Raw genomic sequence first — 461,373 nt, forward strand, 5'->3', positions numbered from 1 at the left:
CGTGACCGGTCAATTGCCAGACCAACCAATCACCCGCTTCGATGAAGCGATCGGCTTCCTGCCAAATCGCAGGCGCCTCATCGGCGATTTCCCCGGCCTTGGCCAGAAGCCATTCACAGGATGTCCTGTTGCCATAACGCCGCAGGAAATCGTGACTGCCAGCATTGATGCGGTCAGCCCAGGCCTGAGCAGCATGATGCTTCCACAGCTTCACATAAGCATGCGGTTCCTCCGGGTGAAGTGTGGAGAGGGGCGTGCCATCGGCCTTGGCCGGCAAAGGCGAGCTCGCTGTGAAATCGAGGCCGATTGCCGAGATGTTGCGGCCGCGACCGAGCGAGGTCAGCAGAGCTTCGCCCGCCTCGATATAATCCGGTGCATGTTGCAGAGCCCAATCGGCTTGAAGCTTGCCTCCATTGGGCAGAGCGGTTGTCATCACGCCATGCCGATATCGGTGAACGTGATTGGCAACGGCCGTGCCGGTTTCGACATCGATTAGAACGCCCCGTGCGGATTCCGTCCCATAATCGAGACCTATGATATATGTCTGAGCCATATGCGCTCCGAAATCATCCGTAACTGATTAAGAGGCAGATCGTGCCAGCGGGTCTTACGCGTGATCCGTTTTTTCTGGTTCCATAACCGGCATACTGGTCAGGTAAATCTCGTTGATATGCCGCCGGAAGGCTTCGGCAGTGGCCGCTCGGTCCCCGCTCGCGAGGGCTTCATAAATGACCAGGTGATCACCATAGCTTCGTGCGATGGCGCCAGGCTGTGCCATGACAATGCGGCGATGTTCGAGCATATAACTATAGAGGTCGCTGACGAGATCCACTAACAGCGGATTCGGCGCGCAGCGGTAGATGGCGAAATGGAACTCCTTGTCGCAGATGAGAAAGCCAACCGGGTCGTCGACATATTCCCGCTGTTTTTTCAATGAGAGCTGCAGGAATGCCAAGGTCTGACGATCGATGTGCTCGGCGGCATCGGAAACGACCTGAAGCTCGACAAGCTGCCGGGCACCGTGGACCGAACGCAGATCATAACGATTGATGACATTCGCGCCAGCCATGCCAATCGTATCGGTAGCGACATCGATTCGCTTCACCCGCGTTCGTGCCCCATGAGAAACCTCGACGATATCGCGTCCCACCAGCAGCTGGATGGCGCTGCGAACAGTCTCCCGGCTGACGGAGAGAATGGTGGCCAACTCCCGCTCGCTGGGCAGTTCGTCGCCCAGCTGCAGGACACCGGAGGCGATCAGCGAAACGATTTTATCGCTGATCATCTCGCGGATGGTCCGTTTGGAAATGTCGGCCCGAATATCCGGTATCCGGGTCTGTGACCGCTGCTCCATCTGTTCCTGTCCCACCAAGGACCCAAGCTGGCCGAGGTGCCAAATTTATCCAGAGCGTTGTTTGTACCTGACCATTTTATGCAATCAACCGGCTAATGCGTCCAACATGTGGCGGAAAGCCAGCATGCCTGGATCATCCAGGCCGATGCTCTTTTCGCCAAAAATGCGGGCCCGGCCGATTTTGGCTTGCTGATCGCGAAACCGGTCCATTGTCTCGGTGGCGGCTTTCGTCGCGGCAGACAGGATTGCCTTGGGGTCGTCCAGGCCGGCGGTCGCTTCGGCGGCGGCCTGCAAGGCGTCAAGAATCGTCTTGTCGCCCAAAGCGGCCTTGCCACGAAGACGCATGGCATCCATCGCGCCCGCCAATAAGCCGGATATCTCGGACCATGGAATGTCGACTCTGCCACGCGTGGCTTTCGCCGCCGACATGAGGCCCGTTGCGATCAAGGTGCCGAAGCTGGAACCCGAGATCCGGGTAAAGGCTTGCGCGACCTTCATCAGGCTTTCGCCGATCTCAGGCGGGAGTTGGTCCAGGATGGCCGTGACCTCGCGGCCGCCGCGCACCATGGTGATGCCGAGATCGCCATCGCCGAGCTTGCCATCGGCGGTGTTCAATTCGTCGGCAACCGCCTCCATGTGATCGGCAATGGCGCGCAAGCCGAATATGAGTGTGGCACGATCAAGCGACATGATCAGACCCTCCAGAATGCGCATTCAGCCGGAGCTTTGAGATATTCCTCCCGTTCCTTATTGAGCCAGCAGAGGGTAAAGGAAATGCCCGCCATCTCCATCGAGGTGGCATAGCGTCCGACCAGTGGCATGCTGATGGTGCCGCCTGCCGATTCAATCCGCTTCTTGACCGCGCGATAAAGGATATAGAGCTCTTCCGGCGGCGTAGCGCCCAGCGAATTCACCATGGGAGAAAGACGGTCGCCTTTTTCGATCGGGCGGTCTTTCAGAATGATATCGAGCATTTCCTCGGCAATATCGTCGGCCTTTTTGATCGGACCACGCCAGACGCCCGGCTCGCCATGAATCCCCATGCCCATTTCCATTTCCGTCTCGGCGATCTCGAAGGTCGGCTTACCGGCTTGGGGAACGACACAGGGAGAGAGCGCAGCGCCCACGGAACGACAAGCATCGGCAGTCTCCTGGGCAACCCGCGTAACGCCCTCGAGATCTAGCCCGGCTTCCGCTGCGGCGCCGGCGATTTTGAAAGCATAGACCATGCCGGCCACACCGCGCCGCTTGGCAGCTTCCGCTTCCGGCGCCGAGGCGACATCATCGGCGAGGATAACCGTTGTGGTTCGGATATCTTCCATTTCGGCCATATCGCCGGCCATGTCGAAATTCATGATGTCGCCGCCGTAATTGCCATAAAGCCGAAGGACGCCGGCATTGCCGTTGGCTGCCCGGATCGCATCGGCCATCTGATCGACCGAGGGAGATGCAAAGACATCGCCGATCGCGCAGGCATCCAGCAGGCCCTGGCCGACATAGCCGGTGAAAACCGGCAGATGGCCCGATCCACCGCCGCTGACGATGCCGACCTTGCCGGTCCGGATTGGCTTCGCCCGGGCGATAACGCGGCCGCCCGCTCCCGTCTGTCGATAATATTCCGGATGCGCCTCGACCATGCCCTGGAGAAGCTCGTCCACATAGCGATAGGGGTCGTTTAAAATCTTCTTCATGGTGGGCCTTTCTGTCTCAAGAGGTGGAGGCGGAGCCGCGTCCCTTGCGGCGGAGGCGCAGACCGTTCGTGGTCATGACGAGCAGCAGCAATGCTCCCCAGATCAATTCGGTGGCAAAATTCGATACCTGCAGCATGTTGAGGCCGCTTGAGAGGAACTGTAGTGAGAGAACGGCCAAGACGAGGCCGGAAACGCGGCCGAAACCGCCATAAGGGTTGATGCCGCCGAGGACGCAGATCAGGATGGACAGCAAAAGATAGCTGGAGCCGTAATCCGCCTTCGCGGAATTGGCCCGGCTCATGATCACAAGGCCGGCGACCGATGCCAACCCGCCCGAAATGACATAGGTTCTGATCGTCAAGGCAAGATCGTTGATACCGGCAAAGCGGGCCGCTAGGGGATTGGTGCCAAAGAGTTGCACGCGCAGGCCGTATTTTGTGCGGTCTAACATGAATGTCATCGCCACCGCCAGCAGGGCAAAGATCAGCAGCGGCACGGGCAGGCCGAAAATGGCGCTATTGCCGAGGGCGGCAAAATCGTCGGGAAAGCCGATGACAGCGCTGCCGCCGGTCAGTGCGACGCCGAGACCGGTGAAGACAAGTCCGGTTCCCAATGTGGCGAGGATCGGCGGCAGGCCGAAGGCACCGATGGCGACGCCATTGAGCAATCCGGCCGAGAGGCCGACCATGATAGCGACAATGATTGCCAACAGGATGGCGGCGATGGCGAAGCCGCCTGTCGCGTCAGTGCCGGCCAGCGCTGCTAAAAGCAGTGCGGCGATGATGGCCGAGAGATTGGCAGTGCCGACAACCGAAAGATCGATGCCCCCCGTCAGCATGACCAGCATCATCGCCAGCGAGAGGATGGCAAATTCAGGAAACTGGAAAGCCATCGAGCTGAGGTTGCCTGCCGACAGGAAGCGTTCGGGCGATAGAAGGGTCATGATGACGAAAATAACGATGGTAATGACGGCCAAGCGACTGTTATCAGCCCGCAGCAACCGCAACAGCACGCTATTGTCCGATGACGTTTGGCGGGCTTCGGTCGGTGTCTGCATGATCAAATCCTCGAACTCAACCGGCACGGCGCGCGGCGCGCTTGGTCTGATAGGCGGGGATACCCGTGCCAAGGAGAATTAGCATCCCGATCACGACCATCTGCCATGTCGATGGGATGCCGAGAAGAATAAGGCTGTTATTGATAAGGGTAATCAGGGCGACGCCGAGCAGGGCGCCAGTGATCGTACCGTATCCGCCCGAAAGACGGGCACCCCCCAAGACCACGGCGGCGATGACGGAGAGTTCCAACCCAACGATGTCGAAAGGATTGGCCACCCGGGCCATGGCCGCATGGATAATTCCAGCTAAGCCGGAAATGCCGCCGACGAAGGCATAGACGAAGACCTGTGTTGCTTGCACGTTAATGCCAATTCTCCGCGCACTTTCCAGAGAACCGCCCAAAGCGAAGATCATTCGTCCCAGCATGGTGCGATAAAGCAGGAACCAGGTAACGGCAACAACGATCACCAAAGCGGCGAAAGCCCAGGGCAGCGAATAGAAAGACCCGTCGGCCGTTGTGCCCCTGATCATGAATAGGCGCGAAAATACACGCAGGTTTGCCGGCAGGTTGGAAATCAACTGGCTGCCGATAAAGGTCAGCAGGAAACCCCGAATGATGGACAAAGTGCCGAGTGTCACGATCAGTGTCGGCAAACGGAAACCGGCAATGAAGAGTGCATTCAAAAGGCCGAGCCCTGCGCCAATGGCAACGGAGAGCAAAAACACGAAGGGCCAGGGAATATCGAGCTTGAAGTGAACCAGTAGGCTTGTCGTTGAGTACATGGCGAAAGCCGCGATGGCCGTAAAGCTGACATCGATGCCACCGGAAATCAGCACCAGGAGAACGCCGATCGCAAAAATGCCCATGACGATGGCGCCACGCAGCAGATCGAAGAGTGTCGGCAGTGATAGGAAATTGTGATCGACGATGGCGGTCATGGCGACGAATAGCACGACCACGATGGCAACCAGGGTTTCGTTTCGTGAAAAATCGATTGTCGGCTTTCGGACCATGCGTGTTGCCTATGCCTATGATGCCAGCCGGTGTGCCAGATCGCTCTCGGTTACGGAGCCGCCGGCAAGTTCTTCGACGATGCGTCCGCCCCTCATGACGAGAATGCGGTGGCAGGTTGCCAGAACCTCCGGGATGTCATCGGAGATGACGATCACACCGATTCCGGCGGCCGCCAATGCGGCGATGACTTGGTGGATATCAGCCTTGGAGCCGATATCCACGCCCACCGTCGGCCCGTTCAAAATGAGAATTTTCGGTGATTTCGCCAGCCAGCGGGCAAGGACGATACGCTGCTGGTTGCCGCCGGAAAGTGATTTGACCGGCGCATCGGGGCTGGCCACAACTTTCAACCGGTGCAGCCACTCATCTATTTCGGCGGATAGGCCTTGCCGATCGATGAGGCCACCCATTCCGGCATGATCGTCGAGCCGGCTGACGGCGATATTCCGCGCGATCGATTGCGAGAGGAACAATCCTTCCGTCAAGCGGTCTTCCGGCACATAGCCGATGCCGGCATCGATCGCATCGCCGGGATTCCGAATGACGGTCGGCACGCCCTGGATCGCGACTGCGCCGCCATCCACCTCCATCAGGCCGAACAACGCCTTGGCCAATTCAGTACGGCCTGAGCCGAGCAATCCGCTGATCCCCAATACTTCGCCGGCACGCAGTGAAAAAGAAATATCGTCAAGCAAGCCATTGCGGCGCAGGCCTCTGACAGCGAGGATCTCCGGCAGATTTGCCTCCGGGATGACAGGGGTTGTTCTGATGAAATGGCGACCGGTCATATGATGCGCGAGGGAATCCAGGCTGAAGCCGGCGGTGGCGCCATCTACCACCAGCCGGCCATTGCGGATCACGACGATCTTTTCGCAGACCTCGAAGATTTCCGCCAGTTTATGGCTGACGAAAAGGACAGCGACTCCTTCGGCTTTGAGCCGCCGGATAATGGCGAGCAGGGCGCGTACTTCACGATCGGTCAAAGCGGTCGTGGGTTCATCCATGATGATGAGCCGGGCCTGTGAAACCAAAGCGCGGCAGATAGCGACGAGCTGCTTATCGGCAACGGGAAGGGTTTCAACGCGGGCATTGAGATCGATTGGAACACCGATGCGGTCCAGCACCGCCGCCGCGATCCGACGCATTTCGGCATTGCGTACCAATTTCTTGCGGGCGGTCAATTCCGCGCTGAAGGCGATGTTTTCCGCGACCGAGAGATTGGGGAAGAGGGAAAAATCCTGAAAGATGACTTGGATTCCCGCTGCGACAGAACTGCGGGGATTGAGCGAGGCGTGCGATTTGCCGTCAATCTCGATGCTGCCGCTATCCGGCTTTTCGACGCCGGCGAGAATCTTGATCAAGGTCGATTTCCCGCTGCCATTTTCGCCGGCAAGGCAGACGGCTTCGCCCATCTTGACCTGCAGGCCGACATCGGACAAAGCCTGGACACCCGCGAAGGCTTTCGAAATATGCTGGATGGAAATGAAGGGAGAGGGACCTTCATCCGTCATCCGGTTCACTCCTCAATGCGGAAATGCAACATCAGGCGGCCGCAATCCTCGTTCTATCTGCATTTGAGGATTGCAGCCGGCGGATCAGCGCGCTTGGCCGTTTCGATCCTCAGAAAGGATATTGCGAGGCGTTCTCCTTGGTCACGTCGACCCATGCCTTGCCATAGATGACCTTGCCGTCGATGGCGACCTTCTCATAGCCGGGGATACCTAGATCCATGCCGTCCGTAGGCTTTTTGCCTTCCAGTAGCATGACGGCTATTTTATCCATCGCATAGCCTGCCAAAGCCGGATCCCAGAAAGTGATCATGTCCACAGCGCCGGTATCGAGATACTGGCTGGCGATAGAGGGCAGGCTGGTACCCATGACGCAGGTATTGTCGGCCATGCCACGTTCCTCGACGGCCAGCCCGATACCGGCAACATCGGTCGATGCGCTGCCCTGGAAACCGCGCACATTTGGAAAGGCACGCAGTAATTCCTGTGTCTTGGCATAGGCTTTCTGCTGATCGTCGAAGGTCTCGTTCTTCGATCCGACCAGTTTCATATCGGGGAAATTCTTCTTCTGATACTCGACGGCTGCATCGACCCACTGGTTATGAGACTTCGATGTGAGGCTGCCGACGAAAATGGCGTATTCGCCCTTGCCGCCCATACATTCGCCAAGCGCCTTCATGATATGCTCGCCATAGGCGGCATTTGAAAAGGCTTCGATATCCCATTCGACATTTTTGATGTCCGCCGCCTCGTGGGAGACGACCTTGATGCCTTTATCCATCGCTTTCTTCAGCACCGGCTCCAGCGCTTCCGGCGCGAAAGGAACCACGGTGATGGCATCGACGCCCTGGGCAATCATATCTTCGACCAATTGGACTTGAAGCTGAGCATCGGCCTTAGCGGGGCCGACCTGGAAGGCCTTGTTGCCGGTATCGGCGGCAAATTTCTTGACGCCTTCCTCCATGCGGTTGAACCACTGAATGCCGCTGATCTTCACAATGGTTGCAATGGAATATTTCTTCGCATCCTGCGCTTGGGCCGTTGCCATTGCGGCCAGCATGCCAATCGCCAATGCTGCCATTCCCCCGCGAAGCATGGTCTTTCTGCTCATCCTTCCCATCCTTTTCATTGTTGTTTTCTGGCCGCTGCAAATGAACGCTCCACGCCCGGATCCATCGCAAGCCACGTTCCGACCGGCCCCGCCATGGCCGGCCGAGTTATCGCAAGTCTTTAGTCGAGGCCGGACATTTCAAACTGGAGCTTATGCAATGCCGAGGCATTCAGGTCGCCCAGGCCCCTATTGACAGCCGCCTGATAGAGCTCGGCCGTAGTCGAGGAGGCGGGCAGAGCGACGCCGATCGATCGCGCATAAGCACCAATCAGGCGGGCATCCTTGAGCATGTGTTTGAGATAAAAGCTCGGATCGAAATTGTCGCCGAGCGTGGCCCGGCCGACACCACGTATCAGCGGCGAAGAGAAATCCGTGACATCCAGATATCCCATCAGCGCTGCTGGATCGAGGCCCGATTTGCGAGCCAAGGCCAGTGCTTCGCCGAGCGAGGACAATTGAGCGGCAACCAGTAAATTGCCCACCAGCTTGGCGGCGGCACCGTTCGACGTGGTGCCGAGATAATGAACCGATGCCGCCATTGCATCGAGCAATGGCCGAATTTCATCATAGGCTGCTTTGTCGCCGCCACAGACGAAATCCAACTTGCCTTCCCAGGCTTCATTCTTGGAGCCAAAGACCGGGGTATCGAGATAGCGCAAGCCGTGCTTTGCCGCTTCGCCTGCCAGTTCTTTTGTCAGATGCGGGTCTGTTGTCGTGGCGTCGGCGATAATGGCGCCCTTATCCGCCGCCGCAAAAACGCCTTCAGCGCCTGTGAGGATGGCGAGCTGCGCATCCGGACCCGTCAGGCAGAGGAAGACCACCGGCTTTCCCTGGACGGCGACCCGGATATTCGGCGCGACCGTCGCGGCAGCGAGTTCCGGCGGCAGATCACGCGGAGTGCGGTTCCAAATGGCAACGGAATGGCCCGCTGAGAGAAGGTTGCGGACCATGCCGCGCCCCATGATGCCGAGGCCGATATAAGCGATGTCTGTCAAATGCTTGCTCCCCGCAAAGGCTCACCTGTCGGTCTCGATATCGAGTACGCGGCTGGAAGCGGTCTGACAACTGGTCCATCCACCAGTCCAGTAGTTTGAGCATGGTGATTTTTGATTGTCAAGAACGGGCCGCCGGGCTTCGTGCCGTCGGTTGCCGGAACCGATCAGTTTGCTTGCCGTTTATTTGTGAAAGCCATGGAAAGGGTGAAAGATGACTCTTCGCTTCGATCCGCAAGACGGCGTGTATGATGCCAGCAATGAGACAGTCCGGTTTTTCGGCTACGAGGATGACGTCCGGCTAACTTTTGCGATTACCGGTGTTGCTCTGAGAGACCTCGCCGGCTTGGATGAAGACGCAGTTGACGATGCGGTCTATTGCCGGATTTTTAGCGAGCATCGACACGCAATTGAGGAAAAGGCGGCAAGCCTCTGGCAAGCCATCAAAGCAGATCACGAGCGCCAAGGAACGGCCCCCAGTACGATCGATCCGATCATCATTCCGATGCTGGACGAGTAAAGGGGGACGACGTCTCCGTTGCCGATGTGGCAGCTTCTGTCGGTAAGTTGCTAACGAGGCATGAGGCCCGTGCCGCTCGCATTGGGCGTCCCAGCCCAGGGGTTGCCAATGGAATTGGGACTATAGGTATTCCCGCGCGGGGCGGACATGGGTTCACTATCCGGGAGGGTGGACATCGAGTTGAGTCCGCCGATCATGCCCTGATTACTGAAACTCGGATTGCTGCCGCCACTGCTTGGTAGAGTTGGGGTAACGACATTCGCGCTGGGGCCGGTCGGCAACGGTTTCGGATTTTCTTGCGACGCCGCACCGCGCCGTTCGATGCAACGCTGTCTGGCGCTGCCGCCCAGAAAATCGCAATCCGATTTTGGGGGAAATGTTTTGACGGCTGGAGCGGTGGATTCGGTCTGTGCTTGCGCCTGTTGGGTCTGAGCCTCCGCCGAGGCTATCCCAACCGCGAGCAAGGCAGCTGAAAGCAATATAGGCAGTCTCATGAGAACTCCCCGTCTAATAGGCGAGCAACTGACTCATACTTACCATTAAGTGAGTATTCTCGCTTACTATGGCAAGATTCGTTCTTTCCTAACCAGCACGAAGTGATGAGCCACTGTCATATATATCCGGCATCCGCGTCTTCCGCCGGCACGTAAAGGATTTTATCGATCCGGCGCCCATCCATGTCGATAACTTCGAAACGGGCATCGCGGAAAATAAAGCTTTCACCGGCCTTTGGCAGGTGACCAAGATGCTGGAGCATGAAGCCGGCCAATGTATGGAAGTCGCCGCCATTCTGCAGGCCACGCAGGCCAGTCCGATCCTCGAATTCGTCGATGGAAATTGTACCGTCAACCAGCCAGGAGCCGTCCTTCCGGCGGACCATGTCAACTTCCGGTTCGTCGCCGTGTTCCGGCAGATCGCCGGCAATAGATTCCAGCACATCGGTGAGGGTCACCATGCCTTCCGTTGTCCCGTATTCGTCAACCACGACAGCAATATGAATTTTTTCGCGACGGAAATGATCGAGCACTTTCAGGATGGATGTCCGGTCGGGGATAGCCAATACATTGATCATGCGATTGCGCAGCGACACGCTTTCGCCGTGTAAAGCCGCTGCGACCAAATTTTTCGCATGAATAACGCCAATAGCCTGATCGATGGAGTTTTCGCAGACCAGGAGGCGCGAAAAGTTACTTTCCTCAATGATTCTCAATGCATCGGGCAAAGCCGTATCCGCCTCAATCCAAACGATTTCTGTGCGCGGCGTCATGATCGCGCGAACAGAACGGTCCGCCATCCGCATGACACCTTCCAGCATTCGGCGTTCCTGCGGCATGAAGATGCCGGTTTGCGTGCCTTCGGCGATGAGGGATTTAACTTCTTCTTCTGTCACTGCGCTGCCTTGGCTGCCTCCCAGGCCGAGGCTTCGGAGTATTAGTTCCGTCGAGCTCTTGAGCAGCCAGACAGCGGGGGCGGCCAGGCGTGACAATACCTGCATCGGAGCCGCCACGGCGGTGGCCACGCGCTCCGGGTTGGACATGGCAATTCGTTTAGGCACCAGCTCGCCGACGATCAGGGACAAGTAGGTAATGCCGATAACCACGATGACGACGCCGACTTCTTCGCCATGCGGCGCAATCAAAGCGAAGCTGTTCAGCCAATCGCCAAGGCGGGTGGCCAAGGTCGCGCCACTGAACGCACCTGCAAAAATGCCGACCAGCGTAATGCCGATTTGTACGGTTGAGAGAAAACGGCTGGGATCCTCGATCAGACGCAAAGCCAGACGAGCGCCTCGATTGCCGCTGCCGGCCATGTGGTCCAAGCGCGCTTTCCGCGAGGAGACGACGGCCAGTTCCGACATGGCCAAAAGGCCGTTAATGACGGTCAGAAGAACGACAATGAAAATCTCAAGGTAGAGCATGTCAGCAGTCCAGGTTGCATGAAGGGCTGCCGGCGACAGCGATAGGCTGCTTCCAGGCAAGGAGGAGGCACGGCGACTTGCCCGTCGAGGCGTGGCGCCGAGGTCCGGAAAGGAGGGAGTGGGCTAGAAACACGGTGGTTTTGCACGAAGCGGCGGTCGGGAGGAGACGCAGCGTTAGGGCCGCCCAAGGTCGCAGAGCAGCCGATCTATGACAACTGCTCCGCTTAATACTTGGGCCCTCGGAAGGATCCGGCATATGCGACCCGGATTCCGATCCGGCTCCTGCAAAATTGGCGACGAACTGGACCATATAGGCATCGACAGGCGTTTTTCAACCGGACGTGGGCACAAATCCTTCACATATCTTTTTCCCCACCCGAATAACGGCGAAATATGCCCGGCGAAATCAGCGGCTTGAGCGGAATTTATATAAGGTAATACGGAGCGGTTAAGACTGAGCCAGACCAAGAAAAAATCGCGCCGATGCGTCGCTCTGTGAAAAGATGACCGGCGTCATAGTTGGGGCAGGGGGACTGGACCCAAACGCGCGTGCTGTTGCTGGTAACTGCAGCGGGGTCTATTCTACATTGAAACGACCGTCTCAAGTGGAGACTGGCGGACAGAGCTACCCAGGAGCCTTTTGCCGGACATAATCGAGAAACACGATGCACATCGACGGTCGGTCTTCGGGGCAGGCTTTTATGGAAGGAGTGAAGCATGAGTATTCGACTTGGTGACATCGCACCGGACTTTACCCAGGAATCGACGGACGGACCGATCAGTTTTCATCAATGGCTAGGTGATAGCTGGGGCATCCTTTTTTCTCACCCGAAGGATTTCACGCCGGTGTGCACCACGGAACTTGGTGAAGTCGCCAAACTGAAGCCGGAATTCGACAAGCGCAATGTCAAGGTCATTGGGTTGAGCGTTGATCCGCTCTCCGATCACAAAGGCTGGGTTGGCGATATCGAAGAGACCCAGGGAACAAAATTGAATTTCCCGCTTCTCGCCGATCCCGATCGTAAGGTGTCTGATCTCTATGGGATGATTCATCCCAATGCGAATGACACGTTGACGGTGCGTTCCGTCTTCGTTATCGGACCGGATAAGAAGGTGAAGCTGATGATCACTTATCCGGCCAGCACCGGGCGCAATTTCGATGAGATTTTGCGGGTCGTGGATTCGCTGCAATTGACGGCGCAATATAAAGTCGCGACACCAGTCAATTGGCAACATGGCGACGATTGCATCATCGTTCCCTCGGTGAGCAACGAAGAAGCGGATAAGGCTTTCCCGAAAGGCTATAAGGCGGTGAAGCCGTATTTGCGCATCACACCGCAACCGAATCTAAAATAGGATGCAACATTTAACGGGTTCGACCGGTTGATAGTCGCATGATTGCCAGTGGCATGTTCATTAGAACATGCCACTTTTGTTTCATACCAGGCGAACAGGAGTACGCGACGATGCGAAACCTCCTGGTATTGCTTATGCTGTTATCGATATTCAGCGCCATGTCCTTGCCGCCCGTCGCGATGGCAACGGAGCGGCCGTGGCAGCAACTGCCCGAGCCCAAGCCACTGCCCGATCCTGCCAGCAGCGGCTATGCCTGGATTAACGGCATCCAGCTTTACTTCGAAACGTTTGGCCAAGGCGAGCCGGTTTTGCTGTTGCATGGCGCACTCGGCAATGCGAATTACTGGGGTAATCAGGTCCCGGCTCTTGCCAAAAAATATCGCGTAATCGTCATCGACGCCCGCGGCCATGGGCGCAGCACGCGCGATGGAAAGCTTTTCAGCTATCGTCTTTTGGCGGCCGATGTCATTGCCCTGCTCGATCTCCTGAAGATCGATAAAGTCTCGATCATCGGCTGGAGCGATGGCGGCAACACGGCTTTACAGCTCGCTATTCAGCATCCGGAGCGGCTGCGTAGACTCTTCATCTTCAGCGCCAATTATAAGCCATCTGGTTATCGGCTTGATGTCGATCAGAATGACAATTTCGTCCGCTACATCGACCTGGCGCGGCGCGATTATCAACGCTTATCGGGGAAACCTCACGGATATGAAATATTTCTCCAGCTTCTCAGCCTGTTTTGGGGAAGCGAGCCAAACTTCTCGCCCGAGCAACTTAATCGCATCTCTCTTCCTATCGTCATTGCCGCCGGCGATCACGACGAAGCCATTCGGCGCGAACATACGGAAGCTTTGGCCCGAATGATTCCATCCGCCAGATTGCTGATTTTGCCCGATGTCAGTTTTTTCGCCATGTGGCAAAATCCGCAACTCTTCAATCAGACACTACTGCTGTTCCTCGCCGGAAAATAATCCAAAGATTGAGCGAAGAAGGGCCAGACATACTATTTCTTAATCGCCTCCAATTTAGTTTTTTGGCAGATCACAGGGTAACGCTGATCAGTGAAAATCCCGGCTGCGAATATTGAGGCCGCCTCCCTGCGGTGCAGATCGTTCATGCAGGCTGTCCAACATGTTGGTCAGGTCATAGAGCTTCTCGGCAACGACATGGGTGACGATATGCGGTGCGCTGCCCTCACGTTGCAGCCGTCCGCGGCAGGCCAGCAATTTGGCGCCCATGATGGTGCCGCGATATTGTTCGAACACCATGGGCCAGTTGATGAGATTGACGATACCCATTTCGTCTTCCAGTGTGACAAAGACGGTTCCGCTGGCGCTCCCGGGACGCTGCCGCACCAGGACCAGCCCGGCAACCATGACAATTCTTCCCGATTTCACATCATCAAGTTCTTTCGTCGAGATGATGCCGCGGCCGGATAATTTGCTGCGCAGAAAAGCCATCGGATGTTGTTTCAGGCTCAAGGACATGGCGCGATAATCTTCGATCACATGCTGTGACACAGGCATGAGTGGCAATGAAACGGATCGATCGCTATCAGCAGGAAGCGCATCGGTACCGGCGAAAAGCGGCAAGTCATCTTGTTCCAGCGCCATGACCGACCAGAGTGCCTGGCGTCGATCCAAATCGATGGAGCGAAAAGCATCTGCCTCCGCCAGTTTGGCGACGATGGAAGGTTCAAGGCCGGCGCGCAGCGTCAGATCGGCGACCTGGCGATAACCGTCACCACGTTGCTTCAGCAATTGTTCTTCGATGGCTTTCTGAGGAAGCCCTTTCGCTTGCCGGAAGCCGAGGCGGACGGCGTGGCGATTGCCATTCGGCTCAAGCGTATTGTCCCAGGAACTGTGATTGACATCGAGGGGCCAGATCTCGATGCCATGTTTCTGCGCATCGCCGATGATCTGTGCCGGGGCATAGAAGCCCATGGGCTGGCTGTTGAGCAGGGAGGCGGCAAAGACGTCGGGATAATGATATTTGATCCAAGCCGAAACATAGACGAGAAGCGCGAAGCTGGCGGCATGGCTCTCGGGAAAGCCATAAGTGCCGAACCCTTTGATCTGGCTGAAACAGCGCATGGCAAAATCCCGGCTATAGCCATTCCGGACCATGCCTTCGACCAATTTCGCTTCGAATTTCGCCACATTGCCTTCATTCTTGAAGGTAGCCATGGAACGCCGCAATTCATCAGCCTCATTCGCCGTGAAATTTGCCGCCACCATGGCGATCTGCATGGCCTGTTCCTGGAACAGCGGGATGCCCAAAGTTTTCCTCAGAACTTCTTCGAGGGCCGGATTTTCGTAATTCACCTCTTCCAATCCGGCGCGGCGCTTCAAATAGGGATGCACCATATCGCCCTGGATGGGGCCTGGACGAACGATCGCCACCTCGATGACGAGGTCGTAATAATTCTGTGGTTTCAGCCGTGGCAGCATGCTCATCTGCGCCCGGCTTTCGACCTGGAACACGCCGATCGTATCGGCCTGTGAGAGCATGTCATAGACCTTCGAGTCATTTTGCGGGATGGTTCTCAGCTCAAGATCAACGCCATAATGTTGCTTGAGCATGTCGAAAGCCCGCCTAAGGCAGCTCAACATGCCGAGCGCCAGGACATCGACCTTCATCATGCAAAGAGTCTCAAGGTCGTCCTTGTCCCACTGCACGATGGTGCGATTTTCCATCGCCGCATTTTCGATCGGCACCAGCGAAGAAAGCGGGCCGCGGCTAATGACGAAGCCGCCAACATGCTGCGATAGATGGCGCGGAAAGCCGATCAGTTCCCCGGCAAGTTCGATCGTGGCACGCAGCCGCGGCTCGCTGGGGTCCAGGCCGGCCTGGCGGATTTCGGTATCGGTGGCGCCTTTGTTGCTCCACCCCCAGATGGCGTTGGAAAGAGCGTTGATCGTGTCGATCGACAGGCCCATGACCTTGCCGACGTCACGGATGGCAGCTCTCGATCGATAGCAGATCACGGTTGCGGCGATACCTGTCCGATGCCGTCCGTATTTTTGATAGATATGCTGGATGACCTCTTCGCGGCGCTCATGTTCGAAATCGACATCGATATCCGGCGGCTCATTACGCGCCTCGCTGATGAAACGTTCGAAAAGCAGGTTGCTTTCCTCGGGATTGACGGCAGTGATGTCGAGGCAATAGCAAATCACCGAATTGGCGGCGGAACCGCGCCCCTGATGCAGGATTTTCTGTTCTTTCGCATAGGCAACGATGCTGGCGACGGTGAGGAAATAGGGGGCGTAATTCAGCTTCTCGACGATCTTCAATTCATGATCGATCTGGTTTCGAACCTTTTCAGGAATACCTTGCGGATAGTGTCTGGCGGCGCCTCCAAGGGTCAGGCGCTCCAGCGTTTGCTGCGCTGTTTCGCCAGGGCCGACAACTTCATCTGGATATTCGTATTTCAACTCATCTAGTCTGAACTGGCAGGCAGCGGCAATCCGCAGGGTATTGGCGATGGCCTCCGGATGATCGCGAAACAGGCGTTGCATTTCTTCGGTCGGTTTCAAATGACGTTCGCCATTGGCGCTCAGTCGGAAACCGGCTTCCTCCATGGTGCAGCCGTGACGAATGCAGGTGAGCACATCCTGCAGCGTCTTGCGCGCCGGTATGTGATAGAGCACATCATTGGTGGCAACGATCGGCAGGCCGGTCTCGGCTGCCAAGCGGCTGAGGTCGTAAAGCCGGCCGCTATCCTGTCCCTGGTAAAGATGGCTCAGGGCAAGATAGGCGCGTTGGGGAAAATCATGACGCAAGCGAATCAGAAAGTGGTTGAAGTCCGGGGCGATCTCGCCCGGGACAAGGGCGACGGCGATCTGGCCTTGGCCATGCGCCACGAAGTCTTCGTAGCTGAGATGGCATTCACCTTTGGGTGCGCGCCGCCGCCCTAAAGTCAGCAATTCACAAAGCCGGCCATAGGCCGACCGGTCCTGGGGAAAGCAAAGAAGGCTGCGGCCATCCTGGAAATCGAGGCGGCAACCGACGATCAGCTTTATCGGCCGGTCTTTACAGGCGCTATAAGCCCTGACGATACCGGCCAAGCTATTGCGGTCGGTGACGGCGATTGCCGGATGACCAAGCTCTATGGCGCGGTTGACCAGTTCCTTGGCATGGGAACCACCCTCCAGGAAGGAAAAGTTGGTGGTGACTTGCAGCTCGACATAAGACATCGGCCAGGCATTCCTCAGGCGAACAGGCCATGCATGAACCAACGTGGCGCATGATCGGGATCATAAAGTCCGGCGCGATAGAGCCAGAAGCGTCGTCCTTCCGTGTCCTCTACGCGATAATAATCGCGTAGATTGTCACTCTGATGACCTTGAATCGCATTTTGATTGGCGGTGATGCCGATCCGGCGCCACCATTCATCGGTTATTCGTTCCGGTCCTTCGGCCACCAGCACCCGATGCAAAACATGGCGCCAGCGGAACTGGATCGGCGGATCATCCGGAACCGGCGCCATGACCTCGACCGGTTCAGGATAAGTCAGCAAGCGGATCGGCCTGATCCGCCCCGATATGTTCCAGTTCAGTTTGTTTGTCATTGAAAGCGGATCTGCCTTTGCCACGGCGCGCTCAGGGATATGACTCTCCACTGCAGCGAGGCGAAAGATGCGATCCGGCCCCAGCCGATTGGCGAGACGGTCGATCAAGGGAGCCAAGGTCGTATTGACCATGGCCGATTGGGTTCCGGCGCGGTTCTTCTCCAGATCGGCCTGATACTGTCTGAGGGGCTCCACGCGCTGTGCCGTCAGCATGATCTGTTCGATACCGGGGCCGGGATCGATGCGATCGAGCTTTTTTGCCAGAAGATCGACGAGATGTTTGGCGGTCGCTGTCGGCAAAGAAAGGCCGATGCCGATTTCACTGGTTTGATGATCCAGGCGGTAGCAGCTCAGGCGCACCCGCCGGGCGCCGCTACCTTGTTCGGTAAGATCCTGCGACAGCCGCTCCGCCAGGATATGCATAGCGCGGTCGATATCTTCCGGGGTCCCGACTGGCTCGGCGAAAGTCAGGCTGACCCGATGGGCCGGGGGCGACAGCAAAGCATTGAAGGGTTCTGGCTGATCGCCCAATGCCTGGTCGAGCCTGTCGATCAGAAGCCGGCCGAAACGTTTTGCCAGAGCGGCGCGAGGCAGGGGATAGAGATCGCCGATAGAGCGCAGGCCGAGACGCTTCAGGCCTTCCGCAACGGCACTGTCAACGCGCAAGCCCTCAACCGGCAGGGCGGCTAAAGCAGCTTTGTGTTCTTGAGCCGTGACGATCGGGGATCGTTCCTGAAACCGTGCGACTGCCCAGGCGCCGCCGATGGTATCGGCGATGCCGGCGCGGCAGACAAAGCCGCGACGTCGCAGGGAGACAAGAAGATCCTGTCGTAACTTGTCTTCTCCCTGCCAGAGATGGGCACAGCCGGTGATGTCGATCATGACGCCATCGAGGCCGTCTACGGCGACCAATGGGGAAAAGCGCTGGCACCAGAATGCAAGACGTCGCAAAGCCATCGTATCGTCTGCGGGATCGGCCTCGAAATGCACCAGTTCAGGATATCGTGCCAAGGCATCCGCGAGAGAAAGTCCCGGGGTCAATTGCTCCCGCATGGCTGCTTCGTTGGCGGCCATAATCAGCCGGCGCCCGCCGCTGCTGGCGATGGCGACGGCAGGATGAGGCTTAAGCTGCAGCTCAGCCGGTTGCCCGATAGTTTTTTGCCGGGTTTGATGGAGTTGCCAGCGATCGGTTGCCCAATGCGGTAGCCAGAGAGAGAGGTAGCGCCGAGGCAGAAGTCGCTGCGATAGCGTCGCCTGCGGTGACGGCGGGAGGATCGGATCTTGCCGGTTGTTCGACATGATGCAGCTCCTGTTCGTGCAAGGTGATGGTCCAGGAACCGGCCGGGCCGTTGCGCTGCCGCCAGAGGTCGAGACGCCAGCAGGGGGAACCAAGACCTGGACGTGGCGCGGCGGAAAAGCTCGGCAGCGGATGTATCCGCCAGCGCGTCGCGGCGGCAATGGGGGCCTGGTGCCGACGGGTGGTTTCGGCACGGCGTCCGCGCCGCAAGGCCAGAACTGTGCAGCCATGGCTTTCAGCAGCCAGTTGCAGGCGCCGGCTGGAGGTCAGGTCGAGGTCGTCGATTTCGCCAATGACCGTCGCGATGCCGGCTGCCCTGACGGCTTCCTCCATTACCCAGAGGGTTTCCTGATCGCTACGTGTCGTCACCAGCAGCAAATCGCTCGGATCGATTCCGTAAGCCTGAAGCCCAATGCCGTAAAGATCCTGATGGGACGCAACCCAGAGACAGACGCCGTCGATGGTGCGTCGCCGCAACAAAGTGGCGGCAAAGAAAGCGGGCAGAACGGCTTGCTCCTGATCAAGGCCGCTCCCGGCAACTTCATGCAAGGCATCACGCGGCAAGCCGCCGCCGAGATGCCAGTCCACCGCCGGAAGGCCGAGCGGTATAAGCTGGTCGCTACGCAACGCCGCCGTCCCGCCCGATGTCAGCTGGGCAAGCTGGCGGCGAAGCATCTCGATCTTGCCATTCTGCTGAATGGCGGGTGTTACTTGATCTGCCTTCATGTTCTATTTTTGTTCTTATTTTGGCGTGAGAGTCAAGTGGTGGATAGGCTCTATATATCTTGTTGAAATGTAACCACTTTTAGATCAAAGCGAGCCGTGAAGGCCTTATCCATCTGCTTCTAGGCAGGCTAGCTCGCAGCAGGTCAGATGGCTGTCATCATCTCGACTTCGTTAATGCTCCTGCCCCTCGGTAAGAATTCATATACTTTTACCAGGGAGAATGCCTATAGAAGCGAACTGGCTGCAGGTAAGGAAAGGGCGAAGCGGTATGGAAATCGATCTGCGAGTCCTTGAACTGGCTGCTTCGAAAATCTGCCATGACCTGATCAGCCCGATCGGCGCTGTGAATAACGGTCTGGAGCTGATGGAAGAGGAACAGGACCACGCTTTGCAGGCGGAAGCCCTGGCCTTGGCCCAGCGTAGCGCCCGACGTGCAAGCATCTTGCTCCAGCTTTATCGCAGCCTGTTCGGCAATGCGGGAAATCAGACAAGTTTCGGTCCGCGAGAAGCGGTGCAAATGGCCTTCGAATCTTTGCAGGGTGGCAAAGTTGCCCTGGAGGCCGATTTGGCCGGCGCCAGTCCCGTTCTGCCGGAAGGCTATGGAAAACTCATATTGGCGGCGGTGGTGGTTGCCGCCGATACTTTGCCGCGCGGCGGGACGGTCCTCTTGCGCCTGCTGCCGGGACAGTCGGCGCCCAACCTGCTCCTGACCAGCACTGGCGCCCAGATCGCTGCCCATGACGAGATCCTGCAAGCACTTCATTTGCGCAGCCTGGTGGAGGAACTCTCCGCCCACACCGTTCTGCCGTATTTCACGGCCTTCCTAGCGCGCCGCCTGGGCCTTGTCTGCCATGCCGAAACTCCGCAGATTGGCCAGTTCACGCTATCAATTTCTGCGTGAGATGCGGCGGCCTTCACGCCGCCCGCTACCACATAGGTTCACGTTAAATTAATCCTTTTTTGTAACCCTGGCCAAACTCAGCCGGAGGTCCGCAGAAGGCATGCCGGCTATCGTAAGCCGATAACGGGATCCTTTTGCCATGGATGATCTGCTCAGCGAATTTTTGACCGAAACCTTTGAGAACCTTGCGGTTCTGGACGTCGAGTTGGTCAAGCTCGAGCAAAACCCTAACGACATGGAATTACTGAGTAATATCTTTCGCCTGGTACATACGGTGAAGGGTACGTGCGGCTTCCTCGGCTTGCCGCGGCTGGAATCAGTCGCGCATGCAGGCGAGAATGTGCTCGGCAAGGTGCGCGACGGCGAGTTGGAAGTCACCCCGGAAGCCGTGTCGCTGATCCTGGAATGCCTGGACCGGATCCGCTCCATCATGGGCGATCTGGAAGCAACTGGCAGCGAACCTCAAGGTGACGATAGCGGTCTGATCAAGCGGCTCAACGCCTTTGCTGATGGCGCATCGGCCGCGCCTGCTGCCGTTCCGGCTCCGGCCGCTCCGCCGGCTCCGGTTGCGACACCGGCAACGCCGGCCGGTGGTGCGGTTGTCTCCTTGCAATCGCTGCGTCCAGGCAAGACCAGTGAAGCCAGCATTTACGAACAGATCGGCGGCATGGGCACGATCGATGCGATGGTCGAGGTCCTGTTCAACCGCGTCATGGGCGACTTGCGGCTGAAAAAATTCTTCGACACCATCAATATCGATCATCTTCAGGGGCGTACCCGCGATTATGTCGCGAAGATCGCCGGCGGTCCCGATGGCTTCAACGAAACCGATCTCAAGGCGGCGCATGCCCGTCTCTGCGCCATGGGTTTCAATGACGCGCAATTCGACGCTTTCGCCGGCCATATCCAGGCCGCACTGAACACATTGGAAGTCCCGGCGACCATCTCGGCCATGATCATGGGCATGGTCTTCTCGACCCGCGATGAGGTTGTCGGCCGCGTTGCCCCCAGCGAAGGAATCACGTCGCTGCACCAAACGCCTGCAGCCCTAGCCGCTCCAGTCGAGCCGGTAGCGATTAACCCGGTCGCTGAATTGCAGCAGCTCGTCGAATCGGTGAAGACCGATGCGAAGACGGATAAACAAGCAAAGCCGGCAGGGGAAGGCGGGGACAACAAGGATTCCGCGGTGGCCAACCAGACCATCCGCGTCAATGTCGACCTCCTGGAAAACCTGATGACCATGGTCAGCGAGTTAGTGCTGACCCGCAACCAGGTCCTGCAGATCCTGCGCAAGCACAAGGACAGCGAGTTCGCTGCGCCGCTGCAGCGCTTGAACCACGTGACATCGGAATTGCAGGAAGGCGTCATGAAAACGCGTATGCAGCCGATCGGCAATGCCTGGTCGAAGCTGCCGCGTCTCATTCGCGATCTCAGCCACGAACTGAAGAAAAAGGTCGATCTGGTCATGATCGGCCAGGAAACCGAACTGGACCGGCAGGTCCTTGAGATGATCAAGGATCCGCTGACCCATATGGTGCGTAATTCCGCCGATCACGGTCTTGAAACGCCGGAAGAGCGGCGCCGCGCCGGCAAGCCGGAAACCGGCAAGGTTACGCTGAACGCCTATCATGAAGGCGGCCATATCATCATTGAAATCAGCGATGACGGTCGGGGCCTTTCCCTGGCGAAGATCAAAGCCAAGGCGGTGCAGAACGGTCTGGCCTCGGAAGCCGAGCTGGAATCGATGACGGATCAGCAGATCCAGCAGTTCATCTTCAAGCCCGGTTTCTCGACCGCCGCCAAGGTCACCAGCGTGTCCGGCCGTGGCGTCGGCATGGATGTGGTGAAGACCAATATCGAGAAGATCGGCGGCACCGTCGAGATGCGCTCGACGGAAGGCAAGGGCACGACCTTTATCATCAAGATTCCCCTGACCCTGGCCATCGTTTCGGCCTTGATCGTCGAATGCAGCGGCGAGCGTTTCGCTATCCCCCAGATCAGCGTCGTCGAACTGGTACGCGCGACCAGCAGTGGCGAGTTGAAAGTGGAGAAGATCAAGGATACGCCGGTCTTGCGCTTGCGCAACCGGCTGCTGCCGCTGGTCTCTTTGCGCGAACTTCTGCGGCTCGACGACAGCGAGGCGAAGGCCGATGAAGATACCTTCATCGTCGTCACCCAGGTTGGCACTTACAGCTTCGGCATCATGGTCGACCGCGTCTTCGATACCGAAGAAATTGTCGTCAAGCCGGTCGCGCCGATCCTGCGTGATATCGAGATGTTCTCGGGCAACACCATCCTCGGCGATGGCAGCGTCATCATGATCCTCGATCCCAACGGCATCGCCGCTCATAGCGGCCAGATGGGTATGGGCGATAGCACCTCGGCGGAAAGCATGTCCAAGCGCGCTCGCAGCGTCAGCGAGGAAGTGGTACCGCTGCTGCTCTTCAAGGCTGGAGATGGCGCGCCGAAGGCGGTGCCGCTGGCCCTGGTTGCCCGGTTGGAAGAACTGGACCGCGCCACCATCGAAAATTCCAACGGCCGCTGGGTCGTCCAGTATCGCGGCCAGTTGATGCCGCTGGTGGCGATGGATGCCTATCAGGAAATCTCTACCGAGCCCGGCCGCCAGCCTGTGCTGGTCTTCTCAGATCGCGAACACAGCATGGGCCTGATGGTCGACAATATCGTCGATATCGTCGAAGCCCGGCTCAATGTCGAACTCAGCGCAGCGACGCCGGGCCGGATCGGCAGCGCAGTGATTGCCGGCCATGCGACGGAAATCATCGACACCGGCTATTATCTGTCGCAGGCCTTCGGTGATTGGTTCGGCTCACGTGAAGAAGATACTGCCGGCCGGGGGCGCCGCCTGCTGCTGGTGGATGACAGCGCCTTCTTCCGCCATCTCCTGGCGCCGCAGCTCTCGGCCGCTGGCTTCCAGGTAACGTCGGTCGACAGTCCCGACCGGGCTTTGGCGCTCTGCGAGCAGGGAGAGACCTTCGATATCATCGTCAGCGATATCGAAATGCCGGGCATGACCGGTTTTGAGTTCTGCGAGACGGTGAAGAAGGCCGGTCCGTGGCAGGGAACGCCGATCATCGCCTTGTCGTCTCATGCCAATCCGAAGGAAGTCGCAAAGGGGCGTCAGGCCGGCTTCGACGACTATGTCGCCAAATATGACCGCGACGGCCTGGTGCATACATTGAATGAAACTTTGTCTGAGATCAGAGGTGCCGCATGAGCATTTCCAGTGGAAGCGGCAAAGCCGACGATCAGTCGGATACGCTGGCGATCGGCTCAAGCGATTATCGCGACTACGTAACCATGTCGATTGCCGATCAGCTTTTCGGCATTCCCGTCCTCAAAGTGCAGGATGTCCTGGGGCAACAGACGATCACGCGCGTGCCGCTGGCGCCACCCGAAGTTGCCGGATCGCTCAATCTGCGTGGCCGGATCGTGACAGCCATCGATGTGCGTCTGCGCTTGGGGCTCGAACGGCGGGAAAACGCCAAGGCGTCGATGTCGGTTGTGGTTGAGCATGACGGCGAGCTTTACAGCCTGCTGGTCGATTCGGTCGGCGAGGTGCTCAGTCTCAACGTCAAGGATTACCAGCGCAATCCGCCAACACTGAATCCGCGCCTGCGTGAATTCTCGGATGGTATCTATCGCTTGAACGGCTCCCTGCTGGTCGTTCTCAGCGTTGCCTCGTTGCTGAATTTCAGCGGCCGGGTCGATGCGGCTTGAGTAACGATGGCAACAGAAATACTGCCTGCATGATCGTTTTAAACGATCAACAAGAAACACAGTGGGTGGAGCGCTGAGATGAAGTCGTGCTTGGTGGTGGATGACTCCAAAGTCGTGCGCATGGTCGCGCGCAAAATACTCGAAGGGCTGAATTTCCAGATCCAGGAGGCAGAAAATGGCAAAACGGCCATGGATTTCTGCCAGCAGAAAATGCCGGATGCTATCTTGCTTGACTGGAACATGCCGGTCATGAGCGGGATTGAATTTTTGCGGCATCTGCGCAAGATGTCCGGCGGGCAAATGCCGATCGTCGTCTTCTGTACAACCGAAAACGACATTCAGCATATACAAGAGGCGATCGGGGCGGGGGCCAACGAATACATCATGAAACCCTTTGACAGCGAAATCATCGAATCCAAGTTCAGCCAAGTCGGCCTGATATGATTGCGCGCTGAGCTAGGCGGATTGATGGCACTCGGTCAAACTGCAATGAGAACGCCGGCGACACCTGCGGGTGGCCCCGTGAAGGTCATGGTCGTCGACGATTCCATGGTCATCCGCGGCTTGTTGACCCGTGCGCTGGAAGCTGATGCCGGTATCAAGGTCGTGGCAAGTGCCGGCAACGGCAAAGTTGCGCTGGACACGCTTGCGAAGACGGATATCGATGTCATCGTCCTCGATATCGAGATGCCGATCATGGATGGCATGACGGCATTGCCGCAATTGATCGCCGCCAAGCCCTATGTCCAGATCATCATGGCTTCGACGCTGACCCTCAAAGGGGCGTCGATCAGCATGAAAGCCCTGTCGATGGGGGCGGCGGACTACGTGCCGAAGCCGACCTCCACCAGCGAAATTCACGGGGCTGAAGATTTCAAGAGCGAGCTGATTTCCAAGGTGAAGAGCTGGGGCGCTGTGTCGCGCCGTCGCCGTGGTCCGGCAGGATCGGCTGCAGGGGCAACCGCGCCGTCCGCAAATGGCGCGGCATCGGCAGCATCACCGCGCAAGCTTTACACCCAAGCCGAGATCAAACTGCGTCCGGCCGGAATCGGGAAACCGGAATGCCTGGTGATCGGCAGCTCGACGGGCGGGCCCCAGGCCCTGTTTAAGGTCTTCCAGATGTTGGGCGGCGTGCCGAACCTGCCGGTTTTCGTGACACAACATATGCCGGCGACCTTTACCACCATCCTGGCGGAACATTTGGCGGGCGCCAGCCGCATGCCGGCTGCGGAAGCCAAGGACGGCGAGCCGGTGACTAGCGGCCGGATCTATGTCGCGCCTGGCGATTTCCATATGACGGTCGCCGTCGAGAGCAATCGCAAGATTCTGCGCATCAACAAGAACCCCCCTGAGAATTTCTGCCGTCCGGCCGTGGACCCCATGCTGCGATCGATCGCCAAGGTTTATGGCGGCAAAGTGCTTTTCGTGATGCTGACGGGAATGGGGCAGGATGGCCTCAAGGGGGCTCGGGAATTGACTGATGCCGGCGGCACGGTGATTGCCCAGGATGAGGGGACCAGCGTCGTTTGGGGGATGCCAGGTGCCGTTGCAACCGCGGGCCTCTGCAGTGCCGTTCTGCCGCTTTCGGATATCGCCCCCTGCATCCGGAAGTTCATCTCGGGGACGGGCATATGACCGTGACGGATTTCGAGTTCATCTGCCAGATCCTTCGCGAGCGCTCAGGCTTGGTCCTGACGAGCGACAAGGCATATTTGCTGGAAAGCCGGCTGTTGCCGGTTGCTCGCAAGTGGAAATTGGCCAGCTTCGACGAATTGGTGAAGTCGATCCGATTGCGTCCGGACGAAAATATGATCCGGGATGTCGTGGAAGCCATGACCACCAATGAATCCTTCTTCTTCCGCGACACCAAACCCTTCGATCAGTTCAAGCAGTTGATCCTGCCGGCTCTGTTGAAGAACCGGGCGGCGAGCAAGACGATTCGTATCTGGAGCGCGGCCTGCTCAAGCGGCCAGGAAGCCTATTCCTTGGCGATGATCCTGTCCGAGGCGGGTCATCAACTGGACGGCTGGAAGATCGAAATCATCGGCACCGACCTGTCGACTGAAATTCTTTCCCGGGCCAGGGAAGGGATGTATTCGCAATTCGAGGTACAGCGCGGCCTGCCGATCACCCTGCTGGTGAAATACTTCCAGCAGATCGGCGATCGCTGGCAGATCAGCCAGAAAATCCGCAATGCGGTTCAGTATCGCGAATTCAATCTGCTCAACGATCCGGCGGGCCTCGGCCGCTTCGATGTGGTCTTCTGCCGCAACGTGCTGATCTATTTCGATCAGCCGACGAAGACCAAAGTATTGAACGGAATTGCCAAGCAGATGCCAGCGGATGGCTATCTGATTTTAGGTGGTGCAGAGACCGTTCTCGGTCTGACCGAACGTTTCCAGCTCGTACCAGGGCAGCGCGGCATCTATTGCATTGCCGGCAGCGAGACCAAACCAGACTCCGCAGCGTTACGGCCACCTATGCCGGCCGGTGGATCGGTGCTCGGTGTAGGCAATGCCGGCATGGCGGGGGTGACGGCGCCGGCGAAAGCACCGCTCGGCACGACGCCACCGCTCGGCTCAACGAAAACGCAGCTCGGTTCGACAACCGCGCCGAAACCGCCTCTGCCGGGCTTCACGACGGCTCGCAAGCTTTAGTATCTATATACTCAAGGAAATACCCTAGTCCGGCGGTGAGCCCGACTAGGGTACCTGGAATGAGATAAATGGCTCGGCTGGTTTATCAGCCGCCAATATCAGCCGGCTGAGCCGTCCGCCGTCTTCTTGACTGGACCGATCCGGCCTTCATCGGGATCGCGCAGCACATAGCCGCGTCCCCAGACCGTCTCGATATAGTTTTCGCCACCGGTCGCCTGTGTGAGCTTCTTGCGCAATTTGCAGACGAAGACGTCGATAATCTTCAATTCCGGTTCATCCATTCCACCATACAGGTGGTTGAGGAACATTTCCTTGGTCAGGGTCGTACCCTTGCGCAGGGACAACAGTTCCAGGATACCGTATTCCTTGCCGGTCAAATGCAACGGCTGATTTTCTACCTCAACTGTCCGCGTATCGAGATTGACCATCAACTTGCCGGTCTGGATCACCGAATCTGAATGCCCCTTCGAGCGGCGGACAATCGCTTGGATACGTGCCAGCAATTCGCGACGATCGAATGGCTTGGTCAGATAGTCGTCGGCGCCGAAGCCGAGACCTTTGATCTTGCTGTCCAGCTCGCTGAGCCCAGACAGGATCAAAATCGGCGTGTTCACCCGCGCAGAGCGCAGCCGCCGCAGGACCTCATAGCCATCGATGTCCGGTAACATCAAATCGAGAATGATGATGTCGTAATCGTAGAGTTTCCCGATTTCGAGACCATCTTCGCCCAGATCAGTCGAATCGACGATGTATCCTTCTGATTTGAGAATCAGCTCGATACTCTGGGCGGTGTTCGAATCATCTTCAACGAGTAAGACCCGCATAACGTCACCCCAGCCCCTCACAACTGTCGCCATGGACAGTCGGTCTAATGTTAACCATTAAACCGCTGTTCTGTAAAGCCGAGACCATCCTCTCCTGATAGTTGTCATCCTGGTTATTGTTGAAACCAGGAATTTATACGTTTTCTGCCCCCTTCGCATACCGGCGGTTGCAGCGCTGTTAAGAAAATTTCAGTGTTAACCGCGAGTTAACATGCATCCGCTAGCTTGTAACCTATACTGCGCAACGACAAGCATCCTTGGGAGAAATGGTGCAAGCTGCATTTCTCGATCCAATCCTACGGGAAATTGACAGGATCCCCGAACATCAAATTTATGGCCGCGTTGCCGCTGTTTTGGGCATGCTGGTGGAAATTGCCGGCATCGAGAACAGCCTGACCATCGGCGCGCGCTGCGCGCTGGTTGACCGCGCCAATCGCCGCGTTGGCTGCGAAATCGTCGGCTTCCGCAATGGCCGCGCCTTGGCCATGGCCTATGGCTCGCTGGAAGGCGTGGGGCTGGGCAGCAAAGCGCTCATCGTCGACACCGATCCGGTGGTGAGGCCAACCAATGACTGGCTGGGCCGCGTCGTGAATGCCTTTGGCGAACCGATCGACGGCAAGGGGCCATTGCCCAGCGGCTCTATTGCTTGCCGCATCCGCGCCAATCCGCCGCCGGCTCATGCACGCGCCCGGGTCGAGGGGAAGATCGATCTCGGCGTCCGCTCGCTCAATACCTTCGCCTCCTGCTGCAAGGGGCAGCGCATGGGTATCTTTGCGGCTTCCGGCGTCGGCAAATCCGTTCTGCTGTCGATGATGGCGCGCTACGCTTCGCTTGAGGTAAATGTCATCGGCCTGATCGGCGAGCGCGGTCGCGAGGTGCAGGAATTCGTGGTCGATGAATTGGGCGAGGAGGGGCTGGCTCGCAGCATCGTGGTCGTGGCGACCTCCGATGAATCGCCTCTGATGCGGCGCCAGGCAGCGCAGATGACGCTGACCTTGGCCGAGTTCTTCCGCGATCAGGGCCATGACGTTCTCTGCATGATGGATAGCGTGACGCGGTTCGCCATGGCGATGCGCGAGATTGGTCTCAGCGCGGGCGAGCCGCCGGCCAGTAAAGGCTATACGCCATCGACCTTCGCCGAGCTGCCGCGCCTGCTCGAACGGGCAGGACCCGGTATTCACGGATCGGGTTCAATCACCGGTCTGTTTACCGTGCTGGTGGAAGGCGATGATCACAACGAACCGGTCGCCGACGCGGTACGCGGTATTCTCGACGGTCATATCGTTCTGGAACGGTCCATTGGCGAACGCGGCCGCTACCCGGCGGTCAATATTCTCCGGTCGCTGTCACGAACCATGCCGGGCTGCAATACGCCGCCGCAGAATGCCCTGATACGGCAGGCGCGCCTGCATATGTCAGTTTATGAAGACATGGCCGAGCTGATCCGGCTGGGCGCCTATCGTCGTGGCACCGATCCTGCGGTGGACGAGGCGATCAGACTTTATCCATCGATCGAAGCCTTCCTCTCGCAGCAGCGAGGCGAGCGGACCGATTTGGAAACCGGCTATCACCAACTCGCCGAAATCCTTGGCATGCCTTATGCCAGCGAGGCAGGCGAGATGCCGCCTGAAATTGATCCGAACGAGACTACTGCATGAGTGGTCTCGACCAGCTTCTCCGATTGCAGAAATGGACACTCGATGAAAAGCGCCGCCAGGCGCTCGATCTCGAGACGCTGATCGACAAGCTGAAGAATGATATCATTCAACTGGACCAGGAAGTCGCACGCGAAATTGCAACCGCGCAGGAATCCATAGATTTGCAGCGCGGCTTACCGGCTTATCGCAAAATGATGCAGCAACGGCGAGAGCGCATCGAAACCTCCATCGCCAATCTGCAGGTGGAATTGCAGCGGTTACAGGACGAGATCGCCGAAGCCTTTGGTGAACTGAAAAAGACCGAACAGGCGATCCAAAATCGCAAGCAGCGTCAGCAGATGCAGGAGCGCCGGCGCGAGCAGATCGTCAGCGACGAACTCGGCATCGATTTGCACCGCCGCCGCAAGTCGCAGGAAAGCTAAGCCGATCTCACGCCACGACACCAGGTGGGACCTGGGCGACATCTTCCAGGGGAGAGACAGGGAAGCGGGACGCGGTTTGGAAGCTGAGTTCTCCGGCATAATTGCCGATCTCCCGCGCCTGTGCAAAGAGACCGCTGATTTCCCGCCGTGCCGTTTCCGGCAGATCACGATGGCTGCGTACCATGAGATCGAAGCGTCCTTTGCCGATGAGGCCGTCTAATTGGCAAGAGCCGAGGCGGGTAAAATTCACCTCTACGACGAAGCGCGTGCCGTTATCTTCCTTGTCCTCGTCGTTCTTCCCGCGGCGCGGCCGGCGATAGAACAGGTTGATCTGCTGCAACTGTCCATCATCCCAAAGCGGCAGGAAGAAGCACCGCCAATCCTGCGCATTACTGCCTTGGGCCAGGAGCGAGGCCTGCTGGAATTCGTCCCGCAACTTGCGCAAGGCATCGGTCCGGTTACCGACGGCCTTCAATGTCTCGCCGAGCGATCCGAACATTTTCTCGAAATTGCCGGCCCGGAAGGCATCCATGGCGGTGGCGAGATCCGCCCCGAGACGCGGCCCCGGCTGTGCGAGATTCAGTGAGGCGGCGATGTCCGGCAAAGCTTTGCCGATGCCGCCTTCATCCTCGCCGGCTGGCTGCAGCAGCATCAGGAGTTCAGCCAGCGATGGCCAGCCGCGGGCCAGATTGAAAGCGGTCAGTTGCGGCGTCATCGCCGGCTGGGCCATCGCCAAAGCAGGCGAGCTGTCGACCATTTCCAGCGCCATCAAAATTTTCGCACCGGTCGGCAAGGTCATTTTCTGATGCAGGACCAGATCGCCCACCGGGGTATGGATAACGGGACGGCCGCTTGGCGTGTGGCCGACGATCTGGCCGAGGATGGCAGATTTTCCACTCGCTCCCATTGCCGGCAAGTCCAGTGTCTCGCCTGGATGATTTTGAATGCCGAGCACTTGGAGCTTGACCTCGGTGCCGGAGGCCAAGGAAGTGTCGAAGGCGAGGGCGGTGCCCGGCGATTGCTCGACTACCTGACTGCCGGTCGCCTGGCCCGCCGCCTGGCTCAGCGTTCCCGTCAGCAGGTTGATCGCTGCTTGCGTTGGCGTTCCGCGGGCGGGGGACGTCCCAGCAGCCGCACTCAGCAGACCGGAATTCATAAGTCCGGTATTGACCATGCCCGCACCGGATTGTGCAGTTGCGACTTGTCCCGTGGGTGTTCCGGCTTGTACCGGCCGCACGGTCTGCGGCTGAAGGCCACTGCTGTTCAGTATCGACAGTGAGCTCGGTGTGAGCGATGAAGTCATTGGCGCACCTGTGGTCAACGATGCCGTAACGCTGCCCGTTGTGACGATAGTTGTGGTCGTGTTCGGTCCGGATGGAGTTCCTGGTCGCGGCGTCATACCGGTTTCTAGTTCCAAAGCGCCATCCCCGAAGAACAAGGCTTCAAGCTTGTCACGGATTTCCGGAATCAGCGACGGACCGGGCAGTGTCGTCAGCACCGGTGATGAGATCGTGGTCGAATTCGAAGGCCAGCTTGTTGACGGCGCGGGCAGCGTGACGACTGGCCTGCTCATGCTGTCAGGGAGGCTCTCTTCCGTATCGATCAGGCTGAGCAGGTCTTTCGGCAGAGCCTGAACCACAACGGCCGTCAGGGTCGAGCCGGCAACCACCACAATCGGCCGGGGAGGGTTGGCTTCGACTGTGGCAGGGGCAGCGCCGCTTCCAGCGCTCGTTGCAACAGGAACATTGCCATCCGCGCCGCTAAGCTGCGACAGAGCTGGCTGCTGCGCGCCCTGTCCCGGCTGAGACCGGGGAGGCGGATCGCCTTGGGCGGGGGACGGTGGCTGAGGCGACTGCGGCACGGATGCCGGCGATACGGGCGGTTGCCCTGATGCATCGGCGGCAAGCACCACGACCTGCAACCGATCGCCGACCGCGCGAACCTCCAAGGTCACCTGGCTGCCCGGCTGCAAATTCGCGTTGGTGGCGACGGATAGCAGCCCTTGATCGGTCTTGATGGCTAGAAGGCCATCCTTGTCGCGGCCTTGGACCGTGCCGCGCAATATCGTGCCGTTATCCAGATTGGCGAAATTTCGCGGCGGGTCAGGAACGGTCGCCGTAATGGCGGTGGAAGTGGTAGCGCTGACCGTGCTCGGTAATCGGGGCGCGGTGATGTTGAAATCACTCACGGCGACCCGATTACGAAGAGGCGTTGGCCAGCCGCCGGGCCAGGATTTCTACGTCGTTGCCAGCATGGCTGCCAGGATGCCGGATCAGCAGCGGCATTTGGGCACGGATCGAATCCTTCACCTTGCTGTCCCGCTGAATGACCGCGAGCAATTCCGGCCGCGCTTGCAGGAAGCTCTCGCAAGCCTTGGCCAGCGTCTCATAGGTCCGCATACCGTCCTCGCGGCTGGCGGCCATATTGACCACGACACCGATTCTGGAATGCGCGCCTTGCTGACGCATCAGCTTGATGAAGGCATAAGCGTCGGTCAGCGCAGTGGGTTCATCCGTGGTGACGATGATGCTGCGGCCGGATTGCGTGGCCAGATAGCGGACCGGTCGATCGATACCGGCACCAAGATCGATGACGACGTGATCATAAGTCCTGCCGAGGGAGGAGATACCCGAACTCAGATTCAACAGCCGGTGGGTGGGCATATTGGCCAGGGTTTGCGAGCCGGACCGGCCGGCGACGATATCGAAACCGCCATCAGGATAGGAGGTAATGGCGCGTTCCAAGGGCCATTGCTGCTCCAGAACCTGGCCGAGATCCACATGCGGCGTGATGCCAAGCTGGATATCGATGTTGGCAAGGCCAAGATCGCCGTCCAGTAGCACCACCTTGCGCCCAAGATTGGCCAGCGCATGCGTCAGCGTGATCGACAGCCAAGTTTTGCCCACTCCGCCCTTGCCCGAAGCTACTGCAATGGCATTGTGGATAATTTCCGTTTCTCCAGCCGGATGCGATCCCGCCTGGCTGCTTGCCAGCGGACGTAAAGCGGTCGGTTGCGGCCCGTTACTCATCCTGTCACCGTCAGATCGGTTATGCGGGCAGCCGGTTCGCCAGCATCACCCTTGTATTCTGGAAGCAGCAAACGTGCCAATCCTTCCGGCCCCACTATTTGCAGCCCATCGCCAATACCGGGCGCCACCCCCATTTCGGCTAAGGCCAGTTTGCCAGCATCGGCCGCCGCAAGGATACCACCATAACGCCGTGCTGTATCCAAGCGTGTCGGGATTAGTCGGCTGGCGCCAATCCCGGCGTACAAGGCGGCCAGTTCGGCGGCTTCGGAGATATCGCTGCCGGCGGCATGAACCACCACCACCTCGGCATCGATCGCAGTCGCGAGCTGCCGCAACTGTTCGAGATCGTTGGAAATCAGCGGATTGCTGCCGACCGTATCGATCAGGACCATGCCTTTTGTCTGGGCAATTTCCTGTTGGGTTCTCGCTTGTTCCACGGCCCGCTGCAGGGCGACTGCGGTCCGGGCGCGAAAGGCTTGGATTTGCAAAGCTTTACTATAGGTCGCGAGCTGTTCTACGGCACCGGCCTTGAGCAAATCGCAGGTGATGGCGGTGACCGGCCAGTCCCGCGACCGAGCGCAAGCGGCCAATTTTGCCAGGGTCGAGGTTTTCCCGGCGCCCGGTAGGCCGACTAGCATGACGGGCCGAGCCGGGGGCCGTTCGGTCAGAGGCATCTGGGCGAAGCGTGTCCGCAGGGCGCCGCCCAAGGCCTGGGCCGGATCGCTCAGGAGGAAGTCCTCCGCGCTGGCGAGCAAGCGCTCGGCCAAAGGCGGCGGTACGCGATGGAAGTCCAGCGCCTGGGCGATTGCATCCATCGGATCGACCGATGCCGCCGGGGTTTCAGCCTGGAACTGGCCGAGAATGGCTTGATGATCCACGCCGACGATCAGCTTTACAGCCTTGCCAACCTGCTCGGTCGCCAGGATGACGACATCTGGACCTAGTTCTTCCTTGGCGAGGCGAAGGGCCTCGGCGGCAGACGGGGCGGAGAAACTGCGTAGACGCATCGCTCAGCTCACCTCAGATTTGGCCCAATGTACGGATCTTTGCTTTCGCATGGATCTCGTTTTGCGACATGACGGTGGTGAGGGGGCGGAAGCGCTCGACGATCGATCTCACATAGGGTCGGACACCGGGGCTGGTCAGCAGGACCGGATTTTCGCCCATCAAGGTGAAGCGCTCAAAGGTTTGACGCACCGTCTGGATGAATTGCTGCAACTGGGTCGGGGCCATGACCAACTGCTTGTCCTCGCTTTCGCCATGCAAGGCATTGGCAAAGGCCTGTTCCCATTCGGGTGAAAGGCTGATGAGCGGGATGATACCGCTGGGATCGGTCGCATTATCGCTGATCTGGCGGGCGAGCCGGGCGCGGACATGTTCGGTAATCGAAGTGATATTGCGGGAGTAGCCGCAGGCTTCGGAAATGCCTTCGAGAATACTTGGTAAATCGCGTACCGAAACCCGCTCCGACAGCAGGCTTTGCAGCACCCGCTGGATACCGCCGACGGAAATTTGCGATGGGACCAAGTCGGCGATCAGCTTCTGATTTTCCTTCGGCAACTCATCCAGCAGCTTCTGCGTCTCGGCATGGGACAGAAGCTCGGCCATGTTGTCCTTGATGATCTCGGTCAGATGCGTGGTGATCACCGTCGAGGGATCGACCACGGTATAGCCGCGGAACAAAGCTTCCTCCCGCGCACCGGCATCGACCCACATGGCTGGCAGTCCAAAGGTTGGTTCAGTTGTTTCTTCGCCGGGCATATTGATGCGGTCGCCACGAGGATCCATCACCAGCACCATATTAGGGCGAAGGTCGCCGCGTCCAGCCTCGATCTCCTTGATCCGGACGATATAGGAGTTGGCGTTGATCTGCAGATTGTCCTGGATACGGACGGCCGGCAGGATATAGCCCATTTCCATTGCCAATTGCCGGCGCAGGCCTTTGATCTGATCGGTCAGGCGGTGACCGTGATCGGTATTGATCAAACCAAGCAGGCCATAGCCCAGCTCGACGCGGATGGAATCGATTTGCAGGGCCGTGGTGATCGGCTCTTCCATGACCGGCGCGGCGGCGGCCTGCTCGCTCTTCTGCGTAGCAGCCGCCACGACGGCCTGTTTATGCTGCCTGGTGACCATATAGGCAATGCCACCGGTCAGCAGGGCTAGGAACAGAAACGGGATTTTCGGGATGCCGGGCAGCAAGGCCATGACCGTCATGAGGAATGCGGCCATCCCCAGCGCGGCTGGATAACCGGAGAGCTGTTTGAACAGCGCCTTGTCAGTCGAACCGGAGATGCCTGCCTTGGTCACCAGCATACCGGCGCCGACGGAAACGATCAAAGCGGGGATCTGCGAGACCAGACCGTCGCCGACCGTCAGCAGGGTATAGGATTTAGCCGCATCGGACATGCTCAGGCCCTGCTGGGCCACGCCAATGATCATGCCGCCGATCACGTTGATGAAGGTAATGATCAGGCCGGCGATGGCGTCGCCGCGCACGAACTTAGCGGCACCGTCCATGGAGCCGAAGAAGTTGCTTTCGTCTTCCAAGGTCTTACGGCGTAGCCGCGCTTCGGCTTCATCGATCAAGCCCGCAGACAGATCGGCGTCGACCGCCATCTGCTTGCCCGGCATGGCGTCCAAGCTGAAGCGGGCGGAGACTTCGGCGATACGGCCGGAACCCTTGGTGATGACGACGAAATTCACCAGGACCAGGATGGCGAAGACGATAATGCCGATGACATAGTTGCCGCCCATGATGAAGCCGCCGAAGGCCTCAATCACATGACCGGCCGCCGCCGTGCCCTCATGCCCATGCGTCAGGATCAGGCGGGTAGAGGCTAGGTTGAGGGATAGGCGCAGCATGGTGACGATCAGCAGGATCGTCGGGAACGTGCTGAGATCGAGTGGCTTCTCGATGAACAGCACCACCATCAGGATCAGCACCGACAAGGTCATCGACAGCGCCAAAGCGATATCGAGCATCCATGCCGGCATCGGGATGATGAGGACGGTCAGGACGCAAACCAGACCGAGGGCAAGGGCGATCTCGCCGCGTCTTAAAAGCTTGCCGGCACCGCGCAGGCGCCCCATGAAATCAGCGCCGCCAATGCCTCCTGCCGCTCCGTCCGGAGCGCCACCAGCACCGCTATTCGCCGTTTCCGCCATGCTCTTATCCGCCGACCTTAATCAAGAAGACCATATGCCGAAATTGCGACAGTTATAGCGCCACGTGATCGGCTTCACCGGCCGGCGGAACAGCGAAGCCTTCCTCGTTGTACTGCTTCAGCTTGTTGCGCAAGGTTCGAATCGAAATACCGAGAATGTTTGCCGCATGAGTGCGGTTACCCAGGCAATGCTGCAAAGTATCGATGATGAGATCGCGTTCGACTGCGGCGACGGTCTTGCCGACCAGGCTGGCTGGTCCCGCAGCGCTTGCACCGGCTGCACTGACGCCGGCGGGTACGCTCTTGCCGGCCTGCGCCGCGAGAGCTGCCGCTTGGGTACCGGGCTGCAGGGCAGAAACCGGGATGCCGCGGCCGCCAGTCAGCAAGATAGCCTCAGGTTCCAGGATATCGCTTTGGCTCAGCAGGACAGCGCGATGCATGGTGTTTTCAAGCTCACGCACATTGCCGCGCCATTCGTGGGACCGCAGAATATCCATTACTTCCGGGGCGATCGATTTGATTACCACGCCGTTGGCTTCGGCATATTTCTTCACGAAATGCTCGGCCAAGGCGGCGATGTCGCCGGGACGTGTGCGCAGGGGCGGCAGCTCCAGCGCCATGACGTTCAGGCGGAAATAAAGGTCCTCGCGGAAGGTTCCCTTGTTGACCTCGTCCTGCATGTCGCGGTTTGAAGTGGCGACCAGGCGGATATCAACCCTGACAGGCTGTGAGCCGCCGACGCGGTCGATCACGCGCTCCTGGATCGCGCGCAGCAGCTTCGCCTGCAGCCGAGGGTGCATCTCGCTGATTTCATCCAGCAGCAGCGTGCCACCATTAGCTTCCTCGAACTTGCCGATGCGGCGGGCAACGGCGCCGGTGAACGCGCCTTTCTCGTGGCCGAACAGTTCGGATTCCAGCAGGTTTTCCGGAATAGCGGCACAATTGACGGAGATGAAGTTCTTGCCGGCACGCTTCGAATGGCTGTGGATATAGCGGGCCATGACTTCCTTACCGGTGCCGGATTCGCCGGTGATCAGGATGCTGGCGTCGGAGGGCGCGACCTGATCCGCCAGGCGGAGCACCGCCTTCATATTCGGATCATTGAAGATGAAGGCCGAGCTTTCTTCGGCGACGGCGGCCAGGACGGCAGCGATTAGTTCTGCATCGGGGGGCAGGGGCACGTATTCTTTTGCACCCGCCTTGATGGCGCGAACAGCGGTTTCGGTGCTGGTACCGATGCCACAGGCAACGACCGGCAGATTGATGCGCTCCCGCTTCAGGCTGTCGATCATGCGGCCGATATCGAGATCGACGTCGAACATCACCAGATCGGCGCCCTGGCCATTGCGCAAGGCGGTCATAGCCTGATCGACGTCGTCGACATGGGCCACTTTGGCGCCGCGCGACAAAGCGATCTTACCGGCGGCGCTGATATGCCCGTTCAATGATCCGACGATGAGCAATCGCATGAAACTCTCCTAGTCAACATCCGGTGTCTTGCATCCGGTCTGCGGCGATCCGCAGAAAGTCTTGTCAGTTGAAGTATTTGATCTGCTGGTGCGCAGGCAACAACGTATTCAGTAACATCTCCAGCCGTCGCGGATTTTCCTGCCGGCCGATCGATTGCACGCCCAGGACACAGATCTGATGCAATAACAGGGCGCCACTGGCATTGCGCTCCAATTTGCTCGCCAAGGGCAGGAAAACCACATTGGCCAGAACCGCGCCATAGAATGTCGCGATCAGGGCAACCGCCATGGCGGGACCGATGCGTTCAGGATTGTTCAGGCTGCTGAGCATCTGAACCAGACCGATCAAGGTGCCGATCAGGCCCATGGCCGGTGCGATCTCGGCGGCGCGGCGCAGCATGCTGACGGCGCGCTGGTAGTCCTGGGCAGCAGCGTGGACTTCGAATGTCAGGTTGCGCTCGACTTCGTCGACGGGCACCCCATCGACCAGCATCGACATAGCGCGCTGCAGGAAGGGATCGCCGCGCAGGCCATAAATCTCGCCCTGCAATTGCAGCAGGCCGCGCCGGCGCGTCCGCTCCGCGAGCTGCAACAGGCGGATGCTGGTCTGGTTTGGATCACGCGTCTGGCGCCACAGAATCTGCGCGATGATGGGGAGGGCAAGCCGTAGTTCGCTTCCGCTATAGGACATGGCGGTAATCGCCAAGGTCCCGATGATCACCATCAGGATCGACGGAAGATCCAGGAAGGCCATGCCGGTGCCACCGAGATAGATCGCTACGGCAATCAGCGCCAGGGCACAGCCTAGCCCGAACACCGTCGACCGCTCCAGGCTCAGGCCCTGCGGTTCTATCCGCACCGGCATGTCGCTATAGCGGGTAAAATTCTGCTGTTCGTTGCCGGTTGTATCAGCCATCTGCCTGGTTCCGTCCGGTGACAATGCCGCTTAGCTGCGGTCGGCCTTGATGATTTCCGTCATAGTCACGCCCAGGCGATCCTCGACGACGACGACTTCGCCGCGGGCGACCAGGCGATTATTGACGTAGATATCGACCGCTTCGCCAACCTTGCGGTCCAGCTCGACCACCGCGCCACGACCAAGCTTCAGCAATTGGCTGACCTGCATCGAGGTCTTGCCGAGGACGGCTGAAACCTGAACCGGAATGTCGTAAACAGCATCCAGGTCCTTGGCATTAGCGGGGGTGCGCGACCCGTCATTTCCGGTATCGGCCGGCGGCAAGTCGGCCGGGCCGTCGAATTCGGCGAGTTCCAGATTATCGTCTTCAGCCATTTCGCTCTCCTTCGCCGGCCAGCTGGGCCGATACGTCCAAACGCTGTTAAATTACTTACACCAGTGTCTGATCCGAGGAGGACGATGCCTCGCCGGCCATGAGACAGCGCTCCAGCGCAGCCTCTATATCCTGGCGGATGCGATTGCAATCGCGTTCCAAACCACCATCCGCCCATTCGATGCGGCAATCGCTGCCGCCCAGATTTTCGTCGCCGATCAGCACGATGCGTCCGTCGAAGCCACGCGAAGCGGCGACCTGCGCCACGCGCTCGTTCATGCTGTCGAGTAGCGCTGCCGGAACATAGGCTACCAGGCGCGGTTCATTCTTCAATTGCTCCAGGCAGCCCGCCAGCACCGCCTCGATCTCGTCCAAGCCACGCTTCGCCGCCAGCGCCGGATGCAGCTTGCGGATGATCGCCATGGCAAGTTCGACGGCGGCCGTCGTCGTTTCTACCGGCGCTTCGGTCGCTGCCCGTACGGCCGCGTCCAATTGATTCGATATCGCCGAAAGGGCTGCTGCGATCTGTGCTTCCAGCCGCTTTTGCCCTTCGGCAAGGCCGCGTCGATGTCCTTCTTGCTCACCGTGACGTCTCGCCTCCGCCGTAGCCGCGGCCAGTTCCTCCTCGCTGAAGGTCGGCGCGGCCGGTACCGGCTCCGGTTCGGGCTCGGGTTCCGGCTTGGCGATGACCGGCGCCGCCTTTGCCTTGGCGGGCGGCAGCGGGTCATCGAAGCTGTTTTCGAACAAGAATTTCTTCGCCACGGTCATCTTCCGTACCGGTATCCGTCCGACTCTAGTAAATCAACTCGTCTTCGCCCTTCTTATCGGAAAGGACGATTTCGCCTTTGGCGGCCAGTTCTTTGGCGATGACGACCATGGCCATCTGCGCCTCTTCCACTTCGCGCAGCCGCACCGGTCCCATTGCCGCCATGTCTTCGCGCAGCATCTTGCTGGCGCGTTCCGACATATTGGAGAGGAAAAGGTCGCGCACACCTTCCGACGCACCTTTCAATGCCAAAGGCAGCTTGTCCTTTTCGACACTGCGCAGAAGTGTCTGAACGCCGCCCGGATCCAGCTTGCCGAGATCGTCGAAGGTGAACATGAGGGCCTTGACCTTCTCGGCGGAATCGCGGTTACGCTCTTCCAGGGAGGTCATGAAGCGCGCTTCGGTCGCGCGGTCGAGGTTATTGAAGATCTCGGCGATCATTTCATGCGCATCGCGCCGCGTCGACCGGGCGAGGTTGCTCATGAATTCGTTGCGCAGGGTGCGTTCGACGTCGTCCAGAACATCCTTCTGCACGGCCTCCATGCGCAGCATGCGCATGATCACTTCCATGGCAAAGGCTTCCGGCAACAGGCCCAGCACACGCGAAGCGTGATCGGCCTTTACCTTGGACAAGACGACGGCGACCGTCTGGGGGTATTCGTTCTTCAGATAGTTCGCCAGCACCGCTTCATTGACGTTGCCAAGCTTATCCCACATCGTGCGACCGGCCGGGCCGCGAATTTCATCCATGATGCTGTCGACTTTTGATTTGTCGAGCACCTTGAGGAGCAGGCGTTCCGTCGATTCATAGGTACCGGTCAAAGAGCCGGTGGACGAAATCTGGTCGGCGAATTCGACGAAGAGGCGTTCGACGACCGTTGCGCTTACCGTGCCGAGGTTGGCCATGGTTTGCGAGATTTCGCGGATCTCGTCGTCATGCATCAAGCCGAACAGCTTGGAAGCATTTTCTTCTCCCACCGACATCAGCAGCAGGGCCGCCTTTTGGGAGCCGGTCAAGCTTCTATAATCGTCTTTGATCCGCATCTTTTTACCGTTTATTCGTCTAGGGGATCAGGCTTCCTGATAGATCCACTGGCGCATGATATTGACTGCCTGTTCAGGATGCTGATCTACCAGTTCGGAAATCTTCTTGAGTGATGAAGCCCGGACGCGACCTTCGACCTGATTGATGTCGATCATCTGATCAAGCTCATTGGCCATATTCTCCGCATCCGCGAGCGCTTGCTGCATCATGTCGGGGCCGGTCAGGGCCAGCGCGGCTGCGGCGCCCGGCGGCAGGGCGGCCGCGGCTTCCGGCGTCAAGCCGGGCAGGCTCTGTTCGGCTGCTTCGCTGCCAGGCAGGGCCAGGAGGCGGTTGAGGAGCGGCCGGACGACCAGCAAGAGGACCAGAACCGCCACGGCCGCCAAGACCACAAGTTCGACGATCCGCATGATGTCTTGCTTGTCGAGACCGAGGAAGACGGTGCCATCGCCGACCGGCCCTTCTTCCTGAGCGAAGGGCAGGTTGACGACCTCGACCACGTCGCCACGTTTCTCATCGTAACCGATGGCGGATTTGACCAGATTCGAAATCTGATCGAGCTCTTCCTTGCTGCGGGGCTGATATGTCTCCTGGCCATCCGTCCCTTTTGTATAAATGCCGTCAACCAGCACGGCGGCGGAAATCCGCTTGATGGTGCCATTGGTCTTGACTTCAGTCTGGACGCGCTTGGAGATTTCGTAATTGACGGTCTCTTCTGTCCGGGCGTTCTGCGAATTGGAGGTATTGCTGTTGGCACCCTGCTGCGATGGCGGGTTAGGGACATTATTAGCAACACTGACCGAGCTGTCGCCGGACTTTTCCTGCGTATTGCTCTTATCCTCGACGGTTTGGGTCGAGCGTACGACCTGACCTTCCGGATCGTAGTTTTCGGTATTCGTCGTGACTTTGTTGTAGTCGATATCGGCCGTAACTTCGGCACGCACTTTGCCAACACCCAGCGTCTGGCCCAGCAGCTGTTCGATCGACTGCGACATGCGGGCTTCATAACCCTGGCGCATTTCCACGGCATTGGCGGCGTCGAATTCGTCTCCGGCTTCCGCCCCCTTGGCCAGCAGGTTGCCACGGTTATCGATCACGGAAACATTGCTGGATTTCATGCCAGGAACGGCCGAGGCGACCAAATGCTGGATCGCCTGGACCTGCTCCTTGTCGAGACTGCCTTGCAGGACAAGCACGACAGAGGCGGTGGGTTCAGCACGGTCGCGCGAGAAGAGCTCACGCTTCGGCATGACCAGATGGACGCGCGCCGACTTTACCTGGCGGAGGGAGCGGATGGTTCTCGACAACTCGCCTTCAAGGGCGCGCAGCTGATTGATCTGCTGGACGAAATTCGTTGTTCCCAGGGCATCCGCGCGGTCGAAGATTTCATAACCGATGGAACCGCCGCTGGGGATGCCTTCGCCGGCCATCGCCAGGCGGAGCCGGGCAACCTGGTCCTCCGGCACATAAATCTGGTCGCCATTGCCGCGCAGTTCGTAAGGGATCTGCTGTGCTTCAAGGCGTTGGACGATTTGCTCCGAATCGGTGGCATCCAGACCGCTATAGAGGAGGCTCATACCTGGTGTGGTGAGGCGTGCCGTCAGGAAGACAAAGAAAGCAATCAAACCCAGGGCAACTGCGCCAAGGGCCGCGAGTCTGATCGGGCCGAGATTGCGCAAGGTCTGTATCAGTGGATTCACCGCTTCACCCTCGATCGGAATAATCGATTGGCCCCTTGCCGACCCCTCAGGTTCGAAAACCCAAGCAAATAGACAAAATGTCCCGACCGAGCCGGGTCAGCCACTGCCAGAGAGTAAATCTGAGGCGTTAACAAGCTCTTAAGGTGCGGAAAAAATTGCCTAGCAGCCGGCAAAAAATTCCGACCGGATGCTTTCCTAAGAATATCAGCAGGCGCGTGGATGCTTGTTCCGGCTGGCGGAAGACGAACTAAGGCGGGGGCGGGAAGGGTATGGCTTGGGTGCCGTGAGCGCGGCTGCGACTCCTCCGATCAGCCGCTGATGGGGAATGATCGAGCGGCGTCCTGAGGTCAGATTTTATCGTGTTCTTTCTCGAATTCGCTGGGACTACTGCGATAATCCTGAAGCCGTGTCGTGCGCAAACCGCGCAGACCGTGGCGGTCGATCGACTTCTGCCAGGAAAGGAATTCTTCGACGGATAACGTATACCGCGCACAGGCTTCTTCCAGGCTGATTAAGCCCGCGCGAACGCCCGCGACAACTTCCGCTTTGCGACGAATAACCCAACGTTTGGTGCCAGGCGGCGGCAAATCTTCCAGACGCAAACGGTGCCCGTCGATGCCAACGCCGTTATTGGACATGTGGTCCAGCTCGATCGTCATGAGCTGCTCCCTCATCCTTCGACATGTTTTTAATGTTGTGAAAGCCTAGCGGGAGCGGATTAAAGATTCGCTAAATCGCCGGCGGACATCGCAGCTCATGGGTGTAGAATTGCATAAAATTTTATGTATTTGGGATTGTAGCCGAAGGTAGAGAGGCCCGCTCCCGATTGGTGCTCGAGCGGTCAGGCCGCCGGTTTTTGCTCTTGCTCGTCGGGCGTATTAGAGGTGTCGGGGGCATCCGGCGTATCGTCATCGGCCGGCGGCGTCGGAGTTGTGGCCGGGGAATCCTGGTGAACGATCTTGATAATCTTATCGATCGGATAGCTGACGGAACCAACATTCAGGCTGACATTGCCGCCCTTGATATCGGCTGAATCGACTTTGCCGAAAGCGGTGATGGGGGCGCTGTGCATTGTGCCGCTGGCATCCGAATAGACGACCGAAACCTGATATTGGCCATCCGGTAGCTGTCCTGCGAAGCCTTGACCCTCCCAGTCGACCTGATAGGTGCCGACCCCCTCATTGGCCTGCTGCACCAAGACAATCTGGCCCTTGGAATCCGTGATGCGCAGCTCCGCCTGAGTTGCGCTCTGTTCAATCTGGTATTGGAAACTTGCGTGACCGTCCTGCAAGGAGATCTGGTCGCTATCGACCGCGACCGTATTTCCCAAGAAGCTCGCGGCCGCATAGGTATTGGTAGAGGATTGCAGGTTAATGAGCTGATTCAGGCTCTTGTTTTGCTGAATCATCTGTTCGACGGAGGCAAATCCGACCAATTGCTGGGTAAACTGCGCGGTGTCGAGCGGCGACAGCGGATCCTGATTCTGCAACTGCTTCGTCAGCAGCAACAAGAAGTCGTTATACTGGCTATTAAGCGAAGCCGAGGCGTCATCGGTAGGGCTAGACGGCGTGTTGGTCTGAGTCTGGTTTTTCCCCAGGATGTCAGCGACATTCGGCGTTGAGTTGATGGTGGTCATGTCCGGTCCCTTCCGCTCGTTCAGACCTCGACATCGACCAAGCCATTGGCGGTATCGATTTCAGGGGCGCTGGCGGCAGTTATCCGGTCGGCCGGGCCGGCAACTCCTGCCTGGCCAGACGTACGTGATGACTGCCGACCACCCTGTCCCCAATCACCGGAACCGGAAAAATCCCCGGTATTTCCGCGCTGTAGATTGAAGGACAGGCTGCCGCTGTCGGTCTTCAACCCTGCCTCATGCAAGGCTCGTTCCAACGCCCGGGAATCCCGCTGCAAAAGATCCAGGGTTGCCGGCCGTTCCACTGTCACCGTGGCGCGCACCTTCTTGTCGTCGTCGATATCCATCTTCACGTGGATCCGTCCAAGCTCTTCCGGCGACAATTGAATGCTGATCTTATCGACACCATCCCGGGCAGCGCGTTGCATGTGGACCGCGACCTGTTCTTGAAGGGGCATATTGCCGAGTTGTTGTTTCAGGGCGGCGATGAAGTCGGCTTGCTTCGAGGGGCTTGCCGTCAGCATCGGCGACATTGGCCAAGTGCCGAACCCGCCATAATTTCCCGTGCCGTTATCAAAGCCGCCAAAATCGCCATTGCCGAAATCGGCGCGGCCCCCAAGATCGCTATCCTGGCCCATTGGCGCGGCGCTCGGCTGTGGCTGGGATTGCGTAGACTGAACCACCGCTTGAGGTGCGCGTACGGTGTCGATCTTGGCCGGGTCTCTTTGACTGCCTTTCTCAGCCAGACCCTTACGCGGTCCAGCGGTGAGGGGATTATCATCGGTAATCGACGAGCTGGCATTAGCCGGTTTTCCGACCGGAACCAGGATTTGATTGATCGCGAGCTGATCTTGGGTCGCGCCGTCATCGACAAGCGTGATCGTGCCCGATGGCGTCGTGGTGCTGCCGGGTTTCGTTTTGCCGTCCGCCGGCAATGCATTCTCCGGAAGATCGATCTCTAGATCCGGCGGAAAGCCAGGGGACAGAGCAATTTGCTGATCGGCCTGGTCCGATGCCCCTGGTCCGCCCGCCGCTGGCCCCGACGAAGCTGCCAGGCTCGCTGTCGCACCGGCTTTTGGTGCCGAGGCGGGGTCTGCGGTCGTCACGGCAAGGTTGCTGACTGGAAGGGCAGCTACGGTCACGACGCCCCCAACCGGTTGGCCGTTCGCTGCCTGGTCATTCGCCACCTGCCCACCGGCCGCCTGGCCATCTGCTGCCTGACCGTCCTGGGCTGGCGGCTGCTCCTGACCCTGCTGTTGTTGGCCGGTTTGGTGATCCGACGCGTCGTCCTGCTTGCTGTGATGATGGACGTTGTTGCTATCGGCTGCTTGCTGTTTGCCATCCGTGGCGGCGGTTGCCGTATCGCTCGTCGCGTCGTCATCGGCCTTGCCGGTGTCTTTGCGCGTTTTCGCGGTATCCTTCGATCCCTTATCCTCACCCGCTCGAGCGGAGTCCGTTGGTTTCGTCTGCGCAGTAGCCGGACGATCGTCGCGCCGATCATGCAACCTATCGGTTCCAGCGGTTTGACGATCCGATGGCGTTGAGGGCCGCTTCGGCTGCGGCTCCGAGGCATCGTTACGCCATGCCGTCATTCCGGCATCGTAATTGCTCCGGCGCCATGAAGCGGACCGCGTATCGGCGGGCACCAGGGACTGCCAGCGGTTATTGTCCGCTTTCTGGCGCAGCAGGGCGGCGAAGTCATCGCCGCCCTGGCTGGCGATTTTGTTGCGCGCTTCCTGCTGCCGACTTTCGGTCGGCTTCGCGAGGCCAATGAGGTTGAACGGCATCGAGGTCATGGAAGTCCATCAGGCAATGAAGTTGACCAGCGACAATCTCGCGGTTGAGGCAAAGGCAGCGAAGGAGGTCTGCAGCTGAAGTTGGGCTGCCTGGATCTTAGCCGCCACTTCGTTTTGATCGATTCCCTCGATCTTTTCCGTCGAATTGCTGAATACGTTGATCGAGGTCTTATGGGCCAGAGTGGCTGCGGACATGACCGTATCATTCACCGTATTGTCGCTATGAAGAGCTCTAATTCCGGTAAGCGAATCCTGTGCCAGCTGCCTGGCGACATCCATCTTGGACTGATAATTGGCCGGATCAGCAACGGCGGACTGGGCATAGCGAAGGGCCATGACAAGTCTCTGCATTGCCGGGTCGTTGGCGCTGAAGGTGTATTTCAGGTTGGTATTGTCGGCGATGGTGAGGGTTCCGCGCTGCCAAGCCAAACTGGAATCTGTTGGCTCCTGATAGGTGCTGTAATCCGGCGATGCCGGATTGCTGACGGGCATCGGATTGGCGACCTTCACTTCGGTCTTCAGCTCCACGCCCGGTGTCGTGCCGGTCAGGATCAGCTTGCCACTGCCGGTCGGACCGGCGACGGCCGATGCCGGGAAGGGCGGTGTTTGCGAATTGGCGAGAGCCGTCAGATGAATGGCAATGGCATCCATGTCTTGCTCGGTGCCATCGGTGGTATAACGGATGGTCCGGCCATTCACTGTCAACTCGTAGACGTCGCCTTTGCGGCCCACCGGTCCACTTAACGCAACTTCATCGACCTGGGACAGGGGACCGGGCGCGATATTAGCGATCGTCTGTGTCTGGACCGGCGCCGCCGTCGTGGTCGGGCCGGCATCGATCGTCAAGGCAGAGGTCATGGTAAAGGGAACGCCCGGCGTATCGGATGTGACCGACAGATGACCGTTGCGAATAACCGCCGTCACGCCAAGCCCGGCAGCATTGATCTGGTCAGCCATTTGCTGCGCGACCGATCCTTCAGTATCGAAAGTGCTCGTCGTGACCGTGAATGGTCCGCCGACCGGTGCCGTGAAGCTGATGGAATATTGATCGCCCGCTTCGCCGAACGGTCCGGGGAAGCTGACCTCTTCCTGCTGCGCAACAGGCACGACGGTACGCTGCGTGGTCGCCACCTTGGCGCTTTCGCCGATGCCTGCATGGGACGTGAAGGCAGTCGCCGAGCTGAGCTGCAGCGTACCGCTGCCGGTATTGGTCACGGAAACACTGAAGGGCGGCTGATGCGTGTTGATCTGGTCGACCAGCTTGGCGGCGATCTCGTTCAGATCCTTTTCGTTGCCCGTGGTCCGGTAGCTGATCGTGACCGGCGCGGTGTTGTTGGGCGGATCCATGATGGTGACGCTATAAGTCTCGCCGATAACGCCAACCGGGCCGGACAGGGAAATTTTGTCCACTTGGTTCGCGCCAAGCGGGACATTTGCCTGAACGGTCTTCGAGGTTGAAGGCGTCGGATCGGTGCCGGTGATCGATACCGAGAAACCCGTGCCGGGCGTTGTCGATTTGATCGTCAGGCCTTGGCCATCTACATCCTGCACGGTAACGCCGGTGATCGCCGGATTGCCGGTAATGGCCGTCGCAAGTTGACTGGCCAATTGCTGCTGGGTCAGCGGGCCGGTAAAGGTGAGCGGCGTACCGTTCACCGTAATGGTCTCCGTCTGATTAGTGCCGAGATAATCGGCGGTGATCCGCGTTTCCTGAACAATCGTCCCCGGCGCAAGCTGCTGGGTCGTCGCGTCGGAAATCGCGTTCTTGCTGCCCGTCGGATCCGGCAATCGCGAAAGATCGACCACCGGTATCAGATTGTTAATGTTCAAACCGCCGAACAGATAGCGGTCATTGACCCGTTCATTCAACAGCGCCATGACCTGGCTGAGGGCGTTGTTAACCTGGGCGACGATGGGCGAAACCTTGCCCTGCTGGGTCAGAACAGCCGAGATGGAATTGGTTTTGCCGCCATTGACATCCGTCATGCTGGCTGAGACGTCGAAGAGCGGGCCGGGTTGATTGCCCGTGATGGTAATGACCCCGCCAGTGGATGCCGCGGTGGCTTGTAAAGGCGGCTGGTGGGCATTGATCTGGGCGGTCAGGTTGCCGGCGATCTCATCGAGGTTGCCCTCGAGACCCGTCGTGACATAGCTGAAGACAACGCCATCGACGGTCACCTTATACACGTCGCCAGCATCGCCGATATCACCTTTCAGGGTGACCTGATGCTGCTGCAATGTCGGCGGGTCCGATTCCGGCGCCGTGAAGGCATCCATCAACTTAGATGCCAAATCTTCCAGACTGGTGAAGGCAGCATCATAGGCTTTGACGTCGGTCTGGGCACCGTCGATCGTTTGCATATATCCCTGGCGCTTGGAAATATCGGCCCGCAGGTCAAGCAGCCGGGTACTATCCGCCCCGTAGAACGTAAGGTCGGTTGACTTTTTCTCCGTGTTCAACTGCTCAAGCAGCGTATTCAGATTGGACTGAGTACGCTGGATGCCGCCAAGATTGCTCAGATAAGAGGCATAGCTGCTATAAGCGTTGATGGACATATCGTGCTCCTAAATCACGCCGCTATCAGCGCGAAACCGCTTGGTCCAGGGTGTCGAACATATTCTGAATGACGGTCAGCAAACGAGCGGAGGCTGCGTAGGCGTTCTGCAGAACCTGTAAATTCGCGATTTCCTCGTCGAGATTCACCCCGACATCTGCCTGGTAGCGCTGCCCCGTCATCGAGAGTGTGTCAGAATTGTATTTGGCCTGATCGCCGACCGTCTTCGCGTTTGAACTGGCAGTACCGATCACATTGCCGACGATGTCCGAATAGGAGACGTTGGTGGCCGAGAGGCCGGCTGCCATGAAATTACGGTCGGAATTGTTGAACGCACCAACAACATCGGAGGCTGCATTACGCTTCAACTGCTGCGTGCCGTCGAGCAGCGAAGCATTGACGGAGAATGAGTAGCGATCCGTTCCGGTGAAGAAACTGCCGCTCAATTCCGGCACTTGGCCATTGACCGAGGTCTGGACCTCAAAAGACTGGTTGTTCCCGGGGGCCGACAGCATGAGCGAGCCGACGCCGTTGGTGGCGGTAACGCCCACTGTCGGGTCGGCATTGATCTTATTGGTGAGCTGCGCCGCAATTTGGTCGAGGCTGGTATCTGATTCCGTGGCGGTATAGCTGAACGACTTGCCGTTCACATTGATGGTGAAGACATCGCCGGATTGGATGCTGCCGGAGAACGTGACCGTCGTTGATTGGCTTGTGGCAGCAGTAGCCTGAACCGTCGTGTTGAAGGACGCCTGAATGCGCTGCGACTGGGTGGCATTGTTATACGTCGCGGCAAAGGTCGATGGGTTCCCGGTCACCGAGGTAAAGGCGGAGACAAGCCCATCGAGCTGCGACTTCAGCTTACGAATCACTTCGCTCGCCGGATCGGCGCTGGGTGCCTGGTTCTTGGCGCTATTATCTGCGCGGAAATTCAGCAACGCTTTCAACTTGCCGTCGCGCAATTGACCGTCGATCGGCTGGCCGGATTCGACCGAGATGATATTCGTTCCGTTATAGCTGAATTTTTGCGGCGGGCCGTCGACCAACGACAGGCCACCGGTCGTGAAGAGCGCGATCGAGCCATTGTCGCGCTCGACGGTGCGGACATCCGCATATTGCGCCACCTGCCGGACCAACTGATCCCGCTGGTCGATCAGATCGCCATGTCCGGGATCGTTGGGATCCGACGCTTTCAGCTTAACATTGACGGCATAGACCTGATCCAGGAGGTCGTTGAATTGCTTGACGCTGTTATCGGTGTCCGTCGCGACGTCGCGATCGAGCTGATCGATGCCATCGGCCAGGCGATTGATCTCCTGGGCGAACTGGTTCCCCTTGCTGATCACCTCGCTTTGAGCGGCAGAGCTGTCCGGCTCGGATTGGAAAGTCTGCCAGGCTTTGACGAAATCGGTAAACAATGTCGTCAGGCCAGCGGAATCGGTGCTGCTGCCGAGCAGGTCCTGCACGCGGGAAAGATAGTCCGCCTGCGTACCGGACATGCCGTCCTTTGCCGTCAACCCTTCGTATTGCTTGCGCAGGGAGGCGTTGACCGCGTTTGCATAACCGGCGATCCCAACACCGCCGACTTGATCGGGGCCGTTGTACAGGCTCTGCCGGATGATCGACCGCTTGGTATAGTTGGGGTCGTCCGAATGTGCCACATTGGACGACAGCAGTTGCAGCGCCGACTGATTGAGCCTCAGTGAAGCGACCGCGGAATTCAAGGCACCGGTTAGCGACATCTTTACTCTCCCACCGACCTATGATGCCTTAGCGCTTGATCGCCAGGATGTCCTGAAGCATTTCGTCGGCCGTGGTGATGATGCGGGTGTTGGCGGAATAGGACCGCTGCGTCACGATCATCTTGGAAAATTCTTCGGCGATATCGACGTTGGAATCTTCCGTCGAGCTGCCACGGATGGTGCCGGCACCGTTTTCACCCGCTTCGGAGAGACGCGGCGCGCCGCTATCGAAGGTTTCGACGAAGGCCTGGCCATCTTCACGTTGCAGGGCTGTCGTGTCGTAGAACTGAGCAACGGGAACCCGGTAATAGACCTTGGTGTTGCCGTTGTCGTAGGTGATGGCGACATCGCCGTTATCGCGAATGTTCACATCCTTCAGAAGGCCTTGGGGCACGCCGTCCTGGACGAAGCGCTGCAGGTTAATATCATCGCCCTCGAACTGCGTCAGGCCACCGACCGAATTCTGGAATTTGCCGAGATTGAGGGTAATGGTTTGCGGGCCCGTGCCGTAATCGACCTGGAAATTGATGGTGGCGGGATCGTCGGCGTTCTGGCTCGCCGGAATCTGGGCATTGCCGCCGAGATTGTAGGCATTGGTGATCTGCGTCAGTTTGCCCGCGGTTTCTGGCGTGACGCCGAACTGGACATCGATGAAGCCCGGCACGTTGCCGTTTGCCGCGCTGGCGGCAGAGGTGAAGCCGGCGCCGGCCTTGCGGGCCGTCAAATTAAGAACACCGCCGGAAACCGAGGCGTCGACGCCGATGGACGGATTGGCATTGATAAGATCGGCTAAACCATTGGCGACATCCGCCAGTGATGTTTCGAGGCCAGTGCTGATATAGGTGATCTTGTTGGTGCCGACCGTCACCGACCAAGTATCGCCGACTTCCATGCTGCCGACGGTGCCGCTCAAGGTAATGGAATCGACCTGCGCGACGGGGGTGACATTCGGTGTCGTGGTGCTGACCGTGGCGGCAGCGCCACCGCCCGTGCCGCCAATCGAGGCGGTGAAGGGCGTTCCCGGCGCATCGGACGTGATGTTAAGCGTGCCGTTGCCGGGAACATTTGCCGTTGTGATCGCAATGGTCGAGGCGGCGCCAGTACCGCTACCGGTCACCGTGCCGCTGAAGGCGAGGCCCGCAGTATTCGCGGTCAATGTGAGGTCATTACCCACCACGGCGCCCGTCACGATATTGGAAACCGCGGTGCTGCCCGCAACCAGCGCCTGCAAGCCGGCCGCGACCTGTGCCGGCGTTTCCACCGCGCCGGAAGTATTCGTGTAGGTGATGGTGTTGCCATTCACGGAGAGGCTGACGGAATCACCGTTATTCAGGTTCGGCAGTGTCACGGTGTTGACCTGCGCGGTGCCACCGACCGTGCCGATATTGCCGGCTGTAACGAGCGCGGAAAGGCCAGGGTCTGAATTGATCCGCGATACGATCGCGGCGGCCGCCTGGGCGCTGGTGTACCCGCCGACCGGGGCTGTGATGGTGATCGGGTTGGAGCCGATCGTGTAGGTGAACGTATCGCCCTGCGCCATGGCCGGGATGGTCAATGTATCGACCTGTGCGACCGGCGGCACATTGGGGGTCACGGTTGTCGGCGTCGACATGGCCTGGTCGTCCAAGCCGGTGATCGTGCCACCGACTGGATCGAGCGTGCTATCGGGCGCCTGGATATCCAGCTTCCACATATTATCCGCACGTTTCTGCCAGACGAGCGAAACTGTATGCGGATTGCCGAGGTTGTCATAAATGGTGATGTTATTCGGCGCTAGAGGCGGGGTCGGATTGACCTCAGAATCGGCGGGCAGGTTGCCGACGAAATCCATCGAGCTGGTCGGGGTCGGCTCGTCGATGACCTGGGTGATCTTAATCGGTTGCAGCGAGGCTGCGTCAGCCGCACCTGTTTTCGGATCGACCGACCAGGCATTCAGATAGTAGCCGCTGCCATTGACCATATAGCCGTCGCGATTGACCTCGAAATCGCCGGCGCGGGTGTAATAGGGCAAATTGCTGAAGGTCGTCTGATCAGCCGTCTGGCCGGTCGGCCGGCTCACCACGAAAAAGCCGTTGCCGCTGAGCGCCAGGTTGGTGGTGACATCCGAGGTGCTGATATTTCCCTGCAGGCCGTTCGCGTAGTAGGGACTTGCCACCACGCCGCCCGGCTGATGGTTATTGGCGTTCGAGACGGTGATGAGGGATTCGAACCGGGTGCCGACCTTCTTGTAGCCGACGGTCTGGGAGTTGGCGATGTTATCGGAGATGGCGCCCATCGCGCGGGATTGGGCATTGAGCCCGCTGACCGCCGTAAACATCGCTCCAAGAATGCTCATATTTGCCTCGCGCGCTGAAATGAGTCGTTGTCGGCGACTTATCAAGCAATTCGCGGGCCAAGTAGTGTTCTGTAACCTTTTTCATTTATTTCAATTGGTTATCGTCGACTTCGTCGTCGCAAGTTTGGCTAAGCACTTAGCTGTCGCTCCATAATTTCCTAGCATCCGGCACGTCCCCGGCAAGGTATGCCAATTCTGCGGCAAAACCGAAATTCATGGTTAATTGACGATTATGGCCTAGTTCTTGCTGAGGAAATCCGAGAGGCATGGGGAGTATTGGATGTGCGGGATCGCTGGACTGCTTAATATCGACGGACGGCTGCCTGCCGATGAGGCGGCGAAAATCACCGGCGCGATGGGCCAACTGGTTGCTCATCGCGGACCGGATATGCAAGGCCTGTGGTCCGATCCGGCAAATTTGTGTCATCTTGCCCATCGCCGGCTCAGTATCATTGACCTCTCCGAAGCGGGCCGTCAGCCAATGAGCGATGCCAGCGGTCGCTATGTCGTAACGTTCAACGGCGAGCTCTATAACTATCAGGACATTCGTCGGGAGCTTGAGCAAGAGGGACATCGCTTCTTCACGAAAAGCGATACGGAAGTCCTGTTGCTAGGTTACATCGCCCATGGCGAGCGCATTTTCGAAATGGCAGACGGTATGTTTGCCGTCGCGATATACGACAGGCAGCAACGCAGCTTGCTCCTGGCGCGCGACCGCGCTGGCGAAAAGCCCCTTTATTATATGCAGGCGGGGAATGTTTTCGCCTTCGCGTCTGAGCTACAGGCACTTACCGCCGTCCCCGGTGTGGATCACCGCATGTCGGAAGGGGCACTGGCGGCTTATTTGCTGTTCCGATATGTCCCGGCGCCAGCGACGATCCTTGCGGGCATCAGCAAGCTGATCCCGGGGCATTTATTGAAGGTCGAGGCCGACGGCTCATATGTGGAGCGCCGGTATTTTGCCTTTGAATTGCAGCCAAACTATAATCCAAGCCAAGCTCACTTCGAGAAATACGCGAGTGAAGTCGAGAATGCGCTGATCGCTTCCTTGAAGCGTCGGCTGGTTAGCGATGTGCCCCTGGGCGTCTTTCTGTCGGCTGGCATCGATTCCTCTCTCGCCTGCGCGTTGATTACCAAGAGGCTGGGACATAGTCCCCGCACTTTCACCATCGGCTTTGAAAACGATGCGGAGAGTGAACATCAAGTGGCCCTGCGGATTTCGCAATGCCTTGGGACGCAGCACAGTCAGTATGTTTTTTCCGCGTCAGATTTCGACGCTATCGGCAGCCAGATTGGCAAGTTCATGGATGAGCCGAATGGCGACCGTTCGTGTGTTCCGACTTACCTGCTGTCCAAATTTACCCGCGAATCTGTCACCGTGGCGATCTCCGGCGATGGCGGGGATGAATTGTTCTGCGGATATGGTCGCTATCGCGGTGTCCCCCAGGCGATGAAAGAACCCTGTTGGGAAAACCCCCGCGCAACGATAGGCGCCTATTTCGATCGTTTTCTGGCCGTCTTCGGAATCGCTGCGACCAGTGAGATATTGCCGAACGGCTGGCGGTCGATTGCGTCGCTGCTCGAAAGCTTCATTCCGATCTTCCAGCATCCCGGCCGTGATGTTGTTAACGGACTGCGGCAACTGGATTTCGCGACTTATCTGCCGGGCGCCGTCCTGCCTAAAGTCGACCGCATGAGCATGCGTTGGGGATTAGAAGTCCGGACGCCATTTCTTGAGCCGCAGGTCATGCAATTGTCGAGCAGGTTGAGCGGCGCCTATTGCCATAACGACAAATTTGCGAAGCTGACGTTACGGCAAATTCTCGGCAAATATCTGCCCAGTGACATCGTGTCTTTGCCAAAGCGAGGCTTCGGTATGCCTGCAAGCGTCTTCATCAATAACAAGGAAAAGACGGCGGCCGAACTGGATGTCACTCGAGAGCGCATTCTTGGCACGCGCTTTTTCTCTGAGCGCCGCGAGCTTGTCGAGAGCCTGATGCAGAAATCGGGTCAGAACATCAACAGTATCTGGGCGACAATCGTCCTCGGCCAATGGATGGAATCCTTTCCGGTGAAGCTCTAATGATAAATCCAATTGCGCCACAGAAGCTGGATCTCGACGCAATTTTGCAGATCGCTCGGTTGCAGCTGTCTGATCAGCCGGCTGCCGATAGCCTGCAGAAAACAACTGCCTTCGAGGCGATCTTCAATCAGGCGGCAGGTGCACTGAGCAACGCGGCCTCCGTGAATATATTTGTCTTTCATGCCGAAGTACCAGCGTCAGCCAGCGCTATCAACTACCGCGACGTGACGATCGACCACAGCAAGTTCGATTATAACCGCATCGTCGAACATTGCATCAAGGCTGGACTTGCGGCACAACCGGGTGCTCGCGTCATACTCGTGACCGATGATCAATTCGGCCGTAACTTCGCCCATCCAGCCCTGGTGACGGTCCGGTTGCCGCTGGATACGGCCAGCCCTATGTATCAACGTGTCGTCGCCATGTATGCTTACGTTCGTTCGGCGCTTTTTACGGTGCCCACCGTTTTTCTTGATGGCGACGCTTTTCTGAACGATCGCGTTGACAGAGTTTTTAAGGCGAATTTCGATGTCGCCGTAACCTATCGGCATCAAGCCGGCTTGATGCCGATCAATGAGGGTGTGCTTTTTGCCAATCCGGCAAATAAGACGGGAGTCGGTAACTTCTTCCGTTTCTATCTTGGCACCTATGATTGCTTATGCCGGCATCCTATCATTCGGGATTACTATGGCGATATCAAACGCTGGCGTGGCGGACAACTGTCGCTGAATGCTTTGGCATGCCCGCTCGGCCTGCCGAGCGAGCTGGATCAAGCTAATCTACAAGGCGCACGCATCACATATTATGCTTGCGACACCTTCAACTTTTCGATGGAAGGCGGGCAGAACTACCAGAAACACGAGCTGGACTCGAAAGTTGTTCTGCATTTAAAGGGCCGGCGCAAGGTTCTCCTGGATGCAATCGCGGAATACCAGCAGCAACGTCATCGGGCGCTGGAAAAATTGTCGCTGTCTCAGTCGATTGCCGATACCACCGTCCGTGACCAGTCGGTTCGGCCGACGGCACAAGTGCCGACCTCGTTGGCCGACCGTATCTATTCACTAGATACAACGACACCCGCTGATTATGAGCCGCCGGCAGTGATCAACTATGCCCAGGCTTCGCTAACCGAGATCGCCGATCACTTCAAGACGGATAAGGGAACGATCAAGCATCATTACACCCGGCATTATGAGACCTACTTCTCCCCTTTGCGACAGAGGCCGGGAGTCTCCTTGATGGAAATCGGCGTCGCCTGTGGATCGTCCTTGAAAATGTGGTCGAAGTATTTTGTCAACGCCCAGGTCACGGGTGTCGATATCAGGGAAGAATGTAAGCAGCTGTGCAAAAGATACCCGAACATATCGATCTATATCGCCGACGCTTCGAAGAAGGCGATCGACGGGCAATTTGATATCATCATTGACGACGGCTCCCATGTCAGCAGGGATATCGTGGATACCTTTCGGCTGAATTGGCCGAATTTGAAGCCAAGCGGCATCTATGTGATCGAAGACCTGAAATGCACGCATAATCCAGCATATCGTTCGCTGCTGCCGTTCGATATTCCGGAAGAGCGGTTCAACCGGCATCATTTCACCGCCATGATCGACGACTGCTTGAAACAGATGGATTGGCGGCAGAGCGACATAGAATTCATACACTTCTATCGCGAGTTGGCTTTCATCAAAAAGGCAGCGGCGTGATTATCTGAGGCGCAAGCCTAGATGATATCTGAAAAGCGCAGGGAAAGACCGTAATGGCGATGAATGTTGCAGTGCTGGATGCCTTGTTAAAGGTCGCCAATCAATTTGCCGGTGAAAAGCGTGTAGCGTCTCTCGGTTATCCGGATCTCCTCGTTACACATGAGCGATTAGTCGGTTTTTTCGGAGCGGACGTGTTAGCTAGCGCCGCGCGGCGCCCGGACCTCGACCGTATCCTTTCCTTGCACGGTCTGACCGGGCAGATGAACTGTGTTTATGATACGATAGGACTACTGGCGAGCCGCGGCATTCATATGGATTGCCTCGATATTGTTGCGACGCGAGGCTCGGAAATCGTCGTCGATCTCAACGAACAAATCCCGTCCGAACTGGTCGGACAATATGAGATCGTGTTCGATGGCGGTACGATGGAACACTGTTTCAATGTGCCGCAGGTCTTGAAGAACATCCTGGCGATGACCAAAGTGGGCGGTTATATCGTGCATGTGAATCCGCTGAATATGTTCAATCACGGTTTCTATTCTTTTAGCCCGACCTTCTATCATGATTTCTACAGCCAAGGCGGCCATCGGTTGGCCGCGGCGATACACGGTTTCAATGGTCCCTCTCTTGCCCCTAACGTCTTCACCTTGCCGACGGTTCAGCGCTTCGACAAGGCGCCGGAACGCGCGTCTCTCATCGTCATTGCTCAGAAAATGGTCGAACGGGACGCGGGATGGCCGGTGCAAACTAAGTATTTGACGATGATTCCCAAACAGGCGTGAGCTTGGAGCAAGATCGAGGGGTGATGCGACTATTGGCCGCTCCGTGGCCGCGGCACGGAGTTGCGGGCATGCCTGTCACTCATGAAATATGCATCTCGTTGATATAGATAACTTCTTTATCCACTTATTTCACACTTCGAAGGCGCAATTTCACACAAAAAGATTATAAAAACACTTGAATTTTCCATTTGAATGGCGTTATTTCTGCGCTAGACGCTCTCTTGTGGCGATCTGACGAGCGCTTATATTGCATCGAAGTCGTGACCCCGCAGCGCGGCATGGTAATGCCGCCATCTGTCTATCGAGCTAACGAGATCATGAGCAATCTGAATCAAGAAACTATTTTGGATGTCCATCACTGGACCGACTCCTTGTTTACGTTCAAGGCGACGCGTGATCCGTCATTCCGTTTTCAGAATGGGCAATTCACGATGATCGGGCTTGAAGTCAACGGTAAGCCGCTGCTGCGCGCCTACAGCATGGCGAGCGCCAATTATGAAGAGAATCTCGAATTCTTTTCGATCAAGGTGCAGGACGGTCCGCTCACCTCGCGCCTTCAGCACTTGAAAGTCGGTGACAAGATCCTGGTTGGACGCAAGCCGACAGGTACACTGCTGACGTCCAATCTGCTGCCGGGCAAATATCTCTATTTGCTTGCGACCGGCACGGGATTGGCGCCGTTCATGAGCTTGATCAAGGACCCCGAGGTCTATGATCTCTATGAAAAGGTCATTCTGGTTCACGGCTGCCGCGGCGTGGCCGAATTGGCCTACCAGGACATCATCACCAAGGAACTGCCGAATAACGAATTTTTCGGCGAGGGTGTGCGCGATAAGCTGATTTATTATCCGACCGTGACGCGTGAGCCATTCCGGAACAGAGGCCGCCTGACCGACCTGATCGAGAGCGGTAAATTGTTCGACGATATCGACTTGCCGGAAATGAGCATCGAGCATGACCGCCTGATGCTCTGCGGCAGCCCGGCGATGCTGAAGGATATGCGCGCCATTTTCGATAAGCGCGGCTTCATCGAAGGCAGCCATGCGCAGCCGGCTCACTATGTCATCGAGAAGGCTTTCGTCGAACAGTAAGCCGATCTGATTTGTATTCGTGCAATGCCCGGACTTGTTCCGGGCATTGTCGTTTGTGCCTGGGAGTTGGTCAGGCTTAGCTATCAACGATCTGCAACCAGGGCCACCGATCATGATAGCTTTGGGCTTTCCGCTCGAAAGCCGTTGGATCGACGCAGGCCGGATTAGCCCGTAAGAGACCGGCCTCAAGATCACTCAGGCCGTAAGGCGCAATCACGTGGAGACTGCCGTCTCCTGCTGCGGAGAGGCCAAGACAGGTGCCAAGCACCGGAAACCGGGCAATTGCGTCGCTGACAGACGACATGGGCGGGCAGGGGCAACCGAAGCGTTCCGGATACCAAAGATGGATGCGAGCCTGATTGCGAATCTCAAGAATGCCGTCAATATCCTGGAACAGGTGCGCCGCTCGCTTGATGACCCGGTCTTCTGCCTCGAAAGACAGATCCGTGTCGAAATAGAAGATATCGTAATCATTAATCTGGTCTGTTGGCGGCCGGCCGCTACGCTGGTTCAGATAAGGCTGCCAAATACAGCCGGCAACGAGGCTGGCCTGGTCCAGCCCCAGAAAGGGCAAACGCTGCAGAATTTTGCCATTAATGGAATTGGCGAGTGCGGCGGAGATCAGATCCATCAGCCGAGAGTGCAGTGATCAGCGATATGATGCAAGGGAAGGTGCTTCGGCGCGATTGATTTCCATCAATATGATATCGCAATCCGAGGCTGTGCGCTAACATGGCCTAATCAGAAATAGGACGATGACATGCGCGTCGAAAAGCATACGGGCTTCCAGCGGGTTCGCGATCCGGAGGAAGCCGTCGACAGATTGAAGGAAATGCATGTTGCCGCGACGACGGCGCTTCGGGATGCGTTGGAGCGGTATCTTGTCGACGGTCAGGCGCCGAGTACGGCGGAACTCGCCCGGTTTCGTTATCCGGAATTACGGCTGACCTACCGGCCGGAAGGCGTCATGCCGGCTTCGGCCCGTGCTTATGCGAAGTTTCAGGGACCCGGTGTCTATAGCACGACAATCACCCAGCCCGATCATTTCCGCGGCTACCTTCTCGAGCAACTGCGTCTCCTGGTGCAGGATTTTGAGGCCACTATCGAGGTGGGGCCCAGCGCGCAGGATATTCCTTATCCCTATGTTGTTGATCATGGCGATGAGCTGTCGGGTCGTGGCGTCACGGCTCCGGAGCTTGCGCGCTTCTTTCCGGTTCCGCTTCTCGCGGCCGTTGGTGATGAGATCGCCGATGGATTATGGGAGGACCAGCCCGGGATGCCCCGGCCGCTCGCTTTGTTCGACGCGGTCCGGGTGGATTTTTCGTTGAAGCGTTTGACCCATTACATTGGCACCGATTGGCGTGCCGTGCAGCCCTGGATTTTGCTGACCAATTATCACCGTTATGTCGATCAGTTCGTCCGTTGGGCACTTGCTCAATTGCAGGGAAATGGTCGATTTACACGTCTGGTCTTGCCGGAAAATGTGATAATCGAACGGGGCACTTCCGAGGAAGAGGCCATCGCCCGGGCCATGAACATTGCCTGGCATCGCTTCCAGATGCCGGCCTATCACTTGATCGCTGAGGACGGCCATGGCGTGACACTGGTGAATATTGGGGTCGGGCCGGCGAATGCCAAGAATATCACTGATCATCTTGCCGTCCTCCGACCGCATTGTTGGCTGATGATCGGGCATTGCGGCGGGTTGCGTCAGTCACAGACGATTGGCGATTATGTTTTGGCACATGGATATCTGCGGCAGGACTGCATCCTCGATGCCGCGGTGCCGCCCGATATTCCCATCCCGGCCTTGGCCGAAGTCCAGGTCGCGTTGCAGGAAGCTGCGGCCTCCGTTACCGGCGATCGGGGTGAAGCGCTGAAGCGCCGGTTGCGGACCGGCACGGTTATGACGAATGATGACCGCAATTGGGAGCTGCGCTGGCAGCAGGAAAGACGGCGGATCAACCTGTCGCGCGCCATTGCCGTCGATATGGAATCCGGCACCATTGCCGCACAAGGGTATCGGCTGCGTGTTCCCTATGGAACGCTGCTTTGTGTTTCCGACAAGCCCTTGCACGGGGAAATCAAGCTGCCAGGATCGGCCAATGCATTCTATGAGCGAGCTGTGGGCGAGCATCTGCAGATCGGCTTGGCGACCCTGGACCTGTTGCGTGGGCAACGCGAATCTTTGCATTCACGCAAATTGCGCAGCTTCGACGAGCCGCCTTTCCGGTAAAACCGGATGGAGACCGAACTGGCTGTCGTTGAAAAGAAAAGCCCTCCCGTACTGAAACGGAGGGCAAAGTGCACCGCTAGGCGGCGCTGTCAGGAACTGAAGAAAGAGAAAATAGAACTGTCGAGAGACCTGCCTCAGAAGGGGAACAGGACGTCGTAGAGCTGCTGGCCGTAACGCGGCTGCTGAAGGTCGCTGGACGTGCCTTTGCCGCCATAGGAGATACGCGCTTCAGCAATCTTGTCGTAGCTCACCTCATTGAGCGAGCTGATGTCTTCGGGGCGGATTACGCCGGTGACGCGCAGATCGCGCATTTCATAATTGACCCGAACCTGCTGCGAACCCTGCAGAACGAAATTGCCGTTCGGCAGGACCTGGGTGACGAGCGCGGCGATACGCAACTGAATATCTTCTGTCCGATTGATCGTACCGGTGCCGCTGGTGTTCGAACCGCTATCGGCCTGGACAAGAGCATTCGGATTGACGGCGTCCGGAAGGACCTTGTGCAACAAGGTTTCGTAGCCGAGGAAGTTCGGTAAATCGGCGCTATTGCTGCCGTCGCGGGCGGTCGTCGTCGCGTTGTTCAAACGAGCCTGATCTTTGATTTCGATGACCACGGTCAAAATGTCGCCGACCCGGCCAGCCCGCTGGTCTTTAAAGAAGGCGCGACTGCCCTGGCGCCACAGCGATGCGGGTTGCCGGGAATCCGAGGTCGGCGCCGGCATGGGCAGGCTGACCGGTTTATAGCCAGGCTGCGCCGTCGGGTTCTGAATGTCGGCCATGGGCGGCTCTTCGCCGATGCGGGAAACCCGATCGACCACATTGCCGCAGCCGCTGAGCAGAGTCACGAGGCTGAGGCCGGTGGCGAGCAGGGCGGTCTTGGTCATGCTCTTGGTATTGCGCGGAAAGGAATACATAGCCGGTTCCTCAGTTCATTGCCATGAGGCCAGTGGAGGGAATGATCACGGTGGCGGCATCCTTGACGACCCCCACCAATTGCTTGTGGCTGTTGACATTCATGACGCGGATCGATTGGCCGATCGCACCATCCTCCAGGGCCTTACCCCGTACCGTCAGGCTCATTTGCGCAGTTTGGACGGCGATCGTGATCAGGCTGTTCTTACGCACGGCAGGTTGATTGATGACATCGTTGGCGCGAACCAATTGGCCAGCCGGCAGCGGTCGCTTGGCGACCCGACCGATCATCTGCTGCGCATCCGTCAAGCTGCTCGGATAAATTTGGTCGATGCGGGTTGACACCCAGTCGATGTCATTCGCCTGGATCGTGTCACCGGCGCTCACCAGACGGTTTAACACCGGCACTTCCATCTTTTCATAGACCGTGCCGATGACCTGCTGGCTGATGAGGGTCGGTCCATTGGCCGGCACCACGAGAACAGCAACGAAGCGGTTGGTGGAGGGGTCGAAATTCAACCCCTGAACGCCGACCGTGGCTTCGACATTCGTTGGCAAGGTGAACTGCAACTGGCCGCTGTCGAAGGCGATGTCCAGGTTGGCGGAGTGCTGCGTCCGCTGTTGGATAGCCTCGGCGACAGCCGCGGTGACGGTATCGGCTTTGATCAACTGCGCTTTGCGCGCCACCAGAATACGGTCGAATTTCTGGGTCTGGCTGACATCCAGGCGATAGGCGCGGGCGAGCTGATTCAAAAAGCGGTAATCCAGCGAAATCGTTTGACCCGGCTTCGGCGCCGGTGCGACCGGCGTGTCACCGCCGCTGACCGGCTGATTGAAGAGATCGCCAAGGCGGATAACCGGTGCATCGACGACGACATTCTGCTTCATTTGCAGCGGCCCGGTGGAATCAATGTCTGCATCGGCATTCTGGTAAGCGATCTGCGTCGGCGCGTCGGCCGATGCTGGATCGGGCCACATTGTTGCGGCGCTGTCGGCCTGGCTGGCGGCGGCAGTGAAAAGAAAGCCGAAAGCCAAGCCGATCGGCGCGATGGCGAATTTGCAGGTGAAGGGGGAGGGACGCATCTGTCAGTTTCCTCTTATCCGGCTTACGGCTTCGTTACGATCTCATATTGACGACGGTGCTCATCATGTCGTCGGACGCTTGCACGACTTTCGAGTTCATCTCGTAGTTGCGCTGCGCAGTGATGAGGTCCGTCATCTCGGAGACCATGTTGACGTTGGAGGTTTCGAGGAAGTTCTGCTGAATATTGCCGAAGCCGACATCGCCCGGATTGCCGGTTATCGGTGCGCCGCTGGCCTGGGTTTCCACCAGCAGGTTGTCGCCGACTGCATCCAGGCCCGCGGGATTGATAAAGTTCGCCAACTGGACCTGACCGAGAAGCTGGGCATTCACCTGTCCCGGAATGGTCACTTCCACTTGGCCGTCGGCATTGAAGCTGATGCCGGTGGCGTCGGCGGGAATGGTGATGCCCGGAACGATGGGGAAGCCATCTGCGGTCGTCAGCTGACCGGTATCGTCCACCTTCAGCTGGCCATCTCGAGTATAGGCGGTGGTGCCATCGGGCATGGTGACCTGCAAATAGCCGCGTCCCTTGATCGCAATTGAGAGCGGATCGTCGGTCGGCTGCAGATTGCCCTGCTCATTGATTCGATAGACCGAAACCGGTTTTACGCCGATACCGATCTGGATGCCGGCCGGCACGATCGTGCCGCTGTCGGACGACTGCGTGCCGACACGGCGCTGATCCTGATAGAGCAGATCGGCGAATTCGGCGCGCTGACGCTTGAAGCCGGTCGTCGAGGCGTTGGCGATGTTGTTCGAAATGACTTCCACGTTGAGCTGCTGTGCCAGCATACCAGTCGCGGCGGTGGTCAGGGATCTCATCTGTTTTCTCCTGAACGATCTCTTTGCTGCGGTCCGAAGCTCAAGAGCTCGTACTGATCTGATCGATGGCTTTCATCAATCGCTGGTGCTCGGTATCGAGGAAGTTCTGGGTCGATTGGTAGTTGCGCGTGACCTGGATCATGTTGGTCATTTCGGTGATCGTCGTGACGTTGGAGTCTTCCAACATGCCGCGCATGATCTTGGTCGAGCTGCCGGGGGTCGCGGTTCCGTCGACCGGCAGACCAACATTGGCGGTGCCGAGGTCTGTATTGACCGGCCGGGCCGCCTGGTTTGCCGCGCTGAACAGGTTCTCGCCTTCCGGTACCATGGCGTTCCTGTCGGCAAAGCTCACGATATCGAGCCGGCCGACGACCTGCTGCTGGGTGCCGTCACGCGCCCGATCGGTGGAGATCGATCCGTCCTCGGCGACGTTGATCGGCCCGTCATCAGGGTTGATGACGATTGGCGCACCGCCGGCCAGCACGGGATAGCCTTGGCTGGTAACGATCTGGCCGTCCGCATCAAGCTGGAAACGGCCCATGCGGGTATAACGGTTCCCCTGAGGGGTCTGCACCACGAAGAAGCCGTCGCCCTGGATGGCCAGATCAAGGTCGTTGCCCGTCGGTTTCAGCGGGCCGTCGCGAAAATCGCGGGCGGTGGCGAAATCCTGCACATAAGACAGCTTCAACGGCCGTCCGGCTTTGATTTTGTATTCCGACGATACCAGTTCCTCGGTCTTGAAGCCGGGAGTGTTGGCATTCGCCAGATTGTTTGCCACCACATCCATCTGCCGCTGCAGCACCATTTGGCGCGACAAAGCGATATAAGTCGGTGTTTCCATGACAGCGCCCTTCTTGGCATCTTTGTTCGGGTCTTTGCCCTTGTGCCAGCTACATGCATGGAGCGTGCCAGGCTTTATTGTTTTGTTTTCATGGAGTTAGTTTCTGAAGGCTGCGCCGGGCGGCAAAAGAGGGCGAGGAATGGACCGCTTGGGCGGTGGCAGAAATTGCCGAGATGATGGATGTCTTTACCCGCAATTTACCCGCGCGACCTAGGTTGAATCGCCGGTGGGACGACTGGCACCTCTGTAGCAGCGGACAGTTTCCCTTGGTTTCACCAGATGTTAACCATCCCGCCGCTAAATAAGGTCGGTCGTCACATGGCGGCGAATGCTTGGGCCGTCGGGTTGGGGAAGTAGGGTTTTAGAATGGCAGTGACCGAAGACGTCGTCGGCAATGGTGTTGCTCGTAAGAAGCTTAGCGGCAAGAAGCTTGTCTTGTTCATTATCCTGCCTCTGCTGCTGCTAGGGGGCGGTGGTGTCGCGGCCTGGTTCTTACTGTTCCCGCACGATGACAAAGCCAAGATCGCGGCAAGCGATCAAGCGAATACGGAACCTGCCGATGATGCGGCCGAAAACGACGGCGCTCCACCGACATTCATCGAGATGGATGAGATGTTGGTCAATCTCGCCAGTAGCGGTCCCAAGCCCAATTACCTGAAACTGAAGATCTCCCTGGAGCTGGGAAGTGCGGATGACCAGAAGAAGCTGGAAGAGGTGGTGCCGCGCATCATCGACCAGTTCCAGGTCTATCTGCGCGGCGTAAGGGTGGACGATCTTCAGGGATCCGAGGGGCTTCAGCGTCTACGCGAAGAATTGCTGATGCGGGCGCGGATGGCCGGGAAACCGGTGAAGATCAAGGATGTTCTGTTCAAGACGGTGCAGGTCCAGTAGTAGCTGACGATGCCGGACAATCGTCGTTGTCCGGGAACGAGATGCAAAGATTGGCGCAAGAGTGACGACGTCGATGATCGATGATGAAGATCTGAGCGAAGAAGAAAGAGCCGCAGCCGCAGCCTGGGAAGCCATGGCGAATGAAGGCGGGGACGACGACGCTTCCGGTCCAGTGTCGAATCGCGTGCTTGACCAGGACGAGATCGACAGCCTGCTGGGTATTGCCGGTGGTGGTGATGGCGGCAAGGAGCGGCCATCGGGCATCCAGGCGATTCTCAATAGCGCCCTGGTTTCCTATGAACGCCTGCCGATGCTGGAAATCGTGTTCGACCGTTTGGTCCGCATGCTTTCCACCTCGCTGCGTAACTTCACCTCCGACAACGTCGAAGTCTCGCTGGACAACATCACCGCGATCCGGTTCGGCGACTATCTGAACTCCATTCCGCTGCCGGCCATGCTTGGCGTCTTCAAGGCCGAGGAATGGGACAATTTCGGCTTGCTCATGGTCGATAGCTCGCTGACCTATTCGATCGTCGACGTGCTGCTAGGCGGCCGCCGCGGTACTGCAGCGATGCGGATTGAAGGACGACCTTATACGACGATCGAGCGCAATCTCGTCGAACGTTTGATCAATGTCGTTCTCAACGACTTGACATCCACCTTCGATCCGTTGTCGCCGGTCACCTTCCGCTTCGAGCGGCTGGAAACCAATCCGCGCTTCGCCGCCATTGCTCGGCCAGCGAATGCTGCCGTTTTGGCGCGGCTGCGCGTCGATATGGAAGATCGCGGCGGGCGCATGGAATTGCTGCTGCCATATGCCACGTTGGAACCGGTGCGCGAACTGCTCTTGCAGATGTTCATGGGTGAAAAATTCGGCCGCGACTCGATCTGGGAAACCCACCTGTCCGGCGAATTGTGGCAGACCGATGTCCAGATCAGTGCCGTACTTGACGAGTTTTCGACCTCGCTGGGCAATGTTTTGGAATGGAAACCGGGTACCAAGCTGGACCTCGAATGCACGCCACAGTCGATGGTGGAACTGCGTTGCGGTGAAGTGCAGCTTTTCAGAGGGCATATGGGGCGCCGCGGCGGCCATATCGCCGTGAAGATTCAAGACCGTCTGATGAAATGATGCCACGGACGGCGTGAGCGGAGAAAGTCATATGGCCATCTCGCTGATTAGCGACGGCATTCTTATCTTGCTGCTGGTAGTCACGCTGGCGGCAGTCTACCGGTTCAACCGCAAACTGGCGGAACTGCGTCAAGGACGCGACGCTTTCGAAAAACTGATTGCGGAATTTCGGCAAGCCACCGGCCAGGCCGATCAAAGCTTGCAGCAATTGCGGGTGATGGCGGAGACGCGAGGCCGAGATCTGCAGCAGCGCACCGAAACGGCTGGCGCGGCTTTAGATGATTTACAGCGTGCCGGTGCCGATTTGAAGCTGTTGATCGATCGTGCGGAAATGGCGAGCGACCGCTTGGAAGAGGCGGTGGCGCAAAGTCGTGTGGCAAACCAGTCGCTTGCGGCTCAGAAAGCGGTATCCGATCCCGGCGGCGCGCTGCGGCGGGAACCGTTGGTCAATCTAGGAAATGGCACCGGTACCGAGGCCGTGGAGCCCGCGCCAATCGATTTGTCGCCGACGAAGAGCGCGGTAGAAGTCGCGGCCGATGAAGCGAAGAAGGCATCTCGGAAATCTGTCCTTTCTTCCTTGGTGGGTATCCGATGACAAGCTTCGCTGCGAAGCCGGTCGCCAAATCCGGCAAGGGCGGAAAACCGCGCAGTCCGCGGTTGCGTCTGATGCCGCTGGTCATGGTTGCCCTCTTGGCAACAATAAGCGTGAAAGTCAGCCATCTGTGGAACGGCATTGCTATTTCGATCGGTAAGGAATCGCAAGCCCAGGCGCAGCCGGCAACCCAACAAGCGGGCAACCAGCCAGCCAATCAACAGCAGGCGCAACCACCGTCGCAACAGCCGTCGTCACCGCCCGCAAATGCCGCGCAAGCCGGCCAGGCGCCAACGCAGACCGCACAGATACAGCCGCAGCCAAATGCGGCGGCAGCGCAGGAGGGGGCAAGGCAACAGGGATCGCCGCAGCCCGGTGCCGATGGCCAAATGACGGATCTGCTGGCTGCGGAAGCCAAGCGTAAGATTGCGCGGGACCCTTTCAACTACACCGATGAAGAAGTCGACGTGCTGCAGCAATTGGCCAAGCGGCGACAGGAACTGGATCAACGCGCCCGTCAATTGGATGAGCGTGAGGCGCTCGTCAAGGCAGCCGAGCAGCGGATGGAACAGAAGATGGCCGAGCTGCGTGCTTTGCAGACGACGGTCGAAGAATTGCTGAAGAAGCGGGACGCGGCCGATGAACAGCAGCTGGCGAGCTTGGTGAAGATCTACGAGAACATGAAGCCGCAAGCGGCGGCGCAGGTTTTCGAAGAAATGGACATGGATGTGCTCCTCGATGTGGTGAGCCGGATGAAGGAGCGGAAGGTTGCACCGATTCTGGCGCTGGTCAGCCCGACCAGAGCCAAGGAACTGACCTATGAATTGACGCAGCGTCGGCAATTGCCGATCCCTCAGTGAACACGGCAAGGTGCAGATTGCCGGTCGGGTCAGTACCGAAATGTCCAAATAAAGTAACGTATTTACGCCAGTTTAACCATTTTTCAGCTTAACTACTCTGGCATAGGGCGCGCCGATCTGACCACGGGGGAGAGACCTCGGAGCGGACGGCTGCGGCGGGAGAGAAAGAGGTTACCGCAATGTCCGTAGACATGAATATGAATATTTTGATCGTCGACGATTACAAGACGATGTTGCGCATCATCCGCAACCTGCTGAAGCAGCTCGGCTTCAACAATGTCGACGAAGCCACCGACGGCAGCATGGCGTTGCAGAAGCTGCGCGACAAGGATTATGGCCTCGTCATCTCCGACTGGAATATGGAGCCGATGACGGGCATCCAGTTGCTGCGTGAAGTGCGTGCCGATTCCAAGTTGAAGGGAATGCCCTTCATCATGATCACGGCCGAAAGCAAGACGGAAAACGTGGTCGCGGCTAAGGAAGCCGGCGTCAATAACTATATCGTCAAGCCATTCAATGCGGCCACGCTGAAAACCAAGCTGTCTTCGGTACTCGGCCAATTCTAGGGCCTCTTAAATTGGGAGAGTGTCGATGACCATTGCGGTTCCGCCGGAGCTGGTTGCCCGTCTCAGTGCTCTTAGGTCGCGTGGCCAAACCTATAGCCGCGACGAGATCGCGGAGATCGTCACCGGTTTGCTGTCGACGCTGGAAGGCGATCTGTCGAACGTGAATCTCAAGCTCTATTCGGAGCTGGAGGATCTAGCTCAATACATCCTGTCGGCCAAACAGGAGATTGCGGCACTCTTGCCGGACGAGATCACCACGCAGCATTTGCCGACGGCAACCGACGAGTTGGATGCCATCGTCGGAGCAACGGAGGAAGCAACCAACGGCATTCTTCATGCTGTTGAAATCATCGACGGCTTGGCAGCCGAGATGGAGCCGGCGATGGCGGAAAAGGTCACGGAGGCCGTCACCCAGGTTTTCGAGGCCTGCAATTTCCAGGACATCACCGGCCAACGCATTACCAAGGTCGTCAAGGCCTTGAAGCATATCGAGCAGAAGGTCGAGGCTTTGGTTGCGGCCTTCGGCGATGAAATCCAAAAATACCGCACGCTGCATCCGGATCACCGCCAAGCGGAGGTCAAGACCTCCGATGCCGCATTGTTGAACGGACCGCAAATGCCTGACGATGCCGCAAAGCAGGCAGAAATCGACGCCCTGCTCGCCAGCTTCGATTGAAGCTGGCTGCCTTTTGAATTGAAGAAGGAACAGGCGCGGCGATGACGGGACATGGTCCACAAATCGGGCCCTATGCCGCACCGGGCGTCACCAGCCGCCAGGGCAGTCATCCCGCTGCGCCGGTGGTCTCAGCGGTGACGACACGTCTGGATAATCTGCCGCAAATGACCTTCAGGCAGGCGGGTATCCGCAATCCCAGCCTGCCGACCTTGCTTAGCCTGTTCTTTCTGCTGCTGGCGTTTTTCATTGTTCTGAACAGCTTGTCCCGGCGCGATGCGGAAAAGGAACATATTGCGGCGTCCAGCGTCGGTCGGGTATTCGGCGAAAGCGAAGGTGCTGCCAATACCTCGACAGACGAAGATGATGACAGCCGGGCAGCAACCGGCATTTTGAAGGGATTGGCCAGCTATTTCGGTTCCCTGATCCCGACCGACCAGCAGAAAGTCATTATCAGCACCAATCAGTTGATCATTCGGCTTCCTTCGACGCTTTTTTTTCGCGATGGCAATTCGGAAGCGATCGGCGAGGGTGACATGCTCACAAAGCAGACCCCAGCGATCCTTCGCCAGATCAATGAGACATTGGACCGGCGGCCGACCGATTGGGGATGCGAATTGGATCTCGAGATTGCCGCAGCCGAGCCGGGGGAGCGTGAAATTGCGCGGGCCGGACGGTTGGCGCAGGTTTTGCGCTCGGCACCATCGCAGCAGCACAACGCGCTCGGCGTCAGCTTGATCAATGGTGATCCCGCCTGGTTGACGATCGTCATCCGTTTGCGTCAGCCGGATCTACCGGCATTGCCAGGATCGCCGGAAAGCGGGCAGGGCGGGCAGCCGGGACAGGTCGGGCCGTGATTCGTGTCGTCAACATCAAGAAGGATGATGCGCATCTGCCGGACGGGCACCAGCCGCTCTGGCTTATCACCTTCGCCGATTTGATTGGTTTGTTGCTGGTCTTTTTCGTGTTGCTGTTTTCTATGTCGAGCCTGGAACGCTCGCAGCTGCAGCATCTGACCCAAGGAGTCACAGGTATCCAGGGTACCGACGAGGCTGACGCGCCCAATCGTCCATTGCCGGATCCGCAAGTCCAGGCAGGGCGGGATCCCGGCTACCTGACATCTGTCCTCCGGGCGAAATTCGATATGGAACCTGCCTTACGTAGCCTGACCGTCACCGATTTTGGCGATCGCAGCATCATCGCCCTCACGCCGGAGAACCTGAACCAGGCCATCGGTCTCAATGCCAAACCGGGCCAGAGCAATATTCTTTATACTTTGGCCGGCGTGCTGCGAATGCTGCCGAACCAGATCATCGTCGATAGCCGGCTGATCGATGTCGATAAGTCGTCATCGGCCGCCAGCGGGACCGATTGGGAAAAATCCCTGCGCGTCGCCCTCATCGTCGGCAAAGCATTGGCCGATGGTGGCTTGGGGGCACCGGTGACCGTGCGCAGCCATGTCGTGACCAATGGCGAGCCGGCTGGTGTCGATATTGTGCTCCTCGAGACAACGATGCCGGCGGACGATAGCCAAGCGCAGACCAAGACGGGCAGCGAAGCTGCAGGCGGGGCAGAGCCATGAAACCGCTCCTTTCCGCCCGCTTCTTCTGGCTGGCAACCGCTCTGGGCTGCGCACTCGCCATCCTGCCGGGCCAATCGGCTTCGGCAGATCAATCGATCCTTGCGCGCGGCTGGACGCACCAGGATTACGGTCGCTTGGTACTTGATAGCGGATCTGACGAGGTGCGCGACGTCAAAGTGGTCGGCCAAGTGATGGTCATCCGTTTTAAGCGGCCGGTCAAAATCGATATGACGGCAGCCGTGAGCAATCTGCGGCCTTATCTCATTTCAGCATCGTCGGCTGCGGATGACAAGCAACTGGCGTTGCAGTTGCGCCCGGGGCTCGACTACCGGAATTTCGACAATAACGGCAATCTCGTTCTCGACTTCTCTTTGTCGAGCGAGAAGAAATTTTCGACGGGCAAGGCCTTATCAGTCCAGGTATCGCCGGAAAAAATGCAGGTTGCCGCCGTGCCTGCTAACGCACAACCGGCCAACAGCCAGCCGATCGGATTAATTCAGCCGCGAAGCGGCGAACATGGAAACTACAGCCGGTTGGCATTCGATCTGCCTGTCGGGACTTCCGCCGCCATGCGAAACGACGGCGGCCAGACGACGCTGCGGCTTAAAGGCCCTGCATCGCTGGATCTCGGTAAATTGCAGCAACGGTTGCCGGGACGGGTGCAAAACATATCCGCCCGCGCGACGCCGGACGGACAGGTCATCGATCTGCAGTTGAAGCCTGGCGTCGAACCGCGCGGCATGCATCAAGGTCGCACGGTGGTATTGGATTTCTTCGACCAAGGTAAAGCGCCCGCGGAAACCAAACACATCGCGGACAACAAGTTGCCGTCGGAACCGGCCATTCCAACCAATGAAGAGAGTCACGGTTCGGGTGCTTTTGCCGGTCTGGAACCGCTTGTCGCTTTGCCGGGCCAGCCGATCGGCGCCGCCAAGACCGAGATCGCACCGGCCACACGTCCGTCTTCAACCACGCCTTCGGAAATTCCGACCAAGCCGATGGCGGCGGCTACGGAAGAGCAGCCCGCAGCGCCGGCAAGCGCCATTGATGTTCCGGTAACCGTAGCGCCCGGCGCGAATGGTGGCGCTATCCTCAGTTTCCAATGGCCTTCCTCCACTGGATTGGCCGCCTTCAAGCGTGGCAATACGCTTTGGTTGGTCTTCGGTACACCGGCGCATTTCAGCGGCAAGTTGCTTGATGCGCCTCAACTGGCAGCGCTCGGCCGGGTCGAGACAATCGACAGCAAATATGCGGTGGGTCTTCGCTTGCTGGCGCCATCGGAAGCCAATGTGCCGACCCCAATCCTCAATCAAAGCGGCAATACCTGGGTCATCGACCTGGCCCCAGGCCGCCCCGCTGCGCCGACCAAGGACTTGCCACAGCGGCGTGAAACGCTGGCGCAAGGCGGTTCCAGCCTGTTGCTGCAGGCCGACCATCCGGGACCGGTCTTGACCCTGCCTGATCCGCTCGCGGGCGATAGATTGCTGGTGGCGCCCGTATCCCAAGCCGGCCTCGGGGTCGCTCAGGCCGCGGCTTGGCCGGAATTCAAGCTCTTGCCGAGTTATCAGGGCGTGGCGGCCGCACCGTTTGCCAATAACGTCTTGATGCAGACATTGCCGAATGGCGTCGTAATCACCACATCGCCGGCGGTCAAGCCGAATGAGGCACAGGCATCGGCGGTGCCAACGGGGAATGCGCCATCCAGTCAGGCGCCTGTGCCGGCTGCAGGAATATTCGATTTGCCGGCTTGGCGCCGGGGCGGCGACGCCGCCTTCCTGAAAGATCGCGACGAGTTGGAAGAGGCCATCACGGCGGCTTCACCGGTACGCCGCAACGACGCTCGCCTCCAGCTCGCGGAATTCCTTTTCGCGCATGGCCTGGTGCAGGAAGCAACCGGCATGCTCAACCTGATCAGCGATGAGCGGTCTGCGCCGCTCAGCAACAAGCAGACGCTGACATTGGCAGGTGCTGCACACGCGCTGAACGGCGATCTCGATGAAGCGGCAAAGATTCTGGGCGACCCCCTTGTCGGATCGTCTCCCGAGGCGAGCCTCTTCCGCGGCATTCTCGCTGCTGACCGGGGTGACAACGAGGCAGCCACGAAATTCTTCAGTGAACCTCTGCCCAATCTGCGCGATTATCCGAAGCCCTTGCGTACGCAACTCGGCCTGACGATCATCCGCACCCTGATCGATGGCGGCAACCCGATGGCCTCGCAGGCCTTCGCCGATGCCATGCGGGTCGACATGCCCGATGCCGAAACCACGGACCGCCTCAGCTATCTCGACGGATTACGGCAGTTGAAGCTCGGCAAGACCGACGAAGCCTTCAAGAAATGGGAAGCGCTAAACAACAGTCAGGTTGATGATGTGAAGGCGGAATCGCAGTTCGCCATCATCAATGAAAAGCTGCGGACGAAGAAAATGACACCTGCCGAAGCGGTCGAGCCGCTTGAGGCATTGCGATTCCTGTCGCGTGGCGGCGGTTTCGAATTCGCCCTCCTGCGGAAGCTTGGCGAAGTTTATATAGAAGCGGATCAACCGCGCCGTGGTCTTCTCACCTTGCGCCAAGCGGTTACCAATTTCGCCGCCCGCCCGGAATCTAAGGATGTAGCGCAGGAGATGACGGATGCTTTTCGTGATCTTTATCTGCAAGGGGGCGCGGATCGCCTCAGCCCGCTGACCGCAGTGGCGCTCTATGATGAATTCCGCGAGCTGACGCCAAGCGGCCCCGATGGCGACCGTATGATTGCCGGGCTTGCCGATCGGCTGGTCAAGGTCGATTTGCTAGATGGTGCCGCCAATCTGCTCGATACGCAGGTCAAGCATCGCTTGAGTGGTGTCGACAAAGCGCGGGCAGGGGCACGTTTGGCTGCCATCAGATTGTTGGACAACAAGCCCGAGCTTGCCGATCAAGCATTGAAGAATAGCATGGTCACCGATGCACTGCCCGAGGATGTGATTGCATCGCGCCGCCAGTTGCAGGCCCAGGCGGATTTCGGTCAGGGGCAAACGCTCCAGGCGCTGGACGAGATCAAGGACGACGACAGCTTGTCGGCGCGCTGGTTGCGCGCGGATATGCTCTGGCAATTACAGGAATGGCCGGCAGCAGCGGATGCGCTGGGACAGGTCATGGAGGCGGAAGAGACCAATATCGCGCGGCAGGCGGCGATGCTCATGGCCAAGAATGACGTCGCCATCGATCCCGCCGCAGCTCTGCGCGACGCTTCAGCTCCCGCGACCACGCAAGCCTCGGACGATGCTCAGTCAGGGCCAGCCACTTTTACCGATGTGATGAACCGGCTGCGCAATGACGCTTTCAAGGAGCGGTTGGGTCGGGTTGTTCTCAATCGCGCTGTGGCAATGTCCCTGTCGGGTGACCGCAGCGGCCTGCGCAGTCTGGCCCGGCAATACGGGAAAAATATGGCGCAGACCAATCTGGCCAAAAGCTTCACCATGCTGACGTCGCCAAGCAACGGGCTTGCCGATTCTGTCAGCGCTGAGATGGCCAGCGTTGATCAAATCAGCAGTTTCGTGGACGAATATCGCGCGCGCTTGCGCCAAGCCAGTCTGAGCAACACGACCGCCACCAACTGATCGCTGCCTTCCTCACCGCAGCAGACACTGTTTTAGCTGGACGGTCGAGCTGGACGTCTGCCGTATCACTCACGATGATACAAGTATCAGTTGTGAATTTTATTGTTTACCGGTGGTTTGCTTCAGTAAAAAGTCCTTTCATCAAGCGGTGTTACCCGGATGCATGGATCAACTTTTGTTTGGCTCTGGCGAGACCGGGGAATAATCTCAAGCATTAGCAACCATCGAGACCGGCTCCGCGGCTGGCGGGATTGGTCGCAACCATTTTTCAAGCGGTTCAGCCATGTTGTTTAGCGACGCCCAAAGAGCCATTCCCGGCTTTCTCCTGATTACGACGCTGGTGGCGGTGTATATCGGATTGTCTCCGGCGCGGGCGGATGATTGGGTGATCAACCCGCTGACCGGCATTACGGCGCTCGCTTTTTGCCTGCTTGCTTTTGCGCGCATCGCTCTTGGCGTGCCGAACCGGGTTGCCAAACGCATCTGGGTCGGGCTGATCGGCGTCTTTTGCACGGTCGCCGCGGCGCAATTCATCGAACCTTATAGTCACGCGCTGCAACAGAGTTTCGGTATTGATGACGTCGCCGATTGCGTTCTGCTGATCGTCAGCCCGATCACCCTTTGGATGATTGCAAAATTTGATCCACCGCCAATTATGGCCCGCAACCTCTTTCTCTTCGGCTTCCTGATGCAGAGCGTCGCGACAATTCTCGACATATTGAACGCCTCGCTGGAACTGCACGGCCATCAGAACGTCGCAGCAATCGACGTCATAACGGATTTTGGTCAGTTCGCGGCCTTGCAGGTCTATCTGATCGGTGTCGCAGTTTTCCTGCTCTCGCTGCGCTATCACCGGTTGGCGCGTGCGGCAGGTGTCAAAAAGCTTGGTGAACTGTCCCGGTATTTGCTGGTCAGACTGAATTTGGCCAACCGTGCCGGTGGCTCATCGCAGCGTGAGCGTCGGCCAGGATACGGCGCTGGCCTGTGGTGGGCGCGGCTGATCAATTGGCTGCCGATCGCGGCGCGGCAAATCCGGGATCAGCAAGACAGGGCGATCCGCTGGCAGGTTACCGACATTTTTTGTCTGGGCTGGCGCCAGGGATTGGATGCCAGTGCTTATTACCGCTTCGGCTTATATCACCGGCTCAAATACAATCGAGCCGGCGGCTATCTGACAAATTCGGAAACGTCGAACGGTCTGTTCGGTGCTATCGACCATCTACTCGCAAAACAAGCTTGTGAGCAAGCGCCCGATTTCAGTGATAGACTGTCGTTAGCGACATTCTGCGAAGCGCAAGACCTGCCGCATCTGCCCACCTTGCTGGCCGCCGAAAACGGCCGCCTGGACTATACAAGCGTGATTTCGCCAGAGATGCTTGGTCGGGACCTTCTAGCGGTACCGCGATTTACGGGAAAGGATGATCGCTGGGGGCGCAGCACCCAGATCATGCCATTCTCGGGTCGGGGTCGGTTCAGCCAATTGGCGGCTGGGGCGTGGCTGATCCTGCAAAAGCCGGATTGCCCCTCCGATCTCAGTGCTATGGCCGGTGACGCTCTTGCCGTTGTCAGGGTTGTCACCTGCCGCACGAAGAACGGGGATATTGACGCAACGCATGGGCTGTTGCGGCTAGTCAGGCGGGGCAAATCCGGCCGTAAGCGAGGGGCGGAGAGTGATCAGATGCTGGCCGGGATTTCGGCTTTGGCCGCTCCCGTCGATATGATGGATGGCCAGATTGGAGAAGCGGTTGTCGATCAACCCCGGCGAGTTCTAGAGCGATATGTCCGTCACCCCGAGACGGATTCACCGATTGCCGGGCTTACCGTGCCAAGGTGGTCTGACATCAAAGCCCTTGCCTGTAAGGCCCATGATCGCTGCCCAGGCCGGTTCGTCATAGGCTGGGATATCGTTTATAGAGACGATGGCATTGCCATTCTCGGAGCGACCGCGTCGCCGGATGTGGAATTGCTGCAGAGTGCCTATGAGCAGCCGATCGGCGACAGTCTGCTTGCGCAACCCATTCTGGATTTTCTCCAGATCCTCAATGCGGTCCCCCAGCCGGGCCAGCATCAGCTCGACGCAAAGCTGACCAGAACGCATATCTAGTTTCGGCTTTTCCTTGCAGCTTTGGCGGTGCTCCTGATCATCCGCCGCCATTGAAACTGCGAACCAGGCTGCCGGCAACGAGATACCAGCCGTCGACCAGCACGAAGAAGATCAGCTTGAACGGCAGGGCGATCATGACCGGCGGCAGCATCATCATGCCCATCGACATCAGAATGGATGCAACTACCATGTCGATGATGAGAAAGGGCACAAAAAGCAGGAAGCCGATCTCGAAAGCGCGCCTCAGTTCTCCCACCATAAAAGCCGGGATCAAGACCTGCAGCGGCGTATCCTGGGGCGTTGCAACCTGATCGATATTGGCGAGGTCCATGAACAGACGCAGGTCCTTTTCCCGCACTTGGCTCAGCATGAAATCCTTGAATGGCACCTGGACGCGCGTGAAAGCTTCCTTCTCGTCGATCTGTTCGGCAACAAGAGGCGCAACCGCCGTGTCATAGGCCTTCTGGAACGTGGGGGTCATGACAAAGGCAGTCAAAAATAAAGCGAGACTCACTAGCACGGCATTGGGCGGAGAAGTCGCCGTGCCCAGAGCCGACCGCAGCAGCGACAAGACGATCACGATCCGTGTAAACGACGTGACCATCATCAGAATACCCGGGGCCAGGCTGAGCACCGTCATCAGAGCGATGATCTGGATGATGCGGCTGGTCATGCCGCCGACGGGTTGATTGCCGAGATTGACGGTAAAGCTCTGCGCAGCGGCCGGGTAAGCCATTGCGAGGCAGCCCAAAGCAAAGGCCGTCGCAAGGCAGGCAAAGGCCGCCAGTTTGACGACGGTCGGTTTCAACAGAGCCACACGAAATAAGCGCGGGTCCGGCCGATCGGCGCGCGGTGACGAAAGGGATTGCTTCAAGATTGGTCTTTCCGTGAGTGACTGTCGCGCGCGGTTGTCTCGTCTGATGGGTTCTCGCGCTGGCCATGCTCTCTTGCGCCGCGCAGCAAGTCGGCGAAGTTGGCGTCCGGCATATCCGTCGATCCACTCTGCGCCTGGGTTACGGCCTGACTGGCTCCATACGGGGTGATGTTCCGCTCGACGACGATATCTCCATGAGGACCGAGCAAGAGGAGATGCTCGATGCCGTCACGGCGAATGAGCATGAGGCGATGGCGAGGACCAAGCGTCAGGCTTTCGACCGCGGCCAGGCGCCGAGACCGGCCAAGTCTGGTGCCATAGCCGGAGCGCCGCAGAAGCCACGCCGCCAAGGCCAGCAAGCCAAGGACAAGAAGCAGGGCAAGAATGAAACGAAGATAGCTGTCGACTTCCATCGGAACCCGCTCGGTTTCACTCGCTATCCTGCGTTCCGCCCGGATTGCTCGGCTGCGGCACACCGAGGGATTGGGTGGGCGAGGGAGCTTGACCCTGTCCGTAAGCGAGCTGGGCGCGCAGGCGACGGTCCGCTGACTCCAGATTGAGTGCAAGATGCACGCGCTGGCGCCTCACGGCATTTTCCAGCAGATCCAGGTGGACCAGCATATCTTCCAGATCGGGGCGGAAAGCCTGCATTTCATTGCGATCAGCGCCGGCGATGGCATCGCAGAGAACCGCGACGCGCATCGTCAGCAAATCCAATTCAACCTGTTCGCCGCGATGCGCGAGGACGGTGGCGACATCGATCATCTCCGCCAGCTCGCCAATGGTCTGATGCAGATCGACAGGGCCGAGCTGCCCTTCTCCGTGCTGGATGACCGTCTCCGTCATGTCGCGTCTCCTGTTGTCTGCCCAGTTTGCAGCGGTCCTGACGCAATGTCACCGTCCGGCGCCTGACGATTGAGTCGATAAAGGTAAGACAGAATCTCGGCGACCGCCGACAATGCGTCGGTAGGGATCTCAGCATCGACATCGACCGTGGCGAGAATTTGCGCCAGATCGGCGTCTTCCCGGACCGGAACGCCTTTGGCAAAGGCGATAGCAACGATTTGCTCGGCGATTGAGCCGCGTCCGGTCGCTGTCACGCGCGGCGCCTGTCGCGCATTGGTCTTACCTTCGGAATCCTTGTAACTTAAGGCAACCGCTAGAGCGGGCTTGGTTCCCGCCGAATTGGCCGCGCCTGGCTGACGATCGGCACGTTGCGCCGGCCGCCGCGCACGCATCGGACCGCTCAATCCCGATCGGTTTTGCTGCAACTCGTCCTGGCCCGATTTCGCATTCTGCCGCTGATCCGCCGATCCGTGCGGCGCGCGGTTGGGGCCGATTTCATCCTTTGCCATCTTGCCCGATCTGTTGTCCGGTCTGCCGGAGTGAAGCCTGTCGCTGAAGGCTGCTAGAGAGAGTTGCTGTCCTGACCCAGTCGAATACCGTGCGATCGGTGCGCGACCTTGTTGCAGTCTTGCTGGTTTTGCTTAATGAAGCCTTAATCAGATCCGTTAACGTCCCGTAAATCAAGCAGTTAAGGATATTCCACGGGGAGACTTCGATGCCGACTCAGTTGATGGAATGGGGTTAAGGGATTATTAAGCAGGCCGACGGATGATGCAAAGGACGAATGCTGCGACCGGACAGCTGGGCCTGGTAACCAGCCGAGGTTGTGGCATGCCGGATGGAAAGGCCGATTCGATGGATTTCACGAAGATTCCGCTGTTTCAGCGCATGACCGACCGCCTGGGTTGGCTCAATGCCCGGCAGGATGTGTTGTCGCAAAACGTCGCCAATGCCGATACGCCCGGTTTTATCCCACGTGACCTGAAGCCCCAGAGTTTCGAGGAGCATGTGAAGCGGTTGGAGCCGGTCAATCCGGAACTGACCAGCCCGATGCACATGCAGGGCACCGTTCCCGTCAAAAAAGGTCCGGGCAGCGATAAGGAAAAAGACCCTTATGAAAGCGCGCCGGCCGGCAACTCGGTCGTGCTGGAAGAGCAGATGATGCATGTGACCGAGACGCAGACGAATTACCAGTTGATCACCAACCTCTATCGCAAACATGTCGATATGATGAAGCGTGCCATCGGGACCAGCTGATCGCTGATATTCCGGTGACGTCAGAAGGAGCGTGCGATGGATCTCAATGATTCCTTGATGATTGCGGCGGCGGGCATGCGTGTGCAGGGCGAACGCCTGCGCGTCATCTCCGAAAACCTGGCGAACGCTGATTCAGTATCGGAAACGCCGGGCGGCGATCCGTATCGGCGCAAGACCATCAGTTTCAAGAATGCGCTCAACAAGGAACTGGGTTTGGAAACCGTTCAGGTCTCCAAGATCGGCAAGGACCAGAGCGATTTCCGCAAGAAATACGATCCAGGCAATCCAGCAGCCGACAAAAGCGGCTATGTTACCTTGCCGAACGTCAACACATTGATCGAGCTGACCGATATGCGGGAAGCTGAGCGGTCTTACGAAGCAAATTTGAAGACGATCGAAGCATCGCGCACCATGTTGCAGCGGACGATCGATATCCTGCGCTGATACTGGATGCAAAAGCCGAGGTAAGGTCACCGCGCGCTTTGAGGGAGAGATGAGATGACTGTTCCCATTAACAATGCCTTGGCTGCCTATAATGCTGCTGCTCAGCAGGCCGGTGGTCAGGCGCTGGCACCGAGTGAAGAGCGCGTCGGCCCCAGCTTCGGTGACTTGTTGCAGCAATTTGGCAATCAAGCCATCGCCACCGGCAAGGAAGATGAAAAGCAAAGCATGGCAGCCAGTGTCGGAAAAGCAAATATGACCGATGTGGTGACGGCGGTTTCATCGGCCGAATTGACCGTACAGACTGTGACGGCGGTGCGCGACAAGGTCGTCGCGGCCTATCAAGAAGTGTTGCGGATGCAGATCTGATCGTCACGATCGGTTCTGTCACTAGGCGAGAGGGTTGGACGATGGATGAAGCGGCTGTTCTGGAAGTCGCCCGTGATGCCGTCGTCGTGATGTTGAAGATCAGCGCGCCGGTCATGCTGATTTCACTGATTGTCGGTCTGATTATCTCGTTATTCCAGGCGCTGACCCAGATCCAGGAAATGACCCTGACCTTCGTGCCGAAGATGCTGGTCGTTTTCATATCGCTGCTCATTCTTGCCCCCTTCATGCTGCATACCCTGATCGATTTCACCGAACAGCTGATGAGCCGGTTGGGCAGTTGAGCCCGATGGTCACCTGGATGACGACGCGGCGCGGGCTGTCCCGATGACATTGGAAGAGTTCCTCAACGGCAGCATCTTTCAGTATTTCATGGTCTTCGCCCGGGTCGGTGGCGCGATCATGTTGCTGCCCGGCTATGGCGAAGGCTATATCGCGCCTCGTATCCGGCTTGTCTTGGCGGCGACGATCAGCCTGGTGGTGTTGCCGATGGTGGTGGATCGCATCCCCGGCATGCCGGCAAGATTGGACGGATTTTTTCTGTTGCTCGTCGGCGAACTCGGTATCGGGGCTTTCTTCGGCTCGGTCGCCCGCATGCTGCTGATGGCAACCGAGACCGCAGGTATGATCCTCGCTCTGCAGATCGGCGTCGCCAATGCCATGATTCAAAGCCCGATCTCCGCCGAGCAGGGCGCCGTGCCGGGCAACTTCCTGCTAATGGTCTGTCTTTGCCTGATTTTCGTGACCGACCTGGATCAGCTAGCGCTGAAATCGTTGATCAGCACCTACGTGGTTTTGCCTCCGGGCCAGTTTCCACCGATGGGCGATTTGGCATATTTCGTTGCCCGCATGGCGGCGGATAGCGTGCTGATCGGCCTGCAGATGGTGGCGCCGTTTCTGGTTTACGGCATGGTCTTTTCCGTGGGTCTTGGCATGCTGGCGCGATTGATGCCGACTCTGCAGGTCTTCTTCGTTGCAACGCCGTTGCAGCTTCTGGGCGGGCTTGGCTTATTTGCCGTAAGCCTGACGACCGCCGCGCTCTGGTTCCTCAATTCCTATGAGGAACGCATCTCCAACTTTCTCACCACGATCAGGTAGGAGAGCAGGGGATGGCCGAGGGCGACGATTCAGATAAAACGGAAGACCCTACTAGTAAGCGACTTGACGATGCGCGCAAGCAGGGTCAAGTCGCCAACTCCCGAGAGGTCAATAATCTGTTCATGATGGGGGCGCTGACCCTGTCGGTAGCGATGTTCGGCACCAGCGTTGCCGGTGACATCAAGTCCATGATCATGCCCTTCATCGAAGCGCCTGACCAAATTCCGACGGATCTCGATCACTTGCAGGTCCTGGCCTGGCGATTCCTCGGGCAACTCCTCATGGCAGGTATCGTTCCCCTGGTGATGGCTGTGTTCGCTGCGGTCGGTTCCGGCTATCTGCAGTTCGGCCTGCTCTGGTCGGCGGAAGGGCTGATGCCGAGCCTGGACAAGATTTCACCACTTGCTGGCTTCAAACGTATTTTCTCCCTACGCTCACTGAACGAATTCCTGAAGGGATTGCTGAAGATTGCCATCGTCGGCTCGGTGGCCACCAGTCTGTTGCTGCCGGCCATGAGCCGGGTCCATGGCTTGATCGGCCTCGAACCCGCGCAATTGATGATGACCCTCAAGTCGGAGGTCATGCATCTGCTCTTCGGCGTGCTCTGCGTCATCATCGTGATCACCATTTTCGACGTCTTCTATCAGCGATTCCAGCATATGCGCGGCCTCAGGATGTCGCGCCAGGAGCTGAAGGAAGAATTCAAGGACACGGAAGGCGATCCGCTGGTCAAGGGCAAGCTGCGGCAATTACGCATGGAACGTGCAAAGCGGCGCATGATGGCGGAGGTGCCTAAGTCCGACGTCGTCGTCACCAACCCGACCCATTATGCCGTCGCCTTGAAATATGACCAAAGCACAATGGGCGCGCCGCGGGTGACAGCCAAGGGCACGGACAAAGCCGCGTTGCGTATTCGCGAATTGGCGCGGGAGAACGATGTGCCGGTGATCGAAAATCCACCTTTGGCGCGCGGTCTCTATGCATCGGTGGAAATCGACCAGGAGATCACGCCGGAATTCTATAAGGCAGTGGCGGAAGTCATTAGCTATATCATGAAGCTGAAGCGCAATCGGCGTTAGCGCAGTTACGCTGGCTTCCCTGCTCACGATTTCCAGATATCGGCGACGATTTCGTAGGACCGCAATCGATCTTCATGGCGATAGAAGTCAGAGTTGATCATGACTTCATCGGCCTGCGTGGTTTCCAGCAGTGCTTCCAGTTTCTCTTTCACCGCCGTCGGGCCGCCGACAATAGCAGCACCGAGAAAACGATCGACGCCGATTTGTTCGCGGGGAGTCCAAAGCGCATTCATGTCCTCGACAGGCGGCATCAGTGGAATCGGATTGCCGCGGATCAGGTTGAGGAATTTCTGCTGCGCGGTCGTTGCCTGACGGGCAGCTTCGGCGTCGGTATCCGCCGCGACCACCGGTATGCCGACCATTGCGTAAGGTTTCTCCAGCACTTCAGATGGACGGAAATGAGCGCGATAGATCGCCAAGGCTTCCAGCATGCCCGCAGGGGCGAATTGGCCGGCGAATGCATAGGGCAGCCCGAGCAAACCGGCGAGACGGGCGCTGAAGTCGCTGGAGCCCAGCAGCCAGATCGGGACCTGGGACCCGGCGCCCGGCACGGCCTGGATTGTTTGCCCCGGCTCAATGGGACCGAGCAGGTAACGCAATTCCTGCACCAAATCGGGAAAAGCATCGCCGGCCCGTGGGTCGACCCGCAGCGCCCGCATGGTGCGCTGGTCCGCACCGGGCGCGCGGCCGAGACCGAGATCGATACGTCCAGGATAAAGCGCTTCTAGTGTGCCGAAAGCTTCCGCAATGACGAGGGGCGCATGGTTGGGAAGCATGACGCCGCCGGAGCCCACCCGAATGGTCGATGTGCCGCCGGCAATATGGCCGATCAGCACCGACGTGGCGGAACTGGCGACACCGGCAATATTATGATGTTCAGCCAGCCAGAAACGCGTATAGCCGAGACGCTCGACGTGGCGTGCAAGATCGAGACTGCGCTTGAATGCATCGGCGGCACTTCCGCCGTGGATTAGGGGCGCGAGGTCGAGGACGGATAAAGGCGTTTCGGCTAATCGGCTCATGATCTTTCATCGCGGTGGTAAATGCAGCAAGGCGATAGATAGGCAGGATGACGCCCTGCTACCAGTGGTCGGCGCAGTGGTCAGGTTTTATCCCGCGATGAAGTGAGGGTCTTTCGGTCGGTCTGCATCTCGGCCAGGAGCCAATCGCGCACCAGGGCAGCGGGTTCGCGCAACGGCCGGCTCGCGGTGGCGACGATGTAATAGCTGCGGCCGGTCCGCAACGTATTGCGGCTGGCGGGTGCAAGATTGTGCGAAAGCAGATCATTGGCGATCACATGCCACCAGCCAAGCGCGATGCCTCGCCCGCTGATCGCTGCCTGAATGACCAAGGTGTAATCCGAAAAGGTGAGGCTGCGGCTGCCGCTGACGGGCGGATAGGCGAATTCCGAGAGATAAAGCGACCAGGGAATCCGCAAGCTGCCGGAAAGATGCACCAAGGTGTGTCCGGTGAGATCGCCGCAATCGTCCAGGCTGCCATGGCTGTCGAGATAAGCTTGGCTACAGACTGGGATGACCTCTTCTTCCATCAGTGGCCAACGCAGGTGACTGCCGTCATCGGGTGTATCGTACCTGACACCGAAATCGACATCGAGGACCGGGCCAACCGGCTCCGAACGCACCAGCTGGAATCGCAGATCGATGGCAGGGAACTCCTCCTGGAAGCGCGCTAGGCGCGGCATGAACCAATGCATGGCAAAGGCGGAAGAGACCGACAGCGTGACAGTGCTCTTGCCGCTTTTGCGCGACAGCAGATCCTCCAAGGTGATCTCGACCCGCTGCAGGCTGCTGGCGACTGAATTGTACAGCAGCCGCCCGTCATCGGTCAGCGCCAGGCCGGTTGGGTGGCGCTGAAACAAGGGCAGGCCGATATGGCTTTCGAATCTGCTGATCATCCGGCTGACGGCGGATTGCGTAACGCTCAACTCAGCCGCGGCTCGCGTGAAGCTGAGATGGCGAGCAGCCGATTCGAAGACCAGCAGGGCATTGGCACTCGGGAGCAGGCGGCGAAGTTGGGTCATGACTTTGATGAATGCGGTAGCTGATAATTTTGGCTTTTGACCGTAGGTTTGCCATTCAAGAATATCATGCCGAACTTGGCAAGGGCCGCGCACAGGCGGCGGGGAGCGCGAATGGAGACCAAGGAGCTGCGGAAATCGCAGTTGCCAAAATCGCTGTGGGCCGCGACGGCGATACCGGCCGCGCCCGAGATCCAGCCGCTGGCAACGGATATTCGGACCGAGATTGCGGTGATCGGCAGCGGGTTTGTCGGGCTAAATGCGGCCTTGCGGCTGCTGGAACGTGGCCATCAGGTCGTTGTGCTCGATGCGGCGCAACCGGGCTGGGGGGCATCTGGACGCAATGGCGGGCAAATCATTGCCGGCTTGAAGCATGATCCGGACAAGCTGGAGTCTCTTTTCGGCCCCGATCTCGGCGGCCGCATGATTGCCGCTTTCGGTGCGGCGGCCGATCAGGTCTTCGAACGTGTCGAGACCTATGGGATCGACTGCCATGCGGAGCGATCCGGATGGATCTATGCGGCTCATGGCACGAAGCCACTGCATAATTTGGTCGAGCCACGCCATCGCCAGTGGCAGGCACATGGTGCCGGTGGAACCTTGCTGACGGCCGCGCAGATCAGCGAGCTGGTCGGCTGCGCTCCAGATACCTATGCCGGCGGCTGGCTCGACCGGCGCGGCGGGGTCCTACAGCCGCTCAGCTATTGCCGAGGCCTCGCGCAGGCTGTGCTAGCCAAGGGCGGCGCCATCTATTGTCAGACATCGGCAACGCGGCTGGTCGAAACGACCGATGGCTGGACAGTGTCGGCAGGCAGATTTCAGATCAGAGCGGATAAGGTCGTGCTCGCCACCAATGCCCATACCGACCAGCTCTGGCCGGGGCTTTCCCGCACTATTGTGCCAGTCACCAGTTTCCAGATCGCGACCAAGCCTCTGAAGGCGAATTTGAGCAAGACGATCCTGCCGGGAAACCAGGGCGTCACCGATACAAGGCGCCTGCTGGTCTATTATCGCCGAGACCACACCGGCCGCTTCGTCATCGGCGGCCGGTCTCCGGTGGATGATGATCCGCAATTCAGCGATGCCGGCAGCATCCAGCGATTGGCCAACCGCCTGTTTCCACAGCTGGATATGAGCGAGCTCAATTTCGTCTGGAGTGGCCGTGTCGCCATCACCAAGGATCGCTTCCCCCATCTCCACATTCTGGCGCCGAAGCTCTATACGGCGATCGGCTGCAACGGTCGGGGGGTCGCGGTCGGCACTGTGATGGGGCAAGTGCTTGGCGATCTCGCCGCCGGCGCCGAGCCGGCATCCGTTCCGTTTCCCGTTACGGCGCCTGCGCCTTTCCATTTGCATGGTTTGCGGCAGGCAGGGATCTTCGCCCTGAGCCGGTTCTATCTGCTATTGGACCGGCTCGATGCAGCCTAGGAAAGCGGTCAGCCTTTGAACAAGTTGTTCATTTTTGCATGCGGCACGGCATGTTCAGCAAAGGAGAAAGTGCCGGCCGTACGCATCTCCTCGGCGGCATGAAACAAGGCTCCATAGGCCGTGCGTGCGAGTGAACCGCCAACGCTGATCCGCTTCACGCCGAAGCCGGACAATTCCTCATGGCTGAAAGCCGCGCCGACCAAACCCATGACCACATTGACGGGTTTCGGGGCGACGGCCTTAACGACCGCCTTGATGTCCTCCGCGGTCTTGAGCCCGGGCGCGTAGAGCACATCGGCACCGGCTTCGGCGAAAGCGTGCAACCGGCGGATCGTATCGGCGAGATCGGGGCGACCATGCAGATAATTTTCCGCACGCGCTGTCAACGTGAAGGAAAATGACAGGGAGCGTGCCGCTACCACTGCTGCTTTCACGCGGTCCAAGGCGATGTCGAGAGGATAAATTGGCTCTTCGGGCCGGCCTGTCGCATCCTCAATCGACCCGCCGACCAGGCCGACGCCGGCCGCAAGGCGAATGGTTTCGGCACAGACGTCAGGTGCGTCGCCGAAGCAGTTCTCCAGATCGGCGCTGACCGGCAGATCGCTCGCGGCGACGATAGCTCGGGCATTTTCCAGCGATTGCTCGCGCGTCATCGATCCATCGGGCTGCCCCAGCGTGAAGGCAGCGCCGGCGCTGGTGGTCGCGAGGGCGAGATATCCGAAATGCGCTAGGACTCGGGCGCTACCCGCATCCCAGGCATTGGGTATGATGAATGCACTGGACTGTTCATGCAGCGTCTTGAAAGCAGCGGCCTTGCTGGCTTGTGCGGTCATCGTCCGTTCCTCTGTTATTCTGCGGAATGGGGCGGTATCGGTCAGGGCGGTCTAGCCAAAGAGGGGCAGTTAACATAACGTGCTCGACATTTCAGGCGCTTGCAGTCTCACGATCGCAGGTAGTGTAGCAGAATGAAAATAATCTGGGAGCAATAGATGACGACAATTACTGTGCCGGCGTCTCAGGGGCGCGCCGTGCGGGTTGCCAAAGGGCAGAAGCTACGTATCACCACCCCGAAGGGAGCTCAGGCGGCCGACTTTTTCGCTTTCAATGCTGAGAATGTCGGTGAATGGCTATCCTGTCCACATACTTGGGTCACGAGTTTCTGCATTAAGCCGCGAGAGGGCGATGTCTTCCTGTCACGTTTCCGGCGGCCGATGCTGCGTTTCGTCAAGGACGGCGCAAATGGCGTTCACGACATGATGATCGCCGCCTGCGACCAGTTCCGTTACGAATTCTTCGGCCATCATCATCCACATGCAAGCTGCTCGGACAATCTGCAGAGCGCCATGCGCCGAGAAGGATATGAGGTTTCCGTCATTCCGCAGCCGGTCAATTTCTTCACCAATACTCAAATCGACGCGCAGTCACGACTGGTTTCTCCGCCCAATCCGGTGGCGCCCGGCGCCTTTGTCGAGATGGAGGCATTGATGGATGTGATCTGCGTCATCTCCTCATGCCCTTTCGATTTGCCAGTTGAAGGCTGGCCGATCAACTCCGCCCAAGGTGTCACCGAACTGCTTCTGGACGTGCAATAGTCTCCTGAGCGACAGTGGCGCCGCGAAAACCTGCGAAAGGGTGGCGATCGGCGGGATTTAGCGCAGGGTTCGTGCCTGTTGAGTTGGGGTTGAGCCTTAGTTGCGTTAAACTCCGCCGCCGGTTGCGACTCGGCAGTTGGGGGCAGAGCACAGGGATGGGCAGTCAAGCTGTAAAAACGGCTGATCTGGGAGCGGCGAGACTCCCTAAAATGGCGTTTCGGCTGGCTGATGGCGCAGCCAGGTATTGTGCACGGTCATTCTCTGCCCTTTCTGCAGTTGTTAGGCCAGGCTTGGTCATCCCACTGCTGTCCTTGGTTTGCAAAGAGGCCTCGGCGCAAGAGCCGACAACGACCATCCCGCCCGCGACACCATTGACCGTTCCGTTGCAAACCGCGCCCATCCCGGCAGGCCTTTTCGGTTTCAGTTATCTCCAGATTGCTCTGGCTGTAGCAGCGCTAATCGTTCTCGCACTTCTGGTCAGTATCTGGCGCACAAGACGTCAGATGGCGCTGTTGCGCGATAGTCTTGATGTGACAAAACGAGCGCGCCAATTGGTCGATTCCAGCGGCCGGGTTCGGTTTACCAACGCTGCCTATAGCAGGATTTTTCCAACAATCGACGTGCCGCTGATCAGCACGCTGAGCAGCCTGATCGCTGCTGGTTCCGACGCCGCTCGTAAGCTCCAGCAACTGACGCTCAGCCTGGAACAGACCGGGCAGGGAAGGGCCGATATCGATGTCATCATGCAGTTCGGCGACCGCGAAATTCTCGACGTCTCGGCCTGTCAGCTTCATGGCTTCAGCGGCTTCGTTCTCTGGAGCCTCGATATCGTCACCGAGCGGCGGCAAATTGAGGAATATATCCGCTCGGACCACGAAAAATTTGCCGATCTGGTCGAGCATGCACCGATCGGCTTCTACTCCGTCGATGAAAACGGCGCATTCCAGTTCGTCAATGAGACCCTGGAAAACTGGCTCGACTTGCCAAGCGACGAGAACGGCGTTTTCACCGTGAAACTGCACGATCTCGTCGTCGGCGCGTTGCCGCCGGGCACGCCATCCTACAGCCCTTTTGCCGATCCGGCCGCACGTTCCGGCGAGGTGATGCTGCGTCGCCCCAACGGGCAAGTGATGCAGGCCTATATCCGTCATGCCGTTGCAGCCGTTCAAGCGGGCGGCAAGCGAACGGCAATCCGTACCCGTTCGGTCGTGCATGACCTGTCACGGGAACAGGAACTGGAACGGGCCCTGCAGGTTTCGGAACAATACTTCCAGCGCTTCTTTGAAGAGGCACCGACCGGTATTGCGCTGATCGATACGGCTGGGCGGATCGAGCAGGCAAATCGCGCCTTCCAACAATTGGCCGATGCCGGCAATTGGCGCGACGCGCCGATGATCGAGCTGGTTCATCCTGACGATCGCGGCGCGGTGACAGAGCACTTCAGCGCGGTGCTCGATAACAGCCGTCCGCTGACGCCGCTGACGGTGCGTCTCGCGGGGCAGGCGCAGCACAGCGTCACCATTTTCGCCTCTCGACGAGACGACAAGGAAGGCAAGTCGCTGGGCATCATCGCGCATTTCATCGATGCAACGGAACAGAAACGCCTTGAAGTGCAGTTTGCACAGTCGCAGAAGATGCAGGCTGTCGGCCTGCTGGCCGGCGGTATCGCCCATGACTTCAACAATCTGCTCACGGCGATGATCGGCTTCTGTGACCTGCTTCTGCTGCGCCACCGCGCTGGCGATCAATCCTTCGCTGATATCATGCAAATCAAGCAGAATGCCAATCGCGCCGCCAATCTAGTCCGACAGCTCCTGGCATTCTCCCGGCAGCAGACATTGCAGCCGCGGGTTCTCTCCATCACCGATGTCCTGGCGGAGCTCTCGCATCTGTTGCGCCGGCTGATCGGCGAGAACATCGAACTCAATATGGTGCATGGCCGTGACCTGCGGCCGGTTCGCGTCGATCAAGGGCAGCTCGAACAGGTCATCATCAACCTGGCCGTCAATGCGCGCGACGCAATGCCCAATGGCGGCAATCTCACCATCCGCACGGAGAACATCACCACAGCAGAACCGCTGCAACGCGGCGCCGAAGTGATGCCGGTCGGTAATTATGTGCTGATCGAAATGAAAGACAGCGGCACCGGCATTCCGGCCGAAATCATCGACCGCATCTTCGAACCCTTCTTCTCCACGAAGGCTGTTGGATCAGGCACCGGTCTCGGCCTCTCGACCGTCTATGGCATCGTCCGGCAAACCGGCGGTTTCGTTTTTGTCGATAGTTGGCCGGGCGCGGGGGCCGCTTTCCGGATCTATTTGCCGCAGCATATGGCTGCGGCCGGAGGTGATGCCAAGATAGATGCGAGCGAGGAAGCGCCGCGCGATCTCACCGGCATCGGCACCATTCTGCTGGTCGAGGACGAGGATGCGGTTCGCCTGTTCAGCGCCCGGGCCCTGCGCAATAAGGGATATCAGGTGCTGGAGGCCCGGAGCGGCGAGGCGGCCCTGGAAATCCTTAATGAGCATCTTGAGGAGGTGAATCTCATCATCAGCGATGTGGTGATGCCGCGCATGGATGGGCCGGAGCTGATCAAAGAGGTGCGGGCACGCCGGTCGAATATGCCGGTGATCTTCATTTCGGGCTATGCCGAAGACGCTTTCCGCCGACGAGTCGATGCCGGCGAGGAGGCTCATTTCCTCCTGAAGCCCTTTACCTTGAAGCAGCTCGCCGCCAAGGTGAAGGAAGTTCTCGACCAAGGATAGTGGTTCGTCCTGTACCGCCTTGTTTCACAAGGGAAATATGCCATATGTTCCGGTTTTGATCTTTTCGCTTTACGGTGAGAACAAAGTGTGTACTATGGGCGCCATCGATCAGCTTTGAAGGCCTGCCGGCCGATACCAGCGGGCAATCGTTGTCAGGGCCGAAACGCTGTGGTCTAAGTGGAGGGCGCTATGTCGCAGAATGTGGTTCGTATCGCCGACAGGGATGGAATGGACAAGAATAAGGCTTTAGACGCAGCTCTGGCGCAGATTGAACGCGCCTTCGGTAAAGGCTCGATCATGCGCTTGGGCCAGCGCGAGAATGCCGTCGAGACGGAAGCGGTTTCCACCGGTTCGCTGGGCCTCGACATCGCCCTGGGGATCGGCGGCCTGCCGCGCGGCCGTATCATCGAAGTATATGGTCCGGAAAGCTCCGGTAAGACGACCCTTGCCTTGCAGGTGGTTGCTGAAGCGCAGAAAGTTGGCGGGGCTTGCGCCTTCGTCGATGCCGAACACGCGCTCGATCCGGCCTATGCCGCCAAGCTCGGCGTCAATGTCGATGATCTGCTGATCTCGCAGCCCGATGCCGGCGAACAGGCGCTGGAAATTGCCGATACCCTGGTCCGGTCTGGCGCCATCGACGTGCTCGTGATCGATTCCGTGGCGGCCCTGGTGCCGCGCGCGGAATTGGAAGGCGAGATGGGTGATTCCCATGTGGGCCTGCAGGCGCGGTTGATGAGCCAGGCTTTGCGCAAGCTGACCGGCTCGATTTCGCGTTCGCGCTGCATGGTGATCTTCATCAACCAGATCCGCATGAAGATCGGCGTGATGTTCGGTAATCCGGAAACCACGACCGGCGGTAATGCATTGAAATTCTATGCCTCGGTTCGCCTCGATATCCGCCGTATCGGCGCCATCAAGGACAAGGAAACTGTGGTCGGCAACCAGACCCGGGTCAAGGTGGTGAAAAACAAGGTGGCGCCGCCGTTCCGCGTGGTCGAATTCGACATCATGTATGGCGAAGGCATTTCGAAGACCGGTGAGTTGATCGATCTTGGTGTTGCCGCCAATGTGGTCGAGAAATCGGGTGCCTGGTTCTCCTATAGCGGCCAGCGTATCGGCCAAGGCCGTGAGAATGCCAAGGCGTTCCTCCGCGACAATCCGCAGATAGCCGCCGAAATCGAGGCGAAGATCCGGCAGAATGCCGGCTTGGTCGCCGGCGCCATGCTGGATAAGGCTGGCAACAGCGGCAGCGAGGACGAGGAATAACGAGTTTCGCCGCTCAAGCGGCTGAATGAGGCGGTTCGCCGAGGGGCGACCACCTCGCCATATCAGTTCTCTCCGGGGGCGTGGATACGGGTAACCGTGCCACGCCCCAAGCTTATCTGCATCCTTGAGCGGTTCCGCGGCTCCGGTTGTGAGTGAGCGCCCTTTGCCGGTCCGGTCGCCGGTTACAGCCTTCGAACAGTACTATCGGAGAGAGGGGGGCGCGCGAAATTTGCCCGGTTTCCCTCAATCTCCTTGTCGCGACGCGGAAAAACAGAAATAGTCACTTTTTGCGCCGCAAGACAGGCGACCCTCTGCATATAGGTCTGGATAGCCAGGGATATATGTCAGGGCCTGGACCCGGCTTGCTCGCAACCCGATATCTACACAGGAATATGGCTCTCCGGGCCGATTGAACCATCACCTCAGACCGACGATTGCTGGATCGACCGATAATGCAGACCGCGAATGATATCCGCCGCACATTCCTGGATTACTTCCGGAAGGAGGGGCACGAAATTGTGCCGTCCAGTCCGCTGGTGCCTCGAAATGACCCGACATTGATGTTCACCAATGCCGGCATGGTCCAGTTCAAGAACGTCTTTACCGGGGCCGAGAAGCGGGATTACGTGCGGGCCGCGACAGCACAGAAATGCGTCCGCGCCGGCGGCAAGCATAACGACCTGGAAAATGTGGGCTATACGGCGCGGCATCATACCTTCTTTGAAATGCTGGGGAATTTTTCCTTCGGCGATTATTTCAAAGAGCGGGCGATCGATCTGGCCTGGCGCCTGATCACCAAGGAATTCGGCCTTTCCAAGGACAAGCTGCTGGTCACGGTCTATCACCAGGACGACGAAGCCTTCGGCCTCTGGCAGAAGATTGCCGGCCTGTCGGACGACCGCATCATCCGCATTCCGACCTCGGATAATTTCTGGGCGATGGGCGATACCGGCCCCTGCGGTCCGTGTTCGGAAATTTTCTATGACCACGGGTCCTCGATTCCCGGCGGCCCGCCGGGCAGTCCGGATGAAGACGGCGACCGGTTCATCGAGATCTGGAACCTGGTCTTCATGCAGTTCGAACAATTGACCAAGGATGAGCGGGTCAACCTGCCGCGCCCCTCGATCGATACTGGCATGGGGCTGGAACGCTTGGCCGCAGTGCTGCAGGGCAAGCACGACAATTACGATATCGATTTGATGCGGGCCTTGATCGAGGCTTCGGCGGCGGCATCGGGCACCGATCCGGACGGTCCTTTAAAGGTATCACATCGGGTCATCGCCGATCATTTGCGCTCCTGCAGCTTCCTGGTGGCGGACGGCGTCCTGCCGGCCAATGAAGGCCGCGGCTATGTGCTGCGCAGGATCATGCGCCGGGCGATGCGCCATGCCCACAAGCTCGGTTGCCAGGAGCCGCTGATGTGGCGTCTGGTGCCGGCACTGATCGCCCAGATGGGGCAGGCCTATCCGGAACTGATCCGCGCCGAAGCGGTGATCACCGAAACCTTCAAGCTCGAAGAAAGCCGCTTCAAACAAATGCTGGATCGCGGCCTCCGCCTGCTCGACGACGAGACGTCGAAGCTGGGCCAGGGACAGAAGCTGTCGGGCGATGGTGCCTTCAAGCTGTATGACACGTTCGGCTTCCCGCTCGATCTGACGGAAGACATTCTGCGCGGTCAGGACCGCAGCGTCGACAAGGCAGGCTTCGATGCGGCCATGGAACGCCAGCGCGAAACCGCCCGCAAAGCCTGGTCGGGTTCGGGCGAAGCGGCAACCGAGGCGGTCTGGTTCAATCTGCGCGAAAAGCTCGGCGCCAGCGATTTCCTCGGCTATGCCACGGAACGCGCTGAAGGGCAGATCATCGGCATGTTGAAGAACGGCCAGGAAATCGAAAAGGCTTCGGCCGGTGATGAGATTGCGCTGATTGCCAACCAGACACCGTTCTACGGTGAATCCGGTGGCCAGATGGGTGATACCGGCACGATCGTCACGGCGGGGGGCGGTGAAATTGCCGTCGGCGATACGCTGAAAAAGCTCGGCGACATGCTGGTGCATTTCGGCAAGGTCACCAGAGGGACGGTATCGCGCGGGGAAGCGGCCGAGTTCAAAGTCGATGGCAAGCGGCGAGCGGCGTTGCGGGCGCATCATTCGGCGACCCATCTGCTGCATGAAGCCTTGCGCCGGCGTCTCGGCGCGCATGTGACGCAGAAGGGCTCGCTGGTCGCGCCCGATCGGCTGCGTTTCGACTTCAGCCATCCACGCGCGCTGAGCAGCGAAGACATCGCCGCCGTGGAACAGGAGGTCAATGATCGTATCCGCAAGAACGCGCCGGTCGAGACCCATCTGATGACGCCGGATGCGGCGATCGAAGCCGGTGCCTTGGCGTTGTTTGGCGAAAAATACGGCGAGGAAGTGCGGGTCGTCTCCATGGGCGGCCGACATGAGGATGAAGCAAAGAACTTCTCGACCGAACTTTGTGGCGGCACGCATGTCCGCCGGACCGGCGATATCGGCCTCTTCAAGATCGTCAGCGAAGGCGCCGTGGCTTCGGGCGTGCGGCGTATCGAGGCGATGACGGGTGCGGCGGCCGAAGCCTATGTGGCCGAACAGCAGCGGCAGCTCAATGAAGCGGCGGCGGCGTTGAAGACACTTCCTGGTGATCTTGCCAGCCGTATCGTTTCGCTGGTCGAGGAAAAGAAAAAGCTGGAACGCGACCTGACCGAAGCGCGCAAGGCGGCTGCCATTGCCGGTGCCGGTGGGGGGAACGCATCGACCGGGACCAAGGATGTCAATGGTGTCGCCTTTGCCGCCCGTGTCCTGAAGGACGTGCCAGCAAAAGAGCTGAAAGGTATGGCTGACGAGTTGAAGAAGCAGATCGGCTCCGGCGTGGTCGTGCTGATCTCCGATGATGCTGGGAAAGCGTCGATCGTGGTCGGCGTCACGTCGGATTTGACCGGCAAGGTGAGCGCCGTGGATCTGGTCAAGACGGGTAGCGCGGCTTTGGGCGGACAAGGCGGTGGTGGCCGTCCCGACATGGCCCAGGCCGGCGGCCCGGATGCCAGCAAAGCCGAGGACGCCTTGTCAGCTATCGAAAAGGCGATCGGCGGGACCGCCCAGGCTGCCTGATTTCAGGTCGTCGCGCATAACGGTTGAAGATGATTTCATCCCCTCTTCGGCGCCTGCCATGTCAGGCTGATCGGAGAGGGGATTTCCTTGTCGAGCAGCGGCACTAGCCGTAGGGATAGTCACGCAGATGATCGCTCACCAGATGTGGTTGCCTTTCGCTGTCGTGATCTTCATATCCGGTCTTTACGTATTGCTGTTCCGCCGCCTGTTTCCATATCCCGTCAGCGGCCGTCTCGCTCTATTGGCTTTCGCTGCCAATATCGCCTTCGTCCTTGCCGGCGTGGCGCTCTTTGCCACGACCGGGCTCGGGACCAATCTGACATCGGCCTTGCAGCGGGACCTGCAAGCGGCACACGATCTCCAGGCGTCTCTCTCGCTGGCTTTCATCTATGCGGCCTTGCCCGAAGAGGCTCTGAAAATTGGTATCGTTGCGCTCTTGCTTAAATGCGGTACGTCACGCCTCCGGCATCCGTCAGACGGGTTCCAGCTTCTTTTATCGGCGGCGCTGGGCTTTGCCCTGATCGAAAGCTGCATTTATGTCTATGTCCTCGGCGATCAAGCGGAGTTAAGCCGCAGCCTTCTCGCTTTCGCTTTACTGCGGGGCGCGCTGGGAGCCTTGCTGCATAGTTTATTGGCAATGGTCGCGGGTTATTTCCTGCTGTCTCTCTGGCCAGCCAGGGGGAACCGATGGCTGTGGCTGGCGGCAGCCTATATCGCCGCTGTCATTCTGCACGCCGCCTTCGATGGCAGTCTGCTGAACCTGATTTTCCAGGGCGACGGTGCGACCGATGGTGATGTGACGAGTGGGCTGGAAACAATCGACCCACGCAGTATCGCTGTGCCGGCAGTGGTGTGGATGATCAGCACGGTCGTGCTGGTGATCTTCGGCTTATGGGGCCTTCGGACCGCCTTGCAGCGAACGACCGAAGGGACCATCGCATCGCGCCGTTGGCAATATGCGGGCTTGGCGATGATCATTCTTGCCGCGCTGTTATTCATCGTGCCGGCGAAGCTCACCGCCAGCGAGACTTTCGAGACTGCTTTGGCGCCAGCCTTCGGCGCTATTCTGTTTGTCATCGGCCTGATCATGGCGATGAAGCGGGAGCGGGCAGGGCGATACCCCTCCTAATCAACCGGCCTCGTCATTGACAGTGTGTGCCGCAGTTCCTTAAACTCCCCATCACTGTGCCGCGGGGTGCCTCTTCGACAGAAGTGGGCTGAGATCATACCCGAGGAACCTGATCTGGATCATGCCAGCGAAGGGATTGTTGCACAGGCGGCTTGTGACTTGCCTTTCTTCCGGCCCGTCTTCCGTCTGTCTCCATCCCAAGCTGCGGGATAGGAACGAAAGATGACGGCTGACACTACGGCCAATCTGCCGCAAAACCTGCAAGCGATCAGAGATCGCGCACCGCTTATTCATAACATCACCAATCTGGTCGTTACCAATGTGACGGCCAATGCCTTGCTCGCCTTGGGCGCATCGCCCGCCATGGTCGAAAACACCGATGAGGTGGCCGAGCTGGCGCGGGTTGCGAATGCACTGGTGATCAATTTGGGCACCATCTCCAGCAGCCGGGCCGCCGCCATGCGCATTGGCGCGCGCGCGGCGGTTCAGGCCGGCAAGCCCTGGGTGATGGATCCCGTTGCTGTGGGAGCGCTCGGCTATCGCAGCCGGCTCGCTGCCGAGTTGCTCGCCGAACGACCAACTGTCATTCGCGGCAATGCATCCGAGATCACAGCCCTCGCCGCGATGCAAGGTGGCGGCGTTACAGCCGGTGGCAAAGGTGTCGACAGCACGCTTTCCTCCGCCGCTGCGTTGGAGGAGGCCAAGGGATTGGCCAGCCGGACCGGCGCGATCGTCGTGGTCAGTGGGGCGATGGATTATGTGACCGACGGCAAACGTGTGACCGGCATCGCCAATGGTCATCCGATCATGACACGCGTGACCGGCATGGGTTGTACCGCGACGGCGCTGATCGCACCATTTCTCGCCGTTACACCCGATGCCTTCGCGGCCGCGGTGCAGGCGACCATCGTGATGGGTGTCGCCGGCGATACGGCCATGGAAATGGCAGGCGGGCCCGGTTCGTTCCAAGTCGCTTTCCTCGATGTGCTTTATGCGCTGGAGGGGGAGGAGATCCTTGCCAAAGCGAGGCTGACATGACGCGGCCATCATGCGGTATCGGACACCCAGCTTTCGATCCCTCCCTCTATCTGGTGACCGATCCCGTGCTCTGTGCCGCAGGTGGACTTGCCGAAACCGTGGCAGCAGCGATCGCCGGCGGTGTCACCATGATTCAATATCGCGCGAAGGACCGCGATCTGCGATCCGCCTTGGCTGAAGCCGCCACGCTAGCGGAACTGGCGAAGCAGGCCGGCGTGCCGCTGATCGTCAATGATCGGCTGGATATTGCTTTGGCGGTCGATGCCGACGGGCTTCATGTCGGCCAGTTCGATATGCCGCCGGAAATCGCCAGGGGTCTTTTAGGCGCGGACAAGATCCTTGGCATTTCCGTCAGCAGGCCCGCCGAAATCGAAACGATCGATCCGGCCATGGTCGATTATGTCGGCCTGGGACCTGTCTTCGCGACAGCAACCAAGGGCGACGCGGCTGCCCCGCTTGGCCTCCAGCAATTCGCAAAGTTGCGGCAGCGGATCTTATTGCCGGTGGTGGCGATTGGCGGCATCGGCCACGAACGGGCGAGTGCCGTGATCCAAGCCGGCGCAGATGGCATCGCCGTGGTCTCGGCGATCTGCGGTACCGCCGATCCAGCAGCCGCAGCGCGTCAGCTCAAGAAATCGATATTGGATGCGCGCCCATGATGCCGGAACATATGGTTCCCAACATTCTCAGTATCGCCGGCAGCGACCCCAGTGGTGGCGCCGGCATTCAGGCCGATCTCAAAACCTTTTCCGCGCTGCGGACATACGGCGCTGCGGCAATCACCGCACTGACCGCGCAGAACACGCGTGGCGTCGGGGCGGTTCTGGTCGTCGAACCGGCTTTCGTTGCCCGCCAAATCGATATGATCTTCGAGGACGTGAGGATCGATGCGGTAAAGATCGGCATGCTCGCCAATGCCCAGATCATTTCCAAAGTGGCTGCATGCTTGCGCCATTGCCAGCCGCGCTGGATCGTTCTCGATCCGGTCATGATCGCCAAGAGCGGTCATCGCCTGTTGGATGAGGCAGCGCTCTCCGCCTTGCGCCGAGAGCTGTTGCCGATGGCATCGATCATCACGCCGAATTTGCCTGAAGCTGCCGCCTTGCTCGATCGAGCCGTGGCAAAGGACTGGGACGACATGGAGGAAACGGCGGTGGGATTACAGGCGCTTGGTGCGTCCCGCGTGCTGTTGAAAGGCGGGCACCTGCCAGGCGAGGCGAGCCCAGATCTAGTGCTCACCGATGGCGTCATAACAAAGCTCGATGCCGGCCGGATCGCGACCGAGAATACGCATGGCACCGGCTGCACTCTCTCGTCTGCCATCGCAGCCTTGTTGCCGCAGCATCGCGACGTCATCACAGCCATCCGTGAGGCCAAGGCCTATATCACGGGTGCCATCGCCGCCAGCGGCCAACTCGCCGTCGGTAGCGGACATGGTCCGGTGCATCATTTCCATCAACTTTGGCATCAGTCGAGACCGTAAATATGACGACCTTTCTGGAAGAAGCGCGGCAGGAGACGGCAAAGCTGCGCCAGGCTATTCATGATTTACCGTTCAATCTGGAGCTGACCGCGGGCACCTTACGCCAGGACCGCTTCCAGCATTATCTGATTCAAGATGCGCTCTACCTCACAGAATATGCGCGCGCTCTCGCCGCTTTGGCGGCGAAGGCGCCATCGGCTGGCACAATTGCGCAATTCGGCGAAGCGGCTGCCGGTGCGGTGTTCTTCGAACAGGCAATGCAACAAACCTTCCTTACGACATTCGGAATCACGGCCGCCGAGGTCGCAGCTTCCTCGGCATCGCCCACAAACCTGGCCTATACCGGCTTCATGCTGGCGGAGGGGATGAAGGGGACCTATGAGACTTTGTTGGCAGCCGTTCTGCCCTGTTTCAGCATCTATGCCGAGGTCGGTGCGGCAATCGCCGCCAAAGCGAGCGACAATAATCCGTTCCAGCTTTGGATCGATACCTATGCCGCCCCGGAATTCCAGCAAAGCGTGCAGCGTGCGGAAGAGGCAGCGAACCGAATCGCGCAGGACACCAATCCAGCCTTGTATCGGAAGATGCTGAATCTGTTTCGGTGTTCGGTGGAATTCGAATGGATGTTTTGGGATGCAGCCTATCGTCTCGAAACCTGGCCGACGGCGATTTATCGCTGACATATCCCTTGAGGCGTTGCGGTTGCCGGTGAGCAAAAAACAGGCGCGGCCTTGCGGCGCGCGCCTGTCGGATCGAGTGTGAGAGCCGGGCTTACTTCACGTCTGCCGCGACCTGCATCTTGATGATCTTGTCGGGATTGGTCACGGCGCCGTTGTCATTCGGATCGCCTCGCTTGATTTGATCGACGAATTCCATGCCCTGAATCACTTGGCCGAAAGCCGTATACTGGCCATCGAGGAAGGGGGCAGGGGCAAAGCAGATGAAGAACTGGCTATCTGCGCTGTCCGGATCCTGGGCCCGCGCCATGGAGATCGTGCCACGGACATGCTTCAAGGCATTAAACTCAGCCGGGATGTTCTGGCCGGAACCGCCGGTGCCGTTGCCTTCCGGATCGCCGCCCTGGGCCATGAAGCCTTCGATGACGCGATGAAAGGTGAGGCCGTTATAAAAGCCCTTGCGCACCAGTTCCTTGAAACGGGCCACAGTTTTCGGTGCCATATCCGGCCGCAATTGGATCACCACGCGGCCGCCCTTCAAATCCATGTAAACTGTATTTTCCGGATCGGTCGCCGCCACGGCCGGCAGGCTGCCGGCGATAAGCGTGCTGGTTGTAGCCATGGTGAGAACGGAAAACTGACGACGGCTTATTTCCATGATGCCATCGCCTTCTTCAGGTTCTCATCGAGCTTGTCGAGAAACTGATTGGTCGTCATCCAAGTCTGCGACGGGCTGATCAACAAGGCCAGATCCTTGGTCATGAAGCCGGCTTCGACCGTATCGACACAGATCTTTTCCAGCGTTTCGGCGAAGCGCTGAACCTCAGGTGTATTGTCGAACTTGCCGCGATACCAGAGGCCGCGGGTCCAAGCGTAGATCGAGGCGATCGGATTGGTCGAGGTCTCCTTGCCCTTCTGATATTCGCGGTAATGCCGGGTCACCGTGCCATGGGCCGCTTCGGCTTCCACCACATCGCCATCGGGTGAGAGAAGCACGGACGTCATCAGGCCGAGGGAGCCGAAGCCCTGGGCCACCGTGTCGGACTGCACGTCACCGTCATAGTTCTTGCAGGCCCAGACAAAACCACCGGACCATTTCAGCGCGCTGGCCACCATGTCATCGATCAGGCGATGTTCATAGACGATGCCCTTAGCCTTGAACTGATCTGCGAATTCCTTGTCGAAGACTTCCTGGAAGATGTCCTTGAAGCGGCCGTCATAGGCCTTGAGGATGGTGTTCTTGGTCGAGAGATAGACCGGCCAGCCCAGCGTCAAACCGTAGTTGAAGCTCGACCGGGCGAAGCCGCGGATCGACTCATCCAGGTTGTACATCGCCAAAGCGACACCGCTGCCGGGGAATTTGAAGACTTCTTTCTCGATCGCCGCACCGCCATCTTCAGGCTCGAAGCGGATCGTGAGCTTGCCCTTGCCCGGCACGATGAAATCGGTCGCGCGATACTGATCGCCGAAAGCGTGACGGCCGATCACGATCGGCTGCGTCCAGCCAGGCACCAGGCGCGGCACGTTCTTGCAGATGATCGGCTGACGGAAAACAGTGCCATCCAGGATGTTGCGGATCGTGCCGTTGGGCGACTTCCACATCTGCTTCAGGTTGAATTCCTTTACCCGTCCTTCGTCAGGCGTGATGGTCGCGCATTTGACACCGACCTTATGCTGCTTGATGGCATTGGCGGCATCGATCGTTACCTGATCGGCCGTCTGATCGCGGTGTTCGACGCCGAGGTCGAAATATTTCAAATCGACGTCAAGATAGGGCAGGATCAGCTTGTTCTTGATAAAACTCCAGATGATCCGTGTCATCTCGTCGCCATCAAGCTCGACGATCGGATTCTTGACCTTGATCTTGCTCATACGGCAAGCGCTCCTTCAAACGGTTTTGAATTAAGTTTAAGGATGGGTAACGGAGTTTAGCATTCGCCAATAACGGATTTCCAGGCCGACGGATTTCCGGACGCTCAGCTACATCCGCTCGGGATAATCTGTGTCGGCCGTCTCCGGTTGCTGGGCCAGCAGATCGAACAAGCGTCCAACTCCATTCACGACGGAAAAGAGCTGGCGCACGGATGGACGGGCGAAGCCATTATCGATGACATGATCGAACAGCCCGATCAGTTTGTCCCAATAGCCGTCGACATTCAGGATCACGACAGGTTTGTCATGTAATTTTAACTGCCGCCAAGTGATGATCTCGAAGGTCTCATCCAGCGTGCCGGCACCGCCCGGCAGGATGACGAAGGCATCGGATTGATCGAACATCATGCGTTTGCGGGTATGCATGCTGTCGACGATCTTCAGTTCGGTGAGGCCCTGATGGCCGACTTCGGCATCCTCCAGATGCTTGGGAATGATACCGGTGACTTGTCCGCCGGCTTTCAGAACCGCATCGGCCACTTTACCCATCAGGCCGACCCGGCCGCCGCCATAGACCAGCCGCATGCCCCGGCGCCCCATCTCCCGACCAAGCTCGTCGGCGATAACCGCATAACGTGGGGAAGCGCCGAAGGAAGACCCGCAATAGACGCAAATCGATTTGATCACAGCCATTCTGTATTTGTTCCCGCATTATTCTAGCCGCCGACCCTAACCTAATACCGGGGGCCGTCAATGGTTCTTGGCCCAGATCACTCGCCGCCCGCAGTGGGCCTTAGGCGCCGGGGCAGTTGTCAGGGCCGGACGCGGGGATTAACGTTGTTACCCGGCGGTGCGACTCGCCCACCGACTATATTGTGAGGAAAGTGAATGGCACGCCTGGCCTTGATCGGGACGGTAGCTGCGGTGGCAATCGCCGCAGGATTGGTTCTGGTCTATGTCGTCTATGAGTCCGACAACGACGATAACGTCCCGCCAGCCCAGCAGACCACGGCGAATTCGGATTTGGCCGCTGGCAATAGCCCGTCCGGGACCACCGGCACCAGTCAGCCGGGACAGACGCAAACCGCGGCCAAGCCAACACAGGCGCCAGCGGCGGTGATGCCGAGTTTCGATGTCGTGCGTGTCAATCCCAATGGGGATACGGTCGTGGCCGGCCGGGCAGCACCGGGCGCTGAGGTGACGCTCCTGGATAATGGCAATGTCATCGGGACGGCAACGGCCGACGGGAAGGGCGAATGGGTCCTGCTGCCGGACAGCGCGATGTCACCAGGCCAGCACAGCCTTACTTTGCGCGCCCAGGCGGGAGAGGCGCCGGCTAAGGAATCCGACCATGCCGTGATCATCCTGCAGCCGGCCCCGGCCAAGGATATCGCCGGGCGACCGACACAGGCACCGGCAGGCGCTTTGGCGATCGAGGTTCCAAGATCCGGAACCGGCCCCACGCGAGTTCTGAACATGCCGGGCGGCAAGGCAAAAGAGGATACGCTCTCTCTCGCGACTGTTGATTACGATCAGGCTGGGCGCGCGATCCTGGCCGGTACGGGCAAGCCCAAGTCGACCCTCAATCTCTATCTCGATAACGGCTTGCTGGGGCAAATTACCGTCGATGATAACGGGAATTGGTCTTATCTGCCGGCCTCGCCAATCTCACCCGGCCTGCACCATCTGCGCATCGATCAGGTCGATCCGGCTGGCAAGGTGGTGTCCCGTGTCGAACTGCCCTTCGAACAAGCGCCGACTGCTTTGGCTGCCAGCAATGGCAAGGTGGTCATTCAGCCCGGTAACAGCCTGTGGCGTCTGGCACGCCAGAGTTATGGCAGCGGCTTGCGCTATACCGTTATCTACGAAGCGAACAAGACCCAGATACGCAATCCCGATCTGATCTATCCTGGCCAAGTCTTCGTCATGCCCAAATCGGAAGAAAACGGGCAGGGTGGGGATGCAATGGCGCCGAGCGGTGAGGGCACCAACTAGGCTAATTGTGCCAGGAAATTCCTGCCGGAACTGATGCGCAAAGTCAGGCCGATGTGGCGTGCAGCCCGGAATAGCCGTTTGTGGGTGTCGTAGCGCGAGGCCAGTGAGGCAGAACCTCCGCAAGCATATCGAGATATGGCTTGATCTCGAGGACGATTTCGATGGCGCCGCTCAACAACTCCACAGGAGCGGTCGGCGAGGCGACGGAAGCTTTGCCGATGCAGAAGATCCGTCTCTGGCGAGAGACGATCAAGCGGCTGCAAATAAGCTGCTGAGTCGCTTCAATGACTGCATGGACGCTCTTTCGAAGCGTGATGCCTTCCACCGTATAAGGGTCCGGTCCGATATCCGCGGCGACTTGCAAGATGGCGCCTCCTTCCACCATGCGCGTGCCAGCATTGAAGCATAACCCCTGATAAATGAAAGAAAATTCAATCGGTTTTCCGGAACGGCCGATGCGAACCGAACCGTCCTGGGCGAAATGTATATGGTCCAGGCTATTTGGGGTCATGGGAGGAAAGGAGACCTTCGTCTTCATAGAGAGCGAAATTCCTGCAAAAGTCGCAGCATCTTAACGATCTGCGATTAAGGATGTGTAAAACCCAGCTGCACCGATATGTCGCAATATGCGTGCCACAAAGCACGTGACCCTGAAGACGATCTATGGCAGATCAAGGGTTTGACGGCGGTTTTTGCAATTTTTGCCTTACACGCCAGTTAACGCTGCCAGATGACAGACAGAGGGTAACTTGACCGTACTCAAAACCGTCCTGACGCCGATTCATCGCGAAGGTTGGCCGTTCATCGCAATTTTCGCGGTTGCCACTGCCTTGCTTTGGTGGCTCGCCGAACCATTGGGTCTGATCGGGCTTGTGTTGACGGTGTGGTGCATCTTCTTTTTTCGCGACCCGGCCCGGGTTACGCCAAGCCGAACTGGGCTGGTGATCGCGCCGGCCGATGGCGTGGTGCAGATGATTCAGCCGGCGATCCCGCCGTCGGAAATTGGGCTGGATCAGCGGCCGCTGACGCGCATCAGCATCTTCATGAACGTCTTCAATGTGCATGTGAACCGCTCGCCGATCGATGCCGAAGTGATCGCTTTAGCGTATCGACCCGGCAAATTTTTCAACGCTGCTTTGGATAAAGCGAGCGAATACAACGAGCGCCAGTCTATTCATCTGCGGACGGCCGATGGCTTGAATTTCTGTGTGGTGCAAATTGCCGGGCTCGTTGCGCGCCGCATCAAGTGCGATCTCATGGCAGGAAAGACCGTGCGGGCAGGTGAGAGATTCGGTATCATTCGTTTCGGCAGTCGGGTTGATGTCTATCTGCCTGATGGCGTGCAGCCTCTGGTCGCTGTCGGTCAGTTGACGACGGGCGGCGAGACGGTACTGGCGGATATCCGCTCCGACGAGGCGGCGCGCCTCGGTGAAATGCGATAACGACGTCAGAAACAGAAAGCAGTCTTCGAGGAGGGCGTTAGCCATGCGGCGAACCCGTTTGCGCGATCATTCGATCAACCGCCTGATTCCCAACATGCTAACCCTGATGGCGCTTTGCGCGGGCTTGACCAGCATCAGGTTTGCTCTGGTCGCGAAATGGGAACTGGCCGTTGTCGCGATCCTGGTGGCGGCGATTTTCGACGCGTTGGACGGTCGCATCGCGCGGCTTTTGGACAGTACGAGCAAATTCGGTGCTGAGCTGGATTCGCTTTCCGATTTCATCAGCTTCGGCGTGGCGCCGGCAATGATCCTCTATCTCTGGGCGCTCGATCAGTCAGGACGTATCGGTTGGGGTTTGGTTCTTGTCTTCAGTGCATGCACTGCGCTACGCCTCGCGCGTTTCAACACCAAGCTCGACAATACCGATCTGCCGGCCTGGACGTCGCGCTTTTTTACCGGCGTGCCGGCGCCGGCGGGCGCAGCTTTGGCGTTGATGCCGCTGGTCGGGTATCTGGAATATGGTCCCGGTTTTTTCAATCATCCCTTCATTGTCGGAGTGACCATGGTCGGCGTCGCCGGCTTGATGGTCAGCCGCTTGCCCACCTTCTCCTTCAAACGGCTGAAAGTGACCCAGGCCTGGGTCTTGCCGGCCATGCTGTCGGTGACGATCTTTATCGCGCTGCTGGCATCGGAGACTTGGAAAACGCTGCTTTTCAGCGGACTGGCCTATCTGGCTTCGATCCCGTTCTCTTATCGTCAGTATCAACGATTGCAACGCCAACGTCCGCTCGCGACGCCGCCCGTCTTGGATACCGAGGACATCGATCACCTGTAATCGAGTTATTTGCGACCGTTGTGATGCGCCTGCAGGCTCTGGACGATTTCTTCGAGCTTGCCGCGATCCATCAGGAACAGGTTGCGTCCCTTCCGCTTGAGCAGGCCTGATGGATAAAGTTGGCTGATGGCGCGATTGACGGTTTCGCGTGTCGTGCTGGTGAGGCTGGCAATCTCATGCATCGGCGGGAGCGGCCGCACCACCCAGAGACCCGGAACGGCGACATCCGGCTGTGCCATGCGTAGCAATTCGGCATAGACGCGCTGAGCGGCCTGCAAGGTCGAGAGTTCCATGATGCGCAAACCGCTGGTGCGAATGACATCGGCCAGGCGTTGCAACAGCATGAAACCGACATCGGCACGATCCCGCACCAGATCGGTAAAAATGTCCGGCGCCATGATGGCGATCTCGGACTTTTCCACCGCAGTCGCGCTGGCCGACCGGGGTTTTTCGTCGATCGCCGCCAGCTCGCCGAAGAAATCACCGGCCTTGCGTGTCGCCAGAGTGACCTCGCGCCCGGCGCCGGAAAAACTGACGATGGCTACCGCGCCGCGCAGGATGAAAAAGACGTCGCGGCTGGTGCTGTCCTTATCCAGGATGGTTTCGCCACGATTATAAGTTCGCCAACGGCAGCGGCTTGAGACCGATTTGATTTCCTCATCGCTTAGGCACCGCAGCAGCGAGAAGCCGCGCAAGCTTTTTTCAGCAGCGTTGCTGTTCATCGACGATCTGTCCCCGGCATTCTATTGGCTTTGACCCCTTTCACCGGTCCGAGATATAGGCTGGCCGGCCTGGGGTTGGTTTTCATAGCATAGCGGGATAGGAAGTTCGAGTGCTTGGGACAGATCCTTGCGTTCGAGGGCCGTCGCCCAGATGAATCTTAACTTTTGGCCATCAGTTAACCGGTTTTGGCACCACCCGCTGAACGCGACGCGATTCCGCAATTGTATTCCAGGCCACGGCACCCAGCACCATCAAGCCGCCGATAACCGCATGAATCCCAGGATTCTCGCCGAGGAACAGAAAAACCCAGACCGGCCCCAAGATACATTCCAGCAAGCCGATAAGGGCGGCTTCGCTGGCAGGAATCAGCCGCGCCCCGAAGGAAAAGCAGATCAGGCCGACCGCCAATTGACCGGCGCCGAATAAGAAGAGCAGGGCGATATTTGCACTATCGGTTTCCAGTGGCGCGCCCAGAACGGCGCCGACAACAGCCATGATCACGCCGGAGAGGCAACAGGCCGGTGTCATCCGGATATGCTGGAAACGGCGGGTAATGACCGTGGCGATGGCGAGCGAGAAGGCAATAACGGCGGAGAGCAGTAAACCGGATGGATCCGCAGCCATGTCGTGCCGCGAGACCATCACGCTAACACCGCCAAGGGCAAGCAGCATGGCCATTGCCTTCACAACGGAGATCGTTTCGCGCATCCAGAGCCAGGCAATGATGCCGGCAATCAGCGGCGCCGTGCTTTGGATCACCAGAATGGTGGCGACGGTTGTATGGCGCAGTGCGATGATGAAACAGATCGAGGCGGCACTGAAGCAAAGCGCGACGGCGAGGCCCGGCAGGCCTTGCGTGCGGATCACTGTGCCAATATTTCGACCTTCGCGCCATAGCAGAAAAATCAGCAGTGCTGCTGCGGAGAAACCGCCGCGCCAGCAAACCTGGGTCCAGGAATCAGCGGTGATGAAACGGGCGATCAATCCGCCGGTGCTCCAGCACAAGGCAGCTGCCGCGACCAGCAGGGATCCCTGGCGATGAATGGCTGCAGAATTTGGATCGATCATTGCCTCCCGCTCTCCGCCATTCATTCTTCCGATTATCCGAGGGCTGGATGAGGCCGACAGGATAGAGCAAGGAAATGCGGCCTGAGCAGGGAGGCGAGACGCATGATCGTTCGGCTTTCCGTGCATGGCGGTGCCCGGTCCATCACCGCGTTCCACGCACACATGGCGGTGAGGCATGACAACATGGGCGCGGGCCACCATGACAAAACGGAGCTCTCACCCTATGCTGTCGCGCAATCACACACGATTCGCAGGAATAGGTGGATATGACGCGGCGGCATTTGTGGGTGCCTTTCAGCTTGATGATGTTGGCGGGGTGCGCGGGTACGCCCGAGGCGCCCTCATCAATGACGGGTGCTCAGGCCACGGTGCCAGCTATGCCGGCTCCTCCCGGACCAGCCGAAGACTTCCACATGCTGGACCAGACGACGTGTCCGACCGAGGCTGCGAGCTATGGCGACTGGGTTGCCCGTTTCCAGTCTTATGCACAGCATCAGGGCAAGCGGCCTGACATGATCCAAACGGCTTTCGCCACGGTCAGGGAAAATCCATCGATCAGCGCGAGCGCCGGCAAGCAGCCAGAATTCGTGACGCCGGTCTGGACCTATATGAGCAAGGCGGTTTCACCCAGCCGTATCGCCAAAGGCCAGCAGAAATATGCCGAGAACGCAGCCATTCTCGCAGCCGTTCAGCGCGATTACGGTGTGCCTGACAGTGTCCTGATGGGGATCTGGGGGATCGAGACCGACTTCGGCAATAATTTCGGCGACGTGAACGTTTTCGAGGCCCTGTCCAATCTAGGCTATCGTGCCAATCGTGCGCCATTCGCCTGCAAGGAGTTGCTGGCGGCGCTGGATATCGTCGATGCAGGCCATATCGCGCCTAATCGCATGATTGGTTCCTGGGCCGGCGCTATGGGCCACAGCCAGTTCTTGCCCACCAATTACGTCTCGGTGGCGGTCGATCGCGATGGTACTGGCGCGCCGGATCTCTGGACCTCCATGCCGGATGTCTTCGCCTCCACGGCGAATATGCTCAGGCGGGATGGCTGGCAGCCGGGCGTGCCTTGGGGCTTTGAAGTGAAGCTGCCGCCGGGGTTCCCCTATGGCGAGGCGGAGTTGGATCAGCAAAGGCCGATCAGCCATTGGCAATCATTGGGCGTCCGCCGCATTGACGGAACGGCGCTGCCGAATCTGTCTGGCAACACCTCGATCCTCCTGCTCGCCGGATATAAGGGCCCCGCCTTCCTGATCACTGATAGCTTCCGGGCGCTCCTCAAATACAACTACTCGACCAGCTATGCCTTGTCCGTTGCCTATCTCGGCGATCAGATCAAGGGCGGCAGCGGCATTGTTGCGGCCTGGCCGGTCAACGAGCCAAGGCTCAATCTGGATGAGCGGATCGAGGTGCAGGAGCGGCTTCGCCAACTCGGTTATGATATCGGTGCTTCCGATGGTGTACTTGGGCTGAAATCACGCAAGGCGGCCCGTCAATTCCAGAAGCAGATTGGTTGGCCGCAAGACGGCTTCATCACCAAGTCCCTGCTGATGGAGCTACGCCGCCGTACGATCAGCTAAGCGGCGACCATGCGCCAAAGGCGGTTAAAGATCTCCAGACCGCCCCAGAACAGGAACATCACCCAGGCGACCGCAGCGACCGAAAGTATGTAGCCGAAAATGGCAAATACCCCATCGCGGCCGCCGATCGCTAAAGCGAGAACGGCGAGGGCGATGCCGGGCAGCAGATTGCCCATCGGTACCGGCAACGACAGCAGCACGGCGAGACAAAGGGAGACGACACCGATCAGCCGCTCCGGAATGCCGGTCACCAAGGCGATCAATCTGGGTTTCAGTGCTCGCTCTATCCAATGAAGATAACGGCCTGATATTGCAGCAAGTTTGGCGAGCTGTCCTTTCTTGAGATTTTTATCGCGCAACCATCTGGGGACATAGGGTGCGCGCAATCCGAGAGCGAGTTGGGCAGCGAAGAAAATCACCGGCAAGCCGGTGATGAAGGATAGCCCGGGAATGCCCGGCAAGGGCAGGCAGTTCGGCAAACTGAAGATCAGCAAGACAACGCCGAATGCGCGGTTGCCTAGCCGCCGGTTGACCTCATCGAGCTTGAGTGTGTCGTTCGGATCGCCTTGCGACAATTCCCGCAAGATCTGCGTGATCCGTAGACGCCGCCCGTTGGGCTGGCTCTGCGACTGTTGCGATGTGGAATCGCCGGGTAGCCGTTTTGGATCTGTCAAATCATGCCGCCGCTGGAAATTGTGGAAAACCGGTTTATCAGGCAAAACAGGGACTTGGCAATCGCCCCTTGAGTACCCAGGTGAATACCCCGCGAACCATTGCTTTTCGGGCGGTGATCGCTATAGTCCGCCCGACTTTCCCGCATTTTGCGGCAATATGAAGACAATCAACCCGAAACGAGGGGGCAGGATATATGTGGATTTCTCAGGCTTGGGCGCAAGCGGCCGGTGGTGCACCTGCGGGCGGCGATATGTTGGGTACGCTGGGCTCGCTCGCCCCAATGCTGCTCATTTTCGTGGTGTTCTATTTTCTGCTGATCCGTCCCCAGCAGCGCAAGGCCAAGGAACATCGCGCTCTTGTTCAGGCGCTGAAAACTGGTGACCAGGTTCTCACCAGCGGCGGCCTGCTCGGCGTGGTCACCCAAGTGACCAATGACAGCGAAGTGAAAGTCGAGATCGCCGATGGCGTGCGCGTGCGCGTGCTGCGCCAGGCCATCACCGAGGTCGTCAACAAGACTGCCGATACAAAGAAATAAAATACGGCGAAGCTGATCGATACGGCGCCGGAACAAGGGACGACAGGGTAAGCGGGTATGTTGCAGTTCGCGAAGTGGAAGGTCACGCTGATCCTGGCCATCATTTTGGCTGGCTTTATTTTCGCCGCGCCGAATCTAATCAGTCGCGACAAACTGGAAAGCTTGCCGGGCTGGGTACCGAGGACGGTATTCAGCCTCGGCCTCGACCTGCAGGGCGGCTCGCATCTCCTCTATGAAGTCGATACCAAGGCCCTGATTGCCGAACGGCTCAACGGCGTAATGGACGAGGTCCGGACGCAGTTGCGGGGCGCAAATATCGGCTACACCGATCTGGCCGTGAAAGACGGTGCAGTGCGGCTGAAGCTGCGCGATACCGGTTCCCTCGATGCGGCGCGGGCCGCATTGAAGAAGGCAGCAGGGACTTTGGCCCTGACGGTCAGCGATGACGGGAATGTGGAAATCAGATTTTCCGAAGACGCGGCGCGCGCCGAACAGATCGATGCGGTGACCCGCTCCATCGAGGTTATTCGGAAGCGTATCGACGAAACCGGCACCAAGGAACCGACCATCATCCGGCAAGGTAACGACCGTATTGTCGTGCAGTTGCCCGGCGTTAGAGATCCGCAGCATCTCAAACAAATCATCGGCACCACCGCCAAGATGACGTTCCGTCTGGTTGACGAAGCGGCGGCCGTCAGCGGCCAATTGCCGCCGACCAGTGAATGGGTCCCGTCCGCCGAGGGGAATGGTGAAGCGCGGTTGCCGCTGCAGAAACGCGTCATGGTTTCCGGCGAAAACCTCACCAATGCGCAGTTGAGCTATGACGATCGAAATCGCCCCGCGATCTCGTTCAGCTTCGACTCCATCGGTGGCCGGCGCTTCGGCGAGGCAACCTCGCAGAATGTCGGCAAGCGTTTTGCCATCGTTCTTGACGGCAAGATCATCAGTGCGCCGGTGATCCAGACAGCGATCATGGGCGGCAGCGGGATCATCACGGGCAACTTTACATCGCAAAGCGCGCAGGATCTGGCATTGCAGCTTCGTGCCGGCGCCCTGCCGGTACCTTTAACGGTCCTGGAGGAGCGTTCGGTCGGCGCCGATCTCGGCGCCGATTCCATTGCGGCCGGCAAGCTCGCCTGTATCCTGGCGGTCGTCCTGATTGTGGTTGCGATGCTGGTTCTTTATGGCTTGTTCGGATTGTTTGCCAATGTGGCATTGATCCTCAACGCCGTATTGATGACCGCGATCCTGTCGATTTTCGGCGCCACGCTGACTTTCCCCGGCATTGCCGGCATGGTGTTGACCCTCGGCATGGCGGTTGATGCGAACGTGCTAATCCTCGAACGTGTCCGCGAGGAGATGCGCAACGGCCGGTCGCCAGTCACGGCGATGGAAACCGGCTACCGCGAGGCGCAGGCAACCATTTTCGATGCCAATATCACGCATCTGATTGCCACCTTGTTCCTGTTCCAATTCGGCTCCGGCCCGATCAAGGGCTTTGCCATCACGCTGATCATCGGCATCGTTACCTCCGTCTTCACCTCGGTCTGGGTAACCCGCCTGATGACTTCGATCTGGCTGCGTCGCACGCGGCCGAAACAGTTGCCGTTGTAAGAGGCCCCGGATCATGTTCAAGCCGATTCACATCGTTCCGGCCGGTACGCGCATCGATTTCATGCGCTATCACAAAATCACCTTTGCGATTTCTGTCCTCATGGTCATCGCATCGATCGTTCTGTTCTTCACCCGCGGGCTGAATTACGGCATCGATTTCGAAGGCGGGATCCTGATGGAAGTTCGCGGCCAGCAGGCTGTGGATCTGGCGGATATGCGCGAGAAATTGAACAATCTCGATCTCGGCGAAATCTCGCTGCAGCAATTCGGCGATGCCAAGGATGTCCTCGTCCGCATTCCCTTGCAGAAGGTGAATGATCCGGCGCAGCAGCAGGCGGCCGTGCAGAAGGTCAAAGACACCCTTGGAACGAGCTGGGAATATCGCCGGACCGAAACGGTCGGTCCGAAATTTGGCGATGAGCTGAAGTCGGGAACGGCCTGGGCCTTCGGTCTGGCCATGCTCGGCATCATGGCCTATGTCTGGTTCCGCTATGAATGGCAGTTCGGCGTCAACGCGCTACTGGCCCTGTTTCACGACGTCATTACAACAATCGGTCTCTTCTCCCTGCTGAGGATCGAATTCAATCTAACGATCGTTGCGGCGGTGCTCACCATCGCCGGCTACTCGGTCAACGACACGGTCGTCATCTATGACCGCATTCGTTATGACCTGCGGCGATACAAGAAAATGCCGCTGGGTGAATTGATCAATTTCGCTTTGAACACGACGCTGAGCCGAACGACGGTGACCAGCGGCCTGACGCTGCTCTCCGTGCTCGCCCTCTATATTTTCGGCGGCGAGGTCCTGCACGGATTCTCCATTGCGCTGATTTGGGGGATCATCATCGGCACCTATTCGACGATCTGCGTGGCCACCCCATTGCTCCTTTACATGAAGATTCGTCCCGCCCGCGAGAAGGAGGAGGCCACGCCGCAGCCTGACGAAGGTGCTGTAAAGCGCGGATGAAACGGATCAGGTCCGGGGAGGTTTTCCTTTTGGACGTTTCCTTCAAAGCGTCCGGCGCGGTCACTTAAATCATAAGGAGGCTGTCATGGATGTGACGCCCCTCATCCCCGAAGGTCGGCAAATTGTCGAAGCCTATGGCGATGGCGGTTTCAAGGTATCCGGCAAGGCCTATCAAGGGGCGGTTCAGGTATTCCCGGGGCGGACCCTGGCTTGGGATGCCTCGGATTTCGCCAGTCTGACGGCCGACAGTTTCACCGCCATCATCGAAGCCGGCCGGTCGGGCGAAGTATCGCTGTTGTTGCTGGGGAGCGGTGCGCGCACGCAGATGTTACCTGCGCCACTGCGCCAAGCATTACGTCAGGCAGGAATCGTCACTGAAGTGATGGATACGGGTGCCGCCTGTCGGACCTATAATGTCTTGATGGCCGAAGGTCGGCTGATCGTCGCCGCATTGTTGCCGGTCGACTGATCGATCGGTTTCCGGCGAAAGCAGACGGCGCAAAACAAAACGGGGACCCATCGGTCCCCGTTTCGCTGACCGGCTCAGGCCGAGATCAGGCGAAATTCTTCGCCACGAAATCCCAATTGACCAGATTCCAGAACGCGCCGACATAATCGGGCCGCTTATTGCGATAGTCGATGTAATAGGCATGTTCCCAGACATCGCAGGTCAGTAGCGGCTTGTCCGCCGTGGTCAGCGGGGTCTGGGCGTTGCTGGTGCTGGCGAAATCCAGCGAGCCGTCAGACTTCTTGACCAGCCAGGCCCAACCCGAACCGAAGGTGCCGACGGCAACTTTGGTGAACTCGGCCTTGAAGGTATCGAACGACCCCCACTTCTTGTTGATCGCATCGGCCAGGGCGCCGCTCGGCTGTCCGCCGCCCTTGGGCGACAGGCAATGCCAATAGAAGGTGTGGTTCCAGACCTGGGCCGCATTATTGAAGATGCCGCCGGAAGACTTCTTGATCGTGTCTTCGAGCGAGGCGTTCTCGAATTCGGTGCCCTTGATCAGATTGTTGAGGTTGGTGACATAGGTCTGGTGATGCTTGCCGTAATGATACTCCAGGGTCTCCTTGGAGATATGCGGCTGCAGCGCATCCAGCGCGTAAGGAAGCTCGGGGAGGGTATGAGTCGTCATTGGTGTACCTTTCTTTTTGTTGGCAGGTCTTTCTCCGTGACGGGGTGATTCCTAGCCTCATCTGCTGTCAGTTTCATCCCTAAATTCAGCTAGGTTATTGCTGCTCGGCGCGAGCGTCTCGGCGGATGACAACATGACATTCGCGGTGGGTCGGCGCCGCGACATGAACTTCATGTTCCTTGCTGAGAGGACGGCGATTCACGGGCGCTTCCTCTGACAACCGGTGAACACCGGGACGGCTCACTGTTCACGAAAATGTGAACGGAGCAGCTGCGGTGACCCCGGCCAGAATTTTCGCTGATTTCCGACCGGCGCATGTTAATAGGCTCAGAGCAGCGACGGCGTCCAAGCAACAACATAGATTATGTGTAAATATCGGATATCTAATTTGACGCTCGATCCGACATATTGCCTCGAACAGCTCGGACGGTGGGATCGCGATCGTTATCTGACGATTCTGGCAGCGCCAAGCACGTTGCGTACACCCTTCGCAATCCTGGCCGCCTTTAATCTGGAATTGGCCCGCGTCAGCGAATCGGTATCTGAGCAGATGCTCGGACTCATTCGACTACAATGGTGGCGCGATGTGCTGGACGAAATCGCCGGCGGTGGTCAGGTGCGCCGCCATGCCGTCTCGACGCCTCTCGCCGAGATCGTGCGCGAGCATCACCTGCCAATCGACTTGCTTGAGGCCATGATTTCGGCACGTGAGAACGATATCGATCCGGCGGCGGCGATGTCCATGGATGAGACCGAAATCTATCTCGATGCCACGGCCGGTAATCTCATCCGTCTGTCGCTTCAGGTATCGGGCCTCGACGTTGGCGAAGGGAGGGTTACGGAGATGGCCCGGCATGCTGGCATCGCCTACGGTTTGACTGGATTGATCCGCGCGACTTTATTCCATGCGCAATCACGGCGTCTGCTCCTCCCGCGCGATGTCCTGGAACGGCATGGTGTCGATCTGGACCGGCTGACGGAGCTTAAGCCGCAAGCCGCCCTGCCTCTGGCGATTACCGATCTGGCGCAACACGCTGCCGGTCATCTCGGGAAGTTGAGGGCGCTGACGCCGCCGCGCCAAGCTGTGCCTGCTTTATTGGTAGCCCGTCTAGCAGCACTTCAGCTTGAGCGTTTGAAAGGCGGCGGCTACGATCTTTTCGATTACGGCAATATCGCCAATGCGCCGACCGATATCTGGCGATTATTGGCGGCGCGCTTTATCGGCCGCCTATAGAGCGGCGATAAAAAAAGTATGGGGAGAGTCAGGGTATGAGCAAGCCAGCGATCATTTCCGTTGCCATCACCGGCAGCCAGCCGACCAAGGCGCAAAATGCCGCGGTGCCGATTTCTCTCGCCGAGCAGATTGAAAGCACTCATGCAGCTTATGAAGCGGGTGCGGCGCTCGTGCATATCCACGTGCGCGATGGAGATGGCAAACCGACTTCCAATGCGATGCTGTTTGCCGAGGTTCAGGCCGGAATTCGTAAACACTGCCCCGACATGATCATCCAGCATTCGACCGGTGGCCGGGGACGCAATGCCGGGGAACGTGGCTCCTGCATCGCGCTCAAGCCGGACATGTGTTCGCTGGCAACGGGTTCGGTCAATTTCGCCACCATCATTTATGAGAATCCCCCGCAATTGGTGGAGGACATGGCAAAAGCCATGCTGGAAAATGCCGTTAAGCCGGAATGTGAACTGTTCGATCTGGCAATGCTCTACAACACCCGTAGCTTGCTCGATCGCGGCTTGATCAAAGGCCCGGCTCATGTGCAATTCGTGCTGGGCATTCCAAATGCGTTGCCGGCCCGGGAAAAGGTGCTCGATTTCATGATCGAGGAACTGGCGGAGGTCCTGCCCGGCGCCACCTGGACAGCCGCGGGTATCGGCCGCGGACAACTGGAGGTCAACCACTGGGCGCTGAAACGCGGCGGCCATGCGCGGACGGGCTTGGAAGACAATATCTATTTCGAAAAAGGGCGCCTTGCCGCGAGCAATGCAGAACTGGTCAAGCGCGTGGCCGATCTCTGCGGCAAATACGATCGTCATCCCGCCAGTGCCTCGGAAGCGCGCCGTTTGCTCACGCTTCCGGCGGCAGCTTAAAAGGTCCGGTTAGTCGGCGGCAACGACGCTATGCACCAGGCTCCGGCGATCGCGCAGGGCATTGGCGGCTCTCACGCTGTCGGCGCCGCCTTCTCGCCGTAGGACATAGCTGCCATCGCTGGCCGGACCGTCAACCACCCGGAGCTGCAAGCTGCGCAGCAGATCGGCGATATCGGCAGTCGTTGCTCCCGGCCGGAAGGTGACGCGGAGATCTTCGGCCGTCGCGGTGAGCAGGATGGCTGGTGTCAAGGGACGGCCCAGCATGCTTTCCGCTTGTCGATAGACCCACCAAAGTGCCGTCGCCGATATCAGCGCGACCAAGAGGGCTGCGAGGGATGCCAGTTGCGCTAGCCGCAAACGCCGTCGTTCGGCCAGTCGCCGCTGCGGGCTGCTTTTAACGGCGGTGACATTGAAGTGCGTTTGGCGTGCTGTATCGATCTCTCGGAGAAGCCGTTGCAATTCCCGCTTTTCGGTATCGGCGTCGAGGGGCCGCGACAGTATCGCAGTTAATTGTGCTCGTAAGAAAGCGGTATCGCGCAACACAGTTTCGGCCGCACCGGTATCGGCCCGGTTCTCCGCCATCGGCCCAGGCGACCGGTCCGACGCTGCCGCCGGATAAGCCGTCTCCTGGCTATAGAAGTTGATGCGTTCCGCGTTCTTCATGCCGCGCCGCCAATCCTTCCCCCAATCGGGCCGTATCATAGCAAGGTGCCGGAATAAGACAAACATCCCAGAAACGATCTCGAATGGCAGAAAATACTGGTCACGCGGCATTGCTGCCAAAAGGCTTACGGATATTATGAAGCGGCATTCATCGATTGGAGGTCCGTGATGCCCGATATCGGCAAGGATCGCGCCCGGCAATCTTCGCCGCGGAAGCAGGTGCCGCGCGTCATCCGCATGTTCGTCTTTCCGGATGCACATCTGCTGGACATTTCCGGGCCCATGTCCCTTTTCGCTTCCGCAAATGAACTGGCCGGATATCGCGCTTACGATGTCGCGCTGCTTGCTCAGCACGCAGGAGCAGTCCGCAGCAGTGCCGGGATCGAGCTCGTGGCGAGGTTCAGCATTGCCGACGGGGTGAGCCGGATCGATACCCTGCTGGTCTCCGGCGGCAAGGGCATCGATATGCTGCTGCCTGATCGCACGGTCGTCGCGTGGCTGCAACGACAAGCGGCAAGGGCACGTCGTGTGGCGTCGGTTTGCAGCGGGGCGCTCTTGCTGGCTGAAGCCGGGCTTCTGAAAGGGCGGCGCGCGGTAACCCATTGGGATCGCTGTGATCGGATGGCCGAGCAATATCCCGATATCAAAGTCGAGCGTGATCCGCTCTTCATTCGCGATGGCAAATTCTATTCCTCCGCGGGCATTTCCGCCGGCATGGATCTGGCTCTGGCGCTGATTGAAGAAGATCTCGGCGGCGATCTCGCCCATGAGCTGGCCCGGGAATTCGTTCTGTATATGCGGCGCAGCGGCGGCCAGGCCCAGTTCAGCCCAGCCTTGCGGGCGCAGGTCACGACACCGGGCAAGATGAAGGCGCTACAGGAATGGGTCCTCGCGCATCTGCATTTGCCGCTGACGGTGGATGATCTCGCAGCCCAAGCCGCCATGAGTCCACGCCATTTTGCTCGGCGCTTCACCTTGGAAACCGGGATGACACCCGCGGCTTTCGTCGCAGCAGCGCGGTTGGACGGGGCACGACAAGCCTTGGCATCGAGTGATGCACAAATCGATGACGTGGCGCACCGGCTCGGTTTCGGCAATGCCGAACGGCTCAGGCGCACCTTTGTCCGGCATCTATCGGTAACGCCAACCCAGTTTCGTGACCATTTCCAGCTTTCGGGAGGTAATGGCGATGTCCGCTGAGACGAAGAACGTCGTGCTTCTGCTTTATCCCGATGTCGAGGTTCTGGATTTTGCCGGTCCCTTCGAGGTCTTCTCTGTTGCGGCACAATGCGCGGCGCTCCAGTCAATTCGAGTAAGGACCGTCGCGCATCACAAGGCGCAGCTCTGCACGGTCGGCGGCCTCAAGGTGGTGCCGGATGACGATTTCGCCTCGTCGCCGCAAGCAGATGTGTTGCTGGTACCGGGTGGAATAGGCAGCCGACGTGCCGTGCGAGACGAAGCGGTGCTGGCATGGCTGCAAAGGCAGGCGATGGAAGCTGAGATTGTCGCCAGCATCTGTACCGGTGCCTTGCTGTTGGGGCGTTTGGGTTTGCTCGATGGCCTTCGTGCAACGACACATTGGGGTGCCATCGAGCTTTTGCGGGAATTCGCGCCACGCATCGAGGTTCTTACCGAGGCACGGTTTGTCGACAATGGGAAATACCTGTCCTCGGCTGGTATCTCCGCCGGCATCGACATGTCCCTTTATCTGGTCAGCCGCATTTACGGAGTAGACCTTGCGGAGCAGACAGCCAGGGAGATGGAATATGACTGGCGGGTCCGGCAGCCCGGATAGAAGCGGGGCTATTGCGCGACAGCATCAATGCCAGCAATGACATCGCTTCCTGGTTCCAAGGCAAAGATCTGAACCTGTCCCGTTCTTCCCTTGACCTGAGCGTTGCCCAGCGCGCGGAACCGGAAGTCCTTGCAGCCGGATTGCGTCGCTTCGCTGCAAATGATGTCGACGCCATAAGTCTTGGTCAGCCCTTCGAGGCGGGCGGCGATATTCACGTTATCGCCCAGGACGGAATAGCTGAAGCGCTGCTCCGATCCCAGATTACCAACACAGCTGATGCCGGAGTTGAGGCCGATGCCGATGCGAAGTTCGGGCAGCGCCGCTAGAGCATCCTTACCTATGTCGGCATCGCCGTTTCGCAATTTTTCGTTCAGCAGTTTCAAGCGGTAGCGCATTGCCAGGGCGGCCAGACAGGCATTCTGTCGGTGCTGCGGATCGTCAAGCGGGGCGTTCCAGAAGGCCATGACGCTATCGCCGATATATTTATCGATGGTTCCACCATGGGCCAGTATGGCATCGGACATTTCGGTGAGGAACAGGTTGATCAGGCGCGTCAAGTCGGTCGCATCGAGGCGCTCGGCAATGGAGCTGAAATCACGGATGTCGCAAAACATCACGGTGGTTTCCCGCATCTCGCCGCCAAGCTGCAAACGGCTCGGATCCGCAGCCAGTCGGGCAACCATGGCAGGCGCCAGATAACGGGAAAAGGCCTGTCTTACCCGACGACGTTCCAATTCCGCCTTGATATAGCCCATGAGCGATCCGCTGCTATACACCAGCAATGAACCGAGGGCCGGATAGACCGGGTCGAACAACCAGCCGAGCCTTGTAAAAGCGACCACGGCCAAGCCGACGCCGAGCGTGGCGGCCACACCGCCGGCCACGGCGCAACCGATGGGACCTAACCTTGGCAGCAGAAAGATCATTGCTGAACCGAGAAAGAACAGCAGGAGGATCTCGACGAGATCGGCCCAATAGGGACGCCGCAAATAGCTTCCACTGATAATCTGCTCGAGCGCCTGGGCATGAAGCTCGGCACCCGATACCGCGCCTTCGAGAGGGGTTGCGCGCTGATCCTTCAGGCCGAGGGCGCTGGTGCCGATGAAAACGATCATTCCCCTGATATCGGGTGCTTCCTCACGTAAAACCTGCCACGCGGGGATGAGACGCTGCGCCTTATGACCCGTATCATAAAGCCAGATATGACCGTTGCGATCAGTCGGAACATGGAAAGCGCCGATTTGGATGCTGTCTATACCGTCGTAATGGCCGATTGCGGCGACGCCCTGGGCGCCGGATGCTTTCACCAGATAGGTCGTTGCCTGTTGAGCGACACGTAGGGCCTCGGCCGCCAGGCTTGGGAAAAACTGGCCCTTCAGCTGCATGATCAGCGGCAATCGCCGGATGACACCATCGGAATCCGGCAGTGCATTGAAGGTGCCGTTACCACTGGCCGCCTTTTCCAAGATCGGGAGATTTGTCACGGCGCCGCTGTAGCTCAGAACGAAACGGTGGGGGTCGGTTCCGACAGAGGCGAAACCGGCTTTGCGCGCCGGGAGACGATCGCCTTTGTTGGTCGACAACACGAAGCCGCTAACGACAGGCGCCTCCGCGAATACTTGCGCGAGCGCGGAATCAGGATCGGGCAAGCCGGCGAGGGCCTTGTGCAAGTCCTGAAACCGGTTTTCCGGATCCCAGCTATTCCCCATGATCTGCGGCGAAGTCCGATCAGGCTCCGCAAATACCATGTCGAACGCGATGGCAGCGACCCCCGCGTCGTGCAATTTCATCACCAGCCTGGCCACAAGGTGACGAGGCCACGGCCATTGGCCATATTGCTGCAGGGTTGCATCATCCAAATCGATGACACGTACCGGTGTTGCCACATAACTGCGCGGCAACATGCGCTGGAGTTGATCGAAAATGCGAAGCCGCAAATCGATTAACGGCCCTGGATCCGCCGCGCGCAGCACGAGCAAGCCAAGCAGCACGATCAAAGGGACGCCACGCTGCAAGGAAACATGCATGCTGTGTCTCTCGCATGGGATGTCTTGCCGACGGCCATCACTCGAACGGATGATGCTTTTTCCGCCTCGTCTCGAGTATACACTGTCCGACGGGCATCACGCGAATGACGCGTCCGAAGATTTATTCCCATTCCTGATTTCAGTCCTGGCGCCGCAAATCGAGTCCCATCGCTGATACCGCCGGCTTTCGACACAAGTCATACGAAAGGTATTGGCGATGTCCGCGACATGTCGCTTGCTTGTTGCGTTGGTGTCGATCTGGCTTTGCGTATTCGCCCGACAGGCTGCTGGCGAACCGATCGCTAGCGTGAATGAAGTGGTGAACAGTGCGGAGCGCGAGCCGCCGGGCGCGATCAAAGTGCCGGTGCGCTTGTCAGATGAACTCGTCCAGAATGAGCATGTTCAAACCTTCCCTCGCTCGGCCGTCAAACTGACCTTCATCGATGGATCGGAGATGCGCCTGGATGAAAGCAGCGAGGTGGTGCTCAGCCAATATGTCTTCGATCCCGGATCGCAAACCAGTAACGCATTATTGCAGCTCGGTGCCGGTGTTTTCCGTTTCGTCTCAGGCGAGAAGCATGACGAGGGCGTGGTCTTGCAAACGCCGGCGGCAACGATCGGGATCCGGGGCACCGATATTCTGGTGACGGTCAGCGCCACCGGAGCGACAAAGGTCCAGGTGATTGAAGGGGCCGTCGTTCTTCAACCTACCGGAACAGGTATTGGCGCGAATGTGACAGCCGGCCAGGTCGGAACCGTTGCTGGACCAAATGCCAATGCCTCCGTCTCGCATGCGGGAGGCGGCCCCTCCGATACCGACCGTGCGCGCAGCACGGCAGAACGGGGTAAAGCGGGCAACGGCCGAAGTGGAGGTGACGCCACCGCGGGAAATGCTGCTTCTCCCGGCAGTCCGAGTGGTGATTCGGGCGGCAACACAGGCGGTAATGCGGGTGGCAACACGGGCGGTAGCCCGGGGGATGGCAATGGTAATGGTAGCCATGGCGGGAAACACGGCCCCGCTGGCGGGAAGCATGGTCCCGCTGGAGGGAAGCACGGCCCCGCAGGGGGAATGCACGGCTCCACCGGCGGCAAGCATGGCCCCGCAGGCGGAATGCACGGCTCCACCGGCGGCAAGCATGGCCCCGCAGGGGGAATGCACGGCTCCACCGGCGGCAAGCATGGCCCCGCAGGCGGAATGCACGGCTCCACCGGCGGCAAGCACGGTCCCGCAGGCGGAATGCACGGCTCCACCGGCGGCAAGCATGGCCCCGCAGGCGGAATGCACGGCTCCACCGGCGGCAAGCACGGTCCCGCAGGCGGAATGCACGGCTCCACCGGCGGCAAGCATGGTCCCGCAGGCGGAATGCACGACTCCACTGGGGGTAAGCATGGACCGGGCGGGAAGCACGGTTCCGCAGGCGGCAAGCATGGATCGGGTGGCAAGCATGGATCCGGCGGGCAGCACGGTTCCACAGGCGGCAAGCATGGATCCGATGGGAGAGGCGGCAAGTCAGGCGGCTCGTCCGGCGGCAATCCACGCTAGCAACCGCTACAGAGACGCCCATCGACAGCTATCTGCGGGTTATCCGGGATTGGTGGGTCGTGACCGGTGCTTGCGGTAACCGTTGCCTTACGGTATCCCGAACAGGAATGGGCTCTGTGCGGGTAGCAGCATGAATTCGGTGGTAAATTGCGCCGTTTATGAAAACGGCCGCAAGGTTCGGGACCTCGACATCAATCATCTTGAGCAAATGAAGATCTTGGCCGGTCAGTTGATCTGGATCGGCCTCCTGGAGCCCAGCCAGGAGATGTTGGCGCCATTGCAACGGCAATTCGGCCTGCATGAACTGGCTGTCGAAGATGCTTATCGCGCCCATCAGCGGCCGAAACTGGAAGTTTATGGTGATACCGTCTTCGTGGTGATGAAGACCTGCCAGTGGCTGGATGGCGAACTCGCATTGGGAGAGACCTGCTTTTTTGTGGGGAGGGGGTATCTGATCTCCGTGCGGCACGGAAAGTCGCTCAGTTATCGGTCTGTTCGCGAGCGTTGCGAAAACGTCCCGGGCAAGTTGAAGAAAGGCGAAGATTTCATTCTCTATGCCTTGATGGATTTTATCGTCGACAATTATTTCCCGGTTATCGACGCACTCGAAGAAAAAGTCGAAGAACTGGAAGGCGCCATTTTCGAGAACCGGGATCAGCACCGGGACATTTTGTCGGAAATTTCCATTCTGCGTCGCGATCTTCTGGCGATGCGCCACGCGGTGGCGCCACTGCCGGATATTTGTCAGCGGATCATCCGCTTTGATGTGCCGGCGATGGACAAAAACACGCAGCCTTATTTCCGCGACATCTATGACCATGCTAACATCCTGATGGATCGTATCGAGGCGCTGCGGGAAACCGTGAAATCGGTCGTTGATTCCAAGATGCTCATGGTTTCGATGCGGCAGAACGAGGTCATGCGCAAGCTTGCTGCCTGGGCCGCCATGCTGGCGGTCCCGACGGCGATCGCTGGCATTTACGGCATGAACTTCACCAACATGCCTGAACTGACCTGGCGCTACGGATATTTCACCGTGCTGGGGGTTATCGTCGTGATCTGCCTCGCTTTGTATTGGCGCTTCAAGCGCTCCGGTTGGTTGTAGCCGGCGCGGCTTAAGCTTCGCGGCACAAATCTAACTCCGCGCCAGTCTCGACCGCAGATCATCAATCAACCATTTGCCGGCGCGTCCGGGCGGGCGCGTACGATCATGCACGATGTAAAGTGGTGCGAGGAAGCTCGTGTCTTCGATCAACCTCAGGCGGATCAGGCGCCCGCTATCGAGATGCTTTTCCACCAGATGCAACGGCATATTGCACCATCCGAAGCCGGCCAAGAGATAGTCCAGCCGCGTTTGCAGATCAGCAAAACGCCAAAGACGACGCCCGATGAGATTGCCGCGCAACGTTTGGGTCAAAGGTGTTGAATCCGTCAAAACGAGCTGTGTCACTTCCGCAAGCTCGATGCGGCTGATAGGCGTAGGTCGCTTGCTCAGCGGATGCGTTGTCGCGACCACGGGTACGAAGGGAATATCGGTCAGTGGCTCGGCCTGCAAATCGGTCGCCCCGGTCACCAGCAGCGAATAAACGGCCAAGCGCGCGACACCATCCCGAAGCCGCTGTTCCGGTCCGCCCAAGCCATCAGTGAAGAGCAGAACCGGGAGTTGCGGAAACGCCCGATCCAGCGCACTCAGGCTTTCCATCAAGATGTGTGTCGGAAAGACCGGATCAACGGCCAGAGCCAGTTCGGGCTCGATATCGTTGGCAATGCTCTCGGCGCGCGCTCGCAGCAGGTCCGCACCGTGCACCAGGCCCCGGGCGTCCGTGAGAATTGCCCGGCCTGCTTCCGAAAGAATGGGGATTTTGCCAGAACGGTCAAAGAGTTCCAGCCCGAGGGTTGCTTCCAAGCTTTGGACCGACTGGCTGATGGCGGATTGCACCCGGCCCAGTCGGCGCGCTGCGGCGGAAAAGCTGCCGGTCTCGGCAATCGCGATCAAAATCCGCAGTTGGTCTAAGGTGAGGCGGTCGATCATATACGAACCATCATTATTTATGATGGATCGTATCAGTTTTTAGCCAATTGTGTCGATAGGTGGATAGGTTCATATGCAGAAGTAGTGAAGCAACTGAAAGTCTTTTCCATGAATGCTCCCCTCAAAGATCGTGTCCTGCAGCCGTTGGACGACCAAGCGCTAGACCAGCTCTTCCGCCAAGCCCGTACCTTCAATGCCTGGCAGGACCGCCCGGTCAGTGATGAACTGCTGGCAGAGGCGATTGACCTCGCAAAGATGGGGCCGACCAGTGTCAATGCGTCGCCCATGCGCGTGGTTTTCGTGCGCAGCCCGGAAGCGAAAGGGAAACTGAAGCCGGCGTTGGCGGAAGGCAATGTAGAGAAGACGATGTCGGCGCCGGTCACCGCAATCATCGCGCATGATCTTGAGTTTTATGAGGCGCTGCCGAAGCTGTTTCCCCATGCGGACGCTCGGTCCTGGTTCGCCGGCAATGATGCCTTTATCGAAGCCACGGCCTTCCGGAACGGCACCTTGCAGGGAGCCTATCTGATCATGGCGCTGCGCTCGCTCGGCCTTGATAGCGGCGCGATGTCAGGTTTCGATAATGCCCTTGTCGACCGGACTTTCTTCGCCGGCACCAAGGCAAAGTCGAATTTTCTTCTGAATATCGGTTATGGCAGTCAGAAAAATCTCTTCCCCCGCTCGCCGCGTTTCGATTTCGGCGAGATCGCCAAAATCGTCTGATGCCAGCCTTCCGGGTTGATCAGAGGATCTTCCCGTCAAATGGATTACGTCCAGCCCGATCCTCGATCTCGACCACCCAGAGATCAGGATCGCGGCTGACTTGGCGGTCGATGTAAGAGGTCGCCTCCGTTTCGGTCATGACCTGCCCCTGATTGGCGACGAGCCAGGCGACATTACCGTCGAGATCGCGGGACTGGGTCAGCACCTTGCTAGTACCATCCAGGAGGTTGATCTTGACGATGATGGCACCGCCCCAATCATCGCCATGATGCAACACGGCGGCAAACAGGCCTTCGCTATTGCAACGCCGCACCGTCGCCTTCACCACCATCTCGCTCGGCAGGCGTGCCTCACTCATGCCGCAAGAACCGTCACTGTTTTCCTTGGGCTTTCAAAGCGGCTTCGCGCATTTGCGTAAGCGTCAGGCGCGGTGTGATCGCTTCCGGATCGATGCGGATTTCGATCAGAGCCGGCTTGCCCGCAGCCTCGGCGCGCTGGAAGGCGGCGGCGAAGTCTTCGGTCCGTTCCACCGTTTCGCCATGGGCGCCATAAGCGCGGGCGAGGGCGGCGAAATCCGGATTGTGTAGCTCGGTCCCGGAAATGCGGGCCGGATAGGTCTTTTCCTGATGCATGCGGATGGTGCCGTACATGCCGTTATTGATGACCAGGAAAATCACATTGGCCCCATATTGCACAGCCGTTGCCAGTTCCTGTCCATTCATCATGAAACAGCCATCGCCGTTGAATGAGACAACCGTGCGCTTCGGGGCGACGAGTTTCGCTGCAACCGCCGCCGGCGCCCCATAACCCATCGACCCGTTGGTCGGTGCAAGCTGGCTGCGGAAGGTCCGATATTGATAAAAGCGGTGCGCCCAGGTGGCGTAATTGCCGGCCCCATTGGTGATGATGGCATCGGCCGGCAAATGGCCGCGTAACCAGGCCATGATCTCGCCCATCTGCACCGCGCCGGGAACGGGGGCGTGTTTCAGGTTCTCCAGATAATCGGCGTGAGCCGATGCCGTCCAGTCATCCCAGGCACGATGATCGATCGGTCCCAGTGCCTTTGCCGTGCGGGCAAAGGCTTGCATGCCGCTATTGATCGGCAAAGCCGCTTGATAGACGCGGCCCAGTTCCTCCGGATCGGCATGCACATGCACGAGCGGCTGCTGCGGCACAGGAATATCAAGGAGCGTATAGCCAGAGGTCGTCATTTCTCCGAGACGCGGCCCGACCACCAGCAGCAGATCGGTGGTTTTCACCCGTTCGGCCAGTTTGGGATTGATGCCAATGCCGACATCGCCGGCATAATTGGGCAGCGTGTTATCGAACAGATCCTGACAGCGGAACGAACAGCCCACCGGCAGATTGGCCGCTTCCGCAAAGGCGCGAATATCCTTGACCGCCGCCTGATCCCAGCCACCACCGCCGACGATCATCAACGGACGTTTTGCCTTGGCGAGGCGGTCGCGCAGGTCGTTCATCTGTTCGGAACTCGGCGCGCCGCGCGATATGCGGTAAGGGCCGGCATCGGCGGTTGCTACCTTATCCGTCAGCATATCTTCCGGCAGGGCAAGAACCACAGGACCAGGTCGTCCGTTGACGGCCCGATGGAAGGCTTGGCTGACATATTCCGGTATGCGCGACGCATCCTCGATCTGGGCCACCCATTTCGCCATCTGGCCATACATGCGCCGGAAGTCGATTTCCTGGAAGGCTTCGCGCTCTGCTTGGTCCCGGGCGACCTGACCGATAAAGACGATCATGGGCGTCGAATCCTGGAATGCGGTGTGGACGCCGACCGAGGCATTGGTGGCGCCGGGTCCGCGCGTGACGAAACAGATGCCGGGCTTGCCGGTCATCTTGCCATAGGCCTCGGCCATATAAGCGGCGCCGCCTTCCTGGCGGCAAACCACAAGCTTTATCTTGTCGCGCTTATCGTAGAAGGCATCGAGGGCGGCGAGATAGCTTTCGCCTGGAACGCAGAAGGCCATATCCACGCCATGGATTGCCAACTGGTCGACTAGAACCTGACCGCCGGTCCGCAGATTGCCGCTCACGCTCATGGTCTCGCTATCCCCTTGCTAGGCATTTCTTGTTCGATTGCCACCTTGCTAGCCCAGGCCCGAGGATGAGGCAAGGCGGAGTTCCATGCAGCCCATGCAACTGGCTAGGCGTCAGGCGGATCGCCGGGCCAGATCCGTCGAATGACGATGGAATCAGCCTGGGTGTCAATAACTCGCTGCGACAAGTTCACAGGAGTATGGCAGAATGATCCCGGCCGCCGCCCGACGGTGGGAGTCGTTTGGCTCTTGCAACGTCCGAAGAATGCGGCGGCCTTGGGAGGAAGGGGCGGCATATGCTCAGCCCCGATTTACGGCAGATCACACGACGCTATTAAGTGACGGGTCGGATTACTATCGACCGGTCCGCGCGGTGATGATCGCCACCTGTTGTATCTGATATTGACGGACAGAAGGGGAAAACATGTCCAATACACCAGATAAACCGATTACCGATAAGACACCTGCTGCTTCGGCGATGGCGCCTAGCGCTCCCGCGACGCCGAGCATGGCGTCACCTGCAGCGGCCACCGAAGCATCGGCTGCAGCGCCGCAACCGGCCGCGGCCGCAGCTAGCAAGACGCCGGCTCGAAAGGCGAACCGGAAGAAGACTGCCAAGAGGGCCGCGAAGAAGCCTGCGGCCAAGAAGGCAGCGAAGAAAGCGGCTAAAAAGCCGGCTGCAAAAAAGAAAACAGCCAACAAGAAAGCAGCAAAGAAACCGGCGGTGAAGAAGAAGGCGGCCAAGAAGAAAGTAGCCAAAAAGGCGATGAAGAAGGCAGCCAAAAAACCGGCAGCCAAGAAGGCAGCAGCCAAGAAAATGGCACGGCGCAAGAGCCGTTGATCCTGCGATAGATGCGTTACGCCCTCTGCCCGGTCCCTCGGGAGAGGGCGTAACTTTGTCCGACTAGCTGCTAGCGGCTCACACTGGCGGCCGGCGATGCGCCCAAGGCTGGCGCTGTTCCAAAGCAGCTCCGATACGCAGCGGCCCAAGATCCTCAAAGCGCCGACCGACGATCTGCAGGCCAATCGGCAGGTTATCCGAGGTCCAGCCGCAGGGCACGGATAGAGCCGGGCATTGGCTGACGAAATTGAAGACCGAGGTGACGTCGAGGCAGTGGAAATTGCCTTGATCGTCCAGGCGCCAGAACTCGCTGTCGGCGCGGCCAACCCGGACGGCGGGTTGCGCCATGGTCGGGCAAAGAAGCGCGTCGCAACGCTGCAAGATGGGAGCTAGTTCCTTCCATGCCTCGGTTCGGCGGATTTCGATTTTCTTGAATTCGACCGCTGACATGGCAAGGCCTGCATCCAGATAGGCCACCACCCGTGGATCCATGCGATCCCGATATTCCGGCAGCAAATGGCCGAAGAAGGTCGCCAGATAGACACCCCAATGGCGCGCCCAATCCTCATCCAGATTGATATCCCAACTGAGCGAGACGTCCTCGATCTCGGCGCCGGCGGCTTCCAGCACCTTCGCCGCATTGCGGACGGCGGCTTCGACTTCGGGATGCCAGACGCGGCGACCGAAATCGAGACACAGGCCGAGCCGCATGCCTTTGAGATCGAGATTGAAGGGCTGGGTAAAATCCAGCGCCGGTTTCAGCGACTGGATATCGCGATCATCCGGGCCCTGGGTGATCTGCATAAACAGGCATGTATCGCCAATGGTCCGGGCGAGGGGGCCGAAATGCGAGAGCTGGTCGAACTGGCTCGGCAGGATGGTAAAGGGGATACGTCCGAAACTGGGCTTTAGGCCGACCGTTCCGCAAAAGCTGGCTGGGATACGGACCGATCCGCCCATATCCGAGCCTTCGGCAATCGGTACGCACCCGGTCGCAACCACGACGCCAGCACCCCCGGAGGAACCGCCGGGGGTGCGCTCGGGATTCCAGGGATTGCGCGAAATGCCCCAAAGCGGGCTCTCGGTGAAGCCGCTATAGGCGAATTCCGGTGTCGTCGTTTTGCCGATCAGAATGCCGCCGGCGGCGTTGAGCGCCTCGACGATCGGCGCATCATAATCCGGCACCCAATGTTCATAGGCGTAGGAGCCAAGCGTCGTGCGTTTTCCCTTGGTCGGCGTCAGATCCTTCATGGCGAAAGGCACGCCATGCAAGGGGCCGCGGAACTTTCCGGCTTTGGCTTCCTGCGCCATCTGCTTGGCCAAGGCACGGGCTTCATCGGGATAGGTGAAGCAGAAGCCCTTCAGCACCGGATTGACTTCATCGATCCGCGCCAGGGCATTGTCGATGACATCGACCGGCGAAAGTTGGCCTGTGCGAATCTTCGCCGCGAGCTCGGTTGCCGGCGTATAACATAGATCGAGATCAGCGCTCATCAAGGTCCCCCGCATATTCTTATATCAACAGGGTGGCGAGCATCGACTACCCGGTGGCCCTGGTCAATGGGTGAGATCAATGGTTCACCGCCAATGGGTCGCCTGAGCGAAATTTAAGGTCGATGTCTTTGCGGTGCGGCCCTTGCCCTCGTGTTGGACTCAAAGCATGATCGGTTGGCCGGCAAGCCCATGTTGCTGGAGGGCCGGCGCCGGCAGCGGTGGAGAAATGCGATGATCGACCAATTAAGTGCCGATCAGGTGGCGCAGTTTCAGCGTAACGGCTTTCTGATCTTGGAACGGCTGATCGATCCCGATGATGCCGCCAGGCTTGCTGATCGTTTCGAAGGCTTGTTTCGTGGAGAATTCGAAACCGGTCTTTATCCCGACGAATGGAACTGGCAGGAAGGACGCGATTCGCCGGATCGGACCCGCCAGATCTGTAATGGCTGGAAATCGGATTACACCGTGGCGAGCGTGGTTTTGCGCCGCGAAATCGGTCGGCTCTGTGCCCAGTTGGCCGGCTGGCCGGGCGCTCGTATCGCTCAAGACAATGTCATTTGGAAGCCACCAGGCGCGAAGTCGCTCGGCTATCACCAGGACAACGCCTATAACGCCTGGATCGTGCCCGGTGAAATGCTGAGCTGCTGGATCGCGCTCGACGAAACATCGGCCCGTGGTGGAACGGTGGAATATGTGAAGGGCTCGCATCTATGGGGGCCATCCGCGCCGGCGAAGCAGTTTCATGCGCCGGCGGATTATCGCGAGGAGATGATCGCTCGCGCCCGGGCGATGGGGCACGAGCCGGATATACACTATGTCGAGGTACCTCGGGGCGGCGGTGCGTTCCATCACGGCTGGACTTGGCATGGCTCGGGCCCCAATCGTGCCGGTCGCCCGCGACGCTCCGTTGTCAGCCATTGCATGTCGTCTGGGGCGACCTACCACCCGACAAAGGTCAGCTATATCTACAATCGCTATAAGCGCATGGACGATACGACGATGGATGAAAGCTACTTTCCAATCCTGTGGCGCGAAGACGGTTATCGCACAGCATGGCTGGATGCCTATATGCGGCGTGCTGCTGCATCTACCAAAGAATGAATAATTTTTTGTTTCACAACTATAAGGTATACCCGGTCCGCCGGCATGATGCCGATGCGGAACTACCGAAAGGGCCGATCTGTTTCTTCGACCAAGAATAATTGTCGCGTAGAAAGGCTGTCTCATGTCGATCTTCAAGCTGACGCCAACTATCGACCATCTGGACGACCCGGCCTGGCAGGGCAGTGCAAACAAGAAAGTCTGTCATGTCAGTGCCAAGAGCGAAGCGGAAGCCAGGCAGTTTGCCGCGGAAAAATTTCAGGTGGGCGGGCAGGTTGCGACCAGCAATCCATGGCTGAATAGTGCTTTGACCGACTGCGTTGTGCAGGATATCGCGGCCAGTGAGCCCCTGCCTGTTGGCGAAGTCATCGTGATGGAATGATTCGCTGTCTATGAATCTCTGGCATTCCTTACTGTTGCTTGAAATGATTCCTCCTTCGGCTTCACTGAGGAGACCGAGGGGAAAAAATGCTAAAGCGCATTCTGTCACTAGTCATCTTGTTGGCTGCACTCTCTATGCACGTCGCTCTTGCGGAAGACGGGCGGCAATTGACGCTGACCATCGGGCAAGAGACGCGCCACTTCACGCGGGATGTGTTGTTGTCGAGACCCGATACGAAGACGGTCTCGATTGCGCGGGACATCGCCTATGGCAAGCCGATGACTTTTCGTGCTGTTCCCCTGGCGCGTTTACTGGAAGGCCTGACATTGCCACCGGATTACGTGTTGGAAGCGGTGGCATCCGACGGCTTTGCCACCCAACTGCCGCTGGACCTGGTCACCAATAGCGACCCGACGAAAGCGGTCGCCTATGTTGCCATCGAAGATCCCGCCAAACCCTGGCCGGCACTGCCAAATAAGAAGGTCAGTGCGGGGCCGTTCTATATCGTTTGGCTGGGCGACGGAGCGGCTTCGGTGCGCAGCGAACAGTGGCCCTATCAAGTTATCAGCTTGACCACTCAGGAAGCGCCGGCAAAAAGATGGCCGGCGCTGGCGGTGGATGCCGCATTGCCGGCAACCGATCCGGTGCGGGCCGGGCAGACTCTGTTCGTGACGCAATGCATGGCCTGCCACAAGCTCAATCGTGCCGGCAGTGCCGATGTCGGTCCCGATCTAAACCTGCCGATGAACCCAACCGAGTATTTCCAACCTGCCGCGTTGGAACGCTATATCCGCGACCCGGCCTCAGTGCGGCATTGGCCGGAACAGAAAATGCCTGCTTTCGATCAGGCGAACTTAAGCGATCGGGAAATCGCCCTGATTATTCGCTATCTCGGCTATATGGCATCGCGCAAAGTGAAATAGGAGCCCGCATATCGTGACACAGGATCTTTTCAACAAGGTCGATCACTATATCGACTCTCTCTTCGTTCCGGACGATTCCATTCTGACCGATGTCCTGGACTCCACCAGAAACGCCGATATGCCACAGATCCAGGTCTCGGCCAGCCAGGGGAAGTTTCTTTACCTCTTGGCTAAGCTGATCAATGCGAAGCGTATTCTCGAACTCGGCACGCTCGCGGGCTATAGCAGCATCTGGATGGCGCGCGCTCTGTCGGCGGAGGGCCGGTTGCTGACTTTGGAATACAGCGAAAAGCATGCCAAGGTGGCGCGTAGCAATCTGCAACGCGCGGGACTTGAGGACCGGGTCGAGGTCATGGTCGGGCCGGCATTGGAAACATTGCCGCAATTGGCGGCGCGCGGCGAAGCGCCGTTCGATATGGTCTTCATCGATGCGGATAAGAACAACTATCCCGCATATCTCGATCTGGTCGTGAAGCTGACCCGTCCCGGCGGTTTGGTCCTGGCCGATAATGTCGTGCGCGCCGGAAGCGTACTTGCGCCGGACAAGGGAGACACGGCGGCCGAAGGTGCGCGGCTTTTCAATGAAAAGCTCGCCAACCATCCGCGTTTGGAGGCAGTGGTCCTGCAGCTGGTCGGTGAGAAGGGGCATGACGGCCTCGCCATTGCCCGCGTCAAGGCGTAGGTCAACTTTTCAGATCGGCCGCTGCATGAAGGCGCGCTTCTCATCTGCCAAACCTTTGGCACGATGCTGCTCGCGAATGGCGCGATGGCCGGGCCCCAGATCGGACTCGGTCATGTCACGAAAGCCAAGCCGCCGATAATAGGGTGCGTTCCAGGGAACGTCTCGAAAGGTCGAAAGAGTAAGACGGGTCAGGTGGAGTGCGGCTGCGCGCTTGCCAACTTCATCGATCAATCGCCCGGCAATCGGTGGCCGGCATGTGCCGGTAAGACATCGATCTCCTCGATATAGGCGGCGCCATCGATAGGCGAAAAAATCACGGCGGCGACCGGCAGACCGCCCTGATCGATTACGATAAGACGCCCTTGGCTGACCCGTTCCGAGAGGGTAGCAGCATCCGTCGGTTCATCTTCAATAATCCAAGCCATACCGATTTCGATGAACCGGGCGGCGGCAAGCCGCTCGATCTCACGCACGGCATCGATGTCGTCAATCCGACCGTCACGCAGATGATATAGCCCGGTCAAATGCGAGTGCCCCCGGTTCAATCAGTGATGCGACTGATGCAGGATTTCGTCCTTGAGCCCGGTTTCATAGGCCGCACCTTCGGGCGTCAGGACGCAGCCCATGGGATATAGCGACTGGATCAACCCCTTGCGCTGCAAAGCCGCCCAGGCGGCTTCATTGGCGAGACCCGACGCATCGCGGGACCGTACGACATAGTGGCCAAGGTGGAAATGATCGCCATGCGGATGCGGCAGGCGGCTGATCATGATATGGCCGGGTTCGTCCGCCGGGCTGGCATAGCCTTCCATCTTGGCCAGTTCCTGGAAGAGCGTCAGGGTCTTGAGCTGGAGCGGGTTGAGCTTCAACGGATTTTGCTTTGGCGGCATTGCCGAATTCCTTTGTTGGATACTTAGTCTCGGAAATTCACGAATTGCAGCGGCTGCTCGATCTTGAGACCGCGAACGAAGGCAATGGCTTCTTGCAGCTCGTCTTTCTTCTTGCCGGTGACCCGCAATTCATCGCCTTGGATGGAGACCTGGACCTTCATCTTGGAGTCCTTGATCTCCTTGACGATCTTCTTCGCCAAGGTCTGATCGATACCTTGCTTAATCACCACTTCCTGGCGCAGCGAATTGCCGGTCGCTTTCTGCGGATCCTTGAACTCAAGGGCGCCGGCATCCAGCTTGCGACGGGTGATGTAGACTTTCAGGAGCTCCTGCATTTGCTTCAATTTGAGATCGTCATCGGCATTGACGGTGATGATCTCTTCCTTGCGCTCGATGCTGCAATTCTTGGCACCCTTGAAATCGAAACGGGTGCCAATTTCACGCACGACGCCCTGGATGGCATTTTCAACTTCCGACAGATCGGTTTTCGAGACGATATCGAAGCTGGGCATCGCATCCTCCGGCGGCCAATTAAATGAGAATCGGCGGCAATCTGCCATATTCGGCGCTTCCTGGCCAGACGCCGGGGGACCGGCCTATACTGTGGCGGGAGGCTCGGTATGGGATCGCTACTGCGGTTGGCCGGATTGTTGTTTTTCTGCCTGTTTTCGCCCGGCCTGCAGGCGGCGGAACTGACGGCTGCCGAGGTGCGCGCGGCGTTGGCGCATGCGACAGCGGGGCAAGGAGCTGATCTTTCCGGAAAATCGCTGGCCGGCCTGGATCTGCAAAATCTGGATTTCAGCAAAGCCAATCTGAGCGGCGCAGACCTGAGCGGCGCCAATTTATCCAATGCAGATCTGCGCGGCGCCAACCTCGTCAGTGCCAATCTCACGGATGCCAAGCTGGTTCGTGTGAAGCTCAATTTCGCCTGGATCATGCGAGCGAATTTCACGCGGGCGGATCTTTCGGGTGCGATCCTGGAAACGCTGGTCGTGTCCCAGGGCATGGAGACGCGGAGCGAAGAAGCCGCCATCTTTGCCGGCGCCAAGCTCGCTGGTGCCCGCATCATGGCCCGGTTCAGTCTGGATGATATGCGCGGTGCCGATCTGTCGGGAATCATGGCTTCGGCAGATATGAGAAATCAATCCATGGGGCTGATCCGGGCAGATTTCTCGCAAGCGAATCTTGAAGCTGCGCATTTTGACAATGCGTTTCTGGCCTACGCGAAATTCCACTTTGCGAAACTACAGAAAGCGGATTTTAGGGGTGCCGATCTGAGCCATGCCGACTTCACGGGCGCCTATCTGATCGGTGCGGATTTCACCGGCGCCAAATTGGCGGGAACGAAATTCGACGGTGCCGTGCTGACGGATGCGAAGGGATTACGGCAATAAGGACGGGGAGCTCGCAGCCGATTGCAAGCAGACAAGGCATGATCAATCGGCTACATTCGGTCGGAATTCAGTGGGTATCTCGTTATTATGACACAACAACAGTCTCGCCGTTTGACCGTCCGGCATGAAACTTGGCCGATTGCCGGCACATTCACGATATCTCGCGGTAGCAAAACCAGCGCCGAAGTCGTTGTGGTCGAATTGACCGAGGATAACGTTGCAGGGCGGGGGGAATGCGTTCCCTATGCCCGCTACGGCGAAAGCATCGCTCAGGTCATGGCTCAGATTGAGAGCTGCCAGGCCGCGCTGGAATCAGGGGCCGACCGTCAAGTTGTCGCCGACCTGCTGCCGGCGGGCGCGGCGCGGAATGCCGTCGATTGCACGCTTTGGGACCTCGAAGCGAAAAAGCAGAAAAAGCCGGTCTGGAAACTGGCGCGCCTGAAGGAGCCGCGGCCGTTGATGACGGCCTATACGATCAGCCTCGCCGCGCCGGATGAAATGGCGCTCAATGCCGCGAAGAACCTGCATCGGCCCTTGCTGAAATTGAAACTGAGCGGGGCCCAGGATCTCGAGCGGGTGCAGGCGGTCAGTTTCGCGGCGCCGCAATCGCGCCTGATCGTCGATGCGAATGAAGGCTGGTCAATCGAAGATTACAAGAAACTGGCGCCGCAATTGCGCGCACTCAACGTTATTCTGATTGAGCAGCCTTTTCCGGCCGATGATGACGACGCCTTGCGTGATCTTGAGAAACCGATACCGGTCTGTGCCGATGAAGCATGCCACGACCGGGCCGGCCTGGAGCGATTGGTGGGCAAATATCAGGCCGTCAATATCAAGCTCGATAAGACCGGCGGCCTGACGGAAGCCTTGGCCTTGGCCAAAGCGGCGCAGGAACAGGGGTTCCAAATTATGGTGGGAAGCATGGTGGGGACGTCCTTGGGCATGGCCCCGGCCTTCCTTGTCGGGCAGCAGGCATCCCTGATCGATCTCGACGGGCCATTGCTCCTTGCTGAAGATCGGCCGGCGGGCTTTGCTTATACCGGCAGCCTGATGCAGCCGGCCAGCCGGGAACTTTGGGGGTAGTTGAGAAACGGAAGAGCCGATGGGGGGAAGTGACGTCGCGGCGATCGAAACGCCGGCTTATCCAAAAAATATCTGGCCGGCCGTGGTCGCCGGTATTCTGACCGCCTTTGTGGGCTATGCCAGCTCGTTCACCGTCGTTCTGCAAGGCTTGCAAGCGGTCGGGGCAACGCCGGGGCAGGCGACGTCCGGATTGATCGCAGTCGGAACGGCGATGGGATTTGCCGCGATCGTCCTGGCGCTGCGCTATCGGATGCCGATCAGCATTGCCTGGTCAACGCCCGGGGCGGCCCTGTTAGCATCGACCGGCGCGGTGGCCGGCGGCTTCGAAGCGGCTTGCGGCGCCTTCATCGCCTGCGGCGTGATGATCGTGATTGCCGGGCTCTGGAAACCTTTCGGCAAACTGGTGTCGAGTATCCCGGCGGTTCTGGCGAATGCCATGCTGGCGGGCGTGCTGTTCGGTCTCTGCATTGCACCCTTTCATGCCATTGCGCAAATTCCCGATCTGGCGCTGCCCGTGGTGCTGGCCTGGGCGGTCATGGCCCGGTTGAAGCGGCTTTATGCCGTGCCCGTGGCTGTGCTGGTGGCGGTGATCGCCCTCATCATTAGCGGCGTGCCGGATTTTTCAGTGAGAGGCTCGTTCTGGCCACAGGTCGAACTGGTCACGCCTTCTTTCTCCTGGAACGCCATTTTCGGCATCGGCCTGCCGCTATTCCTTGTCACCATGGCATCACAAAACATTCCCGGCCTCGCAGTCTTGCGCGCCTTCGATTACCATCCCCCGGCCAGCCCGCTTTTCGTTTCCACCGGCATTGCCTCCCTGCTGTCGGTTCCGTTCGGCGGCTATACCGTCAATCTGGCCGCCATCACGGCGGCGCTCTGCGCGGCGCCGGAAGCGCATCCGGATCCGTCCAAGCGGTATATCGCCGCTGTCGTTGCCGGTACGGTCTATGTCGCCTTCGGTGCTTTTGCCGGCGTGGCCGCCAGCTTTATTAGTGTTTCGCCGCCGATCCTGATCCAGGCGGTGGCCGGTTTGGCTCTGCTCGGCGCGTTCGGTTCGGCAATGAGCGGGGCGTTGCAGAATCCATCGGAGCGCGAGGCGGCGGTCATCACCTTTGTTGCAACCGCATCAGGTATGTCGATCGGCGGGATCGGCTCGGCATTTTGGGGACTGGTGGCCGGTGGGTTCGTTATGGCACTACATCGCTGGCGCAAGGCAGCTTGAGTAGGGTTTGGGGGTATAGAGTATGGTGAACAACCAGATCATCGACGGGCGTAAGGTAGCCAATGGCATCCTTGCCGAATTGGCCGATCAAGTGGCCGATTTGAAGAAAGCGGGCTGGGGGCCGAAGCTGAATTCCATCACCATCGGCGATGTCGATGCGGTCCAGCTTTATGTGCGCAACCAGAAGCGCTCAGCCGAAAAGGCCGGGTTACTTTTTGAGGAACATCATTTCCCGGCTGATACTACCCAAGAGCAGATGTTGGCCGCGATTTCGGCCATGAATGCCGATCCGCGCGTGACCGGTATCATCCTGCAGCGCCCGGTGCCGCATCATCTCTCGATCAAGCAGTTGCAGGCGGCGATCCATCCGCTGAAAGACGTGGAAGGTATGCATCCGGCGTCGATCGGCAACATCGTCTACAACGAAGTTGAGCTTGGCCCTTGCACGGCCATGGCGTCCGTGGAGCTGCTCAAGCGAACGGGTCTCAAGCTTGCGGGGATGGAAGTTGTGGTTGTCGGCCATTCCGAAATCGTCGGCAAGCCAATCGCCTTCCTGCTCATGTCGGAAGGCGCGACCGTCACGGTCTGCCATCACATGACGCGCAATCTGTCGGTTCATAGTCGCCGCGCCGATGCCTTATTCGTGGCGGTGGGCAAGGCCGGTTTGATTTCCGGCGATATGGTGAAACCGGGTGCGGCCGTCATCGACATTGGCATCAATCAGGTGACGTTGGCGGACGGCACCACAAAGGTTGTTGGCGACGTTGATTACGAGTCGGTTCTGCCCGTCTGCGGCTGGATTACACCGGTGCCTGGCGGTGTGGGGCCCGTCACCGTGTCGGTGCTGCTGCGCAATGCGGTGATCGGTGCACAGCGCCAGCGCAAACATTATGAGCGTTTGTTCGGAAGCAATCCGACCGCGGCGCAGTGAAAGGCACACCATTGGACGGCAGAGGTTGGATAAGAGATCCGTCGTCTGCCGTTTCAACTGCGGTTATACGGCCGTGTCGGAGTTGACTTCTACCGGAGTCGTCAGGACCCGATCTATTCCTATTCTATAATTTCGTAATCGGATCATACCGATAGTTTGCTCTGTGACTAAGGTCATGGCGGCTGCATATTATCTTATGCTAGGGTTCTTGGCACGCAACTATTGCGATTTGAGCGTAAGGCTCTGTTAATCTTTACTGCCTAGTTTTACGCCTGGATTGTTCTCGGCGGGTTTCTCAGCGTGACGGTCGGCTTGCCCTGTTCGATAGGCGAATCGACCGGCAATCTAAGCTGCCTGCGGAAGGCTTGCTGAATGGCACAAGAGCGTATTCTTATCGCCGATGATACAGGTGACCTTGCAGGCCTCGCCGACGAGCTTCGGAATGCGGGGAAAGGCGTTCTTTCTGTCGGCGATGCGGAAGAGGCCGTCTCGCGATTGGATGATGCGGTCCCGACAATCGATCTTCTTTTGCTGAATGGCTCTCGCAGTATCGACGCGATCGCATTGCTGCGGCGCCTGCGATCGACTGAACGTCACACCGATCTCGCAATCATCGTCGCTCTCCCGGCGAATGCCGATGAGCGCATGGCGGATGCATTCATGTCCGGCGCCAATGACTGCATCTCTTTCCCGCTCAGCCTCAAGGTTGCGATCGCGCGGTTGCAGCAGGTTATGCGTCATCATGGCGCCATCATAGACGGCCAGGAACAACGCGAACGCTTCGACCTGGTTGTCGTCGGCTCCGGCGATGGAATTTGGGATTGGCGGCTTGATCGAGACAACCTCTACTTTTCGCCGCGCCTATTGGAACTGTTGGGGCGCTCGGAAGAGCAACGGCCGAACAGCATAGATCAATGGATTGATCTGGTTCACCCTGAAGACAGGGAGATGGTCAAGCACGACTTGCGCAACCATCTGGAAGGTATTTCCCTCAGCTTCCGCGTCGAATGCCGGATGCAGCACCGTAACCACGCCTATCGCTGGTTCCTGATCCGCGGCGCTTCCCAGCATGACGAATTCGGCAAAGTGATAAGGGTTGCCGGCTCTTTCACGGATATCAGCGAACGAAAGCTCACGGACCCGATGACCGGGCTGCCCAACCGCCTGGTGCTCTATGACCGCATCAGTCAGGCGATTTTGCGCAGCCGCCGGAGAGGCGAAAAATTCGGTATCATCATGCTGCAAAGCGACCGCTACGAAGTCATGCGGGCGGCCTATGGACAGGAATTCTGCGATCAGGCCCAGAAGTATATTGCACAGCGCATATCGCAATCTCTGCGCACGACGGATACGCTAACGGCCATCAGTGAGAACACGATGTGCGTTCTGGTGGATGCCATGCGTGACGATTCCGATCTGTTACGCGTCGCCCGCCGCTTGCGCGCTGCGGCCGAAGAGCCGATGACCTTGAACCAGGAAACCCTGATGATGACGCTCAGCCTTGGCATGGCTGAGGGCCGGCCCGAGCATCAGAATGCCGAAGAACTGCTGAAAGAGGCGATGGCGGCCTTGAATACTGCCCGCTTGCAGGGCAGCGGCCAGGAAGCGATCTTCGATCCTGATTCGCAGCAGCGATCAAAAGAGCGGTTACGGCTTGAAGCGGATCTGCATTTGGCGCTGCGCCGCGACGAATTGCGCGTGCATTATCAACCGATCATTAATTTTGCCGATGGCCGGTTGGCCGGATTCGAAGCCCTGTTACGCTGGGTGCATCCGACACGCGGTGTGATTTCACCGGCCGATTTCATTCCAATGGCGGAACAGACTGGGCTGATCGTGCCCGTCGGGGCCTGGGTCTTGCAGAACGCCGCCCGGCAGATACGCGAATGGATCGATGAGGGTGCACCGGAAAATCTCTTCGTCAGCGTCAATGTTTCCAGCCGGCAGCTCGAAGGCGGCGATCTTGCCGGCATCGTGCAGCAGGTCCTCGCGGAATATCGTCTGTCGCCGGTCAGTCTGCGCCTGGAACTGACGGAGAGCGCCATCATGCAAGATGTCAGCGCGGCGCGGGAGCTTTTGGGCAAGCTGCGGGATATTGGCTGCGGCCTGCTCTTGGATGATTTCGGGACGGGCTATTCCTCGCTCAGCCTATTGCAGGGGCTGCCCATCGACGTGCTCAAAATCGACCAAAGCTTCATTAGATCGATGCGCGGCGATCGGGGCGGCATACGCATGGTCGAAGCGATCGTACACTTGGCGCGGCTCTTTGATCTCAAGGTCGTAGCCGAGGGTATCGAGGATGAACGGGATGAACGTCTGGCGCGTGCCTGCGGCTGCGACTTCGGCCAAGGTTGGTTGTTCGGCAAACCACGGCTGGCAGCAGATTGCTCGGATCTGCTGCACCCCCCGTTAGCCGCAGTCGGCGGATAATGCCGGGCGCTTCACATCACGTCGAAGGCAGGCTCCCACTATCCTGCCGGTCCGTCGCATAAAATTTTTCAAAATGCGCCCAGACGCCGTCATCGCCATCCCAGCTGCCGCGGCTGGCGCCCTTGGAATATTCCGTGGCGCGCTGCTCGAAGAAATTGGCATGTTCGACGCCGTTGAGGATTTCGACCAGCCAGGGCAGGGGATGCGGTTTTAGCTGCTGATAGCCGCTTTCGCTTTTGGCGAAATAGCCGAAGACAGGCGTCAGCTTCAATTGGCTCAAGCGCCAGTCGGCGATATAGCGAACATAGGCGGAGATATCTTCCGGCGTCATGCCCTCGATCTTGCCCAGGCCGAAAGCCAATTCGACGAAGCGCTCTTCCAATGTGACCATGGTCCGGGCGACATCGATGATATCGTCGCGCACTGCGGGGGTGACCGCTCCCGTCTCGCGGTTCCATTCATGGAATAGGCGGATGACGCCTTCGCAATGCAGGCTCTCGTCACGCACGGACCAGGACACGATCTGGCCCATGCCGTTCATCTTGTTATGGCGCGGGAAGTTGAGCAGCATAGCGAAACTGGCAAACAGCGCCATGCCTTCAGTAAAGGCGCCGAACATCGCCAAGGTGCGGGCGACATCTGCCACCGTGCCGACGCCGAAGGTGTGCATGTAATCCGCTTTGGCACGCATCTGCTCATAATCGCGGAAGGCAGCAAATTCGGCTTGCGGCATGCCGAGCGTTTTCAGCAGCAAGGCATAAGCATCGATATGCACCGTCTCCATATTGGAGAAGGCGGCCATCATCATCTGCACTTCCAGTGGCTGGAAGATCGGGATGTAGCGCTTCAGGTAATTGTCGCTGACCTCGACATCGGATTGCGTGAAGAAGCGAAAAATCTGGGTCAGCAGGCTGCGTTCCGTGTCTGTTACGCGATCCGATGCCCAGTCCTTGATATCGCCGCCGAGGGGAACTTCCTCCCCCATCCAATGAATCTGCTGCTGACGCTTCCAGAAGTCATACGCCCACGGATAGCGTTCGACATCATAGGTGCCGGTTGCATTGAGAAGGCCGATCGTTCCCTTGCCGATCAGGCTGCGCGGATCGGTCTTGCCATCGATTACTGACATGCCAGGCACTCCTCGTAATCGGCCCGCTCCGGTGTGGTCAAAGCGATGCCTTCGTTCTTTTTCTCCAATTGGCCAGCGAAAGCGGCGCGCTGCAGCGATTTGGAGCGGCAGTAATAGAGGCTCTTTACGCCGCGCTTCCAGGCCGTCCAATGCAGCATATGGAGATCCCATTTATCGATATTGGCCGGCAGATAGATGTTAAGCGACTGGCTCTGGCAAATATAAGGCGCGCGGTCGGCGGCGAGATCGATGATCCATCGCTGATCGATCTCGAAGGCCGTACGGAAGACGGCCTTTTCATCTTCCGACAGGCATTCCAGATGCTGGACCGAGCCTTCATGCTCGATGATGGACTGCCAGATTTCCGGCACGTCGAGATCCTTCTCTGCCAGCAATTTGGCGAGATGCGGATTACGCACGACGAAGGCGCCGCTCAAGGTCTTATGGGTATAGATATTGGCCGGGATCGGCTCGACGCAGGCGCTGGTGCCACCGCAGATGATGCTGATCGATGCGGTCGGTGCGATGGCCAGTTTATGGCTGAAGCGGGCGGACATGCCGCGTTCGAGCGCATCGGGGCAGGGGCCGCGTTCTTCTGCAAGCGAGACGGAGGCGGCATCGGCGGCCCGCCGGATCTTGTTGAAGATGCGGAAGTTCATCGACTTTGCGAGCGCGCTTTCGAAGGGGATGCCATTGGCCTGCAGATATGAGTGGAAACCCATGACGCCGAGTCCGACCGAGCGTTCGCGCATCGCCGAATAGCGGGCGCGGGACATAGTGTCCGGTGCGACATCGATGAAATGGGTCAGCACATTGTCGAGGAAGCGCAAGACATCCTCGATGAAGCCCGGCTTTTCGCTCCATTGATCCCAGGTCTCGATATTGAGCGAGGCGAGACAGCAGACGGCAGTGCGTTCCTCGTCGCGGTGATCCTTGCCGGTCGGCAGTGTGATCTCGCTGCAAAGATTGGAGGTCGAGACCTTGAGGCCCAATTCACGCTGATGCTTGGGCAGCGCGCGATTGACCGCATCAATGAAGAGGAGATAGGGCTCGCCGGTCTGGAGGCGAGTTTCCAGAATGCGCTGCCACAATTGGCGCGCATCGACATGGCGCATGGTTTCGCCGGTTTTTGGGCTGATCAGGGCAAAGGACTTTCCGTCGCGAACTGCTTCCATGAAAGCGTCGGTCACATTGATGCCGTGATGCAGATTGAGGCCCTTGCGGTTGAAATCACCGCTGGCTTTGCGGATCTCCAGGAATTCCTCGATCTCCGGATGGTGGATATCAAGGTAGACGGCGGCAGAGCCACGCCGCAGCGATCCCTGGCTGATGGCCAGGGTCAACCCGTCCATCACGTGAATGAAGGGAATGATACCCGAGGTCTCGCCACTGCCTTTGACGGCTTCGCCAATTGAACGGACTTGGCCCCAATAAGTGCCGATGCCGCCACCACTGGAGGCGAGTGCTACGTTCTCATTCCAGGTCCGGACGATGCCGTCCAGCGAATCCGGAACAGCATTGAGGAAGCAGGAGATCGGCAGGCCGCGCGTCGTACCGCCATTGGATAGAATGGGTGTTGCCGGCATGAACCACAGCTGCGAGACGGCATCATAGATGCGCTGGGCATGGGGAATGTCATCGGCAAAAGCGCAGGCGACACGCGCGAACATGTCCTGATAGCTTTCACCCGGCATCAGATAGCGATCGCGCAAGGTCGCCTTGCCAAAAGGCGTCAGCAAGTCGTCGCGTGACCGGTCAAGCTGAAGGTCTGACGGCTTGGGGGGCTGGGCCAGCGGAAAGGGAACCGGGGCGTGGCGCTGGCTGGGGCGCGGCGCCAGGGGCAGATCATTGAAAAGGGACGGCGGCATTTGCTGGGGCGTCTTCGCAGCGGCCGGTCTTGACGATGCCTGGCTGGCGCGCGGCTGACGCACCGGTTCCGGGACGAGATGACCGTCGAGATCGAAGTCAAAGGCGAGCAAGGACGACATCGGTAGCCTCTTCTTGTTCTGCAATCGGGAGGCTGACCGGAGAGTCGCATGCGAAAGGCGTACCGAAAGGCAACACCTGCAAGCGGCCACAGGACACCCCGCCCCGGGGACGAAACATCGTTCACGGCAGGTCTCCTGGCTCGCGGGTTCTGGCCTTCGTCCCGCCTTCCCAATGCCATTGGCCGATAGCCCAAGGCATCAGTGGCTGATTTGGACGACAGCTCGCCGCTTACAGTTGCGGGGGCAGCGCCGGATTCGTCATCGCCGACTTACCGGTCTTCCCTCTTAGCTCTAGATGTAGATTTCCAGAGAACCGTGTTCTCAAGATGTAGCAGAGAGACTGGATGGATTTCAATCGAATTGTTGGCCATCAAGTGTTCAGGCCGCCCGCTCCAAGGCCGGCTGGATACCCAAAGCATGGCAAATCGCCAGGGTCAAAGTCGGGCGGTTCAAAGTATAGAAATGAAAGTTTTGCACGCCTTCTGCGATCAACCTTTCGCACATAGAGACGGCAAGGCTGGCCGCGACCTGCCCCCGTGCATCCGACTCGTTTTCCAGCCCGTCGAAGCGGTCGATGAGCCATTTGGGTATGCTGGCGCCGCATCGCCGGGCGAAACCGGCGGCCTTGTTGAAATCGAGGATCGGCAGGATACCCGGAACCAGGGGATGGTGGATGCCGATGGCGGCAGCGGCATCCCGAAAGCGGAGAAAGACCTCCGGCTCGAAAAAGAATTGCGAGATTGCCCTTATGGCGCCGGCATTCAACTTCTGCTTCAGATTGAAGAGGTCGGCCAGCCGGTCGTGCGACTCCGGATGGATTTCAGGATAGCAACCGACCGAAATTTCGAAATCGGCTAGGTCGCGCAGCGCTGCGACCAATTCGGCGGCATACTTGTATCCCGCCGGATGAGGGTGAAAGGGCGTGCCGGCTTCGGCCATGTCGCCGCGCAAGGCAACGATGTGTCGGATACCCTCGGCCCACCAATGACGTGCGATGTCGAGAGTCTCGTTACGCGACAGGGCAACACAGGTAAGATGCGCCGCCGGGGTCAAAGAAGTCTGTCGCTGGACATGTGCCAACGCGATGTCGCTGCCCCGCCTTGCGCTGCCGCCGGCGCCGTAGGTTACGGAACAGAAACGGGGTTGCAGCTTCTTCAGGCGGGTGAGCGTCTGGTCGAACTGATTCCATCCGGCGGCGTCACGCGGTGGAAATATCTCGATGGAAAAGGTGACCGCTTTGTTCATGCACTCCTCCCTTTCGGTGCAGCGGTTTTGGTGGTTTTCGCGTTCCGCTTCCTGGGCGATGCTGGAGCGCTTGCGATCGCATCATTTGCCGGGCGCCGGGCGGACCATAGCACGACGGTCAGTTCGCCACCGGTCAGATGACGAGGGCGGCTTGGTACCAGCCCTGCCTTGCGATACCAGTCCGCAATCTGGCTATCGCCGAAGCCAAGCCAGCGATGCGCCTGTTCTTCTCGCAACGCCACGAGCTCGTGGGTGGCGAAATCGACGACGACCAGTTGGCCGCCGGGCCGCAAGACCCGCGCGGCCTCGCCCAGCACCGCATCCGGCCGGTCAGCAAAATGCAGCACCATATTCAAGGTAACGGCGTCGAAGCTCTCTTTATCGAAGGGGAGGGTCATCATATCGGCCTGCCGGACCTGACAGTGCCGATGGCCGGCACGAAAGAGATTGTGCCTAGCCACCTGGAGCATCTCGCGCGAGCGGTCGATGCCGATCGCGGCCGGCACTTGAGCGGCCAGCAGCAGCAGCACATGGCCGGCGCCGGTGCCGATATCGAGCAGGCTAGCGATCGGCCTTCCCGAGAGCGCGGCCATCAGCTCCTTGTCGACGCGTTCCTGATCGGTATGGAGAGCCCTGATATGCTCCCAGTCGCCGGCATGTTGGCGAAAGTAATCAGCAACGCGCGTTGCCCAGCCTTCGGAGATCGATTCCAGACGCTCTAGGTCCATTGAATGGCGGCGATCTTCGGGCGGCAACAAATCGACGATCAGCCGGGCGATCTCACTGCCAGCCCCCCCTTCGGGCAAGCGATACCAGGCCCAGGGGCCTTCCTGATTCCGCTGCAGGAGATTGGCTTCGACCAGCAGTTTCAAATGCCGGGAGATGCGTGGCTGGGACTGGCCCAGAACGTCACAGAGGTCGCTGACTGTCAGTTCGGCATGCGCGCAAAGCCCCAGTATCCGCAGCCGCGTGGGCTCCGCTGCCGCTCGCAACCCTTTGAGAATGTCGTCCATTCAGCCTCCCGTCACGATCATATGCATCATCATATAAAGATATCTTTATGTCATTATGTATTTTCACCTTGACTTGAAGGTGGGTTGACGTAGCATGGGTTTGTCCACGGTTCCTCGGACATTGATGCCGAGGCTAAGAGGGAATCCGGAAAACCGGAGCTGCCCAGCAACTGTAAGCGATGAGCTGCTTTGATCGGTCGATGCCACCGATGGCCCGATGGGCATTGGGAAGGCGGACTCGGGGAAAAATGATCAGCAGCGTTGAGTCGTCAGCCAGGAGACCTGCCGTGCACGAGACGTTGCCGGGCGGGGTGTCCCGGTAAGTCGCTTTGTGATGGCAGGCGCTTCGCCTGCGCCGATCGTTTCATGCGTCTGCACGGCCCATGCTTCCAATTTGTTGGAGGGCGCCGATGTTCATCAGCGGATCAACGAACCGATTTTCGAATGGCCGGCCGGCCTCGATGCCGCCACCTTAGCGTGCCGACCGATATATCGGCCGCGTCGAATAGCTTTACTTCGCTCATTCATAGCTGCGACCGGTACGTCCCTTTGAAGCGGCGGTCGCGGAGGGAGTCCTCATGTCTATTCAAGTCGCTAATCTCGGTTTTCCCCGCATTGGCTTGCATCGCGAGCTCAAGACAGCACTTGAGAGCTATTGGTCCGGTAAAAGTGATGCCCAGGCTTTGCTGGATAGCGCGGCGCAATTGCGCGCGGCGCATTGGCAGCAGCAAAAGGCTTTAGGCGTCACGTATATCCCCAGCAATGATTTCTCGCTCTATGACCATGTGCTGGATGCCAGCGTGATGGTTGGGGCAATACCGGATATCTATGGCTGGGAAGGTGGCGATGTTCCGCTTGAGACCTATTTCGCGCTGGCGCGTGGATCCTCTGCTGTGCCGGCCTTGGAAATGACCAAATGGTTCGACACCAATTACCATTACATGGTCCCCGAATTGACGCGCGATCAGGCTTTCTGCCTGGCATCGACCAAGCCTCTGGACGAGTTTCTCGAAGCCAAGGCGCTTGGCATCGAAACGAGGCCGGTTCTGCTGGGGCCCGTGACATATCTTAAGTTGGCAAAGAGCAAGGAGCCGGGCTTCGATCCTTTGATCCTCCTGCCCGAGCTGCTGCCGGTTTATGCGGAAATCTTGCGCCATTTGGCCGTTGCGGGAGCGGACTGGGTGCAGATTGATGAGCCAGCCTTGGTTCTCGACCTCGACGACCGGTCGCGTACCGCTTTCCGCACGGCTTATGACCAGCTCACGGCGGTGGCGCCGAAACTCAAAATCATGCTGACCACTTATTTCGGCGGTCTTGACGACAATCTTTCCACCATCTTGCGCCTGCCCATAGCGGGTCTGCATCTCGATCTCGTCCGTGGACCCGAACAACTCGAGCTCGTCACGGCGATGGCTCCCGCCGATCTCGTCTTGTCGCTGGGGATCATCGACGGGCGCAATGTCTGGCGGAACGATCTAGAGGAGTGGGCCCAAAAGCTGCGTCCGGTGATCGAAGCGCGCGGCGCGGACAAGTTCATCCTCGCCCCGTCCTGTTCGCTTCTGCACGTGCCGATCGATCTCGACCTGGAACAAGACCTCGAAGCCGATGTGAAATCCTGGTTGGCTTTTGCCGTCCAGAAGCTGGGCGAACTGGGCGCACTGGCTCAAGTGCTGAGCGGCACGGGGGAGGGGGCGCAGGATAAACTGGCAGAAGCGGGGCGCGTCTTGGCGCTGCGCCGTGCTTCGCCTAAAACACGCAATCGCCAAGTGCGCGATCGCTTGGCCGATGTGACATCCGCGCAAAGACGGCGGTGGAGCGAGTTCGCTGACAGATGGCGACTCCAGCAGGCGCAATTATCCCTGCCGGCACTGCCGACCACGACAATCGGCTCTTTTCCGCAAACCGAAGCTGTCCGCAAGGCCAGGGCTTCCCATGCGCGCGGCCAGCTCTCCGATGCGGATTATGAGGCTTTCTTGCGTAAAGAGACCGAGGCGGCCATTCGCTGGCAGGAAGAAATCGGCCTCGACGTGCTGGTCCATGGTGAGTTCGAGCGCAATGACATGGTGCAATATTTCGGCGAGCAGTTGATAGGCTTCGCCTTTACCAAGCATGGCTGGGTGCAAAGCTATGGCTCGCGTTGCGTCCGTCCGCCGATCATCTTCGGCGATGTTGCGCGCCCGCAACCGATGACAGTGGCCTGGACGACCTATGCCCAGGCGCAAACCAAGCGGCCGGTCAAGGGCATGCTGACCGGTCCGATCACGATGCTGCAATGGTCCTTCGTTCGTGACGATTTGGGACGCGACGAAGTTTGCCGCCAGATTGCCTTGGCACTGCGCGACGAAGTTTGTGATCTGGAAGCCAATGGCATTGGCATCATCCAGGTGGACGAACCGGCCATCCGCGAAGGCCTGCCGCTTCGCCGTGCCGATTGGAATGCCTATCTCGACTGGGCCGTGGACTGTTTCCGTCTCGCCACGTCCGGGGTCGCCGACCGGACGCAAATCCACACGCATATGTGCTATTCAGAGTTCAACGACATTATCGATGCCATTGGCCGTATGGATGCTGACGTCATTTCGATCGAGACTGCGCGATCGAAGATGGAATTGCTGGAAGCCTTCACAAGCTATCACTATCCCAACCAGATCGGACCTGGCGTATATGACATCCATGCACCGCGTTGCCCGAGCCGTGAGGAGATCCTCGCTCTCCTGGCCAAGGCGGCGCAGCATTTGTCGGCCGATCAGCTCTGGGTCAATCCGGATTGCGGCTTGAAGACGCGAAGCTGGGAAGAGGTTCGGCCGGCTCTGGCCAACATGGTTGCGGCGGCCCGGCAATTCCGCGCAGAGAGCAAATTGACGGCGGCACAATAACCCGCTCCAAGCGTAACGATCCCCACCGCCAGCAGTATTCGCTGGCGGTTTTTTTTCATACGGCCGTGATATGAGTGAGGCGCCGATAGGGCGTCTTGATAATAAGGATTACAGAATGGCGGATCAAAATCCGGTCGAAACCTTACCAACATCCGAGCCTGCCTTGCGAGCGATTGCGATGCCGGCGGATACCAATCCGCAGGGCGACATTTTCGGTGGCTGGCTGTTGTCGCAAATGGATTTGGCCGGCAGCACGGCGGCGATCCGGCGGGCAAAGGGACGTGTCGCGACCGTGGCCGTGACCAGCATGACCTTTCGGCGCCCGGTTTTTGTCGGGGATGAGCTATCTTGCTACGCACAGGTAATGAAGGTCGGCAACACCTCGGTTACGGTTAAAATTGAAAGCTGGGTACGTCGTGGCATCGGCGATGACCCGATCAAGGTGACTGAGGGGATATTCACTTACGTAGCGATCGGTGTCGACCGGCGGCCGAAGGCCATTCCGGCCGAATAAACCAAGGGGGGGTGGGCGCCGCCGGGCTTGCCGCGTGGCGCCCGTATGGCTGTCATGAAACCGTTACAACCTTCCCTAGTTGACTCCTTTAATGCCCAGGCGTAGGAAACCAAAAGGATTACCGGTTCACCCCTGTGAAAAGCTGGGACGGAGCGGTGTCCCTCACGACTCCCGGAAAGAAGCGATGAAAGACGAACCACGAAGTCGATCTAGGTTGATCGAAACCGTCCGCGGGACGGCGTCGGTCGTGCTCGTCGCTCTGAAGCGGTTCTAACGCCGCTCTGATCGCCAGTCGACTGAGGCGCCCTTCCGCTCAAAATATGTTGAGGAGGGGGCCATGGTCCTGAATAAATTCCGCAACCGGGCGTTGGACGCCGCGCGCGATGGCGCCAGCGGCGAAGGCAACGCAGCACCCGCGACCGGCACCGAAACCTCGGTCGTCGCCGCACCCGTACCCGTCTGGATTGATATGCTGAGCCCGACGATGGAGGAGATCGCCGCCGTGGAGAAGAGCCTCGGCCTGGAAATCCCCACCCGGGAAGAAATGGAAGAGATCGAGCTGTCCAGCCGCCTTTATGAAGAAGAAGGCGTGCTCTTCATGACGGCACCGGTTCTCTTTAATTCTTCGACGGAGGCGCCGGCAACTTCGGCGGTTACCTTCATCCTGACGCGCACGACTTTGGTCACGTTGCGATATGTCAATCCCGTGCCGATCCAGGCCTTTGCCCGCCGAGCCGAGCGGGTATCCGGCTTGACGGCCAGCCCGGACATGGTGCTGCTTGGCATATTGGAGCAGGTGGTCGACCGGCTCGCCGATATCATGGAGGCGACGACGGCCAATCTGGAATCCGTCTCGCTGCGCGTCTTCCGCAAAGGGCGCCGTACCGGCGCGGCGGGCGAGGATTTCGAGGACATTTTGCGTCAGCTTGGCCGTGCGGCGGATCTCGCGACCAAGGCAAAGGAAAGTCTGCTGGGCCTGCACCGGCTGACCCTCTTTTTGTCCACCCAGTCACGGCTGAAGAAGAACCCGCAGGCCCGGCTGAAGACGCTGTCCCGCGATATCGCCTCCATCACCGAGCACGGCAATTTCCTGGCCAACAAGGTCACCTTCCTGCTCGACGCGACACTCGGCCTGATCAACATCGAACAGAACAACATCGTGAAGATTTTCACGGTGGCGTCGGTAGCCTTCCTGCCGCCGACCCTGATCGCCAGCATCTATGGCATGAATTTCAAGATTCTGCCGGAGCTGACCTGGAGCCTCGGCTACCCCTTCGCGATCGGGCTGATGATCATGTCGGCGGTCTTGCCCTTCTGGTATTTCCGTCGTCGCGGCTGGCTGTGACCTTCCGGTTGCGATGAGGCTTTGCCGGCTTCATTGCAACCGGATATGCCGGCACTGGCATTCATGGCTGAAACACCGCATGATGGCGGCGATGACAGCTATGTTGAGTAGCCAGTAAATGCATGACGACCAACCGGTAATCGGCACTTCCTTACCTATCGCCGATCAGCAGCGAAAAAAGGCGATCGAAGCCTACCAATTCCTGCCGCCTGTCGCTTTATGCGCCGGCGACCGGTTTCCGAACTTTTTTTTGCCAGATCAATCGGGCGCTGTGCGGTCCTTCATCGAGCGCGCAAAAGGCAATGCGATCGCGCTATTTTGCGATCCTGATGACGAATTGATCCGGCAGCTGACTGCTGCGGCAAAGGACTATGATGCGGCTGCCCTGGACCGCATGGCGATTTTGGGGGGATCTGAAGCTGATGTCGCCACTCGGGCTGAGCGGCTGGGTGCCGACTTCACCATTCTTGCCGACCCGGCTGGCAAGATCCGCCAGCAGCTACGCGAGATGACCGGCAAGGCCGGAAACAAGCCAGTCACCATTTTGCTCGATCGTCAGCAGCGCATTGTCGATCTCGCCGGTGATGGTGATCTTTCCGCCTGGTCATTACAACGTTGGCGTCGCGAGCCGGTGCCGGAAGAAGGACGCCGCCTCTCGAATTTCGCGCCAGTCTTGATCGTGCCCAATGTCTTGTCGCCCGAAGACTGTCGTGCCTTGATTGAGCGTTGGGAGGTGCTGGGGCATGAAGAGGGAACAGTGAATTCCCTTGTCGCCGGCGCCAAGGTCGAACGCGTGCATAAAGCGGTCAAAAGCCGGCGTGATCACCCGATCACCGATATGGCTGTATTGAGGTCGCTAATCGGCGTGATTGGCAGACGCCTCGCGCCTGAACTGGACCGGGCTTTCAATTTTACCCGGTTCAAGTTTGATCGCTTCATCATCACTTGCTATGACGCGGAGCGTAACGACTATTTCCGCCGCCACCGCGATAATCAGACGCCAAGCACCGAAGATCGGCGCTTTGCCCTGACGCTCAACCTCAATACTGACGACTACGACGGCGGCGAATTGATCTTCCCGGAATATGGCAATCATCTTTATAGCCCGCCCGCCGGGGGTGCCATTCTCTTTTCTTGTTCCTTGCTGCACGAAGCATTGCCAGTGACGCGCGGCCAGCGCTTTACCTTGCTGTCTTTCCTGCGCAATTAGCGAAAAGGTCGCATGGGTGCAGACTTGCCTGTGCGCCGGAGCATTGCCATCTAAGCGGGTAAGTGATCGAGGAGGGGAGATGCGGCGACGGGAGTTTCTCGCGGGAAGCCTCGGTATGGCGACGGTGCCGTTCGCGGGTTTGCCGGCAGCCTTGGCAGCCATGCCGGAGCCTCAATTTCCGCCGGATTTCACGTGGGGTGCTTCCACCTCCGCCTACCAGATCGAGGGCGCGGTTACGGCAGACGGACGTGGGCCCAGTATCTGGGATACGTTCTCCCATCAACCCGGACGCATCGTGACTGGCGAGAACGGTGATGTCGCTTGCGACCATTACCATCGCTATATCGAGGATGTTGCCCTGCTGGCCCAAGGAGGCTTCAAGGCGTATCGCTTCTCCGTTTCGTGGCCGCGGGTTCTGCCGCGTGGCAGAGGCACGATCAATCAGCGCGGATTGGATTTCTATGACAGGTTGGTAGATGCCCTTTTGGAGAAGGGCGTTGCGCCTTGGGTATGCCTCTATCATTGGGACCTGCCGCAGGGCTTGCAGGATCTCGGCGGTTGGACCAATCGTGCGATTGCCGATTGGTACGCGGATTATGCCAGGATCGTCGCGCATCGGCTGGGTGACCGGGTCCCGCATTGGGCCATGTTCAACGAACCCAATGTGCACGCCATTTTCGGACATGCAATCGGCAGCCATGCGCCGGGGCTAACCGGTTGGAACAACTATTTGGCTGCCCAACATCATCAGAATGTGGCCCAGGGCAAGGGCATTGGCGCCTTGCGGTCGGAACGGTCGTCCTTGCGGTTGGGAACCGTCATTTCGCTTCAACCGGTCCGGGCTGCCTCGACCCGGCCGGCAGATGAAGAAGCCGCGCGCCGTTTCGATGCGCTCTGGAACCGGGCCAATCTCGATCCGCTGATCTTGGGACAATATCCGGGAGGCCTTGCCGAGGCCTTTGCGCCTTTGATTAAAGACGACGATCTGGCCATGATCCATCAGCCGCTCGATTTCCTTGGCATCAACTATTACAGCCGTGCCCATGTGGTCGACGATCCCAATAGCATTCTCGATCGCGCGAATTTCGGTCCTTTACCGGCAGGCACGGAAACCACGGCCATGGGCTGGCCGGTGGAACCGGCTGGCCTGTTTGAAATCCTGACTGACCTTAAAGGCCATTACGGCAACCCGCCGGTCTATGTCATGGAAAACGGTGCCTGCTATATCGACCCGAAGCCGCAAAACAATCAGGTCGATGATCCACGGCGTGTGAGCTTTTTGCATCGGCATCTGCTGGCGGCGCAGGAAGCCATGCAGCAGGGCTGCCAATTAAAAGGGTTCTTCGCCTGGTCACTGCTCGACAATTTCGAATGGGCGGAGGGAACGCGACGCCGCTTCGGCCTGGTCTATGTGGATTTCGCGACCCAGGAACGACTGCCGAAAGCGTCCTATCACTGGTTGTCCCGGGTGATGGCGAGCAATGGGTGAGGTTATCAGGCTTGGAAGAATCGGTATTCCGTGACCTGACGGTAAGTTTCGCCGGGCCTCAGAATGACATTGCCAAAATTCGGTTGATTGATGGCATCGGGAAAACGCTGTGCCTCCAGGCATAAGCCGGCATTCGGACCATAGATCTCGCCGTTGAGACCTGGCACCGGAACATTCAATTTGCCCGCATCGTAAAACTGCAGTCCGGGCTCGGTAGACCACACTTCCAGGCAGATGCCTGTCGCGGGGCCGGTGAGGCGTGCGGCCAGGCGCGGCTCTGCCGACGGCGCCCGGCCAATGACGAAATTGTGGTCATAGGCAAAGCGCCCGCTTGCGGTGGAATGCAGGACGGGCCGTTCTTTCCGGAAGTCCAAGGGGGTGTTCTCGACCGTGGCGATTTCGCCGGTCGGGATCAGGCGTTCATCCGCCGGCGTATAATAGCTCGCCGGGATCTCCAGCAGGTGGCCGAGCGTGTCCCCCGTCCCCTCCAGGTTGAAGTAGCTATGGCCCGCGAGATTAAGGATCGTCGGGCGGTCAGTCCGGCCTTCAAGCGTGATGACGAGGCGGCGGTCGGCGAGTTGATACCGGCAGGTCACCTCCACCTGCCCCGGATAGCCCTCGGCGCCGTCCGGCGATCGAAGCCGCAGCGACACCATATCCGTTGCCATCTCATCGATCTGCCAGGCTTGATGGGCGAAGCCTTGCAGGCCTCCGTGCAGATGGGTGCGGCCACCCTCATTCAAACTCAATTGGTAGGTGACACCATCCAGATCGAACCGGCCATGGGCAATGCGGTTGGCGCAACGACCCACCAGGGCACCAAAATAGGGAGAATGGGCTAGATAGTGTTCCAGGCAGTTGAAACCCAGGACGACAGAATGTGATCCGTCGAGCACCAATTTCTGGATGACGGCGCCCCAGGAAATGATCGATGCTGAAATTCCGTCCGCTTGGATATCGATTTCTTGGATCCGCGTACCGTCCGGCAAGGTCCCAAATTTGCGGATTGCCATGCTTCACTGCCTCCGTGTACCGCGCTTCAACGATGCTGTGAAACTTGAGTATAAACATATAACGACTTGTTTTAAAAGAATTTTATTTCTACGCTTGAAGCTAATCGCCGGTAGGTCTCAATTTTGTAGAGGGGGTTGCACCTTCGTCGCAAAGCTTTCAAATGAGTCGCAACCCATGTAATAAGAAAGTCGCAACCAGACTGTTTAGGATACTCTCCATGGCTACAACCACGATTGGCGTTAAGATTGACGACGGCTTGCGGGCCCGTCTCAAGGAAGCGGCAGAACGTCAGGGACGCTCGCCTCATTGGTTGATCAAGCAATCCATTATCCTAACCCTGGAACGCCTAGAGCGCGGTGAAGATATCACCGGCGGGCCCGGTGATGATCGGGGCACTCTGGACGTGGTCGATGGACATGCAAACCCGCCAGAGGCCCAGCCGTTCCTGGAATTTGCCCAGACGGTGCAACCGCAAACGGTTCTTCGCGCCAAGATCACCTCGGCCTATCGCCGGCCGGAGCAAGAATGCCTGCCTTTCCTGGTGACTGAAGCGACCCTTCCGAAATCCGTCACCAATGCGGCCCAGACCCTGGCACGGCGTCTGGTCGAAGCGTTGCGGGAAAAAGGCCAGCGCGGTGGCGTCGAGGGGCTGATTCACGAATATGCTCTGTCGAGCCAGGAGGGCGTCGCCCTGATGTGCCTCGCCGAGGCCCTGCTGCGCATTCCGGACAAGGCCACACGCGATGCGCTCATTCGCGACAAGATCAGCGTCGGCGATTGGGAATCTCATGTGGGTCGCAGCCCCTCACTTTTCGTAAATGCCGCCACCTGGGGGCTCGTCGTCACGGGCCGCCTGACCTCCACGACGAGTGAATCTGGCCTTTCCGCAGCCTTGACGCGGCTGATCGGCCGTGGCGGTGAACCCCTGATCCGCAAGGGCGTCGATATCGCCATGCGGATGATGGGCGAACAATTCGTCACTGGTCAGACGATCTCCGAAGCGCTGGCCAACAGCCGGAGACTGGAGGGCCAGGGCTTCCGCTATTCCTATGACATGCTGGGAGAAGCGGCGGCAACGGCGGCCGACGCCGATCGCTATTACCGGGATTACGAGCAAGCCATCCATGCCATCGGCAAGGCATCGGGGCGGCGCGGTATCTATGAAGGACCGGGCATCTCCATCAAGCTCTCGGCGCTGCATCCCCGTTATTCCCGCCTGCAATATGACCGCGTGATCTCGGAATTGCTGCCGCGCCTGAAGGCGCTCGCCATCCTGGCGCGCAGCTATGATATCGGCCTGAATATCGATGCCGAAGAAGCCGAGCGCCTGGAAATCTCACTGGACCTGCTGGAAGCCTTGTGTTTCGCGCCTGAACTGGCTGGCTGGAACGGCATCGGCTTCGTCGTCCAGGCCTATCAGAAGCGTGCGCCTTTCGTGCTCGATTACATTATCGACTTGGCGCGGCGCAGCGGACATCGCTTGATGGTACGTCTGGTGAAGGGCGCATATTGGGATAGCGAAATCAAGCGGGCCCAGGTGGACGGGTTGGAAGGTTTCCCCGTCTATACAAAAAAGGTGCACACCGATGTTTCCTACATTGCCTGTGCGCGCAAACTGCTAACGGCGCCCGATGCGGTCTTCCCGCAATTCGCCACGCATAATGCACAGACCTTGGCCACGATCTATGCCTTGGCCGGGGAAAACTTCTATGTCGGCCAATATGAATTCCAATGCCTGCATGGCATGGGGGAGCCGCTTTACGAAGAAGTCGTCGGCCGCGAGAAGCTCAATCGACCGTGCCGTATCTATGCGCCGGTCGGCACGCACGAGACCCTGCTGGCTTATCTGGTGCGCCGATTGCTGGAAAACGGTGCGAACACCTCTTTCGTCAACCGCATCGGCGATGCCAATATCCGCATCGACGATCTGATTGCCGATCCGGTCGAGCTGGTGCGGGCTTCTCAGCCGATCGGTGCGCCCCATGCCATGATCGCACTTCCGCGCGATCTCTTCGGCGATAAGCGGCCGAATTCCGCCGGGCTGGATCTTTCGAACGAACAACGTCTGGCCTCTCTTTCGGCCGCCTTGTTGTCCGGTGCTGACAGCTCCTGGCGTGCGGCGCCATTGCTGGGGGATGGCCCGCAGGACGGCACGCCGCGCGAGGTCAGAAACCCGGCCAACCATCGCGACCTGGTCGGGCAGGTGATTGACGCGACGCCGGAACAGATCGATGCGGCCATGGCCCACGCAATGGCTGCAGCGCCGATCTGGCAAGCCACGCTCCCGGAAGATCGGGCTGCATGCCTGCTGCGTGCGGCGGACCTGATGGAAGCGCGGATGCCGATGCTGCTGGGCGTGATCGTTCGTGAAGCGGGAAAGTCCTTATCGAATGCGATTTCCGAAGTGCGAGAGGCGGTCGATTTCCTTCGTTATTACGCCGCTGAAGTCCGCGAGAAATTCTCCAATGACACGCATCGGCCGTTGGGACCCGTGGTCTGCATCAGCCCGTGGAATTTTCCCCTGGCGATCTTCACCGGCCAAGTCGCGGCGGCGCTGGCTGCCGGCAATCCGGTGCTGGCCAAGCCCGCGGAAGAAACACCGCTGATTGCGGCCCAAGCAGTACAAATCCTGCATGAAGCAGGGGTGCCGGCCGGGGCGGTACAACTCGTTCCCGGTGCGGGCGAGGTCGGTGCGGCGCTGGTTGGCGATGGACGGACACGGGGCGTCATGTTCACCGGCTCGACCGATGTCGCCCGCCTCATCCAGCGGCAATTGGCCAGCCGTCTCAGCCCTGACGGCAAGCCGATCCCGCTGATTGCCGAAACGGGTGGGCAGAACGCGATGATTGTCGATTCCTCGGCATTGCCGGAACAGGTGATCGCCGATGCGCTGACGTCAGCCTTCGATTCGGCAGGGCAACGTTGTTCGGCCTTGCGGGTGCTTTGCATCCAGGAAGACGTCGCCGACCGGGTGATGACCATGCTGAAAGGGGCGATGGCGGAACTGTCGGTCGGTAACCCAGACCGCCTGTCAACGGATGTGGGCCCTGTGATTACCCGGGAAGCGATGGACAACATCAACAAGCATATCGACACCATGCGGTCCAGCGGCCACAAGGTTCATCAGCTTGCGCTTCCTGAAAGCTGCAGCCTCGGTACCTTCGTGCCGCCGACGATCATTGAAATTGCGGATATCGGCGAATTGAAGCGCGAAGTGTTTGGCCCGGTGTTGCATGTGCTGCGGTATGAGCGCGATGGACTGGACGACTTGATCGCCGGTATCAATGCGACCGGCTATGCGCTGACCTTCGGTGTTCATACGCGTATTGACGAAAGCATCGCCAGGGTCACCGATAAGATCAGAGCCGGCAATATCTATGTGAACCGGAACATCATCGGTGCCGTGGTCGGGGTGCAGCCTTTTGGCGGGCAGAGCCTCTCCGGCACGGGACCGAAAGCGGGCGGGCCGCTTTATTTGCGCCGCTTGCTTGGGGCGCAACCGCCCCTTGACGGTCCGCTGACACGCGGTAAGTCGACCGATTTTGTCCGGCAATGGTCGGACTGGCTACGGCAGCAGGATAAAGCAACCGAGGCGGCGGTCAGTGAACATTATGCCAGCTTGACGCCACTGGACGCCGTGCTTGATTTCCCCGGGCCGGTGGGCGAGCGGAACGTCTATGGCCTGACGCCGCGCGGTACGGTGCTCTGCATGGCGCAGAGCGAGTCAGGATTGCTGAGGCAGATCAGCGCTGCCCTTGCAACTGGCAACCGCGTCCTGATTTCCGCGCCGGATGATGTTCAAAGGGTGCTTGGCAACTTGCCGCAAGCCCTGCGTGCCCGGATGGGACGGTTATCCGACCTCGCCACGGATGAATTCGATGTCGTGCTCTTCGAGGGTGATAGCGATACGCTTCACAGCGTCAGCCAGGAAATCGCACAGAAATCCGGGCAGATCGTGCCGGTTTACGGCATAAGCCGCGAAGCGCTGGCGGCCGAAACCGAGGATTACGGGCTGGAATGGCTTGTACACGAACACTCAGTCAGTACTAACACCGCTGCCGCAGGCGGCAATGCCAGCCTCATGACGATCGGTTGATCGGAGAGATAGGCGCAATTTTCTGAGCGGTTCCAGCGATGGAACCGCTCTTTTCTTTCAAGGCTTGCCAGGCCAGGGCAGGGAAGTGACCTGCTTTGCCTCAGCCGGCAAGACGGTGTTATTCTTTCTGTTAACGAGACTCAGTTGGCCGCCTACTGGCGGTTCCGGAACGTCAACCGGTGGGGCGGCAGCGAGCGGTACGGAGATGGCCGATGCTGGAGTTCAACCTGAGTGAAACGGCGCGTGCGCTCCAGGATACGGTCAGGGCGTTTGCCGCTGCGGAAGTGGCGCCGCGAGCTGCCGATATCGACCGGCAAAATGACTTCCCGGCCGATCTATGGCGCAAGATGGGCGCAGTTGGTCTCCTTGGTCTGACGGTCGAGGAAGCGTATGGCGGCGCTGGCATGGGCTATCTCGAGCATGTGCTGGCGATGGAGGAGCTCAGCCGCGCTTCCGCCTCGGTGGGCTTATCCTACGGGGCGCATTCCAATCTCTGCGTCAACCAGATCAAGCGTAATGGCAGTGAAGCGCAGAAACGCAAATACCTGCCCAAGCTGATTTCGGGTGAGCAGATCGGCGCCCTCGCCATGAGCGAACCGAATGCGGGTTCCGATATCGCCGCGTTGAAACTGCGCGCGGATCGGCGTGGTGATCGCTATCTCCTCAACGGCACCAAGATGTGGATCACCAACGGCCCCGACGCGGATGTCATCATCGTCTATGCCAGAACCAACGCGGAGGCGGGCAGCAAGGGTGTCACCGCCTTCATCGTGGAAACCAACAAACCGGGTTTCAAGGTCGCGCAGAAACTGGATAAGCTCGGCATGCGGGGATCAAATACCGGCGAGCTCGTTTTCGAGGATTGTGAAGTGCCCGCTGAAAATATCCTTCAGGAAGAAGGCCGTGGCCTTAATGTCCTGATGAGCGGCTTGGATTACGAGCGGGTCGTGCTATCGGCAGGCCCGCTTGGCATCATGCAGGCGGCCCTGGATATCGTTCTGCCTTATGTTCATCAGCGGCAGCAATTCGGCCAGCCCATCGGCACTTTTCAACTGATGCAGGGAAAGCTCGCCGATATGTACACGACGCTTTGTGCCTGCCGCGCTTATTGCTACGCCGTCGCCCAGGCTTGCGACCGGGGCGAAACTTCGCGCCAGGATGCCGCCGGCGTCATCCTTTATTGTGCCGAGAAAGCGACCTGGATGGCACTGGAAGCAATCCAATGCCTCGGGGCGAATGGCTACATCAACGACTATCCCGCCGGGCGATTGCTGCGTGATGCCAAGCTCTATGAAATCGGAGCCGGCACCAGTGAGATACGGCGCATGCTGATTGGCAGGGAACTGTTCAATAATACCCATTGAGAACGCCGTTGTTATGCCATTTCAGGGGAGGCAATTGCCGGTATGTCGGTGATCCGCAGTCAGGTCGATGCCAGAAGCGAGGTGTTTCGACAGAATGCAGAGATCCTGCGAAAACAGGTGGATGACTTACGGCAGCTGGTGGGGCGATTGCAGAATGGCGGCGGCGAAGCTGCCTGTGCCAGGCATATTGCCCGCGGCAAGCTGCTTCCCCGAGACCGTATCCGTGAGCTCCTGGATCCGGGTTCGCCATTTCTCGAATTGTCGCAATTGGCAGCCTATGGGCTTTATAACAATGAAGTTCCTTGCGCGGGCTTGATTACCGGCATCGGCCGGATCTGGGGTCAGGAATGCATGATCGTTGCCAATGATGCGACGGTAAAAGGCGGCACATATTTTCCGATCACGGTGAAAAAGCATCTGCGGGCACAGGAGATTGCGCGACAGAATGCTTTGCCATGCATTTACCTGGTCGATTCCGGCGGGGCCCATTTGCCGAACCAGGACGACGTCTTTCCGGACCGGGAACATTTTGGCCGCATTTTCTACAATCAAGCCACCTTATCCGCCGCCGGCATTCCACAGATCGCCGTCGTGATGGGCTCCTGCACGGCCGGTGGCGCCTATGTGCCGGCGATGGCGGATGAAAGCATCATCGTCAAGAACCAGGGGACGATTTTTCTGGCGGGGCCGCCGCTGGTGAAAGCGGCCACTGGCGAAGTCGTCACGGCAGAGGAGCTGGGCGGCGCCGATGTCCATTGCCGCGTCTCCGGTGTCACCGATCATTATGCGGAAGATGACCGTCACGCTCTGGCAATCGCCCGGCAAATCGTCGGCAATCTCAACCGGCACAAGCCGAGGGCACTTGAACAGGCCAGGCCAGAAGAGCCGATCTACGATCCGACGGAGATCTATGGGATCATCCCGGCCGATCCGCGCAAATCCTATGATGTCCGCGAAATCATCGCCCGGGTGACAGATGGCAGCCGGTTCGATGAGTTCAAGCGCTTCTACGGGGAGACCTTGGTCTGCGGCTTTGCCAGGCTCTGGGGTTATCCGGTCGGCCTGATTGCCAATAATGGTATCCTCTTTTCGGAAAGCGCGCTGAAAGCAACCCATTTCATTCAGCTTTGCAGCCAGCGCGGTGTGCCGCTCATCTTCCTACAGAACATCACCGGCTTCATGGTCGGTCAGAAACATGAGGCCGGCGGCATCGCCAGGGACGGCGCTAAGATGGTGACTGCGGTTTCCTGCAGCAAGGTGCCGAAATTGACGATGCTCATCGGGAGTTCTTTCGGTGCGGGCAATTACGGCATGTGCGGGCGTGCTTATGATCCGCGGTTCTTATGGATGTGGCCTAATGCCCGCATCGCCGTCATGGGTGGCGAACAGGCCTCCAATGTCCTGGCCCAGGTGAAGCGCGACAATTTCGCCGCCAAGGGGCAGGATTGGCCGGCGGCGGAGGAAGATGCGTTCAAGCAGCCGATCCGCGAGCAATATGAGCGCCAGAGCCATCCATATTATGCCGGCGCCCGCATCTGGGATGATGGTTTGGTCGATCCTGCACAGAGCCGGTCGGTACTGGGGCTTGGCTTGGCGGCGACATTGAATGCGCCGATCGAACGGACGGAATTCGGCATTTTCAGGATGTGATGCAAATGGGCAACTTTATTCTGGTCGATCGGCGGGATGACATAGCGACCGTGACCCTCAACCGGCCGAAGCGTCACAACGCCTTCGATGACCGGATGATCGCCGAACTGAGCAGGATTTTCGACGATTTGTCGCAGGATGGCGCCATACGGTTCATTGTGCTCGCGGCAGAGGGGAAAAGCTTTTCCGCAGGCGCCGATCTGGCCTGGATGCAACGTGTCGCTGGCCAGACCAGCGCCGAAAACGAGGCGGACGCCTTGGCGCTTGCCAAGCTGTTGCAGCGCATCGATGCTTGCCCAAAGCCGGTCATCGGTGTTGTCGATGGTGCGGCTTATGGTGGCGGTGTCGGCCTCCTTGCCTGTTGCGACATCGTCCTGGCAAGTCATCAAGCGGCCTTCGCTTTATCCGAGGTCCGCCTGGGCCTGATACCCGCTGTGATCTCCCCTTATGTCATTGCAGCGATCGGCGCACGGCCTTGCAGACGATATTTTCTGACAGGGGAAAGATTTTCGGCAGAGGAGGGTTTAAGGCTAGGTCTGGTCCACCGGCTTATCGCAAGCAAGGATCTGCAAGAAGCCATCTCGACTTTATGTGCCGATCTGCGCAAAGGCGGACCGCTAGCTCAGGCGGCGGCCAAAGACCTGATCTTAAGAGTCAGTTCGACTGGCAACGATGTTCCAATTCAGGAATGGACCGCCAGTCGAATTGCAGAGTTACGCGGATCTGCGGAAGGTCGAGAAGGCATGCAGGCTTTTCTCGACAAACGCCCGCCATCTTGGATGAGGCATCAGCGTGTTTGAGCGCCTGCTGATCGCCAATCGCGGCGAGATCGCTTGCCGCATCATCCGGACAGCGCGGCGCCTGGGGTTGCATTGCATCGCTATTTATTCCGACCCCGACGCAACGGCGCAACATGTGCGGCTCGCGGATGAGGCTTATCCGGTCGGACCGGCCGCTGTGGGCGAAAGTTATTTGAACATCGACGCCGTCATCAAGGTCGCCCTGGCGAGCGGCGCAGAGGCTGTCCATCCCGGCTATGGATTTCTGTCCGAGAATGCCGATTTCGCCGAAGCTTGTCTGGCCGCCGGGCTTTGCTTCGTGGGCCCACCGCCTGATACGATCCGGTTGATGGGCGACAAGGCGGCCGCGAAGCGCCTCGCAGCGGCCATCCATATGCCGCTTGTGCCCGGTTACGATGGAAACCAGCGTGAAGAAGCATTTACCGAGGCCGCCGCAAGGATCGGCTATCCCGTTCTACTGAAAGCGGCTGCAGGCGGCGGCGGGCGCGGCATGCGGGTCGTCCGGCATGCGGAAGACCTGGGCGCAGCAATCGCCGGAGCGCGGCGAGAAGCAAAGGCGTCCTTTGGGCAGGATACGTTGCTGCTGGAAAAATATGTGGAGCATGCGCGACATGTCGAAGTCCAAATCTTCGGAGACCGCTTTGGCAATGTTGTCTATCTGGGCGATCGGGACTGCTCGCTGCAGCGCCGCCATCAGAAGCTGATAGAAGAAGCACCTGCGCCGCATATACCCAGAGAAATACGAGAAGCAATGGCCGAAGCGGGGGTTGAACTCGCCAAGGCCGCCAAGTATCTCGGCGCCGGCACCGTCGAATTTCTCTATACGCGCGACAAATTCTATTTCATCGAGATGAATACCCGGCTTCAGGTCGAGCATCCGGTTACAGAAATGATCACAGGGCTTGACTTGGTGGAATGGCAGTTGCGTGTGGCCGCGGGAGAGGCCCTGCCGGTAACCCAAGAATGGGTTCACGGCAGCGGCCATGCGGTCGAGATACGCCTCTGCGCTGAAGATCCAATGCGTGATTTCGTGCCGACCGGCGGGCGGATTTTACATTTGAGCTGGCCGCGTGATTTGCCTGGGCGTCGGATCGATGCCGGCATGATCGAGGGTGATATTGTCGGCACCTATTACGATTCGATGCTCGGCAAGCTCATTGCCTGGGGCGAGACACGCAAGATGGCTTTGGCGCGGCTACGGCAATTGATTGCCGAGACACATTTGGCCGGCGTCATGACCAATCGCGACTTCACGAGGACCGCTATTCAGCACCCGGAATTCGTATCAGCCGAGTTCGATACGGCGTTCTTCGAACGCCATGCAGCTTCATTGATACAAGATAATAGCGGATCGGATCTGCTTCTCGCTTTGGCCGGCCTTGCCGTCACCTTGCGTCCAGCGGTCGATGCGTCCGGCCTGAACGATCCCTGGACCCGGCTGGTCGGCTGGGAGCTTAACTTGCCCATCCGGTCGCGGCAGCGCTTCCATCTCGACGGTGTATTGCGGGAGGTGTCGATTTGGTCGTCGGACGGCCAGAATTGGCATGTGCAGGTGGGTGGTCATCGGAGCTTCGATATTCAGAATCCGGCTTTGTTCGGGCAATCGATTTCGGCTGCGATTGGCAAGGTAGCGGAAAGTGCGAAAGTGATTTTCGATGGACCGGCCATCTGGATGATGAATGATGAAAAGACCCTTTGTCTGATGCGGGACGAGCCCATGGCGCGGGCCGACGCTGTCGGTGCAGGACCTGGCAGCTTGACGGCGCCCATGCCGGGGACCATCGTTCAAATCCTGATCAAGCCAGGTGACATTGTGACAAAAGGAAACCCCTTGATCATTCTTGAAGCGATGAAGATGGAACATGTCATCAGGGCGCCTCATGACGGCACCGTTGCTGCTGTTCATTTCATTGCAGGACAGCAAGTGAAGGAAGGGGCGGATCTCCTAACCCTGGCAGCGGAGGGCGGATCGCAATGACACTGCCGAGGAAAGTGCGAATCGTTGAAGTCGGCCCGCGCGACGGCCTGCAGAATGAAAGTGTCCCGCTTAGCGCCGATGTAAAGGTCGCCTTGATTGAACAACTCGCGGCCGCCGGCCTGCAGACGATCGAGGCCGGCGCCTTCGTATCGCCGAAATGGGTCCCGCAAATGGCGGATACCGCTGAAGTCCTGGCTGCTATCGACGCTCGCCCGGGGGTATCTTACCCGGTGTTGGTCCCAAATCTACGCGGGCTCGATGCTGCCCTGGCAGCAGGCGTGACGGAAATATCGGTTTTCGCCGCTGCCTCTGAAACTTTTTCCCAGCGTAATATCAACTGTTCGATCGGCGAAAGTCTTAAGCGCTTCGCCGAGGTGACGGCAAAAGCGCATAAGTCCAAGATCCGGATACGCGCTTATATCTCATGTGTCCTGGGCTGCCCCTATGAAGGCGCGGTGTCGCCAACTGTCGTCACTGACCTCGCCACCCGGCTGGCGGATCTCGGCTGCTACGAAGTCAGTCTGGGAGATACGATCGGTGTTGGAACACCGCTGGCAGCGCGCCGTTTGGTGGAGACGGTTGGTACTAAAGTGCCGATTGAGCGGCTTGCAGTGCATTTTCATGACACTTATGGCCAGGCCTTGGCGAATATTTATGCCACGCTCGATCTGGGCATATCGGTTATCGATTCCGCGATTGCCGGCTTGGGCGGCTGTCCCTATGCGCCGGGCGCCAGCGGCAATGCCGCAACGGAAGATGTGCTCTATATGCTGCAGGGGCTTGGTATAGAAACAGGCATCGATCTGGACAAGCTGCTGGATGCTGGTGCCTATATTACGGCCATTTTAGGCCGCAAGAACCAGTCGAAGGCGGCAACGGCGCTGTTGAACCGGCTGGATCAAGCGCAGCGTGCCGGCACCTGTTGAATTTCGGTGGCGACCAAAGCCTCACGCAGCGTCCTCCGTCGCCGCTCAGCTTCCAGGGCGCTCGCTTCCTTGATATGACCGAAACCGCGAATCTGCAGCGGGATGGCGGCGAGAGCGATGGCAGCCTTCATATTCTGCGACGATAAATTGAGGGCGATGAGCTCGAGATCGGCTTCATATTCCCTTACCTGTTGCCGCTCAAGGCGCCGATCCGATTGCCAGCCGAACGGATCAAAAACCGTGCCGCGCAGGACTTTTCCATATTTCAACAATTGGAGAAGCAGCATAACCCACCGGCCATTCAGCTTGATTTTTCGCCGCTTCCCGGTGGCAGGATCTCGCGGTGCAAGCAGCGGCGGTGCCATATGGAAAGTAAGCTGCGTATGATTATCGAAGGTGGCGCCAAGCTGCTTCAGAAAGGTTCCGTCCGTGTAGAGCCGGGCGACCTCATATTCGTCCTTGTAGGCGAGCAACTTGTACAAGGCCTTAGCGACGGTTTCGGTTAACCGGCCGGCCTCGCCTTGCAGGGTTTTTTCGATGGTGGCGATACGCGCTATTTGTCGCTCATACCGCTTGGCCAAGGCCTTATTTTGATAGGCCACGAGATCCGCGCGATTGACAGCGATTATCTCGGAGAGCGTGGCCTGATGGGCGATCGCAGTCCCAAGATATGATGTCATGGCCTCCGGCATGGCAGCAAAGATGCGCCCCCAGAGGAACGCCCGGTGGTTTAACTCGACAGCGACACCGTTCAGATCGATGGCGCGCTCGATAGCAGCTGCGCCGACGGGAATCAGGCCCCGCTGATAGGCCAGCCCAAGCAGCAGGATTCCCGAAAAAGTGCTGTCGCCGAACAAGGCTTCGGCGAGATGCATTGCTTCAACATAGCTGGATTGGGCGTCATTGCTAACACGCGCCAAAGCGCCACGATGCAGATCCGCATCGAGCAAGATATCCGGTTGGTTCACGAAATCAGCTGTCGGCGTCAGGTTCACATTGGCGATTATCGCCGTCCGCATTTTGTCGCAGAGCGGCCGGGCCATTGGCGAGGCCGCGACGGCGAGATCGCAGGCCAGCATCAGATCGGCCTGGCCTTGGTGGATGCGGGCGACATCCAGGCTGCTATCATGCAAAGCGATCTGCAAATGCGAAACGACAGCGCCATTTTTTTGACTCAAGCCGGTGAAATTGAGGCATTCCGCGGCTTTGTTCTCTAGATGGGCCGCCATGGCCAGGATGGCGCCAATGGTGACGATGCCGGAACCGCCGATACCGGTTACCAGGACACGATAGGGTTGGTCCAACGTGCCGGCAAAGATCGGCTCGGTTAAACGGGTAGCGTAATCAGCCTCGATCTCGGTTAATTGATCGGTGTCGGGTTTGCGAGGGGAGGCGTCCGCGATGGTCACGAAGCTTGGGCAAAAGCCATCAATGCAGGAAAGGTCGCCGTTGCAGGCCGTCTGGTTGATCCGCCGCTTCCGTCCTTGGTCAGTTTCGCTGGGTTCGACCGCGATGCAGTTGGATGTTTTCTGACAATCGCCGCATCCTTCGCAGACACGCTCATTGATGAAGGCGCGGACGGGCAGTTCCTGTTTCTGGCGTTTCCGGCGCCGGCGCTTTTCCGCCGCGCAGGTCTGGTCATAGATGATCACCGAAACGCCTGGCAGATCGCGATATTGCCGCTGGAGCGTATCCAGCTCGTGACGATGATGTATAGTCACGCCAGCGGGGAAGGTACCAAAGCCGGCATATTTCCCAGGCTCATCGGTCACGACCGACAGATTCGTCACACCTTCTGCCGCAATTTGGGCGGCGATCTGAAAGACATTCGGATGGCCATCGGGAGCCTGTCCCCCAGTCATGGCGACGGCATCGTTGTAAAGCAGCTTGAAGGTCATGGAGACCTTGGCGATGACTGCCTGTCGGATAGCGAGCAAACCGGAATGTTGGTAGGTGCCATCGCCCATATTGGCGAAAAGATGCGGCATATCCGTGAAGCCGGATAGACCGACCCATTGGGCGCCTTCACCTCCCATTTGGCACCATGTCCGGGTATTACGCGCTTCTCCAAGCGCCATGACATGACAGCCAATACCGGCGGTCGCGAAACTGCCATCCGGTACGTTGGTTGAGGTGTTGTGCGGACAGCCGGAGCAGAAGAAAGGCTTGCGAGCCAGCAGACCGGATATTGTTTCGTTGGCCCCCGGTAGGGCAGGCTTTTGGGCAGCTTGCTGATTGATCCGCGCGTCATCGATGCGGAGCATCTGTAGGAAGCGTGCAATGGCTTGGGAGACGGCGGCCGGCGACAGGTCCGAAACGTCCGGCAGGAGAGGCTCTCCCGTGGGAAGAGCCTTGCCGGCCACCACGGGCCGCTGATCGGCGGGCAGATGATAAAGCAGATCCTTGATTTGTCGTTCGACAAAGGAACGCTTTTCCTCGACCACCAATAGACCGGCCAATCCGCTAGCCAGATGCCGCAAGCCTTCCGGCTCGATGGGCCAGGTCATGGCCATGCGGTAGATGGCGATACCCAACGTATTGGCGTCGGCCTCGCTGATACCCATCTCACGCAGCGCACGAAGGGTATCAAGATGCGCTTTGCCGACGGTGACAAAAGCAATGCGCGGTTTGGGGCAGCCATAAACGATACGGTTGAACTGATTGACCCGCGCAAAAGCAAGCGCCGCTGGCAACCGTTCGTCTACCACCCGCCGCTCCAATTCGGCGCGTTCTTGTGGCCAAGCGAGATGCGGGTCTGCATTGAGGCCATGAGGTGACAACGTTATATCAGGCGGCAAGATGAAATGGGGTGTGGCCGACAATGTAACCGTGCGGCCGCTTTCCACCACTTCCGTAACCGTCTTAAAACCTGTCCACAGGCCGCAAAACCGCGACATGGCATAGCCGGCAAGACCCAGGGTCAGGTATTCGTCGATGCTGGCCGGCGACAAGGTCGGCATCATCACCGCTTCGAGAATGTGATCACTCTGGTGCGGAAAGATGGAAGATTGCGCAGTGTGATCGTCCCCGACACAGGCGAGAACGCCACCTAGCGCCGCGGTGCCGTAGCTATTGGCATGACGTAACGCGTCGGTCGACCGGTCCAGGCCGGGACCTTTGCCGTACCACAATCCGAACACACCGTCGAAGCGGCTGCCTGGAAAAGCCTGGGCTTGTTGTGTGCCCCAGACCATCGTCGCAGCCAGATCTTCATTCAATCCAGGCTGAAAGCGAATATTGTGCTGTTGCAGCAAAGTTTGCTGATGCCAGAGCTCCCGATCGTATCCACCAAGGGGAGAACCGCGATAGCCGGAAATGAAACCGGCGGTACGCAGGCCATTTTGCCGGTCCGACCTTGCCTGGTCGATCGGCAGACGGACAAGTGCCTGAATGCCTGTCAAAAGCACTCGGCCTTGGATTTGCTGGTACCGGTCTGAGAGCGTGTGGCCGGCATATTTTCCGGCTGCGGTCTTTATGATTGGTGCGTTCATGAATAGGCTCCGCTTGCCAGACATGAAACTGTTCACCCAGAAATTTTAACGGAAACGCCTTCGCGTTTCTCACCAAACCATGGGACGCAATTGCCTCCCTTTAGGGGTTTCCTCTAAAATGGGCCTCTCCTTTAGAGAGGACCTTCAATGAAGCTCGATGAGATCGATGTGAAGATTCTCAATGAATTGCAAAAGGACGCCCGAATCAGAACCGTCGATCTGGCGGAACGCGTAGGGTTGTCGGCAACGCCTTGCCAGCGGCGGCTCAAGATCCTCGAAGAAGAAGGGTTTATCCAGAGATTCACGGCACTCATTGATCCGGAGAAGGTTGGCTATTCAATCAACGTCTTCATTTTCGTGCAGCTCGAGCGAAAGACAGAAACGCAGTTCGAGATATTCGAAGCCGAAATCCACAAATGTCCGGAAGTGATGGAGTGTCACCTGGTGACGGGTGTGCACGATTATCTGCTGCGGATCGTGTCACATGACATGGCTGGCTATGAGCATTTCGTTACTGGCAAGCTAACGAGGATTGAAGGTGTGAAGGACATCCAGTCGTTCTTCTCGGTGCGCCGCATCACCTATGAGACGGCTTTGCCCATTGCGCTGCCGCGACACGAGAGTTAAGGCCTTTCGGCGTCGGGTTGCGCGGATGGATGCGCCGTCCTAAAGGCATCTAGCCCAAGACAATAGGTTTCGATCGCGGTCAGCCGCGGATAAGCATCAAGCGGAATACTGAAACGCCGGGCATTGAAAAGCTGCGGAATCAGAAAAGCGTCGGCAAAGGTAGGGGTATCTCCATAGCAGCATTGCCCGGTATCGCCATGCTTGGAGATCATGATCTCGATTGCCGCCAATCCCTCTCGATCCAATGCCGATACCATGCAGCCCGGTTTGTGTCCGACATGCCGAAAGTCTTCGTCAGATAGGATAAGACGCGCATATTGTTTAGCGGATGGATGTCGCAGGCGATTGCCTGCATGATGCTACGGATAAAGGCACGGGCCAGGGGATCGGGCGGCAGAAGCGGTGGCGCGGGGTAAGCTTCTTCGAGATATTCGCATATCGCTGCCGACTGGGTGAGAGCCCGGTCGCCTGCCATCAGAGTTGGAACGAGCTTTTGCGGATTGATCACACGATAACTGGCCCTGTGTTGCTCGCCACCGTCTCTAACCAGATGGACGAAACGCTGCTTGTAGGAAAGACCTTTCAAGTTGAGCGCGATGCGCACGCGATAGGCTGCTGAGGAGCGAAAATAGCCATAGAGCGTGAGCTTATCCATGGAAGGGCAGTCCTCTACCCGGCGAGCTGGATTTCCTGCTCGATGGCACCGAAGAGCGAGTGTCCATCTGGTGCCGCTATTTCAATGCGTATGCGGTCGCCAGCTGTCATGAACGGTGTTTCCGCGGCGCCGTGACGAATGATTTCCACCATGCGTTGCTCGGCGATGCAGGCGTAGCCGCGGCCACCTGCAGCAAGCGGCCGTCCCGGACCGCCTTGGTCGTCCCGATTGGAAATCGTACCGGATCCGATGATCGAGCCGGCAGCGAGGTTCCGTGTCTTGGCCGCATGCGCGATCAAATCGCCGAAACTGAATGTCATATCTTTTCCCGCATCCAGCCGCCCGAAGGGATCGCCATTGACAAAGGTTCGCAGCGTGAGATGGAGCCGGCCATCGCGCCAGGCTGGGCCAAGCTCGTCCGGTGTCACCGCAACGGGTGAAAACGCAGAAGATGGTTTCGACTGGAAAAAACCGAACCCCTTGGTCAATTCCTCGGGAATTAGATTGCGCAACGAAACGTCATTAACCAGCATGACCAGGGCGATGTGCCCCAGCGCAGCTTCCGCTGTGACGACCATCGGTACATCCGTGGTGATGACGGCAATCTCAGCCTCAAAATCCAAACCCCAGGCTATGTCGCCCAGGGTGATCGGCTGGCGCGGTGCGAGAAAGCAATCCGATCCTCCCTGATACATCAACGGGTCGGTCCAGAAGCGTTGGGGAAGTTCTGCGCCGCGTGCCCGGCGGACAAGTTCGACGTGGTTTACATAGGCCGATCCGTCTGCCCACTGATAGGCCCGGGGCAATGGCGACAGACAATCATGTTCGTGGAAGCGTTCTCGCGGAACGGCGCCGTGTTCAAGGCTCTCCGCCACAGCCGCAAGGTGAGGGGCCAACTCATCCCATCGATCCAAAGCCATCTGCAAGGTGCGGGCGATCGAGCTGACCTGCGTATAATAAGCAAGGTCGCGGCTAACCAGGACCAACTGGCCATCGCGGCTCCCATCATTCAGCGATGCAAGTTTCATTCCAAGCCCCCCGTTAAATGTTTGGCACCTATACAGCTTTATTTCTAGGATCGAACCGTTTCGGCAGGTCCGACCAGCAATCGATGTAATCCTCCTGGCGGGTCGGTAGCTCGGCCGCATAGCGGGTAATCCGCTGCGGGAAGCGTGTCTCGAACATGAAAGCGAGCGTGTCCTGCAGTTTGACCGGCGTCAGCTCCACCTGCGTGGCCTTGTCGAAGGCCTCAGCATCCGGCCCATGCGGCATCATCATATTATGCAGGCTCATGCCGCCCGGACGGAAGCCGGATGGCTTGGCATCATAGGTGCCGTAAATGAGCCCCATGAATTCCGACATTATATTTCGGTGATACCAGGGCGGCCGGAATGTGTTCTCGGCGACTGCCCAGCGTTCGGGAAAAATAGCGAAGTCGACATTTGCCGTGCCGGCGACAGCGGAAGGCGAAGTCAGCACCGTAAAAATGGACGGATCCGCGTGATCGATCCGGAGCGCACCCATGGGGGAAAAGCGGCGTAGGTCATATTTATAGGGCGTGTAATTGCCGTGCCAGGCAACCACATCCAGCGGCGAGTGCTGGATCTCAGCAAGATAAAGCCTGCCGCACCATTTTATATATAGCTCGCTTGCGCAGTCCTTGTCCTCCCAGGCAGCGATCGGCGCCTGGAAATCCCGTTCATTGGCAAGGCCGTTCGCCCCGATGGGCCCACGCTCGGGCAGCATGAAGGGGAGGCCATAGTTTTCGCAGATATAAGCGCGGGCCAGACCATCAGGAAGCTCCAGGCGAAAGACGATCCCGCGGGGAATGACACAGATTTCACCTGGCTGAATTTCGACAACGCCAAGCTCCGTATGGAAGCGGAGCTTTCCGTGCTGGGCGACGATGAGGAATTCCCCATCCGCATTCTGGAAATAAGACTCTGTCATAGTTTGGCTGGCGAGGAGTAGATGGACCGCCATGCCGGATTGAGCTTCGGCATCACCGCATGTCGTAATCGTATGTACACTATCGAGGAAAGTCTGAGCGCGATCCGGTATTGAGGACGGGCTCCATCGCAACTGCGCGATCGGCAGGCTCGCTTCAGTCGAATTGGGTGCCGTGCGGATATCACCACTGTCTACAGCTTTAAAACGACCGCCATGTTTCACGCTGGGTCTGATCCGGTATAACCAGGAGCGGCGATTGAGATGGCGGGGCGCGGTAAATGGAGAGCCGGAAATCTGCTCCGCATATAAGCCATATGGGACATGCTGCGGAGAATTCTGGCCAACAGGCAACGCCCCCGGCAAGGCCTCGGTTTCGAAGCTGTTGCCGAAGCCGGACATGTAATGCAGGTTCATTGTAGAATCCTCGGCGATGGTCCAGGTTCGTCGTCGCGTCGCTAGGCAGCATCGGGTGATCGCAATACACCGCGGCGAATCTGATCTTCTTCGATCGACTCGAAGAGCGCCCTGAAATTGCCTTCCCCGAAGCCATCGTCGCCTTTTCTTTGAATGAATTCAAAGAAGATTGGCCCAAGTACCGTACCCGAAAATATCTGCAGGAGAAGGCGCGCGTCGCGACCGCCTTCAGCGGCTTCACCATCAATCAGGATGCCACATTTACGCATCCGTTCAAGAGGCTCCCCGTGGTTGGGCAGGCGATCCGCGATGCGCTCATAATAGGTCGCCGGCGGAGAGGGCATGAATGGCAGGCCGTTCGCACGCAATTTGGCAACCGTGCTGTAGATATCCTCGGTGCCGCAAGCAATGTGTTGAATGCCTTCGCCATGATAATCGCGCAGATACTCTTCGATCTGGCTTTTATCGTCGACGGATTCGTTGATCGGAATACGGATCTTGCCGCATGGGCTGGTGAGGGCGCGGGAGGTCAGTCCGGTGAGCTTGCCTTCAATATTGAAGAAACGAATTTCGCGGAAATTGAACAGCCGGCGATAAAAGTCGAACCATACATCCATCCGCCCTCGACGGACATTATGGGTTAGGTGGTCGATATAAGTTAGTCCGGCACCCGACGGACGCTGCGTGACGCCCTGAATGGGGTTAAACCCTTCCAACCAACTGCCGAATTGCTGGGGTACGAAGTAAATTACAGAGCCGCCGATGCCTTCGATCGCCGGCGCGTCGATCGCGAGTGTATCGCCACGCGCGGAAGCCGGCTTGGCGCCAAGCTTCAAGGAACGCTCGTAGGCGTCCTGGGGGGATATCATATGCCACCCCATACCCACGGCGCTGGGACCATGCTTTGCGCAGAAGGCTGCTGCATAGGAATTGGGTTCCGCATTGGCGATGTAGCAAATGTCGCCCTGACGCCAGAGTGTGACCTCACGGTTTTTGTGCTTGGCGACCGCGCTGAAACCCATGGCCCGCATCACCTTGGAGAGTTCGGTCGGATCGGGATGAGCAAACTCTACAAAGGCAAAGCCGTCTGTGCCCGCAGGATTGGCGGAGTCTAAGCGAACGCGCGACGGAGAGTGAGGTGAGGTTTCCATGGGGCAACTCCATCCAGGCGATTGCCATTCAGGTTAACCGACCTGACCTGCATGAAGTGTGCGAATGCATGAGTTTTTCGGCATTCTTTGCTGCTACTGTGCGGTGTATAATGCAGTGATGCACGATTCATTCAAACTGGATCCGTTTGACTGGAAGCTGTTGGCTGCGCTGCAGGAAAATGCCGCAGCCACAAATGCCGAATTGTCAGATCGGATCGGATTGTCGGCCTCTCAGGTGTCGCGTCGTCGCCAAGCCTTGGAGGAGGGCGGTCTTATTCGCCGCTATCGGGCTTTGCTCGACCGCGAACGACTTGGTATGTCCGTTCTCGTCTTTGTCCACGTCACCATGGCGACGCATTCGCCGGATAATGCAAGCCGGTTTCGTCAACTGGTTCTCGATCGCCGAGAGATACTTGAGGCTTATGCCCTGACCGGCGATTCCGATTATGTCCTCAAGGTTGTTGTGGCCAGTCTCAAGGAACTGTCGGATCTGATCAACGATGTCCTGTTACCGCATCAATCGATTGATCGCTTACGTTCGGAGGTCGTATTGGACGTCCTGAAAGAAGAAGGCAACCTGCCAATGCCGTTATCGGATTGACTGGCTATTCCGTGACGGCGGTGATGGGGATCGCCGACTTTTCCTTTAGAATCGAAAACACGATGCTGGAATGGGATTCACGGACCCCCGGCATGCGCAACAAGGTTTTGACGGCGAATTCACTCAAGGCATCGAGATCGCTTGTCATCACATGCAGGAGAAAGTCCGTGTCGCCTGTCATCGCATAACAGGCAACGACTTCAGGCTGACGCAGGATGGCATGCTCGAAATCTTCCACCGTCTTTTCCGCGTGGTCACTGAGGCGTACCTGGATGAAGGCCTGGAAGGCACAGCCAACTTTTTTCGGATCAAGATCGGCCCGATATCCTCGGATGACGCCGTCGCTTTCCAGCCGCTTGATCCGTCGCAAGCAGGGCGTCACTGAAAGGCCGACTTCCTCGGCCAATTGGACGACCGACATGCGGCCGTCCCGCTGCAGATTATGGAGGATTTTGAGATCGATGGAATCAATTGCCTGAGCAGATTTCATCTAAGACTCCTGCCTAGATTGGCAGATTATACCAAAAATAATCGTTTGCCGCCGCGAATTGGTAATAAAAACTCCGTCTCCCCTGCCAAAATAGGAGCTGGTGAATAAGACAGGACGGCCTTCATGTCAGACGCCCAGCAATCCGCGGTGCTGCCGCACAAAGAAATATCACAAGCCGCCATTTCAAACATGCCGGTCACGGGTCTGCGTGGCGACTATACGCATATGCGTGCAGACTACACGACGGATCAAAGCTGGCGCGATTACACCGCTGCCGAACATCAATTGTGGCAGCGCCTGTATGAGCGCCAAGTGCGTATTGCCAAGCGCTATGCTGCAGATTCCTTTCTAGCCGGACTGATTCATTTAAATATGCCGATGGACCGCATTCCCCGCTTCGATCAGGCGAGCGAGGTCATTCATCGTCGAACGCGATGGCAAATTGTCGCCGTGCCGGGACTGATACCGGATGATGTTTTCTTTGCGCATTTGTCGAAGCGACAATTTCCCGTCACGGTCTGGCTGCGCAAGCCCGAAGAGATGGATTACTTGGTGGAACCGGATGTGTTTCACGATTTCTTCGGCCATGTGCCGTTGTTGACGCAGCCCGTTTTTGCCGACTACCTGCAGGAATATGGCCGCAAAGGAGCAGAGGCATTGGAGTTAAATGCCACCAAGCTGCTCGCCAGGCTGTTCTGGTATATGGTCGAGTTCGGCCTGATCAAATCCCCCGATGGGATCAAGGCATATGGAGCCGGCATGTTATCTTCCGCGACCGAAACCGCCTATAGCGTCGATAGCGAGATACCTAATCGCATCATGTTCCGGCTGGAGCGCGTGATGCAAACGGACTATCGAATTGACAGCTTTCAGTCCACTTATTTTGTTTTAGAGCGTTTTGACGACTTGTTCAACGCCATGCGGCAGCCTTTCGCGCCGATCTATCACGCAATTTCGGGCAGCGCGATTTCAGCGGATGAAATCGTCGAGACCGATGTTGTGGTGCATGCAGGGAAACGATGAAGACGGATGTCTCGTCACTAGCAAGCTTTTGATTGCCGCCAATCCCGGTCGCGAATCTTCCGTGCCGGATTTCCGGCGACAATCGTATAAGGTTCCACATTCTTTGTGACGACGCTGCCGGCAGCGACGACTGCGCCGTCACCAATCGTGACGCCGGGGAGGATGATCGAGCTGGCGCCGATCCAGACTTCAGACCCGATTGAGACGGGCGCGTAGTCCCGCCCGGACTCGAAGATCGAGCCGCCATCGGGCGGAACACGATGATTGGAAGAATGGATTTGCGTGCGATAGCCGATCAGTGTGCGATTGCCGATCGTCACGCCACCCGCCGTTCCAATCAATACATCGAGCGCGAAATTGACGTCATCGCCGACGACAAGGTTGCGTCCAGGCGTGATCCATACACCAGGATAGAAACTGGGGCGCTTCCCGATATGAGCACCGACAGAGCGGAGAAAGAACGCTTTGACGCAGTCCAGGAAACGATATCGCGGCAGGGCGAAGAGGATCCGCATGGCCATTTCGTAGCCAATCATCAGGTGCCAGTGAACGAAACCGCTACTCATGGCGAATACCTTCTCGTTTTGCTGCGCTATGTGACAAATCATGTCCAATAAATTGAAGAGAAGCACATCCCGCTCTATCACTGGAAAGCGGCGGGAATTCCTCTAGATTTCTGACTGCAATCCTTCTTTCAAGTCCCATTGGACGTCATTCCTAGCTCGCTGCGTTGGTAAGCAATTCCATTTGAATTCTGGACGGTGTGTCGTGCGATTGAAAGGAAACTAGTGGATGTCAGAGCATGCCAGGAGAGCGACGCAACGAGGCGCGACTGCCGAGTATGCGATGCAAGGATTAACAGTGGCTTTAAATCGTCCTCTTATAGCCCCGCATAACATCATCAAAGAAGTCGTACCAAAGAATTTGCTGATAATTGACACCACAACCAAACGATGCGCCGAGTTCGTGAGCGAGAGCCATATTCGATTTCACCTTATCGACCTCGTTCGGGTTCTTGATCTCCAGCTGGAATAGATTGATTTCGGGCTTCGTGTGTTGCGGGAAAGGCTTGATCTCCTCTCTCGCCTTCGATGGCCGATTTTCCAGCATCTCTCCATTGAGTCCAGGGAAGTCGTAGCTGGAATTGCCGATCAGGATGGTATTCGGCAAAGCCTGCCTGACTTTCAAGATTGCTTCCCGTAATGCCGCCAACATTTCTTCCCTGACTTCGGCATCCGGATGGGCCGCACGGTAGATCGTGCATTGATCGAGCAGCAAGCCGTCATAGGGATAGGACTCCATCACGATCTGACAGGCTTCCACCAGAGCTGTCTGAAAACTCGGCTTGCGTGGGTCGAAGATGTACCGCCGCTTGCTGGCGGGTCCGGTTGCGGAGAGAACGCCATCGGGGCGCACGCACCAGGCATCTTTCACCTTCGACATGTGAGCATGGCCGGGCCCCGGAACCGTGGTCTGATCGATGACGTCATGATAACCCAACATGATGATATCGGGATTAATCGATTTGATCGTGTCGCGCCATTTGACCGACAGGCGATCAGTAGCCTGCGAAACAAGCGTCAACGGATAGCGTGCAATCGTTTTCTCTTGGCCGGCCTGGGCAGGGATTTTCGGAGTGACATATGCAACGCAATAAAGCGGAGGAACCTGGAAGTCGGGGCCGCTAAGGACCTTTGCGAAAGCGCGCGGCGACAGCAGGGTGCTTGTCGCTGCGAGGAGTGCTGTCCGTCGACTAATCAACATGACGAACCTTTCTCAAAGCCTAGAGGTTTCGTTGGTCACCGTCGGCATTCTTGGCAACATCGACCGTCGCCTGCGAGCGGTCGCGACGCGCTCAGCATTATTAGAGGAAACAACGCTCGCGTTGCACTGTCCATCCCTCTTGCTCGCGCTTTCGTGATCTCTCACAGCTCGCAAGCGCACGCTGCCGTAGAACAAATCCCCGGACCTTACATGCGAATGTAAATGATACTGCCGTATTTGAATCAAAGCTTAGGTGAGTCAGGGCGGATATAACCGAATATAATATGCTGGTTGTAGATCAGGCTTGCCGTCGAAGGCGTCTTCGCTAAAATCGCCACCGCTTTGGGGGCGAAGCATCGGCTGTTTATCGCAGAATGGTCGTGGTGATGCGCGAAAGCGGCAGAATGATAAAGTGGCTGGATGACGTCCTGTATCCGGGCGTTCCAGACAATTGGGATGATCGTATTTTTCGCGATCTCATCATCGAAGCGCTTCAGCCGAACGATTGCATCCTCGATTTGGGCGCGGGTGCAGGGATCGTCGAGGCGATGCGATTTCGCGGTTTGGCGAAGCGGGTTTGCGGAATCGATCCGGACCCTCGCGTGCTTGAAAACCCGCATCTCGATGAAGCTAAGATTGCGACCGGGCACAGCATTCCTTATCCGGATGAGTATTTCGATCTGGTCTTCGCGGACAACGTCGCGGAACATCTGGAGCGCCCTAAGGAGGTCTTGCGCGAAGTGCATCGCATCTTGAAGCCAAATGGAAAATTTCTGTTCAAAACACCCAACCGGACGCACTACGTCACGATGCTGGCTCGCCTCACGCCATTGGAGTTTCATCAGTTCTTCAACCGGCTCCGTGGCCGCGAAAGCATCGATACCTTTCCGACATGCTATTTGTTGAACAGCCCGTCACAAATTCGTCAACTGGCGCGCCAGATCGGCTTCGAAATCGCCACCATCAAGCTTCTCGAAGGGCGGCCCGAATATCTTCGACTGTTTCTTCCGGCCTATGTCTTCGGTTGGATTTACGAGCGCACGGTCAATTCGGCGGAGATATTCAGCTTCCTGCGCGTTTTGCTGATCGCTAATCTGGTCAAGAAATCACCACAGTTAGCGCTTCAAGATAAGCAGCAATTTCCTTCAACTGATGGAAAGTAATAATGGCAAGTCTAAAACGAAATGTGGGCTGGACGTTGGCGGGCAATGTCTTCTATTCGGGCTGCCAATGGGCCATCCTCATGGTTCTTGCCAAGCTTTCCTCTGCCAGTACTGTGGGGTTGTTCTCGCTTGCATTGGCTGTGACGAGTCCGGTTCTGTCGCTCTCGAATTGCCAGCTCCGTACCATTCAGGCGGCAGATGCGCGCGGCCGTTTCTCTTTTCCGATCTATTTCGGCTTCCGTCTGATCTGCACGAGCCTTGCCCTGATCGCCATCGCCGTCATTGCGGTTTACACGCGAAGCGATGAGCTTGGCATGGCGGTCATCTTCGCCGTAGGGCTGTTCAAGGCCGCCGAATCGATCTCCGACATCGTCTATGGATTTCTGCAAAAGCACGAAAACATGCGGATCATTTCCCAATCCATGATGATAAAGGGAATCCTGGCGATCTGCGGCATCGCTGCTGGCCAGCTGATCTTCGACTCGCTCCTCGCGGGGGCGTTACTGATCTTCGCCGGTTGGACGCTCCTGCTGTTGATCTACGATTTGCCCCAGGCGCGGAAGTTGGTGCAACGGGAAGGGCTTTCTGCGCGGGAAGGATTGATGCCGCATTTCTCGACCGGCCAGTTCCGGCAGGTCTTCACGCTTGCGATTCCCATGGCGCTGGTACTCATGGCCAACACTCTGGCCGTCAACACGCCGCGTTATGCCTTGGCGCACTGGGCGGGTGATGCGGAACTCGGATATTTTGCCAGCATCGCCTATCTGATTGTCGCCCTTAATCTTGTAACCACGGCGATCAACAATACCATTCTGCCCCGCTTTGCCGTCTACCATATGACCGATACGAAGAAGTTCATTCGACTGATGACAGTCGGCCTGGCCTTCATCTGGGGCATCGGCCTGCTGGCGGTCCTGGTAACCTTCTTCGCCGGTCCGCTGATTTTGCGGCTTCTCTATACGCCGGCTTACAGCGCCTATGCGCCGCTTCTCGTCTTGATGATGATCGTCGGCTGCATGTTGAATTCCTCGGCACTTTTCGGAACCGCGGTGACGGCGGCCCAGAGTTACTGGCCGCAAACGCTGAATGCATTGCTGTTTCTGGCCGTGGCGGCAGGCGCTTCGCTCGTGTTGGTGCCAAAAAGTGGGGCCTATGGCGCGGCGGAAGCGCTCCTGCTCGCCTCAGCGGTGCAAATGCTGGCCTTTGCTATGACAACGATAAGGATGTGTCGGCGGATGCCGGCAAATGGCCAATCATCGAAGGAACCGATTTCGGAGCCGGCTGCGCAGTGATCCAGGCTTGCAGCATCAGAACTTGCCATAGCTGCTGATGCCAGTTGGCCGCGCCATTGCGATGCTCCTGCCATAGCTGGCGCACAACCTTGACATCCACCAAGCCAGCGCTTTTCAGGGCGGAATCTGAGAGGAGATCGCCCGCCCAATCGCGCAAACCGTCGCGCAGCCATTCCGTGATCGGTACGCCGAATCCGGATTTTGGTCTTTCGGTTATGTGGCGGGGCACATACTTCTCCAGCAGGCGTCGCAGGATGATCTTGCCTTGGGAGGCGCCGGTTTTCATTTCCAAAGGCAGCCGCCAGCCGAATTCGATGATCCGGTGATCAAGCAGTGGCTCCCGCGCCTCCAGGCTTACCGACATGCTGGCGCGATCGAGCTTCGTCAGCACATCGTCAGGCAAATAATGGGTCAAATCATCAAGCATCATAAGATGATCCAACGGCATTTGATGAAGATCAGGTTGGTTCAGACGCACCCAGTCGGCATTGCTCCTGGTGCTACCACCCAAACCCCGCCACTGGTCGATATAGCTTCGATAAAAATCAAATGCGCTTTTCTCCCGCAGCGGGGCTAGCCGGGACGCCATCTTCAGCAGCGAAACAGGTTTGGCCGCGGCACCGGCAGGGAGCACGGAGGCGGCGTATCTCGCAGCGCGCGACATGCCTGTGCAAAGAGGCGAGCGAATATCCGGGTGGAGCAAAGACAGGCGGGACCAACTCGTCTTGGAACGCCGATATCGCTCATAGCCACTGAAGATCTCGTCGCCGCCGTCCCCAGAGAGCGAAACGGTGACGTCCTGTCTTGCCAAGCGACTCACCAGGTAGGTTGGGATTTGCGAAGAATCGGCAAAGGGCTCATCGAAGATATCGGGCAGGGACGGAATGATCGCCAGTGCGTCCTGCGGCCGAACGACCAGCTCTGTATGCTGTGTGCCAAGATGTGCGGCGACGAGGGCGGCATGCTGCGCTTCATTATAAGATTCTTCTTCGAAGCCGATAGCAAAGGTACGGATCGGCGCAGAACTTAGTTTTTGCATGATCGAGACAACGATCGACGAATCGATCCCGCCAGACAGGAAGGCGCCGATCGGCACATCGGCTATCATGCGCAGTTGAATCGCGTCATGCAGCAGGTCGTCCAGTTCGTCGATGGCAGCCGGAAGATCACCTTTGAAGGGGTTTTTCTTGCCCGCGATTGCACTATCGGCAGCCGACCAATAGGGCGCTACGGTCGGTGCCATATGCTTTTCGGCATTCGCCCCGGTCAGCTGAGCGATGTGACCTGGCGGCAATTTGTGGAAGGTGGTGTAAATCGATCGGGGTGCAGGGATGAAGCCGCCGCGCAGGTAATCCGAAACGGCCTGTTGATCGATCGTCGCGCTGAAACCCGGGAGCGCTTGCAGAGCCTTCAGCTCCGATCCAAAGAGGAACGTATTGCCCGTCCAGCCGTAATAGAGCGGCTTGACGCCAATGCGGTCCCGCGCCAGGAACAGTTTGCGTTCGTGACGATCCCAGAGCGCAAAAGCAAACATGCCGATTGTCGCTTTAACAGCTCGTTCCACGCCCCAGGCTTCAATCGCCGCCAGCAGAACCTCGGTATCCGAATGGCCTTGCCAGGCATGAGCATGATCGCCCAATTGAGTGCGGATCTGGCGGAAATTGTAGATTTCGCCATTGAAGACGATGACATACCGGCCGCTATGCGACGTCATGGGCTGACGGCCGCCCGGTGACAAGTCAAGGATAGCTAACCGACGAAAGGAAAGGCCGATTCCGGCATTCGGATCGTACCAGATCTGGCCGTCATCCGGTCCACGATGCCTGATCGCATCGCCCATACGGCGTAACGGCCCGGCCCAATTGTCCGGCGAGCGGTCTGACTGAAGAATTCCGGCAAAGCCACACATATAGTCTATCCGTTCATTCTACTGGGGATGAGGTGTTGATCTCACTTGCGGAACCCAGCGCGCCAGAATACCGGTGCGCCGCATCGCCTTTAAGACCAGGGTCCAGAGCAGGATGATAATGAGGCAGAATACAAATGGTTTGGTGAAGTTGGAGATGTCATCGCGAACCGTTCGACAGAAGTGAAACATACCAACGGAGATAGTTAGCAGTAACCACGGACGATGTCTCAAATTGAGCCCGTCCAGCCTGGAAAGGCCGAAGCCAAACAGAACAAAAACGAAAAACACGCCGGCCACGCCAAAATTCACATAGGCCTCGCCAATTGCCGAGGAGCCCGTGCCGGCGCCCATGAAGAACTGATCCGGTGCGATGCGATATGTGAGCCAGTCATTAAGCGGCAATCTTCTTGCGGGGTCTCCGCCCGGCTCGGTTTTCAGGCGATTGATGAGCTCACGCGGGCTTTCAGCATGCTTCATCCCGATATTCGGGAAGGCTTGAATCACCGCGGTGATATAACTCTCGCCATATCGATAAGGATCGCGCCTCGGCACAAGGTCCAGCATGGCGCCGAGAATGCCGTTCGTTTGGCCCATCGAAACGAGACCGGCCCGCCAATCGCTTTGATCCGCTGCCTCGCTCAATTGCTGTTGGTTGAGTGCCCCATAAGGCCCGGTCTGGCGTAACGTGCCGATGATGGGGATGGCGATCATCACGGCGACAATCATCCCAATTGCGAGGACATTTGGAATGCGCCGGCCGGTTTTGACCCAAAGAATAGCGCCGATCATCACCGGATAAAGCGCGCTAGTGCGATATCCGGACAGGACGAGAAGTGCAAAGCCAATGAAGCCGATACTATAAGCAATCAGTCGTTGGGTTGGCCGGTTGGCACCGATGACGAGTGCGATCAGGGAAGAGGGAAACACCATCAGCATCGCCCCGAAACCGCGGACGTCGTCTTTGGTTTGGAATAGATCAAGCCTTGAATAATTCAGCAGATTACCAAGGGCTTGGATGGCCAAAGCTAGAAAGACGCACGAGGCCAGCAACAAGCCGAAACCATAGAAAAATTCCAGATCCAACGTTGCGCGTACGGTCTGAACCGGGATGACCCGCCGCTCAATTCTGAGCCCCACGGCATAGCCGATGCCAAAAGCTCCCAACGCATAGATCGTATACCAGCTGGCGAGGCGAATGCCTTGTTCGGACAGCTCGATGGCGACGTCGTCGGGGCGCAGAATGCCGACGGCGATCGCCACGATCGATCCAAGGTGAAACAGGACAAGGGCGATAACATAAGCAAGTCCGAAACAATAAAGAGACTTATGGGTCGCAAGCAGGAAGGCCGAAAACGCGATAATCCAGACCAACAAGCAGATACTGACCGTCTGAGACCAGATATTGTCGGTGTATTTCGGACCAAGGATATCGAGCAAAGCCAGCGCAATCAGACCGAAGCTGACGAGAATCAAGATCAGCCGCGCCAATGGATATTGCGGCAATCGAACCAGTATCTGTCTATCCGTGGCGAACGACATCTACGACAGCTTTCACGACGACATTAACTGGAGGCCCGTCGGATCTTTGCGTCCGGTTACCAGCCCACGATAAAGTTCGGCATAGCGCTCGACGAGCTTTTCGATGCTGTATTTGGATACGACGTTTCGTCCTGCCGCAACCTGTTGCACGACTCGATCGCGATTCCGAAGGAGCGTTTCGATCGCATCGCTCAATTCAAGGGGCGATGCCGGGTCAAAGAAAGTGCAGCATTCCTCGTTCAGCAGGCTGCGGGTTGCTGCGATATCCGAGGCGATGCAAGGTAGCCCAATTGCCAAACCTTCCAACAGCACGTTCGGCATTCCCTCCCACCAGGAAGGAAGAATCAGAATATCGGATTGCTGCATCAATGCATATACGTCATGGCGATAGCCGCAGAAATTCACCTTATCCGTCAGGTGCAGTTCGCCTGCGAGCTTGCGCAGCGCGCCTTCATCTTCACCGACGCCGCAGATGGTCTGCCGCCAGTTCAATTCCGGCGGCAGCATCGCAAGAGCACGGAGCAGGCAATCTATGTTTTTCTGCTTGGTCAAGCGCCCGACAAACAGCAAATTTGCCGGTCCGTTTTCTCCATCGGTGAGGCTGGTCTTCGTGAATACCGGGTCAACCATGACGGCATTGGGGATGGTCACGCCGGACTTTGCGCGGAACAGAAGGCGGTAAGCGGCAATAGATTGGGCAATGGGATTATTGGAGATGATCTGTTGGGAGCAAAAGGTCGCCACCGCATATTCCGGCAATGACAGTGGGCGATGAAATCGCATGGCATTGCGATATGAATAGATACAGGGAATGCCACGTCGCCTTGCTGCAACCATTGCGGGAATCGTCATCGATGCCGGTAGCCAGGCATGAATCACATCGGGCTGAAAGGCCGTGATGGCATCCATCAGAGCGCTGTAGACGGACAGGTCATACTTGCCCTTCTTTTTGGCCTGATAGATGGGGACGTTCAGTGTGCTGGCATCGCCCGGTTCAACGCAGAAGATGGCCGACTGCACCGCGGCGCTATGGGATGCGCTGGCAAGCAGCTTCAATTGCCGTTCCGCACCGCCGCCGTGCAGTGCGTGAATGCAGTGTAATACGCGCAATGGATCACCGTCCCGCATGCTGGTCGAGCATTGCTGGTCTATCAGCGTGACAGGATCAAGATCGTGCACGGGATGCGACATCGAGCGTCACCTTGCTCACTTCCATAAGTTCTTCCAGCGGGATCGGGCAGGGCTGCCGGTTGCGAGCGGATTCGACGAATTGCGCCACACAGGCGTTGTTGCCCTTATCCTGGCGCCAAAGGGAAGAATTGATCCGGCGGGGCCAGCCATAGCCGCGAAGAGAACGGAAGTTATCAATTTGCAGCACACGGTTACCGGCAAAAATCTCGACCCTTTCCTTGGGGAAGGATTTATGTCCATTTGCCGCATAGACGATCGTGCAAAGTGAGCCGTCGGCATATTGCAGGGTAAAGCTGACTTTATCGTCGCGTCGATCCGTGACCGGCAAGCCCGCCATGGAGGTGACCTGCATACCCGTCACGGGAGAACCGACCAGGTAGGTGGCCAAATCGATAAAATGGCAGGCCTCGCCGATGATCCGTCCGCCGCCGGCTTGGTCATCTTGAGACCAATGCTCTCTGGGAATGGCCCCGGCATTAATGGTCATCAAAACGATTTTCGGCTCCTGCAACGTCCGTAACTGCTCCTTGCAGCGGCTGATCAGCGGCGAGAACCGGCGGTTGAAGCCAACCATGAGGCGGCTGCCCAGATGCGGTTCCCGCCGGAAGAGATCTTCTAGACGAGCCAGTTGCTCTGATGTGGTCACCAACGGCTTTTCGACGAATACATACTTGCCTTGCGTCAGCGCCGTCTCAACCAGCGAAGCGTGACTATCATGGCGGGTCGCGATGACGACGGCGTCAATCCGGGGATTCTCCAGAATTTCCCGAAGATCAGTGGTCGCCATGCTAGAGCCGAATTTCTTGGCGGCGCGGGCTGCAGACACACCGCCGAGTGACGCAATGGCAGTACAGCTCGCCGACGCCTTGCTGAAGGCAGGCAATAAAACTTTATTGGCATAGCCGCCAGCGCCAATGAAGCCAACGGACAGACGATGGGTCTGCTCCGCCGCCTTGGCTTGGGGCAGATAAACGACATGGGGACGCGTTTCCGCCGTGCCGATTTCCCCAGCCACCGAGGCATCATTGCGATACCTGAGCAGGATGCCAAGTGATCCGCCAGCCTCTAAGGTGGCATAGGCCTCCATGGCGGAGTCGATTTGGAACCGATGAGACAACAGCGGGTCAAGGTCGATTTGCCCGCTCGACATGATCGACAAGAGGGCATCGAAGTTCCGCTGGGCCGTCCAGCGAACGAAGGGCAGGGGGTAATCATTGCCCTTTTGTTCATATTGCGGATCATATCGGCCGGGGCCGTAGGAGCAGGAAACCTGGAAGGTCAGCTCCTTCTCGTAGAAATCCGCCCGTTGCAACTGCAGGCCGACGACACCGACCAGGACGATCCGGCCGCGTTTGCGGCACATCTGTGCCGCCTGATGGACGGGGTCGTTGCTCTTGGTCGCGGCCGCGATCACCACGGCATCAACACCGACGCCATCCGTCATGCCAATCGCCGTCGCAACCGGGTCCACATCATCCCGTCCCAGCTCAATCACCTCTGCGCCGAATTGGCGGGCGAGTTCGAGACGACGGCCGGGAAAGTCGATGCCGATGACTCGACAGCCGCTGGCGCGCAGCAATTGAACGGAAATCAGACCGATAAGGCCAAGGCCGATGACCGCGACAGTTTCGCCCAAAGTGGTGTTCAGCAAGCGTATACCCTGCAGGGCGATTGCGCCGAGCACGGTGAAAGCGGCACTTTCGTCCGACACGTTATCGGGTACATGGGCGCAAAGATTCTGCGGGACACAGACGACTTCGGCATGAGGGCCATTCGAGACGACGCGATCGCCAACGGCAAACTGTGTAACGCCTTCACCGACCCCGATGACGGTCCCGACATTGCAGTAGCCGAGGGGTATGGCCTGGTCCAGTTTGCCCTGGACGGCTTCGATCGTCGGCAAAAGGCCGTCTGTCTTGATCTTATCGACAACCTCCCGGACCTTGTCCGGCTGCTGCCGCGCCTTGTTCAAGAGATTGGCTTTCCCGAAATCGATCAGCATCTTTTCCGTACCGGCGGAAACGATGGAGCGACTGGTCCTGATGAGAACATGGTTGCTGCGGATCAGCGGCTGAGGAACGTCTTCCAGCCAGACTTCGCCGTTCTTTAGGCTCTGCAATACCTGCTTCATGATGAATTACCTGTGCATCGTCACGCGCCTAATTGGCCGCATGAATGGGGGTATGAGTGTCCGTGGTGCGCGGGCCCTGAGATCCCTGGTGGATCGTCTGCATGACATCCACATATTGCTGATAGCGCCGTGCGGGAGTGTTGTATTTCTTCAGCTCTTCTCGGCCCAATTGCACGATGTGATTATAAAGATCCGGACGTTCCCTCAATTCGGCAAGCCGCATGGCAGCGTCATGCTCATTATCAAATTCAAAATAGATTGCTGCAGGGCCGCAGGCGCTTCGCGCCCATTCGAGATCGCTGACGACCAGCGGCCGTTCCATAATCCAGGATTCCATGACGTTATTGCTGACGCTTTCGCCGCGCGACGGCAGAATGACCGCATCGCAGGACCTGTAGAGTTCGGCGCATCCTTCGGCAGGAACAGGGCCGATATTGTCGATCATATCGGACACACCAAGCTGAGCAGCTTGATGGAGGATATCGACGGTCTTCTCGTCACCTTGGCGAAGAGTGAGGACGAAGCGAATATCGGAATTGCGATTGAGTTGGCGCAGTTGACGGGCAATGCGGGGGACAAGCTCGATATTCTTATGGGCACGGTATCCGGATAGCATTAATACCCGGAAGCCGCTCGGCAGCTCGGCACATAGTTGTTTGACGGCTGGATGGGTGGTTTCCGGCGACACCAGCGAACTGATGCTGGGCTGCACATGAAACACCTTTTCCGCCGGGAGTCCGTGGATGCGCTGCGCACGCAAAACGATAGCCGCGCTCTCGACGATCAGGGCATCGGCTCTCTTCAGGCTATGGCTGCGATAGGCGTCAATGATCCGTTTCTTGATTCCGTCCACAAAGCTGTGGCGCACCCAGGCATCGAGTTCCGGATAGAACAGGTTCCAATAAGCGCAGCCGACGACATTTGTTACGCCGCGTAGCCAGGGCGTCGGACCGAACTGCGTATAGACGATATCGGGCTTGTAGCTTGCAACCAGCCGACGGATGCCGAACAGCTCGAACGATACCCGCGATGCGATATCGCTGCCGATGATTGCCAGAATCTTAATATTGTGGCTTTCGGCGAGCTTTGTGAACGGAGTTCCCTCAGTCGCGACGATTCCCCATTCGTGTTCGCTGCCAATCGATCTGGCCTGCGCCACGAAATCGAGGCCCACCTGGACGCCGCCGCCACTCTTGAGTGGCACGAGGTTCAATAGAATTTTCATTATCGTGTCTCGCTCATCATCGACTCGTTGTTGCCATGCCAGGTTGGCTACGAAGCTTTACGCTGCTCGATCTGTTGCCGTGTGTCCTGATGCCAACGCACCGCGGAATCGACGATCGTGGCCAGATCGGATTCACGTGTTTCCCAATTCAATGCTTGCCTAGCTTTGCTGGCATCGGCGTAGAGGGCGGCGGGGTCACCCTGGCGTCGGGCGATAACGCGCTTCGGTACCGAACGCCCGACCCGGTTCTCCACGGCGGAGATGACGTCGAGCACCGAATATGCTTTTCCATTACCAAGATTGAAAGCGTGGAAGCCCTCTTTGCTATCCAAGTAATCCAGTGCAGCTACATGCGCGCGCGCCAGGTCATTCACATGGATATAATCGCGTAGGCAGGTTCCATCCTCTGTATCGTAGTCGTCGCCATAGACATCGATCGTCGGCCGATTGCCCAATGCGGTCTCGATCACCAGGGGAATCAGATGCGTCTCAGGGTCGTGCGCTTCGCCAATCTTGCTTTCCGGACTGGCGCCGGCGGCATTGAAATAGCGTAGCGCGGCGACCCGGAAATTGTGAGCCGTAGCGAAATCCGTCAGCATGGCCTCGGTTGCGGCTTTGGTGCGGCCATAAGGATTGATCGGTTTCTGGGATTCGGTCTCCCGGATCGGCAGACTTTCCGGTATGCCATAGACGGCGCAGCTACTGGAAAAGACGATTTTTCTGACATCGGTGGCCTGCATGGCGGTCAAGAGGGACAGCGTGCCACCGACATTAACGTCGTAATAGTGGCCGGGGTCGACAAAAGACTGGCCAACCAGGGACAAAGCGGCAAAGTGGATCACCGCAGAGACACGGTGACGGCTGATGACATCCACAAGGCGTTCGGATTGGCGGATGTCAATTTTCTCCAGAGGACCCCACCGCACGGCCCAGTCGTGCCCGGTCGTCAAGTTGTCAACCGTGATCGGGCAATATCCAGCGTCGGCGAGGGCTTTACATGTATGGCTGCCGACATAACCGGCGCCGCCAGTAACAAGAATATTCTTCATGCGAACTCCTATTCCGCCGGTGCGCCGGCATGCCGACGGCGGTCACTAGCCGTCGTCGTTTGCGCGACACGCCGAATGATGTCGAGAAAAGTGGCGGCTAATTTGTCACGGTCGTAATGTGTTCTGACATAGTCGGCCCCGTGGCGCCCCAGAGCGGAAACATGTTCACGGTTATCGGCCAATGTACGAATGGCAGCGCTCAATTCCTCTGCCGATTCCGGCTTAATCAAGATGCCGCTTTGTGCGGCCTCGATAATACGGGCGCTTTCACCGACGACGCCAAGGATGATCGGTCGTTCCATTGCCATGCTCTCGAAGATCTTCGACGGTATAACGGTCGAGAACAGGGGCAAGTTTCGTAACAAAACGAGGCTGGCATCGGAAATCGACCAGATTTGTGCCATTTTGTCTTTTGGCAGTTCGTCTAGCATCACGACATTGCTCAGGCCGCGTTGGTCACGTTCTTCTTTAAGAGCCGCTTTTGCGGCGCCGTCACCAACCATCAGAATTGCGATATCCGACCGGTGCCGCAGAATTTCCGCTGCTTCCAGGATGGTCTTGAGACCATGGGCCATACCGTGTGTGCCGACATAGGCAGCGACGAATTTATCGCCGAGACCAAGTTCCTGGGCCAAAGCGACATCCCGTTCCCGCCGCTGAAAAGTCGAAAGATCGACGCCATTGGTGATGACCGCAATCCGCTCCCGCGTACCGCCATGGCTGGCGACATGTTGGACAAAGGATTCGGTGACGACGACGATTTGATCGGCCTTGCGATAGGCGAAGCGCTCAAGCCATTCCAGCAGTCCGATGATCGCCTTGGATTTTATGGCGCCTACGGCGAGAATGGATTCTGGCCACAGATCGCGAATTTCCAGAATCCAGCGAGTGCGCCGCAAGCGGCTGGTCACGTAGCCAGCGAGGCCGGCGAAGAATTGCGGCGATGTTGAAATGACGACGTCGGGCCGTTTGACGAAGCAGGAAGCAGCGATGCTCATCAACATGAAGACGACATAATTGAGGGTGCGCAGCAGGAAACCTTCATTCGCGGTCGCGAAAGTCCAGACGCGAACGACATCGATACCGTTTATCTGGTCGCGCTGCCATAACCGATTCCGATAGCCAGGAAAGATCACGCCGCGGGGATGATTTGGCACGCAAGTGATGACAGTTACATCGGCGCCGGCCTCAACCCATCTGCGGCAATGCTCATAGGTGCGCGAAGCCGGCGCGTTCACCTCGGGTGGAAAGTAGTGCGTCAGGAATAAGATACGCATCTACAGCCTCTTAATCGTCCAAGACAGGTTGGCGGGAAGGGCGCGACGCAGCGAGATCACCAGAACATCATTGGGAATCGCTTTGCCGAATTCCGGCATATAGATGCCTTGGCCGATCTTGGCCGCACTTCCAGAGTCGATATTGGCGAAGGCGATTTCTGCAACCGGCGTACTGCTGTTCCGTTCGCGAACAAGAAATCTGCCGTAGTCGGCAGTCGCATAGAGGTCGGGATGGAAGTGTACGAAAAGCTCAATCAGATGCGTGCCGATACCGGAGAGAACATCCTGCACCTCGATGCGGCCTTCAACCGGAAAAGCATGTATGCGGCGCTTGTGATCGATCTTGCCTGCCAAGCGTCGGTAGCCGTGATGGACGCCGCTTACGGAAATACTATGTTGCCCAACCGACATATCGAGCTGCTGGACGCTAGCGGGCCTAGCAACGCGGAATACATGCCATATTTCCGACTGCTCCGCGCCATCGATGCGGATGGTGTTATGACCTTCCGTGCTTCGTGCATAGCGGCGGGTCGGGCTGTCTTCATAGTCGCAAACACCGCTATCAACGATGACGCGACGGCCCTTCAATGACAGCTCGAAGCTCAACGCGTCACAATGACCATGGCCGGGCTGATATTCAGGACCGATCGGGCCGCAATCCCACAGAAGCATGTCATTGTCGTAGCGATAGCCGTAATAACCCGCATCGCTCAGTTTAATGACACGGCTTTCATCCGCTGCATGGCTGGGTTCATAGGAAATGATCTTCTCAGCATAAGCGGTGAGTTCTTCCGTTTTAGCAGCAATGCCAATGGCGGAATCATTGAGGAGCGCGATGTCACCGTCGGGCATGGTAACGTCGCGGAGATAATCCAGGGCCCGTCGGGCGGTGTTGTGGAGGGGCTCGCTCAGCGTATCGAGTTCAGAGCCAGGGTTTTGTAAGATCAGGTTGAGAAGATCGAGAACATCTTCGGTGCAGATGGCGTGATACATCGGTGACCGTTCATAGTGGCCGCCGTCCGGCAAAAACTGTTCCTGGATTTCATCAAGTAGAAGCCGGCTTGCGCGAGCACGCCAAGAAGCAGCCTCGTTGCCGCGGAAGAAGCAGCCGACGAAAGCCATCGCCTTTAGATTTTTGAACAGGTGATTCGCCTGTATATGGTATTCGAGATTGGCGGCGAGCCAACGGCCCTGAACATAAAGACTGCGTTCCATCTGCGCCAGCGGAAGCGTGGCACGCTGGGGTGAGGCATAAAGCTTGATCCAATTCACCAGCCGTAGGGAAGCCGGATAGGGCTCCCAGGCGATTTCGGTTCCGATCGGATTTTGGTTGATCCAGTCGGTAATCAAAGCAGCCGCCTGGTCGGTCCGGAAATTCGGCGCGACCAGATAATCGAAGTAGTGCAGATTATATCGCCACAGTTTTGGCAACTCACTGCACTGCCAATCGATGGCGGACATGTTCATGCGATGCGCCAAGCCGATGAAACGAAACGTCCCATCGCTTTCGTAGCTGGGTGCTGCAGGCACTGGCGGCAGTAATTTAAAATCCGAATTCGGTGTTATCTTGTCGGGTGCCGGCAAGGCGACCGGCGTCGAGCGCCGCAGGCGGCGATATATCTGCCATAGCAACTGCCGCGGCTTCAGTTGTGATGCCGTGCGCGTCGCTAGAATCATGCGTTGGATATTCGTCGTCACAGCCGCAATACCCAGGGATCAAGCTACTTTGCGGGAGAGGTCACTACCGCCCGCATTCCGAAGAATATCGGCGATGCGCAACGCGGCCCGGCCGTCGCCGAAGGGATTCAGGGCACGAATGGTATCGGCACTTTCGGCGCCGTCACCCAGGGCCAATTCGATTTCCGAGATGATGCGATTCGGATCGGTACCTACCAGCCGCGCCGTGCCGGCCGCGACGGCTTCCGGGCGCTCCGTCACGTCACGCATGACGAGAACCTTTTTGCCAAGCGCCGGTGCTTCTTCCTGAATACCACCGGAATCTGTCAGGATCACGTCAGCCCGCCCCATCAGCCAGACGAATGGCAAATATTCGACCGGCTTGATCAACGCCACATTGGCAAGGCCGCCAAGTACCCGATTGACCGGCTCCTGAACATTCGGATTTAGGTGGACTGGGTAGGTGAACTGAAAATCCGGATTGCGCGTCGCAAGCTCGCGTATCGCGACGCAGATATTCTCAAAGCCTTGACCGAAACTTTCCCGGCGATGACCGGTTACGAGAATATGGCGGTGAGCCTTATTCGCCAGGCGGTTATGAAGATGATCGCCGAATAGTCCCTGCCAATGCTGCTTGTCGATTGCTTCGACTTTTCGTTTTGCAATCAGCAACGCATCAATGACCGTGTTTCCGGTAACCCAGATTCGATCTGCTTGAACGCCTTCGGCAATCAAATTCTCCCGCGCACCGATCGTCGGCGCGAAATGGAATTGCGCCATACGACCGACAATCTGCCGGTTGGCCTCTTCAGGATAAGGGGAGAGGAGGTCGCGTGTACGCAACCCCGCCTCGACATGTCCGACCGGAACCTGCTGATAGAACGCAGCGAGAGCGGCTGCCATGGCGGTGGTCGTGTCGCCATGTACGAGAACCACGTCCGGCTTTAGCTCACGAATGACATCACGGATACGTTCGAGAATGGAAATCGTAATATCATATAAATCCTGCTTTTCTCGCATCACATTCAGGTCGAAATCGGGGGTGATGCTGAAATCCTGAAGGGCTCGATCAAGCAATTGCCGATGCTGGCCTGTAACACAGACTTTGCAATCGATATCCGCCGAACGCCCGAGCGCCAATACGACCGGGGCCATCTTGATGGCTTCAGGCCGGGTGCCGAAAACGACAAGAACTCGTTGCTGTTGGGTCAAAGCATGCCTCGCGTATCGATGACGACCTTTTCCTTCAAATCCATGGATTTCAGTTTCCGGAAGGACCGGTGATCGACGAGAACGACCACGATATCGGCGCGTTCGATGGCTTCTTCCATGGAGACGAGATCGAAGTCCGGATGCTGTCTGATATTTGGTTCGCAAATAAGAAGATTGGCGATCTTCTCGTCCTTCAGCCGTCGGACGATTTCCAGGGCCGGCGACATGCGTAGATCATCAACATCCGCCTTGAAAGCAAGCCCGAGGCAGGCGATCACCGGATTGCGGAATTTCGCTGCCGCGGTGGTGACGCGCGTGACGACCCAGTCGGGTTTGTTGTCATTCACCTCTCTGGCGGTCCGAATAAGCCTTGCCTCATTCGGAGCATTGGCCACGATGAACCAGGGGTCGACGGCGATGCAATGGCCGCCAACGCCCGGGCCAGGACGCAAAATATTGACTCGTGGATGCTTGTTAGCGAGTTCGATTACCTCCCAGACGCTAATGCCGATGCGGTCGCAGATCATCGAAAGTTCATTGGCAAAGGCGATGTTGACGTCTCGGAAGGAGTTCTCGACCAGCTTGGCCATTTCCGCGGTACTGGCCGTGGTACGAAGAACTTCGCCGCGCACGAATTCCTCATAGAAACTGGCAGCAACCTCCGTCGATTGTTCGTTGATGCCGCCCACGATCCGATCATTCTCGACCAGCTCCGTGAGGATCCGGCCCGGCAGAACGCGTTCCGGGCAGTGGGCGACGAACACGTCTCGTCCAATATCCAGTCCGCTCGCTTTCAGCCCTTCCGCAACAATATTGGCGGTTGTCCCGACCGGGCTGGTTGATTCGAGAATGACGAGATTGCCGGGGCGAATGTGCTGCGCCAATTCGCGGGTCGCGTTCTCGATATACGAAAGATCCGGCTGGAAGCCATCCTTAAATGGCGTCGGTACGGCAATGACGAAGATGTCGGCTTCGGCCAATTTGGTACTGGCCTGCAAGCGCCCTGACTGGACGGCGGAGCGGACCAAAACGTCGAGATCCGGCTCGACAATATGTACATTGCCGGAATTGATCGTCTCGACGACCTTAGGTGAGATGTCCACGCCAAGGACATCGTACCCTTTGGTCCCAAGCAGCGATGCTGTCGGCAACCCGATATAGCCAAGGCCGATCACACAGATCTTTTTGCGATTCTGAGTAACCGGTGTATCGGCTGCCATTTTCAAGGCGGTCATCGTATCTCCTTTCATCGTCCGAAAATCAGACGCTTCCACCAGGTGCTGCCGCGCGGCCCATCATCTTCCATTGCGGGAAAAGAGCCGAGCGGACCAAACTCGTCAGGAATATCCAGCTGTGCGGAACGCTGCTTTGCGGCACGCACCGCCTGTAAGTCGGTAATGGATTGGAACCCATAGGGATCGGGCGCGTCATCGAGCGGCTGAACAATATCCGCTGCAGGAATGAGGCGGACGACTTCCGGCTGGGTGCCTTCCGCGGGGGGCATGTCTGGCCAGACTTCTTGGGTTTGAGGAGCGACCACCCGGTGTATAACTTCGTGGTGATGCCCGGCCGGCGCCTCGCGAGGGCGGTATCCGGCATCCCGGTCTACTCGCTGTTCCCGAATGCGATATTCCTGGCGAATTCGGGCGAGGATAGCTTCCTGATCTTCGACATCTGCGCTCGAGAAACCCGAGATCCCTCCGCAGCGGTCGCCCAACACCTTGAAGACGACATCTGTTCCGACCTGATTGAGGCCATCGGCAAAGGCATATAACAGGCTCATGTCGCAGAGCGTGTTGATGATACGAGGGATGCCGCCACTGAAATGTTGGATCAGCCCGATGGACAGGTCGTCAAATAACGGATGCGTCCGCCCCGCGACCCTGAGTCGATGGGCGATGTAGTCGCGCGTCTCGCTATAGGCGAGGGGCGTTAAATGAAAGCTGACGCTGATTCGCTGGGCGAATTGCTGGAGATCTGGCCGTTTTAGCTTATCCAGTAACTCCGGTTGCCCCACCAGGACCATCTGCAGGAGAAAGTCCTTATCAGTGTTGACGTTGGAGAGGAGACGCAATTCCTCCAGCGCATCGACACTGAGATTCTGGGCTTCGTCAAAGATGAGCAGGCTGCGCCGACCCAGGGCATATTCATTGATGAGAAATTCCACGAGCGCCTGGTACTGATCGGGCCGCGATCCATTGACCGCCTGTATATCGAAGGCGGCCAGGACCCAGGATAGAATGTCGTCGAACGAGCGGTGGGTATTGGAGATCAGGCCGATATGAACGGAATCGCCCGCGCGGTGCATGAAGCTGCGGACCAATGTTGTTTTGCCTGAGCCGATATCGCCTGTGATCGCCGTAAAGCCTGCCTGACCCGCGAGACTATATTCGAGCATGCTGAGAGCCATCGCATGCTTGCGGCTGAGATACAGGAAGCTGGGATCGGGGAGAAGCGTGAACGGCTTCTCAGTCAGCCCGAAATGTTCTTCATACATGCTATTGGCCCACCTTATCCAAAGTCGTGGATGTCAGGAGACGGCATTGACCATTGTGCCGATCACATGATGATCGGACAGAAGTTCGGCAGAGCGTTGGATGTCGGAGCGTGTCGTGACCCGATCTCGGATGACAAAAAGCGCGGTATCGACATTCGGCAAAAATCCAAGCGTATCACCAGAGGAGAGGAGCGGCGGCGTGTCGTAGATAATGAGCCGGTTGCGGTGCCGTTGCTTGAGGTCCCGTGCTAAAGCCGTCATCCGCGGGGATGTCAGAAGCTCCGCGGAATTCGTCGCATGGCCTCTCGCAGGGAGCAGGAGAAGTCGCGGAATGTCCGGATTGACCAAACAGTCGTTTAAGTTGGCCTTTCCGCTCAAATAGTCATTGAGGCCGGCCTTCGGATCAAACTGGAACTCCTGATGAATACCTGGAGACCGGAAATTGAGATCAACCAGCAGAACGGTCTGATTGACATCCATCGCAATCGACAGGGCCAGATTGATCGCCGTCAGCGTCTTTCCTTCGCCGCTGCGGGCTGAGGTCACGGCAAGCGTGGTCTTATCGCTCCGACTCAACCTCTGCAAAACTTGAATGCGCAACAAGCGGTAGACGTCCGAGGCGGGATGCCATGGACGGTTGGCGACAAGCTTGGTCGGCGAATCTCGGCCTGCGGCAGGAATAACGGCGATCTGTGTATATTCCGGTGTAATGCCTTCCACGGTCATTGTCGTGGAATTGGCCGGCGCTTCGCCGCCGCGAATAGCACGTAGTTCACGTGCTCGAGAAAGCGCTTTCTCAATATGATTCATGTTGGACTCCGAACGGCAGGAGCAGCGGCCGTCGTTTTTGATAGGCGCCGGAACTTTCGATCATCTTGCAGGTCGTGCGCGAGTACATAGAGATCATTCCGTCAAAACAAGCTCGATGATGAGAAGAAGAGATGAAAGATGATAAAACTTGCAGCAACGAAAGCGATCATAGCTGCTGAAAGACGAAGTCTATGGCGCCACTTCCGCTTCGAATCTTCGATCTCCGGTTTGATCACCGGCATCAAAACGAGAGGGGACGTACCGAAGGTTTGTGTGATGAACTTCGTTGTCACAATTCGCTGATCGAGCATCTCGCGCAGGACCGAGCTTCCGGCACCCGCAGCAAGCGAGAGGATGCCGCCAAAGAACAGCAATAGCGGCCGGTTCGGCTTAACCGGAATGTCCGGCAGGTTGGGCGGTTCCAACAGGGAGAACGTAGCGCCCTGCCGGGAATCTTCGAGGTTCTGCGCCACCTGGGCATCGGAGGCCTTTTCCTTTGTCGCCTGATAACGCGCCACGGCGGCGTCGTATTGCTGCTTGATAGCATCGTATTCGCGCTCGGCCTGAGGTGCTTGCGCTTTCAAGGCGCGCAATTCAGCCAGGTGTTGCTGAAGGTTGGCTTCCTGGGCCTGCAACCCGCGCAGATCGGATGTGACGTCACCCAACTGGGACTGCATTTGAATGTAGGTCGGATTATCGGGAGAGGGCGACATCAAGCTGGAACCGCCGCCACTGCCGCCACCCGCGATCTGTTTGCGCAAGCTGCTCTGCTCTTTCTTCAGCCGAATGACATCAGGATGCTTTGCACCATAACGCTGGATACTGGCATTCAGTTCATCGGTTACTTTCTGCAATTGCGATCGCAGCGCAGAAGTGTCTCCCGATGTTCCGGTGGAGGACTGCAGGCCTTCGATCTGACGTTTCAGGCGAACGACATCCGGATGGTTAGGCCCATATTGGGAAGACAGCGTGGCGTATTGAACCTGGAGAGTCTGCAACTGCGCAGCCGGATTGGGGCTCAACTGGCCTTCGACAGGGGGGGCATAGGGCGAGATGCTGGCCAACTGCGCGCTCAAGAAACTCCGGCGTTGACGCTGCGCTTCGATCTGCCGCTGCGTGTCCATCAGCTGAGCTTCGGCCTGATTCATCATGTCGTCGTTCATCGACTGTTGCTCGGGCAGATTGCCGGCATAGCGTGCCCGCACCTCGGCAAGCTTGCCCTCAAGGTCCCGCACCTGATCGCGCAATTTGCTCGTTTCACTCGACAGGAATTCAGTGGTAACGGCAGCTTTTTGCTCGCGGTTTTTATTGTTTTCGGCGAGGTACAGTTCGACGAGTTTATTGGTGACCTTCTGCGCAACATCCGCCGATTTCGCATCGAAGGAGAGGGTAAAGGCGATCGTCAATCGGTCGGCCCGACCGCTTTTGGGATCGGTCACATCGACATTGGTCATAGTCATGTTGACCTTGTCGCGCAAGCTATCGACAAGTTCCGAGCGCGGCGTCTGATCCCGTTGTCCGGGGAAGAGATTGAACTCGTCGATAATGTTGCTCAAATTCTGCGTGGTCATGATACGGGTCTGCAGAATTTGCAGCTGCTCACTCGCTAGCGACGACACGGTCGATTTGACCATGTCGGGGGCCACGCTCGGCTCTTCGATCAGAATCGTTGCAGAAGAACGATAAGTCGACGGCCACAGGAAGACCAGGGTCGCTACTACTGCAAAAAGGCAGATGGCGACGGTCAAGCCGAGAAGTGTCCGTCGGCGGACTAGGCCAACGATATCGATTGTCTGACCGTTCTCTGTGGTTGTCGATGCCATGCTCGAAGCTTCCATAGTCGAAATTGCCGGCAAGTTTTTCGATGACTGGGTCATTCGGACCACGAAAATCCAACAGGGCTATATTTCAGCGTCACGAAGACAGCATTTGAATGTGCCTTCTCATGATCGTCGCCGGACACTTTGTGGCGATAGGTGTAGTTGCCGACGAGACTCCAGCTTTGCGAAAACTGCCAGGCGATCGATGGGCCGAAGGCATAAGACTGGACGTCCTCTTCTTGATTGTTGTTATTGCTGGAGCCGCTGACAGAGAGCGGGTCCGAGTTGTCGTAGTAGGTACCGCTGACACTCAACGTGACGAGGGGGTCCAGCCTGTAGCTTGCACTTGCCTTGACACGGTTGCGCGTCACGAGAACGCCGTCGCTCGACGGTTCGCGATCATGCGAGAAATCCGCCGTTAGATTGGTTTGATCGTTGAGCTGATACTTGCCGTTAAACTTGATGCGATAGCCGACATCGTTGTTGCCACTATTCTCGGCAGCGGTGTAGTTGGCACCGACGCCGGCGCCGATCTCCAGACGTTCTGTCGGGTGATAACGATATCCGACGAGGAAGCCGACGGTGTTCGTGTTGATATTTTCCTCATCGTCAGGCTCGAAACGCTGGTAATCCAGCGTGGCCGTGACATCGGAAATTTCGGATATCTGGTGGATAAACGTGGAGCTGGCGAAATAGTTCTTATAGCTCGTCAACTGATTTGAACTGTAGTCGACCTGGTTGTAGCCGGCCGCCAGGTCGAGCGTATCGAGCTCGCTCAACAGATATTCCCAGGACGGGGTAATATTCCACGACGTCACGCGGATTTTCTTGCCCAGGAATTTACCTGAATCATTCAGGTCGGAATTGAGCGAGGTATCGTGCTTGAAGTTGGCGTCGAGATGGAAAGTGCTTCGCTCGCTGTTGAGGTAGGTTCCATTGAAGTAAAGGAACTGGTCGTCCGAATTGAATTCGGATCTGTTGAAGTAGCGTGAGAAGCGAAACTGCCCGTCGAGCACCAGTTGAAGCTGGTCGCCGAGGCGGGACAATTTAATCTCCGGGGTCGAAATGCTGCCGTAGGCCGAATTTCCGCCAGGTGAAAGCAACAGGTTATCATCGTATTTTAACTGTTGCTGCATGACAGGTTCCAGGAGCCATTGTTCGGCGGCTGCGCTACGCGGCCGCGCGAAAACGAATCCGTCGACGACGAGGGCGATAATGATATATGGCCCGATTTTAGACATACGAAAACGTGGCATCAGGATGACGCAGCCAATCCGATTGTTGCAACGATCAGTCAGGAACGACGACGACATCGCCGCTGCGTAGAACGATGTTTTTATCAAGTTGCTCTCCGTCTTCTATGTCGGAGTAATTGAACGGGATACCTACCTGCTTGCCGCCTTCGCGTCTCAGGATGAGGATGTGGCGTTTACCGGCGAAGGGGGTAAGACCACCGGCAAGGCTGATCGCCTGCATGACATCGACTGGTCCTTCTACATGAAATGTGCCGGGTAGTTTGACCTGGCCGACCACGGAGATCGCATTACCGGTCGCCTTGACGACGGAAACATCGACTTCAGGATCTTTCAGGTCAGGGAAGTAGTCGCTCTTGCGCAAGGACTCGGCGATGTCGTGGCGAATTTCGTTGGTGGTTTTGCCGACGGCTTCGAGATCGCCGACCAGGGGAAATGAGATCTTTCCGTCCGGCTGAACAGTCACGTCCTTGTCGAGGTTCTGTTCCTTCCAGACGGTGATGTGCAGGGTATCGCCGCCATTGACGGTGTATTCCGGAAATGCGGGTTTCGGCAGCGGTGCGGCCGAAGCGGCACTTTGCGCGAAAGATACTCCGGGCGTCAAAGACAAGCCCGCCGTCAGCATGACGACTTTCAGGAGGGAGAGGTCGAGGTGCGGTTTATGAGGGTTTTCCATTATATTACACCTTTCATGCCAATCAAAAGTAGGCTGGCGATTGAGCCGATCCAGATAGAGGATCGTGCCAGAGATTTCGCGTTAAGCAGGATCTCGATGCAGTAAAGCAGCGGCACCAGTCGAAGCGCGAAATTGCGGAACGAGGTTTCGGTATCGCCATGCATCGGGAAGAGAAAAATGCCGAGCAAGGCAATTCCTATCAGAAAGTCGAGATTGTTGAATTGAAACCCGCCATCACGCAAAAGCCATCCCGTAAACGAAATAACGAAGGCCAGCCCGAAGAGGCAGGCGGTTAAAGTAAGCCACCAGAATTCCGAAGATGTTTGCGTATAGGTCAGCGAATAGCAGACGACGGTGGCGGCGATATAAGCGGTAATACGTCCAACCTGTTCCACCAGGCTCGATTTTAAACTAACGGCGATCAAAGCCAGGCAGGCGATCACCAGGCTTGCGATCGAGAGATCCCTTGCAACGGGAACCAGAGCTACGCCGGAGAGAATGTAAAGAACTGTCGCCAGTGCCGCGCCAAGCCGGGCGAAATTGAGAACCGCTGTCAGCCGCGATTGCTTGCCGGTTTTACGAAGCGCTTGGCTCGCCGAAGTTGGGCTCGGATGGCGATGGGGCCGCCATCCTGTGGCCTGAAGAAAGTGATAGCCTGCCAAGCAGCCAATACTGATCGTCAGGTAAACCAGTATCACCAGCCAATCCGAGGCGGATTGCAACAGCAGCGCGCCGGAAATGAAGATGGCCTGGATGCCATAGATAATCGCGACGCTTTCATTGTGTCGAAAGCCGATCGCCAACAGTTTGTGATGGATATGGTTCTTATCGGGGGAGAATGGAGAACGTCCGGCTCTCAGGCGCTGAAACATGACAGTCGCCGTATCAAGCGCGGGTAGGCCAATCAGCATCAAAAGGCAGGACGGGCTCAATTGAACATCCTGACGACAGAGAAGCACGGCCAAAGCAGCAATCGTAAAGCCAAGAAACTGGCTTCCGGCATCTCCCATAAAGATCACAGCCGGATGCGTATTATACCGCAGGAAACCGAAGGCTGCACCGATAACTGTTGCGGCTAACAGGGTCGAGACGGTCAGGGCGTCCGGTGAAAAGCCGATGATGGCTATTGCACCCAAGCTCATAATGGCGCTACCCGCCGCGAGCCCATCCAGACCATCATGCAGGTTGAATGCATTCGTAACCGCCAGCATGAAGAGTCCTGTTACGGGAATGGAAACCCAGGAAAAGACAGAATCTGGCGACATGAAAGGAAGGCGGTTCACAGTGTATCCGGCGCCGACGAAAACGATGATGGCCAGAAGCTGGCCCAGAACCTTGAGGCGATAATCAAGATTCTTGCGGTCATCCCATACCCCAAAACTAATGATGATGAGCGCTCCGAGAATATATGCATAGACCGGCCGGCTCAGCTGCGGCAGCAAGAAAAGCAGAGGCAAGAGGGCGCCCAGCGCGATGCCGATGCCGCCGCTGCGCGGAGTCGAGCGCACGTGAACCCGTCGTTCCTCGGGGCGATCAATAAGGCCCAGACGATCGGAGGCTGCCATCAACTGGGGAATGCAAAGCAGGCTGATGAAAAGTGCGCCGATCATGCAGAGATAAAGAATCATCATCGCTCACCCGAGGCGACGGCCACGAAGGCGATAACGGGTGATGAGATGATCTTCTGCAGTTCATATCGTCGATAGGCGAAGCCCTGCGGCATCCAGAAATCCGTCGCTAGTTCTGCCGATGGTGTTTAGCGATAAGCAATCATGCCGATGCATTGACCCGATTCAGACGGAGCCTTGAGTCGGCCTTTCCAACCATTTCCGAGCCCAGATGGGCGTCGAACCAAAATCGGTTTCAGCAACCTTGTTGGATTGACTGCTGCTGCGCCGGCGAATCAGGCTGAACGCGGCAAGGGCCGTGACAACGAGCAGAAAGGTGCGAGATAGATCGTTGCGCTGACCATTCTCAACTCCATCGACGGCGAAAGCCTTCAACGGCAGGGCCATATGGGGAATCGCCATATGCGTGGAAGCGAGATAGCTCGGAGAAAAGCGTGAGCTCGAGCTCGCGATCATCTGGCTAACGGACGGCGACGAGATGGGAATGCAGGTCATGCAGTTCGCATTGCTCGCTTCGCTGACGCGCAAGAGCGTTGACGACTTCGCGGGATAGTATTCCGCGGACGAACCGACAGCACTTGGTGAGGCAGCAAAACCAGCACTGCTGGCCACGCCCAAAAAAATAACGAGCGAACCCGCACCGTTGAGCAACATCTTCTTCATATCGGAGACGCTCCTTTTGCTTCGGATTGGATTAAACCGCACGCGGTTCAAAACAGCCGCCAAATCTTGATCACAAGTTCAACATTTGTGAGCGCCGGAACTCTAACTGAAATGGGTTAGAGCGGCTGTGATAAAGCTGTGAGAAGCCGCGCGAACATTGTGATGCGATGCATTGAAAGAAAATGCAGATTTCACCGTAGTGTCACGGGAGCGTGTACATGCTGGTGATGCAAAGCCCGACGCACAGAAGGCGGTATACGTGCAATCGGGCGAGCCTGGATTGTTGTGGGGGAGCCTGGATGTTGGGGTGTTAAGGCGGGAAACGGAGAGGGCGTGCTAGCTGGTTTAGGGAAGAAACACTGATGTACGGCCGCTTAATCGATAAGCGAGTAATCCCAGCCATTCATGGGTAGCCACATCGCAATAGAGCCATCCTTGTGCCGCGGTATCGGGCAGTCTGGCGAGGCTGGCGTCGGCACCAGTCTTGTAGTCTGCCGGATAAGGGATGACGGGAAAGTTCATCGCACTGAAGGCGCCGAGTGCACGCGGCATATGGACCGCCGACGTCACAAGAAGCCATTGATCCGTCGGTTTCGGTTGCAGAAGCTTTGCCGCCTCCTGCGCATTCTCGTAGGTATCGCGGGATGCACTGTCCGTCAGCATGCGGTCAGGATCGATGCCCATTTGCGCGAGGAATGCTTTTGTTAAGACGGCTTCGCTCCGCGCTTCCCGGCCGTTCAATTCGGGCGAGCCGCCGGAGATGAGTATCTTGGCCGCCGGAAAACGATGCGCGAGAGCGACCGTCGTTAACAATCGTCCCCCGGCATGGGTCAGAAGGGGACCGCTTTCTCTCGGTTGAAATGCGATGTCAACGGCGCCGCCGAGCAGGATGATGCCGGTGACCGGTGGCCGGATACTGGGTGCCGGGTGGCGGCTTTCCAAGGGCATGAGAAGCCAAAACGCCAAGGGAGACCAAGCGATCGCCGCCATCAGACAGAGGCCGATGCTCAACAGGATGCGACCTGATAGCTGGCGTTTCGATAGCATAAGCAGCGCCCCGATTATTACGAGCAGCGGGACGACATCGGAGGGGGTCAGCAGAAAGGCGAGAAGCTTGGCCGCGATAAAGAACATCAATCGCATCTCTAAGTGAGGCTGAGCGTGCTGGCAACCTGCCGCCGGTGGATCCATCTGACAAGGAGGTGGCGCAATGAATCGGAGTATATAATCATATTTATTCTCCTATAAAGAGCCAAATTTGATCTATAACACGCGCGAAAGTTTATTTTGTTTGCTCCTTGGGCAGCTCGTGATTAAGAAAATGAGGCCTGACCAAACAGTTGGAATTGTCTCTATTCGGCCTTTGGGTGTCCCCTTTATTGCAGAATACTGGCAGTACCTGTCTGTAAGCGTAATAAGCGTCATTAATTCGAAAGGGGGTCTCCATGAACTTTAAAACTCTGCGGCTGGCTATCGTTGCTGGCGTAACGCTGGTTGCGATGTCGGGTGCGGCCGTGTCCGCTCAGGCCGCATCCTTGCTTGACGAGATCAAGAGCCGGGGTACGCTGGTGGTCGGCTTGGAAGGGACCTACCCGCCATTCAATTTCCAGGATGAAAACGGGCAACTGGCCGGCTTTGAAGTTGATTTTGCCAATGCCGTCGCCGCCAAGCTCGGCGTGAAAGCGGAATTCCAGCCGACGAAATGGGATGGCATCCTGGCAGCGCTCGAGGCGAAGCGGTTCGACGTCATCATCAATCAGGTGACGATCACGCCGGAGCGTCAGCAAAAGTACGATTTCTCACAGCCTTATACCGTCTCCGGCATCCAGATCATCGTCCGCCAGGGCGATGAGGCCAAGATCAACAAGCCGGACGATCTTGCCGGCAAGGCCGTCGGTGCCGTGGTCGGCAGCAATTATGAGAAATGGCTGCGGGACAACGAGCCCAAGGCCGATGTCCGGACCTATGACGACGATGCATCGCGAGACCAGGATTTGCTGATCGGCCGAATCGACGCAGTCATTAATGACCGCCTCGTCGCGGCGGCACGCGTGAAGCAGTATCAGGGAAAGTTGGCGGTTGCTGGCCAGCCCTTTGCCAAACAGAACCAAGGGATTGCCCTGCGCAAGGATAATCCCGAACTGCTGGCGGCGTTGAATAAAGCCATCGATGACCTGCGGGCCGACGGCGAGCTGGCTAAGATTTCCGAGAAGTGGTTCGGAGCCGACGTGACGAAGTGATCTGACGAAGTCGGAATCGTGACCTTCAACATCGACCTGTTGGTGCAGTCGGTTCCCCTTCTTCTGAAGGGGGCCGGCTACACCGTTTTGCTCAGCCTTGGGGGCATGTTCTTCGGGCTGGTTCTCGGTTTTATCCTAGCGCTGATGCGTCTGTCGTCCGTGACGCTGCTCAGCCGCCTGGCCCTTGTCTATATTTCCTTTATCCGCGGCACGCCGCTGCTGGTGCAGCTTTTTCTGATTTATTATGGCTTGCCGCAATTCGGCATCCGGCTTGACCCGATTTCCTCCGCCATGATCGGCTTCAGCCTGAATATGGCCGCTTACACCGCCGAGATATTGCGCGGGTCGATTGCGTCGATCGATCGTGGCCAACGCGAAGCCGCATTGTCGATCGGCATGACCTCCTTTCAAATGATGCGGCGGGTCATCCTGCCACAGGCCGCCAGGGTTGCCTTGCCGCCTTTGGGCAACAGCTTCATCAGCCTGGTCAAGGATACCTCGATGGCAGCGACCATCCAGGTACCGGATCTCTTTCGCCAGGCGCAGTTGATCACGGCGCGGACCTTCGAAGTCTTCACCATGTATATCTCCGTCGCCCTGATCTATTGGGTCATTTCGGTTTGCCTCGATTGGGCGCAGTATCGGCTGGAATGGCGTGCCAACCGACATACCGCGGGCAAGTAAGATGAACATGATCGAAGTCCGGGGACTGACGAAAAGGTTTCGTGAGAGCGAGGTCCTGCGCGGCATTGACCTTGACGTAGCGAAGGGCGAGGTGCTGGCTGTCATCGGGCCCAGCGGCTCCGGCAAGACCACATTGCTGCGGTGTTTGAACTGCCTGGAGGCGCCAAGCGGTGGTCGTATCCGGGTCGGTGAGATCGAAATAGACGGGACGGTTGCGCTGAACCGGCAGAAACAACGGGTTCGCCAGTTGCGGCAGCATGTCGGCTTCGTCTTCCAGAATTTCAATCTGTTTCCGCACCGGACGGCTTTGGAGAATGTCATCGAGGGCCCGGTCATCGTGAAAGGTGAAAGCCGGGCTGTTGCAGAAGAGCGCGGGCGCAACCTGCTTGCAAAAGTGGGGCTCGGCGACAAGCTGGATTCTTATCCGGCGCGGCTGTCCGGCGGGCAGCAGCAGAGGGTCGCCATCGCGCGGGCCTTGGCGATGCAGCCGGATGTTCTTCTGTTCGATGAGCCGACTTCGGCGTTAGATCCCGAATTGGTCGGAGAAGTGCTGTCAACGATACGCTCGTTGGCCGTCGAACGGCGCACCATGCTGATCGTCACGCATGAAATGAATTTTGCGCGCGACGTGGCCGATCGCGTGTTGTTCATGGATGGCGGTGTCATTGTCGAGCAGGGGTCGGCACGGACGCTCTTCGCGGACCCCAAGCACGAACGCACGCGGCGGTTCCTACGAAAGGTATTGCATCAGGAGACGTCGGAATCGGCGTGAGGCTGGTCCGCAACGGCAAACAGCTCAACCTTCTCGGCAAAGCCTTTCAACTCGTGATACCCACATGACCTGGTCTCGATACCGGTCAGCAGTTTGGCAAACCGGCTGGACATCAGCAGCGGTTCACCGCTGGAGGCGCAAACCGTCTGGATTCGGCTGGTCAGATTCACGTCGCGCCCGATGACGGTGAAATCCAAGCGATGGCCTGATCCGATATTGCCGTAGCTCGCGGCGCCGTAATGCAAGGCAACGCCGGCGGATAATGTCGCATCCGCTTCCGATAGGCTGGCGAGCCGCGACAGCGCCGACAGCGAAGCCTGAAAGGCCACCGAACAATTGCGCGCCGGATCGTCGCTGATCCGGAAAATCGCGAGAATGGCATCGCCGACAAATTTCAGAACCTCGCCACCATTTTCCTCGATCGCCGGCAGTACCTGATCGAAGTAGCTATTGAGAAAGTGTAGAATCCGGTCGCCGGACAACCGATTCGACAAGCCGGTGAAGTCGCGCAGATCGCAGATCATCAAAGCAGCTTCGATGGTTTCGACGTCGTCGCGGCGGATATGACCCGCCAGGATACGGCGACCGGTTTCGGTACCAATATATGTGTCCAGCAGGTTGGTGCTGCGTTCCTGCAACATCTTGAGTTCGATCACCGTTCGCAAGGTCGGCATGATGCGCCGGAACAGGGCATGATGTTCCGGTTTGAAACCTCGTTCTCGGCAAGTCGACAAGCTGACGGCGCCGATCCAACTGGATCCGCTCAGCAGCGGTGCGAAAACCAGTTCGGCCAATTGCCGGTTCGCATAGATATCGTGAGTCGGCCAATGATCGGCGCCCGGTTGGTCCGGCCGGACCGTGAGCCAAGCGCCGGTCTTCAGAACATGGCGAACCGGATTTCTCTGCCCGAGTGCCGTGTTCTCAAAGCCGTGCCGCCGGCTGATGATCTCAACCGATTCTCCCGGCGCCCAAGCAATCGCACGGCCCAAAAATTCCGGATCGATCGTGAAAAGATGGAATGCAAGACGATCAATCGGCAAACCGGCATTCACCAGGCGAACGCCCAGACCTTCGACCAGATTTGCAACATCCAGATCGTGGCAATAATCGCTAACCAGCCATTCGATGATAACCAGGGCGATATCTGCGATAGAAACGTTCATGGCTTCCCGAGAGACAGGAACCTGTTAAAAGCCGGGGCCCAAGCGCCTCGGATGACCAAGGTTGTTACCTTCATATGACCCGACGGGGCTTTGCGCTACTGCCGCATATGCAGATGAGCATGCATTCTCATCATGACTGACCGTAGAAATAGGTTCAACTGGAACTAATAGGTCGGTATTAAATAGGAGCCTAACTAATGGATCTTCTAAAATGGCAATCTCCGATCGCAAGAAACGACAGTTGGAATTCGGCGGCCGCTTGAACCGATTGGGGCAGGGGCTGCGTCGCGCCATTGATGAAGAATTGCGGGCGTTGGGCCTGACCGACGCCACATGGAGGCCGCTTTTCCATCTGGGACGGTTAGGCGACGGATTGCGGCAAAAGGATCTTGCCGAAGCCTTGATGATCGAAGGCCCTTCTCTTGTTCCGTTGCTGGATAACCTGGAAGCAAACGGGCTTGTAGAACGCATGGAAGATCCCCATGACCGCCGCTGCAAGATCATCCGCATGACGGCGGAGGGCCAGAAAATCTACCGGCAGACGGCCGAAATCTCCAGCAAAGTGCTCAGCCGGCTGATGCGTGGCATTTCCGATGCGGAGCTGGCCTTGTGCCACGATATTTTCGACCGCTTCGAAGCTGCCTTGGAAGCGGCTAAGGTCAATGGCAGGGCCTAGATGTCGTTGCTGCGTCCGCTCGGATTCGGCTGGTCGCATGCCGTTAGCACAACAGTTGCGGTGATCGTCGCACTGTACGTTGCTTATGCCTTGCAGCTGGAGAGCCCGTATTCGGCAGCAACCACTGTTCTCGTGGTTGCCAGCCCGATACATGGAATGGTTCTCGCCAAATCCGTCTACCGCTTTCTCGGCACCCTGGTCGGCGCGATCGCCTCTATTGCGCTGGTCGCATTATTTGCTCAAACGCCGGAACTGTTCATCCTCGGAGCCAGCCTCTGGGTTGGGATCTTTACGGCGATTTCTTCCCTGATGCGGCGGTTCCGGGCTTATGGCGCGGTACTGGCTGGATATACGGTGACGCTTGTCGCCTTGGGGGCCGTGGACCAGCCGCTGCAAATATTCGACCTAGCGATGGCGCGTATCGCCGTGGTGACAATCGGCGTTGTCTGCTCAGCGGTTGTCACGATTATCTTGCTGCCGAATGCAGGGAATGCCGATCTCCCGGGGAAACTGCGCGATGCCGTCCGTGGTGTTGCCGGCCTCGTTCGCTTGGCGATGTCAAACACGTCGGACGATGTTTTCGCTACCTATCGTCGGGATATAGCGCAAAAAGTACAAGCGCTCGATACCGCGCTCTATGCCGCCTCTGCCGAATCGGCAGCGGTTGCCGCCAAATCCGGCTATATGCGGCGAGCGATTGCTGCCTTGTTCGGCTTGATCGCTGCAGCGTCCTCCCTGCATCAATCCTCAGCGGTTCGGCGCGTCATGCAGGATGCGCCGGCGGTACCTGATGAAGAGGCGCATCCAGTACCGGAGCTGACTGTAATTCTGCGCGATCTCTTTGATCGAAGCTGCAAGCTTTTTTCCGCATTTGCCGCCGATCAGGACCAACCCGATCGTCATTGGAAACATCAAATCGCCAGCTTGCGTGAAGGATGCACGGCCTTTCAATCGAATGACCTTCTCGTGAACAACGAAAAGGCATTCGACGCGATGATCGTTCTCAACCGCCTTGACGACCTGTTGGATCAAGCTGTGATACTTGGGGAGAACCTGCAAGCCTATGAAGATAAGAGTGCAAAGCCGATCGATATCCGCTTGCCATATCATCTCGACTGGCTGACAGCGCTCATTAACGGTTTTCGCGGCATGTTGGCCGTTCTTCTGCTCGGAGCTATCTGGATTTATACCGCTTGGCCCAATGGCAGCGAGCTTTTCAGTGTTACCATTCCTTTTTGCACGCTGCTCGCGGCCAGCGACCGGCAGCAGGCCGATGCGACCGCTATGTTCAACGGTGCGTTTATCGCCGCGATCGTAGCCTTTGTTTGCATGTTTGGCTTGATGACCCAGATTACCGGATTTCCGTTATTAGCGCTTACCATCAGCCCCTTCATCCTGGTTGGTGGCTATTACCAGACACGGCCGAGCACAGCCATGGCCGCGACCGGCTTTCTGATATTTTTCATGACGTTTCTCGCGCCCCGCAATCCGATGGAATTCGATATGTCGGCATTCCTCAACAGCTCGTTCGCCTTTGTCTTTGGCGCGGCCTGTGTGGTGCCGATCTTCCGGGTGGTGTTTCCGCAAAATCACTGGCGCTCGGCTTTGAAGGTTGCCGGGGAGATGCGCAGAAGCCTTGCACAGACTGCCGGCAACTCTAATGCATCGCGGCTCTGGCGATGGGAGTATCTAGCACAGGATCGGTTGGCATCGATCGGCATGCGGTTGCCGTTGAGCGATCGCCGCCGGCAGAAACTGATCAATGGTGGTTTTGCGACCGTCCGAATTGGTCGGGAGATGGCACGTGCGCGCTCTTTGCTTGCCGATCTGGCTTTGGATGAGGAAACGCATCAGAAGCTGCGTCGCGCATTCCGGGCGGTCCGAAACGTAGAGCGGCAACCCAAGGCTGCGGGTGCCGCTCTTTCACAAGCTGCCGACCGACTATATTTCTTCGTACGGGAATCTCCGGTGCAACAGAACGAGAATGGCCGCCTGTTGCGGGCGATAGGTTCTTTGCGCGAATGTGCGGATTTGATTTCGCAAAATGGCGATTTTTTTGCGGCTTCAAAGTGGCGCCGCGAGGCAGCCATATGATGACGGAACTCAATATTGCCGGCGTCTATATCGCACCTATCGTTGCCTATGGCGTAGCCGCAGGCGTGCTGTTCCTGCTCTGCCGCTGGCTGCTGACGATTGTCGGCTTCTGGCGCCTGGTCTGGCATCCGGGGCTTTTCGAGATCGCGCTCTTTGTCTCGATTCTTTCCCTTTTGGTTTTGTCTTTTCCGTAAGCGTGGATCGCTTCAGACATGTTTATCGTAAGTAGATTATTTCGTGTGACCGTGACCCTGGCAATGCTGCTGGTGGCGGGTGTTCTTAGTCTCGCATTGTGGCGCCATTACATGGTCAGCCCTTGGACTCGCGACGGCACCGTCCGGGCGGATGTCGTCACGATCGCGCCGGAAGTTTCCGGCACCGTGATCGATCTCAAAGTCGCCGACAATCAGTTCGTTCACAAGGGCGATGTTCTGTATGTCATCGATCCGGTCCGTTTCCGGCTGGCACTTGCCCAGGCTCAGGCGACAGCGGAAAGCCGCAAACAGAACATGCAGGTGCTGCAGATGCAGTCGGCGCGCCGGGCGAAGCTCACCGATCTTGCAGCCTCATCTGAAGAGAAGGAGCATTTCCGAGGCGGCGCTGCCGCGGCGGCTGCGGATTACAACGAGGCGCTGGCCGAGGTTGACATTGCCAAGGTCAATCTGGATCGCAGCGTGATCCGGTCGCCGGTCAATGGTTACGTGACGAATCTACTCCTGCGCCGCGGCGATTTTGCCACGGCAGGAGCAGCGACTGTTTCCGTGGTCGATAGCGATTCATTCTGGATCGCCGGCTATTTTGAGGAAACGAAATTGTCTCAGATCCATTTGGCGGATAAGGCACAAATCAAACTGATGGGATTCGACGGCTTGATAGCGGGCCATGTCGACAGTTTTGCGCGCGGCATTACCGATAAGAACGGCAGCAGCGGTAATGAAGGCCTCGCCAATGTCGATCCGGTTTTTACCTGGGTCCGATTGGCGCAGCGCTTTCCGGTCCGAATTCATATTGACCAGGTGCCGCCGGGCGTTGAATTGGCGATGGGCATGACCTGCACGATCAGCATTGGAACAGCAGAAAAGGATCTGCCCGGGGACATGAAAGATGCGGCGAAAAGCCTGCTCAGCTATCTCACGCATTTTCCGGCGACATCGACGACGAGCGCAATGGCCGCGTCATCCGCGAAATAAACAGCTTACTCCTTCAACAGCCGTTCCATGAGCCCTTTCAGGACCAGCAACGTCGCCGGCCGGTTCATGGCGGGATTGCGAATGATCCTCGCCGACAAGCCTTCGAATATGGCGGCCAGGATTTCCATGCGGCCGTCCAGGTCTTCAGTGGAGATCGGCAGGCCGCGGGCGGCGCGCCCCTTGCGCATGAGGTCCATTATGGCCTGCCGCTTGATCTCGTCGGCGCGGCGCACGATCGCGGCAACTTTGGGATTGCGGGCCGCTTCCGCCATGATTTCGTGGAAGAGGGCGGCAGCATCAGGGTCGGTGTGGCATTCGACGCCGTGATCGGCGCGCGCCATCATGGCTGTCAGGATATCGTCTTCACGGCTGATTTCCTCGAAGATCGTGGCGATATCCGAAATATCCTGCTCTACGATAGCGCCGATGATCGCTTCTTTATTTTCGAAATAATGATAAATGTGCCCGACGCTCATGCCGGCCGTTTTAGAAATCTCCGACATGCTGGCACCGTGAAATCCGTGCTGCCGGAAACAGGCCAGGGCCGCTTCCAGGACCTGCTGTCGGCGCGTTTCGCTGCGCCCGACTTCTGCCGATGAACTGCTTGCCAAGCCATTACTCCGATCGTGAGAAGGGTTAAGGGACATAAATTAATCCTTGACGAGCTTTTCGTCCAATTTAGAATGAACCCTCAATCTAGAACGATCGTTCATTCTAGGCGAGTCGTTTTGGATATGGAATTAATGCCCTAGCGCTGCAGCGAGACGGCTGGCGGCGAGATTGGCAATGCGGGAGTTGGTCATGCAGGTCAAAGAAAAAGCCGGATCCGTTTCGATGCGGAGCGTTACCGGCTGCTTGGCGCTTGCCTTGCTTTTAGGCGCGGCGGTGACTTTATCGGCCTGCGAAAAACCTAATGCGGAGGCGGCCCAGGAAGGCGCGGCACCCCCACCAGCGCAAGTCGGAGTAGTCACCGTCCAGGCGGAGAAAGTGGCGTTGACCACCGAACTGCCTGGGCGCACCGCGGCTTACATGATCTCTGAAGTGCGGCCGCAGGTTGGCGGCATCGTGCTGAAGCGCCTCTTTGAAGAGGGGAGCGACGTCAAGGCGGGCCAAGTGCTCTATCAGATCGATCCGGCGACCTATCAGGCCGCCTATGACAATGCGAAGGCCGCGCTTGCCAAAGCCAAGGCAAATGTCACCTCGATCCGGTTGAAGGCGCAGCGCTATAAAGAACTTGTGGGCATCGATGCTGTCAGTAAACAGGATTACGATGATGCAACTGCCTCTCTGGCGGCCGCGGAAGCGGAAATTGAAGCCGATAAAGCGGCGCTGGAAACCGCACGCATCAATTTGAATTACACGAAGGTCACCGCGCCGATTTCCGGCCGCATTGGCAAATCGGTTTTCACGCCAGGCGCACTGGTCACGGCGGGGCAGGCGGAAGCGCTTGCACGGGTGCAACAGCTTGACCCGATCTATGTCGACGTGACGCAATCTACCGCCGATGTCTTGCGCCTGCGGCGTGACCTTGCCAGCGGTCGCCTCCGCAGTGCCGCCGCCAATCAGGCCAAGGTCAAGCTCGTGCTGGAAGACGGGTCGAGCTACGATCAGGAAGGCAGTCTGCAATTCTCCGACATCACGGTCGACCAGACCACGGGCAGCATTACCCTGCGGGCCGTCTTCCCTAATCCACATCATGAATTGCTGCCGGGCATGTATGTCCGCGCCGTTCTGGAGGAAGGAGTCAACGATCAGGCGATCCTCGTGCCACAACAGGCCGTCAGCCGCGATCCAAAGGGCAATCCCATTGCCATGGTGGTCGATGCCAATGGCACGGCAGGCCAGCGTGAGCTGAAGACCGAGCGGACCGTCGGCGATAAATGGCTGGTGAGCGAAGGCCTGAAGCCGGGTGACCAGCTGATTGTGGACGGCCTACAGCATATCCGTCCCGGCGCTCCGGTGAAGCCGGTCGATCTGTCTCCGTCGTCAGAAGCTGCCGGCCAACAGCCAGCAAGCCAGCCGCAATAACATTATTTCGTAAGGACGACGGATCATGTCGCGATTTTTCATCGATCGGCCGATCTTTGCCTGGGTGATCGCCATCGTGATCATGTTGGCCGGCGCCTTAGCTATCCGGACGCTGCCGATCTCGCAATATCCCGAGATCGCGCCACCGGCGGTTGCCGTCACCGCGACATATCCCGGTGCTTCCGCAAAAACGCTGGAAGACACCGTTACCCAGGTGATCGAACAGAAGATGAAGGGTATCGATCACCTGCGTTACATGGCGTCGACCAGCGACGCCGTGGGGCAGGCGACGATCACCTTGACCTTCGATGCAGGCACGAACCCCGATATCGCCCAGGTTCAGGTGCAGAACAAACTGCAGCTCGCCTTGCCGCTCTTGCCGCAGGAAGTGCAGCAGCAAGGGCTGCAGGTTGAAAAATCTGCAACGAACTTCGTTCTGGTTTTTGCCTTTTACTCGCCGGATGGAAGTCTGACCCAGTCTGACTTGTCGGACTATGTTGCGGCCAATGTTGAGGATGTCATCGCGCGTGTCGATGGCGTCGGCGACGTCACGCTATTTGGTGCGCAATATGCCATGCGCATCTGGCTGGATCCGAACAAGCTCACTAATTACAAGATCACGCCAGGCGATGTGAAGGCGGCCATTCTGGCGCAGAATGCTCAGGTCTCTGCCGGCCAATTAGGCGGTGCGCCCTCGATCAAGGGGCAACAACTCAACGCAACGATTACGGCGCAGAGCCGCTTGCAGACGCCGCAACAGTTCGAAGAGATTCTGTTGCGCACAAATACCGACGGGTCGACGGTCCGGTTGCGCGACGTGGCGCGGGTCGAGCTTGGCAGCGAGAGCTACGATACTGTCTCGCGGTTCAACGGCAAACCGGCGACGGGTCTCGCGATCAAGCTGGCGAGCGGCGCCAATGCTCTGGCGACCGCCGACGCGGTCAAGGCGAAGGTCCAGGAACTGGCGCAATTCTTCCCCGCCGGGATGAAAGCCGACGTACCTTACGATACGACGCCCTTCGTCAAGATTTCGATCGAGGAAGTGGTGAAGACCTTGGTGGAAGCCATCGTCCTGGTCTTCCTGGTCATGTATCTCTTCCTCCAGAACCTCCGAGCGACGCTAATCCCGACGATCGCCGTGCCGATCGTCCTGTTGGGGACATTCGGTGTCCTGGCGATCTGCGGCTATTCCATCAATACCCTGACCTTGTTCGGTGTGGTGTTGGCAATCGGCCTGCTGGTCGATGACGCCATCGTCGTGGTGGAAAACGTCGAGCGCGTCATGAGCGAGGAAGGTCTCTCGCCGAAGGAAGCGACGCGAAAATCCATGAATCAGATCACCGGCGCATTGATCGGTATTGCCCTGGTGCTGTCGGCGGTCTTCGTTCCGATGGCCTTTTTCGGTGGGTCCACGGGGGTCATCTATCGCCAGTTCTCGATCACCATCGTTTCGGCCATGGTGCTCTCCGTCGTGGTTGCCATGGTGCTGACGCCAGCACTTTGCGCCACCATGCTGAAGCCGATCGCCAAGGGGCACCATGTGGTCAAGCGGGGATTCTTCGGCTGGTTCAATCGCTCATTCGATCGCACCAGTGCCGGATATCAAGGTCTGGTCGGCCGTATTGTAAGGCGCGGTGCGAGATATCTCATCATCTATGCCGCCATCCTTATCGGCATGGCGTTCCTGTTCTGGCGTCTGCCGACGGCTTTCCTGCCGGATGAGGACCAAGGCATTCTTTTCGCGCAAATCCAGCTTCCGGTCGGTGCGACGCAGGAGCGGACAGTCGATGTCCTGAAAAAAGTCGAGCACCATTTCCTCACCGACCAGAAGGAAGCTGTTGCCCAAGTTTTCACTGTCGCCGGGTTCAGCTTCGGCGGCAGCGGACAGAATAACGGCATCGCCTTCATGAACATGCGGGATTGGAGTGAGCGGCAGCGGCCTGATTTGAAAGTCTCCGCAGTTGCCGCCAAGGCGATGGGCGCGTTCGCGCAGATCCGCGAGGCAATGGTCTTCGCCTTCGCGCCGCCGGCGGTCCTGGAACTCGGCAACGCAACAGGCTTCGACTTTTTCCTGCAGGATCGCGCCGGTGTCGGCCATGAGGCCTTGATTGCGGCACGTAACCAATTCCTGGGCATGGCGGCGCAGAACCCGGTGCTCATGGCGGTACGTCCGAATGGACAGGACGATACGCCGCAATTCGAGATCAATATCGACCAGGCCAAGGCGACAGCCTTGGGCCTGACGATTGCGGAGATCAACGATACGCTCTCGACTGCCTGGGGCAGTTCCTATGTCAACGATTTCATCGACAAGGGGCGCGTCAAGAAAGTCTATGTCCAGGCGGATGCACCGGCCCGTATGTCGCCGGAAGACCTGAACAAATGGTATGTCCGCAATGCCGGTGGCGAGATGGTGCCATTCTCCGCTTTCGCCCAGGTGAAGTGGAACTATGGTTCTCCACGGCTGGAGCGCTATAACGGTCTGCCTGCTGTAGAAATCCTTGGCCAGCCGGCGCCGGGCCGCAGCTCCGGTGAGGCGATGAAGGCGGTGGAAGAGATCGCCGCCAAATTGCCACCTGGCATCGGCTATGAGTGGACCGGGCTCTCCTATCAGGAACGCCTGTCCGGATCTCAGGCGCCGGCCCTCTACGCCATCTCGCTGCTGGTGGTCTTCCTTTGCCTGGCGGCACTCTATGAAAGCTGGTCGATTCCATTCGCCGTCATGTTGGTTGTCCCGCTGGGTGTGCTCGGTGCGCTGGGCGCGGCGAGCTTGCGGGGACTGTCTAATGACGTCTATTTCCAGGTCGGCCTGCTGACCACGATCGGTCTATCGGCAAAGAATGCGATTCTGATCGTGGAATTTGCCAAGGAATTGCAGGAGCAGGGTAAGGGGCTGATTGAATCGACGTTGGAAGCCGTCCGCATGCGCTTGCGGCCGATCCTGATGACCTCGTTGGCCTTCATCCTCGGCGTCTTGCCCTTGGCGATCAGTTCTGGTGCTGGTTCGGGCAGCCAGAATGCGATCGGCACCGGGGTGATGGGCGGCATGATCTCGGCCACCGTGCTCGGCATTTTCTTCGTGCCATTGTTCTTTGTCCTGGTTCGGCACGTCTTCAAAGGTAAGCATGCTGTGGCGCAATCTGGCCAGCCATCGACCGACGGTGTCAATGCGGAAGGGTAAGTAGATGATCCGTACAGGTATCTCTCTCGCATTGACGGCTATCATGCTGACCGGCTGCATCAATCTGCAACCGGATTATCAGCGCCCTGAGATGGCGGCGCCCGATGCTTGGCCCAGCGGCCCGGCTTATCGCGAAGTCGCGAAAACCGACAAGACGGTGGCGGTTGCCGATATAGGCTGGAGCGAGTTCTTCCTCGATCCGCGCTTGCGACAGCTGATCGAACGCGGCATTGCCAACAACCGCGATTTGCGCGTTGCCGTGCTCAACATCGAAAGAGCGCGGGCGCTCTATCGCATCCAGCGTGCGGACCTCCTGCCGACGATCAATGCGGAAGCGAGCGCCGATATCGAACATGCGTCACGCCGGACCTCCGTGACAGGTCAATCGGAGACCTCGCACATATATAGCGTCGGTGCCGGCGTCAGTGGCTATGAACTTGATCTCTTCGGACGTATTCGCAGCCTGAACGACCAAGCGCTCGAAGATTTCTTCGCGACGGAGGAAGCGCGCCGGGCGACACAGATCACGCTGGTTTCCGATATCGCGACGGCCTATCTGACGCTGGCGGCGGATCAGGATCTGCTGAAGCTGGCGCAGGATACGCTTGCGAGCCAGCAGCAATCCTACAAGATCACCCAGCGCAGTTTTGAGATCGGCGTGGCTTCTGCTCTGGATCTGCGGCAGGCGCAGACCAGCGTGGATACCGCACGGGTTGATATCGCCAGATTCAGCGCGATCGTGGCGCAGGACCGGAATGCGCTGGCGCTGCTGGTCGGAACGACTGTTCCCGACAATCTGTTGCCAACGGAACCTATCGCGACGATGACGGCCATGCAGGATATCGAACCCGGTATTCCGTCGGAAGTGTTGCTGCGTCGTCCGGACATTCTAGAAGCCGAGCACCAGTTGAAGGGCGCGAATGCCAATATCGGCGCCGCGCGCGCAGCCTTCTTCCCGAAGATCACGCTAACGGCAACCAGCGGCAGCGTGAGCGATGCGCTCTCCACTTTGTTCAAGGCCGGGACGGGCGGCTGGGCCTTTGCGCCCGATATCGTTTTGCCGATTTTCGATTTCGGCAGAAACCAGGCCAGTCTCGATGCCGCCAAAGCCGACCGCGATATCTCTGTCGCCCAGTATGACAAGGCTATCCAGACCGCTTTCCGCGAGGTTGCGGATGCTTTGGCGGATTATGGGACACTCGACGATCAGCTCGATGCGCAGAGATCACTCGTGGAAGCGACGGAGGATAGTTATCGGCTCTCGGATGCGCGGTATCGGAAAGGTGTCGAGAATTATCTGAACGTGCTCGATTCGCAACGCTCGATGTATAGTGCCGAGCAAGATCTGATCAATGTGCGTCTGGCCAAGCAGACCAACCTGGTCACGCTTTACAAGGTATTGGGTGGCGGCTGGCAGAAGACGGGTGCCGAGCCCGCGAGCTGAAGCGAGGTACCGGCCTTCCACAGTCGGTTTCGGCCTTTATTGGCTTCCTTGACACGAGCCTGAGATTGGTCTGATAGTCGAATGGCGTATCCGCTGCAAATGCTGCGGAAAACCGAGATACACCGAAGCGATCATTCTCGGCTGAAACGAGAATGAATCCCCATTAGAACGAATCCTTTCGATTTATCCTGAAGACCGGTTTCTGAATCAGACTTGATTTAGGGGGGACGGATGAACAGGTGTCGAAGGTTGCAGATCCGGCACTCGAGCCGCCGCAGGCTGCTGCTGTCGTTGTGTGGGCTGGGTCTGGTTCACGCCCTTCCGGCCGATGCCGAAGATCCGACGCCATCCGGCACGGTCGAAATATCCCAAGTGCAAATCGCCTTCATTGGCAGCGGCAATCTCGGGGGCGGGACCCTGCATTATCAGGACAATTCATATTCCTTCACGATCGGCGGATTGGGAATCGGCGGGTTCGGCATTTCCAAAATGGAAGCGATCGGCACGGTCTATGACCTGCACCGGCTCTCCGATTTCAAGGGCGCTTACATTCAGGGACGGTATGGTTACGCTGCGGGCGAGGCCGGTTCCGGCGATCTCTGGCTAAAAAATGCCAGCGGGGTCGTTTTGCAACTCAAAACCAAGCGCCAAGGCCTGGCTCTGTCGCTTGGCGGTGATGCCGTTTACATCGATTTCGATTGATGGAGCCTCCGATGTATGCCGTCCTCCATCGCAGCTTTCGTGCCGTTACCGTTTCGATCGCGGCTATTGTCGCATTTGGGTGGGTTACGATCAGCGGTGATGCATGGGCGAAAACCACGCAGACAATTCGTGCCTTCTCCGTTTGGCATGCCCAAGGAAAACTGCCGGATTCCGCGACGACCCAAAGCATCTATAAGAATGTGATTGCCGGTCCGCTTTATGTCGATACGGAGAAGGGGCCTGTATCGGCCGGAAAAATGACCTGCAAAGCCATTCTCCAGGTCAACCAGGAGGATAGAACCCAAAGCGGCTCCGCAGATTGTACCCTGATGGTCAAGGATGGCGCCGAGGTGACGGCCAAGCTCGATTGCAAAGGGGTCTTCATGGTGGGTTGCTCGGGCAATTTCACCCTCGTCGGTGGCTCGGGTCCGCTGAAAAATATCAAGGGCGGTGGAAAGGTAATCATCCGGAGCGAGTTTGCTGATGCACGGGCCAGAGGCACGCAGGCATCGGCGGTCGACCTCCAATCAGGTATCCTTTATCTCCCGGCTTTGACATACGAGCTGCCGTAGATGCTTTCCTCTTGCCGGCCCAGCTGGCGGCCATGTGTTGCAAACCTGAAAGTCGGTCGACGGTCAGGTGCTTTCGCGCGTCACCAGAGAAAAGCCGAGATCATATGTCGGCACGGTCGGCTGCTTGCCTTCCAGCAGGGTCAGCAGCAAATTCGCCGACTGCCGACCCACCTGATAGCGTGGTGTTGCAATTGTCGTCAGCGACGGCAAGGTCCAGCCCGAAGCCGGCAGATCATTGAAGCCGGCAATGGCAAGTTGCTTGGGCACTTCGATTTTTCTGCGCTGGCATTGAAAGAGAGCCCCTTGCGCCAGATCGTCATTGCAAAAGAAAATGGCGTCGCAATCGGGTGCTTCTGCCAGCAATTGATCCAGGAGATTGGCGCCCATGCTGATCGATGACGGTTCCGGCACCAGCAATTCGCGTCTGGGGTCGTAAAGATCGGCGTCTCGTAGCGCTTGCCGATAGCCATCAGCACGTGCCAGCGTACGCGGGTCAAGCTGCGCCGCAACGAAAGCGATACGCCGATATCCCTGATCCAGCAAATGCCGGGCCATGGCGTAACCACCATCGAATTGCGAGAAGCCGACGCAATAGCAGCCGGGGCGATCCGTCGTTTCCATCATGTGAACGGTCGGCTGCCGTAGGGCTTCAAGACGGTTCCAAGTGCTTGGCAGATGATCGATCCCGGTTAGCAGCAACCCATCGGGCAAAAATTCCAGATAAGTTTGCAGCAGGCGCTCTTCCTCCAGCGGTGAATAGCGGGTGACGCCGATCAGCATTTGATAGCCGCGGGGATGCAGGACATCGTGGATGCCGGCCAGCATTTCCACGAATACCATATTGGTCATTGAAGGAATAAGGACGACGACATTCATTGATGGGGCGCCCGCGAGCGCGCTGGCGACACGGTTAGGCACGTAACCCAGTTTCTCCGCATGGGTGAAGATGCGTGTCCGCAATTCTTCCGTCACCAGATCCGGCTTTTTGAAAGCACGGGAAACCGTAATGGTGCTGACGCCGGCCAAGCGAGCGATATCGGCCATGGTGGTACGACCAGTACTGGACGATCGTGGCTTTCTGGAACGCATCATTGCCCCGCAGTCAAAAGGATGTGACAGGCATAGCCATAGAATCAGTTCTACAGCTAGTTTATGTTAGCGATAACAGTTTGCTACTTTGGCAATATCCGTAATTTCACCGGAAACATTGGGGCGAGCGGTGGCCGCGACCGGTGGGTTATAAGCGAATAGGAGGCCAATGTGTTAATGCATTGGCTGAGGCAAGGCAGGGTCGAGAGGCGAGATGGAAAATAACATTCCAAAAATGATCCTTGTCGTCATGGGTGTCTCTGGCTCCGGCAAATCGACCATCGCCCGATTGCTGAGCAAGGCGCTTGGCTGGGAGATGCGGGAAGGAGATGATCTCCATCCAGCGGCGAATATCGAAAAGATGCGCCATCGCATTCCGCTTGATGATGAGGACCGCCGTCCGTGGCTTGCAGCGATCGCGCAGGTTATTGACACTTGGCGACAGGAAGATCAGGCCGGCATCATTACCTGCTCCGCGCTCAAGGGCAGTTACCGCGAAAGCTTGGCAGCGGGCCGGCCGGAAGTTTGCTTCATCTATCTGCAGGGCAGCAAAAAGCTGATCCAATCGCGCCTGGCTCACCGGGCGGGTCATTTCATGCCGCCCGAATTGCTGGACAGCCAGTTCGCCGATCTGGAAGCCCCTACAGGGGAAGAGCGCACGGTAACTGTCGATATTTCGGGGACGCCCGAAATCATTGCCGAGCATATTCTATCGAAATTGCGGCAATTAACGTGACACAAGCCCAGGTCGTACCGTCACCTGGAACCGGCTTGACGCAGCCCGGCATCATGCTACTGTTCGTATACAAATAGTACGTCCGGTAAACGGGCGGCTGGTTCATTTCGAACCATCTGGGAGAAATTCGTGTCACCCAAGGCGACATCTCGTCGAGCTGCCGACGCGGCCGTACTGTACGAACTCGAATCGCAAATCGGCTTTGTGCTGCGTCGCGCGCATCAGCGCCATGTATCGATTTTTGCCGACTGCATGGCTGAGCTGTCTTTGACGCCTCAGCAGTTTTCGGCTCTGGTCAAAATCCAGGACGAAGTTGCCGTTTCGCAGAACCGCCTGGGTCGGCTGACCGCCATGGATCCCGCGACGATTCTGGGCGTGGTCCAAAGGCTCATTCAGCGCGGCCTCGTGAATCGCAGTCCCGATCCCGTTGATCCCCGCTCGACACGGCTGACGCTGACAGAAAAGGGACAAGAGCTTGTTGCCTCAGCTTTGCCGATGGCGCGGGAAGCGACAGATCGTACCCTGGCGCACCTGTCTTCGGCTGAACGGAAGGACCTGCAGCGATTATTGAGCAAACTGGCGACGGGAGAGGATGAATGAAGCCGTCACTCTATTTCCGGCCAACCAATTTGCAGGAGGCGCTCGCCGCGCTGAGTGAGAATTCCTGGTCAGTCCTGGCAGGCGGTACGGATTTCTATCCGGCGCGGCTGGGCAAGGCCTTGGACGAGAATGTCCTCGATATCAGTGCCATCATTGGCCAGGAAAAGATTAGTTACACCGACGGGCAGTGGCGGCTGTCCCTGCAGGCAACCTGGTCCGATCTGATGGCCGACAATAGGCTGCCGGCACGCTTCGAGGGGCTGAAGCATGCGGCGCGGGAAGTTGGCGGCGTGCAAATCCAGAATCGCGCCACGATTTGCGGCAATCTTTGCAATGCTTCACCGGCTGCCGATGGCATCCCAAACCTGCTCGCCTTGAATGCCCAGGTGGAGTTGATGTCACTGCAAGGCAAGCGGATCTTGCCGATTGCCGATTTTCTCGAAGGCAACCGGCGGACGTTGCGGCGTGACGATGAATTGGTCACGGCTTTACTTGTCCCCGATTCAGGCCGCCCGGCACGTTCGACCTTCCTGAAGTTGGGCGCTCGGAAGTATCTGGTGATCTCCATCGTCATGGTGGGAGCGGTTCTTGAGCTATCCGACGACTTACGCATCGTGACTGCCCGTATCGCCGTCGGTGCATGCTCGCCGGTGGCCCAGCGTCTGCCTTTGCTGGAGCAGGATCTCATTGGGCGGCAGCTTGAGACGTCCTTGGCCGATGTGGTGGATGAGCGGCATCTGGCACCCCTTGCGCCGATCGACGATGTGCGGGGCACTGCAGAATATCGTCACGACGCCGTCATCACCCTGCTGCAGCGCAGCCTGATGGAACTTAGCCGATGACCCAGCAATCCATTCGTTTTACGGTCAATGATAAGCCGGCTGAGGTCACAGTCGATCCGTTGCGGCGCCTGTCCGATGTCCTGCGGGAAGACCTCCACCTGACCGGCACCAAGGTCGGCTGCAATGCCGGCGATTGCGGAGCATGCACCGTCTTGGTGGATGGTCGGCAAAGCTGTGCCTGCCTCATTCCAGTGGGGCAGGTGGCGGGGCATGCGGTCGTCACGGTTGAAGGGTTGGCTGCCAAGGGCCAGCTCAGTCAATTGCAGCAGGCCTTCCAGGATCACGGCGCGGCACAGTGCGGGATCTGTACGCCTGGCATGCTGATGGCCGCGTCCGACCTACTGGCGCAGTCACCGTCGCCAACGGAAGAGGACGTGCTTGATGCCTTGGGCGGCGTCCTGTGCCGCTGCACTGGATATCGCAAGATTGTCGATGCCGTGCTGTCGCTGGGCAAGAAAGCGGCAATCCCGCCGCATGGAAATGCCGTTGTGGGTTCAAGACTGCCGAAGGTCGATGGTGTGGCCAAGATTACCGGCACTGAGCGCTATGGGGCCGATAGCTGGCCTGCAGACAGCCTGGCTTTGCGTGCCGTCCGGTCGCCGCATCACCATGCGCGCTTCATTTTTGGCAATTTTGCGCCGTTATTTGCGGCCCATCCCGGTCTGGTAAAAATACTGACGGCCGCGGATATTCCCGGACAAAATCTTTTCGGCATCTATCCCACCGGCAAGGATCAACCGGTTTTCGCGGAAGGTTATGTACGTTTCCGCGGCGAAGCGATTTGCGCCCTGGTTGGCGATGGCGAGGCACTTGCCGCGATCCGGGACGATGAGCTTCCCGTTGAATGGGAAATCTTGCCGCCGTTGCAAGGAGTGGACGCAGCTTTATCCCGTGGCGCTGCGCAGTTGCACGAAACGGCAAAGGGCAATGTCCTGATTGAAGGCCGGCTGGCGAGAGGCAATGTCGATGCCGCTATCACGCAAGCCGATATAAGCCTTTCGGACACTTTCCAGACCTCCTTCGTCGAACACGCCTATATCGAGCCGGAGGCGGGCTTTGCCCGGCGCGTTGGTGATCGGCTGGAAATCTTCGCCACGACGCAAACCCCTTACATGGATCGGGATGAGGTCGCCCTCATCATGGGTTTGCGGCAGGAGCAAATCCGCATCATTCCCAGTGCGGTCGGCGGCGGTTTCGGCGGCAAGCTCGATTTGTCGCTGCAGCCGATGATCGCCGTGGCGGCCTGGTTGTTGAACCGGCCGGTGCGCTGCACTTATTCGCGTCCTGAATCGATGGCCTCCACCACCAAGCGGCATCCTGCCTCGATCGCCATTACTGTTGCGGCAACCAAGGAGGGCCGGCTGTCGGCGGTGCGCTTCCATGGCGATTACAATACAGGCGCTTATGCTTCCTGGGGGCCGACGGTCGCCAATCGCGTGCCGGTTCACGCCATGGGCCCTTATCAGGTGCCGGCGGTCTATTGTACAACGCGCGCGATCTATACCAATGATACACCGGCCGGTGCCTTCCGCGGATTCGGCGTGCCGCAGGCGGCGATCGCGCTGGAAACCATGCTCGACGATCTCGCCGAGAAGCTAAATCTTTGCCCCTTCGAATTCCGCTATCAGAATGCTTTGGACAAAGGCTCGCTAACAGCCAGCGGGCAGCGTCTCGAAGCCAGCGTCGGACTGCGCGCCTGTCTCGATGCATTGCGGCCTCATTGGCAACGAATGCGGTCGGAAGTCGCCGACTTCAATAAAAGGTCGGGCGCCCTGCGACGCGGTGTCGGCGTCGGTTGCGGTTGGTACGGCATCGGCAATACCTCATTGCCCAATCCCTCGATCATGCGGATCGGTTTGAAGCGTGACGGACGCGTCACGCTTTACAGTGGTGCGCTGGATATCGGCCAGGGTTCAAACACGATCATGATGCAGATCTGCGCCGATGCCCTGGGTGTGCCGCTATCGGTGATCGATCTGGTAACGGGCGATACCGATCTCACGCCGGATGCGGGCAAGACCTCGGCGTCGCGCCAGACTTTTGTTTCGGGCGCGGCCTTGCGCCTGGCCGCCGACGATCTGCGCCACCAGATCCTGCGTCTTGCCAATGTGGGCGACGGGGGGCGGCTTGCGCTCGAGGGCGACACACTGCGGGTCAGCGATGGTGTCACGGAACGGATGATCGATCTTGCCCGGCTGCCCGAGGCTGGCGACAAAGGCGATGTGCTGGTGGGTGAGGGCCGGTTCGATCCGCCGACGACAACGCTGGATGCCGATGGACAGGGCATTCCCTATGCGACTTACAGCTTCTCCGCTCAGCTCGCCCTGGTCGAGGTGGATGTCGAACTGGGTACCACGAAGGTTCTGCGTATTGCCGCTGCGGCCGATGTGGGCAGGGCGATCAATCCGACACAGGTGGAAGGCCAGCTGCATGGCGGTGTCGCGCAAGGGCTCGGCCTCGCCTTGATGGAAGAATACATTCCCGGTCGGACGGAAAATCTGCACGATTATCTCATCCCGACGATTGGCGATGTGCCGCCCATCGACACGTATATTATCGAGGATGAAGAGCCCTTGGGGCCTTTCGGTGCCAAAGGGATCGGCGAGCCGGCATTGGTGCCGACGGCGCCAGCGATTTTAAACGCCATACGGCATGCGACAGGTGCACGCATGACCCGGGTGCCGGCGACACCCGATCGGTTGCGGGCAGCCTTGCGCGCCGGGAAACGCGAGGCGGCCGAATGACCAGTTCCGAGACTCCCGATCCGCGTGGATCGACGGATGCACCAAGCGAACGGGCCCTGGCCGAAGCGAAGGCGGCATCGGCCGATACCATCATCACCTGCGATGCTTGTCCGGTCCTGTGCCGTATCCGGGCAGGAAAGACCGGTGCCTGCGACCGATATGGCAATGTAGAGGGCAAGCTGACCCGTATGGATGCGATGGTCGTGGCGCAGCGTCTGAGCGCCGATAATACCGGCATGGTCCCTTTCCTGAATAAGGAATGGGATGGCCGTCTGGTCCCTGGCGCGGAAACCTTTGTCACCGGCATCGGAGCGGGAACGACTTATCCGGATTACAAGCCCGCACCCTTCATCGTGTCCTCGCAGGTTGACGGTGTCGATATGATCACCGTGGTCACCGAGGGCATCTTCAGCTATTGCGGCGTCAAGGTGAAGATCGATACCGACCGCTATATCGGTCCGGAACAGGCGGCGGTGCGGCTAAACGGGGAACAGATCGGCCATGTCACCACGGCCGAATACGGTTCCCAAATGCTGGCCTTGGGTGGTGTCCGCCATTTGACCGGCGGCAGCAAGAAGGAGGGCACAGTCACCTGCGATGCTTTGCTGACGCTCTGCAACAAAGGTGCCGTCGATATGACAATCGATGGCGGTGCGACCTTGCGGGTGCACGCCGGAAAGCCACCGGTGATCGATGGCATCGAAGAACATCGGATGCGGGTGGGATGCGGTTCGGCCACGATCGGGATTTTTGCCCAGCAATGGCGCGACCATGTCGACGAGGTGATCGTGGTGGACGACCATATCACCGGGGTTTTGAGCGAACATCAGGCGGGGCGCTTCCTCGAGATGAAGCCTGCCGGAATTCGCGTGCGCGGCCGGAAATCGACGCCCGGCCGCTACTTCCAGGTCGCCAATCCCGGAACCGGCTGGGGCGGCACGGATATCGAGAATCCGCTGGCTATCATCGAAAAGATTTCGGCTGAAACCGCCTGGCCCGGCCTGCGCTTGCTGATGGTGTCGACCACCGGCGAGCATCACGCTTATTTCATCCTCGACGATCAATTGGTGCCAAAACCTGCGGGGATCCCGGCTGCAATTGCCAAAGTGGTCGAGCGGATCGGCGAGAACTGCGAACCTGCCCTGTGCACGGTGCTTTTCATGGGGGGCGCCGGCGGCAGCTTGCGGGCTGGGGTGACGGAAAATCCGATCAGATTGACCCGATCCGTCCGCGATGCTTTGACCCGGGTGACCGCCGGCGGTGCGCCGGTCTATGTCTGGCCGGGCGGTGGCATCACCATCATGGTCGATGTTGCCACCATGCCGGAAAATTCGTTCGGCTATGTACCGACGCCCGCTCTTGTCGCACCGATCGAGTTCACCATGCGGCGCGCAGATTACGAAGCGATGGGCGGGCATATAGGGCAAGTCCGGTCGATTACAGAGATCGGCGAGACTGCTTCTGTCAAATCCATTGCTTGGGAAAATGACCAGCCTTGGCCACTCCGACCTTTTTTGGAGGGCGATGCGTCATGACTATCCATTGTGCCATGCTGCCGGATGGCCGCCGCTTGCATCTGCAGCACGGCCCGATCGATCTCGTCATCGAAGCTTGGGGTGAGCCTGCGGAAGTTGGAACCGCTTACGGACAAGCCGCGGCTTGCTTCCAGCATGTCTTGCATAGCCTCGTCGCCGAATTGCCGGTGCTGCGGCAGGCTATTGGATCGTCGAAGCCGACACTTCGCGATCCTGTCGCGCAACATATGCTAGAGGCTTGCTGGCCATACCGGGCCGATTTCATCACCCCGATGGCCGCCGTTGCCGGTGCCGTTGCCGATCATGTCCTGGCGGCGCTATTGGCAGGTCGTCGGCTTCGCAAAGCCTATGTCAACAATGGCGGCGATATCGCCATTCATTTGACGCCGGGCGAATTTTTCGATTGCGGCCTCGTTGCTGACTTGGCGCTGCCGAGACTGTTCGGCAAGATGCACATCACCTCCGAGTGGGGTGTTGGCGGCCTCGCAACCTCGGGCGCCGCGACGAAAGGAAATGGCGGCCGCAGCTTCTCCTTCGGCATTGCCGACAGTGTGACCGTTTTGGCGATAAATGCCGCCGCCGCCGATGCGGCCGCGTCGATGATTGCCAATGCAGTCGATTTGCCGGCCCATCCTTCTATTGATCGCCAGCCGGCATCGGCGCAGGATCCCGACAGCGATCTCGGTGCGCGGCTTGTCACTATGAAAGTGCCCCCGTTAGGCGACGTGGAGATCGAGGCGGCTTTGGCCCGCGGCCTGGTGCTGGCAGAGGAATTGCGCCAACGTGGACTGATTGAGGCGGCGGTGCTGACATTGCAAGGCCAGTTGAAAATCTGCGGCGCGGAGCAGCAGCTCCTCTCGGCAGCGTAGGAGATGATAGATGATTAAGGTTCGCAAAGTTTTAACCGCGGTGGAAGACACCTACCATGAAGGTGGACCTATCGCTGATAAACCCTTGCGTCAGGGTTCGGTTGTCGCCGTCATTCACAACCCTTATGCCGGTCAGTATGTGGAAGACATCCTGCCGATGATGGAGGCCCTGAAGCCCCTTGGCCTGGAAATGGCCAGGACTCTGGTCCGGGCAATGGATGTGGCGCCGAGCGTCATTGAAGGCTATGGCAAGGGCGCCATCGTCGGCGCCGATGGCGAGTTGGAACACGGTGCGCTTTGGCATGCACCGGGCGGCTATGCCATGCGCGAGTTGCTGGGCAATGCCAAGGCGATCGTCCCTTCCGCCAAAAAGGTGGGTGGCCCGGGTACGCGCATCGACATTCCAGTCACCCATATCAATGCTTCTTATGTCCGTAGTCATTTCACCTCGATCGAAGTGGGCGTCACCGATGCGCCGCGGGCGGACGAACTCGCTTTCATCCTGGTCATGACCACGGGCCCGCGCATTCATGCCCGTGTCGGTGGTCTGAAGGCGTCGGAAATCAAAGGGGAGGATGGGTTGAGATGAGCGCGAAGATCCGCAAACTGATGATTCAGGTCGAAGAAGTCCGCCAGGAAGCGGATAAGGATATCGTGCCGCCTGTCCGGAAAGCGGCTGCCGTTGCCGTTATCGAAAACCCATTTGCCGGTCGCTATGTGGAAGATCTGACGCCGCTGATGGATATTGGTGAGGAATTGGGCGACCTGCTTGGCCGTCGCGCCGTGGCCGCCCTCGACATTCAGCCGGCCCAGGCGGAAAGCTATGGCAAGGCCGCGCTTGTCGGTGAAGCGGGCGAGCTTGAACATGCCGCGGCTATTCTGCATCCGAAGCTCGGCAAGCCGCTCCGCCTTGCCGTTGAAAAGGGCGCCGCTCTGGTGCCGTCGGCCAAGAAGCGCGGTGGTCTCGGCACACCGATCGATGTGCCGTTGGGCCATAAGGATGCGGCTTTCGTCCGGTCGCATTTCGATGCGATGGAGGTGCGCATACCCGATGCGCCCCGCGCCAACGAAATCCTGGTTGCTGTGGTCGTCACCGATAGCGGGAGGCCCCTGCCGCGTGTCGGCGGATTGCAGGTCAGCGAAATCGAGGGCAAGGACGGATTGCGCTGACTTGGGAGAGGGAGGTTAAGCATGGCGGAAGTTGCGGCTGCGGGTGGTCCCGCCGGTAAGCTTGTCATTCGCAATATTGGCTTGCTGTTGAGCGGCGATATCGAAAAACCGATCCTGCCCGGTGATACCGTTGTTGCTATCGATGGGCGCATTGCCGCTTTCGGCAAGGAGAAGGACGTCGATTGCGCAGGTGCTAAAACGGTTATCGATGCCAAAGGCTGCACCCTGTCGCCGGGCCTGATCGACAGCCATGTGCATCCAGTCTTCGGGGATTGGACGCCGCGTCAAAGCCAGCTCAACTGGATCGATTCTTTCCTCCATGGCGGGGTGACCACGATGATTTCCGCCGGCGAAGTGCATTTGCCGGGCCGGCCGAAGGATGTGGTTGGTGTTAAGGCGCTGGCGATCACCGCCCAACGGGCTTTCGATGCTTTCCGTCCGGGCGGCGTCAAAGTGCATGCAGGCGCACCGGTGATCGAAAAGGGGATGGTGGAAGAGGATTTCGCCGAGCTTGCCAAGGCCGGCGTCAAATTGCTCGGCGAGGTGGGACTGGGTTCTGTCAAGGCAGGTGAGGAAGCGGGGCGCATGGTGCAATGGGCCCGCAAATACGGCATGCAATCAACCATTCATACGGGCGGCCCGTCCGTGCCCGGTTCCGGCTATATCGACAAGGATGTCATCCTGGCGGCGGATGCCGATGTCATTGGGCATATTAATGGCGGGCACACCGCCTTGCCCCTAAGCCAGATCGAATGCCTCTGCAGCCAATGCAGCCGGGCCATCGAGATCGTGCACAATGGCAACGAGCTGGCCGGTTTGCATGCCTTGCGAACGGCGAAGGAAATCAATCAAATGCACCGCGTTATCCTTGGTACGGATTCGCCGGCCGGGTCTGGCGTGCAGCCGCTCGGCATCCTGCGGCTGATTGCTCTGCTGTCGTCGATTGGCAATACACCGGCGGAGATCGCATTCTGTTTTGCGACCGGCAATACCGCGCGGATCCGCGATCTCGATTGCGGCCTGATTGAAGCGGGGCGTGCGGCGGATTTCGTGTTGATGGACCGGGCCCAACATTCCAGTGGCGGCGATCTGCTGGATTCCGTCCGTAAGGGAGATCTGCCGGGCATTGGCATGGTGGTCATCGATGGAGTTGTGCGGGTCGCCCGGTCCCGCAATACGCCGCCGGCTGAGCGCCTGCCGGAAGTCGTGCCGCACTAGGATTGCAGACGATTGAACGACATGGTGCGCTGCGCTGTCGACATCATTGGGGTAATGTGTTTTATGCAACGAGAAACATGCTGATCGAGGGAGGGCTTTATGTCTGCGTATGATCAACTAACCGGCGGCAAAATCAGCCGTCGTAAATTTCTTGGCGGCTCTGCCGCCTTGGCTGCGGCTGGTGTGGCCACCGGCGCGATTTTCGCACCGCGGATCGTGAAGGCCGATAGCGGCAAGATTACAGTCCTGAATTGGCAGGGCTATGGCACGGATGAAGCCTGGGCGCTGGATATCTTCAAGAAGAAAACCGGTATCGAGGTCGTCCACGACTACTTCAATTCCGAACCGGAAATGATCACCAAACTGCGCACCAATCCGGGCACCTATGATGTTGTCCTGACGAATTGTGCGTGGAACGGCGTTGCTTCGAAAGAGGGGCTCATTCAGGCGATCGATACCGCAAAGATCACCACGTTCCAAGATCTCAACCCGACTTTTCGCGATTCGAATTTGCTGAACGATGGCGGCAAGACCTATGGCGTCTCCTGGGTCTGGGGCATGACCGCCATTGCCTATAATTCAGATGTCTTCAAATCCGCGCCCGACAGCATCGAGATTCTTTGGAATCCCAAGCAAGCGAAGCGTGTCGCGTTCCGTGATGACGGCATCGAAGCGGTTTCCTTCGCGGCCATCGCGACGGGCCAGGACATTAACCATCCGAAGGACATGGCGAAGATCAAGGAAAGACTGCTCGCCTTGAAAGGGCAGGTTGCCACTTTGTGGTCGTCGGAAGACGAATTCAACAAGCTGTTTTCGGCGAAGACTTTCGACCTGTCGCCCTATTGGAGCGGTTCTGCCGCCCGCAGCCGGAGCAATTTCAAGTTGCCGGTCGGCTATGTCGTGCCGAAAGAGGGCGCGATTGGCTGGTTCGATGGCTTGGCCATCGCTAATCAGGCGCCGAATGTCGCGGGTGCCGAAGCTTTCATCAGCTACATGACCGATCCGGATTTCTATTATGAATGGGCTACGAAAGTCGGTGCGCCGGCTTCGGCCAATCCCAAGGCCAATGAAAGGCTGCCGGCGGATGACGTCGCGCGCAAGATCCACAGTGACGAAGCGGCCATGAAGCGCTTGCAATATATGGCGCCGCTTTCGGATGAAGAACGCCAAAGCTATTCCGACCTCTGGACCGAGGTGAAAGCCGAATTTGCTAAATAGGATGGCGACATTGATCAGGCCCCTGAAAGGGGCCTGATCTTTATAAGTCGATCTGTTTGCGCAATCTCTTCAGGCTGCGGCTGAAAATTTTTGGATCCTTCATCGCGCGGGCCAGAACAAGAGCTCCCTGGATTCCGGCGAGGATATCTTCGGTCAGGCTGCGTGCTGCGGCGCTTTCATATCCAGCGCGTGTCAATGCTTTGTTCAGGGCGGCCGCCCAGTCGGCAAAGTAGCTTTGCACCTGGTCCGCGAAGCGATCACGGATATTGTTCAGGGCAAACACCCCGACGAGGCAAACGCGGTGGCCGGACCGGAAATACTGCTCCACCGCTGTGAACATATGATTGATACCTGCGCGCGCGTCTTCGCCGTCGCGTAGCGGCTGATACACGTTCACTTGAAACCAATCATCGATTTCGCTGAGGACGGCTGTCGCCATCTCTTCCTTCCCGCCGGGGAAGAAATGATAAAGGCTGCCTTTTCCCAGGCCGGTCGCTTCGGTAATCACCGAGAGGCTGGCACCTTCGAAACCATGTTCGCGAAAAACCTCGCCAAGCACAGGAAGTACATCGCTGCGCTCGGCGACCAGACGTGTCATTTTAAAGCCCCAGTTCCGTCAAGCCTGGGTGATCGGCAGGGCGAGGACCCGAGGCGTCCCAGTGATACTTCCGGTCGCTCTCCTTAATGGGGAGATCGTTGATACAGGCATAGCGGAAGCGCATCAAACCATCTTCACCAAATTCCCAATTCTCATTGCCGTAAGAGCGGAACCAGTTTTTTGAGTCGTCGTGCCATTCATAGGCAAAGCGGACGGCAATCCGATTGCCTTCATATGCCCAGATTTCCTTGATAAGCCGATAGTCCAGCTCTCGCGCCCATTTCCGCTGCAGGAACTGAACGATTTCCGACCGGCCGTTGATGAATTCCGCACGATTCCGCCATTTGCTGTCGATCGTATAGCCGAGCGACACGCGCTCGGGATCGCACGAATTCCAAGCATCTTCCGCCATGCGGACCTTCTGGATTGCCGTTTCTCGACTAAAGGGGGGGAGGGGTGGGCGGTTGGCCATTTCTATCTCCTGAACCGTTCGGAAAACTATGTACCATTCAGTACAGAATAGCTTTAACTTGTCAATCAGGAAATGAAACGTGTTTCCGGTAACGTCAGCAATGGTGGCCTGGGCGACGCGTAGTTAACTGATGACGTTCTTGATAAAGCGCAGAAGCGAAGTGCCTTGGTTGCTATAGGCATAAGGTTGGTTGGTTGGAAAATCGGCGGATTGCCCCGCGGCCAAGGTTTGCGACCCGGAAGTCAACTCCAGAGTCATGGTGCCTTGAAGAATATAGAGAAATTCTCGCATTCCGGCGGGATCAGGCTCAGCCTGATATTTTTCGCCGGGGGCCAAGCTCCATTCCCATAATTCGACGCTACGGTGAGCGGCTGCATTCTGTAGGAGACTGGCTCGGCTGCGAGGATGCTCGCCCTGCCAAATGGGTATCGGCTTGATATGGGCGCTGGTTTGTGACGGAGGCCGGATCAGCTCCGCGAAAGGGACATTGAGGGCATGCGCGATGCGGTCGAGGGTCGCGAGGCTGGCATTGCCCAAGGCATTTTCGATCAACGTGATCATGCGGCGGCTGAGATCGGCGCGGTCGGCCAGTTCCTGCTGGCTCAGGCCCAATCGTTGGCGCGCTTGGCGAATATTCTGCGAGACATGTTCCTGAAGGACGGACAAAGGGCACCCTCTAGCCTGGAAACTATATTGCGCATTTTCGGTTATGCGCACTATATTGCGCATTCAAAGCTGGCCGCTGCCAACGTAATTCCACATAGCAAAAGTCAAGGCATTCAGACAAATGACGCGTGCTCCATTTCAGAGTTTCGAGCTGGAACATTATCAATCGCTCTATGAACACGAGGTTGAATTCAATCTCGCGGATAGCAGCGTTAAATGTCTTGGCACGCGCGAATGGCTGACACCCGACGAACAGGCGGCCCTCCTCGATACTGGGCTGTTCTATCCGCAAGTAAATGGGACATTGGACTTACGTCAGCGTATCGCCGCGCTATATACGGACGCCGATGCGGCCAACGTCTTGGTGACTGTAGGCGCCTCTCAGGCCAATAGCATGGTCTGCGCGACCTTGCTGCAACCCGGTGACGAAGTCGTCGTCATGTCGCCCGGCTATCGGCAAGTCTGGGGGCATGCCAAGAATATCGGCTGTGTCGTCAAGGAACTTCCGCTCGATCCGGCGCGCGGTTGGCGCCCGGACCTCGATATGCTGGATCGCCTGGTGACCTCGCGAACCCGACTTGTTGCCATCGTCAATCCCAACAACCCGACGGGTACGATCCTATCGTCGGAAGAGGGTGACCGTGTCATCGCGGCTTGTGCGCGGGTCGGCGCCTGGCTGCATGTCGACGAAGTCTATGGCGGCACGGAAATCGATGGTTTCGGCGAAACGCCAAGCTTCTGGGGCCGCTATGACCGCCTGATTTGCACCAACAGTTTGTCGAAAGCTTATGGCTTGAGCGGTCTGCGGATTGGATGGGCTATTACAGATCGGCAGACGATCGAGGATCTCTGGCGCCGGCATGAATATGCCGTGATTGCCGCTGCGGCGCCGAGCATGACCCTCGCCTCAATTGCGCTGCAGCCCGCCAAGCGGCGGTTTTTGCTGGAACGGCAGCGCAATTTGTCATCCGCCGGTCGTCAGGTCCTGGCATCCTGGCTGCGTGACCAAGGCAATGTGTTCAGCGTGCTGCCATCTCCGGCAACGAGCCTCGGCTTCGTTCGCTTCGATCTGCCGATGACCTCTTTCGAGCTGGCGGAAGCGATCCGGACCAAGGCAAATGTGCTGGTCGCTCCAGGCAGTTTCCTCGGTGCCGAGCAGCATCTACGTATCACCCTGGGCTATGAGCCGGAGAAAGTGGCCAAGGCCCTGGACCGTATCGGCGCCGTGGCCGCCGAAATACGGCGAGCATAGGGATGTGACTACGTCGCCAGAGCCTGCTCTAACAGGCTCACGGCCTTGGGGGCTGCTTCCACGGGAATGTTTGTGAAGCTGAGCAAAAGCGCGGATCCGCAATCCTGCTTGATGGAATAGGCCGATAAGGCCCCCGGCGCCAGCCCAAGGGCGGTGGCCTTGCTAACCAATAGGCGATCACTTTCACGCCGTTTCGGCCATGCAAGCAGGTGCAACCCCCCGGCGGATAGGTCGACCCGGAAGCGGCCTCCCATCCTGTCGTTCAAGACTTCGGCCAAAGCTGCTCGGCGGTTCGCATAGAGCTGGCGCATGCGTCGGATATGACGGGCAAAATGACCTTCGGCCATGAAATCGGCAATGATCTGCTCATTGAGAAGGGAGCGTCCTGATTGTAAGAGCAGGCTGATCTCCGCGCATCGATCGAGCAGATTCTCCGGCAGAACGATGTAACCGACACGCAAAGCGGGAAAGAGAACCTTGCTGAAGGTGCCGGCATAGATTACCCGGTCGGCTTGATCGAGGCTTTTCAAGGCGGGTAGGGGACGGCTGGTATAGCGGAACTCTCCGTCGTAGTCGTCTTCGATGATCCAGGCATCGTGCTGCTGCGCCCAGTCGAGCAAGGCAAGCCTTCGGGGCAAAGATAAGGAAACACCCAAAGGTGCCTGATGCGACGGTGTTACGACGGCGATACGGGCATGCTTGTTAAGCTCGATGCCCGCATCCACCGATAAACCATTTTCATCCACGGGGACCGCAATGACGTTCGCGCCGATGATCTCGAAAGCGCGTCGGGTCATGAAGTATCCGGGATCTTCCAGCCAGACGGCATCGCCCGGTTGCAAGAGGAGCTCCTTCAGCAACGCAAGACCGCCCTGGAAACCGCTGGTAATGACAATTTGCTGCGGTGAGCACTGAATGCCGCGTGCAATAGCGAGATAACAGGCGATCTGGTCGCGCAGGGTTCGCTCACCGAGAGGGTCCGGATAGACCATCATCGCCTCGGTCAGGGTCCGAGCGCGGCGCATGGCCAAGCGGGACCAAAGCTTGCGGGGAAAGACATCTAGCGCGGGCAGGCCCATCTGGAACGGTCGAGCCTTTTCCGGCCGCGGCGACGGCCGGTCTTCGTTGGTACGTGGTGTGGTCCTTGGGCGTTTCTTTACACTCTGCAAATGTTGGGCGATGCAGGGTGCAACGATCGTGCCGGCGGCGCCCCGGCCAATGATATAACCTTCACCTGCCAGCATGTTATAGGCGACATCGACAGTGCCACGTGCAGTTCCCAATTGGCTGGCCAGACTGCGCGCCGAAGGGAGGCGTTCTCCCGGCCCCAATTGACCGCGCGCGATGGCATCGCGAAAGCGATCATAGATCTGCCGGTAGACGGGGACCTGACTGTGGCGGTCTAATTGGGATTGACCGAATTTCATCCTACCCTCGGCCGTGGCTCAGTAAGAATAGTCGAAGGCCTGCATCCGTTAGAGCCAAAATAAACCGGCTTCTATCTCTGTTGCGTCGATCAGGATGTCCGGGCCGCCGCCCGGGGTTCACCCAATCGTCCGGATTTCGCGCGGTCTCGTGCGCCGCGCGCTTGGGCGAGGTTTTGCTGCACGGTGTTCTGCCTGGCGCATTCGGATAGCCGCAAATCGTGAACCGCCGGTATCGGCTTACCAGCAGCCTCCATGCCCTTCAGCCGGCCCCATACGGCGCGTTTCTTGCGCACCTGATGTGGCTGGAAGATATCGAAATCCGAGAAATTGACCTGCCGATCGATGGTGATGGCGCCGGCAGCGCAAGCCGCCTCGAAAAGTTCGCGTCCTCGCTCGGTACGGACGATGATGCCGTTGAAACCGGCATCCTCGCCGGTCGGGCCGCCGCCCGGCCAGACATCCGAGGCGGCGAGGTCCGCGCTTTCACCGATGGCGTCCGGACAGATTTTGCAGCGTGGTTGGATCATCCACTTGGCTTCATCCTCCCACATCTGCTGGTAGGTCAGTTCAAAGGCGCGGCCGTCCTTGGTTTCCACCCGCGTCGGTCCGGGATTGCCATTGCCGCGATACCGGAACAGCGACAACTCTTCCTCTCGCACGCCGAAACGCTCCAGTACGTCTTCCGATTTGCTGAGATCGGACGCACCGCCACAAACCAGAGTCAGAGCATAACGCATATATCGCTCGACCCGTGGATCAATCTGCGCCAAGTTGCGCACGGCGCCGATGTCGCAGGGTTTGGCAATCAGCGCAAACGGCTCCTGGCGGTCCAATATATCGCTAAAATCGACCAGAGTGGCGGCCGGGCCGTAGCGGGAACCGGCACCTTCCAACACTGAGGCCGAATCAAAACTAAGGCATCGTTCGCTGCGCATCGGCTGTGTCTTGGATGCGGTAACATGCAGCACAAAATTGACGCGTTTGCTTTGCAGAAGAAATTGTCCCAGAGCCGTCAAAATACCGCCTGTTGAACAGCGATGACGGATCAAAGGATCGGCCGCATAACCGATCGCCAAATGGTAAGCGCTTCCCCAGATGGTATCGAACAGTGGCGGTTGCGATCCGGTTGGCGCCACAGCCCCTGGGATGCGCGTTCCAGGACAAACCGCATTGATCCGCTCCAAAACAGCTTCCTGGAGAGCCTGTTTAGCGACGGGGCGTTCCCGGCCTTCCGGGGTCATGACCAGTTCGATCTGGTCGCCGCCCGCTATGCCGCGGCATAGGCCACAGCCGATGCAAAGGCCATTCTCAACGATTTCTTCTAAAGTGAGCACTATAACCCCGCCGTTCTTTGCAAAGTGAATCGATATCCGGCTCAGCCGTGCAATTGCAAGTTCGGTCAAAACCTTGCCGTTTTTCTCAATCGCCCGGCCCGTCTACTTGGCGCAACATTGCCTGTAAAGACGAAACTATTTGACAATCGTACAAAAGTTGGAAGTCTATTAGGCGCATAAGAAAACAGCATCTCAAGGGAGGACTAAATGTTCAAACGGGGTATTGTTGCCATCGCTTTGATAGGCCTGGCTATCGCCTTCGGCGGGACGGCCGCCAAGGCGGAGGATACGATTAGGGTGGGTTTCTCACCGGAACCTTACCCACCATTTTTTAGCAAGGACGCGGCCGGTAATTGGGGCGGGTTCGAGGTCGAACTACTCAATGCGCTTTGCGATGAGATGAAAGCGAAATGCGTGCTGACCCCGGTTGCCTGGGATGGGATCATTCCCGCGCTGACCGAAAAGAAGATCGACATCATTTTTAACTCCATGTCGATCACCAATGACCGAAAGAAGGTGATCGATTTCTCCGATAAATACTATCAAACGCCAGCCGTTTTCGTTGGCGCTAAAAATGACGATATCAAGGTTGATGTAAACAATCCGGATGCGCTGAAGGGCAAGATCATCGGTGTCCAAACAGCGACGATTCATGCCAATTATGTTACCGAGAAGTTTGGCAAGACCGCAGAAATCAAACTTTATGATACGCAAGACAGGGCTAACGCCGATCTGGTCGCCGGCCGCGTTGATTTACTTCTGGCGGATTCGATCGCTCTTGATGCTTTCCTGAAATCGGACCAGGGCAAAGATTATGAAGTTAAATTTGTCGCGCCTGCGGATCCGATTTTTGGCGATGGTGTGGGGGCCGGGCTTCGCAAGGAAGACACCGCGTTGAAGGAAAAGATCAATGCGGCGATCAAGGCAATTCGTGCCAATGGCACCTATGAGAAAATCGCCAAGAAGTATTTCGACTTCAACGTCTATGGGAGCTAAGCGCCCGTAGATTTTTGTTGTGCCGCCGGCTTCGTGCCGGCGGCTTCTATTCCGTCTGGAACGCTGCGGGCGACATGAAACGCCGCAGGACATTCCCGCTGATACGCGCCACATTGTTGCAGTAGTGGTCGTGAGCGAGGGCGCTGGCCCAAGTGATGGATCCGGTGGAGAAAACGGCGCCCCCTTTTGGGCATTCGAAGAAGACCATCTCTGCGCGAACGCGGTCATTCTCGATACCGTCGATCCCCGGATGGGTATAAAGCAGCTCTTCCGGTGTCAGCAGATACACGCTCGTATGGTCAACAGAGCGGGCGAGAATGAGCGCATGTGCGGGCGTTCCTAAAGCGGCATCCGCTGCGTCCAGTTCATAGCCGGCGGCACCTCCAAGACTGCCAAAATCGCCGATTTTCTCGCTTGTGTCGACACCTTCGAAAATAAAGGCGGCACGCGGCGAGAAGCTATCATCGAGACGGATGTAATACGAGTTTCGATCAAATCCTTCGGCGACGTAACCAACGCCAACAAGCTGTTGCGGCGCCAGGCCCTGGCTTCTCCAAAGACCGCCGAATTCGCCCGTGAAGCTGTGATAGCGTTCTCCGGCCGGCATCTCGTGGCACCGTGTTCCGGCTTCTCCGCGGCGGACTTCGATCGCATCGGGCCAATCGGGATGTGTGGCGACGCGCCAATAGAAGCCATTGCCGCCCAGATACATCAGACGGCCACCATTGTTCAGATACTCGCCGAGCGCTGTCATCATCGGCGTCGAGTGATACTCCGGATGACTGCCTGTCAAGATGCAGCGATATTGGCGCAGCAGGTCGATACCTTCGGCATGCAGTTTATCATCGGTAATGACATCGTAGGATTGGTCACTGGCCTCGAGCCAGTCGATGATGTGGAGATCGGCATTGAAGTTCCAGATCGCCCGCTTCGGCCGCGTATTCAGGATGGGCCGACGCGATGAGCTGTAGCAGGCGCCGCTGCCGTCGAGATGCCGGTCATAAAGGGAAATGCCGAAATCCCGGCGTTCTTTCAGGAATAGTTCGGTCGGCCCCAATTCCAGCAGCCGGCCGTAGCTTACTTCCGACAGTGGGTCCTCATAGCCGTGATGGCTGTTTGCATAGGCAAGATAAGTGAAGGTCGAAGCGAGGAAGGCAATCGGTGCGCTTGGCCGGTTTTGAGGCGGCAAGACGAAAAAGGGGATATGATCTTCCGCCTCGGGTGCATCGCCGCATTGCAGGCGGATGGCATAGACCCCACTTCGCAGATCCGCCGGCACGGTCCAGGAAAAATCAGTTTCCCAGGCAGCATCGTAGAGATCGTCAACATGGAAATGTATCGCGCCATAAAGCTCGGGGCGGTCTTGCCAATTAGACGTTTGTCCACGCCACAGATGGCCGGTCACGGCGCGGGTCGGCAGGTTGATGGCTTGGCCATGTCGGTTGTTACCAGATATATCTGTAATCCGCCGGCCTTCCATCTCTCGGCTGAAATCCCACGCCGCCCAGCAAGGAAGCCCGAATTGATGCGGATGGAGCTGATCTGACAGCGATTCTGCATCGGCCCATGCATTATAGATTGCAGGCGCCTCGATCCTGCCATCGAAAGCCTGCCACGCGGCATGACGTCTGCCTGCCTCGCACTGCGAGGCGGCAGCGACAAGGACCGGGACCTTCTCGGAACAGGTGATATCGACTTCCGATGAGACCGTTGCGATCTGCATCATCGGTCCGAAGGGAAGGTCAGCCAACGGCCGGGCGAGTAAAGACAATGTGCCCTGCTGTGCCTTTCCGCATAAGCTGGCGGCCACCAGATACCAGGTATCGGCGACCAACGGATGGTCCAGTGTCAGTACCTGCCGGCGAGTTCCGGCATAGAGGCGGATCTGCAGATTGGCCTGCTCATTCAAGCGCAGGGCATAGCCTTCACGTTCCTGGCCGGAAACGCCTATCTGCGAGATGATCGTTTGGGGAAGACCGGAGGCAGGCCGGCTTGGCCTGATCAAGGCGGCTATGGTCACGCCCGCAGCACCGTCGATGCCGCCATCGTTGGGAATTTCGATATAGGATCCTGTAGCGATGGCTTGCCGCCGGCCGTGATAACTGCCGGCGAATGATGCGTCGATCGGCTCTGCCTTATAGCCTGGTCCGTCCGGTCGATCATCCCCGCAGATCAGGCGCACGAGAGCGGCTTCATAAGTTTTGGCGCCGCCTTCGCAACTCACCTTGACGGAAAGTTCCTCTCCCGGCCTGACGGAAAGGCGATCGGCATAGCCGACGATTTGCAGCATTGCGCGACTCCAGCTGATCTATTCCCACGGCAGGTCCTGGCCGGTGTGGCCTTTCCAGCGCAGCTTGAAGACTGCCCATTCAGCAGCTTCAAAATTATCGAACTCCAAGCCTATCAGCGTGATCGGTGCTTGCGGTGTTTCGCCAAAGCGCCCCAGTTTCCATCGCGCTGGCCATTGGCGTGTTTCGCGTATCAACACATATTTGCCGGCAAAGGGTCCGGAGCGAAACATATTGATCAGACGCTGCAATTCGCCGCTATGCCGGCCATAGGGGTTATGGCGAAATTCCTCGGCGAGATCGATCCGGCTGGGATCCAGTTGATACATGCTATGCCTTTCGCATCGCGACGGCGGCCATGACCTCCGACAGGCTATGTTGCAGCTTGTCGACGATTTCCTCCAATTCGCTTCGGCTGGCAATGTATGGCGGAGAAAGGATAATGATATCGCCGCGATGGCCGTTCACATTGCCGCCGACCGGATAGCAGATCAGGCCATTCTCGAAAGCTTTGTCGCGCAGCCGGGCATAAACCTGCAAGTCGGCAGGGAAGGGCTCCTTCTTGGCCCGGTCCTGTACCACTTCAATGCCGATGAAGAATCCCCGGCCGCGAATGTCACCGACGTAATCGCGTTCTCCAATGGCGTTTTGCAGCAAGGAAAACAGATAGGCGCCATCATCGCGAACCTTGGCGAGGAGATTGTCGCGCTTGACGATCCTTTGGACGGCGACACCGGCGGCACAGGCGGCCGTATGTCCCGTAAAGGTATGGCCGGTCATCAACCCCCCGTGAACGCGATACATCGGCTCACGCAGGCGCTCATGATAAATCGCAGCCGAAAGGGGGATGTAGCCGCCGGCGAGGCCTTTCGCAACCGACATGATATCCGGCTCGACACCGTCATGCTCCAACGCGCGCCAGGTACCGCAGCGCCCGCTACCGCACATGACTTCATCGGCGATCATCAGCACGCCGTAGCGGTCGCAAATCTCCCGAACGCGACGGGCATATCCAGGCGGTGCGGGAACACAGCCACCGGCCGCGCCGACCACGGGTTCGAAGATGAAGGCAGCAATGTTTTGCGCGCCGTATCGCAAAATCTCGCTCTCCAACTCGGCAGCACAGGTCTCCGCGACGTTCTCTGCGGCAACGCCGAGTGGCGGCCGATAGATATTGGCGGGCGATAACAAGCTGGCCGGTACCAGTGCGCCCTCAAAAGCGTGCCGGCGATCGTAAAAGCCCGAAATGCCCAAAGCGCCTAAAGTATTGCCATGCCAGGATCGTTCCCGCGCGATGAAGCGGCGGCGCCCCATATCGCCACGGGCGGCATGATATTGCAGCGCAATCTTTAGACAGGATTCCACTGCCTCCGAGCCACTGGAGCAGAAGGTCATATATTTCAGGCCGCCGCCACAGCCCTCGGCGATCTGATCGGTCAATTCCTCAAGCGGATCGCTGGTAAACGTATAGCGGTAGCCATGGGCGATACGGTCGAGCTGGTCTTTGATCGCGGCATTGACCTCTTCGTGGCCGTGACCGAGCGAAAAGACTGCCGGGCCGCCGGAGCCATCGATGTATTGCTTGCCCGTCGTGTCATAGACGTAGCAGCCCTTGCCCCAAGCGACTTTGGGCAAATCGAGGGTTTTCCAGTCGAGTTTTTCGGAGGATTTAGTTTCTTGATCGATCGCGGCCATCATCGACATATCCAAAGAAAGAACTGTAGAGATCAGCTATCTGGTTCATGCGGTTCTCGACGCTGGCGCCGAGCTCAGCGAAAACACCATTGATCATGAGATTGACCAGGCTTGCCATCTGCGACGTGCAATCCCAGACGAAATTCAAGTCGGTCGGGACGATGAATAATTCGCTGACTTGTCCCCGTTCCCAGGTGCAGAAAGGATCGGCAATCAGTGTGATGGGGATGCCTGCGGCATGCGCCTTCTCGATCAGCAACTTTGTTATCCGGGAATAGCGGCGGGAGTCGAAGATAACCAGGCAACTTTCACCCGGCGGCGCCAGCAATGCTTCAGCGATATTGCCACCGGTCAAATCCAGCAAGTGAACGCCGTCGCGCAGATATTGCAGTTGGTGCGCCAGATAAGCGGCCAGGCCGCGTTCCGTCTGAAAGCCGGTGATATAAATGCGAGGATGATGAGCGAGACGGTGGATGGCCGGTTTCCAAGCCTCGCTCTGCGCCAGTTCATAAACCTTGACCAAGGCCGCTAGCTCCAGTTCCAGGCTCTTCGCCAATTGGTCGCCGCTAGCAGCGCTGCGGCGTTGCACTTCCTGCAAACGGTCGGCGATCAGCCAGGGACGGTCGCCCAGATCGTCCCTCAACTCCGCTTTCAGTTCCTTGAAATGGCGGAAGCCGAGCGACCGGCAGAAACGGCCGACAGTCAGCTCGCTGACGCCAATTTTCCGCGCCAGGCTCGCTGCCGTTTCAAATGGAATCTCCCGAAGATTCGTCAGGACATAACTGGCGATAGCCTGTTCCGATTTGGTGGCCGAGGACAAACAATGGGTCAGTCGCTGCTGCAAGGACAGAGATTCAGGTGCCATCGTAAATCGGATGTTAGAAATGTAACTATACTACTATCATGTTGCATGAACTGACGCAAGCAGGGGGCTTAATTCTTCGCGCACCGCTCGAGAGGCGACGGACGAAGCTAGGCGAGCCGAGGCGCGGCTGAATCGAAGCAAGGCAAGATCAGGCCATTTGCGGCTGGTACCTGCTTTTCCGCTCTCGCCACAGGTCCTGCAATTGGTAAGTCCAATAGGTCAGCTGCGCGGCGATAAGACCAAACGGACCACCATTCCACTCCAGACCGAAAGGTGCGAAGAGGCGGTAGCGGTCGCTTTGTCCAGCGATGCCTTCCGCGATCAAGCGACCGCCGATCGAGGTCGTATTCATGCCATGGCCACCAAAGGCGGTCGCGTGCCATATTCCCGGCGCCAGCTGACCGATCTGCGGCATCAGGTGCCGGGCATATGACATCAAGCCCGACCAGGCGATTTCGACCTTCAATTCGGCCAGCTGCGGATAGGTCGATACCATCTCCTGTCGCAGCAACTGAGCGAGATTGTTCGGATCGCTTCTCCGTGTCGTAATGCGGCCACCCCAGAGTAAGCGACCGCCATCGACGACCCGGTAATAATCGCCGGCCCGGCGATCGTCACCGATACCGGCTTCCGTTCTGATGGCACTTTTGATCAGTTCCGGATTTCGCTCAGTGAGCAGAACATAGGTGGCGATCGGAAGATAGGCACGGCTGAGCTCGGCGCATAACCGGTCCGTGTAACCCCCGCCAGCAAAAACGACATGTTGGGCTTTAATCTGACCGGTGGCTGTGCGGATCAGTTTTTCGGGCCGGTCGAGGTCGATGGAGAGGGCGCGGGTCTCTTCATAGATATGACCGCCAAGCCGACAGATCTCGCCAGCCAGCGCCTGGCAGTAATTGAGCGGATGGAAGTGAAACGAGTCCGGCGAATATAGCGCCTGATGATATTTCGGCGAACGCAATGTCTCGCGGAGTTCGTCGCGCGAAACATAGTGCAGGGATTTGCCGAAATCGCGGGCCATTCGATCACGATAGGCCTGTAATTCGTCGCCGCCATCGTAACGGATGACGCTGTATATGCCCGAAACCGGGATTGCATGCTCGATGGCAAGGGAACGTATGTTCTCTGCAACGATCGACACGCCTTCCATCGACAGCCGATATAGATCGCGGGCGTGATCCGTGCCGACCCGGTTTTCAATCTTCTCGAGATCGCAAGCATAACCCGGTGAAACGAAGCCGCCATTGCGACCGGATGCGCCCCAGGCGATCCGGTTGGCTTCAAGCAGTGCAACCGAGCGGCCGAGCCGAGACAGCTCAAGCGCTATGCTCAAGCCTGCCAGTCCGCCGCCGATGACGCATGTCTCGACCTCAAGCGATGCCTGGAGAGGGGAATAGACCTGTTGCTGAGCGAGGCTTCGTTTATAGTAAGTATCGATATAAGCGGATATCATCTCATGGCCGATGTCATATTCAAGCTGATGTCAGGCATCGAGTAATGGGTATTCGATTGACAGAACTTCCAGTATTTCGAAACCTGTCGGCGTGCGCAGGGTGACTGTGTCGCCGATGCGCGCTTTCATCAAAGCACGGGCGACAGGTGAGATCCAGCTGACCCGGCCTGGGGCAACATCGGTTTCGTCGATGCCGACGATGGTCACCGTTTCTTCCGTATCGTCTTCCCGTACATAGGTGACGGTAGCGCCGAAAAAGACCTGATCGCGCCGCGTCTGCCGTGTCGGATCCACGACCTCCGCATTGGCCAGACGCTTGTCGAGGAAGCGCAAGCGCCGGTCGATTTCCCGGAGGCGCTTCTTGCCGTAAATGTAATCGCCATTTTCCGAACGATCGCCATTGCCGGCTGCCCATTCAACGACACGCACAATTTCCGGCCGGTTGGTCGTCCACAGTTTATGGCGCTCAGCCTTGAGCCGCGCGAAGCCGTCGGGCGTGAGATAGTTCTTGCTGCCTGCGGGGACTGCCTGCGCCTCGTCATCCTCTTCATCCGACCGATAGCTAAGGTCTTCCGCTGCCATCTCTCTACCTACTGCTGTCAGTTCTGCACTTGCTGCAAGGGGGGCTACCGTGGAACGGCTACCTCGGCCTCGCCCTATGGTATATCAAAGAAGCTTGTTTGACAGATAGTCGTCAATGCTGGGGCTTCCCGGCTCTATGTGCCTGGAGCACCAGTATGCGGTACTATGCTTTGCCTTTGCTGGCGGTTTTGATTTATTCGGGAAATACCGTCGTCACGCGCCTGGCGGCAGATGTGATTTCACCGGCCGCTATCACCTTTTACCGCTGGTTTTTTGCCGCTTTGCTGCTTACGCCTTTCGTGGCCGCAGGTGCATGGCGCAATCGCCAGCGAATCTATCCACATCTCGGCAAGCTTGCGGTTCTGGGCATACTTGGCATGGTGCTTTATCAGGGCTTGGCCTATATCGCCGGCAAATCGACGCCGGCAACGAATATGGGCATCATTGCGTCCTTGATCCCGCTCATGACGGTGCTGCTCAGTATGCCGCTTTTGCGTGAGCCGCCGACGACCGGCGCGCTGGCGGGTGGATTGCTGTCATTGACGGGGCTGGTTGTGCTGATCGGTCATGGTTCGCCGGCAGCGTTGCTGTCGGCTGGTATCGGACAGGGCGATCTGATCATGCTGGCGGCGTCCTTCGCTTATGCCGCCTATGGGGTTCTGGTACGGAAATGGGCCGTGCCCTTGCCGATCTGGCAGTCACTTTACGTTCAGATCTGGTGGGCGGTTCTATTCTTGTTGCCGTTCTTTTTGAGTGGCCCATTGGAGCCGCTGACCGCCCGCAATATGCCCTTTATTCTCTACGCGACGATCCCGACATCCATCCTCGCTCCCTATCTTTGGATGCTGGCACTGAAACTGCTCGGCGCAAGCCAAGCGAGTATCTTTCTCAATCTGGTGCCGTTGCTAACAGCCCTGATCGCGATCCTGTGGGCGGGTGAGCGCCTGGAATATTATCACTGCATCGGTGGAGCTCTCATCCTAGCTGGTGTCGCTCTCGCACAAAGGCTGAAGCGGCCGCTGGGAAAATGGGCTCCCGTGACATAAGCCATGGGAACGAGATGAGCGTTTCTGATGCGGTACTTCAGTCCTTCCGAAACCAGATCAAATGGTGCCGCGGTTTAGGATCTCCCTTTACGGCAAGGTTGCTCCAGCAGGCTTTGCTGGACCTTGAACGAGGCGGTTTGCTTGCGGAACTGATTGGCGACTGGCCTGGAGACCCAGTCGAGGATGCCTTACCGTTGCGTCTGGCCGGCGCGCTGCATGCGTTGGTCTTATCGGCGCGTCCACGGGGTTGGCAGCCATCTATCCGCCGCATGCATCGCGTGACGACGCGGTGCTCGGGGAAGTGTTACGGAAGGCGCTGGAACATCATCCGTAGCATATTCTCAGCTACCTGGCGAAGCCGCCGCAAACCAATGAGATGCGCCGGTCCGCCATGTTGCTGGGCGGCTTCATGGAGATTCACCGCATCACTGGATTGCCGATGCGTTTGCTGGAAATCGGCGCCAGCGCCGGATTGAATTCGATCTGGGACCGCTACAACTATCAACTGGGCTCGGCATGCTGGGGTAATCCGGATAGCCCGGTCCTGATCAGCACCGATTGGAGCGGCTCCATGCTGGCGTTGCAAAACCCCGTCATCGAGAGCAGGGCGGCTTGTGATCGCATGCCGATCAATATCTCGGATGAAGAGCAGTGCGCGCGCCTGAGTCCTATATCTGGCCGGATCAACCGGATAGATTGCAACGGCTGACGGCAGGGATAACCCTCGCGCGGCAAATCGGCGTGAAAGTCGAAATGGCAGATGCGGCTGACTGGCTGAAACAGCAATTCAGCACCCGGCCGCAGGGCGTCGCCACGGTACTGTTTCATACCGTGATGTGGCAGTACCTGCCGGACCGTACCAAGGAAGATATCCGCAAGCTTTTGATCCGGGCCGGCCGAGAGTCCAGCCGGAACCAGCCGCTTGCATGGCTCCGATACGAGCCGGGCGACAGGGAAGGGCTGTTCGAGCTACGTCTCACCACATGGCCGGACGGGCACGAGCGCTTGCTGGCCACAGGTCATCCGCATGGCGCATCGATAAACTGGTACGGTGGCGGAGAAGGGTAAGGCTGAAAAGAATAGGCCGGCCATTGGCCGGGTTTATGGCTTATCGACTGTGCCGTCTTAGGCAGCGGCCACCGCATCTGGATGTAACTTAGCGACAATCCGTCCATCGGCCGTGCGGCCGGCGTGAACCGAGCGTGCCATCAATTCCTGCCACGGCGTGGTTGCATTGCTCTTCTTATGCTCGGCCAGCCAGGCATCCCGATATTCGCTGCCGGTGGTTTCCTCATAGATCGGCATGCCCTGCGTGTAATGCACCATCTTCGCGTCGCTGCGTGGCGCGTCATAGCCGACCAGATGGTTCCATTCGCCAGGAACGGCACCGACCAGGTCAGGACTCAGCCAATCCATCGTGTGGGGCGATCGGCAGCGCTGCGGATCCTCGACATAATCTGGGGTCAAAATCCGATTGGCGGGATGACCACAATTGAACATGATCATGCTTGCCCATTCGAATTTCTTTTCATTTTTCGAGACCATGGCGGCATAGCGACCATCGGTCAGGGCGAATAATTCGGCCACATCGGCCAGGGCGAGAAAATCGATATCCAGGAATAGGGCCCAGCCTTTGTAGTCGCACAGCCACGGCACCAGAAAGCGGCTAAAGGTGAACGGGGTCAGCCCCTGCCGTGTCAGCGGCAAGCTAGGCAGCACCAGTGGCGAGATTGCCAGCGGCTTCGAACTCCGACGATAGAGACTAAACTGCAGAACGTTATAGGCGACGGCCTGGCGATGGTCGTAGCCGATAAAGATACGCAAAGGCTGGTTGCTCTGGTTGCCCTGGGGCGCCTGAATCTCATTCATCACCAGCCTCGATATCAAAGAATGCTGTTGAGCAAGACGCCGTTCAGTTTATCGGTCGCAGAGGTTCCGATTGGCGGCAAAGATTGCAGCATCGACACCGCTGAACCAAGAGAGGCGGTCAAGGTATCGAGAGAGTTGTTCGCTCCCAGCCCGAAGGGATCAGCACCTGCCTGGGCTTCCTTTTCGACAGTGTCGAAATCCTTGGTAAACGTTCCCTGAGACAGCTGGACGGCATAGTTATATTCAGTGTTTTGGTTCGATACTGAATCGTCCATGCGCGTTATACGCATGACATAAGTGCCGGCTTGCATGTTGTAGCTGCCGTTCTGAAGCTGGGTATAGACATCATGCGCATCGCCGGTACTCGGATCAGAATCGGCAATAACCGTACCGCTGGCCTGGTTGATGATTTGGAACCGGGTATTCTTGTCATCGCCCTCATTGGCGGTCAGCACGCCGAATCGGGTCTGCGCCGATGTCGCGACCCTGAAGGTGAAGAAATCCGCCGCATCGCCTTTGGAAAGAGAACTGAATACGTTCAGTCGCGAGTCATTCTGCCGCAAGACACCGACATCCCGGGCCGTCATGCGGTTATCGACCTGGACGTCGTTGGTTTGCTTCTGGAAATCTTGCGTTTGGATCGATTTCTGTTTCTGCAGCGCGGCGACCTGATTATTGATCGCCTCCAGCATGGACGCAGCATCGCCCGATGATGAAGCGGTCGAGCTGGAGGAGGACGAGGAAGTGCCTGAGGTCGAGCCGAAAAGCGTGCTGGTGGGCTGAAGGGCGCTGGTGCTGGCCACGATTAACTCCTCGCGTTAGATCGACACACGCATGATGGGGCGGGCCGGCTCGGTACCGGCAGTCGACGTGGGAACCGGGGCGGGGCGGGCGGCGGCATCGGCCGGCGTCGCCGGTTTCTGAGCCAGACCTTCGGCAATCGCCCGGTTGATATCAAGAATGGGTTGGATCTTGCTCCCGTCGAGGTCACCAAGCCGCTGGAGAATGTGGCGGTCGACCATGACCGACAAAACCAGCACATTCTGCCGGATCTCCTGGGGTAAGGGACAATTCGGCTCCATCAATGCGGCCTGGAAGATGGACCAGAGGCGCTGATTAAGCCGCAATGCCTCGCGGAGGGATGCGCCCTGATCGTCCGCCTTGGCCGCCAAGGCCAGACGCCGCGAGGCTTCGCCCAAAGCCCAGGCCTCGGTGCTTCTGGCATCGCCGGCTGTTGGCTTGCTGCTATAACCGATCGGTTGCTTCATCCCATGCTCTCCATCGGGCCGGACCGGTCAATGCTGCTCTGAACTTGTCAGAATAGCTTCGCGGTCAACTTGAGCGCCCGGTAGTAGTCCTGATTACGCACGAACTGTGCCACTTGTTCCAGATCCGCAGCCGAATCCGGCCGTTCCGCCAGAGTCTGGGCCAGAATTGCTTCAAATTTCCTTAAGCTCTCCGCGGCGTCTTCGGGGAAGAGGTAAATGAGCTGAATAACGAGATAGAGCTTCTTCTCGATCGTATCAGCCGAATCTTCCTTCATGACCTCACGGCCGCGCAGGAAATTTGCCTTGTTATAAAGATAGAAAGTCCCCGGCTCCTCGCCCCGGCCGATGACGGCGCCATTGACGATGACTTTTTCCCCGGGGCGTAGAGAGAACTTCAGCGGCAAATTGCTTCTCCTTGGAATCACTCAGCCCACTTCCGCGGTTTAACCAATTTCGGGCTGAGCCGCCAGACCAGATCGGTCGGGCCTTTGGGAGAAGCGGGCGACGGCGTTGCCGCCGCCGCCCAACTCTATCCGATCCGTTCGGCTTAGAACAGCCGCAGGATCGCCTGTTGCGCCTGATTGGCCAGGCTGAGGGAGATCGTACCCAACTGTTGACGCGTCTGCAGCGTCAGAATGTTGGCGCCTTCCTCGTTCTGGTCGGCCAGGGTCAACTTACCGGCACCTTCCTTCAACACATTCGTGAAGTCCGCAGTGTAGTCTTCGCGGGTCTGAATGATGTTCAGGTTGGTGCTGAGTGCGGACGAAGCAGCACGCAGGGTCAACTTAGCCGCATCGAGCTGCTTCACAGCATTTTCGATGTCGGATCGGTCGCTCCAGCCGTTCTGCGCGAGGTCGAGCTTGAGGCCCTGACCATCGGTCTGGACGTTCTGGCTGACCACGGTCACATTGCTGGTGTTGGTCTCGTTCAACTGCACCGCCATGTTATTGGCATCGGTGCCGTCAACCGCCTGCTTGGTCTCCAGGACGGCGTCGTTGGAGGTATGCGCCGCACGGACGTCGAACTTCGCCGTGACCTGCTTCGGGCTCGAGCTGGAGCCGTCATAGGCCAAGCCGGTGTAGTCGCCCTTGACTTTGGCCGTGACGTTGATCGCGGTGCCATTGCTGACGCTGCTGTTCAGCGTCAGGCTGAACTTCACGCCATCATTGGTGCCGCCGCCCATGGTGATATCGATGCTGGTCGGGCCTGCGCCCGTCAGATCGACACCAGTCTTAACGAACTTGCCACCTTTGTCATCGGTAACGGTGACCGTGGCATTGTCGGCGCTGGTCGCGTCGACAGTGTAGGTCAAGCCCGTCACCGTATTATCGGCAAATTTCGTCGGATCAACGCTAGAGATATCGATCTGATCCGCGCTGATGCCGGTGACCTGTTGGGTCGCCGTAACATCTGCCGTAACGGGCGCGGCGGCGTCAGTCGTCAGCTTGGTCAATTCACCCAGATTGAGATCGGTAGCGAAATCGAGGCCACCGACGCTCAGGGTGACGTTGCTGGCATTGGCGGCCGAAACGGCAACCGCCGTGCCGGCGGAACCATCAACCGACAGCGTCACCTGGTAGGTATCGAACTGATTGGTGACGTAGTTGAAGCTGCTGCCCACCGCACTGATCGAGTAGGTGGAGTCAGCGGTTACCGCACTGCTCGTGGTGATGCTGTTGATCGCACCGGCACCTGTGCCGTAAGTGGAGCTGACCGCCTGGTTGTAGGCCGCTCCTTGCAGGATCTGGCGTTCGTCGACCGTGACGCGCGCGGTGCCGGAATCGAAGGCAAACGAGTTCTCGCCGTTCGAAATCTTACCCTGACCCAACGAGTTCATGCCATCGCGAACGATAGTTTCACCCGCTGCGTTGGTCGCCTTGACCTGCAGATTGACGTTCTTCTCGATGACCGAGGTACCGACACCGGCGGTATCAGCCACATCTTCGATGTCTTCGAAGTTGACGTCGAAGCTGACCTTCGTACCGCTGTTGAAGGAAACCGCAGCATGCAGCACATCACCATTGGCATTGGCTTCCTGCCACTGCTTCTGGGTGAAGGTCAGGGTCGTGGACTTGTCGCCTTCGGTAATCGTGAAGACCTTGTCCTTACCCTTACCACCGCTCATCTTGATGCTGATGTCATCGAAATTGCCGGCCTTGGTGGAATCGAAGCCGGAGATGTTCAGGTTGCTGATGCCGCGCAGTTCTTCGGCATCGGCGATGTCCTTGGTGCTACCGGAGATCGCGCCGTCACCGGTCACTTCGATCGTGTACTGGTCGGCTTTGGTAACATTCGACACCGAAGCGCCGCTGATGCCGGCCAGGGCATTGACATTGGCCTTGCTGCTGGCGGTCGCATCCAGGCGCAGGCCGCTGCCGACGAGGAGGTTCTTACCGGCATAGCCGCTGTCCTGGGCGAGCGAGTCGATGTTGCGGAGCAGGGTGTTATACTGATCCGCCAGGCTGTTACGCGTGGCAACCGAGCCAGCGTCATTACCAAGGGAGCTCAGCGCCTGGGTGGTCAAGCCCTGGGCCTGCTCAATCAGGTTCGTGATCTGGGTAATGCCGGAATCGGCTGCCTTCAGGGTGCTGATGGCCTGGCCGATACCGTCCTTCAGGCCGTCAAGGTCACCAGCGCGCTGGTTGAGGCTCTGGGCCGAGAAGAACGAGGTCGGGCCGTCAAGGGCCGAGTTAATCTTGTTGCCGGTGGCAAGTTTCAGCTGGGTGTTCTGCAGCTGGGTCGAAGTCTGCTGCAGCAGCAGGAGGTTGCTGCGGATACCAGACGAAAGGGCAATCGAGTCAGCCATTTAAAAATGCTCCTTTGGAGACGATATGACCGTGCGCTTTTGCGCCACGAGCTCACTTCGGGCTGAAGTCAGCGCAGAGGTAGGAAGCAATGATCATGCCAACCACGAAATTCTTGCCGATCCCTAGGAAAACCTTGCCGTTTGAGAGAATGATTGCTCGCGAGTGCAGGGAAAAAAATGCCCGATCAGGCAAAAATTGCCTGGTCTATGGCTCAAAGTGGGCAAGATTTGCACGGGTAGATGGGGCCTAACCGATTGATTTCCGTATTAAAGTCTTGTTAACCACAACTTTCGTAGACTGCGCCGAATTGTCATTGGCGCGGACTCTATGTCGACATTTCCGATTCAGCTCAATTTATCCAGGGAAGCAGACTTCGCGAAACCCGTCCGTGGCGAAGCGGACAGTGCGGCAGCGGAACTCGTTCTCGATTGTTTGGTCATTGGCGAAGAAACGGACGAGCTGGGCAGCACCGAATTTGCCCCTATAGGTGTGAAGGCACCGACGGCCGATCCGGCCGTCGAGGCGGAGATCGCCAAGCTACAGATAGCAGCACGTCTGGATCATGATGCTGGACGTAAAGCGGAACTGAAAGCGACGTTGGAAAAAATACTGTCGCTGCGGCCCGATGACGCCCGGGCCAATTTCAATCTCGGGGTGCTGTTGCGCGACGCCAGGAACTATCCTGAAGCCGAGGCCAGATTCCGCCACGCAATCCTTCACGACCCAAAGAATACCACGTACCACCTAGCCCTTGGCGAATTGATGCAGATGATGCGTCATTTGCTATTTGCTGCTGAAGCCTATGAAAATGGCCTGGCGATCGATCCCCATCATGGGACGATGCTCCGCAATCTCGTTTCTGTTCGGCAGAGGCAACGCATGCCGGATAAGGTTGCCGAGCTCAGCCGGCGGTTGCTTGCCCTTGATCCGCAGTCGGAAAGCGCGACGACGACCCTCGCCTGGGCGCTGATTTGGTTAGGCGAGGTCGAAGAAGCGGCCGAGGTGTCCAGCCGGGCTCTCAGTTTGAACCCGCAATCGATCAGATCTGCAGTGATGCTGCAGATCTGCCTCAAGCGACTGGGCCGTGTCGATGCCGCCATGGCGGCCATGCAGGACATTACCGACCGCTCTCTGGCGCTGTGGGATACGTGCGCTATGGCGGCGGAAACCTTCGCGCAGTTCGAAGAACGTGATGTGACGGAAACCATTCTGAAAGCCGTCATCGCGAAACAGCCGGATTTCGTTCCAGCCTTGCTGCAATTGGCCCGTCACAAAATCCTGACCGGCGATGCCTTGGAAGGCGAACGCCTGATGGAGCGGGTCGCCGCACTGGACCCCGAAGAGGGGGATGCACAAACCTCCGTCTCCCTGACAAAGATCCGTAATGGCGATTACGCAGAAGGTTGGAGCCGGCATCACTGGCGCTGGAAGCGGAGCGGATGCGAGCCGAAATGGGACCTGCCACTCACCGAGTGGGACGGACAGCCGCTTGATAAGGGCGGCCTGGTCATTTGGCGCGAGCAGGGAATTGGCGATATGGTCATGTATGGCGCCATGGCCATCGCTTGCCGTCCTATCGTCTCGAGAATCGCCATCGAAACGAATCCGCGGCTCGTGGCGCTGTTCCAGCGCAGCTTCCCCGATATGATCGCGTGCTATAGAGAGAAGCTACCATCCGAGTTCTGGTCGAAACACGGCATCACCGCGCATTGCCCGATCGGCGATCTGCCGCATCTTCTGAAAGTGGATATGAGCGATTATCCGGGGCGCAGCGGCTTCCTGATTGCTGATTCCAAGCAGGTAATACGCTTACGGGAACGCTATCGGCTGCTATTCCCGGGCAAGAAGCTGATCGGTATTTCATGGCGCAGCGGTAATAGTGGCAGCGCTATTACACGCTCCGTCGAATTGCCTTTCTGGCAACCAATATTCGAAACGCCGGATTGCGCTTTCATCTCGTTGCAATACGGCAATATCGAACAGGACGTTGATGAGTTCCGGCGATCGCATGGATTTGAGGTTTATATCGATTCCGAAATCGATGCGATGAAAGACATGGATTCATTCGCCGCCCAGGTGACGGCGATGGATCTGATCGTCTCCGTCGATAATAGTACGGTGCATATGGCCGGTGCATTGGGCAAGCCGACTTTCGTGATGATCCCGGCGGCGTCCGATTGGCGTTGGCTGCAGCCGGAACGCCGCGATACGGTTTGGTATGCCAGTCTCGAATTGTTCCGGAACAAACCGGGCCAAGACTGGTCAGCTGTTATCGCTGAGATCGCAACCCGGCTTGCCGGTTGTGAGGATGAGACGTTCGCCCGGCTTCGCCAGACGCAGTATCTGCGATCCGCGGAACAAGCCAGGGCTTTCGGCGGCAAGTATGACGCCGAACAATATTATCGCGCCATTCTGGCGGAAGCGCCCAAGCATGCCGGAGCTCTGGCCGGTCTCGGGGCGATCGCCTTGGAAACCGGGCACAATAAGGATGCAATCGGCCTGCTCGGCAGGGCCGCAACGATTGACTCGCGGCAGATCAGTTACTGGCGTGATTACATCAAAGCGTTGCTGTCGGAGCGAAGGATGGAGGACGCGGCCAAAGCCCTGCGTGAGGCGATGTCCGTAGATAATCGCAATCAGGAAGTCCTGCTACTCGGCATCGAGATCTATCAAGCTCTGCGTCTGCCTGAGGAGGTTGGTAATTATTGCGCGCGATTGCTGCGACTGGATCCTGAACATCGGCAGGCGAGACTATATTTGGCGGCGTTGCAGGCGGCGAATGGCGATTTCGATACGTCGGAAACCAATTACAAAAAGGTTCTAAGCGGTCAGCCCGATGATTCGGTTGCCGCATATGCTCTCGGTTGTCTCGCCTTGCGACGCGGCGATTATGTTGCCGGCTGGAACGGTTATCGATACCGCTTCGCTGCCGGCGTTGGCCGGGTTGGGGCCGAGCTAAAGCAACCTGACCTAACGGATGGTGTGTTGGGCGGGATGTCGTTGGGGCAGCAGAGACTTGCCATCCGCCCGGAAGCCGGCTTGCGCGATCAGATCATGTTCAGCCGCTGGTTGAAGGCGGCCAAGCGGGAAGCTGATTTCGTCGCCGCTGAAGTGGACCCGCGCTTGATCCCGTTGCTCTCCGCTGCCATGCCCGACATATCATTGTTTCCCAGCGGTTCGTTCAGCGAAGAGGACGCTGCAGGCCTCGATTTGACCGGCCAGATTGCGTTGGCGGATCTCGGCGGACGGTACGGGGTGAATCCCGCGACATTCGGCGAGACGGTGCCATATCTGCACGTCGATCTCATCCGGGCCGCGGCATTGCGGCAGGATTATCGGGCGGCTCTCTCGAGCGATCGTTTGATTGGCTTATGCTGGCGCGGTGGCGATCTGGCAATTCCGCTGGCCTTGTGGCGACCAATTTTGCGCATGGCTGGCTACGGCTTCGTGTCGTTGCAGCCAGGACCGGCACAGCAAGAGTTGCACGAAGTCTTCGACAGCCTGGATTTGCAGGCAGTGCGTGATCCATCCATCGATCCTCAAAGCAATTTGCGCAGTTATGCTGCGCAATTGGCGGCGATGGATTTGGTGATCGCGGTTGATGATGTGACGGCACACCTTGCCGCAGCCCTCGGCGTCACCACGGCATGTTTGGTGCCGCGTGTCGCTGATTGGCGATGGCTATCGACGGAACACCGGGAAACACCTTGGTATCCCTCCATGCGTCTCTATCGCCAGGGTGATGGAAGTGATTGGGCATCCGCAATGTCGAGCCTAGCACAGGATATGGAAGCCATGATCGAGCGCAGCAAAGGGGCGCATAAATGAATAGGGCGGAACGACGACGTCAAGCTAAACAAGACCGGCAATCGATCAAAAAGAACGGAATGAAAACCGATGTCACGGCGCGTGCCACGATTGATCAAGCGGTAGCCAGTATGATCCAGCCGATCGTTACGCTGTTGAACGCGCGGCGTTTCGAAGAAGCGGAAAAAGCTCTAGGTGAACTCCTCGAAGCGAGACCCAATCATCCAGAAGGATTGCACCTTTACGGATTATTGCTCTGCCAGACCGGACGGGAAGGCCTAGGTATAGAGAAACTTCGGGCCGCGACGGAGCTGTCGCCGGAGACGGCTTTGTACTGGAATAATTTATCTACCGCGTTGTCTCGCGCGCAGCTTTTCCAGGAAAGCATGTCCGCTAGCCAAAGAGCTGTCGCCCTTGATCCAAGTTATGAGGATGCCCGACGTAACCTCGTTCAATTATTGCTGTCCGCCGATGACATGGCGGGCGCCATCATCGAGCTGGAGCGGCTGACTGCTCGGAAGCCAACTGATGCGCAAAGTTGGCATCAGCTTGCCCAATGCTACGAGGAGCAAAATAAGTTCGAATTGGCAGAAGCGGCTTATAAGAAGGTTTTGGCAGCGGAACCGGAACATATTGCCGCGATGCGCGGCCTGGCCGTGCTTTATACCAACAACTGGCAGTATGAAGCGGCCCAACGGCTGCTCCGTCAGGCGGATCAGTTGGAAAAGGCGGGACAGATCTAATCGGTTCCGTTTCGCCAGACAGCCTAGCGCCTAATCGTTCTTTGCGTCGAAAAAAGAAATCGCCCGGTGGTATTTCCACCGGGCGATTTGTCTTCGAGATAATTAGAACAACTTCAGGATCGCTTGCTGGGCCTGGTTAGCGAGGCTGAGGGAGATGGTGCCGAGCTGCTGTCTGGTCTGCAGCTGCAGCATGTTCGCACCTTCCTCGTTCTGGTCGGCGAGCGTGAGCTTGCCGGCACCTTCGGACAAGACGTTGGTGAAGGAGTTCGTGTAATCCAGCCGTGTCGTAATAACGTCGACGCTGGTGCCGAGCGAGGAGGCCGCCGCCCGCAGCCTCAGCGTGGCTGCATTAAGCTGGTCCATTGCATAATTGATGTCAGCTCGGTCGAGCCAGCCATTCTGCGATTGATCGATCTGCAGTCCCTGACCATCGGTCTGTACGTTCTGGCTGACGACCGTGATCATGCTGGTATTGGTTTCGTTCAACTGCACGATCATGTTGTTTGCGTCGGTGCCATCGGTGACCTGGACCGTGGACATTGTCGCCGTCTGCCCGGTATTGGCCGCGCGGACGTCGAACTGGGCCTGATCCGGGCCGGTGAATTTGCCGATCGCGTTATACGAGACCTGGCCTTCCGAATTCGGCGGGATGGAGTAGGCGGCACCGAGGGTCAGGGTAATCTTCGCGCCGTCATTGACGCCGCCGTCAATGGTGAAGTCGATGCTGGTTGCGCCGCCCGTCAAGGGAATTTCGACAGTCGACTTGCCACCATAGCCGTCATCGAGGACGATAGTCGCGCTCGTAGTCGATGCCTGGATCGAATAGGTGAGCTTATGCGGCAAGTTGTCGGCCAGACCACCGATCGATGTCAGAGCAATAGCGCCGGCAGAGAGAGCCACACCGGAAATGCGTTCGGTGCCGTCCGCTTGCGCAGCATCGGATGCCGAAGCAATCGTCAAGCCATTCAAGCCCGTCGTGCGCAAATCAACGGTTGCATCACCGGCATTGTCCGCAACGCCCGTGAAGGTAACGCTGCCATTCGCGGTCACGGCCTGAGTGTCGGAACCACCGGGGCCGGTCAGTGAAACGCTGTAGCTGGTGAAGCGGCCGGTGGAGAAATCGAAGTTTGCCGGATCCGCTTGGGCCGTTACTGTATATGTAGAGTCTCCAGTAATGTTGTCGGCCGAGATCGAGGGAATGCCGGCGATCGCTTCTGCGGCGCGGCCATAGCCGCCGCCAATCGTTGCCGGATAATCCGAGGAGTTCAGGAGCTTGCGTTCGTCGATTGTGAAGCGAGCCGTACCGGTATCGAAGCCCCAGGCATTCTCGCCATTGGCAAGCTTCTGCTGGCCCTCGAGATTGTCTCCGCTGCGGACGATTTTCTCGCCGATGCCATTCATATTGGTCACGGCGACGTCAAGGTCGACGAACTTCTCGATGGTCGAGGTGCCGACACCATTGGTATCCGGCACGCTGTCGATATCGTCGAAATTGATGTCAAAGTTGACATGAGTGCCGCTGGGGAACTGCGTGTCAAAATTCAGGATCTGACCGGTCGCCTTTGCCGCGGCCCATTGTGCCTGCGTGAAGGTCTTGCTGACCGTCACATCGCCTTCGGTGACAGTGAAGGTCTTATCCTTGCCCTTGCCGCCGACATATTTGATCGTGACGGGATCGAAGTTACCCTTCGTCTTGCTCTGGAACCCGCTGATCGACAGGTTGCTGATTCCGCGTTCCTCTTCGGCATCGGCAACGTCGCTGGAATTGGCGGAAATCGCACCGGAGCCCGTGACGCTGACGACATAATCGTCAGGCTTGGTGACATTGGTGGTATTGGCATTCGAGATGCCATCCAGCGAGTTCACAGCGCTCTTCGACGAAGAGGTAGCGTCGAGACGAAGGCCGCTACCGACCAGCAGGTTCTTACCCTGATAGGTGCTGTCCTTCGCCAGATCGTCGATCTGGCGGAGAATTTCGTTGTAGTCCTGAGCGAGGCTCTTGCGCAGGGAGACGGAATTGGCGTCATCGCCCAGGTTGTCCTGAGCTTGCTGAACCTTGCCCTTCAACTGGTCGAGCAACGTTTCAATCTGGGTAACGGCAGTATCGGCACTTTTGATCGTGCTGACCGACTGGTCCATCTGGCTCTTGAGCAGATTCAAGTCGTCGGCGCGCTGGGTCAGCCCCTTTGCCGCGAAGAAAGCAACCGGACCATCAAGGGCCGTGTTGATCTTGTTGCCGGTTGCCAAGCGCTGCTGCGTCCGGTCCATCAACGAAGTGGTCTGCTGCAGCAAAAGCAGGTTGCTGCGAATGCCAGACGTAAGGGTGATATCGTTACCAGCCATGTGGGTTCTCCCAAATTGCGTATCGAGGGCTACCGTCCTTTAACGGCAGGCAACCTAAATCGGTCGAACCTGTAATAAGCAAGCATCGTGCCAAGTTATAATACATTGATATGAAAAAGAATTTTTGGAAAACGAGCGTCCCGCAGGCTCGACTAGGGCAGATTCCTACCGGAAGAAAAGGTCCTTCAACCGGCGGTATTTGCCGCCCATGAGGCGTCGACGTGAAGCAGATTTACCGGGCAGATTTTGCATGGGTGTTCGCGTTATAAGCGAATTCGTGCGCTTGACTTCTAATTTACGTCATGTAATTTGCATCATAGGCGTGGTCTACTTATGGGAAGATGGTTGTGGTGTGAGTTTTGTCCCTTGCAGCCGGGGGTCCCGTCAGAATGGAGCGCAACGGCCATGAATGATATGGACATGGAAATTCGCCCCTTCTCGGGCGCTTTAAGTGCCCGGTCCGGTGCGCTTGAAGGGATATACGATCAGACCGATCAATCGCGCGCCGCAGTCATCCGCGAAGAGGGAGAGAATAGCGTGGCGGCTGCAACGGTATCTGATCCCTCAGTGTTGCGCTATGACAGCTTCCGATATGTTTACAAGCCCGATTTCGGCCGGGTCGTCCTGCTTGATCAAGACCCGATGACGGGCGAGCCGATTTCCCAAATCCCATCGCAGCGCGTGCTGGAACTTTATGCCGAGCAGCGCCGGGGTGAGACCAAATCTTCTTCGGTGCCTGGCGCGACGGAAGGGGCAGGATCTGCGGATGTGAAACGTCGTATGACGTCAGGTCAGGGTAGCGTTGCCGTTACATCGACTGCCGGCTCTCAACCGGCACATGCGGCTATTGCTCCGGCTTCCATTGCCACCGGTGCGACAACGGCAAAACCGGTCAATATCACGATCTGAGCGGTTACGGGTCAGCGAACGCGCTAGGCTCGTTGCTGGACAGCGACTGGACCCATTGCAGCCTGGCGGCGACTCTTGGTCAGTACGCCTCGACTGTTATAACCGGTCACCTGGGCGCGCGGTTCTTCCAAAGCATGGACGATGGCCCGCATGACGCGCTCATTGACATCCCGCATGGCGCGTAGCGCACGAAGATTGTCTTGAACCGCAGCTTGAAATCTTTCGGTCGCTTCCACCAATTCCTGGCGCAGCACATCGTCAACGGCTTCACTTTCCGGTGCCGGTTCACGCAGGGCCAGGGCAAAGGCCCGATATGCATCTGCCAGGGCCATCTTATCGGATTGCAACTGACGTAGCTCTTGCGGTTTCAGGTTCCGCAGCAACTCGACTTCCCGCTCCATGCAGGCAATGAGGCGCGAGGTGATGGCAAGCAGTTCCGCGATACGTGATGACTTCGTCATTTCTTTGGAACCTCCTGGAGATGCAGCAATTCGCGCTGCACGGTATCGGCGACTCCGATGCCCTGGGTTTTAGCAACCATTTTGCCGTATTCATCCAGCAGAAATGACCGAAATACACTTTCACCTTCACCGCCGCCGAATAGCGCATCCGGCTGCATATCGCCCATCATATCCGCGAAGGAATGGGTGACGAAAAACGCTTCGAAATCCTCTGCCGCTGCGCGCGATGACGCAAGGAGCCTGGGGTCAACCGAAGCGAGATCGGCAGGAACCTTATGCGCGGATACGGGACGAGTCCCGATCATCTGATGTGCGGCAACCGGCGACGCGAGCTGAAAGGCGCTATCCATCACTGCACCACGATATCAGCTTGCAACGCACCGGCGGTGCGGATCGATTGCAGAATGGAGATCATGTCGCGCGGACCGATGCCAAGGCTGTTCAAGCCGGCCACCAAATCCTCCAGCGAGACGCCGGGTTGCAGGACTTCGAGCTTTTGATTGCCGCCTTCCTGCACGTTGATATTAGTGCGAGGCACCACGGCTGTAACGCCCGTGGAGGAGAACGGACTTGGCTGCGATACCTGCGGTGTTTCGGTGACCCGGATCGTCAGGTTACCCTGTGCGATTGCTACCTTGCTGATGCGCACGTTGTCACCGATGACGATGACGCCCGTGGTTTCATCAACCACCACCCGCGCCGGCGTATCTGGATCGATCGGCAACTGCTCGATGCTGGTGATCAGTGAAGCGGGATCCACGCCGCGCAAACCGACATTCAACTCGACCGTACCGGAATCGATTGCCGTTGCCGTTCCCGCGCCCGCGATGCCGTTGATGGCATCCGCAATGCGGCGTGATGTCGTGAAATCCGGATTACGGAGGGCGATTTTCAGATTCTTGAGGGCCGAGATATCGAAAGGAACCTCGCGTTCGACAACTGCGCCATTGGAAATCCGGCCGCTGGTGGGAACGCCTTTGACCACCGATTCTGCCTGGCCCTGCGCCGAGAAGCCACCGGTCGTGACCTGACCTTGGCCAACGGCATAAATTTCGCCATCGGCGCCAAGCATCGGCGTGACCAACAACGTGCCACCCTGCAAGCTGGTGGCATCGCCAAGCGATGAAACCGTGATATCGATATTGGAACCCTGGCGGGCGAAAGGCGGAAGGGTTGCCGTTACCATGACGGCGGCGACGTTCTTGGTCTCAAGATCTGTACTGCGGGCATTCACGCCCAATCGGTCCAACATACCGATGAGGCTTTCGCGGGTGAAAACGGCTTTCTTCTTCAGGTCGTCACCGGTGCCGTTCAGGCCGACCACCAAGCCATAGCCGACAAGCTGGTTTTCGCGCACCCCTTCGAAGGTCGCGATATCTTTGATCCGGGAGACCGCTTGAGCCGATTGCGGCCAAGTCATTGCCGGAAGCGCCATCGCCATGATCAGGAGGCCGGCGAGGAAATGGCGACCCCGATCCCACAAATAGCGCCGGGTAGGGGAAAAATAGCGGTGCAACGGCTGCATAACGGCTCCTGGGTCTTCAACCCGTCTAGCGGCCAGTTCTTGGCCGCGTTGGCTGTCCATATGCCATTATCGTGCCAAATTTTTCTTAAACTAAGATATTGAAATGTACGGGAATTTGTTTAACTAAAGTGATAGTGAACTAAAGAGAGCTCGTTCCGGCGGTAAAGAGGATCTACCATCTGATCCGCAACGGCAGAATCTTCCCGGTGAAATTCGATCCGGCCTCCAAACCCTTGCACCATCTCGTGAAATAAGTAATGGATTGTTAGGAATGGGCCGATATAACATGACAGCTAAACCTTCCTCACAGGTCGAAACCCGATGAAAATTGATCCTACCGGGACGCGGCCGACAGCAGCACGCAAGGCCGGCGGCACAACCACAACAGGCAGCACTGATTTCGCCAAGAATCTCGCGGAGCCTGAAACCGCGGGCGCAGCGCGGATGCAGTCTCCCGTAGGACTTAACTCTCTTGCGGCTCTTCTCACTGTCCAAGAAACTGATGAAACTCTAGGACGGCGGGCCCGGAGCCGCGCCAAGCAGCGTGGGGAATCGATCCTCGACCAGTTGGAGGAAATTCGCCTGGGCCTGTTACTGGGCGTGATTCCGATGGCAAAATTAGAAGGCTTGGCGCAACTTGTGCGAGCCAAGCGCGAGCAGTTTCAGGATCCCGAACTGCAGAGCATTCTCGATGAAATCGAATTGCGGGCAGCCGTCGAATTGGCAAAGTTGTCCCGCTCGGTTTAATTCCCAGCAGAAACCAAATTTTACAATATGATGGCCGGCAAGGCGGCCATATTTTGCCGCTTGCGGGGACACGGCTTTTTCTTATACTCCGCGCCATTCCTGCGCTTTTGGCAGGGGGCAGGGACGAGTCATTTTGAACCGCGCACCGAGGAGCGTATGAAACCGCTGCTGTCGCCCGATTACCGACCTAGCGAAACTGAGACCTTTATGAATCCGATGCAGCAGGAGTACTTCCGGCAGAAGTTGCTGGCATGGAAGGCCGAGTTGTTGAAGGAGTCGAACGAAACTCTCAATCATCTGCAGGAAGAGAGTTTGTCAGAGCCGGATATTGCAGATCGAGCTTCACTTGAAACAGACCGTGCGCTCGAGCTTCGAACTCGGGATCGGGAACGGAAGCTGATTTCTAAGATCGATGAGGCCTTGCTTCGGATCGAAGACGGCACTTACGGCTATTGCGAAGAAACCGGTGAACCGATCGGTATCAAGCGGCTTGAAGCCCGCCCGATCGCGACATTGTCGATCGAAGCCCAAGAGCGTCACGAGCGGATGGAACGTACCCATCGCGACGACTGACGGCAGGGGCCCCAAAAGTAAGCATACATCCGGTGGAAAGCTGCATTGGTGCACATCCACCGGATTTTTGTTTTTCCGCATGTCTCACGCAGCGACGCGGTCCTTTTAAAGCTAACCACTCTTTAATTTGTGGCGGCGGATACTCGCACTGAGCCTTATTGGACTAGCCTTTTATTGGCCCGGCGAAGAGTTCCCGCCATGAATGACCTTTTCAATCCTCGGACGGCATTTGTGCCATCTGCCGGCTTGCGAAAGATTGAGGCGGGCAACGCTCGGCGCTACCTCTATCTTCTGAAAAAATCGTGTCGCGAAAATAGCCTGCTGATCTGCATATCGGCCATCTACTACTTTTTCTGTGCGGCAATACAAAAACACTATGATACGCCGATATCGCCTCTGCACGATATCGGTGCAACCTATATCAGCGTGCTGATCGCGCTCGCTCTTAGCTGCTTTTGCGTCTTTGCTCTTTGGTTTCTTTATCTGAAGCGGATAAAGCGGCAGCCGGATCTGCTGACATTCGTCGGCAAGCGGTTACGAGACGACTATCTTAGTGCCTCGCGCCTCATGCTTGCTCTACCGGTTTTGCTGATCTGGCCGGTCTTCGTTTCTTCGTTCAGTTATCTGAAAGTCTTGATTCCGATCTTCAAGCCCTATGTGTGGGACGTGGCGCTGATGACCTGGGATCAACGACTACATTTCGGACGATTACCCTGGGAATGGCTGGATCCGCTGTTCGGTCATACGATATCGCTTTTTGTTCTGAACTGGACATATACCGTATGGTTCCTCGCGATGATGACGGCTTTGCTCCTGCAAGTCGCAAATATGCGGAACCGCCGGCTGCGCGCTCAATATCTGTTAGCTCAGACTATTCTCTGGCCGCTGATGGGAAATCTCGTTGCGATGATCCTGAGCTCGGCCGGACCCTGCTATTTCGGTCAACTCAATCCCGGCGCGGATCCCTATGCTGGGCAAATGGCACATCTTCATACGATCTCTCAAAGCCTAGGATTCTCGATATTTGGCACCTTCTTTCATGTGCCTCTCACCGCCCTATCGATGCAAACACATCTGTGGAACGGCTATACAAGCGGTCGTTTCGAGGCCGGGTTGGGGATATCGGCTGCTCCCAGCCTCCATGTCGCCTCCAGCTGGCTGATTGCCCGGTTGTGCTCGGCCTATGGCCGAAGAGCTGCCGTGTGCGGATTCATCTTTTTAGCTCTGATCTTCATCGCTTCGATCGAGCTCGGCTGGCATTACGCCATCGACGGCTATCTCGGGATGTTTGGAGCCTGGTGTTGTTGGCGGCTGGCTGGCGGTATTTTGTCTTTGACGGTCGTAAAGAGATTGCTCTGGGGAATCCCCAGAAATCCAGAGGCCGAGACGATACCGGCAAGCCAATAAGCCGTCTTCACGCGAGCTTGCTGCGCACGCTATTCTCGGCAGAGTTAGGTATGCCGCGATGGACGAAATGACAATTCGGACAATTGGATGACCAAAGGAACGCGGAAAGCGACCATGGCTGTTGCGGCAGCGGAGGAAAGAAACGTCCAAAGCGAGAGCGCGACACTGGTGGTCTCCGTGCAACCGCCGGCGGCGGATACCCGGCCTGTTCCTTCCCTGGTAGCACGCGACGCGCGGTGCCGTCGGATCGGTGTCATCCTCGTACCGCGCTTTGCCTTGATTTCCTTCTCCATGATCATCGAGCCGTTGCGCAGTGCGAACCTAGTCACGCGGCAGGGCCTGTATGAATGGGTGTTGCTTTCCGCTTCAGGTGGTGATGTTCCGTCAAATAGCGGCGTCATGATCGCGACGACAGCGTTGCGGGATGCGGTTGCCTCCAACCTCGACATGATTCTTGTTTGTGCCGGACTTGATCCGGACAAGTTCCATAGCGCAGCTGTCGAAAGCTATCTCCGTCGACAGTCGCGGCATGGCGTCCTGATCGGTGCCGTCAGTACGGGCAGCTTTATTCTGGCCCGGGCTGGCTTGCTCGAGGATCATCGTTGTACGGTACACTGGGATTATAAAGCCGGTTTTCAGGAGAACTATCCCGCCCTGAAGGTATCCGACGAGCTTTTCGTCGTTGATCGGCAGATCGCCACTTGCGCGGGCGGCACCGCGGTTCTTGATATGATGCTTTATCTGGTCGCGCAGCATCACGATGAGCGGCTGTCACGGGCCGTTTCCGAGCAGTTCATTCATGGTGCGGCGCGGCAGTCACAGGACCGCCAGCGCAATGATCTGCGTTATCGCCTTGGGACATCGAATGCCGCCGTGGTCAACGCGGTTCGGCTGATGGAGCAGCATCTTGATACACCGCTTTCGCCGAGCGTCCTGGCCAAACGCCTGAAGACCTCGCAGCGCCAGCTTGAGAGATTATTCCAAAAATATCTTGGTTGTACGCCCAGCGGTTATTACCAGGGACTGCGCATGGAAAGGGCTCGCTCCCTGCTGAAACAGACAGATTTGCCGATCACTGAGATCGCCGTCAGTTGCGGTTTCGCGTCTGCTTCGTATTTCAGCACGGTCTATCAGCGGTATTTCGGCATCCTGCCACGGCGCGACCGCCGGCTCTGATCGCCGGGTGGACTCTCGTCGATTCCGTTAAACTCTTGTCGAAATTTTGATGTTTTCCGGCGAAGGCCTATGGGTCGCCAGGGTCATTCGGGCAGAGCCTTAGGCGGGAAAATCACCGGGAACAACTCCCGACCTATGGAGGATTCAATGGCGTTGCCAGAAAGCATTAAATACGTCGTGATCGGCGCCGGTATTCACGGCCTCAGCACGGCATGGCATTTGGCGGAAAACCTACGAAAGGCGGGGAAGGGTGGTGGTGCCGACGTCATCGTCCTGGATAAGAGCGGTATCGCCGCCGGTGCCTCCGGCATTGCCTGCGGCGTTGTCCGCAACAACTATTACCAGCCGGCGATGCGGCGCTTGATGGCCCATAGCGTTTCCGTTTGGGAAAGCGATATGGAGGCTTTTTCCTATCATCCGGTTGGGTATATGCAGATCAGCCCGGAAGTGATGCATGAGGATGTGGCCTCGATCTACAAGCAGCAGAAAGAGATCGGCTATACCTCGGAATTTATCGAAGGTGAGAAGGACTGCATGAAATACATGCAGAACATTCTCAGCGACTGGCAGGCCAAAGGCATTACGTCGGTTCTGCACGAAAAGAAGGGCGGTTACGCCAATAATACCGCCGCCATCTATGGTCTGGCGAAGAAGGCCGAATCCGAAGGCGTCCGTATCGTCACGGGTATCCGTGTCACCGGTTTCAAGCGCGACGGATCCGGCGCGATCACGGCGGTGGAAACCGATAAGGGCAATATCAACTGCGAACAGGTGATCGTCGGTGTCGGTCCCTGGGTGCGGCAAATCTGGAACATGCTCGATCTCCCCGATGCGATCTCGATCAAGGGGCGGGATGGCAAGGTTCATGAGAATGTGCCGATGTGGGTTTACTGGTCGCTGCAGGAAGGAACGCTGGGCGTCGATCCGGACTATCAGAAGACCAATGACGGTAAGATGCCGCCGGTCATTCACGTGGATACCGATGCGCCGCTCTATTCCGATGTCGACGGTTCGCTGATCACCGATAAGCTCTGGGGCATCTATTACAAGCCAGACTTCCATTTCGGTGGCGTTCAGGGCGGTGCGATGCCGTTCAAGGTGCAGACGCCGATCGATAAGGTTCGCGTCGATCCTTACGGGCCGGAAAGCCCGGAATTCATCGTCGGCGACGACTTTGCCCATATGTGGGTTTCGGCACTGGCCTTCTGCCAGAAGCGATTCATGGGGCAGATGCCGAAGTATAAGAAGGAGCCGTCGGGCGGTATCGGCTGCTTCACGGCGGACAGCTTCCCGGTCTTTGACCGGTTTGCGAGCAACGCCTATTTCATCGCCGATTCCAATCATGGCTATAAGATGATCGGCGTCGGCAAGCTGGTGGCGGACGATATCTGCGGCAAGGGCGATGAACTGCTGCAGCCCTTCCGCTTCTCACGCTTTGCCGAAGGCAAGCTGCACCCGACCTCGAATTCGCCCTTCCCCTGGAGCTGATTCGGCTGATGCTTGGACCGGGTGCCGGCGGATTTGCCGACACCCGGTTTCATTCAGGCGGGAATATCGTTCACGGCTGCCTTGGCCGCATGTTTCAGCAGCCACGATTTAAGTACCGCCACCGCCGGGCTCTCACGGCGGTTGGCCGGTTCGATCAGATAGAAGTCCAGATCGGTTTTGAAGCTGCCCGGAAAGGGACGGACGAGCTGTCCGGCATTCAATGCATCGTCAATCAGGTAGCGCCAACCAAGTGCAACACCTTGGCCCGCGATAGCCGATTGGATCAGCAGTGGGTAATTGTTGAATCGCAGTCGTCTGGACCCCAATTTGGGATGCGCTGAATTCGCGGCTCGCCACGTCTCCCACGTCGTCCAGCTCGGATCGACGATCTCCATTTCCAGCAGTGGCAGTTTTTCGACATCCGCGATGCCATTGGGGATGGGGAAACGTTTCAGTAGGCTGGGGCTGCAAACCGGAAAAACTTCGCCGCCGAACATCCGCTGGGCATGCACGTCACTCCAGTTGCCGGTACCGTAGCGGATTGCCAGATCCAACTGTTCATCTGCCAGGCTGCCGAGCGTATCAGAGGAAATCAGCCGCAACTGAATGTCCGGATGCTCGGCATTGAATTCGCTCAAACGCGGCATCAGCCATAAGGTGGCAAAACCCAAAGTCGCACCGATCGAAATCGCCGATCGATTCTGCGCCGCGGTCAGCCGCTGCACACAGTCGACGATGGCAAGAAGGCCCTGGCTCACGGCCTGGTGCAAAGCTATTCCTTCGGCGGTCAATCGGACCTGGCGGTGCTGTCGATGGAACAAAGTCACGCCCAGATGGCTCTCCAGCCCGAGAATCTGTCGGCTCACCGCCGCCTGGGTCACGTTGAGTTCCTGGGATGCTGCCGTAAAGTTATTCAGGCGGCCTGCTGCCTCGAAGACCACAAGGCTGGTCACGGGCGGCAAAAATCGTCTTAACCTATTCATTTGTCTGTGAAAATCCTGTCACGAACCGGCGGCGGATGATCCCATTCATAAGATCGCGACGTCGGAAAACATGATCATATGTTATGGATAGATTAAATTAAAGCGGCTTCACAAGGCCCGGCCGTTGAGCTGAAAGTGGCGGAATAGCTTCTTTCCATAAGGCCGATCCAATATGCATTCACATCACTCGACATCAGCCGACCATCTGCCGTTTCAACCGGCGGCCATTCAGAATGTGCTGCGGCCGATCGAAGTCGCTTCGGGATTGCCCAATGAAGCCTATGCGAGCGCCGATTTCGCCCGCTATGAGCGCGATCAGGTTTTGGCGAAGACTTGGACCTGCATCGGTTTCGGGAAGGATATCCCCAATGCCGGCGACGCAAAACCGACCAGCCTGATGGGTATTCCGCTATTGATGGTGCGTCGGCGCGATAACAGCATCGCAGTCTTCCATAATGTTTGCAGTCATCGCGGCGCCGTTATTCTCGATGAGCCGCGCAATGTGCAGAATTCGTTGCGGTGCCCGTATCATTCCTGGATCTACGATCTTGAAGGCAAACTGACGGCAACGCCGAATATCGGTGGTGCCAAGCAGCATAGCTGCGAAGGCTTTGACAAAAGCAAGCACGGCTTGAAGGGCGTTCGTTCGGTTCTGTTCTGGGATATGATCTTCGTCAATCTGTCGGGCGACGCTGTCAGCTTCGATGAATTCAGCGCCAAGATCCGCGAGCGCTGGAAAGACTTCGACATGAGCTTGATCCGCCATGCCGGGCCGGACTCTTCCCTGAAGCTCGCCGTGAACTGCAACTGGAAGCTCGCAGTTGAGAATTACTGCGAGGCCTATCACCTGCCGATCGTGCATCCTGGACTTAACAGCTATTCCAAGCTTGAAGACCATTACAATATCAATGAAGAGGGCGCTTTCGCCGGCCAGGGCAGCACGGCCTATACGCCGCTCCTCGTCGAAAACGGACCGGACCTGCCTCATTTCCCGAACCTCCCGGCCAAATGGGCCAAGGCGGCGGAATATGCCGCGCTGTTCCCCAATGTCCTTCTGGGCATCCATCAGGACCACTATTTCGCCATTCTGCTGGAAGCGGTGGATGTCGATCGGACGATCGAGCATCTCGAAATCTATTATGTCGGCGATGCTGCGACGAGCGACACCTACGCCAAGACACGGGGCGCCAATCTTTCCACCTGGAAAGTGGTGTTCGACGAAGATGTTGATGTCGTCCAACGCATGCAGCGGGGGCGCCAGTCGCCGGGCTTCACCGGTGGTGTCTTCTCGCCGCGCATGGATCCGCCGACCCATTGCTTCCATCGTTGGCTGGCGGGAAAGCTTATACTGGCATCTCAGAAGCCTGCGCCAGGGATAGCAGCGGAATAAGCGATCAAACGCGAAAGGGCGGCCAGATGCCGCCCTTTTTCATGACAGGCTCTCTTTTTTTTGCATTTCCGGCATCGGCATGATCTGGGAAACCGGTGGCGTTGTGTGACGCACAATGACCTCGCGAAGCGGATAGGGCATGCTGATCCCCTCGCTGCGGAAGACATCGTTGATCGCATAATGCAAGTCGCTTCTGACAGTGCCGTAATCGTCGGTATCAGCGACGAAGCAGCGCAATTCGAAATGCAAGGCTGAATCGCCAAACGCACTGAAGGTGACGCTGGGGGGCGGAATCGACATCACCCGGTCATGCTCCTTGGCGCAGGCCAAAAGAATATCCCGGACCTGCCTGGTGTCGGCGCTGTAATCGACACTGACATTGATCGTGATGCGGGCTATGCGGTTCTTATGGGTCCAATTCGTCACCGCATTGGCGATCAATTCCGAATTCGGCAGGATGACTGAAGCTTTATCGAAGGTTTCAATCTCGGTCGAGCGGACCGAAATGCTTTTCACGATGCCTTCGGTACCCGCGACCGAAATCCAGTCGCCGGTTTTCACCGGCCGTTCGATCAAGAGCAGAATGCCGGAGACGAAATTCTCAACCACGGTCTTCAGGCCGAAACCGATACCGACGGAAAGGGCGCCGGCGACCAGGGCAATATTGGAAAGATCGATGCCAAGCATCATGATGGCGACGAGTACGACGATCAGGCCGCCGACGTAGCCGATGCAGGTCGAGATCGAATTCCGGATACCACTATCCAGCCGGGTATTTGGCAGGACGCGATCATGTACCCAATGCTTCACCCAGCCGACGATGAAGAAGCCGATGATCAGGGCGATGATGGCACCGATACCGTCGATCAGGGAGAGATTGACGCCGCCGATCTTGATCCCCGTGAGGATCTGCCCGACCCACACATTCAACAGGGAGGCCTGCAGGCCATAGCTGATCAACAAGCCGTAAACGACCGGCGGCCAGAGGAGAAGGTCGATCAGCAGGCGCACCCAGAAAGCGATGCGCATGGCGCTGTCCTGCGCCAAGGGTGCGATTCCTGAAAAGCGCCGGTTCAGCACACCGCCCGGCAGGAATAGCGACGTCACGCCTTCATGAATGACGGCGCGGGCAAGAAGGGTGACGCCCAGGACCATGAACGAGATGAAAAGCGAGCGCAGCAGGTAGCTGGACATCTGCGGATAGCCGGCCATGGCGGCAACCGGCGCACCCAGCGCTACCAGCAGCAGCACCGCGCGCAAGACCACGGCCAACCCGCCCAATGGCCGATCCTGCTCGCGCCAAAAACTGGAGCGGAGGAGGCTTAGCAGCGAGGCCGAGACCAGCAATGTGACGATCAAGGATTCCACGGCTGTGTAATTGGCCGGCGGCTCGCCACCCTGTCCAGTTGCTGTGTGGGTGATATTGCCGATGGCAAAAATGCCGGCGATAATGGATATCCGGTTGACGATCTTGCGTGCCCCGCCGTCCGGGAAATGGATCAGACTCCATTGCGGTAGCTTGGGCGAGAAAGCGGCCGTCGCCAAGCCGATGATGACAGTGAAGAGAACGAGGCTGACCGCTGCCGAAGAGATGAAATCGACGAAGACCAGGGATCCACCTGGCGGCACCATGGATTGCAGGACCCAGGAGACCGCAATCAGCGCGATGACAGGCAAGATGACCTGAGCGAGACCGATTGCGCCGGCCGCGACAATCCGGCGCGTGTGTTTCGGTGTATCCTCATCTGCGCGAGGCGCCCAATGTCGGAGAATCCAGCGGCGCAATGGAAAGGCGACGATGATCGCCATCGCCAAGGCGATCAAGACCAGGATCAGGGTCGCTTTGCCGATCTGGAGATCCTTGATCTGCGCCCACCAATCGGCTGGCGATTGCAGCAGTTCATCAGAAGCATCCACGGCAATCTTGATGGCGCTGACCCAGATGACAGGCGATAACGGCGAAGGGCCGCGCTGAAACAGGCGGTCCTTCACTTTGTCCTGTTGCAGCAATCCGATATTGGACAGGATCTCCTGGCTCTGCACCACAAGCAGATCCGATTGCCGGATGCGTCCGCTGATCTGCGCCTGTTCGTCCTGCAGCTTCTGCCGCAACTTGGCGACGGCCGGGTCCTCGGGTGGAGCATTTTCCGTCGGGGCGGCGCCGAGACTATCCATCTGGACGGTGACCGAAGGCAACAGCCGCTGTTGCTCACCCTTGAATTGTCGAGCGTCGTTGAGGATCGAGAGGATTTCTGCCTGCAACGCATCGAGCTTTTCGTTCGCCAAGGATTGCGGCTTGGCGAGCTGGCCTTTGGCATTGTCGATCCGCTCCTGCCATTTGGCCAGGGCTTGATCGCTGTTCTGTGTGTTGCTGTCCGCGGCGGCGATATGACCGCCAAAGACAAGAAGAAAGCAGCATAGCCATCCAAAGACCATGCCGCGCAAATTGCGGCTCATTTCAATTCCCTATTTGGCTCGGATAGCGGTGCACCCTGCAAATCCATTCGAATTGACCGAGAACCTACCGTCGCTTTTGGAATTGTCCAGTCACAGCCGCGCCAAGGCGGTTATCTGCGGAGCCAAAGGAAAAAAAGCCGATTGGGTGCCCCTCAAACATCGGCAGCCGGGAAAATCAGTCGCATTGTGGTGCCGGTCTCCCGGATCCCTTCATCCGGCACACCATGAGCAATCATCTGGGTGTTGATGGTTTCCACGGTGATAGAGCCGCCATGGGCTTCGATCAGTCCCTTGGTAATGGAGAGGCCGAGGCCGGCGCCTTGCAGACTACTGGTGATATCGGCCATCTTGGGGCTGAAGGGTTCGAATAAATGAGGCAGGACGGCATTAGCGATACCCGGTCCCTGGTCTCGCACCGCGATCTCACTGCCGCCTTTGTCGGTTGGTCGCGCGGAAATAAAAATCCGGCCGTCCGGCGGCGAGAACTTGATCGCGTTGGAGAGAAGGTTGAGCAGCATTTGGGTGACGGCCCGCAAGTCGCAGCGGGCGAGCAGGGGGGCTTCGGGTAGGCTGACCTCGATCGTAATCCCTTTCTCGGATGCTGTTGCGCTGATCATCGAAACGCAACTTTCGATAATCGAATTTAGCTTCCGGATCGCCATATCGAAATCGGCTTTGCCGGCCTCGATGCGGGACATGTCGAGAATGTCGTTGATCAAGGCCAGCAAATGCTGGCCGCTGCGCTTGATGTCCATCGTATATTCACGATAGCGCGCATTTCCCAAAGGACCGAATAGCTCGGTCTGCATGACATCGGTGAAGCCGATGATCGCGTTCAGTGGCGTGCGCAGTTCATGCGACATGTTTGCCAGGAAATTGCTTTTGATCCGACTAGCCCGCTGGAGATCCCTATTCTGCCTCAACAGGTCTTGCTGGGCTTGGTTGAGCTTGGCATGGCTTTGATGAATGCGATCCGCCATCGCATTGAAGGCGGTGCCGAGATGGCCGATCTCATCATTGGTGCGGACAGGAGCACGGATATTGGTTTGTCCAATAGCGAAGCTCTGCACGATGGATGCCAGCTCGCGGAGCGGCTGGACAATGCTCATGCGCAACGCCGTATGGAGGGCCACGGTAATGAGCAGCATGGCGGCGAAGGCGATGGCCATTGTCCAAAGAAACGCCGATGTCACGCGCCCGACAATGCTGGCGATCGGCACAACCCGGTAGTAGGACCAGCCGGTCTCGGCAATTCTGATCGATACAATGACGCTTTTGATGCCGGCAACGCTGAACCGATAGCTGTTGGCAATGCCGGTTTGCGCGGGTGCATATCGTTGCAGGGTGGAGATGACCTTTCCCATGGCGACTTTGTCGGCCAGGGTCAAGGTGCCGGCTTCAAGACCGGCTTGCCAATGACCGGCCAGCACCGGTTGGCCAGTCTTATCGATCAGGAAATGTTCGGTATCTTTGAACCTGTCGTTCTCGGTCAGTTGGTCCAGCAAATTCCGGATGAAGATGTCATGACCAATCGTGCCCAGCCACGTGCCATTGATGTCGATGGGAAGAACGGCGCTGACCATCCATGACCAGGCAACAAAATCATAGGTGGTTTGGGTCCAGCGCAGACCGCGGTCGGGATTTGTGGCGGGATCGCCGAGCATTACCCATTCGGTGCCGCTATAGTCGTCGGTGACTTGCGCCTGATAGATAAAGCTTGGAACGCGAGGCATATAAACGATTTCCGAACGCTGTCGCGTCAGCAGCCAGAGCGAATCAAAGGGAGGTACGATGGCGGAACCGTAAACGGTCATCAGATTCGGACCGCGGAGATGGAGGGCCTTCATGAGAGGCGTCAGTTCTGTCGTCGGATGCAAAAACACGCCGGCTTCGGTTCGCCCGTCGAAATGTGCCGGATCTGACGTAATCATGCCATTCGGTTGGCGCCGAAATACGGTGGAAAATTTTGCATCTTCTTCCGGTGTCAGCGGTGCGGCGAGATTGGCGATCAGGTGGTCTCGGAACGTCTCCAGACTGCGTCGAGCCAGAGACAATTCCGCATCCAGTAACCTTGTTTTGTTGCTGGCGATAACCGAAATCAATTGCGCCGCATCTTCAATCGTCGTTTCGCGGCTGAACAGATAGAAGCCGACGGTCGCCGGTCCGCTGGCAACCAGAACGCAAAACATGACGATTGCTACGAGTCGATACGAAAGCTTCGTCGCGACATATGTACTGATGCTGCGCAAGACTTACCCTGACTGCTTCCCGGCCCTAGCGGGTTCGGGTTGGACGCGATCTGATTCGCCTCCTATCCTGCAATCCATCGGTAAAAAGGCTGTTAACCAGGAATGGTCGTTAACTATCAATTACTTAACCAAATTCCCAAGGCGGCCGAATTGGTGCGCTTTGTCACGCAATCGGGATGGTGAAGGGGTTGAAATAAAACGGCAATTCAATCATTGTGCCGCCAGTTTTACGATATCTTGAGTGGTTGATGAACGATGAGCAGGCACGGACTTGCTTCAGCGGCGGCTCCTATTGCGGCCGAAAGTTTATTGCAACGAGTGGAGCAGGGAATCGCCGCCGCCGCGGAAACCCTGGCTGCGGGTCAGCATCCGGATGGGCACTGGGCTTTCGAATTGGAAGCGGACGCCACCATTCCGGCCGAATATGTTTTATTGAAGCATTTTCTGGATGAAATCGAGCCGAGCATCGAGCCGCCAATCGTCAATTACCTGAAGTCGATACAGGGTGCCCATGGGGGATGGCCCTTGTTTTACGATGGCGATTTCAATATTTCCGCCAGCGTGAAGGCTTATTTCGCTCTAAAAATCTGCGGGGAAGACGTGAATGCCCCGCATATGAAGCGAGCGCGTGAAGCCATCCTGGCGCATGGCGGTGCGCAGACATCGAATGTCTTTACTTTGGTCCAGCTGGCGCTGTTCGGGCAGGTCCCCTGGCGTGCCGTGCCGGTCATGCCGGTCGAGATCATGCATCTGCCCCGCTGGTTCCCGTTCCATCTCGATAAGGTCAGCTATTGGTCGCGGACAGTCATTGTGCCGCTACTGGTCCTGATGGCGAAAAAGCCGCTGGCCAAGAATCCCCGGGGCGTTGATATCCGCGAGCTGTTCGTCACGCCCCCCGAGCAAGTGACGAATTGGTATAATATGAACCGGAAGGGCGCCTGGGCGGTTTTCTTCCGCAATATCGATCGCGTTTTGCAGCGGGTTGAGTGGGCGTTTCCTAAGGCGTCGCGTGAGCGGGCCATCGAAAAAGCGGTCGAGTTTGTGACCGAGCGGCTGAATGGCGAAGATGGCCTTGGCGCCATCTATCCGGCGATGGCCAACAGCGTAATGATGTTTGAAGTCCTCGGTTATCCGAAGGACCACCCGGACCTCGTCATAGCCAAGAAATCAATCGAAAAGCTGATGGTTGTTCATGGCGACCGGGCCTATTGCCAACCTTGCCTTTCGCCGGTCTGGGACACCGGTCTTGTCAGCCACGCGATGTTGGAAATCGGTGGGGAATTTGCGGAGACAGTGACACCGGCTGCCGATTGGCTCAAGGATCGGCAAATTCTAGACGTCGTCGGCGACTGGGCGGCCCGGGCGCCGGGTGTGCGGCCGGGTGGCTGGGCGTTCCAATATAATAATCCCCATTATCCCGATGTCGACGATACGGCTGTCGTTGTAATGGCGCTCGACCGCTTGGATCCTGCGAAATACAAAGAGCAGATCGACCGGGCGGTAGAATGGATTTTCGGCCTGCAAAGCTCGAATGGCGGTTGGGGCGCATTCGATGCTGATAACGACTACCAATATCTCAACCACATTCCCTTCGCGGATCATGGCGCGTTGCTCGATCCGCCGACAGCCGATGTCTCGGCGCGTTGTCTCAGCATGCTGGCCCAACTCGGCTACAAGATCGATCATCCGAAGGTGAAGGCAGCACTTGATTATCTGCTGCGGGAACAGGAACCGGATGGAAGCTGGTTTGGCCGTTGGGGCACGAATTATATCTATGGCACCTGGTCGGTTTTGTGCGCGCTAAACGCTATCGGCCTGCCAAGCGAGCATCCGGTCATGCGGAAGGCCTCAGCCTGGCTGATCTCCAAACAGCGTGAAGATGGTGGGTGGGGTGAAGACGGCGCTTCCTATTGGGAGGATCAGCCCCGCGGCGAGGGCAAGGTGTCTACGGCGTCCCAGACCGCCTGGGCAGTGCTTGGCCTGATGGCGGCCGGGGATGTCGATCATCCGGCGGTGGAAAAGGGTATTCGGTTCCTGACTGAAACCCAGACGGAAGACGGCGAGTGGGATGAAGAATCCTACACGGCGGTCGGCTTCCCGCGGGTGTTCTATCTGCGTTACCACGGCTACCGCGCCTTCTTCCCGGTTTGGGCGATGGCACGATACCGCAATCTGAAGCAGGGTAATTCCAAGAACGTTCTATTTGGAATGTAAGGTGATCGGCGTCGTTACGGGCCTGCAGGCCGAAGCGAAGATCGTCCGTGGCCTGCCTTGCCTGGTCGTAAGCGGTGGCGGCCGAGCTGACATGACACGCCGAAAGATAGACGGCCTGATCGAGGCCGGAGTTCAGGGGCTGGTCAGTTTCGGAATTGCCGGCGCAGTCGATCCCGCAATGAAGACTGGCGATGTTGTCGTCTCCGCGACGGTGATCGACGCGGAGGGACGGCGTTATGTGGGAGATCCGGCCTGGCTCGAGAAGATCCTGTCGCACTTGCCGGGAAGCCACCATGGAGATCTTTACGGCAGTGATCACATGATCTCGACGGCTGCCGATAAGGCACAGATATTAAAGCAATATGCGTGCATCGCCGTCGATATGGAAAGCCATCACACGGCCCGCGCCGCGACACGTCATCAATTACCCTTCATCGTGATCCGCGCCATAGCGGATACTGCTTCTGAGCATTTGCCCGAGGCTCTCGCGGCAGGCGTCGATGCCGAAGGAAAAACCCGGGTCTGGCCGATTATTGCCGCTTTGCTGACGGGGCGGCTGAGTATCGGAGCCGTGCTGCGGGCTGGCCGCTCCTCCGGTCGGGCGCTCGCAAGCTTGAGGCAAAGCCGGCCGTCCTTGGATAGATTGTTTCTGAAGAAGTGAGTGTTTCTCCAATTATCCGCTGAATCGTAAGCGGGAGAAACTGGGGCGACTATGCTCAGTCGATCGTCGTGTCTTGTGCCGCTTCCACGGCATCATAAATTGGCCGCGAAATACCTGTTGCGGGAGGGGCGGCATCCGATGCTGAGGTGTTGTCAGGATTCCGGCCAAGACAGCAATGCGGCCCGCACCACCCGGCGGGCAGTTTCCCGCGGGACGCCGCCTTTCGCCTGGGCGGCCAGGCCCTGGATGAGCGACATGATGAAGGACGCAGCATCGTCGCTGGTCATGCCCGGCGGCAGCGGCGCGGTTGCCGACGTCTCTTCAAAGCGGTCGCGGAGCCGCTGCCTGAAAAGCTCACGGCCGCGGACGAGTCTCTGCCTGATCGGCTCGGCTTCCGTGGACCCGGACAGCGCGGTGTTGAGTTCGAGACAGCCGGCCGGATTGCGCCGCCCGCTATGCAGCTCGGTGACGCCCTCGAGCAGCCGCGCGGCGATGCGACGCGGCGTCGGCTCCGCAAGCGCTTCATGCCGAAAATCCAGGAAGTCCCGCTGGTATCGCTCAACGACGCGCCAGAAGAGTCCCTCCTTGCTGCCGAAGGCTTTGTAGAGACTTGACTTGGTCAGCCCCGTCGCCCCCAACAGGTCGCTTAGAGCCGCACTCTCATAGCCCTTCTCCCAAAAAACCCGAAGGGCGGCGTCCAAAACCTCGTCTTCATCAAATTCGCGGGGACGTGCCATCGTGCTTTGGGTACCTGTTGGTCGGCTCCTGTCATAAATATAGACCGATCGGTATCGATTCCAAGCAGGGGCCTTGAATGATTGTGGACCAAATGGTATCTAACGGATGCCGCGACGAATGGGCGGTCGGCCAGCCCTAGCGGCAATGCCGGTAGGGCTGAGATTGCGCAGGTCAGCAGGACTGGATCGAGCGGGGCGTTGAGCCGGCGCCGGCGGGGTGTTTTTTGCGCAATTATGGACCGATAGGTACATAACGAGGCCAGGCCCCCTGCAAGACCCATCCGCGCGGCACCCCCGAAAGCAGAGAGAGAACACTGCTGCCATCGCTAAGGATGCTCGGAGGTTCAGGTGAGGCGCGCGTAACCCGGAGCCCGGGGGCATCCACGAAAGAGACTTGGGAAGGCGTCCGGGCTTTTGTATCAGCTGGTATTTTGGCAGGTGAAGCATGAACAAGCCACAGAAGGTTGTTGTCGTCACCGGTGCGTCACAAGGCATCGGCGCTGAAATCGTAAGCGCATTCCGAAAGCTTGATTACCGCATTGTCGCAACCTCACGTTCGATCAAGCCGTCGGACGATGAGAACATCCTGAGCATCGCCGGAGACATCGGCGATCCTGCAACCGCCCGACGCGTCATTGCCGAAGGCGTCGCCCGATTTGGCCGGATCGATACGTTGGTGAACAATGCTGGCATCTATATCGGAAAGCCTTTCACCGAGCACACCGCCGAAGACTACGTCGCCGTGATGAATGTGAACATCGCGGGCTTCTATCACATCACACGACACGCGATTGCCGAGATGGAAAAACGTTCGAGCGGCCACGTGGTGAGCGTCACCGCCAGCATCGGCGGTGAGATCGCATTCAGTGGGATCTATTCAGTCTTGGCGGCCATGACGAAGGGCGGCCTAAATGCTGCCACGAAGTCACTGGCGATCGAGTATGCGAAGAAGGGTATTCGCGTGAACGCCGTCGCTCCAGGAATCGTGAAGTCCCCGATGCACGCGCCGGAAACTCACGAAGCGCTGGGAGCTTTCCACCCTATCGGACGTATGGGTGAAACTAGCGATATCGCCAGTGCTATCCTCTTTCTCGACGCGGCACCGTTCATCACTGGGGAGATCCTGCATGTCGATGGCGGGCTAAGTGCCGGCCGCTGAGAAGCGAAATTTGTTTCGAAATAACTCTGACGACCGCAGCGCGGCCGCGGAATTCGGTCTGTTACCGAAATCCGCGGCCGGTTCCCACTCAGGGGGATCACTGCGCTCGCAGGCGGCGGGCGGCGTCAGTCGCGATCCACAGGGAGACGGCGAGGAGGCCGAGGTCCTTTAGCAGGAATTGACCGGGCGCGACGGTGATCGCCGGGAAGCCGAGCGTGGGCTCGAAGACGCCGGGGGTCGAGGCCATGAAGCTCAGCGTGGTGACGAAGAGGCCGGCGGAGAGGAGCCCGCCGAGCGCCCCGGCCAGAGGCCGGACCAGGCCCGCAAGCACCAGGAGGCCGATGCTGAGCTCGAGAAAGCCGAGGAAGGTGGAGAAGCCGCGCACCGAAAAGATGTCGTAGAACCAGCTCAGCAGCGGGCTGTTCGAGACCAATGGCACCAGTCCCTGCGCCTCATAGCCGGTGAATTTCATGCCGCCGAACCAGAAATAGATCACCGCGAGCGAGAGGTAGAGACCAGCCCGCGTCAGCGGCTCGATGGACGCAAGCCCGCGGTCGAGGACGGTTGCGTATGAGACAGGAGGATGTACTGTGAATGTCGCCTCGGCGGCGGGGCTATTGCGGTCAACGGACGGAATGATTGCCATGACTTTCTCCTGGGCTAGATCGGTGAGGCGGCCGGTATGGCGCCTCGATGTGCTCAAAAAGATGGCCGACGCCCGCGTGCATGTCGTCCGGCAGGAATTGCAGATCGTCCGATGAGCGAGATTGGGGTGACGAGGGCCGGCGACACTCCGGAGCCTGACCGGCTGGCGGCGGTGTTTTCGCGCATGCGCCTCACAGCGCGCGTCTTCTACACGGGCCCATTCTGCGCGATCCAGGAATACGGACGGACCGGTGGACCGGGGCACATCCACCTCCTGCGCGCCGGTCGCATGGTGGTCGAAGGCGACGCCCTGGCCCGGACGCCCGTGGAGGCCCCGACCGCGATCCTGTTCCCCCGTGCGGGATTGCATCAACTGATCGCTGGGCAAGAGGACGAGGCAGAGCTGGTCTGTGCCGAGATTGATCTCGGCGGGCCAGGCAACCCGCTGGAGCAGGGGCTCCCACCCGTGCTGATCCTACCGCTGGAGCGCGAGGACGTGCTGGGCACGGCGCTGGGCCTGCTGTTCGCCGAGGCCTCGGCGCAGGAATCCGGCCGTCAGGCCGCTCTCGACCGCTTGGCGGAGGTGGCGCTCATCTACATTCTGCGCCGCATGACGGCGGCGCCGCAGCCCGGCTACGGGCTGCTTGCGGGCCTCGCTCATCCGGCGCTGAACCGGGTGCTGACCCGCCTGCACGAGGAGCCGGGCGCCGACTGGTCGCTGGAGCGCATGGCCGACGAGGCCGGCATGTCGCGCAGCGTCTTCGCCGAGACTTTCCGGGAAACGGTCGGCATCGCGCCGGGCAACTATCTCACGCGCTGGCGCTTGTCGCTGGCGCGCGCCCTGCTGCAGGCCGGGCAACCGGCGAAGGCAGTGGCGCGGCAGGTCGGCTACGCTAGTCCGGCCGCCTTCTCCCGCGCCTTCACCCGGCAGTTTGGCATTCCGGCCGGTGAATCAGCACCGAAGTGTGACTCGTAGCTTGGCTGTCTTGATCGTCGCCTGATTTTCAGCTGCTCGATGAATATAGTCGACGCAAAAACGCCTCTCTCCAGCGGAAAGAGGCGTTTCTTAAAAAAAAGAAGGCGTTATTCCGCGGCGGCACGACCCTTGTTTTGGTTGGCCGCTTTTTCCGCTTTGATTTGGGTCATCGCGTCTTCGACATGACGCGAGAAGACGAATTCGGCAGGGCGCTGTTTATCGAGCGCGATGTCGGGAGCCATATCGCCATCGACCTTCACGCCTTTCAGCGACACCATCAGGGCCTTCAGCGGATGCTTGAAAGTGTCTTTCACAGCGGTTCCTTCGAAGCCGCTATGCACCATGCAATCCGCGCACTTTTCGTAATTGCCGACGCCGTAGCTGTCCCAATCCGTACCATCCATGAGTTCGGCATAGGTCTTCGCATAGCCTTCGCCGATCAGATAGCAGGGGCGCTGCCAACCGAAGACGTTGCGGGTTGGGTTTGCCCAGGGCGTGCAGGCATAAGTCTCGTTGCCGGCGAGGAAATTGAGGAACAGCGAGGACTGGCTGAACTGCCAGCGCTTGCCTTTGTCACCGCGGCGGAAAATATCCCGGAACAACTGGCGCGTTTTCTGCCGGTTCAGGAAGTGCTGCTGATCCGGGGCCCGTTCATAGGCGTAGCCCGGCGATACCGTGATGCCATCGAGACCCATCGCCATGACGTCGTCGAAGAAGCTGGCGGCGCGGGCCGGATCGGTACCATCGAAGAAGGTGCAATTGATGTTCACGCGGAAGCCCGCGGCTTTCGCTCTCTTGATGGCTTCCACTGCCTTCTCGTAGACACCCTGCTGGCAGACAGATTTGTCATGCTCTTCCTTGCTGCCGTCCAAATGGACCGACCAGGTGAAGTAGGGGGAGGGCTTGTACTGGTCCATCTTCTTTTCCAACAGCAATGCGTTGGTGCAGAGATAGACGAAGCGCTTCTGGGCGATCAGACCTTCGATGATCTGCGGCATTTCCCTATGCAGCAGAGGCTCGCCCCCAGCGATCGAGACCATCGGCGCGCCGCATTCCTCAGCCGCCTGGAGAGCATCCTTCACCGAGATGCGTTGGTTTAGAATCTCATCCGGATAGTCGATCTTGCCGCACCCGGCGCAGGCGAGATTGCAGCGAAACAGCGGTTCCAGCATCAGGACGAGCGGATAGCGCTTTCGCCCCAGCAGGTGCTGTTTCATGACGTAAGCGCCTACGCGCATAGCCTGACGTAAAGGTACCGCCACGATTAACTCCTTCCGTTTCTCAGCCGATAGCTCGGCTGGGTCCGTCGTTCAGTCGCAGGTTGTCGTCGGTTTCCCGATTGGAATCAAGACAATCTAGACATTTTTCTTGCGGTGCGAAAGCTGGGGGAGTGGCGCAGAAGGCGGCGTCCAAGGATGTATAAAACCGTTATTCGCGCGGCACGTCACTGCATATAAGGACAGCCAGAGCATAGACTTTTTTCTATAATATTCTGATTCAACAGGATATTTTTATCTCCCATCGGTGGGGCCAAGGCGCGGCTCGCATACGTAGCCGTGGATTCGGCCAAACCTGGAACTCTTCCTCGCAATAGTGTGATGCACATCATTCGCCGAAAGGCGCTTACTGCGTGTATGTCTGCAATCGGAAGGCGCGGTCTGAGTCGGGCTTTGTCTAGCCGCCAGATTGCTGACGAACGAGGGGAGCTGACCGATAAGCCAGGCGGGCGGATTGCCATTGGACTGGTAATTACGCGCGGCTTTGCCTATAAGCTGCGAGCTTTACGTGCCCCTGCAACGTTCAACGAGTTCGGGCCTTCAAGACTCGGTTTAGATGACCGCCCCGCTCTTACGTCGCGTCAGCCGTGAGAAAGAGGCGCATTAGATGAAAAGGTAAAAACGTGACGGTAGCCAGCAAGACACCGCTTTTGGATCGCGTGACCACGCCAGCGCAATTGCGCCAGTTGGATCCTTCCGATCTCCGGCAGTTGGCTCATGAACTGCGTCAGGAAACGATCGATGCCGTTTCGGTTACAGGTGGTCACCTTGGCGCCGGGCTCGGCGTTGTCGAGTTGACTACTGCGATTCATTACGTCTTTGACACGCCTTACGATCGTTTGATCTGGGACGTAGGTCATCAGGCCTATCCGCACAAAATTCTCACCGGCCGGCGCGATCGAATTCGTACCTTGCGGCAAGGTGGCGGCTTGAGTGGTTTTACCAAGCGATCCGAATCCGAATATGATCCTTTTGGTGCCGCTCATAGCTCGACATCAATTTCGGCTGGCCTCGGCATGGCGGTGGCCAGCGAGATGCAGGGCCGCAAGCGTAATGTCATCGCGGTGATCGGCGACGGCTCGATGAGTGCCGGCATGGCTTATGAGGCCATGAACAATGCCGGATCGATGGATACCCGGCTCATCGTCATCCTGAACGACAACGACATGTCAATTGCGCCGCCCGTCGGTGCCTTAAGCGCTTATCTGTCGCGGTCGATCTCGTCTTCTTCCTTCCGCTCGCTGCGTCATCTGGCGAAGGACTTCAGCAAGATCCTGCCGAGCGGTCTCCAGCGCGCGGCGCAGCGTGCCGAGGAATATGCCCGCGGCATGATTTCAGGGGGCACGCTGTTTGAGGAGCTCGGCTTCTACTATGTAGGCCCGATCGATGGACACAACCTCGATCACCTGCTGCCGGTTTTGCAGAATCTGCGCAATTCGGACGAGCCGGGCCCCGTTTTGGTTCACGTGGTAACAGAGAAAGGCCATGGCTATCCGCCGGCTGAGAAGTCGGCTGACAAGTATCATGGCGTGGTCAAGTTCGACGTTGCCACCGGTATTCAGCAAAAGTCGACGCCCAAGGCACCCAGCTACACGAGCGTCTATGCGAAGGCGTTGATCGCTGAAGCGAAAGCGGATGATCGCGTCGTTGCGGTGAACGCGGCGATGCCCTCGGGCACGGGCCTGGACATTTTCGGCAAGGCTTTCCCTGATCGCTGTTTCGACGTCGCCATTGCTGAACAGCACGCTGTCACCTTCTGTGCCGGCATGGCCTGTGAAGGCTTGAAGCCATTTGCGACGATCTATTCGACCTTCCTACAGCGCGGTTATGATCAAGTCGTGCATGACGTGGCAATCCAGAGCCTGCCCGTTCGTTTCGCGATGGATCGGGCTGGTCTGGTTGGCGCCGATGGCGCAACCCATGCCGGCAGTTTCGACATCGCCTATCTCGGCTGCCTGCCGAACTTCGTCCTGATGGCGCCTTCCGATGAAGCCGAATTGATGCATATGGTGGCGACGGCGGCGGCAATTGATGACCGGCCCAGCGCTTTCCGTTATCCGCGCGGTGAAGGGTACAACGTGCCTTTACCCGAACGCGGCACTGTGCTGGAGATCGGCAAAGGCCGCATTATCCGCGAAGGCACCAAGGTGGCGTTGTTGAGCTACGGGACGCGCCTGCAGGAATGCTTGAAGGCCGCTGATGATCTGGCCGCCAAGGGATTGTCCACGACTGTTGCGGATGCTCGTTTCTGCAAGCCGCTCGATACCGACCTGGTCAATCGCCTGGCGCGTGAACACGAAGTCTTGATTACTATCGAAGAAGGTTCGATTGGCGGTTTCGGCAGCCATGTCCTACATCATTTGGCAACCGTCGGGCTGCTGGATAGCGGGCTGAAGATCAGGCCAATGGTGTTACCGGATATCTTCATCGATCACGACTCGCCGCAGAAACAGTACGACCTTGCCCGGCTGAACGCTATCCACGTAGTTGAAACGGTATTGCAATGCCTGGGTGTCTCGCAAAGCGTCGCACAGCAATGATCAATCGTCGCAATTTTGTGCGGACCGCGCTGATAGCCGGCACGGTCGCTGCCATCGCCGGTCGACTGGGTGCTCATCCGGCGTTAGCCGAGGCGGGGGATCCGAAGGCAAAGGTAGAGGCCTTCTATGCCGTGTTGCTAGACTGCATGAAGCAGGGCCCGCAACTTGGCTTCGACGGTCGCTATAAGAAATTGGAGCCGGTGATCCAGAATACGTTTGACGTGCCGATCATGGCGCGGATCGCGGTTGGCCAGGAATGGACTAATATGCCAGCCGACAAAAAATCGGCGATCCTGGAAGTTTTCACGCGCTATATGATCACCACCTACGCGTCGCGTTTCAAAGCATTTAGCGGGCAGAGCTTTTCCGTCGGCGATGTGAAGCAGCCGAATGCCGATCGCAAATTGGTGGAAAGCAAAATCATCCGCGCGAATGGGGAACCGGTACAACTGAACTACGTGTTCCGCCAAGGTGACGATGGCTGGAAGATCATCGATATCTATCTCAGCGGCACGATTTCCGAAATGGCGCGCATGCGCTCGGACTTCTCCGAAACCATTCGCTCCGGCGGCGCGGATGCATTGATCAAGGTCCTCGAACAGAAGATCGCCGAATTGAAGAAGGGTGCCTGATCGGTCGGTCGGTTTGCCGGAAGCTTGGTGCAACTGAGAGGCGGGGCGGGCCGTGCCGGGCGAGAGGCCAGATTGTGCTGCTGAACATCCATCAATTACAGCGTTAGCATCGGTCTCGCCAAACAGTGCCAATTCGCTTTTACCATCCGTGATGGTTGAATGGCCCGGCTCGGTGGCCGCCATTATGATGATAATGATTAGTCATGGCTTTGTAGACAGACGCTGCAATGACGAGCAGAGGTCGAGGACGCTAAACGAGCCGCCGGTCCTTTGTCTGCGACAGTTCACAAGCCTCTTTCAACGCGAGCAAGCATTCGTTGAGTTCGGATAAACGGACAGGCTTGGCCAGTGAGCCAGTCATATTAAGTCCGCGCGCGACGCCCAATCCCGCGGCGACCCGCAACATTGTCGGATCGAGCCCGCTGAAAATGAAGATTCTTGCCTGGCTGCCGGTATCCGCGAGAAAGCTCAGCAGTTCTATGCCGTCTGGTTTAGGCATTCCGAGGTCCAACACGATGACGTCAGGTTGGAAGTCCTTACAAATGTCCTTGAATTCGTCGGGTTGATGGCATTGCCGGACCGCGAAACCGCAAGCAGTGGCAGCTTCGGCGACAAGCGACGCGACATCGGCTTCGTCATCGATAATCAGTAACTGATGCTCTTCCACGACGCTCCTGCGCCGAGCATGTGGCAGGACCTAGTCCGCAACCAAACGTTGGGTGCCCACAATTCTACAATCTTAGGTAGCATTGCATTCCTAGGACTGATCTTACGGATGAGTCGGAGGAGGTCAAGCGGGATAGGTCGGCTTCGTTAATCGACAAGACAAAAAAACGGGGGCAGCAATCGCTGCCCCCGCTCACTGCATGATGCAATGGCTGGATTGGGATCCAGTTATGCGAGCTGCAAGTTCGTGGCCGAAGTTTTGCCACGGCGCGGGTCGCGCTCCAGTTCGAAGCTGATGCGCTGACCGTCGCGCAGCGTACCGATACCCGAGCGCTCAACCGCCGAGATGTGGACGAAAACATCCGCCGACCCATCTTCCGGCTGAATAAAGCCATAGCCCTTGGATGCATTGAACCACTTCACGGTTCCAATAGCCATTTGATAATCCTTCATTAGGTTTCACATGCACTTGACGTGCAGTCGATTTCTTCGATTGTAGGGCAGGTGCAGGTCCGGCGCTCGATCTCGAGCTGTGGAGAGCATGCCAGACGTGAAGCTGTCGACTTGACGAAAATAGCCGATGGCGCGAATTTTGGCAAGGAAGCCCCGGCAAGACTGAAGCTGCCCTGCAAAGAAGAAAGTGAAGTGCAGATTATTTGCTTCGACGGGGGCGGGGCGGCGGACCGAGCAGTGACGGTAGGAAGAAAAAGATAGTCACCAGAACCGCCCCCAAGGACAGCAACAGCAATAACCCCATACCCGCCGTTCCGGGGTGGCTGGACATCGCCAGGCTGCCGAAGGATGAGCCGGTCGTCAGGGCACTGAACAATACTCCTCGGGCCGTGCTGGTTTGCAACGGCGCATCGACCCCATTTCGCCAATTGACGACAAAATAGATGTTGAACGCCACGCCGATGCCGAGAAGCAGCGGCAAAGAGATGATATTGGCGAAATTGATCGAGATATTGAAAACAACGAGCAAGGCGATGGTGGCTAGGCCGGCGAGCAATAGTGGGCAAAGGACCAGGAAAACATCCCAGGGCCGGCGCACCACGATCAGCAGCAGTATCATGATGGCGCCCATCGCCCACAGCGTCGCATGCTGAAAGGCGCGCGAGACCGCCAGCCCGGATTCATAGATCTGGATGGCGGGGCCGGAGGCATCGGGAGCTACCGTCCGCACCGCCGCAACGAAGCGTTCCAGCGTGCGGTTGTTGTTGCTGTCACCGGCCGGAACAACCATGACCCGCACCTCACCACCCGGCGCTATCCAATCCCGCCGCATCTCCGGCGGTAGCGTATCCACGGTAAGCTTAGTGGCAGTCAAAGCTGCTGCAACGCTGTTCAATCGAGGAATCAGGCCTGATAGCAAAGCATGTCGGAGCTGCGGATAGACCGACGGATCGGAATCGGCGGCCTGATCGAGCAGACGCGCCAATTGCTGTGCGATATCGGACGATTCTGCCGTTTCGCGCAGCATCGCAGCGGTGTGGTGCATGGCGGCACGATCTTCCTCCAGGCTGGGCGGCGCCTTGACGCTCTCCGGCGAGAGACTTGGCCCGACCAGCATGTTCAAGTCATCCAGGATAGCGAGCTTCTTGTCCTGATCCTTGGGGATGAAGGAACTCGCCGTGATCGCCTGATAAACCTCCGGCAACGCTTTCAGCTTCGGCAGGAGTGCTTCCGCGGCAGCCAGATTGGGGGCCAGGATTTCGATCTCGTAGGGGCTGCGCAGCGGGTCGCGCATGAGATCGTAGATGGTCGAGACGGATTCTGTCTTGGGATCTTTCAGATGAAGCGGGTTGAAGTCGAATCTAACCTGCGTTGACAGGATCGCGCCGAGAATGGCGATAACGCCCCAGGCGGCGAGAACCCGCCAGCGATAACGCAAAAGGAAGGCGTCTGCCCCCGCCAGCCAACTGAGCCCCATATCCAGAGCCCGTCCCCGCGGTTTGAACAGCGCGAGCAAAGCGGGCAACAGGGTGAGATTCAAAACCAAAGTGATAGCCATGCCGCCGCCGGCAATGAGGCCCAGCTCGGAGACGCCGCGATAATCGGTCGGTAGGAAAGAGAGGAAACCGACAGCGATGGCCGCTGCCGCCAAGGTCAGCGGTCGGGCCATGACGCGGCCGGTGCGCGGCAGGGCTGTATCATCGTCGGCCTCGAAACGCTCCTGGCCAAAACGCACGCCAAACTGGATGCCGAAATCGATCGACAGGCCGATGAACATCACCGCGAACGCCACCGAGATCAAATTCAGCGAGCCGACCGTGACCGCGGCGAAAGCGAAAGTGAGGATCAGGCCGATGAACAGCGTGATGAAGGTTGCAGCGATCAGCTTGAATGAGCGCAGGGCCAGAAACAGCCAGAGCAGGACCAGGATGGTGGAAGCCGCCAGAGCCCAGCTCATCCCCTCGGCGACCGTGCCGAATTCATCATCCGACAAGGCGACGGGTCCGGTCAGGCGGACCGTCACGCCGTTCTCGGCCGTCAGCCCGAGTTCCCGACTGGTCTGACGAATGAATGCCGTCGCCTTTGCGCCCGGCTTAAGGGCGCCGAAATCGCGCTTCGGCTGGGTGAGAATGACGTGCCGCAATTCATTGGGATCGATTTTCCGGTCGATCATCAGGCTGCGCCAGGAAAGCGGCGTCATGTCGCCGCTCATGGTGGCGGACAGCGCACCCGCAACGGCGGAGAGCGGTTTCTCGATATCGTCGATCCTGGCCGCCTTCTGCGCCACGCCTTCCAACGCCAGATCCAGCACCCCCATCAGCCCGCGAATACTAGGATCCGCTCGCAGGCTGCCGATGAAACCCTGCGCGCGGATCACGGAATCGGCGATTTTCTGCAGCTCGTCCGGCGGCAGATACATCAGGCCGTAGCGATCGAAGAAGGGGCCGCTATCGGCGCGGCGGACGCTAATGAAAAGATCGGTCCGTTCCTGCAGTTTGTCGCAAAGCCTGGAGGTTGCCTCGCTTGTGAGATCGGGCGTCTTGCCGTCGATGACGACCGCGAGCAGACCGACATTCTGCGGAAAAAGATCGTTGAAATGGGCGTTTTCCTGTCGCCAGGAAAGCTCAGGCGAGATCATGTTTGTCGTGTCGGTGTCCATCCGCAGATGGTGAGCGGTATAGAACCCGGCAGCGAGGGTCAAAACCAACAGCGCCAGGATGACGGCCCAGGAGCGACGCACGCTGAGGGAGACGATCTTGACGACCAGGTTTTCGAGCATGAAGTGATCCGGCTAAAGATTGGTCCAGTTGGAAACGGCGAGCTCGCGGAACGGAGCGAGCCGTGAAAGTCTGTCATCCGCCCTTTAAACCGGGCGTATCCAGGCCATTTGCCTGTAACAGCGTAAGGAGAGAAAAGTAAATCTTTTCAGCATATTAGTATCTCTGGATGACAAAGTTCTTGGGTCATAGCAGAGCGGCGATTGAAAGTCATGCCGGAATATAAGGGAATTACGGCGCCAATTTGACGCCTCTGGCGTCGTTCAGCGGAACGGTTGACGTCAGTAAATGTCCCAGGTCCTTCGCTTCTTCGGGGCGTTCAGCCGCCGCGCTCGCGACGGCACTTCGTAGCATGAGGCGGAGGCTGATGCCGAAACAGGTTACATCTTCGATTCGCAGCCCGTCCGGCTGAGCCCGGATCTCCCAGGTCAGCGGCAGGACCTGGCCTTGGGGCAAGGTCAGCTCGGTCGCGACCAGCCGGGTTTGATCGGGCCGGACCGTCATGTTCAGGATCGACAACACAGGGCGCGGGTGAGCGAGCTGTTTGTTTGCCGCTTTGGCTTGGGCATTACCCATTGTTGCCAGAGAGATCGCCGCGAAATCCAGCAATCCGTCCGCCGGCCGGCGCGTGTCCGATGCCGGGATGTTGTGGCTATAACGGCCCATAATGAAGGTCGCGATGCCGTCCGCATCAATCGTCTCTGCAAGATATCGACGAATCGCCGCGATCCGGTGGGGCTTATCCTGGTTGCCGCCAGGTGATTCCGGAAAAGTGACGTCGATCACGTTTTCAAACAAATCGGTGACCAGCATCGCCGATGGGGTGGTCTCAATGGCTTCATGTGCGTTCGCCGCCCGTGGCAGAACGGGTAGGCAGAGACATCCGAAAAGTAAGACTTTCCGCCATAACCGCCTGTTCTGGAGCCATTGTCTCATCGCCATTGTTACTTTTGACAGCCAAGGTAAATTCGGCCAGATCATGCCGGATGAAGAACAAGATGGAAAGTAGGGGGCGATGACGCATAGGTCTTTAGTGACGGGGGGATGCGGATTTATAGGCCGGCATCTGGTGGAAATTTTGCGCGCCAGGGGCGATGCCGTCCGGGTGCTTGATTTACGATCCTGGCCCGGCGGCAGCGATGCAGTGGGGAATGTCGAAGTTATCAACGGCTCGATCACCGATCCGCATATCGTCAAACGCGCAATGGATGGTGTGGACCGGGTTTTCCATCTGGCCGGCAATCCGAATCTTTGGATGCCGAATCCGGCCCAATTCAATGAGGTCAATTTCGTCGGTACCTGTCGCATGTTGGAAGAAGCAGGGCGGCTTTCCTTGCAGCGTTTCGTCCACACATCGACCGAATCCATTCTGAAAAGCGCGCGAGCCAGGCGCAATTCGGACCGCGCTTTGATTGACGAAACTGTCCGCTTGCAGATTGAGGACATGCCTGGACCGTATTGCCGTTCGAAATTCCGCGCCGAGGAAGCTGCGCATGCCGCTGCGGCCAGTGGCATGCCGGTGGTGATCGTCAACCCCACCATGCCGCTCGGCCCAGGCGATCTCTTGCTGACGCCACCGACCAAGATGCTGCTCGGTTTCCTCAACGGAACGACACCGGCTTATCTCGACTGCGAATTCAATCTGGTCGATGCACGGGATGCGGCGATGGGGCATCTGATGGCAGCGGAGCGGGGACGGATCGGCGAACGCTATATTCTCGGTGGCGACAATTTGAGCTTGAGCGATCTGCTGCGAGAGATTTCTCGACTGACGGGCCTCAAGATGCCGACATGGAAAGTGCCGTATGGTATTGCTTATCTCTCCGCGCTCATCAGCGAAAGCATCGCGGATATCACGAAGAAGCCGCCGGTGGCGCCTCTCACCGGCGTCAAACTGGCACGCACATCCATGGCCTTCGATTGCAGCAAGGCGCATCGGGAACTGACCTGGAAGACGCGGTCATTGGCCCAGACATTGACGGATACATTGGCCTGGCTGCGCCAGGCCGGTTTGCTTACCCGTGACGTTGCGGTTATTCCTGATCGCGGATGAGCTCGGCGATAGGGTCAGGTCCGATTGCCGGTGGGCCGGCTGGCGGCACGGCGGCCGGATAGATGAAACCTTCCGCAGCATAAGGACTGCCGAAGCTGCGCGCCGGCGCGTACCAGAAACGCAGTATTGTCCAATCGTTCTGCTCAGAGACATCGACCACCGGCATGCCGGTGATCGTCTCGCCGGGAACCCAGTTGGCATGATCAACGAGAATTTCGCGGGCGCTCACGACTTGCGAGACGACAGCGACATGGCCCGACTGCAGGCGTCCTGTCCGGCTTAGAACGAGAATGGCGCCGGGTTGCGGCAGATGTCCGCGCTGATAATTGCCCTCGGCACCATCCCACCACGTATAAGCATCGCCTCGAAGCGCCACGCCGGTACGGTTACGTGCATAGGGAACGCAGGTAAGGCCGGGGCTCGCCTTTTGCCGATAAAGCTGGTCGATCATTTGATCGGTGAGGGCAGACGATGGCGAAGGCATAGAATGATTGGGATTGCGCGTCGCGCATGCGGCGAGCGATATCAGCAATAGAAAAGCTGCGACAAATTGGCCCAAAAATTGTTGGCGCGATCTGACCGTCGGTAAAAAGCCGTAGGGATTGCAGCGTGTTAGAGACATGCTTCCGCCTGTATTCCCAACGGCTCCCAAAGCGCGTGACGTTTTCGCCACGATCCTAGTCGAAATTAGAACATCCGAGAAGAGTCAATGAAATAAGATAGATAGCACGCGATCGGGAGGTCGCGTTTCGGGCCCGAGTTAAAAAATAGCGTTATGGCGTCATTCATCGCGCGACCAGAGTGATCGCGTGCCGGGTGATAGAAGCGAGCAAAGCCGGGACTATCCCCCAAGGTTCATCCAGGGATCTTTCAGGCGGCGCGCACCTATACATCGTCGTGTTGAATGACGTAGCCGCTGGCCATGCCTGCGCATCGGAAATCCCGCTCTACGTCCCCCTATTCGACACGACAAGGCGAAGGATGAACAGCCCGCTTTAAAGGGGCTGGGGAGGGGTTGCTATGAATATTCATGAATACCAGGCGAAACAGATCCTGCGGCGTTATGGCGTGCCGGTGCCTCGTGGCGATGTCGCGCATACACCGGCGGAAGCTGAATCCGTGGCGGAGGAATTGGATGGACCGGTCTGGGTGGTAAAGGCCCAGATTCATGCCGGCGGACGCGGCAAAGCCGGCGGCGTAAAGGTCTGCCGTTCGGTGAAGGAAGTGGTCGCTACCGCCGACAAGATGCTGGGCATGCGCCTGGTGACGCATCAGACCGGGCCCGAGGGCAAAGAGGTCAAGCGCGTTTATATCGAACAGGGCAGCGAGATCGCCCGGGAGCTGTATGTAGCTCAGCTGATCGATCGCAAGACCGGTGGCATCGCCATCATCGCCTCGACCGAAGGCGGGATGGACATCGAAGAGGTCGCCGCCAACACGCCGGACAAGATCATCAAGGTGCTTTTGCCGCCAGCAACGCCGATGCAGAGCTTTCACGCGCGCAAGGTCGCGTTCGGCCTGGGGCTTAAGGACCGCGAAGTGCACAAATTCGTGCGGCTGCTGGTCGCGATGAACAAGGCCTTCGTCGAAAACGATGCCAGCCTGATCGAGATCAATCCGCTGGTCGTGACCAAGGCCAATAAGCTGATCGCACTTGATGCGAAGATGACCTTCGACGACAACGCGTTGTTCCGTCACCGCGATATCGAAGACCTGCGCGATAATGACGAGGCCGATCCGCTGGAGGTCGAGGCTGCACGCCACGACCTGAACTACGTGAAGCTGGAGGGCGATATCGGCTGCATGGTCAATGGCGCCGGCCTTGCCATGTCGACCATGGACATCATCAAGCTCTACGGCGGCAAGCCGGCGAATTTCATGGATATTGCCGGCGCCGCGACCAAGGAGCGCGTGGCTTGTGCCTTCAAACTGATCTTCAGCGATCCCGAAGTGAAAGGCATCCTGGTCAATGTGTTCGGCGGCATGATGCGCTGCAATTCGATTGCCGAGGGGATCGTCGGTGCGGCCAAGGAGGTCGGCCTCGACCGACCGCTGGTCGTGCGCCTGGAAGGAACGAATGTCGATCTCGGCCGGGAAATTCTGCAGGGCTCGGGCTTACCGATTATTACGGCCAGCACCTTATCGGATGCTGCCAATAAGATCGTCGCCGCGGTCAATGGCCAGGGAAGTGCCAATAACAATCATGTGGGGAGGGCCTGAGCATGACAATTCTGGTTGATAAGAATACGAAGGTCATCTGCCAGGGTTTCACCGGGACGCAGGGCACTTTCCACTCGCAGCAGGCGATCGAATACGGCACCCAGATGGTCGGCGGCGTCACGCCGGGACGCGGCGGCTCGACGCATCTCAACCTCCCGGTCTTCGACACCGTGGCGGAAGCTCGGGCAAAGACGGGCGCTAATGCTTCGGCGATCTACGTGCCGCCGATCTATGCCATGGACGCCATCCTTGAGGCGATCGATGCAGGAATCGAATTGATCGTTGCGATTACCGACGGCATTCCGGTGCAGGATATGGCGCGGGTACGCAAGGAACTCGTGCATTCCAAGTCGCGGGTCATTGGCCCCAACTGCCCCGGCATCATCACGCCAGGTGGTTGCAAGATCGGCATCATGCCCGGCTATATTCATCGTCCGGGCCGAATCGGTGTCGTCTCCCGGTCCGGCACTCTGTCTTATGAGGCAGCTACCCAGACATCAGCGGCCGGGCTTGGCCAATCGACACTGGTCGGTATCGGCGGCGATCCGGTGAATGGAACCAGCTTCACCGATTGCATGGAGCTGTTCCTCGCCGACGACAATACCGATGCCATCATCATGATCGGCGAGATCGGTGGCACGCCGGAAAACGAAGCAGCCGACTTCCTGAAACATTCGAAACGCAAGAAGCCGGTCGTCGGTTTCATCGCCGGTGTAACGGCACCTCCGGGCCGTCGTATGGGTCATGCGGGCGCGATCGTGTCGGGCGGTGGCGAAAGTGCGGCGGAAAAGATTGAGGCGCTTCGCTCAGCTGGCATTACCATCGCCCCGTCGCCGGCGGAATTGGGAACCACGATGTTGAAGGCGCTGGGCAAAGCAGCCGCCTGATCGGGAATCGTCAAAGAAACCCGGTGCCGGGCGAAAGCTTGCGGCACCGGGTTTTTGTTTTTCTAATGTCCATGAAAGCGGCCAAATGTGCCTGTTGTACGAGTGTTTCGGAGTGACGCGATGACAGAGCGAGCGAAAGCAAAGCAAACGAAGGCGAAAACGCAGCGGATAGCTAAAGGCGGCAAGGCGCCAAAACGCATCGACCTGCGCGGCAACACGAAAAAGCACAAACTTGTCGCGGATGCCGACCGTGTGCTCTCTGCACTTGGTCCAGATCTTGTGCCGCTAAAGCGGGTCTTTCCAATCCCGTCCAATTTCGATGCGGCCAAGGTGGAAAATGAGTTGGAGGCTGCCTTCAACGATCTCGCCTCCTTGCGGGAACGCAATCCCTTCGGCAATTCCGTCAAGCTGCTGGCTCTCGACATCATCAAAAGGTTGGACAAGGGTAGCCTGACCTATGGCGGGGTCGAATCGCTCATTCAGGAAATGACGGTACAGGCTTTTCAGCACCGCGCCGATCGGCTGCGATCATATCTGGGCGAAGGCGACGACGCCAAAAATGTGGCCTTGCTGAAGCAATCCATCCGGCGTCTGGCACAACCGGCGGCGGGCCTCTCCGGCAAACGTGAGCGAAAGGTAAATTTGCGGCCTTTTGCGGAATTCAAAACGATCCTAGAACGAGAGCTGTTCGGTATTGTCGTTACGGCGCATCCAACCTTCAGTCAGTCGACGGGCATGATGCGCGTCATGGCAGAGCTGGCGATTGCGCGAAATGCCGAGGGAAAGGCACTGACGGTAAGCGAACGCAATCGGCGCATCGGCTATGCCCGGGCGGTGGAACATCGGGCGCCGGAAAAGATCGATCTCTCCTATGAGCATACTCTTTCGATCGAAGCGATCCGCAATATGCAGCGGGCGATGCGGCGGGTCTATGACCTCGTGTTTGATGTCGCGGCTGAGCTGTACCCACAGGAATGGGAAAGCCTGACACCAAAGCTGCTGACCATCGGCAGTTGGGTGGGGTATGACCTCGACGGCAGGTCGGATATCAAATGGAGTGATACATTTTGCAAGCGCCTCAAGCTGCAAGCCTTGCAGCTTGAGCAATATCTCGCCGCGGTCCAGGAATTGCGGACCGATCTGGGCCGCGAAAAGCAGAGCGTGGAATTATCGCATCTGTTGGAGCTCCTGGAAAGCCGGCTCGCGCTGGCGATCAAAGAGGCGACCGATGAGATGGAGATATTCAGCAGCGACGATAGCGCCGCCGCAGAATCCTGGCACGAGCAGGTGCGGCGCATCTCCAAGCGGATGCATGATGGGCGGGACCTGCGCCTGATCGATTCCGAACAACTTCTCGAGCTGGTCCGGCGTGCGCTCGATCTCACGAAAAAGCCATCGATCCGCCGGAAACTCCTGCTTTTAAGAGCGGAACTCAGTAATCACGGTCTGGGCATGGCGCATACCCATGTGCGCCTGAACTCCGTGCAGATTCACAACGCCATCCGCAAACTAATCGACATGGAGACCGCGCCGGACGATCCGACGCGGAAGCGGACCTATCTGGCCTCGATTTCCCGTCTGCTTACCGATGTGCGGCCGATGAGCATCAGCTTTGCGTCGGTGATGGCGGAACGTACCTCGGCAAAGCGCCTTTTCATGATCGTTGCGCAGATGATGAAGTATATCGACACAACAACGCCGATCCGCTTCCTGATTGCGGAATGTGAAGCGCCGCTGACTCTTCTTGCAGCACTCTATTTTGCGAAATTGTTCGGTGTCGAGCATCGTCTGGACATCTCGCCGCTTTTCGAGACGACCAAGGCTTTCGAGCGGGGCATCCGCGTGATCGACGAATGTCTGCAGAATCCCAGCTTTGCCGACTATGTGCGCAAGCGTGGCCGGCTTTGTATCCAGACCGGATTTTCCGATGCCGGCCGGCATCTCGGTCAGACGGTGGCGGCGGTGTCGGTGGAATGGCTGCGACTGAAACTGGCCGATTTGATGCGGGATCGTGGGTTCCAGGATATCGAGGTGGTGGTCTTCGACACGCATGGCGAATCCATCGGCCGCGGCGGTCACCCGGAGAGCTTCAGGGCCCGGCTGGAATATGTCGCCTCACCGGTCAGCCGGCATCAGTTCCTCAAGAACGGCGTACGCATAAAGGAAGAGGTTAGTTTCCAGGGCGGTGACGGCTATCTGCATTTCATCACGCCATCGATCGCTTTCACATCGATCGCCAGGATACTCGATTACGTTCTTGAGCAGCCGACCGACGGCGTCGATACCGACCCGCTCTACGTCGCCGAGGAGGATTTCACCAAGGAATTCTTCATCACTGTCCGCCACTTCAACGAGAAGGTGATGGACGATCCGAATTATGCCGTGTTGCTGGACGCGTTCGGTGCCAACCTTCTTTTCCCGAGCGGATCGCGGGCCTTGAAGCGGCAACATGACGGTGTCAGCTCGCGCATCAACCTCACCCATCCAACGCAGATGCGGGCCATTCCGCATAACGGCATCCTGCAGCAACTGGGGTTCTTGGCAAATACTTTGGGCGGCATCGGGCAAGCGATCATGCGGGATCCAGAACGGTTCCAGCGTGCCTATCGCAATTCGCCCCGCATGCGACGGCTGCTTGGCATGGTCGAATGGGCGATGGAGTTCACCGATCTCGAAGCCTTGAAATGCTATATCGATCTTTTCGATCCCGGCCAATGGCTGAGCCGCGCCTATCAGGCGAAGGATCCGGATCGCGCGGCTGAATTGCGCAAGGTTGCGGAACGGCTGGAGGAAGAGGGGCTATACGAAAAGCTGGCCAAGATCTACCGGGTGTTCCAGCAGGACATGCTGGATCTGCGCGATGGCCTCGCTTTGGTCGATGCCGATCGGCCGAAAATTTCGCCGGAAGCCCGTTTCAACCTGCGAGTCATCCATGGGCTGCGGATCGCGCTGCTGATGCGATTGTTCATGCTGTCTACGCATATCCCCGATTTCTCGCATCAATACGACATGACGCGGGAGCAGCTGCTGTCGAAGATCTTCCATCTGGAGATCGATGATGTGGTGCGTAAGCTGGGGATGATCTTTCCCAAAGTCGATCCGGTTAAATTCGAAGGCGATTTCGGAGATGTGGCCACCTATATCGGCGATTGGCATCAGACCTATGAGCGTGAGCACGAGGTCATATTCCAGCCCATTGCCGGTCTCTACACCCTGATCCGACGCCTCAGCGCCGGCGTCATCCATTCCGTCGGTGCACTGGGGTAACACCGGGAAGGCGGCCGAAGGCCGGATTGCGTCATCTACGGCTCCTCTTTTCCCGTGGCGAGCAATGTGCTTGACTCGCCGCGAATTTCGTCGCGACCTGGCGGCAATGAGCTTTTGCCAGGGCGCGACATCTCAAAAGAGGGGTTGTTTATGAAAGTCGATTTTCTGCTCAAGGCGCCGTCGGATTCGACGGTCTTGGTGACCTTCGTTGCCGATAATCGCGAGCTGATCGGCCTGGGCGAGGCGCTGGACCGGGAAAGTAAGGGGGCTTTGGGGCGCGCGCTGTCGGCACCGAAATTCACCGCCAAACAAGGCCAAGTGTTGGATGTCCTTTCGCCGTCCGGGCTGAAGCAGCGCCGCGTGCTGATTGTCGGCCTGGGGCAGCCGCGGGAAATATCGGTACTGGCAGCACGGGAAATCGGCGCGTCGATCGTTGCTCATCTCCAGGCGGAGCATGAAGGTTCGGCGACCCTCTTGTTGGACCTTCCCAAGGGAACGCAGCTTGAGGAAAGCAGTTTCGCCGCCAATCTGGCCTTCGGTGCGAAACTGCAGAATTACCGCTTCGACAAATACCGCAAGAATTTTCGCCCGGATGAGCCAAAGCCGATGAAGGCGCTGCGTCTCGTGACGGCGGAAGATGCGGCGGCGAGCAAGGCCGCGAAGCGGCTGGATGCGGTCGCGAATGGCGTGAGCTTGGCGCGCGATCTGACGAATGAACCGCCAGTCGAAATCTATCCGGAGACTTTTGTCGAGCGGGCGCAAGAATTGACCAAGCTCGGCGTTCAGGTCGAAGCCCTGGATGAAAAGGCGATGGCCAAGCTCGGCATGGGTGGCGTTCTCGCGGTTGGAAAGGGATCGAAGCGGCCGCCGCGTCTGCTGGTCCTCCGCTGGAACGGCGCCAAGGGAAAGAAAAAGGGTGAAAGGCCGGTCGCATTGGTTGGAAAAGGCGTCTGCTTCGATAGTGGTGGCTTATGCATCAAGACCGGTGCGCAAATGGAAACCATGAAAGGCGATATGGCGGGCGGTGCTGCCGTCATTGGCACGATCCGTGCGCTGGCGGAACGCAAGGCGGCGATTGATGTGGTCGGTGTCGTTGCATTGGTCGAGAACATGCCATCCGGCAGCGCCTTCAGACCGGGCGACATCGTCACCACCATGGCCGGCAAGACGATGGAGATTTTCGATACAGATGCCGAAGGCCGCGTGATCCTGGTCGATGCTTTATGGTACGCGGCCCAGAAATTCAACCCGCGCTGCATCATCGATCTGGCGACTTTGACCTATTCGGTCATGCAGGCGCTCGGCAAGTATTTCACCGGCCTGTTCAGCAACGACGACAAGTTGGCGCAAGATCTCTCGGAGGCGGGCCAATTGGTCGGCGAGCGTCTGTGGCGTCTGCCGTTGGATCCGGCCTATGAGCAGGATCTTACATCATCGATGGCCGATTTCCGTCAGTTCGCGCCGGACGCCGATAAGGCCGATGCCGCTTATGCAGCCGCCCTCCTGCATCAATTCGTTGATGGTCATAGCTGGGCGCATCTCGATATCGCTTCGAAGGAGCTGATTTCGAAAGAGAAGCCGATGATCCCAGCGGGCGGGACAGGGCATGGTGTGGCGCTGCTGGAACAATATATTGCCGGCTTGGAAGGGCTGGACAAGTAACCGATCTCTTTTCATTGATGACGAAGGGCAGGGGATGCATCAAGTGTCTCCTGCCTTTCTTCTGTCAGCCTCGATGATCGCCTATTAGCGGCAATGCGTGGGGTCCGACGAGGCACGACTGGTGTCCTCGTCTGACCCTAAGCGAGAATTGGTCGAGTATGGCGCGGCGCCGCGCGGCGTCGTCGGTCATTCGTTATGTCTTCGATCGATTGGTCATGGCAAAATTCCGCGCCAAGCTTCGCGCTGTTCCTTTCGCTTCTGCCGGCCTTTGCGGTGCTGATCGGAAGGCTCTTCCTCCGTCAGCTCCCGGATTTGAGCGAGGTGTTCCGGATCGGTTTGGTCGTTGCAGCCGTGTCCTTGCATCGACGTGATGCTTTATTCTGAGGCTGTAAAACCTTCATCCTGGCAATGAGTTCTCAATAGGCTTGCGGCTGCGGGTGTATAATTCCCATCAGCCTAAAAAATAGCGGATCAGCGACGAGACGTCGTTCACTGGACAATAACTGTCTCTATGGGAAGGTGTGTGTTGCAAAATGTGGCAATCTAGTGAAATATGATGATGTCATTAACTCACAACAGAAGTGTCATCGGAGTGTCCCGGTCCTCGAAGAGGTTAGGGCCGCCCGCAAAGGCACCGCTTAATCTGGAGGCAACAAACATGACGTCGACCAACCTATTTCTCCGCCGTCTCGGCGGTCTCACCCTGGGAGCCGTGGTTGCATTGACCGTTCTCAGCGCGGGCGCGCAAGCTGAAACGGTTCTGAAGGTTTACACGGCGCTCGAAGAAGAACAGCTGCCGGTTTACAAGGCGGCCTTCGAGAAGGCCAATCCCGACATCAAGATCGAATGGCAGCGCGATTCCACCGGAGTCATCACGGCGCGTCTGCTGGCGGAGAAGGATAACCGTCAGGCGGATATCGTTTGGGGCCTGGCGGCGACCAGCCTGATGCTGCTGGACAAGCAGGGCATGCTGGAGCCCTACAAGCCACAAGGTTTCGACCAGATCAAAGATCTCTTCAAGGATACGCGGACCGACAAGCCGACCTGGGTTGGAATGGATGCTTGGGCGGGTGCGCTTTGCTATAATACGGTCGAAGGCGAAAAGACCGGCGTGCCGAGGCCGGAGTCCTGGGCCGATCTGCTGAAGCCGGAATATAAAGGCCATATCGCCATGCCAAATCCGGGCTCTTCCGGTACCGGTTTTTTGGACGTTGCGGCCTGGCTGCAGATGATGGGCGAGAAGGGCGGCTGGGACTACATGGATAAGCTCCACCAGAATATCGCCACCTATCTGCATTCAGGGTCGAAGCCCTGCAAAGCGGCAGCGGCCGGAGAATATGTCGTCGGCATCTCCTTTGCCTATCCTGGCGTCCAGTTGAAGAACCAAGGGGCGCCGATTGAGGTCATTCTGCCGAAAGAAGGCATCGGCTGGGACATGGAAGCCACCAGTATCATGAAGGGCACCAAGAATCTGGAAGCTGCCAAGAAGCTGGCCGATTTCGCCGCGAGTGCCGAGGCGAACAAGATGTATAACGACTCCTACCAAGTGCTCGCGCGCAAGGATGTCGAAGCCAAAGTGCCGGAAAACTATCCGGCTGATGAGGCCAACAAGCTGATCAAGAACGACTTTTACTGGGCGGCAGAACATCGCGACAGCATTCTCGCCGAATGGCAGAAGCGTTACGGCTCCAAGGACGCGCCGAAGTAATCGGCTCGAACGGCGAACCGATGGGAAGGATCGCGGCCATCCGGCCGCGATCGCTCTCATTGCGACTACGTCTCCTGTTGAAAGAGGTGAGCGATGGCCGAGGCTTCCGCGCGCAAGCTCTATTTGCACATCGACAGCGTAAGCAAATCATTCGGCGCCTTCCAGGCGCTGAAATCGATCTCGCTCGACATTTATGAAGGGGAGTTCGTTTGCTTCCTTGGTCCGTCGGGTTGCGGCAAGACCACGTTGCTCAGGGCGATCGCCGGTCTTGATATTCAGACGAGCGGCCGGATAGAGCAGGGGGGGCGGGATATTTCCGCGTTGCCGCCATCGAAGCGCGATTTCGGCATCGTTTTCCAATCTTACGCGCTGTTTCCCAATCTGACGGTGGCCGAGAATATCGGCTACGGCCTCGTCAATACCGGCAAGCGTCGTGGCGAGGTGCAGGCCCGCGTCGCAGAATTGCTGAGCATGGTTGGCCTGGACGGGCAGGAGCGCAAGTATCCGATGCAATTGTCGGGCGGCCAGCAGCAACGTGTGGCCTTGGCCAGGGCCATTGCCTTGTGGCCAGGCCTGCTGCTGCTCGATGAGCCGCTCTCCGCCTTGGACGCACGTGTCCGCCTGCATCTGCGCACCGAATTGAAGCATTTGCAGCGGCAGCTTGGGATCACCACGATCATGGTCACGCATGACCAGGAAGAGGCTTTGGCTATCGCCGATCGCATCGTCGTTATGAACCACGGCGTCATCGAACAGATCGGCACGCCCGAAGAAATTTACCGGTCCCCAACAACACCTTTCGTGGCATCTTTCGTCGGTCAGATGAATTTCTTCAAGGCTGCAGCCTCGGGTGCCGGCGAATTGCGTATCGGCAATATCGACATCGTCGTGCCCCACGCTTCGGAATATGGGAAGGGTGAATTCCATCTTTGCCTGCGGCCCGAGGATGTGCAGGTCCGCGGCATCCGTCCCGATCAAGGGAACGTCCTGGAAGCGCGTATCGAGGGGCTGGAGTTCCTGGGCTCGTTCTGTCGTGCGCAATTGTCCGCCCTGCAGGATGACGCAGTCCGTTTCCAGGCGGATTTCTCCATCAATGCCATGCGTGATCTCGATCTGGCGCCGGGACGCAGTCTGTCGGTCGCCTTGCCGCAAGATCGGTTGCGTCTATTCACATCCGATCAGCACCGGTAAGGGCGGAGACCACCATGGCTGAAATGACGATGACCGCTCCCCGCGCGCGTCGGGCTGAGATCGCGGAAGGCAAGAAGCCGCCTATCATCCGGCCCAAGGCCAGCAGCGATGATTTCATCATGCGCGGGTGCCTTGTCCTGGTCGGCGTTTTCTTTATGCTCACAGTGGTCCTGCCGCTTTACGCGCTGCTGAAAAAATCCGTTGAGGACGCCAATGGCGGATTCGTCGGCCTGGCGAATTTCGTCGCCTATTTCCAGGATCCGGCGTTGACGCAGTCGCTGGAAAATACCGTCTCGATGGCGGTGATCAGCACGATTGTGACGCTCGCCTTGGCCTTCGGCTATGCCTATGCCCTGACTAGGTCGTGTATGCCGGCACGCGGCCTGTTCAAAGCCATCGCGCTCATCCCCTTATTGGCGCCGTCCTTGCTGCCCGGTCTGGCGCTCGTCTATCTCTTCGGCAATCAGGGGGTGCTCAAATCGCTGTTGTTCGGCGAAAGCATCTACGGGCCGATCGGTATCATCATCGGCGAAGTGTTCTTCGCTTTTCCGCATGCCGTGATGATCCTGGTGACTGCACTTTCCACGGCAGATCAGCGCCTTTACGAAGCGGCGGACGCGTTGCGCGCAAAGCCGATGAAAACTTTCTTTTCCGTCACGCTGCCCGGCTGCAGATATGGCCTTATCAGTGCAGGCTTCGTTATCTTCACTTTGGTCTTTACCGATTTCGGTGTGCCGAAGGTGATCGGCGGTGAATACAACGTTCTTGCTACCGATGTTTATAAGCAGGTAATCGGCCAGTTCAATTTCCATATGGGAGCGGTTGTCGGTCTCATGCTGATGTTGCCGGCTGTCGTCTCCTTCTCCGCAGATCGCCTTGTCCAGCGCAAGCAAGTGGCTTTGCTGACGGCACGTGCCGTGCCGTTGACGCCGAAGCCGCGGTCGCTGGTCGACGGTTTCTCTCTGCTGCTTTGCCTGATGGTTTCGGTGTTTTTGCTAGCGATCCTCGGGATGGCCGCCTTCGGCAGCTTGATCAAATTCTGGCCTTACAATCTGACCCTGACCCTGTCGAAATATGATTTCGGTGCACTGGGTACCGGCGGATGGGGCGACTACTTCAACAGCCTGCGCATGGCGACCCTGGTTGCCGTGATCGGCACGACGATTGTGTTCGTCAACGCATATATGGTGGAGAAGAGCAACGGCTTCCGCTGGGGCCGCAACCTTATACATTTTTGCGCCATGATACCGCTGGCCGTGCCCGGTGTTGTCCTGGGTCTCGCTTACATCTTTTTCTTCAACGCGCCGAACAATCCGTTGAATTTCATCTATACGACCATGACCATTCTGGTGGTGAATACGATTACCCACTACTACACGGTTTGCCATCTGACGGCGATGACTGCGCTGAAACAGGTTGATGCCGAATTCGAGGCGGTCTCCGCTTCGCTCAAGGTGCCATTCTATAAGACCTTCTGGCGCGTCACGGTCCCCGTTTGCATGCCGGCCATCGTCGATATCGGAATCTATTATTTCGTCAATGCGATGACCACGGTTTCTGCTGTGATCTTCCTCTATTCCAGCGAGACCAAGCTGATGTCCATTGCCGCCCTGAATACGGAGGATGCCGGTAATACGGCGCAAGCCTGCGCCATGGGCATGACGATCGTCGCTACCTCCGCCGTCTTGCGCGGGATTCAGGCACTGGTGGCAAAACGCCTCCAACGCCGTAGCCAGGCTTGGCGCATGCGATGACCGGAAAGAACACCGGGGTCCAGGCTGGGCGTTCCCGCTTGTAACCGAATCGCGTATTGCCGATTCGCGACCTTCATCCCCATCTAAATGACGTGATTGCGAACTTTACCTCTCGTCAGGAAATATATGTTACATTTTCATGACGATATTGGTGTCTTGTGGGGCATTTAGTGGCGAAGATTGACATCTTGCGGTCCGCAGCGCTGACTGTTCAGAGGTAAGGAAGAATGGTTTTTCTGCTGCACCTATTTGGGGCTGTTGCCCTGTTGCTATGGGGGCTGCGCATGGTGCGAACGGGCATCTTGCGCGCTTATGGCACGCAGCTCCGCCATTTTCTCAGCAATTCGATGTCGAACCGTTTCAGTGCCATGGGCACCGGCTTCATCGTCTCGCTGCTACTGCAGTCGAGCAGCGCGACCGGTCTCGTGGCGTCTTCTTTCGCCTCGCGCGGTCTCTTCAGCACGTCGGCGGCGCTCGCCATCATGCTTGGCGCCGATATCGGGACCAGCTTCGTTGCCCAGGCTTATACCTTGCCGCTCCAGTGGTTGTCGCCGCTGGCGATCCTGATCGGCTGGATCATGTTCAACAAGATCCAGAATACGCAGTTGAAGGATCTTGGTCGTGCCGTCGTCGGCCTCGGCATCGCCCTCCTGGCGCTCGAATTGCTGACAGCTGCCGCGGCACCGATCCGTGACGCGCAGCTCCTGCCGGAGATCATGCAGACCATGCAGTCGGCGCCGGTTTTCGGTGTCATTCTCGGCGCCGTGCTGACCATACTATCAACCTCCAGCCTGGCGATCGTTCTGCTGATTGCGTCCTTCGTGACTGCGCAGCTGGTGCCTATCGATCTTGGCTTGGCTATGGTACTGGGCGCCAACCTCGGCTCCGACATCATGCCGATCATGGCCAACTGGTCACAGCCCGCCGAGGCCCGCCGGGTGCCGTTCGGCAATATGACCTTCCGCTTGAGCGCCGTGATCATCGCTTTGCCGCTTATTCCTTATGTGCAGCCGCATCTCGCGGCTTTTCAAAGCGATGGGCTGCGCCAGACGCTGAATTTTCACGTTGTCTTCAATCTTGCCATGGCGGCTTGCGGTATTTGGCTGGTGGGGCCGGTTTCTCGCGCCATGACTCAGTTCTTGCCGCAACAAGCGCGTCCCGATAACCCCTCGACGCCGCATTATCTCAATGAGGGCAGCTTGGAATCACCGCCCGATGCACTGGCCAATGCGGCTCGCGAAGCCTTGCGGATGGGGGATTTGCTGGGTCAGATGCTGACCATGTCGCTGAACGTCTTTCGCAGCGATGACCGCAAGCTGATCAAAGATGTGACGGCGTTGGACAATCACATCGATCGGCTGAACGAGGCGATCAAACTCTATCTAACCCGCATCAATCGCGAGGTAATGAATGAAAGGGATCATCGGCGCGTGATCGATCTCATTTCCTTCATCACCAATCTCGAGCATATCGGCGATATTCTCGATAAGAGCCTCATGGAACTGGCCGCCAAGAAGGTGAAATACGCGCTCAAGTTTTCCGAGGAGGGAGCGCGCGAGATCGAAGAGATTCATCAGCGCCTCAACGAGAATCTGGAATTGGCAATGAATGTCTTCATGTCCAGCGATCTCAGCATGGCCCGTCGCCTGTTTGCAGAGAAGCAGATATTCCGCGAACTGGAAAAAACGGCGGCGGAAAATCATCTTGAGCGCCTACGTAGCGGCCGCATCGAAAGCATCGCCACCAGCGGCTTGCATCTCGATATCCTGCGAGATCTGAAGCGCATCAACAGCCACTTGGCGCTGGTGGCGCAGCCAATTCTGGAACTGGCGGGCGAACTTAGCCCATCGCGCCTGCGCTGAGCATTTCACGAACAGCGTGACCTAGGACAGGGCGATCAATGCCGCCCGAAGCTGGTCCAGATCTGTGCCGGCGAGCCGTTTCTCCAAAGCACTCTGCGCCTGTTGCCAGATTGGATAGGCCGCCGCCAACAGGGCTTGGCCGGCAGGTGTCAGCGTCATGAGCCGGCTACGTCGGTCGGCATCATCGACGGTTATAGTGACCAACTGGCGGCGCTCGAGGGGTTTCAGATTGGCGGTGAGGGTGGTGCGGTCCATCGCCAGCAAGCTGGCAACTTCCTTCATGCTGGGTGGGCTGGGCCGGTTGAGGGACATCAGCAGCGAGAATTGCCCATTGGTCAGACCCACAGGACGTAGCGCATCGTCGAAGCGCCGAGCTAAGGCGCGCGCGGCGCGCTGTACGTGAAGGCAAAGGCAGGAATCACGGACCTGAAGGGTGATCTGAAAGGGAAGCGCATCGTGGTTTGACATTCTTCTATAATGTTGATATCAACATAAAAGTCCAGTCCTTATTGATTGCCCAGGCCTGAACGGCCGTTTGTTCACCTGCCGAAGTGACGGAGCTCTCATGACGCGGAAGGTACTTATCCTGCTTGGCACCAAGAAAGGCGCCTTTATCCTCGAAAGCGACACGCACCGCCGAAGCTGGAAATTACGCGGACCCTTCTGCGAGACCTGGCCGATCAATCATGTCGTTGCCGATGAGGAGCGCGGCGTCATTTATGGCGGTGGCGGGAACGAATGGTTCGGCCCGGCGGTCTGGAAATCCGAGGATCTTGGCGAGAGCTGGACGCATTCCAGCGAAGGGCTGGCTTATGCCGCCGGCGAGGAGCCCGTGAAATCGGTCTGGAGCCTGGCGCGTGGTCGCGATGGTTTATATGCCGGTGTTGAACCGGCCGGCCTGTTCCGCAGCGCCGATGGCGGGCTTTCCTGGGAACATGTCGCCGGCTTGCGCGCGCATCCGTCACGGCCCGATTGGCATCCAGGCGGCGGTGGTCTCATCCTCCATTCGCTCATTCCGCATCCGGAGGATCAGAAGCAAATTTGGGTCGGCATTTCGGCAGCGGGTGTTTTCTACACCGCAGATGGCGGCGCGACCTGGGAGCCTCGTAATCGCGGCACACGGGCCGATTTTCTACCCGAGGATCAGCGTTATCCGGAATACGGGCAATGCGTGCATTGCATCGTGATGGCGCCGACCAAGCCCAATCGGCTCTATCAGCAGAACCATTGCGGCATGTATCGCAGCGAGGATGGCGGGCAGAAGTGGGAAAGCATTGAAACCGGCCTGCCGTCGAGTTTCGGCTTTCCCGCTGCCGTGCATCCACGCGATCCCGAAACTGTATTTCTGCTGCCCTTGAATGGCGATATTGCCGGCCGCTATGTGCCGGATGCGAAGGCGGCGGTGTGGCGTAGCCGCGACGGCGGCAAGAATTGGCAAGATTTGCGCGAAGGTTTGCCGCAGGAAAATACGTTTTTCGGCGTCTTGCGGCAGGCCATGGCGACGGATCGTCTCGATCCGGTCGGAGTCTATTTCGGTACAAATACGGGCATGCTCTATGCAAGCGCCGATGAAGGCGATCGCTGGTCCTGTATCGCGCAGCATCTGCCGCCCGTCTATTCGGTGGAAACGCTGGTGGTGGATGTCTGAATGCAATGCCGGAGCAGACCCTACCCATCATCGATGTGACGCTGCCGGTGGTTTTGCGGCGATTGTTTCCAGATGCGCCGCGACAGGTCCGGTTGAAGGCGGCGACAGTGAAAGACGCCATCGATGCATTGGACGACCGCTGGCCGGGCATGCGCGACCGCCTTTGCGATTCCCGCCCGTCGATCCGGCGCCACATCAACATTTTCGTTGCCGGGGAGCGCGCCACGTTGCAGACGTCTTTGGCAGATGGGTCGGACGTCGTCATCTTGACGGCGATCAGCGGCGGGTGAAGCATTTCCATTATCGGCCGTTTTAAGTATAAGCGGTTCTCAACAGCATCCGTCCCGCCGCTATCGGAACCGCCTCAGCAATGGCCACGAACAATTTGTCCGGCGATCGCCTGTATATCGATCCCGATCTGGTTCAATTCTATGACCTGGAAAACGACTGGACCGCTGATTGCGATTACTGTCGCGATCTCGCCAAGCAAGCCAAATCCGTTCTCGATCTTGGCTGCGGTACCGGTCGGCTGGCTGCGGGGCTGAGCGCCGGTCGCTATGTCACTGGCGTCGATCCGGCCGGCGCGATGCTTGATGTCGCGCGGCGCCGGCCGGGCGGCGAAAGCGTCAATTGGGTCGAAGGCGATGCGCGGACCGTCAGGCTCGGCCGCCGGTTCGATCTCGTGCTGCTGACCGGCCACGCTTTCCAGGTTTTTCTGACGGATGCGGACCGGAAAGCCGTACTGCTGACAATCGCCGAGCATCTCACCCCTAATGGGCGATTTATCTTCGACACACGGAATCCCCATTGCCGGGAATGGCTCGAATGGACCCCCGATCAATCCGAGCGATTCCTCCAGCATCCGCAAGCCGGCGAGGTCAAAGCCTGGAACGATGTCCATCACGACCCGGAAACCGACATCGTCACTTACGATACCTATTACGAGGTGATCGGGGATGGCCGCCGTTATCACGCTCGATCGAAGATCGCGTTTCCGGCGCGGGAAACGCTCATAGGCATGTTCGACGAGGCGGGGCTGGTAATCGAGCGCTGGCTCGGCGACTGGAAGGGCGGGGCCTGCATGCCGACCTCCAAGGAGATCATTCCGATCGGCCGACTTGCTTAATCACTGATCGCAGCCATCCATCAATCCAGGCAAGGCGCGGTCGGCACCGGTAAGCGGCATTTCACCGCGCCATCCCAAACTGGAGAGTGCGATCTGCGCCATATCCGCGCCAGCCGCCGAGGCTTTGGCCAGTTCCTGGACGAGTTCGTTGAACTGGAGCCGTTGATTGATGTCCTTGGCTTCGAAAACGAAATAGCCTTTCATCGCCTTCATGCCGAATTCCTGGCGGTAATCGTTCACCGCCACGCGCAGGTTGTAGATGTGCTTCTCGTCAAAAAACGAGTTTCGCAATTTCTGGATCTGAATGATCAGCCTTGGTTGCGCGAGTGTCGTCTCGGCAGGGCAGGTGATCGCGACCACGCTGCCGGGCCCCATTTCCACATTGCTGGCTTTGATGCCGTTCTTATCGATCCGTTGCCAAATGGCAGGATTCTCGTCCGCCGTTGCTGCATGGGCAATGCCGCCCAGCAGCAGCGGGAGGAGAACGAATCCAATGGACCCACGCATATTACGCTTCATTGAAGCCCCACAACTTGCGTCCGGTCAGCGACTGCCTTTTCCATCGGCGATGCTTTCCCGCACGATATCAAGAAATGCCTTGACCAGAGGCGTCGTCCGCCGGTCGTTCAGGCAAGCGACATATTCCATCGATTGCATCAGCGGACCGGCAAATTCCAACGCCTTCAAGCGCACGTCATCGCCGAATTCCGAATTGGCAACAATACCGATCCCCAGTCCTGCGGCAACCGCTTCGCGGATCGCTTCTCGACTGCCGATCTCCAGGACCTCGCCGATCGTAATGCCGGCGGCATCGATCGCTGCCTCGAAGGTGCGCCGCGTGGTGGATGTCGCTTCCCGCAGGACCAGGCGCTTGCCGGCGAGGTCGGTGAGATCGATCTGGCGCTTGTTCGCCCAGGGATGCGCCCGGTCCACGAAGGCGACCAGGTAATCCTGGCGAAAGGGCAGGCTGAAGATCCGGGGATCCGCCGGTACGTTCGCGGCGATGGCAACCTCGCAACGTTGATCCAGCAGATCGGCGACGAGTTTCTCGGAATTGCCGATCGACATGGAGAGACGCAGGCTGGGATACCGCCGATGGAAGGCTGCCAGGAAGGGGATCGAATGGTAAGGCGCATCGGCCCCGATCCGCAGATGACCGCGCTTCAGCCCGCGGGCGGAAGTCAGGACCTGTTCGGCCTCCAATTCCAGGCTGAACAACCGGAAGGTGATGTCGAAAAGATTACGGCCGATATCGGTGAGTTCGATCTTCCGCTTGCGACGGTCGAACAAGCGAACGCCGAATTGATCTTCAAGCGCTTTCACCTGCCCCGAAAGCGTCGGCTGGGTGACGCTTAACATATTGGCAGCCTTGGTAAAGCTGCCCTCGGTGGCAACTGCGTGGAAAGCCCGCAACTGGCTGTGATTTATAGAAGTCATCTATGTTTCATATAGCAAATAGCGATTTGAATTATGCTACTGCAGAAGCACATACTTCAAGCCAGTTGAATCGCGCTTTGGCGATGTAATCTTAACCCTTGAAGTAAAAGGCTATTTTCGTGGCCCAGGATCCCTGGCTTCTGACCCCCGGACCGCTGACCACCTCGCTGAGCGTGAAGCAATCAATGCTGCATGATTGGGGCTCGCGCGATTCGGAATTCATCCGCATCAATGGCGAAATGCGGTCCCGCCTCGTGCAGCTCATTCACGGCGAAGGCAGCTTCACGACGGTACCGATGCAGGGCAGCGGCACCTTCGCGGTCGAAGCGATGTTGGCGACCTTTGTTAGGCCGAAGGACAAATTGCTGATTCTGATCAACGGGGCTTATGGCAAGCGCATGGCCAAGATCTGCGACTATGCCAAGCGGGCCTACAGCGTTCTCGAATGGGCCGAGGACCAGCCGGTCAATCCGCAACAGGTGGCGGACGCGCTGGCCAAGGACAAGGCCATTACGCATGTCGCCGTGGTCCATTGCGAAACGACGTCAGGCGTCCTTAATCCGATCGTGGAAGTCGGCGCTGTCGTTGCGCAGGCCGGCCGCCGGCTGTTGATCGATTCCATGAGCGCCTTCGGCGCCTTGCCGGTCGACAGCCGGGAAATCGCTTTCGATGCCGTTGCCGCCTCGTCCAACAAATGCATCGAGGGCGTGCCGGGTCTTGGCTTCGTTCTATGCCGGGAAGCGGCCCTGAAGGAATGCAAGGGAAACGCCCATGCGCTGGTGCTCGATCTCTACGATCAATGGCAGGTGATCGAGAAGACCCAGCAATATCGCTTCACGCCGCCGATCCACTGTATCGTTGCCTTCAACCAAGCGCTGACCGAACATGCGCAGGAAGGTGGCGTTTCCGGCCGCGGCGGCCGATATCGGGCCAATTGCAAGATCCTGATCGACGGCATGCGGACGCTCGGTTTCGAAACTTTGCTTCCGGATCACCTGCAGGCGCCGATCATCGTGACCTTCCACATGCCGGCCGACCCGAAATTCGATTTCCAGCGCTTCTATGACAAGCTTCGCGACCGAAATTACGTCATCTATCCGGGCAAACTGACAGTTGCCGACAGTTTCCGCATCGGCTGCATCGGGCGGCTCAGTGACACGGAAATGAAGGGGGCGATTGCAGCGGTAAAGGCTGTTCTTGCCGAGATGGGAGTCAAATCGGGCGCCCCGCGCAAACTGGCCGCTTCGGCGGAATGAAGGAGAGAATGATGTCGGTGCAGAAAAAGCCGCTGACGGTCAATGGCAAGGGCTATGCCTGGCCGAGCGCGCCGGTCGTCGTGGTTTGTGTTGATGGATGCGAGCCGGATTATCTGACGGATGCGATGAAGAGCGGCGTCATGCCGTGGCTGAGCTCCGCCGTTAAGGCCGGCAGCCAGATGGTCGGCGACTGCGTCGTGCCAAGCTTTACCAATCCCAACAATCTTTCCATCGTCACCGGCACGCCGCCCTCGGTTCATGGCATCTGCGGCAACTACCTCTACGACCGCGAGAGCGGTACCGAGGTGATGATGAACGACCCGAAATTTCTGCGTACGGGAACTATCCTCGCGGCTTTTTCCAAAGCAGGCGCCAAGGTGGCGGTGGTCACGGCGAAGGACAAGCTGCGCAAGCTGCTGGGCAAGGGGATGGAGATTGGTGAAGGGAAGGGCATCTGCTTTTCCTCGGAAAAGTCCGATCAAACCACGCTGGCGGAACATGGGATCGACAATGCACAGGCCTGGCTCGGTCGTCCGGTGCCGTCGGTTTACAGCGCGGATCTCAGCGAATTCGTCTTCGCGGCGGGCGTCAAGCTGATGCGTGAAAAGAAGCCGGATATCATGTATCTGTCGACGACGGATTACATCCAGCACAAATATGCGCCCGGTCATGAGGTCGCCAACGACTTCTATAAGATGATGGACGGATATCTGGGCGAACTGGAAAAGATGGGATGCATCATCGTCCTGACCGCCGATCATGGCATGAATGCCAAGCATGATACGGCGGGCAAACCCCAGGTGATCTACCTGCAGGACGTTCTGGACCAGTGGCTCGGCAAGGGCAAGGCACGCGTCATTCTCCCGATCACCGATCCCTATGTCGTGCATCACGGCGCGCTCGGCTCATTCGCGACGGTCTATCTGCCAGAGGATGTTGACCAGGCCGCCATCATCAAGCGCATCGGTGAAATCCCCGGCATGGAGCTCGCAGTTGATCGAAAGACCGGCTGCACCCGCTTTGAACTGCCGGAAGACCGGTTGGGTGATGTCATTGTAGTCAGCGACAAGAATATCGTTATCGGCACGGCCGTGGAGAAACACGATCTCAGCGCGCTGACGCTGCCCTTGCGCTCCCATGGAGGCATGTCGGAGCAGCAGGTACCGGTGATCGTCAATCGTAAAGTCGGCGCATTGCCGGCGGGCTATCGGTTGCGCAATTTCAGCGCTTTCGATCTTGCCCTGAACCACGTTGTCGATGCGGCAGCCAGCTTTCCGAAAGCCGGCTGAGAGGGGAATGGATATTATGGGTATTTCGGTCCGCAAGGAAAGCATGCGCACGGTCGTCAACGGCACCAGCGATCGCTCGTTCGATGTCTATAATCCTTATACTGAGAAGGTCATCGGTTCCTGCCCCAAGGCCAGCATGGCAGACGTCCAGCAAGCCTTCGAGATCGCGAAAAAGTTCAAACCCGATCTCAGCCGGGCCGACCGGTCGAGTATTCTGCGCAGAACGGCAGATCTGCTGGTTGCGCGCAAACAGGAGATCGCCGAATTGATCACGGCGGAATCCGGGCTCTGCCTCAAGGACACAATCTATGAAGTCGGCCGTGCCTATGACGTCTTCTTCCTGGCATCGACCGCGGTCATCAAGGATGACGGCGAGATATTTTCTTGCGATATCACGCCCCACGGCAAGAAACGCCGCATTTATACACAGCGTGACCCGCTCATCGGCGCGATCTCCGCGATCACGCCGTTCAATCATCCGCTGAATCAGGTGGCGCATAAGATCGCGCCGTCGATCGCGACCAATAATCGGATGGTGCTGAAGCCGTCGGAAAAGACGCCGTTGACGGCGCTGTTGCTGGCTGACGTGCTTTATGAAGCCGGTCTGCCCAAGGAAATGTTCCAGGTCATCACGGGCGATCCGGCGGAAATCGCCGATACGATGCTGACCGATCCGAATGTCGAGGTCATTACCTTTACCGGCGGCGTCAAGGTCGGCAAGTATATCGCCGAACATATGGGCTATCGCCGCGCCATTCTTGAACTTGGCGGTAACGACCCGCTGATTGTCATGGAAGATGCCGATCTCGATGAAGCCAGCAATCTGGCGGTCTATGGCTCCTACAAGAATTCCGGGCAGCGTTGCACGGCAGTGAAGCGGATGATCATTCACGAAGCCGTTGCGGATCGTTTCGTCGAGCTGCTGGTCGAGAAGACCAAGAAGATCAAATACGGCGATCCGATGGATCCGGATGTCGATATGGGAACGGTCATCGATGAGGCATCGGCGCGCTATTGCGAGGACATGGTCAATGATGCGGTGAAGCGCGGCGCCAAATTGCTGCACGGCAATGTTCGCAAAGGAGCTCTCTATTCGCCGACCGTGGTCGATCACGTCGCCTTCGATGCGCCACTGGTGAAGTGGGAATGCTTCGGACCGGTTTCGCCGATCATCCGGGTGAAAGATATCGACCACGCAATCCAGGTATCGAATTCCACCAGCTATGGCTTGTCCTCGGGCGTTTGCACCAATCGGCTGGATTACATCACGCGCTTCGTCCGTGAGCTGGAAGTCGGTACGGTGAATGTGCGTGAGGTGCCGGGATACCGGATCGAAATGTCGCCCTTCGGTGGCATCAAGGATTCCGGTTTGGGTTATAAAGAGGGTGTCATTGAGGCAATGAAAGGCTTCACCAATGTGAAGACCTATTCGCTGCCCTGGGCGTAATGACATCGAGCGTAAAGAGGCATTGGCATGTCCATCGAATTAGTCTCGGCATCGGTCACGGGAGATGCTGTTCAAATCGCGCGGCAGGATGGCCGGACGATGGTGTTTCCGGCGATCTGGCTGCGTGACAATTGCCGCTGCTCCGCTTGCCGCCATGCCAATGGTCAACGGCTTTTCGAAATCACCGATCTTCCCCGTGACCTGGCCTTGCAGCAAGCCAGCATCCAGGATGGGCGTCTGCGTCTTGTCTGGACACCGGATGATCATATCAGCGAATTTGAAGCTTCGTGGCTTGCGGCGCATGAACTAGGCGGTGAACTGAGAGCTGCACGGCGTGAGCAGCCAGTTCTGTGGGATCGGTCGCTGATCGATGCTCTGCCGGCAGCGGATTGGAACCTGTTGCGAAATGATCCAGCAGTCGAACTGGGCTGGCTGGATAAATATGCAGCCTACGGCTTTGGCCTGTTGCGCAATGTCCCGGCCGAAACCGGCATGGTGGAAGTGGTCGGCAATCATCTGGGATTCGTGCGCGTCACCAATTATGGCAGCCTCTTCGATGTGATTTCGGTGCCGAAGCCGAACAATCTCGCTTATACGGCGGTCGGCCTCGGGGTTCACAGCGACAATCCTTACCGCGAGCCGACCCCGGGCGTGCAATTGCTGCACTGCTTGGAGTCGAATGCACCGGGCGGGGATACGCTTCTCGTCGATGGTTTCCATGCGGCTGAGGTTTTGCGCCGGGAAAATCCGGCGGGCTTCGAACTGCTGACGCAATTGCCGCTGAGGTTCCGGTTCCGCGATGCGAAGACGGATCTGCAGGCCGAAGCGCCGCTGATCGGGCTCGATTTCGACGGTGCCGTGAAGGAGATACACTTTAATAACCGGTCGGCGGATATACTGGATGCGCCGGTCGATCTGGTGGCGCCGTGGTATGCGGCCTATCGGAACTTCGCGGAAATTCTGAAGCGGCCGGAAATGGAGCTGGTTTTCCGTCTGGGGCCGGGCGATCTGGTCGTCATGATGAACGAGCGGGCTTTGCATGGCCGGACGGCCTTCGATCCCAGTCTCGGCCGGCGCCATTTGCAGGGCTGTTATATCGACAAAGATGGCATCGAAAGCCGCCGCCGGGTACTGCGTCGTCAGCTCGGCTTATCGAAAGATCTGGCGGCATAAGGGGGGCAAGATGATTGAAGGTGGAAATATAGGGCGAAAGATGGCGGTGATCGGTGCGATCACCCAAGCCTTCGCCAAGCGCGGACATGAGGGATATGGCGAGGGCGTGACACAATTGGATCACGCTTTGCAATGCGCGCTTTGCGCCGAGCGTGACGGCGCCTCGCCAGCGCTGATAGCCGCGACCCTGCTGCACGACATCGGTCATATGCTGCATGACTTGCCCGAGGATATCGCGGAGCAGGGAATCGACACGCAACATGAATCTCTGGGGTCGGCGTGGCTGTCGCAATATTTCGGCCCGGAAGTTTCCGAGCCGGTGCGTCTGCATGTCGAGGCCAAGCGGTATCTGGCGGCGGTGGAGCCTGGTTATTACGAACGGCTTTCCGAAGCTTCTATCCTCAGCCTCAAACTGCAAGGCGGGGTCTTCACCCCGGAAGAGGCGAAGCGTTTCGAGGATCTGCCTTTTGCCCGCGACGCCGTGCGGTTGCGGCGATGGGACGAGGAGGGCAAGGAAGTCGACATGAAGACTCCGGACCTTGCGCATTTCTGCCGTTATGTCGAAGCTTGCCTGCGCTGATCAGTTCAGGCGATCGCACCGACCACCGCTTCGACCACATCTTTCGCGGCTTCGCGGGGCAGGAAATGTCCCGCGACCGGCACGACACGTCGGCTATAGGGACCGGTGAAATGCCGATAAGCCTGTTCCGATCCGGCCGCTACATCGACACCATCGCAAGCGCCATGGAGGATCACACTCGGCACGCCGATCTTGGGCTGCTGGGCAAGCTGATCCTCGATCGCTTCGAGCTTAGGATTGCCGGGTGCGGCCTTGAAGCGATGGCGATAAGAATGAATGACGATATCGACGAAGTCCGGGTTGTCGAAAGCTGCGGCTGTTCGGTCGAACGTCGCGTCATCGAAGCGCCAATTGGGTGACCACATTTCCCAAAGCATGCGGCAAATCTCGCGCCGGTTTTGCGCGAGCCCCTGGCGGCCTCGCTCCGTGTTGAAATACCACTGGTACCAATAGCGCCGTTCGATATCGGCCGGCTCGGGTTGACGCGATGCCGGAATGTTCTGGATGTTATAGCCGCCGATCGAGACCAGGCGGTCGACCCGTTCGGGCCATAAAGCCGCGACGATGCAACAGGCGCGACCACCCCAGTCATAGCCGACAAGAATGGCAGTTTCGATCGCAAGGGCATCCATGAAATCCAGCAGGTCCTTGCCAAGGGCCGCCTGCTGACCGGATCGCAAGGTGGCATCATTGAGAAACCGCGTTGGCCCATAGCCGCAGATAGGGGGTGAAGGTCCGATAGCCGCGCTGGGCGAGATCGCCGACCACACCGTCCCAAATTCTCGGATCGTCCGGAAAGCCATGCATCATGATAACCGGTTTGCCGTCGGTTGGACCTGCCTCCTCATAAGCGATCTGCAAGGTTTCGGTCTCGACACTTCTGTGGTTCGCACTGGGCATGGCAGGTCTCTCCCTGGATGGAATGACGCTGAAAGTACATTCGGTGTTAAGCTTTTAAGCCTATATAGTGCCGGGTTGTCGGGGTATTTTTGGGCCGGCATGTGATCGGTATTCCGTTTTGTAACAGGTTCTCGCCGTGACCGCTGTTTCTCGTTTCCAGAGCCATACAGCCGCAAAGCAATCCTGGCTCTCACGCCATCAGGCTGAAAGTGCAATCCTGGTGGCTCTTGTTTTGCTGCTTGGCGGCATCTTTTGGCATCAACTGCAAACCGGCCCGAAGGCGGCAGATGTCGCGGATGCTTTGCGGCGCTATGTGGCCCGATTGCAGGTTTCCGATAGCGTAAGGAGCGGCTCGCTCGCCACCGAAATGCAGGCCGCGCTCTTTGCCCCGCGTTTGGGCGATGTGCAGATTACCGACCGGCGCAGTTATCCAGGATATTGGTCGGTGGAAGCTGTGATGCAGGTGGAGCCCCCAATGGGCCTGGCGATCGATGTGCCGGTGCGCCTTCGGCTCGTCCAGAACCGGGACGGCTGGACTCTGATCGACGCGCGGGATCTCAGCGGTCAAAAACTGAGTTACAAGAACAATATGCCGCAGATTTCCGGGTAAAAATAAAACCGGACATACCGATGATTATCTTCAATCTATAATAAAAGCCTATATGAAACTTTGTCGGCTTTCTCTTCATAGTGGCGAGATAATATTGTCAGTGTAGAGAAGTTCGTGCCTAATACATCGCGATGGTAGGGCAGGTGGCGCTGTACTTGCGGCCGATGATCGAACAGGACCATCGGACGAGGGGATTGCTGCAATGACGATATCTTCGGAACGATGATGTCTCTGGCGGGGGTCATGGGCTGGTGGAACATGCGCACCGGGGCGCCAAGTCCGGAAGATGTCACCGGTGCTTTGCACCAATATGCCGTGTCCGCGGATACGGACAATTTTGCTCCGGTATCTTCCGCTACGGCGATGTTACTGGCCGATGTAGCGGCGAATTTCAGCCATATCCGGATCCTGGGCGCTAAAGAAAGCGAAGGCCTCTGGAGTCTGGACACATTGGTCAGGGTGCAGACACGCCGGACCTCGCCGATCGATCTCAAAATTCAATTTCATCTGATGCAGCAGAGCGGCGACTGGTCGATCACGGCGGCGAAGCTGCTGCAGAATTGAGCTTAGTTTTCGCCGGCTTCCCGGAGTCGCGCCGAGCATCGAGCGCAGGTGCCTTCGATTTCAAGCGTGATGCGTGACAGGCTGAAGCCTTGAGCCTGGGCGCAGATGGTGGCCGCCTGGACGATTCGCTTATCCGCAACTTCGATCGCCTGGCGGCATTCGGTGCAGATCAGAAACTGGCTGATATGGTGATCTTCCGGATGGTCGCAGCCGATGAAGGCGTTCAGGGATTCCAGCCGGTGGATCAGCCCCTGTTCCAGCAGAAAATCGAGGGCGCGGTAGACGGTCGGAGGTGCGGCCGTGCGGTCGTTCCCCTTGAGCTGGTCGAGAATAGCATAGGCCCCGATTGGCGCATGGCTGTCCCAGACGAGTTCAAGGACACGGCGGCGGGTAGGGGTCAGGCGCACACCACGCTGCTCGCAGAGCGCTTCGGCACGTTGAAGCGCATCGGTGATGCAATGCATATGGTCATGCGGAGCAAGGGCGCCAGCCGAGATCATATTTCCTTACCTCTCTCCCTCCACTATATCGTGCCTGGCACGCTTCCGCATCTGTGAGATTTTTCATCACGTGTGTGAAATAACATTTCACAGTGTAGAATGTCATTGACGCTGGAGGTCTGCATCACATATCACTTTGGTAACATAGGGATCGGATGAAACGCCGATTACTGATTTGACGCAGAAGAAGTGTGAGATAGATGCAGGTTTTCCCGCTGTTCATCAAGCTCAAGGATCGTCCGGTCCTATTAGTCGGCGGCGGTGATGCGGCGGCGGCAAAATTGCGGCTGCTCGCTGCGGCGGGCGCAATCTGCACTGTTGTTGCGCCGGATTTCAGCGGTGATCTTCTCAAGGCCGCATCAAATGCACGGGCTGCCCTTCAGAACAGGGAATTCCGGCCTGAGGATATCGATGGGCAGCGGCTCGTCTTCAGCGCCAACGAGGATGAAGCGGTGGATCGCCGTGTGGTGGCGGCCGCCAAGGCACGCAACGTTTTAGTGAATGTGGTGGATCGGCCGGAAATGACCGATCTCGTCATGCCCGCCGTTGTCGATCGTGACGATGTGGTGGTGGCGATCTCGACCAATGGCGCCGCACCGGTACTCGCGCGCAAGATCCGTGCGGCCATTGAAAGCGTGCTGCCGCATCGGATCGGCCGTCTCGCTGCCTTTGCCCGGCACTTTCGTAGCGCGGTACATGAAAGGCTCAGCGACGGTGTCGCACGTCGGCGCTTCTGGGAAGATTTCTTCGAAGGACCGGTGGCATCCGCGGTGCTTGCCGGCGATGAGCGCCGCGCGGCACGTGAGGTGATCCGTGCGATCAACCGCCGCCAGGAGCCGGTGGATGGGGAGTTGGCGACGATCATTGCCGATGGTGATCCGGAACTGTTGACCTTGCGCGATCTGCGATTGCTGCGTCAGGCCGATCTCATCGTCCACGATATGGAACTGCCCCAGGCGATCATTGATTTCACTCGCCGCGACGCGCGTCGTATCGCGCTTGCGTCGGAGCAAAGTGAGACCTTCATGCAGGACGAAGCGAAAGCCGGCCATCGTGTGGTGCGGCTCAAGCTGGCGGCGGTTGCGAAGCCGGCCGACCTGCGTGCGATAGCGGAATAGGAGAAGCGGATGTCTGCGCAAATGGTCACGGCGAACCGGTTGCAGGACGGTATCGTCGTGTATTTGGCCCAAGACGGAAAGTGGGCGACGCAATTCGAAAGCGGTGAATTGCTGGCGGATAAAGAAGCGGCCGAAGCAGCTCTTGCCGTCGCGGAAGAATCGGTAAAAGCGTGCCAAGTGCTCAGCGTTTATCTGATCGATGTCGAGACTGAAAACGGGAAGCCGAAGCCGACCAGCACGCGCGAACATATTCGCGCCAGCGGCCAGCCGACGGTAAGGGCCGAAGTCGGATCCTGGACCGGCCGTATCGGGGATTGAGATTATGTATCGTTACGACGAATTTGATGCGACCTTTGTCCGCGAACGCGTGCGTCAGTTCCGCGGACAGGTCGAACGCCGTCTGGCGGGGGAGATTACGGAAGATCAATTCCGCCCGCTGCGCCTGCAGAACGGTGTCTATCTACAGCTCCATGCCTACATGCTGCGGGTCGCGATCCCCTATGGCACGCTGTCTTCGCGCCAGCTGCGCAAGCTCGGCTATATCGCGCGACGTTACGATCGCGGCTTCGGTCATTTCACCACGCGGCAGAACATCCAGTACAATTGGCCGCAACTCGACGAGATTCCGGCAATCCTGGATCACTTGGCCGAGGTCGAGATGCATGCCATCCAGACCAGCGGCAACTGCATCCGCAACGTGACGGCGGATCACTATGCCGGCGTTGCGGTCGATGAAATCGAAGATCCCCGGGTCTATGCCGAGATCATCCGGCAGTGGTCGACCTTGCATCCGGAATTCGCATTCCTGCCGCGCAAGTTCAAGATTGCCGTCACAGGCGCGCCGACTGACCGCGCGGCTATCCGCGTGCACGATATCGGATTGCGCATGCTGAAGAATGAGAGCGACGAAGTCGGTTTCGAGGTCTGGGTGGGCGGCGGCCTCGGTCGTACCCCGGTGGTCGGCGTACCGATCAGATCCTTCCTGCCGAAGCAGCATCTGCTCTCTTATCTGGAATCGATCCTCCGGGTTTATAACCAACTCGGCCGGCGCGATAATCTTTACAAGGCGCGGATCAAGATTCTGGTAACGGCAACCGGCACCGAGGAATTCACCCGCTTGGTCGAGGAGGAATGGCAATCGATCAAGGACAGCGCCCTGACCTTGCCGCAGGAAGAAATTGATCGCATCCAGACGTATTTTGCGCCGCCGGCCTATGAAAGCCTTCCCGATTGGCAACCGGAATTTGAAGCGGCGCGCAAGGCCAATCCTGAATTCGGCCGCTGGGTGCAAAGCAATGTGAAGCCCCACAAGGTGCCAGGCTATGCGATCGTCGATGTGTCGTTGAAGCCGGAAGGCGGGGCGCCTGGCGATGCCTCGGGCGATCAGATGGATATCGTTGCGGATCTCGCCGATGAATACAGTTTCGGTGAAATCCGTGTCACGCATCACCAGAACCTGGTCCTGGCCAATGTACGCAAGCAGGATTTGTTCGCACTCTGGCAGCGCCTCAGCGCTTCGAAGATGGCGACAGCCAATGTCGGGTTCATCACTGACATGATTGCCTGCCCGGGCCTTGACTATTGCAATCTGGCGAATGCCCGCTCGATCCCCGTGGCGCAGCGGATCAGCCGTCATTTCAGCGATCCGAAGCGCATCGCCGATATCGGCGAATTGCGGCTCAACATCTCGGGCTGCATCAATGCCTGCGGCCATCACCATGTCGGCCATATCGGCATCCTTGGTGTCGATAAGCAGGGCGAGGAATTCTACCAGATTACGCTGGGCGGCTCGTCGCGCGATGACGCCTCGGTCGGCAAGATCGTCGGGCCATCCTTCTCCACTGAAGATGTGGTGGGGGCGATCGAGACGATCGTCGATACCTATCTCGACAAGCGCGCCAGCTCCGATGAGCGTTTTATCGATACATACCGCCGGATCGGCATCGATCCCTTCAAGGAGTCCCTCTATGGCAATTCTAAAGCACGGCGCCCTGCAGCCGAATGAATGGCAGGAGCTGAGCGATGATGCGCCGCTGCCCGAAAGCGGCAATATCATCGTATCGCTGGAGCGCTGGCGGCGGGATGAAGAGGTTCTGCGCGCCAGCAACCGGCCGATCGGTCTCCGCCTGCAAAACAATCAGTCGCCCTTGGCGCTGGCGGATGAGCTCGACCGCATGTCGCTCGTGGTCATCGAATTCCCGAAATTCAGCGACGGCCGGGCTTTCTCGCAAGCTCGTTTGTTGCGCGACCGCCTCGGTTTCAAAGGCGAAATCCGCGCCGTCGGGAATATCCTGCGTGACCAGTATCTGTTCATGATCCGCTGCGGCATCGATGCGGTCGAATTGCCCGATGGCAAGCCGATTGACGGTTATCTCGACGCGCTGAACGAGTTTTCGGTCTGGTATCAGCCGGCGGCCGATGATCGCGTCACGGCGATGAGCCTGCGGCATGGCAAGAAAAAGACTACCGCCGGTGCCAGCACGGTCGTAAACGATAGCGTCGCCGCGATGTGGGCTTACTAAAGCCCTTCAAATCGCGAGCCTAGAGGGCGGCCATCGGGCCGCCCTTTTCATTCTGTGATCAGCTGAACAAGTCAGGCTCGGCAGCATCGCTCGATCGACCGGAAACCTGTCGAAAGGCGGCCAAGGCTGTTTGCCGTGCCTTGGCGTGATCGAGGATCGGCCTTGGATAGGTCCGATCAAGCTGGATATTGGTGGCCGCAAGCCGGTCCTCCGGGACTGCCCAGGGCTGGTGAATTTCCTTCGCCGATAAGGCCGCCAGCTCAGGTATCCAGCGGCGAATATAGTCGCCCTGCGGATCGAATTTCACGCTCTGGATAACCGGATTGAAAATACGGAAAAACGGCGCGGCATCGAAACCGCAACCAGCCACCCACTGCCAGTTAGCGCCATTCTGGGCGGGATCGGCGTCGACCAGGGTATCCCAAAACCAGGTTTCGCCTTGCTGCCAGTCGATCAGTTGATCCTTGATCAGGAAGGATGCTGTCACCATGCGCATGCGGTTGTGCATCCATCCCGTCTGCCATAACTCACGCATGGCGGCGTCGACGAGTGGAAAGCCGGTACGCCCCTGTTGCCAGGCTTTCAGCATGGCGGCCGACTTGCGGAATGGAAACTTTCTGAAGTTCTCCCGCCACGGCTGTCGCAGCAAATCAGGATAATGAAAATAGAGATGCATGTTGAAATCCCGCCATGCAAGCTCACGGCGGAAAGCCACCGCACCGGAGCATTTCGCCGGCTCGGCGCTGTGCCATGCCTCATGGACGCTTATTTCGCCCCAAGCGAGATGCGGTGATAGTCGTGAGGTACCTTCAATCGCGGGATAATCGCGTTTCGACGGATAGTCATCGATGCCATCCTCAAGGAAATGCTGCAATCGGTGTCGCGCACCAGCTTCGCCTGGCTGCCAATGGTGAGCGAAATTCTCAGTCCAAGCGGGTTTATACTGGAAGTGTTCGATTGCTCCGCTCGAAGGCCAATTTTCGCAGGCCGGCCAGGCATGTGGCGCGCGTGGCGCGCGGTGCGTCGCCGGAGGCCCGACATGCTGTGAAAGACGCCGCCAGAACGGCGTGAAGACCTTGCAAAAATCGCCTTGGTTCGTCTGCAACTGCCAAGGTTCGTGGAGATAATTCGGTGCATGATCCTCGACCGCCAGTCCATCGCCCCGTAAGGCCTCGATGATCTGGCGATCGAGATTGGACCCCGGCGGATCATAGCGACGATTGAAGTGAATCATGCAAGCGCCCGTTTCCAAAACGAGTTCGCGCAAAGTTGCAAGGGTGGGGCCGGTACGCAGAATCAAGCGACCTCCCAACTGAGCGATTGCCGTATCCAGTTCCGTGAGGGACTGGCCAAGCCACCACCGGGAGGCACGACCGAGGCGCCTGTGACCATCGCTTTCTTCATCGAGGATGAAGACCGGCATGATCGGCTTGCCATCCCGCAAGGCAGCCTGCAGGGCCGGATTATTTGTCAGGCGCAGATCCCGGCGAAACCAAAGGAGCGAGGGTGGCTGAACCATGATGCAGGTCACTTCCTTTGAACATGGGCCCGGGATATACAAGCTATCATCCATCCATTGATTGTCTGAAAGGCTGTTTGCGATGACCCGTCCGATCGGCATCATCTGCGCCTTGCCGGAAGAGCGGGCTTTATTGAGCGAATGGCTGAGCGAGGCAGAAGCGGGGCTCGTTGCCGGCAGGCCGATGATGCGGGGCAGATTGGACGGGCGGCCTGTCGTCGTAACGGAGAGCGGCTGTGGCAAGGTTGCCGCGGCCGTACAGGCGGCTTTGCTTATCGACCGCTATGATTGCCGGGCTCTCGTGGTATCGGGGGTTGCCGGAGGTTTGGCGCCGGAGCTGGCGATTGCCGATATCGTGGTGGCAGACAGCCTGATCCAACATGATTATGGTCATATGACGGAGGCGGGCCTGCGCCGGTTTCGTCCTGGCGAACCGCCTGTTGGCGATCGGCGCCACGATATCGTCTTTTCCGTCGATGCGGATTTGATGCAGCGCTTGAAGGCGTCACTGCAGGATATTTCTTTCGACATACCCGTTGATTTGGCAAAGCAAGGGCATCGCCAGGATCAGCACGTTCGCTTGGCTTTTGGGCCCATCCTGAGCGGTGACCAGTTCATCAATAGCGAAACGGTGCGCGAACGGCTGCACAGCGATTTCGGTGCTTTGGCAGTCGAAATGGAAGGAGCGGCAGTCGCCCAGGTGGCCGCCATGTCGAACTTGCCGGCAGTCGTGGTCCGGTCACTCAGCGACTTGGCCGGACGTGATAGTCATCTCGATTTTGGCCAATTCGTGGCGACGGTCGCTCCGATGGCGGCCATTGTGGTGCGGCGTCTCGTTGGCGTGATTTGATTTCTCTCGCAGTGCTTGCGAATATATCGCCCCGTTACTAGATTTTCACTCCACGGCCTTGGATGCCGGTTTTGGTAAGTGGGAGTGCCATGTCCAGATACGTTAAGGGTGCCATTCTTGGGTCTGTAACTCTCCTGTTGCTCGCGTCACAGGCGGGGGCGGCGTGTCCGACATCGCAAAAATGTGATCTGGGAGATCAACAGCAGCGGGTTGAGGACCTCCAGCGCGAAACCGATGCCCTCCGGTCCTCGGTTTTGCTGAACGAAGAGGAATTGCAGCAGGCGCTTTATGATTTGCGGGTACCACAATCATCGCCGACGCCGCTCCAGCGTCAGCGAGATCGGGAAACCATAAAGCGCGCGCAGGATAATCTCCGCGAGTCTCAGCGCGATTATTGGCGGTCACAAAATGAACTGCTCGACAGTCAGCAAACCCTTCAGCGCATGAAACAGCCCGTCCCCCCAAGCTATCAAACTCAATCGGGATTGTGATTGCGCTGCGAGCGCTGATATCCAACAATTCGTTCCATGCGAGCCGTGTGGCCGACTGCCATCGACCCTGACGCTCTAAGGGGGCCGCGCGGACCGCAGAGTTGATACAGGCATCGGCACCGCTGGTATCGCGCGTCCGGGCAACAAGGTCTTCGCTCGTCAAAAAGGTGTGATCGGCACCTGCTTCTCCTTGGGTGATTTAGTCAGTTCGTCGCCGCGGTCGGGCCGATGAGCGGGTCGTAGTATGCCGTCTCGTTGCGGTGATCTGATGCGGATCCGCATCGCTTGCGAAGACCTGGCGGCCTTACCACATAGAGATTGTCAGGGCCTTAGATGCCGGTTTCGGCAAGTGGGCGACAAATGGCTACATATATTAAGGGTATCGTTGCTGGATCTTTAGCTCTCCTGTTCCTTGCGCGGCAGGCCGAAGCGGCCTGTTTGCCGTCGCAAAGCTGCAACGTGCAGAGCCAGCAGCAGCAGGTCCAGGAGCAGCAGCGTCAAACCGATGCCTTACGTTCCACGGTCTCGCGCGATGAACAAGAGCTGCAGCGAGCCCGGACCGATTTGCGCCTCCGGCAATCGTCGGAGCTTCCACTTCAACGCCATCAAGAGCGGGAACGTGTCCGGGATGCACGTGATAACTTACGCGACTCCCAACGCGACTACTGGCAATCACAAAATCAACTGCTCGATAGCCGGCGAACGCTTCAACGCATGCAACAGCCGACAATCGTGGCGCCGCGAAGCTATCCTAGTCCGCAAACTCGATGACGATGCGGCCGTCGACCTTCGACTGAGCGAGACGATCCAGCGCCTCGTTGACATTCCGCAAGCCGATACGCTCGGTGGGGATCTTAAGTCGAGCCTGAGCACCGATCTGCAATAATTCGTTCAGCTCCTGCCGCGACCCGACGCTGGTACCGGTGATGCGTGCGCCGCTATAGGTCAGCCACTCCATGCTGAGCGGGACCGGATCGGGCACCATCGCAACGGCAACGATCCAGCCGCGCGGCCGGATGCCGTCGATCATCGCCGTCCAGGGGGCGGTGCTGGGGGCAAAGTTGATGCAAGCATCTGCGCCACCTAGATCGCGCGTCCGGGCGCCCGGTTCTTCATTGGCCAAGAAGGTGTGATCGGCGCCTGCCTGTCGGGCGATATCGAGCTTGCGTGGCGAGGTATCGACTGCAACAACGCGCGCACCGCATTGCTTGGCGAGCTGGATGGCGTAGAGGCCAAGACCACCACAACCGACGATCATGCAGGTTTTGCCGGGTCCCAGTTCCGTCTTGCGAATGGCGCCGTAAGCTGTCACGCCGGCGCAGAGCAGGGGCGCCGCGGTGACTGGATCGAGCCCGTCCGGAATGCGCGTCGTGAAGTTTTCCTGCACGATCGCGTATTCGGCGAAGCCACCATGGACGCTGAAGCCATGAGCCCGCTGATCGGCGCAGAACGATTCCCAGCCGCTGAGGCATTCCCGGCAGCCGCCACAGGTATCGTGCAGCCAGGGCAGCGCAACGCGTTCGCCAAGCTCGTAACGTTCCGCGCCTGAGCCCTGGCCGACAACGCGGCCCACGCCTTCGTGCCCCAAGATGAGCGATTGGGGATGACCGGCGGCGCTGGCGGAACCATCGCGCACATGCAGGTCGGTGTGGCAGACCCCGCAAGCTTCGAGCTTGATGAGTAATTCACCGGGGCCCGGTACAGGGACGGGAACCTCACGCAGATCAAGAGGCGCGCCAGGCTGGGTCAAAACGGCAGCCAGCATTTGTTTCATCTTCCACCTGCGTCATCGATAGGGTCGGCCGGCAGAGTGCCGATACCGGCTGAATGATTTTGGATGTATAGATAGAAAATTGGATGACTGTCAAATTAAGGTATTATCGTCCGAGCCGTCGATGAGCAAAGTCCTTGATCAGGTCCACGGCTTCACTCCGGTCCAGGCCTTCCTTTTCGATCGCGCAGCGCATCCACATGCCATCGATCATCACGCTGATCCCTTTGACCAGGCGATCCGCCTCGGCTGGCGTGGTGAGGCTCGCCAGGCAATCCAGCAGATTGCTCCGCAGCCGACGATAAAACAGTGTCTGTAACCGGTCGAATTCCGGATGTTCAGGCACGGCAGAATAAAAGGATACCCAGGCGCTGGCTGTGGCCCGGTCATAAAGATGTGCAGGAAAATTGCCTTCGATGATTGCGTCCAGGCGGGCCAAAGGCGTGTCCGCTTCATGGAGCCGGCGGATCACTTCTTCCATGATCAACCGATTGGCGTAACGCACCATCGCGATCAGCAGATCTTCCTTACTTTTATAGTAATAGTTGATAATGCCGTGCGACATTCCGGCTTGCTTGCCGATGCGGGCCATGGTGAGGCCGCGAAACCCATATTGCCGAAAGGTTTCGTAAGCAGCCTTGATTAGTTCCTGTCGGCGAATGGATTCGATACTGGCCCGCATCTCAGATATCTCCAGAGCAACGTACGACTAATCGGCGGTTGCGGATTCTTGTCACAGCAGCCCAGCGTAAGTAAGCCGGGCCCGAGAGACAAATTATTTTCTGGATATCCAGAAAATTGGACAATTATCCAAAATCTATTGACCGGTATTTCCAGACTGCCTAGCTTGCGGGTGCGGTTAAACCGGCACCGGCCGGAAGAATGTTCGGCCGCGCGACCGCCAGCAAGGCGGCGACTGGGAGAGAGGAAAGCATGATGAAAAAATACCAATTCGCGGCCGCCGGCCTGGCCGTGGCGATCGGTTTTGCCGCGCAGCCGGCTATGGCCGGTGACCCCAAAAGCTGTGCTTCGGTCCATGTGGCGGAACTCGGCTGGACCGATATCGCCTTCACCACTGGCGTGGCGCAGGTTTTGACCGAAAGCCTGGGCTATAAGCTGAAGAGCGACCTCCTGGGTCTCGATGTGGTCTATCAGGCGTTGAAGATGGGTAAGCTCGACGTCTTCATGGGGAACTGGCGTCCCATTCAGAATGAACAGTTCAAGCAATATTTCGACGAGGGCTCGCTGGACGTGCTCGGTCCCAATCTGCTGGGCGCCAAGTATACGGTCGCAGTGCCGACTTATGTGGCGGATGCCGGGGTCAAATCCTTCGCCGATCTCGCCAAGTTCGGCGACAGGTTCGACTACAAGATCTACGGCATCGAGCCCGGCAGCAATCAGCCTCTAATCGACGCGGTCCAAAAGAATGAATTCGGCCTGGGCAAATGGAAGGTCGTCGAATCGAGCGAGCAGGGCATGTTGACCCAGGTCGATAAGGCCTATCGCAAGCAGAAGTGGATTGCGTTCATGGGTTGGGAGCCCCATGCGATGAATGTCGATTACAACATTACGTATCTCTCGGACGGTGACGACATTTTCGGCGCCAATTTCGGCAGCTCGGACGTCTACACCCTGTCCCGCAAGGGTTATGCCCAGCAATGCCCCAATATTGCTAAGCTGTTCCAAAATCTTCAGTTCAAGGTCGAGTTTGAAAACCATGGTATCCAGGCGATGCTGAAGCAGGGCAAGTCCGCTACCGCCGCGGCGACGGAAATGATGCGCAAGAACCCCGATCTGGTGAAAACCTGGCTGAACGGTGTCACCACGCTGGATGGTCAGGATGGCCTGGCGGCCGTTCGGAAAAAGATCGGTAGTTAAGCAGCCAGCTCCTCTGCTAAGGATAGCGGCGCCGTCCCAGATCGTCGGGGACGGCGCTGTTTCTTTTGAAGCTGTCGCATGTCGCCCAATCTGGTCACCACGCTGAGTATTCTGGCAGCAGCCCTTGTTGTTGCAGGCTTGGCCAATTGGCAATTGCGTCGCCCGGTTTCGGGTCGGTTTCTACCCTTTCTGCCTTGGCTCGGTGTCCAGTTTCTGGCCGCGCTGATCGCGATCGTCATGCTTGGCCATCTGGTGACCTTGCTGACAGGGCAGGAATTCAAAAGTCGTTATGGTTATTGAGCTTGCGGCGACGCCAGCAATTGCTGCCAGCGTGTCGCTTCCCGCTCTCGTTCAGCCTGTTCGAAAGGCTGGGCCGGCTGAAAACCCCAAACAGGCTTCGGCCAGGCCGGGTCACCACTAAAGCGGCCGATTACATGAATATGTAATTGCGGAACCATATTACCCAAGGCCCCGATATTGACCTTCGTCGGGTTGCATTCGCGCTGCAAGGCATCGCTTGCCTGGCTGATTTCGTCCATCAGCCGGTGACGTTCCGCCTGCAGCAGGTCGGTGATTTCCCGGCACTCCCTGCGTCGTGGCACCAGGATCAGCCATGGATAAGTCGTGTCGTTCATGCGCAAGACACGGCAAAGCGGCCAGTCCGTAATCTCGAAGGTATCCTTGGCTAGCTGAGGGTGCAGGGCAAATTCGCTCATCGTCGCGGGCTCGATCGGGTAGGGCGTTGAACATAGTGTGAAGTGGTTGCGGCTGGGCCATCATAATGCCATGGTTGACGGCAACCGCATGCAAGAATCTGCGGCGTGGCTAGAGTCGGATGCTCACATGTGGAATCACTGGAGCGATTGCACTTGTGATTTGATTGAACGATGTCGGAGCGGCATGTTCCAACCGGGGGAGCGCATGGCGTCGAAAGGTGTCCTGCCAGAAATGGCAGTCATTGGCCTTTTCCAATCTTCAGTTATCCTAGCGGCAAAAACAATCTGGGCGGTGCCATATCCGCCGGTCGAAACGGCGTAAAGCGGGGATAGCGGTCAAGCGATGTTCCAAGCACTCAGTTCTGTCCTCTCGCTGCTGATCGGCGCGGGCATTCTGATTCTCGGCAATGGCTTGATCGGCATTCTGCTGCCGATCCGGCTCAGCATCGAGCATATCTCGCCCGAAACCACCGGTCTGATCATGTCGGCTTATTACGCCGGCTTCATGCTGGGCAGCAAATATGGCCAGGTGGTCATTCAGCGTGTGGGGCATATCCGCACCTTTGCGGCTTTTGCCGCGCTCCTGACCGCCACGGTGATGGTCTGCGCCTTGATTTTCAATCCGGCGCTCTGGGCTGTCCTGCGGGCGTCGATCGGTTTTTGTATGGCGGCACTCTATGCCACGATCGAAAGCTGGCTGAATGTTCGTAGCAGCAATGAGAACCGCGGTCAGGTGCTGTCGTTCTATATGGTAACCAACTACTTGGCATCGGCCCTTGGCCAGTTCCTGGTCAATGCGCGGGAGACCTCGGGCGTGGAGCTCTTCTGCCTCGCGGCGCTGTTGACCTCACTGTCGCTGGTACCGGTGGTGATGACACGGGTTGCTGGTCCGGAAATCAGCGGCATCAGGCCCCTGGGCTTAAAAAGCCTTTATCAGGCATCTCCGCTCGGCGTGGTGGCGACTTTCGGGGCGGGGTTGCTCACCGGCGCGTTCTATGCGCTCGCCGCCGTCTACGCCAATCGGATCGGCCTATCGGTTTTCCAGGTCTCGCTATTCGTGGCTGTGCCGGTTTTCGCCGGCCTTATTTTGCAATGGCCGATCGGCCGCCTGAGTGACCGGTATGACCGGCGCACCGTCTTGCTGGCCGTTCTGGTCGGCGCCGCGACAGCCAGTCTGGTCCTTTCCATTCTCAGCGTCAGCGCCGCCGCCTTGACACCGCTGCTCCTTGCCAGCGCCGTGCTCGGTAGCTGTCTTGCCACGATCTATCCGATCGCCGTTGCCCAAGCTTTCGACTATATCGACCGTGCCGTGATGGTTTCCGCCAATAGCAGTATGCTGTTCATATGGTCGATCGGCGCTACTGCCGGTCCCCTGATCGCGTCTTTCGTGATGGGGCAGGTGGGGCCGACCGGCCTGTTCTTTTATCTGACGATCGTTGCCGTAATCATCGCCGGCTTCACGCGCTATCGCATGAGCGCCCGCCAAGCTCTGCCGACAAGCGAACAGTCCAGTTTCGTGGCGCTGACTACGTCCTCGGCCATTGCAGGGGCGCTCGATCCGCGCGCCGATCCGTTGCCTGAATTCTACTACGACGATGTCGATCCAGGGGATCGCTAGAAGAAAAGTCCCGTCAGGATAAGTGCCTGACGGGACTTTGTATCCTTCAGCGCTGTGATGTCCGCCAGTTCTCCGCGATATAGACCGGCACATTGGCCTTCGGTAGCGGAGTCTTACCCAGGATCATATCCGAGCATTTCTCCGCCACCATGATGGTCGGCGCATTCAGATTACCGCTGACCACGCTTGGCATGATGGAAGCATCGACTATGCGCAGCCCTTCAAGCCCACGCACGCGCGCCTGCGGATCAACCACGGCCATGTCGTCGGTACCCATCTTGCAGGTGCAGGAAGGGTGATAGGCACTATCGCCCCGCTCGCGCACAAAGGCATCAATCTCAGCATCGGTTTTTACATGGGCGCCTGGATTGATTTCAGGTCCCCGGAAAGGCTCGAAAGCCTTTTGCGCGAATATTTCGCGCGTCAGTTTCACCGCATCGCGGAATTCGCGGCGATCCTGCTCTTCCATGAGATAGTTCGGCTGGATGATGGGGTGCTGGCGCGGATCGGTGGATTTCAGTTTGATCCAACCACGCGACGCTTGCCGCATATTGCCGATATGTACCTGATACGCATGGCAGGTGCCGTTCTGGCGACCATGATCATTGACTGTTGAGGGCAGGAAGTGGAACTGCAGGTTCGGATGCTCGATGCCAGCCTGCGACCGGATGAAACCACCGGCTTCAAGATGGGCCGAGGTGCAGACGCCACTGCGGGTCAGGAACCATTGCACACCGGCTAAAGCCATCGGCACCGGTTTCGTATAGGTATAAAGCGTGATCGGCTTGGTGCATTGCTGCTGGATGTACATCTCCAGATGTTCCTGAAGATTCTGGCCGACACCGGGCAGGTCGTGCTTGACCTCGACGCCAACCTCTCGCAAATGATCCGCCGGGCCGATGCCTGACAGCATCAGCAATTGCGGCGAGTTGATGGCGCCGCCGGAGCAGATGACTTCACGTTCCGCCCGGTAGCGCTTTACCTGGCCATTCTGGACGAACTCGACGCCGACTGCCCGCTGGCCTTCGAGAATGATGCGCTGGGTGAAGGCGCGGGTTTCCACGGTGACGTTGGACCGCTTTTCTGCAGGATGCAGATAAGCCATGGCAGCGGACCAGCGGCGGCCGTTGCGGATGGTCATATCCATCCGTCCGACACCTTCCTGCTGATAGCCATTCATATCCTTGGTGAAAGGATAACCAGCTTGCTGGGCGGCCTCGATGAAGGCGTCGAAGAGAACGTTCTGCTGCGTGCCGGTATGCACCCAGAGCGGGCCGCTGTCGCCGCGATATTCATCGCCGCCTATTTCGCGTGTCTCCGCGCGACGGAAATAAGGGAGGATTTCCTGATAAGACCAACCGTCGCAATTTTCCTTGAACGCCCAGCGGTCGTAATCCAGCGCATGGCCGCGAACATAGACCATAGCGTTCAGTGCCGAAGAGCCGCCGAGAACGCGGCCGCGCGGCCAGTACATGACACGGTTGTTCATGTGGGCCTGCGGTTCGGTATGGTAGTACCAATTATATTTATCGTCGCAAAGATTGTACATCAGCGCGGCCGGCATGTGGATTTTCCAGTTCCACCATTCATCCCGCGGGCCCGCTTCCAGCACGCAAACCGAATGGCCTTCGGCCGAAATCCGGTTCGTCAGGACGCAGCCGGCGGAGCCGGCGCCGACAATCACATAATCGAAAGTCGCATCAAAATTCATCGTCTTACTTTCCCCGCTTAGTAAGGCGCAGCCACGTTGCCGCCTTCGACATAGACGGATTTGAGCTGCGTATAGTGTTCGACCGCCGCAAGGCTGTTCTCACGGCCGATACCGGACAATTTGTTGCCGCCGAACGGCATCTCGATCGGCGTGATGTTGTAGTTGTTGATCCAGCAGGTACCGGCCTCAAGCCGGGCGATGACGCGATGGGCTCGCTGGATGTCCTTGGTGAAGACGCCGGCTGCGAGGCCGAATTCCGTGTCATTGGCGCGCCGGATGACTTCTTCCTCATCCTTGAAGCTGAGGACGGACATGACCGGGCCGAAGACTTCTTCTCGACAGATCGACATGTCATCGCGGCAATCGGCGAAGATGGTGGGCTCGACGAAGCATCCGTTCACCAAATCGCCATCCGTGACGCGCTTCCCGCCGGCGACCAGTTTCGCGCCGCTCTTCTTCCCCGCTTCGATATAGCCCAGGACCTTTTCCATATGATCCTGGCTGATGAGCGCACCGACATGGGTTTCCGGATCCATCGGATTGCCGATCTTCATTTTCTTGACCCGCGCGGTCAGCCTTTCCAGGAAGGCATCCACGATGGCTTCCTGGACGAAGACACGCGTCCCGTTGGAGCAGATCTCTCCCTGAGTATAGAAGTTGCCAAGGATGGCGGCGGAGACGGCATTGTCGAGATCGGCGTCGGCAAAGATCAGGAGCGGCGACTTGCCGCCGAGCTCCATGGTCACTTTCTTCAGCGACTGTGCGGCTGCCGCCATCACACGCTTGCCGGTGGGGACTGAGCCGGTCAGCGACACCTTGGCGACGCCGGGATGCGCGGTCAGCGCTTCGCCCACCGTAGCATGACCATGCAGCACGTTGAAAACGCCATCCGGCAAGCCTGCTTCGGTATAGATTTCCGCCAGCTTCACCGCTGTCGTCGGGGTGAGGGGGGCTGGCTTGAAGATCATGGCATTGCCGCAGGCGAGGGCCGGGCCGGATTTCCAGCAGGCGATCTGGATCGGATAATTCCAGGCACCGATACCGACACAGACGCCGAGCGGTTCGCGACGCGTGTAAGCGAAAGACTGGCCAAGATCGAAATGTTGGCCGTGCAGCGAGGGTGCGATGCCGGCGAAATATTCGATCGCATCGGCGCCGCTGAGAATATCGACTGCCGCCGCTTCCTGGATCGGCTTGCCGGTATCCAGGACTTCCAGGCGTGCCAGCTCCTCATTCCGCTCTCGCAACAACTTCACAGCGTTCATGAGAATACGCCCGCGTTGCGCACCGGTCATCGTCGACCAGACTGCAAATCCCTTCTTGGCAGCGGCAACGGCCTTGTCGACATCGGTCTTGCTGGCGACTTGGACCTTGCTGATCACGACGCCGGTCGCCGGATTGACGTTGTCATAGCTCTCGTTTGAGGTCGCGTCCTGTAAGCGTCCGTCGATGAACAGTTGCAATTCGCTCATAGCGTTATTCCAGGGCTATGTTCAGATTCAGTTTGGAATTCAGGTAGTCGATCACCAGCCGCCGTGCGGTTGCGCCATTGGGCGTATCTTGTTTCAGGGCCGCGCGCAGCCATAATCCGTCGATGAGCAATGCAACGAGAGTGGCGATGGCTTGCACATCATGGCCACGCGTGAGGGGGCGCAAGGCATCGACAAGATTATCGTGCAGACGGCCGATGATGATGCGCTGCACCCGGGCCAGTCTTGCGCTATTGGGCACCTGCGCCCAAAAGGCGAGCCAGGCAGAAACCCCCTCAGGGGTGAATACTTCAGCACCTATATTACCATCTATTACAGCCATCAGCCGTTCGACTGGAGTCCTAGCAGCCCGCTGCCGGCTGACCACGGCAAGGCGCAGATTTGTACCAAGCCGCCGCAACGTCGCTTCCAGCAGATCCGCCTTGTCCTCGAAGTAATGATGGACGATGCTGGTGGAGACCCCAGCTTTGGCGGAGATCCGTGACAGGCTGGACTCGGCGAAACCGACTTCGTGAATCGACGCGATGGTCGCATCGATCAATTGCCGCCGCCGAATTTCTTCCATGCCTAGTTTCGGCACTTTTCCCTCACCAGTCCGTCGGCCATCGCGGCCGGATTTTGGCTGGCGGCCCGGATCACAAATGGTCGGGCCGCTAAAGTGAGGTCATGATGCGGGTTTTATATTGGTCGATCAATCAAAAAAGGCCCTTGGCCTTGACGCAAAAGCGGCATAAGGTGACGCAGTCGGTGAGATTTCTCACCGCCGGAGCCAATAGATTCTGCCGCTCTGACATCCGCAAAAGGCCAGGCAGTTGAACCGGCTGGCCCACCGCAAGAAGGGCGCGGAATAACAGGTGGCGATCAACCTTGTGCTGGGAGGCACAGCGATGAACTTTCGTAAGCTCGTGGTGGCGACTGTTTTTACGGTTGCCTCTTTCACTGCTGCTCAAGCGGCTGAACCAGATTCCTGCAAGAAGGTCCATCTGGCCGATGTGGGCTGGACCGATAACACCGCGATCAATGGCTTGTTTACCACGACGCTGAAGGGTCTTGGGTATGAGCCGAAGGTCGATACCTTGGCGCTGCCGGTGATCCTGGAGAGCCTCAAGAACAAAGATCTTGATATCTTCCTCGACAACTGGATGCCGTCGAACGAAGCCAATGTGAAGCCTTATATCGAGGCCAAGACGATCGATCAGTTGAAGCCAAATCTGGTGGGTGCCGGTTATGGCCCGGTGGTGCCGGATTATGTCGCCGCTGCCGGCGTCAAGGACATCAAGGACCTCGCCGCTAACAGCGACAAGTTCAAGAAGAAATTCTATGGCATCGAGCCGGGCAATGACGGCAACAAGATCGTCCAGGCGAAGATCGATGATCCGGCAAACGGCCTGAAGGGCTGGAAGCTGATCGAATCTTCTGAGCAGGGCATGCTGGCCGAAGCGCAGAAGAAGATGTCCAAGAAGGAATGGATCGTGTTCCTGGGCTGGGCGCCGCATCCGGTCATGGGCGCGATGCCGCTGGTCTATCTGACCGGCTTCGAAAAGGACGGCTTCGGCGAAGCGCATATTCACACGCTGACCCGCCCCGGTTACTCGCAGGAATGCACCAATGTCGGCAAATTGCTGGATAACCTGCAATTCGATCTGAAGATGGAAAGTGCGATCATGGATGAGATCGGCAAGGGTCAGGACGGCGAAAAGGCCGCCTCTGCCTGGCTGAAGCAGAATCCGGCGGTGCTGGACAAGTGGCTGGCCGGCGTCACTACGGCGGATGGCCAGGATGGCGCTGCAGCTGTGAAGAAAAGCCTCGGTCTCTAATATTCGTCATTGAAGGCGGCCTCGGCTTTTCTATTCTAAGCCGAGGCCGCCTATTATTTTATCTTGCACCCAGTTCGGGAGCTGTCGGGCCAGGGTTGTGCGGCTCGGCTTGCGGGGGAGCGCGATGGAACAGCTGGAAACTTGGATTACTGATAACAAAATCCCGATCGGTTTGTGGGCGAAGGAGTTCATCGAGTGGATCAAGGTCTATTTCGGTGCGATCTTCGATTTCATTTCGGACAAGATCGGCGGCGGGATGGATGCCTCCGTCGAATGGTTGCAAAGTGCGCATGTTCCGCCGCTGATCTTCATCGCGGTTTTTGCCATCCTTGCTTTTTTGCGGCAGCGCGACTGGCTAATCACGCTTCTCGTCGTTATCGGTTTCCTGTTTATTCTCAATCTCAATCTCTGGGATGAGATGATCGCGACCTTGTTGCTGGTCGTCTATTCCACGTTGTTGAGCCTAGCCATCGGTATTCCGATCGGCATTATCTGTGCCAGGAGACCCTGGCTTTATAGCCTGGTCGCGCCGGTCCTCGACTTAATCCAGACGCTTCCCAGTTTCGTCTATTTGGTTCCGGCTCTCGCTTTGTTCGGCCTGGGTATGGTGCCGGCCGTGGTTGCCACTTTCTTGTTTGCTATCGCGGCGCCCGTCCGCCTGACCTATCTCGGTATCAGCCAGGTGCCGGTGGCGCTGGTCGAAGCGGGCGAATCCTTCGGCAGTACGCGTTGGCAATTACTTGCAAAAGTGAAGCTTCCGGCGGCGATGCCGACCATCATGGCCGGCGTCACGCAGACGATCATGCTCTCCCTATCGATGGTGGTCATCGCCGCCTTGGTCGGCGCCCCTGGCCTCGGCGTGCCGGTGGTTCGCGCGCTGGCTCAGGCGAATGTTGCCCTGGGTTTCGAGGGCGGTCTCGCCATCGTGGTCCTCGCGATCATCCTGGACCGTGTCATGAAGCAGCCCAAGGCTCGCCGCCGTCAGGTGAAGAAGCAGGCGTAAGGAGATCGCGATGAGCAATACATCTACCGTTCGCTTCGAACATGTCGATGTCGTCTTCGGTAAAAAGGCGAAGGAAGCGGTCTCCTTGCTGGACCGCGGCGAGGGGCGCGACAGTATCCTCGATAAAACCGGCTCTCTTGTGGCGGTTCACGATGCGTCCGTTTTCGTCAATGAAGGCGAAATCCTTGTGCTGATGGGATTGTCGGGCTCCGGCAAATCCTCTCTCCTCCGCTGCATCAACGGCCTCAACAAGGTGACGCGTGGCAAGGTTATCGTGCATGACGGGAGCCAGGAGGTGGATGTTGCCGCCTGCAACGGAGAGACGCTCCGTCGCCTTCGCCAGAACCGTATCTCCATGGTGTTCCAGCAATTCGGCCTGATGCCATGGCTGACTGTGCACGATAATATCGGCTTCGGTCTCGACATCCGCGGGATGAAAAAGGACGAACGCGACCGGCTGGTGGATGAGAAGATCAAGCTGGTGCGCCTGGACAAGTTCGCTGACAAGTTTGCCCATGAACTTTCAGGAGGCATGCAGCAGCGGGTCGGCCTGGCTCGCGCCTTTGCGACCGAGGCGGATATTCTGTTGATGGATGAACCATTCTCGGCCCTCGACCCGTTGATCCGTGAGCATCTCCAGGACGAACTCCTGGAACTGCAGCGCAATCTGAAGAAGACCATTGTCTTCGTCAGCCACGATCTCGACGAGGCGCTCAAGATCGGCAACCGCATTGCCATCATGGAAGCCGGCAAGGTCGTCCAATTCGGGACGCCGGAAGAGATCATCCTCAACCCGGTCAATGACTATGTCCGGCAATTCGTCGCCTCGATGAATCCACTGACCGTGCTGAAGGGTGGGACCTTGATGCGGCCCGTGACCGATCTGGTGCGGGAGCCTGGTAGCAGCTTCGTTCAGCTCGACCGGGCCGGACGCTGTCGCTGCCGGCTCGACGATGCGGGGCGGCCGATCGATCTGATGATCAATGGCCGCGCGGGCAGCTTCGTTCCCTATAGCAGCGAGCTCGACCTTGCCAATCTACCGGACGATGTCATGGTGAGCGGTGGCGAACGGACGCCAATGAAGGCCGCTGTCATGGTGCGGCAACTAACAAAACGGCCACTGGTGCTGTTGAACGGCGACGGCGAACTGATCGGTGTGGTCGGCGAGCATGAGCTGTATCGCGGCATGTTGCGCCAGACGGAATACGCCCGAGCGTGAAGTGCCGACCAGCCTGGAAGTTCCGACGATGAGCAACGTCCGAGCCGTCCTATTCGACAAAGATGGGACGCTGTTCGATTTCTATCGCACTTGGGGGCCGGTAACTGAGGCTGCGGCCCTTGTCGTCGCCCATGGCGATCCGATCAGGGCTGAGATCATTCTCACCGGTTCCGGCAAGGACCCGAAAACCGGGCGGTATCGGCCCGGCTCGCCCATCGCCTCGGGCAGCAACCAGGAAATCGCGCAGCTTTGGGCCGATCTCCTTGGCCGCCATGATGAAGCTGGCGAGATTTATCGGCAGATGGAAAGCATGTTCCTGGAGCGTCAACGGCAAGGCGCCGTGCCGGTGCTCGATTTGCCGGTCTTCTTCAGCCGATTGCGGCATCGCGGCTTGAAGCTTGGCGTCGCCACGATGGATAGCGAATTGGGCGCTCTGACGGCGATGGACCGTTATGGGGCCCGCGATTGCCTCGACTTCATTTGCGGCTTCGATACTGGCCATGGCGTGAAGCCCGGGGGCGGCATGGTCGAGGCCTTCGCGCGGGAGATGGGCATCGCTACGGGCGCCATCGCGGTGGTGGGCGACAGCCCGCACGATATCGAAATGGCGCGGGCCGGCGGGGCAGGGCGCGCAATCGGCGTTCTAACCGGTGTCAGCCCGCGCGAAGCGCTGCTGGAGTGCGGCGCCGACATCGTGATCGATAGCATCGCCGATCTGGAAACTGTCCTGTAGCTTCTCCGATCAGGGCCGGTTGCGCATCAGATGGGCGCGCATGGCGGAAAGCCCTTCGATCGTATGGCGTCGTCCAAAGCCGATGCGGAAGCGGTCGGCCGGTGTCTTGCTCAAGGCCGATTCATAGATGCTGGCGGGCAGCAGGACGATGCCATCTTCCTCAGCCAGTCTTCGGCAAAAAACCTCGACACCGTCCCTCCCTTTATACCGGGGGAAGGCAATGCAGCCGCCATCCGGAACCGACCAGTCGAACAAATCGGAAAATTCATCGAAGAAGGTATTCATGGCCCGAAGATTCTCAGCAATCAGATCGTGATTGCGGCGGAGGATTCGGTCCCGGGCTTTTAAAGCGATGATGGCCAGATGTTCCGACGGGCCGGCATTGCAGATGGACAAATAATGCTTGATGCGCTCCATTCGCGAGAGCAATGCGTGATCGCGGCAAGCAATCCAGCCGATGCGCAAGCCCGGCAGGCCATAGGCCTTGGACATGACGTTTAACGACAAGCCGCGCTCGTAGGCATCGGCGGCCTGCGGCAATTGGATGCCGGGATCACGTTCCAGGCCGCGATAGACCTCGTCCGACAGAAGATAGATACCATGCTGCCGGCAAAGCGCGATCAACGCGTTGAACTGGCCGCGATCCATCACCTTGCCGGTCGGATTATGCGGGAAGTTCACATAGATCAGTTTTGTCTTCGGCGTGATCATCCGCTTGACGGCATCGACATCGAGCGCCCAGGCATTGCTTTCGTCCAAAGGGATGCCGTCCGTCTTGCAGATCGTCATCGGGAGCGTTTCGGCCGATTGATAATTCGGCGTCACGATCAAGGCATGATCGTCCTTTTCCAGAATGGCATGCATGGCCGCGAAGATTCCTTCCTCGGCGCCAGCAAAGCAGAGCACATCCACCGCCTGCAGCGTTTCGTAAGTTGAGGCGACCGCCGCGCGCAACGCAGGCGTGCCGAAGGTTTCGATATAGCAGAGCGGCATATTTTGGAAGCTATCGCGATCGGCCGGCCCGGCCATTTCCAGAAGCTCGTTCAGCGTCAAGGTCTCCATATCCGACGCCGTCATGTGGTAACGGGCGCTGAATTCCCATTTCGATAAATAGGTTTCCAGCCGGAAATGGGGCAGCATGGTCATGACTTGACTCGCTTCGGTTTTGAGGTGGTTTTGGGAGCGTGCGACCGCCGTGCCGCTGCCAGCAAACCGTAAACGGTTGCGCGGCTGACGCCAAGCGTTTGCGCGATGAAGGGCGTTGCATTGCGGGTTTGAAACAGTCCCGCTTTATCCAATCGCGCCAGGAGGGATATGCGGTCGGCGCGATCAAGGGCAGCCATGGACTTGCCGGTCTCGCCAAGGAAATGCCGGATCTACAGATTGATCCGCTCGCGCCAGTCGTGACGGAACAGTGGCTCCGGCCGGTCGGTCAGCGGTGTTGCAAAGGCACTGAGGAGTGCGATGGCAGCATCGAATTTCGACAGATCCAGATTTATGCAGAGGAACCCTGCACGCCGATTGTCTTTATCCCGCAAGACGGCGCTGATCGATTTGATCCGGCTGCCATCGAAATTGGCTTTCTCATAAGGCCCATAGGTATCGGCTTCTTCCAGAAGATCGGGATCATGGCCGAGATGGGATGGAGCGCCGGGGCGACGTTTCGAGAAGGCATTCCAGATCCGCACCACACGGTCGGTCATCACGTCATGAATCACCACTTCCGCATGGGGATGCAGCAAGGCCGCCACGGCTTGCGCGGTTGGAAAATGAATGGCGAGGGGATGCGGCGCGGAATCGATCTTCTTCATAGCTAGACAATATGTACAATCTTTACAAACTGTCAAATGCGCTTGCCGTGTTGAAGACCGCAGTGGAGTTGCGGTTGTTACAGATTGTTACCTTTTTCCCCACCGCTATTGCTTGACCCTCTCGACGAACGGGCCTACCGATGGAGAGAGAACGCGAATGATTTGCATGTGCATTTAACTCTTCTTCCTCCATACGTTGTCGCGGCGGTTAATGATGCTGCAGGTGGATTTCGAGTAGCCGAGGTCAGTTACCTGATGCTGGTTCCATTTTTGATCATGCTGCGAGAAGGGATCGAAGCGGCCCTGATCGTGGGAATTGTCGCCAGTTATCTGAAACAAACGGGTCGTCAGAAGTGGATGGGCGCGGTATGGATCGGCGTCATCACCGCCTGCGTTCTTTGTCTGTTGATAGGACTCTTGCTGGATCTCGGCAGTGCCGAATTTCCGCAGCGCCAACAGGAGATATTCGAAGCCGGCGTTGGCCTGATAGCCGTTTGTATTTTGACTTCGATGGTCTTCTGGATGAAGAAGGCCGCACGCGCCATCAAGGCTCAATTGCACGATTCCATCGATGCAGCCTTGAAACCCGGTGACAGGCAGGGGCTCGCCTTGGCCGGTATGGCATTCTTCGCTGTCGCCCGCGAAGGGTTGGAATCCGTTTTCTTTCTGCTTGCGACCTTTCAACAGAATGTCGGCACCGCCGCGCCGATAGGCGCGATTATCGGTCTGCTGGCCGCGATCGGCCTGGGCTTCGGCATCTATTACGGCGGTGTCCGGATCAATCTGAAACGTTTCTTTCATTGGACCGGCGTGTTCATCCTCTTCGTCGCGGCCGGGCTGCTGGCCGGATCAGTACGCTCTCTGCACGAGGCTGGTCTGTGGAATGGATTGCAATCCATCGCTTTCGATCTGAGCGGCGTCTTGCCGTCCGATAGCGTGCTGGGTTCTGTCCTCGGCAGCATTCTCGGCTATCAGGATATGCCCACGATGGGGGAGGTCCTGGCCTATTGCCTCTTTCTTTTCCCCGCTTTGGCGCTGTTCCTCGGTGGCTTGCACCGCCACGCGGTAGCTAAAACCAGTGCTTGAACGCCTGGAGGGGTATTATTGATGTCGCGGTCTCATGCAAGTACCTATCTGATCGGCGCTATCGTTGCTGTGGCTGTCGTGGGTGTTTTCGGCATCTATGCCGTTGCTTCGGTCAAAAAAAGCAGGGACCTGCAAACGACCAACCCAACCCAGTCTGCGTCGCAAGAGCAAGATGCCGTCACCGTTGCCGTCACCGTCACGGGGAAAGCCTGCGAGCCGAATGCGCTTACGGTACCGGCCGGCAAAACTACCTTTCTCATCGTCAATAAAAGCTCACGCGCGCTGGAATGGGAGATCCTGAACGGCGTGATGGTGGTCGATGAGCGAGAAAACATCGCACCAGGTTTTATGCAGAAGTTGACGACGACGCTTGCGCCCGGCAGCTATGACATCACCTGCGGCCTGCTGAGCAACCCGAAGGGAAAGCTCACCGTCACCACGACGGGAGCGCAGCCGACACAGAAGCCATCCGCGGTCGATCTGATCGGGCCGATCGCCGAATACAACGTTTACGTCATCAGCGAAACCGACGATCTGGCTGCCGATACGAAGAAGTTCACCGACGCGGTGCGCGGCAACCGTCTGCAAGAAGCGCAATCGCTCTATGCGCCGGCGCGTATGCATTATGAGCGGATCGAGCCGATTGCAGAATTGTTCAGCGATCTTGATGCCAGCATCGATTCCCGGGCCGACGACCACGAGAAGAAGGAACAGGACCCCAATTTCACCGGCTTCCACCGTCTCGAATACGGTCTCTTTAGCCGGAAAAGCACGGTGGGGCTCAATGCCTTTGCCGACCAACTGGATGCCGATACCCAGGAGCTGCAGAAGCGGATCGCCGATCTGACCATTCCCCCGGAAAAACTGGTGGATGGTGCCGCCGCCCTGATCGAGGAAGTGGCTTCCAGCAAGATCAGCGGCGAAGAAGACCGCTATAGCGGCACCGACCTATGGGATTTCCAGGCCAATGTCGAGGGCGCGGAAAAGATCGTCGATCTGCTGCGCCCGCTGACCCAGAAGGCCGACAGGGCGCTGAGCGAGAGGATCGACGGCAATTTCAAGGCCGTTGAACAGATACTGGCGAAGTACAAGGCGGCGACGGGCGGCTACCTGAACTACGACAAACTCACCAAGGAAGATCGCACGACATTGCAGGGTCCGATCACTGCGCTGGCCGAGGATCTTTCCAAGCTCCACGGCACGCTGGGGTTGAACTGAGCAGGCTGGAGGCGAGCGATGACGATCAAGAAGCCGAACCAGGAAAACGGACCAATTTTGCCGGAGCGACGCAGCCTGTTGCTTGGCATGGGCGCCGCCGGCGGTGGCGCGGTGTTGGCGGCCTTGTCAGGGAATGTGGCCCGCGCCGATCAAATGCCCGTTGCAAAAGCTGAGCTGATGAATGAAGCCCAGCCGTTCTATGGCAATCATCAGGCCGGCATAACCACCCCGCGGCCGGCGGCGGCCATGACGGTTGCCTTCGATGTGCTGGCCACGACGCGTGCCGATCTGCAGCGCTTGTTCCAGACATTGAGCGAGCGCATTTCCTTCCTGATGAAAGGTGGGCCGGCTCCGACCGGCGATCCAAAATTTCCCCCGGCGGATTCCGGTGTGCTTGGGTCGCAAATCGTTCCTGATAACCTGACAATGACCATTGCCGTTGGCGCGTCCCTGTTCGATGAACGCTTCGGGCTTGGGAAAGTCAAGCCAGGTCACCTGGTGCGAATGACGGGGTTTCCCAACGACGCATTGGATGCCGATATGTGCCATGGCGATCTTCTGCTGCAGATCTGTTCCAACAGCAACGAGGTCAATATCCACGCCCTGCGGGATGTGGTGAAAAATCTCCCCGATCTGCTGATGGTGCGATGGAAGCAGGATGGTTTCCTGCGGATCGAGGAAAGCGCCAGCAAAAAGACGGCGCGCAACCTGCTGGGATTCAAAGACGGCACTGCCAATCCAAATGCGACGGATGAGGCAGTCATGAACAAGATCGTCTGGGTACAGCCGAATGCAGGCGAACCAACTTGGGCGACGGGCGGAACCTATCAGGTGGTCCGGGTCATCCGCCACTTCGTGGAGAGATGGGATCGCACACCCTTGCATCAGCAGGCCGAAATTTTCGGTCGCGATAAAGTCGAGGGCGCTCCCCTCGGCATGAAATCGGAATTCGATGCGCCGGATTACGTGAGCGACCCGAAAGGGCAGAGGATCGCGCTCGACTCTCATATCAGGCTGGCTAATCCGCGCAGGCCCGAGACCGAAGAAAACCTCATTCTGCGCCGGCCGTTCAATTATTCGCGCGGCGTTACCAAATCCGGACAGCTCGATATGGGGCTGTTGTTCATCTGCTTCCAGTCGAATTTGGAGAAAGGCTTCATCACGGTCCAGAAACGGCTGAACGGTGAACAACTGGAGGAATACATCAAGCCGATTGGGGGCGGGTATTTCTTCGTTCTACCTGGCGTGCCGACCAAAGACGGATATTTGGGCCAGAGCCTTATCGAATCAACCTGAGCGATGTCGATCTCCCGATCAATCAGATATTCCCCAGAGACAGATATGATACAACGCCTTAAAGCAATCGTTATCGGTGGTGCGGGTCTTTGCCTCGCTTCTAGCGCCTGGGCTGCACAGCCGGCGGTCAATCCGATGGATCTCGTCAAGCCCGTTGCTGCCTATAAGGTCTATGTCTCGGCAGAAGCCAAGGTGCTGACCGCTACGACGAAGAAGTTCACCGATGCCATTCGTGCGGGCGACCTGGAGCAGGCGCAGATGCTCTATGCGCCGACGCGCGTGCATTACGAGCGGATCGAGCCGATTGCAGAATTGTTCAGCGATCTCGATGCCAGCATCGACTCCCGCGCCGATGACCATGAGAAGAAAGAGCAGGATCCCGGCTTTACCGGTTTCCATCGCCTCGAATACGGCCTGTTCTCTCAAAAAAGCACCGATGGCCTGACTCCCTTTGCCGACAAACTGGATGCCGATACGCAGGACCTGCAGAACCGTATTGCCGCCTTGACCATTCCGCCGGAAAAGATGGCGGATGGTGCGGCGGCGCTGATCGAGGAAGTCGCCGCCAGCAAGATCAGCGGCGAGGAGGATCGCTATAGTGGCACCGATCTATGGGATTTCCAGGCCAATGTCGATGGCGCGGAAAAGATCGTCGATCTGTTGCGCCCGCTGACAAAGAAAGCCGACAAGGCGCTCAGCGACAAGATCGACGACAATTTCGAGACCGTCGACAAAGTGCTGGCGAAGTACAAGACCTCGGGCGGTAGCTACAAGAGCTATGACAAGCTGACCAAGCAAGATCGCACGGCTTTGCAGGGGCCGATCACCGCACTGGCGGAAGATCTCTCCAAGCTGCGCGGTACGCTGGGGCTAAACTGAGCCAGATATGGCATGAAAAGCAAACCCGGCTGACGGTCTTCAGCCGGGTTTCTTTATCTTCACCCGCGACGGTTCTTTATGACGGCTGCGTCTTCGCAAATTGCCAATAAAGCGCGCGCGCCCGTTGGGTGATGGGGCCATAGGCGAGGTTGCGGCCTTCGATGCCATTGATCGGCTGCACCTTGCTGTAATTGCCGCTGGCAAAGGCTTCGTCGGCCTGCATGACCTCATCATAGGTGACGGTACGCTCGACAACGGGAATGCCGTCCGCCTTCAGCAGCTTGACCAGGCGCTGGCGCGTCAGGCCGTTGAGAAAAGTGCCATTGGGGATCGGCGTGATGGCGGTGCCGTCCTTGACGATCCACAGATTGGAGGCGGTCAGTTCAGCCACATTGCCCAATTGATCGAGCATCACCGCATCGTCGAAGCCGCGCTTCTTCGCCTCGGCATTGGCGCGGCCGGAATGGGCATAGAGCGCTACGGCCTTGGCATCGGTGGGTGCCGTCTCCTGTGTCGGACGGCGCAAAGGCGACAGAGTCACGCGAAAACCCTTCGGCTCGGGGACCGGCGCTTCGGCAATCGACAGGGCAAAGCGCGTCGTCGCCGGGTCTGGATGGATGTCGCCATCCGCCGCCCAGAAGAAGGGACGGATATAGAGATGGGTGCCTGGCTCGAACAGCTTGATACCCTTGCGGGCAAGGCGTTCGATTTCCTGCGCACTGACCGGCGGCTCTAGACCCAGCGCATGAGCCGACCGGATCGCCCGCTGACAATGCAGGTCCAGATCCGGCGCCATGCCGTCGAAGGCGCGGGCCCCATCGAAGACGGCCGAACCGAGCCAGGTCGCATGATCCCAGAGGCCAAGGGCCGCCGGATTGCCGGTCAGCCATTCGCCATCGAGATAGTGTCGTGCATTGACCACTTTTACTTCAGCCACGATACGCATCCTTCCAGTTGAATGATCGTTCGTTGGTTTTCACCCTGTCATTGATGCAGGGCTTACATCCGGTCCGGTGTCTCGATCCCCAGTAGTGAGAGACACAATTCGAATTGCCGTAAGGTCAGCGCACAAAGCGCCAGGCGCGACCGGCGGATTGCCTCATCCTGTTCGCTCAGGATATGGCAGGCGGCATAGAAGCTGCTGAATGTCTGGCCCAGCGTGTAGGCGAAATCGGCGATCCGGTTCGGCGCCAGGTCTTCATAGGCGCCGATGATCGCATCCGGCATCGCGCCCAACATCAGGGCAAGATCGCGTTCGGTCGCCGCCGTTGGAATGATCGCGCCGGGCTTGTCACCCTGGGCCTCGGCCTTGCGCAATAGCGATTTGATGCGAACGGCGGCATAGAGCAGGTATGGGCCGGTCTTGCCTTCGAAACGTGAGAAACGGTCCAGGTCGAAAACATAGTTGGCGATCGGGTTATTGCTGAGATCGGCGAATTTCAGCGATGCCACGCCGACCTTGCGGGCAATGTCCTCGCGCTCTTCCGGCGTATAATCGCTGCCAAGCCCATGTTCGGTCAGGCGCTTCTTGGCTTCATCCGAGACCATCGTGATCAGGTCGTCTAGCTTCATGACACCGCCCGTCCGGGTCTTGAACGGCTTACCGTCAGTGCCGTTCATGGTGCCGTAACCGAGATGCACCATGCTGGCCTTGCCGTTCAGCCCGGCCTTGATCGCCGCGCGGAAGACCTGGACGAAATGCAGATGCTGGCGGTGATCGACGACGTAGATGATACGGTCCGGATTCTGGCAATTGACGCGGTCGACGATGGTGGCGAGATCAGTGGTTGAATACATCGCCGCGCCATCCGACTTCACCAGGATCAGCGGCGGGATTTCCATCTTGTCGCTTTCCTCGGCGACCCGAACGATCAGCGCACCATCGCTTTCCTCGACGACACCTTTGGCCTTCATCTCCTCGACCATCGGGGCGATCAGGTCGTTGACGCAGGCCTCGCCCTTCCAGAGGTCGAAATGGACACCGAGATTGCCGTAATCGCGCTTCATCGCATCGACGGAAATGTCGAAGAAATGCTGCCACAGCGCGCGATAGCCGGGGCGGCCGTCCTGCAATTCCGCCGTCGCCTGGCGCGCACGTTCCAGCCGGGCCGGGTCCGCCTTGCAGGCAGCGGAAGCGGTCGGATAGAGCTCTTCAAGCTCCCGCAGGGTCACGGGGCTGTCGGCCGGGAAGGGGCCGGTGTTTTTCGGGTCGAAATACGGCAGCTCGGGGTGGCGGATCTCCAGTTCGGAAATCAGCATGCCCATCTGCAGACCCCAATCGCCCATATGCACATCGCCGACGGTCTCGTCACCGACAAAGGCAAAAATGCGCCGGATGGAATCGCCGATAATGGCGGCGCGCAGATGGCCGACATGCATGGGCTTCGCGATATTCGGTCCGCCGTAATCCAGCACCACCATTAGCTTCTGCTTCGCCGGCATGCCGAGGCGGTCGTCCTGGCTCAGGCGATTCATCTGCTCCGCCAGCCAGGCATCGGTGACCGAGAGATTGATGAAGCCGGGGCCGGCCAGGGAAATGTCGCGGAACATCGGCTGCGCCTGCAGCTTCTCGACGATCCTGTCGGCGATCTGGCGCGGCGGCTGCTTCGCGGCCTTGGCAGCGGCGAGGGCACCGTTGCATTGGAATTGCGACAGGTCGGGGCGGTTGGAAACCGTCACCTTGCCATATTCGGCCGGCAGGTCGCAGGCGGCGAAGGCGGCGCCGACGATGTCGCTGAGCAAGGCGGTAAGCGAAGACATGATAAGCGAGTTACCTGTATTGGTCTTGGGTCGGATCAGAAGGAGGCGTCGTCGGCGCTGGCACGACGGCGGCGGCCACGGCGCTCACCATCGCCACCACCGGCCGGCGCATGGCCGGAAAGGCTGGCTTCGGCGCCGGAGGTAAGGGCGCCGAGCTTCGAGGTGATGACCTCGAGCGTCGGCTTCTCGCCCGGCGTATGGCTGTCGAGCGATGCGCGGATCGACTTCAGATGCTCGGGCGAGGTGCCGCAGCAGCCGCCGACGATCCGGGCGCCGGCATCGCGCACCAGCTTGGCATAGTCGCCCATCAATTCCGGCGTGCCGTTATATTTGATCTTGCCTTCGTCGTAGAACGGAATGCCGCAATTGCCCTTGGCGACGATGATATCGCCCGGCTGCGCCGCGGCCGCCATCTGCAGGATCGTCGCCGTCAGATCCGACGCGCCGACGCCGCAATTGGCGCCATAGGCGACCGGCTTCGGGTCGAGCGTGTGGACGAACTGCGCGAAATCGGCCGGCGTGATCCCCATCATGGTGCGGCCATTGGTGTCGAAGCTGCAGGTCGTGACGATTGGCAGGCCGGCCTTGGCCGCACCCTTGACTGCGGCGGCGACTTCCTCGCGCGCCGACATGGTTTCGATCCACAGTACATCGACGCCGCCGTCACGCAGGGCGATCGCTTGTTCCTCGAAAGCGGCAATGCCGTCCTCTTCGGTCAGGGCGCCCAGCGGCTGGAACAGCTCGCCCGTCGGCCCCATCGACCCGGCGACGATGACCACGCGGCCCGGGGTCTGCTGCATTGCCTTATCGGCGACGGCGCGGGCGATCTCGGCGGCGCGCTTGTTGATCTCATAGACCTTGTCCTGGTCGCCATGCAGTTTCAGGCGATGGCGGGTGCCGCCAAAAGAGTTGGTCAGGATCACGTCGGAGCCGGCATCGACGAAAGATTGATGTAGCGCCGTGATTTTCTCGGGATGGAGGAAATTCCAGGTCTCCGGGGAATCGCCTGTCATCAGCCCAGCCGCGAACAGATTGGTGCCGGTGGCGCCATCCGCCATCAGAAACGGCTTATCCTGCAATAGCTGCAGAAAACGATTGGTCATGGCAGCCTCCTCTCGGTCCAGTTTCCTGGCGCAAACTCATCAAAATCCATCCTAACTGCGCCGCACAGTAGGGTTTTGGCCGGTCCCTCGCAAGTCTGGTTTCATCTGGGCCGCCAGACCGAAAAAGCAATCGGCGGCCGGTTTCCCGGCCGCCGATCGAGGCTTTTATGGCTTTTGAGGCCGATATCACGTCCGAGGCTTCAAATTCTCCGGATCGTAAAGCGGCGTATAGCCGACGGCGGCGACCTCGACCGGATAGGTATCGCCGAAATATTCGACGATCAGCTTCCGGCCTTGCTGGCAATGGGACCAGGGCAGGTAGGCAAGCGCGATGTTCTTGCCGATGGTCGGGCCATAGGCGACCGAGGTCGTGAAAGACCGGCGGCCGAGTTCATCGACCAAAGTCTCGCCGGTTTCCGGATCCATCACCGGCATGATACCGACCGGGTAGCGGGCGACGCCTTTCGAATCGATATTATCGGTCATCACCAGCGTGCAGAGCATCGCGGGCTGATGCTCGCGCGCCTTGTATTCCAGGTGTTTCGCCTTGCCGCGGAAATCCGCATCCTTCACCTTCGGACGGGCCAGGCCGGATTCGAACAGGTTGTATTCGGTCAAGAGGTCGGCATTCTGCAGACGCAGGCTCTTTTCCATGCGACGGCTGTTGGCATAGGTCTCGACGCCGAAAGCCATCACCCCGGTCGAGCGCAGGGCATCCCAGACGGCGAGGCCGTCTTCGTACTTCATATGCAGCTCCCAGCCCTGTTCGCCGACATAGGAGATGCGGAAGGCGGTGACGTTCTTGCCGGCGATCTTGATCTGCTTGATCGCCGCGAAGGGGAAGTTCTCCGACTTCAATCCATCCGGATCCTCGACCACCTTCTGCAGGGTCACACGGGCATTCGGCCCCCAGATGCCGATGGTGACATATTTCGAGCTGACATCGGTGACGGTGACGTTGAAGCCTTTGTCTTCCGCCATGCGCTTCAAGTAGTGGAAATCGCGCGGGCCAGCATCGGCGCCGTCGACCACGCGGCAGCGATCCGGCATGCGGATGACGGTCAAGTCGGCGCGCACCATGCCCTCGTCATCGAGGAAATGCGTGTAGATGCCCTTGCCGAGCATGTTGTCGCCGCCGACCTTGGCGGCGCAGACCCATTCCATCAACTCGACGGCATCGGGGCCTTCGACATCGATGACGGCGAAATGCGACAGGTTGACGATGCCGCAATCCTCGCTCATGGCGAGATGTTCGGCATTGGAGACGCGCCAGAAATGGCGGTTATCCCATTCATTCTCACGCACCGGCACGCGGTCGCCATATTTCGCCAGCAGATGCTCATTGGCCTTATAGCCATGGGCACGTTCCCAGCCGCCGAGCTCCATGAAATAGCCGCCCAGCTCCTGTTCCCGTTCATAGAATGGCGAGCGGCGCACGTTACGGCCGGTTTCGTAGGGTTCGCGCGGATGGACCGCCGGATTGTAGATCTTCATCGCCGCTTCGCCACAGCGGCCTTTGATGAAGTCTTCATTCAGCATATGCGTGTAGAAGCGCGAGAAGTCGATGCGCGCATGGTCGATATGGGTGCGGCCGTCAGTCATCCAGTCAGCGACCAGCTTGCCCATGCCGGGACCGTCTTTGACCCAGATGCCGACGGCGTACCACAGGCCGCGCACCTTCTGGCTTTCGCCGATCGACGGACCGCCATCAGTGGTCACCTGCAGCAGGCCGTTGAAGGAGCGCTTCTCTTCATAGCCGAGCTCACCCAGGATCGGCGTCAGCTCAATCGCACGTTCCAGCGGCTCCAGGATCTGGTCCATCTCCAGGTCGCGCTGCGAGGGCGAGAGGCGGGCTTCATGCTTTTCCAGCAGCTCGCGCGGATGAACGAGGCGCGGGTTCTTCTCTTCGTAATAGCCCCATTCGATCATGCCGCCTTCGGCGGTGGTCGGATCGCCGGTGTCGCGCATATAGGCGGAATTGCCCTGGTCGCGCAGCAGCGGCCAGCCGATTTCCTTACCGGTATTGGCGAACTCGTTATACTGTCCGAAGAAGGTGAGGGGATGGTCGACCGGCATGACCGGCAGATCCTCGCCCGCCATTTCCGCGATCAGGCGACCCCAAAGGCCGGCGCAGACCACGACGTAATCGGCCATGATGGTGCCGCGCTCTGTCACCACGCCCTTGATGCGGCCGCTTTCAATGACCAGCGACTTGGCCGGCGTATTGGCGAAGACCTGCAATTTGCCCGCAGCCTCGGCCTGATGGACCAGCTTGCCGGCAACCGTCTGGGAGCGGGGAATGACCAGGCCGGCATCGGGGTCCCAGAGGCCGCCCTGGACCTGGCTCTCTTCGATCAGCGGGAACTTCTTCTTGATCTCGGCCGGTTCGATCAGCCGGGCGCGGGTGCCGAAGGCCTTGGCCGAGGCGACCTTGCGCTTGATCTCGTCCATCCGGCCGTCATCGCCGACGCGGGCGACTTCCAACCCGCCGACGCGCTCGTAATGGCCGAGTTTACTGTAGAAATCGATGGAATAGAGTGAGGACCAGCAGGACAGGAAGTCATGGCTGGTCATGTAGCAGAAATCGGAGGCATGGGCCGTGGAACCGATATCGGTCGGAACGCCGGACTTGTCGATGCCGACGATGTCGTCCCAGCCGCGCTCGATCAGGTGATGGGCGACCGAGGCACCCACGATACCGCCCAGACCGATGATGACGACCTTCGCCTTTTCCGGAAACGCTGCCATTGCCCATAACTCCAAAATAACATTGCTGGCCTTGGATTAAGCCCGACTCTATCCAGTGACTTCGCGAACCGCGACAGCAATTTGCGAAATCGCGGCAGCCGCTATCGGTGTAGGAATCTGCCCGGTCGGCTTTCGGACAAAGTGGTAATTTTGTTGCAGAATCAAACCGTTTTGCCCAACGTCGCGAAGCTTAGCTTCGGACCTGCAGGCGGCCGCAGGACCGGTGGCGCGAACCGGTAAACCGTTGTCGCTGATCCGCTAGAGGATGTCGGGCCAAGGTGACGAAATGGCCCTAGAGTCGTCACTTACGTTCGACTTCATCCTAATTCATTGAACGAGGCGGTTTTTATGGCCACGGCAGAACAAAGCAACACGGAACAGACTGGTGGCCGGCGCGCGCGCGGCGGCGCCGAGGCGCGGCGCCAGGCGCGGCAGAAGCCGCCAATCGTGCAGAACCCCTATATCCGCCGGAATATTCCGCTGGTGACGGTGCTGGACGAGGAAGGCCTCGCCCTCATGGAGAAGAATGCCGATACCATCCTGCAGGAAATCGGCATTGAATTCCGTGACGAGCCGGAAGCGCTCGAGCTCTGGAAGGCGGCTGGCGCCGATGTGAAGGGCACCCGTATCCGTTTCCCGCGTGGCCTCTGCCGGTCGATCGTGCAGAAGAGCGCGCCGAAGGAATATGTCCAATACGCCCGCAACCCGGACCGCAATGTCGTCATCGGCGGCAACAACACCGTCTTTGCGCCGGTCTATGGTCCGCCCTTCGTGCGCGACCTCGATAAGGGCCGCCGCTACGCGACGATCGAGGACTTCCGCAATTTCGTGAAGATGGCCTATATGTCGCCCTCGATCCACCATTCGGGCGGTACTGTCTGTGAGCCCGTCGATCTGCCGGTGAACAAGCGGCACCTCGACATGGTCTACACCCATATTAAGTATTCCGATAAGCCCTTCATGGGTTCGGTGACGGCGCCGGAACGCGCCCAGGACACCGTCGATATGGCGAAGATCGTGTTTGGCGAAGACTTCGTGCAGAAGAACACGGTTCTTACCAGCCTGATCAATGCCAATTCCCCGATGGTCTGGGACGGCACCATGCTGGGTGCCATGAAGGTCTATGCCCGCAACAACCAGGCGAGCATCACCACGCCCTTCATTCTCGCCGGCGCCATGAGCCCGGTGACGGCTGCCGGTACCATCGCCCAGGTTCTGGCTGAGGTTCTGGCCGGTGCCTCCACCGCGCAGCTCTACAAGGCCGGCGCACCGGTGATCTTTGGCGTTTTCGCCAGCTCGATCTCCATGCAATCGGGCGCGCCGACCTTCGGCACGCCGGAGCCGACGCTCGTCTCGCTCGCTTGCGCGCAGCTCGCCCGGCGCCTCGGCCTGCCGTTCCGTACCGGCGGCTCGCTCTGCGGGTCGAAGATCGCCGATGCCCAGGCGGCCTATGAAAGTGCCCAGACCCTGTTGCCGACGCTCCAGGCCGGCACGAATTTCGTGCTGCATGGCGCCGGCTGGCTGGAAGGCGGTCTCTCCGCCGGCTACGAGAAGTTCGTGATGGATGCCGATCAGCTCGGCATGATGCAGACCCTGGCTAGAGGCGTCGATCTCAGCGAAAACGGCCAGGCACTTGACGCCATCCGCGAAGTCGGCCCGGGCAGCCATTTCCTCGGCTGCGCCCATACCCAGGCAAATTTCGAGACGGCCTTTTACCGCTCGAACATCGCCGACAATAACAGCTTTGAGCAGTGGGAAGCGGAAGGCGGGCTCGACGCTGCCCAGCGCGCCAACAAGATCGTCAAGCGCATGCTGGCCGATTACGAAGCCCCGGCGCTTGACCCGGCGATCGATGAAGCCTTGCAGGAATTCATCAACAAGAAGAAAGCCGCGGTGCCGGACAGCAACGTCTGATCGACCGTGCGTCATCGGCTTTAAACACACCCCCGGGGGAAACCCCGGGGGTGTTGCTTTGCGGGTCAGGCCGGATCGTCGAGGCTGAACGTGCCGGTTTCGTCATCATAGGAAAAAGCTTCGCCATAGCGGCCCCAGCTGATGACGGCGCGCAGCGTCCGGTCCGCGGCGCCGTCGGTCATGTAATCTTCCAGCTCGTTTTGGAAGCGGCTCTTCGGCGCGGTATGGCTGGCCCGTTCATCGAGGACGCGCCGGATATGCGCGGCGAGCGGTACATGCGCGAGCAGGTGGTGGGCAAAGATCTCTTTGCGCTCGTCGACTTCGGATTGCGCAAATTGCTTGCCGGCCTCGGTGAGCATGATATCGCCGCCCGCGATTTCGGCGAGACGCATCATCTGCAGCGTCTCCGCAACGGGAAAGAGGTCGTCAATCTCCATATGCAGACGCGAGGCGATCTCCGGCAGATCGGCGCGACCATGATAGGGCGCATCGGCCAATTCTTCGATCAGGCCGGACAGCAAATTGGTGGAGACCGGCGGCAGGATCGTGCCGATGCCGGTACCGGGGAGCCGTTGTCCCACCCTGGCTGCCGTGCGTTGTTCGACCTTTTTGGCGGTCATTTCGACATAGATGCGCTCGACCAGATCGCGGAAGGCGGGATCAAGCCGATCGCGCGGTTGCGGCAGCTTGACCTTGATCTCGGTGACGACGCGGCCGGGATTGGAGGAGAAAACCAGGATCCGGTCGCACATCAATACCGCTTCCTCGATGTTATGCGTGACCAGGATGACGCCCTTGATCGGCAACTGGCCTTCCGCCCATAGCTCAAGAAAATCGGTGCGCATGTTTTCCGCCGTCAGCACATCGAGCGCCGAGAACGGTTCGTCCATCAGCAGGATGCTCGGATGAACGACCAGGGCGCGGGCAAAGCCGACGCGCTGGCGCATCCCGCCCGAGAGCTCGCGCGGATAGGCGGATTCGAAACCGTCAAGTCCAATAAGATCGATCGCGGCCAAGGATCGTTTGCGAATCTCTTCCGCCGGCAGGCCCAGGGCTTCGAGGCCGAGCTGCACGTTTTCCAGCACAGTTAGCCAGGGGAAGAGTGCGAAGCTTTGGAAAACCATGGCGATGCCGGCGGCGGGGCCATTGACCGGCCGGCCGAGATAGTTGACCGTGCCGCCATTCGGCTGGGATAGGCCCGAAATCAGCCGCAGCAATGTCGATTTGCCTGAGCCGGAGCGACCCAGCAGGCCGACAATCTCACCTTCCTCAAGGCGCAGATCGACATCGTCGAGCACCAGCAATTCGCCGCCATCCGCTTTGCGGAAGGCACGGCGCACATTCTTGAGATCGAGAAGCGGTGCGGCTTTCACGCAGCCCTCCATCAGGTCGTCAGCCGAAACTTGCGTTCGGCATACCAGTAAAGCGGTCGCCAGAAGATGCGGTTGATCAATAGAACGAAGATCGACATGACGGCGATCCCCAGAATGACATGGTGCATATCGCCCGTGCTGGTCGCTTCGGCGATATAGGCGCCAAGCCCGCGCGCCTGCAATTTTGTATCGCCCCAATTGACCAATTCGGCAACAATGGCGGCATTCCAGGAACCGCCTGAGGCTGTGATCGCACCCGTCACGTAAAACGGAAAAACGGCGGGCAAGGCGATTTTGCGCCACCATAGCCAACCGCGCACTTGAAAATTGATGCCAGCGTCTCGCATCTCATCCGGTATCGCGGCGGCACCGGCAATCACATTGAAAAGAATATACCACTGGGTGCCCAGGATCATGAGCGGGCTGAGCCAGATATCCGGGTTGAGCTGCAAGGCCACGATCACCGAGACGGCGATGGGAAAGAGAAGGTTGGCCGGAAAGGCGGCCAGGAATTGCGCGACCGGCTGGACCAGCCTGGCAAATTCCGGCCGCAACCCAACCCAAACGCCGATGGGCACCCAGATCACACTCGCCAAGGCAATGAGGATGAAGACCCGGCACATCGTGGCAAAGCCAAGCAATACGGTGTACCAGATGTCGTGAAAGCCGATGCGGCTGATAAGCCAGGGCAGCGCCCACATAAATACAGCCAACCCGACCACGGCGATGAGTGCATAGAAGAGGCGATCCGCCAGGGCGTGCCTGCCACCTTCATATCGCTGCGATGTCGCCGCTGCTTTCGACCTCGTGAGCCGCAACCGGAAGGACCAGCGCAGGGCGAGTGCGAAGGGCTGGCTGAGCCAGTCAATCAGATGCGAGCGTCGCAGCGCCGTCAGCACCCAGGATTTCGGCGGATTGATGCTTGGCTGCTGATCGAAGCGGAAGCGATCGGCCCAGGCGACCAGCGGTTTAAACAAAACCTGGTCGTAGATCAGAATGACCACCAACATGGTGCCGATCGCCCAGCCGATTGCCGGCAGGTTTCTTTGGTCGATGGCCAGCGCGATATAGGAGCCGACGCCGGGCAATCTGATATTCGTGTTGCCGACCGCAATCGCTTCCGACGCCACGACGAAAAACCAGCCACCGGACATCGACATCATCATGTTCCAGATCAGCGTCGGCATGGCGAAGGGGACTTCCAGCCGCCAGAATCGCGCCCAGCCTGATAACTGGAAGTTGCGTGATGCTTCGATCAATTCGGTCGGGACCGTGCGCAAGGATTGATAGAAGCTGAAAGTCATGTTCCAGGCTTGACTGGTGAAGATCGCGAAGATGGCGGCGAACTCGACGCCCAGCACGCGGCCCGGCGCAATGGACATGAAGAAGAGCGCGGTCACCGAGATGAAGCCCAGGATGGGCACCGATTGCAGAACGTCCAGAATGGGAATGAGCACCATTCCGGCCAGCCGATTCTTTGCCGCCAGAGTCGCAAAGGTGAAGGTGAAAAGCAGCGACAATCCGAGCGCCACGAGCATGCGCAAGGACGTACGTGCGGCGTAGCCCGGCAAATGCCAGGCATCTAGCGACAGCGGCGCCGATTGCATTTCGACCAGCGGCTGGGACAGTTTGCTGCCGGTGACGACGAAGAAAACCAGCAGACCCAGGGCGAGCAATCCTGCCAGAATATCCCAGCGGCTCACGGCGAGCCTGCGCCGGCCGATAGAAAGTGGCGGCAGGATGCGTTGCATCATCTGCCGTGCTCCATCATCGGCCGAGCGGTCACACCGTGATAATTCGCGAGAATCCAACGAGGAATATGCATTTGCCCGTTTGCCTTCCAAGATGACAAACCGGGCTCGATAGCGACGATCAGCGCCCGGTCAGAGGTGTTCCTCGATAAGGTCGACTGCCATCGTCCATCTGATAATTCCCTAAGAGAGGTTTGATCGGATAAGCTGATCAGTTCGATTGCACCGATGTTGCCATAAGAGCAACGTGGCGTCTTTCAGCACAATTAGCTTGCTCAACCCTGTCGCCTCCAGTTGCGGTGAAGATTCAACCTTGATCGATGCTGTGCCGTTTGATCAAGGGGAGCTGGGCGAAGATAAACAGGATCGTCAGGCCGATAATTCCGAAAACTTTGAAATCCACCCAGAAATCCGTCGATTGCGTGCGCCAGACAATTTCGTTGAGCACGGCCATGGCGGCAAAGAAGCAGCCGAAACGGAAGCTGAGGCTGCGCCAGCCGGTATCGTCCAGTTGCAGCGCCCCGCCCATGACATAGCGGATAAGAGGCTTGTTCAAGAGCAGGCCGACGAAAAGGATGACGGCAAAAAGACCTTGGATTACCGTCGGCTTCATTTTAATGAAGGTGTCGTTCTGCAGCCAGAGCGTGAGGGTGCCGAAGACCCCGACCACAACGAGTGTGATTAAGGGCACGATCGCCAGCTTGCGGGTTGCCAGGTAAAGCACCGCAGTCGCGATGACTGTCGCAATCAGGAGAACCAATGTGGCCGTCATCAATCCGGCCATCTTGAAGGCGATGAAAAAGGCCAAAATCGGCCCATAATCAACAGTCGTTTTGAGCCAATTGGGCATTCTGAACGTCATCTGGATCATTTAGAGTTAGACTAGGGCTATGTTAGTACAGGCCCCGATGCAAGAAAAAGTGAGTCGAGACCGAGATGAGTAATGCCTTTCTGCAGCGAATTCTGGACCGGAACCGGGAATGGGCGCGCCAGACGACGGAACGCGATCCTGGATTCTTTTCCCGCTTAGCGGAGCAACAAGCGCCGGAAATCTTCTGGATCGGCTGTTCGGATGCGCGCGTGCCGGCCGATCGCCTTCTGAACCTGGATCCCGGCCAGGTTTTCGTTCACCGCAACATCGCTAATCTGGTTTATCAGATCGACGTCAATTGCTTATCTGTCTTGGAATATGCGGTTAACGTTCTGAAAGTTAAGCATATTATTGTCTGCGGCCATTACGGTTGCGGTGGTGTGCGCGCAGCGATGGAGCGAACCGAACTGGGCCTGATCGATAACTGGCTGCGCCAGATCAAGGACATCTATGCCTCGAATGCTCGCGTCCTGGATGCCGAGGCCAGTGCGGATAAGCGTCTCAACATGCTGTGCGAATTGAATGTGCGTCAGCAGGTGCTGAATATCTGCCACACATCGATCGTTCAGGATGCTTGGAAAAGGGGCCAGTCACTTACCGTTCATGGCTGGATTTACAGCATCCGCAATGGCCGGCTGCATGATCTGGATTTCTGGGTCGATGGCGTGCACGACCTCAATCCGATCTATCAGATGCTCAATGTCGAGGAAGACACGCCCGGTTTCTAATCCGGCGAAACCACCTGTTCCGGCACGGTGCAGTCAGCAGGGCGCTTGCCCTGCTGCGCCTCGCGATGGGCGATATAGAGGCTGGAGCCGATGATGACAGCGGCGCCGACCAGCACCTGGATAGTCGGCAGGTCGCCCCAGAACATAAAGCCCAGGATCGTCGCCCAAAACAGCGCGGTATATTCCAAGGGTGCCAGCAATGACGCCTCGCCGATTTTAAAGGCGCGGATCATGCAGAGCTGGCCAATGGCGCTGCAGCTTCCTTGAATGAGAAACAACAGCCAATCCCTGGCACTTGGCGATTTCCATTCGAGAACGGCAGGGACGACGGCGGCGAGGCCGCTGAATAACGTCGCATAGAAGATGATGTTGAAGTTCTGCTCTTTGCCACTGAGCGGACGGAGCCAAAGTTGCCCGAGGGCATAGGTGATGGCCGCGATAAGCGCCAATATCGCGCCCCAGGTGATGCCGTGCTGGCCGGGCCGCAGCGCAATGATGACACCAATAAAGCCGATCACCACAGCGGCCCAACGACGAGGGCCGACGCGTTCGCGGAGCAGGGGACCGGATAGCGAGGTGATGAAAAGCGGCGCAGCAAACGCGATCGCAATCGCATCCGCCAATTGCAGGTACCGCAGGCATTCATAAAAAGTCCAAGTGGTCGCGACGACCAAGACCGCGCGCATCAAATGCGTCTTCAAGAATGCCGTCCTGAAACCGAAATATTGGCCGGTCGCGCGATACATGATGAGGCAAGAGGCGATCAACGGGCATATGCGCGACAACAGGACGAGCTGCCACGTGCCATATCCTTCGCCCAGAAACTTGGTCACCGCATCGAGAACCGAAAAAAAGAAAACGCCGGCGGCCATGTAAATCAGGGCCTGCATGGTGCTTCCGGTTGCCGATGAGGTGGTTGAAATCATGTTCTACCCTGACACATATATTTTGTTACCGGCATAGTTGGCCGGATACCGTTAGGTTGAGCTTTAGCATGCGGACTGCTTGGGGAGGTCGGCGATTTGCAGGAGCCGTATATGCAGAACTTGCGATGCCACAGCTGCGAAGTGTGATTTCTAGCAGCCGACAGCTTGGCGGATACGGACGAATTGGTGAGGTGTGGATGCCGGGGCCCCAGTAGCCGTTTTGCCATTGCAATTCACGTGTTGCTCATCCCGCCCACGCATCCGGCCCGTTCGATATCTTCCGATCCCATCGCTTCATCGTGGGAACCAACCCGGTTCTCATACGGCAGATGATGTGTATGCTGCGATCCGCGGCTTGGTGACAACGCGTGCGGGCTCTCTTGGCGGGTTTACGCTTAGCAAGCCCGCTGCCGAGATCTCTTTGAATGCGGTGTATCATGCGGGGGAAACCGCGCTGGCCGGAAGCCTCAAGGATAAGACCATCGCCGACTTGGCCGATTTGTCCTAAGTGCGAAGCACCTCAAACCGATATTTGAGAAGAGCTTGGCGGTCAGACCTGGACTCGTGACAGGCCTCTACTTTTGGTATATACAATTTATATTAGATTATGAAAGAATTCAGTCTCAGTCGTAGGATTCTCAAGCTATTATCATAGCTGAATGATCTCAACTAGCCGTGGCTTGGTACGGGATATGAGTCTGAGCGCCGCAAAAAAGATCACGCTACTGATCTTCGCTTTCTGCGCATTTATTTTCCCCGCCGCATTGACTGCTTCCGTTTGGATTGCGCCCAGCATGTTTGCCCAGCCAGCGGTGAGGCCATTTGCGGTGACTTCACATTGGCGGTCGGCAGTATTGCCACGCTTTCCTATATGACGATGACGCAACATTTTACGGATTGCCTTTGCCTCGAGTTTTGTCGCGTGGAAAAGCAACTGGAGCAGCCTCCCATTGCGGAACAGCGTAATCGAGCCATTGATGTTATCGAAGCAATTCAAATGGCGGGAGGTGGGCGGACTTATTACTGGTTTCTTGTGCCGCTTGCCTCGGGTGCGCTGGCCTTTTATGGGGCAGGCCTTTTGATCGATCTCTATCTAGACTTTGCCGCGCCGACACTGCCTTTGGTTTTTATCGCACTTGTCGTTCTGGCGAGCGCTTTGACAGTCTGTTTGGCATTGCCTTCCATTCTGTTCGCACATGAGCGGTTGGAACCTGCCGCTATCTTGGCGCGCTTTCAGCAGGAAATAGGAACTCGACATCATTGATGGCAAAAAGGGCCGCTGTTTCCAGTCGGCCCTAATTTGCGAGCAATGTTTTTGGACTTAGGCGGCGCTGATGGCCAGACCGAAATCTGTGGCAATCTTTTCCGTCCATTGCCACAGATAGTCGGAAAAGCTTTTCAGCACATAGATATCATAGCTGGGCTTGTCATCGGTCTGATGCAGCAGCACGTTGCATTTCGACATGCCGGTCTGGGCGCATTGACCGGGACCGAAGACACGTGGATGAAGATCAAGACTGATGCCGCGCGCCAGCGCATCGCGTGCCTTCGGTCCGCTGATGGTGATCACCGTCCGCGATTCCGTCACATCGACGACCGCCGTATGCTGACCCTGGAACGCTTGACGAAGGGCAGGGACCAATTCGTCACTGCGGTCGGGCGTGGTGACGACCCACCATTCATTCGGCCCCAGCCAAAGAATGCCGGTGTCGCCAGCCTTGTTGACCGTGTTGGCCTTGGTCGGTAGATCGACCCCGGTGACCGATTTCACCGCATTGATAAAAGCCGCGTCATTGGCGTCACCGCGGATGTTGATGATCGTGCGATGGGCGCTTTCGCCCAGGATCACGCCAGCCGTCGCATGGCCGCCCTGATTGGCACGCGCCGCCAGACCGAAGTGATTGAGGGCGCTACGCCGCTGATAGGCTTCAACCATTGATGCGCTTTCCTTCCGAGTCGAAGAATTTGGGCTCAGTGATCTTAGCGGGGATCACCTTGCCTTCGTAAGGCAGATAGACCGTTTCGCCCATGCGGTTGCGGCCGTTCTTGACCAATGCAAGAGCAATCGAGCGATTGCAGTTCGGGCTGTAATAGCTCGAGGTAACATGACCGATCATTTCCATCGGCGGCCTATCCTTCACATGCGCGACGATCTGACCACCTTCAAGCAACACTTCATTTGGATTGTCGGTCAACAGGCCGACCAGATGCTTGCGGTCCGGACGCTTCGTGTCCTCGCGGGTAAGCGAACGGCGGCCGAGGAAGTCGGTCTTCGATTTCGCCATGATCCAATCCATGCCGAGGTCGTAAGGCGTGATCGTGCCGTCGGTCTCCTGGCCGACGATGATGAAGCCCTTTTCGGCGCGCAGCACATGCATCGCCTCGGTCCCGTAGGGGGTAATGTCATACTTCTCGCCGGCCTGCATCAAGGCGCGCCAGACATGCAAAGCATGCGACGGCTTGCAGTTCACTTCGAAGCTCAATTCACCGGTGAAGCTGATACGGAAGATCCGCACCGGCACACCTGCCAGATGACCGTCCTTGAAGGACATGAAGGGGAAGGTGGCATCGTCGAGCGGAATATCCGTCGTCAATTCCTCCAGCAGCTTGCGGGACAGCGGGCCGTTCAGCGCCATAACCGACCATTGTTCGGTGACGCTGGTGAAATAGACCTTCTTATCGGGCCATTCGCACTGATGCCATTCCTCCAGCCAGCTCATGACGCGCGGGGCGCCGCCGGTCGTGGTGGTCATATGGAAATGGTTTTCCGAGATCCGGCTGGTGACACCGTCGTCGAAGACCATGCCATCTTCGCCCAGCATCAAGCCGTAGCGGCAGCGGCCGGGCTCCAGCTTGGTCCAGGCATTGGTATAAACCATGTTCAGGAACCAGGCGGCATCGGGCCCCTGGATGTCGATCTTGCCGAGGGTCGAAGCGTCGACGATGGTGACGCCGGTACGGGCGGCCTTCACTTCGCGGTTGACCGCGTCATGCATGGTTTCGCCCAGCTTGGGATAGTAATAGGGACGGTGCCACTGGGCGACACATTCGAAGACTGCACCGTGCTGCTCGTGCCACTGATGCATCGCCGTCTTGCGGATCGGATCGAGGAAATCGCCTTTGTCGATGCCCGAGAAGGTGCCGAGGGTGACGGGCGTATAAGGCGGCCGGAAGGTCGTCGTGCCGACCGAGGGAATCTCGACATTGCGCAATCCGGCCATGATCGCCAGGGCGTTGACGTTGCTGGTCTTACCTTGATCGGTCGCCATACCCATCGTGGTATAGCGCTTCAGGTGCTCGACCGAACGATAGCCTTCACGATGCGCCAGCATCACGTCGGCTGCGGTCACGTCGTTCTGGTAATCGACAAAATGCTTGCCGCCTTGGCCGACCGGCTTGTCACTTGGCACGATCCAGACGGGCAACAGCGCTCCTTCCGCGGGTTCGCCCGAGACGCTCGGCGCCTGGCCGCTTTGAGCCCCGAAGCCCAGCCTGGCGGCGCCTTCGCTGCCGGCAGCGTGGCCTTCGGCCAAGCAGTCCGCCAAACCGAAGACGCCATGAGCGCCGCCGATCGACCGGTTATTCTGGCCGGGCAGCTTGTTGCCGGGGACGAAAGCCTGGATATCGTCGCTCCAGACAACCTTCGCCCGGGTCTGCGAATGCAGATGAACCGTCGGCTGCCAGCCGCCTGAGGACAAAACCAGATCGCAATGGATATGGCGGCTGGCGGAGGTCACGCCTTTTCCATCGGCTGTGAGCGGCATGATATCGACGCCGGTCACGGCGAGCTTGCCTTTGACGCCGGTGATGGCATGGCCGGTAATGATTTCAATGCCTTTGGCGCGCGCCGCCTTGACCAGCTCACCTTGTGGATCGGACCGCAGATCCACCACAGCAAAGACTGTCACGCCGGCCTCGGACAGATCCAGGGCCGCACGATAGGCACCGTCATTGTTTGTCATAATAACAGCGCGTTGACCCGGCATGCTGCCATAACGGTTGACGTAGGTGCGAGCGGCCGAAGCCAGCATGCAGCCGGGGCGGTCATTGTCGCTATAGACAAGGGGGCGCTCGATTGCACCGGTCGCCAGGATGACTTCCTTGGCACGAACCCGCCACAGACGCTGGCGCGGCTGCTTGGCACCGGCCACCGGACCGAGGTGATCGGTGACACGCTCCATCAGGCTGACCGAATTATGGTCGTAATACGCCCAGGCGACGGTGCGGGACAGCAAGGTGACTTCCGGCATCGCCGCCAATTCAGCCACAGCACCGGCAACCCAGTCAGCCGCTGATGTGCCGTCGACCTCCGCGGTGCGTTCGGACAGCAGGGATCCGCCCAGCTCCTGCTGCTCATCGACCAGGATAACACGTGCACCGGAGCGGCCGGCAGCGAGCGCGGCGGCCAGACCAGACGGGCCGGCGCCAATGATCAGGAGATCGCAACTGGCATAGAGCTTGTCATAGCGATCAGGGTCTTGCTCGGTCGGTCCTTTCCCCAGGCCGGCGGCCTGACGGATGAATTTTTCGTAAAACATCCAACCCTTAGCCGGCCACATGAAGGTTTTGTAGTAGAAGCCAGAGGGAATGAATTTCTGAAAGATGCTGTTAGCGGCACCAAAATCGGTGGTCAGCGACGGCCAGCGATTCTGGCTTTCCGCGACCAGCCCATCATAAAGCTCGATCTGTGTCGCACGGAGATTGGGCTCCGTCCGATCGCCGAGCCCGAGCTGGATCAGCGCATTCGGCTCTTCTGCCCCGGCGGAGAGGATGCCGCGCGGGCGGTGATATTTAAAGCTGCGCCCGACTAGGCTCACGCCATTGGCCAGCAAAGCCGAAGCCAGCGTGTCGCCCTGATAGCCGTAATAGGTCTTGCCGTCGAAGGTGAAACGCAGCGGCTTGGTCCGATCGATGCGGCCGCCCTGTCCGAGGCGGTTCTTCTGCGCGGTCATTACTTCTTCTCCGTATCGATCTGCGGTGCCGGCTTGCCCATTTCATAGACGGCAAGAATCTCGTGGGTCACGGTGTGACGCGCCACGTTGAACCACCGGCGGCAACCCTTGGTGTGCACCCAGCGCTCGAAGTGAACGCCTTTGGTGTTCTTGCGCATGAAGAGATACTGAGCCCATTCGGCATCGGACATCTGTTCGTATTCGGCCGGGGTGGGGCGGGCGATATGCGCTTCGTGGCCATAGCCGAATTCGTGCTCGTCGCGGGCGCCGCAGTAGGGACAGGTAATGAGAAACATGGCTTTTGCCTCAGATGTCAGTGAGCCACGCCGGCGGCGCCGTGCTCGTCAATGAGATAGCCGGTGGTGAAACGTTCCAGGGCAAAGGGGACGGCCAGCGGATGCGGTTCGCCGCGCGCGAGCGTATGGGCGAAGACATTGCCGGAACCCGGCGTCGCCTTGAACCCGCCCGTACCCCAGCCGCAATTGATGAACAGATTTTGCACCGGCGTCTTGCCGATGATCGGGCTGGCATCCGGGCAGGTATCGACGATACCGCCCCATTGCCGCATCATCCGCAACCGGCTGAAGGCCGGAAACAGGTCGCAAAGGGCGTTCAACTGGTTCTCGACGATCGGCGGGCTGCCGGCCTGGGCATAGGAGTTGAAGGCGTCGATGCCGGCGCCGAGCACCAATTCACCCTTATCCGACTGGCTGACATAGACATGGACTTGCGGCGACATGACCACGGTGTCGAGGATCGGCTTGATCGGCTCGCTGACCAGGGCCTGGAGCGGATGGCTTTCCAGCGGCAAGCGGAACCCGGCCATGCCGGCGAGGACACCGCTATGGCCCGCGACGACCACACCAACTTTCTTGGCGCCAATGAAACCGCGGGTGGTTTCAACACCCTGAACGGTGCCATTGACGATCTTGAAGCCGGTGACTTCGCAATTCTGGATGATGTCGACGCCGCGCTCATCGGCACCCCGGGCATAGCCCCAGGCGACGGCATCATGGCGGGCGGTGCCGCCGCGCCGCTGGAAGCTGGCACCCATGATCGGGTAACGGGCGTTGGGCGAGCAATCCAGCATCGGCACCAGTTCCTTGATCTGGGCCGGCGTCAGGATCTCGGAATCGATACCGTTGAGCTGGATGGCATAGACCCGACGACGCAGCGCCTGCATATCATGGACCGTATGGGCCAAGTTCATAATGCCGCGCTGGCTGAACATGACGTTGTAGTTCAGGTCCTGGGACAGGCCTTCCCACAGCTTCAGGGCATGTTCGTAGAGATGCGCCGATTCATCCCACAAGTAGTTGGAGCGGACGATCGTGGTGTTCCGGCCGGTATTGCCCCCGCCCAGCCAGCCTTTTTCCAGCACGGCCACATTGGTGATGCCATGTTCCTTGGCGAGGTAATAGGCGGTCGCGAGACCGTGGCCGCCGCCACCGATGATGATCACATCATAAGCCGGTTTGGGGTCCGGGCTGCGCCAGGCTTCCTGCCAGTCGGCGTGGTAGTTCAGGGCATTCCGTACCAGAGAGAAAATCGAATAGCGTTGTTTCATGGAGGTAACCGGCCAATCGGTTGAGACTCAGTTTTTCAGCGGTCGCATCCTGCCAAACGGTCAAGAGCGATTCCGGCGGTCGAGCGCCACCTATTGTCTCGCCCGCGTCTCGCGGTCAAGTGGTAAGAGGCGGCTAATCGCATGACTTTTTTACCGATTTCGCTAAACAGGCAGTTATATTGCCGGATTGTCCGGTGGCGCACTAGTGAAGCGGACTGTAGCGTCGGTAAGGAGCGAAAATTTTTCGCATCCGCGACATAAAGGCCTAGTAAAAAACCGGAAAATTTGGTCTATTCACGCCGCTCAATGTCTTGTCCACGGCGGGGTCAGTCAGGGAGGGCTTGACCGATCGCCTCGCGCCTGAACGGTTGAAAAACCTTGGGTGGATCGTGGACCGTCAGCGACATTGATGAGGATGAGGACCTCACATGTTTGGCGCATTGCCATCGAAACTGCCTCAGCAGATTGCGTTTCTGCTGGTGCCTAACTTTTCCATGATCGCTTTTACTTCCGCCGTCGAACCGTTGCGTCTCGCCAACCGCGTTAGTGGCCGCGAGCTTTACCGTTGGCATCTGTTTTCTCCGGACGGCCAGCCGGTCAATGCCAGCAACGGCATCAATCTGACGCCGGAAGGAGCGGTGGATCAGATTACCAATTACCAAACGGTCGTGCTTTGTAGCGGGATCGACGGCCACCTCTTTGATGATAAAGCAGTTTTTGCTGCGCTTCGGCGGTCGGACCGACAGGGTGCCGATATCGGCGCGCTCTGTACCGGCAGCCATATCCTGGCGCGCGCCAATATGCTGAACGGCTATCGCTGCACCATTCACTGGGAGAATCTCGCAAGCTTCTCGGAGAATTTCCCGGAAATCGAGACCACCTCCGAACTCTTCGAGATCGATCGGAATCGCTTCACCTGTTCGGGCGGCACGGCGGCCCTGGACATGATGCTGAACATGATTTCGCAGCAGCATGGGCACGAACTGGCGGCGGCGGTTTCGGAGCAGTTCATCCACGAGCGCATCCGTGACCGACATGACCATCAACGCATGGCGCTGACTGCCCGCCTGGGCGTTCGCCATCCGAAGCTGATCCAGGTCATCCAGTTGATGGAAGCCAATCTGGAAGAGCCGCTGAGCCGGAGTCAGTTGGCCGATGCCGCTGGTCTCTCGAGCCGCCAGATGGAGCGGCTGTTCAGCAAATACCTGCACCGATCGCCGGCCCGGTATTATGTCGAACTGAGGCTCAACCGGGCTCGGCTGCTGCTGCTTCAGACCAATATGTCGGTCATCGACATCGCCTTGGCCTGTGGCTTCGTCTCAGCGTCACATTTCTCGAAATGCTATCGGGACTTCTTCGGCAAGACGCCGCGACGCGAGCGGGCGACACCTTCAGCGCTGCGAGATGCCGAGCTGTTGGCTATGGAAGGCGTCATCAATTGAAGTCGCGGCGTTCCTGCTACGATGCTAGAACGCTTCCTTCTAGCCCATTGGTTATGCGGCTTTTAGGAATGGACTGCGTCGGCTGGCGGCTGCGTGGCACCCGTTGGCGGCGGCAGGTGGTCGAACTCATAAATGTCCTGGTCGCGATCGCCTTTGGCCGCGGATGTAGGCTTGCTTGCCGATACCGAGGCCATGCCGGTCATGGGCGCTGCCATGGCAATTGCGGCGCCGGCGAGAAAGCAGACGATCAGCATCAGCCAGGTTGCGAGCGTCATCAACCGCATCAGCATCTTTTCCTCCATTGCACCGGCTGACAGGGAATGCCGGTACTCACGGCCAGAGGATTGACGCAACATTGGCTTTAACGCTGTGATCCGGCGCACAGGCTTTGACAGTTTCATGGCCAGATTGCGTCCCCCCGGCTGTCTTCTGCATGATGACGCTGGACCATGTTAACGAATGCGAGTCGTCTGGAATGTTTGCGCGTACGGAAGTCAAAGATGTGTTTCCCACCCCGATCTGGGTGGTCGATCTGGAACCGGCCAAGGCCGCCAGTCTGAATGCGCATCTCAAGAAGCACATTTACGAGCTGACGGAACCGCGGAAGGAGCTGCCGGTCGGCGGCACCTGGCAGACCGATCCGGTCCTGCATCAACGGCCCGAATTCAATGAATTCAGCGGCATGGTGCGCCAGGCGGCGAAAGCCACGCTCGACTTTCTGCAAGTCGTGCATACCGGCTTCGAGATCACGGGCTGCTGGGCCAATATCAATCCGAAAGGCGGGTTGAACTCGGCCCATATGCATCCAAACAACTTCCTGAGTGGCGTCTATTATGTTTCCTTGCCGCCCGGTACTGAGCAGATCGTGTTCAGCGATCCGCGGACACAAGCGGCGCCGGTCATGCCAACGGTCCGGCAATGGAACAAATATATGGGCAATGAGATCAGGCTCGAGCTGAAGGAAGGGCGTTTCGTGCTTTTCCCCTCCTGGCTGGTGCATTCGGTGCCGGTCAATCGCAGCGACGAACACCGCGTCAGCATGTCCTATAACATCATGTTCTCCAATTTCACCGAGACCATGAGCCGCCCGCTCTGGCAGGGAACAGCGAAGCTGAAAAAGGGATAGTGAGCCGCGCCATGGGGGATCTCACCGTCGAGGCTGTGCTTCTGGATACCGAAGCGATCGAGTTACCGACCCTCGCGCGCTTATATGATTACTGGCGAGGTCTCTGTCGCGGGCGTTTTGCCCCATCCCGAGCAGATATCGATCCGACCGAGCTTGGGTTCATCCTGCCACGGCTCCTGATGTTCGATGTGTTGGATGGCGGCGACGATTTTCGAGTGCGACTGGCCGGCAGCGGAACGTTTAACCTGCATGGACGCGACATCACCGGCATGCTGGTTTCGAATTTCACGCCCGCAGCTTTTCGTGAGGCCGTCGCGTCGTCCTATCGGCAGATCGTGCGAGATCGCCTGCCTGTCTATGTGCGTAATACCTATTGGCGGAACGGCATCGAGGTCGACGCCTATCACGTCCTGCGCCTGCCGCTTTCCAGCGATGGCGAGAACGTCAATATCATTCTCGTTGGGGAAGATTACCGAGGGCGCGAGGCGGATCTGGTCAAGATCATGGAGACCGATTGAATCCGCTGTCACGCGCCCCGTTTCGATTTACGCCAGGTCCGCCATCCGGACTTTAATGTGATCGCCGAACGGCTGACGGGCGAAGATGCGCTCGACCATCGGCATGAAGGTTTCGATAGGCTGCGTCTCGTAATCGGGATCGAAAGACACCTGATCCCAACGCTCGCAGAAGCGGGCGCAGCGATCGAACAGAGGATGACCGCGATATTGTTCGCGGGCATGACGGTCGCCGCCGACGAAATGCCAGAAATAATAACCTTGGAAAATGCCGTGATGCTTGATTACCCAGTGATTGTCTTCGCTCACATAGGGCTGAAGGATCGCGGCGGCGAGATCGGAATGGTTATGCGGCGCCAGAGTATCGCCGATATCATGGAGGAGGGCGCAGACGATGCTCTCTTCATCGGCGCCGTCGCGTAAAGCGCGTGTCGCAGACTGCAGAGAGTGTTGGTAGCGATCGATCCTGTAGCCCATCTTATCGCCGGCCAGCCGATCCAGCAGGGCAATGGCATTGCCCGCCAAACCCTCTTCATGCACCTTGTACAACCGGTCGAGCAATTGATACTCGGCTTCGGTGCCCTCATCCATGCGTATGAAATTGACTGTCTCCAGCGACATGAATCTCTCCCCAATCTTGCCGATGTCGTTTTTCGGCATGTAAACGCCGCATGATTATTGTTGAAATAGGCCATCATGACGAGAACCGCAGCCGATATAGCCGCCATGCTTGAGCCGCATGGCCTCATTTTGCGAGGCGGCTTTGCGTTGGAGACCGCGCTTGATGGCGACCTTTTGTCCATGCGGCCCACGGCACGACAATTAGTGTTGGTCGGTAATGCGGGCTCGGCGATTTGGCCGGCTTTGGCCGATTTCATCAAAGCCAATCCGCGAGAGCAGCACCCGCTGGATCGCTGGACACAGAGGGTCGTGTCGCAGTTAGCGCGAGATCTGACGGTCACCGATCTCTATCCATTCGGGGGTCCCCCCTGGTGGCCTTTCCAGCGATGGGCGCAGCGGGCGGAACCGGTGGCGCCGTCGCCGATCGCTATCCTCATTCATCCCGTCTTCGGTCTGTGGCATGCCTATCGGGCGGCTTTGTTATTGGACGAGCCGGTATCTTTGCCGCCGCGGCTCGAAGCCGAAAGCCCCTGCGCCACATGCATCGATCGACCTTGCCTGTCGACCTGTCCCGTCGGGGCTTTCGACGGTCGGAGTTATGACGTCTTGCGCTGTGCCGAGCATGTGGATAGCGAAGATGGAAAGCCCTGCCGTGATTTCAGTTGTCTTGCGCGGCTCGCTTGTCCGGCGGGCACTGGATGGCGCTATGAGACGGCGCATGCCTTGTTTCATATGAATGCGTTTCTCCGCGCCCGGCGCGAGGCAAAAAATACAGCCAAAGCGTCTGAAACCGCCACCCGTTACGCGTCTACTTACAAAGGTTAATATTTGAGTGATTCCAAGGCCTTGCACGAAATAGGCCTTGTTAACGCTCGAGTCGGTGGGTTATTTAAAAGGCCAGTCCGCGACATCGCCCCCCGCTCGATCTGCAAGAGGTTCCCCGTGCGCAAGCTGCTTCGTCTTCCATCTCTCCTTGCCGCGCTCTTTGCCGGCAGCCTTTGCGCCCCGGCTTTCGCAGCCGATGTGACCTTTACAGCCAGCTTGGGGCATAGCGGCGACCAGATTAAGACGCCGGTCACTTGGACCGTCACGAAATTGGACAAATCGGGCAAGCCGGAGACCAAGCCGACGATGGTGCAGACGGGCCCGACCTTCCACGGTGAACTGAAAACAGGCCATTATGTCGTCATGGCGCAAAGCCAGGGCATTGCCACGAAAGAGAAAGTTTTCGTCGGCTCCGATAAGCTTTCCCATAATGTCGTCCTGGGGCTGGCACATATCTCGCTGAACATGATCGCCAGCCGTGGACGCAAGCCGATCACCGAGCCGATCGAGTGGGAAGTTTACACCTATCAAAAAGGGAAGACCGAGGCTGGCGTCCTGGTCGACAAGTCCAAGGGATCGACCGCGAATTTCTCGCTTATGGCCGGCGGCTATGTGGTGCGCGCCAAATATAAGGAGACGACAGCTGATCTGGTGGTGCCGCTGGCAGCGGGACAGGCCTATGATTACACTATCAATCTCTATGCGGGCTATGCCAAGCTCGCTGCAGTTGCGAATAAGAAGGCCGTCACAAAAAAGGTCACCTATCAAATCGTGCGGCAGAAGCCGAATGAGAAGGGTGAATACGAATTGATTGCCGAGAAGGAAGGCACAACGCCCAATGTCATGCTGCGCGAAGGCAATTACCTGTTGATCGCGCGCTACGGCAAGATGTGGGGCCGGGAGAACCTCGCCGTCCAGGCTGGTCAGACCAAGACCGTCAAGGTGACCGTTCGGGAAGGTGTCGGGGCGCCCATCGTGGTGTCTTCCGCCAACTGACATCCAGCCTGTGCTGAGCTGAAGGGCCGCCTTTCGGGGCGGCCTTTATGTTTATCGGCCCGATATAGGTGGCTTGCTCAATTCAAAAAACACAATCGCTCATGATTAAATTGCGCCGACCGGCTGCTTGTCAGATGTGCGGGGGAGTGTTTGAGTGCTGTCATAACGGAAAGCTTGATGGCCGACCCAAGTAAGGAACCGGTTGGCTGTCCAATGGGATGGGAGCACGATCCATGTCGCGTGAACAGAGGGTGCGCCGTGAGCGGCGCGGGGGCGATAAAGGCCTGAAACAATTGCCCTGGCGGCAATATCGGAACCCCTATAAGCCAATCGAGGTCGTATCCGACGATCAGCTCGAAGCCATTCATCAGGCGTCTTTGCGGATCCTGGAAGAAATGGGCATCGAATTCCTCGATGCCGAAGCCCGGGAAATCCTCAAGCAAAAGGGTGCAGATGTGGTGCCCGGTTCCGACCGGGTCCGGTTGGACCGACATATGGTAACGGAATATGTTGCCAAGGCACCGTCGCAGTTCACGCTGCACGCCCGCAACCCTGAACACAATCTGATCTTCGGCAAGGATTACATCAATTTCGGCTCGGTTGCCTCGGCGCCGAACGTATCGGATTTGGATCGTGGCCGTCGGCCGGGCAATTTCGACGATTATGCCGATCTGATGCGCCTGTGCCAAAGCCTGAACGTGGTACAGTTCATCGGTGGGTATCCGGTGGAACCGGCGGATCGTCCGCCTTCGACGCGCCATCTCGATGCCCATTACGCGGCGATCACCCTGACCGACAAGATCTGGCACCCCTATTCGCTGGGACGCTACCGGATCGAAGACGCGATCGAGATGATCTGCATTGCGCGCGGTATCGATAAGGAGCAACTGCGGCGCGAGCCGAGCCTCTTCTCCATCGTCAACAGCAACTCGCCGCTGCGGCTCGATATCCCGATGCTGCAGGGCCTGATGGCAATGGCGCGCCATGGCCAGCCGGTCGTGCTGACGCCTTTTACCTTAAGCGGCGCCATGGCACCTGCGACGATCGGCGGCGCCTTGGCCCAGCAGAACGCCGAGGCCTTGGCCGGCATCGCTTTTATTCAAATGGTCAATCCCGGTACACCTTGCGTCTATGGCGGCTTCACCTCGAATGTCGATATGAAGACCGGCGCTCCAGCCTTCGGCACACCGGAATATACCCGTGCAGCGCTGGTCGGCGGCCAGTTGGCGCGCAAGCATGGCTTGCCTTACCGGTCGAGCAACGCCTGCGCCGCGAATGCCGTCGATGCACAGGCTGCCTATGAGTCCGAAATGTCGATCTGGGGCGCCGTGATGGGACACGCCAACCTCATTTTGCACGGCGCTGGCTGGATGGAAGGTGGCCTGGTTGCGTCCTTCGAGAAGATGATTGTTGATGCCGAGATCATCCAGCATATGGGTGAATTCTTGCAGCCGCTCGAGATCAACGACGATACGCTGGGCCTCGACGCCATTCGCGAAGTCGGCCCCGGCGGCCACTTCTTCGGCTGCGCCCATACTCTGGCGCGTTATGAAACCGCCTTCTATGCACCAATGCTGTCCGATTGGCGGAACTTCGAAAACTGGCGACTGGCCGGCGCCCTCGACACAGCGCAGCGTGCCAATAATTTGTGGAAGCAGGTCTTGCGGGATTACACGCCGCCGGCCCTGGATTCAGCGCGCGACGAAGCACTGCAAGCCTTTGTCGCCAAGCGGAAGGAAGAGGGCGGGGTGCCGGCATAAGCTGGCATCCCATTTCAAGCAAAAGCTATTCTGATTGCGGATGCAGCAGCGGTTCCTTCGCCGCGAAGGAATATCGCTCGAATAACCGGCGATAGCCGGGCATGACATAATGTTCGGCTTGAGCGGTTAATTCGGGTTTGCGGACGCGATACCGCGCCGGCCGCTTGTACCAGGCAAGACCTGGCTCGTCGTGATGCACGACATGCAGGTTGTTATACAGGAAGAGCCAGCTCCAGAATGGGCCAGCCTCGCAGATCACGGTCCGTCCCGTGACGGAAGTATGGGCACGATGTTCGGCAAAGGAACGTACCAAAGCCAGAGCCGTACCCGGATAGGCGAAGCCAAGGATGTAGGCCCACAACGGAATGCCGCAAACGACCAGCACCCAATAGAGGATCAGGGCGACCGCCGGCAAATGCCATGCCCAAGCCCGCAAAATGGCGAGATGACCGCGCAACAGCGCGTTCGACAGGTCGCGCAAACCCATCACCGCATAATAAATTGGGCCGAAAACCATGCGGCCCAGCAGCGGGCGCATTGCCTGACGCATCAACCGATGAAGCGGCGACATCGCCGACCATTGCGTCTCAGTGAGATAATTCGATTCCGGATCAATCGACGGATCGGTCAGATTTTCGTCGATATGATGTTGCAGATGCGCGCTGCGATAATTGAGATAGGGCAACCAGAGCCAGAGCGGCCATCCGACGATAAAACTATTCACCGCCGGCCAGCGCGTTGGATAGCCATGCGTGCCTTCATGTTGCAATGACCCGTGCAGGGCAACGACAATTGTGCCGAGCGGACAGACGATCCACCAAGGTAAATAATGGTAGGAGAAGGTGATTAAAAGGAAGGAAAAGTAAATCCCATACGCCAAAGTCAGAGTTGGCCAATCGATCCGATAAGCATGGCGACCGAAGTCACCTTTTCTCTGGCCGGCACGAGCCGCCGGCGGCATACGCGTTTCCATTTTCCTCTGTTATACATGCCTGTATATACAAGTAATAACCGCTTGACGAATTGGGATCAAGCGGCAAGTTGCAACAAAGCTTAAATGCCGTTGGTTAAGAAAAGCATAGCGACTGGATGACTAACAGCGAGATTAACTGGGGAGGGTCTGAAGTTGAGCTCGATACCGGCAACCGCCCTGGCGGACATCCAGCCTAATGACCGACATGCTTCGGGAGAGTGCCTTTGTGGTGCCGTGCGCTACGAGATACAAGGGATCTTGTCGCCACCCTCTGCATGCCACTGCGGCATGTGCCGGCGGCATCATGGTGCATTAGGCGTTTTTACCGGCGCGCCTGTGACGGCCTTCCGCATTCATGGTGCAGATCACGTCGGCTGGTACCGCTCCTCGCCGGAAGCCGAACGTGGCTTCTGTCGGCAATGCGGTAGCAAATTATTCTGGCGGCAGATCGATAGTGACCGGTTGGATGTAACGATGGGGAGTTTGCATCAGCCGAGCGGCCTGCATCTCGATCATCATATCTGGGTCGCGCATCGTGGGGATTATTACGACATCGCCGACGCGCTACCGAAATATGCTGAATCAGCGGTGGGGCATGGCGACCAGTCACAGCTATCAGGACATCGGCCGGCGCCGGTACCGACGGTGCATGAAGGGGGCTGCCTGTGCGGCGCCATCCGCTTCAAGGTCGATGGCGATATGCGCAATGTGGTTGTGTGCCATTGCGGCCAATGCCGGCATTGGCATGGTCACTCGGCCGATTATAGTGCGGCGAGAACGGCCGAGATGGCCTTGCGAGGCGAAGGAGCACTGTCCTGGTATGCCTCGTCACCAGGCGCGCAGCGGGGCTTTTGTCGCCATTGTGGCACGAGTCTATTCTGGCGAGGGGCTAAGAATGGTACGGCGGCAAGCAAGATTTCGATATCGGCGGGCGCACTTGACGGGCCGACGGGTTTGCAAACGGTCAGGCACATCTTCGTGGCAGACCTCCCAGATTACTACGCTATCTCGGGTGATGCCGAACGTGATGCCGGCAGTATGGCGTCCAATCCGGTGGCATTCTGAACATAAGGAAAGATTGCCACATGATTATGGGCCTGCCGATGTACGCCTTGCCGGAGTTGTCGCGGGCAACGCTCGATTGGTGGATAGGTTTATGCCGCCACTTTCGGCGCGCGGGCATCGACGATTTGCCGTTGACCATGGCGGAGCCACGGGATCTTTACGAGCATTGGCGGCAACCCTCTCTCTTGTTCACGCAGACCTGCGGCTATCCGCTCACCCATGATCTCGACGGCCAGGTGCAGTTGGTGGCGACGCCGTGTTACCGGGCGCCGGGATGCAACGGATCAACTTATCGGAGTTCCATCGTCATCCGTGACGACGACGCGATCGAGGACTTGGCGGATCTAAAAGGTAAGCGTATCGCCTTCAATAGCCGAGATTCGCAGTCAGGGTACAATTGTCTTCGGCATCTCATTTCCCCTCTGGCGCGCGATGGCCGGTTTTTCGCGGAGGCTCTGGAAACCGGTGGCCATCGCCGGTCGCTGGCTGCCGTGCGGCATGGCAAAGCCGATGTCGCTTCGATCGATTGCGTCAGCTATGCATTGATCGCCGCGGTTGCCCCAGTGGAAGTCACCGGCATCCGTGTTTTATGTGAGAGCGCGCCGGCGCCGAACCTGCCCTATATCACGGCCGCCGCGACACCCCCGCAAAAGCTGGCTCGGTTGCAAGACGGCTTGCGGGCAGCCACGGCGGACCCTCATTTGACCGCGACGCGTGACACCCTGCTTATCGAAGATGTTACGGTCTTGCAACGGGACGCCTATGACCTGATTTTGTCGATGGAACGTGCAGCGATCGAAGCCGGATACAGGGATTTGGATTAAACCAATGTCGGCAATGAATAAGAAGAACGGAACGACCCTGCCAACGATCGCTGTTCTGATCGCTGCCGCACTTTGGGGCAGCTTCTGGATACCGTTGCGTCAGATCACAGAGACCGGCATCTCGGGTGCGTGGGCGACAATACTGGTTTATGGCGGTCCGCTCGTCCTGATGCTGCCGATTGTTGCCTTCCGTGGGAAACGGGCTGGCAGCTTCGGATGGGGTGCCCTTTGGGTCGGTGCCGCATCGGGCATATGCAACACGTTCTACGGCATGGGCTTCATCGAGGGGGAGGTCAGCAAGGTCATGCTGCTTTTCTATCTCAACCCGATCTGGGCCGCTTTGCTGGAACGAACGATTTTGAAGACGCCAATCGTGCGCTCACGCCAGCTGACGATTTTGCTGGGCTTTCTCGGCATGGCTGTCCTGGTCAGTGGCAATGGCTCGGTCCTGCCGCTTCCCCGCAACATATCGGAATGGTTCGGTGTCATTGCCGGATTCTTCTGGGCGCTCAGCATGGTGGGCATGCGATACAGCGGCGAGGGAGATATCATCCCCAAGTCCTGCTACCAGTTCCTCTTCGGCCTGGTGGGCTGCGGTATTATCTTGTTCTCAGGCCTGTTTCCTGGAGAGCTCTGGCCACAGCCAGGCCAGTTGGCTGCTGCGATGCCGTGGACCGTTATCACCGTCTTTCTTTGGATCTTCCCCACGATGGTCTTGGCTTTCTGGGGGATCAGCTTCATGTCACCTTCGAAAGCATCCATCCTCTTCATGCTGGAAGCAATTGTCGGCGTGGTCTCGGCAGCCATTTTCACAGACGAGCCGTTTGGCTGGCGCGAGATCGTCGGCGGTCTGTTGATCCTCAGCGCCGCCTTGTTCGATATTCTGTTTACCGGCGGCGATCCGGATACGGCGAACGGTGACTGCAAATTGAAAGCAGCGGAATAGATGACGAAGATATTCGATGCGCGCGGCATGAAATGCCCGTTGCCGGTGCTGAAGGCGCGGCGCTTGGTCCGGGACATGGAACCAGGCGAGATTCTTGAAATCCAGGCGACCGATGCCGGAGCGCCGGCTGACTTCACCCATTTCTGCGAGACGACGGGGAATCGGCTACTCGAGACCAGGGAGGAGGGCGGATTGTTCATCATCCGCCTTCAGGTCGCCTAACGTTCGCGGCGACCAGTCGCCGCCTCAGATCAGATTGCGGGCCGATAACTCGTCTTTGATATAGGCATAAAAAATCGGCGCGGCGATGACGCCGGGTATGCCGAAAGCGGCCTCCATCACCAGCATGGCCAACAGCAATTCCCAGGCCCGGGCGCGAATCTGGGTGCCGATGATACGGGCATTGATGAAATATTCCAGTTTGTGAATCAGAACCAGGAAGACCAACGAACCTGCCGCTGCCAGAAATGAGGCGCTCAGGCTGACGATGACGATGATGGTATTGGAAATGAGATTGCCGATAACCGGTATCAGCCCGGCAATGAAAGTGACGGCAATCATCGTTTTCTTCAGCGGCAGGTCGACGCCCAGGGACGGCAACAACACGATCAGGTAAATGGCGGTAAAAATGGTATTGAGCGCCGAGATGCGGAGTTGCGCGAAGACCACCCGGCGGAAGGCAGAGCCAAGAAACGATAGCCGATCCCGCATCGCGCGGCCCAGTGGCTTCAGCTCCTGGGTCATGATGCCGGTACTGATGGCGATCATGCCGCCGATGATCATGCCGATGAGAATGCGGACGAATATACGACCGAAATTCTCCCCAGCCTGCCGGAGGTCGCTGGCGTGGACGCGCAGCCAGTCAGAAGCGGTGGCGCGCAAATCCTCGACATTCGCCGGCAGGTAATGCCGCGCCCAGGGCGGGAAATGAATACGGGCGGCATCGATGATATCCGCCATTTTCTGCAGCAGCACGAAAGGGCTATCGGATCTATCGGTTATCATCAGGGCCACCGAGCCGATAGCCAGGAGCAGAAGCAAGGTAACGAAAGTAGCTAGCAAGCTCAGAGCAATAACTTTGCCGGCACGGTAAGTAACACCGAAGCTGCGATGGCGAATGCCCGCCATTTGCACCAGCTCGTAAACCAGCAGGCCCGGCAAGAGGCTGGTCAGGAGGCCCAGATAAAGAATGAGAAAAAGGCCGATCCCCATGAAGACCCAGGCAGCAATATTGTATTTCAGCGAAGGATCGACGAGGCCGGTGCTGAGATGATCGGTGACAAACACCGTACTGCCCTGGTCCTGATCCCGCATTTGCCTGCCTGACGGTGACTGGTAATCGACTGTTATTGCGCGATCTTAGGGTGTTGACTGGCGACTGTGCAAGTAAAGCCGATGGATGACTCTCGCCGGCTCAACCTATTATTTCACATTTCCACAGGCGACAATTCCTAGTTGATGCCTCCTTTATGGACATGCATAGTTAAGACGGCTTTAAGAGCGCCTACAATTCAAGAAAGCTTGCCGGCCTTGGGGCCGACCGGCGGAAATAAGAATTTCATCAATCGGGAGGGGAACATAATGATCTCTTGGGCAAATTTGACATCCGCTTTTACCAGCGGGCGCTTGTCCCGGCGGGATTTTCTGTCCGGTGCAACCGCGCTGGGCCTGACCGCTGCGGCAGTCGGATTCCTCAATGTAAATGAGACGAAGGCCGACGAACCGAAGCGGGGCGGTACGCTGCGGCTTGGCCTGGCCGGCGGGAGCACGACGGACAGCTTCGATCCGCGCGGCTTCACCGAAATCGTGATGATCACGCTGGGATCGCAAATTTATAACAGCTTCGTTGAATTTGACCCCAATAACCGGGTTCAGCCCGATTTGCTGGAAAGCTGGGACGTCAAGCCGGGCGCCACGGAATGGGTGATGAATGTCCGCAAGGGCGTCACGTTCCATAACGGCAAGACCCTGGATGCCGACGACATTATCTACTCATTGAATCTCCATCGCGGTGAATCGAAATCGGCGATGGTCGGCCAGACCAAGCACATCAAGGACGTCAAAAAGCTCGACAGTCATCAGATCAGCATTACGCTGGACCGGGGCGATGCGGAATTGATCTATCTGTTGGGCGATTACCATATGAAGATCGTCCCGAATGAGTTCCAGGATTGGGCAAAACCGATCGGTACGGGCGCCTTCACATTCGAAGCTTTCAATCCGGGCGTAAGCGCCAAAGTCAATCGCAATCCCAATTATTGGCGCAGCGACCGAGGCTTCGTCGATGCCGTCGAAACCTCGGTTATCAATGACACCGCGGCGCGGATGAATGCCCTGGTTGCCGGGCAAGTGGATATCATCAATCGGGTCGATAAGAGGGCCGTCGATCTTCTTAAATCCGCTGGCACGGTCAAACTCGAAGAAGCGCCGACCGGCTGGCATGCAATCATGGCCATGCAGGTCGATAAAGCCCCGTTCGATAATCCTGATGTGCGTCTGGCGCTCAAACATGCCATCGACCGTGAGCAATTGCTGAAGACGCTCTTCAACGGATTCGGGAGCCTCGGCAACGACCACCCCGTGCCGAAGCGCGACCCATTCTTCAATAGTGAGTTGCCGCAAACGACTTATGACATCGACAAGGCCAAGTTCTATATGAAGAAGGCCAATCTCAACAACATCTCCATACAATTGACGGCTTCCGACGCAGCCTATGAAGGTGCGGTGAATGCCGCGGCTTTGTATCAGGCCACGGCCGCCAAGGCTGGCGTTAACATTTCGATCAAGCGCGAGCCGGTCGATGGCTTCTGGGACAATGCCTGGCTTAAGCGGCCGTTCTGCGGATCGTATTGGGCCGGCCGGTCAACCGCCCTGCAGATGCTGACGACCGCTTATAAATCCGATGCCGCCTGGAACGAAACAGATTGGCGTAACGAAACCTTCGACAAGCTGCTTTCGGATGCGGCGGCGGAGCTGGATGACGCCAAACGCAAATCCTATATCTGGGAGGCGCAGCGCATGCTGCATGACGATGGCGGCGCCGTCATTCCGGTCTTTTCCAATGTCCTGGAAGCCCATAGCGACAAGGTGAAAGGATATCGTGTCGGCGGCGTCGATGAATTGTTCAACGGCCGTGCGACCGAATTCGCCTGGCTGGAGAGTTAAGCAGGGGCCGTGAGACATCCGATCGGGCGCCTGCTTGCAGGCGCCCGTGTCGTTTGGGGCGGCGAGTTTTTCTTGGAACATTGCGGAGTTCTTCTCGTTTGTTGTCTACCGACCGAAAAGGCAAGTTCGGCCGGGTGCCGAGGCGCGAGGCCTCGCCGCGGGGGTTAAGCCTTATTGCTGATGGGAAAACGATGACAACTTGGAATGATCTGCGGCCATCGCGCCGGCAATTTCTAACCGGGGCCGCCGCTTTCGGGCTGGCGGGCTCCGCCGGTATCCTTAAAAGCCAGACTGCCAGGGCAGCCGAAGGTCCGAAACGCGGCGGCGTCCTCCGGCTTGGTATCGGTGGCGGCAGTACGACGGCCAGCCTCGATCCCCGGAGCTATGCTGATATTGTAACAATCACTCTCGGGGCGCAATTTTTCAGCAGCTTCGTCGAATTCGACGCCGAACATCAAATTCAGCCGGCTTTGATCGAGAGCTGGGACGTGAAGTCCGGGGCAGCGGAATGGGTCTTGACCGCTAGGAAAGGGGTCACTTTCCATAACGGCAAAACCGTGACCGTCGATGACTTGATCTATTCCCTCAATCTTCATCGCGGAAACTCTACATCCGGCGTTGTCGGCCAAACCAAGCATATCAAAGAGGTCAAAAAGATCGGCGATCGCCAAATCGGCATCACATTGTCCCGTGGCGATTCCGAGCTGATCAACCTGCTTGGCGATTATCATTTCAAGATCGTGCCAGATGGATTTGCCGATTGGTCCAAGCCGATCGGTAGCGGACCGTTCGTTTTTGAAAGCTATGTTCCTGGCGTCAGCGCGAAAGGCAATCGCTTCGCCGATTATTGGGCTTCAGACCGCGCCTTCGTCGATACGGTTGAAACGACCGTCATCAATGACACCCCGGCCCGTACGAATGCCCTCATCACCGGCCAGGTCGATATCATCAATCGCGCGGATAAGCGCACGGTCGACTTGTTGAAACAGGCCAGCAATGTGACATTGGAAACAGGGCCGACCGGCTGGCACGCGATCATTGCGGCCAAAACGGATACAGCACCGTTCAATAACGCAAATCTACGCCTCGCTCTGAAGTATGCCATCGATCGCGAGGAATTCCTGAAAACGCTGCTGAACGGTTATGGAACCGTCGGCAATGACCATCCGATCCGGCCGGGTGACCCGTTCTACAATACTGAGCTGCCGCAGACCCTCTACGATGCCGATAAAGCAAAATTCTATTTAAAGAAGGCCGATCTCGGTAATGTATCGCTGCAACTCAGCGCTTCCGAAGCGGCTTTTGAGGGTGCGATCAATGCAGCTGAACTCTATCAGGCAAGCGCCGCCAAAGCAGGATTGAACATTGCGATCCAACGGGAGCCCGTGGATGGCTTCTGGTCCAATGTTTGGCTGAAACGGCCTTTCACGCAATCCTATTGGCAGGGACGGTCAACTGCCTTGCAGATGCTGGCTGCGCCTTACAAATCAGATTCGCCGTGGAATGAAACCGCTTGGCGAAATGCCTCGTTTGATAAACTCCTGACCGACGCTGCGGTCGAAATCGATACCGCTAAACGCAAGTCTTATGTCTGGGAGGCTCAACGGCTCTTGCATGAAGAAGGCGGGGCCATCATTCCAATTTTCCAGGATGAATTGGAAGCGCATGGAAACCAGGTGAAAGGCTATCGCGTCGGCGGTATCGACAGCCTGTTCAATGGGCGCATTGCCGAATATGTCTGGCTTGATAGCTAAGAGGGTCTAGTTCGTCGTGCCCAGAAGCTGCTCGACACCCGGATGCAGCGGAATGACGGTGCTCTCGACATGAGCATCCGGCTTCGACGCGGCTGGGTTCGAGGTCAATTTTGTATCGCGCTGCGGCACGACCAGCGTCCGCGCCAGTTCATGGGCCACGGTATTATCGGTCTTCGTCGTCACCACGAATAAGACCGGTACGATGAAAGTATCGGTTTCGCCTGAGGTAGCATCGGTACCTGCCGGCAAATGCGCGAGCAAAAGATCGCGCCGGTCGGTACCGATCTTGGCCTTCTCAGCCGCGCCGACCGGAATGAGCCTGATCGGCATGTGCTCGGCAATACTCGTGATCTCGGCCAGATCGGGACGCTCGACGATCGCAATGGCGTCGACCTTACCGGCCGCCAGCTGGCTCGCCGCTTCTGAAAGTTCCATCGGCAGCAATTTCACGCGGCGGCTGGTCAGGCCGAGCGTGGTAAAAATCTGACTGATCGAGATCGCACCATCGCTTTCGGCTGGATTGGTGGCGACCCGCTTCCCCTTCAGATCTGCCAAGGTCTTGATGGGGGACGCCGCCGGCACGATTACCTGCAACGCCACGTCGCCAACTGTGGCGATGGCGCGCAGATCAGGATCGGGGCCGGCTTCCTTGAAGGGTCCCTTCCCCTGGGCCGCAAGGGCGACGAGATCGGCCTGGACGATTGCGGCGTCAAGGCCGCCCTCCCGTAATTGCTGCAGGCTCTCTATGGCCCCGGCTGTCGTCTGGGCCATGCCGACAACTCCCGGCACGCCGCAGGCATCGGTGGGCGCACAATCGGCGCCGCCGGTCGGATTGCTGATTGCATTGCCGATTTCAGCCGCGATGTTGAACAAATGAGAACCGGGTCGGCTGGTGCCGATGCGGAAATAAGTAACGTCCTGGGCCGAAACCTGGCTGACGAGGCCGTCCATGAGGCTGAGCCCGCCAAGAGCGGTCACGCCAGCCAGGATGATGGCGGCGCCATAGATCCGGCGGATACCCCACCGGTTCCAAGTCGACCTCAAACTCTTGGTTACCCTCTGCAACATCTCAATCTGCCCTGACTCATCTGCCCGAACGTCGCCGGCAGCGGTGCTGTCCTATTTCCTTCGATCTATCACACGGCAATGAGGCAAGACTGTGATAGCACGCACCCATCCGCCCTTGCCGTCGCGACGCCGACGGTTCCTTTCCCAGGAGGGACAATCCCGTTCCGCCGCCTATTCCCAATAAAAGTGGGCCGGTCCAGCCATGCGCCAAAAACCGGGCGGGCGCCGATAGCGATGCGGTCCTTGCATAGTTTGCCCCCTTTCCAGGGGCGGGGGCCTCTGCTACCACCCGGGACGCAGTATCGGTCCATCACCCTAAAGGAAGCTTTAATGTCGAGTAGCTTGTCGAAACGGCAACAAAATCTGCGCCGTTTGCTCAACCCGAAGCATGTCTGCATCGTCGGCGGCCAGGCCATGGAAGAGTCCATCCGGCGGTGTGATGAGACCGGTTTCAAGGGGGATATCTGGATCGTCAATCCGAAGTATACCGAACTCGGCGGCCGACGCTGCTATGCCTCTATTGCCGAGCTGCCGGCAGCGCCGGACGCGACTTTCATCGCCGTCCCGCGCGAAGCGACGATCGACATTATGGCGCAATTGAATGCACGGGGCGCCGGTGGCGCGATCTGCTACGCCGCTGGTTATGCCGAAGTCGGCGGCGAGGGGCGGGATCTGCAGCAGCGCTTCATCGATGCAGCGGGCGACCTGGCAGTCGTCGGGCCTAATTGTTACGGTGTCCTCAATTATCTGGACGGGATCGCGCTCTGGCCGACCGGCCATTTGGGCAAGCGGGTAGAAACCGGCTGTGCGATTATCGCCCAAAGCGGCAATATCGCGCTCAACCTAACGATGAACCACCGTTCGGTGCCCTTCGCTTATGTCATCAGCTCGGGCAACCAAGTCATTCTCAATGTCGCCGATTACATCGACGCTGTGGCGGAAGATCCGCGGATCAAGGCCGTCGGCCTTTATATCGAAGGCATCACCGACATTCCCGCTTTCAGCCGTGCCGCCGCCAAGGCGTTGGCGAATGGCAAGCCGCTGGTCGCCCTGAAGGCCGGCAATTCGGAACTGGGCGCTAAGCTGGCGATGAGCCATACGAGTTCTCTGGCCGGAAGCGATAAGATGTATGACGCCTTGTTCGCCCGCTTGGGGGTGATCCGGGTGCATACCATTCCGCAACTGCTGGAAACCATCAAACTGGTGTCGAGCGCGGGCTTGCCAAAGGGCAGGCGGCTGGCGGTCTTCACCTGCTCGGGCGGCGACGGATTGTTGACGGCGGATATCTGCGAAAAGCTGGATGTGCCGCTGCCCAGTTTCCCACCGGCCCAGGCGGCGGACCTGCGGAGCCAGTTGCCGAATTTCGCCAGCGTCACCAATCCGCTCGATTACAACACCTCGCTTTGGGGCAAGGAAGATTTGCTGACGAATCTGTTCTCAACCGTCATGGCCGGCGATTTCGATGCCGGTATGCTGGTGCTGGACTACGCCACGGAAAGCGTGGAAAGCGACGAGGTTTTCGACCGCAGCCGCCGCGCCTTGATCACCGCTTGTGAACGCCATGGCAAGATGCCGATCATCACCGCAACACTCCCCGAACTGTTCCCTACGGGGCCGCGCGATCTGTCGGTGCAGCAGCATGCCGCGCCGATGCAGGGGTTGCCTGAGGCTCTAACGGCTTTTGCGTCGGCGCATAGTTTCGCCGAATATCGCGCCGGCCGCGCCGCCGGCAAAGCCAGCCCGATCGAAATCGCAGCCGTGCCGGTTTTATCGGATCAGGCGCCAAGGCGTTTATGGTCGGAATACGAAGCAAAGAGCAAGCTGGCGGAATTGGGTCTGAAAGCGCCCACAAGCCGTTTGGTGAAACCCGCGGAGGCTGCGGCAGCTGCCGCTGAACTCGGCTTCCCGGTGGTGATCAAGGTTGCCGATCCAATCCTTGCGCATAAGACGGAAGCGGGTGCGGTGGCGCTTAACCTGAAATCCGAAGCGGATGTGGAAGCCGCGATCCAGCGCATGTCGGCCTCATTGGCCGCCTATAAGCCGGGCGCCCGGATCGCCAAGGTGCTGGTCGAGCGCATGGTTTCCAATGTCGTCGCGGAAATGATCGTCGGTATCAAGCGCGACCCGCAATTCGGCCTCGCTCTGGTTGTTGGGGCGGGCGGTATTCTGGTCGAAATGGTGGAAGACGCGACCATGCTGCTGCTGCCGACCGACCGGCCGGCGATCGCGGGCGCGATCGGCAAGCTGAAGATCGCGAAGTTGCTGCGCGGCTATCGCGGTAAGCCGGCCGGCGACATCGAGGCGCTGGTCGATGCAGTCGCCGCCATTGCCGCTTTCGCTCAGGCTCATGCCGACAGCCTGGTTGAACTGGACGTCAATCCACTGATGGTGCTGACGGACGGCGCCGTAGCGGTGGATGCCCTGGTGGTGACCGTCGACTAATTGCCTGCGACATATCGCGCGGCTGTTAAAACGGCCGTTCCGGGTATTTGGCCTGGAACGGCCGTTTGGTCGTTTAAGGCCGTCGCTGTGAAGCCAGTCGGTCCCCGATGGCTTGGTTACCTTGAGATCAATAAGTAAACGATAACGCGAGGAGGAGCGTATGGCCTATCATCCAGGCCGTCATTTTTTACAGGTGCCGGGACCGACCAACATTCCCGACAGGATCCTGAAAGCAATTGCCGCGCCGGTTCTGGATCACCGGGGGCCAGAATTCACCAAACTCGGCCGCGAAGTGCTGGATCGGATAAAACCGGTCTTCAAGACCCGGCAGCCTGTGATGATCTTTCCGGCAAGCGGCACCGGCGGCTGGGAATCAGCGCTGGTCAATACGCTCTCCCCAGGCGATACGGTGATGACCTTCAATACCGGGCAATTCGCGGTCCTTTGGGAAAAGATGGCAAAGCAGTTAGGCCTGAATGTCCACACGCTGACCACCGATTGGCGCCGTGGCCCCAGTCCTGAATCCATCGAAGCGGCCTTGGCTGAAGACAAGTCGCATCAGATCAAGGCCATTCTGCTGGTTCACAACGAAACCTCGAATGGCGTGATGTCGCGGGTTGCCGAAATCCGCAAGGCGATCGATCGGGCAAAGCATCCGGCCCTGTTGATGGTCGATACCATCTCATCCCTCGGCAGCGCCGATTTCCGCTTCGATGAATGGGGTGTCGACGTCGCTGTCGGTGGATCACAAAAAGGCCTGATGCTGCCAGCCGGCCTCGCTTTCGTTGCCGTCAGCGAGAAGGCCTTGAAGGCATCGAAGACCGCCAAGCTGCCCCGTGCTTTCTGGGATTGGGAACCGATGCTCGCCAATTCGACCGGCGGCAATTTCCCCTATACCCCGGCCTGCAATCTTTTCTTCGGACTGAAGGAGGCGCTGAACCTGATCGATGAAGAAGGATTGGAGAACATCTTCATTCGCCACAGCCGGCACGCCGAGGCGACACGCCGCGCCGTGCAGGCCTGGGGGCTGGAAACCGTTTGCGCCGAGCCGCTGGAATACAGTCAATCGGTGACGGCGGTCTTCACACCGGAAGGGCATTCCGCGGATGGCCTGCGCAAGGTCATTCTGGAGCGCTTCAATATGGCCTTGGGCGCCGGCCTGGGCAAATTGGCCGACAAGGTCTTCCGCATCGGACATCTGGGAGATTTTAACGACCTTATGCTGGCCGGCACTCTGGGCGGCGTCGAGATGGGATTGTCCCTCAGCAATATTCCGCATAAGTCCGGCGGTATTGTTGCCGCGCTTGACCATTTGTCGGCGCAGGCAGGTTTGCGCGCCGCCGCCTGATACATCTTCTTAAGATGCGACCCGGTCTTGCGATGCCGCAGGGCCGGGTTGTTTTTTATAGGGAAGGGGGCGTCATGACGCGGCTTGCCGGGAGGACGATCGTAACCGTCGTTCCTTGTTGTGGCCGGCTGGTTAAATGGAGATGGCCGCCAAGCAGTTCGGTCAGGCGTTTAGCCAAAGCAAGGCCAAGGCCCGTGCCTTCGAATTTGCGTGTCGTGCCCGTCTCAGCCTGGAAGAAGGGTATGAAGAGATGATCGAGCGCCGCCGGATCGATGCCGATCCCCGTATCGGTTACAGAAATCGCCATCCCGCCGACTGCATCGAGCGCGGCTTGCAGGGTCACCTGACCACCTTCCGGCGTGAATTTCACCGCATTGGAGAGCAAGTTGCCGAGGATCTGCCGTGCGATCCGTTGATCGATAAAGAGATGAGGCAGATTATCGGGAATTTTCGTTTTCAGTAACAGGCCGCTGGTCTCAGCCGTCTCCCGGATAGCCGGGATAAGTGGGTCGGTGATCATTTTCAAGGTCGTTTCGGTCTCGTTCAAGACGAGTTTCCCGGCCTCGATCGTGGTGATGTCGAGAATATCATTGATGACATTTAGCAGCCGGTTGGCGCTTTGATAAATATCGCCGGCATAATCGAGATAATCCGGAGCGCCCAAAGGACCATGAGTCTGCAGCCGCATCATTTCGGAAAAACCGATAATGGAATTGAGCGGCGTTCGTAATTCGTGGCTCATGCGCGCAAGAAACTGCGTCTTGGCGCGGCTCGCCTGTTCGGCTGACTCCTTGGCGGCCATCAAGCCGTGCTCCCGCTCCGTCAGCTCGGTGATGTCGTGAGCCGTGCCCCGATAACCAAGATGCTCGCCATTATCTAGATCGAAAATGGGAACGGAACTGACCAGCAGTAGTTTGGGTTGCCCGGCTTTGTCGGACGCCTCGAAAACATGATTTCGAAAGGGCGAGAGACTCCGGAAGCGATTTCGCAAGGTTTGCTGCGCTCGACGGTTGATAGCAATCTCATAGAGCGGCTTGCCGATCAGCTCTTGCGGATGGTATCCCATGACGGCGAAGACACGGTCTGACAAGGCAGTCACGGTCAGATCGCAAGTGCTTTCCCAAATCCAATCGGAAACGAGCCGAACGATGTCCTCCAGGCGGCTTTGAACCCGCGCCAGGTCTTGTACGCTTACCGTATCATCACGGGCCACATTTATAAGGCAGGCCAAGGCCTCGATTTGCCCGGTAGAATCGACCATCGGCGCATATCGCAGCCGGACGCGATGGGCATGGTTCTTGAACGTCACAATACCATCGTGATGAGCGTGCCCGCTCTGGCGCAATGCCTCGAGATCGAGTTGAAGTTGCGGCGGGAGCAGATAGCTCAGATCGCTTCCGGCTTGCGGGTCAGCGGTCAGATCGCGATAAGCGCCATTCGACCATAACGATGTACCGCCAGGCGACAAAACGACCAGGGGTGAGTTGTAATCCAGGAGATTATTTGAAAAGAGCTGATGCAGCGGCAGCGACGACGGCAATGCCTCCAGCGCAGATGCCTTTGAGCCTTTTCGCTTAGAGCGATCTTGGCGGTTCATCGCCGGTTCTGTTCGAGGCGTTTGATCGATCGCAGAAAGTCGGGATTCAGTTTCCAGCGCTCAATGACTTTGGCGGCCGTTTCGATTTTCAGCCGGTCGAACAAGTCAAGCGCATGCCTCAGGGCGTAAGCGTCTTTGGCCAGTTCCTGGGGATGGATACGCTGGAGTAACAGGAAGATGCTGGTAAAGCTGGTTCTGTCGATATGTGCCGCGCGCGACACGATCACAAGGCCTTCGGCGCCCTCGTCATAAATCAGCTTTCGGATCGACGATGCTTTCAACTGGGTCAACTGGGCGAGCAAGGCTTCGAACAACGCGACCTCGCCCTGACGGAGGGTCTGTAGAAGCAGCGCCGGTGTTAATTGCTGCTTTTTGGACAGTTCGACGGCTAGATTATGCGAGGCAGTCTCTTCCTCGGCTTGCCAGGCGGTGCCTTCGATGGCTTCCTCGGCGGCTTCAGCGACGGCCAGATCGACGCCGATTTCGTCGACCGAGAAATTCTCGACAATGAACTGCCGTAGTGCCGCCGAAACCCAAGTATACATCCGCTTGGCCAGCTCAGGCTCCAATTCGCTGCGGCGGAGCAGCGGTTCCTGAAACTCATCGACCGTGCGCGATTGCTCGACGAGATAGGCCATGGTCGATTTGGAAATCTCGGCGCCGTGGTTCTGCAACAAAGTTCTAATGACGTCAGGCGCGCCTGTAGCCACCAAGGAATCGGAAACCGGAATGCTAAGGCTGCGCCGCATCGCGATGGCAAGCCGGTGAGCTTGGCTTCTGTGATGCACGATCTCGATCAGCGAAGCATCCGAGAGGAGGTCGCTTTTCAGGAGAATGGGGGAGGCAATGTCGAAATCGTCATTGGCGAGGATTTCCACGATCTCGCGCGGCGCGTTGTGCGAGGCGGCGAGCTTGGTCGCCAGGGACTTGCGGATCGGCCGGGCGACATCCTGGATCAGCTTTTTCAGGATGTCGTTCATGAGGGCGAGTTCATGCGGCGTCAACTGACGGGCGTCGTCATCGACCAGGCTGCTGATGGCAATGGCCAGCGCACTGCGCCCACCCACCGAATTGTCACGCGCCAAGTCAACGAGATGACTGACGTCCGACGCGATCGCGATCATGCCCCAACAGCTCGCATATTGCCCCGCAGATGTCGGACCTCCGCAATTAAAGATCCAACCTTCGCGCACCCCTACCTGTTCAATTTAAAATGCGATTGTTACTTATTACTTAAGTTCACAGACCACTTATATTCGTCATACCTTAAGGTTGAATATTGTAAAAGCGCTAAGCGACGGATTGCTTCAAAAAAGCCCGGGAAAAACGCGGCTGGATGCAGCCCCCATTAATTCTTTTGAAAGGATGTCCGGTCAGAAAGAATTCGAGCGGTCTCGACGGCCTGTAACTGGCTGACGCTTCTCATCAAACCCGGCATCTGAGCCAGCCTTGCCCGAGAGGCGTCCAACGGTATCGAATCGATGAAAGCAACAAATCATCTGCTGACCCATCATGAGCGGCGGTTTGCTGCGGACGATGTGATTGTCACGAAAACCGACTTAAAGGGGCATATTACTTACGCCAATCGAGTGTTCCTCGATCTATCCGGACTCACTTTGGAGACGGCGGTCGGCGCACCCCATAGCGTGATCCGCCATCCGGATATGCCCCGCTGTGTTTTCAAGTTGCTGTGGGACCGGCTACAAACCGGTCGCGAGGTCTTTGGCTATATCGTCAATCGGGCCAGCAACGGTGATTATTATTGGGTCTTTGCCCATGTGACACCTTCCTGCGGAAGCGATGGCAAAGTCGTGGGTTACCATTCCAACCGACGGTTGCCAAAGCGCGAAACCCTCGATCAGGTTATCCAGCCCCTTTACAAGGACCTTCTCGCTGAGGAAAACCGCCACGAAAATCGCAAGGAAGGAATGAACCGCGCCTTCGATTTGTTGATGGCGAAGCTGAAGGAGCGAGGTTTGGACTATGACGAATTTATCTTCTCCATTTAGCAGCATCGTCGCCGCGGGCCTCGCCGTCCTGTTTTCCGCTGCTGCAGCACTTTGTCTTCTGCTTATTGATGCCCAGTGGCCCGTATATGCGCTAAGCGGACTTGCCGTTCTCGCCGGTCTTTGGGTCATGCTGAGCCTCCAGCGCCAGAATAGCGAATTGGCGCGGGTCGTCGATGTCCTGAAGCGATTGCAGCATGGGGATTTCGAAGCACGATTGGTACCGATAAAATCCGGCGGTGTTCTGGGCGAGGTGCTCTGGTCGGTCAATGACTTTGCCGACCGTGCTGACGCCTTCACACGCGAAGCCTCTGCCTCATTGAGTGCGGTTACGAAGCAGGTTTACTACCGCCGGGTGATCGAGGCGGGCATGTTGGGTTCCTATCGGCAGGCGGCGCAGACGATCAATGCTGCGACTGGCGAGATGCATAACAAGATTACGGGCTTCGGCGCAGCCTTATCGCGATTCGAACATATCGCGAATGATGTCGTGCAGAAATTGGGGACGACGGCGGTTGATCTCAATCGCACCGCTGAGACTCTGAATCATGCCGCCAGTTCGACCAACGACCGCACCGCCATTGCTTCTTCGGCAACGGAAAAGGCAGCGGTCAGCCTGCAAGCCGTTGCAGCCGCAACCGAAGAGCTGACGGCGTCAATCGGTGAGATCAACCGGCAGATTACGCGGTCGGTCGAAGTGGCCCATGCGGCGGTTCGCGAAACCGAAGCGGCTCATGACCAGGTGGATGGGCTGGTGAGCGCCGCTGCGAAAATCGGCGAAGTGGTCACGCTGATTCGCGAAATCGCCGAAAAGACCAATCTGCTGGCACTTAACGCAACCATCGAATCCGCCCGGGCTGGAGAAGCCGGAAAAGGCTTTGCCGTGGTTGCTTCGGAGGTCAAGAATCTGGCGAACCAGACGGCACAGGCGACGGATGACATTATCGATCAGGTGGGATCGATTAGGAATGTCGTCAGTAGCGTCGCCTCCGCGATTCGTAATGCGCGGGACGTCATCAATCAAGTCGACGAGACAGCGACAGCCATTGCTGCCGCGATGGAAGAGCAGAGTGCGGCGACCAATGAAATTGCGCGCAATGTGCAGCAGGCTTCCGAGGGATCGACCGAGGTGTCCCGCAGCGTCGATGACGTGCGCCAGGTGACCCACGAAACCGAGCAGGCGGCTGTGCAGCTGCTGGGATCGACCTCGGAAATGGAACAGCAATCCAATGAATTTGCCAGAGAGCTGACCGGCTTCCTCGGGGAACTCCGCAAAGTGATCTGAACCGGGCAGTTAGTCGATACGGGGCAGGATGGCGAGCGCCATGATGAGGTAATCGGCCGTTTCCCCCGTTTTCGACAAAGGCAGGCCGAGGATCTCAAAGTCGATGTAATCCTTGTCGATCTCGTAGGGGCGTCCAGCCAGGGCGATCGGCTTGCTGGCGGCGATGATCTGATCGCAGACGTCCAGCCATCGTTCGCCATAGATCTCTCCAAGGGCAGAGAGCGTGGTATTCGTCAGCCAAGGCGCCTCGAATAGCTCGACAAAACCTGTCCCCATGTAGCGGATAAGTGCATCGTAAGGTCGAAGCGGATTGGACTGCGCCACGCATTCCACGGTCATCATGAGCGAGAGCTGACGGGGAAACTCCATCGGATCGAAAGCGGAGCGAAGGGGCAATGCTTCACCGACGCGCCATTGATACCATCGGTCGCGCAAATGCTTGAGGCCACCATCCTGTAAAACGGATTTTGGATGCAGCTTTGAGTCTTCCGCCATGGGTTGATCCGAATTGCACCGGTTCAGGGATGATGGGTCAACTTTATTAACAAACTTGGTCGGAAGTGGTCGAGTTCGATCAAATATTATGGCCCGACATCACGAGGCTTTGGAAGTGGATATCAGTTGAACCAGCGTATCCAGTGAATCCGCCTCCTGTGCGGGCTTATCCCATCGCAAGCGGCGGATGCGGGGGAATCGCAAAGCGACCCCTGATTTATGTCGGCTTGAACGTTGGACGGCATCGAAGGCAAGTTCAACCACCAGACCTGGACTTACCTCTCGGACAGGTCCGAAACGATTGATGGTGTGATTGCGGACCCATCTGTCCAATTGCAGCAGCTCCTCATCCGTATAGCCTGAATAGGCTTTGCCGACAGGGACAAGCTGCCTGTCGGCTTCTCCTTCAGAACCTTGCCAACAACCAAAGGTGAAGTCGGAATAAAAGGAGGAGCGCTTTCCGTGCCCGCGCTGGGCGTACATGAGAACGGCATCAACTGTTAGTGGATCGCGTTTCCATTTGAACCAGCGCCCCTTGATGCGGCCGCCAAGATAGGGACTGTCCGCGCGCTTCAGCATCAAGCCCTCAATGGAGGCAGCCCGTGCACCGGCACGCAGGGCAGCAAGTTCCTCCCAGCTTGCGAAGGGAAGAACTGGCGACAGATCAAATCGCGGTCTCCGTTCCCGCCGATACCAGTCTTCCAAATGTTGGCGACGCATGTCGAAAGGAAGGGGGCGGAGATCGACCTCGCCGTCGATCAAGATGTCATAAAGCCTGACATGGGCGCGCCAATCGGCGAGCATGCGCGATGTAATTGTCTTTCGATTCAACCGTTGCTGCAGCTCGTTGAAAGGGGCGATCTGAACGTCGCTGTTTTCCGCTGGACGGGCCACCAGTAATTCGCCATCGAGGACGCCCTCATAGGTCATCGCCTCGATGATATCCGGGAAAGCCCGGCTGATATCCTCACCGGCGCGTGAATAAAGGCGCCGCTCTCCGGCAAAGGCGACAGCTTGCACGCGGATGCCATCCCATTTCCATTCGGCGCGGAATTCCTCAGGCTTCAATTGCGCCAGCTCTTCTTCATCGAGAGGATGTGCCAGCATTAGAGGTCGAAAGGACAGATTCAGTCGGTCCGGCTTTTCGCCGAAGCCGCTGAGCCAGCTAAAAAGCTCGCGATAGGGGGGCTGCAGGCCATGCCAGATTTCCTCGACATCTTCCAAGGCCACCGCGCCGAAATTTGCCACGGCGGTTTTGGCCAACCGTGCAGAGACCCCCACCCGCAGCGATCCGGTGATAAGTTTCAACAATGCCCAGCGCCCGGTGGCATCTAGAAGATCCAGCCAGTCGGTCAGTAATAAGGGCACCTCGGCGCTGGTCGCCGTTTCGAGTTTCTCGATAACCTCACGCAGACTTGGCGATGGTTGGTTGCGCCGGTTTGTCGGCTGCCATATCAGCGCCAAAGTTTCCGCGAGATCGCCGACGTAATCGTAGGAGAGCGCAAATAAAGTTTCGTCAAGCTGATCAGTGCCCAGTTTCCTGAGGATTGCCGGTTTTGCGTTGGGGAGATTTAGGGAACCGGTCAAGGCCGCCAGCGCATAGCCCCGATCGGGATCCGGCGTGGTTCGGAGATAGGTCTCTATGAGACGCAGCTTCGCATTGCGCGCGGGTTGAAAGGAGAGGGCGTCAAGCAGATTGGCGAAGTGCTGCATGCGGCTTGGCTTTCGCGCGGTGTCTATGAGTCTTCTTCTTCTTCTTCGCGGCCGATCAAGGATAAGGCACGTGCACGCCGTCCGCTCTTTGCCAGCGCGTGCAACAGGCCGTCTTCCCGCCCATGGGTGATCCAGACCTCCGGGGCATTGACGTCTTCGACCGTTTGTAAAAGCTCGTCCCAATCGGCGTGGTCGGAAATGACCAGTGGCAATTCGGCGCCTTTTTGCCGTGCCCGAGCGCGAACCCGCATCCATCCCGAGGCGGCGGCCGAAACAGGTTCGGGCAGGCGTCTGCTCCAGCGGTCTGCCAGGGCTGAAGGGGGGCAGAGGACGATCTCCCCTTTCAACTGCTCAGCCGTCAGCCCTGCCAGCACGCTGAACGGACCGAGTTCAATGCCGCGCGCCGCGTAAAGCTTCGTCAGTGCGAGCAAGGCACCATGCAAATAAATCGGCCGATCATATCCGGCGCTCCGCAGGAGCGTCATCACACGCTGGCATTTACCGAGCGCATAAACACCAATGAGATGGCAGCGATCGGGAAAGAGTTCGCGGGACTGAAGCAGCCGCGATATTTCTAAATGATCCGGTGGGTGACGGAAAACAGGCAAGCCAAAGGTTGCCTCGGTAATGAAGACGTCGCAGGGCACCGGGTCGAAGGCGATGCAGGTGCGATCCGGCCGGCGTTTGTAGTCGCCCGATATCACCACACGGCTGCCGTCATATTCGAGCAAAACCTGGGCGCTTCCAAGAATGTGTCCAGCCGGAAGGAGCGTTACACGCACCTCCGCGATTTGTACCGGCACTCCATAGGTCGATATCTGAGTTGTGCCGGCGAAATCATTGCCATATCGGACCGCCATGATGGCGGCGGTTTCGGCGGTACTCAGAACCGTTCGGTGACCGGCCCGGGCATGATCGCTGTGGCCATGGGTGATCACGGCGCGGTCAACCGGGCCGGACGGGTCGATGTAAAAGTTGCCAGGCTCACAATAAAGCCCGATCTCCGTGACTTTCAGCCATGTTTCCGGGTGTAACCCCATGCAATCCCGCACCTTGTGGAACTTCAGGTCACAAACAATTTAAGCGGGACGATGCTGCATCACATTTGTTAATGACGCTATGGCCCGTATCCGCGACAACGCCGATATGCTGGAAGATTTTGCCAGGCAAGCGCCCAAACTTGCCCCATGGTTCGCGACGCGCGGCTGGGTTCCTTACCCGCATCAGTTGCGTATGATGCAAGAAGCGGTTGCAGGCCGATCCACCTTACTGGTCGCTCCGACCGGGGGCGGAAAGACCTTGGCCGGATTTTTGCCAAGTTTGAATGAACTGTCGAAAGAGGGGCGGAAGAAGGTCAAAGGCTTCCATACACTCTACATTTCCCCGCTGAAGGCCCTCACGGTCGATATCGCGCGGAATCTGGAGATACCGCTCCTAGAGATGAAGCTTGATATTTCCTGCGAAGTCAGAACCGGCGATACACCGCAGAATCGCCGCCAGCGGCAGCGCCGGAGGCCACCGGAAATCATGCTGACCACGCCGGAATCACTTGCTTTAATGCTGTCCTATGCCGATGCCGACAATCTGTTCGGCAATTTAAGTGCGGTCATCGTCGATGAATTGCACGCGATTGCCGACACCAAGAGAGGACAATTGCTTTTTCTTGGCCTGGCTCGCCTCGCTCGCTTGGCGCCGAAAGCTCGCTTCGTCGCATTATCGGCGACCATCCCGCAGCCCGACCACATGGCCGAATATCTCTCTTTTGATGGTCGAAAGGTTGCCGTGATCCGTGGCCAGGAAGGCGCCAAGCCCGACATTTCCATTCTCTTATCGGGTAAACGTGTCCCCTGGGGCGGGCATATGGCACAACATGCTGTCGGCGATATATACCGTGCTATCTGTACACACCGGACCACGCTGGTCTTCGTCAACACACGCGCCCAGGCGGAATTGATCTTTCAGGGGCTTTGGCGGTGCAACGACCATAATCTGCCGATCGCCCTTCATCATGGCAGCCTCTCCGTTGAGCAACGCCGGAAGATAGAAGCTGCCATGGCACGCGGCATACTTCGCGCCGTGGTCTGTACCTCGTCGCTTGATCTCGGGATCGATTGGGGCGACGTCGATCTGGTGGTCCAGGTCGGCGCGCCAAAAGGCGCGAGCCGATTGCTGCAGCGCATAGGCAGAGCCAACCACAGATTGGACGAGCCGAGCCAGGCTATTCTCGTGCCAGCCAATCGATTTGAATTGCTCGAATGCCAGGCGGCAATGGAAGCTGCTTTGGCAGGCGATCTCGATGGCTATCCGGCCCGGCCTCCCTGCCTCGATGTGTTGGCGCAGCACATTCTTGGCGTGGCCTGTTCTCGGCCAGTACAGCCGGATGAGCTCTTTGCGGAAATCAAGACAGCCTATCCGTTTAGGACTCTTTCTCGCCAAGATTTCGACCAGGTCTTCGCTTTTGTGGTCAATGGCGGCTACGCCCTGAAAGCCTACGAACGCTACCATCGTTTGGTGGAGGGAGACGACGGCTGCTATCGCATCGCGGCACCCGTCATTGCCCGGCAATACCGCATGAATGTCGGAACAATTGTCGAGGCGCCAATGCTGCGGGTGAAACTGAGACGCGGACCGGTCCTGGGCGATGTAGAGGAATGGTTTGTGCAAGGCTTGACCGTCGGGGATACGTTCATTTTTGCTGGCCGCCTGTTGCGCTTCGAAGGCATCCGCAGCATGTCGGTGGAATGCAGCGTCGCGAAGAAGGGCGAGCCCAAGGTACCGGCTTATGCCGGCGGCCGGCTGCCACTGACCACGGGACTTGCCGGACGGGTGCGTTCCTTGCTGTCCAATACGCGGCACCATCGCAGGTTGCCGCCTGAGGTTCAGGACTGGTTACGGTTGCAGCGGAACCGATCGCAACTTCCAGAGACGTCCGGGTTGGTCGTGGAATCATTCCCGCGGGGCAAAAGGGAATTTCTGGTTGCCTATTGTTTTGAGGGGCGGAATGCACATCAGACACTTGGCATGCTGTTGACGCGGCGCATGGAAAAAATGGGATTGAAACCGCTAGGCTTTGTGGCCAGCGATTATGTTCTCGGTGTCTGGGGACTTCGTGCACCGGATGCACAGCAAGTCGGAGCATTATTCGATCAAGACATGTTGGGTGATGATCTCGAAGAATGGTTGGAAGATTCGTCGATGCTACGCCGCAGCTTTCGTATGGTGGCAATCATTGCCGGCTTGATCGAGAGGCGGCATCCGGGTGCGGAGAAAAGCCGCAAGCAGGTCACTTTCAATGCCGATCTGATCTATGATGTTTTGCGCAAGCATGAGCCAGGCCATATCCTGCTGAAGGCAACGCGGCAGGATGCCGCTTGGAATTTGGCCGATGTTGGCCGTCTAAGTGATTTTCTACAGCGCATAAAAGGTCAGATCACATTTCGGCGGTTGAGCCATGTATCGCCGCTCGCCGTTCCGATCCTGCTGGATATCGGGCGCGAGCGGATTGCCGGCGAAGCTTTGGATGAATTGCTGGATGCAGCGGCAATGGACCTGATTGCGGAAGCGACAGATCCGCTTGAGGCTGCTCAATGACGCATTTGTCCATTTCCTTTGCCGGCGACGATTTCGTACTCGACATTTCGGGTGCGCTCTATTGGCCCGGTCAGCAGTGCCTGGTCGTGGCCGATCTTCACTTTGAAAAGGGATCGGCCTTCGCGGCCCAGGCCTATCGTCCCCTGCCGCCGCATGACACGGCGCAGACATTGATGCAGTTGCACGAGGTTATCGCAAGGTATCAGCCGCGGCAGGTGATCTGCCTGGGGGACAGTTTTCACGATGCCGCCGCATCCGACCGCTTGAACGGAGGCGATCTCATGAGATTCCGCCTCTTGATGGATGGATGCTCCTGGATTTGGGTGACCGGTAATCACGACCCCGCCATCCCCGCGATCCTGGGCGGAGAAGTGGTGGAGCGCCTGGAGAGCGGCAATGTCGTCCTACAGCATGATGCATCGGCGGAAAGCGGGCTGATCTTCGGCCATTTTCACCCGGTCGGACTGGTATCTTCAAATGGACATCTGATACGGCGCCGATGCTTCGTTCTGGGGCAGGAGCGGCTGCTTCTGCCGGCCTTCGGCAGCTATGCCGGCGGGCTGAATGTGCTGGATCCGGCAATCGCACGCTTGTTTCCCGAAGGTTATCAGGTTGTGCTTCTGGGGCATCAGCGGATGCATCGATTGCTGCCGCGGCAGTTGCGTAATGACACATCATATGCCATGTCCCGGCGGCTGCCGGAGCGGTGAGCCAGATGCGCTTTTTTCCAATATATAGAAAGGGATGGTGCCGGCTGCGGGATTTGAACTCGCGACCTACCGCTTACAAGGCGGTTGCTCTACCACTGAGCTAAGCCGGCATCTCGGGGCGGGCGCGCCCGGACCTAGACCTTGGGTGACGGTGTGATAGCCTGTTTATCGCCATTGGATCAAGCCCATAGCAGGTCATCCGCGCATTTGTTTGCGCCAGGACGCCGTGACGCTAAGATCAGACCGGGAAAGAGAAAACGGGGAGTTAAGGCCATGTCAGGCGCCATTCGTATCGCATGTATCCAGAATTGCGCGGAGCGGGAAATCGCTCCGAATATCGCCCCAATCGTGGACCTCGTGCGGTCGGCTGCCAAAGCAGGTGCGGATTTGATCGCCTTGCCGGAAATGGCCGGCCTGTTCGAGCCGATCCCGGCGAAACTGCTGGCAACGGCGCAGGCCGAGGCTAAAGACCCGTTTCTAGCAGCTTGCCGCGATCTGGCCCGGGAAACCGGCAAATGGATCTTGGTGGGATCGCAGCTTTTCAAGGAGCCGGGACGGGGCCGGGTGGTCAACCGCTCCCTGATGTTGAACCCGGCCGGCGAAATCACAGCGCGATACGACAAGCTGCATCTGTTCGATGTCGATCTTGCGCGCGGCGAAAGCTACAAGGAATCCGCCACCGTGGAAGCCGGTCAGCGCGCCCAACTCGCTGCCACGCCGTGGGGATTGCTGGGGATGTCGATCTGCTACGATCTGCGCTTCGCTTATCTTTATCGCGCCTTGGCCCAAGCTGGCGCCGCGCTGCTGACGATTCCGGCAGCCTTCACCTACACGACCGGCAAAGCGCATTGGCATGTACTGGTGCGGGCGCGTGCCATCGAAACCGGCTGCTTCGTCATTGCGCCCAATCAGACGGGCACCCATGCCGAAGGGCGGCGCACCTTCGGCCATTCGCTCATCGTCGATCCCTGGGGCGAGGTTCTGGCCGATGGCGGCGAGGATGTGGGATTTGTGACCGCCGAGCTCGACCTCGCCAAGGTTATAGAAGCCCGCCAGATGATTCCGGCGCTTCGCCATGACCGTGATTTCCCGGCGCCTTCCGTGCCGATCCGTGCCGAGGCACTGGCGGGCGAATAAGACAAACGGGGCTGCCGTTTTATCGACAGCCCCGCTATCGGATTACGCGCGATACTGGACGCCCGGCAGGACGCAGAGCATCTCGTAGAGCAGGTTGGCGCCGAGCAGCGATGTATTGCCCTGCGGGTCGTAGGGCGGCGCCACTTCGACCAGATCGCCACCGACGATATCGAGCCCACGGCAGCCGCGGATGATTTCCATCCCCTGGATCGTGGTGAGGCCGCCGAATTCCGGCGTGCCGGTGCCCGGCGCGGAGGAGGGGTCGAGGCCGTCGATGTCGAAACTGATATAGACGGGTCCCTTGCCGAGCTGCTCGCGCACTTCCGCCATCAGCGGCGCCAGCGATTTGTACCAGCATTCCTCCGCCTGGACGACGCGGAAGCCCTGCGCCCGGGGCCAATCGAAATCCTCCGCCTCATAGCCGGTGCCTCGCAAGCCGATCTGCACCACGCGCTTGCCATTGAGCAAACCTTCTTCCACCGCACGGCGGAAGGGCGTGCCATGGGCGATTTTCTCGCCGAACATGGTGTCGTTGACATCGGCATGGGCATCGACATGGACAAGGCCAACCGGGCCATGCTTGCGGGCGATGGCGCGCAGGATCGGCAGGACGATGGTGTGATCGCCGCCCATGGTTAGCGGGATGCAATTGTGGCTGAGGATCTCGTCATAGGCCGCTTCGATCAGGCCGATGCTCTTCTGCAAATTGAAGGTGTTGATTGCGACGTCACCAATATCGGCCACCTGCAGGCTGTCAAAGGGAGCAGCCCGGGTCGCCATGTTATAGGGACGCAGCAGGCAGGATTCGGCGCGGATCTGGCGCGGACCGAAACGGGCGCCTGACCGGTTCGAGGTGCCGGTATCCAGCGGCACGCCAACGAAACAGACATCCAGCCCTTCCGCCGTCGGCTGAGAGGGCAGGCGCATCATGGTAGCCGGGCCGCCGAAGCGTGGCATCTTGTTGCCACCAAGAGGTTGGTTCAGATCTTTGGACATCGCTTTACTCACTCAGTTAACGAGGTTCGGAAGACTCCTGTATGGGATATAGCCGTCCTGGCAGGTCAAAGCTATGTTTGTTCACCAGGGCCCGTCCGCGCATTGCGAGACTTGACCAAGCCCTGATCATACCGCAAATTCGCGCTCGATATAGTTATTGCACATTTGTGCAATAACTGGATGACCAGGGAACAGGCTCGAAATCATGCGGTATTCACCATTTTGCGACCGGATCAGCGGCGAGGGCGTGGCGGCCTGGGATATCCATCAGCGCGCCGTGCATGACCAGCGCGCCGGCCGGGACGTGATTATCCTCTCCATCGGGGATCCGGATTTCGATACGCCGGCCGGCATCACCGATACGGCGATCGCCTCGCTGAAACGGGGCGATACCCATTACTCCGATATTCTCGGTTATCCGAACCTGCGCGCGGCCATTGCAGCGCATCATAAGCGCCTGTCGGGGCAGGATGTCACGGCCGCCAACGTGTCTGCCGTCGCGGGCTGCCAGCCTGGTCTCTTCGCCGCCTCGATGTGCTTGCTGGCACCGGGTGATGAAGTTGTGGTCCTGGAGCCGATGTATCTCACCTACGAAGCCACCATTCGGGCCAGCGGCGCGACGCTGAAGCGCGTCTCGCAGCGGCCGGAGAACAACTTCCATCTCGATCCGGCGGATCTGGAAAAAGCCATCACGCCGAAGACCAAGGCGCTGTTCTTTGCGACGCCGAGCAATCCGACCGGCGCGATGATGTCGGCCGAGGTGGCGAAGGCCGTCGCGGATATTGCCATCCGGCACGATCTCTGGGTCGTTGCCGATGAAGTCTATGCCGGCCTGACCTTCGGCAAGAAGCATGTCAGCATCGCCGGTCTGCCTGGCATGGGCGAGCGCACCGTGACGGTGAGCAGCCTGTCGAAATCCCATGCCATGACCGGCTGGCGCATCGGCTGGATGGTCGGCCCTGAGGAGCTGATCCACCATGTGCACAATCTCGGCCTGTGCAATCAGTACGGCATGCCGCCCTTCATCCAGCATGCGGCGACCTATGCGCTGACGCATGACGTACCGGAAGTCGAGGCGATGCGGCAGGCTTACCAGCGCCGCCGGGACACGGCAATCGCGCGCCTCAATCAGGTGCCCGGCCTGTCCTGCCATGTGCCTGAAGCCGGCATGTTCATGATGCTGGATGTGCGCAAGACCGGGCTGTCTGCCTATGACTTCGCCTGGGGCCTCTATAACGAAACCGGCGTGTCGGTCCTGGATGCCAGTCCCTTCGGCCCCAGCGCCGATGGCCATGTCCGGGTTTCTTTCGTCATCGACGAAAAGAGCCTGGATGAGGCTTGCAGCCGCATCGCGCGCTACACCAACACGCTGAAGAGCGTGAAGGCATAACGCGGGTCGCATCTCAGCGATCATGTTCTGCGAGAAAGGCGCGGGCGATCTCGCGCATGCGGTCGCCGCCGAAACTGTCGAAGTGGCCGCCATGCACGTGGGTCACCTGCAGATCCAGGACACGGCGCATGCTGCGCACGTAATCAGCCATGTCAGTGTGATAGGCTTCATAGGCGAGCGGGCCGTCATAGATGACGTCGCCAGCGAAGAGAATGCCGGTCACCTGCTCATAAAGAGCGATCGATCCCGGTGAGTGGCCGGGCAGATGCAGAACCTCGAAATTGCGCTCGCCAAGATCGACACGGTCACCTTCATCGATCAGCCAGGTCGCCGGCGCCGGCTGCACGTCATAGCGTGCGGCCTGCCAATCACCCGGCGGCAGGGCAGTGAAGATGTCATCTGTGACATAGTCGTCGGCTACAGTGTTGTAGCGGTCAGGGCGCACCATGATATGCGCTTCCGCCAGATGAACTGCCCGTTCGGGAAATTCATGATGTGCGCCGATGTGATCGAAATGCGTATGCGTGGCGACTGCCAATAACGGCCGCTCGGCAACCAATTGAACCTGCTCCCGCAGACTCACCACGCCCATCCCGGAATCGATCAGCAGGTCGCGGTCGCGTCCACGGATATGCCAGATATTGCAGCGGTAATAGGGCTTGATATGCGGTTCCCAGATCCAGGTGATCCCGTCACCGACCGATTTGGTTTGATACCAGGTATTCGCTGTCGCAATTTCCATATCGGTCCGCCATTACTTCTGTCGAGTGCTGCCGGTATTCTTGCCCTGCAGACCGGCAAAAACCAGCACGATCTGTTCCGCCATGTGCTGTTTCAACTGCTCCATCGGCATGGCCTCCTGAGTAACAAAGACGAAGAAGAGGCTGTTGCAGATTTCGAAGAGCACATTACCGGCGACGCGCGCATCGATTTCCCGGTCGATCAGTCCTTGCTCCTGAAGACAGGCGACGAGGTCGCCAACTTGATTTGCCAGCTTTCGATCCAATTCCGCATACCCCAGTCCAAATGGTGACTCCGGCTGGGTGACCGCAGTCGCAATCGCATTGCGCCAGAGCTCTTTCGTCAGATGCACCAGGGAGTGATCGACATAATATTCAAGCAGGTTTTGTACGGCGGTAAAGGCATCGTCATGCGGCTCAGCGATCATTTCAGTGCCGGCGCTACGCACTTCCTCGCCATCGAGTGCGACCAAAGCGAGCAGCAGGTCTCCCTTGGACTGGAAGTAATTATAGACCGTACCCGGCGCGACATCAGCCCGTTCGGCGATTGCCTCTATGCTGGTATCGGCATAGCCAGTGCGCCGGAATAAAGTTCCGGCCGCTTCCAGAATGTCACGATGCCGCGTGGCTTTCTGACGTTCTCGCAACCCTGCCATTGATATCCCACGATGCGGCTTCGCCGCAGAAAATGAATTGACTTAATTTTGTAGCTCATTCATTTTTCGTCAAGCGCAAATAAGCGGAACGGCGGAACGGCGGAACGGCCGGTAAAACGCGAGCGGAATTGTTGACTGGGTGGAAGAAATTTGTGTCACACATGCCTTGCACGATTGATCGCAGCTATTCGCCGTCCGTCACAAAGCGAGACATCAAAAGGGGGATATTAATGACTATGGCATCTCGGAAGACCTATAAACTGAGCGCCCGTTTGACGCTGGCCCTGCTTGCATCGGGCATCGGCTTCTGGTCGCTGGCGACGAATGCGGTCGCGGCCGACAATCTCAATGTGCTGACCTGGTGCGATCACGAAGATCCGGCTTTGCTGGAGCCTTTCGAGAAGGCCAACAACGTCAAGATCAACTTTAAGGATATCGACAGCACGGCGGCAGCCTTGGCGGTGCTCGGCCAGTCGAAGCCGGGTGACTGGGATGTGCTGGTGGTCGATCAGACCGATACCGGCCGGCTCGTGCAGATGAAAATTCTGGCGCCGCTGAATGCCAAGGATTTCCCCTTCGCCGATATTCCGGCGGAGATCGCCGATGCGAAGCTGACATCGGTCGACGGCACACTTTATACGGTGCCTGAGAAGTTCGGCTACAACACGGTGGCCTTCAACAAGGCGGCTGTTGATCCCAAGGCGATGGAAGATATCAATGCGATCTGGGACCCGAAGTATAAGGGCCGGATCGCCATCTACGACTATTATGTGCCGGTGATCGAATATATTGCCATCGCACTCGGCAAAACGCCGGCCGATTTGAATTCTTCCGACCTGCCGGCGATCAAGGAGAAGCTGATCGCGCTGAAAGCCAATGCAGCAATGGTCGGCGATGTGACGACGGTGCAGCAGGCCCTGGCGACCGGCGCGGTGGATATCCTGGTCGGTGGTGGGGAATGGGTGACCGCCGGCATGGCCAAGGATAATCCCGATCTGGATTACGTCATTCCCGGCCAAGGCGGTGTCCGCTGGCAACAGGGGCTCGGTGTGTTTGCCGCATCGAAGAACAAGGATCTGGCGACCAAGTTCGTGCAATACATTGTCAGTCCGGAAGCGCAAGGGAAACTGGCCACATCTTCCTGCTATTGGGGCATGCCTGCCAACAGCAAGGCGGTTCTGAATGACGAGCAAAAGAAGATCCTGCGCTGGGCCGACCAGCCGGGCTATATCAAGGTCTCGCATCCTTATTTGCAGATGACCAGCGATTTCGACAAGGAATTGCAGGCCTTATGGGCGCAGGTGTTGCAGAGCAACTAATCTTTCGATCCGGCCGGATTTCCGATGGTTGTAAGCGGAATCCGGCCGTATCATTTCGATGATAACAGGTAAGAGAATGGCGCAGTCGGTTGGCTTGCAGTCGACGGAAGCCCGGGCGGCACGCCGCGGGCGTCTCGCCGGATTTGGCTTCACGCTGCCGGCAGTCGCCTGGATCGTGCTGTTCTTTGCCGCACCCATCGTGATCATGGCGGTCTATAGCCTGATGCCGTTGACGCCGGCCGGATCGCTGTCGTCGTTCAGCCTGCAGAATTACCAACGCTTCTTCGGTGAGGCGGCTTACGTCCAGGCGATCTGGAATTCGGTGATCACGACGGCCATCGTGGTGGTAATCAGCCTGATCCTGGCCTATCCATTTGCCTATATCATCGCTTACAAAATACCGAAAAGCTGGCAGCGTCTGGCGCTGGCCTTTGCCATTCTGCCGTTCTGGACTTCCTATGTGGTGCGGTCCTATGCCTGGCTTCTGGTGCTTGCGCCGACCGGCGTGATCAACTGGGCGCTGCGCGGGTTGTATTTGACGGATAAGCCGATCATTCTGGCCTATAATGCGGGTGCCACCACCCTCGGCTTCGTGCATTTCTTCATCATGCTGAATGCGCTGACGATCTATGCCAATCTGGTGCAGATCAATCCGCGCTATGTGCTGGCGGCACAGGACCTGGGTGCATCCGCCTTCCGCAGTTTCCTGACGGTCACTCTGCCGCTCAGCGTGCCGGGCATGGCGGTCGGTGCTTTTCTCACCGTGGTGCTGTGCATTGGTGACTTCATTACGCCGCAGATCCTCGGCGGGATGAAAGAACTGCTGCTGCCGCAGGTGATCATGATGCAGCTTCAGCGCCAGCTTGATCTGCCCATGGCGTCGGCGATGTCGCTGGTCCTCACCTTGATCGTTGCGATTGTCTACCTCGCGTTGCAACGGCAGCTTCGCATGTCCAGGCTGTAAATCATGCGTTGGAAAGCTGTTCTCGGAAACCTGGCGTCCTACCTCTATCTAACGACATGCTATGTGTTCATCCTGCTGCCGGTCGCCATGCTGATCCTGTTCTCGTTTCAGGACGGACGTCTGCCGGTGCCACCATTCAATGGTCCGACCTTGCGATGGTATGCAACGGCTATGGCGAACGATCGCATGATGGCGGCGCTTGGCCATTCGCTGATGGTGGGCATCGTCTCATCCGCTCTGTCGGTCGTCATCGGCTTCCTGGCAGCCTACGGCATTTCCCGCTACGAGTTCCGGGGGCGGCGCGCCATCCAAGGCCTCATCATCCTGCCCCTGGCGGTTTGCTATCTCCTGGTCGGCATGGGATTGCTGGTGGCTTTGTCCGCCGTCGGATTGGGGCCTTCGCTGGGAATCGTCGTTATCGGCCATGTGGTCATCAACATGCCCTTGGCCTTTGCCATTTGCCTGGCGCAGCTCGGTGAGCATCAACGCAAGATCGAATGGGCGGCACGCGATCTTGGCGCCTCGACCTGGCATGTGCTCACGGCAGTTACCATGCCGATGATCGCGCCAGCCCTCATCGCTGCTTTCTGCCTGTGCTTTACGCTGTCCTGGGATGAATTCATCATCGCCTTCCTGACGACCCGTTTCGATGTCACCTTGCCGGTCGTCATCTGGTCGCTTCTGCGCGGCGGTCTCAACCCACAGACCAATGCGGTCGGGTCCTTCATCTTCATTTGCTCGATCCTGCTTTTCGTCACGGTCGAAGTCCTGTTGTTCAGAAAGCGCCGTTCATGACCACCCAGCCTCATCTCGATATAGATGCCGTTCGTAAGGTCTATGGCAGTGTGGTGGCCTTGGATGAGGTAACACTCGGCGTGGAGAAGGGCGCCTATGTTGTGCTGCTGGGACCCTCCGGCAGCGGTAAGACGACGCTGCTCTCGCTCATCGGCGGTTTCATCGTGCCCAGTTCGGGGCGCATCGGCATTGCCGGCCGGGACGTGACAGATTTGAGTCCGGCGCAGCGGCCGACGACGACCTTGTTCCAGGATTACGCACTTTTCCCGCATATGTCGGTCGCCAACAATATCGGCTTCGGCTTGAAAATGCGGCGTGTCCCCGCGGCGGAGCGCCGCAAAAGGATTGCTGCCGGCTTGGAACTTGTTGGCCTCGGCGATTACGGCGGACGCGGTATTCATGAACTATCGGGCGGGCAACGGCAACGCGTTGCTTTGGCGCGAGCTTTGGTGGTTGAGCCGGAGATCCTGCTATTGGATGAACCGTTGGGCGCGCTCGATCTCAATCTACGCCGCCAGATGCAGGATGAATTGCTAGCTCTGCAACGGCGCACAGGCCGCAGTTTCGTTCACGTTACACATGACCAGGAAGAGGCGATGGCGCTGGCTTCCCTGATCGTCGTGATGAACAACGGGCGGATTGAGGATATGGGAACGCCGAAGCGTATTTATGAACGCCCGGCCACGCGCTTCACCGCGACCTTCATGGGCGAGAGCACGCAAATTACCGGACAGGTGACGAGTGCCGATGGCTCTTCCTCGACGCAGGTGGAGACGGCGGTCGGCAAGCTGCGGCTACCCGGTACTCTGCCCGCCGGCAACGGCGTCACGATCATCATTCGCCCCGAGAACCTTCAGACGGGTGGCGCGGGCGATGTCAACCTGGGCACCGCCCGGATCCGCGAGGCGACCTTCCAGGGAGCGCATTACCGCGTGCTTGCCAGCAGTGAGACGGCCGACCAGGATTTCGTGTTGCGGCTGCCCCCGGACCGCCAGGTGGAGCAGGGCATGTCGCTGGCACTCAGCTGCCGCGCCGAACATCTTGTGGCGGTGGACCGTTGAGCGGAATTAACGCTCGGTCGTGAAGTGGTTTGGCGCTCCCAGGAGCTCTTGATTCCTCGGCCCGTATCAGTAGAGTGCGCAGCATCATGCTGACAGGAATGAATGAATTTGGAAGGCTGAAACGGCTGGCCATGCGGCGGCCGCAGGAAGCCATGCGCAATCAGGCAAAGGTCGATGCGGAATGGCGTGACCTCAACTATCACACCCGCCCGGATTTCGATCTGGCGGCGCGTGAACATGATCGCTTTGCCGAGGTGATCAAAAGCGTGGGGGCGGAGATCGTTTATCTGCCGGAGCATGACAGCCTGACGATGGACAGCCTCTATGTGCGCGATGCCGCAGCGGTGTGTCCCAAGGGGGTCATCCTTTGCAACATGGGCAAGCCCGCGCGGCGCGGGGAACCGGCGATCCACGGCCAGGCCTTTGAAAAGGCCGGTATTCCGGTGCTGGGCGGGATCACCGGCGAGGGCAGCATCGAAGGCGGCGATCTGATCTGGCTGGATGAGAAGACCGTTGCGATCGGCCGCACCTATCGCACGAACGATGAGGGTATCCGGCAGTTCAAGAACCTGGTCGGAGCCGATGTGCATGTCGAGGTTTCGGCATTGCCGCATTATAAAGGCCAGTCTGACGTTTTCCACCTGATGTCGATCATCAGCCCGCTCGATAAAGACCTGCAGCTTGTCTATTCGCCACTGATGCCGATTCCCTTTCGTGAGTGGCTGCTGGCGAAAGGCATGAATCTGGTGGAGGTCCCGGACAGCGAATTCGCCAGCATGGGCTGCAACGTCCTGGCGATCGCGCCTCGCGAAGTCGTCATGGTCAAGGGGAATCCTGAGACCAAGAAGCGGATGGAAGCCGCCGGTTGCAAGGTTCATGTGATCGAGGCGGATGCCATTTCGGTGCCGGGCGAGGGCGGTCCGACCTGTCTAACCCGCCCGCTGATCCGCGGCTGATTCCGCTGGATATGAAATGAAGGGCCGGGTTTGCACCCGGCCTTTTCTATCAAGCGCCCTCAGCACCCATGAGCTGGCGCCGGGCATAATGCAAATGGCTGGTCACCATGGCCATGGCGCCTTCCACATCCCGGCTGCGGATCGCAGCATAGAGGGCGCGATGCTGATGATTGTATTCGGTGATGCGCTCATTGGTGAGGATCTTGTCGCGCATCGCTGACCATTGCGTATGGGTACGGATTTCACTCACCTGCTGATAAAGCCAGAGCATCAGCGGATTATGCGCGGCCTCCGCAATGCGCACGTGGAAAGCCGTATCCCAATCGGTGAATTTTGCCGGATCGCTGCCGGCCCCTTCCGCATAGCGGCACGCCTCATCGAGTTTTTCCAGATCGCGTGAGGTTGCATTCAGCACGGCGAGGCGGGTCATGTAAGGCTCGATCGCCAAGCGTACTTCAATCAATTCCAGCGGGCTGGTGATTTCGGCGATGGAAGCTGTCTCTGCAGCCGCGCGATACGACACGAAGGTGCCGCTGCCAACCCGGCGCGCGAGCAGCTTCTCCGTTTCCAATTGATCAAGGGCCAGGCGAACGGTGGTGCGAGATGCGCCATAGACTTCCGCGAGCTGCCGCTCTGCAGGCAGCTTCTCGCCGAACTTATACATCCCGTCGAGGATGGCTTGGCGAAGTTGTCCGGCAATCCAGGGCGAGCCTTTGCCGTTATCGATGGGAGCGATAGGCTCTCCTGCATGGAAGGCGCGGGACGGTTCTAGACTCTCAGCACCAATTTTTGCCATTTGCGTGCCTTTACAAAAAATTGGTTGGCATAAGCGGCGGCTTGTGCTTCGATTATGCAGACGACCGGCCGATCTGGTCAATAAAAACTATACCAATCCAGCACCAAATTGGCGTCCGATCGCAGTGGCCCCGTACTCAAATCGGGCACGGCCGCGATGGAGGTAGGGAGATGTCCAAGGTACCGCTTGGCATTATTCGGTTTTTTTATATTGGGACCGATAGCATCGGGTCTGGCCCAATTCTGTACCACGACGTAGGGCTACTTCGATCTGACCGAGCTCATGCATTCATGGCGGTTGATCGCCAGCAATCGTCGAAGTCCTGAAGCAATCGGGAGCGGCCAAGCTGCGTCCCGACACAGTCATCACGATCACCAAGAACAGATGGAGGTGGTGAAAACCGCCAAGCGTTAGGGAAACAGGTGGCGCGAAGCCACCGCCAAATGGGAGGAATAAATGACCGACCTCGAGGCGCATGTAACGACCAAAGCACGCTCAAGCGGAACAACCAGCACAAAGGCACCCGTCATTGCACGGGGTGGAACAACCGACCTGGAAACCCATGTCGCGCAAAAGGGCCGCAAGGAACTGGTCAAGCAAGTTCGGTCCAAGATCAACGAGCTTGGCATCAAGTACATCTACTATCAGTTCGTCTCGGTCACCGGCCGCATTGTCGGCAAGGGCATTCCGGCAGATCATTGGGAATCCATCGCCGAACGCGGCTTTCAGCTTGTCTATGGCTCGACCGCCAATCTCTATATTGATCGCCATCGCGCCTATATCGGCTACGGCCCGGAAGCATCCGAACTGGTCGGCATTCCTGATCCGGAAACTTTCGTGCAATTGCCTTGGGACAAGCGTGTTGCGCGGGTCTTCTGTACCTGCTTCCGCAATCGCGAGGAACGGACGAATCCCGGCGGCCATTTGACGTCCGATTGCCGCGGCAATTTGCGCCTGATCCATCAGGAATTTCAGAAGAAGCATAAAGGCTTGCATCTGCGCCATGGTTGCGAACCGGAGATGATGTGGCTGAAGAAGGGCGAGAACGGCTTGCCGGCCGGCGGTTTCTCAAAGCCGAATTGCTATCACATCGATCAGTTCGAAAGCTTGCGTCCGGTCTTCATGCGGGTCATCGAATATGCGACGGCAATGGGCCTCGACATGATCCAGGGCGATCATGAAGACGCGCCAGGCCAACTCGAATTGAACTTCATGTTCGATGATTGCTTGCGTACCGCCGATCGCCTGACGACCTACCGACAGATCTGCGCGCAGGTCGCGCGTGAATTTGATCTCATCGCTTGTTTCATGCCGAAGCCCTTCATGGGCGTCTCGGCATCCGGCTGCCATCACAATCTATCGCTCTGGCGTGGCGGCGAAGATGAGATGAATGATCTCAAAAATAAGCCCCTTCCGGGCATGAAGGATAGCTTCTGCTATCGCAAGGGCGGCGAAAATACCTTCCTGCCGCTAAAGGGTGAACAGAAGCCGGGCCCGATCGGCTTGAACTGCATCGGCGGCGTCATCAAGCATCTCGGCGCCTTGACGGCAATCGGTTCGTCGACGGTCAACTCCTATCGGCGCCTGTGGGATACCGGTTTCTGGGCGCCCGTCTTTGCCGATTGGGGATATCAGAACCGTACCTGCGCTTTGCGCATTTCTGCCCCCGGCCGTTTCGAATATCGCTCGGTCGATGCAGCCGTGAATCCCTATCTGATGGCTGCCGCTCTCCTGAGGGCTTTCGACGACGGCATCAACAACAAATATGATCCTGGCGAGCCGGAGGAACGCAACATTTACGAAGCCATGTCCGCCGGCAAGAAAGTGAAGAAGCTGCCGCTGTCCCTCGGCGACGCCTTAAACGAGCTGGAGAAGGACGAGATCATCAAGTCGGCCATGCCGGACGAAATGTACCGGGTCTTCATGCATTACAAGCGCGATGAATGGGAGCGCTTCATGTCGACGGTGACCGAGTGGGATCTGGAAACCTACTGGGATTGCCTGCCCTGAGAACCGGCACATCAGTGGAATAGAATAGGGAGAACGACAATGTGCGGCATTGCTGGACTCATCCATCGCGGCAGGACCGGCGACATCGGCAAGGAAATGACGTCGATGCTTCAATCACTGAAGCATCGGGGGCCGGATTCCACCGGATTTGCGCTCTATGGATCGCCGAAGGGAAACACCCTGGTCATGCGATTCAAGGTGGCCGAGCAGGATGAAATGAAAATCGGCTTTCACATTCATGACCAGGTGAAGGAAAGGCGCAAAGAGGTTGATCGCCGATTGAAGGAACTGGGTGCGACCATCGTAAGTGAGGATGAGGCGACGGAATACGCCTTCCGCTACACGCTCGACTATGGCGGCGACAAGCGGAAGCTGGCCGATTATATCGAGGATATCGACGGTGCCGAGATCCTTTCACTCGGCTACGGCTTAGAGCTGGTCAAGGATCTCGGCGACGCGCAGCGGGTATCGGGCCAATACCAGTTGAAGGGGTTCACCGGCAGTCACGGCCTCGGTCATACCCGCATGGCGACGGAATCGGATGTGGATATCCGCTCCGCCCATCCTTATTGGGCTTATCCCTTTGCCGATGTTTCCGTCGTGCATAACGGACAGTTGACCAATTACTGGACCGGAAGGCGGGCCTTGGAACGGCGTGGCCACCGCTTCATGTCAAATTGCGACTCTGAACTGATCGCAGTCTATCTGGCCGACAAGATGCAGCAGGGCGCCGAATTGGAAGACGCCATGAAGGACTCCATTGATGAGTTGGACGGCGTCTTCACCTATCTCGTCGCCACATCGGATTCACTCGGCATGGCAAAGGATGTCATGGCGGCGAAGCCGATGGTTCTCTATGAGAGCGACGATTTCATCGCTCTGGCCTCGGAAGAGGTCGCCATCCGCAGCGTCTTCCCCCATGAGATCGATACTTTCGATCCCTATGAAGGCGAAGTTCGGGTCTGGAAGCGATAGGGAAGGGAGCCCGAAAACAATGGCACTTCGCACGAAATCACATGATATGGGGATGCACACGGAGAAGCTTTCCGGGCGTACCCAGCAACGTTTCTTCTCGCCGGAAGAGGAAGAAAACTTCACTTATCCAGGTGCTTACGAGGTCGATTTCAACAAACGGGCGGAATTCGATGCCGCCAACCTCAATACATCGGAAATCAATCTGAAGCTGCGCGAGCTGATGAAGGCCGGCAATGGCACCATCGTGATGCACAATCCGGGTGCCAAGCATGCACTCGCTGTCGGTATCCTCAATCGCCTCAACCTGCACATCGAGGGCAGCCTGGGCTATTTTGGCTGCGGCCTTATCGATGGGCCGAATATCCACATCAAGGGCCGCGTCGGCTGGTCCTGTAGTGAAAACATGCTGGCCGGTACGGTGGTCATCGAAAAGAACGCCGGCTCCACTTTCGGGGCGGCGATCCGTGGTGGCGATCTGGTCTGTAAAGGCGATGTCGGTGCCCGCATGGGTATCGACATGAAAGGCGGCACGATCATCGTCGGCGGCCGGTGCGGCGCGTTTTGCGGCTTCATGATGCAACGCGGACGCATGGTGGTACTGGGCGATGCCGGCAAAAATCTCGGCGATTCCATGTATGACGGCACGATCTATGTCGGCGGCAAGATCGAAGGGTTGGGCGTCGATGCGGTTCCCGGTGAAATGACCGATCTCGATTGCCAATGGCTGGAGCGCAAGCTGAAGCAATACGATCTGAAAACGCCAAACGGGGTCAAGAACATGACCAAGATCGTCGCCGGCAAACAGCTCTGGAACTACGACAATCTCGAACCCAGCGAAAAGAAGCTCATTCTGTAATCGCGCGATAGAGGGAGATGACGATGGCGAAAGAAAAGAAGTCGCCGGCCGATCCGAAACCGAAGAAGAAGCCGCTGGCGCGCGATACGCATCGCTTGGGCAATAGCTTCATTTTTCCACCTCAGGTCATCGACGATATTCACATCAAGTCCGAGCTCGGCCGCTACCGGATGCGCGGCTTTTCCCTGTTCAAGAAAATCCCCACCTGGGACGACCTGACATTCCTGCCGGGGACGCTGACACGCTTCGTGATCGAGGGGTATCGCGAGAAATGCGATACCAAGACGGTGATCGGACCGCGGGCCAAGCGGCCGCTGGTGCTGGATGTCCCGGTTTACATCACCGGCATGAGCTTCGGAGCGCTAAGTTACGAAGCGAAGATCGCGCTAGCACGTGGCGCCACGATGGCGGGGACAGCGACCTGTTCAGGTGAAGGGGGCATGATCCCAGACGAGCGACGCTATAGCTCGAAATGGTTCTATCAGTGCATCCAGTCGCGCTATGGCTTCAATCCGCATCACCTGCAGCTTGCAGATGCCTGCGAGTTCTTCATCGGGCAAGGCTGCAAGGTTGGTCTCGGCGGCCATCTGATGGGCCAAAAAGTGACCGATCAGGTGGCCGAGATGCGGTCATTGCCCGCCGGTATCGATCAACGTTCGCCGGCACGCCATCCTGATTGGCTGGGGCCCGACGACCTTGCCCTGAAGATTCAGGAAATCCGCGAGGCGACCAATTGGGAGATTCCGATCCAATTGAAGCTGGGTGCGGCGCGCGTCTATGACGATGTCCGCATGGCGGCAAAGACGGATCCGGATTCCATCTATATAGACGGCATGGAAGGCGGGACGGGGGCAGGCCCGCATATCGCCACGGAAGAGACCGGCGTGCCGGGGATTGCGGCGATCCGGCAGGCGCGGAAAGCCTTGGACGATGTCGGCAAAACCGGTGAAATCAGCCTGGTCTATGCCGGCGGCATCCGCAATGGCGGCGACGTGGCGAAAGCTCTGGCACTCGGCGCCGATGCCGTTGCCATCGGCCACTCGGCTCTGATGGCGTTGAATTGCAACAAGGATATTCCGGAAGCCGATTACGAGCGGGAGATCGGCGTCGAACCCGGCTATTGCTATCACTGCCATACCGGCCGTTGCCCTGTCGGCGTAACGACGCAGGATCCCATCCTGCGCAAGCGGCTGGACCCGGATGAAGCAGCAGAGCGGGTCTATAACTTCCTGCATTGTCTGACCATTGAGGCGCAGATGATGGCCCGGGCTTGCGGCAAGACCAATGTGCATTCGCTGGAACCGGAAGATCTGGCGGCGCTCACGATGGAAGCATCGGCTTTGGCGCAGGTGCCGCTGGCCGGCTCGCAGCATACGGTCGGCCGGCCCGACATGACCCGTTATTGAGGGAGCGTGACATGGCTGAAAAAAGCGAAGACGTCGACAAGTTCCTCAAGGGATCCGGTCTTGATACGGCACGGGAAAAGGAAATCGGACAGCATATCGGCTATCGCTACGATGTGAATCTGGTACCCGACTACACGCGCATCACGCCGTTCCTGAAAAAATATATGGAGACGATGGGCTGGGACGATCTCAACTGGCTGGAAGATGTTCATATGGGCTACGAGGAAGGCCGAGCTGCCGTCTTCGACCGCAACATCAATGGCTGGGTGACCGTGCCGCCCAACATCAAGTTGCCGGACAATCAGCAGGACCGGGATATGATCGCCCGCGAATTGCTGATCAAATTCCAGATGTCCAAGAAACATCCGATGGTCGACCTGAATAAGGCCTATCGGAAGTTCTAAGCAGCTCGAGGCCGTCCCCGTTGCCGGATGATCCGGCGCGGGGACTTTTTTCATCGGTGAGGGAAGAAAGGCCACCGGCGCAATCGCCGGCGGGCGAGGGCTATCTATTCCTCTTCTTCCTCGTTGATGACCGAGGCATGGGACCAGTCGGGTTGAAAGGCAAGAATGCGAACGCCGGCCGGCAAATTGGGATTGAACAGCCGGTTGTGCCAGTAGGTGTGCTGAAAAACCGCATCGCTTTCAGCCAGTTCGGCGACTGTACAGGGCAGGCGATACCGGCGGCTGAATTCATAGAATTCCAGGACGACATGACGGTGATTGAGCAGATGATCAGGCAGGCCATGTCCAGGACCGAACAAAGCGGTCAAGGTATCGCTGAACTCGCGATGCCGCTGGAAATAGGCGGCTGCCAGATGATCGACGGCTTTTTCCCATCTTTCGACCGGATCCTGGGTCTTCAGGACCTGATGTCGGAACAGGGCCGTGCTGTCCTCGCTATCCGTCTTATGGATCAGCACCACGATACCCGGCGACAGCTCCTCGCCCTGCTTGGTTTCGACCTTGGGGCGCATGCCGCGGCTCGGCCGGCCCGCCTGTTCGCGCATTGCCATCTGGCGCAGGCGGCACTGCCAATGCAGGAATTCGTCACGCAGTTCCTCGGCGGCTTCGCCAATCAGGACAACATTGTCGCTGCTCATGCCGTCTCCCTTCGCGCTTGCCCGGCCGGTTCACCCTTTCTGGGGTTTCACCGCATTCTGAGCTTTCGTCGTCGCGTTGTAAAAAGCTGGCGAAAAATTGAAGGTTGCAGGGCCCCTGTCACCTATCCTGTATCGGAATCGACAAAACCGATGCCGATTATAAGGTATTATTTTATGCAGGGGAAAATTCGTTGAACCGCAGGAAACATTGCGCTAGCCTCCATGTACCCGAGTCAGGAGCGGTGATCTGATCATGTTGCCAGCCTTCGTCCCATCCGGCCTGTTTAGGTACGGGTTCTCAAAAAAATATCCGGCCCGGCGCCATTTTCCCGCGCCGAAGGACCTGAAACCGACCTATGACGTGGTCATTATCGGCGGCGGCGGCCACGGCCTTGCCTGCGCCTATTACTTGGCCCGCTATCACGGCATCACCAATGTCTGCGTCCTGGAAAAGGGCTATCTTGCCGGCGGTAATACTGCGCGAAATACAGCGATCGTCCGCTCGAATTACCTGACGCCGGAAGGCGTCGCGTTCTACGACAAGTCGGTCCAGCTTTATCAGGAGCTGAGCCAGGAATTCGACTACAACATCCTGTATTCGGAACGCGGCCATTTCACGCTTGCGCATACCGATGCAGCGATGCGGACCAGCCGTTGGCGCGCCGAAGTGAATAAGCAACTCGGCGTCAATTCCGAACTGATCTATCCGGAAGATATCGCCAAGCTCTGCCCGTCGCTCAATCTGTCCGACAAGGTTCGCTATCCGATTCTGGGCGCACTTTATCATCCGCCCGGATCGATCGCCCGGCACGACGCCGTCGCCTGGGGCTATGCGCGTGGCGCCGCCGAGGCCGGTGTCGAAATCCATCAGCAGACGGCCGTGACCGGCATTATCGCTGAGAACGGCGTGGTCAAGGGCGTGCAAACGACCCGCGGCACGGTCTACGCCAATAAGGTCATGCAGGCGACGGCGGGGTCTTCCTCGTTGATTGCCAAGATGGCCGGCTTCCGACTGCCGATCCGCACCATTCCGCTGCAGGCCTGCGTTTCCGTGCCGGTGAAGCCCTTCCTCGACCAGATCATCGTCTCGGGCAGCTTGCACGTCTATGTTTCGCAATCCTCGCGCGGCGAATTGGTGATGGGTGGTTCGACCGATCCCTATTCGCTCTATTCGACGCGCTCGACCCTGGACTTCAAGGAAGGCCTGCTGGGGCACATGCTGGAGCTGCTGCCGATGCTGGGCGAATTGAAGGTCCTGCGGCAATGGGCGGGCATGGCCGATATGACCCCCGATTTCAGTCCGATCATGGGCAAGACCCCGGTCGAGAACTACTACATCGACAGCGGTTGGGGTACTTGGGGCTTCAAGGCGACACCGGTCTGCGGCCTGACGATGGCCCATACCATCGCAACCGGCGAGCCGCATGACCTGATCAAACCGTTCAACTTGGAACGCTTCGCCAATTTCGCCCAGGTCGGCGAAAAGGGCGCGGCTTCGGTCGGCCATTGAGGGGAGGGCGGTTATGAAAATCATGAATTGCCCGCTGAACGGGCCGCGCAATGTCAGCGAATTCGTCTGGGGTGGCGAAGTCAGCATCATGCCGGATCCCAATTCGGTCAGCGACCTGGAATGGGGCGAATATTGCTTCCTGGAAAACAATACGGCCGGTGTGGTGCGCGAATGGTGGTGCCATGTCCCGACCTCGTATTGGTTCATCGCCGAACGCAATACCGTGACGGATGAGATCGTCCGTACCTATCCGGCCGGTGAAATCTTCAATAAGCGCGTCGAATTTGCCAAGCAGAGTGAGGACAAGAAATGACGGCGTCCAATCAAGTGGGGGGGATCAACCGTCTGCCCGCGCCGCGTGGCTTGCTGATTGATCGCAGCAAACAGGTCTCCTTCACCTTCGAAGGTCACAGCTTCACCGGCTATGCCGGCGATACCATCGCCAGCGCCCTGGCGGCAAATGACGCCTGGATGATTTCCCGGTCGTTCAAGTATCATCGTCCCCGCAGCGTGCTGACCATGATCGGTCAGGACGCCAATACGCTGGTGCAGATCGGCGACGAGCCGAATTGCCTGGCCGATAAGCGCGCGATCGAACAGGATATGGCGGTTCAAGGCCAAAATTATATCGGCACCTTGGACGCCGATCGCGGCCGCATGGTGGAACTGGTCCAGAAGTTCCTGCCGGTCGGGTTCTACTACAAGACCTTCCACGAGAAGCGGGATTCCTGGCGCTTCTGGGAGCCGATCGTCCGGGCCATGGCCGGCCTCGGCAAGATCGACCTCAAGGCCGATTTTCATCACAGCTATTATGACAAGAAGTATCTCTTCGCCGATGTCGCTGTGATCGGCGGCGGACCCGCCGGCTTGGCCGCGGCTTTGCAGGCAGCCGAAACCGGCGCCGAGGTGATCCTGATCGAGGAGAGCTCGCAGCTCGGCGGCAGTCTCAATTACGCCCGTTTCGACGAAACCGGTGATGGCGGCAGCCGCACCAGCGGTGAATTGGCGAGCCGGGTCCGGCTGCAGCCGAATATCACCGTCATGACGAGTGCCATCTGCTCTGGCTGGTTTGCCGATAATTGGTTGCCGGTCATTCAGGGCAATCGCTTCCACAAATTGCGTGCCAAGGCCGTGGTCATCGCAACGGGCTCGATCGAGCAGCCGGCGGTGTTCCGCAACAACGATCTGCCCGGCATCATGATGGGCTCGGCTGCACAGCGCTTGATTCACCTCTATGGCGTTCGTCCCGGCAAGCGGGCCGCCATCCTGACGGCGAACCGCGACGGTTACGGCCAGGCGCTCGATCTGCTCGAAGCCGGCATCGAGGTCGCTGCGGTTATCGATCTCCGGCTTACGCCGCCGCAAGATGCATTGACCAAGGCGGTGCAACGGGCTGGCATCGAAATTCGCACCGGTCATGCCATCGCCGAGGCCATGTATATCGGCCAGAAGAAGCATGTGAGCGGCGTCTCGGTTGCACCGATCACCGGCGAAGGAGAGCTCGGCAAGACCACTGCCGAATATGCTTGCGACACGGTTTTGATGTCGGTCGGGTACAGCCCGGCCGGCCATCTGCTGCATCATGCCGGAACGAAATTTGGCTATGATACGCGCTCGCATATGTTCAAGCCGGAATCCGTGCCGGCCCATGTCTTTGCCGCCGGCTCGGTGAATAATACCTTCGACCTGTCCGCAGTCATCGCGGATGGTCGCTATGCCGGTTGGTCGGCTGCCAAGGATGCCGGATTCGAGCGGGGCGGCGAGCCGTCCCAGCCGGTGGATCGCGGCGCCGAGAACCAGACGCATCCCTGGCCGATCTTCCCCCATCCCAAGGGCATGGAATTCGTCGATTTCGACGAAGACCTGAAGATCGAGGATCTCATCAACGGCATCCACGATGGTTATGACAGCGTCGAATTGCTGAAGCGCTATTCCACCGTTGGCATGGGCCCCAGCCAGGGCAAGCATTCGGCTGTGGCTGCTGTCCGCATTGTCTCGCGGGAAACCGGGATGGATCTGCGCAATATGAGCGTGACCACCCAGCGGCCGCCTTATACGCCGGAAAAATTCGGCCACCTTGCCGGCCGGATTTTCGATCCGGAACGCCGTACCGCCATGCATCACCGGCATCTCGAGCTGGGTGCCCAGATGATGCCGGCCGGTCTGTGGTGGCGTCCCGCTTATTATGGCGCCAAAGCGGATCGCGACCAGATCATCCGTGACGAGGTGAACAACGTCCGCAACAATGTCGGCCTGATCGATGTCTCGACCCTTGGCGGGTTGGATGTCCGTGGTCCGGATGCCGCCGAATTCCTGAACCGGATGTATACCTTCACCTATACGAAGCTTCAGGTCGGCCGCTCGCGTTATCTGCTGATGACCGATCAGACCGGTGTCATCACCGATGACGGCGTGGCCTGCCGGTTCCACGACGAGCACTTCTACGTCACGGCGACCACCAGCGGTGTCGATGCGGTCTACCGTCAGATGCTGCAATGGAACGCGCAATGGCGGCTCGATGTCGATGTCGCCAATGTCACAGCGGCCTATGCAGGCGTGAATATCGCCGGGCCGAAGTCGCGCGAAGTCCTGGCACGGGTCTGCCATGACATCGATCTGTCGCCGGAGGGCTTCCCTTATCTCGGCGTGCGGATGGGCACGGTGGCCGGCATTCCGGCCAGGCTGATGCGCGTCGGCTTCGTCGGCGAACTCGGCTATGAAATCCACGTCCCTGCGAGCTATGGCGAAGCCCTGTGGGATGCGCTTATGGCCGCTGGCGGCTTGAATGGCATTCGTCCCTTCGGGGTCGAAGCACAGCGTGTGCTGCGTCTGGAGAAGGGGCATATCATTATCAGCCAGGATACCGACGGCCTGACCAATGCTTATGAAGCCGACATGCCCTGGGCAGTTGCCAAGAGCAAGCCCTTCTATGTCGGGGGTCGTTCAACCGAAATTCAGCTGAAGAATGGCCTGACGCGCAAGCTGGTCGGCTTCACTTTGAAGAATGCCGATGATCCGTGTCCGGAAGAATGCCATCTGGTGCTGAAGGGATCGACCATCGTCGGTCGTGTCACCTCGGCCGCGCATTCGCCGAGCCTGAAGAAGGTTGTGGGCCTGGCCTATGTGCATCCGGACGATGCACAGCCCGGCAGCACCTTCGATATCAAGGTCCATGGCGGCCGCATCATTCAGGGGACGGTGGTGCCGATTCCCTTCTTCGACCCCGAGAACAAGCGGCAGGAGATGTAAGCGATGACCGCTTTGCCGAAGACCGTTCCCAATGGCCTGCAACGCCGTAGCTTCCTTTATCGGCAGTTGCAGCAGGCCGGCGCTGAATTTGCCGAAGTGAATGGCGGCGCCGTCGCCATCCGCTACGGCAGCAATGAAGATGTCGAACTCAATCGCGCCAAGACCATGGGCATTGCCGATCTGTCGGTTCTGCCGAGAACCGGTTTCAAAGGAACCGGGACGGTGGAGTGGCTGCAAACGCAGGGATTGACCATCGGCCAGGAAAGCAATGTCGCCTACCGCCAGCCTGGCGGCGAATGGGCAGCTCGCCTGGCGCCGACGGAAATCTTCCTGATCGATAGCCTGGCTGGCTCCGGTCAGCTTATCCAGCGTTTGAACCAGAGTTGGACCTGGGGCAGCGAAAAGCCGCGGAAGCCGATCGGCTATCCGACACCCCGTCAGGACAGCCATGCTTGGTTCATGGTTACGGGGCAGCATGCACCCGATATGTTCGCTAAGATCTGCGGCATCGATTTCCGGCTGCATAAGTTCGCGGTCGGTCAAATTGCCCAGACGTCGATTGCCAAGATGAGCGGCATCATTGTCCGCACCGATCTTGGAACAACGCCGGCCTATCACCTGCTGGCGGATATAGCCTCGGCCGATTACCTCTGGCCGGCGGTTCAGGATGCAATGAAGGAGTTTAACGGCGGCCCAGTCGGCTTGAACGCGCTGCGCCGATTGGAAGGATAGTACCTAGGAAAATTTCGGGAGGGCCGGGCCATGTTGGTGTTAGATGTTCGGCGTCAGGAAACACGCCGGGATTTACCGCTGAAACAGTCAGAGACTGTCGCAGCCGATCGACGCAGTGATTTTCTCGCGGCCCGCCCAACCGGCGCTCCGGCCTTCCATGTCGGCCTGTTCCTGGTACCGGGTTTCGCCCTGATGTCCTTTGCATCGGTGATCGAGCCGGCACGGGGCGCCAACCGGATGTCCGGCAAGACACTTTATGACTGGACCTTGTTCTCCTCTCAGGGCGGGGAAGTGTTGTCGAATAGTGGTATCGGGTTGCAAACGCAGCCGCTGACCGAAATTCGCCTCGACAACCTGGACATGCTGATCATCTGTGCCGGCACTCAGGGCGAACAATATCGCGACCTGGAGGTGGAGGCGGTGCTCCGTCGGTTGCGCCGTCACGGTGTGGCCGTGGGTGCGGTCAGTACGGGCAGCTTTATTCTGGCCCGAGCTGGATTGCTTCAAGGTCGCCGCTGCACGGTTCATTGGGACTATCTGGATTCCTTTCAGGAAGCCTTCCCCGAACACGAACTCTGCCACGATCTTTTCGTCATCGACGATGGTGTCGTGACTTGCGCCGGAGCGACCTCGGCGCTCGATCTCATGTTGCAGACCATCCGCAATCATCACGGGCCGGAGCTGGCGCGGTCGATTGCCGAGCAGTTCCTGCATGGCGCCATTCGCGCACCGGCCGATGACCAGCGCAATATGCGTCACCGCATGGGTGTGGCCAATCCAGTGGTGCTCCGGGCGATCGAGCTGATGGAGCAGACAGTCGAGGAACCGGTGCCGCCGCATCATTTGGCCAGCCAGGTCGGTGTTTCCCAGCGGCAGTTGGAGCGGCTCTGCAAGCGGCATCTGGGTTGTACGCCGGCACGCTATCATATGCGTCTGCGCCTGGAGCGTGCCCGCCGCATGCTGCGCCAAACCAGCTTGTCCGTGGCGGAAGTCGCTGTCGCTTGTGGTTTCGTGGCGCTGTCGCATTTCGCGAAAGCGTACCGACATAATTTCGGTTGCCGGCCGCGCGACGATCGACGACCACAATAGCGCGCGCGTAATAGCTGCGGATGTGGCGAATCGTGGCGATTTGCTGAATCGCTTGGAAGGGCGTATTTTCCCTATAACGGACTGAGCGCGGTTACGGTCACGGCAGCCGATGCCGGTTTTAGGGAGTTTTTGATTTGGCCCGACAGGCAACGAAGAAAACACCAACAAAAACGCAGGATTCGGATCAGGCCAGCAAAAAGGTGACACGAGAAGAAGTAGAAACGGAGGCTGCGCCGGTCTTGGAATTCCAGGACCCGCATAAAGCAGCCAATCGTGACGGCGGCTTGGAGAAATCCATTGGCCATGAAGTGCGCGAATTTCGCCGCCAGCTCAATATGACGGTGGCGGAACTGGCTGCCGCCGCCAATCTCTCCGCCGGCATGCTGTCGAAGATCGAGAACGGCCAGACGTCTCCCTCGCTGGCGACGTTGCAGGAATTGTCGCGGGCATTGCATGTGCCGGTCACGGCCTTGTTCCGCAAATTCGAAGAAGAGCGCAACGCGACATTCGTCAAAGCCGGGCAGGGGCTCACCATCGAACGCCGCGGTACCCGTGCTGGGCATCAATATCAGCTGCTCGGCCATTCGTTGAGCCGCAGTCTGGCTGTAGAGCCATACCTCATCACACTGACCCAGGATTCCGACGTCTTCCCGGTGTTCCAGCATGACGGCATCGAGTTCATCTATATGCTGGAAGGCGAGGTCGGTTATCGGCACGGCGATAAGACCTATCTGCTCGGCCCCGGTGACAGCCTTTTCTTCGATTCAGACGCACCCCATGGGCCTGAAGAATTACGAAAATTGCCTGCCAAGTATATCTCGGTGATCACTTATTCCCGCACCCCGAGCGACACTGACTAATCTCCTCGCTGGTCCTCTCACCGAAAAAATCGGCGTTTCCTGAGAGGAAATTTTGTTTACTGTACTTGAATTCGCCGTTGGACTCGACTAGGCTTTTCGACAGGCCGATCTGGCCGGCAAAAGCCAACTATCGTCGAGGAAACCAACATGTGCGGAATTGTCGGGTTGTTTCTGAAGAACCCCAGTCTGCGCTCCAAGCTGGGAGCCCATCTCGAAACCATGCTGATCGGCATGACCGAGCGTGGCCCGGACAGCGCAGGCATCGCCGTCTATCACAGCCCGGTCGCTGACGACCGCTGCAAGTTGACACTCTTCAACGCCGATACCGCCTATCCCTGGCGCAATCTCGCGGCTGATCTCGGCAAGGCGCTCAACACCAAGGCCGAAGCCACGCAGAAGGGCAATCATGCGCTGCTGGTGGCGCAGGCCGATGAAGAAAAAGTGCTGCCCTGGATTCGGACTCAGCATCCCGATGTCCGTATCATGGGTTATGGCCAGCTCATGGAAGTCTACAAGGATATCGGCCTGCCGGCCGAAGTGGCGACGCGCTACGGCCTGAAGAATATGGAAGGTAGTCACGCCATCGGCCATACCCGCATGGCGACCGAAAGCGCCGTGACCACCGAAGGCTCGCATCCTTTCACCCCGGCGGCCGATATGTGCCTGGTGCACAACGGTTCGCTCAGCAATCACAACAATCTGCGGAAATGGCTGCGCAAGAACGGCCAGGAATTCGACACGGACAATGATTCCGAAGTCGCGGCACGCTACTTCGCCTATCGTCTGTCGGAAGGCGCTACGTTGAAGGAGGCTTTGGAAGCCGGTCTGAAAGACCTCGACGGTTTCTTCACCTTCACCATGGGCACCAAGGACGGCTTCGCCGTCGTGCGTGACGGCATCGCCTGCAAACCTGCGGTGATGGCGGAGAATGACGACTGGGTGGCGATGGCGTCGGAATTCCGCAGCCTTGCTTATTTGCCCAATGTTGAGAAGGCAAAAATCTGGGAGCCTGCTCCTTCCACTGTTTACACCTGGAGCCTGCAGTAAACGCCATGAACGTAATCGACCTTACGAAGACGCCGCTGCGCGAAGTCAATCAGCGGCTTCAATCGATTTCCGCCGACAGCAATGAGCGTCTGTGGAAGCTGACCAACCTTCATGGCGAGCATGCCTGCGCCGTGGGCCTGACCCAACCGATCGAAGTGCATATCGACGGTCATATCGGCTATTACTGCGCCGGCATGAACCAGGAAGCGACCGTCGTCATTCACGGCCAGTGCGGCATGGGTGTCGCCGAAAACATGATGTCGGGCGAAGTCCGCGTGAAGGGTAATGCCAGTTCCGCCGCCGGTGCGACGGGACAGGGCGGCTTGCTCGTCATCGAAGGCGATGCCGGTACGCGCTGCGGCATTTCCATGAAGGGTATCGATATCGTGGTCGGCGGTTCGGTCGGTGCGATGAGCGGCTTCATGGCGCAGAGCGGAAGCTTGGTCGTCTGCGGCGACGCCGGAGCGAGCCTCGGTGATTCGATCTATGAAGCTCGTCTCTATGTTCAGGGGAAGGTCGAAAGCCTCGGTTCGGATTGTGTCGAAAAGAAAATGACGCCGCATCATCTGGCCAAGCTGGAACGTCTGCTGAAGAAGGCCGGCATCGACGCCGATCCGAAGAAGTTCAAGCGCTACGGCTCTGCCCGGAAGCTCTATAACTTCCATGTCGACAACGCTTCTTCCTATTGATGAAAGAGTCCGATATGAGCGCTCCGACCAATACACCATTCTATACACCGCCGCGCTTCTCGGCGACTTTCGATCAACATTCCATCGCGGAGATTCAACGCGCCGCAGCGACCGGTATCTATGATATCCGTGGTGCCGGTACCAAGCGTCGCGTGCCGCATTTCGACGACCTGCTGTTTCTTGGTGCGTCAATCTCGCGTTATCCGCTCGAAGGCTATCGCGAAAAATGCGGCACCAATGTGGTCCTTGGCACCCGTTTCGCGAAGAAGCCGATCGAGCTCAAGATTCCGGTCACCATTGCGGGCATGAGCTTCGGCGCCTTGTCGGGACCGGCGAAGGAAGCTTTGGGCCGTGGCGCAACCGCCATGGGTACCAGCACGACGACGGGCGATGGCGGCATGACGCCGGAAGAACGCGGTCACTCGCAGATCCTGGTCTATCAATATCTGCCGTCACGTTACGGCATGAATCCGAATGACCTGCGCAAGGCCGATGCCATCGAGGTCGTGGTCGGCCAGGGCGCCAAGCCGGGCGGCGGCGGCATGCTGCTGGGCCAGAAGATTTCCGACCGCGTCGCCAAGATGCGTAACCTGCCGAAGGGCATTGACCAGCGCAGTGCCTGCCGTCACCCGGACTGGACAGGACCGGACGATCTCACGATCAAGATCCAGGAATTGCGCGAGATCACCAATTGGGAAAAGCCGATCTATGTGAAGGTCGGCGCGACCCGCCCATATTACGATACTGCCCTGGCGGTGAAGTCCGGTGCCGATGTCGTGGTGCTTGATGGTATGCAGGGCGGTACGGCGGCAACACAGGACGTCTTCATCGAACATGTCGGCCTCCCGATCCTTGCTGCGATCCGGCCGGCTGTGAAGGCGCTGCAGGATCTCGATATGCATCGCAAGGTGCAGTTGATCGTCTCCGGCGGCATCCGCAATGGCGCCGATGTGGCGAAGGCACTGGCCCTCGGTGCCGATGCAGTTGCCATCGGTACGGCGGCGCTGATCGCACTTGGCGACAACGATCCGAAGTGGGAAGAAGAATATAAGAAACTTGGCACCACGGCGGGCGCTTACGACGATTGGCATGAAGGCCGCGACCCGGCCGGTATCACGACGCAGGATCCGGAATTGGCCGCGCGTCTCGATCCGGTCAAGGCAGGCCATCGCCTGGCGAATTACCTTGCCGTTCTGACCATGGAAGCGCAAATCATTGCTCGTGCTTGCGGCAAGAGCCATTTGCATAATCTGGAGCCGGAAGATTTGGTCGCTTTGACGGTCGAATCTGCTGCCATGGCGGGCGTGCCTCTGGCCGGGACCAGCTGGATCCCAGGGCAGGGCGGCGGCTACTGAGGGTATGGGAGGTTGCCGGCGGCAGTAAGGCCGCCGGCTTGCGAAATTCAAATGGCGGAGACGCCAAGTGTTAGGGGAGTACCATGAGCATCGATCTCGGTAAGGTGGCGAAAGAGCGCCAAATCAAATATTTCCTGATCAGCTATGTCGATCTGTTCGGCCATCTGCGATCCAAGCTGGTCCCGGCTCAAGCCATCAATGATATGCAAAAGAACGGCGCCGGCTTTGCCGGCTTTGCGACCTGGCTGGATATGACGCCGGCGCATCCGGACTTGTTCGCGAAGCCTGATCCGGAAAGCCTGATTCAATTGCCGTGGAAGCCCGAAGTGGGCTGGCTCGCGAGCGATCTGTGGATGGACGGCAAGCCGGTGGAAAATTCACCGCGCGTCCTGCTCCGTCGCAAGATCGAAGAGGCCCGCAAGAAGGGCTGGATGATGAAGAGCGGCGTCGAATGCGAGTTCTTCCTGATCAGCCAGGATGGCAAAGCTCTGGGTGATGGTCTCGATACCGCCGATAAGCCCTGCTATGACCAGCAGGCGCTGATGCGGCGCTATGATCTGATCACGGAAATCTGCGACAGCATGCTGTCGCTCGGTTGGCAGCCCTATCAGAACGACCACGAAGATGCCAACGGCCAGTTCGAAATGAACTGGGAATATGATGAGGCGCTGAAGACTGCCGACCGCCATGTCTTCTTCAAGTACATGACCCGGTCCCTGGCCGAAAAGCACGGCCTGCGCGCGACCTTTATGCCGAAGCCTTTCTCGAACCTGACAGGCAATGGCTGCCATGCTCACGTTTCCCTGTGGGACGAGAGCGGCAAGAAGAACCTATTCAGCGATCCGAATGGCGAACTCGGCCTGTCCAAACTGGCCTATCAATTCCTCGGCGGTATCATGAACTGCGCCGATGAAATGTGCGCCATCTTCAATCCGACGGTGAACAGCTATAAGCGCATCAACGCGCCGCGTACCACTTCCGGTGCAACCTGGGCGCCGAACACCATCACCTATACCGGCAATAACCGCACCCATATGGTTCGTATTCCGGATGCAGGCCGGTTCGAGTTGCGGTTGATGGACGGTGCTGCCAACCCCTATCTGCTCCAGGCCGGCATCCTGTCCGCTGGCCTCGACGGCATCGCGAACCAACGAGATCCGGGCGAGCGTCTTGACATCAACATGTATACCGACGGCCATACCGTGAAGAACGGCAAGAAGCTGCCTCTGAACTTGCTGGACGCCATCCGGCTGATGAGCCAGAGCAAGGTCATCCGGGCGGAGTTCGGTGATACTTTCGTGGATGCTTATTGCCGGATGAAAACCGAGGAATGGAACAGCTTCACGAAGCACCTGACCGACTGGGAGCGGCACAACACGCTGGATTGCTGATAGCTGCAAAAACGACAGCAACTCGTCGCCAGCAGGCGGAAATTGGGGGCCGAAAGCCCGTAATCTCCGCCTGTCGGCGATACTGGTCCAGCCGCAGAGATTGGGCCGTGAATGTGCCGGAACGGTTTTCTATTGGTCTAGCTAATAGTTAGTGCTTGGGAGCAGAGCCATGACGAAGAAGGTCGGGAGCGATATCGAGATCGCCCGCGAAGCAAAAATGAAGCCGATCCGTGAGGTTGCGGCGAAGTTGGGTATCCAGGAAGAGCATCTGCTGCCCTTCGGTCATACCAAGGCCAAAATCTCGATGGATTACATCAAGTCGCTGAAGGGCCAGAAGGACGGCAAGCTGATCCTGGTCACGGCGATCAACCCAACTCCGGCGGGCGAAGGCAAGACCACCACCACGGTCGGCCTCGGCGACGGCCTGAACCGTATCGGCAAGAAGGCGATCATCTGCCTGCGCGAACCCAGCCTGGGGCCCTGCTTCGGCGTGAAGGGCGGCGCGGCCGGTGGTGGCTATGCTCAGGTCGTGCCGATGGAAGACATCAATCTGCACTTCACCGGCGACTTCCATGCGATCGGCACGGCGCATAACCTGCTCTCGGCCCTGATCGACAACCATATCTACTGGGGCAACGAGCTCGGTTTCGACAGCCGTCGCATCACCTGGCGCCGCGTGATGGATATGAATGATCGCGCCCTGCGTCAGATCAACAACTCGCTGGGCGGCGTTTCTAACGGCTTCCCGCGCGAAGACGGCTTCGATATCACCGTCGCCTCGGAAATCATGGCGATCTTCTGCCTGTCGACCGATCTTGCCGATCTCACCAAGCGTCTCGGCAATATCATCGTCGGCTATACCCGGGACAAGAAGGCGATCTATGCCCGTGACCTGAAGGCCGACGGCGCGATGACCGTTCTGCTGAAGGATGCGGTGGCGCCGAACTTGGTGCAAACGCTGGAAAACAATCCCGCCTTCATCCATGGCGGCCCGTTCGCCAACATCGCCCATGGCTGCAATTCGGTGATTGCGACCACGACGGCGCTCAAGCTGGCCGATTACGTGGTGACGGAAGCCGGTTTCGGCGCCGATCTAGGCGCCGAGAAGTTCTTCGACATTAAATGCCGCAAGGCGGGGCTGAAGCCGGCTGCGGCCGTCATCGTTGCCACCATCCGTGCGCTGAAGATGCATGGCGGCGTGGCCAAGGAAGACCTCGGCAAGGAGAATGTCGAGGCCGTGAAGAAGGGCGGCGCCAATCTGGCCCGTCACATCGAAAATGTCGGCAAGTTCGGCGTGCCGGCGGTGGTTGCCATCAACCGCTTCGTGGCTGACACCGATGCGGAATTGGCGGCGGTGCGGCAGCTCTGCGCCGAGCTGGGCAGCGAGGCGATCGAGTGCAACCACTGGGCCCATGGCTCGGCCGGTATCGAAGAGCTCGCCAATACGGTCGTGAAGCTGGCGGACAAGGGCAGCGACTTCAAGCCACTCTATCCGGACGATATGCCGCTCTGGGACAAGGTGCGGACCATTGCCCAGAACCTGTACGGCGCTCAGGGCATCATCGCCGACAAGGCGGTGCGCGATCGCTTTGCCGAGTTCGAAAAGGCCGGTTTCGGTCATTATCCGGTTTGCATGGCGAAGACGCAGTACAGCTTCTCCACAGATCCGAACCTCAAAGGTGCGCCGGCGAACCACGTGGTTCCGGTCCGCGAGATCCGTCTCTCGGCCGGTGCGGAATTCGTCGTGGTGATCTGTGGCGAGATCATGACCATGCCGGGCCTGCCGCGCGTCCCGTCGGCGAATCACATCCGCCTCAACGACAAGTTGGAAGTGGAAGGCTTGTTCTAAGCCCTCACATCTGTCCAAGACAGCGAAGGCCGGCTCCTAGGAGCCGGCCTTTTGCTTTGGCAGATTGTGCTGCACTCCAAAGAAAAACGGCCGGACCTGGTGAGGTCCGGCCGTTCAGTGCTGGCTGCTGAGAGGCGCGTTAAGCCTTTACGGCCAATTCCCAAGCGAAGATGCAAGCGGTGGGATGCATCTTGAAGCCCTGGACTTTTGGCGAATAGGCCGCCGTTACCTTGCGCCAGACGGGCTGAACGATCGGGCCGTCGTCTTGCAGAAGCTTCTCGATCTTGGCCATGATGGCGCGGCGCTTCTCGACATCCAGCGTGCCTTCAGCCTCATCCATCAGCTTATCAAATTCCGGATTGGAATATCCGCTCTCGTTCCAGGGCACGCCCGTGCGATAGGCCAGGGCGAGCGTCATCGTGCCGAGCGGGCGATGGGTCCAGGTGGTAAAGCCGAAGGGTACCTTGGTCCAGACTTCCCAATACTGGGCTGCCGGCATGACATTGATCTTCACTTTGACGCCGATCTGTTTCCACATCGCCGCCATGACCTGGACACCAATCGGTTCCCAGTCCGGATCGGGCTTGCAGTAAATCTCGGTTTCGAAACCATCGGGATAGCCGGCATCGGCCAGCAATTGCTTGGCCTTGGCGATATCCTGCTTGATCGGCGGAACATCGGCATATTCGGGGTGAACCTGGCAGACATGATGATGAGCACCGGTAACACCCACGCCGCTTAGCGCCGCCGCCAGGACCTTGTCCGGATCGATGGCATAGCGCATCGCCTGGCGAACGCGGGGATCGTTGAAGGGTTTTTCGGCGACCTTGAAGCGGGCGACGGCGGTCAGCGCTGTCGGCGTGTCGTAGATCGTGTGCTTGTTCACCTTCTTCACGGCCCGGATCATTTTTTCCGGCAGGGAGTAGCAGCCATCGACAACGCCGGAAGCGAGGGCGTTGAACAAGGCTGCCGTATTGTCGCCGAGATCGACGAATTCCAAGGTGTCGAGATTGGCCGGCTTGCCCCAATAACCTTCCTTGCGCGCCTTGTATTTGGCGGTCTTGCCGGTCACCAGTTCCGTCAACTCAAAAGGTCCGGTGCCGTTGCAGCCCGGCTTGAACGTGCCGCCATCAGCCGGATCGAGAATCAGCATCGGGTAATGGAACATATGTTCCGGCACGGCCAATTGCGGCATTTTGCAATTCAGGCGGATGGTATGATCGTCGATCTTCTCGATGGCCTTTTCCGTCCACCATTTGGTGGTCATGACGGGTTTGCCATCCTTGTCTTTTTTGCCGGTATCGACGTCTTCCAGGAGATAGCTTTTCACCAGGCCGACCATGGAGGAACCGGTCGCCGGGTCCAGCGCGCGGGTCAAATTCCACATCACGTCATCAGCAACGAAATCCCGACCGTTATGCCACTTGACGTCTTTGCGCAGATGGAAGGTCCAGGTCTTCAAGTCGTCGCTGGCTTCCCAGCTTTCGGCTAGGCAGGGACGGGTCACATTATCCTGGCCGGTGATGGTCAGGTATTCCACCACCTGCCGCGCGATATTGCTGCTTTCGACCCAAGAATAGATATGGGGCGAGCTGCTATCGGGGATACGCATGGCAATGCGGATCTTTCCACCCTGCGGCAGGTCATCCGCCTGTGCCGCATTGATGGCCTCATCGCCGCTCAAATGCCCGGCAAAGGCATAGGCTGCCGTTGCCGAAAGGCCGAGCAGGGTCGCGGTCCGCAGAAACTCGCGACGGTCAAGGCGACCTTCGGTGAACTGCTGCTTCAGTTTGGCGATATATGAATGTTCACGCTGATTGCTCATTCGTCTCCCCCGGAAAATTGAACCCGTGCGCCGCCATATTCCAGCGGCAGGCGCTATTAGGTCCCATGTCTACGCGGCAAGTCATCGGCGAAATATCATCGAATGATGAAAAATTAGTCTTGAGCCCATGAGTTATCGACATAATGCGGCTCGGGACGCTTGTAGAGGTCCTCATAATGTACAAGCGCCGGCTCGGCGCCGAGTGGGCAGGGGATGCCATCCCGGAAAGCCCATTCCCCGCGATCGGTATTTTCCGCCGTAGCATAGCCGTTGATATAGATGCGGCGGTCGATCTGACTGGTATTGGCGCCCGAACCGTGCACCGTCAACGGATGCCACAGCGTGACATCGCCGGGCTCCATCAGGACATTGACAACTTTGGCCGGGTCCAATCCCGCAGCCGCCAGCGTCCCGGCCTCGGGATTGCCTTTCATCAGATAGCCGATCTCGGACAGGCCCAGATAGCCGAGTTTATGGCTGCCCGGGAAAATCTTCAGCGCGCCGTTATCGAGGCGATGCGGGTCGATGGCGAGGCCAGTTTGAACGAAGGAGTCGTTCAACTTGCGGAAAGCCTCTGGCGGCGTGCGGAAGCGTGCGTCCTGGTGATAGCGGAAACCGACCATTTTTGCGCCCGGCCGCTTCCAGTGAATCTGGTTGCCGAGTTGCTTCAGGTTTTTGCCGATCATGGGTTCAAGAATTTCCAGGATCCGCTTATCGCGCCGCACCGCTTCGAGCCTAGGGCTGCACCAGGAAACCCATTGCACCTGCCGCACGATCGTGCCGCCGGCCTTGTCATCGATCACTTCGAAGTAGAGATTTTTGTGCCGCCAACTCTGCTTCAGGCGCAAACCTTCCTGGTAGACTTCTTCGGCCGCTGCCGCCATATCGGCGATCTCCTGCCTGGAAAAGACATTGCGGATGATGGCGTAGCCTTCATCGCGATAGTGCTGAATGTAGTCGCTCATCATCGATCCTTTCGTCGTACAGCCTTGCCGGTCGCTTGTATCAAGCGGCTATCGTCGGGAATAAGAAGGGCGCGGATCGCTTCCAAGCGTGGGATCAGCGCCCCAATCACGCGCTCGATCGGCCATTGCGCCGAGTTGACCGTGGCGCCGATCGCATAAGGCGCTTCGCCTTTTTTGCAGAGCGATATCGCGCAGGATGTCCATCCACTGACGAGTTCATCCTGGACGATTGCATAGCCTAGGCCGGTGGAACGCCGCACCGCTTGGCGGAGCTGCTTCTTATTGGTGATCGTATGTTCCGTGGCAGGCGTGAGGGGGACGGCAAGGCACGCGTCCAGATCGCCGGCACCCTCGGCCAGCAGGATCCGGCCCAGCGCGGTGAGCAAAGCCGGCAATCGTTCCCCGACCTCGATCCGGATCGGTGTCGGGGTAAATTTATCTTTCGCAGCGAAGGCGCGGCCAACCATGACGATCTCGATATTGTCGAGCCGCGCCAAGTTCACGGTGACGCCAAGATCGTCAGCCAAGGCATCCATATAAGGTTCGGCAAGCTTGGGAAAAGCCATGCTGATCAGCGCGGCATGGCCGAGCTCGAAGACCAGCGGTGTCAGGCGATAGATCTTGGTCTCGGGATCCAGTGCTACATAACCTTCCTCTTCCAGCGTCCGCAGATAGCGCAACGTGGTCGGCTTTGCCATGCCGGTCGCGTCCGCGAGATGCCGCAGGCTCGGATTGCGCAGCCGGCTGAAGGCGCGCAACAGATCGAGACCCCGTCGGAGGGATTCGTTCAGGATGACCATATTCGCCTCGTCGTTTCATCTAGTGAAACGGCGTTTCATTAAAGAGTCAAGGAGGATCCTGGCCTTTTCGGTCAGGAAGAAGGCGGGCGTGCCTTCGGCAAGCGGAAGTGATGATTACAGGCGAAAGCGGACGTAGAGCAGACCGGGCGCGCCGCCATAGGGAAAATCGCACTCCAGTCTCAGCCCGGCTTTTTCCAGCACCTGTCGGGAGGCGAGATTGGACGGCCGTACCAGGCCGATGATCTTCTTTGCGGCCAAATCCCGGAAGCCAATGACCACGGCCGAGACGGCAAATTCGCTTGCCAGTCCCTGACCCCAGACTTCCGGGTGCAAATGGTAGCTGAGGTTGAGACCGGTGAAGCCGGGCTGGTAGGTCAAGCCCCCGAATCCAACGATCTTTCCGTTCTGGTCAAGGGTCCAACGACCGAAGCCATGCTTGCGCCAGTGGTCGATATCGCGCCGGAGGCGGGAAGTGGCGGTGGGTTCCGATGACGCGGAGCTGCCAGTGGCTGATCGGGATTTGCCGAAAATGAACGATGCTGCCGGCCCGTCATCCTCGGCCGGCGGTCTCAAAATCAGGCGTTCTGTGCGAAATTCCATCCCCAACTCGGGAGAAAACCATCAAGAGGCCGCAGATTGGCATTTAAGCCCGAGGCGGTGCAAGCAGGCGCGGTAGCCTTGCTCGCATGTAATATCATGTATATACAAGCAGGTGAGGTTATAAAGGGGGATCGCATGAGCGCTGCAGCCACCAAAGACGGCAACGGTTCCACATCAGTCATCGAGCGCGGCGAAGCGGCGCTCAGCTATCGGCAACTGGTAGCTATTGCCAATGGCGCATCAGTCGCGATCAGTCCAGCGGTTCAGGCCAATCTTGCAAATGCCCGGCGGATCGTCGAGCGGATCATCGCTAAGGGCGAGCGCGCCTATGGCATCAGCACCGGCCTGGGCGCGCTCTGCAACGTGCTGTTGTCAGGGGACCAGCAGGCAGAGCTATCGCGCAATACACTGCTGAGCCATGCTTGTGGTGTCGGCGCGCCGCTTCCCGTCTCGGCAACCCGGGCCATCATGGCCTCGCTGCTGAATGACCTATGCCATGCCAAATCCGGCGCCAGCCCCGCGGTACCGGCGCAATTGGCTGCTTTGCTGAATGCGGATATCACACCGCTTGTGCCAGGCCAGGGTTCGGTCGGTTACATCACCCACGGCGCCCATGTCGGCCTCGCCTTGATCGGCATCGGAGACGTCCAGATGCGGGGCCGACAGATGTCGGCTAGCGAGGCGCTCGCAGCCGCCGGGTTGGAGCCGATCACGCTGGGGGCGAAGGACGGCCTTTGTCTCGTCAATGGCACGCGGTGCCTGACGGGCCTCGCCTGCCTTGCTTTGGCGGAAGCCGAACATGTCGCGGATTGGGCGGATGTCACGGGTGCTCTCAGTTTTGAAGCCCTGAAGGGCCAAATTGACGCTTTCGATCCGCAGGTGCTGGCGCTGAAGCCGCATCCTGGCTTGTTGTGGGTGGGGGAGCGGCTTCGTGCGCTCTTGAGTGGCAGCGAGATCATCGCCAAACATCGTGGTGTTCGCACCCAGGATGCCTTATCCCTCCGCTCTATCCCGCAAATTCATGGGGCGACGCGCGACCAGATTGATCATGTGCGGCGGCAGATCGAGATTGAGCTTGGCTCGGCAACAGACAATCCGTTAGTGATCGGCACGGAAGAAGATTATCGCGTGATATCAAATGCCCATCCCCATGGTCAAAGCCTGGCGATGGCAGTGGACTTGCTGAGCATCGCCATCGCGGAATTGGGATCGGTGGCGGAACGGCGCCTGGACCGGTTGATCAATCCAGCAGTGAGCGATCTGCCGGCATTTCTGGTGCAGAATGGCGGTGTCAATTCCGGCATGATGATCACGCAATATGTCGCAACGTCGCTGGCAGCAGAAAATAAGTTGCTGGCGCAACCCATGGTGACCGACAACTACATCACCTCGGCGCAGCAGGAGGACCATCTCAGCCTGGGGACGCCCGGCGCGCTGAAATGCCTGCAAGTCATCGCCAATACGCGCAAGATCCTGGCCATTGAATATTTGCTGGCGGCGCAGGCGATGGAGTTTTATCCCGGGTTGAAGCGCGGTGCCGGCACCGAAGCTGCCTATGCCGTCCTGCGACAGCGTATCTCAGCATATTCACAGGACCGTTTCCTGGCGCCCGATATGGCAGCCGTGGATGCGGCAATGGCGGGACCGGATTGGCTATCTCAAATCCTGGCGACAATCGGTGCTGCCTGACCGGCGGCACCGGCTATCGAGATTTGCGATGTCAGCTGTTCTTGAAACGGCCGGTGAGACGATAGCGACTGCCGGGATAGATCAGGCGCGCCCAACTGACCTTCCTATTGCCGGACCAGGTCGTACGCTGCAATTGGATGCAAGGCTCGTGGCCATCGATTTTCAGCAGTCGCCGCTCACGAGGAGCAGGCAGCACCGCCTCGATGATATGTTCCGCTTCGGAGATCGGCGCAGCGGCGCTGAGATAGACGAAAGGCGTGATGGTGGTGAAATCCTGGTGAAGATAATCCGGGGCCGTTTGCGGATCGACATAGCGATCCTCCAACTGGACAGGGATGCCGTTCTCATAGTGAACCAGGACCGAATGGAAAATATCGGCGCCGAGCGGCAGATCGAGCGAGGCGATGATTTCCTGCGTCACCGCCAGGGATTCCAGCGCAACGACCTTCGCCATATGCTCATGACCGCGTTCGGTGATCTCTTCGGCGATATTGCGGATTTCGATCAGGGGCGACTGCATCTTCGCTTCGGCGACGAAAGTGCCGACGCCCTGGACGCGGACCAGGCGTCCTTCGAGGGTCAATTCACGCAGCGCACGGTTGATGGTCATCCGGCTGACACCAAGGTCTCGCACCAACTCGGACTCAGAAGGAATTCGATATTTTGCCGGCCAATCACCAGCCTCGATCCGGTCCAGGATCATCCGCTTCACTTGAGAATAGCGGGGCAACAGCGCTGTATCCAAAATGCCTCCGGTCATCGAACCACCCGTACCCAACAGCCTGGTCGCCATCGTTGTCGAGTCGGCCCGATGCATCAATTTCACTCATCAGGGCATCGGACTATAGTATAGCCGGTGGTCCCAACCAAGTCCGCCAAGAAGAAGGTCAGCCAAAATGAAGTCTTATATTGCCGAACGAGCCTTATTGCCCCAGGGTTGGGCCGAAAACGTGCTCATTTCCCTCGACGACAAGGGCTTTATCGCTGACGTATCGACAGGAACGCCGCGCGACAGAGCGGCGGCCGCTCAGCCTCTTTCCGGCCCGGTATTGCCTGGTATGCCAAACCTTCATTCTCATGCCTTTCAGCGCGCCATGGCCGGGCTGACCGAAAGCGCGCTCAACCCTGAGGATAGTTTTTGGACTTGGCGCGATCTCATGTATCGCCTCGTTGGCCGTCTCAACCCGGAGCAAGTCGAGGCAATCGCGAGCTATCTCTATATCGATATGTTGAAGGCCGGCTACACCTCGGTGGCCGAGTTTCATTACTTACATCACAATGTTGATGGCCGGCCTTATGCTGATCCCGCGGAAATGGCGAAACGTGTGCTTGCTGCGGCGGACCGGACGGGCATCGGTATCACGCTGCTGCCGGTAATGTATGCGCATGGGGGCTTTGGTGGCAAGGAGCCGGCAGCCGGACAACGTCGCTTCCTGCATCAGGCCGACGACTACCTGAAGCTGCTGCAGAATCTCGCAGCCAGCTGTGATCATCCCTTGCGGCGGCTGGGTGCCTGCTTTCATTCCTTGCGTGCAGTGACGCCAGACGAGATGAAGACCATCCTGGGCGCAACGGATGACGGTCGACCGGTTCATATCCATATCGCCGAACAGCAAAAAGAGGTCGATGACTGCTTGGCCTGGTCGGGCAAGCGGCCGATCCAGTGGCTTTATGATGAGTTCGCAGTGGATCAGCGCTGGTGCCTCATTCACGCCACGCATGCCGATGATCAGGAGGTGACGCGCATGGCGAAGAGCGGCGCAGTTGTCGGCATCTGTCCGACGACCGAAGCCAATCTCGGCGATGGCCTGTTTCCCGCCATCGACTATGCCCGCCAAGGCGGACGCTTCGGTGTCGGCTCCGATAGCCATGTATCCCTGAGCGTTGTTGAGGAACTGCGGTGGCTGGAATATGGACAGCGGCTGAAGCATGAGCGCCGCAATCGTCTCTACAGCGCTGCTCGGCCGAATATTGGTGCTTTCCTTTATGATGCCTGCGTCGCTGGTGGTGCTCAGGCGGTCGGACAGCCGGTCGGACGCATCGCCACCGGACAGCGCGCCGATCTGGTCGTTTTGAATGGGAGGCATCCCCTGATGGCGCATATCAGTGGTGATGACATCCTGTCACGTTGGCTGTTCGGCGGCACCGACCGCTTGGTGAAGGACGTCATGGTTGGCGGTGCCTGGGTCGTGCAAGAAGGGCACCATGCCGAGGAAGAGGCGGCTGGCCATCGCTTCGCCGATGTAATCAAGGCGGCTTTCAGCCAATAGATCGATTGAAGGCGATGCTCTGGCCCTCGAATGGTAGAGCCAGAGCATTCTGCTGGAATAGCAATCCGGCAAACGTCAAGCCAAATACCAGCGCAGAAGAGGCAAGGTTTGTTCGGTAAGGCATGCAGTAATTTCATGCCGGAGACGGCGCGGCTTTCGGCATGATTCACTCATTGCCTAATCGCCGCGTGAGCCGCAAATGTCGCAACCTTGCTTGGCAACCAATGCCGAAGCACCCCGTTTTCACCGTAACAACGCGTTTCTGGCAATCCTTGCGCTTTGCGGTGGTATCCTGGTCTTTTCCCTGCAGGATGTCGTAATCAAGCTTTTGAGCGGTGCCTACCCGGTTCACGAGGTCATCGTGATCCGTTGCCTCTCGGCTTTGCCCATTCTGCTTTTCATGATCCACCGCCAGGCGGGATTACGCGCAATCATTGCTGGTCCCTTGAACTGGCTGTTCATTCGTGGCCTGCTTCTGGTGGTTTCGTATACCACCTATTATCTCGCGTTTCCGGTCATGCCGCTGGCCGATATCGTTGCGCTATACTTCACCGTGCCGATTTTCGTCACAGCCTTGGCAGGACCTTTCCTGGGCGAGAAGATCGGTTGGCCACGCTGGTTGGCGACCGTCGTCGGGTTCGCCGGCGTGATCGTCATGCTGCGGCCCGGAAGCGGCGTCTTGAATTTGGTTGCCGTATTACCACTTGTCGCGGCCTGCACCTACGGTTCGGCACAATTGATGACGCGCCGCTACAGCACCAATGCGCCGGCGATTGTCATGTCCTTCTACCAAAACCTGATGTTCCTGGTGGCTGCTGGCCTGATGGCATTGGTGATGCTTACCTTCTTCGGTGGCGGCATCGTATCGCACAGCAATGGAGCCTTGGATTTCCTGCTACGTCCCTGGACGATGCCGAGTTTCCGCGACCTGTTATTGCTGGCCGCCTGTGGCCCGATTTCCGCCATCGCCATGACCTTGCTGAGTCAAGCCTATCGCTTGACCGAGGCGAATTTTGTCACGCCATTCGAATATAGCGGCCTCATCTGGGCAGCTCTTTGGGGCTATGCGATCTTCGGTGAAACGCCCGATGCGACGATGTGGCTTGGCGCAGCACTCATTGTTGGCGCTGGCCTTTACATGCTCTATGGCGGTGCACGCCGCCAAGCTTAAATCCCTTGAGAGTGATCAATGCGATATGGTTGGTTCCGTGATTTCGTCACCGCTGCTGACGCTTTTCGGCCGATGATCGCTGGCGAGAAACGTATAGATCACCGGTAATACGAAAAGGGTGAAGAGGGTGCCGATGCTGATGCCGGCGACGATCACGATGGCGATCGAGAAACGGCTGGAGGCGCCAGCGCCGGCGGCGAAGAGCAGGGGAATGAGACCGGCGACCATTGCCGCAGTCGTCATCAGAATGGGTCGCAGGCGCAACCCAGCGGCAACCTTTACGGCCTCAAGTCGGGTCAGGCCGTGATACATCTGCTGCTCCTTGGCAACCTCACAGATTAGGATACCGTGCTTGGTGATAAGACCGATCAGGGTGACCAGACCGACCTGGCTGTAAATATTCATACTGGCACCGGTGATGATATTCGCACCAAGGGCAAGCGGAATAAGCGCACCGCAGATCGACAGCGGCACGCTAACCAGGATGACCAGAGGATCACGCAGGCTTTCGAATTGCGCAGCAAGAACCAGGAAAATCACCGTCAAAGCGAAAATGAAGGTGATGTAAAGCGCGCTTCCTTCCTGGATATATTGCCGCGATTGCCCTGAAAAATCATAAGAAAAGCCGTCGGGAAGAACCTCATGCGCCGCCTGTTCCAGGAAGGTGATGGCGGTGCCAAGTGTGACGCCGGGCATCAGCACGCCTGAAAGCGTGGCGGCATTCTGCTGATTGAACTGATTCAGATCGACTGGCTGTATTTCTTCGCGCAGTGTCACCAGGCTGGAAAGGGGAATGGCATTGCCATCGATCGTCTTGACGTAGAACTCGCCGAGCTTATCCGGATCCAACCGGTCAATTCGCGCGACTTGCGGAATGACCTGATAGCTGCGGTTATAGAGATTCATCAAATTAACGTAGTCACCACCTGTCAGGATCGCCAGGGTGCTGGCGATGTCTTGCATGCGGACACCATAGGCGGCGGCTTTGTCACGGTCGATCTCGACAATCGTCTGCGGCTTCTGGAATTTGAGATCGAGATCGTTATAGATGAAGAGCCCGCTCTGCTGCGCTTTCTCCATGAAGCGCTGAGACACTTCATTCAAGGAGCGGTAATCGGCCGTGGTGGTGATGACGAATTGCAGAGGCAGGCCGGTCGCGCCCGGAAGAGGCGCATCGCTGAAGACGCCGCCTTGCAGGCCGGTGACCTTTGCGAAGCGCGTGGTCATATCCTGAACAATTTCCTTCTGCGATCGGTCGCGTTCTTCCCAGGGCTTGAAGACCGGGAAGGCGATGCCATCATTGACATTGGTCGTGCCATTGATCGCAAAAAAGCTTTCCATCTCCTTGATATCGCCGAATGCCTTTGTCATTTCATTGGAGAAACGGTTCATATAGTCGATATTGGCGCTGGGCGGACCGCTATAAAAAATCAGCGCGTAACCTTGATCCTCTTCCGGCGCCAGTTCATTGGGAATGGCCTTGATCAGGAAATAGAGGGATCCGGAGACGATCAAGGCGAAAATCACTGTAGCCAGGCGATCGTGCAAGGAGGCATTCAGCCAACGGAGATAGATGTGCTGTACCTTGTCGAACAGGACATCGAGCCGGGCCGCCAGGCCGCGTTTGTTATCGTCATGCTTCAGCACCCTGGAGCACATCATGGGCGACAAGGTGAGGGCGACGACACCGGAGACGATGACCGCACCGGCCAAAGTGAGGGCGAATTCCCGGAATAGGGCACCCGTCAAACCTGTCATGAAGGCGATTGGCGCATAAACGGCGGCGAGGGTGATGGTCATGGAAATCACCGGTGTGGCGATTTCTCTTGTGCCGATGATAGCAGCATCGAAGGGCGTTCGGCCTTCCTCGATGTGCCGATGCACATTTTCGACAACCACGATCGCGTCGTCGACGACCAGCCCGATGGCCAGGACCATGGCCAGCAATGTCAGTAGGTTGATGGAAAAGCCCAAGATCAGCAGAAACAAACAGACGCCGATCAAGGAGAGGGGGATTGTCACGAGGGGGATGAGGACCGATCGGAACGATCCCATGAACAGGAAAATGACCACCATCACGATCACCGCTGCTTCGGCAATGGTGGTCAACACCTCCTGGATGGCGGCGCGGACAAAGGTCGTCTGGTCATAGGCGATGGTCAGTTTCATGCCGGGCGGCAGATCGGCTTCCAGCTTCGGCAGCATCTGGCGGATATCGTCGACGACGGTCAGGGGATTGGCGGTCGGTGTCGTCTTGATGCCGATGAACACGGCTTTCTCGCCATTGACATAGACCGATGAATCCGAACTTTCTGGTCCGAGGGCCACCGTGGCAACGTCGCGCAGCCGGACCAGCCTGGTTCCGTCGTTGCGGACGACGAGTTCCCGAAAGCCTTCCTCATCGCGCAAATCGGTCCCGGCTGTCGTGCCCACCACATCGAAAACGCCTTTGGCGCTGCCGGCGGTGGCTTGGAAATTATTCGCTTCCAAAGCGAGGCGAATATCGTCGGTGGAAAGATTGAATTGCGCCAGCTTGGTGGGGTCCAACCAGATCCGCATGGCGAATTTCTGGCTGCCAAGAATTTGCGGATCGGCGACGCCGGCAACCGTGGACAGATTCGGCTGGATCACCCGCATCATGTAATCGGTGATCTGGCCGGGATTCATAACCGTGCTTGAAAAGGCGAGATACATCACATCGGTATCGTCGCCCGTGGTTTTCTCGATCACCGGATCATTGATGCCCCGCGGCAGCAGGGAACGGGTCTCGTTGACCTTGGAGATCACCTCTGTCATCGCAACATTGGGATCTTCATTCAGGCGCACATGAACTTCGACGATGCTGATACCGAAGGCGGAACGTGAGGTCAGATAGTCGATCCCATCAGCCGTCGCGACCGCCTTTTGAATGGGATCGGTGATGAAGCCCTGCATCAAATCGGAATCGGCTCCGGGATATGTAGTCGTTACCGTGATGACGGTATTGAAAAGTTCCGGAAACTGCCGGATCTGCAGAGATGTCAGTGCTTTCAAGCCCAGCAGCAGGATGAGCAGACTAACGACGGTGGCGAGGATCGGCCGCTTGATGAAGATATCGAACATCCGAGAGCCTATTCCAGCGGCAGGGTTTGTGGGGGTGTCAGAACCTCGCTCTCGGTCACCGTCACATGTGCGCCATTGGTCAATTTAAGCTGACCGGAGGTAACGATCTCAGCGCCGGGGGAAATGCCTTTCGTTACAATGACCCAATTGCCCCGGCGCGCGCCGGTTTCCACCATCGCACGTTCGACGGTCGCGATTTCCTCGCCTTTTTCATTTTTGCTGCGGTTGATCACATAGAGGGCATTGCCATAGAGGCTATAGCTAACGGCTGTTTGCGGCACGATCGTCGTCTGCTGCATATCCGGCAATATGATGTCCAGGCGCGCAAACATGCCCGGGCGCAGGCTGCCATCGGCATTTTCAAATCGTCCCTGGATCGCCACCATACCGGTTCGGTCGTCGATCAGCGGTGCGATCGTGGTAACCTTGCCCTCAAAAATCCGTCCCGGATAAGAATCTGTCGCCATGCGAATCGGTTGGCCGACGTGAATATCGGACAATACCCTTTGCGAGACGCCGAAATTGACGAGCATCGCGCTGAGATCCTGGAGATTCACGATCGGTGTGCCGGGATCGAGATATTGACCGAGATTGATCCTGCGGATGCCGAGCATCCCATCAAAAGGCGCCACGATGGTCTTCTTGGCGATGACCGCGGTCAAGCGGCCGACTGCGGCGGCCGCTACTTTGGCATCGGATTCGGCTTTATCCAGGGCGGAGATCGAAATCGTCTTGTTGGGTGCAAGCGCGCGGGCGCGACGCACGTCGCTCTGTGCGAGGTCAAGTTGAGCCTGGACGCTTCGTAATTCCGCCTGTTCGACCTCAGCGTCCAGTTGAACAAGCAGGTCGCCCTTGGCGACCCGGTTACCTGACTCGAAAAGGATGTTTTGAACGGTGCCGGCAACCTCAGTGCTGACATCGACACCGTGTTGGGCCTCCATCACGCCAATGGCCGGCACAGTCCGTGGCCAGTTCTGCTGGGTTGCCTTTGTCGCGGTGACGGGAATAGCCGGGATTGGCATATTCGCCATGAATTCCGCCGCCATCTTATTTTTATAGGCAAGGAACCCGAAAATGCCGCCAAAAACGATGGCACAGCCAAGCAACACGAAAACCAGCTTTTTCATCTCACCCTCGTCATCCGCGCCGAACCCCAACTGTCTGGCGGCGGTTCATGACCTGCACCAAGTTCCGACCTGATTTATTGTTCAGGTGTCAGCTCTTCGACCATCGGGACAAGCATGGGAGAGCAGGCGGACGCAAGCGTGAGCGAAAATAGTGCAACTTAAGAAAAAATGCCAGGGTCCTTACAATCCGCTGGGAGCCAGCGGCCTAAGAGAGATAGCCGGCAAGAAGCCGGCTATGGCTCCGGCGATCGGTTGGCGACTATTTAATCCTTGACGACGTGCCAGACGTTATTCTTGTTGTCGCCCGTCACATCACCGGGCTTGGCATCATACTTGAAGGTGTAAAGGGGCTTGCCGTCATCCGCCCATTGCAAGGTCCCATCCTTGCGCTTGATAATGGTCAATTCGCCCGTCGGCTTATCGCTGGCGCTCGCCGTTGCCGGTGGCCAGTTTTCGGCACATTTGTCGTAGCAGTTGGATGTGCCTGCCTTATCCTTGTCAAAGGTATAAAGGGTCATGCCTTTGGCATCGACCAGCACCTTCCCCAAAGATGTTTCGCTTTCCTTGAAGGGGCCATAGTCATCGGCCGAGGCGCTGGCTGCCATACCTGACAGGCCCAATACCATTGCGCTGCATAGGCAAAGAATCTTGATCTGGCTCATCACGTCCTCCAGGCGTTGCATCGGGTTGAATACCCTGTCTCAGACGCCCGTGGTTGCGCGGATATTCCAGGCGACGAAGCTTCCGGACGAAAAGTGATAGCCCCCGAATTCGCCACAGTCCGGCCGGCTAATCTACTTAAGGCCGGAAGTCGAGCAGATGCTCAACGAACCGTTTGAGAACCGCTCGAACCTGATCAGCCTTTTCAGGCAGGTAGTCGAAGGGCGCAGCTTCCCGCATATAGGTCCGCTGGGCAAGCTCCAGCTGGACGGCACAGATCGATTGATCCGGCTGGCCGTAATGGCGCGTGATGTGACCGCCTTTGAAACGGCCATTCACCACATGGCGATAGTTGCCGGTATCGCAGATAGCCGCAAGCTCAGTGGAGAGACTTTCAGGACAGGATGCACCGCTATTGGTGCCGATGTTGAAGTCCGGCAACAGGCCTTCGAACAAGCGCGGGATTTCACCCTTGATCGAATGGGCGTCGAACAGCACGGCATAGCCGAACTTCGCCTTCAGGCGCGCAAGTTCACTGGCAATGCGGTCGTGATACGGTTGCCAGATGTGTTCCAGGTAAGCCCGCCGCGCAGTGGAGTCAGGTGCCTTGCCCGGTTGGAAAAGCGGCGTACCCTCAAATAAAACATCGGGATAAAGACCGGTCGTCGCGGTCTGATACAAGGGCTTATCGTCCGATGAGCGGTTGAGGTCGATGGCGAAACGAGAATAGCGCGCGGCCAGCAGGCTGGCGCCCATGTCGCGCGCGAAATCATAAAGACGCGGCAGGTGCCAGTCGGTGTCGCGCAGATCCAAAGCCTCGGGGATCAAGCCTTCACGGACGGCTTGCGGCAATTCGGTCCCGACATGCGGCATGCTGATCAATAGCGGTGTATCGCCCTGCGCGAAATCATAGGGATGAGAAATATCGTGGCTCACGAGCGACATCCTTCATGTTCTTATTAATGGTACTTTAACGGAATTGGGCCAGCCCGTCACGCAAGCTTTGGCGATACGTGCAGCCTCGAAAAATTCCTGCAGCTCACGGCTATTCTGTTTTGCGGTGTCAATCGCCATCAGCATGTTGATCCTCTTTCCATCGCTGGAAAGCGGCAGGATCAAGCGTGCGTAAATACGGATCTTGTCGATCGATTTGAGATCAAGTGCAGAAGTGGCTGTTTCCGCGATACGGCGCGGGCGTAGTGGTCGTAAACCAGCGCACCATATTGCGGCGGTGGCAGGTCGCGGACGTGACGGTAGGTGAGAACTTCACCGTGTACGTTGCAAATACCGGTGCCACTCAAGCGATAGCGAAAATCCAAAGGTTCTGGAATCACATCGGCAATCATCACGCGGGGCAGAATGCGCGTAAAATCCGCCGGATCAATTTCGCTGCGGCTGGGTACGATCCGATCATCGTGTTTTTTGCCGGCCCAGCAGTTGAACATGGAAGCCAGGTATTTTGCATAAAGCCTTAAAATCGGGTGCACCCCGACAAGCGAGTTCCCGGATTGGCCATCAGAAGAAATGGCTGTGTCTATCGGGGCTGCAGGTAGATTGCCGCAAGGATCGAGGCTTGATCGGCCCTTAGCCAGGCATCCGGGGCGTCTTCGATATGAAGCGTATCGCCGCTTTTCAGATGATGCCGGGCGCCGTCGATCTCCAGGCTGACATTCCCGGTGAAAACATGCAGCAGCGTAACGGGCGCAACGTCGATTTCGCAGTCTTCACCCGCGTCAGGGCGCAGGATGGTCATAGCGGTATAGCCCCAATTGCGGGCGACCATCAGATTGAAGTCGCGCAGCGGTCCATCGATCAGCGTGCAGTCCGTCTGCCAGCCGCCATCGAAGGGCAGGGGTTGAAACGGTTGATCGATGCGCCGCTCCATCATGCCATTGAAGTTCAGGATCATGCCGGCGCCTTCGATCAGGGTAATGAACCGGTCGTAGCCGCTGAAATCCGAAAACGGGCCGGACTGACCGACTTCGGCAATGCTGAGACGCCAGTTGAAAGCGCCACCTTCAGCACCAGGTGAGGCGATCAGCTCCGTCGTCGATCCCTGGCCGTTTTTCCATGGCATGCGCTTGTAATCGGCCGCAGTGAGATGGCGGAGTTTCATCATGTTCAATAGCTCCGCCGGGCCCAGTAGCCACTTTTCATCACGGCGGTGCAGGGATTAGAACCGATCCAGTAGCTAAGCTCTGCTGGCTGTTCGATATCCCAAACCGCCAGATCGGCCATTTTGCCGATTTCAAGCGAGCCATGGCTGTCATCGATACCTAGAGCCTTAGCGGCGTTTATGGTGATGCCGCGCAGGGCTTCCTGAGGCGTAAGGCGGAAAAAGGTGCAAGCCATGCTGAGCATCAAGCGCAATGACAAAGCAGGTGACGTGCCGGGATTATGATCTGTCGAGAGCGCGATTTTTACCCCATGACCGCGGAAAAGATCGATCGGCGGCAGCTTGGTTTCGCGCAGGCAATAAAAAGCGCCGGGCAGCAGAACGGCGACCGTGCCGGCTGCCGCCATTGCCTGGACGCCATCCTCTCCGATGTATTCGATATGATCCGCCGACAGCGCATTATATTTCGCCGCGAGCACAGCGCCTTTCTGGTCGGAAAGCTGTTCCGCATGCAGCTTCACCGGCAAGCCAAGCTTCTGCGCCGTTTGGAAGACGCGTTCGGTTTCCGCCGCGGTGAAGGCGATCTTTTCGCAGAAGGCATCGACCGCATCAATCAGGCCTTCCTGCGCCAAAGTCGGTAGAATGGTCTCACAAACCAGATCGACATAGTCGCTTTGGCGGCCGGCATATTCGGGCGGCAAAGCATGCGCGGCCAAGCAGGTAGCGACGACGGAGACGGGGTAATCCTCCATCAACTGCCGAGCAGCCTGGAGCATCCGGCGTTCGGTATCGAGATCGAGGCCATAACCGGATTTGATTTCAATCGTGGTGACGCCTTCTTCGATCAGGCTTTCGAGCCGGCGTCCTGCATCGGCAACGAGATCTTCGACGCTGGCTGCGCGGGTCGCCTTGACGGTGGATATGATACCGCCGCCTGCTTTGGCGATTTCCTCGTAGCTCGCACCGTTGAGGCGCATCTCGAATTCATTGGCGCGTTGCCCGCCATAGATCAGATGCGTGTGGCAGTCGATCAAGCCGGGCGTCACCCAATCGCCGTTGAGCGTTACTTCATCCAGCGGCTCTGCCGCGGGTTTCGGCAGATCGGCTGCGGGACCGATCCAGGCAATCCGGCCATCCTGCACGGCAATCGCCGCGTCGCGAATTTCACCGTAGCCGTCGTTGCCGGCCATGCTGGCGACATGGCAATCGGTGATCAGACAATCCCAGGCATGGTCGGTGGAGGATTCTTGACGCGGCATATCGGTTACCCGGCTCGTTGAAGATCGCGCAATTTAGCACCGGAACAAGTGTTCCGTCACCACGGACAGCCTGAAAAGAGGCGAGTTAGTGGCGACGGCATCCGGCTTGGGCGATTACTTCTGCAGCATCGGCAGATTGAGGCCCTGTTCCCTCGCACAGTCGATCGCGATCTCATAACCGGCATCGGCATGACGCATGACACCCGTGCCGGGGTCGTTCGTCAGCACGCGTTCGATGCGCCGCGCGGCGTCCTCGGTCCCGTCGCAGCAGATTACCATGCCGGCATGCTGCGAAAAGCCCATGCCGACCCCACCGCCATGATGCAGGCTGACCCAGGTGGCGCCCGACGCGCAGTTCAGCAAGGCGTTCAACAGCGGCCAGTCGGAGACCGCATCCGAGCCGTCCTTCATGGCTTCCGTCTCGCGGTTGGGGCTGGCGACGGAACCGGAATCGAGGTGATCGCGACCGATCACCACCGGTGCCTTCAACTCTCCTTTGGCGACCATTTCATTGAAGGCGAGGCCGAGCTTCGCACGTTCACCGAGACCGACCCAGCAGATGCGGGCGGGCAGGCCCTGGAAGCTGATCCGCTGGCGGGCCATGTCGAGCCAATTGTGCAGATGCGGATTGTCGGGGATCAGCTCCTTCACCTTGGCGTCGGTCTTATAGATGTCTTCCGGATCGCCGCTGAGTGCGGCCCAACGGAACGGGCCGATGCCGCGGCAGAAAAGCGGGCGAATATAAGCGGGCACAAAGCCGGGGAAGTCGAAGGCATTCTCAACACCTTCTTCTTTCGCCATTTGCCGAATGTTGTTGCCGTAGTCGAGAACGGGGATACCATGCTTATGGAAATCGAGCATAGCACGAACCTGGACCGCCATCGATTGCTTTGCGGCCTTCACCACGGCCTCGGGATCCCTCTGGCGCATATCGGCGGCCTTTTCCAAACTCCAGCCGGCCGGCAGATAGCCATTCAGCGGATCGTGCGCGCTGGTCTGGTCGGTCACCATGTCGGGGCGAAGGCCGCGCTTGACGATCTCCGGGAAGACCTCGGCAGCATTGCCGAGCAGGCCGACGGAGATGGCCTTACCATCTTTCTTAGCCTTGTCGAGAATGGCCAAGGCTTCATCCAGCGTCGCAGCCTTGGTGTCGAGATAACGGGTTTCCAGACGGCGTTCGATCCGCGACGGCTCGCATTCGACGGCCAGCATGGAGGCGCCGGCCATGGTGGCGGCGAGAGGCTGGGCACCACCCATCCCGCCGAGCCCGCCAGTCAGAATCCAGCGTCCTTTGAGGTTGCCGCCGTAATGCTGGCGACCCGCTTCGACGAACGTCTCGTAAGTTCCCTGGACGATGCCCTGGCTGCCGATATAGATCCAGGATCCAGCGGTCATCTGGCCATACATCATCAGGCCCTTGGCATCCAATTCCCGGAAATGCTCCCAGGTCGCCCAATGGGGAACGAGATTGGAATTCGCGAGGAGCACACGCGGCGCGTCCTTGTGAGTGCGGAAAACGCCGACCGGCTTGCCTGACTGGATCAGCAAGGTCTCGTCTTCGTTTAACGTCTTCAACGTTTCGACGATCCGGTCAAAGCATTCCCAGTTCCGCGCCGCCCGGCCGATGCCGCCATACACCACCAATTCATTGGGGTTCTCGGCATTGTCGGGGTCGAGATTGTTCATCAGCATGCGCAGCGGTGCTTCCGTCAGCCAGCTCTTGGCGTTGAGTTCGGTCCCGCGCGGAGCTCGGATGACACGGGCGTTGTAACGGGTGGCGCTCACCGGATTATCCTCCGTTAACTTGTATATACATGTATAACCAATACGGGATAGTTGGCTTGTTGGCAAGGAGTTTCCCGGCCTAAACCTGATTGGCAACCGAACTTCTATTCAGTGGTCCAATCGCCAGACGGCAAAAGCCGATACGGGCTAGTAATGGTCGCTTTTGAACGGCGTTCCGGTCGCCCGGTGCGAAATGAGTAGCCACGTTATGCGTTTTGACCGCTGGTGGCACAACAGATCAGGTCCTAACCTGATGCTGAATAATATCTCTGTCGGGGGGCGAGCGTGCAGCGCGAAGCGGTCAAAAAAGGTTCTTTTCCGACGGCATCAAGCCGCCATTAAAGGTCAAGCTGCTTTTCGTTCCCCTGGCGCTCAGGCACTTTCATGACATCACCTTCCGGGCTTCGGCCGGCCGGTTCCGCGCGTAACTCCTACATGCGTGGGCTCTTCCTTGTCACGCTGGCCATGCTGTTTTCCAGCACCAGCGGGCTTTTCGTCCGGTCCTTGCCGGATCTGGACCCTTGGACCATCAATGCCTATCGCGGCGGCTTCATGTCGCTATCGCTTCTGGCCTATTTGCTGGCAATTTATCGCCGGGCGACACCAGCCTTGTTCATGCCACCGCAGCCGGTTGCCTTTCTTCTATCGGCCACCGCGTTCGGCGCGGCGACAACGTGCTACGTCGTCGCGATCTCACTGGCGAGCAGCGTGGCTTCCGTGGCCGCCCTCAGCGCCACCGCGCCGATCTTTGCTGCCTTGCTGGCCTGGCTGGTCCTGCGGGAACGGACCTCGCCTATCGTGCTTGGCGCGGCTGTCTTGGCATTCATCGGCATCCTGGCCATTGCCCGATCAGAAGAAGGCAGTGCAGGGGGCGGCAATGGCCTATTGGTCACCGTGCTGGGGCTTGGCGTACCGCTTTTCATGGCCCTGCAGACCGTCGTGCTGAAGCGCTTCGCCCAGATCGACATGACGCCGGCTTTGGTTATCGGTGGCTTCGCGGTTGCAGTGATTGTCTGGCTGCTGCATGGCATCCCATTGCTGACGCCAAAGCAGTTTCTGATCCTGGCCTTGATGGGCATGCTGCAACTGGCTGTTTCGCTGGTTTGCTTCCTGCGCGGCGCACCACATGTGCCGGCGGTACAGACCATGCTGATCGCCATGGGCGATGTGCTATGCAATCCGCTTTGGCCTTGGCTCATCTATGGAGAACGGGTGCCGTTCAAGGTCTTCATTGGCGGCGGTTTGATCTTCGTCGCCATCGTCATCGCGACTTTGTGGCCGCAACTAAGGCGGCGACATGAAAATGTGAACCGCATGAGGCATCAAAAACGCCAGAACGCCTGACCGACCTCCGCGTCGATATCCTCGCGGCTTAGACCGATATCCCTGAGCTGATCGGCGTCCAAGCGCAGCAGCGCACGTCTTTGCCGACGCCGTTCCGCAGCCAGTGCCAGCCGGTCCAATATAACGCGGCAATATCGGACCAGGCCGGCATTCTGGAAACCTTGCGTATCGACCAATCGTGACATGGCGATCCCATCCCTTCTGTTGCTCTAAGAAGGATGGCAATCGAGGTCACCGCCGTCATGTGGAACTGTTTCGGCCTCGGCCGAAGTATCGGCGTCCTCAGCGCTGCTGGTATTGGGTATTGCCGAACAGGATATTGCGTTCCTCGGCACTCATGGGCTTCGCCGATTCGGGTTGAGAGAGAACGGCGAGACCGCGTTGCACGGCAGGGCGCGACGCGATTTCCTCGTTCCAGCGCATGAGGTGCTGGAAGCTCGCCACGTCGATGCCCTGGCGCACCGCATAGCTGATCCATGGCCAGGTGGCGATATCGGCGATGCTGTAATCGTCACCGGCCAGAAAACGTGTTTCGGCGAGGCGCTTATCCATCACCCCCGACAGCCGCAGTACCTCGTTCGTGTAGCGGTCGATCGCATACGGGATTTTCTCGGGGGCGAAGGTGCGGAAATGATTGGCCTGGCCGAACATCGGCCCGACACCGCCCATTTGGAACATCAGCCATTGCAGTACGCTATAGCGGCCGGCGCCCGATGACGGCATAAACCGACCGGTTTTCTCGGCGAGGTAAATAAGGATGGCGCCGGACTCAAAAATGGAGATCGGCTTGCCATCCGGCCCCTGTGGGTCAAGCAAAGCCGGAATCTTATTGTTGGGACTGATTTTGAGAAAATCCGGTGTGAATTGATCGCCTTTGCCGATATCGATGCCATGAGCGCGGTAGGGTAGGCCGAATTCTTCCAAGGCGATATGCACCTTACGGCCATTCGGGGTCGGCCAGGAATACAACTCAATCATGTCGCCAGGCATCGTTTACTCCGTGAATCAGGTCATTTGGCTGCATCCAGCATCCTGATAATCAGGATGCTGGGGAAGGACCAAAAATAAGGAATATTGGTGGACCAAGCCAAGGCGAAAGGAAACTTCGGCGGCCGCCGAACTATTCTTCCTTGTGAGACTTTCCGACCGTTTCTAAGATCATTGCATGATCTGGACGACCAATATGGCGGAAATCGCCGCATTGATTGGCGACACGGCCCGCGCAAACATGCTGACCGCGCTGATGGATGGGCGGGCACTGACGGCCGGCGAGCTTGCTTATCTTGCCGGCATTTCCGCCTCGACCGCCAGCGGTCACCTGGCCAAGCTCACGGATGCAAACTTGCTCAGTTTGGTCAAGCAAGGGCGGCATCGATATTTCCGCCTCGCATCCCCGTTGGTCGGCAACATGTTAGAAAACCTGATGGCCGTAGCTGCAATCGAAGGTCCGAAGCGCTATCGACCGGCATCGCCCCGCGATGAAGCCTTACGGCGGGCCCGCACCTGCTTCAATCATCTGGCGGGGCGGCTCGGTGTCGCCATCGCAGATGCCATGATTGCTCAGCAACATATTCTGCTGGATGACGATGCCGGAATCCTGACGGAAAGCGGCATTGCGATGTTCGATGCCTGGGGCGTCAATCTGACTGCCTTGCGCAAGCAGCGCCGGATTTTCTGCAAACCCTGCCTGGATTGGAGTGAAAGGCGGCCTCACTTGGGCGGGGCAGTGGGTGCCGGGATAGCGGCGCGGTGCTTTGATCTCGGCTGGATCGATCGGGTTCGTGACAGTCGCGCCATCCATATTACATCGGCAGGCGCAGCAGGCCTGCAAGCGCAATTCGGCATCAGCCTGGATTGATATTCCATCTGTCAAAGACGTTCGTGGCGGCGTCATGCCGAAGCTGCATGGAGGCCCTGAAGCAGGCGCGACACGAAGCTGCAATACAACTGTAATCATTTTTGATATTTCATATTTTCGTGATCCCGCTGTCTCAAACGCAGGAAACAGCGAGATCACGTGTTAATACTGATGTGCTGGTCAGACTCGATCCGGCAATCCACGGGACAACTTGGGACAAGCGGCCGATGTTTATCGACGGGCGCAATGTGCCTGACGGCACGGTTATCGAAACTGATCTAGCAATCATCGGCGCCGGCGCCGCCGGCATCACCATCGCCCGGGAGATGCGGAACAGCGGCTTAAAGGTGATTTTAATCGAAAGCGGTGGGCTGGATTTCGACGCGGATACCCAAGCGCTTTACGAAGGTGAGAACAAAGGCGTTACCTATCCCCTGGACGGTGCGCGGTTGCGTTATTTCGGCGGCAGCACCAATCATTGGGGCGGCTGGTGCCGGCCGCTCGCGGACATCGATTTCGAAGAGCGTGACTGGCTGCCGCATTCCGGCTGGCCGATCACGCGTAACGATCTCAATCCTTTCTACGCGCGCGCGCAGGATCTCTGCCAGCTTGGCTCGACGGATTTTGATGATCATGAAGGCTGGCGGCGACAGGCAAATCTGCAACCTATTCCCCTGGCCGGTGAGGATGTGGTTACCCGCTACTTCATCTTCAGCCAGCCGACGCGTTTCGGAGAGGTTTACCGCAGCGATATCCAGCAGACGCAAAATGTCAGCACATATCTCTACAGCAACGTAACGGAGATCGTGCCGGACGCGATGGTGAACAAGGTCGACCGGCTGAATATCGCCACATTGGCCGGTAATCGTTTCATCATCCGCCCACAACTATGCGTGTTGGCGACCGGCGGGATCGAGAATGCGCGTATGTTGCTGCTGTCGAACAGCATTCAAAAGACAGGCCTGGGCAATGACCATGATCTGGTCGGCCGTTACTTCATGGAGCATGTGCATGTCCCGGGTCAGGTCGCCTATATCGCTATTCGCGATCACAAGCTGATCCCCGATCATTATCATGCGGCGACGCAGATCGGTGCTGTCTCGATGCGTGCTGTCCTGATGCTCTCCGATGATTTTCTCCGCCGGGAGAAGCTGATGGGCACCAATATGGCCCTTTATCCGATGCGTGCACCGCTCGCCGCTCGGCAAGACGGGGACGACGGTCCGGACTCCTTGGAGCCCGGCGTGTTGCAATTGCTGCGTAGCGCCGATATCGACGATGACGATCAGCCGTCCTCGTCGGAGGCCAGCCAGGAAATGATTTTCGGGATCAGCTGTGCAACGGAACAGGCCCCGTCGCCCGATAGCAGGGTTACCTTGTCGCATCGGCGGGATGCGCTCGGCTTGCAGCGCACGTGCCTCAGCTGGCGACCTTCGCCAATCGATCATCACAATCTCAGCCGCAATCTGGCGGCCGTGGCGCGTGCATTTGGCGCATGGGGAAAGGCTGATGTGCGTATCCTGTTCAGCCGTGAAGGTGTTTGGCAAGAGGCCGAAACCGGTTGGGGATGCCATCACATGGGAACCACTCGAATGTCCCAGGATCCCAAGCACGGTGTGGTCGATGCCGATTGTAAGGTCCACGGTCTTGCCAATCTCTATGTGGCGGGAAGCTCTGTTTTCACCACCGGCGGCGCCGTCAATCCGACGTTGACAGTCGTGGCCTTGGCGTTGCGGTTGTCGGATCACTTGAAGTCGTTGACTCTGAATGGTTAGGAAAAGCTTATGTTTTCGCGGCGGCAGGCCCTGAAATTCTTTGGCTTTGGTAGTATTGCGTCTGCCGGGTTGTTCTCTTACGGCCTGACATCCTCGGTCCTTCAATCGCGTAACGAGGCGCTGCAGGAAGCGCTGCTGCAAAGTCTGATGGATCGTCATCATGCGGCCGAGATCGGAAAGGCATGGGCGCAGCAATATCGTCTTGGCTTCGTGCCGGCCAAACTCGTTGCCGACCGTCTGTCGCAACGACTGCGCGCCTATGGGTGGCATGAGAATGGCGACATGCGCGGACTGCGTCAGTCGCTGGCTGCCGCAGTCAGGCAAGATTTTCTCGAAGGCAGCATCGTCGATGTCCGCGGCTGGCAGATTGCCAGGACCCAGGCTGAACTATGTGTCCTCGCACATCTTAATTCGAAGCGGGTTTAGTCGGCTTTGAACGCGGACTGAAATGAGCGTCGCCCTGGCGTGGGCCGATCAGGCCATATTTGCGCATGAGGTTCCGCAGTTGGTGGTATTCCAATCCCAGAAACGCCGCGGTTCGCTTTTGTTGGTGGAGGTTGCGCTCCAGGGCGTCGATCAACAGGCGCTTTTCCATCTCGGCCATATGTACCGTGAAATTATAGGGTCCATCGGGTTCCGCAGGCGGCCGGGCCAGTTGCGGTGACGTATCCGCGCCCGGGCGCCATGGCGAGTCAAATGGATCGAAACGGATATCATTGACCGGCTTGTCCGCATCGGTGGCGGCAACGGCGCGTTCCACCACATTCTTCAACTCACGAACATTGCCGGGCCAAGCGTAAGCCAATAGGGCTTTCTCGGCGATCTTGGTGAAGCCGGCGAAGTAGGGCCGTTTCATCACCGTCGACATGACCAGGCCAAAATGCTGCGCGAGGACAAGGATGTCCTCCTGCCGCGCCCGTAAGGGCGGGACCGTCACAACCGCGAAAGCGAGCCGGTCGAGCAGATCGGCCCGGAACTTCCCGGCGGCTGCCAAGGCTGGCAGATCGACATTGGTCGCCGCCACAAGACGGATATCCGCATGTAGGGTTTCGCTGGCACCGAGACGTTCGTATTCACCATATTCGATGACCCGCAATAACTTCTCCTGCACCGCCAATGAGGCCGATGCGATTTCGTCGAGGAAAAGCGTGCCGCCATCGGCCCGTTCGAAACGACCAGCCCGGCGCTTCACCGCGCCGGTAAACGCGCCGGCCTCATGGCCGAACAATTCGCTGTCGAGCAGGCTTTCGCCCAAGGCCGCGCAATTGACCTTGATAAGCGGACGGTCCCAACGTGGCGAGAGATAGTGCAAGCGCTCGGCGATCAGCTCCTTGCCGGTGCCGCGTTCGCCCACCAGCAGCACCGTACGGTCCAGTTGCGCCAGCACGGACACCTGGCCGAGAAGCGTGGTGAAGGGGAGGCTCTCACCAAGCGGCGTTTCGTTCATTCTTATGAATAACATAATATGTTATTTAATGGCAAAATCTGTGATCGCAGCTTATGCGCGGTTCCTCTAAGTTCAAATTATTCAAACAGGTTACATGATGGCACGCTCATTGCTCTCCTGATTGGCATCAACTACAGGAGAGGCAGATGGGCATTTTTTCGCGGCTTACCGATATCGTGAATTCCAACATCGTGTCCTTGCTGGACCGTGCCGAAGATCCGCAAAAAATCATTCGTCTGATCATCCAGGAAATGGAAGACACGCTGGTTGAAGTGCGTTCTGCGACCGTGAAGGCGATTGCCGATCGCAAGGAGTTGGAGCGCAAGGCAAGCGCCCTGGTCCGTGATCGGGATTCTTGGCAAGCCAAGGCCGAGCTCGCGATCGAGAAGGGACGGGAGGATTTGGCCAAGGGCGCCTTGTTGCGAAAGAACGAGATCACTGCCCTCATTGCATCGGCCGAGACACAACTCAACGACATCGAGAAGTATCTGGCCCAGCAGAATGAGGATATCGCGAAGCTGCAGGCCAAACTGGACGATGCCAAGCAGCGCGAAGCAACGATGCTGGCCCGCGCCAAGACAGCGCAAGCGCGTCTCAAGACCCGGGGGATGCTCTATGATGCGCGGGTCGGTGACGCATTGATGCGCATGGAGGTTGCCGAGCGCGCATTGGACGAACTCGACGGCCGCGTGGAGGCCTACGATATCGGCCGCAAGGACAGGGAGCCCAATCTCGATCAGGAACTGGCCACAATGGAAAGCGACGCGAAGATTGATGCCGAACTGGCAGAGCTGAAGGCGCGATTAAGCAACCGGACACCGGCGAAGGAATAAGCTGATGATTGCCATCGCTCTTATGGCGATCACCGGCATGCTGGTGATCTTCGTGATCTGCCCTCTCATCATCTTTCATTATCTGACGAAATTGTGGAAGTCGCGCAGTCTCTCATCCGACGATGAACAGGTTCTGCAACAGCTCTTTCAGACAGCTCAGAAATTGGAAGAACGGCTGATCAACCTCGAACGTGCGCTTGATATCGAAGGGAATGTTCGGAAATGAACAGTTTCAATCATGCATTGCCACCGGATCCCAAACGGCTTTATCGGAACAAACGGCATGGCGTCATCGGTGGCGTTTGCGCGGGTATTGCAGATTATCTCGGCTGGGATCGGACGCTGCTTCGGCTGGCTGTCATCGTAACGCTGTTCATCGCAGCTCCATTGGCAGTTCTTACCTATGTCATCCTATGGATCATCATGCCGGAACAACCGATGGGCTTGTTTGCTGATGAGCGTGAGAAACGCTTCTGGCAGTCGGTCAATCTGCATCCGTCCCGGACCGTAAGTGACCTCGCGCGCAAGTTCCATGAGATCGACCGACGGTTGGCTGAAATGGAACGGAAGGTGTCCTCACCGGATTATGACCTGGAGAGAAAGTTTCGGGATCTCGGTGCCTGAACGTGTTGGCTGATAAGCAGCCTTGATTGAAGAAACCGGAGAGCCCAGTTAACCCGGATTGGCCGTTGAAGGAACTCCAATGCCGCAACGACTGATCCGGCTCATGCGTAGGTTCTGCATGGTATTTGCGGCAATGAGCATTGCCGTGCCGGTCCTGGCGGCCAGCCTGCCGGACGCACAAGCGCCGGGCACACAGGTTTCTATTGATCCGGCGAAACTCCCGCCACCCTACGCCACGGATAGCCCCGGTAATAGCCCGGAGGAAATCGAACTGCCGGCTTCGCCGCCCTTTCGCGTGCCAACCGGTTTTGTCGTGAACGCTTTTGCGACCGGGCTGCAACATGCCCGCTGGATGACGGTGGCGCCCAATGGCGATGTCTTTCTTGCCGAACCGCGAGCCGGCCGCGTGACGCTGTTGCGGGATGCTGATGGCGACGGCAAGGCAGAGTTGGTTCGACCCTTTGCTTCTGGTTTCAGGCGTCCGCACGGCTTAGCGATCCAAGGAAATTTTCTCTACGTCGCGGATACGGAAGCGGTCTGGCGGTTGCCGTGGAAAGCCGGTCAGATCAAAGCCGAGGGTGAGAAGGAACGGGTAACGCCGAAGGGAGCGATCGGCAGCGGGTCGGGTCACTCCTCGCGCAACATCACCTTCAATCGTGATGGTTCGCGCTTCTATGTTGCTATCGGCTCGGAAGGGAATATCGATCGCGAGCCGTCGCCGCGGGCCACTGTCCAATCCTTTGCGGCAGATGGTTCGGATCAGAAAACCTATGCGTCGGGTTTGCGCAATCCGGTCGGCATTTCGCTTTATCCCGGAACGGATGATGTCTATGTCGTGGTAAATGAGCGTGATGGGCTCGGCGACGACCTGGTGCCGGATTACCTGACCAAACTGAAGCCCGGCGGCTTTTACGGTTGGCCCGATGCCTATATCGGCCAGCATAAACAGCCGGATTTTGATAGCCGGCCGGATCAGGTCGCGAAGAGCATCGTACCTGATCTGCTTTTCCAATCGCATTCAGCGCCGCTCGGCTTGGCCTTCTATGAGGGCAAGCAGTTTCCGGAACGATATCGCGGCGGCGCCTTCGTCGCTCTGCATGGCTCTTGGAACCGTAACGAGCCGACCGGCTACAAAGTCGTCTTTGTTCCATTCAAAGACGGCAAGACGGAAGGTTTTTATGAAACCTTCCTCAGTGGGTTCTGGCAACAGGGACAGAGCACGGCTGAAGTCTGGGGACGGCCGGTCGGCATTGTGGTCGCCGCCGATGGCAGCCTGCTGATCGCTGACGACGTTGCGAACGCGATCTGGCGGGTCAGTTATCCCAAATAGGAGCGGGGAGGAGCGTTACTCCAATCTGGGGTAACGCCTCCACGTCCATGGATGATCAGACAGGCGCGCCGCCGCTGGGAATTGTCGGCGTCGGCAGGGGAATCGTGGCTTCGCTGATCTCTTCCACAATCAGCCAGCGATAGATCCAGGCACCGATCACTGCACCCAAGATAGGCGCAAGCCAGAAGAGCCATAATTGACCCAACGCGCCGGCCCCGTGTCCCGTCACGGCTTCCAGCAAGGCAGGGCCAGTGCTCCGGGCCGGATTAACCGATGTATTGGTGACCGGAATGCTGACCAGGTGAATGAGTGTCAAGCAGAGGCCGATGGCGATCGGGGCGAAGCCCTTGGGTGCTCTTTTGTCCGTCGACCCCATGATGACGATCAGAAAGAAAGCGGTCATCACGACTTCGCTCACCAGGGCCGACATCAGCGAATATTTCCCCGGCGACAAATCGCCATAGCCATTCGAGGCCAGGCCGCCGGAATAGTCGGCTTTGCCGGTCGCAATCAGATAGAGGACGGCCGCCGCGGCGATGGCACCCAATACCTGGGCAACGATATAAGCGAGAGCGTCTCCGGCTGGATGGCGGCCGCCGGCAATCAGGCCGATGGTGACCGCCGGATTGAAGTGGCCGCCGGAGATATGGCCGACGGCAAAGGCCATGGTGACGACGGTGAGGCCGAAAGCCAAGGCAACGCCCTGCAGTCCAATCCCGAGATCGGGAAAGGCGGCGGCGAGGACGGCGCTACCGCAACCACCGAGTACGAGCCAGAAGGTGCCGAAAAATTCGGCAGCAAATTTCTTACCCATGGTCATCACCCCTTTTTCCAAAAACGACATCAGCGCCGGGCATGGCGCCATGCCTTGAACCGTTAAGGGATTCCGGAGTCGTGTTGATGAGACCTGGCTTCGAAAGCCGGGGCAAGAATACTCCAAACTCGATGGAAGTGGGGAGATAAAGCGTAAAATCGCTCCTAAAACCGTGCGCCGGCTGCCGGCCAAAAAAAGATTAACATGGGCAATCGTTATTATGTTGACACGGTACCGCCGCCTTTAGTACATGACCGCCACCGCAACGCGGTTGGTTGCGCGGGTGTAGCTCAGTTGGTTAGAGCGCCGGCCTGTCACGCCGGAGGCCGCGGGTTCAAGTCCCGTCACTCGCGCCATTTGCCTTTTCAGGCCTCCGAAAAATCTATTAAAATCAAGCGGTACGTAGATTTTGTTGAGATTAATTCTCAGCTTCGAATCGGCTTTTTTACCCTTTCGCAGTGCACAGTCGGGCACTATAGTAGCCGCGCGTCGCAGGGGGCCGCTAACGGCCGCGTTGCGGCAATTACTGCTGGCTGGACTGAAGATCGGGGGAATATTTTCGGCTTGGCCAGCCGTCCTTATGGGATGATGAGGGATGAGCGAACTCTTACGTGAATACCTGCCGATCCTGATCTTCATCGTGATCGCAACGGGCTTGGCTGGCGTCCTGGTGGTGGCCTCTTTAATTATCGGTCACCAGAAACCAGATTCTGAGAAGCTGTCGCCCTATGAATGCGGCTTTGACGCTTTTGACGATGCTCGGCGCCAATTCGACGTCCGCTTCTATCTTGTGTCGATCCTCTTCATCATCTTCGATCTCGAGGTGGCCTTCCTGTTTCCCTGGGCGGTGACGCTGGGCAAGATCGGCATGTTCGGCTTCTGGTCGATGATGATCTTCCTCGGCGTGTTGACCGTCGGCTTCATATATGAGTGGAAGAAGGGGGCCTTGGAATGGGAGTAAGCGGAAACATGTCCGTAACTCAACCGATCGGCGGGCTCCCCCAGCAGGGATTGCCGCCGGGTCAGGCACAAGACCGCATCCTGCGCTCCGTGAACCAGGAACTGACCGATAAGGGTTTTGTCGTTGCCCAGATGGACAAGCTGGTCAATTGGGCACGTACCGGCTCGCTCTGGCCAATGACCTTCGGCTTGGCCTGCTGTGCCGTCGAGATGATGCATGCCTATATGGCGCGTTACGATCTCGACCGCTTCGGCGTTGTTCCGCGCGGCAGTCCGCGTCAGTCCGACGTGATGATCGTCGCCGGCACGCTCACCAACAAGATGGCCCCGGCTTTGCGCAAGGTCTATGACCAGATGGCCGAGCCGCGCTGGGTCATTTCCATGGGCTCCTGCGCTAATGGCGGCGGCTACTACCACTATTCCTATGCAGTTGTCCGCGGCTGCGACCGTATCGTGCCGGTTGATATCTATGTGCCCGGTTGCCCGCCGACGGCGGAAGCCTTGGTCTACGGCATTCTGCAGTTGCAGAAGAAGATCAAGCGGACGGCGACGATCGCGCGCTGAGCCAGAGTGCAATTAGGCCAGGCGCAATACCGCCTACCGGTAAGGGATCCATCTGATGAGTGACGTTTATCGCGAGCTTGCCGATTATATCACTGCGTCCCTAGGGGGAGCTTCCCAGGGGGCGGGTGCGGTGCAGGACAGCGACGTGCGCTTGGGCGAGCTGATGATCACGGTGGACGCATCGCAGATCGTGCAGGTCATGAAATTCCTGCGCGATGACAGTAATTGCCTGTTCAAGATGCTGGTCGACATCTGTGGTGTTGATTTCCCCGATCGTGAGCCGCGTTTCGACGTGGTCTATCATTTGCTCAGCCTGAAGCATAACTACCGGATTCGGGTGAAAGTTCCCGTTGCCGAAGATGCGGCCGTGCCGTCGATTGTGGGTGTCTATTCCGTGGCCGGATGGTTTGAGCGTGAAAGCTACGACATGTTCGGAATCTTCTTCGACGGCAATCCGGACTTGCGCCGTATCCTGACCGATTACGGGTTCGAAGGTCATCCGTTCCGCAAGGATTTCCCGCTGACCGGTTATGTCGAAGTCCGTTACGACGAGGCGCAGAAGCGCGTCGTCTACGAGCCGGTCAAGTTGTCGCAAGAATTCCGCTCATTTGATTTCCTCAGTCCCTGGGAAGGCATGCTGCAGCCGCGCGTCCTGCCGGGTGACGAGAAAGCTGGAAAGGCAGAGTGATGGCCGAAACCCAGATTAAACCGCTCACCATGAATTTCGGTCCGCAGCATCCTGCGGCCCATGGTGTGTTGCGCATGGTTATGGAGATGGATGGCGAGGTCGTCCGTCGCATCGATCCGCATATCGGCCTGCTCCATCGCGGCACGGAAAAGCTGATTGAGAACAAGACCTATATCCAGGCGATCCCGTATTTCGACCGCCTGGATTACGTTTCGCCGATGTGCCAGGAGCATGCTTTCGTGCTGGCGGTTGAGAAGCTGCTGGGTTTGGAAGTGCCGGCACGCGGCCAGTATATCCGCGTCATGTTTGACGAGATCACGCGCATCCTCAACCACCTGCTGAACATTCCGGCCTATGCGATGGATGTCGGCGCCATCACGCCGTTCCTGTGGGCGTTCGAAGAGCGCGAATTGCTGCTGGAATTCTATGAACGTGCCAGTGGCGCGCGCTTCCATGCGGCTTATTATCGGCCGGGTGGCGTACATCAGGACATCCCGGCCGGCCTGACCGACGATATCGGCGCCTGGGCGGAAAAATTCCCCCGCGTGATCGACGATCTCGAAGGATTGCTGACCGAGAACCGCATCTTCAAGCAACGTCTGGTCGATGTCGGCGGCGTCTCGGCGGAAGATGCGATGGATTGGGGCTTTACCGGCCCCATGTTGCGCGCCTCAGGCGTGCCCTGGGATCTCCGTAAAGCGCAGCCTTATCTCGTCTATGACAAGATGGAATTCGACATTCCCATCGGCAAGAACGGCGATTGCTACGATCGTTACCTGGTGCGGGTCGAAGAGATGCGCCAGTCGTTGAAGATCATCCAGCAATGCGTCGCGCAAATGCCGGGCGGGCCGGCGACCTCGGTCGATCGTAAGGTCACGCCACCGCCGCGCAGCGAAATGAAGCGCTCGATGGAAGCGCTCATCCACCACTTCAAGCTTTATACCGAAGGCTTCCATGTGCCGGCAGGCGAGACTTATTGCGCCGTGGAAGCGCCGAAGGGCGAATTCGGTGTCTATCTGATTTCCGACGGCAGCAATAAGCCATATCGCTGCAAGATTCGTGCGCCAGGCTTTGCGCATCTGCAGGCGATGGATTTTTGCAGCAAAGGTTACATGCTGGCGGATTCCGTCGCCATTCTTGGCTCTATGGATATCGTGTTCGGCGAGATCGATCGATGAGTGCTACCGACATTAACGACGTCATTCAGCCGACCAGCTTTGCCTTCACGGCGGAGAACCGGGCAAAGGCTGATAAGATCATTGCCCGATATCCCGCGGGCCGCCAGGCCAGTGCCGTTCTGCCTCTGTTGGATATGGCCCAGCGTCAAGCCGGGGGCTGGCTGCCGCGCGCGGCGATGGATCACGTTGCCGAAATCCTCGATATGGCGGCGATCCGCGTTTACGAAGTCGCCACCTTCTACACCATGTTCAATCTGAAGCCGGTCGGTAAGTATCTGCTGCAGGTCTGCCGCACCACGCCGTGCTGGTTGCGCGGTGCGGACAGCATGACGGAAACCTGTAAGAAGAAGCTCGGCATCGGCCTCAAGGAAACCACCGCTGATGGTCTGTTCACCCTCGTTGAGGTGGAGTGCCTGGGGGCCTGTGTCAATGCCCCGGTTGTGCAAATCAACGACGATTTCTACGAAGACCTCGATGCAGCGAAGCTCGAGCAACTGCTCGACGATTTGAAAGCGGGCAAGAAGCCGGCGCATGGGCCGCAGATCGACCGGCTCAATTCGGCGCCGGTTGGTGGGCCGACGACATTGAAGGATGTCGCTGTTAAGCCGGCGACTGGAGAGTGAGATCATGCTGAAGGATCAGGATCGCATCTTCCGCAATCTCTATGGCCAGGACGATTGGCGCCTGGCCGGCGCGAAGCGTCGCGGCATCTGGGATAACACCAAGGCGCTGCTCGAGCTGGGCCAGGACAATATCATCGAAGAGATCAAGAAGTCGGAACTGCGCGGCCGCGGCGGCGCCGGCTTCCCGACGGGCATGAAGTGGTCCTTCATGCCGAAGCAGTCGGATGGACGCCCGTCTTATCTCGTGGTCAATTCCGACGAATCCGAGCCGGGCACTTGCAAGGATCGCGAGATCTGCCGTTTCGACCCGCATATGCTGCTGGAAGGCTGCCTGGTCGCCGGCTTCGCGATGCGTGCCTCGGCCTGCTACATCTATATCCGCGGCGAATTCTATAACGAGGCCTCGAATATTCAGGTCGCGATCGACGAGGCCTATGAGGCCGGTTTGATCGGCAAGAATGCCTGCGGCTCGGGTTACGACTACGACATCTATCTGCATCGCGGTGCGGGCGCATATATCTGCGGCGAAGAATCCGCGCTGCTCGAAAGTCTGGAAGGCAAGAAGGGCCAGCCGCGCCTCAAGCCGCCTTTTCCGGCAGCCTGCGGCCTCTATGGCTGCCCGACGACCGTCAACAATGTGGAATCGATCGCGGTGGCGCCGACCATTCTGCGTCGTGGCGCCGCCTGGTTTGCCGCTCTCGGCCGGCCGAAGAATACCGGCACCAAGCTTTTCTGCATCTCCGGGCATGTCAACAAGCAGTGCAATGTGGAAGAGGAAATGGGTATTCCGCTGCGCGAGCTGATCGAGAAGCATGCCGGTGGCGTTCGTGGCGGCTGGGACAATCTGCTGGCCGTCATTCCCGGCGGTGCATCGGTGCCGATGCTCCCCAAATCGATCTGCGATGACGTGCTGATGGATTTCGATTCATTGCGCGCGGTGCAGTCGGGCCTTGGCACGGCGGCTGTGATCGTGATGGACAAATCGACCGATGTGGTCGAGGCGATCGCCCGTCTGTCGCATTTCTACATGCATGAGAGCTGCGGTCAGTGCACGCCGTGCCGTGAAGGTACGGGCTGGATGTATCGCATCATGCAGCGTCTGGTGCGAGGCCAGGCGGAGCTGAGCGAGATCGACTTGTTGCTGGATGTGACCAAGCAGATCGAGGGTCATACGATTTGCGCCCTTGGCGATGCGGCTGCTTGGCCGATCCAGGGTCTGATGCGTCACTTCCGGCCCGAGGTCGAACGGCGGATCAACGAGTATCGCGGCCTTAAGGCGGCGGAATAAGCATAACGGCTGCGGAAATCGGGTGAGTTCGGAACCA

407 protein-coding genes, 2 tRNA genes, 3 pseudogenes and 3 riboswitches (2 of these 415 cut by a window edge) are annotated in these 461,373 nt (G+C 58.3%); of the genes and pseudogenes, 223 read left to right on the forward strand and 189 right to left on the reverse strand.

The features are described 5' to 3' along the window. The 9 genes from SMD27_RS07120 to SMD27_RS07160 all read right to left on the reverse strand — a co-directional run. On the reverse strand, nt 1-553 hold the 5' end (the start) of the coding sequence (locus SMD27_RS07120) for a ribulokinase (RefSeq protein ID WP_320507679.1). The gene continues 1,031 nt to the left of window position 1, outside the view; only the first 553 of its 1,584 coding nucleotides appear in the window; its start codon is at nt 551-553; its stop codon lies off the left edge, out of view. A 54-nt stretch (nt 554-607) separates the two neighbouring features. Further along, on the reverse strand, nt 608-1,354 hold the full coding sequence (locus tag SMD27_RS07125) for a FadR/GntR family transcriptional regulator (protein ID WP_320507680.1): 747 nt from the start codon (nt 1,352-1,354) through the stop codon (nt 608-610). Between the two features lie 84 nt (nt 1,355-1,438). Next, nucleotides 1,439-2,044, reverse strand: coding sequence for a dihydroxyacetone kinase subunit L (locus tag SMD27_RS07130; protein ID WP_320507681.1), 606 nt, complete (start codon nt 2,042-2,044; stop codon nt 1,439-1,441). A 2-nt stretch (nt 2,045-2,046) separates the two neighbouring features. Continuing rightward, the gene (locus SMD27_RS07135) at nt 2,047-3,045 is read right to left on the reverse strand and encodes a dihydroxyacetone kinase subunit DhaK (protein WP_320507682.1); all 999 of its coding nucleotides are present in this window, start codon (nt 3,043-3,045) and stop codon (nt 2,047-2,049) included. A gap of 16 nt (nt 3,046-3,061) precedes the next feature. Beyond that, the gene (locus SMD27_RS07140) at nt 3,062-4,102 is read right to left on the reverse strand and encodes an ABC transporter permease (protein ID WP_320507683.1); all 1,041 of its coding nucleotides are present in this window, start codon (nt 4,100-4,102) and stop codon (nt 3,062-3,064) included. 16 nt (nt 4,103-4,118) lie between these two features. After that, nucleotides 4,119-5,117: an ABC transporter permease gene (locus SMD27_RS07145; RefSeq protein WP_320507684.1), complete on the reverse strand. Its 999-nt coding sequence runs from the start codon at nt 5,115-5,117 to the stop codon at nt 4,119-4,121. Between the two features lie 15 nt (nt 5,118-5,132). Then, on the reverse strand, nt 5,133-6,629 hold the full coding sequence (locus tag SMD27_RS07150; RefSeq protein ID WP_320507685.1) for a sugar ABC transporter ATP-binding protein: 1,497 nt from the start codon (nt 6,627-6,629) through the stop codon (nt 5,133-5,135). A 109-nt stretch (nt 6,630-6,738) separates the two neighbouring features. Then, the gene (locus SMD27_RS07155) at nt 6,739-7,737 is read right to left on the reverse strand and encodes an autoinducer 2 ABC transporter substrate-binding protein (RefSeq protein WP_320507686.1); all 999 of its coding nucleotides are present in this window, start codon (nt 7,735-7,737) and stop codon (nt 6,739-6,741) included. A 119-nt stretch (nt 7,738-7,856) separates the two neighbouring features. Further along, nucleotides 7,857-8,732: an NAD(P)-dependent oxidoreductase gene (locus tag SMD27_RS07160; RefSeq protein WP_320507687.1), complete on the reverse strand. Its 876-nt coding sequence runs from the start codon at nt 8,730-8,732 to the stop codon at nt 7,857-7,859. 211 nt (nt 8,733-8,943) lie between these two features. Here SMD27_RS07160 and SMD27_RS07165 point away from each other — a divergent pair, with 211 nt between their 5' ends. Further along, the gene (locus SMD27_RS07165; RefSeq protein WP_320507688.1) at nt 8,944-9,249 is read left to right on the forward strand and encodes a DUF1488 family protein; all 306 of its coding nucleotides are present in this window, start codon (nt 8,944-8,946) and stop codon (nt 9,247-9,249) included. Between the two features lie 610 nt (nt 9,250-9,859). Here SMD27_RS07165 and SMD27_RS07170 read toward each other — a convergent pair. After that, entirely contained in the window at nt 9,860-11,167 is a 1,308-nt protein-coding gene (locus SMD27_RS07170; RefSeq protein ID WP_320507689.1) for a hemolysin family protein, read from the reverse strand. 717 nt (nt 11,168-11,884) lie between these two features. Between SMD27_RS07170 and SMD27_RS07175 the strand changes: the two genes are divergently transcribed. Both SMD27_RS07175 and SMD27_RS07180 read left to right on the forward strand, forming a co-directional pair. Further along, complete coding sequence (locus SMD27_RS07175) at nt 11,885-12,523, forward strand: peroxiredoxin (protein WP_320507690.1); 639 nt, start codon at nt 11,885-11,887, stop codon at nt 12,521-12,523. A 110-nt stretch (nt 12,524-12,633) separates the two neighbouring features. Further along, nucleotides 12,634-13,494 (forward strand): alpha/beta fold hydrolase, encoded by an 861-nt coding sequence (locus tag SMD27_RS07180; RefSeq protein WP_320507691.1) that lies wholly within the window; start codon nt 12,634-12,636, stop codon nt 13,492-13,494. A gap of 87 nt (nt 13,495-13,581) precedes the next feature. Here SMD27_RS07180 and SMD27_RS07185 read toward each other — a convergent pair whose 3' ends face one another. The 3 genes from SMD27_RS07185 to SMD27_RS07195 are packed head-to-tail and all read right to left on the reverse strand — an operon-like array spanning nt 13,582 to nt 19,119. After that, nucleotides 13,582-16,722, reverse strand: coding sequence for an error-prone DNA polymerase (locus SMD27_RS07185; protein WP_320507692.1), 3,141 nt, complete (start codon nt 16,720-16,722; stop codon nt 13,582-13,584). Nucleotides 16,723-16,736: 14 nt separating this feature from the next. Next, a complete protein-coding gene (locus SMD27_RS07190) occupies nt 16,737-18,329 on the reverse strand; it encodes a Y-family DNA polymerase (RefSeq protein WP_320508638.1) in 1,593 nt (530 codons plus the stop codon). Beyond that, entirely contained in the window at nt 18,232-19,119 is an 888-nt protein-coding gene (locus tag SMD27_RS07195; protein WP_320507693.1) for an ImuA family protein, read from the reverse strand. The genes SMD27_RS07190 and SMD27_RS07195 overlap by 98 nt, the downstream gene beginning before the upstream one ends. 268 nt (nt 19,120-19,387) lie before the next feature. On the opposite strand from SMD27_RS07195, the gene SMD27_RS07200 reads away from it, so the two are divergent. From SMD27_RS07200 to SMD27_RS07225, 6 genes and pseudogenes are all read left to right on the forward strand, one after another. Next, nucleotides 19,388-20,020: a histidine phosphotransferase family protein gene (locus SMD27_RS07200; RefSeq protein WP_320507694.1), complete on the forward strand. Its 633-nt coding sequence runs from the start codon at nt 19,388-19,390 to the stop codon at nt 20,018-20,020. A 139-nt stretch (nt 20,021-20,159) separates the two neighbouring features. After that, nucleotides 20,160-23,255, forward strand: a complete 3,096-nt coding sequence (locus SMD27_RS07205; protein WP_320507695.1) for a hybrid sensor histidine kinase/response regulator — start codon at nt 20,160-20,162, stop codon at nt 23,253-23,255. Continuing rightward, complete coding sequence (locus SMD27_RS07210) at nt 23,252-23,758, forward strand: chemotaxis protein CheW (protein ID WP_379990287.1); 507 nt, start codon at nt 23,252-23,254, stop codon at nt 23,756-23,758. Before SMD27_RS07205 ends, SMD27_RS07210 begins: the two co-directional genes overlap by 4 nt. Before the next feature lie 78 nt (nt 23,759-23,836). After that, nucleotides 23,837-24,202, forward strand: a complete 366-nt coding sequence (locus tag SMD27_RS07215) for a response regulator (RefSeq protein ID WP_320507696.1) — start codon at nt 23,837-23,839, stop codon at nt 24,200-24,202. 24 nt (nt 24,203-24,226) lie between these two features. Further along, nucleotides 24,227-25,393, forward strand: a complete 1,167-nt coding sequence (locus tag SMD27_RS07220; RefSeq protein ID WP_320507697.1) for a protein-glutamate methylesterase/protein-glutamine glutaminase — start codon at nt 24,227-24,229, stop codon at nt 25,391-25,393. Continuing rightward, a pseudogene (locus SMD27_RS07225) lies at nt 25,390-26,193 on the forward strand (CheR family methyltransferase); the annotation flags it as partial. The gene SMD27_RS07220 and the pseudogene SMD27_RS07225, both read left to right, overlap by 4 nt. A 320-nt stretch (nt 26,194-26,513) precedes the next feature. Here the strand turns inward: SMD27_RS07225 and ctrA are convergent. Next, nucleotides 26,514-27,239: a response regulator transcription factor CtrA gene (ctrA, locus tag SMD27_RS07230; RefSeq protein ID WP_320507698.1), complete on the reverse strand. Its 726-nt coding sequence runs from the start codon at nt 27,237-27,239 to the stop codon at nt 26,514-26,516. 266 nt (nt 27,240-27,505) lie between these two features. On the opposite strand from ctrA, the gene fliI reads away from it, so the two are divergent. Together fliI and SMD27_RS07240 are read left to right on the forward strand one after the other, a co-directional pair. Further along, nucleotides 27,506-28,897 carry a flagellar protein export ATPase FliI gene (fliI, locus tag SMD27_RS07235; RefSeq protein ID WP_320507699.1) on the forward strand — a complete coding sequence of 464 codons (1,392 nt, stop codon included), beginning with the start codon at nt 27,506-27,508 and terminating at the stop codon, nt 28,895-28,897. Then, the gene (locus SMD27_RS07240) at nt 28,894-29,319 is read left to right on the forward strand and encodes a hypothetical protein (protein WP_320507700.1); all 426 of its coding nucleotides are present in this window, start codon (nt 28,894-28,896) and stop codon (nt 29,317-29,319) included. Before fliI ends, SMD27_RS07240 begins: the two co-directional genes overlap by 4 nt. A 7-nt stretch (nt 29,320-29,326) precedes the next feature. Here SMD27_RS07240 and SMD27_RS07245 read toward each other — a convergent pair whose 3' ends face one another. The 17 genes from SMD27_RS07245 to SMD27_RS07325 all read right to left on the reverse strand — a co-directional run bounded on the left by SMD27_RS07245 (nt 29,327) and on the right by SMD27_RS07325 (nt 52,278). Continuing rightward, a complete protein-coding gene (locus tag SMD27_RS07245; protein WP_320507701.1) occupies nt 29,327-31,507 on the reverse strand; it encodes a hypothetical protein in 2,181 nt (726 codons plus the stop codon). Nucleotides 31,508-31,517: 10 nt separating this feature from the next. Beyond that, nucleotides 31,518-32,348: a MinD/ParA family protein gene (locus SMD27_RS07250; RefSeq protein ID WP_320507702.1), complete on the reverse strand. Its 831-nt coding sequence runs from the start codon at nt 32,346-32,348 to the stop codon at nt 31,518-31,520. After that, a complete protein-coding gene (locus SMD27_RS07255; RefSeq protein ID WP_320507703.1) occupies nt 32,345-33,355 on the reverse strand; it encodes a flagellar biosynthesis protein FlhF in 1,011 nt (336 codons plus the stop codon). The genes SMD27_RS07250 and SMD27_RS07255 overlap by 4 nt, the downstream gene beginning before the upstream one ends. Before the next feature lie 13 nt (nt 33,356-33,368). After that, nucleotides 33,369-35,516 (reverse strand): flagellar biosynthesis protein FlhA, encoded by a 2,148-nt coding sequence (gene flhA / locus SMD27_RS07260; protein WP_320507704.1) that lies wholly within the window; start codon nt 35,514-35,516, stop codon nt 33,369-33,371. Nucleotides 35,517-35,568: 52 nt separating this feature from the next. Next, nucleotides 35,569-36,984: a sigma-54-dependent transcriptional regulator FlbD gene (gene flbD, locus SMD27_RS07265; protein ID WP_320507705.1), complete on the reverse strand. Its 1,416-nt coding sequence runs from the start codon at nt 36,982-36,984 to the stop codon at nt 35,569-35,571. 64 nt (nt 36,985-37,048) lie between these two features. After that, nucleotides 37,049-37,900: a motility protein A gene (locus SMD27_RS07270; RefSeq protein ID WP_320507706.1), complete on the reverse strand. Its 852-nt coding sequence runs from the start codon at nt 37,898-37,900 to the stop codon at nt 37,049-37,051. Nucleotides 37,901-37,930: 30 nt separating this feature from the next. After that, nucleotides 37,931-38,275, reverse strand: a complete 345-nt coding sequence (fliN, locus tag SMD27_RS07275; RefSeq protein WP_320507707.1) for a flagellar motor switch protein FliN — start codon at nt 38,273-38,275, stop codon at nt 37,931-37,933. A 55-nt stretch (nt 38,276-38,330) separates the two neighbouring features. Further along, nucleotides 38,331-39,035, reverse strand: coding sequence for a FliH/SctL family protein (locus SMD27_RS07280; RefSeq protein ID WP_320507708.1), 705 nt, complete (start codon nt 39,033-39,035; stop codon nt 38,331-38,333). A 31-nt stretch (nt 39,036-39,066) separates the two neighbouring features. Beyond that, a complete protein-coding gene (gene fliG / locus SMD27_RS07285; RefSeq protein ID WP_320507709.1) occupies nt 39,067-40,083 on the reverse strand; it encodes a flagellar motor switch protein FliG in 1,017 nt (338 codons plus the stop codon). Nucleotides 40,084-40,110: 27 nt separating this feature from the next. Continuing rightward, the gene (gene fliF / locus SMD27_RS07290) at nt 40,111-41,781 is read right to left on the reverse strand and encodes a flagellar basal-body MS-ring/collar protein FliF (protein ID WP_320507710.1); all 1,671 of its coding nucleotides are present in this window, start codon (nt 41,779-41,781) and stop codon (nt 40,111-40,113) included. Between the two features lie 347 nt (nt 41,782-42,128). Further along, nucleotides 42,129-42,440: a CtrA inhibitor SciP gene (gene sciP, locus SMD27_RS07295; RefSeq protein ID WP_320507711.1), complete on the reverse strand. Its 312-nt coding sequence runs from the start codon at nt 42,438-42,440 to the stop codon at nt 42,129-42,131. Between the two features lie 182 nt (nt 42,441-42,622). Further along, complete coding sequence (locus SMD27_RS07300) at nt 42,623-43,417, reverse strand: flagellar hook assembly protein FlgD (RefSeq protein WP_320507712.1); 795 nt, start codon at nt 43,415-43,417, stop codon at nt 42,623-42,625. A gap of 20 nt (nt 43,418-43,437) precedes the next feature. Beyond that, nucleotides 43,438-45,210: a flagellar hook-length control protein FliK gene (locus tag SMD27_RS07305; protein WP_320507713.1), complete on the reverse strand. Its 1,773-nt coding sequence runs from the start codon at nt 45,208-45,210 to the stop codon at nt 43,438-43,440. 9 nt (nt 45,211-45,219) lie between these two features. Next, complete coding sequence (locus SMD27_RS07310; RefSeq protein WP_320507714.1) at nt 45,220-47,766, reverse strand: flagellin hook IN motif-containing protein; 2,547 nt, start codon at nt 47,764-47,766, stop codon at nt 45,220-45,222. 25 nt (nt 47,767-47,791) lie between these two features. Next, nucleotides 47,792-49,507, reverse strand: coding sequence for a flagellar hook-associated protein FlgK (locus tag SMD27_RS07315; RefSeq protein ID WP_320507715.1), 1,716 nt, complete (start codon nt 49,505-49,507; stop codon nt 47,792-47,794). Between the two features lie 28 nt (nt 49,508-49,535). Continuing rightward, entirely contained in the window at nt 49,536-51,842 is a 2,307-nt protein-coding gene (locus tag SMD27_RS07320) for a flagellar hook-basal body complex protein (protein ID WP_320507716.1), read from the reverse strand. A gap of 136 nt (nt 51,843-51,978) precedes the next feature. Continuing rightward, entirely contained in the window at nt 51,979-52,278 is a 300-nt protein-coding gene (locus tag SMD27_RS07325; protein ID WP_320508677.1) for a hypothetical protein, read from the reverse strand. On the opposite strand from SMD27_RS07325, the gene asnB (SMD27_RS07330) reads away from it, so the two are divergent. The 4 genes from asnB (SMD27_RS07330) (at nt 52,186) to SMD27_RS07345 (ending at nt 57,504) form a co-directional block, all read left to right on the forward strand. Further along, nucleotides 52,186-53,925: an asparagine synthase (glutamine-hydrolyzing) gene (asnB, locus tag SMD27_RS07330; RefSeq protein ID WP_320508640.1), complete on the forward strand. Its 1,740-nt coding sequence runs from the start codon at nt 52,186-52,188 to the stop codon at nt 53,923-53,925. The two genes, SMD27_RS07325 and asnB (SMD27_RS07330), sit on opposite strands and share 93 nt — an antisense overlap. Next, nucleotides 53,925-55,631, forward strand: coding sequence for an SAM-dependent methyltransferase (locus SMD27_RS07335; protein WP_320507717.1), 1,707 nt, complete (start codon nt 53,925-53,927; stop codon nt 55,629-55,631). Before asnB (SMD27_RS07330) ends, SMD27_RS07335 begins: the two co-directional genes overlap by 1 nt. 53 nt (nt 55,632-55,684) lie before the next feature. Next, nucleotides 55,685-56,413 (forward strand): hypothetical protein, encoded by a 729-nt coding sequence (locus SMD27_RS07340; RefSeq protein ID WP_320507718.1) that lies wholly within the window; start codon nt 55,685-55,687, stop codon nt 56,411-56,413. Nucleotides 56,414-56,730: 317 nt separating this feature from the next. Next, nucleotides 56,731-57,504: a ferredoxin--NADP reductase gene (locus SMD27_RS07345; protein WP_320507719.1), complete on the forward strand. Its 774-nt coding sequence runs from the start codon at nt 56,731-56,733 to the stop codon at nt 57,502-57,504. 76 nt (nt 57,505-57,580) lie between these two features. Here SMD27_RS07345 and SMD27_RS07350 read toward each other — a convergent pair whose 3' ends face one another. Continuing rightward, nucleotides 57,581-58,135 carry a nucleotidyltransferase family protein gene (locus tag SMD27_RS07350; protein WP_320507720.1) on the reverse strand — a complete coding sequence of 185 codons (555 nt, stop codon included), beginning with the start codon at nt 58,133-58,135 and terminating at the stop codon, nt 57,581-57,583. Nucleotides 58,136-58,264: 129 nt separating this feature from the next. Here SMD27_RS07350 and SMD27_RS07355 point away from each other — a divergent pair, with 129 nt between their 5' ends. Further along, the gene (locus SMD27_RS07355) at nt 58,265-59,740 is read left to right on the forward strand and encodes an AMP nucleosidase (protein ID WP_320507721.1); all 1,476 of its coding nucleotides are present in this window, start codon (nt 58,265-58,267) and stop codon (nt 59,738-59,740) included. 134 nt (nt 59,741-59,874) lie between these two features. Here the strand turns inward: SMD27_RS07355 and flgH are convergent, their stop codons facing one another. From flgH to flgF, 4 genes are read right to left on the reverse strand one after another with little or no spacing between them, the layout of a single operon-like run. Continuing rightward, complete coding sequence (gene flgH, locus SMD27_RS07360) at nt 59,875-60,654, reverse strand: flagellar basal body L-ring protein FlgH (RefSeq protein ID WP_320507722.1); 780 nt, start codon at nt 60,652-60,654, stop codon at nt 59,875-59,877. A 10-nt stretch (nt 60,655-60,664) separates the two neighbouring features. Beyond that, nucleotides 60,665-61,735: a flagellar basal body P-ring formation chaperone FlgA gene (gene flgA, locus SMD27_RS07365; RefSeq protein ID WP_320507723.1), complete on the reverse strand. Its 1,071-nt coding sequence runs from the start codon at nt 61,733-61,735 to the stop codon at nt 60,665-60,667. 34 nt (nt 61,736-61,769) lie between these two features. Further along, nucleotides 61,770-62,558 (reverse strand): flagellar basal-body rod protein FlgG, encoded by a 789-nt coding sequence (gene flgG / locus SMD27_RS07370; protein WP_320507724.1) that lies wholly within the window; start codon nt 62,556-62,558, stop codon nt 61,770-61,772. A 40-nt stretch (nt 62,559-62,598) separates the two neighbouring features. Then, a complete protein-coding gene (gene flgF / locus SMD27_RS07375; RefSeq protein WP_320507725.1) occupies nt 62,599-63,399 on the reverse strand; it encodes a flagellar basal-body rod protein FlgF in 801 nt (266 codons plus the stop codon). Between the two features lie 366 nt (nt 63,400-63,765). Here flgF and SMD27_RS07380 point away from each other — a divergent pair, with 366 nt between their 5' ends. The 10 genes from SMD27_RS07380 to SMD27_RS07425 all read left to right on the forward strand — a co-directional run bounded on the left by SMD27_RS07380 (nt 63,766) and on the right by SMD27_RS07425 (nt 75,395). After that, nucleotides 63,766-64,290, forward strand: coding sequence for a flagellar basal body-associated FliL family protein (locus SMD27_RS07380; RefSeq protein ID WP_320507726.1), 525 nt, complete (start codon nt 63,766-63,768; stop codon nt 64,288-64,290). A gap of 73 nt (nt 64,291-64,363) precedes the next feature. Next, nucleotides 64,364-65,422 (forward strand): flagellar motor switch protein FliM, encoded by a 1,059-nt coding sequence (fliM, locus tag SMD27_RS07385; RefSeq protein ID WP_320507727.1) that lies wholly within the window; start codon nt 64,364-64,366, stop codon nt 65,420-65,422. 31 nt (nt 65,423-65,453) lie between these two features. Further along, nucleotides 65,454-66,017, forward strand: a complete 564-nt coding sequence (locus SMD27_RS07390; RefSeq protein WP_320507728.1) for a DUF6468 domain-containing protein — start codon at nt 65,454-65,456, stop codon at nt 66,015-66,017. Next, a complete protein-coding gene (locus SMD27_RS07395) occupies nt 66,014-66,874 on the forward strand; it encodes a MotE family protein (RefSeq protein ID WP_320507729.1) in 861 nt (286 codons plus the stop codon). Before SMD27_RS07390 ends, SMD27_RS07395 begins: the two co-directional genes overlap by 4 nt. Before the next feature lie 179 nt (nt 66,875-67,053). Then, the gene (locus tag SMD27_RS07400; RefSeq protein WP_320507730.1) at nt 67,054-67,440 is read left to right on the forward strand and encodes a response regulator; all 387 of its coding nucleotides are present in this window, start codon (nt 67,054-67,056) and stop codon (nt 67,438-67,440) included. Between the two features lie 25 nt (nt 67,441-67,465). Next, on the forward strand, nt 67,466-68,116 hold the full coding sequence (locus SMD27_RS07405; protein WP_320507731.1) for a protein phosphatase CheZ: 651 nt from the start codon (nt 67,466-67,468) through the stop codon (nt 68,114-68,116). Nucleotides 68,117-68,157: 41 nt separating this feature from the next. Further along, nucleotides 68,158-68,970, forward strand: coding sequence for a hypothetical protein (locus tag SMD27_RS07410; protein ID WP_320507732.1), 813 nt, complete (start codon nt 68,158-68,160; stop codon nt 68,968-68,970). Next, nucleotides 68,967-69,695 carry a flagellar motor protein MotB gene (locus tag SMD27_RS07415; RefSeq protein WP_320507733.1) on the forward strand — a complete coding sequence of 243 codons (729 nt, stop codon included), beginning with the start codon at nt 68,967-68,969 and terminating at the stop codon, nt 69,693-69,695. The genes SMD27_RS07410 and SMD27_RS07415 overlap by 4 nt, the downstream gene beginning before the upstream one ends. Continuing rightward, nucleotides 69,692-73,291 carry a hypothetical protein gene (locus tag SMD27_RS07420; RefSeq protein WP_320507734.1) on the forward strand — a complete coding sequence of 1,200 codons (3,600 nt, stop codon included), beginning with the start codon at nt 69,692-69,694 and terminating at the stop codon, nt 73,289-73,291. Before SMD27_RS07415 ends, SMD27_RS07420 begins: the two co-directional genes overlap by 4 nt. A gap of 283 nt (nt 73,292-73,574) precedes the next feature. Beyond that, nucleotides 73,575-75,395 carry a sugar-transfer associated ATP-grasp domain-containing protein gene (locus tag SMD27_RS07425; RefSeq protein WP_320507735.1) on the forward strand — a complete coding sequence of 607 codons (1,821 nt, stop codon included), beginning with the start codon at nt 73,575-73,577 and terminating at the stop codon, nt 75,393-75,395. Nucleotides 75,396-75,432: 37 nt separating this feature from the next. Here SMD27_RS07425 and fliP read toward each other — a convergent pair whose 3' ends face one another. The 4 genes from fliP to SMD27_RS07445 form a co-directional block, all read right to left on the reverse strand. Further along, a complete protein-coding gene (gene fliP, locus SMD27_RS07430; protein ID WP_320508641.1) occupies nt 75,433-76,131 on the reverse strand; it encodes a flagellar type III secretion system pore protein FliP in 699 nt (232 codons plus the stop codon). A gap of 134 nt (nt 76,132-76,265) precedes the next feature. Then, a complete protein-coding gene (locus SMD27_RS07435; protein ID WP_320507736.1) occupies nt 76,266-76,682 on the reverse strand; it encodes a flagellar biosynthetic protein FliO in 417 nt (138 codons plus the stop codon). A 16-nt stretch (nt 76,683-76,698) separates the two neighbouring features. Then, nucleotides 76,699-77,115, reverse strand: coding sequence for a hypothetical protein (locus SMD27_RS07440; RefSeq protein ID WP_320507737.1), 417 nt, complete (start codon nt 77,113-77,115; stop codon nt 76,699-76,701). Continuing rightward, complete coding sequence (locus tag SMD27_RS07445) at nt 77,112-77,624, reverse strand: EscU/YscU/HrcU family type III secretion system export apparatus switch protein (RefSeq protein ID WP_320507738.1); 513 nt, start codon at nt 77,622-77,624, stop codon at nt 77,112-77,114. Before SMD27_RS07445 ends, SMD27_RS07440 begins: the two co-directional genes overlap by 4 nt. Nucleotides 77,625-77,970: 346 nt before the next feature. Here SMD27_RS07445 and SMD27_RS07450 point away from each other — a divergent pair, with 346 nt between their 5' ends. The 6 genes from SMD27_RS07450 to flhB are packed head-to-tail and all read left to right on the forward strand — an operon-like array spanning nt 77,971 to nt 81,377. After that, nucleotides 77,971-78,372, forward strand: coding sequence for a flagellar basal body protein (locus SMD27_RS07450; protein WP_320507739.1), 402 nt, complete (start codon nt 77,971-77,973; stop codon nt 78,370-78,372). A 36-nt stretch (nt 78,373-78,408) separates the two neighbouring features. After that, the gene (gene flgC, locus SMD27_RS07455; RefSeq protein WP_320507740.1) at nt 78,409-78,816 is read left to right on the forward strand and encodes a flagellar basal body rod protein FlgC; all 408 of its coding nucleotides are present in this window, start codon (nt 78,409-78,411) and stop codon (nt 78,814-78,816) included. Between the two features lie 54 nt (nt 78,817-78,870). After that, on the forward strand, nt 78,871-79,182 hold the full coding sequence (locus SMD27_RS07460; RefSeq protein ID WP_320507741.1) for a flagellar hook-basal body complex protein FliE: 312 nt from the start codon (nt 78,871-78,873) through the stop codon (nt 79,180-79,182). A gap of 41 nt (nt 79,183-79,223) precedes the next feature. After that, entirely contained in the window at nt 79,224-79,484 is a 261-nt protein-coding gene (gene fliQ, locus SMD27_RS07465; protein ID WP_320507742.1) for a flagellar biosynthesis protein FliQ, read from the forward strand. Between the two features lie 43 nt (nt 79,485-79,527). After that, complete coding sequence (locus tag SMD27_RS07470; protein WP_320507743.1) at nt 79,528-80,298, forward strand: flagellar biosynthetic protein FliR; 771 nt, start codon at nt 79,528-79,530, stop codon at nt 80,296-80,298. An 11-nt stretch (nt 80,299-80,309) separates the two neighbouring features. Continuing rightward, a complete protein-coding gene (flhB, locus tag SMD27_RS07475) occupies nt 80,310-81,377 on the forward strand; it encodes a flagellar biosynthesis protein FlhB (RefSeq protein WP_320507744.1) in 1,068 nt (355 codons plus the stop codon). Between the two features lie 23 nt (nt 81,378-81,400). Here flhB and SMD27_RS07480 read toward each other — a convergent pair whose 3' ends face one another. Both SMD27_RS07480 and SMD27_RS07485 read right to left on the reverse strand, forming a co-directional pair. Continuing rightward, complete coding sequence (locus SMD27_RS07480) at nt 81,401-82,399, reverse strand: LLM class flavin-dependent oxidoreductase (RefSeq protein ID WP_320507745.1); 999 nt, start codon at nt 82,397-82,399, stop codon at nt 81,401-81,403. Between the two features lie 80 nt (nt 82,400-82,479). After that, on the reverse strand, nt 82,480-83,418 hold the full coding sequence (locus SMD27_RS07485) for a LysR substrate-binding domain-containing protein (RefSeq protein ID WP_320507746.1): 939 nt from the start codon (nt 83,416-83,418) through the stop codon (nt 82,480-82,482). 111 nt (nt 83,419-83,529) lie between these two features. On the opposite strand from SMD27_RS07485, the gene SMD27_RS07490 reads away from it, so the two are divergent. Beyond that, nucleotides 83,530-84,843, forward strand: coding sequence for an NAD(P)/FAD-dependent oxidoreductase (locus SMD27_RS07490; RefSeq protein ID WP_320507747.1), 1,314 nt, complete (start codon nt 83,530-83,532; stop codon nt 84,841-84,843). Between the two features lie 8 nt (nt 84,844-84,851). Here SMD27_RS07490 and SMD27_RS07495 read toward each other — a convergent pair whose 3' ends face one another. Continuing rightward, complete coding sequence (locus SMD27_RS07495; protein ID WP_320507748.1) at nt 84,852-85,676, reverse strand: isocitrate lyase/PEP mutase family protein; 825 nt, start codon at nt 85,674-85,676, stop codon at nt 84,852-84,854. Nucleotides 85,677-85,832: 156 nt separating this feature from the next. On the opposite strand from SMD27_RS07495, the gene SMD27_RS07500 reads away from it, so the two are divergent. From SMD27_RS07500 to tenA, 9 genes are all read left to right on the forward strand, one after another. After that, complete coding sequence (locus SMD27_RS07500) at nt 85,833-86,435, forward strand: urea carboxylase-associated family protein (RefSeq protein WP_320507749.1); 603 nt, start codon at nt 85,833-85,835, stop codon at nt 86,433-86,435. Between the two features lie 503 nt (nt 86,436-86,938). Then, a complete protein-coding gene (locus SMD27_RS07505) occupies nt 86,939-89,200 on the forward strand; it encodes a hybrid sensor histidine kinase/response regulator (protein WP_320507750.1) in 2,262 nt (753 codons plus the stop codon). A 189-nt stretch (nt 89,201-89,389) separates the two neighbouring features. Then, nucleotides 89,390-90,466, forward strand: coding sequence for a recombinase RecA (gene recA / locus SMD27_RS07510; protein ID WP_320507751.1), 1,077 nt, complete (start codon nt 89,390-89,392; stop codon nt 90,464-90,466). A 452-nt stretch (nt 90,467-90,918) separates the two neighbouring features. Continuing rightward, on the forward strand, nt 90,919-93,591 hold the full coding sequence (gene alaS, locus SMD27_RS07515; protein WP_320507752.1) for an alanine--tRNA ligase: 2,673 nt from the start codon (nt 90,919-90,921) through the stop codon (nt 93,589-93,591). A 127-nt stretch (nt 93,592-93,718) separates the two neighbouring features. Then, nucleotides 93,719-94,720: a PrsW family glutamic-type intramembrane protease gene (locus tag SMD27_RS07520; RefSeq protein ID WP_320507753.1), complete on the forward strand. Its 1,002-nt coding sequence runs from the start codon at nt 93,719-93,721 to the stop codon at nt 94,718-94,720. 52 nt (nt 94,721-94,772) lie between these two features. After that, a riboswitch (TPP riboswitch) is annotated at nt 94,773-94,874 on the forward strand. Nucleotides 94,875-94,942: 68 nt separating this feature from the next. After that, entirely contained in the window at nt 94,943-95,758 is an 816-nt protein-coding gene (gene thiM, locus SMD27_RS07525; protein WP_320507754.1) for a hydroxyethylthiazole kinase, read from the forward strand. Then, the gene (gene thiE, locus SMD27_RS07530; RefSeq protein WP_320507755.1) at nt 95,755-96,417 is read left to right on the forward strand and encodes a thiamine phosphate synthase; all 663 of its coding nucleotides are present in this window, start codon (nt 95,755-95,757) and stop codon (nt 96,415-96,417) included. Before thiM ends, thiE begins: the two co-directional genes overlap by 4 nt. After that, on the forward strand, nt 96,414-97,241 hold the full coding sequence (gene thiD / locus SMD27_RS07535) for a bifunctional hydroxymethylpyrimidine kinase/phosphomethylpyrimidine kinase (RefSeq protein WP_320507756.1): 828 nt from the start codon (nt 96,414-96,416) through the stop codon (nt 97,239-97,241). Before thiE ends, thiD begins: the two co-directional genes overlap by 4 nt. A gap of 2 nt (nt 97,242-97,243) precedes the next feature. Further along, nucleotides 97,244-97,921: a thiaminase II gene (gene tenA / locus SMD27_RS07540; RefSeq protein ID WP_320507757.1), complete on the forward strand. Its 678-nt coding sequence runs from the start codon at nt 97,244-97,246 to the stop codon at nt 97,919-97,921. A 91-nt stretch (nt 97,922-98,012) separates the two neighbouring features. On the opposite strand, the gene SMD27_RS07545 is transcribed toward tenA, so the two are convergent. The 3 genes from SMD27_RS07545 to SMD27_RS07555 all read right to left on the reverse strand — a co-directional run bounded on the left by SMD27_RS07545 (nt 98,013) and on the right by SMD27_RS07555 (nt 100,483). Next, a complete protein-coding gene (locus SMD27_RS07545) occupies nt 98,013-98,540 on the reverse strand; it encodes a peptidylprolyl isomerase (protein WP_320508642.1) in 528 nt (175 codons plus the stop codon). Nucleotides 98,541-98,566: 26 nt separating this feature from the next. Next, entirely contained in the window at nt 98,567-99,790 is a 1,224-nt protein-coding gene (locus tag SMD27_RS07550; protein ID WP_320507758.1) for an NADP-dependent isocitrate dehydrogenase, read from the reverse strand. A 108-nt stretch (nt 99,791-99,898) separates the two neighbouring features. Beyond that, complete coding sequence (locus tag SMD27_RS07555; protein ID WP_320507759.1) at nt 99,899-100,483, reverse strand: LOG family protein; 585 nt, start codon at nt 100,481-100,483, stop codon at nt 99,899-99,901. A 195-nt stretch (nt 100,484-100,678) separates the two neighbouring features. On the opposite strand from SMD27_RS07555, the gene SMD27_RS07560 reads away from it, so the two are divergent. Continuing rightward, a complete protein-coding gene (locus tag SMD27_RS07560; RefSeq protein WP_320507760.1) occupies nt 100,679-101,785 on the forward strand; it encodes an Ig-like domain-containing protein in 1,107 nt (368 codons plus the stop codon). A gap of 43 nt (nt 101,786-101,828) precedes the next feature. Here the strand turns inward: SMD27_RS07560 and SMD27_RS07565 are convergent, their stop codons facing one another. Beyond that, nucleotides 101,829-102,323 carry a hypothetical protein gene (locus SMD27_RS07565; protein WP_320507761.1) on the reverse strand — a complete coding sequence of 165 codons (495 nt, stop codon included), beginning with the start codon at nt 102,321-102,323 and terminating at the stop codon, nt 101,829-101,831. A 211-nt stretch (nt 102,324-102,534) separates the two neighbouring features. Here SMD27_RS07565 and SMD27_RS07570 point away from each other — a divergent pair, with 211 nt between their 5' ends. Beyond that, nucleotides 102,535-103,227 (forward strand): phosphatidylserine decarboxylase, encoded by a 693-nt coding sequence (locus tag SMD27_RS07570; protein ID WP_320507762.1) that lies wholly within the window; start codon nt 102,535-102,537, stop codon nt 103,225-103,227. 43 nt (nt 103,228-103,270) lie between these two features. Continuing rightward, nucleotides 103,271-104,062 (forward strand): CDP-diacylglycerol--serine O-phosphatidyltransferase, encoded by a 792-nt coding sequence (gene pssA / locus SMD27_RS07575; RefSeq protein WP_320507763.1) that lies wholly within the window; start codon nt 103,271-103,273, stop codon nt 104,060-104,062. A 5-nt stretch (nt 104,063-104,067) separates the two neighbouring features. Here pssA and SMD27_RS07580 read toward each other — a convergent pair whose 3' ends face one another. Together SMD27_RS07580 and SMD27_RS07585 are read right to left on the reverse strand one after the other, a co-directional pair. Next, the gene (locus tag SMD27_RS07580) at nt 104,068-104,784 is read right to left on the reverse strand and encodes a Crp/Fnr family transcriptional regulator (protein WP_320507764.1); all 717 of its coding nucleotides are present in this window, start codon (nt 104,782-104,784) and stop codon (nt 104,068-104,070) included. 172 nt (nt 104,785-104,956) lie between these two features. Beyond that, on the reverse strand, nt 104,957-105,853 hold the full coding sequence (locus SMD27_RS07585) for a DMT family transporter (protein WP_320507765.1): 897 nt from the start codon (nt 105,851-105,853) through the stop codon (nt 104,957-104,959). 347 nt (nt 105,854-106,200) lie between these two features. Between SMD27_RS07585 and SMD27_RS07590 the strand changes: the two genes are divergently transcribed. Next, nucleotides 106,201-107,430, forward strand: a complete 1,230-nt coding sequence (locus SMD27_RS07590; protein ID WP_320507766.1) for a lytic murein transglycosylase — start codon at nt 106,201-106,203, stop codon at nt 107,428-107,430. On the opposite strand, the gene SMD27_RS07595 is transcribed toward SMD27_RS07590, so the two are convergent. Then, a complete protein-coding gene (locus SMD27_RS07595) occupies nt 107,427-108,104 on the reverse strand; it encodes an exopolysaccharide biosynthesis protein (RefSeq protein ID WP_320507767.1) in 678 nt (225 codons plus the stop codon). The two genes, SMD27_RS07590 and SMD27_RS07595, sit on opposite strands and share 4 nt — an antisense overlap. A gap of 194 nt (nt 108,105-108,298) precedes the next feature. Between SMD27_RS07595 and yajC the strand changes: the two genes are divergently transcribed. From yajC to SMD27_RS07615, 4 genes are all read left to right on the forward strand, one after another. Next, the gene (gene yajC / locus SMD27_RS07600; RefSeq protein ID WP_320507768.1) at nt 108,299-108,640 is read left to right on the forward strand and encodes a preprotein translocase subunit YajC; all 342 of its coding nucleotides are present in this window, start codon (nt 108,299-108,301) and stop codon (nt 108,638-108,640) included. Nucleotides 108,641-108,697: 57 nt separating this feature from the next. Next, nucleotides 108,698-110,254 (forward strand): protein translocase subunit SecD, encoded by a 1,557-nt coding sequence (gene secD, locus SMD27_RS07605; protein ID WP_320507769.1) that lies wholly within the window; start codon nt 108,698-108,700, stop codon nt 110,252-110,254. 13 nt (nt 110,255-110,267) lie between these two features. Beyond that, nucleotides 110,268-111,221, forward strand: coding sequence for a protein translocase subunit SecF (gene secF, locus SMD27_RS07610; RefSeq protein WP_320507770.1), 954 nt, complete (start codon nt 110,268-110,270; stop codon nt 111,219-111,221). 85 nt (nt 111,222-111,306) lie between these two features. Next, nucleotides 111,307-111,690 carry an Mth938-like domain-containing protein gene (locus tag SMD27_RS07615; RefSeq protein WP_320507771.1) on the forward strand — a complete coding sequence of 128 codons (384 nt, stop codon included), beginning with the start codon at nt 111,307-111,309 and terminating at the stop codon, nt 111,688-111,690. An 85-nt stretch (nt 111,691-111,775) separates the two neighbouring features. On the opposite strand, the gene SMD27_RS07620 is transcribed toward SMD27_RS07615, so the two are convergent. Next, nucleotides 111,776-112,357 (reverse strand): superoxide dismutase, encoded by a 582-nt coding sequence (locus SMD27_RS07620; RefSeq protein WP_320507772.1) that lies wholly within the window; start codon nt 112,355-112,357, stop codon nt 111,776-111,778. A 388-nt stretch (nt 112,358-112,745) separates the two neighbouring features. On the opposite strand from SMD27_RS07620, the gene SMD27_RS07625 reads away from it, so the two are divergent. Beyond that, a complete protein-coding gene (locus SMD27_RS07625) occupies nt 112,746-113,591 on the forward strand; it encodes a squalene/phytoene synthase family protein (RefSeq protein ID WP_320507773.1) in 846 nt (281 codons plus the stop codon). Between the two features lie 35 nt (nt 113,592-113,626). Further along, nucleotides 113,627-114,460, forward strand: coding sequence for a BKACE family enzyme (locus SMD27_RS07630; protein ID WP_320507774.1), 834 nt, complete (start codon nt 113,627-113,629; stop codon nt 114,458-114,460). Nucleotides 114,461-114,469: 9 nt separating this feature from the next. On the opposite strand, the gene SMD27_RS07635 is transcribed toward SMD27_RS07630, so the two are convergent. After that, nucleotides 114,470-115,162, reverse strand: a complete 693-nt coding sequence (locus tag SMD27_RS07635) for a hypothetical protein (protein WP_320507775.1) — start codon at nt 115,160-115,162, stop codon at nt 114,470-114,472. 129 nt (nt 115,163-115,291) lie between these two features. Here SMD27_RS07635 and SMD27_RS07640 point away from each other — a divergent pair, with 129 nt between their 5' ends. Beyond that, the gene (locus SMD27_RS07640; RefSeq protein WP_320507776.1) at nt 115,292-116,323 is read left to right on the forward strand and encodes a GlxA family transcriptional regulator; all 1,032 of its coding nucleotides are present in this window, start codon (nt 115,292-115,294) and stop codon (nt 116,321-116,323) included. Next, nucleotides 116,313-116,918: a DJ-1/PfpI family protein gene (locus SMD27_RS07645; RefSeq protein WP_320507777.1), complete on the forward strand. Its 606-nt coding sequence runs from the start codon at nt 116,313-116,315 to the stop codon at nt 116,916-116,918. The genes SMD27_RS07640 and SMD27_RS07645 overlap by 11 nt, the downstream gene beginning before the upstream one ends. 8 nt (nt 116,919-116,926) lie before the next feature. Here the strand turns inward: SMD27_RS07645 and SMD27_RS07650 are convergent, their stop codons facing one another. Beyond that, nucleotides 116,927-118,945 (reverse strand): CHASE2 domain-containing protein, encoded by a 2,019-nt coding sequence (locus SMD27_RS07650; protein WP_320507778.1) that lies wholly within the window; start codon nt 118,943-118,945, stop codon nt 116,927-116,929. A 217-nt stretch (nt 118,946-119,162) separates the two neighbouring features. Between SMD27_RS07650 and SMD27_RS07655 the strand changes: the two genes are divergently transcribed. Together SMD27_RS07655 and corA are read left to right on the forward strand one after the other, a co-directional pair. Next, nucleotides 119,163-120,488, forward strand: a complete 1,326-nt coding sequence (locus tag SMD27_RS07655) for a FecR domain-containing protein (RefSeq protein WP_320507779.1) — start codon at nt 119,163-119,165, stop codon at nt 120,486-120,488. A gap of 130 nt (nt 120,489-120,618) precedes the next feature. Continuing rightward, nucleotides 120,619-121,593, forward strand: coding sequence for a magnesium/cobalt transporter CorA (gene corA / locus SMD27_RS07660; protein WP_320507780.1), 975 nt, complete (start codon nt 120,619-120,621; stop codon nt 121,591-121,593). 30 nt (nt 121,594-121,623) lie between these two features. Here the strand turns inward: corA and SMD27_RS07665 are convergent, their stop codons facing one another. After that, nucleotides 121,624-122,520: a LysR family transcriptional regulator gene (locus SMD27_RS07665; RefSeq protein ID WP_320507781.1), complete on the reverse strand. Its 897-nt coding sequence runs from the start codon at nt 122,518-122,520 to the stop codon at nt 121,624-121,626. Between the two features lie 84 nt (nt 122,521-122,604). On the opposite strand from SMD27_RS07665, the gene SMD27_RS07670 reads away from it, so the two are divergent. Then, nucleotides 122,605-123,243: a malonic semialdehyde reductase gene (locus SMD27_RS07670; RefSeq protein ID WP_452094318.1), complete on the forward strand. Its 639-nt coding sequence runs from the start codon at nt 122,605-122,607 to the stop codon at nt 123,241-123,243. A 19-nt stretch (nt 123,244-123,262) separates the two neighbouring features. On the opposite strand, the gene SMD27_RS07675 is transcribed toward SMD27_RS07670, so the two are convergent. The 4 genes from SMD27_RS07675 to SMD27_RS07690 form a co-directional block, all read right to left on the reverse strand. Next, nucleotides 123,263-123,601, reverse strand: a complete 339-nt coding sequence (locus tag SMD27_RS07675) for a DUF1491 family protein (protein WP_320507782.1) — start codon at nt 123,599-123,601, stop codon at nt 123,263-123,265. A 13-nt stretch (nt 123,602-123,614) separates the two neighbouring features. Next, a complete protein-coding gene (locus SMD27_RS07680) occupies nt 123,615-125,306 on the reverse strand; it encodes a thiamine pyrophosphate-binding protein (RefSeq protein WP_320507783.1) in 1,692 nt (563 codons plus the stop codon). Between the two features lie 351 nt (nt 125,307-125,657). Beyond that, a complete protein-coding gene (locus SMD27_RS07685; RefSeq protein ID WP_320508678.1) occupies nt 125,658-126,134 on the reverse strand; it encodes a hypothetical protein in 477 nt (158 codons plus the stop codon). An 88-nt stretch (nt 126,135-126,222) separates the two neighbouring features. Beyond that, nucleotides 126,223-127,638 carry an amidase gene (locus SMD27_RS07690; RefSeq protein ID WP_320507784.1) on the reverse strand — a complete coding sequence of 472 codons (1,416 nt, stop codon included), beginning with the start codon at nt 127,636-127,638 and terminating at the stop codon, nt 126,223-126,225. 231 nt (nt 127,639-127,869) lie between these two features. Here SMD27_RS07690 and SMD27_RS07695 point away from each other — a divergent pair, with 231 nt between their 5' ends. The 4 genes from SMD27_RS07695 (at nt 127,870) to SMD27_RS07710 (ending at nt 130,726) form a co-directional block, all read left to right on the forward strand. Beyond that, a complete protein-coding gene (locus SMD27_RS07695) occupies nt 127,870-128,739 on the forward strand; it encodes a phytanoyl-CoA dioxygenase family protein (RefSeq protein ID WP_320507785.1) in 870 nt (289 codons plus the stop codon). A gap of 124 nt (nt 128,740-128,863) precedes the next feature. Beyond that, on the forward strand, nt 128,864-129,121 hold the full coding sequence (locus SMD27_RS07700) for a hypothetical protein (protein WP_320507786.1): 258 nt from the start codon (nt 128,864-128,866) through the stop codon (nt 129,119-129,121). A gap of 86 nt (nt 129,122-129,207) precedes the next feature. Further along, a complete protein-coding gene (locus SMD27_RS07705) occupies nt 129,208-130,044 on the forward strand; it encodes a c-type cytochrome (protein WP_320507787.1) in 837 nt (278 codons plus the stop codon). Between the two features lie 13 nt (nt 130,045-130,057). Beyond that, on the forward strand, nt 130,058-130,726 hold the full coding sequence (locus tag SMD27_RS07710; RefSeq protein ID WP_320507788.1) for an O-methyltransferase: 669 nt from the start codon (nt 130,058-130,060) through the stop codon (nt 130,724-130,726). Nucleotides 130,727-130,953: 227 nt separating this feature from the next. Here SMD27_RS07710 and SMD27_RS07715 read toward each other — a convergent pair whose 3' ends face one another. From SMD27_RS07715 to SMD27_RS07725, 3 genes are read right to left on the reverse strand one after another with little or no spacing between them, the layout of a single operon-like run. Continuing rightward, a complete protein-coding gene (locus SMD27_RS07715) occupies nt 130,954-131,250 on the reverse strand; it encodes a hypothetical protein (protein WP_320507789.1) in 297 nt (98 codons plus the stop codon). 21 nt (nt 131,251-131,271) lie between these two features. Continuing rightward, entirely contained in the window at nt 131,272-131,616 is a 345-nt protein-coding gene (locus tag SMD27_RS07720) for a hypothetical protein (RefSeq protein WP_320507790.1), read from the reverse strand. Between the two features lie 23 nt (nt 131,617-131,639). Further along, nucleotides 131,640-132,128, reverse strand: a complete 489-nt coding sequence (locus SMD27_RS07725) for a YajQ family cyclic di-GMP-binding protein (RefSeq protein ID WP_320507791.1) — start codon at nt 132,126-132,128, stop codon at nt 131,640-131,642. 108 nt (nt 132,129-132,236) lie between these two features. On the opposite strand from SMD27_RS07725, the gene SMD27_RS07730 reads away from it, so the two are divergent. From SMD27_RS07730 to SMD27_RS07750, 5 genes are all read left to right on the forward strand, one after another. Then, nucleotides 132,237-133,010 carry a pentapeptide repeat-containing protein gene (locus SMD27_RS07730; protein WP_320507792.1) on the forward strand — a complete coding sequence of 258 codons (774 nt, stop codon included), beginning with the start codon at nt 132,237-132,239 and terminating at the stop codon, nt 133,008-133,010. An 87-nt stretch (nt 133,011-133,097) separates the two neighbouring features. Next, nucleotides 133,098-134,093 carry an N-acetyl-D-Glu racemase DgcA gene (gene dgcA, locus SMD27_RS07735; protein ID WP_320507793.1) on the forward strand — a complete coding sequence of 332 codons (996 nt, stop codon included), beginning with the start codon at nt 133,098-133,100 and terminating at the stop codon, nt 134,091-134,093. 19 nt (nt 134,094-134,112) lie between these two features. Next, nucleotides 134,113-135,315 carry a benzoate/H(+) symporter BenE family transporter gene (locus tag SMD27_RS07740; RefSeq protein ID WP_320507794.1) on the forward strand — a complete coding sequence of 401 codons (1,203 nt, stop codon included), beginning with the start codon at nt 134,113-134,115 and terminating at the stop codon, nt 135,313-135,315. Between the two features lie 22 nt (nt 135,316-135,337). Beyond that, nucleotides 135,338-136,246, forward strand: coding sequence for a bifunctional 5,10-methylenetetrahydrofolate dehydrogenase/5,10-methenyltetrahydrofolate cyclohydrolase (locus SMD27_RS07745; RefSeq protein ID WP_320507795.1), 909 nt, complete (start codon nt 135,338-135,340; stop codon nt 136,244-136,246). Between the two features lie 372 nt (nt 136,247-136,618). Then, the gene (locus tag SMD27_RS07750; RefSeq protein WP_320507796.1) at nt 136,619-138,676 is read left to right on the forward strand and encodes a putative bifunctional diguanylate cyclase/phosphodiesterase; all 2,058 of its coding nucleotides are present in this window, start codon (nt 136,619-136,621) and stop codon (nt 138,674-138,676) included. Between the two features lie 16 nt (nt 138,677-138,692). On the opposite strand, the gene SMD27_RS07755 is transcribed toward SMD27_RS07750, so the two are convergent. The 4 genes from SMD27_RS07755 to SMD27_RS07770 form a co-directional block, all read right to left on the reverse strand. Next, nucleotides 138,693-139,805 (reverse strand): ribonucleotide-diphosphate reductase subunit beta, encoded by a 1,113-nt coding sequence (locus tag SMD27_RS07755; RefSeq protein ID WP_320507797.1) that lies wholly within the window; start codon nt 139,803-139,805, stop codon nt 138,693-138,695. Then, nucleotides 139,796-141,793 (reverse strand): ribonucleoside-diphosphate reductase subunit alpha, encoded by a 1,998-nt coding sequence (locus SMD27_RS07760; protein ID WP_452094319.1) that lies wholly within the window; start codon nt 141,791-141,793, stop codon nt 139,796-139,798. Before SMD27_RS07760 ends, SMD27_RS07755 begins: the two co-directional genes overlap by 10 nt. Nucleotides 141,794-141,901: 108 nt before the next feature. After that, a riboswitch (cobalamin riboswitch) is annotated at nt 141,902-142,126 on the reverse strand. A gap of 45 nt (nt 142,127-142,171) precedes the next feature. Further along, complete coding sequence (gene metF, locus SMD27_RS07765) at nt 142,172-143,038, reverse strand: methylenetetrahydrofolate reductase [NAD(P)H] (RefSeq protein ID WP_320507798.1); 867 nt, start codon at nt 143,036-143,038, stop codon at nt 142,172-142,174. After that, nucleotides 143,035-144,051 carry an ArsR/SmtB family transcription factor gene (locus tag SMD27_RS07770; RefSeq protein WP_320507799.1) on the reverse strand — a complete coding sequence of 339 codons (1,017 nt, stop codon included), beginning with the start codon at nt 144,049-144,051 and terminating at the stop codon, nt 143,035-143,037. The genes metF and SMD27_RS07770 overlap by 4 nt, the downstream gene beginning before the upstream one ends. 90 nt (nt 144,052-144,141) lie before the next feature. After that, nucleotides 144,142-144,355, forward strand: a riboswitch (cobalamin riboswitch). Between the two features lie 274 nt (nt 144,356-144,629). On the opposite strand from SMD27_RS07770, the gene metE reads away from it, so the two are divergent. The 5 genes from metE to SMD27_RS07795 all read left to right on the forward strand — a co-directional run bounded on the left by metE (nt 144,630) and on the right by SMD27_RS07795 (nt 151,485). Then, nucleotides 144,630-146,927 (forward strand): 5-methyltetrahydropteroyltriglutamate--homocysteine S-methyltransferase, encoded by a 2,298-nt coding sequence (gene metE, locus SMD27_RS07775; RefSeq protein WP_320507800.1) that lies wholly within the window; start codon nt 144,630-144,632, stop codon nt 146,925-146,927. A gap of 115 nt (nt 146,928-147,042) precedes the next feature. After that, nucleotides 147,043-147,441 carry an acyl-CoA thioesterase gene (locus SMD27_RS07780; protein WP_320507801.1) on the forward strand — a complete coding sequence of 133 codons (399 nt, stop codon included), beginning with the start codon at nt 147,043-147,045 and terminating at the stop codon, nt 147,439-147,441. A gap of 337 nt (nt 147,442-147,778) precedes the next feature. Then, nucleotides 147,779-148,786, forward strand: coding sequence for a magnesium transporter CorA family protein (locus SMD27_RS07785; RefSeq protein ID WP_320507802.1), 1,008 nt, complete (start codon nt 147,779-147,781; stop codon nt 148,784-148,786). 118 nt (nt 148,787-148,904) lie between these two features. After that, entirely contained in the window at nt 148,905-149,996 is a 1,092-nt protein-coding gene (locus SMD27_RS07790; RefSeq protein WP_320507803.1) for a 2OG-Fe(II) oxygenase, read from the forward strand. Nucleotides 149,997-150,075: 79 nt separating this feature from the next. Beyond that, nucleotides 150,076-151,485 (forward strand): GH1 family beta-glucosidase, encoded by a 1,410-nt coding sequence (locus tag SMD27_RS07795; RefSeq protein WP_320507804.1) that lies wholly within the window; start codon nt 150,076-150,078, stop codon nt 151,483-151,485. Nucleotides 151,486-151,490: 5 nt separating this feature from the next. Here SMD27_RS07795 and SMD27_RS07800 read toward each other — a convergent pair whose 3' ends face one another. Next, nucleotides 151,491-152,498, reverse strand: coding sequence for an aldose epimerase family protein (locus tag SMD27_RS07800; RefSeq protein ID WP_320507805.1), 1,008 nt, complete (start codon nt 152,496-152,498; stop codon nt 151,491-151,493). A 218-nt stretch (nt 152,499-152,716) separates the two neighbouring features. On the opposite strand from SMD27_RS07800, the gene putA reads away from it, so the two are divergent. The 6 genes from putA (at nt 152,717) to SMD27_RS07830 (ending at nt 163,313) form a co-directional block, all read left to right on the forward strand. After that, nucleotides 152,717-156,595, forward strand: coding sequence for a trifunctional transcriptional regulator/proline dehydrogenase/L-glutamate gamma-semialdehyde dehydrogenase (gene putA, locus SMD27_RS07805; protein ID WP_320507806.1), 3,879 nt, complete (start codon nt 152,717-152,719; stop codon nt 156,593-156,595). Between the two features lie 212 nt (nt 156,596-156,807). Next, on the forward strand, nt 156,808-157,959 hold the full coding sequence (locus tag SMD27_RS07810; RefSeq protein ID WP_320507807.1) for an isovaleryl-CoA dehydrogenase: 1,152 nt from the start codon (nt 156,808-156,810) through the stop codon (nt 157,957-157,959). A gap of 42 nt (nt 157,960-158,001) precedes the next feature. After that, nucleotides 158,002-159,609: a carboxyl transferase domain-containing protein gene (locus tag SMD27_RS07815; protein ID WP_320507808.1), complete on the forward strand. Its 1,608-nt coding sequence runs from the start codon at nt 158,002-158,004 to the stop codon at nt 159,607-159,609. A 5-nt stretch (nt 159,610-159,614) separates the two neighbouring features. Beyond that, entirely contained in the window at nt 159,615-160,409 is a 795-nt protein-coding gene (locus SMD27_RS07820; protein ID WP_320507809.1) for an enoyl-CoA hydratase-related protein, read from the forward strand. Beyond that, the gene (locus SMD27_RS07825) at nt 160,402-162,387 is read left to right on the forward strand and encodes an acetyl/propionyl/methylcrotonyl-CoA carboxylase subunit alpha (RefSeq protein ID WP_320507810.1); all 1,986 of its coding nucleotides are present in this window, start codon (nt 160,402-160,404) and stop codon (nt 162,385-162,387) included. The genes SMD27_RS07820 and SMD27_RS07825 overlap by 8 nt, the downstream gene beginning before the upstream one ends. Beyond that, on the forward strand, nt 162,384-163,313 hold the full coding sequence (locus SMD27_RS07830; RefSeq protein ID WP_320507811.1) for a hydroxymethylglutaryl-CoA lyase: 930 nt from the start codon (nt 162,384-162,386) through the stop codon (nt 163,311-163,313). Before SMD27_RS07825 ends, SMD27_RS07830 begins: the two co-directional genes overlap by 4 nt. Here the strand turns inward: SMD27_RS07830 and SMD27_RS07835 are convergent. After that, the gene (locus tag SMD27_RS07835; protein WP_320507812.1) at nt 163,286-166,804 is read right to left on the reverse strand and encodes an indolepyruvate ferredoxin oxidoreductase family protein; all 3,519 of its coding nucleotides are present in this window, start codon (nt 166,802-166,804) and stop codon (nt 163,286-163,288) included. The genes SMD27_RS07830 and SMD27_RS07835 overlap by 28 nt on opposite strands. Before the next feature lie 147 nt (nt 166,805-166,951). Here SMD27_RS07835 and SMD27_RS07840 point away from each other — a divergent pair, with 147 nt between their 5' ends. After that, complete coding sequence (locus tag SMD27_RS07840) at nt 166,952-167,431, forward strand: Lrp/AsnC family transcriptional regulator (protein WP_320507813.1); 480 nt, start codon at nt 166,952-166,954, stop codon at nt 167,429-167,431. A 208-nt stretch (nt 167,432-167,639) separates the two neighbouring features. Here the strand turns inward: SMD27_RS07840 and maiA are convergent, their stop codons facing one another. From maiA to hppD, 4 genes are read right to left on the reverse strand one after another with little or no spacing between them, the layout of a single operon-like run. Next, the gene (gene maiA / locus SMD27_RS07845; RefSeq protein ID WP_320507814.1) at nt 167,640-168,086 is read right to left on the reverse strand and encodes a maleylacetoacetate isomerase; all 447 of its coding nucleotides are present in this window, start codon (nt 168,084-168,086) and stop codon (nt 167,640-167,642) included. A gap of 14 nt (nt 168,087-168,100) precedes the next feature. Further along, the gene (locus SMD27_RS07850) at nt 168,101-169,114 is read right to left on the reverse strand and encodes a fumarylacetoacetate hydrolase family protein (protein WP_320507815.1); all 1,014 of its coding nucleotides are present in this window, start codon (nt 169,112-169,114) and stop codon (nt 168,101-168,103) included. 28 nt (nt 169,115-169,142) lie between these two features. Beyond that, the gene (hmgA, locus tag SMD27_RS07855; RefSeq protein WP_320507816.1) at nt 169,143-170,450 is read right to left on the reverse strand and encodes a homogentisate 1,2-dioxygenase; all 1,308 of its coding nucleotides are present in this window, start codon (nt 170,448-170,450) and stop codon (nt 169,143-169,145) included. 41 nt (nt 170,451-170,491) lie between these two features. Beyond that, entirely contained in the window at nt 170,492-171,601 is a 1,110-nt protein-coding gene (gene hppD / locus SMD27_RS07860) for a 4-hydroxyphenylpyruvate dioxygenase (RefSeq protein ID WP_320507817.1), read from the reverse strand. Between the two features lie 64 nt (nt 171,602-171,665). On the opposite strand from hppD, the gene SMD27_RS07865 reads away from it, so the two are divergent. After that, nucleotides 171,666-172,202 (forward strand): Lrp/AsnC family transcriptional regulator, encoded by a 537-nt coding sequence (locus tag SMD27_RS07865; RefSeq protein WP_320507818.1) that lies wholly within the window; start codon nt 171,666-171,668, stop codon nt 172,200-172,202. Between the two features lie 4 nt (nt 172,203-172,206). On the opposite strand, the gene SMD27_RS07870 is transcribed toward SMD27_RS07865, so the two are convergent. Beyond that, nucleotides 172,207-172,692, reverse strand: a complete 486-nt coding sequence (locus tag SMD27_RS07870) for an Lrp/AsnC family transcriptional regulator (protein ID WP_320507819.1) — start codon at nt 172,690-172,692, stop codon at nt 172,207-172,209. A 123-nt stretch (nt 172,693-172,815) separates the two neighbouring features. Between SMD27_RS07870 and phhA the strand changes: the two genes are divergently transcribed. Next, nucleotides 172,816-173,715: a phenylalanine 4-monooxygenase gene (phhA, locus tag SMD27_RS07875; RefSeq protein ID WP_320507820.1), complete on the forward strand. Its 900-nt coding sequence runs from the start codon at nt 172,816-172,818 to the stop codon at nt 173,713-173,715. 44 nt (nt 173,716-173,759) lie between these two features. Here phhA and SMD27_RS24125 read toward each other — a convergent pair. Together SMD27_RS24125 and SMD27_RS07885 are read right to left on the reverse strand one after the other, a co-directional pair. Continuing rightward, nucleotides 173,760-173,915: pseudogene (locus SMD27_RS24125) on the reverse strand (DapH/DapD/GlmU-related protein); the annotation flags it as partial. A gap of 667 nt (nt 173,916-174,582) precedes the next feature. Further along, a complete protein-coding gene (locus tag SMD27_RS07885; protein ID WP_320507822.1) occupies nt 174,583-175,479 on the reverse strand; it encodes a putative glycoside hydrolase in 897 nt (298 codons plus the stop codon). A 386-nt stretch (nt 175,480-175,865) separates the two neighbouring features. Between SMD27_RS07885 and SMD27_RS07890 the strand changes: the two genes are divergently transcribed. Beyond that, nucleotides 175,866-176,642, forward strand: a complete 777-nt coding sequence (locus SMD27_RS07890) for a class I SAM-dependent methyltransferase (RefSeq protein WP_320508645.1) — start codon at nt 175,866-175,868, stop codon at nt 176,640-176,642. A 2-nt stretch (nt 176,643-176,644) separates the two neighbouring features. After that, nucleotides 176,645-177,934, forward strand: coding sequence for a lipopolysaccharide biosynthesis protein (locus tag SMD27_RS07895; protein ID WP_320507823.1), 1,290 nt, complete (start codon nt 176,645-176,647; stop codon nt 177,932-177,934). On the opposite strand, the gene asnB (SMD27_RS07900) is transcribed toward SMD27_RS07895, so the two are convergent. The 18 genes from asnB (SMD27_RS07900) to SMD27_RS07985 all read right to left on the reverse strand — a co-directional run bounded on the left by asnB (SMD27_RS07900) (nt 177,849) and on the right by SMD27_RS07985 (nt 201,625). Continuing rightward, complete coding sequence (asnB, locus tag SMD27_RS07900; protein WP_320507824.1) at nt 177,849-179,843, reverse strand: asparagine synthase (glutamine-hydrolyzing); 1,995 nt, start codon at nt 179,841-179,843, stop codon at nt 177,849-177,851. The genes SMD27_RS07895 and asnB (SMD27_RS07900) overlap by 86 nt on opposite strands. Nucleotides 179,844-179,861: 18 nt before the next feature. Further along, on the reverse strand, nt 179,862-181,382 hold the full coding sequence (gene wzy, locus SMD27_RS07905; protein ID WP_320507825.1) for an O-antigen polysaccharide polymerase Wzy: 1,521 nt from the start codon (nt 181,380-181,382) through the stop codon (nt 179,862-179,864). Between the two features lie 12 nt (nt 181,383-181,394). Next, on the reverse strand, nt 181,395-182,573 hold the full coding sequence (locus SMD27_RS07910; protein WP_320507826.1) for a glycosyltransferase: 1,179 nt from the start codon (nt 182,571-182,573) through the stop codon (nt 181,395-181,397). Beyond that, nucleotides 182,548-184,704, reverse strand: coding sequence for a bi-domain-containing oxidoreductase (locus SMD27_RS07915; protein WP_320507827.1), 2,157 nt, complete (start codon nt 184,702-184,704; stop codon nt 182,548-182,550). The genes SMD27_RS07910 and SMD27_RS07915 overlap by 26 nt, the downstream gene beginning before the upstream one ends. Nucleotides 184,705-184,732: 28 nt before the next feature. Further along, nucleotides 184,733-185,929 carry a glycosyltransferase family 4 protein gene (locus SMD27_RS07920; RefSeq protein WP_320507828.1) on the reverse strand — a complete coding sequence of 399 codons (1,197 nt, stop codon included), beginning with the start codon at nt 185,927-185,929 and terminating at the stop codon, nt 184,733-184,735. Between the two features lie 47 nt (nt 185,930-185,976). Next, a complete protein-coding gene (gene galE, locus SMD27_RS07925; protein WP_320507829.1) occupies nt 185,977-186,978 on the reverse strand; it encodes a UDP-glucose 4-epimerase GalE in 1,002 nt (333 codons plus the stop codon). Nucleotides 186,979-186,986: 8 nt separating this feature from the next. Further along, on the reverse strand, nt 186,987-188,255 hold the full coding sequence (locus tag SMD27_RS07930) for a glycosyltransferase family 4 protein (RefSeq protein WP_320507830.1): 1,269 nt from the start codon (nt 188,253-188,255) through the stop codon (nt 186,987-186,989). Next, complete coding sequence (locus tag SMD27_RS07935) at nt 188,256-189,932, reverse strand: heparinase II/III family protein (RefSeq protein ID WP_320507831.1); 1,677 nt, start codon at nt 189,930-189,932, stop codon at nt 188,256-188,258. A gap of 39 nt (nt 189,933-189,971) precedes the next feature. Then, entirely contained in the window at nt 189,972-191,144 is a 1,173-nt protein-coding gene (wecB, locus tag SMD27_RS07940) for a non-hydrolyzing UDP-N-acetylglucosamine 2-epimerase (RefSeq protein WP_320507832.1), read from the reverse strand. Next, nucleotides 191,141-192,379: a UDP-N-acetyl-D-mannosamine dehydrogenase gene (gene wecC / locus SMD27_RS07945; protein WP_320507833.1), complete on the reverse strand. Its 1,239-nt coding sequence runs from the start codon at nt 192,377-192,379 to the stop codon at nt 191,141-191,143. The genes wecB and wecC overlap by 4 nt, the downstream gene beginning before the upstream one ends. 11 nt (nt 192,380-192,390) lie before the next feature. Then, nucleotides 192,391-193,641 (reverse strand): ExeA family protein, encoded by a 1,251-nt coding sequence (locus SMD27_RS07950; protein WP_320507834.1) that lies wholly within the window; start codon nt 193,639-193,641, stop codon nt 192,391-192,393. A gap of 33 nt (nt 193,642-193,674) precedes the next feature. Beyond that, a complete protein-coding gene (locus SMD27_RS07955) occupies nt 193,675-194,451 on the reverse strand; it encodes a CpsD/CapB family tyrosine-protein kinase (protein ID WP_320507835.1) in 777 nt (258 codons plus the stop codon). A gap of 101 nt (nt 194,452-194,552) precedes the next feature. After that, a complete protein-coding gene (locus tag SMD27_RS07960) occupies nt 194,553-196,199 on the reverse strand; it encodes a GumC family protein (RefSeq protein ID WP_320507836.1) in 1,647 nt (548 codons plus the stop codon). Nucleotides 196,200-196,324: 125 nt separating this feature from the next. After that, nucleotides 196,325-197,614: a transporter gene (locus SMD27_RS07965; RefSeq protein ID WP_320507837.1), complete on the reverse strand. Its 1,290-nt coding sequence runs from the start codon at nt 197,612-197,614 to the stop codon at nt 196,325-196,327. Further along, a complete protein-coding gene (locus SMD27_RS07970; RefSeq protein ID WP_320507838.1) occupies nt 197,562-198,200 on the reverse strand; it encodes a polysaccharide biosynthesis/export family protein in 639 nt (212 codons plus the stop codon). The genes SMD27_RS07965 and SMD27_RS07970 overlap by 53 nt, the downstream gene beginning before the upstream one ends. Next, complete coding sequence (locus SMD27_RS07975; protein ID WP_320507839.1) at nt 198,200-199,831, reverse strand: glycosyltransferase family 4 protein; 1,632 nt, start codon at nt 199,829-199,831, stop codon at nt 198,200-198,202. The genes SMD27_RS07970 and SMD27_RS07975 overlap by 1 nt, the downstream gene beginning before the upstream one ends. 162 nt (nt 199,832-199,993) lie before the next feature. Continuing rightward, nucleotides 199,994-200,491 carry a hypothetical protein gene (locus tag SMD27_RS07980; protein WP_320507840.1) on the reverse strand — a complete coding sequence of 166 codons (498 nt, stop codon included), beginning with the start codon at nt 200,489-200,491 and terminating at the stop codon, nt 199,994-199,996. Nucleotides 200,492-200,836: 345 nt separating this feature from the next. After that, the gene (locus tag SMD27_RS07985; RefSeq protein WP_320507841.1) at nt 200,837-201,625 is read right to left on the reverse strand and encodes a YdcF family protein; all 789 of its coding nucleotides are present in this window, start codon (nt 201,623-201,625) and stop codon (nt 200,837-200,839) included. A gap of 311 nt (nt 201,626-201,936) precedes the next feature. Between SMD27_RS07985 and tcyJ the strand changes: the two genes are divergently transcribed. Genes tcyJ through tcyN form a run of 3 tightly spaced genes read left to right on the forward strand, consistent with a single transcriptional unit; the run spans nt 201,937 to nt 204,187 of the window. Beyond that, nucleotides 201,937-202,731 carry a cystine ABC transporter substrate-binding protein gene (tcyJ, locus tag SMD27_RS07990; protein ID WP_320507842.1) on the forward strand — a complete coding sequence of 265 codons (795 nt, stop codon included), beginning with the start codon at nt 201,937-201,939 and terminating at the stop codon, nt 202,729-202,731. Between the two features lie 18 nt (nt 202,732-202,749). After that, nucleotides 202,750-203,415: a cystine ABC transporter permease gene (tcyL, locus tag SMD27_RS07995; RefSeq protein ID WP_320507843.1), complete on the forward strand. Its 666-nt coding sequence runs from the start codon at nt 202,750-202,752 to the stop codon at nt 203,413-203,415. Nucleotide 203,416: 1 nt separating this feature from the next. After that, complete coding sequence (gene tcyN / locus SMD27_RS08000; RefSeq protein WP_452094320.1) at nt 203,417-204,187, forward strand: L-cystine ABC transporter ATP-binding protein TcyN; 771 nt, start codon at nt 203,417-203,419, stop codon at nt 204,185-204,187. On the opposite strand, the gene SMD27_RS08005 is transcribed toward tcyN, so the two are convergent. After that, nucleotides 204,163-205,350, reverse strand: coding sequence for an adenylate/guanylate cyclase domain-containing protein (locus SMD27_RS08005; RefSeq protein ID WP_320507844.1), 1,188 nt, complete (start codon nt 205,348-205,350; stop codon nt 204,163-204,165). The two genes, tcyN and SMD27_RS08005, sit on opposite strands and share 25 nt — an antisense overlap. A gap of 211 nt (nt 205,351-205,561) precedes the next feature. Between SMD27_RS08005 and SMD27_RS08010 the strand changes: the two genes are divergently transcribed. From SMD27_RS08010 to SMD27_RS08025, 4 genes are read left to right on the forward strand one after another with little or no spacing between them, the layout of a single operon-like run. Continuing rightward, on the forward strand, nt 205,562-206,026 hold the full coding sequence (locus SMD27_RS08010) for a MarR family winged helix-turn-helix transcriptional regulator (RefSeq protein WP_320507845.1): 465 nt from the start codon (nt 205,562-205,564) through the stop codon (nt 206,024-206,026). Next, a complete protein-coding gene (locus tag SMD27_RS08015) occupies nt 206,027-208,120 on the forward strand; it encodes an FUSC family protein (protein WP_320507846.1) in 2,094 nt (697 codons plus the stop codon). Further along, nucleotides 208,117-208,314, forward strand: coding sequence for a DUF1656 domain-containing protein (locus SMD27_RS08020; protein WP_320507847.1), 198 nt, complete (start codon nt 208,117-208,119; stop codon nt 208,312-208,314). The genes SMD27_RS08015 and SMD27_RS08020 overlap by 4 nt, the downstream gene beginning before the upstream one ends. An 18-nt stretch (nt 208,315-208,332) precedes the next feature. After that, a complete protein-coding gene (locus SMD27_RS08025) occupies nt 208,333-209,310 on the forward strand; it encodes an HlyD family secretion protein (RefSeq protein ID WP_320507848.1) in 978 nt (325 codons plus the stop codon). Nucleotides 209,311-209,315: 5 nt separating this feature from the next. On the opposite strand, the gene SMD27_RS08030 is transcribed toward SMD27_RS08025, so the two are convergent. Continuing rightward, nucleotides 209,316-209,921 carry a TetR/AcrR family transcriptional regulator gene (locus SMD27_RS08030; RefSeq protein ID WP_320507849.1) on the reverse strand — a complete coding sequence of 202 codons (606 nt, stop codon included), beginning with the start codon at nt 209,919-209,921 and terminating at the stop codon, nt 209,316-209,318. 190 nt (nt 209,922-210,111) lie between these two features. Between SMD27_RS08030 and SMD27_RS08035 the strand changes: the two genes are divergently transcribed. The 5 genes from SMD27_RS08035 (at nt 210,112) to SMD27_RS08055 (ending at nt 217,237) form a co-directional block, all read left to right on the forward strand. After that, nucleotides 210,112-211,338: an efflux RND transporter periplasmic adaptor subunit gene (locus SMD27_RS08035; protein ID WP_320507850.1), complete on the forward strand. Its 1,227-nt coding sequence runs from the start codon at nt 210,112-210,114 to the stop codon at nt 211,336-211,338. A gap of 25 nt (nt 211,339-211,363) precedes the next feature. Further along, nucleotides 211,364-214,519, forward strand: a complete 3,156-nt coding sequence (locus SMD27_RS08040; RefSeq protein WP_320507851.1) for an efflux RND transporter permease subunit — start codon at nt 211,364-211,366, stop codon at nt 214,517-214,519. 4 nt (nt 214,520-214,523) lie between these two features. Beyond that, nucleotides 214,524-215,963 carry an AdeC/AdeK/OprM family multidrug efflux complex outer membrane factor gene (adeC, locus tag SMD27_RS08045; protein ID WP_320507852.1) on the forward strand — a complete coding sequence of 480 codons (1,440 nt, stop codon included), beginning with the start codon at nt 214,524-214,526 and terminating at the stop codon, nt 215,961-215,963. A 249-nt stretch (nt 215,964-216,212) separates the two neighbouring features. Beyond that, a complete protein-coding gene (locus SMD27_RS08050; RefSeq protein WP_320507853.1) occupies nt 216,213-216,665 on the forward strand; it encodes a hypothetical protein in 453 nt (150 codons plus the stop codon). Between the two features lie 11 nt (nt 216,666-216,676). Continuing rightward, nucleotides 216,677-217,237, forward strand: coding sequence for a hypothetical protein (locus SMD27_RS08055; RefSeq protein WP_320507854.1), 561 nt, complete (start codon nt 216,677-216,679; stop codon nt 217,235-217,237). Nucleotides 217,238-217,300: 63 nt separating this feature from the next. Here the strand turns inward: SMD27_RS08055 and gntR are convergent, their stop codons facing one another. Then, nucleotides 217,301-218,329, reverse strand: a complete 1,029-nt coding sequence (gene gntR / locus SMD27_RS08060) for an HTH-type transcriptional regulator GntR (RefSeq protein WP_452094321.1) — start codon at nt 218,327-218,329, stop codon at nt 217,301-217,303. A 211-nt stretch (nt 218,330-218,540) separates the two neighbouring features. Between gntR and SMD27_RS08065 the strand changes: the two genes are divergently transcribed. The 10 genes from SMD27_RS08065 (at nt 218,541) to SMD27_RS08110 (ending at nt 229,258) form a co-directional block, all read left to right on the forward strand. Then, nucleotides 218,541-219,062, forward strand: coding sequence for a gluconokinase (locus tag SMD27_RS08065; protein ID WP_320507856.1), 522 nt, complete (start codon nt 218,541-218,543; stop codon nt 219,060-219,062). Nucleotides 219,063-219,191: 129 nt separating this feature from the next. Then, complete coding sequence (locus tag SMD27_RS08070) at nt 219,192-219,662, forward strand: MarR family winged helix-turn-helix transcriptional regulator (protein ID WP_320507857.1); 471 nt, start codon at nt 219,192-219,194, stop codon at nt 219,660-219,662. Continuing rightward, nucleotides 219,659-220,504, forward strand: coding sequence for an FAD binding domain-containing protein (locus tag SMD27_RS08075; protein WP_320507858.1), 846 nt, complete (start codon nt 219,659-219,661; stop codon nt 220,502-220,504). Before SMD27_RS08070 ends, SMD27_RS08075 begins: the two co-directional genes overlap by 4 nt. Continuing rightward, on the forward strand, nt 220,501-223,248 hold the full coding sequence (locus SMD27_RS08080) for a molybdopterin-dependent oxidoreductase (protein ID WP_320507859.1): 2,748 nt from the start codon (nt 220,501-220,503) through the stop codon (nt 223,246-223,248). Before SMD27_RS08075 ends, SMD27_RS08080 begins: the two co-directional genes overlap by 4 nt. Then, the gene (locus SMD27_RS08085) at nt 223,245-224,783 is read left to right on the forward strand and encodes a 6-hydroxynicotinate reductase (protein ID WP_320507860.1); all 1,539 of its coding nucleotides are present in this window, start codon (nt 223,245-223,247) and stop codon (nt 224,781-224,783) included. The genes SMD27_RS08080 and SMD27_RS08085 overlap by 4 nt, the downstream gene beginning before the upstream one ends. Continuing rightward, complete coding sequence (locus tag SMD27_RS08090; RefSeq protein ID WP_320507861.1) at nt 224,780-225,652, forward strand: UPF0280 family protein; 873 nt, start codon at nt 224,780-224,782, stop codon at nt 225,650-225,652. The genes SMD27_RS08085 and SMD27_RS08090 overlap by 4 nt, the downstream gene beginning before the upstream one ends. A gap of 10 nt (nt 225,653-225,662) precedes the next feature. After that, entirely contained in the window at nt 225,663-226,241 is a 579-nt protein-coding gene (locus SMD27_RS08095; protein ID WP_320507862.1) for an amino acid synthesis family protein, read from the forward strand. Further along, nucleotides 226,238-226,822: an amino acid synthesis family protein gene (locus SMD27_RS08100; protein ID WP_320507863.1), complete on the forward strand. Its 585-nt coding sequence runs from the start codon at nt 226,238-226,240 to the stop codon at nt 226,820-226,822. Before SMD27_RS08095 ends, SMD27_RS08100 begins: the two co-directional genes overlap by 4 nt. 21 nt (nt 226,823-226,843) lie before the next feature. Then, a complete protein-coding gene (locus SMD27_RS08105; RefSeq protein ID WP_320507864.1) occupies nt 226,844-228,040 on the forward strand; it encodes an amidohydrolase family protein in 1,197 nt (398 codons plus the stop codon). Nucleotides 228,041-228,139: 99 nt separating this feature from the next. Continuing rightward, nucleotides 228,140-229,258, forward strand: a complete 1,119-nt coding sequence (locus SMD27_RS08110; RefSeq protein WP_320507865.1) for an ABC transporter substrate-binding protein — start codon at nt 228,140-228,142, stop codon at nt 229,256-229,258. Nucleotides 229,259-229,298: 40 nt separating this feature from the next. Here SMD27_RS08110 and SMD27_RS08115 read toward each other — a convergent pair whose 3' ends face one another. From SMD27_RS08115 to SMD27_RS08125, 3 genes are all read right to left on the reverse strand, one after another. Then, nucleotides 229,299-229,856: a TetR/AcrR family transcriptional regulator gene (locus tag SMD27_RS08115; RefSeq protein ID WP_320507866.1), complete on the reverse strand. Its 558-nt coding sequence runs from the start codon at nt 229,854-229,856 to the stop codon at nt 229,299-229,301. A 1-nt stretch (nt 229,857) separates the two neighbouring features. Then, nucleotides 229,858-230,328, reverse strand: coding sequence for a nuclear transport factor 2 family protein (locus SMD27_RS08120; protein WP_320507867.1), 471 nt, complete (start codon nt 230,326-230,328; stop codon nt 229,858-229,860). A 123-nt stretch (nt 230,329-230,451) separates the two neighbouring features. Continuing rightward, the gene (locus SMD27_RS08125; protein ID WP_320507868.1) at nt 230,452-230,994 is read right to left on the reverse strand and encodes a helix-turn-helix domain-containing protein; all 543 of its coding nucleotides are present in this window, start codon (nt 230,992-230,994) and stop codon (nt 230,452-230,454) included. A gap of 121 nt (nt 230,995-231,115) precedes the next feature. On the opposite strand from SMD27_RS08125, the gene SMD27_RS08130 reads away from it, so the two are divergent. Continuing rightward, on the forward strand, nt 231,116-232,246 hold the full coding sequence (locus SMD27_RS08130; RefSeq protein ID WP_320507869.1) for an aminotransferase class I/II-fold pyridoxal phosphate-dependent enzyme: 1,131 nt from the start codon (nt 231,116-231,118) through the stop codon (nt 232,244-232,246). Nucleotides 232,247-232,254: 8 nt separating this feature from the next. Here the strand turns inward: SMD27_RS08130 and pdxR are convergent, their stop codons facing one another. Then, nucleotides 232,255-233,673, reverse strand: coding sequence for a MocR-like pyridoxine biosynthesis transcription factor PdxR (gene pdxR, locus SMD27_RS08135; RefSeq protein ID WP_320507870.1), 1,419 nt, complete (start codon nt 233,671-233,673; stop codon nt 232,255-232,257). A gap of 89 nt (nt 233,674-233,762) precedes the next feature. After that, nucleotides 233,763-235,007 (reverse strand): Coenzyme F420 hydrogenase/dehydrogenase, beta subunit C-terminal domain, encoded by a 1,245-nt coding sequence (locus SMD27_RS08140; protein WP_320507871.1) that lies wholly within the window; start codon nt 235,005-235,007, stop codon nt 233,763-233,765. Between the two features lie 207 nt (nt 235,008-235,214). Here SMD27_RS08140 and SMD27_RS08145 point away from each other — a divergent pair, with 207 nt between their 5' ends. Then, the gene (locus tag SMD27_RS08145; protein ID WP_320507872.1) at nt 235,215-236,003 is read left to right on the forward strand and encodes a transporter substrate-binding domain-containing protein; all 789 of its coding nucleotides are present in this window, start codon (nt 235,215-235,217) and stop codon (nt 236,001-236,003) included. 46 nt (nt 236,004-236,049) lie between these two features. Here SMD27_RS08145 and SMD27_RS08150 read toward each other — a convergent pair whose 3' ends face one another. The 6 genes from SMD27_RS08150 to greB form a co-directional block, all read right to left on the reverse strand. Then, nucleotides 236,050-238,293, reverse strand: coding sequence for a N,N-dimethylformamidase beta subunit family domain-containing protein (locus SMD27_RS08150; RefSeq protein WP_320507873.1), 2,244 nt, complete (start codon nt 238,291-238,293; stop codon nt 236,050-236,052). Nucleotides 238,294-238,311: 18 nt separating this feature from the next. Beyond that, nucleotides 238,312-238,620 carry a hypothetical protein gene (locus SMD27_RS08155; RefSeq protein ID WP_320507874.1) on the reverse strand — a complete coding sequence of 103 codons (309 nt, stop codon included), beginning with the start codon at nt 238,618-238,620 and terminating at the stop codon, nt 238,312-238,314. 1 nt (nt 238,621) lies between these two features. Next, nucleotides 238,622-239,989, reverse strand: a complete 1,368-nt coding sequence (locus SMD27_RS08160; RefSeq protein ID WP_320507875.1) for an aspartate aminotransferase family protein — start codon at nt 239,987-239,989, stop codon at nt 238,622-238,624. Beyond that, nucleotides 239,961-240,851 (reverse strand): MurR/RpiR family transcriptional regulator, encoded by an 891-nt coding sequence (locus SMD27_RS08165; RefSeq protein WP_320507876.1) that lies wholly within the window; start codon nt 240,849-240,851, stop codon nt 239,961-239,963. The genes SMD27_RS08160 and SMD27_RS08165 overlap by 29 nt, the downstream gene beginning before the upstream one ends. Before the next feature lie 148 nt (nt 240,852-240,999). Continuing rightward, nucleotides 241,000-242,304 carry an NAD(P)/FAD-dependent oxidoreductase gene (locus SMD27_RS08170; RefSeq protein WP_320507877.1) on the reverse strand — a complete coding sequence of 435 codons (1,305 nt, stop codon included), beginning with the start codon at nt 242,302-242,304 and terminating at the stop codon, nt 241,000-241,002. A 30-nt stretch (nt 242,305-242,334) separates the two neighbouring features. Then, entirely contained in the window at nt 242,335-242,886 is a 552-nt protein-coding gene (greB, locus tag SMD27_RS08175; RefSeq protein WP_320507878.1) for a transcription elongation factor GreB, read from the reverse strand. A 155-nt stretch (nt 242,887-243,041) separates the two neighbouring features. Here greB and SMD27_RS08180 point away from each other — a divergent pair, with 155 nt between their 5' ends. The 3 genes and pseudogenes from SMD27_RS08180 to SMD27_RS08185 all read left to right on the forward strand — a co-directional run bounded on the left by SMD27_RS08180 (nt 243,042) and on the right by SMD27_RS08185 (nt 245,000). After that, a complete protein-coding gene (locus SMD27_RS08180) occupies nt 243,042-243,932 on the forward strand; it encodes a DMT family transporter (RefSeq protein WP_320507879.1) in 891 nt (296 codons plus the stop codon). Between the two features lie 14 nt (nt 243,933-243,946). Next, nucleotides 243,947-244,408 (forward strand): DUF2332 family protein, encoded by a 462-nt coding sequence (locus tag SMD27_RS24130; RefSeq protein WP_379990335.1) that lies wholly within the window; start codon nt 243,947-243,949, stop codon nt 244,406-244,408. Next, a pseudogene (locus SMD27_RS08185) lies at nt 244,324-245,000 on the forward strand (DUF2332 domain-containing protein). Before SMD27_RS24130 ends, SMD27_RS08185 begins: the two are co-directional and overlap by 85 nt. 57 nt (nt 245,001-245,057) lie before the next feature. Here the strand turns inward: SMD27_RS08185 and SMD27_RS08190 are convergent. The 5 genes from SMD27_RS08190 to SMD27_RS08210 all read right to left on the reverse strand — a co-directional run bounded on the left by SMD27_RS08190 (nt 245,058) and on the right by SMD27_RS08210 (nt 249,875). Further along, a complete protein-coding gene (locus SMD27_RS08190) occupies nt 245,058-245,801 on the reverse strand; it encodes a hypothetical protein (protein WP_320507880.1) in 744 nt (247 codons plus the stop codon). Between the two features lie 14 nt (nt 245,802-245,815). Continuing rightward, entirely contained in the window at nt 245,816-246,493 is a 678-nt protein-coding gene (locus tag SMD27_RS08195) for a hypothetical protein (protein WP_320507881.1), read from the reverse strand. A 126-nt stretch (nt 246,494-246,619) separates the two neighbouring features. Further along, on the reverse strand, nt 246,620-247,069 hold the full coding sequence (locus tag SMD27_RS08200) for a flagellar biosynthesis regulator FlaF (RefSeq protein ID WP_320507882.1): 450 nt from the start codon (nt 247,067-247,069) through the stop codon (nt 246,620-246,622). Between the two features lie 47 nt (nt 247,070-247,116). Next, on the reverse strand, nt 247,117-247,473 hold the full coding sequence (locus SMD27_RS08205) for a flagellar biosynthesis repressor FlbT (RefSeq protein ID WP_320507883.1): 357 nt from the start codon (nt 247,471-247,473) through the stop codon (nt 247,117-247,119). Nucleotides 247,474-247,616: 143 nt separating this feature from the next. Further along, nucleotides 247,617-249,875: a flagellin N-terminal helical domain-containing protein gene (locus SMD27_RS08210; RefSeq protein ID WP_320507884.1), complete on the reverse strand. Its 2,259-nt coding sequence runs from the start codon at nt 249,873-249,875 to the stop codon at nt 247,617-247,619. Between the two features lie 328 nt (nt 249,876-250,203). Between SMD27_RS08210 and SMD27_RS08215 the strand changes: the two genes are divergently transcribed. Further along, the gene (locus SMD27_RS08215; protein WP_320507885.1) at nt 250,204-253,704 is read left to right on the forward strand and encodes a tetratricopeptide repeat protein; all 3,501 of its coding nucleotides are present in this window, start codon (nt 250,204-250,206) and stop codon (nt 253,702-253,704) included. Further along, nucleotides 253,701-254,426, forward strand: coding sequence for a tetratricopeptide repeat protein (locus SMD27_RS08220; RefSeq protein WP_320507886.1), 726 nt, complete (start codon nt 253,701-253,703; stop codon nt 254,424-254,426). Before SMD27_RS08215 ends, SMD27_RS08220 begins: the two co-directional genes overlap by 4 nt. Before the next feature lie 102 nt (nt 254,427-254,528). Here SMD27_RS08220 and SMD27_RS08225 read toward each other — a convergent pair whose 3' ends face one another. Next, the gene (locus SMD27_RS08225; RefSeq protein ID WP_320507887.1) at nt 254,529-256,769 is read right to left on the reverse strand and encodes a flagellin N-terminal helical domain-containing protein; all 2,241 of its coding nucleotides are present in this window, start codon (nt 256,767-256,769) and stop codon (nt 254,529-254,531) included. Between the two features lie 405 nt (nt 256,770-257,174). On the opposite strand from SMD27_RS08225, the gene SMD27_RS08230 reads away from it, so the two are divergent. Continuing rightward, nucleotides 257,175-257,678: a hypothetical protein gene (locus tag SMD27_RS08230; protein ID WP_320507888.1), complete on the forward strand. Its 504-nt coding sequence runs from the start codon at nt 257,175-257,177 to the stop codon at nt 257,676-257,678. A gap of 23 nt (nt 257,679-257,701) precedes the next feature. On the opposite strand, the gene SMD27_RS08235 is transcribed toward SMD27_RS08230, so the two are convergent. From SMD27_RS08235 to SMD27_RS08245, 3 genes are read right to left on the reverse strand one after another with little or no spacing between them, the layout of a single operon-like run. Beyond that, a complete protein-coding gene (locus tag SMD27_RS08235) occupies nt 257,702-258,139 on the reverse strand; it encodes a hypothetical protein (RefSeq protein WP_320507889.1) in 438 nt (145 codons plus the stop codon). Further along, nucleotides 258,136-258,489 carry a rod-binding protein gene (locus tag SMD27_RS08240; protein ID WP_320507890.1) on the reverse strand — a complete coding sequence of 118 codons (354 nt, stop codon included), beginning with the start codon at nt 258,487-258,489 and terminating at the stop codon, nt 258,136-258,138. The genes SMD27_RS08235 and SMD27_RS08240 overlap by 4 nt, the downstream gene beginning before the upstream one ends. Beyond that, nucleotides 258,489-259,580, reverse strand: coding sequence for a flagellar basal body P-ring protein FlgI (locus tag SMD27_RS08245; RefSeq protein WP_320508647.1), 1,092 nt, complete (start codon nt 259,578-259,580; stop codon nt 258,489-258,491). The genes SMD27_RS08240 and SMD27_RS08245 overlap by 1 nt, the downstream gene beginning before the upstream one ends. 405 nt (nt 259,581-259,985) lie before the next feature. On the opposite strand from SMD27_RS08245, the gene SMD27_RS08250 reads away from it, so the two are divergent. The 5 genes from SMD27_RS08250 (at nt 259,986) to SMD27_RS08270 (ending at nt 265,055) form a co-directional block, all read left to right on the forward strand. Next, a complete protein-coding gene (locus SMD27_RS08250; RefSeq protein ID WP_320507891.1) occupies nt 259,986-260,411 on the forward strand; it encodes a flagellar assembly protein FliX in 426 nt (141 codons plus the stop codon). Between the two features lie 156 nt (nt 260,412-260,567). After that, nucleotides 260,568-260,984 carry an RNA polymerase-binding protein DksA gene (dksA, locus tag SMD27_RS08255; protein ID WP_320508648.1) on the forward strand — a complete coding sequence of 139 codons (417 nt, stop codon included), beginning with the start codon at nt 260,568-260,570 and terminating at the stop codon, nt 260,982-260,984. A 198-nt stretch (nt 260,985-261,182) separates the two neighbouring features. Then, nucleotides 261,183-262,391, forward strand: a complete 1,209-nt coding sequence (locus tag SMD27_RS08260; protein ID WP_320507892.1) for a phosphatase PAP2 family protein — start codon at nt 261,183-261,185, stop codon at nt 262,389-262,391. Between the two features lie 87 nt (nt 262,392-262,478). Further along, nucleotides 262,479-263,567 carry a GlxA family transcriptional regulator gene (locus SMD27_RS08265; RefSeq protein WP_320507893.1) on the forward strand — a complete coding sequence of 363 codons (1,089 nt, stop codon included), beginning with the start codon at nt 262,479-262,481 and terminating at the stop codon, nt 263,565-263,567. A 147-nt stretch (nt 263,568-263,714) separates the two neighbouring features. After that, nucleotides 263,715-265,055 (forward strand): NAD(P)/FAD-dependent oxidoreductase, encoded by a 1,341-nt coding sequence (locus tag SMD27_RS08270; RefSeq protein WP_320507894.1) that lies wholly within the window; start codon nt 263,715-263,717, stop codon nt 265,053-265,055. A 53-nt stretch (nt 265,056-265,108) separates the two neighbouring features. Here the strand turns inward: SMD27_RS08270 and SMD27_RS08275 are convergent, their stop codons facing one another. Continuing rightward, nucleotides 265,109-266,008: a LysR substrate-binding domain-containing protein gene (locus tag SMD27_RS08275; RefSeq protein WP_320507895.1), complete on the reverse strand. Its 900-nt coding sequence runs from the start codon at nt 266,006-266,008 to the stop codon at nt 265,109-265,111. Nucleotides 266,009-266,210: 202 nt separating this feature from the next. Here SMD27_RS08275 and SMD27_RS08280 point away from each other — a divergent pair, with 202 nt between their 5' ends. Beyond that, a complete protein-coding gene (locus SMD27_RS08280) occupies nt 266,211-267,428 on the forward strand; it encodes an aromatic ring-hydroxylating oxygenase subunit alpha (RefSeq protein ID WP_320507896.1) in 1,218 nt (405 codons plus the stop codon). A gap of 39 nt (nt 267,429-267,467) precedes the next feature. Here the strand turns inward: SMD27_RS08280 and SMD27_RS08285 are convergent, their stop codons facing one another. Together SMD27_RS08285 and SMD27_RS08290 are read right to left on the reverse strand one after the other, a co-directional pair. Further along, nucleotides 267,468-269,885, reverse strand: a complete 2,418-nt coding sequence (locus SMD27_RS08285; protein WP_320507897.1) for a mechanosensitive ion channel domain-containing protein — start codon at nt 269,883-269,885, stop codon at nt 267,468-267,470. Nucleotides 269,886-270,037: 152 nt separating this feature from the next. After that, nucleotides 270,038-272,074, reverse strand: a complete 2,037-nt coding sequence (locus SMD27_RS08290) for an ATP-binding protein (RefSeq protein WP_320507898.1) — start codon at nt 272,072-272,074, stop codon at nt 270,038-270,040. 369 nt (nt 272,075-272,443) lie between these two features. On the opposite strand from SMD27_RS08290, the gene shc reads away from it, so the two are divergent. Both shc and SMD27_RS08300 read left to right on the forward strand, forming a co-directional pair. Beyond that, the gene (gene shc, locus SMD27_RS08295) at nt 272,444-274,348 is read left to right on the forward strand and encodes a squalene--hopene cyclase (RefSeq protein WP_452094322.1); all 1,905 of its coding nucleotides are present in this window, start codon (nt 272,444-272,446) and stop codon (nt 274,346-274,348) included. 1 nt (nt 274,349) lies between these two features. After that, a complete protein-coding gene (locus SMD27_RS08300) occupies nt 274,350-275,009 on the forward strand; it encodes a phosphorylase family protein (protein ID WP_320507900.1) in 660 nt (219 codons plus the stop codon). 152 nt (nt 275,010-275,161) lie between these two features. On the opposite strand, the gene SMD27_RS08305 is transcribed toward SMD27_RS08300, so the two are convergent. Continuing rightward, the gene (locus SMD27_RS08305) at nt 275,162-275,746 is read right to left on the reverse strand and encodes a TetR/AcrR family transcriptional regulator (protein ID WP_320507901.1); all 585 of its coding nucleotides are present in this window, start codon (nt 275,744-275,746) and stop codon (nt 275,162-275,164) included. 445 nt (nt 275,747-276,191) lie between these two features. On the opposite strand from SMD27_RS08305, the gene SMD27_RS08310 reads away from it, so the two are divergent. Next, entirely contained in the window at nt 276,192-276,905 is a 714-nt protein-coding gene (locus SMD27_RS08310; protein ID WP_320507902.1) for an SDR family NAD(P)-dependent oxidoreductase, read from the forward strand. 97 nt (nt 276,906-277,002) lie between these two features. Here the strand turns inward: SMD27_RS08310 and SMD27_RS08315 are convergent, their stop codons facing one another. Then, nucleotides 277,003-277,551: a YkgB family protein gene (locus SMD27_RS08315; protein WP_320507903.1), complete on the reverse strand. Its 549-nt coding sequence runs from the start codon at nt 277,549-277,551 to the stop codon at nt 277,003-277,005. 111 nt (nt 277,552-277,662) lie between these two features. On the opposite strand from SMD27_RS08315, the gene SMD27_RS08320 reads away from it, so the two are divergent. Next, a complete protein-coding gene (locus SMD27_RS08320; RefSeq protein WP_320507904.1) occupies nt 277,663-278,526 on the forward strand; it encodes a helix-turn-helix transcriptional regulator in 864 nt (287 codons plus the stop codon). Nucleotides 278,527-278,633: 107 nt separating this feature from the next. Here SMD27_RS08320 and hpnH read toward each other — a convergent pair whose 3' ends face one another. Then, nucleotides 278,634-279,788: an adenosyl-hopene transferase HpnH gene (gene hpnH / locus SMD27_RS08325; RefSeq protein ID WP_320507905.1), complete on the reverse strand. Its 1,155-nt coding sequence runs from the start codon at nt 279,786-279,788 to the stop codon at nt 278,634-278,636. Nucleotides 279,789-280,426: 638 nt separating this feature from the next. On the opposite strand from hpnH, the gene dxs reads away from it, so the two are divergent. Both dxs and SMD27_RS08335 read left to right on the forward strand, forming a co-directional pair. Further along, a complete protein-coding gene (gene dxs / locus SMD27_RS08330) occupies nt 280,427-282,343 on the forward strand; it encodes a 1-deoxy-D-xylulose-5-phosphate synthase (protein ID WP_320507906.1) in 1,917 nt (638 codons plus the stop codon). Next, the gene (locus tag SMD27_RS08335; RefSeq protein WP_320507907.1) at nt 282,340-282,975 is read left to right on the forward strand and encodes an ABC transporter substrate-binding protein; all 636 of its coding nucleotides are present in this window, start codon (nt 282,340-282,342) and stop codon (nt 282,973-282,975) included. The genes dxs and SMD27_RS08335 overlap by 4 nt, the downstream gene beginning before the upstream one ends. Before the next feature lie 250 nt (nt 282,976-283,225). Here SMD27_RS08335 and SMD27_RS08340 read toward each other — a convergent pair whose 3' ends face one another. The 4 genes from SMD27_RS08340 to SMD27_RS08355 all read right to left on the reverse strand — a co-directional run bounded on the left by SMD27_RS08340 (nt 283,226) and on the right by SMD27_RS08355 (nt 288,050). Continuing rightward, a complete protein-coding gene (locus SMD27_RS08340; protein ID WP_320507908.1) occupies nt 283,226-283,642 on the reverse strand; it encodes a response regulator transcription factor in 417 nt (138 codons plus the stop codon). Between the two features lie 227 nt (nt 283,643-283,869). After that, entirely contained in the window at nt 283,870-284,079 is a 210-nt protein-coding gene (locus tag SMD27_RS08345) for a cold-shock protein (protein ID WP_320508649.1), read from the reverse strand. Nucleotides 284,080-284,293: 214 nt separating this feature from the next. After that, nucleotides 284,294-286,873: an MMPL family transporter gene (locus tag SMD27_RS08350; protein WP_320507909.1), complete on the reverse strand. Its 2,580-nt coding sequence runs from the start codon at nt 286,871-286,873 to the stop codon at nt 284,294-284,296. Between the two features lie 229 nt (nt 286,874-287,102). Beyond that, on the reverse strand, nt 287,103-288,050 hold the full coding sequence (locus SMD27_RS08355) for an ABC transporter substrate-binding protein (RefSeq protein ID WP_320507910.1): 948 nt from the start codon (nt 288,048-288,050) through the stop codon (nt 287,103-287,105). On the opposite strand from SMD27_RS08355, the gene SMD27_RS08360 reads away from it, so the two are divergent. Beyond that, the gene (locus tag SMD27_RS08360; protein WP_320507911.1) at nt 287,941-288,924 is read left to right on the forward strand and encodes an NAD-dependent epimerase/dehydratase family protein; all 984 of its coding nucleotides are present in this window, start codon (nt 287,941-287,943) and stop codon (nt 288,922-288,924) included. The genes SMD27_RS08355 and SMD27_RS08360 overlap by 110 nt on opposite strands. Here the strand turns inward: SMD27_RS08360 and SMD27_RS08365 are convergent. Continuing rightward, the gene (locus SMD27_RS08365; RefSeq protein ID WP_320507912.1) at nt 288,905-289,408 is read right to left on the reverse strand and encodes a CHAP domain-containing protein; all 504 of its coding nucleotides are present in this window, start codon (nt 289,406-289,408) and stop codon (nt 288,905-288,907) included. The two genes, SMD27_RS08360 and SMD27_RS08365, sit on opposite strands and share 20 nt — an antisense overlap. 536 nt (nt 289,409-289,944) lie before the next feature. On the opposite strand from SMD27_RS08365, the gene sucC reads away from it, so the two are divergent. The 8 genes from sucC to SMD27_RS08405 all read left to right on the forward strand — a co-directional run bounded on the left by sucC (nt 289,945) and on the right by SMD27_RS08405 (nt 303,475). After that, entirely contained in the window at nt 289,945-291,144 is a 1,200-nt protein-coding gene (gene sucC, locus SMD27_RS08370) for an ADP-forming succinate--CoA ligase subunit beta (protein ID WP_320507913.1), read from the forward strand. 2 nt (nt 291,145-291,146) lie between these two features. Continuing rightward, entirely contained in the window at nt 291,147-292,031 is an 885-nt protein-coding gene (sucD, locus tag SMD27_RS08375; RefSeq protein ID WP_320507914.1) for a succinate--CoA ligase subunit alpha, read from the forward strand. A 120-nt stretch (nt 292,032-292,151) separates the two neighbouring features. After that, nucleotides 292,152-295,298 carry a phosphoenolpyruvate carboxylase gene (locus SMD27_RS08380; RefSeq protein WP_320507915.1) on the forward strand — a complete coding sequence of 1,049 codons (3,147 nt, stop codon included), beginning with the start codon at nt 292,152-292,154 and terminating at the stop codon, nt 295,296-295,298. A 150-nt stretch (nt 295,299-295,448) separates the two neighbouring features. Then, nucleotides 295,449-296,960 (forward strand): leucyl aminopeptidase, encoded by a 1,512-nt coding sequence (locus SMD27_RS08385; RefSeq protein ID WP_320507916.1) that lies wholly within the window; start codon nt 295,449-295,451, stop codon nt 296,958-296,960. A 658-nt stretch (nt 296,961-297,618) separates the two neighbouring features. Then, nucleotides 297,619-298,668, forward strand: a complete 1,050-nt coding sequence (locus SMD27_RS08390) for a putative 2-aminoethylphosphonate ABC transporter substrate-binding protein (protein ID WP_320507917.1) — start codon at nt 297,619-297,621, stop codon at nt 298,666-298,668. Nucleotides 298,669-298,761: 93 nt separating this feature from the next. Beyond that, a complete protein-coding gene (locus SMD27_RS08395) occupies nt 298,762-299,859 on the forward strand; it encodes a putative 2-aminoethylphosphonate ABC transporter ATP-binding protein (RefSeq protein ID WP_320507918.1) in 1,098 nt (365 codons plus the stop codon). A 14-nt stretch (nt 299,860-299,873) separates the two neighbouring features. Then, a complete protein-coding gene (locus tag SMD27_RS08400) occupies nt 299,874-301,613 on the forward strand; it encodes a putative 2-aminoethylphosphonate ABC transporter permease subunit (RefSeq protein ID WP_320507919.1) in 1,740 nt (579 codons plus the stop codon). Between the two features lie 227 nt (nt 301,614-301,840). Beyond that, nucleotides 301,841-303,475: a Na/Pi cotransporter family protein gene (locus SMD27_RS08405; protein WP_320507920.1), complete on the forward strand. Its 1,635-nt coding sequence runs from the start codon at nt 301,841-301,843 to the stop codon at nt 303,473-303,475. A 21-nt stretch (nt 303,476-303,496) separates the two neighbouring features. Here SMD27_RS08405 and SMD27_RS08410 read toward each other — a convergent pair whose 3' ends face one another. Next, entirely contained in the window at nt 303,497-303,943 is a 447-nt protein-coding gene (locus tag SMD27_RS08410; protein WP_320507921.1) for a MarR family winged helix-turn-helix transcriptional regulator, read from the reverse strand. 97 nt (nt 303,944-304,040) lie between these two features. Here SMD27_RS08410 and SMD27_RS08415 point away from each other — a divergent pair, with 97 nt between their 5' ends. The 3 genes from SMD27_RS08415 to SMD27_RS08425 all read left to right on the forward strand — a co-directional run bounded on the left by SMD27_RS08415 (nt 304,041) and on the right by SMD27_RS08425 (nt 306,249). After that, nucleotides 304,041-305,123, forward strand: a complete 1,083-nt coding sequence (locus SMD27_RS08415; RefSeq protein WP_320507922.1) for a WD40/YVTN/BNR-like repeat-containing protein — start codon at nt 304,041-304,043, stop codon at nt 305,121-305,123. Between the two features lie 5 nt (nt 305,124-305,128). After that, the gene (locus SMD27_RS08420; RefSeq protein WP_320507923.1) at nt 305,129-305,413 is read left to right on the forward strand and encodes a MoaD/ThiS family protein; all 285 of its coding nucleotides are present in this window, start codon (nt 305,129-305,131) and stop codon (nt 305,411-305,413) included. 80 nt (nt 305,414-305,493) lie between these two features. Beyond that, entirely contained in the window at nt 305,494-306,249 is a 756-nt protein-coding gene (locus tag SMD27_RS08425) for a class I SAM-dependent methyltransferase (RefSeq protein WP_320507924.1), read from the forward strand. Here SMD27_RS08425 and SMD27_RS08430 read toward each other — a convergent pair whose 3' ends face one another. Both SMD27_RS08430 and SMD27_RS08435 read right to left on the reverse strand, forming a co-directional pair. After that, nucleotides 306,250-306,756, reverse strand: a complete 507-nt coding sequence (locus SMD27_RS08430; protein WP_320507925.1) for a hypothetical protein — start codon at nt 306,754-306,756, stop codon at nt 306,250-306,252. A gap of 36 nt (nt 306,757-306,792) precedes the next feature. After that, nucleotides 306,793-307,686 (reverse strand): LysR substrate-binding domain-containing protein, encoded by an 894-nt coding sequence (locus SMD27_RS08435; protein ID WP_320507926.1) that lies wholly within the window; start codon nt 307,684-307,686, stop codon nt 306,793-306,795. Between the two features lie 119 nt (nt 307,687-307,805). Between SMD27_RS08435 and SMD27_RS08440 the strand changes: the two genes are divergently transcribed. From SMD27_RS08440 to SMD27_RS08460, 5 genes are read left to right on the forward strand one after another with little or no spacing between them, the layout of a single operon-like run. Then, complete coding sequence (locus SMD27_RS08440) at nt 307,806-308,942, forward strand: 2-aminoethylphosphonate--pyruvate transaminase (RefSeq protein WP_320507927.1); 1,137 nt, start codon at nt 307,806-307,808, stop codon at nt 308,940-308,942. 8 nt (nt 308,943-308,950) lie between these two features. Then, nucleotides 308,951-310,231 (forward strand): phosphonoacetate hydrolase, encoded by a 1,281-nt coding sequence (phnA, locus tag SMD27_RS08445; protein ID WP_320507928.1) that lies wholly within the window; start codon nt 308,951-308,953, stop codon nt 310,229-310,231. A 16-nt stretch (nt 310,232-310,247) separates the two neighbouring features. After that, nucleotides 310,248-311,678 (forward strand): phosphonoacetaldehyde dehydrogenase, encoded by a 1,431-nt coding sequence (phnY, locus tag SMD27_RS08450; protein WP_320507929.1) that lies wholly within the window; start codon nt 310,248-310,250, stop codon nt 311,676-311,678. A gap of 27 nt (nt 311,679-311,705) precedes the next feature. Further along, nucleotides 311,706-312,851, forward strand: a complete 1,146-nt coding sequence (tmpA, locus tag SMD27_RS08455; protein WP_320507930.1) for a 2-trimethylaminoethylphosphonate dioxygenase — start codon at nt 311,706-311,708, stop codon at nt 312,849-312,851. A gap of 10 nt (nt 312,852-312,861) precedes the next feature. Beyond that, nucleotides 312,862-313,431, forward strand: coding sequence for a phosphonate degradation HD-domain oxygenase (locus SMD27_RS08460; protein WP_320507931.1), 570 nt, complete (start codon nt 312,862-312,864; stop codon nt 313,429-313,431). Nucleotides 313,432-313,436: 5 nt separating this feature from the next. Here SMD27_RS08460 and SMD27_RS08465 read toward each other — a convergent pair whose 3' ends face one another. Together SMD27_RS08465 and SMD27_RS08470 are read right to left on the reverse strand one after the other, a co-directional pair. Then, nucleotides 313,437-314,111, reverse strand: coding sequence for an alpha/beta fold hydrolase (locus tag SMD27_RS08465; protein WP_320507932.1), 675 nt, complete (start codon nt 314,109-314,111; stop codon nt 313,437-313,439). A 7-nt stretch (nt 314,112-314,118) separates the two neighbouring features. Next, a complete protein-coding gene (locus SMD27_RS08470; RefSeq protein WP_320507933.1) occupies nt 314,119-314,331 on the reverse strand; it encodes an alpha/beta fold hydrolase in 213 nt (70 codons plus the stop codon). 136 nt (nt 314,332-314,467) lie between these two features. On the opposite strand from SMD27_RS08470, the gene SMD27_RS08475 reads away from it, so the two are divergent. After that, complete coding sequence (locus SMD27_RS08475) at nt 314,468-314,941, forward strand: hypothetical protein (protein ID WP_320507934.1); 474 nt, start codon at nt 314,468-314,470, stop codon at nt 314,939-314,941. Nucleotides 314,942-315,163: 222 nt separating this feature from the next. Then, entirely contained in the window at nt 315,164-315,505 is a 342-nt protein-coding gene (locus SMD27_RS08480) for a hypothetical protein (RefSeq protein WP_320507935.1), read from the forward strand. Nucleotides 315,506-315,507: 2 nt separating this feature from the next. Here SMD27_RS08480 and SMD27_RS08485 read toward each other — a convergent pair whose 3' ends face one another. Beyond that, complete coding sequence (locus SMD27_RS08485; RefSeq protein ID WP_320507936.1) at nt 315,508-316,005, reverse strand: Fur family transcriptional regulator; 498 nt, start codon at nt 316,003-316,005, stop codon at nt 315,508-315,510. Between the two features lie 200 nt (nt 316,006-316,205). Between SMD27_RS08485 and SMD27_RS08490 the strand changes: the two genes are divergently transcribed. The 4 genes from SMD27_RS08490 to SMD27_RS08505 are packed head-to-tail and all read left to right on the forward strand — an operon-like array spanning nt 316,206 to nt 319,645. After that, nucleotides 316,206-317,123 carry a siroheme synthase gene (locus tag SMD27_RS08490; protein WP_320507937.1) on the forward strand — a complete coding sequence of 306 codons (918 nt, stop codon included), beginning with the start codon at nt 316,206-316,208 and terminating at the stop codon, nt 317,121-317,123. A gap of 9 nt (nt 317,124-317,132) precedes the next feature. Continuing rightward, complete coding sequence (locus tag SMD27_RS08495; RefSeq protein ID WP_320507938.1) at nt 317,133-317,441, forward strand: DUF2849 domain-containing protein; 309 nt, start codon at nt 317,133-317,135, stop codon at nt 317,439-317,441. A gap of 4 nt (nt 317,442-317,445) precedes the next feature. Further along, nucleotides 317,446-319,128, forward strand: a complete 1,683-nt coding sequence (locus SMD27_RS08500) for a nitrite/sulfite reductase (RefSeq protein WP_320507939.1) — start codon at nt 317,446-317,448, stop codon at nt 319,126-319,128. Continuing rightward, nucleotides 319,091-319,645: a DUF934 domain-containing protein gene (locus SMD27_RS08505; RefSeq protein WP_320507940.1), complete on the forward strand. Its 555-nt coding sequence runs from the start codon at nt 319,091-319,093 to the stop codon at nt 319,643-319,645. The genes SMD27_RS08500 and SMD27_RS08505 overlap by 38 nt, the downstream gene beginning before the upstream one ends. 58 nt (nt 319,646-319,703) lie before the next feature. On the opposite strand, the gene SMD27_RS08510 is transcribed toward SMD27_RS08505, so the two are convergent. After that, the gene (locus tag SMD27_RS08510; protein ID WP_320507941.1) at nt 319,704-321,164 is read right to left on the reverse strand and encodes a cryptochrome/photolyase family protein; all 1,461 of its coding nucleotides are present in this window, start codon (nt 321,162-321,164) and stop codon (nt 319,704-319,706) included. Between the two features lie 82 nt (nt 321,165-321,246). Here SMD27_RS08510 and SMD27_RS08515 point away from each other — a divergent pair, with 82 nt between their 5' ends. Together SMD27_RS08515 and SMD27_RS08520 are read left to right on the forward strand one after the other, a co-directional pair. Next, nucleotides 321,247-322,014: a 5'-methylthioadenosine/adenosylhomocysteine nucleosidase gene (locus SMD27_RS08515; RefSeq protein ID WP_320507942.1), complete on the forward strand. Its 768-nt coding sequence runs from the start codon at nt 321,247-321,249 to the stop codon at nt 322,012-322,014. Between the two features lie 89 nt (nt 322,015-322,103). Then, nucleotides 322,104-322,505, forward strand: coding sequence for a hypothetical protein (locus SMD27_RS08520; protein ID WP_320507943.1), 402 nt, complete (start codon nt 322,104-322,106; stop codon nt 322,503-322,505). A gap of 751 nt (nt 322,506-323,256) precedes the next feature. Here the strand turns inward: SMD27_RS08520 and SMD27_RS08525 are convergent. Continuing rightward, on the reverse strand, nt 323,257-324,279 hold the full coding sequence (locus SMD27_RS08525) for an alcohol dehydrogenase catalytic domain-containing protein (RefSeq protein ID WP_320507944.1): 1,023 nt from the start codon (nt 324,277-324,279) through the stop codon (nt 323,257-323,259). Between the two features lie 103 nt (nt 324,280-324,382). Further along, on the reverse strand, nt 324,383-324,958 hold the full coding sequence (betI, locus tag SMD27_RS08530; protein WP_320507945.1) for a transcriptional regulator BetI: 576 nt from the start codon (nt 324,956-324,958) through the stop codon (nt 324,383-324,385). 251 nt (nt 324,959-325,209) lie between these two features. On the opposite strand from betI (SMD27_RS08530), the gene choX (SMD27_RS08535) reads away from it, so the two are divergent. Beyond that, the gene (choX, locus tag SMD27_RS08535; RefSeq protein ID WP_320507946.1) at nt 325,210-326,154 is read left to right on the forward strand and encodes a choline ABC transporter substrate-binding protein; all 945 of its coding nucleotides are present in this window, start codon (nt 325,210-325,212) and stop codon (nt 326,152-326,154) included. 78 nt (nt 326,155-326,232) lie between these two features. Next, entirely contained in the window at nt 326,233-326,454 is a 222-nt protein-coding gene (locus SMD27_RS08540; RefSeq protein ID WP_320507947.1) for a hypothetical protein, read from the forward strand. On the opposite strand, the gene SMD27_RS08545 is transcribed toward SMD27_RS08540, so the two are convergent. Continuing rightward, nucleotides 326,448-326,870, reverse strand: coding sequence for an HIT family protein (locus SMD27_RS08545; protein ID WP_320507948.1), 423 nt, complete (start codon nt 326,868-326,870; stop codon nt 326,448-326,450). The two genes, SMD27_RS08540 and SMD27_RS08545, sit on opposite strands and share 7 nt — an antisense overlap. 343 nt (nt 326,871-327,213) lie before the next feature. Here SMD27_RS08545 and SMD27_RS08550 point away from each other — a divergent pair, with 343 nt between their 5' ends. Then, a complete protein-coding gene (locus SMD27_RS08550) occupies nt 327,214-328,488 on the forward strand; it encodes an MFS transporter (protein WP_320507949.1) in 1,275 nt (424 codons plus the stop codon). 46 nt (nt 328,489-328,534) lie between these two features. Here SMD27_RS08550 and betA read toward each other — a convergent pair whose 3' ends face one another. Genes betA through betI (SMD27_RS08565) form a run of 3 tightly spaced genes read right to left on the reverse strand, consistent with a single transcriptional unit; the run spans nt 328,535 to nt 332,254 of the window. Further along, entirely contained in the window at nt 328,535-330,199 is a 1,665-nt protein-coding gene (gene betA / locus SMD27_RS08555; RefSeq protein ID WP_320507950.1) for a choline dehydrogenase, read from the reverse strand. 17 nt (nt 330,200-330,216) lie between these two features. Beyond that, nucleotides 330,217-331,671: a betaine-aldehyde dehydrogenase gene (gene betB / locus SMD27_RS08560; RefSeq protein ID WP_320507951.1), complete on the reverse strand. Its 1,455-nt coding sequence runs from the start codon at nt 331,669-331,671 to the stop codon at nt 330,217-330,219. Nucleotides 331,672-331,675: 4 nt separating this feature from the next. Next, nucleotides 331,676-332,254 (reverse strand): choline-binding transcriptional repressor BetI, encoded by a 579-nt coding sequence (betI, locus tag SMD27_RS08565; RefSeq protein WP_320507952.1) that lies wholly within the window; start codon nt 332,252-332,254, stop codon nt 331,676-331,678. Between the two features lie 322 nt (nt 332,255-332,576). Here betI (SMD27_RS08565) and choX (SMD27_RS08570) point away from each other — a divergent pair, with 322 nt between their 5' ends. From choX (SMD27_RS08570) to SMD27_RS08585, 4 genes are all read left to right on the forward strand, one after another. Further along, complete coding sequence (gene choX / locus SMD27_RS08570) at nt 332,577-333,506, forward strand: choline ABC transporter substrate-binding protein (protein WP_320507953.1); 930 nt, start codon at nt 332,577-332,579, stop codon at nt 333,504-333,506. A gap of 124 nt (nt 333,507-333,630) precedes the next feature. Next, nucleotides 333,631-334,509, forward strand: a complete 879-nt coding sequence (locus SMD27_RS08575; protein ID WP_320507954.1) for an ABC transporter permease — start codon at nt 333,631-333,633, stop codon at nt 334,507-334,509. Nucleotides 334,510-334,519: 10 nt separating this feature from the next. Then, on the forward strand, nt 334,520-335,728 hold the full coding sequence (gene choV, locus SMD27_RS08580) for a choline ABC transporter ATP-binding protein (RefSeq protein WP_320507955.1): 1,209 nt from the start codon (nt 334,520-334,522) through the stop codon (nt 335,726-335,728). A gap of 28 nt (nt 335,729-335,756) precedes the next feature. After that, the gene (locus SMD27_RS08585; protein WP_320507956.1) at nt 335,757-336,461 is read left to right on the forward strand and encodes an HAD family hydrolase; all 705 of its coding nucleotides are present in this window, start codon (nt 335,757-335,759) and stop codon (nt 336,459-336,461) included. A 9-nt stretch (nt 336,462-336,470) separates the two neighbouring features. Here the strand turns inward: SMD27_RS08585 and SMD27_RS08590 are convergent, their stop codons facing one another. Genes SMD27_RS08590 through SMD27_RS08595 form a run of 3 tightly spaced genes read right to left on the reverse strand, consistent with a single transcriptional unit; the run spans nt 336,471 to nt 338,272 of the window. Next, nucleotides 336,471-337,607: an aminotransferase class I/II-fold pyridoxal phosphate-dependent enzyme gene (locus SMD27_RS08590; RefSeq protein ID WP_320507957.1), complete on the reverse strand. Its 1,137-nt coding sequence runs from the start codon at nt 337,605-337,607 to the stop codon at nt 336,471-336,473. Beyond that, entirely contained in the window at nt 337,604-337,837 is a 234-nt protein-coding gene (locus SMD27_RS24135) for a helix-turn-helix domain-containing protein (RefSeq protein WP_379990545.1), read from the reverse strand. The genes SMD27_RS08590 and SMD27_RS24135 overlap by 4 nt, the downstream gene beginning before the upstream one ends. Next, the gene (locus SMD27_RS08595) at nt 337,838-338,272 is read right to left on the reverse strand and encodes a PAS domain-containing protein (protein ID WP_320507958.1); all 435 of its coding nucleotides are present in this window, start codon (nt 338,270-338,272) and stop codon (nt 337,838-337,840) included. A gap of 255 nt (nt 338,273-338,527) precedes the next feature. On the opposite strand from SMD27_RS08595, the gene efeU reads away from it, so the two are divergent. From efeU to efeO (SMD27_RS08615), 4 genes are read left to right on the forward strand one after another with little or no spacing between them, the layout of a single operon-like run. Beyond that, nucleotides 338,528-339,358: an iron uptake transporter permease EfeU gene (efeU, locus tag SMD27_RS08600; protein WP_320507959.1), complete on the forward strand. Its 831-nt coding sequence runs from the start codon at nt 338,528-338,530 to the stop codon at nt 339,356-339,358. 21 nt (nt 339,359-339,379) lie between these two features. Next, nucleotides 339,380-340,576 (forward strand): iron uptake system protein EfeO, encoded by a 1,197-nt coding sequence (efeO, locus tag SMD27_RS08605; protein WP_320507960.1) that lies wholly within the window; start codon nt 339,380-339,382, stop codon nt 340,574-340,576. Between the two features lie 18 nt (nt 340,577-340,594). After that, complete coding sequence (efeB, locus tag SMD27_RS08610) at nt 340,595-341,872, forward strand: iron uptake transporter deferrochelatase/peroxidase subunit (RefSeq protein WP_320507961.1); 1,278 nt, start codon at nt 340,595-340,597, stop codon at nt 341,870-341,872. A 45-nt stretch (nt 341,873-341,917) separates the two neighbouring features. Further along, nucleotides 341,918-342,751, forward strand: a complete 834-nt coding sequence (efeO, locus tag SMD27_RS08615; protein ID WP_320507962.1) for an iron uptake system protein EfeO — start codon at nt 341,918-341,920, stop codon at nt 342,749-342,751. Nucleotides 342,752-342,827: 76 nt separating this feature from the next. Here the strand turns inward: efeO (SMD27_RS08615) and SMD27_RS08620 are convergent, their stop codons facing one another. From SMD27_RS08620 to SMD27_RS08635, 4 genes are all read right to left on the reverse strand, one after another. After that, entirely contained in the window at nt 342,828-343,688 is an 861-nt protein-coding gene (locus SMD27_RS08620) for a branched-chain amino acid aminotransferase (protein WP_320507963.1), read from the reverse strand. Nucleotides 343,689-343,750: 62 nt separating this feature from the next. Then, nucleotides 343,751-345,511 carry an arginine--tRNA ligase gene (gene argS / locus SMD27_RS08625; RefSeq protein WP_320507964.1) on the reverse strand — a complete coding sequence of 587 codons (1,761 nt, stop codon included), beginning with the start codon at nt 345,509-345,511 and terminating at the stop codon, nt 343,751-343,753. 35 nt (nt 345,512-345,546) lie between these two features. Then, complete coding sequence (bmt, locus tag SMD27_RS08630) at nt 345,547-346,614, reverse strand: betaine--homocysteine S-methyltransferase (protein WP_320507965.1); 1,068 nt, start codon at nt 346,612-346,614, stop codon at nt 345,547-345,549. A gap of 186 nt (nt 346,615-346,800) precedes the next feature. Continuing rightward, nucleotides 346,801-349,362 (reverse strand): GcvT family protein, encoded by a 2,562-nt coding sequence (locus SMD27_RS08635; protein ID WP_320507966.1) that lies wholly within the window; start codon nt 349,360-349,362, stop codon nt 346,801-346,803. A gap of 348 nt (nt 349,363-349,710) precedes the next feature. On the opposite strand from SMD27_RS08635, the gene SMD27_RS08640 reads away from it, so the two are divergent. Then, nucleotides 349,711-351,276 (forward strand): trimethylamine methyltransferase family protein, encoded by a 1,566-nt coding sequence (locus SMD27_RS08640; protein WP_320507967.1) that lies wholly within the window; start codon nt 349,711-349,713, stop codon nt 351,274-351,276. Between the two features lie 65 nt (nt 351,277-351,341). Here SMD27_RS08640 and SMD27_RS08645 read toward each other — a convergent pair whose 3' ends face one another. The 3 genes from SMD27_RS08645 to SMD27_RS08655 form a co-directional block, all read right to left on the reverse strand. Continuing rightward, the gene (locus SMD27_RS08645) at nt 351,342-352,649 is read right to left on the reverse strand and encodes a nitrate/sulfonate/bicarbonate ABC transporter ATP-binding protein (RefSeq protein ID WP_320507968.1); all 1,308 of its coding nucleotides are present in this window, start codon (nt 352,647-352,649) and stop codon (nt 351,342-351,344) included. Between the two features lie 11 nt (nt 352,650-352,660). Next, nucleotides 352,661-354,403 carry an ABC transporter permease gene (locus SMD27_RS08650; protein ID WP_320507969.1) on the reverse strand — a complete coding sequence of 581 codons (1,743 nt, stop codon included), beginning with the start codon at nt 354,401-354,403 and terminating at the stop codon, nt 352,661-352,663. A 304-nt stretch (nt 354,404-354,707) separates the two neighbouring features. After that, nucleotides 354,708-355,271, reverse strand: a complete 564-nt coding sequence (locus tag SMD27_RS08655; protein ID WP_320507970.1) for a septation protein A — start codon at nt 355,269-355,271, stop codon at nt 354,708-354,710. Nucleotides 355,272-355,336: 65 nt separating this feature from the next. On the opposite strand from SMD27_RS08655, the gene can reads away from it, so the two are divergent. Further along, entirely contained in the window at nt 355,337-355,999 is a 663-nt protein-coding gene (can, locus tag SMD27_RS08660; protein WP_320507971.1) for a carbonate dehydratase, read from the forward strand. On the opposite strand, the gene SMD27_RS08665 is transcribed toward can, so the two are convergent. Both SMD27_RS08665 and SMD27_RS08670 read right to left on the reverse strand, forming a co-directional pair. Next, the gene (locus SMD27_RS08665; protein WP_320507972.1) at nt 355,996-356,889 is read right to left on the reverse strand and encodes a DMT family transporter; all 894 of its coding nucleotides are present in this window, start codon (nt 356,887-356,889) and stop codon (nt 355,996-355,998) included. The two genes, can and SMD27_RS08665, sit on opposite strands and share 4 nt — an antisense overlap. Before the next feature lie 685 nt (nt 356,890-357,574). Further along, nucleotides 357,575-357,859: a hypothetical protein gene (locus SMD27_RS08670; protein ID WP_320507973.1), complete on the reverse strand. Its 285-nt coding sequence runs from the start codon at nt 357,857-357,859 to the stop codon at nt 357,575-357,577. Between SMD27_RS08670 and SMD27_RS08675 the strand changes: the two genes are divergently transcribed. Then, nucleotides 357,848-358,189, forward strand: a complete 342-nt coding sequence (locus SMD27_RS08675) for a hypothetical protein (RefSeq protein WP_320507974.1) — start codon at nt 357,848-357,850, stop codon at nt 358,187-358,189. The genes SMD27_RS08670 and SMD27_RS08675 overlap by 12 nt on opposite strands. Before the next feature lie 57 nt (nt 358,190-358,246). Here SMD27_RS08675 and SMD27_RS08680 read toward each other — a convergent pair whose 3' ends face one another. Genes SMD27_RS08680 through SMD27_RS08695 form a run of 4 tightly spaced genes read right to left on the reverse strand, consistent with a single transcriptional unit; the run spans nt 358,247 to nt 363,444 of the window. Then, entirely contained in the window at nt 358,247-358,861 is a 615-nt protein-coding gene (locus SMD27_RS08680) for a sarcosine oxidase subunit gamma (protein ID WP_320507975.1), read from the reverse strand. Continuing rightward, the gene (locus SMD27_RS08685; RefSeq protein ID WP_320507976.1) at nt 358,854-361,877 is read right to left on the reverse strand and encodes a sarcosine oxidase subunit alpha; all 3,024 of its coding nucleotides are present in this window, start codon (nt 361,875-361,877) and stop codon (nt 358,854-358,856) included. Before SMD27_RS08685 ends, SMD27_RS08680 begins: the two co-directional genes overlap by 8 nt. After that, nucleotides 361,877-362,173: a sarcosine oxidase subunit delta gene (locus SMD27_RS08690; RefSeq protein WP_320507977.1), complete on the reverse strand. Its 297-nt coding sequence runs from the start codon at nt 362,171-362,173 to the stop codon at nt 361,877-361,879. The genes SMD27_RS08685 and SMD27_RS08690 overlap by 1 nt, the downstream gene beginning before the upstream one ends. Nucleotides 362,174-362,190: 17 nt before the next feature. Then, nucleotides 362,191-363,444, reverse strand: coding sequence for a sarcosine oxidase subunit beta family protein (locus SMD27_RS08695; RefSeq protein ID WP_320507978.1), 1,254 nt, complete (start codon nt 363,442-363,444; stop codon nt 362,191-362,193). A 428-nt stretch (nt 363,445-363,872) separates the two neighbouring features. On the opposite strand from SMD27_RS08695, the gene SMD27_RS08700 reads away from it, so the two are divergent. Then, nucleotides 363,873-364,886 carry a GlxA family transcriptional regulator gene (locus SMD27_RS08700; RefSeq protein WP_320507979.1) on the forward strand — a complete coding sequence of 338 codons (1,014 nt, stop codon included), beginning with the start codon at nt 363,873-363,875 and terminating at the stop codon, nt 364,884-364,886. A 62-nt stretch (nt 364,887-364,948) separates the two neighbouring features. Here the strand turns inward: SMD27_RS08700 and SMD27_RS08705 are convergent, their stop codons facing one another. Further along, nucleotides 364,949-365,176: a hypothetical protein gene (locus tag SMD27_RS08705; protein WP_320507980.1), complete on the reverse strand. Its 228-nt coding sequence runs from the start codon at nt 365,174-365,176 to the stop codon at nt 364,949-364,951. A 185-nt stretch (nt 365,177-365,361) separates the two neighbouring features. Between SMD27_RS08705 and SMD27_RS08710 the strand changes: the two genes are divergently transcribed. Together SMD27_RS08710 and SMD27_RS08715 are read left to right on the forward strand one after the other, a co-directional pair. Further along, nucleotides 365,362-366,012: a TIGR02466 family protein gene (locus SMD27_RS08710; RefSeq protein WP_320507981.1), complete on the forward strand. Its 651-nt coding sequence runs from the start codon at nt 365,362-365,364 to the stop codon at nt 366,010-366,012. Nucleotides 366,013-366,023: 11 nt separating this feature from the next. Further along, nucleotides 366,024-366,530 carry a PAS domain-containing protein gene (locus tag SMD27_RS08715; RefSeq protein WP_320507982.1) on the forward strand — a complete coding sequence of 169 codons (507 nt, stop codon included), beginning with the start codon at nt 366,024-366,026 and terminating at the stop codon, nt 366,528-366,530. 27 nt (nt 366,531-366,557) lie between these two features. Here SMD27_RS08715 and SMD27_RS08720 read toward each other — a convergent pair whose 3' ends face one another. After that, complete coding sequence (locus SMD27_RS08720) at nt 366,558-367,148, reverse strand: HD domain-containing protein (protein ID WP_320507983.1); 591 nt, start codon at nt 367,146-367,148, stop codon at nt 366,558-366,560. Nucleotides 367,149-367,223: 75 nt separating this feature from the next. Here SMD27_RS08720 and SMD27_RS08725 point away from each other — a divergent pair, with 75 nt between their 5' ends. From SMD27_RS08725 to SMD27_RS08735, 3 genes are all read left to right on the forward strand, one after another. Beyond that, nucleotides 367,224-367,973: a ferredoxin gene (locus SMD27_RS08725; protein ID WP_320507984.1), complete on the forward strand. Its 750-nt coding sequence runs from the start codon at nt 367,224-367,226 to the stop codon at nt 367,971-367,973. A gap of 117 nt (nt 367,974-368,090) precedes the next feature. Beyond that, the gene (locus SMD27_RS08730; protein ID WP_320507985.1) at nt 368,091-368,969 is read left to right on the forward strand and encodes a hypothetical protein; all 879 of its coding nucleotides are present in this window, start codon (nt 368,091-368,093) and stop codon (nt 368,967-368,969) included. A gap of 233 nt (nt 368,970-369,202) precedes the next feature. Continuing rightward, the gene (locus SMD27_RS08735) at nt 369,203-370,729 is read left to right on the forward strand and encodes a trimethylamine methyltransferase family protein (RefSeq protein WP_320507986.1); all 1,527 of its coding nucleotides are present in this window, start codon (nt 369,203-369,205) and stop codon (nt 370,727-370,729) included. A 25-nt stretch (nt 370,730-370,754) separates the two neighbouring features. Here the strand turns inward: SMD27_RS08735 and SMD27_RS08740 are convergent, their stop codons facing one another. After that, on the reverse strand, nt 370,755-371,702 hold the full coding sequence (locus SMD27_RS08740) for a fatty acid desaturase (RefSeq protein ID WP_320507987.1): 948 nt from the start codon (nt 371,700-371,702) through the stop codon (nt 370,755-370,757). 153 nt (nt 371,703-371,855) lie between these two features. On the opposite strand from SMD27_RS08740, the gene SMD27_RS08745 reads away from it, so the two are divergent. From SMD27_RS08745 to SMD27_RS08760, 4 genes are read left to right on the forward strand one after another with little or no spacing between them, the layout of a single operon-like run. Then, on the forward strand, nt 371,856-372,767 hold the full coding sequence (locus SMD27_RS08745) for a GFA family protein (protein ID WP_320507988.1): 912 nt from the start codon (nt 371,856-371,858) through the stop codon (nt 372,765-372,767). Nucleotides 372,768-372,787: 20 nt separating this feature from the next. Further along, nucleotides 372,788-373,591: a phosphate/phosphite/phosphonate ABC transporter substrate-binding protein gene (locus SMD27_RS08750; RefSeq protein WP_320507989.1), complete on the forward strand. Its 804-nt coding sequence runs from the start codon at nt 372,788-372,790 to the stop codon at nt 373,589-373,591. A 4-nt stretch (nt 373,592-373,595) separates the two neighbouring features. Further along, nucleotides 373,596-374,537 carry a DMT family transporter gene (locus SMD27_RS08755; RefSeq protein WP_320507990.1) on the forward strand — a complete coding sequence of 314 codons (942 nt, stop codon included), beginning with the start codon at nt 373,596-373,598 and terminating at the stop codon, nt 374,535-374,537. Further along, entirely contained in the window at nt 374,538-374,759 is a 222-nt protein-coding gene (locus tag SMD27_RS08760) for a sulfurtransferase TusA family protein (protein ID WP_320507991.1), read from the forward strand. It begins immediately after the preceding gene. A 24-nt stretch (nt 374,760-374,783) separates the two neighbouring features. On the opposite strand, the gene SMD27_RS08765 is transcribed toward SMD27_RS08760, so the two are convergent. Continuing rightward, complete coding sequence (locus SMD27_RS08765) at nt 374,784-375,851, reverse strand: AI-2E family transporter (RefSeq protein WP_320507992.1); 1,068 nt, start codon at nt 375,849-375,851, stop codon at nt 374,784-374,786. Nucleotides 375,852-376,118: 267 nt separating this feature from the next. Here SMD27_RS08765 and SMD27_RS08770 point away from each other — a divergent pair, with 267 nt between their 5' ends. Both SMD27_RS08770 and SMD27_RS08775 read left to right on the forward strand, forming a co-directional pair. Continuing rightward, nucleotides 376,119-377,702 carry an ABC transporter substrate-binding protein gene (locus SMD27_RS08770; RefSeq protein WP_320507993.1) on the forward strand — a complete coding sequence of 528 codons (1,584 nt, stop codon included), beginning with the start codon at nt 376,119-376,121 and terminating at the stop codon, nt 377,700-377,702. 191 nt (nt 377,703-377,893) lie between these two features. Then, nucleotides 377,894-379,456 (forward strand): ABC transporter substrate-binding protein, encoded by a 1,563-nt coding sequence (locus SMD27_RS08775; RefSeq protein ID WP_320507994.1) that lies wholly within the window; start codon nt 377,894-377,896, stop codon nt 379,454-379,456. A gap of 6 nt (nt 379,457-379,462) precedes the next feature. Here SMD27_RS08775 and SMD27_RS08780 read toward each other — a convergent pair whose 3' ends face one another. Next, on the reverse strand, nt 379,463-380,524 hold the full coding sequence (locus SMD27_RS08780) for a TAXI family TRAP transporter solute-binding subunit (RefSeq protein ID WP_320507995.1): 1,062 nt from the start codon (nt 380,522-380,524) through the stop codon (nt 379,463-379,465). 330 nt (nt 380,525-380,854) lie between these two features. Here SMD27_RS08780 and SMD27_RS08785 point away from each other — a divergent pair, with 330 nt between their 5' ends. Continuing rightward, nucleotides 380,855-382,966 carry an acetate--CoA ligase family protein gene (locus SMD27_RS08785; protein WP_320507996.1) on the forward strand — a complete coding sequence of 704 codons (2,112 nt, stop codon included), beginning with the start codon at nt 380,855-380,857 and terminating at the stop codon, nt 382,964-382,966. Between the two features lie 160 nt (nt 382,967-383,126). Beyond that, nucleotides 383,127-384,314 carry a pyridoxal-phosphate-dependent aminotransferase family protein gene (locus SMD27_RS08790; RefSeq protein WP_320507997.1) on the forward strand — a complete coding sequence of 396 codons (1,188 nt, stop codon included), beginning with the start codon at nt 383,127-383,129 and terminating at the stop codon, nt 384,312-384,314. A 55-nt stretch (nt 384,315-384,369) separates the two neighbouring features. Here SMD27_RS08790 and SMD27_RS08795 read toward each other — a convergent pair whose 3' ends face one another. Further along, nucleotides 384,370-385,854: a PAS domain-containing sensor histidine kinase gene (locus tag SMD27_RS08795; RefSeq protein ID WP_320507998.1), complete on the reverse strand. Its 1,485-nt coding sequence runs from the start codon at nt 385,852-385,854 to the stop codon at nt 384,370-384,372. Nucleotides 385,855-385,907: 53 nt separating this feature from the next. Continuing rightward, nucleotides 385,908-387,035 carry a DUF2336 domain-containing protein gene (locus SMD27_RS08800; RefSeq protein WP_320507999.1) on the reverse strand — a complete coding sequence of 376 codons (1,128 nt, stop codon included), beginning with the start codon at nt 387,033-387,035 and terminating at the stop codon, nt 385,908-385,910. Between the two features lie 357 nt (nt 387,036-387,392). On the opposite strand from SMD27_RS08800, the gene SMD27_RS08805 reads away from it, so the two are divergent. Continuing rightward, nucleotides 387,393-387,920 (forward strand): PAS domain-containing protein, encoded by a 528-nt coding sequence (locus SMD27_RS08805; protein WP_320508000.1) that lies wholly within the window; start codon nt 387,393-387,395, stop codon nt 387,918-387,920. Beyond that, nucleotides 387,895-389,202, forward strand: coding sequence for a methyl-accepting chemotaxis protein (locus tag SMD27_RS08810; RefSeq protein ID WP_320508001.1), 1,308 nt, complete (start codon nt 387,895-387,897; stop codon nt 389,200-389,202). The genes SMD27_RS08805 and SMD27_RS08810 overlap by 26 nt, the downstream gene beginning before the upstream one ends. A gap of 9 nt (nt 389,203-389,211) precedes the next feature. On the opposite strand, the gene SMD27_RS08815 is transcribed toward SMD27_RS08810, so the two are convergent. The 3 genes from SMD27_RS08815 to SMD27_RS08825 form a co-directional block, all read right to left on the reverse strand. Next, nucleotides 389,212-389,697, reverse strand: a complete 486-nt coding sequence (locus SMD27_RS08815; RefSeq protein ID WP_320508002.1) for a PAS domain-containing protein — start codon at nt 389,695-389,697, stop codon at nt 389,212-389,214. A 99-nt stretch (nt 389,698-389,796) separates the two neighbouring features. Further along, nucleotides 389,797-391,410 carry a cisplatin damage response ATP-dependent DNA ligase gene (locus SMD27_RS08820; RefSeq protein WP_320508003.1) on the reverse strand — a complete coding sequence of 538 codons (1,614 nt, stop codon included), beginning with the start codon at nt 391,408-391,410 and terminating at the stop codon, nt 389,797-389,799. 23 nt (nt 391,411-391,433) lie between these two features. Beyond that, nucleotides 391,434-392,462, reverse strand: a complete 1,029-nt coding sequence (locus SMD27_RS08825; protein ID WP_452094323.1) for a ligase-associated DNA damage response exonuclease — start codon at nt 392,460-392,462, stop codon at nt 391,434-391,436. 94 nt (nt 392,463-392,556) lie between these two features. Between SMD27_RS08825 and SMD27_RS08830 the strand changes: the two genes are divergently transcribed. Further along, the gene (locus SMD27_RS08830) at nt 392,557-395,001 is read left to right on the forward strand and encodes a ligase-associated DNA damage response DEXH box helicase (RefSeq protein WP_320508651.1); all 2,445 of its coding nucleotides are present in this window, start codon (nt 392,557-392,559) and stop codon (nt 394,999-395,001) included. Then, nucleotides 394,998-395,711: a ligase-associated DNA damage response endonuclease PdeM gene (gene pdeM / locus SMD27_RS08835; RefSeq protein ID WP_320508004.1), complete on the forward strand. Its 714-nt coding sequence runs from the start codon at nt 394,998-395,000 to the stop codon at nt 395,709-395,711. Before SMD27_RS08830 ends, pdeM begins: the two co-directional genes overlap by 4 nt. 35 nt (nt 395,712-395,746) lie before the next feature. Here pdeM and SMD27_RS08840 read toward each other — a convergent pair. After that, nucleotides 395,747-395,821: transfer RNA gene (locus SMD27_RS08840), tRNA-Thr, on the reverse strand. A 163-nt stretch (nt 395,822-395,984) separates the two neighbouring features. On the opposite strand from SMD27_RS08840, the gene SMD27_RS08845 reads away from it, so the two are divergent. Next, on the forward strand, nt 395,985-396,848 hold the full coding sequence (locus tag SMD27_RS08845) for a carbon-nitrogen hydrolase family protein (RefSeq protein WP_320508005.1): 864 nt from the start codon (nt 395,985-395,987) through the stop codon (nt 396,846-396,848). 42 nt (nt 396,849-396,890) lie between these two features. On the opposite strand, the gene speB is transcribed toward SMD27_RS08845, so the two are convergent. Further along, on the reverse strand, nt 396,891-397,844 hold the full coding sequence (speB, locus tag SMD27_RS08850; protein ID WP_320508006.1) for an agmatinase: 954 nt from the start codon (nt 397,842-397,844) through the stop codon (nt 396,891-396,893). Between the two features lie 205 nt (nt 397,845-398,049). Between speB and SMD27_RS08855 the strand changes: the two genes are divergently transcribed. Next, nucleotides 398,050-399,234 carry a pyridoxal phosphate-dependent aminotransferase gene (locus tag SMD27_RS08855; protein WP_320508007.1) on the forward strand — a complete coding sequence of 395 codons (1,185 nt, stop codon included), beginning with the start codon at nt 398,050-398,052 and terminating at the stop codon, nt 399,232-399,234. Nucleotides 399,235-399,247: 13 nt separating this feature from the next. Here the strand turns inward: SMD27_RS08855 and SMD27_RS08860 are convergent, their stop codons facing one another. Next, nucleotides 399,248-399,976: an MBL fold metallo-hydrolase gene (locus SMD27_RS08860; protein ID WP_320508008.1), complete on the reverse strand. Its 729-nt coding sequence runs from the start codon at nt 399,974-399,976 to the stop codon at nt 399,248-399,250. Nucleotides 399,977-399,988: 12 nt separating this feature from the next. Continuing rightward, a complete protein-coding gene (locus SMD27_RS08865) occupies nt 399,989-400,630 on the reverse strand; it encodes a TetR/AcrR family transcriptional regulator (RefSeq protein ID WP_320508009.1) in 642 nt (213 codons plus the stop codon). Nucleotides 400,631-400,860: 230 nt separating this feature from the next. On the opposite strand from SMD27_RS08865, the gene SMD27_RS08870 reads away from it, so the two are divergent. The 5 genes from SMD27_RS08870 to SMD27_RS08890 all read left to right on the forward strand — a co-directional run bounded on the left by SMD27_RS08870 (nt 400,861) and on the right by SMD27_RS08890 (nt 405,725). After that, nucleotides 400,861-401,949: a polyamine ABC transporter substrate-binding protein gene (locus SMD27_RS08870; RefSeq protein WP_320508010.1), complete on the forward strand. Its 1,089-nt coding sequence runs from the start codon at nt 400,861-400,863 to the stop codon at nt 401,947-401,949. Between the two features lie 76 nt (nt 401,950-402,025). Then, a complete protein-coding gene (locus SMD27_RS08875) occupies nt 402,026-402,913 on the forward strand; it encodes an ABC transporter permease (RefSeq protein ID WP_320508011.1) in 888 nt (295 codons plus the stop codon). Between the two features lie 3 nt (nt 402,914-402,916). Next, a complete protein-coding gene (locus SMD27_RS08880; protein ID WP_320508012.1) occupies nt 402,917-403,708 on the forward strand; it encodes an ABC transporter permease in 792 nt (263 codons plus the stop codon). Next, nucleotides 403,705-404,769 carry an ABC transporter ATP-binding protein gene (locus SMD27_RS08885; protein WP_320508013.1) on the forward strand — a complete coding sequence of 355 codons (1,065 nt, stop codon included), beginning with the start codon at nt 403,705-403,707 and terminating at the stop codon, nt 404,767-404,769. The genes SMD27_RS08880 and SMD27_RS08885 overlap by 4 nt, the downstream gene beginning before the upstream one ends. Before the next feature lie 98 nt (nt 404,770-404,867). Beyond that, entirely contained in the window at nt 404,868-405,725 is an 858-nt protein-coding gene (locus SMD27_RS08890) for a dimethylarginine dimethylaminohydrolase family protein (RefSeq protein WP_320508014.1), read from the forward strand. A 49-nt stretch (nt 405,726-405,774) separates the two neighbouring features. On the opposite strand, the gene SMD27_RS08895 is transcribed toward SMD27_RS08890, so the two are convergent. After that, nucleotides 405,775-406,521: a FadR/GntR family transcriptional regulator gene (locus tag SMD27_RS08895; protein WP_320508015.1), complete on the reverse strand. Its 747-nt coding sequence runs from the start codon at nt 406,519-406,521 to the stop codon at nt 405,775-405,777. 456 nt (nt 406,522-406,977) lie between these two features. Here SMD27_RS08895 and SMD27_RS08900 point away from each other — a divergent pair, with 456 nt between their 5' ends. From SMD27_RS08900 to SMD27_RS08920, 5 genes are read left to right on the forward strand one after another with little or no spacing between them, the layout of a single operon-like run. Continuing rightward, a complete protein-coding gene (locus SMD27_RS08900) occupies nt 406,978-408,531 on the forward strand; it encodes a glutamine synthetase family protein (RefSeq protein ID WP_320508016.1) in 1,554 nt (517 codons plus the stop codon). Between the two features lie 39 nt (nt 408,532-408,570). After that, on the forward strand, nt 408,571-409,506 hold the full coding sequence (locus SMD27_RS08905; RefSeq protein ID WP_320508017.1) for a class II glutamine amidotransferase domain-containing protein: 936 nt from the start codon (nt 408,571-408,573) through the stop codon (nt 409,504-409,506). A gap of 19 nt (nt 409,507-409,525) precedes the next feature. Then, complete coding sequence (locus SMD27_RS08910; protein WP_320508018.1) at nt 409,526-410,362, forward strand: GltB/FmdC/FwdC-like GXGXG domain-containing protein; 837 nt, start codon at nt 409,526-409,528, stop codon at nt 410,360-410,362. 23 nt (nt 410,363-410,385) lie between these two features. Next, complete coding sequence (locus tag SMD27_RS08915) at nt 410,386-411,768, forward strand: FMN-binding glutamate synthase family protein (RefSeq protein ID WP_320508019.1); 1,383 nt, start codon at nt 410,386-410,388, stop codon at nt 411,766-411,768. Between the two features lie 11 nt (nt 411,769-411,779). Beyond that, on the forward strand, nt 411,780-412,172 hold the full coding sequence (locus SMD27_RS08920; RefSeq protein WP_320508020.1) for a hypothetical protein: 393 nt from the start codon (nt 411,780-411,782) through the stop codon (nt 412,170-412,172). Nucleotides 412,173-412,276: 104 nt separating this feature from the next. On the opposite strand, the gene SMD27_RS08925 is transcribed toward SMD27_RS08920, so the two are convergent. Next, a complete protein-coding gene (locus tag SMD27_RS08925) occupies nt 412,277-412,870 on the reverse strand; it encodes a hypothetical protein (protein ID WP_320508021.1) in 594 nt (197 codons plus the stop codon). Nucleotides 412,871-413,123: 253 nt separating this feature from the next. On the opposite strand from SMD27_RS08925, the gene SMD27_RS08930 reads away from it, so the two are divergent. The 11 genes from SMD27_RS08930 (at nt 413,124) to SMD27_RS08980 (ending at nt 426,641) form a co-directional block, all read left to right on the forward strand. Continuing rightward, a complete protein-coding gene (locus tag SMD27_RS08930; RefSeq protein ID WP_320508022.1) occupies nt 413,124-414,380 on the forward strand; it encodes an FAD-dependent oxidoreductase in 1,257 nt (418 codons plus the stop codon). A 13-nt stretch (nt 414,381-414,393) separates the two neighbouring features. After that, nucleotides 414,394-414,693: a sarcosine oxidase subunit delta gene (locus tag SMD27_RS08935; protein ID WP_320508023.1), complete on the forward strand. Its 300-nt coding sequence runs from the start codon at nt 414,394-414,396 to the stop codon at nt 414,691-414,693. Continuing rightward, nucleotides 414,690-417,629: a 2Fe-2S iron-sulfur cluster-binding protein gene (locus tag SMD27_RS08940; RefSeq protein WP_320508024.1), complete on the forward strand. Its 2,940-nt coding sequence runs from the start codon at nt 414,690-414,692 to the stop codon at nt 417,627-417,629. The genes SMD27_RS08935 and SMD27_RS08940 overlap by 4 nt, the downstream gene beginning before the upstream one ends. A gap of 3 nt (nt 417,630-417,632) precedes the next feature. After that, entirely contained in the window at nt 417,633-418,361 is a 729-nt protein-coding gene (locus SMD27_RS08945; protein ID WP_320508025.1) for a hypothetical protein, read from the forward strand. A gap of 30 nt (nt 418,362-418,391) precedes the next feature. Next, on the forward strand, nt 418,392-419,450 hold the full coding sequence (locus tag SMD27_RS08950) for a GlxA family transcriptional regulator (protein ID WP_320508026.1): 1,059 nt from the start codon (nt 418,392-418,394) through the stop codon (nt 419,448-419,450). Between the two features lie 200 nt (nt 419,451-419,650). Continuing rightward, the gene (locus tag SMD27_RS08955) at nt 419,651-420,310 is read left to right on the forward strand and encodes a helix-turn-helix domain-containing protein (protein ID WP_320508027.1); all 660 of its coding nucleotides are present in this window, start codon (nt 419,651-419,653) and stop codon (nt 420,308-420,310) included. A 147-nt stretch (nt 420,311-420,457) separates the two neighbouring features. After that, nucleotides 420,458-421,357, forward strand: coding sequence for a class II glutamine amidotransferase (locus tag SMD27_RS08960; protein ID WP_320508028.1), 900 nt, complete (start codon nt 420,458-420,460; stop codon nt 421,355-421,357). A gap of 5 nt (nt 421,358-421,362) precedes the next feature. Continuing rightward, nucleotides 421,363-422,046 (forward strand): protein glxC, encoded by a 684-nt coding sequence (locus SMD27_RS08965; protein WP_320508029.1) that lies wholly within the window; start codon nt 421,363-421,365, stop codon nt 422,044-422,046. Nucleotides 422,047-422,060: 14 nt separating this feature from the next. After that, the gene (locus SMD27_RS08970) at nt 422,061-423,401 is read left to right on the forward strand and encodes an FMN-binding glutamate synthase family protein (protein WP_320508030.1); all 1,341 of its coding nucleotides are present in this window, start codon (nt 422,061-422,063) and stop codon (nt 423,399-423,401) included. An 83-nt stretch (nt 423,402-423,484) separates the two neighbouring features. Further along, a complete protein-coding gene (glnT, locus tag SMD27_RS08975; protein ID WP_320508031.1) occupies nt 423,485-424,792 on the forward strand; it encodes a type III glutamate--ammonia ligase in 1,308 nt (435 codons plus the stop codon). A gap of 169 nt (nt 424,793-424,961) precedes the next feature. Then, on the forward strand, nt 424,962-426,641 hold the full coding sequence (locus SMD27_RS08980) for a formate--tetrahydrofolate ligase (protein ID WP_320508032.1): 1,680 nt from the start codon (nt 424,962-424,964) through the stop codon (nt 426,639-426,641). A 139-nt stretch (nt 426,642-426,780) separates the two neighbouring features. On the opposite strand, the gene SMD27_RS08985 is transcribed toward SMD27_RS08980, so the two are convergent. From SMD27_RS08985 to SMD27_RS09000, 4 genes are all read right to left on the reverse strand, one after another. Next, a complete protein-coding gene (locus tag SMD27_RS08985; protein WP_320508033.1) occupies nt 426,781-428,466 on the reverse strand; it encodes an ABC transporter substrate-binding protein in 1,686 nt (561 codons plus the stop codon). 113 nt (nt 428,467-428,579) lie between these two features. Next, nucleotides 428,580-429,434 carry a phytanoyl-CoA dioxygenase family protein gene (locus SMD27_RS08990; protein ID WP_320508034.1) on the reverse strand — a complete coding sequence of 285 codons (855 nt, stop codon included), beginning with the start codon at nt 429,432-429,434 and terminating at the stop codon, nt 428,580-428,582. Next, on the reverse strand, nt 429,431-430,231 hold the full coding sequence (locus SMD27_RS08995; RefSeq protein WP_320508035.1) for an IclR family transcriptional regulator: 801 nt from the start codon (nt 430,229-430,231) through the stop codon (nt 429,431-429,433). Before SMD27_RS08995 ends, SMD27_RS08990 begins: the two co-directional genes overlap by 4 nt. Before the next feature lie 114 nt (nt 430,232-430,345). Further along, entirely contained in the window at nt 430,346-430,831 is a 486-nt protein-coding gene (locus SMD27_RS09000; RefSeq protein ID WP_320508036.1) for a GNAT family N-acetyltransferase, read from the reverse strand. A gap of 135 nt (nt 430,832-430,966) precedes the next feature. On the opposite strand from SMD27_RS09000, the gene SMD27_RS09005 reads away from it, so the two are divergent. Next, nucleotides 430,967-432,520 carry an HAL/PAL/TAL family ammonia-lyase gene (locus SMD27_RS09005; protein ID WP_320508037.1) on the forward strand — a complete coding sequence of 518 codons (1,554 nt, stop codon included), beginning with the start codon at nt 430,967-430,969 and terminating at the stop codon, nt 432,518-432,520. Between the two features lie 31 nt (nt 432,521-432,551). Here the strand turns inward: SMD27_RS09005 and hutC are convergent, their stop codons facing one another. After that, on the reverse strand, nt 432,552-433,280 hold the full coding sequence (hutC, locus tag SMD27_RS09010; protein WP_320508038.1) for a histidine utilization repressor: 729 nt from the start codon (nt 433,278-433,280) through the stop codon (nt 432,552-432,554). Nucleotides 433,281-433,416: 136 nt separating this feature from the next. Here hutC and SMD27_RS09015 point away from each other — a divergent pair, with 136 nt between their 5' ends. After that, nucleotides 433,417-434,790, forward strand: coding sequence for a formimidoylglutamate deiminase (locus SMD27_RS09015; protein WP_320508039.1), 1,374 nt, complete (start codon nt 433,417-433,419; stop codon nt 434,788-434,790). A 199-nt stretch (nt 434,791-434,989) separates the two neighbouring features. Beyond that, nucleotides 434,990-435,961, forward strand: coding sequence for a DMT family transporter (locus tag SMD27_RS09020; protein WP_320508040.1), 972 nt, complete (start codon nt 434,990-434,992; stop codon nt 435,959-435,961). Between the two features lie 15 nt (nt 435,962-435,976). Here SMD27_RS09020 and SMD27_RS09025 read toward each other — a convergent pair whose 3' ends face one another. The 9 genes from SMD27_RS09025 to hutU all read right to left on the reverse strand — a co-directional run bounded on the left by SMD27_RS09025 (nt 435,977) and on the right by hutU (nt 446,010). Then, a complete protein-coding gene (locus SMD27_RS09025) occupies nt 435,977-439,063 on the reverse strand; it encodes an efflux RND transporter permease subunit (protein WP_320508041.1) in 3,087 nt (1,028 codons plus the stop codon). Between the two features lie 8 nt (nt 439,064-439,071). Next, nucleotides 439,072-440,190: an efflux RND transporter periplasmic adaptor subunit gene (locus SMD27_RS09030; protein WP_320508042.1), complete on the reverse strand. Its 1,119-nt coding sequence runs from the start codon at nt 440,188-440,190 to the stop codon at nt 439,072-439,074. A gap of 263 nt (nt 440,191-440,453) precedes the next feature. Continuing rightward, the gene (locus tag SMD27_RS09035) at nt 440,454-440,852 is read right to left on the reverse strand and encodes a COG4315 family predicted lipoprotein (protein WP_320508043.1); all 399 of its coding nucleotides are present in this window, start codon (nt 440,850-440,852) and stop codon (nt 440,454-440,456) included. Nucleotides 440,853-440,988: 136 nt separating this feature from the next. Further along, nucleotides 440,989-441,786 (reverse strand): N-formylglutamate deformylase, encoded by a 798-nt coding sequence (gene hutG, locus SMD27_RS09040; RefSeq protein ID WP_320508044.1) that lies wholly within the window; start codon nt 441,784-441,786, stop codon nt 440,989-440,991. A gap of 12 nt (nt 441,787-441,798) precedes the next feature. After that, the gene (locus tag SMD27_RS09045) at nt 441,799-441,930 is read right to left on the reverse strand and encodes a hypothetical protein (protein ID WP_320508045.1); all 132 of its coding nucleotides are present in this window, start codon (nt 441,928-441,930) and stop codon (nt 441,799-441,801) included. A 35-nt stretch (nt 441,931-441,965) separates the two neighbouring features. Further along, entirely contained in the window at nt 441,966-442,295 is a 330-nt protein-coding gene (locus SMD27_RS24140) for a PAS domain-containing protein (RefSeq protein ID WP_379990548.1), read from the reverse strand. An 89-nt stretch (nt 442,296-442,384) separates the two neighbouring features. Beyond that, on the reverse strand, nt 442,385-442,969 hold the full coding sequence (locus SMD27_RS09055) for a HutD/Ves family protein (RefSeq protein ID WP_320508047.1): 585 nt from the start codon (nt 442,967-442,969) through the stop codon (nt 442,385-442,387). Between the two features lie 2 nt (nt 442,970-442,971). Further along, a complete protein-coding gene (hutI, locus tag SMD27_RS09060) occupies nt 442,972-444,225 on the reverse strand; it encodes an imidazolonepropionase (RefSeq protein WP_320508048.1) in 1,254 nt (417 codons plus the stop codon). Nucleotides 444,226-444,339: 114 nt separating this feature from the next. Beyond that, nucleotides 444,340-446,010: a urocanate hydratase gene (hutU, locus tag SMD27_RS09065; RefSeq protein WP_320508049.1), complete on the reverse strand. Its 1,671-nt coding sequence runs from the start codon at nt 446,008-446,010 to the stop codon at nt 444,340-444,342. 384 nt (nt 446,011-446,394) lie between these two features. On the opposite strand from hutU, the gene SMD27_RS09070 reads away from it, so the two are divergent. Continuing rightward, the gene (locus tag SMD27_RS09070) at nt 446,395-447,354 is read left to right on the forward strand and encodes a DMT family transporter (protein WP_320508050.1); all 960 of its coding nucleotides are present in this window, start codon (nt 446,395-446,397) and stop codon (nt 447,352-447,354) included. Here the strand turns inward: SMD27_RS09070 and SMD27_RS09075 are convergent. Both SMD27_RS09075 and SMD27_RS09080 read right to left on the reverse strand, forming a co-directional pair. Beyond that, nucleotides 447,333-447,539: a DUF1127 domain-containing protein gene (locus SMD27_RS09075; RefSeq protein WP_320508051.1), complete on the reverse strand. Its 207-nt coding sequence runs from the start codon at nt 447,537-447,539 to the stop codon at nt 447,333-447,335. The genes SMD27_RS09070 and SMD27_RS09075 overlap by 22 nt on opposite strands. A gap of 97 nt (nt 447,540-447,636) precedes the next feature. Further along, nucleotides 447,637-448,332: a glutathione S-transferase N-terminal domain-containing protein gene (locus SMD27_RS09080; RefSeq protein WP_320508052.1), complete on the reverse strand. Its 696-nt coding sequence runs from the start codon at nt 448,330-448,332 to the stop codon at nt 447,637-447,639. 187 nt (nt 448,333-448,519) lie between these two features. Between SMD27_RS09080 and SMD27_RS09085 the strand changes: the two genes are divergently transcribed. From SMD27_RS09085 to SMD27_RS09095, 3 genes are all read left to right on the forward strand, one after another. Further along, complete coding sequence (locus tag SMD27_RS09085) at nt 448,520-449,212, forward strand: ArsR/SmtB family transcription factor (RefSeq protein WP_320508053.1); 693 nt, start codon at nt 448,520-448,522, stop codon at nt 449,210-449,212. Nucleotides 449,213-449,439: 227 nt separating this feature from the next. Next, nucleotides 449,440-450,987 carry an FAD-dependent oxidoreductase gene (locus SMD27_RS09090; protein WP_320508054.1) on the forward strand — a complete coding sequence of 516 codons (1,548 nt, stop codon included), beginning with the start codon at nt 449,440-449,442 and terminating at the stop codon, nt 450,985-450,987. Nucleotides 450,988-450,996: 9 nt separating this feature from the next. Beyond that, nucleotides 450,997-451,413: a hypothetical protein gene (locus SMD27_RS09095; RefSeq protein ID WP_320508055.1), complete on the forward strand. Its 417-nt coding sequence runs from the start codon at nt 450,997-450,999 to the stop codon at nt 451,411-451,413. Here the strand turns inward: SMD27_RS09095 and pspF are convergent. Beyond that, entirely contained in the window at nt 451,394-452,434 is a 1,041-nt protein-coding gene (pspF, locus tag SMD27_RS09100) for a phage shock protein operon transcriptional activator (protein WP_320508056.1), read from the reverse strand. The genes SMD27_RS09095 and pspF overlap by 20 nt on opposite strands. A 146-nt stretch (nt 452,435-452,580) precedes the next feature. On the opposite strand from pspF, the gene pspA reads away from it, so the two are divergent. The 4 genes from pspA (at nt 452,581) to SMD27_RS09120 (ending at nt 455,221) form a co-directional block, all read left to right on the forward strand. Continuing rightward, a complete protein-coding gene (pspA, locus tag SMD27_RS09105) occupies nt 452,581-453,267 on the forward strand; it encodes a phage shock protein PspA (RefSeq protein ID WP_320508057.1) in 687 nt (228 codons plus the stop codon). A gap of 4 nt (nt 453,268-453,271) precedes the next feature. Next, nucleotides 453,272-453,493, forward strand: coding sequence for a hypothetical protein (locus tag SMD27_RS09110; RefSeq protein ID WP_320508058.1), 222 nt, complete (start codon nt 453,272-453,274; stop codon nt 453,491-453,493). Next, nucleotides 453,490-453,891, forward strand: coding sequence for an envelope stress response membrane protein PspC (gene pspC, locus SMD27_RS09115; RefSeq protein ID WP_320508059.1), 402 nt, complete (start codon nt 453,490-453,492; stop codon nt 453,889-453,891). The genes SMD27_RS09110 and pspC overlap by 4 nt, the downstream gene beginning before the upstream one ends. A 79-nt stretch (nt 453,892-453,970) precedes the next feature. Then, a complete protein-coding gene (locus SMD27_RS09120) occupies nt 453,971-455,221 on the forward strand; it encodes a PQQ-dependent sugar dehydrogenase (protein ID WP_320508060.1) in 1,251 nt (416 codons plus the stop codon). Between the two features lie 55 nt (nt 455,222-455,276). On the opposite strand, the gene aqpZ is transcribed toward SMD27_RS09120, so the two are convergent. After that, entirely contained in the window at nt 455,277-456,035 is a 759-nt protein-coding gene (gene aqpZ / locus SMD27_RS09125) for an aquaporin Z (protein WP_320508061.1), read from the reverse strand. Nucleotides 456,036-456,314: 279 nt separating this feature from the next. Here aqpZ and SMD27_RS09130 point away from each other — a divergent pair. The 8 genes from SMD27_RS09130 to nuoG all read left to right on the forward strand — a co-directional run. Then, nucleotides 456,315-456,391, forward strand: a tRNA-Asp gene (locus tag SMD27_RS09130). Nucleotides 456,392-456,630: 239 nt separating this feature from the next. Next, the gene (locus tag SMD27_RS09135; protein ID WP_320508062.1) at nt 456,631-456,996 is read left to right on the forward strand and encodes an NADH-quinone oxidoreductase subunit A; all 366 of its coding nucleotides are present in this window, start codon (nt 456,631-456,633) and stop codon (nt 456,994-456,996) included. After that, a complete protein-coding gene (locus SMD27_RS09140; RefSeq protein ID WP_320508063.1) occupies nt 456,987-457,559 on the forward strand; it encodes a NuoB/complex I 20 kDa subunit family protein in 573 nt (190 codons plus the stop codon). The genes SMD27_RS09135 and SMD27_RS09140 overlap by 10 nt, the downstream gene beginning before the upstream one ends. A gap of 55 nt (nt 457,560-457,614) precedes the next feature. Continuing rightward, a complete protein-coding gene (locus SMD27_RS09145; RefSeq protein ID WP_320508064.1) occupies nt 457,615-458,247 on the forward strand; it encodes an NADH-quinone oxidoreductase subunit C in 633 nt (210 codons plus the stop codon). Then, nucleotides 458,247-459,425, forward strand: coding sequence for an NADH-quinone oxidoreductase subunit D (locus tag SMD27_RS09150; protein ID WP_320508652.1), 1,179 nt, complete (start codon nt 458,247-458,249; stop codon nt 459,423-459,425). The genes SMD27_RS09145 and SMD27_RS09150 overlap by 1 nt, the downstream gene beginning before the upstream one ends. Further along, on the forward strand, nt 459,422-460,048 hold the full coding sequence (gene nuoE, locus SMD27_RS09155) for an NADH-quinone oxidoreductase subunit NuoE (protein WP_320508065.1): 627 nt from the start codon (nt 459,422-459,424) through the stop codon (nt 460,046-460,048). Before SMD27_RS09150 ends, nuoE begins: the two co-directional genes overlap by 4 nt. A gap of 4 nt (nt 460,049-460,052) precedes the next feature. Next, complete coding sequence (gene nuoF, locus SMD27_RS09160; RefSeq protein ID WP_320508066.1) at nt 460,053-461,336, forward strand: NADH-quinone oxidoreductase subunit NuoF; 1,284 nt, start codon at nt 460,053-460,055, stop codon at nt 461,334-461,336. Between the two features lie 36 nt (nt 461,337-461,372). Next, on the forward strand, nt 461,373 holds a 1-nt sliver of the coding sequence (gene nuoG / locus SMD27_RS09165; RefSeq protein ID WP_320508067.1) for an NADH-quinone oxidoreductase subunit NuoG. The gene runs 2,063 nt beyond the window's last position; only 1 of the gene's 2,064 nt is visible here; only part of the start codon is in view: it crosses the right edge, with 1 base visible at nt 461,373; its stop codon lies beyond the right edge, outside the window.

Origin of the sequence: Dongia soli, from assembly GCF_034044715.1 — a bacterium.
Classification (GTDB): Bacteria; Pseudomonadota; Alphaproteobacteria; order Dongiales; family Dongiaceae; genus Dongia_B; species Dongia_B soli.

Coding starts and splice junctions, on each gene's coding strand:
- SMD27_RS07125 (WP_320507680.1), bottom strand. CDS start 1,354: ATGGAGCAGCGGTCACAGACCCGGATACCGGATATTCGGGCCGACATT.
- SMD27_RS07130 (WP_320507681.1), bottom strand. CDS start 2,044: ATGTCGCTTGATCGTGCCACACTCATATTCGGCTTGCGCGCCATTGCC.
- SMD27_RS07135 (WP_320507682.1), bottom strand. CDS start 3,045: ATGAAGAAGATTTTAAACGACCCCTATCGCTATGTGGACGAGCTTCTC.
- SMD27_RS07140 (WP_320507683.1), bottom strand. CDS start 4,102: ATGCAGACACCGACCGAAGCCCGCCAAACGTCATCGGACAATAGCGTG.
- SMD27_RS07145 (WP_320507684.1), bottom strand. CDS start 5,117: ATGGTCCGAAAGCCGACAATCGATTTTTCACGAAACGAAACCCTGGTT.
- SMD27_RS07150 (WP_320507685.1), bottom strand. CDS start 6,629: ATGACGGATGAAGGTCCCTCTCCCTTCATTTCCATCCAGCATATTTCG.
- SMD27_RS07155 (WP_320507686.1), bottom strand. CDS start 7,737: ATGAGCAGAAAGACCATGCTTCGCGGGGGAATGGCAGCATTGGCGATT.
- SMD27_RS07165 (WP_320507688.1), top strand. CDS start 8,944: ATGACTCTTCGCTTCGATCCGCAAGACGGCGTGTATGATGCCAGCAAT.
- SMD27_RS07170 (WP_320507689.1), bottom strand. CDS start 11,167: ATGCTCTACCTTGAGATTTTCATTGTCGTTCTTCTGACCGTCATTAAC.
- SMD27_RS07175 (WP_320507690.1), top strand. CDS start 11,885: ATGAGTATTCGACTTGGTGACATCGCACCGGACTTTACCCAGGAATCG.
- SMD27_RS07180 (WP_320507691.1), top strand. CDS start 12,634: ATGCGAAACCTCCTGGTATTGCTTATGCTGTTATCGATATTCAGCGCC.
- SMD27_RS07185 (WP_320507692.1), bottom strand. CDS start 16,722: ATGTCTTATGTCGAGCTGCAAGTCACCACCAACTTTTCCTTCCTGGAG.
- SMD27_RS07195 (WP_320507693.1), bottom strand. CDS start 19,119: ATGAAGGCAGATCAAGTAACACCCGCCATTCAGCAGAATGGCAAGATC.
- SMD27_RS07200 (WP_320507694.1), top strand. CDS start 19,388: ATGGAAATCGATCTGCGAGTCCTTGAACTGGCTGCTTCGAAAATCTGC.
- SMD27_RS07205 (WP_320507695.1), top strand. CDS start 20,160: ATGGATGATCTGCTCAGCGAATTTTTGACCGAAACCTTTGAGAACCTT.
- SMD27_RS07210 (WP_379990287.1), top strand. CDS start 23,252: ATGAGCATTTCCAGTGGAAGCGGCAAAGCCGACGATCAGTCGGATACG.
- SMD27_RS07215 (WP_320507696.1), top strand. CDS start 23,837: ATGAAGTCGTGCTTGGTGGTGGATGACTCCAAAGTCGTGCGCATGGTC.
- SMD27_RS07220 (WP_320507697.1), top strand. CDS start 24,227: ATGGCACTCGGTCAAACTGCAATGAGAACGCCGGCGACACCTGCGGGT.
- ctrA (WP_320507698.1), bottom strand. CDS start 27,239: ATGCGGGTCTTACTCGTTGAAGATGATTCGAACACCGCCCAGAGTATC.
- fliI (WP_320507699.1), top strand. CDS start 27,506: ATGGTGCAAGCTGCATTTCTCGATCCAATCCTACGGGAAATTGACAGG.
- SMD27_RS07240 (WP_320507700.1), top strand. CDS start 28,894: ATGAGTGGTCTCGACCAGCTTCTCCGATTGCAGAAATGGACACTCGAT.
- SMD27_RS07250 (WP_320507702.1), bottom strand. CDS start 32,348: ATGAGTAACGGGCCGCAACCGACCGCTTTACGTCCGCTGGCAAGCAGC.
- SMD27_RS07255 (WP_320507703.1), bottom strand. CDS start 33,355: ATGCGTCTACGCAGTTTCTCCGCCCCGTCTGCCGCCGAGGCCCTTCGC.
- flhA (WP_320507704.1), bottom strand. CDS start 35,516: ATGGCGGAAACGGCGAATAGCGGTGCTGGTGGCGCTCCGGACGGAGCG.
- flbD (WP_320507705.1), bottom strand. CDS start 36,984: ATGCGATTGCTCATCGTCGGATCATTGAACGGGCATATCAGCGCCGCC.
- SMD27_RS07270 (WP_320507706.1), bottom strand. CDS start 37,900: ATGGCTGATACAACCGGCAACGAACAGCAGAATTTTACCCGCTATAGC.
- fliN (WP_320507707.1), bottom strand. CDS start 38,275: ATGGCTGAAGACGATAATCTGGAACTCGCCGAATTCGACGGCCCGGCC.
- fliG (WP_320507709.1), bottom strand. CDS start 40,083: ATGCGGATCAAAGACGATTATAGAAGCTTGACCGGCTCCCAAAAGGCG.
- sciP (WP_320507711.1), bottom strand. CDS start 42,440: ATGACGATCGAGCTGGACCACATGTCCAATAACGGCGTTGGCATCGAC.
- SMD27_RS07300 (WP_320507712.1), bottom strand. CDS start 43,417: ATGACCACCATCAACTCAACGCCGAATGTCGCTGACATCCTGGGGAAA.
- SMD27_RS07305 (WP_320507713.1), bottom strand. CDS start 45,210: ATGACCTCGATGCCGTTCAACCTCATTGGCCTCGCGAAGCCGACCGAA.
- SMD27_RS07310 (WP_320507714.1), bottom strand. CDS start 47,766: ATGTCCATCAACGCTTATAGCAGCTATGCCTCTTATCTGAGCAATCTT.
- SMD27_RS07315 (WP_320507715.1), bottom strand. CDS start 49,507: ATGTCGCTAACCGGTGCCTTGAATTCCGCGGTCGCTTCACTGAGGCTC.
- SMD27_RS07320 (WP_320507716.1), bottom strand. CDS start 51,842: ATGAGCATTCTTGGAGCGATGTTTACGGCGGTCAGCGGGCTCAATGCC.
- SMD27_RS07325 (WP_320508677.1), bottom strand. CDS start 52,278: ATGGGCAAGATGACACAAATTTGCCGGATCGGACCACAGGCCTTGCAT.
- SMD27_RS07335 (WP_320507717.1), top strand. CDS start 53,925: ATGATAAATCCAATTGCGCCACAGAAGCTGGATCTCGACGCAATTTTG.
- SMD27_RS07340 (WP_320507718.1), top strand. CDS start 55,685: ATGGCGATGAATGTTGCAGTGCTGGATGCCTTGTTAAAGGTCGCCAAT.
- SMD27_RS07345 (WP_320507719.1), top strand. CDS start 56,731: ATGAGCAATCTGAATCAAGAAACTATTTTGGATGTCCATCACTGGACC.
- SMD27_RS07350 (WP_320507720.1), bottom strand. CDS start 58,135: ATGGATCTGATCTCCGCCGCACTCGCCAATTCCATTAATGGCAAAATT.
- SMD27_RS07355 (WP_320507721.1), top strand. CDS start 58,265: ATGCGCGTCGAAAAGCATACGGGCTTCCAGCGGGTTCGCGATCCGGAG.
- flgH (WP_320507722.1), bottom strand. CDS start 60,654: ATGTATTCCTTTCCGCGCAATACCAAGAGCATGACCAAGACCGCCCTG.
- flgA (WP_320507723.1), bottom strand. CDS start 61,735: ATGCGTCCCTCCCCCTTCACCTGCAAATTCGCCATCGCGCCGATCGGC.
- flgG (WP_320507724.1), bottom strand. CDS start 62,558: ATGAGATCCCTGACCACCGCCGCGACTGGTATGCTGGCACAGCAGCTC.
- flgF (WP_320507725.1), bottom strand. CDS start 63,399: ATGGAAACACCGACTTATATCGCTTTGTCGCGCCAAATGGTGCTGCAG.
- SMD27_RS07380 (WP_320507726.1), top strand. CDS start 63,766: ATGGCAGTGACCGAAGACGTCGTCGGCAATGGTGTTGCTCGTAAGAAG.
- fliM (WP_320507727.1), top strand. CDS start 64,364: ATGATCGATGATGAAGATCTGAGCGAAGAAGAAAGAGCCGCAGCCGCA.
- SMD27_RS07390 (WP_320507728.1), top strand. CDS start 65,454: ATGGCCATCTCGCTGATTAGCGACGGCATTCTTATCTTGCTGCTGGTA.
- SMD27_RS07395 (WP_320507729.1), top strand. CDS start 66,014: ATGACAAGCTTCGCTGCGAAGCCGGTCGCCAAATCCGGCAAGGGCGGA.
- SMD27_RS07400 (WP_320507730.1), top strand. CDS start 67,054: ATGTCCGTAGACATGAATATGAATATTTTGATCGTCGACGATTACAAG.
- SMD27_RS07405 (WP_320507731.1), top strand. CDS start 67,466: ATGACCATTGCGGTTCCGCCGGAGCTGGTTGCCCGTCTCAGTGCTCTT.
- SMD27_RS07410 (WP_320507732.1), top strand. CDS start 68,158: ATGACGGGACATGGTCCACAAATCGGGCCCTATGCCGCACCGGGCGTC.
- SMD27_RS07420 (WP_320507734.1), top strand. CDS start 69,692: ATGAAACCGCTCCTTTCCGCCCGCTTCTTCTGGCTGGCAACCGCTCTG.
- SMD27_RS07425 (WP_320507735.1), top strand. CDS start 73,575: ATGTTGTTTAGCGACGCCCAAAGAGCCATTCCCGGCTTTCTCCTGATT.
- fliP (WP_320508641.1), bottom strand. CDS start 76,131: ATGGCTTACCCGGCCGCTGCGCAGAGCTTTACCGTCAATCTCGGCAAT.
- SMD27_RS07435 (WP_320507736.1), bottom strand. CDS start 76,682: ATGGAAGTCGACAGCTATCTTCGTTTCATTCTTGCCCTGCTTCTTGTC.
- SMD27_RS07440 (WP_320507737.1), bottom strand. CDS start 77,115: ATGACGGAGACGGTCATCCAGCACGGAGAAGGGCAGCTCGGCCCTGTC.
- SMD27_RS07445 (WP_320507738.1), bottom strand. CDS start 77,624: ATGGCAAAGGATGAAATCGGCCCCAACCGCGCGCCGCACGGATCGGCG.
- SMD27_RS07450 (WP_320507739.1), top strand. CDS start 77,971: ATGGATTTCACGAAGATTCCGCTGTTTCAGCGCATGACCGACCGCCTG.
- flgC (WP_320507740.1), top strand. CDS start 78,409: ATGGATCTCAATGATTCCTTGATGATTGCGGCGGCGGGCATGCGTGTG.
- SMD27_RS07460 (WP_320507741.1), top strand. CDS start 78,871: ATGACTGTTCCCATTAACAATGCCTTGGCTGCCTATAATGCTGCTGCT.
- fliQ (WP_320507742.1), top strand. CDS start 79,224: ATGGATGAAGCGGCTGTTCTGGAAGTCGCCCGTGATGCCGTCGTCGTG.
- SMD27_RS07470 (WP_320507743.1), top strand. CDS start 79,528: ATGACATTGGAAGAGTTCCTCAACGGCAGCATCTTTCAGTATTTCATG.
- flhB (WP_320507744.1), top strand. CDS start 80,310: ATGGCCGAGGGCGACGATTCAGATAAAACGGAAGACCCTACTAGTAAG.
- SMD27_RS07480 (WP_320507745.1), bottom strand. CDS start 82,399: ATGAGCCGATTAGCCGAAACGCCTTTATCCGTCCTCGACCTCGCGCCC.
- SMD27_RS07485 (WP_320507746.1), bottom strand. CDS start 83,418: ATGACCCAACTTCGCCGCCTGCTCCCGAGTGCCAATGCCCTGCTGGTC.
- SMD27_RS07490 (WP_320507747.1), top strand. CDS start 83,530: ATGGAGACCAAGGAGCTGCGGAAATCGCAGTTGCCAAAATCGCTGTGG.
- SMD27_RS07495 (WP_320507748.1), bottom strand. CDS start 85,676: ATGACCGCACAAGCCAGCAAGGCCGCTGCTTTCAAGACGCTGCATGAA.
- SMD27_RS07500 (WP_320507749.1), top strand. CDS start 85,833: ATGACGACAATTACTGTGCCGGCGTCTCAGGGGCGCGCCGTGCGGGTT.
- SMD27_RS07505 (WP_320507750.1), top strand. CDS start 86,939: ATGGCGCTGTTGCGCGATAGTCTTGATGTGACAAAACGAGCGCGCCAA.
- recA (WP_320507751.1), top strand. CDS start 89,390: ATGTCGCAGAATGTGGTTCGTATCGCCGACAGGGATGGAATGGACAAG.
- alaS (WP_320507752.1), top strand. CDS start 90,919: ATGCAGACCGCGAATGATATCCGCCGCACATTCCTGGATTACTTCCGG.
- SMD27_RS07520 (WP_320507753.1), top strand. CDS start 93,719: ATGATCGCTCACCAGATGTGGTTGCCTTTCGCTGTCGTGATCTTCATA.
- thiM (WP_320507754.1), top strand. CDS start 94,943: ATGACGGCTGACACTACGGCCAATCTGCCGCAAAACCTGCAAGCGATC.
- thiE (WP_320507755.1), top strand. CDS start 95,755: ATGACGCGGCCATCATGCGGTATCGGACACCCAGCTTTCGATCCCTCC.
- thiD (WP_320507756.1), top strand. CDS start 96,414: ATGATGCCGGAACATATGGTTCCCAACATTCTCAGTATCGCCGGCAGC.
- tenA (WP_320507757.1), top strand. CDS start 97,244: ATGACGACCTTTCTGGAAGAAGCGCGGCAGGAGACGGCAAAGCTGCGC.
- SMD27_RS07545 (WP_320508642.1), bottom strand. CDS start 98,540: ATGGCTACAACCAGCACGCTTATCGCCGGCAGCCTGCCGGCCGTGGCG.
- SMD27_RS07550 (WP_320507758.1), bottom strand. CDS start 99,790: ATGAGCAAGATCAAGGTCAAGAATCCGATCGTCGAGCTTGATGGCGAC.
- SMD27_RS07555 (WP_320507759.1), bottom strand. CDS start 100,483: ATGGCTGTGATCAAATCGATTTGCGTCTATTGCGGGTCTTCCTTCGGC.
- SMD27_RS07560 (WP_320507760.1), top strand. CDS start 100,679: ATGGCACGCCTGGCCTTGATCGGGACGGTAGCTGCGGTGGCAATCGCC.
- SMD27_RS07565 (WP_320507761.1), bottom strand. CDS start 102,323: ATGAAGACGAAGGTCTCCTTTCCTCCCATGACCCCAAATAGCCTGGAC.
- pssA (WP_320507763.1), top strand. CDS start 103,271: ATGCGGCGAACCCGTTTGCGCGATCATTCGATCAACCGCCTGATTCCC.
- SMD27_RS07580 (WP_320507764.1), bottom strand. CDS start 104,784: ATGAACAGCAACGCTGCTGAAAAAAGCTTGCGCGGCTTCTCGCTGCTG.
- SMD27_RS07585 (WP_320507765.1), bottom strand. CDS start 105,853: ATGATCGATCCAAATTCTGCAGCCATTCATCGCCAGGGATCCCTGCTG.
- SMD27_RS07590 (WP_320507766.1), top strand. CDS start 106,201: ATGACGGGTGCTCAGGCCACGGTGCCAGCTATGCCGGCTCCTCCCGGA.
- yajC (WP_320507768.1), top strand. CDS start 108,299: ATGTGGATTTCTCAGGCTTGGGCGCAAGCGGCCGGTGGTGCACCTGCG.
- secD (WP_320507769.1), top strand. CDS start 108,698: ATGTTGCAGTTCGCGAAGTGGAAGGTCACGCTGATCCTGGCCATCATT.
- secF (WP_320507770.1), top strand. CDS start 110,268: ATGTTCAAGCCGATTCACATCGTTCCGGCCGGTACGCGCATCGATTTC.
- SMD27_RS07615 (WP_320507771.1), top strand. CDS start 111,307: ATGGATGTGACGCCCCTCATCCCCGAAGGTCGGCAAATTGTCGAAGCC.
- SMD27_RS07620 (WP_320507772.1), bottom strand. CDS start 112,357: ATGACGACTCATACCCTCCCCGAGCTTCCTTACGCGCTGGATGCGCTG.
- SMD27_RS07630 (WP_320507774.1), top strand. CDS start 113,627: ATGAGCAAGCCAGCGATCATTTCCGTTGCCATCACCGGCAGCCAGCCG.
- SMD27_RS07635 (WP_320507775.1), bottom strand. CDS start 115,162: ATGATACGGCCCGATTGGGGGAAGGATTGGCGGCGCGGCATGAAGAAC.
- SMD27_RS07640 (WP_320507776.1), top strand. CDS start 115,292: ATGCCCGATATCGGCAAGGATCGCGCCCGGCAATCTTCGCCGCGGAAG.
- SMD27_RS07645 (WP_320507777.1), top strand. CDS start 116,313: ATGTCCGCTGAGACGAAGAACGTCGTGCTTCTGCTTTATCCCGATGTC.
- SMD27_RS07650 (WP_320507778.1), bottom strand. CDS start 118,945: ATGCATGTTTCCTTGCAGCGTGGCGTCCCTTTGATCGTGCTGCTTGGC.
- SMD27_RS07655 (WP_320507779.1), top strand. CDS start 119,163: ATGTCCGCGACATGTCGCTTGCTTGTTGCGTTGGTGTCGATCTGGCTT.
- corA (WP_320507780.1), top strand. CDS start 120,619: ATGAATTCGGTGGTAAATTGCGCCGTTTATGAAAACGGCCGCAAGGTT.
- SMD27_RS07665 (WP_320507781.1), bottom strand. CDS start 122,520: ATGATCGACCGCCTCACCTTAGACCAACTGCGGATTTTGATCGCGATT.
- SMD27_RS07675 (WP_320507782.1), bottom strand. CDS start 123,601: ATGAGTGAGGCACGCCTGCCGAGCGAGATGGTGGTGAAGGCGACGGTG.
- SMD27_RS07680 (WP_320507783.1), bottom strand. CDS start 125,306: ATGAGCGTGAGCGGCAATCTGCGGACCGGCGGTCAGGTTCTAGTCGAC.
- SMD27_RS07690 (WP_320507784.1), bottom strand. CDS start 127,638: ATGAGCGCTGATCTCGATCTATGTTATACGCCGGCAACCGAGCTCGCG.
- SMD27_RS07695 (WP_320507785.1), top strand. CDS start 127,870: ATGATCGACCAATTAAGTGCCGATCAGGTGGCGCAGTTTCAGCGTAAC.
- SMD27_RS07700 (WP_320507786.1), top strand. CDS start 128,864: ATGTCGATCTTCAAGCTGACGCCAACTATCGACCATCTGGACGACCCG.
- SMD27_RS07705 (WP_320507787.1), top strand. CDS start 129,208: ATGCTAAAGCGCATTCTGTCACTAGTCATCTTGTTGGCTGCACTCTCT.
- SMD27_RS07720 (WP_320507790.1), bottom strand. CDS start 131,616: ATGCCGCCAAAGCAAAATCCGTTGAAGCTCAACCCGCTCCAGCTCAAG.
- SMD27_RS07725 (WP_320507791.1), bottom strand. CDS start 132,128: ATGCCCAGCTTCGATATCGTCTCGAAAACCGATCTGTCGGAAGTTGAA.
- SMD27_RS07730 (WP_320507792.1), top strand. CDS start 132,237: ATGGGATCGCTACTGCGGTTGGCCGGATTGTTGTTTTTCTGCCTGTTT.
- dgcA (WP_320507793.1), top strand. CDS start 133,098: ATGACACAACAACAGTCTCGCCGTTTGACCGTCCGGCATGAAACTTGG.
- SMD27_RS07740 (WP_320507794.1), top strand. CDS start 134,113: ATGGGGGGAAGTGACGTCGCGGCGATCGAAACGCCGGCTTATCCAAAA.
- SMD27_RS07745 (WP_320507795.1), top strand. CDS start 135,338: ATGGTGAACAACCAGATCATCGACGGGCGTAAGGTAGCCAATGGCATC.
- SMD27_RS07750 (WP_320507796.1), top strand. CDS start 136,619: ATGGCACAAGAGCGTATTCTTATCGCCGATGATACAGGTGACCTTGCA.
- SMD27_RS07755 (WP_320507797.1), bottom strand. CDS start 139,805: ATGTCAGTAATCGATGGCAAGACCGATCCGCGCAGCCTGATCGGCAAG.
- SMD27_RS07760 (WP_452094319.1), bottom strand. CDS start 141,793: ATGTCGTCCTTGCTCGCCTTTGACTTCGATCTCGACGGTCATCTCGTC.
- metF (WP_320507798.1), bottom strand. CDS start 143,038: ATGAACAAAGCGGTCACCTTTTCCATCGAGATATTTCCACCGCGTGAC.
- SMD27_RS07770 (WP_320507799.1), bottom strand. CDS start 144,051: ATGGACGACATTCTCAAAGGGTTGCGAGCGGCAGCGGAGCCCACGCGG.
- metE (WP_320507800.1), top strand. CDS start 144,630: ATGTCTATTCAAGTCGCTAATCTCGGTTTTCCCCGCATTGGCTTGCAT.
- SMD27_RS07780 (WP_320507801.1), top strand. CDS start 147,043: ATGGCGGATCAAAATCCGGTCGAAACCTTACCAACATCCGAGCCTGCC.
- SMD27_RS07785 (WP_320507802.1), top strand. CDS start 147,779: ATGGTCCTGAATAAATTCCGCAACCGGGCGTTGGACGCCGCGCGCGAT.
- SMD27_RS07790 (WP_320507803.1), top strand. CDS start 148,905: ATGCATGACGACCAACCGGTAATCGGCACTTCCTTACCTATCGCCGAT.
- SMD27_RS07795 (WP_320507804.1), top strand. CDS start 150,076: ATGCGGCGACGGGAGTTTCTCGCGGGAAGCCTCGGTATGGCGACGGTG.
- SMD27_RS07800 (WP_320507805.1), bottom strand. CDS start 152,498: ATGGCAATCCGCAAATTTGGGACCTTGCCGGACGGTACGCGGATCCAA.
- putA (WP_320507806.1), top strand. CDS start 152,717: ATGGCTACAACCACGATTGGCGTTAAGATTGACGACGGCTTGCGGGCC.
- SMD27_RS07810 (WP_320507807.1), top strand. CDS start 156,808: ATGCTGGAGTTCAACCTGAGTGAAACGGCGCGTGCGCTCCAGGATACG.
- SMD27_RS07815 (WP_320507808.1), top strand. CDS start 158,002: ATGTCGGTGATCCGCAGTCAGGTCGATGCCAGAAGCGAGGTGTTTCGA.
- SMD27_RS07820 (WP_320507809.1), top strand. CDS start 159,615: ATGGGCAACTTTATTCTGGTCGATCGGCGGGATGACATAGCGACCGTG.
- SMD27_RS07830 (WP_320507811.1), top strand. CDS start 162,384: ATGACACTGCCGAGGAAAGTGCGAATCGTTGAAGTCGGCCCGCGCGAC.
- SMD27_RS07835 (WP_320507812.1), bottom strand. CDS start 166,804: ATGAACGCACCAATCATAAAGACCGCAGCCGGAAAATATGCCGGCCAC.
- SMD27_RS07840 (WP_320507813.1), top strand. CDS start 166,952: ATGAAGCTCGATGAGATCGATGTGAAGATTCTCAATGAATTGCAAAAG.
- maiA (WP_320507814.1), bottom strand. CDS start 168,086: ATGGATAAGCTCACGCTCTATGGCTATTTTCGCTCCTCAGCAGCCTAT.
- SMD27_RS07850 (WP_320507815.1), bottom strand. CDS start 169,114: ATGAAACTTGCATCGCTGAATGATGGGAGCCGCGATGGCCAGTTGGTC.
- hmgA (WP_320507816.1), bottom strand. CDS start 170,450: ATGAACCTGCATTACATGTCCGGCTTCGGCAACAGCTTCGAAACCGAG.
- hppD (WP_320507817.1), bottom strand. CDS start 171,601: ATGGAAACCTCACCTCACTCTCCGTCGCGCGTTCGCTTAGACTCCGCC.
- SMD27_RS07865 (WP_320507818.1), top strand. CDS start 171,666: ATGCATGAGTTTTTCGGCATTCTTTGCTGCTACTGTGCGGTGTATAAT.
- SMD27_RS07870 (WP_320507819.1), bottom strand. CDS start 172,692: ATGAAATCTGCTCAGGCAATTGATTCCATCGATCTCAAAATCCTCCAT.
- phhA (WP_320507820.1), top strand. CDS start 172,816: ATGTCAGACGCCCAGCAATCCGCGGTGCTGCCGCACAAAGAAATATCA.
- SMD27_RS07885 (WP_320507822.1), bottom strand. CDS start 175,479: ATGTTGATTAGTCGACGGACAGCACTCCTCGCAGCGACAAGCACCCTG.
- SMD27_RS07890 (WP_320508645.1), top strand. CDS start 175,866: ATGCGCGAAAGCGGCAGAATGATAAAGTGGCTGGATGACGTCCTGTAT.
- SMD27_RS07895 (WP_320507823.1), top strand. CDS start 176,645: ATGGCAAGTCTAAAACGAAATGTGGGCTGGACGTTGGCGGGCAATGTC.
- asnB (WP_320507824.1), bottom strand. CDS start 179,843: ATGTGTGGCTTTGCCGGAATTCTTCAGTCAGACCGCTCGCCGGACAAT.
- wzy (WP_320507825.1), bottom strand. CDS start 181,382: ATGTCGTTCGCCACGGATAGACAGATACTGGTTCGATTGCCGCAATAT.
- SMD27_RS07910 (WP_320507826.1), bottom strand. CDS start 182,573: ATGTCGCATCCCGTGCACGATCTTGATCCTGTCACGCTGATAGACCAG.
- SMD27_RS07915 (WP_320507827.1), bottom strand. CDS start 184,704: ATGAAGCAGGTATTGCAGAGCCTAAAGAACGGCGAAGTCTGGCTGGAA.
- SMD27_RS07920 (WP_320507828.1), bottom strand. CDS start 185,929: ATGAAAATTCTATTGAACCTCGTGCCACTCAAGAGTGGCGGCGGCGTC.
- galE (WP_320507829.1), bottom strand. CDS start 186,978: ATGAAGAATATTCTTGTTACTGGCGGCGCCGGTTATGTCGGCAGCCAT.
- SMD27_RS07930 (WP_320507830.1), bottom strand. CDS start 188,255: ATGCGTATCTTATTCCTGACGCACTACTTTCCACCCGAGGTGAACGCG.
- SMD27_RS07935 (WP_320507831.1), bottom strand. CDS start 189,932: ATGATTCTAGCGACGCGCACGGCATCACAACTGAAGCCGCGGCAGTTG.
- wecC (WP_320507833.1), bottom strand. CDS start 192,379: ATGACCGCCTTGAAAATGGCAGCCGATACACCGGTTACTCAGAATCGC.
- SMD27_RS07950 (WP_320507834.1), bottom strand. CDS start 193,641: ATGTATGAAGAACATTTCGGGCTGACTGAGAAGCCGTTCACGCTTCTC.
- SMD27_RS07955 (WP_320507835.1), bottom strand. CDS start 194,451: ATGAATCATATTGAGAAAGCGCTTTCTCGAGCACGTGAACTACGTGCT.
- SMD27_RS07970 (WP_320507838.1), bottom strand. CDS start 198,200: ATGGAAAACCCTCATAAACCGCACCTCGACCTCTCCCTCCTGAAAGTC.
- SMD27_RS07975 (WP_320507839.1), bottom strand. CDS start 199,831: ATGATGATTCTTTATCTCTGCATGATCGGCGCACTTTTCATCAGCCTG.
- SMD27_RS07980 (WP_320507840.1), bottom strand. CDS start 200,491: ATGAAGAAGATGTTGCTCAACGGTGCGGGTTCGCTCGTTATTTTTTTG.
- SMD27_RS07985 (WP_320507841.1), bottom strand. CDS start 201,625: ATGTTCTTTATCGCGGCCAAGCTTCTCGCCTTTCTGCTGACCCCCTCC.
- tcyJ (WP_320507842.1), top strand. CDS start 201,937: ATGAACTTTAAAACTCTGCGGCTGGCTATCGTTGCTGGCGTAACGCTG.
- tcyN (WP_452094320.1), top strand. CDS start 203,417: ATGAACATGATCGAAGTCCGGGGACTGACGAAAAGGTTTCGTGAGAGC.
- SMD27_RS08005 (WP_320507844.1), bottom strand. CDS start 205,350: ATGAACGTTTCTATCGCAGATATCGCCCTGGTTATCATCGAATGGCTG.
- SMD27_RS08010 (WP_320507845.1), top strand. CDS start 205,562: ATGGCAATCTCCGATCGCAAGAAACGACAGTTGGAATTCGGCGGCCGC.
- SMD27_RS08015 (WP_320507846.1), top strand. CDS start 206,027: ATGTCGTTGCTGCGTCCGCTCGGATTCGGCTGGTCGCATGCCGTTAGC.
- SMD27_RS08020 (WP_320507847.1), top strand. CDS start 208,117: ATGATGACGGAACTCAATATTGCCGGCGTCTATATCGCACCTATCGTT.
- SMD27_RS08025 (WP_320507848.1), top strand. CDS start 208,333: ATGTTTATCGTAAGTAGATTATTTCGTGTGACCGTGACCCTGGCAATG.
- SMD27_RS08035 (WP_320507850.1), top strand. CDS start 210,112: ATGCAGGTCAAAGAAAAAGCCGGATCCGTTTCGATGCGGAGCGTTACC.
- SMD27_RS08040 (WP_320507851.1), top strand. CDS start 211,364: ATGTCGCGATTTTTCATCGATCGGCCGATCTTTGCCTGGGTGATCGCC.
- adeC (WP_320507852.1), top strand. CDS start 214,524: ATGATCCGTACAGGTATCTCTCTCGCATTGACGGCTATCATGCTGACC.
- SMD27_RS08055 (WP_320507854.1), top strand. CDS start 216,677: ATGTATGCCGTCCTCCATCGCAGCTTTCGTGCCGTTACCGTTTCGATC.
- gntR (WP_452094321.1), bottom strand. CDS start 218,329: ATGATGCGTTCCAGAAAGCCACGATCGTCCAGTACTGGTCGTACCACC.
- SMD27_RS08065 (WP_320507856.1), top strand. CDS start 218,541: ATGGAAAATAACATTCCAAAAATGATCCTTGTCGTCATGGGTGTCTCT.
- SMD27_RS08075 (WP_320507858.1), top strand. CDS start 219,659: ATGAAGCCGTCACTCTATTTCCGGCCAACCAATTTGCAGGAGGCGCTC.
- SMD27_RS08080 (WP_320507859.1), top strand. CDS start 220,501: ATGACCCAGCAATCCATTCGTTTTACGGTCAATGATAAGCCGGCTGAG.
- SMD27_RS08085 (WP_320507860.1), top strand. CDS start 223,245: ATGACCAGTTCCGAGACTCCCGATCCGCGTGGATCGACGGATGCACCA.
- SMD27_RS08090 (WP_320507861.1), top strand. CDS start 224,780: ATGACTATCCATTGTGCCATGCTGCCGGATGGCCGCCGCTTGCATCTG.
- SMD27_RS08095 (WP_320507862.1), top strand. CDS start 225,663: ATGATTAAGGTTCGCAAAGTTTTAACCGCGGTGGAAGACACCTACCAT.
- SMD27_RS08100 (WP_320507863.1), top strand. CDS start 226,238: ATGAGCGCGAAGATCCGCAAACTGATGATTCAGGTCGAAGAAGTCCGC.
- SMD27_RS08105 (WP_320507864.1), top strand. CDS start 226,844: ATGGCGGAAGTTGCGGCTGCGGGTGGTCCCGCCGGTAAGCTTGTCATT.
- SMD27_RS08110 (WP_320507865.1), top strand. CDS start 228,140: ATGTCTGCGTATGATCAACTAACCGGCGGCAAAATCAGCCGTCGTAAA.
- SMD27_RS08115 (WP_320507866.1), bottom strand. CDS start 229,856: ATGACACGTCTGGTCGCCGAGCGCAGCGATGTACTTCCTGTGCTTGGC.
- SMD27_RS08120 (WP_320507867.1), bottom strand. CDS start 230,328: ATGGCCAACCGCCCACCCCTCCCCCCCTTTAGTCGAGAAACGGCAATC.
- SMD27_RS08130 (WP_320507869.1), top strand. CDS start 231,116: ATGACGCGTGCTCCATTTCAGAGTTTCGAGCTGGAACATTATCAATCG.
- pdxR (WP_320507870.1), bottom strand. CDS start 233,673: ATGAAATTCGGTCAATCCCAATTAGACCGCCACAGTCAGGTCCCCGTC.
- SMD27_RS08145 (WP_320507872.1), top strand. CDS start 235,215: ATGTTCAAACGGGGTATTGTTGCCATCGCTTTGATAGGCCTGGCTATC.
- SMD27_RS08150 (WP_320507873.1), bottom strand. CDS start 238,293: ATGCTGCAAATCGTCGGCTATGCCGATCGCCTTTCCGTCAGGCCGGGA.
- SMD27_RS08155 (WP_320507874.1), bottom strand. CDS start 238,620: ATGTATCAACTGGATCCCAGCCGGATCGATCTCGCCGAGGAATTTCGC.
- SMD27_RS08160 (WP_320507875.1), bottom strand. CDS start 239,989: ATGATGGCCGCGATCGATCAAGAAACTAAATCCTCCGAAAAACTCGAC.
- SMD27_RS08165 (WP_320507876.1), bottom strand. CDS start 240,851: ATGGCACCTGAATCTCTGTCCTTGCAGCAGCGACTGACCCATTGTTTG.
- SMD27_RS08170 (WP_320507877.1), bottom strand. CDS start 242,304: ATGATATCCGCTTATATCGATACTTACTATAAACGAAGCCTCGCTCAG.
- greB (WP_320507878.1), bottom strand. CDS start 242,886: ATGGCAGCGGAAGACCTTAGCTATCGGTCGGATGAAGAGGATGACGAG.
- SMD27_RS08180 (WP_320507879.1), top strand. CDS start 243,042: ATGCGGTACTATGCTTTGCCTTTGCTGGCGGTTTTGATTTATTCGGGA.
- SMD27_RS24130 (WP_379990335.1), top strand. CDS start 243,947: ATGAGCGTTTCTGATGCGGTACTTCAGTCCTTCCGAAACCAGATCAAA.
- SMD27_RS08190 (WP_320507880.1), bottom strand. CDS start 245,801: ATGAATGAGATTCAGGCGCCCCAGGGCAACCAGAGCAACCAGCCTTTG.
- SMD27_RS08195 (WP_320507881.1), bottom strand. CDS start 246,493: ATGCTGGAGGCGATCAATAATCAGGTCGCCGCGCTGCAGAAACAGAAA.
- SMD27_RS08200 (WP_320507882.1), bottom strand. CDS start 247,069: ATGAAGCAACCGATCGGTTATAGCAGCAAGCCAACAGCCGGCGATGCC.
- SMD27_RS08210 (WP_320507884.1), bottom strand. CDS start 249,875: ATGGCTGACTCGATTGCCCTTTCGTCTGGTATCCGCAGCAACCTCCTG.
- SMD27_RS08215 (WP_320507885.1), top strand. CDS start 250,204: ATGTCGACATTTCCGATTCAGCTCAATTTATCCAGGGAAGCAGACTTC.
- SMD27_RS08220 (WP_320507886.1), top strand. CDS start 253,701: ATGAATAGGGCGGAACGACGACGTCAAGCTAAACAAGACCGGCAATCG.
- SMD27_RS08225 (WP_320507887.1), bottom strand. CDS start 256,769: ATGGCTGGTAACGATATCACCCTTACGTCTGGCATTCGCAGCAACCTG.
- SMD27_RS08230 (WP_320507888.1), top strand. CDS start 257,175: ATGAATGATATGGACATGGAAATTCGCCCCTTCTCGGGCGCTTTAAGT.
- SMD27_RS08235 (WP_320507889.1), bottom strand. CDS start 258,139: ATGACGAAGTCATCACGTATCGCGGAACTGCTTGCCATCACCTCGCGC.
- SMD27_RS08240 (WP_320507890.1), bottom strand. CDS start 258,489: ATGGATAGCGCCTTTCAGCTCGCGTCGCCGGTTGCCGCACATCAGATG.
- SMD27_RS08245 (WP_320508647.1), bottom strand. CDS start 259,580: ATGGCGATGGCGCTTCCGGCAATGACTTGGCCGCAATCGGCTCAAGCG.
- SMD27_RS08250 (WP_320507891.1), top strand. CDS start 259,986: ATGAAAATTGATCCTACCGGGACGCGGCCGACAGCAGCACGCAAGGCC.
- dksA (WP_320508648.1), top strand. CDS start 260,568: ATGAAACCGCTGCTGTCGCCCGATTACCGACCTAGCGAAACTGAGACC.
- SMD27_RS08260 (WP_320507892.1), top strand. CDS start 261,183: ATGAATGACCTTTTCAATCCTCGGACGGCATTTGTGCCATCTGCCGGC.
- SMD27_RS08265 (WP_320507893.1), top strand. CDS start 262,479: ATGACCAAAGGAACGCGGAAAGCGACCATGGCTGTTGCGGCAGCGGAG.
- SMD27_RS08270 (WP_320507894.1), top strand. CDS start 263,715: ATGGCGTTGCCAGAAAGCATTAAATACGTCGTGATCGGCGCCGGTATT.
- SMD27_RS08280 (WP_320507896.1), top strand. CDS start 266,211: ATGCATTCACATCACTCGACATCAGCCGACCATCTGCCGTTTCAACCG.
- SMD27_RS08285 (WP_320507897.1), bottom strand. CDS start 269,885: ATGAGCCGCAATTTGCGCGGCATGGTCTTTGGATGGCTATGCTGCTTT.
- SMD27_RS08290 (WP_320507898.1), bottom strand. CDS start 272,074: ATGTTTTGCGTTCTGGTTGCCAGCGGACCGGCGACCGTCGGCTTCTAT.
- SMD27_RS08305 (WP_320507901.1), bottom strand. CDS start 275,746: ATGGCACGTCCCCGCGAATTTGATGAAGACGAGGTTTTGGACGCCGCC.
- SMD27_RS08310 (WP_320507902.1), top strand. CDS start 276,192: ATGAACAAGCCACAGAAGGTTGTTGTCGTCACCGGTGCGTCACAAGGC.
- SMD27_RS08315 (WP_320507903.1), bottom strand. CDS start 277,551: ATGGCAATCATTCCGTCCGTTGACCGCAATAGCCCCGCCGCCGAGGCG.
- SMD27_RS08320 (WP_320507904.1), top strand. CDS start 277,663: ATGAGCGAGATTGGGGTGACGAGGGCCGGCGACACTCCGGAGCCTGAC.
- SMD27_RS08335 (WP_320507907.1), top strand. CDS start 282,340: ATGATCAATCGTCGCAATTTTGTGCGGACCGCGCTGATAGCCGGCACG.
- SMD27_RS08345 (WP_320508649.1), bottom strand. CDS start 284,079: ATGGCTATTGGAACCGTGAAGTGGTTCAATGCATCCAAGGGCTATGGC.
- SMD27_RS08350 (WP_320507909.1), bottom strand. CDS start 286,873: ATGCTCGAAAACCTGGTCGTCAAGATCGTCTCCCTCAGCGTGCGTCGC.
- SMD27_RS08365 (WP_320507912.1), bottom strand. CDS start 289,408: ATGCCTTCGCCATCGTCTGCCCTCACCGATCAAATGATCGACCAGCTT.
- sucC (WP_320507913.1), top strand. CDS start 289,945: ATGAATATTCATGAATACCAGGCGAAACAGATCCTGCGGCGTTATGGC.
- sucD (WP_320507914.1), top strand. CDS start 291,147: ATGACAATTCTGGTTGATAAGAATACGAAGGTCATCTGCCAGGGTTTC.
- SMD27_RS08380 (WP_320507915.1), top strand. CDS start 292,152: ATGACAGAGCGAGCGAAAGCAAAGCAAACGAAGGCGAAAACGCAGCGG.
- SMD27_RS08385 (WP_320507916.1), top strand. CDS start 295,449: ATGAAAGTCGATTTTCTGCTCAAGGCGCCGTCGGATTCGACGGTCTTG.
- SMD27_RS08390 (WP_320507917.1), top strand. CDS start 297,619: ATGACGTCGACCAACCTATTTCTCCGCCGTCTCGGCGGTCTCACCCTG.
- SMD27_RS08395 (WP_320507918.1), top strand. CDS start 298,762: ATGGCCGAGGCTTCCGCGCGCAAGCTCTATTTGCACATCGACAGCGTA.
- SMD27_RS08400 (WP_320507919.1), top strand. CDS start 299,874: ATGGCTGAAATGACGATGACCGCTCCCCGCGCGCGTCGGGCTGAGATC.
- SMD27_RS08405 (WP_320507920.1), top strand. CDS start 301,841: ATGGTTTTTCTGCTGCACCTATTTGGGGCTGTTGCCCTGTTGCTATGG.
- SMD27_RS08410 (WP_320507921.1), bottom strand. CDS start 303,943: ATGTCAAACCACGATGCGCTTCCCTTTCAGATCACCCTTCAGGTCCGT.
- SMD27_RS08415 (WP_320507922.1), top strand. CDS start 304,041: ATGACGCGGAAGGTACTTATCCTGCTTGGCACCAAGAAAGGCGCCTTT.
- SMD27_RS08420 (WP_320507923.1), top strand. CDS start 305,129: ATGCCGGAGCAGACCCTACCCATCATCGATGTGACGCTGCCGGTGGTT.
- SMD27_RS08425 (WP_320507924.1), top strand. CDS start 305,494: ATGGCCACGAACAATTTGTCCGGCGATCGCCTGTATATCGATCCCGAT.
- SMD27_RS08430 (WP_320507925.1), bottom strand. CDS start 306,756: ATGCGTGGGTCCATTGGATTCGTTCTCCTCCCGCTGCTGCTGGGCGGC.
- SMD27_RS08435 (WP_320507926.1), bottom strand. CDS start 307,686: ATGACTTCTATAAATCACAGCCAGTTGCGGGCTTTCCACGCAGTTGCC.
- phnA (WP_320507928.1), top strand. CDS start 308,951: ATGATGTCGGTGCAGAAAAAGCCGCTGACGGTCAATGGCAAGGGCTAT.
- phnY (WP_320507929.1), top strand. CDS start 310,248: ATGGGTATTTCGGTCCGCAAGGAAAGCATGCGCACGGTCGTCAACGGC.
- tmpA (WP_320507930.1), top strand. CDS start 311,706: ATGTCCATCGAATTAGTCTCGGCATCGGTCACGGGAGATGCTGTTCAA.
- SMD27_RS08460 (WP_320507931.1), top strand. CDS start 312,862: ATGATTGAAGGTGGAAATATAGGGCGAAAGATGGCGGTGATCGGTGCG.
- SMD27_RS08470 (WP_320507933.1), bottom strand. CDS start 314,331: ATGCCCAGTGCGAACCACAGAAGTGTCGAGACCGAAACCTTGCAGATC.
- SMD27_RS08480 (WP_320507935.1), top strand. CDS start 315,164: ATGATGTCTCTGGCGGGGGTCATGGGCTGGTGGAACATGCGCACCGGG.
- SMD27_RS08485 (WP_320507936.1), bottom strand. CDS start 316,005: ATGATCTCGGCTGGCGCCCTTGCTCCGCATGACCATATGCATTGCATC.
- SMD27_RS08490 (WP_320507937.1), top strand. CDS start 316,206: ATGCAGGTTTTCCCGCTGTTCATCAAGCTCAAGGATCGTCCGGTCCTA.
- SMD27_RS08495 (WP_320507938.1), top strand. CDS start 317,133: ATGTCTGCGCAAATGGTCACGGCGAACCGGTTGCAGGACGGTATCGTC.
- SMD27_RS08500 (WP_320507939.1), top strand. CDS start 317,446: ATGTATCGTTACGACGAATTTGATGCGACCTTTGTCCGCGAACGCGTG.
- SMD27_RS08505 (WP_320507940.1), top strand. CDS start 319,091: ATGGCAATTCTAAAGCACGGCGCCCTGCAGCCGAATGAATGGCAGGAG.
- SMD27_RS08510 (WP_320507941.1), bottom strand. CDS start 321,164: ATGGTTCAGCCACCCTCGCTCCTTTGGTTTCGCCGGGATCTGCGCCTG.
- SMD27_RS08515 (WP_320507942.1), top strand. CDS start 321,247: ATGACCCGTCCGATCGGCATCATCTGCGCCTTGCCGGAAGAGCGGGCT.
- SMD27_RS08520 (WP_320507943.1), top strand. CDS start 322,104: ATGTCCAGATACGTTAAGGGTGCCATTCTTGGGTCTGTAACTCTCCTG.
- SMD27_RS08525 (WP_320507944.1), bottom strand. CDS start 324,279: ATGAAACAAATGCTGGCTGCCGTTTTGACCCAGCCTGGCGCGCCTCTT.
- betI (WP_320507945.1), bottom strand. CDS start 324,958: ATGCGGGCCAGTATCGAATCCATTCGCCGACAGGAACTAATCAAGGCT.
- choX (WP_320507946.1), top strand. CDS start 325,210: ATGATGAAAAAATACCAATTCGCGGCCGCCGGCCTGGCCGTGGCGATC.
- SMD27_RS08540 (WP_320507947.1), top strand. CDS start 326,233: ATGTCGCCCAATCTGGTCACCACGCTGAGTATTCTGGCAGCAGCCCTT.
- SMD27_RS08545 (WP_320507948.1), bottom strand. CDS start 326,870: ATGAGCGAATTTGCCCTGCACCCTCAGCTAGCCAAGGATACCTTCGAG.
- SMD27_RS08550 (WP_320507949.1), top strand. CDS start 327,214: ATGTTCCAAGCACTCAGTTCTGTCCTCTCGCTGCTGATCGGCGCGGGC.
- betA (WP_320507950.1), bottom strand. CDS start 330,199: ATGAATTTTGATGCGACTTTCGATTATGTGATTGTCGGCGCCGGCTCC.
- betB (WP_320507951.1), bottom strand. CDS start 331,671: ATGAGCGAATTGCAACTGTTCATCGACGGACGCTTACAGGACGCGACC.
- betI (WP_320507952.1), bottom strand. CDS start 332,254: ATGGAAGAAATTCGGCGGCGGCAATTGATCGATGCGACCATCGCGTCG.
- choX (WP_320507953.1), top strand. CDS start 332,577: ATGAACTTTCGTAAGCTCGTGGTGGCGACTGTTTTTACGGTTGCCTCT.
- SMD27_RS08575 (WP_320507954.1), top strand. CDS start 333,631: ATGGAACAGCTGGAAACTTGGATTACTGATAACAAAATCCCGATCGGT.
- choV (WP_320507955.1), top strand. CDS start 334,520: ATGAGCAATACATCTACCGTTCGCTTCGAACATGTCGATGTCGTCTTC.
- SMD27_RS08585 (WP_320507956.1), top strand. CDS start 335,757: ATGAGCAACGTCCGAGCCGTCCTATTCGACAAAGATGGGACGCTGTTC.
- SMD27_RS08590 (WP_320507957.1), bottom strand. CDS start 337,607: ATGACCATGCTGCCCCATTTCCGGCTGGAAACCTATTTATCGAAATGG.
- SMD27_RS08595 (WP_320507958.1), bottom strand. CDS start 338,272: ATGAAGAAGATCGATTCCGCGCCGCATCCCCTCGCCATTCATTTTCCA.
- efeU (WP_320507959.1), top strand. CDS start 338,528: ATGCTGGTTCCATTTTTGATCATGCTGCGAGAAGGGATCGAAGCGGCC.
- efeO (WP_320507960.1), top strand. CDS start 339,380: ATGTCGCGGTCTCATGCAAGTACCTATCTGATCGGCGCTATCGTTGCT.
- efeB (WP_320507961.1), top strand. CDS start 340,595: ATGACGATCAAGAAGCCGAACCAGGAAAACGGACCAATTTTGCCGGAG.
- efeO (WP_320507962.1), top strand. CDS start 341,918: ATGATACAACGCCTTAAAGCAATCGTTATCGGTGGTGCGGGTCTTTGC.
- argS (WP_320507964.1), bottom strand. CDS start 345,511: ATGTCTTCGCTTACCGCCTTGCTCAGCGACATCGTCGGCGCCGCCTTC.
- bmt (WP_320507965.1), bottom strand. CDS start 346,614: ATGACCAATCGTTTTCTGCAGCTATTGCAGGATAAGCCGTTTCTGATG.
- SMD27_RS08635 (WP_320507966.1), bottom strand. CDS start 349,362: ATGGCAGCGTTTCCGGAAAAGGCGAAGGTCGTCATCATCGGTCTGGGC.
- SMD27_RS08640 (WP_320507967.1), top strand. CDS start 349,711: ATGGCCACGGCAGAACAAAGCAACACGGAACAGACTGGTGGCCGGCGC.
- SMD27_RS08650 (WP_320507969.1), bottom strand. CDS start 354,403: ATGATGCAACGCATCCTGCCGCCACTTTCTATCGGCCGGCGCAGGCTC.
- SMD27_RS08655 (WP_320507970.1), bottom strand. CDS start 355,271: ATGATCCAGATGACGTTCAGAATGCCCAATTGGCTCAAAACGACTGTT.
- can (WP_320507971.1), top strand. CDS start 355,337: ATGAGTAATGCCTTTCTGCAGCGAATTCTGGACCGGAACCGGGAATGG.
- SMD27_RS08665 (WP_320507972.1), bottom strand. CDS start 356,889: ATGCAGGCCCTGATTTACATGGCCGCCGGCGTTTTCTTTTTTTCGGTT.
- SMD27_RS08680 (WP_320507975.1), bottom strand. CDS start 358,861: ATGGTTGAAGCCTATCAGCGGCGTAGCGCCCTCAATCACTTCGGTCTG.
- SMD27_RS08685 (WP_320507976.1), bottom strand. CDS start 361,877: ATGACCGCGCAGAAGAACCGCCTCGGACAGGGCGGCCGCATCGATCGG.
- SMD27_RS08690 (WP_320507977.1), bottom strand. CDS start 362,173: ATGTTTCTCATTACCTGTCCCTACTGCGGCGCCCGCGACGAGCACGAA.
- SMD27_RS08695 (WP_320507978.1), bottom strand. CDS start 363,444: ATGAAACAACGCTATTCGATTTTCTCTCTGGTACGGAATGCCCTGAAC.
- SMD27_RS08700 (WP_320507979.1), top strand. CDS start 363,873: ATGTTTGGCGCATTGCCATCGAAACTGCCTCAGCAGATTGCGTTTCTG.
- SMD27_RS08705 (WP_320507980.1), bottom strand. CDS start 365,176: ATGCTGATGCGGTTGATGACGCTCGCAACCTGGCTGATGCTGATCGTC.
- SMD27_RS08710 (WP_320507981.1), top strand. CDS start 365,362: ATGTTTGCGCGTACGGAAGTCAAAGATGTGTTTCCCACCCCGATCTGG.
- SMD27_RS08715 (WP_320507982.1), top strand. CDS start 366,024: ATGGGGGATCTCACCGTCGAGGCTGTGCTTCTGGATACCGAAGCGATC.
- SMD27_RS08720 (WP_320507983.1), bottom strand. CDS start 367,148: ATGTCGCTGGAGACAGTCAATTTCATACGCATGGATGAGGGCACCGAA.
- SMD27_RS08725 (WP_320507984.1), top strand. CDS start 367,224: ATGACGAGAACCGCAGCCGATATAGCCGCCATGCTTGAGCCGCATGGC.
- SMD27_RS08735 (WP_320507986.1), top strand. CDS start 369,203: ATGTCGCGTGAACAGAGGGTGCGCCGTGAGCGGCGCGGGGGCGATAAA.
- SMD27_RS08740 (WP_320507987.1), bottom strand. CDS start 371,702: ATGGAAACGCGTATGCCGCCGGCGGCTCGTGCCGGCCAGAGAAAAGGT.
- SMD27_RS08750 (WP_320507989.1), top strand. CDS start 372,788: ATGATTATGGGCCTGCCGATGTACGCCTTGCCGGAGTTGTCGCGGGCA.
- SMD27_RS08755 (WP_320507990.1), top strand. CDS start 373,596: ATGTCGGCAATGAATAAGAAGAACGGAACGACCCTGCCAACGATCGCT.
- SMD27_RS08760 (WP_320507991.1), top strand. CDS start 374,538: ATGACGAAGATATTCGATGCGCGCGGCATGAAATGCCCGTTGCCGGTG.
- SMD27_RS08765 (WP_320507992.1), bottom strand. CDS start 375,851: ATGCGGGATCAGGACCAGGGCAGTACGGTGTTTGTCACCGATCATCTC.
- SMD27_RS08770 (WP_320507993.1), top strand. CDS start 376,119: ATGATCTCTTGGGCAAATTTGACATCCGCTTTTACCAGCGGGCGCTTG.
- SMD27_RS08775 (WP_320507994.1), top strand. CDS start 377,894: ATGACAACTTGGAATGATCTGCGGCCATCGCGCCGGCAATTTCTAACC.
- SMD27_RS08780 (WP_320507995.1), bottom strand. CDS start 380,524: ATGTTGCAGAGGGTAACCAAGAGTTTGAGGTCGACTTGGAACCGGTGG.
- SMD27_RS08785 (WP_320507996.1), top strand. CDS start 380,855: ATGTCGAGTAGCTTGTCGAAACGGCAACAAAATCTGCGCCGTTTGCTC.
- SMD27_RS08790 (WP_320507997.1), top strand. CDS start 383,127: ATGGCCTATCATCCAGGCCGTCATTTTTTACAGGTGCCGGGACCGACC.
- SMD27_RS08800 (WP_320507999.1), bottom strand. CDS start 387,035: ATGATCGCGATCGCGTCGGACGTCAGTCATCTCGTTGACTTGGCGCGT.
- SMD27_RS08805 (WP_320508000.1), top strand. CDS start 387,393: ATGAAAGCAACAAATCATCTGCTGACCCATCATGAGCGGCGGTTTGCT.
- SMD27_RS08810 (WP_320508001.1), top strand. CDS start 387,895: ATGACGAATTTATCTTCTCCATTTAGCAGCATCGTCGCCGCGGGCCTC.
- SMD27_RS08815 (WP_320508002.1), bottom strand. CDS start 389,697: ATGGCGGAAGACTCAAAGCTGCATCCAAAATCCGTTTTACAGGATGGT.
- SMD27_RS08820 (WP_320508003.1), bottom strand. CDS start 391,410: ATGCAGCACTTCGCCAATCTGCTTGACGCCCTCTCCTTTCAACCCGCG.
- SMD27_RS08830 (WP_320508651.1), top strand. CDS start 392,557: ATGCTGGAAGATTTTGCCAGGCAAGCGCCCAAACTTGCCCCATGGTTC.
- pdeM (WP_320508004.1), top strand. CDS start 394,998: ATGACGCATTTGTCCATTTCCTTTGCCGGCGACGATTTCGTACTCGAC.
- SMD27_RS08845 (WP_320508005.1), top strand. CDS start 395,985: ATGTCAGGCGCCATTCGTATCGCATGTATCCAGAATTGCGCGGAGCGG.
- speB (WP_320508006.1), bottom strand. CDS start 397,844: ATGTCCAAAGATCTGAACCAACCTCTTGGTGGCAACAAGATGCCACGC.
- SMD27_RS08855 (WP_320508007.1), top strand. CDS start 398,050: ATGCGGTATTCACCATTTTGCGACCGGATCAGCGGCGAGGGCGTGGCG.
- SMD27_RS08860 (WP_320508008.1), bottom strand. CDS start 399,976: ATGGAAATTGCGACAGCGAATACCTGGTATCAAACCAAATCGGTCGGT.
- SMD27_RS08865 (WP_320508009.1), bottom strand. CDS start 400,630: ATGGCAGGGTTGCGAGAACGTCAGAAAGCCACGCGGCATCGTGACATT.
- SMD27_RS08870 (WP_320508010.1), top strand. CDS start 400,861: ATGACTATGGCATCTCGGAAGACCTATAAACTGAGCGCCCGTTTGACG.
- SMD27_RS08875 (WP_320508011.1), top strand. CDS start 402,026: ATGGCGCAGTCGGTTGGCTTGCAGTCGACGGAAGCCCGGGCGGCACGC.
- SMD27_RS08880 (WP_320508012.1), top strand. CDS start 402,917: ATGCGTTGGAAAGCTGTTCTCGGAAACCTGGCGTCCTACCTCTATCTA.
- SMD27_RS08885 (WP_320508013.1), top strand. CDS start 403,705: ATGACCACCCAGCCTCATCTCGATATAGATGCCGTTCGTAAGGTCTAT.
- SMD27_RS08890 (WP_320508014.1), top strand. CDS start 404,868: ATGAATGAATTTGGAAGGCTGAAACGGCTGGCCATGCGGCGGCCGCAG.
- SMD27_RS08895 (WP_320508015.1), bottom strand. CDS start 406,521: ATGGCAAAAATTGGTGCTGAGAGTCTAGAACCGTCCCGCGCCTTCCAT.
- SMD27_RS08900 (WP_320508016.1), top strand. CDS start 406,978: ATGACCGACCTCGAGGCGCATGTAACGACCAAAGCACGCTCAAGCGGA.
- SMD27_RS08905 (WP_320508017.1), top strand. CDS start 408,571: ATGTGCGGCATTGCTGGACTCATCCATCGCGGCAGGACCGGCGACATC.
- SMD27_RS08910 (WP_320508018.1), top strand. CDS start 409,526: ATGGCACTTCGCACGAAATCACATGATATGGGGATGCACACGGAGAAG.
- SMD27_RS08915 (WP_320508019.1), top strand. CDS start 410,386: ATGGCGAAAGAAAAGAAGTCGCCGGCCGATCCGAAACCGAAGAAGAAG.
- SMD27_RS08920 (WP_320508020.1), top strand. CDS start 411,780: ATGGCTGAAAAAAGCGAAGACGTCGACAAGTTCCTCAAGGGATCCGGT.
- SMD27_RS08925 (WP_320508021.1), bottom strand. CDS start 412,870: ATGAGCAGCGACAATGTTGTCCTGATTGGCGAAGCCGCCGAGGAACTG.
- SMD27_RS08930 (WP_320508022.1), top strand. CDS start 413,124: ATGTTGCCAGCCTTCGTCCCATCCGGCCTGTTTAGGTACGGGTTCTCA.
- SMD27_RS08935 (WP_320508023.1), top strand. CDS start 414,394: ATGAAAATCATGAATTGCCCGCTGAACGGGCCGCGCAATGTCAGCGAA.
- SMD27_RS08940 (WP_320508024.1), top strand. CDS start 414,690: ATGACGGCGTCCAATCAAGTGGGGGGGATCAACCGTCTGCCCGCGCCG.
- SMD27_RS08945 (WP_320508025.1), top strand. CDS start 417,633: ATGACCGCTTTGCCGAAGACCGTTCCCAATGGCCTGCAACGCCGTAGC.
- SMD27_RS08950 (WP_320508026.1), top strand. CDS start 418,392: ATGTTGGTGTTAGATGTTCGGCGTCAGGAAACACGCCGGGATTTACCG.
- SMD27_RS08960 (WP_320508028.1), top strand. CDS start 420,458: ATGTGCGGAATTGTCGGGTTGTTTCTGAAGAACCCCAGTCTGCGCTCC.
- SMD27_RS08965 (WP_320508029.1), top strand. CDS start 421,363: ATGAACGTAATCGACCTTACGAAGACGCCGCTGCGCGAAGTCAATCAG.
- SMD27_RS08970 (WP_320508030.1), top strand. CDS start 422,061: ATGAGCGCTCCGACCAATACACCATTCTATACACCGCCGCGCTTCTCG.
- glnT (WP_320508031.1), top strand. CDS start 423,485: ATGAGCATCGATCTCGGTAAGGTGGCGAAAGAGCGCCAAATCAAATAT.
- SMD27_RS08980 (WP_320508032.1), top strand. CDS start 424,962: ATGACGAAGAAGGTCGGGAGCGATATCGAGATCGCCCGCGAAGCAAAA.
- SMD27_RS08985 (WP_320508033.1), bottom strand. CDS start 428,466: ATGAGCAATCAGCGTGAACATTCATATATCGCCAAACTGAAGCAGCAG.
- SMD27_RS08990 (WP_320508034.1), bottom strand. CDS start 429,434: ATGATGAGCGACTACATTCAGCACTATCGCGATGAAGGCTACGCCATC.
- SMD27_RS08995 (WP_320508035.1), bottom strand. CDS start 430,231: ATGGTCATCCTGAACGAATCCCTCCGACGGGGTCTCGATCTGTTGCGC.
- SMD27_RS09000 (WP_320508036.1), bottom strand. CDS start 430,831: ATGGAATTTCGCACAGAACGCCTGATTTTGAGACCGCCGGCCGAGGAT.
- SMD27_RS09005 (WP_320508037.1), top strand. CDS start 430,967: ATGAGCGCTGCAGCCACCAAAGACGGCAACGGTTCCACATCAGTCATC.
- hutC (WP_320508038.1), bottom strand. CDS start 433,280: ATGACCGGAGGCATTTTGGATACAGCGCTGTTGCCCCGCTATTCTCAA.
- SMD27_RS09015 (WP_320508039.1), top strand. CDS start 433,417: ATGAAGTCTTATATTGCCGAACGAGCCTTATTGCCCCAGGGTTGGGCC.
- SMD27_RS09020 (WP_320508040.1), top strand. CDS start 434,990: ATGTCGCAACCTTGCTTGGCAACCAATGCCGAAGCACCCCGTTTTCAC.
- SMD27_RS09025 (WP_320508041.1), bottom strand. CDS start 439,063: ATGTTCGATATCTTCATCAAGCGGCCGATCCTCGCCACCGTCGTTAGT.
- SMD27_RS09030 (WP_320508042.1), bottom strand. CDS start 440,190: ATGAAAAAGCTGGTTTTCGTGTTGCTTGGCTGTGCCATCGTTTTTGGC.
- SMD27_RS09035 (WP_320508043.1), bottom strand. CDS start 440,852: ATGAGCCAGATCAAGATTCTTTGCCTATGCAGCGCAATGGTATTGGGC.
- SMD27_RS09045 (WP_320508045.1), bottom strand. CDS start 441,930: ATGCTGATGGCGATTGACACCGCAAAACAGAATAGCCGTGAGCTGCAG.
- SMD27_RS24140 (WP_379990548.1), bottom strand. CDS start 442,295: ATGTTCAACTGCTGGGCCGGCAAAAAACACGATGATCGGATCGTACCC.
- SMD27_RS09055 (WP_320508047.1), bottom strand. CDS start 442,969: ATGATGAAACTCCGCCATCTCACTGCGGCCGATTACAAGCGCATGCCA.
- hutI (WP_320508048.1), bottom strand. CDS start 444,225: ATGCCGCGTCAAGAATCCTCCACCGACCATGCCTGGGATTGTCTGATC.
- SMD27_RS09070 (WP_320508050.1), top strand. CDS start 446,395: ATGACATCACCTTCCGGGCTTCGGCCGGCCGGTTCCGCGCGTAACTCC.
- SMD27_RS09075 (WP_320508051.1), bottom strand. CDS start 447,539: ATGTCACGATTGGTCGATACGCAAGGTTTCCAGAATGCCGGCCTGGTC.
- SMD27_RS09080 (WP_320508052.1), bottom strand. CDS start 448,332: ATGATTGAGTTGTATTCCTGGCCGACCCCGAATGGCCGTAAGGTGCAT.
- SMD27_RS09085 (WP_320508053.1), top strand. CDS start 448,520: ATGATCTGGACGACCAATATGGCGGAAATCGCCGCATTGATTGGCGAC.
- SMD27_RS09090 (WP_320508054.1), top strand. CDS start 449,440: ATGTTTATCGACGGGCGCAATGTGCCTGACGGCACGGTTATCGAAACT.
- SMD27_RS09095 (WP_320508055.1), top strand. CDS start 450,997: ATGTTTTCGCGGCGGCAGGCCCTGAAATTCTTTGGCTTTGGTAGTATT.
- pspF (WP_320508056.1), bottom strand. CDS start 452,434: ATGAACGAAACGCCGCTTGGTGAGAGCCTCCCCTTCACCACGCTTCTC.
- pspA (WP_320508057.1), top strand. CDS start 452,581: ATGGGCATTTTTTCGCGGCTTACCGATATCGTGAATTCCAACATCGTG.
- SMD27_RS09110 (WP_320508058.1), top strand. CDS start 453,272: ATGATTGCCATCGCTCTTATGGCGATCACCGGCATGCTGGTGATCTTC.
- pspC (WP_320508059.1), top strand. CDS start 453,490: ATGAACAGTTTCAATCATGCATTGCCACCGGATCCCAAACGGCTTTAT.
- SMD27_RS09120 (WP_320508060.1), top strand. CDS start 453,971: ATGCCGCAACGACTGATCCGGCTCATGCGTAGGTTCTGCATGGTATTT.
- aqpZ (WP_320508061.1), bottom strand. CDS start 456,035: ATGGGTAAGAAATTTGCTGCCGAATTTTTCGGCACCTTCTGGCTCGTA.
- SMD27_RS09135 (WP_320508062.1), top strand. CDS start 456,631: ATGAGCGAACTCTTACGTGAATACCTGCCGATCCTGATCTTCATCGTG.
- SMD27_RS09140 (WP_320508063.1), top strand. CDS start 456,987: ATGGGAGTAAGCGGAAACATGTCCGTAACTCAACCGATCGGCGGGCTC.
- SMD27_RS09145 (WP_320508064.1), top strand. CDS start 457,615: ATGAGTGACGTTTATCGCGAGCTTGCCGATTATATCACTGCGTCCCTA.
- SMD27_RS09150 (WP_320508652.1), top strand. CDS start 458,247: ATGGCCGAAACCCAGATTAAACCGCTCACCATGAATTTCGGTCCGCAG.
- nuoE (WP_320508065.1), top strand. CDS start 459,422: ATGAGTGCTACCGACATTAACGACGTCATTCAGCCGACCAGCTTTGCC.
- nuoF (WP_320508066.1), top strand. CDS start 460,053: ATGCTGAAGGATCAGGATCGCATCTTCCGCAATCTCTATGGCCAGGAC.